We start from the raw sequence: 454,358 nt of genomic DNA, 5'->3' as shown, positions 1-454,358 counted from the left end.
GCTACCGGGCGCTGGTGGCCGCGGGGGTCGGGCTCGCCGAGGTCGAGGAGCTGGCCCGCACGCTCGCCTGACCCGAGCCGGTCAGCGGAACAGCTTGCGCAGCACCGCGAGCGCCAGGACAGCACCCACGCCGATCAGGGCATACTTGATCTTCGGGTCCTCGAGCTTCGCCGCGACCTGCTGCTTGCCCTGGTCGACGAAGCGCTTCGGGTGGGCACGCTCGGTGAGGGCGTCGAGGCTCTCGGCGAGCTGGTCGCGCGTCTTCTCGATCTCACGCTGGATGGCTTCGGGGTCGCGCGCCACGACTCCTCCTCGGATGCGGGTGGCCCCGCTGCGGTCCGCAGGGCCTGCGAGGCAACACCGTAGATCACAGCACCCGCCGGCGTCGGGCGGGCCGCGCCGAGGCCGTACCTGCGCCACGACGGCGCCGAACCTGGAAGGATCGTCGCCCATGACCGAGCGACTCGCCGAGGGCGACCCGGCGCCCGACTTCACCCTGCCCGACGCCGACGGCAAGCCCGTCTCGCTGGCCGACTACCGCGGCCGCAAGGTGATCGTCTACTTCTACCCCGCCGCCAGCACCCCCGGCTGCACCAAGCAGGCCTGCGACTTCCGGGACAACCTCGCCGAGCTCGGCGACGCGGGGCTCGACGTCGTCGGGATCTCGCCCGACAAGCCCGCGAAGCTCGCGAAGTTCCGCGACGCCCAGGACCTCACCTTCCCGCTGCTCTCCGATCCCGACCGGGAGGTCCTGCAGGCCTGGGGCGCCTTCGGCGAGAAGACCATGTACGGCAAGAAGGTCACCGGTGTCATCCGCTCCACCTTCCTCGTCGACGAGGAGGGGAAGATCGAGAAGGCGATGTACAACGTCCGCGCCACCGGTCACGTCGCCAAGCTCCGCAAGGACCTCAAGGTGTGATCTTCGCGTACATTTCCGTTCCGCGTCGAACGGATGTTCGCGAACATCAGCGCATGCCCAGAGCGAGACGATGGACCGACGAACAGCTGGTCGAGGCGGTCGCGGCGAGCGCAACGTTGGCGGAGGTGTGCCGGCGGCTCGGCACCAGGCCCGGCAGGTACGACCACCTGCGCCGGCACATCGCGCGGCTCGGCGTCGAAGCGCGGCACATCCCCGGGTCGGGTGTGGGTTCCAGCAGGGAGCCGCGGCGGTCCTGGACGGACGAGAAGCTCGCAGAGGTCGTCCGCGTGAGCGACTCCGTCTCCGAGGTCAGCCGCAGGCTCGGGTACACCCCCAACGGAGGCGTCCACCGGATGATGAATGCACACATCCGCCGCCTCCGGCTCGACACCAGCCACTTCACCAGGATGCGCTGGGCCGAGGAGGCACGGCGGCGCAGGACGCGGAAGCTCGCCGAGATCCTCGTGCGCGGGTCGACGTACCCCACGTCGACCTTACGCAAGCGCCTCATCGCCGAGGGCCTCCGACCCGCCCACTGTCAGGAGTGCGGACTTACGGAGTGGCGCGGCACGCCGCTTCCGCTGCAGCTCGACCACGTGAACGGTGACCACACCGACAACCGCCTGGCAAACCTCCGTATCCTGTGTCCGAACTGCCACGCGCTGACCCCGACCTGGTGTGGCGCGAGCCGCCGGCGTAGCCCAACTGGCAGAGGCGCGGTCCTTAGGAGACCGTCAGTGCGGGTTCGAATCCCGCCGCCGGCACCACCCGACCAGCACTAACGGGTCGTTTCCCCAAAGGGCAGAGGGTGCTGCAGAGGGTGCTGGAACGGCTCGGGCTCGGGGACCTCCTCCGGGATCGGTCGGCGGGCCGCGACGACCACACCGGCCAGCCCGACCAGCCCGCAGACCGCGGACACGACGACCAGGGCGGGCGGGGGTGTCCCGGTGACGGCGTCACCCAGCACGACGATCGCGACCGTCCCCGGCACGATGCCGACGGCTGTCCCCAGCAGGTAGGGCCAGAACCGCACGGCGGACAGCCCGGCGACATAGTTGAGCGCGGCGAACGGCACCGCGGGCACGAGCCGCAGCGACGTCACCGCCAGCAGCCCGTGATGGTCCAGCCGTAACCGCACCCAGTCCACGGCGCGCCCGCGCGCGTAGCGCTCGACCAGCCGCCCGCCGGTGACCCGCACGAGGGCGAAGGCCACGACCGCGGCGAGGGTCGTCGCCACGAGGGTCAGGACGAGCCCGGCGGCCCACCCGAACAGCGCCCCGGCGACGAGCGTGAACACCGTCCGGGGTACCGGCCCGACGGTCAGCCCGGCCTGCAGCGCGAGGAAGGCCAGCGGTGCCCACACCCCCGCAGCCGCCACGGTGGCGCGGACGTCGGACATCCCGGGCACCCCGTAGAGCCGCAGGAGCAGCAGCGCGACGGCCAGGGCGACGACCACGCCCAGAACCGTGCCCGCCGGGCGCCACCACCGCACGACCTCGACGGTACCGACCCGTGACGGCGGCGCCGCACCCCCGGGTCGCGCGACGTCGCGGCGGGTTCCGCTTCCGCCATCCGGGAACGTTGTGGGGCATGCCGGGGGTCGCGGCGTTAGCGTCCGTGTGTGACGACCCCCGACCACGCGATCCCTCTCGACCTCGACCCCGACGGCCTCGCGGTGCGCCGCGAGGTGCTCGGGCCCGCGCACGTCGATGCGGCGCTGGCCCGCGCCGACGACACCACCGCCGCGTTCCAGGAGATGATCACCCGCTATGCGTGGGGCGGGATCTGGACGCGTCCCGGCCTCGACCGCCGCATGCGCAGCGCGATCACCCTGACGTCGCTCGTCGCGCACGGCCATCTCGGCGAGCTGGAGCTGCACCTGCGCGGCGCGCTGCGCAACGGGTTGAGCCGCGAGGAGATCGTCGAGGTCCTGCTGCAGTGCGCGATCTACTCCGGCGTCCCGGCCGCGAACTCGGCCTTCGCCGTCGCGCGCCGCGTCCTCGCCGAGGACGACCCCCGGGACTGAGCCGAGCGCCCCACCTACGACGAGCGCGGCCGACGCACCCGAGCGCAACCCCACTGCTGCTCCGAGCCATCGGGTCGACGGTGAGGTTGCGCCCGGTGTGGGGGCGTGCGGCAGCGCCCAGGGCAGTGGCGGACTCCCGTGCGCGACCCGGGCGCGGCCGCTCAGCGGGCGGCGGCCGTCAGGGAGCGCAGGTGCGGGAGCAGCGCCCGCATGGCGATGCCGCGGTGCGAGGCGGCGTCCTTCTCCTCGGGAGCGAGCTCGGCGGAGGTCCGCTGCTCGCCGTCGGGGACGAAGATCGGGTCGTAGCCGAAGCCGTTGGTGCCCCGCCGCTCCCGGACGAGCCGCCCACGCCACTCCCCCACCACGACGGTCTCGTCGCCCCCCGGGACCACGAGCGCCGCCGCACACACGAGTGCGGCGCCACGGCGCTCGTCGGGCACGTCGTGGATCTGGCCGAGCACGAGATCGAGGTTGGCCTCGTCGTCGCCGTGGCGGCCCGACCAGCGGGCCGAGAACACCCCCGGCATGCCGTTGAGGGCGTCGACGGCCAGGCCCGAGTCGTCGGCGACGGCAGGCATCCCGGTGGCAGCGGCCGCGTCGCGGGCCTTGGCCAGCGCGTTCTCCTGGAACGTCGCACCGGTCTCGGGGGCCTCGGGGAACTCCTCGACGTCGCGCAGCCCCCAGAGGGCGATGCCGCCGAGGTCGGAGGCGTCGAGCAGGCGGCGGAGCTCGGAGAGCTTGGCGGTGTTGCGGGTGGCGACGAGCAGTGCGGTCACGCCGTGACCCCCGGCAGGGTGCCCGGGTAGGGGGCGGCCAGCGCTTCGGCCTGCAGCGTCGCGAGGGTGGCGATGCCGGCGAGCGCGGAGTCGAGCATCGCGTCGAGGGTGCGGCGGGAGAACGTCGCGCCCTCCGCGGTGCCCTGCACCTCGATGAGCGTGCCGGTGTCGGTGGCGACGACGTTGGTGTCGACCTCCGCCCGCGAGTCCTCCTCGTAGGGCAGGTCGAGCCGGACGCGTCCGTCGACGACCCCGACGCTCACCGCGGCCACCTGGCAGGAGATCGGCTTCGGGTCGGCGAGCCGGTTGTGGGCGGCGAGCCAGGTGACCGCGTCGGCGAGTGCCACGTAGGCCCCGGTGATCGCCGCCGTGCGGGTGCCGCCGTCGGCCTGGATGACGTCGCAGTCGAGCGCGATCGTGTTCTCACCCAACGCCTTGAGGTCGATGCAGGCACGCAGGGACCGGCCGATGAGGCGGCTGATCTCGTGCGTGCGGCCGCCGATCCGGCCGCGGACGGACTCCCGGTCGCTGCGGGTGTTGGTGGCCGACGGGAGCATCGCGTACTCGGCCGTCAGCCAGCCCAGGCCGCTGCCCTTGCGCCAGCGCGGGACGCCGTCGGTCACGCTCGCCGCGCACAGCACCTTGGTGTCGCCGAACTCGACGAGCACGGAGCCCGCCGGATGCTTCTGGAAGCCGCGGGTGATGCGCACGGGGCGCAGTTCGTCGTCGGCCCTGCCGTCTGCTCGCGTCACCGCGACAGCTTAGGCAGGGGCCGAACGGCCGCACACGTACACCTCACACGCACCCTGCTTGAATGTTCAAATGCTTACGGTCGGCGGAATCCCCGCCCATCCGCTCGTCGTGCACGCCGCCGTCGTGCTGCTCCCCCTCGCGGCGATCGGCGCGGTCGTCGTCGCGCTGCGCCCGTCGCTGCGTCGCTCCCTCGGCATCCCGCTCGCGCTCGTGACGATCGTCGGCGTGCTCGCCGTGCCGATCGCGACGCGCACCGGCGACCAGCTCCGCGAGGCCCTCGGCGGCGGCAGCCCGCTCGTCGAGGTCCACGAGGAGCGCGCGGACAACCTGCTGCCCTGGGCGGTCCTGTTCGGGCTGCTCGTGCTGGTCAGCGTCGTCGTCGGTCGGATGGCCGACCGGGCCGCGGCGGCCGTCGCCGAGATCGAGCCGATCGCCGCGGGCGGCGTCGGGCCCCGCACCGGAGCGACGGCACCCGCGACGACCCGGGCGACGACGCGGGCGACGACACAGACGGCGACGCGGGCAGCGATCCGGGCGGTGACCCTGCGTCGCGTCGCGACGACCGCCGGCCTCCTCGCCGCGCTCGCGGGAATCGCGGTCGCCGCGCTCGTCGTCTGGATCGGCGACGCGGGGGCCCAGTCCGTCTGGCAGGGCGTCGGCGGCTGATCCCGCCGCTGATCGCCGAAAGGGGGACGAGAGCGCATCCGGGTGCGCCGATGTCCCGGAACCGGCGATCACGCCGAGAACAGGCCCACAGCACCCGGGTGCGCCGCACGTCCTGCAACCGACGATCACCCGAGAGCGAGAAGGTGCGAGTCAGATCTCGTACGTCGCGTCCGGCCGCACGAGCTCGACCGGACCGTCGAACACCTCGCCGGCCTCGGCGAGCAGGGCCTCGCCGTCGAACCACACCGGGACGTGGGTGAGCAGGAGCCGCCCGACCCCGGCGGCCGCGGCGTGCTCCCCCGCCTGCCTCCCGGACAGGTGCACCCCGGGCGGCGGCTCGTCCCACCACTGCGTCACGTGCGGCCACGTCGCCTCGCAGAGCAGGACGTCGGCGCCGCGGGCCGTCTCGACGAGCCCGGCGCTCGGCCCCGTGTCGCCGCTGTAGACCAGCGTCCGCCCACCGTGCTCCAGCCGGATCGCGTAGGCCTCGCAGGGGTGGTCGACCGCGCCCGCGCGGAGCAGGACGTCGGTCCCGATCGTCGCGGTGGCGCCGTCGGTCAGGGGATGGAACGCGCAGACGTCGGTCAGGTCGGTCTCGGCTCGCTCGGCGGCCGACGGCGCATAGGCGGCGCCGAGCCGCTCGGGCGCCTCCGCGGGCGCGTACACCGGCAGCGGGCGGGCGGTGGCGTCGAACGGCGGGAACGGGTGGTAGCGACGGTGCACGACCAGCGCGGAGGCGTCCGCACAGTGGTCGGGGTGCAGGTGCGAGAGGACGACGGCGTCGAGCTCCCACGGGTCCAGGTGCCGCTGCAGCGCACCGACGGTGCCGTTCCCGAGGTCGACGACGACGCGGGTGCCGCCGGCGTCGACGAGGTAGCCGGAGGCGGGCGAGTCGGGGCCGGGTCCGCTGCCCGAACAGCCGAGGACGGTGAGCCGCATGGCCGCAGACGCTAACGGCCGCCGCTAACGTCCGCGCGTGCGGCGCAGCCACCACAGGCCGATCAACGGCAGCACGAGCGGCACGAAGCCGTACCCGCGGCCGTAGAGCGACCACACGGTGTCGTCGGGGAAGTCGGCGGTGTCGAGCGCGGTGAGGGTGCCGACCGCGAGGACGCCGACGAGCTCGATCCCGACGGCCACCCACGCGAGCCTGCGCCTGCCGGGGCCGGTGCCCGCGAGGCCGATCGTCGCGAGGATGTAGACCACGCCCGCGAACGCCGAGAGCAGGTAGGCGAGGGGTGCCTCGGAGAAGTTCGTCGCGATCTGGACGCCGGCGCGGGCGGTCGCGGACAGGGCGAAGATCGCGTAGACGGCGATCAGCACCCGCCCGGGCCCGCTGGACGTGGGCCGGGGCCCGTGGCCGGACCCGGACGACCCCGAGCCCGACGACCCCGAGCCCGACGACGCCGAGCCCGACGACGGCGATCCCGACGACTCAGACATGTGCGGCCCACAGCTCGGCGAGCCGCCACACGGCGACGCCGGTGCCGATCGCCGCGACGCTGACGACCGCGCCGCCCCACCGCGTCGTCGGCTCGGTGACGGCGAACTGCAGCCCGATCGGGAGCACGCAGACCGACACGACGAGATAGATCAGGAACGTGCCCTGCTCCGGCAACGTCACGCCACCACCGAGAACGCGGAACGCCGCGATCGCCGCCTGGACGACGAGCAACGCCTCGACGACGCCGACGGCGATCCGCATGTCACGCCCGGGATGACGGCCCTGCACCGTGCGGACGAGGCCGTACAGGGCGAGCAGCCCCGTCGCCACGTACACCACGATCACCAGCGCGCCGATCACGCGGCGACGCTACCCGAGCCCCCCGCGCACCCGGCGCCGTGGTCCTGGCCGCCCTCTTCCGCGCAACCTCACTGCTGCTCTGCGGCCGCGGGACAGCAGTGAGGTTGCGCGCGGATCCGGGGCTCGACCCGGACCGCGACCGACCCGTGGCTCGGCCCGGACCGCGCCGGACCCAGAACGCGACCCCGACCACGCCGAACCCAGAACGCGACCCCGACCACGCCGAACCCAGGACGCGACCCCGACCGCGCCGGGCCACGCCCGGACTTCGCCCGACCGCAGCCGGACCGTGCGGGACACGGCCGACCGCCCCGGACCGGACGAGGCCGGGCCGGACCGCGGCGCGTGCCGATGGGGACGCCCCCGCGGCACGGCTTAGAGAGTGTTGTGAAACCTGGTGATCACTCGGCGTGGCGGCCGTAGTAGTCGCCCGGACCTGTTGATCATCCGGTCGGGTGTGTGTCTGTACCTGCAAACCGGCGTATGACTCCTCGGTGACCGACGCCCAGTGGGTGTTGATCGAGCCGTTGCTGCCCCGCCCGGCGGCGGTGTTGGGCGGGCGCCCGTACGTGCACTCCCGCCGGTTGATCATCGACACGATCTCTTATGTGCTGGTCAGCGGGTGCGCTTGGCGGCTGGTCCCGCACGATCTGGCCCCGTGGAGCATCGCCTACCAGTGGTTTCGGGCCTGGACCCGCGACGGCACCTGGGACCGGGTCCACGAGGTGCTGCGTGAGCGGGTCCGCATCGCCGACGGGCGTGACCCGCAGCCCTCGGCGGCGGTGCTGGACTCCCAGTCGGCGAGGTCCAGCGAGGGCGGTGAACAGATCGGCTACGACGCCGGTAAACGCGTCCGGGGCCGCAAGCGCCACCTGCTGGTCGACACCCTGGGCCTGGTGCTGCACGTGGTGGTGCACTCGGCGTCGGTGCAGGACCGGGCCGGGGCCCGGTTGATGCTGTCCGGTGCCCGGGCCCGGTTCCCGCTGCTCGGGTTGGTGTGGGTCGACGGCGGCTATGTCAACTCGGTGGACGCCGGCCTGGTCGGTTGGGCCCGGCGCAGTGAGGGGCTGGAGGTGGTCGCGGTGCCGCGTAACGCCGACGTGAAAGGGTTCCAGGTGCTGCCCCGCCGGTGGGTGGTCGAGAGAACCTTCGGCTGGTTGACGAGGTGTAGACGGTTGGCCCGGGACTACGAACGCAAGACTGCCCACGCCGAGGCGATGATCAAGTTCGCGATGATCCGGCTGATGGCCGCCCGCCTCGCCGGTGAGGAACTCCCCGCTCCCCGCAGCGACATCGAGAAGGAAGCCGCCCGCCGACTAGCAGAAGACCTCAAAGACTGACCACCGAGGTTCTACAACACTCTCTTAGAGGCGCTGCAACCCCGCCCGCCCCACGACCGGCCCGATCTCCGGGCCCAGGAACCGCCGGCCGAGGCGCCGGAAGGGCTCCGGGTCGCCCGTGGCGAGGAACTCGTGCGGGCCGGGCGGGGGGTCGGTCTCGGGGTCGCGCAGCAGGTCGGCGGCCATGAGCGTGCGGACGACGTCCTTCGCGGTCTCGTCGGCACTGGAGACGAGCGTGACCTCCGGCCCCAGCACGATCTGCAGCAGCCCGGACAGCAGCGGGTAGTGCGTGCAGCCCAGCACGACGGTGTCCACGCGGGCGCGCTGCAACGGCTCGAGGTAGCTCTGCGCGATGCCGAGGATCTGGCGCCCGCTCGTCACACCCCGCTCGACGAAGTCGACGAACCGCGGGCACGCCACGGAGGTGACCGAGACGTCGCGGGCCGCGGAGAAGGCGTCGGCGTAGGCACCCGAGGTGATCGTCGCCGAGGTCCCGATGACACCGATGCGACCGTTGCGGGTCGCGGCGACGGCGCGGCGCACCGCGGGCAGCACGACCTCGACGACGGGCACCGGGTAGCGCTCGCGGGCGTCGGCCAGGCAGGCCGCCGACGCGGTGTTGCATGCGATGACCAGCAGTTTGACCCCGCGCTCGATCAGTTCGTCGCCGATCGCGAGCGCGTGCCGCCGGATCTCGGGGATGCGCAGCGGACCGTAGGGGCCGTGCTCGGTGTCGCCGACGTAGACGATGCGCTCGGCGGGCAGCTGGTCGATCACGGCGCGGGCCACGGTGAGGCCCCCGACGCCCGAGTCGAAGATGCCGATGGGAGCGTCGCGGTCGGGATCGGTCACGCGTCGACCCCGGTGGCCCGCGTCCCGACCGATCTGTCCGCCCGCGCCACCAGGAACGCCGCGAGCAGCCCGGCGAGGGCGCCGAACAGGTGCGCCTGCCACGAGATCTCCGGTCGCCCCGGGATCACGCCGAGCAGCACGCTCCCCCAGACCGCGAACAGCACGACGGCGACGGCAATCTGCGCGAGGCTGCGCGCGAAGAACCCCCGGACCAGCAAGAACACCAGCCAGCCGAAGATCACGCCCGACATCCCGATCGTCGACGTGTTCGAGGGCCCGAGCAGCCAGACGCCCAGCCCGCTGACCACCCAGATCAACGCGGTCACGGCGACGAACTGCCCGATCCCGCCCGCCATCACGAGGAACCCGAACACGAGGAACGGGATCGTGTTGGCGGCCAGGTGCGCCCAGCCGCCGTGCAGCAGCGGCGCCCAGATGATCCCCGTCAGGCCGCTGACGCTGCGCGAGTGGATGCCGTCGTCGTCGAGGTGCAGCGGGGTCAGCTGGTCGACGAGCTCGATCAGGTAGAGCACGACGGTGAACGCGAGCATCGTGATCGCCGCGGGCACCGGCCTGGCCGGGATGATGCGGGCCGTCGAACGGCGCGGCGCCGGAGAAGCGGGAGTCGGGCCGAGCGGAGGCACGGTCGCGTCCATACCGCGAAGCGTACGCGTGTCGGCACCCACTCAGCCGCCACTCAGCTCACCCACAGCGAGCGCCGGGAGGTCGTGAGCGGCGATGGTCGCCATGGCGACCATCGGCGCGCGCGGGGGTCAGGCCCAGAGGTGGCCCTCGATGCCGTCGGCGGCCTCGTCGAGCGTTCCGGAGTAGGCACCCGTCGACAGGTACTTCCAGCCCGCGTCGGCGACGACGAGCACGATGTCGGCGGTCTCCCCCGCCCCCGCGGCCTTCTCGGCGACGGCGAGGGCCGCGTGCAGGATCCCGCCGGTCGAGATGCCGGCGAAGATGCCCTCCTTCTCGACGAGCTCGCGGGTGCGCCGCAGCGCGTCGTGCGAGCCGACGGAGTAGCGGGAGGTGAGCACCTCGGCGTCGTAGAGCTCGGGCACGAAGCCCTCGTCGAGGTTGCGCAGGCCGTAGACGAGCTCGCCGTAGCGCGGCTCGGCGGCGACGATCTGCACGTCGGGCTTGTGCTCGCGCAGGTAGCGGCCGGTTCCGACGAGGGTGCCGGTGGTACCCAGGCCGGCGACGAAGTGCGTCACGGTGGGCAGGTCGCGCAGGATCTCCGGGCCGGTCGTCCGGTAGTGCGCGTCGGCGTTGGCCGGGTTGCCGTACTGGTAGAGCATGACCCAGTCGGGGTTCTGGGCGGCGAGCTCCTTGGCCATCGCGACGGCCTGGTTCGACCCGCCCGCGGCCGGCGAGGAGATGATCTCCGCGCCGTACATCTGCAGCAGCTGGCGGCGCTCCACCGAGGTGTTCTCCGGCATGACGCAGATCAGCTTGTAACCCTTGAGCTTGCAGGCCATGGCCAGCGAGATGCCGGTGTTGCCCGACGTCGGCTCCAGGACGGTGCAGCCCGGCGTGAGCAGGCCGTCGGCCTCGGCGCGCTCGACCATCGCCAGCGCGGGGCGGTCCTTGATGGAGCCGGTGGGGTTGCGGTCCTCGAGCTTCGCCCACAGCCGCACACCGGGTGCGGGTGAGAGGTGCGGCAGCCCCACGAGGGGTGTGTCGCCGACCGCGTCGAGCAGCGAGTCGTAGCGGGCCATGGCTTCTCCCTGGGGCGGCGAGCCGCCGAGATCGACACGACGTCGGCCGGCCGGGGCGGCGTACGACGGGACTACCCCGTGCGCACACCGCCCACGCGGGCCTGCGTCAGCGCATCCCGCCGGCGACGGCGGGCAGGATCGTGACGGTGGAGGTGTCCTTGACCGGGGCGTCGAGGCCACCGGCGAAGCGGACGTCCTCGTCGTCGACGTAGATGTTGACGAACCGGTGCAGGGCGCCGTCGGTGATCAGGCGGTTCTTCAGGCCGCTGTGCCGCGACTCGAGGTCCTCGATCACCTCGCCGACGGTGCCACCGGTGGCCTCGACGGCCTTCTCGCCGCCCGTGTGGGTGCGCAGGATGGTGGGGATGGAAACGGTGGCCATTCGGTGTGCTCCTGGTCGGTCGTACTGGGATCGGACTCGGGTGGTCGGACGGCCGCGGACGCGGCAGCTCAGGCGTTGTCGGGGACGTCGTCCGCGCCGGTGTGCGCGAACATATAAGTCTCCACGACCTCGACCTGTTCCTCGGTGACCACGCCGTCGACGATCCGGTAGGACCGGAACTCCGCCTCGTCCCCGGGCCCGCTCGCCTCGTCGTTCTGCGAGCGCGTGGACACCAGCACGTAGTGCGCGAACGGCTCGGAGGCATAGGAGATGTCGGTGCGCGACGGGTAGGCCTCCGTCGCGGTGTGCGAGTGGTAGATCACGACCGGCACCTCGTCGCGGGCGTCCATGTCCCGGTAGAGGCGCAGCAGGTCGCCCGAGTCGAACTCGTAGAACGTGGGCGAGCGCGCCGCGTTGAGCATCGGGATGAACCGCTCGGGGCGATCGGAGCCCTCGGGACCGGCGATGACGCCGCAGGCCTCGTCGGGATGGTCCCGACGGGCGTGGGCGACGATCTCGTCCACCAGGTCTCTCCGGATCACCAGCACGATCCCAAGGGTACGTTGCCGGGCCGGGCCACGGCGAACGACTCGGTCGCCGCTCACATTTCCCGAATAGTGGGAAGGGCATGCTCGGCTGGCATGATCTGCGGGTGCCCGCGCCCCGCCTGGAGATCACCTACTGCACCCAGTGCCGATGGCTGCTGCGCGCCGGCTGGACCGCCCAGGAGCTGTTGACGACGTTCCCCGCCGACCTCGGCGAGGTCGCCCTCGTCCCGGGCACGGGCGGGGTGTTCACCGTCAGGCTGGACGACGAGATGCTGTGGGACCGCCGCGAGCAGGGCGGGTTCCCCGAGCTGCCGGTGCTCAAGCAGCTGGTCCGCGACCGCGTGGCGCCCGATCGCGATCTCGGGCACTCCGACAGGAAGAGCTAGCGCTGGAGCAGCTGCATCCGCGACTGCACCAGCGCGTCCTGGACGAACGTCAGCCAGTGGTAGACGCCCAGGTGCGCGGCGCGCGGGTCGTCGGGCGGCAGCTCCTCGGGCATGTCCTCCTGGATGTCGAGCGCGGTGCCCAGCGCGAGCCGGACGTCGTTGAGCGCGGTGAGCCAGGCGTCGGCCTGCTCGGGGGTGAGCTCGACGCGGCCCCCGCCGTCGGGGAGCGACTCCAGCACGGTGACCGCGGCGCCGTCCTTCGCCTCGATCAGCGCCGGCTCGTGCAGCGAGCGCAGGGCGCCGGCGAGCGCCGGGTCGTCGCGCGAGAACTCCGGCAGCAGCCGGGCGAGCACCCGGTCCTCCGGCGGGGTGGACGAGCCGGTGCGGATGCCGGTGAGCTCGGCCAGCTCGTCGGCCGGGGCGTCGGCCGAGCGGGCCGCGAGCATCTCGCGGACCTCGCCCACCAGCCCGCGCAGGACGACGACCTCCTGCTGCTCCAACGTCGCGACCAGGCGCGCCTTGGCGCCGCGGCCCGACCGTCTCCAGCCGTTCACGTGCCCTGCTCTCTCATGCGCGCTGCATGGTGGCCCAGAGGCCCGCGGCGTGCAGCTTGGCGACGTCGATCTCGATCTTGTCCTTGTCGCCGGACGAGACGGCCGCCTTGCCCTTGTGGTGCACGTCGAGCATCAGGGCGGTGGCCTTCGGCTCCGGGTAGCCGAACAGCTTCTGCAGGACATAGGTGACGTAGGACATCAGGTTGACCGGGTCGTTCCAGACGATGGCCTGCCACGGCGTGTCGGCGGTGCCTGCCTCGTCGGTGACCTCTTCCACCTGGCGGGTGGGGACGGGTAGCGGCGCGGGCATGCCCACATGGTGTCATCCGTGCACCCTGACGCGCAGGCCACATAGGCTCCCGTTCCATGAACGGGCATCCGGGGTCGGTCAGTACGGCCCTGTTCACCGACCGGTACGAGCTGACCATGGTCGCGGCCGCCCTGGCCGACGGCACGGCCGGCAGGCAGTGCGCGTTCGAGGTGTTCGCGCGCCGGTTGCCCGACGGCCGCCGCTACGGCGTCGTCGCGGGCACGCAGCGCCTGGTCGACGCGCTGGCCGCGTTCCGGTTCGGCGACGCGGAACTCGAGACCCTCGTGGGCGTCGTCGACGCGGCGGCCCTCGACTGGCTGGCGGACTACCGGTTCCGCGGCGACGTCGACGGCTACCCGGAGGGCGAGCTGTACTTCCCCGGCTCGCCGATCCTCTCGGTGACCGGCACGTTCGCCGACGTCGTCATGCTCGAGACGCTCGCGCTGTCGATCCTCAACCACGACTGCGCCGTGGCCTCGGCGGCGGCGCGCATGGTCACCGCGGCGGCCGGCAGGCCGATCATCGAGATGGGCGGGCGGCGCACCCACGAGGAGAGCGCCGTCGCGGCCGCGCGGGCGACCTACCTGGCCGGGTTCGCGGCGACGTCGAACCTCGAGGCGGGGCGCCGCTACGGCATCCCGACGGCGGGGACCGCGGCGCACGCGTTCGTCCTGCTGCACGACGACGAGCTCTCAGCCTTCCGCAGCCAGGTCGCCTCGCTCGGGGTGAAGACGACGCTGCTCGTCGACACCTACGACATCCGGCAGGGCATCGAGAACGCCATCACCGCGGCCGGCCCGGGGCTGGACTCGATCCGCATCGACTCCGGCGACCTGGGTGTGATGGCCCAGCAGGCCCGCGAGCAGCTCGACCGGCTGGGCGCCACCGGGACGCGCATCGTCCTGTCCGGCGACCTCGACGAGTACGCGATCGCGTCGCTGCGCGCCGAGCCGGTGGACTCCTACGGCGTCGGCACCTCGGTGGTGACGGGCTCGGGCGCGCCCACGGCGGGGCTCGTCTACAAGCTGGTCGAGGTCGACGGGCGGGCCGTGGCGAAGCGCAGCGCGTCGAAAGAGTCCAAGGGTGGCCGCAAGTCCGCGGTCCGCACGCACAAGCCGACGGGCACCGCGGTCGAGGAGATCGTGCACCCCTACGGGCGCCCGCCGGTCCTCGGCCCGCACGACCGCGTCGTCCCGGTACCGCTGATGCGCGGCGGCGAGCCCGTGCCCGACCTGGAGCCGCTGGAGCAGAGCCGCGAACGGCTGCGGGCCGCGCTCGTCTCGGTGCCGTGGGAGGGCCTCAAGCTCTCGCGCGGCGAACCCGCGATCCCGACGGTGTTCCCGGCCGCGGGCGGCGGTGCCTGAGGTGCGCGCGCTGATCGTCGTCGACGTGCAGAACGACTTCTGCGAGGGAGGGTCGCTCGCCGTCGCGGGCGGGGCGGCGGTGGCCGCGGGCATCTCGACCCACATGCGCGAGACGGGCTACGACCACGTCGTCGCCACCCGTGACCACCACATCGACCCGGGAGCGCACTTCAGCGAGACGCCCGACTTCGTCGACACGTGGCCGGTGCACTGCCGCGCCGACACCCCGGGGGCGGCGTTCCACCCGGCTCTCGACGTGGCGCCGATCGAGGCGGTGTTCGACAAGGGCTCCTACGCCGCGGCGTACTCCGGGTTCGAGGGCAGCGAGCCCCGCGGAGCGGGGCTCACCGACTGGCTGCGCGGCCGGGGCGTCGACGACGTGCACGTCGTCGGGCTCGCGACCGACCACTGCGTGCGCGCCACCGCGCTCGACGCCGTCACCGCCGGTTTCGCGACCACGGTGCTGCTCGAACACTGCGCGGGCGTCGCGCCGGAGACGACGAGGGCGGCGCTGGAGCAGCTGCGGCGGGCGGGCGTCGCACTCCGCTGACCAGTCGGGGCCGACCGGGGTCGGCGCCGGGGGCCGGGGCCTGACCGCAGGCGGGGCCGTCGAAGGTCAGGGCCGTCGAAGGTCAGGGCCGACGAAGGTCAGGGCCGCAGCCGCAGCGCCTCGAACCGCGGGCCCAGGTCGATCGCCGCGCGCTCGCGGGTCGCCGCGACGGTGCGGGCGCCGATCGCCTCGGCCAGCCCGAGGCAGTGCGCGCCGTCGAACAGCCCGCAGGCGTAGTGCACCGACGTGTCGTCGAGGCACACGACGGCGACGCCGACCCGGTAGCTCCCCGGGTAGGCGACGTCGGTGAGGTGGTCGACCGAGAGCGACCGCGGTGCCAGGCCGTCGACCGTGCAGCCGACCGGCCCGTGCAGCTCGTGACCGAGCACGTCGACGTGCAGTTCGGCGAGGACGTCGAGGTACCAGCCGGCGAGCGCGACGTTGCCGACGGTGCGTCCCGGGTCGAGGTCGCCGAACCGGGCCCGGACGTCGACGCCGAACGGGTAGGCGTCGCGGACCAGCCGGGCCGGGTCGCGGTCGACGACCCGCACCGGGATCCGGGTGCTGTCCATCGCGGCGAGCCGGTCGCGGACGTCGGGCGGCAGCTCGGCGGGCATCCCGTCGCGGGAGTGGACGCTGACCGAGTCGCCGAGCGCGACGCACTCCCCCGCGACGAACAGTCCGTACGTGCAGGAGAACGACGACCCGTTGATCGCGCTGACCCCCACGCCGACCTGGTAGTCACCGTGCGAGGGCAGCGGGCCGAGCACCTCGACGCGCTCGGCCGCCAGCGGCGGCCGGACGAACGGCCGCTGCTCACCGAACGCGCGGCGCTCGACGGCCCGGCGGGCCTGCTCGAACCAGCGCAGCACCGAGGTGCGGGCGACGGCGCCGCACGGCTCGAGCTCGTGGTAGCGCGGCGTGCGGTCGAACAGGACCGGGTACAGCGACGGCTCCTGTCGCGGCGGTGCGAAGGCAGGAATCATCGTCGGCGGTCTCTTCTCGTGCGTCCCGCGGCGGTGCGGGATTCCGGCGCCCCCGACCCGCGGAAGCGGATCACGATCGGTGCCGGACGGTTCCGTGTATACCCGGTCGGCCCGGAGATAGGCCCGTCACTGCGATGGTGAACACCTCGCCCGCGCGGCTCGGGACCGTCGGGTGCGCCGGGTAGCCTCCCCGGGTGCCCGCTGCGCTGCCGTCGACCCGTGACCTCCCCGGCGTCGCCGAGCTCCTCGAGGCGGCGGTCGAGTCGCTCGGCGGGGCCCGTCGCGAGGGGCAGGACGCGATGGCGCAGGCGGTGCGCAAGGCGATCGCCGACCACGAGCACCTCGCCGTGCAGGCGGGCACCGGTACCGGCAAGTCGCTGGGCTACCTCGTGCCCGCCATCCGGCACGCCGTCGCCGCGGACTCCACCGTCGTGGTGTCGACGGCGACGATCGCCCTGCAGCGCCAGCTCGTCGACCGCGACCTGCCACGGCTGGCGAAGGCCCTCACGCCGCTGCTCGGGCGCACGCCGACCTTCGCGATCCTCAAGGGCAGGCGCAACTACCTGTGCCTCAACAAGCTGCACGGCGACGAGTCGATGCTCGACGACGTCGAGGAGCAGCTGTTCGACCCGTTCGCCGTCTCGGCCATGGGGCGCAACGTCAAGCGCCTGCACGAGTGGGCGTCCGACACCGAGACCGGCGACCGCGACGAGGTCGTCCCCGGAGTGCCGGACTCGGCGTGGCGGCAGGTCTCGGTGTCGGCGCGCGAGTGCCTGGGCGCCGCCCGCTGCCCCGTCGGCGACGACTGCTTCGCCGAGAAGGCGCGCGCCGAGGCCGGCCGGGCCGACGTCGTCGTCACCAACCACGCCCTGCTCGCGATCGACGCCATGGGCGAGGCGCAGGTGCTACCCGAGCACGACGTCGTCGTCGTCGACGAGGCGCACGAGCTGGTCGACCGCGTCACCGGGGCCGCGACGGCCGAGCTCACCCCCGCCACGGTCGCGGCGGCCGCGCGGCGCTGCGGCAAGCTCGTCGACCAGAAGACCGCCGACCGGCTGGCCGAGGCAGGCGAGGGCCTCGCGCTGGTCCTGGAGGACCTGCAGCCGGGGCGCTGGGACGAGCTCCCCAAGGGCGTCTCCGGCATCCTCTCGGTGATCCGCGACGCCGCCGCCGCGTGCAAGCAGGGCCTCGGCGGCGAGCGCCGGGAGGACCCGGAGGGCGCCGCGGGTCGCAAGGTCGCGCTCGCGCTGGTCGACGAGGTGCTCGACGTCGCCGTCCGGGTCCTCGGGGCGTTCGCCGAGGACGACCCGGCCGTGCGGCGCGACGTCGTGTGGCTGGGTGAGCAGGGGCCCGAGGGCGCGCGCACCCGGGTGCTGCGGGCCGCCCCGCTGTGGGTGGGCGGGCTGCTGCGCGACAGGCTCTTCGGCCGGTCCACCACGATCCTGACCTCCGCGACGCTGACCCTCGGCGGCTCCTTCGACGCGCTGGCCCGGCAGTGGGGGCTCCCGCCCGCGGCCGCGGTCGCCGCCACGGCGGGCGATCCGGTCCCGGACCCCGACGCGCCACGCTGGTCGGGGCTCGACGTCGGGTCGCCGTTCGTCCATGCGCGCAGCGGCATCCTCTACACCGCTCGGCACCTGCCCCCGCCCGGGCGCGACGGGCTGCCGCCCGCCTACCTCGACGAGATCGCCGGGCTCGTCGAGGCGGCCGGCGGGCGCACGCTGGGCCTGTTCTCGTCGATGCGCGCGGCCAAGCAGGCCACCGAGGCGTTGCGGGGCAGACTGTCCACCCCCCTCCTGTGCCAGGGCGACGACTCGACGATGCTGCTGGTCAAGCGGTTCGCCGAGGACGACGAGACCTCGCTGTTCGGCACGCTGTCGCTGTGGCAGGGCGTCGATGTGCCGGGACCGTCGCTGTCGTGCGTGATCATCGACCGGATCCCGTTCCCCCGGCCCGACGACCCCCTCGTCGGCGCCCGGCAGCGCGCCACCGACGCCCGCGGCGGCAACGGCTTCCTGACGGTCTCGGCCACCCACGCCGCGCTGCTGCTGGCCCAGGGTGCGGGTCGGCTGCTGCGCGGGATGGACGACCGCGGGGTCGTCGCGATCCTCGACTCCCGCATCGCGACCGCCCGTTACGGCGGCTTCCTGCGGGCCTCGCTGCCGCCGTTCTGGCAGACGCACGATCCGGAGAAGGTCCGCGCCGCGCTCACCCGCCTGCGCGACGCCTGACGAACCCGGCCGCAACCTCACTGCTGTGCGGGCGCCCGGCGACAGCAGCCAGGTCGCGCCGGAACGGCCGGCCGCAACCTCGCGGCTGCCCGCACGCGAGTGGGCGTCTCGCCGGCGGTGCAGGGGGGCAGCGGTGCTACCGGACCCGGCGCGAGAGCCGGATCAGTCACCCGTGCGGGTCCGCAGCCGGCGGCGCAGCGTCTGCTCGCTGCCCAGGCCGGCGCGGCGGGCTGCGGCCGCGACGGTCTCGCCGCAGCGGAGCAGGGCGACGGCGGCCTCCAGGCGGACCTCGGCGACGTACTCGGCCGGGCTGCAGCCGATCTGCGCCCGGAACGTGCGGCTGAGGTGCCGCACGCTCAGCCCCGCCCGGGCGGCCAGCGCCGGCACGCTGTGGTCGGCGGCCGGGTCGGCGGCGATCTCGTCGCACAGCGCCGCGAGCGGACGGCGGCGGGGCCGCAGGGTCCGCGAGGGCACCGAGAGCTGCGGCTGCTCGCCGAACCGGCGCATGAACACGACCAGGTCGCGGGCGACGGCGTGGGCCACGTCGTCGCCGGCGTCCTCCTCGACGAGCGCCAGCGCCAAGTCGATCCCCGCGGTGACGCCCGCCGAGGTCAGCAGGGCCCCGTCCCGGACGTAGATCGACTCCTCGTCGACCTCGACGGCCGGGTAGCGGCGGGCGAACGTCGCGGTGTGCCGCCAGTGCGTGGTGGCCCGGCGCCCGTCGAGCAGCCCTGCCGCGGCGAGCGCGAACGACCCGGCGCAGACCGACGTGACCCGGCGGGCACCGGTGGCCAGCGCGCGCACGCCGTCGAGCAGCGCCGGGGGCGGGGCCGCGGAGACCAGGAACTCACCGCCGGGCACGACGAGGGTGTCGACGGCACCGACGTCGGCCACCGCGTGGTCGACGCCGATGCGCAGTCCGCTCGACGCGCGCACGTCGGCGCCGTCGGGAGAGCAGACGACCACCTCGTAGGGCGCGCCGAGGGTCGTGGCGACGTCGAAGACCTCCAGCGGGCCGGTGACGTCGAGGAGCCGGACGCCGTCGACCACCAGCACGGCGACGGGCAGCGTCGGCCGCCGTGCGGGTCGGGGCGCGGCAGGCACCGCCGGAGCCTAAGGGTGTCCGACGGATCGCCGCCGACGGGCTCGGTGATCCGGGCGGTTCGCGGCAAGGCGGAGCCGGATCGGCATCCGGGCGTATCCGGGCCCGGCGACAACGCGGCCGGATGGCCGGATGTGATCGCTTTCTGGCCCATCGCGCCGCGCCGCCGCCGGTAGCGTCCCGAACCGCCGCATCGAGACGGGGGCATCGTGAAGCTGCAGCACCACCTGGGCGGGCTCGAGGGCCTCGAAGGGCCGATCGACTTCGAGCGACGGGTCTTCGTCGAGGACTGGGAGAAACGGATCTTCGGGATCCACACCGCGATGATGGGGCTGAGCGCGTCGCTGCGCGACGCCCTGCCCGGCTACGACATCGACTCCGTGCCGACGACGTTCGACAGCACCTGGACGTGGGCGGACCTGCGCACCGGCGCGGAGGCGATGGACCCGTTCGACTACTTCCGGCTCCGCTACTACGAGAAGTGGCTCGGCGGCATCTCCGCGTTCCTCGTCGAGCAGGGCTACGTCGACCGCGACGAGTTCGCCGCCGCGACCGCGCGTTACCGGGCCGACCCGGACGCCCCGCTGCCCGGCCGCGCGGAGCCGGCGATCGACGCCCAGGTGCAGCGGTACCTGCGCGAGGGCGACTCGCCCCGGCGCGGCCCCGCGACCCCGGACTTCGCCGTGGGCGACACCGTCGTCGTCGCCGACCCGCCCGCCGCCGACCACACCCGACTCCCCGGCTACCTGCGTGGACGCCGCGGCACGGTGGAGCGCGTCTTCGAGGGCAACTACGCGTACTTCCACTCCACCGGGGAGGACGGGCTCGGCGACCCCGTCCCCGTCTACGTCGTCCGGTTCGACCCGCACGAGCTGTGGGGTGCGAGCGCCGAGGCGCACGCCGGTCCGCTCTACGCCGAGCTATACCAGTCCTATCTCACCCCCGGCCCGGAGGCACGGCGATGACCGAGCGGTTCTCCTATCCCGACGACCGCGAGGCCGCGAGCGCCGCGCAGGTGCGCGCGTTGGAGGCGCTGCTGATCGAGAAGGGCGTCATCTCCGGGCAGACCGTCGACAAGGTGCTCGGCTACTTCGAGTCGGAGATGACCCCGCTCAACGGGCGCAGGATCGTCGCCAGGGCCTGGGTCGACCCGGCCTTCTCCGACCGGCTCGTCGCCGACACCCCGAAGGCCGTCTCCGAGCTCGACCTGCCGGTCGGGATGGCGGGCGCCGAGGGCGAGCACCTCGCCGCGGTCCGCAACGAGCCGGGCGTGCACAACGTCGTCATCTGCACGCTGTGCTCGTGCTTCCCGTGGCCGGTGCTCGGGCTGCCGCCCTACTGGTACAAGGACCCGGTGTTCCGGGCCCGCGCCGCACGGGAGCCCCGGGTCGTGCTCACCGAGCTCGGCGTCCCGCTCGACGACGACACCGAGGTCCGGGTCTGGGACTCCAGCGGCCATTCGCGGTGGTTCGTCGTCCCCCAGCGGCCGGCCGGTACCGACGGGATGACCGAGGACGAGCTGGCCGAGCTGGTCACCACCGAAGCGATGATGGGCGTCGCGCTGGCGGCGGCGCCAGGGGCCGGGACCCGCTGATGTCCGGGGACCATGACGACGACTTCGACCCCGAGGCCGGGTTCCACCCGTCCTGCGTCGGCGACGTGGGCCGGCCCGACTTCGACGCCCCGTGGCAGCGGCGGGCGTTCGGGCTGGCCGTGGCGCTGTCGGAGTTCGGCCACTACCCGTGGGAGGAGTTCCAGCAGCGCCTGATCGGCGCCATCGGAGCCTGGCAGGACGCACCGTCGGACGCCGAGGGCCGCTGGGAGTACTACGAGCACTGGGTCGCGGCGCTGAGCGGGCTGGTCGACGACCGGGGCCTGCTGGAACCGGGATACGTGATGCCCGAGGACCGCGAGGGCGGGGTCACGCACGCCCGGTGAGCCGCGGACCGTCGGTCAGCCGGACGCGGTGACCACGCAGGTCACCGTGCCGGGGTCGACCTCGGTGAACCCCGCGTCGCGGACGGCGACGGCGGCACCGGCCTCGACGTCGCCCTGCAGCGCGGCCCACCGCTCGCGGCCGGGGACGCGCACGGCGTAGGCGGGCACGTCGACGAGGCCGCGGACCGCCGCGTCGATCATCGACGCGTGCCCCACCTGTGCCGCCGCCTTGCCGACGGTCATCGCGACGGTCGGGTTCAGCCAGATCACGGGCGCCCCGGCGGGCGGGGGGCCGGGCTCGTCGACGGGGAGGTCGGTGCCGCCGATCTGCAGGCGCGACACCGCCTTCGGGACGTCGTCGACCGGGCCGGGCAGCAACGCGCGGGCCTCGGCGCCGTCGACGGCGACCGTGATCCCCGGGAGGTCCTGTGCCGCGGCCCAGTGCGCGCCGCGGGCGCGCCGGGCGATCTTGCGGATGCGGCCGTCGACCCAGGTGAGGACCTGGTCGTGCCACTCCCCGTCCGGCTGCGCACGCGGGTCCACGCACACCGCGAGCGCGGCGCGGGCCGCCGCCTCCAGCAGCGCGGTGCGCCCGGGCAGCTCGCGCTCGATGCGCAGCACGACCGGCATGGCCCGGACGACCCCGTCGGCCTCCGGGGCGATCTCGCGGGCGCCGACGTACCGGCGTACGACGGCGTCGAGGACGCTGGCGCTCACGCGATCGGGACGCGGCGCAGCACACCCTCGGCCGCGTCGGCGCGCTCGACCTCGTCGCGCGTGATCCCCAGGACGAACAGCACGACGTCGAGATACGGCTGCGACAGTGCGGTGTCGGCGACCTCGCGCAGCGCGGGCTTGGCGTTGAACGCGATGCCGAGCCCGGCGCTCGACAGCATGTCGATGTCGTTGGCGCCGTCGCCCACCGCGACGGTCTGGGCCAGCGGAACCCCGAACGACTCGGCGAACCGGCGGAGCGCGACGGCCTTGCCCTCGCGGTCGACGATCTCGCCGACGACGCGGCCGGTGAGTGTCCCGTCGACGACCTCGAGCTCGTTGGCGGCGCAGAAGTCGAGGCCCAGCTCGTCGACGATGCCCGCGACGACCTGCGTGAACCCGCCGGAGACGACGCCGGTGCGGAAGCCGAGCCGCTTGAGGGTGCGGACCGTCGTGCGGGCGCCGGGGGTGAGCTCGACCTCGGCGGCCACGTCGTCGAGGACGCTCGCGGGCAGCCCCTTCAGCACCGCGACTCGCCGGCGCAGCGACTCGGCGAAGTCGAGCTCGCCGCGCATCGCCTCCTCTGTGACCCGGCGGACCTCGGCCTCGGCCTGGCTGCCGGCACGGGCGGCGAGCATCTCGATGACCTCGCCCTGGATCAGGGTGGAGTCGACGTCGAAGACGATGAGCCGCTTCCCCCGGCGGGCCAGCCCCGCGCGCTCGACGGCCACGTCGACACCTGCGGAGCGGGCGACCTCGACGAGACGGGCGCGCAGCGTCCCGTGCGGGTAGTCGGTGCGACCGTCGGGGTCGGGCGAGACGTGCAGCTCCAGGCCGGTCACCGGGTAGTCGGCGACCCGGCGGATGGAGTCGATGTTGGCACCGACCGCGGCCAGCTCCTGGGCGACCGCGCCGAACGCGCGTGCGGTGATCGGCCGCCCGAGCACGACGACGACGTGCGTGGAGGTGGGCCTCGGGTTGGGGTCGTCGCCGTGGTGCAGCGACGTCTGCACCTCCATGCCGATGCTGTCCATCGCCTGCTCGACCGACTCCTGCAACCCCTCGGGGTCGCGGTGCGCGGCGACCAGTGCGGCGAGGGTGAGCCTGCCGCGCACGACGACCTGCTCGATGTCGATCAGGTCGACCCCGTGCGCGGTCAGCGCCGCGAAGAGGACGGAGCTGACCCCGGGGCGGTCCGGGCCGGACACGGTGACGAGCACCGTGTCCAGCTCGCGGGTACCGGTCGAGTCGTTCACCGGCACTGCCCCGGGGTCGGCGACGAACTGGGCGGGGTCAACGGTCCTTCGGGTCGTCGCCCGACATCACTTCCTGACCCGTCGCCGATGCCGCCATCTCGTACGGCGACGCATGACCGCCCGCGTGCGCCTCGCGTCGGAACTGCTCGACCAGGTGCGGATAGTGCAGCTCGAACGCCGGCCGCTCGGACCGGATCCGCGGCAGCTCGGTGAAGTTGTGCCGCGGCGGCGGGCACGACGTGGCCCACTCCAGCGAGTTCCCGAAACCCCACGGGTCGTCGACGGTCACCACACGCCCGTACCGGTAGGAACGGAACACGTTCCAGATGAACGGCAGCGTCGAGGCCCCCAGGACGAACGCGCCGATCGAGGAGACCGTGTTCAGCGTGGTGAACCCGTCGGTCGGCAGATAGTCCGCGTAGCGGCGCGGCATGCCCTCGTTGCCCAGCCAGTGCTGCACCAGGAACGTCGTGTGGAACCCGAAGAACGTCAACCAGAAATGGACCTTGCCCAGCGTCTCGTCCATCATCCGGCCGGTCATCTTCGGGAACCAGAAGTAGATCCCGGCATAGGTGGCGAACACGATCGTCCCGAACAGCACGTAGTGGAAGTGCGCCACCACGAAGTAGCTGTCGGACACGTGGAAGTCCAGCGGCGGCGAGGCCAGCAGGATGCCCGTCAGACCACCGAACAGGAACGTCGCCAGGAAGCCGACGGAGAACAACATCGGCGTCTCGAACGTCAGCTTGCCCTTCCACATCGTGCCGATCCAGTTGACGAACTTGACACCCGTCGGGATCGCGATGAGGAACGTCGTGAAGGAGAAGAACGCCAGCAGCACCGCGCCGGTGGCGTACATGTGGTGCGCCCACACCGCGACCGACAGGGCCGCGATGGAGATCGTCGCGTAGATCAGGCCCTTGTAGCCGAACACCGGCTTGCGGCTGAACACCGGGAAGATCTCCGAGACGATCCCGAAGAACGGCAGCGCGACGATGTAGACCTCGGGATGGCCGAAGAACCAGAACATGTGCTGCCACAGGATCGCCCCGCCGTTGGCCGGGTCGAACACGTGCGCCCCGAGGTGCCGGTCGGCGGCCAGGCCGAGCAGCGCGGCGGTGAGCACCGGGAACGCGATGAGGATCAGGATGGCCGTCACGAAGATGTTCCACGTGAAGATCGGCATCCGGAACATCGTCATACCGGGCGCGCGCAGGCAGACGATCGTCGTGATGAAGTTGACGCCACCGAGGATCGTCCCGAGACCGGCGACCGCCAGACCCATGATCCACAGGTCGGCGCCCGCGCCGGGCGAGTGCACGGCGTCCGACAGCGGCGAGTAGGCGAACCACCCGAAGTCGGCCGCGCCACCCGGCGTGAGGAAGCCTGCCATCGCCGTGAGGCCGCCGAACAGGAACAGCCAGTAGGAGAAGGCGTTCAGCCGCGGGAACGCGACGTCGGGGGCCCCGATCTGCAGCGGCACGATGTAGTTGGCGAAGCCGAACAGGATCGGCGTCGCGTACAGCAGCAGCATGATCGTGCCGTGCATCGTGAACAGCTGGTTGTACTGCTCGGGCGAGAGGAACTGCAGCCCGGGACGGGCCAGCTCGGCGCGCATCAGCAGCGCCATCGCACCGCCGGCCAGGAAGAAGCCGAACGATGTGACCAGGTACAGGATCGCGATGTCCTTGGGGTCCGTCGTCCGCATCATCTTGAGCAGCGTGGATCCCTTGGCCGAGCGGCGCGCCGGGTACGGGCGCGTCGTGATCGGCTTGGGCGCGACGGCTGTCACTGGTGCCTCCTGCACTGGCCTGTGGTGGGCAGGCCGGACTCTATATCGCGCGGAAGGGCCGTCCGGTCGCCGGGTTCGGGGACCGGCACGACCCGACCGCGTCGCGGGCTCATTCTGCTCTACGGGGGGTAGAACGACCACCGGGGGGCCGGACCCGTCGCGTCACACTTCGGTCCGTCGACGGTGGCCGCCCGGGCCCGTCAGCGCAGCGGGGCGAAGAGGTCCAGGAAGACGTCGGGAGCGGCGGCAGGGCTCGGTACCGGGTCGACGATGTAGAACTCCGTGCCCATCCCCATCGCGAACATGGGCTCGGGCATCGCGAGCATGAAGTGGTCGGGACCCATCTGGCTCGCGTGCGCGCGCATCGACGCCCGCTTCTGCGCGACGTAGTCGACGGCGTCGACCCGGTGGGTGATCTCGGACTCGGGCTTGCCGAACGTGGCGTCGTCCAGGTTCGGCGGCTCCCACCCGTCGGGCAGCCCGCCCTCCTTGGCCAGCCCCGTCATCCCCCGGACCATCCAGTCGCGATTGATCGTCCCCTGCACGACGACCGGCACCGCCGCGAGCTCGGCCGCCCGCCTGCCCACGCGGTGCACCTGGATGTGGTCGGGGTGGCCGTAGCCGCCGTTGTCGTCGTAGACGGTGAGGACGTCGGGCTCCTCCTCGTCGAGGATCAGCGCGAGGCGCTTCGCGGCGTGCTCCACCTTGGCCTGCCAGAAGCAGTAGGGCGCGTCGTTGGAGGGCTCGCCCATCATCCCGGAGTCGACGTAGCCGAGGAACTCCACCCGCGACGCGCCGATCACCTTCGCCGACTCGAAGCACTCGGCGGACCGGCGCACGGCCAGCTGTTCGCCGTCGGCCAGCACGCCCGGCACGGGCTCACCGAGCTCGCCGCGCGTGGCGAACACGAGCACGACGCGGTGCCCCTCGGCCGCCGCCCGGGCGAGGGTGCCGGCCGACCCGATCGACTCGTCGTCGGGATGGGCATGGAAGCTCACGATCGTTCCCACGACGTGACCCTATCCGGGCACGCGCCGGGGAAGGATCACGGCAGCAGCAGCGCCGGCTTCCCGACGGTCACCCGCGCCTCGGTAGCGGTGCGCGAGCAGCTCACGCCGGAACGGCTCGGTCGCCTCGACGAACGCGGCGTCGTCGGGCACGGCCGTCCTCAGCCCAGCACGCGGGTCAGCGCCGGGCCGATCTCCTTGAGCCGGCGGACCGTCCGGCTGGTCCCGCCGCCCCTGGCGGCCAGCGCGGCCGCGGCCACCTCGGCGTCGCGACCGTCCTCCCCCGGCCCGAGCGGGACGAGCACGTGCAGCCGGTCGATGCCGCCGAGCGCGGTGGCCGGGTCGTCGCCCGTGGTGTGCAGGCAGTCCGAGAGCAGGACGACGACCCGCTCCTCGGCGACCGCTCCCGCCAGCCCGAGCGAGGCGGCGCGCAGGGCGGCGGCGAGGTCGGTGGTGCCGTGCCCGCGCAGGGCCACGAGCTCGCCGACGAGCCGGTCCGGCGGCGTGCGGACACCCTGCGGCTGCAGGGTCCGCACGTCGGCGCCGAACGCGAGCACACCCGGCTCCAGCCGCGTCCCGCCCGCCTCCGAGGCGAGCACCACCCCCGCCGCCGCGACGGCGGCCAGCGCGACCGCCAGCCCCTGCATCGACCCGCTGATGTCCACGACGAGGCAGATCGCCCGCCGGTGCGCCGTCCAGTCGCGGGTGACGAGCTCGTCGCCGGCCGGCCGGCGGGCCGTCCCGGGCTGCCAGCCGTCGAGGGTGCGGTCGAGGTCGAGGTCGCCGGAGCCGCCGCGGACCGGCGCGATCCGCCGGGTGCCGCGAGCCCTGGCCGGGCCGACCTTGCCGAGCTGGATGAACACCCGTCCGGCGAGCCGGCGCGCGGCGGCCCGCAGCTGCCCGTCGGTGGCGACGGCCAGGTCGGCCAGCAGCGCCGCCGCGGCCTCCGGGTCCTCGGCGAGCGCCTGGTCGAAGGCCTCCTCGTCCAGCTCGCCGAGCTCCGGGGAGATGTCGTCGAACATCTCGTGGCGCGCGCCGAGCTCCTGCCGGCCGAGCGTCCGTTTCCCGCGGTTCCGGTGCGGGGGTTCCTTGCCGCGGCCCGCCGCGGGAGGCGGCGGGCCCTCAGCTTTTCCCGGCTCACCGCCCCCGGCGTCGTCGGAGGAGCGGTCGGGTGGCCGCGGCTCGTTCTCGGGCCAGAACCGGTCGAGCAGCTCGTCGATGACCGACTCGGGGGTGCGGTCGACCCCGTCGGCGATGCGGACGCGGCCCGACAGCGCGGCGTGCGCGGCGTCGCGCGCGGTCTCGCGGGCGAGGACCGCCTCCCCGCGCAGCTCCGAGAGCCCGGTGAGGACCAGCGCGAGGTCGATCGCGCCCCGCACCGACGAGCCCATCCGCAGGTCGCGGTGCTCGCGGGTGGCCCGGGTGAGCAGCACCGACAGGTCGGTGACCCAGCCGCGCACACCGCTGACCGACGTCGTGATGGCGCGCTCGGCGTCCTCGTCCTGGTAGCCGAGCACCACGCGGCACATCCGGTCGGCGATGGCCTGGCTGACCCGGGCCGTGCCGATGGCGTCGAACGGGTTCATGGCCGCGATCAGCCGGAACCCGGGCCCGGCCCGGACCGTGCCCAGCCGCGGGACGGCGATCTCGCCCTCGGTGAGCACGGTGATGAGGACGTTGAGGGTCTCCTCGGGAACGCGGTTGAGTTCCTCGAGGTAGAGCAGCCCACCGCCGGGCGCGGCCCCGTCGCCGAGGTCGGGGCCGCCGCGCATCGCGGTGAGCAGCGGGCCGTCGACGAAGCTCGCGGGCAGGTAGCCCTCGGCGAGCACCTGCGACGGGTCGAACGCGCCGACCAGGCGGGCGGGGGTCAGCTCGGCGTTGCCCTCGACGAAGACGACGTGCCGGCCCGCGTCGCGGGCGATGGAGCGCAGCAGCGTCGACTTGCCGGTGCCGGGCGGTCCCTCGATGACGACGTGGCGGCCGGTCGCGAGGGCGACGGTGAGGACCTCCCGCTCCCGCTGCAGCCCGACGACGGGCGTGGGGGTCCGGGAGTCGGGCGGGGTCACTGTGGTCACGTGCGGGGCTACCTCCGGCGCGGCCACCCGGGTCTCCCGGATGGCCGCGCGTTGGGGGAACGGCCGTCGGAACGGGTCCTGGCCGTTCGGTCAGGATCGGTCAGGCGGCGGGGTCGTGGATGATCACGCCACGCACGTTGACGCCGTTGATCAGGTCCTCGTAGCCCTTGTTGATGTCCTCGAGGCTGTACGTGTTCGTGATCAGCTCGTCGATCTTGAGCTGACCCGCCTGGTACATGTCGACGAGCCGCGGGATGTCCTTGAACGGGTCGCCCGAGCCGAACAGCGAGCCCTGGATGCGCTTCTCGAACAAGGTGAGCAGCGCGCCCGGGATCTCGATGGTGTTCTTGGTCGGGTCGGCCAGACCGGTGACGACGACCGTGCCGCCCTTGCGGATGGCGTGGAACGCGTTCGTCGTGACCTCGGTGTCGACGATGCCGACGGTGACGATCGCCTTGTCGGCGCCGACACCGTTGGTGAGCTGCTGGATCAGCTCGTGGGCCTCCTCCGCGGTGGCGGCGGAGTGCGTGGCCCCGACCTTCTCGGCCATCTCGCGCTTGTTGGCGAGCGGGTCGATCGCGACGACGTTGGCCGCACCGGCCAACGCCGCGCCCTGGACGGCGTTGACCCCGATGCCGCCGACGCCGTAGATCGCGATCGTGTCGCCGGGCTGGGTCTCGGCGGCGTGCACGGCCGACCCGAATCCGGTCGGGACCCCGCACCCGATCAGCACCGCCTTGTCGAGCGGAACGTCCTCGGCGACCTTGATGCAGGAGTACTCCGAGATCGTGGCGCGCTCGGCGAAGGTGCCGATCATGCACATGCCGCCGAGGTCCTCGCCGTCGGCGTCGTGGAAGCGGTAGGTGCCGTCGGGCAGCACACCGTCGAGGATGGTGGCGCCGGTGTCGCAGAGGTTGGTCATCCCCGACGCGCAGAACCGGCAGTGCCCGCAGACCGGCAGGAACGAGCAGATGACATGGTCGCCGGGCTTGAGCCGGGTGACCCCGGGCCCGACCTCCTCGATGATCCCGGCGCCCTCGTGGCCGCCGACGATCGGGAAGCGCGGCACGATGTCGCCGTGACGCAGGTGCTCGTCGGAGTGGCAGAGCCCCGCGGCGACGTACTTGATCAGGACCTCGCCCGCCTTGGGCGGGTCGAGCGTCAGTTCCTCGATCACGAACGGCTGTCCTACACCGCGCAGCACTGCGGCCTTGGTCTTCATCGACCCTCCATCGCGTGGTTGTCCAGCGTTCCGGCGAGCGCGACGATGCTGGGTGCGCAGGGTCACAGCCGCCGGGATACAGCGTTGTTCGTAACAGCTTGCCGAGATGTTGGGAAGATCGCTCGGCGAGCCTGCGGAACGCCCGGGACGGCGGACGAACTTCTACGAATCGTTGACGCAACGCTGTTCACCAGTAGAGTTCCATCTCCCGAACCGGCACAGGAGCCAGTCGATGACCGAACTCTTCAACGCGGCCGAGTACCTGACCGACAGGCGAGTCCTCGCTGGCGACGCGGACAGGGTCGCGGTCCACCACCCGCGCGGCACGCTGACCTACACCGAGCTGGCCGACGAGGTCCGGCGCGTCGCGGCGGGGCTCGTCGCGATCGGGGTGCGCCCGGAGGAGCGCGTCCTGATGTGCATGGTCGACGACGTCGAGCTGTTCACCGCGATCCTGGCGACGATGTACGTCGGAGCGGTGGCGGTGCCGTCGTCGACGATGCTCACCGGGAGCGAGCTGGGGGTGCTCGTCGCCGACTCGCGGGCGCGGGTGCTGCTCGGCAGCCCGGAGTTCGCGGACGCCGTGCACACGGCCGCGGCCGGGGCGCCGGACCTGCGCCACGTCGTGCTCACCGGCGACACCGGCCCCGATCCCGCCGCCCTCGGTCCGAACGTCACGTCGCTGACGTGGCAGGGCCTGCTCGACGCCGGCGCGGCCGCGCCCGTCGGCGCGCCGTACCCGACGTGGGACGAGTCGCCCGCGCTGTGGCTCTACACCTCGGGGACGACGGGCAAACCGAAGGGCGCCATGCACCGCCACGACGACATCCGCGTCGTCGCCGAGACCTACGGCCGGCAGGTGCTCGGCATCGAGCCGACCGACGTCTGCCTGTCGGTGGCGAAGCTGTTCTTCGCCTACGGGATCGGCAACAGCATGTTCTTCCCGCTGGCGGTCGGGGCGTCGGCGGTGCTGGAGCCCTCCCGCCCCTCCCCCGCGCTGTTCGCCCGGCGCGTGCGCGAGCACGGCGTGACGCTGTTCTTCGCCGTCCCCAGCTTCTGGGGCCCGCTGATCGCGGCCGACGACGAGACCGTCGATCCGGCCGCGTTCGCGACCGTCCGGCGCGGGGTGTCCGCGGGCGAGACGCTGCCCGCGCGCATGTTCCACGGGGTGCGCGACCGGTTCGGGTTCGAGGTGCTCGACGGCATCGGCTCGACCGAGGCGCTGCACATCTTCATCTCCAACGTGCCGGGGAAGGTCGTCCCGGGGAGCTCGGGCTACCCGGTCCCGGGCTACCGCGTGGAGCTGCGGCGCACCGACGGCACCGTCATCGACGGGAGCGGCGAGTCGGGGATGCTCTTCGTCGCGGGAGCGTCGCTGTGCACCGGCTACTGGTGCCGGACCGACGTCAACCGTGCCGTCTTCCACGGCGAGTGGATGCGCACCGGCGACCAGTACGTCCGCAACGACGACGGCAGCTACACGTGCCTCGGGCGCGCCGACGACGTGCTCAAGGTCGGCGGGATCTGGGTCAGCCCGTCGGAGGTCGAGGCGCGGATCCTCGAACACCCGGGGGTGTCGGAGGCGGTCGTCGTCGGGGTACCCGACGAGGACGGACTGGACAAGCCGATCGCCTACGTCGTGCCCCGCCCCGGCGTGACGATCGATCCCGACGAGGTCGTCGCGTTCTGCCGGGCGGGGCTCGCGGCGTTCAAGCGACCGCGCGCGGTCGTCACCGTCGACGAGCTGCCCAAGACCGCGACGGGAAAGGTGCAGCGCTACCGGCTGCGGGAGCGGGCGAGCGCCCCGGCGGCGCCACCCGCGACGGTCTGACACGTCGACGTTCTACAGAGTTGGCGCGTGGCGCGGTCGTGTTGTAGAGTTTCTGGCAATCCGACCGCGCTGCTGCGCAGGAGGCTCCGATGACCACCCCACAGGCGATCGACACCGACGCCGCTGCCGTCGCCGACGGGTCCGCGGCCGCTCCGGACCCGGCCGAGACGCCCGCCGTCTCCTTCGACGCCACGCCCGAGCACTACCGGCACTGGACGCTCGACCTCGCGCGCGCCGCCGAGACCGGCGTGGCCTACCTGCGGCTCGACATCGCCGAGGACGGCGGCATCGTCCCCGGCTACGAGCTGAAGATGAACTCCTACGACCTCGGCGTCGACATCGAGCTCTACGACGCCACCCAGCGGTTGCGCTTCGAGCACCCGGAGGTCCGCGCGGTCGTCGTGACGAGCGCGAAGGACCGCAACTTCTGCGCGGGCGCCAACATCCGGATGCTCGCGCAGTCCAGCCACCCGTGGAAGGTGAACTTCTGCAAGTTCACCAACGAGACCCGCAACGGCATCGAGGACGCGACGGCCAACTCCGGCCAGACCTGGATCGCCGCCGTCAACGGCACCGCCGCCGGCGGCGGCTACGAGCTGGCCCTGGCGTGCGAGCAGATCCTGCTCATCGACGACAACTCGTCCGCGGTGTCGCTGCCCGAGGTCCCGCTGCTGGGTGTCCTACCCGGCACCGGCGGGCTCACCCGGGTCGTCGACAAGCGACGCGTCCGCAAGGACCGGGCCGACGTCTTCGCCACCCGCTCCGAGGGCATCCGCGGCAGGCAGGCCGTCGAGTGGCGGCTCGTCGACGAGACGATCCCCAAGCGCTCGTGGGACGAGACGGTCCAGGCGCGGGCGGTCGAGGCCGCGGCGGCGTCGTCACGCCCCGCCGACGCCACCGGCATCGCGCTGCCGCCGCTGCAGCGCGAGGAGACCGCCGACGGGATCCGCTACCGGCACGTGTCCGCGGCGTTCGACCGCGCCCGCGGGCTCGTCGAGATCACGGTGCGCGGGCCCGAGGGCGGCGTGCCCGAGTCGCTGGAGCGCGTCCACGAGCTGGGGGCCGACTTCTGGCCGCTCGCGATGACCCGCGAGCTCGACGACCTGATCCTGCGGTTGCGCGCCAACGAGCTCGAGCTCGGCACCTGGGTCCTGCGCACCCGCGGCGACGTCGAGGACGCTCTCGCCATGGAGCGCGTCATCGCCGAGCACTCCCGCGACGACTGGCTCGTCAACGAGATACGGCACTACTTCAAGCGCGTCCTCAAGCGGCTCGACGTCACGTCACGCTCGCTGATCGCGCTGATCGAGCCGGGCTCCTGCTTCGCCGGGGCACTGCTGGAGCTGGCGCTGGCGTGCGACCGGCAGTACATGCTCGACGGCACCCTCGACGAGGAAGGCTCCGAGCAGGGCGACGAAGCCCAGATCATGTTGTCCGACTCCAACTTCGGGGCCTTCCCGATGAGCAACGGCCTCACCCGGCTCGGCTCGCGCTTCTACGGCGACGACGACCACGTCGCGAAGCTGCGCCAGGAGGTCGGCCGCCGGATCGAGGCCCGTGAGGCCCTGGAGCTGGGCCTGGTCACCGACGCGCCCGACGACATCGACTGGGACGACGAGATCCGGATCATGCTGGAGGAGCGGGCGTCGCTGTCACCCGACGCGCTCACCGGCATGGAGGCCAACCACCGGTTCGTCGGCCCCGAGACCATGGAGTCGCGGATCTTCTCCCGGCTCACCGCGTGGCAGAACTGGATCTTCGTGCGCCCCAACGCGTCCGGACCCGACGGCGCACTGCGCCGCTACGGGACGGGCCGCCGGGCCGACTTCGACCGCAAGCGGGTGTGAGGACAGACCATGTCGATCGACTACAGCGAGAAGATTCCCAACAACGTCGACCTGGCCGGCGACCGCAAGCTCCAGCGCGCGCTGGAGTCGTGGCAGCCCAACTTCCTCAACTGGTGGAAGACCATGGGCCCCGCCGTCCCGACCCAGGACGTCTACCTGCGCACCGCAGTCGACGTCGGCAAGGAGGGGTGGGCGCAGTTCGGCCACGTCGCCATGGAGGAGTACCGCTGGGGTGTGTTCCTCGCCGAGCGGGGCGACGACCGGCGCATCGCCTTCGGCGAGCAGAAGGGCGAGCCCGCCTGGCAGCAGGTCCCCGGGGAGTACCGCGCCGACCTGCAGCGGCTCATCGTCATCCAGGGCGACACCGAGCCCGCGTCGGTCGAGCAGCAGCGCCGCCTCGGCGAGACCGCGCCGTCGCTCTACGACCTGCGCAACCTCTTCCAGGTCAACGTCGAGGAGGGCCGGCACCTCTGGGCGATGGTCTACCTGCTGCACGCCTACTTCGGCCGCAACGGCCGTAAGGAGGCCGAGGCGCTGCTGCACCGCAACTCCGGCGACCTCGACAGCCCCCGCATCCTCGGCGCGTTCAACGAGGAGACCCCGGACTGGCTGTCGTTCTTCATGTTCACCTACTTCACCGACCGCGACGGGAAGTACCAGCTGGGGACACTGAAAGAGTCGGCCTTCGACCCCCTGTCGCGCACCTGCGAGTTCATGCTCAAGGAGGAGGCGCACCACATGTTCGTCGGCACCACGGGTGTCGACCGCGTGGTGGCGCGCACCGCCGAACTCATGCGCGAGCACGACACCGAGGACATCGCCCCGCACGGCGGCGTCCCGCTCGACGTGATCCAGAAGTACATCAACTTCCACTACTCGGTGTCGCTGGACCTCTTCGGCTCCGAGAAGTCGACCAACGCGGCCAACTACTTCACCGCCGGGCTCAAGGGACGCTGGCAGGAGGAACGCCGCCGCGACGACCACGTCCTGACCGACGACGCCGCCTCCGTCGACGTCGTCCGCGACGGGGTGCTGACCACCGACGAGGTCCCGGCCCTGCTGGCGCTCAACCACGACCTGCGCAACGAGTACGTCAAGGACTGCCACTCCGGGCTCAAGCGCTGGAACCGGGTGCTGGAGAAGGCGGGCGTCGACCGGACGCTGACGCTGCCGCACGTCGGGTTCAACCGGCACGTCGGCCTCTTCGCCGACCACCACATCACCCCGGCCGGCGAGCTCGTCGGAGCGGACGCCTGGGAGGCGAAGAAGGACCGCTGGCTGCCCAGCGAGGCCGACAAGACCCACGTCCGGTCGCTGATGCGACCCGTCTACGAGCCGGGCAAGATCGCCGGCTGGATCGCGCCGCCGACCAACGGGATCAACGGCCAGCCCTTCGACTACGAGTACGTGCACCTGGCCTGATCCCGCACCCACCGACGCTCCGCAGCCGGGCCGCATCGCGCGGCCGGGCTGCTCGGCGTCACCCGGCCCGGCTGCCGTCGACCGGCGTCGCACGCCGTGGGGTCGCACGCCGTGGGGTCGGGCGCCGCGGGGTCGGGCGCCGCGGGGTCGGGCGCCGCGGGGTCGGGCGCCGCGGGGTCGGGCGCCGCCACCAGGCGAGCGCAACCTCACCGCTGTGAAACACCTGCGGGACGACCGTGGGGTTGCGCGCACACGGTGGGCCGCAACCTCACCGCTCCGCATTGGGCCTCGTGGATGCGCGCCCGCGAGGCGGTGCCGGGCCGCGCGAGCCGGCGCTGGGGCGAGCACCATCAAGATCAGCGGACCTGGGACAACAGCGCCAGATTCGGCGGCCATGTCCCGCACGCGACGATCACTGGACGAGCCACCAGGCCCGAAGGTGCAACCCGAGCAAAGACCGCCGCTGTGGCGGGCCACGCCCGATCCCCCGACCCGACGATCAGCGCGCGAGACGGGACCTCTGCAGCGCCACCGCGAGGACGATGCAGCCGACGGCGACGAGCGCGCCGTGCACGACCCGCAGCTCCATCGGGAACCAGAACTGCGGCAGGTACAGCGCGAAGCCGAGGGCGAACACGACGCCCGACCAGCGGGGCAGCACACCCGAGCGGGCCGCGGCGACCGCGGCCAGGACACCGCCGACCGCGAGCAGCACCAGCCCGACGCCGAACACCGTCATCTGGACCGAACCCATCCGGACGGCGTCGGTGAGCGCGAGCAGCGTCGCGGTGTCGGGGACGTGTGCGCCCAGCGCGTGCAGCGAGAACGCCTCGGCGCCGTAGTAGGGCAGGACGAGTGCGGTGCCCGTGGCCCAGGTCCCGAGCGCCCACCCGGCGAGGCGACGACCCGGGGTACCGGCGAGCCGGTCGCGGAGCGCGAGCAGTCCGGCCGCGACCAGTGCGAACCCGACGACGCCCGCCAGGTGCGCGATCGGCCAGCGCCAGTCGGCGAAGGCTGCCGCGGTGGTACTAGGGACGGCGTCGCCGCCGGGACGCAGCGCGGGATAGACGAGGAAGAGGACGCCGGCGGCGGCGAGTGCGGCCGGCCCGGCCCACGGACGGGCCACGTGGTCCGAACCGGTGGCCGAGGTGGAAACGTGCACCTTAGTTGTCATCGTTGCTCCCGAACGAGATCAGCGCTCTCACTTGAGACCAGCATTCGCCGCGCACCGCACTCTGTCAAGAGCACCGCTCTCGGAAATGGCGTCCCACCCGAGCCGAGCACTCGGCGCGGCCGATCTCGCGGGCAACCTGCACCGGACCGCCTCCGGCGACCAGACCACGGCAGAGGGATGCGCACCGGCGCCCCCGACAGTTAGGGTCTGATAGTCGTCAGAACCCTCACGCCGTCGGAGGTGGTCGTGCGCGCCGTCGTTCTGTCCGGAGGCCTCACCCACGACTTCCCGGCCACCACGGCCTGCCTGACCGAGTTGCTGGAGAAAGCCGGGCTCGAGGTCGAGGTGCACACCGGCACCGCTGGGGTCGACTCCGCGCTGCTGGCACTTCCCGGGGCCGCGCTGTTCGTCGTCAACGCGCTGCGCTGGTCGATGACGGGCGACACGACGCCGGACCGCTACCGCGACAAGGCCGCCGAGGAAGGCGCGAGCCCCTCGGCGCGGGCCCGCGACGCCCTCGCGCGGCATCTCGCCGCGGGCGGCGGCGTCCTCGGGATGCACACGGCCGGCATCTGTTTCGACGACTGGCCGGGCTGGGGCGACACCCTCGGCGGGGCATGGGTGTGGGGCTCGTCGTCGCACCCGCCGCTGGGCCCGGAGGTCGCGGTCACGGTGGCGTCGTCACACCCGATCGTCGAGGGGCTGGACGACTTCCGCATCGTCGACGAGGTCTACAGCGACCTCGACATGCGCCCCGGGGTCGAACCGCTCCTGCAGGCACGCAGGCCCGGTGACGAGAACGGCCGGCCGCAGCCGCTGCTGTGGGCCCGCGAGCACGGGGGCGGGCGGGTCGTCTACGACGCGCTGGGGCATCACGTCCCGTCCTACGAGGTGCCCGAGCACCGCGAGATGGTGCGCCGGGCGATCGCCTGGGCCACCCGTGGCTGACGCGTGACCCACGGCCGACCGGCCCGCCGCGGCGGTGTCGTCCTCGCCGTCGCGACGGCGGGCATCGGGCTCGGCAGCATCCCCGGCTTCCTCTTCGGCTACCTCGGTCCGTTGTTCGAGGCCGACCTCGGCATCTCCAAACCCGCCCTCGGTGTGCTGATCGGGGTGTTCTTCGGCGCGACGGGCGTGGCGTCGACGGTCGGCGGCGCGTGGGCCGAGCGGCTCGGCGCCCACAAGGCCGTCGGGTTCGACCTGCTGGTCGTCGCGGCCGGCCTGCTCCTCGCCGTGCTCGTGCCGACCTACCCGTCGCTGCTGGTCATGGCCGCCGTCACCGGGGCCGGCTACGCGCTGGCCAACGCCGGCACGAACATGGCCGTCGCGGCGAGCATCGCGCCCGCGCGGCACGGCGTCGCGATGGCCGTCCGCACCGCCGGCGTCCCGGCGATCGGCGCAGTCCAGTCACTCGTCGGGGTCGCCGCGGCGGCCGCGTTCGGCTGGCGTCCGGTCCTCGCCGTCGTCGTGCCGGTGCTGGTCGTCGTCGCGGTCCTGTGCTTCCGGCTGCTCCCGGCGGCGCGGAGCGCGGGAGACCCGGCGGCGGCGGTCGTCGAGGCCCACGACCTCGTCGGCGACGGTCCCGGCACGCCCCGGCGCGTCCGCCTGCCCGCGGGGTTCGGTTGGTACCCGGTGGCGGCGTTCCTGCTCATCGCGGGCACCCAACCCATCTACTCGTGGTCAGTCGCCTACCTCGACGAGGTCGGCGGGATGTCGGTCGCGACGGCGGGCGCGCTCGCCTCGATCGGGTCGGCGGTCGCCGTCGTCGCGATGATCGTGCTGGCCGGACGGGCCGACCGCACCGGAGGCGACCGCGTCCGCCCGGTCGTGCTGCTCACCGCCGCGGCGACGGCCGGGGTCGCGCTGCTGTGGCTGGGCATCGTCGCCGGACCGGTGTCGATGACGGCCGGACTCGTCCTCGGCGGCGTCGCCCAGCTCACGGCGATAGGGCTGATGCATGCCGCCGTCGTGGCCACCGCACCGGACCTCGTCGGACGCGCGTCGGGCGCGACGATGGCCGGCTACTACCTGGGCGCGCTGCTCAGCGCGCCGTTGTTCGGGCTCTCGGTCGACGCGACGGGCGGTTACGGGCTCGGCTGGGGCGTGAGCGCGGGCCTCGCCGCGGCGAGCGTGCTGTGCTTCGTGCGCTGCCGGGCGGTGACGGCACGGGCCCGGGCCGGGCGTGCGCCCGCAAACTGAGGCCCCACGCGCAACCCTCACCGCAGTGCGCCAGGTGGAGAGCAGCCGTGAGGTTGCGCGCCGGACGTCGGCCGCAACCTCACCGTCCTCGGACCGGCCCGCAGCAGCGCTGCGGTGGCGGCCGGGTCCGTGCGGCGGGCCCGCTCGATCGGGCCTGCCCGGCTCAGTGCTGGCCGCGCCGGGTGCGCCGCGGCGGCGCCGAGGCGCCGACCGGGCCGCGGGCCAGCAGCGCGGCGGGGATGCCGTGGTCGGCACGCAGCCGGCGCAGCGCCGGGTCGGAGGTCCAGAACGACTCGAAGTCGTCGGGCGCGAACTTCTCCGCGATCAGGTGCATCGCGATGTCGTGGCGCACGTACTCGACCGCCACCAGCACCACGGCCGGGTCGTCGGTGAAGACGCCCCACGCGTCGCCGTTGACGACCCCGCCGATCACGGCCTGCTCCCGGTCCGCGGCGACGACGAGCAGCCGGCAGCCCAGGTTCTCCAGCGCCACGTCGGGCGTGGAGAACCGGTGCGGGATCGTCGTCCCGACGGGATCGGGATCGTCGCCGAACATGACGACCGAGACGTCGACGCCCTCGTCGTCGGCGCGGCGCACGACCGGCTTGAGCGGCTCGATCTCGGCCGGCCAGCCGGAGAGGAAGAGGTCGTCGCGCGCGGCGGCCACGACGTCCTCGGCCCGGGCGAGCAGCGACTCCCGGTCGGACAGGTTGTGCACGAGCCGCACCTGCGGCGGCGACGCGACCTGCGGGAGGGCCTCGCGCAGCGTGTCGATGGAGCTGTCGAAGTCGCGCCGCATCCGGTCGAGCAGGGCCGACGGCGGCAGGGAGATGTAGCCGACGCTCGCCTCACCCGCACGTACCTCGTACGCGGCGCCGCGCCCGACGAGCTTCGCCAGCGTCTCGTAGACGGTGCTGCGCGGAACGCCGGAGCGTTTGGCCACCTCGTAGCCGTTGAGCGGCGTGCCGGCCGCGACCAGGGCGACGTAGGCCTTGGCCTCGTAACCCGACATCCCGAGGCGCTGGAGCTCCTCGATGACGCTCTGCTGGGACATGCGCCCCATCGTCGCATCCGCAGGTGGAGTGGCGGGACTCCCCCGCCGCTGGTCGGGGCGTACGAGCACTACTCGACGCCGACCGAGTCGACCGACTTCGGCCGCGGCAGCGAGGCGAGCGCACCCTTGCTGATGCCGCCGTCGACGGCGATGGTCTGCCCGGAGATGTAGGACGCCTTGGCCGAGGCGAGGAAGAGCACGGCGTCGGCGATGTCGTCGGCGGTGCCGAGGCGGCCCTGCGGGACCCGGCTCTCGCGCAGCCGCCGCACCTCGGGGTCGGCGTTGACGGCGTCGGACATCCCGGCGTTGATCAGGCCCGGCGCGATGCAGTTGACGCGCACACCCGAGGGCGACCACTCGATCGCCATGTGCTCGGTGAGCATGACGATGCCGGCCTTGGACGCGGTGTAGGCGCCTGCGTTGGGGGCCGCGGCGAGGCCGTTGATCGACGCCATGTTGACGATCGCCCCGCCACCTGCCTCGATCATGCGGGCGGCGACGGCCCTCCCGACCAGGAACGTCCCGGTGAGGTTCACCTCGACCGCGGCGCGCCACTCGGCGGCGGCAAGAGTCAGGAGAGGCCCGAAGCGGGCGATCCCCGCGTTGTTGACCAGCAGCGCGGGCGCCACCGGCAACGCGGCTACGGCCGCGGCCACCGACTCCTCGTCGGTGACGTCGACGACCGACGGCACGCATGCCCCGCCCAGGTCGGCTGCCACGGCCTCGACCGCCGCGGCGTCGACGTCCCACGCGGCGACCCGGTATCCCTCCTTGACGGCGTTGCGGGCGATGACGGCACCGATGCCGTTGCCCGCGCCGGTGACCACGGCCCACTCGTTCGTCACGGCCGACCTCCGTCGTCGCTCCCGCTCCCCGGACGACAATCCGACGAGCGGCGTTGGCTTTCTGACGACGCTAGTGCGGCATCGGGTGCCCGTCTACAGGTCTTCCCCGCGCGTCGTGCCCCGGACCGGTGCAAATCCGCACGATTCGCCCACAAAGCCCCGACCGCGGGGACTCCCCGCGCCCCCGGAGGGTGTGCGACACTGACCACACGGCGCGACTAGTCGTCAGGCTTCTTACGGCGGGTCTGCGCCACGGATCGACTCCAGCTACGACGACGTTCCCAGGAGGCGCCGTGAGCGGCAGCATCCTCATCACCGGCGGCACGGTCATCGACGGCACGGGCTCCCCCGCCCGTGCGGACGAGGCGGTCCTGCTCCGCGACGGCCGCATCACCGCGCTCGGCCGGCAGGCGGTCGACGACGCGGAGGTGCACGGCGTCGACGAGCGCATCGACGCGACGGGCCGCACGGTCATGCCCGGGCTGATCGACGCGCACACCCACCTGACGTTCGGCGAGCCCACGGGCAACGACGAGCTGTTCAACCACCGCACCGAGGCCTACAGCTCGATGCTCTCGGCGTACAACGCGCGCAAGGTGCTGCGCGCGGGCGTCACGAGTGTGCTCGACGCGGACTGCCTGTGGAACATCGGCTGTGAGCTGCGCGACGCCATCGAGGCCGGGATCGTCGAGGGCCCGCGGATGCGCGCGGGCGGCCAGGCGCTGATGACGATGCTCGGCGGCACCGCCGGCCGGATGATCAAGGACGAGGGCCGTACCGGCTACGCCACCGTCGTCACCGGGCGGGACGTGATGGTCAACGAGATCCGTCGTCAGATCAAGTACGGCGTCGACTGGATCAAGATCATGGTGACGGGCCTGATCCCGTCGATGAAGGGCCCCGAGGTCAAGGTCTGGAACATCGACGAGCTGCGCACCGTCTGCGACACCGCGCACGAGCTCAACACCAAGGTCGTCGCGCACTGCCGCAACTCCGAGTCGACGCGCGACGCCGCCCGCGCCGGAGTCGACCTGATCTACCACGCCTCCTACCTCGACGACGAGGCCATCGAGGCCGTCATCGAGACCGGCGCCGCGATGTGCCCGACGTTCACCCTGCTGGGCAACCTCGCCGACTACGGCGAGAAGGTCGGCACCGCCCCCGAGCTGCTCGACGTCTTCCGCGCCGAGATCGAGGTCACCGCCAAGCAGCTCACCAAGGCCCACGCGGCCGGGGTCAAGTTCCTCACCGGGTCGGAGACGGGCTTCGCCGTCACGCCGGTCGGCGAGTGGCACGCCCGTGAGCTGGAGATGTTCGTCGACTACATGGGCATGTCGCCGATGGAGGCCATCGTCGCCGCGACCAAGAACGGCGCGTTCGCGATGCGCATGGAGGACGACCTCGGCACCCTCGAGCACGGCAGGGTCGCCGACGTCCTGGTGATCGACGGTGATCCGCTCGCCGACGTGCGCATCCTGCAGCAGAAGGACAAGATCGCCGAGGTCATCAAGGCGGGCAAGCGGATCGACCTCACCACTCCCATCCCGGAGCACAAGCAGCGGACGTCGGACCAGGTGCGGTTCCTGGCCGCCTGCCCGCTGACCCGGTCCCTGGCGTTCACCGAGGAGCAGCTGGAGCGGATGTCGCATGTCTGAGAGCACGGCCCCGAAGATCATCGACGTCCACGCCCACGCGGTGCTGGAGCTGACGGAAGGAGCCGCGGGCGCCGCGGGCCCCGAGCTCGGCACCACCGACGACGGCGTGCCGTTCTACCGCGTCGGCGACTACCGGCTGATGGGCGTCAAGTACGCGGGCAGCCCGTTCATGGACGTCGACGTCCGGCTCGCCGCCATGGACGCCGCGGGGATCGACCTGCAGGTCCTGTCCCCCAACCCGATCACGTACTTCAACGACCTCCCCGCCGACGCCGCCGCCGACTTCGCGCGCAAGCACAACGACGGGCTCGCGGAGCTCGTCGGCAAGCACAAGGGGCGCCTGCTCGCGACGGCCCAGCTGCCCGTGCAGGACATCGCCGCCTCGGTGGCCGAGGCCCGCCGCGCCGTGCGCGACCTGGGGATGCCCGGCGTCTACATCGACACCGACCCGGCCGGGCGCACCCTCGACGACCCCGAGCTCGACCCACTGTACGAAGCCCTGGTCGACCTGGACGCGCCGCTGTTCGTGCACCCGTCCCCGCTGGGCAAGAACGGCCCGGCCGACGACCCGCGGCTGCGTCGCTTCGACCTCGACCTGACGTTCGGCTTCGCCTACGAGGAGACGCTGGCCGTCGCGGCGATCGTCTTCGGCGGGGTGCTCGAGCGCCACCCGGGTCTCGACGTCTGCATCTCCCACGGCGGCGGCGCCGCGGCCTTCGTGTCGGGCCGGTTCGCCCGCGCCGTCGAGAAGCGGCCGTGGGCGACCAAGGCCCTGCGCGACAACGGATTCGACCACTACTACAAGCGCATCTGGTTCGACACCCACGTGCACGACGAGGAGTCGCTGGAGCTTCTCGTCAAGCACGCGGGAACCGAGCGCCTGGTGTTCGGCACCAACTTCGCGGGCTGGGACTCCGGCGCGGGCGAGCACCCTGCCGGCGGCCTCGGCCCCACCTTGACGGCGAACGCCGCGCGCCTGCTGCGTCTCTGACTCCCGCGATCCGCTCCCGGGGCGCGGCCGCCGCGCCGCCGCGTCCGGGGGCGCTGCCACACTGGTGGCCGGACGAGTGGCGTCCGGGCAAGGGGGCGGCGACGCCATGTCAGGCGGACGGGGCGGACACGGTGGACCCGACGCCCGCGACATCGTCTTCGTCGTGTTCGACGGGGTGAAGATGCTCGACGTCACCGGCCCCGCCGAGGTCTTCGCCGACGCCCACCGGTTCGGTGCCCGCTACCGGCTCGGTTACGTCTCCCCCACGGGCATGCCGGTGCGGACCTCGGTCGGGCTCCGACTGCCCGTCGACGGCGCCGCGGAGTCCGCACCCGATCCCGACACCGTGATCGTCGCCGGCGGCGACGTGCTCGCCGAACGGCCGGTCGCGCCGGATCTGGTCGGGGCCGTCCGAGAGCTGGCGGCACGCAGCCGGCGGGTCGTGTCGATCTGCACCGGCTCGTTCGCCCTGGCGGCGGCCGGCCTGCTCGACGGTCGACGGGCCACCACCCACTGGCAGCACGCCTCGCTGCTGGCCCGGACCCGCCCCCTGGTCCGGGTGGAGCCGGACGCGCTGTTCGTCGAGGACGACGGCGTCTTCACCTCCGCCGGGGTGTCGGCCGGGATGGATCTCGCGCTCGCGCTCCTCGAGCAGGACCACGGGCCCGAGCTGACCCGCACGGTGGCCCGCGATCTGGTGATGTTCATGCAGCGCCCGGGTGGACAGTCGCAGTTCTCGGCGACTCTGGAGCGACGCCCGCCCCGCACGCCCAGCCTGCGCACGGTGGTCGACCTGGTCGCCGCCCGCCCCGACCTCGACCACAGTGCACCCGCCCTGGCCGCGCGGGTCGGGGTCAGCCCGCGCCAGCTGACCCGGATGTTCGCGACGGAGCTGCAGTCCACCCCGGCCAGGTTCGTCGAGCAGGTCAGGCTCGACCACGCCCGGGCCCTGCTCGCCGACGGGCACGGCGTCGCGCAGGTCGCCACGCGGTCGGGATTCGGCAGCGCGGAGACGATGCGGCGCACCTTCGTCAACCGACTCGGGCTCTCTCCGAGCCAGTACCGGGCACGGTTCGGCACGACGCGCCGCGGCGCGGAGCCCCGCCGGACGCCGTGATCTCCCCCCGCGCGGGAGTGTCCGGATCTGTGGGACGCACGGCAGGTGTTGCGGTGGGTGTGCAGGTGTCCGCCCGCAAGACTGGAACCAGTCCAGTTCGCGCGAGCAGCACAGGAGAGCACCCCATGCCGGAGACGATCGCCGGGATCGAGATCCCCGACACCGAACTCGTCCGCCAGGCCACCGAACTCGTCCGCGCCGCGGCCGACGACACCCTGTTCCACCACTCCCGCCGTGTGTTCCTCTGGGGCTCTCTCAAGGCCGCGGCGCGCGGGCTCGAGGTCGATCCCCAACTCGCCTACGTCGGCGCCCTCTTCCACGATCTCGGGCTCACCGACACCCACCGCACCCGGGACCGCCGGTTCGAGATCGACGGCGCCGAGGTCGCCGAGGCCTTCCTGCTCGACCACGGCACATCCCCGGCCGACGCCCGCGCCGTCTGGCTGGGCATCGCGCTGCACACCACCCCGGAGGTCCCGCTGCACCTCGCGCCGGAGGTCGCCGTCGTCACCCTGGGCGTGGAGACCGACGTCCTGGGACTGGACCTGCACGAGATCACCGACGAGCAGCGCGCCCAGGTCGTCGCCGCGCACCCGCGCCCGGACTTCAAGAACCGGATCCTGCGGGCGTTCCACAACGGGATGGCCAACCGGCCCGACACCACGTTCGGAACGATGAACGACGACGTGCTCGCGCACTTCGACCCGTCCTTCCACCGGACGGACTTCGTCGAGATCATCCGTGGCAGCGCGTGGCCCGAGTGACCGCCGCGCCGGCGCCGCCGGGCGGGCGCACCGCCCGCCCGGCGGCGTGGGTCAGAGCAGCGCCTGGTAGGCCCCGCCGTCGATCGGCACCGCCGCGCCGGTGAGGAAGCCCGCCTGCTGCGAGCACAGGAACGCGACGACGGCACCGAAGTCCGCGGGGTTGCCGAGGCGGCCGGCGGGGACGTCGGCGAGCGCGCCGTCGAGCACCGGGCCCTCGGAGCCGTAGACGCCGGTGACCCGGTCGGTCTCGTGCAGCCCGGGCTGGACGGAGTTGACCGTCACGCCGTCGGCGGCGATCTCGCGGGCCAGCGTGCGCAGGAAGCCCGTCGCGCCGGAACGCGCGGTGTTCGACAGCGCCAGGTTCATGTACGGCTGGCGCACGCCCAGCGACGTGATCGCGACGATCCGCCCCCACCCGCGCTCACGCATGCCGGGCGTCGCGGCCAGGCACATCGCGACGACCGCGAGCAGGCTGCGATCCAGCGCCGCCTGGTAGGCGTCGAGCGGCACCTCGGTGACGATCCCCGGGGCCGGGCCGGGACCGTTGACGACGAGGATGTCCACCCCGCCCATCCGCTCGGCCGCGCCGTCGACGAACGCCGTCGCCCCCTCGGGGCCGCGCAGGTCGGCGACCAGCCACTCGGTGCCGCCGCCCAGCTTCTCCGCGGCGGCACGTGCCCGGTCGGCATCGGAGCTGCAGATCGTCACCCTCGCGCCCTCGGCGACGAGCGCCTCCGCGCTGGCGTACCCCAGCCCCGTGCTGGCCGCGGCCACCGCCGCGCGCTTTCCCGCGATCCCGAAGTCCATGCCCTCATCCTTCCGGGCCGCCCCCGCCCTCGTGCAGGAACGGCACTTTCCCGCAGCCCAGCTGCAGGAAAGTGCCGTTCCTGCACAAGGCGCCGAACCCTCAGCCGACGTCGATCTCCTCGCCGGAGTCCACATCGGTCACGACGAGGGCGCCGGCGGGGCAGGCCCGCGCGAGGTCGAGGATGCGCTCGTCGGACGGCTGCGTCGCGCCGGGGACGATCTCGGCGATCTCGTCGTCGTCGAAGCGGAAGACGTCGGGGGCGTCGGCCACGCACTTGCCGGAGCTCATGCAGACGTCGCGGTCGACACTGATGCGGTAGGTCACGGTCGGCTCACCCCCCCAGCAGGACGGGGTAGGTGCCCCAGTACGGGCGGGCGGTGGATGTGTCGCGCTGCGGCGGGTTGTCGGGGTCGCGGCGGACGCCGACGCCGAACATGTGCCGCACGGCCCCGGTGACGAGCCCGTAGAGGTGGTCGTCGGGGTCGGTGCCCTGGACGGCGACGACCCCGGCGGCGAGGTCCTGTCCGATGCAGACGTGCATACCGGCGGCGAAGCTCAGCCCGAACGGCGCGACGCCCGGCGGCATGGTGCGCGTCGGGTCGAAGTCCGCGGCGTCGGGCCCGAAGAGCTCGGTGTCGCGGTTGATCGCCTGCAGGTCGAGGACGACGATCGAGCCCTCCGGGATGTGCACCCCGGAGCGCAGGGTCACGTCGGCCAGCGCCCGGCGACGTCCCGTGGGGCTCGACGGGTTGAGCCGCACCGTCTCGTGGATGCAGCGCTGCACGAACAGCGCGTCGTCGCGGACCTTCGCGGCGTCCTCGGGGTGCGCCTCGAGCCAGCCCAGGATGTGGTCGATCGAGCGGACGAACGCGGTCGCGCTGGTGTGTGCGCCCGCGAGCAGGAAGAACGCCACCTCACGACGGATGACGTGCCGCGGCAGGTCCAGCTCCTCGCGGTGGCGCAACAGGGTGGCGAGGACGTCGCGCGGGACGTCGACGTCCTCCCCTGCGGCCTCGCGGGCCAACAGGTCCTCCCGGCGGGCGATCGACGGCGCCAGGAACTCCTCGTCCCAGTCGTCGAGCGCCTTCGCGATCTCGGCGCGCAGCGCGTCCTTGTCACCGGTGTAGTGCGCCATCGTCGCACCCTCGATGAACTTCGCGTTGTAGTCGTAGAGCCGCCCGGTCTCCTCCGCGGTGCCCAGCGGCCGGTCGATACCGGCGGTGAGCGCGGAGAGGTTGAGCATCAGCTCGTGCCCGAGGTGCACCAGGTCGACGCGGCCCGCCTCCAGGTAGGGCGCCAGCGTCTGGACCGTCACCTCCGGGAAGAGCTCACGCTCGTAGCGCTCGAACACGTCCCGACGGAACATCCGGTTCTCGACGCGCCGCCGGTCGCGATGCTCCTGCCCGTGCAGGTTGACGAGCACGCCGGACATGACGACCTCGCCCTCGTCGTAGAGCGACTGGCGCAGGTCCTTGTTGCGGTACGCGTCCTTGGCGTCCGCGAAGGTGCTCAGCACGATCGTCGAGGCCTCGGCCCCCTCGGCGACTGCGGTCATGGTTCCTCCGTGGTGGTGGGCGCCTGTGCACAGGCTTCGACGGCGGCCGCGACGCGCAGCGCGGCGACCCCGTCGTCGAACGTCGGGACGTCGTCGGTGTCGCCCGCGGCGAGGCTGCGGACGAGCAGGGCGAACGGTTCGGTGGGGCCGCCGTCGGCGGCGATGAGCGGGCGCAGGCCGTCGTCGCCGGTCCGGGCACCGCGCAGCCCCACCGGGAAGTGCCCGGTGTGCCCGGCGGCCTCCGCGACGAGGACGCCCTCGGAGCCGTGCACCACCAGCCGCCAGCCGGCCCCGAACGGGGCGACCCACGAGGTGTGCACGGACACGACGGCACCGTCGGCGGTGCGGGCGGTGTAGGCGGCGCTGTCGACGCTGGTGGCGGGGACCGGGCCGGCGTCGCCGGGCCACTCGGGCTGCCGGGTGGCGACGGTGCCCCGCACGTCGGTGAGCTCCCCGAACGTCCAGCGCAGGACGTCGGTGGTGTGCAGCCCGTGCACCCGCAGGGAGCTGGCCCCGTCGGCGGCGTCGGCGCACCAGCCCGACGACGCGACCGCGGCCGGGTTGGTGAACGTCGGGTAGAACGCCTCGGCGGCGACGTTGTCGACGCGGCCGACGTAACCGTCGAGCACGAGCCGGCGCAGCTCCGCGATGCCGGGGCGGAACCGCGACTGCATGTCGACGACGCCGCAGACACCGGCGTCGGCCGCGGCCCTCACCATGGCGAGCCCGTCGTCGACGGTCGGGGCGAGCGGTGCCTCGCACAGCACGTGCTTGCCGGCCGCGATCGCCGCGAGCGCCATCTCCCGGTGCCGGCTGGGCCGGGTGGCCACGTCGACGATGTCGACGTCCGGGTCGGCGCACAGCGCCTCGAACCCGACGTGGGCGTGCGGGACGTCGAACTTCGCGGCGACGGCGTCGGCGGTCTCGCGGTGCGCGGTGGCCACGGCGACCAGCTCGACGATGCCGGCCGCGGCGAGCTCGGCGTAGACGGGCAGGTGGGTCCCCGACGCGTAGCTCGCGCCGACGACCCCGACCCGCAGCGGACGAGCCATCATGCCCGGACCGCGGCGGGGTCGGCCGCCGGCTCGAGCTGCGGCAGCACCTCGGTGCCGAACAGCTCCATGGCCTCGAGGACGGCGGCGTTGTCGGGCCCGGTCGGGTAGCGGAAGATCATCAGGAAGTCGTCGACGCCGGCCTGGTCGCGGAACCGGCCGATGGTGTCGACGCACTCCTCGGGCGTGCCGAACACGAAGCGGTCGCGGACGAACTCCTCGAGCGTGATCTGGTCCGACGACGTGACGCCGGGCAGGTCGGTGATGGCGCCGTAGTCGAACAGGGTGCGCGCCATGGCGAGCGCGGTGTCGCCGAACTTCGCCAGCGCGGCCTCACGGTCGCGGTAGGGCCAGCAGAACCGGATCGAGGTGACGTGCGGGTCACGGCCCCCGGCCGCGGCGGCCTCCCGGTACTGGTCCGCCATCGCCTTCATCGTGTCGAGCGACATCAGCGCGTTGGTGATCCAGCCGTCGGCCAGCCGGCCCGCGCGGCGCAGCCCGCCCGGCGTCCACGCGGCGAGGTGCAGCGGCACCCCTTCCGGACGCACCGGTCGCGGGATCACGGACACGTCGTCGAAGCTGTAGATGGTGTCGGAGAAGGAGAACCGTTCGTTGGTGTGCGCCGCGCGCAGGATGCGGACGGTCTCGTCGAACCGCTGCGCGCGGTCGTCCCACGAGACGCCGACGGTCGAGTAGTCGACGGGCATGTACCCGACGCCCAGGCCCAGCCAGGCGCGACCGCCCGAGAGCTGGTCGAGCATCGCGGCGTCCTGCGCGAGTTCGACCGGGTTGTAGAGCGGGGCGATCGCGATGGCCGTGCCGACCTTCACGTTGCGGGTCCGTGCCGCGATCGCGAACGACAGGTGCAGCGGGGAGCCGAAGTACTCGTCGGAGTACTTGTGCTCGGTGGTGAGCGCCGCGGAGAAGCCCAGCCGGTCGGCGGCCTCGGCCTGCTCGAGGATCTCGCCGAGCACCGTGTGCGGGTCGCCGGTGACCAGCCCCTGGGTGAACAAGACTCCGACCGACATCGTGGCTCCTCGTGGTGGATGGATGGGCGGGTCACGGCATCGGGACCCGCCCGGCTTCAGTGCGCCTGCCGCGCCTCGGCCGGCTGCGGGTCCGCGGCCGGGTCGAGGTGGACCAACGCGATCCGGGTGTCGAGCATGCTCGGCATCCCGGCGTGCAGCACGGTGCCGTGGTCGCCGCGGTCGTCGACACCGCGCGCGACGGCCCGGCCCGCGATCCGGCCGAGCGTGAGGCCGCCGCAGATGTGGATGCCCCCGAGGTCGGACACGGGGTTGAGCCCGCCGACGCAGTCGCCGCCCGCGAACAGGCCGGGGATGGGCGCGCCGAAGACATCGACGACCTGCATGTCGGTCGTCGTGCGGAAGCCGCCGCAGCAGAAGTTGATGCCCTCGATCATCGGGACCGCGGTGAACGGGCCGGTCGCGCACCTGCGGCGCCCCGGCGGCAGCACGACCCGGCCGTGGTCGGGGTCGACGTCGCCGTCGGTGTCGAGGAACGCGTTCCAGCGGTCGACGGTGGCGCGCAGCGCGTCGGCCGGGACGCCGATCGTCGCGGCCAGCTCGTCGAGGGTGTCGGCCCGGACCGGCGGCTCCGGCATCTGGCCGATCAGTCCCTCCTTCTCGCGGGCGACGACGTCGTCGACGACGTACCAGGCCCGCCGGTTCGGCTGGGCGTGCAGCTTCTCGACGCGCTCCTCGTAGGGCCCGGCCTCGTCGTGGAAGCGCTCCCCCGCCTCGTTGACCGCGATCGCGTCCTCGACGACCGACGACGACACGATCACCAGCGGTGGCACGAACGTCATGTTGATGAGGTCGCCGCCGACGGCCTGGCCCATGAGGTGCCCGGCGCCGCGGCAGGAGTCGACGCCCAGGTAGGGCGCCCGGGCGACGAACTCGGGCTGGTAGCGACGCCGCAGCTCCGGGTTGGACTGGTAGCCGCCCGTGGCGAGCACGACCCCGTTGCGGGCGGAGATCTGCACCGGGGTCCCGTCGGCGCGGTGGGCCAGCACCCCCGTGACCCGTCCGTCGGTCACGACGAGCCGGTCGGCGAGCGTCCGGTACAGGGTCGTGACGTTGTCGCGCTCGAAGTCGGGCCGGAACGCGCGGCCGATCATCCACGTGTCCTCGACGGCGGCCATCCGGTCGACGCTGTGCTGCTTGGGCCGCGGGATGAACCGGCTGAACCGGACTCCCCGCTCGGTGAGGATGCGGTAGGTCTCGGCCGACTCGCGGGCGAACAGCCGCACCAGCGCCTCGTCCCACTCGACGCCGAACTGGTCGCGCGCGAGGTCGACCATGTGCCGGGCGTCGGCGACGAAGGTCTCCTCGCTGTCGACGATCCCCTGCTCGGCCTGCATCTGCGAGTTCACGAAGGCCAGGTAGCCCGTCGACCACACCGCGTTGCCCCCGATGTGGTCCATCGCCTCGACCGCGACGACCTGCGCACCCTCCGCCGCGGCGGCCGAGACCGCCGCCATCCCGGCGGGACCGGTCCCGAGGACGACGACGTCGGCCTCGTAGGTCTCGGCCACGGTGACCGCCTTTCGACGAGGTGAGCGGAGTCACCAGACCTTCTAACGCCGACGATGCGGCGTCAACCCCCTAACGACGAGTCGTCGGCTGCCCGCCCGTGAGCGGCGATCGTCGCTGTGGCGACCGTCGCCACGCACGACCCGGGGCGGCGCCGAGGCCGAGCCCGGCGAGCCCGATCGGAGCCCGAGCCAGCGTGACGCCGCTCAGGAGACGCGGTCGAGGACCGGCAGCAGCGACGGCAGGTCCGTCTCGTAGAAGGACACGTAGCCGAAGCCCCAGCGTTCGCGCAGCTCGGCGAGCCGCTCGGCGACCGCGCCCGCCGGCCCGATCAGCGCGTGCGGCGACGCCAGCAGCTGCTCGGGGGCCAGGTCCAGGCCGAAGGTCGCGATCCGGCGGGCGGCCGCGTCCAGCGGGTCCTCGGTGACCTCCGACCAGTACGCCACCAGGTGCAGGACCGGGTCCCGGTCCCCCGCCGCCGCGCGCACCCAGCCGACCTTCTCGTCGGTCGCGTCCGCCGAGGCCGACGCCGTCGCGTGCGCGCCGAGGCGGCCTTCACGGATGTCGAAGTTCACCCCGACCACGTCGGCGGTCCGGCCGGCGAGCGTCAGCACCCGCCGACCCCCGCCGCCGACGAACAGCCGCGGCGACGTCGCCGGGGCGGGCACGTTGCACAGGTTCCGGACGGCGACGCCGGGCGCGTCGAGAGTCGTCGGCGCGACGGCCGGGCCCTCGGCGGGGAAGAGGGCGCGCAGCAGGTCGAGGGTGCCGGCGAGCCGGTCGATCCGCCGTCCGGGCGGCTCGCGGACGATGCCGGAGACGGCGTAGTCGTCGTCCATCCACCCGGCGCCGACGCCGATCTCCAGGCGACCGTCGCACAGCACCGCCAGCGAGGCGATCTCCTTGGCCAGCACGGCCGGGAGCCGGAAGTCGTTGTTGAGCACCAGCGTGCCGAGCCGGATCCGGTCCGTGACCTGGGCGGCGGCGGCGAGCGCGACGAGCGGGCTGATCGGGGCGCGGTCGAAGTGGTCGGTGGCGTGCAGCGTCGACAGGCCGGCGTCCTCCATCCGCCGCACCCGGTCGCACCACTGCTTCCGGGACGTCACCGGCTCCATCATGAGGACACCGAACTCCATCGCGGGCTCCGTTCTTCGATCCACGGAGCCTGGACGGCCCCACTGCCGCTTGCTAGCGTCGTTAGAAGTATCACGCCGACTCACCGGACAGGGACCACGCCGATGCAGACGATCACCCTCGACGGCTATGCCGACGTCCGCGAGGCCTTCCGGCAGCACGATCTGGAGCAGGCCCTGTACGACGCGGGGGGCGTCGTCATGGCCGACTGCCTGCTCGTGCTGCACGGATCCGACCATCGCCGCAGGCGCCGCGTCGAGAACCGCCTCTTCCGCCGCGGCACGTTCCGGTACTGGGAGAAGGCGTTCCTGCGTGACGTCGTGCGCGACACGCTGGCCCCGTTCGTCGAGGCCGGCCGCGCCGACCTGCAGGAGCTCGGCTACCGCACGATCATGAACCTGACGGCGATGGTCGCCGGGCTCGACCAGCCGACGGGGTCGGTCGAGGAGACCGACGCGCTCTACCGCTTCGCCAAGAAGTTCTCCGAGGGCGCGACGCTCGTGCACACCACCCGCGACCCCGAGGAGGTCCGCGCGGAGGTCCAGCAGGCGCTCGACGACTTCGACGCCATGTTCCTGCAGCCCTCGATCGCGCGGCGCCGCGCGCTGCTCGCGCAGCTCGACGCCGGCGAGATCACCGAGGACGACCTGCCGCGCGACGTCCTCACCGCACTGCTGCGCAACTGGGACGAGCTCGAGATCGACGACGACATCCTGCGCCGCGAGTGCGCGTTCTACCTGCAGGCGGGCTCGCACTCCACCGCCGACGCGTTCACCCACGCCGCCGACGACTACTTCGCCTGGGCGGCCCGCGACCCGCAGGCGGCCGAGAAGGCCCGCCAGGACCCGGCGATCCTGCAGCGCTGCGTCTACGAGACGCTGCGGCTGCACCCGGCGAGCCCGGTCGCCCAGCGCCGCGCGCTCGCCCCGATCACGCTGCGCGGCGGCACCGAGATCCCGGAGGGCTCGGCCGTGGTGCTCGACCTGGCCGCCGCCAACCGCGACCCCGCCGTCTTCGACCGCCCCGACGTGTACGACCCGCTGCGCGAGGTGCCGGCCGAGGTGCCGCGCTGGGGGCACGCCTTCGGTGGCGGGATGCACGCATGCATCGGGACGGAGCTCGCGGGCGGGGTGCCGTCGTCGGAGAAGTCCCCCGACGAGGCGCACGAGCAGGTGCTCGGCACCGTCACGCTGATGCTCGACGCGCTGCTCGGCGCCGGTGGCCGCCCCGATCCGGACAAGGCGCCGCAGCGCGACCCGCACTCGGCGCGCGACCACTTCTCGTCGTACCCGGTCGTCTTCGGGGCATGACGAGCGCCCGCGCCACAGTCGAGAGGTTCCTCGCCGCCGTCGGCGCCGGGGACCCCGACGCCGCCGCGGCCTGCTTCGCCCCCGGCGCGACGTACGCGAACATGCCGCACCCGCCCGTCGTCGGCCCCGAGGGCGTGCGAGGGCTGCTCGCGCCGATCCTCGACCGTGCCGAGTACGTCGAGTGGGAGATCGTCACCGCGAGCTTCGCCGAGACGCGGGCCTGGCTGGAACGAGTCGACCGGTTCCGCATCGACGGCCGCGAGTACGCCATCGAGTGCAACGGCGTCGTCGAGATCGACCCGGACAGCGGGCTGATCACGGCGTTCCGCGACTACGTCGACCTCGGCCTGTGGCGGTCCCGGCTCGGAGATGCGCTGGGATGAGCCTGCGCGTCGGGATCGGGCTCTACACCGGGCAGGGCAGCGACTACCGCGACGCCGTGCCGCTCGCGGTCGCAGCCGAGCGGGCCGGCTTCGACTCGTTCTGGGTGACCGAGCACCACGGCCTGCCCGACGGCTACCTCCCGTCACCGTTGACGCTGCTGGCGGCGCTGGCGCCCGCGACGTCCCGGATCGAGCTGGGGACGGGACTCGTGCTGGCCCCCCTGCAGCACCCGCTGCGGCTGGCCGAGGACGCCGTCGTCGTCGACCGGCTGTCGGGCGGGCGGCTGGTCCTCGGGCTCGGGCTCGGGTACGCCGAGCACGAGTACCGGGCGTTCGGCGTCGATCCGGCGTCGCGCGGGGCGCGCCTGGAAGCCCTGGTCGGCTCGCTGCGGGACGCGTGGACCGGCACGAGCTTCTCGGCGCCGGAGCTGGGCCTCTCCGACGTCCGCGTCACCCCCACCCCGACCCGGCCCATCCCGATCTGGCTCGGCGGGTACGCGCCCGCTGCCGTCACCCGGGCCGGGCGGATCGCCGACGGGCATCTCGTCGGCCGCGGTGCGCCGCACATCGTCGACGCCGCGTCCGCGCAGCTCGCCGCCGTCCGCGACGCGTCCGACCCGACCTTCACCCGGGCCGTCAACGTCACCTGCGTGCTCGACGCGCTCGGCGGCGGCGCGGCCTCGGCCCGGGCCGGCTTCGAGGCCCAGCAGCTGGTCTACGAGTCGATCCAGGCCGGCCGCCCGGTGTACGCCGGGCTGGTCGGCGACCCGTCCGGCTCGGCCGGCCTCGCCCTCGGCTCCATCGACGAGTACATCCAGGTCGCCGGGGGTGTCGACGACGTCGTCGCCGGGTTGCGGAAGGTGCTCGACGGGCTGCGCGACTGGGCGAACGTGCACCTCGTGCTGCGGGTGCTGTTCCCCGAACCGGACCTGGACGTCCAGCTCACCCGGCTCGCCATCCTCGGCGAGCAGGTCCTGCCCCGGCTCCGAGCCGACGACACGGAGGTCTGACGACGATGCGCATCGAGGACCGGGTGGCCATCGGCGACCTGATGGCCCTGTACTGCGAGCGGGTCGACGAGTACGACATCGACGCCGTCGCCGCACTGTTCACCCCCGACTGCGTGACCGACTACGGCCCTGGCCGCGGCGGGCTCGTCACGGGCCGGGAGGCGGTGCGCGACCGGATCGCCGGTGGTCAGGCCCAGTTCCGGCGGACCCACCACCAGCTCGGGCAGAGCCGCGTGACCTTCGACCCCGCCGACCCCGACCGGGCTACCGCCGTCACCTACGTCACCGCCTCGCACGAGGAGTGGGAAGGCCGGCAGTGGCGGGCGCACCTGCGCTACCTCGACGTCCTCGCCCGCACACGCGACGGCTGGCAGTTCGCCGAGCGCCGGGTGCACGCCGCCGTGATCGAGAACCGTCCCGAGATCACCTGGGAGTGGGTTCCCCGCCAGGAGCCCGCCGTGCGCGCCTGACGGCCGTCGCGCCCGGTTCAGCACGGTTGCCCCGTTCCTAGATTCCTGATAACAATGTCCCTGGTTCAGCGCGTGAGCTGGACCATGATCGTCATCGGCGCCGATCCCCGGAGGCACTGTCGTGACAGCGAACCCCCTCGACCAGATGCAGGTCATCCACGTGGACGACCAGCCATGGGTGGAGTACGAGGACGAGACCGGCTTCATCCCGCCGGGCGCCGCGGTGAAGCCGCTCGTCGACCCGGAGAGCGGGCACACGTTCATGCTCACCCGGTTCGCGCCGAACTACCGGGCCCCCTCGCACTGGCACCCGTCCGACACGATCTACATCATCACCCAGGGCGAGTTCTCGGTGGAGGGCGAAGGCACCTACCGGCCGGGCGACGTCCGGTGGGTGCGCGGCGGCACCGCGTACGGCTCCGAGTCGGCCGGACCCGAGGGCTGCCAGTTCTACATCGTCAGCATGGGCCCGTTCGACGTGAACGACCCCGAGGCCGACGCCCCGCCCCGCGGCGACTGGCGGGCGGTCAAGAACGTCTGACCGCCCGCCTCCGGAGCTAGGCGGGCAGCGGGACGTTCGCCGCGAACAACCCGGCAGGGTCGTAGCGTCGGGCGATGCGCCGCAGCCGGTCGCGGTCGCGGCTCCCCCACTGCCGCGCGACCAGCTCCGCGTCTGCCGGACCGAGCAGGTTGACGAGCCCCTCGCCGGCCGCCCACGGCTGCAGGGCGGCGGCGAGGGCATCGGCCCGCTGCGGGACCGCGGTGGCGGTGGGGCCCGCCAGCACCCCCAGCGCGTACACCGAGAAGGCGGCGTGCCGGCCCGAGACGGCGTTGGGCGACAACGGCTCTCGGGCGATCGCGCCGCCCAGCAGCCGGAGCTCGACCATCGTCAGCGGCGAACCGGCGTCCGGCCCCGTCTGCGCGAGCAACGCGTCGACGGCCTCGGTGGGCAGCGTGGCCAACGTGATCCCGCGGTCCCGGACGGGCATCGGCGTCGTCGGGTCCATGTGGACGGCGTCGATCGCCGCGTACGGCATCTCCGCGACGGCGTCCAGCAGCGCCGGGGCGAGCGCCCGCATCGGGGCGAGCAGCCGCTCCCCCTCGTCGGGTGTGCCGAGGTGGCAGAACCGCAGGTGGACGACGGAGCGCCCGCGCAGCGGCTCCGGCAGCGCCGGGTCGGGCGGCAGCTGCAGCAAGGCGACCGATGTGGACGCGTCGTCGGGCAGCGTCGGCGCCCAGGCACGCCAACCGTGCAGGACCGCGGCGGCCGCGTCGGCCGCGAAGAAGACGCCGCCGCCGTAGAAGCGGGCCACGGGCAGCAGCCCGAACTCGATCCCGGTGACGATGCCGAGGTTGGCCTTGCCACCACGGACCGCCCAGAACAGGTCCGGATCGCAGCGCTCGTCGACGTCGCGGGCGACGCCGTCGGCGGTGACGATCGTGAAGCGCCGCACGTGGTCGGCGGCGAACCCGAACCGGCGGGCCATCGGGCCGAGCCCGCCGCCCGTCGTGTAGCCGACGACCCCCACGCCGGACGACGAGCCGTTGAGCGGCGCGAGCCCGTGCGGGGCGGCCGCGTCGATCACCTGCCGCCAGGTCGCACCGGCCTGCACCCGAGCCGTCCGCTCCGCGCGGTCGATCGCGACCCCGGCCATCCGGCGGGTCGAGACCAGGACGGTGCCGTCGAGGGCGTCCACCAGGCCGTGGCCGGTGGCCTGCACGGCGACGCGCCGTCCGGTGCGGGCGGCGAAGCGGACGGCGGCGGCGACGTCGCCGGTCGTCGTGGCGCCGACGACGAGCGACGGCGAGGGCCTGATCGCCGCGTTGAACCCGGCGACCTCGTCGGCGAAGGCGGGGTCGGCCGGGGTGAGGACGGGCCCGGCGATGGAAGCGAGGTCGGTGTCGACGAACGTGGTCACGGGACTCTCCTGTCGCGGAAGGGGGATCAGCGGGCGGCGACGACGTCGATCTCGACGGCCATGCCGGGGATCGCGAGCCGGGTGACGCCCAGCAGGGTCGCGGGCGGGGTGGCACCGAACGCGGCGAGGCGCTCGGTGACGGCCCCGTAGCCGGCGAGGACGGCGTCGACGTCGACGGCGTAGACCGTCAGCTTCAGGACGTCACCGAGGTCCATCCCGCCGCGGGCGAGCACGGTCTCGACGTTGGCCATGGCCAGTGCGAGCTGCGCGGTGACGTCGCCCTCGTGCACGAGTGCGCCGTGCTCGTCGACGGGGCCCTGCCCGGCGAGGGTGAGCACCCGGGCCGGCGCGGGGCGCAGCTGCGCCTGGTCGTAGCCGAAGGCGGCGTTCCAGCTGGTGGGGTTGATGCGGCGCACGGCAGGCGCGGTCGTCGTCATGCCGGTAACACTGCGGCGGCTCCGGCACCGCGGGTATCCCAGACCTCCGGGGAGTCCGACCCCCAGAGATCTGGGGTACCGCCCGCGGTGGGGCACTTGCACACTGGGCGCATGCCCGCCCCCTCGGCCGACCGGACCCGCGCCCGGATCCAGGCGCTGGCCACCGCCGGCCTCGATCTGCCGACGTTCGCCACCGCCGCGGTCGAGGTCCTGCGCACCGCGCTGCCGTTCAGCGCCGCGTGCGTCGGGACCGTCGACCCGGCCACCGAGATCGTCACCGCCACCGTGAAGTGGGGCGGGCTGACCGACGGCGAGGACGACCAGTGGGCGTTCCACGAGTACGAGGCGCCCGACCTCTACGACTTCCGTGACGTGATGCGCCGGCCGGGCGCCGTCGCCTCGACCCACCACGAGACCGACGGCGACCCGCACCGCTCGCGGCGGTTCACCGAGTTCTTCCACCCCACCTACGGGTTCGACGACGAGCTGCGGGCGGGCTGCAGCGCCGACGGCATCACCTGGGGACTCTTCGCGCTGTTCCGCGACGGCCCCGGCTCGGCCTTCACCGTGGCCGAGCACGAGTTCGTCAGCAGCGTGTCGTCGGCCTTCGCGGTCGGCTACCGGACGGCGCTGCTCACCAACGCCGCGGACCCGGTCGTCACGGCCGGGGTCGACGGGCCGGGGGTTCTCGTCGTCGACGCGGCGGGTGAGGTGGCGCAGGCCAACCTCGCCGCCGCCGCGCACGTCGACGACCTGGGTGGCGGCGCGATCGGCGACGATCCGCTGCCGTTCCCGGTGCTCGCGCTGGTCGGCGCCGCGCGCCGGTTCGCGCTCGGCGAGGTCACGCTGACCCCGCGCTCGCGGCTGCGCACCCGCTCGGGCCGCTGGGTGGTCGTGCACGCCTCACCGCTGGTGTCGCGCAACGGCTCCGGGACCGACGTCGTGGTCACCATCGAGGAGGCCCGGCCGCCCGAGATCGTGCCGCTCGTCGTCGCCGCGTTCGGGCTGACCGCGCGCGAGCAGGACGTCGTCACGCTCGTGCTCCGCGGCGTCGACACCACCGAGATCGCCCGGACACTGCACCTGTCCGCCTACACCGTCCAGGACCACCTCAAGTCGATCTTCGACAAGGTGGGGGTGCGCAGCCGCCGGGAACTGACCGGCCGGGTCTTCCTCGACCAGTACGCGCCTCGCCTCGCCGCCCGCGCCCCGCTGACCCCGTCGGGCTGGTTCGCGGACCCGACCCCCGAACGAACGGCACGGTCGCGCAACTGAACGGCACCACTGTGCCGTTCGTGCCGGGGGCTCAGTCCGCGAGGGCCGTCGACGCCGCGATGCGCCCGAAACAGAAGGCCTCGGAGAGGTTGGCGCCGTCGGCGGGGTAGAGCATGCCGACGGGTTGCCCCAGTTCACCGGCGGCGTAGAGCCCGGGGATCGGCACGTCGTAGGGGTCGAGCACCCGGCCGGCGGCGTCGCGACGGGGCCCGCCGCAGGTGTTGGACCCGCCCGGGTAGAGCGGCACGCAGTAGTAGGGCGGCGAGTCCAGCGGCACGAGGGTGTCGGCGGCCCGGCCCAGTGGGTCGACGCCCGCCGCGCAGGCCGCGTTGTACTCCGCGACGGTGCGCGCCAACGCCTCCGGGTCCTCCATCCCGGCCGCGGCGGCGGCCTGGGCCGGCGTGTCGCCGCGGGCGATCCAGCCGCGCTCGATCTCCGCCGAGTTGTCGGGGCTCCAGTCGTAGAGGCCGACCTTCACGGCACCGATGTGGGCCAACGTGAGCGGGCCCGCGGTACGGCGCCGCTCGTCGAAGACCCACCAGCTGGGGATGCGGCTGTAGGCGGCGCGGTCGTAGTCGTAGCGCAGCATCTCGTAGTAGAAGCCGTGCAGGAGCTGCGCCTGCATCGTCTCGTTCGCGTAGCGCTCACCACGGCGGTCGACGATGACGTGCCCGGGCGGGTCGATGTCGATGATGAAGTTGAGCCACCCGCCCTCGGCGGACTCCAGCGGGAAGTGCCCGATCGCACGGCCGATCATGGTGTTCATGTGCCACAGCCCCGCGCCGGCGGCCTGGGCCATGCGGACGCCGTCGCCGGTGTTGCCGGGGTTGCCGTAGAAGTGCACGGGATGGGCGCGGAGGTTGTCGCGCTTGAGGTCCTCGTCGAACTCGTAGCCGCCGCACGAGAGCACGACGCCGTGGCGCGCCCGGAGCGGCCCGGTGTCCGTGGCCACCCCGACGACCCGCCCCTCCTCGACGATCAGCCTGCGCGCGGGTGTCGCCCACCGCACGTCGACGCCCCGTTCGTGGACGGCGGCCGCGACGGCGGCGAAGAGCGCGTCGCCCCCGCCGGCCGTCGGGTCGAGCCGGAACGCGGCGTCGCCCGGCTGGTGGACGCCGACGGCGTCGGCCCCGGGGAGGTCGGGGTGTTCGGCGGTGTTGATGCGCGAGAACGTGAGGCCCGCCGTGGTGCGCAGCCAGTCGAGGACGTCGGTGGCCGAGGTCGCCCAGGCCGCGGTGACGTCGGCAGGGACCATCCCGCCCGCGCAGGCGTCGAGGTAGGCCGCGCCCTTGCCGGCGTCGTCGACGGCCATGACGAGCCCGCCGGACATCCGGGTGCTCGGGGTGTGCGCACCGGCGGCCTGCTTCTCGCACACCACCACGCGGGCGCCCGCGTCGTGCGCGGTGATCGCCGCCGCCGCCCCGGCGCCACCGAACCCGACGACGACCAGATCGACCTCGTCCACAGCCACCCCTGTCGTGAGAGACCTACCGACGCTACCGTCCCCGGGGTCGTGAGTGGCAGTGGTCGCCCTAGCGACTATCGCCACTCACAGGGACCGGAGGGCCTCCCGATACCGCTCGACCGACGCGAGCTTGATGTCCTCGTAGCCGCGGATCATGTCGGGGAGACCCGCGATCTGCACGGCGCGCGGGAGGGTGTCGGCGCAGAGGTCGCGCAGGAGGCCGGTCACCGTCGAGCGGTACTCCTCGATCAGCGAGCGCTCCACCCGGCGGACCTCCGCGAGGCCGAACGGGTCGAACCTGGTGCCGCGCAGCCGACGCATGGCCCGCAGCGTGCGGAACGCGGGGCCGGCGGTGCGGCGCAACGCGATCTTGCGGTTCATCCCGAGGGCCCGCAGCACCGGCGGGTGCAGCTTGTACGCGACGCGCGCCCCGGTCCCGAACTGCTCCTCCACCGACGCGGTGAGCGCGGGATCGAGGCTGAGCCGGGCGACCTCGTACTCGTCCTTGTAGGCCATCAGCTTGTGGAGGTTGGTCGCGACCGCCTCGGCGAGTGCCGTCGAGCCCGGGACCGCGGCGTCCTCGGCGACGCGTACCCGTTCGACGTCCGCCACGTACTGCGCCGCGTAGGACGCCGACTGGTAGTCGGTGAGCTCCGGCACTCGGATGCCGACGATGCGCGCCAGCTCGGAGTCGGCGGGCGCCCCGAGGCCCGGCACCCGGACGGGGTGCGGCGCCGCGGTCTCGACCGGCGCGAGGACCCGGTCCAGCGCGGCCGGGTCGGCGACGGCCTGCCGGCCCCGGCGGAACGCCTGGACGTTGGCGGCGACGGCCGCGCCGTTGAGCTCGATGGCCCGCTCGATCGCGGCGGCGGGCACGGGCAGCGCGCCCATCTGGTAGCCCGCGCCGACGAGGATCATGTTGGCGTACTGGTCGTCGCCGAACAGCTGCTCGGCCAGCCCACGGGCGTCGAGGTAGGTGCCGGCGCGGACGCTGTCGGCGATGCGCCGGACGACCCCGTCGACCTGCGGGAACCCGACGGAGGTGTCGGTGACCATCGCGCCGGTCGGGACCTGCGTCGTCGAGACGACCGCGACCGTCCGCGCCGGGTCGGTGACGGCGAGCTGGGTCTGGTCGGCGGCGACGAGGAGGTCGGCCCCGAGGTAGAGGTCGCACTCGCGGTCGGCGAGCTTGCCCGCCGCCGCCACCTCGGACGCGGTGATCCGCAGGTCGGAGACGACGGCGCCACCCTTCTGCGCCAGGCCGGTCTGGTCGAGCCCGCGGACCTCGCGCCCGGCGATCACAGCGGCCGTCGCGAGGATCTGGGCCACGGTGACGACGCCAGTGCCGCCGACGCCCGCGAGCCGTACGGTGACGTCGGTCCGCCCCGTCGGGGCCGGGTCGGGCAGTGCCGCCGCGGCCAGGTGCGGCGCCGCCTCCCTGCTGAGCGAACCGGGCACGACGGACAGGAACGACGGGCAGTCCCCGGCGAGGCAGGAGAAGTCGAGGTTGCACGACGACTGGTGGATTCGGGTCTTGCGGCCGAACTCGGTCTCGACGGGCTGCACCGACAGGCAGTTGGACTTCTGCCCGCAGTCGCCACAGCCCTCGCAGACCCGCTCGTTGATCATGACCCGGGTCGCGGGGGTGGCAGCCTTGCCGCGCTTGCGCTTGCGCCGCTTCTCGGCCGCGCACTCCTGGTCGTGGATCAGGACGGTGACGCCGGGGATCGTCGCCAGCAGCCGCTGGGCCTCCTCCAGCCGGTCGCGGTGCCACACCTCGACCCCGGGGGCGAGCGTGACGCCGCGGTACCGGGAGGGCTCGTCGGTGGTGACGATCGTCCGGGCCACGCCCTCGACCGCGAGCAACCGGGTGATGGCCGGGACGCCGAGCGCACCGACGGCGTCCTGTCCGCCGGTCATGGCGACGGTCCCGTTGTGCAGCAGCTTGTAGGTGATGTTCACCCCCGCGGCGACGGCCGCGCGGATGGCGAGCGAGCCCGAGTGGTGGAACGTGCCGTCGCCGAGGTTCTGGACGAGGTGCCCGGCCTCGACGAACGGCGACATCCCGATCCACTGGGTGCCCTCGCCGCCCATCTGGGTCAGCCCGACGACCTCGCCGACCTGCTCGGGGTCCATGAGCAGCACCATCGTGTGGCAGCCGATGCCGGCCGCGAGCAGGGAGTCCTCGGGCGGGGCGGTCGAGGTGTTGTGCGGGCAGCCGGAGCAGAAGTACGGGGTGCGGGTCGTCGCGAGCGGCAGCATGACGGGCCCGCGCCGGGCGGGACGGCGAGCCTCCCGCCAGGCCACGACCGACGGCAGGTCGTGCAGGACCGTCGCGAGGCCGGTGGCGACCGCGTCGGAGCCGAGCTCGCCGTGCGGCGCGAACAGCTCCTTGCCCCGCACGGCGGGCGCGTCGGAACGGCCGTAGAGGATCTCCTTGACGGCGGTCTCGAGGAACGCCCGCTTCTCCTCGACGACGACGATCTCGCGGAGCCCGGCGGCGAACTCGCGCACGATCCCGGGCTCGACGGGATGCACCATCCCGAGCTTGAGCAGCCGGACGCCGCGGCGGCGCAGCTCGTCGTCGTCGAGTCCGAGGGCGTCGAGGGCGTGCCGCAGGTCGAGCCAGGTCTTGCCGGCGGCGACGATGCCGATCCGGTCGTCGCCGGTGCGGACGGGGATCCGGTTGAGGCCGTTGGCGGCGGCGTAGCGCAGGGCGGCCTCGGTGCGGGCGCCGTGCAGGTCGCGCTCCAGCGGTCCGAGGGTGGGCTGCAGCAGCCGGCCGGTGACGGTGTGCCGGAAATCGGTCGGCGACGGCATCACGGGTCGGATCCCGAAGCGGTCGACGTGGACGGTCGCCGACCCGTCGGCGACGGCCGTCGTCATCTTCATGCCGGCCCACAGGCCGCTGGCCCGGGAGAGCGCGACGCCGTGCAGCCCGAGCTCGACGACCTCGCCCGGGTCGGCCGGGTAGAGCACCGGGACGGCGAGGTCGGCGAACGTCATCTCCGACGTGCACGGCACGCTCGACGACTTCGCGGCCGGGTCGTCCCCCACGACGGCGAGCACGCCGCCCGTGCGGTGGGTGCCCATGAGGTTGGCGTGCCGGATCGCGTCGCTGGCGCGGTCGAGTCCCGGCGCCTTGCCGTACCAGACCCCGACGACACCGTCGTGGCGCAGCCCGCCGGCCACGGCGGCGAGCTGCGAGCCCTGCACTGCGGTGGCGGCGGCCTCCTCGTTGAGACCGGGGGTGAAGACGACGCCGTGCTCGTCGAGCAGCCTGCGGCGGCGGCCGAGCTCCAGGTCGAGCCCGGCGAGCGGGGAGCCCTCGTAGCCCGAGACGAACGTCCGGGTGTCGAGGCCCGCGGCACGGTCGTGGCGGTGCTGCTGCAGCAGCAACCGGACGAGCGCCTGCACGCCGGTCATGTGTACGACGCCGTCCTCGGCGACGTAGCGGTCGTCGAGGGAGTAGGCGCGGGCAGGCGCCGGCGTCTCCGTCGGGCCGGGTTCGACGATCGTCACCGTTGCCTCCTCGCGTAGTCACGGATGGCGCGACGCTAGGAACAGACTGAGCAATCGTCCAGAGTCGATCCCGGTTGACCGGGCCATCGGTACAGTGCCGAGCGCCAGATGCCGGAAGAGGAAGGCCAACGGACCATGACCCTCGACGAGCTCGACCGGTCGCTGCTGCTGCTCCTGCTCGAGCACCCGCGCGCCGGGCTGCGCGAGCACGCCCGCACCCTCGGAGTGGCACGAGGGACGGTCGCGGCGCGGTTCCTGCGGCTGCAGGAGGCCGGGGTGATCTCGGGGCTGGCGCCGGCCGTCGAGCCGCGCGCGTTCGGCTACTCGATGCTCGCCTTCATCCACCTCGACCTCACCCAGGGCTACCTCGACTCCGTGGTCGAGGACCTCACCGCGATCCCCGAGGTCATCGAGGCCTACACGGTCACCGGCGACGGCGACCTGCTGTGTCACGTCGTCGCGCGGGACACGACCGAGCTCGAACACGTCATCCAACGGCTGATCGCGGTGCCGGGGGTCGTGCGGACCCGCTCCCAGATGGCCCTGACCCGGCGCATCCCGCACCGCACGCTTCCGCTCGTGCGGGCCGGGCGGTGGGCGCCGACCCGCACCCGCTGACCCGGGCCGCCCGGCCCTTGCGACCCCACGGGACCGGCGTTAGGTTCCTAACGTCGTGATCGCGGCCACGCGCACGGGCCCGCGGCTGACGCACCCTGTGAGCGGCAATCGTCGCTGTAGCGACCATTGCCGCTCACAGTGTCGAGGACGAGGGGGTCCGCATGGGATCGATGATCGGCGCGGCGGTCGTCCGCAAGGAGGACCCGGCCCTGCTCACCGGACGCGGCACCTATGTCGACGACGTCCGGCTCCCCGGCACCGTCCACATGGTCTACGTGCGCAGCTACCTCGCGCACGCGCGGATCGTCTCGATCGACACCAGCGAGGCCGTGGCCACGCCCGGAGTCCTCGGGGTGTGGACCAACGCCGACCTGCCGGGGCTCCCACCCAACCGGTCGGTGCCCGGCATGGAGCGCCCCTGCCTGGCCCGCGACAAGGTGCGGTTCGTCGGCGAGCCGGTGGCCGTCGTCGTCGCGGCCGACCGCTACGCCGCCGCCGACGCGGCCGAGGCCGTCCTCGTCGAGTACGAGGAGCTGCCGGTCATGGCGAGCATCGCGGCCGCGACGGCCGACGGCGCCGTCCCGATCATCGACGGGCTGGAGTCCAACGTCGTCCTCGAGCAGGTGCTCTCGGCCACCGACGCCGAGGCCGAGCTCGCCGCCGCGCCGCACCGGCTCTCGATCCACCTCAAGAACCAGCGCTGCGCCGCGGTCCCGATGGAACCGACGGTGTGCCTCGCCGACTGGCAGGCCTCCGGCCTCACGCTCTGGGCGACGACACAGACCCCGCACCACTCCCGCAACGAGCTCGCCGCGATGTTCGGCCTCTCGCAGCAGGAGGTGCGGGTCGTCGCGCCCGACGTCGGCGGCGGGTTCGGCGCCAAGGCGTCGTTCTACCCCGAGTTCATCCTCACCGCGGAGCTGTCCAAGCGGCTGCGGCGTCCGGTGAAGTTCGTCGAGACCCGCAGCGAGAACATGATCTCGATGGTCCACGGCCGGGCCCAGGAGCACGACGTCGAGGTCGGCTTCGACGACGACGGGACGCTCCTCGCGCTGCGCGTGCGGATCACCCAGGACTGCGGCGGCTGGCCCGACGCCACCGGCATCGGCCTGCCGACGCTCACGTCGTTCATGTCGGGCGGCTGCTACAAGATTCCGGTCATCGCGCCGAGCTTCCGGTCGGTCGTCACCAACACCACGCCGGTCGGCTCCTACCGCGGCGCGGGACGGCCCGAGGCGTCGTTCATGATCGAGCGGGTCGTCGACCACGTGGCCGCCGAGCTGGGGCTCGACCCCCTGGAGGTTCGCCGGCGCAACTTCGTCCAGGCCGACGAGATGCCGTTCGCGACCCAGTTCGAGGGCATCGTCTACGACGAGGCGAACTTCCCCGGCGCCCTCGACAAGCTGCTGACCGTCATCGACTACGACGCCCTGCGCGCCGACCGGGCGGCCCGCCGCGACGACCCCTCGAAGCCGTTGCTGGGCATCGGGTTCTCGACCTTCGTCGAGATGGGCGGCTTCGGACCGACGCCGCTGTTCGAGCAGTTCGGCTACGTCGGCGGGTGGGAGTCGGCGAACGTGCGGCTCAACTCCGACGGGTCCGCGGTGATCAAGGTCGGCACCTCCCCGCACGGGCAGGGCCACCAGACCGCGTTCGCCCAGATCGTCGCCGACGAGCTGTCGATCCCGTTCGAGCGCATCAGCCTCGTCCACGGCGACACCGCCACCGTCCAGGAGGGCATCGGGACGATGGGCAGCCGCGGCGCGCCCGTCGGCGGCTCGGCGGTGTTCCAGGCCGCGGGCAAGGTGCGCGCCAAGGCGATGAAGATCGCCGCGCACATGCTGGAGGCCGACGAGTCCGACCTCGAGCTCGTCGACGGCCGGTTCCGGGTGAAGGGCACACCCGACCAGGGCGTGTCGATGGCGGAGGTCGCGGTGCGGTCGTTCAAGCCGCACCTGCTGCCCGACGGCTTCGACCTCGGCCTCGACGAGACCGCCTACTTCGAGCCGAAGAACCTCTCCTACCCGTCCGGCGCGCACTGCTGCGTCGTCGAGATCGACCGCGACACCGGCTTCGTGAAGGTCGCCCGCTACGTCGCCGTCGACGACTGCGGGACCGTCATCAACCCGCTGATGGCGACCGGGCAGATCCACGGCGGCGTCGCGCAGGGCATCGCCCAGGCGCTGCTCGAGGAGGTCCGCTACGGCGCCGACGGCCAGCCCGCGACGGGAACCCTCGTCGACTACACGCTGCCGTCGGCGATGGACCTCCCCCGCTACGAGACCGACCACATCGTCACCCCGACGAGCTTCAACCCGCTGGGCGCCAAGGGTCTCGGCGAGTCCGGCGCCACCGCGGCGCCGCAGGCCGTCGTGAACGCGGTCGTCGACGCGCTCGGCCACCTCGGGGTCCGCGACGTCGAGATGCCGTGCACCCCGCAGAAGGTCTGGCGCATCCTGCAGTCGGCCGGAGAGGACCGGAGCTGACATGTCCCACCACAAGATCCGCGTCACCGTCAACGGCGCGACGAGCGAGGACGAGGTCGAGGCGCGGCTGCTGCTGGTGCACTACCTGCGCGACGTGCGCGGGCTGACCGGCACCCACGTCGGCTGCGACACCTCCAACTGCGGCGCCTGCACGGTGCTGCTGAACGGACGGACCGTGAAGTCCTGCTCGGTGCTGGCCGTCGCCGCCGACGGCGCCGACGTCCTCACCGTCGAGGGGCTCGCCGCCGACGGCGAGATGTCCCCCGTGCAGCAAGGATTCCAGCAGTGCCACGGCCTGCAGTGCGGCTACTGCACCCCGGGCATGGTCATGGCCGCGACCGGTCTGCTGCTGGATAACCCCGACCCCGGCGAGGACGAGGTGCGCGAGGGCATCGAGGGCAACCTCTGCCGCTGCACCGGCTACTCGATGATCGTCGACTCGGTGCGCTGGGCGGCCTCGCACGGCGGTGCCGGTGAGGTCGCGGCCCGGCACGCCACCTCTTGAGTTCTCACCAACCCACACGGAGGTGCCGATGCCCGCAGTGCTGCGCGGCCTCGACGGCAAGAACGTCCTGATCACCGGCGCGGGCAAGGGCCAGGGTGCGAGCCACGCCCGGGCGTTCGCCGAGGCGGGTGCCAACGTCGCCGCGCTCGACATCACCGAGCCGATCCACGACATCTACCCGCTCGCGACCGAGGCGATGCTCCTCGAGACCGTCGAGGAGGTCGAGACGCGCGGCGGCCGTGCCATCGCGCTGCCCTGCGACCTGCGCGACGTCGACCAGGTCGAGGCCGCGGTCTCGAAGGCACTGGGGTTCTTCGACAACCGCATCGACGTGCTCGTCTGCAACGCGGGCGTCGCGGCGCTGGACTCCATCCAGGACATGCGCCCGCACGTCATGGACGCCGTGATCGACACCATCGTCAAGGGCCACATGTACGCCGCGAAGTTCGTGGTGCCCAACATGATCGGCCGCCGGGCCGGGAAGATCGTCAACATCTCCTCCGGCGTCACCGGTTCCGGACACGCGATGCTGTCGCACTACGTCGCGGCCAAGCATGCGATCGAGGGCCTCACCACGGCGTGGGCGTTCGAGCTGGCCGAGTTCGGGATCAACGTCAACTGCGTCGCCCCGGCGACGATCAAGCCCGGCGAGGGCCGCGGCTCCGGCATGGTGCTGGGGTTGGCGGGCGAGGTCGACATGACCCCCGACGCCGCGTACGAGATGTTCTCCGCCGCAGGCAACATGCCCGGCGAGAAGTGGCGCACGGAGGCCCGGCACATCACCGACGCGGTGCTGTTCCTCGCCTCCGACAACGCCGACCAGATCACCGGCACCGTACTGCGGGTCGACGCCGGACAAGGAGCGAAGTGAGCAGAGTTCTCATCACCGGGGCCGCATCGGGCATCGGTGCGGGCACCGCGGAGTTGCTGGCCGGGCAGGGCTGGGGCGTCGTCGGGGCCGACCTCAAGCCCGCCGACGGCATCCTCGAGCTCGACGCCGCCGACGAGCGCGACTGGGACCGGGTCCTCGACGAAGCGGGTCCCGTCGACGCGCTCGTCAACTGTGCCGGGTTCCGCAGCCGGGCGCCGCTCGTCGACCTCGAGGTCGAGGAGTGGGACCGGATGATGACCGTGCACGTGCGCGGCACGTTCCTCGGCATCCGCGGCTGCGCCCGGCGCTGGCTGGCCGCGGGGACGCCGGGTGCCGTCGTCGCCATCGCGTCCGTCACGGCCACGCACGCCGTCGCCGGGCAGCCGCACTACGTCGCGGCCAAGGCCGGCATCGCGGGCCTGGTGCGGGCCGCCGCCGTCGAGCTCGCACCGTCCAACATCCGCGTCAACGCCATCGCCCCGGGCATCATCGCCACCCCGATGACCGCCGACCGCCTCGGCGACCCCGCGCAGCGCGGCTGGCTGGAGAACCGGGTCCCCGCAGGCGAGCACGGCGAGGTCTCCGACATCGCGGGCGCCGCCGCCTACCTGATCTCCGACGCCGCCCGGTACGTCAACGGCGTCCTCCTGCCCGTCGACGGGGCCTGGAGCGCCTGCTGAGGGTGCGCGGCCCTGCGCCGCAGCCCCCTGCGCCGCAGCCCCCTGCGCCCCTGCAGGAACGGCACTTTCCCGCAACCGGGTTGCGGGAAAGTGCCGTTCCTGCAGCTCGGGAGACCCGGACCGCGGACCGCCCGGCGCGCTGGGGTTGACCCGGGTCTCCAGGGGCAAAAGGATGCGGCACATGCAGTTGCTCCCCGGGGTGCGGTCCGTCGTCGTTCCGACCGACCGGCTGGAGGTGCACCTCGTCGAGTACGGGCCGGAGGAGGGCGTGCCCGTCGTCATGCTGCACGGCAACCTCTCGACCGGCCGGTTCTTCGAGCACCTCTTCCCCGGCGCGCCGCAGGGCTACCGGATCATCGCGCCGGACATGCGCTGCTTCGGCGACACCGAGCGCCTCCCGCTCGACGCGACCCGCGGCCTCGCCGACTGGGCCGACGACGTCGCCGCCCTCCTGCGGGCGCTGCGCGTCGAGCGGCCCGTCCACCTCCTCGGCTGGTCGACGGCGGGCGCCGCGATCGTTGACTTCGCGAGCGCGCACCCCGTCACGTCCCTGACGTTCCTCGACCCGGTGTCGCCCTACGGGTTCGGCGGCGTCCTCGCCGACGGCACGCCGTGCTTCCCCGACTTCGCCGGGTCCGGCGGCGGCATCGTCAACCCCGAGGTCGTACGCCGGCTCGCCGAGGGCGACGACACCACCGAGAGCCCGTTCTCGATCCGCTCGGTCATGCGTGGCAGCTACTGGCTGGAGTCGCACTCGGAGCCGCGCGAGGACCTGCTCGTCGCCGAGGTGCTCAAGACCGTCACCGGCGACGACAACTACCCCGGCGACTCCGTCGCGTCCCCGAACTGGCCCGGCAGCGCGCCCGGCACCACCGGGATCATCAACGCCCTGTCGCCGAAGTACTGCAACTGGACGCGCGTGGTCGACCTCGACCCGAAGCCGCCGGTGCTGTGGACGCACGGGGCCGAGGACACCGTCGTCGCCGACGCCTCGATGCAGGACCTCGGAACCCTCGGTGAGCTCGGCTACGTGCCCGGCTGGCCGGGTGCCGACGTCTTCCCCTCGCAGCCGATGGTCTCCCAGATCCGCGAGGTGCTCGGGCGCTACGCCGCAGCGGGCGGGCACGTCCGCACCGAGATCCTCCCCGGCGCCGGGCACAGCCCGCACATCGAGCTGCCGGAGCTGTGGTCGGGTGTTTTCTGGGACTTCGTCGGCGCCGCGGAACGCGGCTGACTCGTCCGTCCGGGTGAGAGCCCGACGGGAACCGCGGCCGCGGGACGAGGTAGGGACGTGCATCGCGACGAGCAGGTCCGGCCCGATCCGGGCCTCGCGCTGCTCGCGTTGTACGACACCGCACTACCGGAGGTCTACGGCTATCTGCTCGCCCGCTGCCGGCGCCGCGCACTGGCCGAGGACCTCACCGCGGAGACGTTCCTGGCCGCGGTGCAGGAGTGCCGGCGCACGACCGCCGGCGGGCCCGTCGTGGATCCGACGACGGGCTGGCTGATCGGCATCGCCCGGCACAAGCTCGCCGACCACTGGCGCGCGCTCGCCCGCGAGGAGCGCGGGCTGCGCGCCGTCGCCGAGCACCACGAGGCCGGGACCGACCCGTGGGACGACGAGCTCGACGCCCTGCTCGCCCGCGAGGTGCTGGACGAGCAGAGCCCGCTGCACCGCGCGGCGCTGACCCTGCGCTACCTCGACGGCCTGCCCGTCGGCGAGGTCGCCGGCGTGCTCGGCCGCAGCCGACGGGCCACCGAGTCCGTCCTGGCCAGGGCGCGCACCGCGTTCCGGCACACGTATCTGCGACGCACGGGAGGCGATCCGGCATGAACGACCCGCTGGACGCCCTCCGCGAACCCGTCACGCCGGTCGATCCCGACCCGGCCTTCGCCGCGCGGCTGCGCGCCCGCCTCGAGCGGGCGGTGCTCGCCGCGCCGGGCCCTCAGGAGGAGCCCATGACCAGCACGATCTCTCGTGGCACCGCACTCGCCCTGCACTCGGTCACCCCGTACCTCGCGGTGCCCGACGCCACGGCCGCGGTCGACTTCTACGTCGACGCGTTCGGGGCCGTCCGGCGCGGTGAGCCGATCGTCATGCCCGACGGCCGGATCGGCCACGCCGAGGTCGCGATCGGCGACAGTGTGCTGATGCTGGCCGAGCCGTTCCCCGAGCTCGGGGTCGTCGCCCCGCGCGACGGCGAGGCGACCGTCTCGATGCGGCTGGAGGTGTCGGACCCGGACGCCGTCGTCGACCGCGCGGTGGCACTCGGTGCGCGGCTGGAGCGGCCCGTCGGCGACTCCCCGTACGGGCGCGGGGGCGTCGTCCTCGACCCGGCCGGGCACCGCTGGATGGTCTCCCGCGAACCCGCCGCCGGCGCTGCGCTGCAGGTCGGTGACGTCGGCTACGCCTCGCTGTGGCGTCGCGACGTCGACGCGGCCGACCGGTTCTACGCCGCCGTCCTGGGCTGGACGACCGAGGGCGCCCGCGACGGCCACGCCCGCCGGGTCGTCGGGGTGGGCCAGGAGCTCGGGATGTACGGCGGGCAGGACGCGGCCACGACGATGTGCGCGTACGCCGTCGACGACGTCGACGAGACCGTCGCGCTGGTCCGGGCCGCGGGCGGCAGCGCCGAGGAACCGCTCGACGAGCCCTGGGGTCGCACCGCCACGTGCGCCGACGACCAGGGCCTGCCGTTCGCGGTGTTCGCCGCGGGACGCCAGAACGTCCGGCCCGACACGACGCGGCCAGGGACGCTCACCTACCTGACGATCGAGGTGCCCGACGCGGGCCGGGCCCGGGCGTTCTACGGCACCGTGCTCGGGTGGCGCTTCGGCCCGGGCCGGGTGCCGGACGGCTGGCACGTGCGCAGCGCGTCCGGCGACGAGACATCGCCGATGACCGGGCTGCACGGCGGCCACGACGCGGCGCAGGTCGTGCCGATGTTCGTCGTCGAGGACGTGGCGGGCGCCGTCGCGGCGGTGCGGGCAGCCGGTGGCACGGCCGACGACCCGGCCGACGCCGGGTACGGCGTCTCGGCCCGCTGCACCGACGACCAGGGCGCGGCGTTCTGGCTGGTCCGGTACTGAGCCGACCGGGCCCGCGGAGGGCGGCCTACCTCGCCGCGCACAGGCCGATCGGTACCGACCGTTCGTCGGACCACCGGGCCCGGCGGCGCCGACGACGCGAGAGTTCGTCGCACGGTGACGACCTTCGATCTCTTCACTCGTCCGGCGTCACTCAGCCCGGTGATCAGAAAGCTACGATCCGCGACGTGCCAGTGTTGCGCGACGTCGGCTCGTTGGTCTCCGAGTGGTCCGCCCGCCGGACGCTGCGACGCCTGATCGACCAGTTCGGGCTCCCCGGTCTGGCCGCCGCCCGCCGGTCCCCCGGGCTCGGCGCCGCACTCGACCAGCACGTCGCCGCGGTGCGCGACATGCTCGACGACCGGCCGGGCTTCCGGTCCGCGGTGCTCACCCGCGTCGACTCCCGCGACCGCGCGGTGCGCCTCGCCGCGTACGCGCGCGGCCTCGTCGACGAGCAGTGCCGCGGCGGCGGGTCGGTCGCCGTGCCCGCCGACGGCCGCTGGGAGCACGCCGACTGGGTCGCGTTGCGGCTGCTCGCGATCTGCCATCTCGGTCGCGAGGTCGCCCGCCGGGCCTGACCCACCGTGATCAGCACGTCGTGGCCTGCCCACGCCGAAATGCGTCGATACGCCTCGACAGGTTGACGCGTTTTGATCACGTCCATAGGCTCCTTCGGTACCCCTACCGCGAGGAGTCTGCGATGGCGGTACCACCTCCCGACCAGAAGGCGCTGGCCGCGGCCGCCGCCCGATACGGTCTCTCCCTCTCCCCTGCCGACCTCGACTCGTTCCAACCCTTCGTGCACGGGCTGCTCGCCTCGTGGGACGCGGTCGAGGAGCTCTACTCCGCGACCGCGCCCGCTGTGCCGCAACGGTCCTGGCAGCGGCCCGACGACGCCGACAACCCCTACAACGCCTGGTACGTCACCACCGAGATCCGGGGCGCCGCCGACGGGCCGCTCGCCGGGCGCACCGTCGCGATCAAGGACAACACCGCCGTGGCGGGCGTGCCGATGATGAACGGCTCCAAGACCGTCGAGGGCTTCGTCCCGAGGCGCGACGCCACGATCGTCACCCGGTTGCTCGCCGCCGGCGCGACGATCGCGGGCAAGGCCGTCTGCGAGGACCTCTGCTTCTCCGGCGGGTCGCACACCTCCCGCACCGGCCCCGTCCGCAACCCGTGGGACGAGACGCGATCGGCGGGCGGGTCGTCCAGCGGCAGCGCGGCGCTCGTCGCGAGCGGCGTCGTCGACCTCGCGACGGGCGGCGACCAGGGCGGGTCGGTGCGCATCCCGGCCGCCTACAGCGGGATCGTCGGGCACAAGCCGACGCACGGGCTCGTGCCCTACACCGGCGCGTTCCCGATCGAACAGACCATCGACCATCTCGGACCGATGACGCGCACCGTCGCCGACGCCGCGCTGGTCCTCGACGTGATCGCCGGTCCCGACGGGCTCGACCCGCGCCAGCCCGCGGGCCTGGTCACCGACGACTACTCCGGCGCGCTCGCCCGGTCCGCGGCCGGGCTGCGCGTGGGCGTCGTCTCCGAGGGCTTCGGCCACGCCAACTCCGACCCGGGTGTCGACGCGACCGTCCGCGCCGCCGTCGACATCCTGCGCGAGGCCGGCCTGGACGCCGAGGACGTCTCCGTGCCGTGGCACCTGCACGGCGCCCGTATCTGGGACGTCATCGCCACCGAGGGCGCGGCCGCGCAGATGGTCGAGGCCAACGGCTACGGCATGAACTGGCAGGGCGAGTACGACCCGGAGCTCATCGCGCACTACGGCAGGCAGTGGCGCGCCCGGCCCGACGAGTTCTCCGAGACCGTCAAGTTCGTGCTGCTCGCCGGCGGCTACGGCCTCGCCTCCGAGCACGGCAGGCACTACGCGATGGCCCGCAACCTCGCGGTCGACCTGCGCCGGGCCTACGACGAGGCGCTGCAGCGCTACGACGTCCTCGTCATGCCGACGCTGCCGATGACCGCCTCGACCATCCCCGGCCCCGACGCGCCGCGCGAGGAGATCATCACCCGGGCGCTGGAGATGATCGGCAACACCTGCGTCACCGACGTCACCGGCCACCCGGCGACGTCCGTGCCCGCCGGGCTGTCCGGGGGCCTGCCGGTCGGGATGATGATCATCGGCCGGATGTTCGAGGACGCCACACCGCTGCGCGTCGCCCACACGTTCGAGCAGGCCGTCGGGGGTTTCCCGGCCCCCACGGCCGCGACCACGGGGAGCCAGGCATGAACGGCGTGCACGACCTCGGGGGCACCGACGGCCTCGGCCCGGTCCCCGTCGAGGAGGAGGAACCGGTCTTCCACGCGGAGTGGGAGAAGGCCGCGTTCGGCATGTTCTCGATGCCGTTCCGGGCCGGGTTCTTCGGCGTCGACCAGTTCCGGTTCGGCATCGAACAGATGCATCCCGCGATCTACCTGCTCTCGCCCTACTACGAACACTGGGCGCACACCGTCGAGCACTTCGGCGTCGAGAAGGGTGTGCTCGATCCCGCCGACATCGAGGAGCGCACCAGGTACTACCTCGAGAACCCCGACGCGCCGCTGCCGCAGCGCTCCGACCCCGACCTCCTGGCGTTCGTCGACGGCGTCGTGAAGGCCGGTGCTTCGGCCGCCAGGGAGTCGGACAAGAAGGCGGCGTACGCCGTCGGCGACCGGGTCAGGGTGCTCGGCTCCAGCCCGCTGGGGCACACCCGCCGCGCCCGGTACATCCGCGGCAGGACCGGCGAGATCGTGCTGGCCCACGGCACGTTCATCTATCCCGACAGCGCGGGGAACGGGGGCGGGGACGCCCCCGAGCACGTCTACACCGTGCGGTTCACCAACTCCGAACTGTGGGGCGAGGAGACCGCCGAGCCGAACGGCTTCGTCTACTTCGACGTCTGGGAGCCCTACATCGTCCCGGCCGCCGGCACCGAAGGGAGCGCCGCATGAGCACCACGCCGACCCGTCCGCCGACCGTCCGCCAACCGACCGTCCGCACCCAGGAGGAGATCGCCGCCAGGGTCAAGGCGCTCGAGGCCATCATGATCGAGAAGGGGATCATGACGACCGAGGCGGTCGACCGGCTCGCGGAGATCTACGAGAACGAGGTCGGGCCGCAGCTGGGCGCGGCCGTCGTCGCCAAGGCGTGGACCGACCCCGACTTCCGCGAACGGCTGCTGCGCGACGGCACCGCGACCTGCCGGGAGCTGGGCATCGGCGGCCTGCAGGGCGAGGACATGGTCGTCGTCGAGAACACCGACACCGTCCACAACGTCATCGTCTGCACGCTGTGCTCGTGCTACCCGTGGCCGGTGCTCGGACTGCCGCCCAACTGGTACAAGGGCCCGCAGTACCGCTCGCGCATCGTCCGCGAACCGCGCAAGGTGCTGCGCGAGGACTTCGGGCTCGACCTGCCCGAGTCGGTCGAGGTGCGGGTGTGGGACTCGTCGTCGGAGATGCGGTACTGGGTGCTCCCGCTGCGCCCGGCCGGCACCGAGGGCATGGACGAGCAGGCCCTCGCCGCCCTCGTCACCCGCGACTCGATGATCGGCACCGGCGTGGTGCCGGCGCCGTGACGGGCTTCCGGCCCGACGCGACGGAGCTCGGCGACGCGCGCCGCCGCGTCGAGGCGCTGGTCGCCGAGCTGCCCTCGCGGCCCGGGGAGGAGCCGTTCGCGGAGCCGTGGGAGCTGCGGGCCTTCGCGATGGCCGTCGCGGCCTACCACAACGGACAGTACGAGTGGTCGGAGTTCCAGCTGTCGCTCATCGAGTCGATCCGGCGTTGGGAGGCCGAGGGCGGCGACCCCGACGCGGCGCCGTGGTCGTACTACGAGCACTGGCTCACCGCGCTGGAGACCGTGCTCGCGGGCAACGGCGTGCTCTCCGAGGCGGCGCTCGACGAGCGCACCCGCGAGGTCCTCGCGACCCCGAGGGCGCGCAACCATCACGAGCCGCACTACGAGCCCGTGGCGGTGGACCCGGCCCGCTGACCCTGCTCCGCTCGCGCCCCTCCCGACGCGCCCGGGCTCACATCGAGATCGAGCCCTTCCGGAAGTCGCTGCGCCCCAGCCGGACGTCGACGAGCACCGGACCGTCGGCGGCCTTCGCCTTGGCCAGCGCCGCGGGCAGCTCGGCGGCGTCGTCGACGTGCAGTCCGACGGCGCCGAACCCGGCCGCGACCTGGTCGTAACGGGTCGGGGCCAGCACCGTGGCGACGTCGTCGCGCAGCAGTTCCACCTGCTCGCGCGCGATCTGCGACCACGACGCGTCGTTCCCCACGACGGCGACCACGCCGATGCCGTGCCGGACGAACGTGTCGAACTCCGAGAGCGAGTAGCCGACCGACCCGTCGCCGAACACGATCCACAGCGGCGCGTCGGGGTGCACCGTCGCGGCGCCGAGCGCGAACCCGGCCCCGACGCCGAGCGTGCCGAACACCCCCGGGTCGAGCCAGCGCAGCGGGCCGTCGGGGCGCAGCACGTACGACGCGGTCGCCACGATGTCGCCGCCGTCGCCCACGATGATCGCGCCCGCCGGCAGCGCGGCCGCGACCTCGACGCACATCCGCACCGGGCCGACGCCGTCGTCGGTGCCGGCCTCGGCCTGCGTCGCGATGTCGGCCTCGCGCTCGGCGTCGCGGCCGCGTACGACGTCCATCCACTCGGGCCAGCGCGACGGCGCGGCATCGTCGTCGCGGGCGGGCAGGGCGGCGGCGACGCCGGCGAGGGCGAGCGCGGCGTCACCGAGGATCGCGACGTCGGGACGCCGGTTGCGACGCAGGTCGCCGCTGCTGCGGTTGGCCGAGACGAGCGTGGCACCACGCCGGACGTGGTTGCCGTAGTCGAGCCGGAAGTCGGCGGGCACGCCGGCGAGGACGACGAGGTCCGCGGCCTTCAGGCTCTCCCGGCGCTTGTGCCTGGCCTGCAACGGATGGTCGGCGCCCAGCAGCCCGCGCGCGGTGCCGGAAAGGAACACCGGGGCGCCGATCCGCTCCAGGGCCGGGACCAGCCGGTCGGCCGCGCCGGGGGCGACCATCGCCTGGCTCCCGACGAGGATCACCGGCCGGGTCGCCTTCGCCAGCGCGGCGGCGGCCGCCGCGACGCGGTCCGGGGCCGGGACGGGCGCGGGGACGTCGACGGCCGGGCCGGGACGGTTGCGCCCGGCGCCGCTGAACATCCGCGCGACCCGCGCCTTGAGGTAGGCCTGCACCGCGCGCTCCCCCAGCGACCGCCCGCTGCGCGCGGCGCCGTACCACTGCCGGACGACGACCTCGTCGTAGAGCAGGTCGATCGGCAGCTCGACGAACACCGGTCCCGGCACCCCGGACAGTGCCGACCGGAACGCCTCCTCGACGGCGGGACCGATGTCGCGCACCCTGCGCACGGCGTAGGACCACTTGACGTGCGGGCGCAGCAGCGCCATCTGGTCGATGTCCTGCAACGCCCCCCGGCCCTGCAGCACCGTCGGTGCCGCGCCGCCCAGCAGCACCACCGGCGACTGCGCGAGCTGCGCGTTCTTCACGGCCGTGACCGTGTTGGTGAGCCCGGGCCCCGCCGTGACCGCCGCGACGCCGGGCCGGCCGGTGAGCCGGGCGACGGCGTCGGCGGCGAAGACCGCCGTCGCCTCGTGCCGGGTGTCGACGATCCGGATGCCACGAGCCTTGGCACCCACGAGGATCGGTGAGATGTGGCCACCGCACAACGTGAACAGCGCGTGCACACCCTGCGCGCTGAGGACATCGGCGACCTGATCGCCTCCGTGCACCGTCCGCTCCCCTCGCCGCGCGGATACCGTTCCCCACACTACGAGCGCCGGGACGCCCTGCCGAGCCCGATAGCACCGCGTTCGCCCGATTCCGGCCCGGACCCCGCACCGGGGACCGACGCCCACGATCGAGAACGCCGTCCCACGCGCGCCCCGCGGCGACCGGTGATCGCCGACTGGCATCCTCGGCGCCGTGGACACCGACGTGATCGTGGTCGGCGCGGGGCTGGCCGGGCTGGCCGCCGCCGCCGAGCTGGCCGACGCCGGGCGGCGGGTGATCCTGCTCGACCAGGAGCCCGACGCCGCACTCGGCGGCCAGGCGTACTGGTCGTTCGGCGGGCTCTTCCTCGTCGACTCCCCGGAGCAGCGCCGCCTCGGCGTCCGCGACTCGGCCGACCTGGCCTGGCAGGACTGGCTCGGCAGCGCCGGGTTCGACCGGGACCCGCACGACCCTGCGGGCGAGGACCACTGGGGGCTGCGCTGGGCCCGCGCATACGTCGACTTCGCCGCGGGCGAGAAGCGGGCGTGGTTGCACGCCATGGGTGTGCGCTGGTTCCCGGTCGTCGGCTGGGCCGAGCGCGGCGGCGGGCTGGCCGACGGCCACGGCAACTCCGTCCCGCGCTTCCACGTCACCTGGGGCACCGGGCCGGGGCTGGTCGACCCCTTCGAACGACGGGTCCGCGAGCACGCCGCCGCCGGACGCGTCGAGCTACGGTTCCGGCACCGCGTCGACGCCCTGACCAGCACCGACGGCACGGTCGACGGCGTGCACGGCGCCGTGCTCGAACCGTCGAGGGCCGCGCGCGGCACCGCGAGCTCGCGCGTCGTGACCGGGGAGTTCGCGCTGAGCGCGCAGGCGGTCGTCGTGACCTCGGGCGGGATCGGCGGGAACGTCGACCTGGTGCGGGAGAACTGGCCCCGGCGGCTGGGCCGGCCCCCGCGCGACGTCGTCGTCGGGGTGCCCGCGCACGTCGACGGCCGGATGCTGGGGATCACCGAGGCGGCGGGCGGGCGCGTCGTCAACCGGGACCGCATGTGGCACTACACGGAGGGCCTGCGCAACTGGGACCCGATCTGGGACCGGCACGGCATCCGGATCCTGCCCGGACCGTCGTCGATGTGGTTCGACGCCCGCGGCCGCCGCTTCCCCGCACCCGCGTTCCCCGGCTTCGACACGCTGGCGACGCTGAAGGCCATCTCCGACACCGGCTTCGACCACTCCTGGTTCGTGCTGACGCGCACGATCATCGAGAAGGAGTTCGCGCTGTCGGGCTCGGAGCAGAACCCCGATCTCACGGCGAAGGACGTCCGCGCGACGCTGGGCCGGGTCCGCTCCGGCGCGCCGGCGCCGGTGGCGGCGTTCATGGAGCGCGGGGAGGACTTCGTCGTCGCGCGGACGCTGCCGGAACTCGTCGCGGGGATGAACCGGCTGACCGGTGAGAAGCTCGTGTCGCTGGCCGAGCTCGAGCGCCAGATCGTCGCCCGCGACCGCGAGATCGACAACCCGTTCGCGAAGGATCTACAGGTCACCGCCCTGCGCGGCGCGCGCCGCTACCGCGGCGACCGGCTGGTGCGGGTCGCGGCGCCGCACCGGATCCTGGACCCGAGGCACGGACCGTTGATCGCGGTGCGGCTCAACATCCTCACCCGCAAGACGCTCGGCGGGCTGCAGACCGACCTCTCCGGACGCGTCCTCGACGCAGCCGGTGAGCCGATCCCCGGGCTGTACGCGGCGGGTGAGGTCGCCGGGTTCGGCGGTGGGGGCGTGCACGGCTACCGCTCGCTGGAGGGGACGTTCCTCGGTGGCTGCCTGTTCACCGGACGGCAGACCGGGCGCGCGGTGGCCGTCGCCACGGCGTGATCGCCTAAGGTTGGGGGGCGGCCGCGACCGGCGAAGGTGGAGCACCACCGGGGAGCGACCGCGCGCACGTCCACGGAGCGTCGACCGCCTGGGTGCCCCGGTCCCCCGCCGTACGACCGTGAGGACCTGCCATGTTGCTGCGCCACGGCATGAACCCGCACCAACGGCCGGCCGGCGCCGAGCCGCTCGATCCCGCGCGACCCCCGCTGCGGGTGCTGTCGGGCGAGCCGTCGCTGGTCAACCTGCTCGACGCCGTCAACGCGTGGGCCCTCGTCCGCGAGGCCGCAGCGTCCTGCGGGGCGCCGGCCGGGGCGTCGTTCAAGCACGTGTCGCCCGCGGGCGTCGCGCTCGCCGGGCCGGTCGACGACGTCGCAGCCGAGACGTTCGGCCTCGACGCGGCGAGCGTCGGCTCACTGACCAGCGCCTACGTCCGTGCCCGCGACGCCGATCCGCGGGCGTCGTTCGGCGACATGATCGCGGTCTCCGAGCCGGTCGACGCCGAGCTGGCCGACCTCGTCCGCCGGCTGACCTCCGACGGCATCATCGCGCCCGGGTACGCGCCGGGGACCGTGGCGACGTTGGCCGCCAAGAAGGACGGCCGGTTCGTCGTGCTGGAGGCCGACCCGGCCGTCGTGCCGCCTGCGCAGGAGGTGCGCGAGGTCGGTGGACTGCGCCTGGTCCAGCCCCGTGACGACGCCCCGCTGACCGCCGACCTGCTCACCCGCGCCGCGCCCGCGCTCGCCCCGCAGGCGGTCACCGACCTGCTGCTGGGGCTGCACGCCATGCGCTACACGCAGTCCAACTCCGTCGGCTACCTGCGTGGCGGGATGGCGATCGGGATCGGCGCGGGCCAGCAGTCGCGCATCGACTGCACGCGCATCGCGGGCGCCAAGGCCGACAAGTGGTGGCTGCGCCGGCACCCGGCCGTGCGGTCCATGACGTTCGTCGAGGGTGTCTCGCGCACCGAGCGGACGAACTGGCGGCTGCGGGTCGTCGAGGGTGATCTCGACGCCCAGGAGACCGCTCTGCTCTCGGCGGTGACCCGCGGTGTCACGCTCCTGACCCCGCGGGAACGGGCGTCGTGGCTCGGCCGCCTCGACGACGTCGCGTTCGTCTCCGACGGCGCGATCCCCTTCCGCGACAACGTCGACGAGGCGGTCCGGCACGGGGTGCGGCACCTCGCCGAACCGGGCGGGTCGACGCGCTCCCCCGACGTCGTCGTGGCCTGCCGCGAGCACCGCGTCACGCGCGTCGCGGACGTGCCACGGCTGTTCCACCACTGACGCACGCCGAGTCGATCTATTGACATTCGATAGATGCTTGTCGAGACTCACTGCATGACGATCGAACGTCGAGCGATCCCCGCGCTCCGGGTGTTCCTCGTGGTCCTCTTCGGGGTACTACTGGTGTTCCAGACGCTCTCGCTGCCGGGGCAGTTCCGGTACATGGCCGAGCAGAACCCGCACGACGCCCCGCTGCGCTGGCCCGCGACGGCGGTGACGGTGTTCTGGCTGCTGTGCGTGCAGGTCGTGATCGTCGCGACGTGGCAGCTGCTCACCCGGGTGAAGCAGGACCGGATCTTCAGCGAGAGCTCGATGCGTTGGGTCGACGTGATCGTCGCGGCGATCGGCGCGGGCTGGGTCGTGCTCGTCGCCGTGGACGTCTTCGTCCTCACCCAGGCCGACGACCCGGGTATGCCCATGCTGCTGCTCCTGCTGACGACGGGCGTCACCGTCGTCGGGCTGCTGGTGCTCGTGCTGCGCGCGCTGCTGCGCCAGGCCACGACACTGCGTACTGACCTCGACGCGGTGATCTGAGTGGCCATCGTCGTGCGCATCGACGTCGAGCTGGCCCGGCGGAAGATGAGCGTCGGGGAGTTCGCCGAGCGGGTCGGGCTCACCCCGGCCAACGTGGCCGTCCTGAAGAACGGGCGCGCCAAGGCCGTGCGCTTCTCGACGCTGGAGGCCATGTGCCGGGTGCTGGACTGCCAGCCCGGCGACCTGCTGGAGTTCGTCGACGAGGACGAGCCGGCCGACACCCCGGCGCGAGGCTGAGCGGCGACGTCAGCGCGGGTCGATCGTGTGGAAGGTCCGTACCTCCCGCGACGCCAGCTGCGGGATCGCCTCACCCAGCACGTACTGCCGGAAGTGCGGCGTGTCGCGGTGGTCGGCGTAGCCCGACGCGTCGGCGTACTGCTCGTAGAGCAGGAAGGTACCCGGCTCGTCCGGGTCCACCTGGCCCTGGAAGAACAGCACCTTCTCCTCGGCGCGCGACAGCGGGGTGAGGAGCTCGATGATCTTCGCGATACGCTCCTCCGCGCCCGGCACGGCCCGCCAGGTGGCGGCGACGACGAATGCCATCGTCTCTCCTCTCAGAGTCGGAAACCGATGGCCTGCAGTTGTTCGCGGCCGTCGGGGGTGATCAGGTCCGGCGTCCAGGCCGGCGACCAGACCCACTCGACGCGGACGTCGCGGACGGGACCGGCCACGAGCGCCGCCCGGATCTGGTCCTCCATGACGCCCGTGAGTGGGCACGCGGGCGACGTGAGCGTCATGACGAGGCGGACGACCGGTCCCTCGACGGCGACGTCGCGCACGAACCCGAGGTCGACGACGTTCACCCCGAGATCCGGGTCGATGACCTCGTGCAGGAGTCCCCTGACCTCCTCGGTGGAGGGCAGCCCCACCGGTGGCTCGTCCATTCGTTCCTCCTCGATACGAATACGGGCTGCTCAGGCGCTGACCGAGTGCAGTATCGGGACGCTCAGCACGACCGTGATCGACGTCGTCCGGGTGGTGATCCAGGTGGCCAGCCCGTGGGCCTGGCGTCGCACCCGGACCACCGTCTCCCCTTCCCCGACCTCGCCCGACTCGACGACGCACAGCGCCGCGGGCACGTGCAGTACCCGGGTGGCGTGTGCGAGGGCGGCGTCGATGAGACGGGCGACGGGTTCGCAGAGGTGGCCGGCGGAGAAGGTCAGCGACTGCACCGCGTCGGTCGCGGCCATGCCCTCGACCCGGTCGAGCGCGCGTCGCGCGACGTCCGCGGCGACCCGGGCCTGTGTGGACCGGGCCGTCACCCGACCCGTGGTGTGCTCGACCTCCATCACGATGGCCGTCCCCCCTGCCGGCGCAACAGCCGGCGCAGGTCGACCGCGTCGTCCTCGAGCTGCTCGGCCGCGACGGTGGCCCCGGCGGCGACGAGCTTGCGCCCGGTGACGACGTCGCGGCCGCGGTCGAACGCCAGCACGGAGACCAGCCGGTCGCCCCGCAGGTGGAAGACCGAGAACGCGCCCTCCCCGGGGGAGCCGCGGACGACGGACCGGTCGTGTCCCTCGGGCGAGCCGACCATCTGCAGGTTGTGCTCGAACTGGTCGGACCAGAACCAGTGCGGGTCGTCGTAGACGTCGCGGGCACCGAGCATGTTGCGGGCGGCGACGGTCGCCTGCCGGACGGCGTTGTCGTCGTGCTCGACGCGCACCCGCCTGCCGTACCGCGGATGGTGTGCGGCGGCCACGTCGCCCGCCGCGTACACACCGGGAACCGACGTCGCGGCGAACTCGTCGACGAGCACGCCGTCGTCACAGGCCACCGGGGTGCCCGACAGGAGCTCGGTGGACCGCGAGATCCCGATCGCGACCAGCAGCGCCGCGCACTCGAGCACCTGGGCGCAGGTGCGCACGACGACCTGGTCGCCGGCCTGGACCACCGAGTCGACCCGCTCACCGGTCAGCACCGTCACCCCCCGCGACCTGTGCAGCGCGGCGAAGAGTTCACCGAGCTCGGGGCTCACCGCCCGGGACAACAGGGTCGGTGCCATCTCCACGATCGTGACCTCGACGCCCGATGCGCGGGCCGCGGCAGCGACCTCGCAGCCCAGGAACCCACCGCCGAGCACGACCAGCGGGCCGTCGCCGGCGAGCTGCTCGCGCAACGCCGCGGCGTCCGCGACGGTACGCAGATGATGGATGCGGTCGCCGCGCACGCCGGGCAGGCGCCGGGGCCGGCCACCCGTTGCCAGCAGGAGCCGGTCGTAGCCGAGCCGGGCGCCGTCGGCGAGCGTCAGCTGCCGGCTCGCACAGTCCAGCGCAACGGCGCGGGTGCCTGTGATCAGCTCGACCGCGTTCGTGCCGTACCACTCGGCGTCGCGAACCAGCAGGTCGTCGACGCACGGCGCCGCACCGTCCCACGCCTTGGACAGCGGGGGCCGTCGGTACGGCGGGTGCGGCTCGTCGCCGACGACGACGAGATCGCCGTCGAAGCCCTCCCGGCGCAACGTGGCCGCCGCGGCGGCCGCAGCCCGCCCCGCGCCCACGAGCACGATCCTTTCCCGGCGCATCACTCAGCCCGCCCGGACGAGGACCGCCCCGTCCTCGACGCGGCAGTCCAACCCCGTGAGCCGGCAGTTGTCGGGGTTGATGCCCTCGCCGGAGAGCACGTCGAACTCCCACAGGTGTCGGCTGCACGTGAGGGTCCGGCCGTCGAGGTCGCCCTCGTCGAGAGCCCACTCCTGGTGCGGGCAGCGATTGACGTAGGCGCGGACCTGTCCGTCGACGTTGACCAGCAGCACGCTGGTCGCGCCGACGGTGACGGCCGTCATCTCGCCCTCCCACAGCTCGTCGAGGTCGAGGGCTCTCGCCCAGGAGCCCACGCTGTCGGTCGCGGACCCCTCCGCGGTCGTCTCAGGCACGGCACCCACGTCACGTCCTCTCGCGGAGCGGTGCGGCGGCCGGATGCGACGGCCGTCGACACCGCGATGGATCGGTCCCGGGGCGGGCCCGAGGGGGCGTCTGACGGATCACTCGCCGCGGTCTCGGCGCCCGGACGGCCCGTATCACCGAGCCCATCGACGGCGATCCGTCAGACACTCCCTAGAGGCCCGCTCCGTCCAGCAACTGCTGTCGGGCGGCCCGTGCCGCGCCGAGGAGCTCGCCCCCGGGGCACGGCCGGTCCGGAAGCGTCTCCAGCAACGTCGCCAGCTCGGCGACCGCGTCGTCGGCCCGCGGTGACCAGCGGTCGATCCAGCGTCGCAACACGTCGGCGTTCTCCGGCCGCTCACGCACGGCGAACGCCGCGACCTCGCCCGCCCAACGATCGCGCCGCCGGGCGTCCTCGGCCAGGTTGCCCAGCAGTAACCAGGTGAGCTCGTCGCCGTTGTCCCGCGCGAGCTCCCGGAACCCGTCGAGCAGCACCGCGTCAAGCGTCGGGAGGATCACCAGGTTGAGCGCGGTGTGCGCCTCGCCCCAGTCGTAGGCGACCAGGGCCGTCTCGACCAGCCGGCGCACGCCCTGCCATCCCGGCTCCGTCTCCCAGATCTGCCGCTCCTGCTGTCCCGCACCGCTCCCGGGTCGGGTGAGCTCCAGCTCGCGGGTCCGGTAGGCGACGGCGGTCACCCGGCGCAGCAGGTCCGCCGTCGAGAAGGCGGCGGCGGTCGTGATGTAGGAGGTCGGAGCCAGATGGCCGACGTAGGCCTCGATCTGTTGCAGGGCGTGCAGCGGGAACCGCGTCGGGGTGAACACGGTCGCGAGGGTGCGCACCCACGCCGGGGACAGCGCCTCGGTCGCCCCGGCGGCGGCGTACTCCTCCAGGACCCCGGCCAGTCGGGTCTCGGCGTCGGACTGCATCGTGACGTAGGTGCGATACACCAGCTGGTCCGGGTCGCGGTACTTGTTCCACTCGGCGACCCGGAGGGGAGAGGCGTCGCGGTAGGTGTGGAACCAGAGGTTCGCCGGGGACGACGGGTTCTGCTCGAACGCCGCCTTCCGGTTGGGCCGCAGGGTCCAGTTGGCGTCGTGGGTCATCACCTCGTAGTCGCTGGGCATCCGCCGCACGTCGCCGAACGCGCTCCAGGTCCGCCGCCTGCGTGGACCGCCGCTCATGCTTCGCCTCCTGTCCGCGCCAGCCGCTCCCGACGGCCCGCGCCCCACTCCCACACGATTTCCTCGCTCGTGGTCGAGATGCGGCCGCTGAACGCGGAGAGCATCGTCTGCAGTTGCCGGATCTCGAAGGTCGGGCCGAGGTGGCGACGCAGCGACTCCTGTGTGACGCGCAACCGGTCCGGCGCCTCGACCCGGACGTAGGCGCCACGGTCGGTCACCTCGATCTCAGTGTCCGGGTTGTCGTCCTCGATGGCCGCGACGACGAGCTCGACCTCATCGCCCATCCGGAACACCGGGCCCACCGCGTTGTTCATGTCGGTCGCCCCTTCAGACGTCGTACTCGACGCGGACGTGGTCGAGCGGTCCGATGCCCGCGTCGGCCACGGTGAGCCGCGGGTCGAGCCGTCGCCCACCGTGGAAGACGACCTTGGGCGCGTCCTGCTTGTGCACCCGGCGGCCCTCGACGTGGTAGGCGACCTTCTCGGCGACCTCGGCGATGGTGTCCGCGGTCGTCACGGGCACGAGGATCTGCACGAAGTCGGTGTGGAAGATGGCGTTCACCGGGACGAGCTGAGGCTCGGCGGCGTCCGTGACGGACTCGCTCACGCCTGCGCACCTCCCGCCACCTGTAGCGGCGTCGTCGTGACGCGGTCGCGGTACTCGGCCGCCCAGGCGTAGTCGGGGTCGTCGCCCATCACGTCCGGGGTCAGCCCCATGTAGTTGAGGATCCCGCCGACGTCCATCGGCTGGATCTCCCCGGCCAGGAACCGGTCGATCACCGTGGGGCTGTTGAGGGTGTCCTTGTCCTTCCACCAGATCTGGCGGCAGCCGTTGGTGCAGAAGTGATAGGTGACCCCGTTGTGGGTGAGCGAGTGGTCACGGACCCGCCATCTGCCGTCGCGGCCGAGGGTGGCGTTGCAGCAGGGCAGGTGGCACAGGCTGCAGAGCCAGGGCAGGGTCTCCGGCAGCGTCGCCTCGACGTTGCCGGCGTTGACCGCGTCGATGATCACGTCCCACTTGTCGCCGTAGACGGCTTCCCAGTTGGGGTACTTCTCCTGCAGCCACTCGCGGTCGGCCTTGGTCACCGCGGCGGTCGGACGCCACCAGATCGTCGGCCGCCAGAACCACAGGCCCATGTGCAGCGCGTGGTGCCAGGTGTCGAGTCCCTTCATGAACTCGTCCCAGAACCAGGGCCGGCGCAGCCCGTAGTCCTCGATCGTCCGGATGAACTGGTCGATGATCCATTCCTCCATGAACTCCCGGTAGGACTGCTTCCGGTGCTCGACGGGGGTGTAGTAGTCCATGGCCGGGCCGGTCAACGCCGCGAACGCACGGGCCGACCCCCAGAACGCCTTGTCGATCACCCACTGGGCACGAACGGGGTCGTGCTCGACCAGAATCTCCAGCGTCGGGCCGCCCTGCTGAGCGTGCCGTGCCTCGTCGGTCTGGATCGAGCTGATCATATTGGCGAAGTTCACGTCCCCGGACTCCAGCGCGTCCGCCGACAGCGCCACGAACTGAAGGTTCGTGAACCCTGTCTCGAACGTGAGCGGCAGCTGGATGGCCAGGTCCACCACGTTGTTGGTCACCATCATCGAGTCGAACAGCGAGCGCAGCGAGATGGCGACCCAGTCGTTGGTGTGGAACATCTTCTGGGTCCAGTCGTACTGCGGATCACGCCCGACGAACTCGTGACCGAAGAACATCGTGATCTGGGCGTGCCGGATCTCGTCGAGCGCGCCGAAGGCGGCCATGTTGCGCCACGCCGGGTTCAACCCGAACCGCGCCATCTTGAGCTCGCCGAGGACGGCCTCGAACTCGACGAGCGCGACGCCGCCGTAGTGCATCTTCGTCGAGGACTTCCAGCCCTCGGACAACTCGTCGAAGGCGTTCGACCGCTGCAGCGCCGCCTTCACCGCGTACGCGGCGGTCTCCTTCTCCCGCTGGGTGGAGACGTACTCGGGATAGGAGACCTTGTAGTCCTCCTCCCAGGTCCGCCAGGCCGCACGCGGCACCTTCCCGGTCCCGGACAGCCATTCCGGGTACACCGCCTCGTCGTCGACGTAGGAGTACGTCCAGTCGACGTCCCGGACGAGGTGCTGCCATTCCTCGCGCTTGAGCAACGTCATTGTTGTCCCTTTCCGCTCAGTCCACCTCGAGATGGCCGAGCTGGCGGCTGATCCCGGCGCCGTCCCAGTAGGCCGTGATGCCGTCGACGGCCCCGTCGGCGACCCTGAAGACGAACAGGTGGGGCTCGTCGTAGTGCCGGCCGCGGTTGGCGATGGCACCCCACGGCAGTGCCTGGGTGCCGCCGATCGTCACCTCGGCGACGACGTCGCCCGTCGCGCTCTCTGCGATCGCGTGCACGTCGACGGTGAGATCGGGGAAGGCGTGGATCAGGCCCGCCCAGATCGCCTTGCCGATGGTGCGGACCTTGCCGTCACCGCGCAGCACCCGCTGCTTGCCCCACGCCTCGAACGGGACGTAGCTGAACTCCGCGTTGTCGCTGCAGAGATCGACCATGCCGTCGACGTCGTGGCGGCGGTAGGCGTCGAAGAAAGCGGTCACCACCGCACCAGGGGTCCGTCCGGAGGTCACGTTCGTCGCGTCGGACCCGGTCACATCGGGTGTCGTGTCCAGCGTCATGTCGTGGCTCCCTCAGACGATGGCCGGTTGGTCGAGGCGTCTGACCGCCAGCCGGCGGTACACCTGGTTCTGGCACCAGTAGCCGTGGATCGCAGTGATCCGCCCGTCGCGCACCCGGAACAACCAGCCCTCGTCGACGTCGAGGTGCTTCTCCTGGTTCACGACGCCGAGGTAGTCCCCCGCCTGGGTGCCTTCCATCGTCAGCTCGACGACGACGGTGCCGTCCCGGGCCACGACGGTGCGCCGGGTCCGTACCGTGAGGTCCGGGAACGCGGTGAGGGTGGCGTGCAGGAACCCGCGTGCCGCGGCGGCGCCCCCGTTCACCCCGGCGGCCGGTAGGCGCACGTCGGCGTCGTCGGCGACCAGCGCGAACGCCCGGTCGAGGTCGTGGTCGGCGACGGCGGAGAGGAAGGCCGCCACCACCGCACCCGCGCCCGCCGCCATCTCAGAGCACCTCCAACGACTTGAGGACGGCGTCGGCGACAGCATCGGCCGACATCGGGTTCTGGCCGGTCACGAGGTTGCGGTCGACGACGACGTGGGATGTCCAGGCCGCCGGCGCGTCGTCGAGCACGGCGCCGCAGTTCTTGAGAGCGGTGTCGACCATCCAGGGCATCCCGACCGAACCCGGCCTGGTCTGGTCCTCCTCCTCGTCGGTGAAGCACGTCAGCCGGTATCCCTCGAACAGCCATTGCCCGTCTTCGCGACCGCCCGCCGCCAGCAACGCGGCCGGTCCGTGACAGAGTGCGGCGACGGTGGCCTGTTTCTCCTGGAGGATCCCGAGCAACCGCCCGACATCGGGGTTGTCGGCCAGGTCGGCCATCGGGCCGTGGCCACCGGGGACGAACACGGCGTCGAACCCCGCCAGCTCCGCGTCGGTCATTGCGGACAGGTCGGCAGGTGCGCGGAAGCCCGGCAGCTCGGCGAGCGCCGCGGCGATGTCGGCAGCCTCGGCTCGCGCGGCCGCCTCGGTATCGGCGACCAGCGCGCCGATCTGCTCGGGACCGAGCGGCGTGGCAAGCCCCTCCTCGACGAGCACCGGGCCCAGTCGGCGGTCCCGTTGCCAGGCGATCTTCGCTGCGCGGTTGACCCGGGCGCGTGCCTCGTCGGCGGGGAGCCCGGCCTCGGTGAGGGCGAGGAAGATCCGGCGCGACGCGGCGAGGTCCAGCTCGGTCAGGTGATGCAGAGTGACCCGGATGTCGTCGACGTCGTGGTGGAACGAACGGACGACCGTGCCGAGGAAGTCCTGGTCCTCGTCGACGTAGTGGAAGAACGGCTCGAGCCCATATGGATCGGCGAGTGGCGGTCGACCGTCCGGGGTCGCGACGACGACCTCGACACCCGCGTCGGCGAACCTGCGGTAGGGGGTCAGTGCCTCGTCGGCGAAGTACCCGGTGACGTGCGCCCTGCCGTCGGCAAGAACGATTTCCCGGGCACTGGAAACGAGGAACAACAATCGTGGTGACATGAACCTGCTCCCGAGCCTCATTGGTGGGCAGCGTGTCGGTGACGCGAAACCCTACGGACCGCGCGCCGGGTCCGTTAGTTGCGTTCCTGCGGCGGATCTGCGTGATCCTGCATGCTCGCCGCCGACGACCGACGGACTCGTTGAGCTGTGTCGATCCGGCGACGACCGCGTCGCACGGGCGGGATCCGCCGCTGTCCGGCGACACTGCGGAGCGCAATACGACAATAAGCGATCGCTTAGCAGGGGAAGCGGGACAACGAATTCCGGAATCGTCGGTACCGGCGGACACTCGATCCGCGACGAGTTGCGGGCCCGGACGGCGCAGGCCGCTGGCGCAGCGCCCACCGCTGATGGTTTGCTCTGTCCGGAGCAACCCGACGGCGGGAGGCAGGGATGACGACGTTCGAGCTGTCTCCCGAGGAACGGCTCAGCGCGGGAGACCTCATCGCCACGTTCGCCGAGCGGACGTCCGCGATCGGCCCGAACCCGTGCGACTGGCCGGGCCTGACGTTCTACCGGTTCGTCGAGCCCGCGGCTCCCCAGTGGGACGACGTGAGCTCGTTGTCGCGGTGCATCGTCGTGCAGGGCCGCAAGTGCGTCACCGTCGACGGTGCCGCCTACCACTACGACCCGTTCAGCTATCTGATCCTCAACCGCACCATGCGCTTCCAGGCGGAGATTCTCGAGGCGAGCGTCGAGAAGCCCTTCCTGTCGCTGGTCCTGCAGATCGACCCGACCATCGTGCGTCGCATCTCCGCCGACATGCTCGACCGGTCCACCACCGTGTTCCGCGGGGCCGGACCGGAGCGGCCCGAGCCGGCGCGGGTCTCGCCGCTGGACCAGAACCTTCTCGGTGCCGCGCTGCGGTTCGTCAAGGCCGTCGGGCGCGGCTCCGACCGTCGGGTACTCGCCCCGATCTACCTGCAGGAGGTCGTCTACCGGATTCTGCAGGCCGAGCAGTGCGAGCGGCTCATCGCCGCGGCCGCGGCCGAGATCGACCGCAATCCCGTGTCCGACGTCATCAGCTACCTCGACTCCCGGATCGACGAGCCCGTGACGGTCGCCGAGCTCGCCGAGCACGTGTCGATGAGCCCGTCGGCCTTCGCCCACATGTTCCGCGACGTCACGGGCATGTCGCCCTACCAGTTCTTCAAGCGGATGCGGCTCGACCGCGCGCGCGTCCTGCTCGTCGAGGAGCACCTGACCGCCAGCGAGACGTCGCGCCGCGTCGGGTACACGAGCCTGTCCCACTTCATCAACGAGTTCAAACGACACTTCGGGGTCACGCCGCGGGCCTATGCCGAGTCGCAACGCAACAGCGTCGCGTTCAACATCACGCGCTCGACGTCGCCGGAGTGAGGCGACGCCGGCCTACGGCCCGGGCCGCAGCAACCGGCCCAGCGCCTCCCGCGCGGCGGCGTCGCGGGCCGCGATGCGGGTGAGGTCGACGGCAAGCGCCTCCAGCCACAGGTCCACCCCGACGGCCCGGCGGCTGATCACCACCCCACGCACGACCTGCCGGATCTCGCCCTCCACCGCGCCGCGGGCACCTTCGCGCAGCTCGAGGTCGCGGTCCTGGCCGTGGACCAGCACCGCGACGGGACGTCCTTCGCGCCCGGCCATCCGGTCGGTCAGCCCGCGCCGGTGCTCGACCTCGACCATGCCGGCGGGCAGCGCACCGGCCAGCGCGCCCGCGAGCAACCGCGCGTAGGACGCCACGTCGGCGCGGTCACTGCGCAGCATCGCCGCGAGCAGCTGAACGTCGCCCATCGGGCCGAGCCCGCTCGGTCCCCCGCCCGGTTCCGTCACGGACACAGGTTCTACCGGTCCGTCAGCGGGAGCACGAGTTGCGGGGTGGCGATCGTGTGGTCGGCACGCAGCGGCCGCACGGCGGTGCCGATCGCGAAGAACTCCGTCGTGTGGCCGCCCCAGCGGTGTCCGTGCGAGCGCAGCTGCACCCCGACGATGCCCTCGGCGTGCAGCTGCTCGGCCTCGGCCTGCATGCGGCTCATCGCGAGCTCGCGGGCGTCGTAGAGCGCCTCGGTGAACTGCGGGAGCTCGACGTTCTGCCCGATGTTGCCCATCGCCTGCCAGAACCGCTGGTGGGCGACGTGGTACACGCACGACCCCATCACCATGCCCAGCGGCGCGTACCCGGCCTGCACGAGCGTCCAGAAGTCCTGGCCCGACAGGTCGGAGGTGAACGGCTGGTTCCGGTTGTTCCGCCAGCCGTAGCCGTCCGGCGTCGTGGGCGCGTCGGCCTTCACCGCGGTGCCGACGGCGATGAACTCCGCGAGGTCGGAGCCGAACTCCTTGAACTCGATGTCCAGCCGGACGCCGACGATGCCGTCCGCGCCGAGCTGGTCGGCCTCGGCCTCCATGCGGGTCATCGCCAGCTCCCGGGCGTGGTACATCGCCTGGGAGAGCACCGTCAGCTCCTGGTTCCTGTTCCACCGGCCCATCTGGAAGCCGACGTGGTAGATGCTCGACCCGAGCACCAGCCCCAACGGGCGGAAACCGGCCTCGCGGACCAGCAGGAACTCGTTGACCGAGAGGTCCGAGGTGAACAGGCTCGTCGCCTGCCCGGGGCGCATCTCGGCGAGCCGCCGCATGGCGTCCTCGGGGATGCCCAGCTCGGTCGGGTCGGCGGTCACGCGGTCCTCCAGATCGGTGCTGCGGACCTGCTCGGCGCTGGTCAGCGCAGCGGCAGGTAGGTGAGTGTCCGGGTGGGCGCCGCCGCCCCGGCGTGGAAGCGGCCGAGTGCGGTGCCGAAGACGGTCGCCTCGGCGACGTGGTCGCGATGGTTCTCCGCCGGCTCGACCGACCACACCGACAGCGTCATGTCGTCGAGGACCGCGCCGTCGGCACCGGTGCGGCGGACGGCGTCGCGCAGCAGCCGCCGCGCGTCGGCACGGGTGGTGCCGATCAGGTCGGTGTACCCGCTGACCTCGACGTTCCCCGCACCCCACGACGCCTGGGAGCGGGTGGCCCAGTCGTCGTGACGCAGCGCGACGGAGATGCCGTAGACGATCTGCACGGGCACCCACCCGGCCTGCAGCAGCGCGGTGACGTCCGGGGCCGGCAGTACCGTCGTGAAGATCCGACCGGGGCGGGTGCGGGACCGGGCGCGGACCGCGGTCCCGATCGCCGTGAACTCGTGGGCGTTGCCGAACATCGGCTCCTGTGCGAGCCGCACGCCGACGACCCCGTCCGCGCCGATCGCCGCGGCCTCGGCGACCAGCCGGCCGATCGCCGTGCCGTGGCCGGTGTAGAGCGCCTGCACGTAGGGCGCGAACCCGGAGAAGCGGTTGCCGTCCGACGACGTGATCGTCGTCGGTACCCCGCCCCAGCCGTACCCGCCGCAGCCGCGGTAACCCTGCCAGCCCATGCGCTGCACCATGCTGCCCATGACCTCGCCGACGGGGTCGAACCCGGCGACCTCGAGCGCAGCGGCGGCCGGTGCCGTGAGCAGCGACGTCCACGCCCCGCCTGCCGCGGCGCGGCGCACGCGTTCGGCGGCGACCGGCGGCAGCCCCTGCCCGTCCCACTCGGACACACGCCCGACAGTAGCCGTGACCGTGTGCCCGATGGGGTGGATCGCCCCACGTCACGGCGCGGTTCGCCCGGCCTCGTCCCCGATGCCCGGAAATCCGCACCGGACCGGCTGCACCGCGGGTCGGACCACGCCGTCGTCCACCGATCGACGGTGCCCGGCGTCGGCCCCCGCACCGGCCGTCCGCCCGACGGTCCGCGACCCCGCCCGGAGAGACGCTTCTCGGGTCAGGGAAACGCCCCCGACGGACACCGGCCCCACACCGAGACCGATGCCCCGACAACACAGACCAAGGAGCCCGCCATGAACATCGTGACCAAGTCCGTCGCCGTCGTCCTGACCGCCGCCGCCCTCGGCGGCCTCGGCGCCGGCGTCGCCTCCGCCGCCACCCCCACCGACACCCCCGCCGCCGTGTCCCAGGCCGCCGTCGGCCAGCAGAAGCTCGGCGACACGCAGTCCGAGTTCCAGTTCGTGAACGGCACCAGCCACTACATCCTGGAGCTCCTCGGCACGTCCGACCCCGACAACACCAACGCGACCTGGGAGGGCCGGCCGCCCGCGGGCGAGCTGCTCAGCCCGGCCGGCGGCAGCGCAAACGTCGACCTGAACACCACCGGCAAGACCGCCGAGCAGGGCACACTGCACTTCTACCTCGTGGACAAGAACACCGGGAAGGTCGGCTACTTCGACGCCACCGTCGCCTGGCTCGACAACGGCAGCAAGCTGGGCGCGCAGATCGTCAAGACCGGACCGAGCACCTGGGTCGGCGCCAACCCCTCAACCCGCCGTCGGACGTCAAGATCAACCTCGGCCCCAACTACCTGTCCGTCGTCGACGCCTGACCACCACCCACGCACACGAAAAGGGCCGGACGGATCTCCGTCCGGCCCTTTCGCCGTCGGCTCCGTCGGGCCGGCCGGCACGTCCGCCGATCGGTGGAGCCCGACCTCGACCCCCGCACCGACCACTCGCCCGACGGTCCGCGACCCCGCCCGGAGAGACGCTTCTCGGGTCAGGGAAACGCCCCCGACGGACACCGGCCCCACACCGAGACCGATGCCCCGACAACACAGACCAAGGAGCCCGCCATGAACATCGTGACCAAGTCCGTCGCCGTCGTCCTGACCGCCGCCGCCCTCGGCGGCCTCGGCGCCGGCGTCGCCTCCGCCGCCACCCCCACCGACACCCCCGCCGCCGTGTCCCGGGCCGCCGTCGCCTCGCAGGTCGGGGCCCGGCAGAACGTCACCTACCTCGTGTCCGACGCCAGCACCCACTACCAGCTCGTCCTCACCGGCATCTCCGACCCGACGAACGCCGACAACACCTGGGCCGGCGTGCCGAAGGTCGGTCAGGTCCTGGTCGCCGACGACCTGAACATCCCGTTCGCCCTGAACGTCGCCGGCAAGACGGCCACGCAGGGCACGCTCACGTTCCGCGTCATCGACCAGAACACCGGTGAGCAGGGCGACTTCACCGCGACCCTGGCCTGGTACGACGACGGCACCCCCAACGGCAAGACCGTGATCACCCTCCCGAACGGGCAGTCGTCGATCAACCCGACGCCCGGTTCCACGGTCCTGGAGGCCGCGAACGGACTCGAACTGGTCAACGCGCAGCACTGACGGCAGGACATCCGAGGAGGGCCGGGCGGACCACCGCCCGGCCCTCCCGCATCCGCGACGTCCGCAGCCGGCCACGGACCCGCGGCACCGGACGAGGAACTCGTGGTCGGCACCGGCGGGATAGCGTGGGCCGCATGGCCTCCGCGTTCCTGGACCTGCACCACGGCGACACCCCGCTGCTGATCCCCAACCCCTGGGACGCCGGATCCGCCCGCCTGCTCGCGTCGCTCGGATTCCAGGCCCTCGCGACGACGAGCAGCGGCTTCGCCGGGACGCTCGGCCGCCGCGACGGACGCGTCACCCGCGACGAGGCGATCGCCCACGCGGCCGCCGTCGTCGCCGCGACGCCGCTGCCCGTCTCCGCCGACCTGGAGAACGGGTTCGGCCACTCCGCCGACGAGGTGGCCGCGACGATCGTGGCCGCCCGCGGCGCGGGACTCGCGGGCGCCTCGATCGAGGACTACACCGGCGACGACGCGGACCCGATCTACGCACGCGATGCCGCGGTCGAGCGGGTCGCGGCCGCGGCCGAGGCGGCCCACCGCGACGGCGCGGCGCTCGTGCTCACCGCCCGGTGCGAGAACCTCCTGCACGGCGTCGACGACCTCGCCGACACGATCGCCCGGCTGCAGGCCTACCAGGACGCGGGCGCGGACGTCCTCTACGCGCCGGGCCTGGCCCGGACCGCCGACGTCGAGACCGTGGTGCGCAACGTCGACCGGCCGGTGAACGTCCTGCTGCGCGACGGCGGGCCGTTGGTGGCCGAGCTGGCCGACGCCGGCGTCGCCCGGATCTCGGTCGGCGGCACGTTCTTCTACGCGGCGGCCGGCGCCCTGGTCGCCGCCGGGACCGCGCTGCTCGCGGGCGACACGTCGTTCTTCGCCGGGGCGGACGCCGGCCGGGCCGCCGCCGCCCGGGCGTTCGACTGAGGGGCCGCCCGGCCGCGCTCAGCCGAGCAGCTCGCGCAGCCGCTCCGGGTCGCCGCCCTCGACGTCGAGGATCTTGGTGCGCGAGGTGGCACCGCTGACGAGCCGCACCGCGCCGCGCGGCACCCCGAAGGCACCGGCGACCGCCCGCAGCGCCGCCGCGGTGGCGGCGCCGTCGACGGCGCGTTCGTTGACCCGCACGACGAGCGCGTCGGCGTACGCCCCGCCGACCGAGGTCCGCGATGCCCCCGGCCGGACGCGGATCGTCAGCCTCAACGTCGTCACGCCCACATTCTGGGCCCGGCGCTCACGAGAGCGCGGGCCGGGCCGCCGCGCGTCGCCGGGCGGCGACCAGCCACTGCGCCACCAGCGCGACGATCCCCAGCGCGACGACGACGATGCCGTAGCCGACGGTCGTCGGCCGCAGCCCGACGGCGGTCGTCGCGAGGCCGGCGGCCACGGCCGGCACGCTGAAGGCCAGGTAGGAGATGGTGTAGGCGACGGCGAAAAGGGCCCCGCGCTCATGCGGGGCGGCGATCCGCGCATAGGTGCCGAAGGTCCCCAGTGCGGCCGCGCCGAAGCCGATGCCCGCGACGACGGTGCCCACCACGCCCAGGACGGCCGGCCCCGCGTCGACGCCGACGACGGCCGACGCCGTCCCGACGGCGAGCAGCAGCGCGGCGACGACGACGAGCCGCTCGACCGGCCAGCTGCGCAGCAGCAGCGACGTCAGTGCCCCCGGCACGCACAGCAGCCCGACGACGAGCCCGCCGACGAGGTGGTTGTGCAGGCCGAGGACGTCGGCGGCCACCGAGGGGCCGAGCGAGAAGAACAGCCCGCCCAGCGACCAGCTGGCCAGCAGGATCGGCACGAGCGCGAGGACCTCGATGCGGATCCGGGCGGGCACGGCGAGCGCCGGGCGCAACGAGCCGACGGCGCCGGACCGCCGGGCCGAGGTCTCCGGCATGGCCGCCACCGCGATGCCGCCGAGCACGAACAGGGCCAGGAACACCGCGTAGACGAGGTGCGTCGGCGCGGGCGCGTACTCGACGAGCGCGCCGGCACCCAGGGCGCCGACGGCCAGACCGCTCACCGGCGCGACGCTGTTGACGACGCCGGCGCGTCCGGGCCGGTGCGCCGGGACGCTGTCGACGAGTGCCGCCGAGAGCGTCGTGATCGCGGCGCCGGTCGCGAGCCCCTGCAGGACCCGCGCCACGAGCAGCATCGGCACGCCGCCCGCGACGAGGAACAGCACGAACGACGTGGCCTCGAGCGCGATGGCCGCGGCGAGCACCGGACGGCGGCCGACGTGGTCGGAGAGCCCGCCGACGACCAGCAACGATGCGAGCAGCCCCGCGACGTAGACGGCGAACACGATGGTGAGCGTCGTCGCCGAGAAGCCCCAGTTCTTCTGGTAGACGACGTAGAGGGGGGTGGGCGCGCCTGCGGCCGCCATGAACAGGACCACGAGCGCGGCCACGACCGCGAACGTCCCGGCCTGCGACAGCCGAGCCGTCGTCGCGGGCGGCCCGACGGAAACGTCGATGGAGGACATCGTTCTCCCGGTTGCAAAGTTCGTTGCGTTAGGACGGTAACCCGAACGCAACGATCGCTGCAATAATGCCCTCGTGAGCGAGACCAGGACGGGGACCACACCGCACGCCCGTGCCACCGACGACCCCGACGCCGGGACGGTCCCGCGGCCGCGGCCCGGCGGGCGGTCGGCCCGGGTCCGCGCCGCCGTGCACCGCGCCGTCGCGGAGCTGCTGACGGAAGGCCCGGCCGAGCACCTCACGATGCCCGCGATCGCCGCGCGTGCAGGCGTCCACCCGACGACGGTCTACCGGCGCTGGGGGACCCTCGGCGAGCTGCTCGCCGCCGTCGCGGCGAGCCGCTTCAGCGGCGACCTCGTCGTGCCGGACACCGGGTCGCTGCGCGGCGACCTGGAGCAGTGGACGGCCGACCTCGCGACCGACCTGACCGACCCCGACTCGATCGCGATCATCCGGGCGGCGCTGAGCAGCGGCACCGAGGGCGGGTGCGCCTGCACGACCGAGCGCCAGGAGCAGCTCGCCTCGATGCTCGACCGCGAACGCTCGCGGGGCGGCGCGGCGCCGACGGTCGAGCGGGCGCTCGACGCGCTGCTCGCGCCGGTCTACTACCGGGCGCTGTTCACGCCCGCGCCCGGCACCCCGGACTGGGCCCGCAGCCTCGTCGACACGCTGCTGCCCCGGCCGGCCTGACCGCGCCGTCCCACGAGAGCGAGGCCACAGCCGCTTTTCTGGACTGGTTCCAATAAACGGCTAAACTGGAACCTGTCCAGAAAAGAACTGACGCGTCGAGGAGGATCTCGTGGACGTCGAACGGATCGGAACCGACCTGCAGGACACGCTGGTGGAGCTCACCGACCTGTCGCTGCAGGCCAAGCAGCTGCACTGGAACGTCACCGGCCGGCATTTCCTGCCCCTGCACGAGCAGCTCGACGGGCTGACCGACGAGGTGCGTGCCGCGGCCGACGCCGTCGCCGAGCGTGCCGTCGCACTGGGCTACGCGCCCGACGGACGGGTGGGGACCGTCGCCAAGGAGAGCCCGCTGGCCGACGTCGTCGGCGGCCGCGTCGCCGACACCGAGGTCGTCGCGCACGTCGTGGCGGTGCTCGGGACCGTCGTCGAGCGCATGCGCCGGCGCATCGACACGCTCGACGAGCTCGACCCGGTCACCCAGGACCTGCTCATCGGCATCGTCGCGGGACTGGAGAAGCAGCGGTGGATGTTCGACGCGCAGCAGGCCTGAGCAGGAGACTCCGCGACGGCGGACTGCGGGCCACCGGCCCGCGCACCGAGGTCCTGGGCGCGCTCGAGGACCTCGGTGGCCACCGCACCGCCGACGAGGTGTACGACCTGCTCTCCACCCGGGGCCGGCGGATCCCGCGGTCGAGCGTCTACAACGTCCTGGCCTCGCTGGTCGGGGCGGGACTGGCGCTCACCGCGGACGCCGGCCCCGGCGCCGTTCTCTACGAGGTCGCGGGCGAGTGGCACCACCACTTCGTGTGCAAGGTCTGCCACCGCGTGACCGACGTGCCGTGCGCCGCCGGGAAACCGTGCCTCACCCCCTCCGGCGACATCGGCGTCGTCGACGAGGCCCAGGTCATCTTTCGCGGGACCTGCGCCGACTGCCTGACCCACTCCTGAGGTCACGACTCGGTCACCGTCTCAGTTCGAGACATCCGGCAGCCTTCGGAGCGGTCACCATTCGACCGGTCGGACCTGTACTCCCGACCCATCCGCCCGACCAGGAGGTACCGCGACCAGGGTGTCCCCACCGTGGCTCGCTGCCAGGTTCGTCCAGTCTGCAGTACCGAACTCAACGAGGAGCTTGGTCATGACAGTCGAGAACGAGGCGCAGGCCGCCGCCGTCGAAGCACCCGCGGCCGCACCGCCGGCCGGCAACCCGTCCCTGCTCGCCCTGCCGACCTTCCTGGTCGGCTCGATCACCCTCGGACTCTGGCTCGTCGGCTACCTGCCGACGGCCCTGCCGGGCGGCCTCATCGCGGCCGTCTTCTTCGCATCCGGGATCGGGGTGCTGGCCTCGGGTCTGTGGGCCGCCCGGATCGGTCAGAGCGCCGTCGCCGGCATCTTCGGGATGTTCGGCGTCTTCTGGATGAGCTTCGGCTTCCTGGTGATGGGCCTGGTCAACGGCTGGTTCGGGGTCTCCTCCGACGCCACGGCCGCCGCGACCCAGGTCCAGGCCGTCCAGGCCACGTTCCTGATCTCGTGGCTGGTGGTGCTCGTCGTCGTCACGCTCGCGACGATGCGTCTGCCGCTCGCCTTCACCCTGCTGTTCGTCGTCGTCGACATCGCGGTCGCGCTCGTGCTCGCCGGCGTGCTCGGCGGCTCCACCGCGATGCTCACCGGCGGCGGCATCGCCGTGTTCGTCTTCTGCCTGATCGGCGTCTACATCTTCTACGACGCCATGAACCAGGAACTGGGCGGACGCGCGCTCCCCATGGGCGCGCCCGTCGTCAAGTAACACCCCCGTGCCCGGGTGCGGGTCCCGTGATCCGGGGCCCGCACCCGTGACCACCCTCCTCGGAGGGCGGGCCGGGCTCAGCCGAGCCGGGCCTCCACCCACGCCGCCGTCGCCAGCAGGTCGTCCTCCCGCCGAGGATGCCCGACGAGCTGGACACCCAGCGGCAACCCGCCCGTCGTCGCGAGCCCCGGCACAGCGACGGCGGGCATGTTCATGAGCTGGAACGGCCGTGACATCGCGGGGTTCCCGGTCGCGCCGAGGCCCACCGGGGCCGGTCCGGGCGCAGCCGGCAGCAGGATCGCGTCGGCGTCGCCGAGCAGCCCCAGCAGCAGGTCGCGCTGCGCGGCCGCCCGGGCGAGCGCGGCGTCGTGCGCGGCGCCGCCGACCGTCGTTCCCTTCTCCAGCATCGTGCGCAGGATGTCGCTCAGCTCGTCGGGATGCGCGGTGAGGTCCTCGCGCATCGAGATGGCCGCCTCGTGCTCCATGACCGTCAGATGGTCGTCGATGAGCGGGGAGAGCGGCGTCGTGAGCTCGGTGAGGCGCGCACCCGCGGCCGTCAGCGCGGTCGCGGCCGACTCCAGCGCCGCCGCCATCTCCGGCTCGACCGGACCCAGCTCGTCGCCGCGCAGGAGCAGCAGCGTCGGGGCGTCGGTCCGGGCGACGGGGACGTCGGCCCGCCCGTCGACCGCCGTCCGCACGAGCGCGAGGTCGGCGACGGCCGGTGCGAAGAAACCGACGGTGTCCAGCGACGGGCACATGGGGTGCACGCCCGCGTAGGACAGCGCCCCGACCGGGGGCACGTACGACGCGACGCCGCAGAACGCGGCGGGCCGGATCACCGACCCCGCCGTCTGCGTGCCCAGCGCGAGCGGGACGACGCCCGCCGCGACGGCCGCCGCCGACCCGCTCGACGAGCCGCCCGGCGTGCGCGAGAGGTCGCGCGGGTTGCGCGTCGGTCCGGGCTCGAAGTAGGCGAACTCCGTCGTCACGGTCTTGCCGAGGACGACGGCACCGGCCGCCCGCAGCCGCTGCACGACCCAGGCGTCGGCCGCCGCGACCGCACCCGCGCGCAGCGGCGAGGCGCACTCCGTCGGCAGGCCCGCGACGTCGATGATGTCCTTCACCCCGAACGGCACCCCGTGCAGCGGGCCCCGGTGCGGTCCGGCGTCGAGGGCCCGGGCCTGCTCGCGAGCGGTGTCGGCGGCGACCGTCACCCACGCGTGGACGTCCGGTTCGGTGGCGGCGAGCCGTTCGAGTGCCTCCTCGACCAGCCGGGTCGCGGTCGTCGATCCGCTTGCGAGGTCACGGGCCGTCTGGGTCAGCGAGGCGGTCACGGCTGCCGACCCTACGCCCGCGCGCGTGCGGGTCCGTTGCGCACGGGCCCGCACGCGCCGACCGCCCGGCGCCGGTCTCGCCTCAGTGCGACATTCACCCCCGGGCGCCCACCTGGCGGGGGGATGGGCCGTGGCACGGCGCACGGCACGCTCGGAACGCGGACCCGGCCGGGGCGCGGGTGCCCCCGGCCGGGCCCTGACGTCCTGTTCGCCCGGCTGCGGGGAGAAACGCCATGCTCGCCGACCGCACTACGCTCGCCCGGTTCCTCGACGCCGAGCGGCGCCGACACCCCGGCGCCGTCGGTGACCTCAACTCGCTGATCCTCGATGTCGCGATCGCCTGCAAGGCCATCGCGGGCCGGGTGGCGCACGGCGCGCTGGAGGGCGTGCTCGGCGCCGAGGGCACCGTGAACGTCCAGGGCGAGACGCAGCAGAAGCTCGACGTGCTGGCCAACGACATCTTCCTGCGCGCCACCGAGTGGGGCGGCCAGGTCGCCGGCATGGCCTCCGAGGAGCTCGACGACCCCTACGGGATCCCCGCGGAGTACCCGCGGGGCAAGTACCTGCTGGTCTTCGACCCGTTGGACGGCTCGTCGAACATCGACGTCAACGTCTCGGTCGGGAGCATCTTCTCGATCCTGCGGGCGCCCGAGGGCACGGGCGAGACGCCCGGTCCGGAGGCGTTCCTGCAGCCGGGCAGCACGCAGGTCGCGGCGGGCTACGCCATCTACGGCCCGTCGACGATGCTCGTGCTGACGACCGGCCGCGGCACGCACGGGTTCACCCTCGACCCCCGGCTCGGCGAGTTCATCCTCACCCGCGAGGCCATCCGCATCCCGGAGACGACGCAGGAGTTCGCGATCAACGCGTCGAACCGGCGGTTCTGGGAGCCCGCGGTGCGCCGCTACGTCGACGAGTGCCTGGCGGGCAGGTCCGGGCCCCGCGGCAAGGACTTCAACATGCGGTGGGTGGCCTCGCTGGTGGCCGAGACGCACCGGATCCTCACCCGCGGCGGCGTCTTCCTCTACCCGCGCGACGCCAAGGACCCGGCCAGGCCCGGCCGGCTGCGGCTGCTCTACGAGGCCAACCCGGTCGCGTTCGTCGTCGAGCAGGCGGGCGGCGCGGCCCACACCGGCCGCGAACGCATCCTCGACGTCACCCCGACCGCCCTGCACCAGCGCATCCCGCTCGTCTTCGGCGCCGTCGAGGAGGTCGAGCGCATCGCGAAGTACCACGTCGAGAACGTCGACAGCGGGGTCGACACCCCGCTGTACGGCACGCGCGGCCTGTTCCGCGCCGCGAACTGAGACGGAGACGGGCATGTCGACCAAGCATCCGATCATCGCGGTCACCGGTGCCTCGGGCGCCGGCACGACCTCGGTCATGCGGGCCTTCCAGCAGATCTTCCGGCGGGAGCACATCAACGCGGCCGCGGTCGAGGGCGACAGCTTCCACCGGTTCGACCGGGCGGAGATGAAGGTCCGCATGGCGGACGCGCACGCCCGCGGCGACCACAGCTTCAGCCACTTCGGCCCCGAGTCGAACCTCTTCGAGGAGCTGGAGGAGCTGTTCCGCACCTACGGCGAGACCGGCCGCGGAAAGGTCCGCAAGTACCTGCACGACGAGGAGGAGGCGGCGCCGTTCGACCAGCCGCCGGGCACCTTCACGCCGTGGGCGGACCTGCCCGGCGACTCCGACCTGCTCTTCTACGAGGGGCTGCACGGCGCGGTCGTCACCGACAAGGTCGACGTCGCACAGCACCCGGACCTGCTGATCGGCGTCGTGCCGGTGATCAACCTCGAGTGGATCCAGAAGCTGCACCGGGACAAGACCCAGCGTGGGTACTCCACCGAGGCCGTCACCGACACGATCCTGCGCCGGATGCCGGACTACGTGAACCACATCTGTCCTCAGTTCTCGCGCACGCACGTGAACTTCCAGCGGGTCCCCATGGTCGACACGTCGAACCCGTTCATCGCCCGCACGATCCCGACGGCAGACGAGTCGATGCTGATCATCCGCTTCGCCGACCCCCGCGGGATCGACTTCTCCTACCTGCTGTCAATGCTGCACGACTCGTTCATGTCCCGGGCGAACACGATCGTCTGCCCCGGGGGGAAGTTCGACCTCGCCATGCAGCTGATCTTCACCCCGATGGTCTGGCGGCTCATGGAGCGCCGCACCCAACTCGCGAGCTGACCCGACACTCCTGCGCTCCTGCGCGCGTCGTCACGTCACGATCGCCCCGCCCGGCTCCCGGGCGGGGCGGTCGGCGTCTGCGGTCCCTGTGCCGACGCCCGGGATCCCGACTCCGGACTTTTTGCGTCCATTATTGTTAACAATCTTGTCAACCCGCTATGCTTCCCCGCGCGGTTCCGGGGACCACGCGCCGTCACCCCCTCTGGCGGCACGCCGGCACCGCTGCAGTATCTCCCGGCACGGGCACGTCGGGCGCCTCCGCACGCCGTGAATCTGCCTCTGTCGTGACCCCGACGCGCCGTCCGCGGCCGCCGGGGTCTGTCCAGCACACCGCCGTATGGGCAGTTTCGAGAGAGGTGGATCGAGCCATGCGAACAGGCTCCGAACGGGGCTCCCGACACAAGCGGATAGCCGCGGCGATCGCGGCACTGGCCGCGATCGTGCTCGTCGGGACGGCCTGCGGGTCCAACGGGGGCGCCACGTCGGCGGCCGCCAACCCGGACCATCTGGACTCGTCGAAACCGTTCGGCGGAGACCCGGCCGAGGAGGGCACCCCCAAGCCCGGCGGCACGCTGATCGTCGGCATGTACACCGAGGCCCGGTCGTTCGACCCCGTGATCGGCTCGAACCTGATGGCGTCGGCGGTCTACGACTCGCTGCTGAAGATGGACAGCAAGGGCAACCCCCAGCCCTACCTCGCGCAGTCGATGGACACCCCCGACGGGGGCAAGACCTGGGTCATGAAGCTCCGGCCCGGCGTCACCTTCCAGGACGGCACGCCGTTCAACGCCGACGCCGTGATCTTCAACGTCAAGCGGCAGATGGACACCCCGGCCGCGCTCGGCAAGCTCTACACCGAGCCGATCCAGACGATGACCGCGACCGACCCGCTGACGATCACCTTCGTGCTGAAGCGGCCGACGGCGACGTTCCCGACGTCGTTCGCGCTGCCCTTCAGCTCCGGCAACCTCGGCAGCATCGCCTCGCCGACGGCCGTGCAGAAGGAGGGCGCCGACTACGGCCGCAACCCCGTCGGCGCCGGTCCGTTCCAGTTCGTCGACTGGATCCCGAACAACAAGATCGACGTCAAGAAGTTCGACAACTACTGGGACAAGGGCAAGCCCTACCTCGACGCCATCCAGTTCCGGCCCATCTCCGACACGGACGCGCGCTACGCGTCGGTCCAGAACGGTGACGTCGACCTCGACATCGGCGGCTTCTTCAGCGAGCTGCGCCAGGCGTCGATGAACAAGGACCTGGTGACCTACTACGGCCCGGGCGGCGACGGCCAGTACCTCTACTACAACCTGACCAAGAAGCCCTTCGACGACAAGAGCGTGCGCCAGGCGCTGATCATGGCGATCGACCCGAAGGCGCTCAACGCGACGCAGTACAACAACGTCGGCCTGCTGACGACCACCCCGTTCGCCCCGGACTCGCAGTACTTCAGCCAGGCCGCCGCGGACGCCTACCCGAAGTACGACCCGGCGAAGGCGAAGCAGCTGATCGACGCCTACAAGGCCGGCGGCGGGAATCCCGACTTCACCTACAACACGGGCAACTCCCCCGACGACCACCAGCTCGGCCAGTTCCTGCAGGCGCAGTGGGCGGCCATCGGCGTGAACGTCAAGCTGCAGTTCGACGACATCTCGACGTTCATCGGCCCGATCATCCAGGGCACCCAGTTCGGCACGGCGACCTGGATCAGCGGGCCCTACGAGAACCCGTTCCCGTTCATGACCAACCAGTTCCACACGGGCGGCATCAACAACTACGGGAAGTACTCGAACCCGCAGGTCGACGCGGCCCTCGACGAGGCGGCCGCCTCGACCGACCCGGCCACCCAGATCGCCGCGTACAAGAAGGCGCAGGAGCTGATCACCCAGGACCTGCCGGTGGTCTGGCTGTCCCAGGCAGCCAAGGCCGCCATCGCGCGCCCGAACGTCAAGGGCGTGTCGCGGTACCTGTCCAGTGAGCTGTTCTGGGGCGGTACCTGGAAGTCGTAGTCCCCGTGAGTGGCGATGGTCGTCATGGCGACCATCGCCACTCACGAGCCTTCAGAGGGCGCGGGCGGCGCGTTCGACGATCCGGCGGAACCAGCGATGGGCCGGGTCGGTCGTCAGCCGCTCGTGCCACCACAGTCGCTCGACGAACGGCTCCAACGGGGCGGGCGGATCGAGGATCCGCAGACCGAGCCGCTCCTGCATGGTCCGGGCCATCGTCTCCTGCATCAGCGCGACGTGCCCGGACGATGCCACCAGGAACGGCACCGCCACGTAGCTGTCGACGCGCACCGTCACCGTCGGGCGCAGTCCGAGGGCGGCGAGCTGTCCGCTCACCGGCACCACGGACGGGAACTCCGAGTCCCGGTGGTACGGCACGACCCAGGTGGCGTCGCGCAGGTCGTGCAGGGTGAGCGGGTCGCCGACGACGGTGTCGCGGCCGACGACCACCACCCAGCGGTCGCGGAACAGCAGCGTCGAGCGGATCTCCGGCTGCCGGAACCGTCCTGTCGCCGAGGAGACGACGGCGTCGACGGCCCGGATCGTGCGGTCGATACCGGCCGCCAGCGCCTCGCGGACGAGCACGACGTTGAGCCGCACGTGCGGTGCCCTGGCGTGCGCCTCGGCGGCGAGCCGCTCCCCCATCACGGCGATCGCGTAGTCGGACATGACGATCGTGAACTCGTGGTGCGACGTCGCCGGATCGAAGTCGGCGCCCGTCGACAGCAGCCGGTCGATGCCGTCGCACACCGTCTCGACCTGGTCGACGAGCTGGTGGGCCAGCGCGGACAGCTCGTAGCCCGCGCCGCGGCGGACGAGCAGCTCGTCGTCGAAGTGCCGGCGCAGGCGGCCCAGCGCCGCGCTCGCCGCCGGCTGCGAGACCCCGACGCGCGCCGCGGCCCGGGTCACGTTGCGCTCGCGCAGCAGCTCGCGCAGCACCACCAGCAGGTTGAGATCGAGGCGCGCGAGCCTCGACGACGAGGACGTCACCGGCCCATCACACCACGGCGCGAACGGGCCGACGGTATTCGCCGTGCTTATGGCGGGCTAGACGAAGACGTTGTTTCCGTGCCGTGAACCGCTCGGATAACGTCGATCACGTGATCCGGCGGACTCTCCCGCCGTTCATCAGTGATCACCCACTCCGGGACCAACACCGTCGTGCCCGGAGCACGGCTGTGCCCGGGTTCGTGACGAGGAGGGCCGACGATGCTGTCGCACGCGGACAACGAGACCCTGTGCCGGGTCGGGCCGGGGACCCCGATGGGCGAGGTGCTGCGCCGCTACTGGACCCCCGCCGCGCTCAGCGAGGAACTGCCGGAGCCCGACTGCCCACCGCTGCGGGTGACGCTGCTCGGCGAGAAGCTGGTGGCGTTCCGGGACACCACCGGCAAGGTCGGCCTCATCCAGGAGAACTGCCCGCACCGTGGTGCCTCGCTGTTCTTCGGCCGCAACGAGGAGTGCGGGCTGCGCTGCCCGTACCACGGCTGGAAGTTCGACGCGGACGGCCGTTGCGTCGACATGCCCAGCGAGCCGCCGGAGAGCTCGTTCAAGGACCGCGTGCGCGCGAAGGCCTACCCGGTCCACGAGTCGGGCGGGATCGTGTGGACCTACATGGGCCCGGCCGACACCATGACCCCGTTCCGCGACTTCGGCACCGAGACGCTACCGGCCGAGAAGACGCTGGCCACCAAGCTCTACGCGGACTGCAACTGGATCCAGACGATGGAGGGCAACCTCGACACCGCCCACATCTCCTGGCTGCACGGGTTCTTCGCCGCGGGTGAGTTCTCCGACGACGGCACCGACAAGCCGGGCTACCCGTCGAACAAGGCGACGTGGAAGTTCTGGACCCACGACCAGGCGCCGCGCATCGAGGTCGAGAACACCTGGTACGGCTTCCGCTACGGAGGCCTGCGGACCACGCCCAACGGCCACACCAACGTGCGCATCACGGAGTACATCGCGCCGTACTCGACGATCATCGCCGCGATCCCGTACAACACCCGCCACCTCATGGTCGTCCCGATCGACGACCACAGCTGCTGGCGCTACAACTTCGACGCCCAGGTCCAGGCGAACCCGCAGGGCCACGGCGGCGCGCCGCTGCACGACTTCAGCCCGTTCGAGACGCCGTTCACCCGCCGGGTCGGGGGCATCACCCCGCGCGAGTACACCGCCGACAACGACTACAAGCTCGACCGCGACGTCCAGCGCACCGAGACCTTCAGCGGCGTGGCCGACTTCGTCAGCCAGGACCTGATGGTCACCGAGTCGATGGGCAAGATCTACGACCGCAGCAGCGAGCAGCTCGGCCAGCTCGACAAGGCCGTCATCCGGATGCGCCGCATCCTGCTCGGCGCGGCGAGGGCGCTCGAGGCCGACGGCACGCCGCCACCCGCGCTGGCCGGTCCCGGACACGACTTCACGACGATCCGTGCGGCCGACAAGATCCTCGAGGAGGGCGAGGACTGGCGCTACCTCGGCACCGACGACGACCCGGCCGTCCGTGAGGCGCTCGACTCGCTGCGACACCTCCCGGTCGCGGGCGACTGACGGCGTGGGAATCAACCGGCTCAACCACGCCGTCCTCTACGTCCGGGACGTGGACCGCAGCGTGGCGTTCTACCGGGATCTGCTCGGCTTCCGGGTCGTCATGGAACGACCCGGCCGGGCGGCCTTCATGCAGGCCCCCGACTCGACGAACGACCACGACATCGGGCTGTTCGCCATCGGCGACGGCGCGCACGACTCGTCGGCGGGCACCACCACGGTCGGGCTCTACCACCTGGGGTGGGAGCTGCGGACGCTCGGTGAGCTCGCGGAGCTCGCCGAGGTCCTCGCCGGGGCGGGCGCGCTGGTCGGGGCCACCGACCACGGCACGACGAAGAGCATCTACGCGCGCGACCCCGACGGGATCGAGTTCGAGGTCGCGTGGCTCGTCCCGGCCGACCGGCTCGACGACGCCGCGTACGAGGCACGGACCCGGCGCGGGGTCCCGCTCGACCTGCCGGCCGAGATCGCCCGCTACGGCGCGACGACGCGCGGCGGCGTCGGCGTCTCGGCCCCGGCGATCGCGGGGAGCGGCGCCTGACCGACCGGGCCGTGCCCGGCGGCCCCTTGGGCTTCGGAGAACCTCCCCGGGTGTCACTGCCGGACTCGACGAGGAGTGGGTGGGCGATGCAGCAGCGAACAGGCCTGCGAACAGCGGGCCGGCGACGGGCACGGCGGGCGGGGGTGGTGGCCGCCGTGGCGGCGGTGCTGCTCGTCGTCACCGGCTGCGGGTCGGCCGGGGGTGGATCGGCCGGCGGGTCGGGGCCGATCAAGGCGATCGACCCCTACGGCGGGAACCTTGCCGAGGAGGGCACACCGAAGCACGGCGGCACGCTGATCCTGGGCGCCGACCGCGAGGCCGTCACCTTCGACCCGACGGTGCAGAACACGAACATGGCGCAGAACGCCGTGTTCGACTCGCTGCTGAAGCTCTCCCCCGACGGCAAGATCGAGCCGTTCATCGCGAGGAGCATGACCACGTCCGACGGCGGCACGACGTGGACGATGACGCTGACGCCGGGCGTCACGTTCTCCGACGGCACGGCCTTCGACGCGAACGCGGTCGTGGTCAACACCCAGCGCCACATCGACAAGGCGACCTCGCCCGCCCACCAGTACGCCGCGATGATCGCCTCGATGACCGCCGTCGACCCGCTGACGGTGCGGTTCACGCTGCGCTCGCCGCTGGCGTCGTTCCCGATCGTCTTCGCCCAGAGCGGCTTCAGCGGCACCCTCGGGATGATCATCTCGCCGGCGGCGCTGCAGAAGTACGGCAAGGACATCGGCACGCACCCCGTCGGCGCGGGTCCGTTCACGCTGACCAGCTGGGTCCGCGACTCCAAGATGACGTTGGCGCGCAACCCGCACTACTGGCAGCAGGGGATGCCCTACCTCGACGGACTGGAGTTCCGTCCGTTGCCCGACACCGACACCCGGACGGCCTCGACGCAGAACGGCGACATCGACCTCGCGTTCGCGGCCTACAACCAGGAGATCGTCCGCGGGCTGGACAACCCGCAGCTGCAGGTCTATTACGGCCCGGGCAACTCCGGTGAGTACCTGTTCTTCAACTTCACGAAGGCCCCGTTCGACGACCGCGGCATGCGCGAGGCGGTCATCCGGGCGATGGACATGAAGGCGTTGTCGGCGAGCCAGTACAACAACCGGCTCACCACGGCCAACAGCCTGTTCGACACGAGCAGCCCGTTCCACACCCAGGGCGCGTCGGGCGAGTGGCCGGCCTACGACCCGGGCAGGGCCAAGCAACTGGTCGACGCCTACCGGGCGGAGGGCGGGAACCCGGACTTCACGTTCAAGACGACGACCAGCCGGCAGCCGTTCGCGGAGTTCGTGCAGGCGCAGATGGCCGCGATCGGGATCACGGTGACCGTCCAGACCTACGACCTGGCGCAGTACTCCTCGGCCGTCGTGCAGAGCGGCGACTTCCAGCTCAGCACCACCGTCGCGCCGCTGGACAACCCGTTCCCGGGCGTGCAGCGCATCGTCGGGACCGGAGGGAGCGGGAACTTCGGCCGGTACTCGAACCCCGACGTCGACACGTGGCTGGCCGACGCGGCCGTCACCGGCGACGACGCGCAGCGCACGAAGGACTACCAGCAGGTCGAGGACCAGGTGAACAAGGACCTCGCGGTCGTGTGGATCAGCCGGGCCTATCTGGCGACGATCACGAAGAAGGACGTCAAGGGCATCGACCGCTACCTGTCGCGGGACATGTTCTACGCGACGACGTGGCTCGACCGCTGACCCCGTGAGTGGCGATGGTCGCCACTCACGACAGGGTCTCCAGCCCGTCGAGGAGCCAGTCGAGGATCGCCTCGAACGTCTGCGGCGGTGCGCCGAGGCGGTCCGGGTCGGCGGCCCATGCAGTGGAATGGGGGTGGTCGCCGGCCGCGGCGATGCGGGCGAGGTAGGGGGAAACCGCCGGTCGAGGTCCCGATCGGACGGCAGGCCCGCCCTCGCCCGCATCGACCGTTCCTCGAGCAGCGCGAGCCCCGAGCCGAGGACGTGCCCGAGCACGGTGTTCACGAACCCCATCCGGGCCGCGGCGCGGAGCCCAAGGGGGTCGAGCTCGGCGAGCGCCGCCTCGTACATCGTGAGCGCGCCGGGACCCAGCGGCGGGTGCCGCACCGCTGGCTCGACGATGCCGCTCACTCACAGGGGACCGCGGACGGCTAGAAGTTGCCGCGGCGGGCCTGCTCGCGCTCGATCGCCTCGAAGAGCGCCTTGAAGTTTCCCTTGCCGAAGCCCAGCGAGCCGTGCCGCTCGATGAACTCGAAGAACACCGTGGGCCGGTCGCCGATCGGGGCGGTGAAGATCTGCAGGAGGTACCCGTCCTCGTCGCGGTCGACGAGGATGCCGCGGGCGGCGAGCTCGTCGACCGGGACTCGGACCTCACCGATCCGGGCCCGCAGGGCCGGGTCCTCGTAGTACGACGCAGGCGTCGGCAGGAACTCGATCCCCTTGGCGCGCAGGCCGTCCACCGTCGCGAGGATGTCGTCGGTGGCCAGCGCGAGGTGCTGCACACCCGGCCCGCCGTGGAAGTCGAGGTACTCGTCGATCTGCGAGCGCCTGCGGCCCCGCGCGGGCTCGTTGAGCGGGAACTTCACCCGCCGGTCGCCGCTGGCCACGACCTTGCTCATCAGCGCGGAGTACTCGGTCGCGATGTCGGCGCCGACGAACTCGGCCATGTTCGTGAAGCCCATGACGCGGGTGTAGAACGCGACCCACTCGTCCATCCGGCCGAGCTCGACGTTGCCGACCACGTGGTCGAGCGCCTGGAACACCGGCCGGCCGAGCGCGGGGGCGTCCTGCGCGACGTAGCCCGGCAGGTAGGGGCCGGTGTAGCGGGAGCGGTCGACGAGGGTGTGCCGGGTGTCGCCGTAGGCGGCGATCGCGGCGGTGCGCACGGTGCCGTGCGCGTCGGCGACGTCGTGCGGTTCGACGAGCACCGTCGCACCGGCCGCGCGTGCGTGGGCGATGCAGCGGTCGACGTCGGGGACCTCCAGCGCGATGTCGGCGACGCCGTCGCCGTGGCGGCGGTGCCGGTCGTGCAGCGGGCTCGTCGGCGCCACCCCACCGGTGACGACGAACCGCACCTCACCGGCGCGCAGCACGTAGGCGTGGTGGTCGGGGTTGCCGGTCTCGGGCCCGGAGTAGGCGACGAGGTCCATGCCGAGGACGAGCCGGTGGAACAGCGCGGTCTGTGCCGCGTTGCCGACGACCCACACCACCGCGTCCCAGCCGGTGACGGGGAACGGATCGGCGTCGGTGTCGTGCTCGACGAGGCCGAGCAGGCGCCGCAGCTGTGCCGGGTCGAGGTCGTGGTCGATGCTCATGACACCTCCTGGCGCGGGTGTGCAGAGGACAGCGCAGTCACGGCAGCCACGCAACCGACGCACCCGCGGCTGATCCGGCTGTACTGATCAGGCAACTCATGCCGTCGTGAGCTGTACAGTCCGCCCACATGACCGACCTCGACGCGCTGGACGTCGACCTGCTCGCCGCGCTGCGTGAGCACCCCCGCGCCGGCGCGCTGGAGCTGTCCCGGCTGCTGCAGGTGGCCCGCGGCACGGTGCAGGCGCGGGTCGACCGGCTCGAACGCGAGGGTGTGATCACCGGCTACGGCCCGGACGTCGACCTCGCCGCGGCCGGGTTCGGCGTGCACGCCTTCGTGACGCTGGAGATCGCCCAGGGTGCCCTCGACGCCGTCGCCGACGAGCTCGCCGCGCATCCCGCGGTGCTGGAGGCCTACGCGACGACGGGTGCGTCGGACGTGCTGTGCCGGCTCGCGGCGTCGTCGCACGAGGACCTGCAGCGCACCCTGCTCGAGCTCAACCGGTCCGGGGTGGTGGCCCGCTCGACGAGCGTCGTCGTGCTCTCGGAGGTGGTGGCGCCGCGGACGACCCCGTTGCTGCGCAGCCTGCCCCGCGAGGCGCCGCGGCGGGCCCCGGCCTACCGCGACTGACTCTCGACCGGGCCGAACGCGGTGAGGAAGCGGTCCCGGAAGGCGTCCATCCCCCAGACCGGGGCCTGCGCCGACGGTCGCAGCCCGGGTTCCCAGCCCCAGCTCGCGATCCGGTCGAGCAGGGCCGGGTCGCGCGCGACGATCGTCACGGGCACGTCGTGGTCCGGGGCGTTCCCGGTGGCGACCGGCGCCGGCTCGTGGTCGCCGAGGAACACCATGACGAAGTTCGGGTCGCCGTGGGTCTGCAGGTAGGAGACGAGCGTCGAGAGCGTGTACCGGATCGAGGCGAGATAGTCGGCCCGCACGACGGCCGGGTCGGTGGTGAGGATGGCCTGCGGCGGCAGGCTGGGCCCGGACATCGAGTCGTAGACCGAGCCGTCGCCGACCTGGTCCCACGGCAGCAGCCGGGGCAGCGGCGTCCACGGCGCGTGGCTGGAGACCAGCGTGATCTCGGCCATCAGCGGCGCGTGCCCGGGTGCGCGCAGCCGCTGCTCGAAGGTGGCGAGGGTGTACTGGTCGGGCATCGGCGCGAAGCTGAAGTTCGGTCCCCTGTAGCCGAGGTGCTGTGCGTCGAGGACTGTGTCGTAGCCGTAGAAGTCCGCGTCCGGGAACCCGGACGTGGTGCCGGGCTGGACGGCTGCGGTCGTCCAGCCCGCGCGGCGGAACGCGCTGCCCAGCGTGAGCCGGCCGGTCGCGTCGAGGTCGTCGAACCGGGCCTGGTTGTCGATCCACACGCCGCTCTCGAGCGTGGAGTGGGCGAGCCAGCTGCCGCCGCCGGACGTCGGCGAGGTCAGGTAGGCGCTGCGTGCGACGAGACCGGCGGCGCCGAGGTCACGCGTCCCGGCGTCCAGGAGGGCGTCGACCTGGGGATCGGCGAGCGCGGAGCGTCCGTAGCTCTCGACGTAGGTCAGCACGACGTCCTTGCCGCGCAACGCGGTCAGCAGGTCGGCGGGCGCGGCGTCGCGGAAGGTGTCGGCCGCGGCGGCGGCCTCGAACTCGCGGTGGTCGCGGATGTCGGCCCCGATCTGGCCGACGTGGGTCGCGGCGAGCGCGGCCGCGTCCCGCGAGGCGACGGGCAGCCCCGCGGCCTGCGTGCCGAGTACCGCCAGGACCGTCCAGGCGACGGTCAGCACGGCGACGACCCGGGTCGACGGGGTCGGACGGCCGGCCACGACCCGTGCCGTGCGCAGCACCGCCGCCGTCACGACGCCGACGACCAGCAGCCCCAGCACGACCGCGCCGATCACGGTCCCGACCGCCGCGGCGCCGCCCGCGGTCGACCGCACGAAGTCGACGCCGCCCACGAGCAGCCCGGCGTCGGTCATCGGGTCGAAGGTCCGGTCGAGCACGGCGGAGAATCCGAGGTCGAACAGGCGCAGCACCGTCAGCGCGCCGAGCGCGAGCCCGGACACGACGGCGGCGACCCGGCGGGCCCGGCCACGCAGCACGAGCAGCACCGCGCCCAGCACGAGCCCTTCCAGCGGGATCCGGACGAATGCGGTCGGGCGCAGGTCGGTGAACGCGTCGGGTGCGACGAGGGCCGCGGCCACGAGCGCGACGGCGAGGACGCTCCAGACGCGGCCGAGCGCGGTGCGCAACGCCGTCATCCGGCCGTGTGGCCGGTCGCGGCGGCAGCGCGCCCGCGGCGCGCCAGCAGCACGAAGGCCCCCGGCACCGTGGACGCGAACGTCAGCAGGCCGTAGACGATCGAGGCGGACGCACCGTCGGCAGCCGGGAGGCCGGCGGCGCAGAAGCCGAGCGCGGCGACGGCCTCGCGCGGCCCGAACCCGCCGATCCCGATCGGCAGGCCGGACGCGAACAGGGCCACGAGGACGACCGGCAGCAGTTGCCCGACGGGTGCCGTCGCCCCGGTCGCACGCGCCGCGACGACGAACAGTGTCACGTTCGCCGCGAGCGCGACGGCCGAGAGCCCGAACGCGCCCGGCCAGATGCGTGGGGCGAGCAGACCGGTCCGGGCGTCGGCGAGCAGCGTCGCGACCGCGGACCGCAGCCGCGGCACCGCGAGCACGACGGCGGCCCCGGCGACGGCGAACGCGCCCACGACCTCCACGGCCGCCCGGCCCGGCAGCAGGACCGAGAAGGCGTCCGGCCTGGTCAGCAGCACCGCCGACCCGATGACGACGAGGACGACCTGACCCGCGGACCGTTCCAGGACGACCGCGCGGGCCGACCGGGCCACCGCACCGATCGCACGGCCGTGCCCGACGGCGCGCCCGACGTCGCCGAGCACGCCGGTCGGCAGCACGGAGTTGAGGAACGTGGCCTGGTAGCAGTCGGCCAGTGCGGGCCGGAACCGCAGCGGCAGGCCCAGGCCACCGGCGACGAGCCGCCAGCGGCCGGCGTTGCACGCGGTCGTCACCAGTCCGGTCGCGAGCGCGACGAGCACCACCTGCGGGCTGAGTGCGCGCAGCCCGTCGAGCAGTGGGCCCGCGCCGAGCTGCCAGGCGACGACCGCGAGGACGACGATCCCGCCGAGGGCACCGGCGTGGCGGCGTAGGATCGCGAACCTGGCCGGGGCGGTGACCGGATGGGCCGGAGCCGCGACGGCGACGGTCATCGGACCAGCACCGGAACCGGCGTGAGCGCGTCGAGCACGGCGGCCACCCTGGCCGCGGTCACGTCCCACCCCGGGACGGCGAACCGGGCCACCATCGCGTTGCGGCGCAGGGCCTCCCGCAGGCCGACGTCGTCGAACCAGCGGCGCAGACCGCGCGCGAGCGCCCCCGCGTCGCCGGGCTCGACGAGCAGCCCACCCTCGCCCAGCGCCTCACCGACACCCCCCGCGTCGGTGGCCAGCACCGGGATCGCGCGGGCGGTCGCCTCGCGCACGACCATCCCGAACGCCTCGGTCCGCGACGGCAGCACCAGCAGGTCGGCACCGTCGAACGCGGCGTCGAGGGCGCGACCGGCGAGCGGCCCCTCGAACGACACGCGGTCGGCCAGCCCGTGCAGCCGCGCCCGCTCCCGGACGCGGCGGGCGAACGCGGGTGCGCGGTCGAGCGTCCCGCCGACCCGGCAGGTCCACGGCCGGTCCGCGACGGCCGCCAGCGCCTCGACCAGCACGTCCTGTCCCTTGGTCGGAGTCACCGACCCCAGGCACAGTAGGCTGCCGCCGTCCCCGGACCCGGCCGCGAGCGGGGCGGGATCCGCACCGGGCTCGGCGACGTGCACCCGCGCGGCCGGGACCCCGTGCCCGGTCACGACGCGTCCCGCCGTCCACTCGCTCGTCGTGACGACGGCGGCGGCCGCGTGCAGGACGCGCCGCTCGGCGGCCGCCAGCCCGGGCGCCGCGCCCGCCTCGTCGCCCAGCGGGAGATGGACGAGCACGACCAGCCGCAGCCGGGCGGCGTGCGGGACGACGACCTCCGGCACCCCGCAGGCCACCAGCCCGTCGAGCAGCACGACGGTGCCCGCGGGGATGGCGGCGAGCGCGGACGCCAGCGCCGTGCGGGCGCCCGGTCCGGGCCGCGGCCACGCCCCGTCGACCTCGATCTCGCAGACCGGCCGGTGCGCGGCGAGCGTGGTGCACAGCCGCCGGTCGTAGACGTTGCCGCCGGAGGGACGCGCGGGGTCGTCGATGCCGGCGGGCAGCACGACGACCGTGACCGGCCGGTTCACCGGGTGCTCACAGTGCACGCTCGTAGCTCGCGGACGCCACGTGCGACTCGTGCAGCGTCACGCCGATCCCGGCGAGACCGCGGGCGCCCTCCCCCAGCGCGCCCGCGTGCACCCGGTCGGCGAGCCGGTCGGCGACGACCTTGGCCAGGAACTCCGTCGACGTGTTGTGCCCGGCGAAGGCGGGCTCGTCGTCGAGGTTGCGGTAGTTGAGCTCCCCGAGCACCTCGCCCAGCTGCGCGGTGGCGAGCCCGATGTCGACGACGATGCCGTCGTCGTCGAGCGCGGCGCGGCGGAAGACGGCGTCGACGACGTACGTCGCGCCGTGCAGCGCCTGCGCGGGGCCGAACACCTCGCCGCGGAAGCTGTGGGCGACCATGAAGTGGTCGCGGACGGTGATGGCGAACAACGTCAGCTCCTTCCCCCGTACTCCACACGGTGCAGGAGCCCGGACGGTTCACCGGTGAGGACCCGCGGGAGTGTGACGGGCAGCTCGTCGAAGCTCCCGGTACTGGTGACGAACGCGTCGAACCGGTCGTCGGCGAGCAGCCGCAGCGCCACCGCCAACCGTCCGGCGAATCCCCGGTGCGCACGCCGGGGCGCGACCGTGCCGACCTGGCTGCTGCGGATCGTGAGCCGCCGGGAGTGGAACGCCTCGCCGAGCGGCAAGGTGACCGGCCGGTCCCCGTACCAGCTGAGGTCGACGACCTCCCCGTCGGTGACCAGCAGCTCCAGCGACCGCGCGAGGCCCGCGGACGTCGCGCTGGTGTGCAGGACGAGATCGCAGCCGCCGTCGGCGGCCTCCGGTGTCGCGAAGCCGATCCCGAAGGCGTCGGCGATCGCCGCTCGTGAGGGCACCGGGTCCACCAGCTGCACCCGCGCACCCGGCAGGCCCGCCAGGACCGCGGCCACCGCGCACCCGACCATCCCCGCGCCGACGACCGCGATCCGGTCGCCCACCAGCGGCGCCGCGTCCCACAGCGCGTTGACCGCGGTCTCGACGGTCCCGGCCAGCACGGCCCGGGCGGGGGGCACGTCGTCGGGGACGACGGTGACGGCGGTGGCCGGGACGACGTAGTGCGTCTGGTGCGGGTAGAGACAGAAGACGTTGCGCCCCAGCAGGTCCGCGGGCCCATCGTCGACGACGCCGACGTTGAGGTAGCCGTACTTCACCGGCGCGGGGAAGGCGCCCTCCTGGAACGGCGCGCGCATCACCTCGTGCTGGTTCGCCGGGACCCCGCCGCGGAACACCAGTGCCTCGGTCCCCCGGCTCACCCCGGTGTGACTCGTCCGGACCAGCACCTCGCCCGGGCCCGGCGGCGCGAGCTCGACGGGCCGGATCTCCGCCTCCCCGGGTGCACGCAGCCACAGGGCGCGTGCGGTGGACTGCTCGGACATCGGCCTCCCCTCACCGGCTGCGGTCGCGGCGCAGGACGGCGCCCGGTCCCGGCGCACCCCCCGTCTGCAACCCCATCGTCGTGGCACGGCGGCCGGAGAGCCATGGGGTTGCGCGCATCGTGTCGCGCACACCCGCTGACCGCGGTGAGTCGGCGCCCGACCGGCCGGACCCTGCCATGGTGAACCGTCCGCTGCGCGGATCCGTCGGGGGACGAGAGGGGGCGGGACGGACCATGATCGCGACGACGGTGCTCGGGGGCGAGCTCGTGCTGCTCGGCATGCTCGCCGTGACGACCGGCCTCGGTCCGGTCGGCTGGGCCGTCGGCACGGCGCACGCCGTCGTGCTCGCGGTGCTGCTCGCGCGGCGCCGGGAGGACGGGCCCCGGCCCGCCGACCGGGTCACCGGGCTGCGCGCGGTGCTCGGCGGCGGGGTGACGGCGCTGGTCGCCGACGGGGTGGCCGGACACGCCGTGGACGTGGCCGTCCTCGTGGTCCTCGCGGGGCTGGCGCTGGCACTCGACGCCGTCGACGGCCGCGTCGCCAGGCGCACCGGGACGGCGTCCGCGTTCGGGGCGCGCTTCGACATGGAAGCCGACGCCTGGCTGATCGCCGTGCTCGCGGTGCACGTCGCGGGGCTGCTCGGGGCGTGGGTGCTCGCGATCGGCGCGATGCGGTACGCCTACGTCGCCGGCACCGCGGTGGTCGCCTGGATGCGCGCGCCGGTGCCCCCGACCCGCGGCGCGAAGATCGTCGCCGCGGCGCAGGGGATCGCGCTCGTCGTGGCCTCCGCGCAGCTGCTGCCGGTCCCGGCGGCGACGGCCGTCGTCGGCACCGCGCTGGCCGCGCTCGTCTGGTCGTTCGGCCGCGACGTCAGATGGCACGTGAGCCGGCGTCGACGGGGACGTAGCGCAGCAGCACCACGTCGCCGATCGGCCGCGCCTCGACGAGCCGCATCCGGTTCCCCGGACCCTGCGGGAACACCGCGGCGTTGACGAACCGCGGGGCGCCGGGCTGGCCGACGAGGAACGGCGCGAAGACCACGTGCAGCTCGTCGACGAGCCCCGACGACATGAACAGCGTGTGCACCTCGGAGCCGCCCTCGACCATGAGCCGGCGGACGCCGCGCCGGTGCAGGTCGTCGAGCAGGACGGTCACGTCGAGTGGATCCCCCGCGCCCACGACGGTCGCCGCCGCGCCGACCCGCTCGCGCACGTCCGCCACGGCCGACGTCGGCGCGTAGACGACGCGGTCCCCGTCGCCCGTGGTCAGGAAGCGCGAGTCGGGCGAGATCTTGCCGGTGCGGGTCAGGGTCACCTTGACCGGGGACGGCGCCCGCCCGGTCGCGACGCGGGCCGCCCGGCGGGCCGCGGAACGCACCAGCAGGCGCGGGTCGTCGGTGCGGATCGTGTTGGCACCCACGAGGATCGCGTCGACCGAGGCGCGCACCTCGTCGACCCGGTCGAGGTCGGCATCGTTGGACAGGATCAACCGCCGTCGGCTCACGTCGTCGATGCAGCCGTCGAGGGACACCGCCGCCGAGAGGAGCACGTGAGGTCGCCCGGTCATCGCCGCTCCCTGTCGTCGCGTCCGGTCCCAGCAGAGCACAGGAATCGGTCGGAACGCACGTGTCCCCGGACGGTCCGCGCGCCGGACCGGTTCAGCGCGGTCGCCGTGAGCCAGGGCATAGGGTCGCCGTCATGGCTGCCGACGACGTCACCCGGCACGGGCACACCCACCGACTCGACCTGGCCGATCCGGACGTCCGCGACTTCACCGCGACGGTCGTGGCCGTCGACCCGGAGCGCGGGATCGTGCTCGACAGGTCGGCGTTCTACCCTGGTGGCGGCGGCCAGCCGCCCGACGAGGGCGTGCTGCTGTGGGGCGGGGTGCGGACGCGCATCGTCGGCACCGTCCGCGGTGACGACCTCTACCTCGTCCCCGCCGAGGGCGACCCGGTCCCGGCGACGGGGACCGCGGTCCGCGGTGCGATCGACGACGAGCGCCGCACCGGCCTGATGCGCACCCACAGCGGGTTGCACGTCCTCACGGCGGTGGTGTTCCGCGACTTCGGCGCCAAGGTGACGGGCGGCAACATGGAGCCGCTCACCGCCCGGATGGACTTCGACCTGCCGCAGGTGCCGCCGGACTTCAAGGACCGGGTCGCCGAGGCCGCCAACGCCGAGATCGCCCTCGACCGGCCGATCGCGGCCCGGCTGCTGCCGCGCGCGGAGGCGTTCGCGATCCCGAACCTCGTCCGGACGGCGGCCGACCTGCTGCCCGAGGACCTGGAGACGATCCGCGTCGTCGACATCGACGGCCTCGACCAGCAGGCCGACGGCGGCACGCACGTCGCGTCGACGAAGCTGATCGGCCGCGTCGAGGTCGTCAAGGTCGAGAACAAGGGCCGCGGGTTCCGGCGGCTGCGGGTGCGGGTGCTCTAGAGCCGGCGGGGCCCGGAGCGCCGACCGGCCCCGCGCCCCCCTCTCTGCGGGGGGCGCGGGGCCGGTGCGGTCGCGGGCCGTCACGGCCCGGCCGGTCAGGCCTTGGCCGCGGCCTCGTCGGACTCGTGCTCGGCGGAGCCGTCCTCGTCCGAGTCGTACTCGTCGTCGCCGTCGTACTCGTCGTACTCGTCGTCGCCGTACTCCCCGGAGTCGGCGGCCCCCTCGTTGTCGCGCGCGCGCCACCGCTCGACGAGAGACCGCTTGAACCGGTTGTTCGAGGGCACCTCGATGCCCTGCGCCTCGGCCCAGAGGCGCAGCTGGGTCCGTTCCTCGGCCGTCAGCCCGGTGCTGGTGCGCGCCGCCGGTCGGCCCGTCCCGTACCCCGGGACCGACGCCTCGATCGTGCCCGCGTCGAGGTAGGGCTGCAGGAGCGCGAGCAGCTTCCGGTACTCCACGCCGGCCAGATCGATCCGGACGTGCATCTGGTCGATGTTGAGCTCGTGGGTCTCGACGTCCTCCTCGGTCCCGCTGACGTCGCAGTACCGAATCTCACGGATTCCCATCGATCACGACTCCTTCCGAGCCCGACCACCCGAGGTACGACGAGCGGCGGGCTTGCGGGCCGCCGGCTTGCGCGCCGGCTTCTTCGCCTCGGCCGCGGCGGGCTTCTCGGCGGCCGCAGGGGCCTTCCGCGCGTTGGTGATGGGCGCCTCGGACGCCGCCTTGGCCTCCGCGGCAGCCTTCGCGGCCGCCTTGCGCAAGGCGGTGATGCTCTGCCCCGCGAGCGCCTTCGACGCCACCGAGTCGCCGATCTGGCGCGGGGTCATGTGTCCCCGACCACTCGGCGCCAGGTAGACCTGACCGTCGCTGCCCGTGCGGTACTCGAGGTTCGAGGCGACCCGGGCGAACCGGGTGCGGCCCCGCTGCCGGACGCCCTCCCACTTCTCGACCTTGACCGCGAGCTCACAGCACGTGCAGGTCAGCCGCCGGATGAACAGGCCGTCACGATCGACGTCGGTGAAATGGATCCCCGCCTGCCGAATCGTCGGGAACAGGTGCCGACCACGTTCGCGGCAGGCCAGCACCTCGTCGGAGACACGGTCGACGTAGAGGTCGACGTCCTCCTCCGAGGCCTTGACGTATCCGGTCTCCTGCTGCTGCTGCTCGCCCTGGATCGACAGGACTGACGACGCAGCGTCATCCGCCACCTGAATCTCCTTCTGTAGTCATGTGGGTGCCTGGTCGGCACCGTGTCCACCGGATCACATCACCATTGCGGTGTGTGCCGCCACCGATACGTGTCGCGCGACATCACGCAGTTCACGTGGCGCTGGCAACTCCCGGTCGGATCCGGTCCGGCTATCGACGATGTTCTCACGATCGAGGAGCGCTGCCGCGACCGGCGCGCGGTTCGGCCGCGAACAGTGTGGCCGCGGGTCGCCGCCGGGCGGTGGCACAGGTCGGCGAAAACGGGCGAACGCCGCCCACGGACGAGCGGCGGCCGCCCGGAACCCGTCCGGACGGCCGCCGCTCGCTCCTGGCGTCGCGCCAGGGGGCGTCTAGTGCCTCGTCAGGCAACGTTCGGTAGGTAATCGGGCCTGCGGATCCTGGACTCGGGAGCGAAGCGCTTCTTGGGTCGGGCGTGGCGGTTGGCCCAGCGGACGTAGCCGGCGATGGCGGCTTCCTGGGCGGTGTGGGAGGGGTAGTCGCTGCCGTCGAGGGTGAAGTAGCGCAGGGCGGTGAACTCGCTCTCGATCCAGTTCAGCCACGAGGCGTAGGTCGGGGTGAACACGAGCTCGACGTCGTGGTCGTTGCACCAGTCGGCGACTTCGGCCTTGCGGTGTGGGGAGAAGTTGTCGCAGATGATGTGCAGTCGCCCGCGGGGGAACCGGGTGCGGAGCTGGCGAAGGAACGCGAGGAACTCCTGCCAGCGTTTGCGGTCGCGCAGCCGGTAGAACAGCTGCCCGGAGGCCAGGTCGAGTCCGGCGAGCATGTGCCGGACCCCGCCGTAGCGGGTTGTAGGTTGCGGCGCAGCCGGGCCCGGGGCCTCGGGGTGGGGAACCAGCCACCGCCCGGGGCGGGGTTGCAGGTTCAGCGGCCCGAACTCGTCCACGCAGATCACCCTGGCGCCGCTGGTCAGTTGCCCGGCGGCGGAGCGGTCGTAGAGGTCGAGGATCCGGGCCATCTTCTGCGCGAACTGTGGATCGTTGCTGGCCTTCCAGGTCTTCGTGGCCTGCCAGCGCACCCCGGCGGCGCGCAGGACACGTCGGACGGTGTCGGTGCTGATCTCGACCCGGTGCCGCTCGCGCAGATGCTCGACCAGCTTGGACAGGCTCCATGTGGTGAACGGGAGTCCGACCTGCTGTGGAGGGGTCCGGGCGACCCGGCAGATCAACTCGCGGGTGTGGGGGCCGAACTTAGGAGGTCGGCCCCCGCTCCATTTTGGGTCCAGAGCCGCGAACCCCTTGTCGTTGAACGCGTGGATCACCTCCCGCGCGTACTGCGGGGTCGCGGCGAACATCGCTGCGGCCTCGGTTGCGGTGCGGCCTTGGACCGAGGCGAGCACGATCCCTGCCCGGCGCAGCCGGACCCGGTCCCGCGCGGTGCGGGTGATCTTTACCAGTCGTTGCGCCTCGGCCGGATCCAGATCCCGCACGAACACCTCAGGCTGCCGTGCCATCGCCCACCTCCGACGACAGCCTCTCAGCCGATCACCGCAGCCGGGTTACAACGCCAACGTTCTCGATCGAGGCACTAGCTCGTCTTCGCCGCGCACCGGGCGTCGGCGCTGGGCAACTGCAGGTTGACCAGGTAGTTCCCGACGACGTCGTCGACGCACTCGTTGCCCTGCAGGGCGGCGGTGTGCTTGGTGCCCTCGACGGTCAGCAGCCGCGCCCCGAGGGCCTTCGCCAGGTTCACCCCGCCCTGGTAGGGCGTGGACGGGTCGCCGGTCGTCGAGATGACGAGCGTCTGCGGCAGACCCGCCACCTGCGGGACGTGCGGTGCGGCCGGCTCCACGGGCAGGTAGGTGCACACCCCGGGCGAGGCCGGCGCGGGCCGGCCCGGGTCCTGGAACGGCGCGGCCTCGTTCACCCGGCGGGTCGCGTCGGCGATGACCGCGCGGTCGCTGATCCGGTCGCCGTCGGCGCAGTTGACGACGGACAGCGCCTCCTGGTCGTTGTCGTAGGTGCCGGCCGGGGTGCGGCCGTTGTACGCATCGGCCAGCGCCATCATCGCGGTGCCGTCGCCCGCCTTCAGGTCGGTGAGCGCCGCGGTCAGGCCCGGCCACTGCTCCGGGCTGTAGAGCGACGCGACGACGGCCGTCACGGCGTCGGAGAACGAGAGCGTCCGGCTGTCACCGCGCACCGGCGCGGGTTTGTCGATCAGCGGCCGGGCCAGCGCCTGGAACGCCTGCGTCGTCCGTGCGGGGTCGGTGCCCAGCGGGCAGTTTGCGGCTGCGGCACACGCGGCGGCGAAGGTGTCGAAGGCCTGCTGGAAGCCCGCCATCTGCGCGAAGCCCGAGGCGACGGGGTCCTCCATCGGGTCGATGGCACCGTCGAGGACCATGGCCCGGACGTTGCGCCCGAACAGCTCGGCGTAGGTCGTGCCGATCCGGGTGCCGTAGGAGAAGCCGAGGTAGGTCAGCTTCTCGTCGCCGAGGGCGGCCCGCAGGACGTCCATGTCGCGGGCGACGTCGCGGGTGCCGGAGTTGGCGATGACGTCCGCGCCGCCGGAGCGCTCGACGCACTCCGCCGCGGCCTTGCGGTTCTCCTCGTCGGCGTGCGCCACACCGGCGGGTGAGGTGTCGAAGAAGTTCTCGGCGCGGTTGCGGTCGCGCTCGCGGTCGGTCGCGCAGTCGATCGTCGGGGTGCTGGCCCCGACGCCGCGCGGGTCGAACCCGACGACGTCGAACGGGCCGCCGGCCAGTGCCGGACCGAGCTGGGCGGCGAGCGACATCCCGGACCCGCCCGGCCCACCCGGGTTGACGACGAGCGAGCCGATCTTGGCCCCGTCCGTCCGGTGGCGCAGGACGCCGACCTTCGCGGTGCGGCCGTCGGGCGCGGAGTAGTCGAGCGGGACGGTCAGCGTCGCGCAGTCGAGTCCGGCGCCGGAGTAGAGGGTGCGCTCGCTGTCGTCCTGGGCGAACGGGGCGCAGGGGCCCCAGCTGAGGTGCTGGCCGTAGTAGCGGGCCTGCGCGGTCGGGTCGGCGACCGCGGTGCTGCTGCCCGCCGCCGGACCGGCCTGGGCCGCGGCGATGCCCGCGACCTGCGTGGTGCAGGCCGTGAGCGCCGCCGTCGCGATCAGCGCCAGCGCGGCCACGGCCGCCCGGCGGGTCGTCGGTGTCATCGTGGTGGTCCTCCCCCGTCGGCCGCCTCGGCGACGGGACCGCCGGCGAGCGGACCGGCGGGCGGCGCACCCTCCGAGGATGACGAGCGCGCATCCGGTTCACGAGGGAGGGCGCACCCGGACCGGTGGGGGCCTGCCCCAATCGCAGAGGTAGGGACCGCCCTGGGGCGAGGGACTCGCCCGGGTCCACACGGGTCCGTCCCGGCCCGCACCGGCCCGGGACGGGCGCAGACCGGTGCGGGCCGGTGTCCGTCAGCCGCCGACCGCGGTGTCGACGTCGCGCCGTGCGCGGCCCAGGAACTCGTCGAGAAGCGGGGCCAGTGCCGCCGGCTGCTCGACGTGCGGCCAGTGCCCGGCGCCCTCGACGACCGCCACACGGACGTCGCGGAACCGTGGTGCGACCTCGGCGGCGACCAGGTCCTCGGTGCACAGCGGGTCGGCGGCACCGCGGACGACCAGGACGGGGCCGGGGTACGCGCTCTCCGCGCGCTCGCCGCTGGTGCCCAGGTTCCAGATGTCCACGACGGCCGCGGTCGTCGACGGCGGGATGCGCACCCCGTACTCGTTCAGCCGGGCCAGCTCGGCGTCGGGGAAGTTCGCGCTCAGTGCCCGACGGGTGCCCGTGAGGCCCTCCAGGTCGCCGCCCGGCGCGCGGAACGGGGCCACCGCCTCGTCCGGGAGCTGGGTGCCCCGCAACGGCATCGGGGTCAGCAGGACCAGCCCCGCGACGCGGTCGGAGCGTGCCGCGACCAGTTCGGCGACCTGCGCGCCCATGCTCTGGCCGACGAGCACGACCGGCCCCTCGATCCGGTCGACGACGGCGGAGACCTCGTCGACGTAGCCGTCGAGCGTGAACGGTCCGGGGTGCTCGGGGGCACCCGCCATCCCCGGCAGGTCGACGGTGACGGCGCGGTCCGCGGGCAGGTCGACCGCGTCGATCACCGGGGTCCACGTCGCGCCGTCGTCGAGAAAGCCGTGGACGAACACGATGTGCGGGGGCGGGACCATGGCGGAGCTCCTTCGGTGCTGAGGTCGCGCGGCCACCTCCGGACGCCGAGGTCGCACCCGCTGTCCGCAGCGCCGCAGAAGGGTTTGACAGAATCATTCTTATTATGCTTCTGTCAACGCCTGACCGCGACGGGCGCGGCCGAGGAGGCGACGTGGGTCTGGAGTCAGCACGGGGTCGGTACGAGGTCGTCCGCGAGACCGACGTCCCCATGACGACCCGCGACGGCAAGGTGCTGATCGCCGACGTGTACCGGCCGCAGCGCCCCGGCCCGCTGCCGGTCCTGCTGCGCCGCACCCCGTACGGCAAGCAGCTCAACGACCTCGCCGAGCCGTTCAACGAGGCGCACTACTACGCGTCGCACGGATACCTCACGGTCGTGCAGAACACCCGGGGCCGGTTCGGCTCCGAGGGCGCCTGGTACCCGTTCGCCTACGAGGGTCGCGACGGCTACGACGCCGTCGAGTGGGCGGCTACGCTGCCGGGGTCGAACGGTCGCGTCGGCACGTTCGGGCAGTCCTACGGCGCGGTCTCGCAGTACCTCGCCGCCGTGGAGCGCCCGCCGCACCTGGTCACGGCGGTCCCGCTCTCCGCGCAGGCGGCCGCGTACGAGAACTACTGGTACCACGACGGCGCCCTCGAGCTGTCGTGGGCGCTGAGCTACTTCATGAACATGGCCGACGACGTCCTGACCCGGCGGGGCGACACCGAGCGGCTCGCGGCGCTGGAGGCACTGAAGGCCGACCCGTCGATCCGCTTCGGCCCCCTCACCGACGACGCGCTGCGCCACCTGCCGCTGCGCGACTGGATCGACCGCTTCGGCGAGGGCGCGCCGTTCCTGGCCGACGTCCTGCACCACCGGACCGACGGCCCGTACTGGTGGGCGGTGGACCTGCGCCGCCGGCTGCACGACATCGACATCCCGATGCTGCACATCGGCTCCTGGTACGACATCGCCAACACCGACACCCCGCACTACTTCACCGGCATCTCGACGACCGGCCTGTCCGCGGCCACCCGCGAACGGCAGGCGCTGTTCATGGGCCCGTGGGCACACCTGCTGCCCTACAACCAGCCGACCTCGGGCGGCACCGGCGACATCGACTTCGGCCCCGAGGCCGCGCTCCCGCTGATCGAGGTGCAGCGCCGCTGGTTCGACCACATCCTCGCCGACGACCGGCCCGGCCTGCCGATGGCCAGGGTGACCCTGTTCGTGATGGGCGAGAACCGGTGGCGAGAGGTGGAGTCCTGGCCCCCCGCCGGCATCGTCGGGACGACGCTGTACCTGGGCGGCGACGGCACCGCGACGGCAGGCGGCACGCTCGGCGACACCCCGCCCACGGCCGACCCCACCGACACCTACGTCTACGACCCCGCCGACCCGGTGCCGACGGCGGGCGGCCGCTTCGTCGGCGGCGGCGTCGCCGACCAGCGGGTCAAGCAGGACCGCGCCGACGTCCTGGTCTACACCGGCGAGGTCCTCGACACGCAGCTCGACGTCGTCGGCGCCGTCGCCGTGCGGCTCTTCGCGGCCACCGACGCCCCCGACACCGACTTCGTCGCGGTGCTCAGCGACGTCCACCCGGACGGCTTCACGCAGAACCTTGCCGAGGGCCTCGTCCGGACCCGCTACCGCGACTCGTTCGACGAGCCCGGCCCGATCGAGCCCGGCACGGTCCACGAGCTGACGATCCGGCTCGGCAACCTCGCGCACGCGTTCCTGCCCGGCCACGCCGTCCGGCTGCACGTCACGTCGAGCGACTTCCCGCGCTGGGACCGCAACACCAACACCGGCGAACCGCTGGACACAGCGGTCGAGCTGCGCAAGGCGGTGCAGGCCGTCCACCACGACGCGCGGCACCCGTCGGCGCTCCTCCTGCCGCTCTCCCCGCGGCGCGAGGACAGCTAGTGCCTCGATCGAGAACGTTGGCGTTGTAACCCGGCTGCGGTGATCGGCTGAGAGGCTGTCGTCGGAGGTGGGCGATGGCACGGCAGCCTGAGGTGTTCGTGCGGGATCTGGATCCGGCCGAGGCGCAACGACTGGTAAAGATCACCCGCACCGCGCGGGACCGGGTCCGGCTGCGCCGGGCAGGGATCGTGCTCGCCTCGGTCCAAGGCCGCACCGCAACCGAGGCCGCAGCGATGTTCGCCGCGACCCCGCAGTACGCGCGGGAGGTGATCCACGCGTTCAACGACAAGGGGTTCGCGGCTCTGGACCCAAAATGGAGCGGGGGCCGACCTCCTAAGTTCGGCCCCCACACCCGCGAGTTGATCTGCCGGGTCGCCCGGACCCCTCCACAGCAGGTCGGACTCCCGTTCACCACATGGAGCCTGTCCAAGCTGGTCGAGCATCTGCGCGAGCGGCACCGGGTCGAGATCAGCACCGACACCGTCCGACGTGTCCTGCGCGCCGCCGGGGTGCGCTGGCAGGCCACGAAGACCTGGAAGGCCAGCAACGATCCACAGTTCGCGCAGAAGATGGCCCGGATCCTCGACCTCTACGACCGCTCCGCCGCCGGGCAACTGACCAGCGGCGCCAGGGTGATCTGCGTGGACGAGTTCGGGCCGCTGAACCTGCAACCCCGCCCCGGGCGTGGCTGGTTCCCCACCCGAGGCCCGGCCCGGCTGCGCGCAACCTACAACCGCTACGGCGGGGTCCGGCACATGCTCGCCGGACTCGACCTGGCCTCCGGGCAGCTGTTCTACCGGCTGCGCGACCGCAAACGCTGGCAGGAGTTCCTCGCGTTCCTTCGCCAGCTCCGCACCCGGTTCCCCCGCGGGCGACTGCACATCATCTGCGACAACTTCTCCCCACACCGCAAGGCCGAAGTCGCCGACTGGTGCAACGACCACGACGTCGAGCTCGTGTTCACCCCGACCTACGCCTCGTGGCTGAACTGGATCGAGAGCGAGTTCACCGCCCTGCGCTACTTCACCCTCGACGGCAGCGACTACCCCTCCCACACCGCCCAGGAAGCCGCCATCGCCGGCTACGTCCGCTGGGCCAACCGCCACGCCCGACCCAAGAAGCGCTTCGCTCCCGAGTCCAGGATCCGCAGGCCCGATTACCTACCGAACGTTGCCTGACGAGGCACTAGGACCGACCTTCCGCCTGCGCGAGCAGGCCGTCGACGAAGGCCCGCACCGCGTCGGGATAGGTGTCCCGTGCGGAGAGCCCCGGCCAGCGGTCGCCGATCGCGGCCAGCCGCGGCAGCGCCGCCGCGTCGATGCCGGCGAGGAACCCGTCGCGACGTTCGTCCGCGCCCCGCGCCCCACCCGACCGGGCGCGGACGAGGATCTCGCCGACCGTGAAGTACCAGATGTTGCGGAACAGGTCGACGGCTTCCTCCTGCGAGCAACCGTGCTCGGCCGCCGCGGCGAGGATCGCCTCCACCTGGACGAGCGCGGAGTCGCCGAGTCCGGTGAGGAACCCGTCGACGGTGAGGACCTCCGCCGCCCACGGCCACGCGCCGAGCGTGTCGTGGATCGCGACCCACCCCGCGACGATGCGCTCGCGCGGCTCCCCCGCCGCCGGCGGCCGGGGGATCCGGTCCGCGTACTCGTTGAGCAGCAACAGGAGCAGGTCCTCCTTGTCGCGCACGTGGTGGTAGAGCGTCGTGGCGCCGATCCCCATCTCCGCGGCGAGCCGGCGGACGGTCAGCTTCTCCCAGCCGTCCCGGTCGATGAGCCGCCTGGCCGCGACCAGGATGTCCGCGCGGGACGTGACCGGCGGCCGGCCGGTGCGGCCGCGCGGAGCGTCGGTGGGAGGCATCGGCCCATCATGCTGGCCGTCCCGCGCCGCCGCGAACCCGGATTCCGGTCGCGTCCCGATCCTCGCAATGCTACTTTCGGAACATGTTCCAAAACAACTCCGTCCTTGTTCCGACCACCCTCGCCGACGCCGTGATCCACCTCCACGGCGACGGTGCCGCCGAGGCCGCTGCCCGGCGTGGCGGCACCGCCCCGGGGCGCTGGACCGTCGCCGCGGTGCGTGCCCGGAGCGACGCGGACCTGCACTCCGACGTGTGGGAGCGCCACGCCGACGGCGACGAGGTGCTGTGCGCGATGTCGGGCGGGTTCGACGTCCATGTCCGCGCCGCCGACGGTGGCCGCGAGACCGTCGTCGCGCTGACCGCGCCCGGCTCCGCCGTCGTCGTCCCCGCGGCCACCTGGCACCGGGTGAGCGTGCGCGACCCCGGCGACCTGCTGGCCGTCACCCGCCGCAGCGGCACGACCCACGAGCACGTCCGCGAACCAGGACGGCCCCGATGACCGCGGGCGCGGCGACGCGCGACGGCGTCGGCTCCCGGGCCGCGGGCCGCGCGGGGCGGACGCTCGCCGCGGTGTCGGTCGTGCAGTTCACGGTGTCGCTGGACCTGTCGGTGGTCAACGTCGGGCTCCCCCGGATCGCGGACGGGCTCGGGTTCGACCCGGTCGGCCTGACCTGGGTGGTCCACGCCTACGCGCTCACCTTCGGCGGGCTGCTCCTGATGGGCGGCACCCTCGCCGACCGCTGGGGACGACGGCGCGTCCTGCGTGCGGGACTCGTGCTGTTCGGCGTGGCCGCACTGCTCGGTGGGCTCGCGCAGGCTCCCTGGGAGCTCGTCGCCGCCCGCGCCCTCCAGGGGGTCGGTGCCGCCGCGATGGCACCCGCGGCGCTCGCCGCGTTGAGCGCGACGTTCCCGTCGGGCCGGGCGCGCGTGCGGGCCTTCGGCGTCTGGAGCGCGGTGAACGCGGCGGGCGGCGCCGTCGGCGTCCTGGCAGGCGGGCTGCTCACCCAGTACGCGGGCTGGCGCTGGGTGATGGAGGTGAACGTGCCGATGGTCGCCGTCGCGCTCGTCCTGGCGTGGGGCGCGGACGGGGACCCCGGCCGGGTCGACGGCGTTCCCGGACCGGCCGACGGCGCCCCCGCCCGAGGCGGCCGTCCCGACGTCCGGGGTGCGGTCCTGGCCACCGCCGGCCTGTCACTGCTGGTGTTCGGCGTCGTCCGCACCGAGGCCCTCGGCTGGGCGTCGGCGACCACACTCGCGACACTCGCCGGAGCTGCCGCGCTGCTCGTGGCGTTCGTGCACGTCGAACGCACGACGCGCACGCCGCTGCTGCCGCCCGGCCTGCTCGCCGGCCGTTCCGTCGCCGGGGCCGATGTCTACAACCTGCTCGTGGGTGCCGCGATGGCGTCGGCGTTCTACCTCGTGTCGCTCTACCTGCAGCGCGTCGTCGGGGCCGGTCCCGCCCTGACCGGGGTGGAGTTCGTGCCGTTCGCGTCGGGCGTCGTCGTCGGGTCGGTCGCGGCCGTACGGCTCGGCCGCCGGTTCGCCCCCCGGACGCTGCTCGTGGCCGGTGGGCTGCTGACCGCGGCCGGGTTCGCCTGGTTCGGCCGAATCTCCCCCGACGGCGGGTTCACCACCGACGTGCTGGGTCCCTCGATCGTCGCGAGCATCGGCTTCGGGCTCTGCCTCGGTCCGGTCGTCTCGACCGCGACCGCCGGCGTCGGACCGCGGGCGGCCGGCGTCGCGTCCGGGCTGCTCACCAGCTCACGCCAGATCGGCGCCTCGCTCGGGCTGGCGGTCGTCGGGACGCTGGCGCAGGCCCGAACCGGGCCCCGCTCGACGCCCGCCGCCCTGACCGACGGTTACGCGCTGGGCCTGACGGTCGCCGCGGCGCTGCTGGTCGGCGCGGTCGTCGTCGCCCTGACCGTCCTGCCGCGAACCGGCCCCGCACCGGGCCACGACACCGTCGGGACCGGCGGCGCCGGCCCCTGAGCACGACCGCACGCCCGTCCGCGACGCGGTCCCCGCGGCGCGGGCGGGCCCGGGCGTCCCGGTGGCGTCGGCACCGTGCGCCGGACGGCCTTGCGCGGCCGCACATCTTTTCGGCACCGTCACGGAATCGGCGGCCCGAACGAGATCCTCGGGGACGCACCCTTCTCCACGACGGATCGGAGCTCCGGACGATGGCGATGGCAGCACCCGTGGGCAGCTCGGCCGCGCGCTCGAAGTGGCTCGCGCTGACGGCGATGATGTTCGCCGTCGCGATGACGTTCATCGACCAGACGATCGTCGCCATCGCGGCGCCGAACATCCAGTCCGAGCTCTCGCTGTCCAGCAGTGGCGTCACGTGGACCGTCAACAGCTACCTCCTCGCACTCGCCGCGGGCTTCGCCCTGGGCGGGCGGCTCGCCGACGTCCTGGGGTCGCGCCGCATCGTGCTCATCGGCATCGTCGGCTTCGCGGTGTCGTCGACGTTGTGCGGGTTCACGCCGAAGGGCTCGTTCGCCGAGACCTGGATGATCGTCTTCCGGGCGACCCAGGGGCTGTCCGCGGCGCTGATGATCCCCGCCGCGCTGGCGGTCGTCGTGGCGGCGTTCCCGCTGCGCGAGCGGGGCAAGGCACTCGCCATCTTCTTCGGCGTGAGTGGCGGCCTGACCGCCATCGGCCCGATCGCGGGCGGCTACCTCACGCAGTGGACGTGGCGGGCGATCTTCTGGATCAACATCCCGGTCGCCGTCGTCGCGCTGGTGCTCACACTGGCCGCCGGCATCGTCCCCGTGGTGCGCCGCGAGCCGATCGACTGGCGCGGGGCGGCGGTCGTCGCCATCGGGATGGCGCTGTCGGTGCTGGGCTTCGAGCAGGCGCGCAGCTGGGGCTGGGACAGCCCGCTGACCTGGGTCTGCATCGTGGGTGGGCTGCTGGCGCTCGGCCTGTTCGTCGTGCTCGAGCTGCGCACGCCGGTGCCGCTGATCAAGGTGCGGATCTTCCGGGAGCGTGCGTTCCTCTCCGACAACCTCGTGCTGTTCTTCTCGATGATCGCGTTCGTCCCGGTGTTCTTCTTCGCGAGTGTGTACTCGCAGGTCTCGCTGGGCTACGGCGCCAGCAACGCGGGGCTCTACCTGCTGGTGTTCTTCGCGGGGTTCGCCCCCGCCGCCCAGGTCGGCGGGCGAATCCTCGACAGCCGCGGCGCGAAGCCGGCCGTCGTGGCGGGCTGCGTGGTCGCGACGGTCGGGTTCCTGTGCTGGGCCTGGAAGGTCACCGACCTCAGCCTCGGGGCGCAGTGGTGGTGCATCGTCGTGGCCGGCGCGGGCATCGGCCTGCTCCTCGGCCCCGCGAGCACGGATGCGACGAACCGCGCGATCGACGCGTCGTACGGCGAGGTCACCGGCGTCACCCAGACCGTCCGGAACTACGGCTCGGCGCTCGGCCTCGCGGTACTGGGGACGGTGCTGGGCAACGTGTTCGTGAGCCGGCTGGAGACCTCGCTGGGCGCCTTCGGCGTCCCGCCGGCGACGGCGGCGCGCCTCGCGTCCTCGGGGACGGGGGGCGGTGGCGGCGACCTGGCGGGTGTCCCGGCCGCGCTGCGGCAGCAGATCGAGGCGGCCGTCGCCGCGGACTTCGCCGTCGCGACCAGGGCGGTGCTGATCGGGATGGCGATCGCGCTGGCGGTGTCGCTGGTCGCGGCGCTGCTGCACCCGGGTGGGCAGGTCACCGAGGAGACGACGTCGTCGCCGGCGGGGATCGCCGACGACGACGCGGACACCCCCGCCCAGGCGGGCTGACGCCCTGCCGCGGTGCGGCCGGGTCAGGGAGTGCCGATCTCCAGCAGCTCCACGCCGGGGCCCTCGGGGTGGGCCACGAACACCCACGACAGGTGGCCGCTGACACGGGGTGCCGACACGAGGTCGAAGCCCGCCGCAGCGAGCTCGTCGCACGCCTTCTGCATGTCGGCCACCTCGCAGCAGAGGTGGACCCGACCGGGGGCGTTGGCCGGCGTCCGGCCCGGGGCCGCCACGCCGACCACGTCGACGTGGACGCCGTGTCCCGCGACCGCACCGTCGCCGTCGCGGTCGAACCCGAGCGCGTCGAGCAGGCGAACCGTCCGCTCCGGCGCGGCGCTGGTGAGGAAGAGCCCGCGCTCCGCCGTGCCGAACGTGACCGGCCGCCCGTCCGGGTCCTGACCGGCCCCCGGCCGTCCGATCGGGACGCTGCCGAACCCGGGGTCCGTGGCCGACACCCGCCGGGGTGCCGGTGGGTCGAACTCGACCAGCTCCAGCGTCAGCGTCGGCCCGATCAGGAACGCGATCTCCAGGCTCGCGGCGTCCAGGCCGTTGCCGACCGCGCCGTCCGGTCCGGTGAGCGAGATGCGGTCGGCCGGCTGGTAGCCGGCGGACGCGTAGAACGCGGACGCCGTGGCGAGGTCGCCGACCGTCAGGCCCAGATGATGGACCCCGCGGACGTCGATCACGACGACGTCGGGACCGGCCGGAACGCGCCGCGGTCGTTGTGCAGCCAGGGCTGCGACGTCGGGCTCGGCGACGGCTCGAGGAGCTCGACGATGTAGTGGGTCACCGGTGCCTCGCCGAGGTTCCTGAGCCGGTGCGGCGGCAGCGGGCCTCCGCTGCCCACCGTGCGGTACAGGACGAACCCCGGCTCGGTGTCCTGCACGATGCCCCAGTCGTCGTCCCCCAGCTCCTGGCCGCGCATCGTCGCGGTCTGCGCGTAGAGGATGACGTGGTCGTTGTGGTGCTCGTGGAACTCGCAGTGCTCCCCGGGCTGCAGGATCATCTCCCAGACCCGGACCCGGTCGTTCTCGAACAGCACGGTCGAACCGATCGCGCTGCTGTAGGGACTGCCGCTCATTCGTTCACTCCCTCGACTCCGTGCGGACGTTCTTGTCCTGCCCTGCGGTCGCGCCCGACGGCACGTCACCGCGACCTGGCGAAGTTGCGCGCCATCCACTCCGCGCGGGCCGCCGGCGCCCGGCGCGACACCTCCGCCTCGGTGCGACGATCTCGACGCAGTGGTAGCCACCGGGCCGGACGTGCAGCTCGGCGTCCCCACCCTCCGGCCAGATCCGCCCCGCGTGCTCGACGACCTCGTCCCGGAACGTCCCCACCGCGCCCACGTTCGGGTACGCCGGCGCCAACCCGGGCGAAGTCCCCCGCCCGCGCCCGCGCTGTGCCCGGCAGAGGACTGCTGGGCCGGACTCGGGGCGAGGTCGAGCCCGAACACCGGGCTGCCCATGAGCGTTCCCACGGGCGACGTCCCTTCCGTTCGAGGGTGCGGCGCCGTGCCGGGTCTCAGGATCCGGCGGCGGCGACGGCGACTGCCCCGGCGCGGTCCCTGTCCAGATCGAGCTCGAAGAGGCGGATCGCGTTGCCGCGCACGATCTGGTAGGTCGTCTCCTCGTCGATGCCCTCGAACTGCGAGGCCAGGTGCTCGTAGGTGTGCGGGTAGGGGCCGTCGGCGTGCGGGAAGTCGACCTCGAACATGAGCCGGTCGATCCCGATCTCCCGGGCGTTCTTGATCGCGTGCCGGTCCGCGAACACGCAGCCGTACATGTTGCGCCGGACGTAGGTCGACGGGAGCTCCTGGAGCTTGTGCTCGCCGAGTGCCCACGTGTGGTGCTTGTAGGCGTGGTCCATCCGCTCCAGCGCGTACGGCATCCAGCCGGCCTGGCCCTCGGAGTACGCCAGCTTGAGGGCCGGGAACCGGTCGAGGACCCCGGAGAACACGAAGTCGGCCATCGACGACAACGAGTTCGTGAACTGCAGGATCGGCACCACCACGGTCGCGGAGTCCGGGGGCGGCGTCATCATCAGCGACGCCGACCCGATGTGCATGCACACCACGGTCCCGGTCTCCTCGCACGCGGCGAAGAACGGGTCCCAGTTGCAATGGTGGATGTTGTCGAACCCGAGATGACCCACGATCTCGCTGAAGGTCACGGCCCGCACGCCGCGCGCCGCGTTGCGCCGGATCTCGGCCGCGGCAAGCTCGGCGTCCCACAGGGGCACGACCTGCACCGGGACCAGGCGGCCGCCGGAGTCCCGCACCACTCCTCGACCATCCAGTCGTTGTACGCGCGCACGCAGGCCAGGCCGAGCTCGCGGTCCCCGGGGAACTGCTCGCTGAACGCCTGTCCGCAGAACCGCGGGAACGACGGGAATCCCAGCGAGGCCTCGACATGCTGGGAGTCCATCACCTTGAGCCGTTCCTCCGGCACGTAGCAGGCGGGGTCCATCTGGTCGTAGGTGACCGGCTCCTTGTCGCGCAGCTCCGCGGAGGTCTCCACGTCCTTGAGGATCAGGACGGGCCGGCGGGGCACGTACATCGAGTTGCCGTAGATCCAGACGTCACCGGGAAGGCCTTCGCCCTCGGCGGCCTCGGTGTCGTGGTACGCGTCGGTCGTCATGTCGATCCACCGACGTTCCACCCGCGGCGCGCGGTCGTGGAACTTCGTCGGCAACCACGTCTCGAACAGGTTGCGGGGCTCGACCACGTGGTCGTCCACACTGATGATCTTCGGCAGGTTCCGTTCTGACACCGGACGACCTTTCGTCAGTCAACCCGAGGGTTCATTGATGGGAATTTGTCAACGCCGGATCGGATCCATGCGGTTCCGGTCAGTGCCGGCCCGCGGCCGTCGTCGGTTCGCTCCTGCGCCGGCGCGCCGGGGACCCGCCGGCGACGTACTCGACCTTGAGCTGCGTGAACTCCTCGTAGCCCCACCGCCCGTTCTCGGTCCCGACGCCACTCCACTTCGCGCCGGCGAACGGGATGTGGGGTGCCAGCGCGATGTGCGCGTTGACCCACGAGGTTCCGCAGTCGAGCCGGCCGGCGATCCGCGCGGCCCGCTCGACGTCCTCGCCCCACACCGAGCCCGCGAGCCCGAAGTGCGACGCGTTCGCCCGCTCCACGACGGTGTCGACATCGTCGTAGGCGACCACGGGGAGCGCCGGGCCGAACTGCTCCTCGTCGACGACCGGCATGCCGTCCTCCGCGCCCGCCAGCACGGTCGGCGCGAAGAAGTAGCCGTCGCGGGCCAGCCGGGACCCACCCGCCGCGGCGACGGCGCCACGGCTCAGCGCGTCCGACACGAGCGCGGCCACCCGGTCCAGCTGTGGACGGTTGTTGACCGGCCCGAGCAGGGTCTCCGGGTCCCGCCCGTCACCGGTCCGCGCCGTGACCGCCTCGTGCGCCAGCGCGTCGACCAGGTCCGCGTACAGCCGTCGCGGCGCGTAGATCCGCTTGACGGCGACGCAGACCTGCCCGCTGTTGGCGAACGCCGTGCGGAACAGCTTCGGTGCGATCTCGGCGACGTCGACGTCGTCGAGGACGATCGCGGGGTCGTTGCCGCCGAGCTCGAGGGTCACCCGTTTGAGGTCGTCCGCCGCGGCGGACAGGACCTTCCGGCCGGTCGCGGTCGACCCGGTGAAGCTGATCTTCCGCGGGGCCGGGTGCCGGGTCAGCCGGGCGCCGAGCGCGTCACCGCCGCTGACGACGCCGAGCACGCCGTCGGGGAGGACACCGCGCAGCAGCTCGCCGATGCGCAGGGTGGTCAGCGGGGTGTACGGCGACGGCTTCACGACGACCGTGTTGCCCGCGGCCAGCGCCGGGGCGATCTTCCAGAAGGCCAGGCTGACGGGGAAGTTCCACGGGGTGATGGCTGCGACGACACCGAGCGGCCGGCGGAGCACCTCCGCGAACGCCACGTCGTCGTCCTGGACGACCTCGCGGTTCGGCGTGAACCCGGCGAAGTGGCGCAGCCAGCGGACCGCCGAGCCGATCTCGGCGCGTGCCTGTGCGAGCGGCTTGCCCTGCTCCGCGGTGAGGACGGCGGCGAGTTCGGCCGTCTGACGCTCGAGCGCGTCGGCTGCGGCGGCGAGCGCCTTCCCGCGGCGCTCCGGCGCGAGGCCGCTCCAGCCACGCAACGCCGTCGAGGCGGCCGCGAACGCCGCGTCCAGCTGCTCGGGTGAGCACTCGGGCGCGCGGCCGCAGACCTGCTCGGTCGCCGGGTCGATCACGTCGAAGTGCTGCGCCGACTCGACTCCACGACCGTCGATCGTCATCGTGAACCGCCTCATCGAGCTCCCTCTCCCCTGCACTTCTTCGCATCCGGACGTCGTGCCCGCCGGTCGGGACCGGCATCGGTCGACATCCGCCGGTACCGGTGTCCGACGTGGAAAGCTCGCGTCGCGTGGTCCGTCGCCTCGCGCCGCGGGTCGGCTCCGCAACCGCGCGGTGGTCGCGCCCGAGATGTGCCGGGTGCTCCCGCACCCGGCTCGCGCGTCCTGGGTAAACGTTTAAGGTCGGAGACTAGGCGCGCCCCGCCTGCAGGTCAAGGGTCGCCCGGCAGCTCCATCGCGCCGCCGCGGTCGGCCGCCGTACGGAGCGCCACCGCCATGATGGATCCAATATTGCCGTCGCTGAATCCATGCGCTACCGTCGCCGTCCGGCATCCGACCCGACGATCACGAATGGCGCGTCGAGCGGTCGGGGCGATCCACGGATTGCCCACAGGAATCGTTGGAGGCTGTAACTCGTGGCATTTTACGACTACATCATCGTGGGCGCGGGAGCGGCCGGCTGTGTTCTCGCCGATCGGTTGACCGAAGACCCCTCGGTCGAGGTCCTCCTGGTGGAGTACGGCGGCCATGGCCGCAACCCGATGCTGCACGTTCCGAAGGGATTCTATTTCACGCTGCAGAGCAGCCGTTACTGCTACCACTACCCGACGCAGCCCGTCGGCCCTGGTCAGAACGGCGAGTCCTGGACCCGCGGAAAGGTGCGCGGCGGTTCCACCGCCGTGAACGGAATGATGTACATCCGCGGTGCGCAGCCGGACTACGACGCCATCACCCGGCGCGGAAACACCGGCTGGGGATGGGACGAAATGCTGCCCGTTTTCACGGCGATGGAAGACCACGGACTCGGCGCATCCGATGTCCGCGGCGTCGGTGGCCCGGTGGGCGTGACGATCGGCGATCGGAGTGAGCTCGTCTGTGACGCCATCGTCGGTGCCGCGGAGAAAATGGGACTCCGGTACACCCGGGATTTCAACGAGGACGACAGCGAACGGATCGGGTTCACCCCGTCCACGATCAAGAACGGGATCCGGGTCAGCGCGGCGACCGCGTTCCTCCGGCCCGCCGCGAAGCGGCCGAACCTCACCGTGCTCACCGGTACGCGCGTGGGATACCTGCTCTTCGACGGACGCCGCGTCGTCGGCGTCCGTGCCCGGGGCCGGTCCGGCTACCGCGACCACATCGTGCGGCGCGAGGTCATCGTGTCCGCGGGGACGATCGAGACCCCCTTGCTCCTGGAGCGCTCGGGCATCGGTCGCGCCGAGACGCTGGCGGCCGCGGGCGTCGCGCTGCGCGTGGAGAGCCCGAACGTGGGCGAGCGGGTGATCGAGCAGCGCGGCGTGAAGCTGCAGGTGCGGCTGAAGGGCCGGATCGGCCGGACCCACGAGCTCAACAGCGTGCCGAAGCAGGCCCTGCAGGGCGCCCGGTACCTCCTCACCCGGGGCGGGCCCATCGCCACGGCCGGGTACGACCTGGTCTGCGCGTTCAGGACCGCGCCGGACCTGGACCGCCCGGACGTCCAGGGGATCTGGATGCCGATGGCGCTCGACACCGCCGCGGACAGGATGAAGCTGGCGAGCTACGCCGGAGCGACGTTCGTCGGGTACCCGATCCGGCCCACCACACGGAGCTCGATCCACCTCGGCGGTCCGCTCCCGGAGGACCGGCCCGTCATCCGACCGCGATACGTCGAGACCGACGAGGACCGAGCGGCGACGGCACGGATCCTGGACTGGGGACGGGAGATGGTCGCGCAGGACCCGCTCGCCGAACTGATCGAGGGTGAGGACCAGCCGGGGCCGGCGGTCTCGACCGCCGAGCAGGTCGTCCGGCTGGCGCAGGACAGCCCGCTCGGCATCTACCACGCGATCGGTTCCGCGGCCATGGGCCCGGACCCGGACGACGTCGTGGACGACCGCCTGCGGCTGCGCGGCGTCGAGGGCCTGCGGATCGTCGATGCCTCCGTGTTCGCCGCCCAGCCCGCCGGGAACACGGCGGCCCCGACGATGGCGTTGGCCTGGCGCGCCGCCGACCTGATCCGCCAGGAGGCGTGAGCCACCGGCGGCCGGCCTGCGCTCCGGCCGCCGGCGTGCCCGAGCGCCGCCCGGCCGCACCCCCCGCACGACGCGGCCCCCTGGTCCGCACCGAGGACCAGGGGGCCGTCGTGGTCGTGCCCGGACGCTACGCCGCGCCCAGCACGACGACGTCGCCGATCTGCGCCACGACCGCGGTCTCGGCGCCCTCGACCTGGTTGGCCGCGCTGGTCCCGCGCAGCTGGCGCACCGCCTGCACCACCCGTTGGATGCGTTGCGACTCACCGGTGTGCGAGTGCGACATCGTGCCCCCGTCGGTCACCACCGGGTACCGCCCGCCCACCTCGATCGCACCGTTCGCGACGAGGTCCGCCCCCTCGCCGACGTCGCAGTACCGGAGCGCCTCGAAGTAACGGATGATCTCCCACGAGAAGTTGTCGTAGAACTCGTAGACGTCGATGTCCTCGCGCTCCAGCCCCGCCCGTGCGAACGCCGCGTCGGCGGCCTTACGGCCCCACATCGCCGTCTGGTCGTACGTCGGCGGGTGGGTGTAGGAGGGGCCCCAGCTGTCCCAGCCGCCGCCCAGCACGCGGACCCCCCGGTTCGGCAGGTCCCGGGCGCGCTCGGCGCTCGTGAGCACGAGAGCCGAACCGCCCTCGCCCGTGGTGCAGCAGTCGAGCAGGTGGTACGGGTCGGCGATCATGCGGGAGGCGAGGATGTCCTCGGTCGTGAACGGACCGCGACCGTAGTAGACGGCCTCCGGGTTCCGCGAACCGTTGTTGCGGATCACGCTCGCCACGTAGGAGATCTGTTCCTGCGTCACCGAGAACCGGTGCATGTACTCGCGGGCCGCCAGCGCGAACTCGGCCGGCGTCATCAGGCCCCAGCACTCGACGAACTCGTTCTCCGGCCGGGTCCACGGCGCGACCGAGTCCTTGTCGGTGTGCACCTGCGCCTGGCCGCTGGCGATCACGACCGTGGTGCACATCCCCGCCTCGATCGCGAGCGCGGCCTCGGCCACCGACGCCGGTCCGGGGGCGGCGGTGCCGACCCAGAACGTCGGGATGCCTAACGCGTAGCCGAAGGCGTCGGACCCGTTGCGGTATTGCAGCCCGGGCAGCACGTTGAGCCCGTCGACGTCGCTCAACCCGAGCCCGGCGTCGGCCAGCGCGCCCTGGACGGCCTTGAGCGTGATGCTGTAGGAAGTCTCGCCCGGGAGCACCCGCGCCTGCTTGGTGTTGTACGCGCCGACGATCGTCGCCGTGCCCGGGGAGATCACGAGGCCACCACCGTGAAGCACGGCAGCGTGACGTCCGGCGCGACGTCGCGGAACGCGACGTGCACCTTGGCGCCGACCTGGATCTCCGCCGGCTCGCTGTCGACGATGTTCGTCAGCATCTCGTAGCCCTCCGTCAGTGCGACGACCGCCACCACATAGGGCACCTCGAACGCCGGGGTCTGCGGCCGCCAGATGGTGGTGTAGGTGACGATGACCCCCTCACCTCCCGACTCGACCCAGTCGAGGTCGCAGCTGAGGCAGGTCCGGCAGAAGTCCTGCGGGGTGAACGTGTGCGCCGCGCACGCGCGGCAGCGCTGGACGAGCAGCACCCCCCGGCGACAGCCGTCCCAGAACGGGCGGGTGGTCGCACTCGCACGCGGTGTCGGTCTGGCCACGCCGGCCCCTGGTTCCATGCCCCCACCCTAGATTAATGTATACATATTGGTCAATATTGGATCCATACCATCCGCCCAGGAACTAGACGAGTAAGTCCTAACGGCGTGCCGGCCCGGGACGTGGCAGGAGGGTGTTGAAGATCAGTTTGTGACGACCGACCTCAACACCCTCCTGACCGCACTCTACGTCAAGATCGACGACTGGCTGGGCAAACGCACCCGCCCGGGCAGGCCACCGAAGCTCTCCGACGCCGAGCTGCTCACCCTGGCCGTGGCGCAGGTGCTGCTGGGAGTCCGCTCCGAGGCCCGTTGGCTACGGTTCGTGCCCCGGGCGCTACCAGCCGCGTTCGCGTACCTGCCGGGCCAGTCCGGCTACAACAAGCGGCTGCGCTCGGCGGTGTCACTGATCAAGCGGGTCATCCGCGAGCTGGCCGGCGACACCGACCTGTGGGCCGACCCCGTCTGGGTCGTGGACTCCACCCCGGTCGAGTGCGCCCGTTCCCGGCCCACCGCGAAACGCTCGAACCTGGCCGGGTGGGCCGGCTACAGCTACTGCCCGTCGCACTCGCGGTGGTTCTGGGGGCTGCGCCTGCACCTAGTCTGCACCCCGGCCGGACTGCCAATCACCTGGGCATTGGCCGACCCGAAGCTCGACGAACGCCAGGTCCTGATGGCCGTGCTCGACCACGACCCCACCCTCCACCACCGACCGGCCCGGCCTGACCATCATCGCCGACAAGGGCTACGTCTCCCGCGAACTCGACACCTACCTGGCCGAGCGTGGCGTGGTGCTGCTGCGGCCCTCCTACCGCAACCGCACCCCACGCCCGGGCGAACACCTGCTCAAACCGATCCGCCAGCTCATCGAGTCGGTCAACGACACCCTCAAGGGCCAACTCGATCTCGAGCTGCACGGCGGACGCAGCATCGACGGCGTCAGCGCCCGGATCGGGCAGCGCCTGCTCGCCCTGACCGCCGCGATCTGGCACAACCGCGCCACCGGACAGCCCATCACCCGATCCTTGATCGCCTACGACCACTGACCGGGTTCGGACTTACTCGTCTAGGTCCCGCCCGGGCCGCTGATCATGATCGGCCGCCCCAGCGCGCCGACGCCGAGCTTGTGCTGGAGGTCGTCGGTCTTCCACGCCATCACGACGCCCCCGATCAGGTCGCGGAAGATGCGCTCCAGCGTCCGGGACTTCACGTACCCGTGCGCCCCACAGGTCTTCATCGCGCCGAGGGCGACCTCCTCGGACATCCGGCGCAGGTGGTACAGGGTCCGCACGTGGTCGCGGCCCATCAGCTCGTCGTCCTCGTAATCGTCGAGCCGATCCACCATGTCGCGCAGCAGCGCCCGGCCGGTGCCGAGCCAGTGGTCCATGCTCCCGATGGCGGCCTGCGCCCACGGCTCGTCGGCCCGGTAGGACGCCTTCACCGACTCCAGCGAGCTGCTGGCCATGTATCCGTAGCGCCGCTTCGCGTGGTCGACCGTGAAGTCGAAGGCCGCCCGCGACAGGCCGACCCAGATGGCCCCGATGCCGAACGTGTTGTACGCGGTGTCGATCGGGCGCCGGAACTGGAACGTCTTCATCTGGCCGACGAGGCAGTCGTCCTTCACCACGGCGAGGTCCCGGCACTCGAGATCACTGCTGCCCGTGGCGCGCATGCCCATCGCGTTCCAGTTGTGGTGGTTGATCAGCCCTGGTTCGCCCATCCGACCCACGGTCAGGACATACGTCGGATCGTCCGGATCGCTGCCCTCGAGGATCGCGCCGAGCATGGCGTAGCCGGCCGCCTCGCTCATCGACGCGTATCCGCTGCGCCCGTTGAACACGTAGACGTCGCCCTCGTCGCGGCAGACCACCCCGGACTTGCGGGAGTCCAGCCCCTCGGAGGATATCGAGAAGCCGCCGCAGATCGTCGCCTCGTGCCGCGCGATCGCCGCGCACGCCTCGTCCCTGCGGGGAAAGGACGGCATCTGGGCCAGCCCGCGGGCACCACCCCAATGCATGTTGATCGCCAGCGCCGTCGAGGCGTCCCGGTAGGCCAGCTCCTCCATGACACGCACGGCCGCGGAGAGCGAAGCACCGGAGGACCCCAGGGCAGGGTCGATCGGCATGCCCGTCACACCGATCTCCTGCATCAGCCGCAGGTTCTCGACGGCGAGCGCGCCGTCCCGGTCCGCCACCCGCGCCCGCTCCGCGAAGTCGTCGGCCGCGGCGCACTCGCGGACACGCTCGACGATCGCGTCCTCCAGCGCCCGAAGCTCCGCGGGCGGCCTCCCGCGGACACCGGCAATCGGCGCCGGCCCCTCCGCAGCGAGCGAGGGCAGGTCATCGAGATCGGTCATCTGTCCCGTCCTTCACAGGTATCGGCCGAACAGCAAAGGGCATGGCGGATCAGAGTTCCGCGAGCTCGCGGACCCGCTCCAGCGAGCGCAGGGTCTCCTCGGGGGACGGCGCCGGGGCCAGGATGTTCTCCATCTGCCGTCCCGCCCACTCCTCCCGCGGCAACGGCTTGCCGTCATGGTTGTGCAACATCACCACCAGCCGATCCGCCCCCGCCTCCCCGAACTCCCGCTGGAAGCGCGGACTCGGATCATGCACACTCACCGAGATCTCGATCTCCGCCGGATCCCGCCCGATCCGCTCACACTCAGCCGTGATCGCCGCCCGCGCCCCCGCCACCTCCTCCGGCGTCACCACCGTCAGATAGATCCCGTCCGCCACCGCCGCCACCCGCCGCGCCGACACCGGCGTCGGCCGCGCCCCCAACACCACCGGCGGATGCGGCCGCTGCACCGGCAGCGGGTCGCAGATGACCTCGGGGAACCTGACCAGGTCGCCGTCGTAGGCGCCGCGGCCGTTCGTCCACAGCAGCTTCATCGCCTCGATGGACTCGATCGTCAGCTTCCACGGGGTGGCGTGGTGCGGCGTGAACACCTCGGTGAGCTCGGGGACGTACCCGGTGCCGGCGCCGAAGATCACCCGTCCGCCGGAGAAGAGGTCCAGGCTGCTGACGAGCTTGGCCAGCATGAGCGGGTTCCGCTCCGGCACCAGGCAGACCCCGGTCACGAGCCGGAGGGCGGTCGTGGCCGTCGCCATCACGCTGAGCGAGACGAACGGGTCGACCATCTGCCCGTAGACGTCGGGGAACCGCCCTCCGGGTAGCGGCAGCGGCGTCGCGGGGGCGACCGGGACGGCGGCGTGGTCCGGCGCCCAGTAGGAGTCGAACCCGGCGTCCTCGATCGCCTTGCCGAGGGTCACCGGATCGATGCCGTACGCGGTGACGTAGGCCTGGATTCCGATCTTCATGTCTGTCCTCTGTTCACGATGGACGGGCCTCGCCTTGTGCACGACGAGGCTCGTGAGCGGCGATGGTCGCCATGGCGACTATCGCCGCTCACGGGAGGTCGTCTCGGACGCGCTCACGGTCACCGGCGTCGCCCGGTCGGCGGGCGCGGTGGCCGGGTCGTCGCCGAGGTAGCTCGCCTCGAGCTGCTCGGCGTCGCGGCGGAGCTCGGCCGCCGAACCCTCGGCGACGACGCGGCCGTGGGCCAGGACGTAGCCGCGGTCGGCGATCCGCAGCGCCGCGAGCACGTGCTGCTCGACGAGCAGGACGCCCATCGAGTGCTCCTCGGCGATGCGCCGCACCATCGGCAGCAGCCGCTCGACGATGATCGGCGCAAGCCCCAGGCACATCTCGTCGAGCAGCACCACCTGCGGGTCGGCGATGAGCGCCCCCGCCAGCGCGACCATCTGCTGCTCTCCCCCCGACAGCAGCCCGGTGCGCCGGTTCGTCAGCGGGCGCAGCGCCGGGAACCGGTCGAGCACCTCCGACATCGTGACCGTGGACCCGCGGTGCCGGCGCAGCCGCAGGTTCTCGGCCACGGTGAGCTTGTAGAACAGGCCCCGGCCCTCGGGCACCATGCTCAGGCCCCGGCGCGCGACCGCGTAGGGCCGCGCCTTCGTGACCGGGCTGCCGAGTACCTGCAGGTCGCCACCCAGCGGCGGGAGCGCACCCGCGACGGTGAGCAGGGTCGTGGTCTTGCCCGCGCCGTTGGCCCCGAGCAGGCACACGACCTCACCGGCGTCGACGGTCAGATCGAGATCCCGGACCACCGGCAGCGTCCCGTAGCCGCAGTGCAGGCCGCTCGCCCGGATCACGGTGCTCATCACAGTCCTCCGATCGCGGTCGGCTCGGGCGTCACGGGCTCGACGTCGTCGAGCTCGCTGTGCTCCCCGCCGAGGTAGGCGGCGAGGACCTTCGGGTTCCTCCGGATCTCCTCGGGCGTGCCGACGGCGATCGGCCTGCCGAACTCGATCACGTAGACCCGGTCGCACACGCCGAACACCAGGTGCATGTCGTGGTCGACGAGCAGGCAGCCGACGCCGGTCGCCGCGATCTGGTGCAGGTCGTTGCCGAACTCGATGCTCTCGGGGGTGTCCAGGCCCGCGGCCGGCTCGTCGAGCAGCAGGACCTGCGGCGTCAGCGCGAGCGCCCGCGCCACGCCGAGCAGCTTCTGCCGTCCCAGCGGGAGCTCCTCCGGGCGGCCGTCGCTCGAGTCGGTCATCGACAGCAGCGTCATCGCGTCGGTCACGGTCCCCGACGGCGTCCGGGACGGCCGGAACATGTCACGGACGAAGGCGAACGACCGGTGCCGGACGTCGTCGGCGACGCGGACGTTGCCGAGCACCGAGAGGTCGTCGAAGAGCTCCATCGACTGCCAGGTGCGGACGAGCCCCAGCCGGGCCCGACGGTGGGCGGGCAACGAGCTGACGTCCCGGCCGCCGAGCTCCACCGTGCCGGTGGCCGGGGTGAACCCCGAGATCGCGTCGATGAGGCTGGTCTTGCCGGCGCCGTTCGGGCCGATCAGGCCGACGATCTCGCCGGCGCGGACCTCGATGTCGACCCCGTCGACCGCCGCCTTCACCCCGCCGTAGGTGACCCGCACGTCCGACGTCCGCAGGCAGACCTCGCCGATCGTCCGGGTGGAGGGCCGGCGCAGCACCGGGTCCCCCCGCGTCACGTCGCGGACGGGGACGAGCGGGTCCTGGCGACGGCCCCGCCGCAGTCGCGCACGGAGCTTGTCGTACTCGGCGCGGATCCCACCGGCGACGCCGAGCGGGTTGAACAGCACCGCGAGGAGCAGGCCCAGCCCGGTGATCACCGAGTAGTACGGACCCAGATCCAGGTTCCGGTCGAGGATGACGAAGACGATGCCCACAGCGCCCATCGCGCCCGCGACGAAGGCACCGCTCGCGCTCGCGATGCCACCGATGTAGGCGACCGCGAGGATCGACAGGCCGACGAGGACGCCGAAGGACTCCACGGAGAGCACTCCACGGCTGTAGCCGATCAGCGTGCCGCCCAGCCCCGCGAGGAACGACGCCAGCGCGAACGCCGTCAGCTTGACCGCGGACACGTTGATGCCCACCGACGCCGCGGCGCGCTCGTTGGACCGCACGGCCAGCATCCTGCGCCCGGTCCCGCTGCGGATCACGTTGCACACCAGGACGAAGGTCACCGCGACGACCGCGAGCACGAGCAGCCCGAACGGCACCCGCGCGATGGTCGTGCCCTCGCGCACGCCGAGGTCCAGGCCGAACAGCTGCGGATCCGGGATCGCGTTCTCGGTCGAGACGAACAGCCGGTTGCCGAGCACGAACTGTTGCACGACGACGGCCGCAGCCAGCGTGACGACGGCCAGCTGCGCGCCGCGGATCCGCAACGCGGGCAGGCCGATCAGCACGCCGATCACCATCGCCACCAGGGCCCCGATGATCATCGGTAGCGGGAACGGGAGGTGGGTGCCGAGCTTGGACACCACCAGCCCGGCCGCCCCGGCCAGCCCGGCCTGGGCCAGCGAGATCTGCCCGACCATCCCGGTGAGGACGACGAGCGACAAGGCGATGAGCGAGAGGGCCAGGCTGTTGATGACGCCGAACCGGTAGCTGCCGTCCGTGAGCGTCACGAGCGCGACGCCGCCGACCAGCAGCGCCGCGATCACGAGCGGACGGTTCCGCGGCAGCCGGACGGCCGGCAGCTTCAACTGCTCGTCGTCACCGCGCATGGGGATGGACCGGCCCACCACGAACAACACGACCACGATCACGACGAACGGCACCGCGTCGGTCAGCCCCTGCTTGGCCCACTCCGGCCACCAGGTCTTCGTCTGGGACAGGAACTGCAGCTCGGCGACCAGTACGCCCATGGCGAGGCCACCCGCGAGCGCCGCCCACAGCGAGCTCATCCGACCGATCAGCGCCGCGGCGAGGGCGGGGACGACGAGCAGGGTCATGTTGCCCGGGGTCAGGACGCCGATCGCCGGCCCCGCGAGGATCATCGAGAGCGCCACGAACACCGACGACACGACCCACGTGACGATCCCCAGAACGTTGGGGGACAGCCGCGCGAACTCGGCCGCGCGCTGGTTCTCCGCCGCCGCCTGCACCGCGAGCCCGACGCGCGACCGGCGGAACCAGATCGCGAGGGCGACGCCCGCGAGGACGACGATCCCCGCGAACCAGAGCCGGTCGGTCGGCACCTGGATCCCGGCGATCCGCATGGTCCCCGTGGGCAGCACCGCCGTCAGCGACCGGGCGTCGCTGCCGAACTTGAGCGCGACGCAGGCCTGGATCGTCAGCATCACGCCGACGGCGGCGACCACCTTCGCCAGCACCGGCGCCCTGCGCAGCGGGCGGGAGATCAGCACCTCGACCAGCAGGCCCAGCACGGCGGCGACGGCGATGCCCAGCAGGATCGCCAGCCACACCGGCTGCTCACCGACCTCCATCGAGGGCACGCCCGGCAGGGGGAGGCTGAACAGACCGTTGCGCAGGTCGTCGTAGACGTACAACGGAACGGTCGCCATCGCACCCGCGGCGAAGTTGATCACGCCTGAGCCCTGGTAGGTCAGGGTGATGCTCAACGCCATCGAGGCATAGACCGCGCCGAGGCTCAACCCGAGGAACAGGAACAGCAGATAGGGGGTCATGTCTCTTCCCTGCGGTTCGGATCAGGACGAAGTCGGTGCCGCAGCCCGGGCGCCGGCGCGTTCCCCGGGGTCCGGCCACGCCCGCCTCGCGGCGCGCGGGCCGGACCTCGGCCGTGATGCACGAGCCGTCAGCCGGTGACCCGGACCGACGAGACGTCCACCGGCGAGTTCGCCAGTGGCGTGAGCTTCTTGTCCGCTCCCACCTCGGCGTAGTTGAAGCCGCTGGTGCACGACGTGGTCCCGGGCCAGCTCGGCGTCGAGCAGTCGTAGGTGCCGTCCCGGAAGAACATCCCGCCCTTCGTGCTGGCGATGTTCTGCAGGACGGTCTGCCTGGTCAGCGGAGCACCGGTCTTGGCAGCGACCTGCCGCAGCATGTCCGCGGCCTGCACGGCGTCGAAGAAGCCCGCCTGGGCGAAGGTGTAACTCGCGGGGTCCGGCTTGATGTGCCGGTTGAACGCGGCGAGGTCGGCCCTCACCTTCGGGCTCAGCGCCGAGTCCGCGTACAGGTTGTTGAAGAACGGGTTGACGAAGATGACCTTCTCGAGGACCTGCGGCGAGAGCTTCGGGATGACCGAGGTCGACGTCGATGCGTCGATGACACCCGTGAACCCGGTGCCCCGGAACGCCGGGATCGCCGCCAGCGCGTCGGCGTCACCGACATAGAGGGTGATGCCCTCGGGCTGCGTCGCGACGACCGACGAGGCGAAGCTCGCCCAGTCCGGTCCGGTCGCCGGGTAGTAGAAGGCGCGGATCGCGATCCCCACCTTCCGGGCGGCGGGCTCGACGACCGTCGCGAAGTAGTCGTGCATCGGCGGGAGGTCGGGCATGACCGTCGCCAGCGACCTGACCCCGAGGCCCTTTTGCGCGACCACGGCGGCGGAGTACGCCTCCTGGGTCGACGGGGAGGCGAAGAAGGCCTGCCCGACCGCGTTGTTCATCCCCGGCGTGATGGCCTGGTAGCCGAACTCCGCGACGCCCGCGGCCTTGAGGACCGGCAGGATGCCGTCCGCGCCGTAGTCGAACCCGAGGACCGAGAGCACGACGTCGCTCTGGACGAACTGGTTGCCGCAGTTGACCGCACCGTCCGGCGTGCCGTCGGACGCGCAGAGGGTCGACGTCAACGGGCTCCCGTTGATCCCGCCGAGCTCCTCGTTCACGTACTTCACACCCGCCGCGAAACCGTCCGCGAAGGCGGGGAACGCGAACGTGCCGGTCATCGTGTTCTCGAAACCGACCAGTACCGGCGGCTTCGACGAGTCCGCGGCGACGGCGTTCACAGCCGGCGCGGAAATCTCCGACGCGCTCGATCCGCTCGACGCGCCACCGCCGTTACCGCAGCCGGCGAGCAAGACTGCCAATGCCGCAAGGGCGACACAGTTCGTCCTCATTCTCATGGCCTGCCACATTCCGTTTCTCGCACGGCGAACAGAACTCGCCCGCGCGATTGAAGTTGGGGCGTACTCCGCAGCGACTCGACCTCTGACGCGGCCCGACGGTGGGGTGCACGGTAGTCGCAGGATACGAAAGCGTCAAGAATGGATCCCATCCGACACGAGTCGAGGATCTTGGCTGGTCAGGCCGCTGTCACGGGGTTCCTGAGACGGCCTCGTCCGGTATCGCCGCGCCACCGCGAGGCGGCGTGAGCGCAGGGCCGATTCCGACGGGCGGGCCCGGACGCTCCCGTCTCCTCCCGATCGCGGTCCTGCGCCCGGTGGCGATACGACCCGCTGTCCTTCGTTTCCGGCCGGACCGATTCGAACGGGAATGTCGCTCATCATCGGTCGGCCCGGTGGAGCGCTGTGCTCCAGGTGCCGGGCGCCCGGTCGTGAGCCGTACCCCGTACGTGTGCGACGCGCCCGACGACGGCAGCGGCTACTCGGCGCGTCGGCGCTGGGTCGTCACTCGCTGCGGTGGCGAAGCGGGCGGAAGAAGGTGCGCAGCTCCTCGACGACGGCCTGCGGCTGCTCGGCCGGGGCGAAGTGGCCGCCCTTCGGCTGGACCGACCAGTGCTGCAGGTTCGCCGCCGCGGCGACCCTCTCGCGCGGAACGAGGAACACGTCCGCCGGGAACACGCCGACGCCGACCGGCGTCTCGACGTGTTCCGTGCCGTCCGCGAACGCCGCGGTGGCGTCGGCGTAGATGCGGACCGAGGAGCCGAAGCTGTGCGTGAACCAGTACAGGCTGATGGTCGTGAGCAGGAATTCCGTGGAGTACGTCGAGCTCAGGTCACCGTTGCAGTCGCTCCAGGCGCGCCGTCGCTCCATCAGCCACGCCGCGAGGCCGACCGGCGAGTCGTTGAGCGCCCACGCCAGCGTCTGCGGGTCGAGGATGTGCACGTGCCCGTGGCTCAGGATCGTCCTCATCATCTGCTGGGTGTGGTCGAACCAGCCGGCCTCGTCCGGGGCGTACTCCTCGGGCTTGAGCGTCTGCATCCCGCCGATGAGCGTCGTCGGAGCGGTCGACAGGTAGAGCCCGGCGAGATGGTCCCTGGCCACGCGGTCGAGCTCGGTCGTGACCACCTCGCCCCAGTCGCCGCCGACGGCGCCGTAGCGCGGGTAGCCCAGCACGTCGGTCATCAGCTGGTCCCACAGCTCCGCGATCCAGCGGACCGTGACCGGTTTCTCCGTCAGCGGGCTCGAGAAGGCGAACCCGGGCATCGACGGGACGACGACGTCGAAGGCGTCCGCCGGGTCGCCGCCGTACGCGGCGGGGTCGGTGAGCGGCCCGACGACCTCCGACCAGTCCCAGAAGGTCCAGGGCCATCCGTGCGAGAGGATCAGCGGCAGCGGCGCCGGGCCCTTCCCCCGCTGGTGGACGAAATGGATCGGCGTCCCGTCGAAGTCCGCCCGGAAGTGCGGCAGCTCGTTGATCTTCTTCTCCTGGGCGCGCCAGTCGAAGGCGAGCCAGGCGTCGACGAGCTCGCGCAGGAACTCCCCCGTCGCGCCGTACTTCCAGTCCTCGTTGCCCGCCTCCGGCGCCCATCGGGTAGCGCGCAGCCGCGCGGCGAGGTCGTCGAGCTCCGCGTCCGGGACATGGATCTCGAACGGCACTGCGCGGACCGGGGACGGGCCTTCGTGTTCAGCCATCGCTCCTCCTTCAGGCCGGGTCCGTCCGCGACGCCGGGGCGTCCGCGAGCGGCTCGATGTCGACGGGCAGGGCCGTCATGATCGGCATGTGCAGCACCTGCTGCACAGGGCCGCGCGTGCTCATCAGGGCGTTGACGCTCGCGCCGACGCCCGGGGCGAACGGGTCGTCCCCCTCCAGGCCGCCCCAGCCGTGCGTGAGCGCGACGACCCCCCGGCGCAGGGTGTCGTCGGCCTTCGTCACGACGGCGATGGTGCCGTGGTCGCTGGTGACGGTCACCCGGTCGCCCGACCCGAGCCCGTGCGACGCGAGATCGTCGGGGTGGATGTACAGCGGGTTGGTCTTCCCCTTGGTGATCTCGGGCAGGTTCCGGCCCTGGTTGTTGAAGAGCTCCTTGGCCCGCCGCACGATCAGTCGGTAGTGGCGGCGCTCCGAGTCCTGCAGGATGGACCTGAGCGCCTCCATCTCCTGTGGGAACTCCGGCGGGAAGAGGTCCAGACGGTTGTCCTCCATGCCGGGGGCCGGACCTTGCACCGTGACCGACCGCCTCGGCGCCGCAAGGCCGTTCGGGTGCTTCTTGAGCTCCTCGAGCAGCGCGTCGTCGTCGGCCACCATCGCGAGCACCTCATCGCTCGACGGCAACGGGCCCGTCAGCTTCACCGGCCTGCCCGGGGGGACGTACCCGAAGCAACCGAAGCCGGCGTCGTTCGGCACGCCGAGCTCCATGTCGAGCCCCATCGCCTGGCCGAGGAGCCAGAAGAACTGCCACTCCTCGACCGTGTCGCCCGGCGGCGGGACCAGGGCCGGCGTGTAGATGCCGAACGGGCCGAAGATGACGTTGACGTCGGGCCGTTCGTACATCATCGTCGGCGCGATGATGTAGTCCGAGAGCCGCGAGGTCTCGGTCATGTACGGGTCGATGTTGACGAGCAGGTCCAGTGCCTTGGCCGCCTCGATCTGCCGCGGCAGATCCGGGATGGCGTTGACCGGGTTGCCGCCGATCGAGAACATCGCCCGCACGCGGTCCTCGCCCGGCTCCAGGATCTCGTCGGCGTAGAGCCCGCACGGGACCTCCCCGAAACCCGAGAACGGGCTCGGCATCAGGCCGTACCCGAAACGGTTGCGCCAGCCCTTGTCCCAGTGCCGCGAGGGCGGAATGACCTGGGCGTGCCGCGGCGGGGAGTCGCCCACGATCGCATCGCTCTGCACCTGCTCGCCCTCCTGGACGAAGCGGCCGCAGATGATGTTGAGGGAGAGGATCAGCTGCTCGCACGGGTTCCCGCCGGGCCCCATGTCCGTGCCGGTGTGGCCGTTGGCCGCGCCGACCTTGCCCTCGCCGAACATCACCGCGGCGGCGATGATGTCCTCCTCCGGGACGTCGCAGAGCTCCGCGGCCATCGCCGGCGTCGTCCCCCGGACGTAGTCCTTGAGAGCCGCGACGTTGTCCGCGTACCGGCCGTAGAACTCCGGCCGGTCGAGGCCCTTGTCGAAGATGACGTTGAGGATGGCGGTGAGCAGCACGGCGTCCGTGCCCGGGCGCGGACGCAGGTGGAGATCGGCCGCCTTGGCCAGCTCGGTGCGGCGCGGGTCGATGACGATGAGCTTGAGCCCGCGCTTCTTGTGCTCCTTCAGCGTCACGAACGGGTTCGTGTTGGACCAGCCGACGCTCTGCAGCGAGATGAGCTGGTTCCCGCCGATCTCCAACCAGACGTCGGCGTCCTCGACCCGCTGGAAGCCGCCCGTGTAGAAGCCGGTCCGTTCCCACGAAATCGTCTTGGACGCCTGGTCGATCGTGATGGGCGAGAACGACTTGTGCGACCCGATGGCCCGCCACCACGCCTTGGCCACCGGTATGGTGGCCGACGCCATCCAGGCATAGGTGCCCCAGTAGATGCCGACCGACTCGGGTCCCGTCTCGGTCATGATGGACCCGAGCCGGTCCGCGATCTCCGAGACAGCCGTCTCCAGACTGATCTCGTCGAAACCGCCGTCCCGCCTCCGGCGGAGGTGGCGCAGGATGCGATCGGAGCTGTTGTGCCCCGCGACCGCGTTGCGGCCCTTCACACAGGTGTAACCGGCCGACGAGGAGTTCTCCGCGTTCGCCCTCACGCGGACGATCTTGTCGTCCTCGACATCGACCAGCATGCCGCAGTTGGCACCGCAGGTCCGGCAGTACGAGACCTTGGTCTCCACGAGATCAGCCCTCAGGAGTTGGGGGAGGTGACGATCTTGCTACCGCGCACGAGCGGGCGGAAGACCTCGAAGGCCCACTGGTGGAGGTTCGGGTAGATCTCCGCCGAACGGCGGTAGTGGTAGCAGGAGAGCGTGCGCTCGTAGTCGGTGTCCGGGATGTTCTTGATCTTGGCATCGTGCACCACGTAGCCGATGATGTCCCAGTACTGACCGCGCAGGTCGTACTCGGGCCAGAGGATCTCGACGGCCGCCATCTCCCACGAGTTGCCGCCGATCTCGTCCTCGGCGAGCTGGGCGCGCGCGTCCGGCGGCGCGATGCGCTCGGGGAAGCGCTGGTCCCACGCTCCGAACCAGGCGGCGTAGGGACGGGCGGGGACACGGAAGCGCTCATCGGCCGGGATCGGCTCGGTGCAGTAATCGAAGTGCGGAATGCGGACGCCACCCAGGACACACTGGTTGCGCCAGAACAGCCGGGGGTCGACCAGCATCGGCATGTCGAACCGGCCGCGGTACTCCTTCGGCTGCCGCTCGAACTTCGGCAGCGTGCGGACGTACTGCTCCTCGGTGAAGTGCATCGCGGTGTGGAAGCCGAGCTCCAGGTACTTGTCGACCTGGCGCTGCCACTCCTTGTCGAGGTCGAGGGTGGCGAAGTACGGGGTCATCGTCCAGCGTGCCACGCGCTCGGCCGGCTCCTCGACGAGGTTCTGGCGCTCCGGCGGCACGCTCGAGGTGCGACCACCGCAGCCCTCCACGGCATCGTGTGGACTGAGGTCGTAGGCCATGATCATCGAGCCGTCGACCGCGTCCTCATCGGTCAGGTCGACCGCCATGTTCGGGCCGTCGATGTGCACGGCCAGGATCCGGCCCGGGTCGATGCCGGAGTTGACGCGGACCCAGGAGCGGGTCTCGTCGAGGTACTTGCCGGTCAGCACGCGCGAGTCCTGCGCCGCCACGATCCACTGGTTGACGGTGAGCAGCGTGCGCCCCTGGCGCTCGACCTCGGCCAGCAGCGCGGCCTGGTCGAGGTTGACGTTCGGCGCGTCGATCTGGGACTCGTAGTCGAACCAGCCCGACGGGTTGCCGACATTGCTGACGACGTGTCCTCGAGGACGCTGAAGCACTCCATCAACGGCCAGATCTTGCCGAGCCAGTGCCGGCCCGCCCGGGTGGCCACCTCGGGGGGCAGGTAGGCGAGCCGCCGGCCGTCCTCCTCGAGCGCGGCGATCTCCTCGGCCGAGTACGGGCACGGCGTGACCGTGAACGTCCGGCCCACGGCCGCGCCGCGCTCGTCCCAGAGCCTCTGCAGCGACGCCGTCACCTCCTCGGGCGTGGCTCCCAGCGACGTCGTCTCTCCCACTGCTGTCATCGACTACCACCCTGTAACTCGACGTCCGCGGCTGCCGCGGCGGATGAACACTACGCTACGGTAGCGTAGTGTTCGTTGTTCCTGTCAAGGGCGGACTCGTGGTCGGAACGAGGGTTCGACACCCGCTACCGTCTCCACCATGGACCCCCGTGTGGAGCGCACGCGATCCGTTGTCATGCAGACCGCCACCGACCTCCTCGTGGAAGGAGGGCCCGGTGCTCTCACCATGGACGCCGTGGCCCTGCGGTCCGGTGTCGCCAAGACGACCATCTACCGCCACTGGAAGTCGCGCGACGACCTGCTGGCCGCCGTCATCGAGACCGCCATCCCCCGGCTACCCGAACCCGACCCGGAGGCCGATGTCGAGACCTCACTGCGCGCCGCGATGCGGTATTCGGTCGACACGCTGCGCCACACCGAATGGGCGCGCATGCTTCCCGCATTCATCATGCTCAGCCAGCACGAGACCGAGATCCGCGCCATCAGCGAGCGGATGGAGTGGCAGCACAACAACGTGCTGGCCAAGCTCGTCCGGCAGGCGGCCGAGGAGGGCCTCGTCGAGGGTGACGTCGACGTCGACGAGGCCATCGCCCACCTGCAGGGGCCGCTCATGATCGCCCACCTCGCGAACCTGCTGCCCATCGACGACCAGCTCGCCGACTCGCTCGTCGACCGATTCCTCGTCGCGTTCGGGCCCTCGGCGGACGAGGGGCGACGCGCTCACGACGAGTGAGCGGTCCCGACAGCCGAGTTCGCAACCCCGACGGCACCGGGCGCCGATCCTCCGTTCGGCGTACCGAGGATTCGCCGCGGGAACCGGTGTCGTCGCGCACGGCAGCTCATGAAAGTATCCGTAGTAGCTCGAAATGGATCCAATAATCCGTTAGGCTCGTGACATCCGATGATCCGCGGCGCGTCCCCGATCACGGTCGCACGATCTGCGACGTCGATGCCGCAGGAATCGTTCGGGCACCATTCCGGCGCGCTGGAAACGACTCTCGGTACGGGAAGGACCGTCATGGGGCAGACGACACACGAGGCGAGCCGGGGGCGCGTGAAGGCCGCCCGCGCGGCACTCGGACCGATCGGGGTCAGCGTGCCGACGACCGGCATGGAGACGGTCCCGATGCCGCAGCAGATCGAAGGGATCCGACGGCTGGAGAAGGCCGGGTACCGGGCGGCCTGGGCGCGGGAGGGCGTGGGCGGCCACGACGCGCTCGTCGAGATCGCCACGCTGCTCGGTGCCACCGAGCAGCTCGTCCTCGGTTCCGCGGTCGCCAACATGTGGGCCCGTCCTGCCGTCACCTTGCACGCCGCCGCCGCCACACTCGGGGAGGCCTTCCCGGGCCGGTTCGTCCTCGGGCTGGGAGCAGGCATGGCGTACCAGGCCGAGGCACTCGGGCTGCGCTACGCCCGGCCCTACTCGCTCATGCGCGACTACCTCCGGGCGATGACCACCCCCGTGCCGGGCCTGCCCACGGCCGAGCAGACCTACGCGCGCATCATCGCGGCGAACGGTCCGAAGATGGTCGAGCTCGCCGCGTCCGCCGCCGACGGCGCGCACCCCGGGCTGATCCCGGTCGAGTACACCGCGTCCGTCCGCGCAACGTTGGGCCCGGACAAGTTGCTCGTCGTCGCGCTCACGGTCGTCGCGCTGGCCGACCGCCGGGCCGCCCGCGACGCCGCAGGGCAGTTCGTCGTCGGAGCACTCGGCTTTCCCGGGTCGCCGTACGGGGCCAACCTCGCCCGCCTGGGCTACACGAGCGACGAGATCGCCGCGGGTGCGGACCGGGTCGTCGACGCGGTGATGGCCTACGGCCGTCCCGACGACATCGCGGCCAGGGCCCGGGCGCACCTCGACGCGGGTGCCGACCACGTCCTGGTGAACTGCGTCCTGCCCGGCTACGAGACCGGCATCCAGCAGCTGGAAGGGCTCGCGCCCGCCCTCACCGAGATCACGGGGTGACCCACACGGCGCCGGCGTGATCCCTGCCCGTCAGGCGCGCTCCCGGGCCGGGCCGGTGGAGGCGCGCGGGATGTAATGGGTCGACGCCGGGATCAGCACGTCGCCGACCTCCCGGCCGGCCAGCGCGTCGAGCATGGCCGTCGCCACGGCCGCTCCGAGCTTGTCGTAGTCGGTACGGATCGCGCTCAGCGGAGTCCGGAACAGTGGCGCGTCCTCGAGGTCGAAGAACGACACGACGGACAGGTCCTCCGGGACGCGCAGCCCCAGCTCACCGGCCGCCGACAGGAGCGTCGTCGCCGTCGGCGGCGCGGCGAACACCGCCGTCGGCGCGTCCGGGCCCGTCAGGTGCTCCTCGACGGCGTCCCGGACGTCCTGCTCGTCGTGCCCGATCCGGATCTCGCGCCACCGCACGCCGCGCATCCGCGGGTAGAGCTTGTGGAGGGGGGCCACCCGGTCGACCACGATCTCGGCGAAGTCCCGGTGCCCGTGCGCCTTCAGGTCCCTGCAGGCGGCGGCGAACGCGGGAGCACCGTCCACCGTGACGAACGGCAGCTGCGCGCATCTCGGGTCCCGGAACCCGACCGCGATCACCGGGATGTTCGACCGCTCGTACCAGGCGAGCGTGTTCGACGGCCGGGCCTGCCAGTAGAACAGTCCGTCGACGCGGTGCGCGAGGAAACGCTGCAACAACGTGTCGAGGTCCAGCCCCTCGTTGCGGACGATCGACAGCAGGACGCTGTAGCCGGCCGATTCCATGTTGGCGATCAGGTCCTGGAACACGTACAACAGCTCGCTGCGCGGATGACCCTCGAAATTGACCACCATGCCGAGGGTCATCGTCTTTTCCTGGCGCATCGAGCGGGCCGCGAGGTTCGGTACGTAGCCCAGCTGCTCGGCCGCGGCATACACCCGGCGCAGGTTCTCGGCCGAGACCGGCAGCCCGTTCAATGCCTTGGAGACGGTCGCGGTCGAACACCCGGCGAGTTCGGCCACCGCGTGCAGCGTGGCGACCTTGGTCGGCGACTTCCGGCGAGTTCGCGGCCGGGAAGCAGGTTCTGGCACGTGCGGATGATACCATTCGCCGCTTTGCCGGGTCCGCGAATGCGCGTTACGGGTCGAGTTGCAATGCCGCCGCTTTGAGCTTCTGGAGATCGAGAATGATTTCCCGCGTCGCGGGCGGCAGGCTTTCGAGCATCGCCATCTCCACATCGGGACGGGACAGGCCGTAGGCGTCGCACACCTCGACCTCGGCACGCCGGGGAGCGCTCGCCCAGCTCTTGCGTTCGAACGCCGCCCGCACGTACGGGGCCAGTTCCTCCTGCCGCGGGCGCAGCCGGTCCCGGTCCTGAGCGAACCCCGGCAGCACGTCGGCGGCGAAGAGCCGCAACGAGTCGGCGACCTGCTCGTGGGTGAGGTCGCCGACCTGGTGCAACAGGATCACCTGATCCACTCCGGCCGCCTCCAGTGCGTGCAGCCGGTCGGCCACTGCGCCGGGAGTGCCGATGGAATGGCCGCCGCGCACCGGAATGTCCCCACCGACCAGCTTCTCGACACGTCGGAAGTTGTCGGTGAGGTTCGTGAATCCCGGGCGGTGCCGGCCGAACGCGTAATAGTGCCGTGCCGCATAGGTGAAGAAGCCGTGCGCGGCCCGCCCCCGGTCGTGTGCGACGGTGGCCGACCGGTGACAGTAGAAGGGCTCCATCGTGGCCACCGCGGGATTGACCGCACGACCTATCGGGACGCATTCGTTCCTGAACGTGTCGTAGTAGTCGCGCACCACTTTCTCGGCCTCGTCCGCGTCGAAGAACGTGTGGATGAGCGCACCGACTCCCAGCCGGGCGGCCGCCCGGACGGACTCGTCGTCGGAACAGGCCATCCACAAGGGCGGATGCGGCTTCTGCACCGGCTTGGGGACGACGTTGCGGGCGGGCATCGCGAAGAATCGGCCGGTGAACCCGGGATAGGGCTCGAGCGCCATCATGTCGGCGATCTGCTCGGCCGCCTCGACCGTCATCTCGCGCCGGTCCGCCGGCTCGATGGAAAAGCCCTCCAGCTCCATGCGTGACTTCGAGTCACCGAAGCCGAGGTCGACACGTCCGCCGGACACGAGATCGAGGGTGGAAATGCGCTCGGCCACCCTCGCCGGCTGGTTGTAGGCCGGCGGCAGGAGCGCGATTCCGTGGCCGAGCCGGATGCGTGAGGTCCGCTGGCTCGCGGCGGCCAGGAACACCTCGGGTGCCGACGAGTGCGAGTACTCCTCGAGAAAATGCTGTTCGAGCACCCAGGCGTAGTCGAAGCCGAGTTCCTCGGCGAGCTCGACCTGGTCCAGGGCCGAGCCGAACAGCTCCGACTCGGAGTGCTCGGTCCATGGCCTCGGGAGCTGGAGCGCGAAGGAGAGACCGAAGTCCACCGGAACTCCTTCAGCGGGGGGCCGGGACGTCGACGCGCACCGACTCGATTACGGACTCGCACGTCATGTCCGCGATGGTGGAGGCGTCCGTCGTCACGCTCAGGATGAACAGCGTCCGCCCGTCGTCCCCACCGAGGCACGGCGCGATGGGGAGCCGGTCGGGCAGTGCGATCACGTCGGTGACCTCGCCGCCCTCGAGGACGCGACGGCACTCCCGTTGCAGCGGGGCACAGATCCACACCCCGTTCTCCGCGTCGACGGTGATCCCGTCGGGAGCGGCCGGCTGCAGATCGGCCCAGACCCGGCGTCCGGACAACGATCCGTCGGCGGCGATGTCGAATCCCGTGAGCTCGCGCGCGGGCAGCGACGCGACCACGTACTGCTTCCCGTCCGCGGTGATGACGGGGCCGTTCGGGGAGTCCATCTCGGGCGCCACGATGCGGGCGGACCCGTCCGGGTCGACGCGGATGATGCTCCCGGTCCCGACGAGCGGGCGCGGGGCGCTCAGCTCGTCGACGCCGCTGGCCCCGACGTAGGCCCGGCCGGCCGGGTCGACGACCATGTCGTTGAGCGGGCCGACGGCGATCCCGGAGAGATCGGCATGGGTCGAGACCGAGCCGTCGGCGTCGAGCCGAAGGACGACCGGTCGTGCCAGGTTCGCGATCAGCAGCCGCCCGTCCGGCAGGAAGCCCAGGCCTGCCGGGAGGTCGTCGTCGCCCAGCTGCACGACCACGTCGGACTCCCCCGCCGGGGTCACGGTCACGACCCGACGGGCGTAGATGTCGGAGAACCACAGCTTCCCGTCGTGCCATCGCGGGCACTCGGCGAATCTGAGGCCGTCGAGCAGCAGTTCCGGTGTCATTCGGGGTTCCTCCGGTCGGGTCGGTCGGTCCGGGTTTCGGCCGGACGTCGGGCGCGCGGCGCCGGCGCCGACGCCGGTCCGCGGGGATGCCGCGGCCCTCGACCGCGGGGTCTGCTCGTTCGATGTCGCACGACTGTGCGGGCCCTCCCGATCCGCCGACGATCACCCGGGACACGGGAGGGCGACGGGTGGCACGGGCCCTGGCCCGTCCGCCGGGCCGGCCACGGCACGGACGGCGTGCCTGCGCCGTCCGCGCGACCGGGGCCACGACGACCCGTCGGCCCGCCGCGCTACTCGACCGGCTGGCTTCCGTCGAGCTCCGGGCCGAGCTTCGCGTCGAGCGAGTGCAGCCGGGGCAGCACCTCCTGCGCGAACAACCGCATCGACCGCTCCGCGGCCTCGACCGGCATGGTGCCGAAGCGGAAGTTCAGGACGAACTCGGAGGCGCCGGTCATCGCCTGGATGTGCAGCAGCCGCTCGTACACCTCGTCCGGTGTCCCCCACGCCTGCGGTTTCGCCGCGGCCTCGAGAATCTGCTCGTCGGTGAAGGTGAGCGCGCCCACCGCCGCGTACTGCTCGTATCCCTTGGTGTTGCGCAGCCGCTCGGTGTCGTCGAGCTGGTAGTGGTTCGAGCTGCTCGCCTGCCCCTCCAGCGCGTACGTGGCCATGAGCGACCAGGCCTCGGCCGAGTCCTCCGCACACGCCGCGCGGACGACGACGGTGGGCTGCTCGGGCTCCCAGCCGTTCTCGCGCCGGATGCCGTTGAACGTCGCGACGTCCTTGCGGTAGCCCTCCCAGCTCTTCTGGTTGGTCAGCAGCATCCCGAGACCCGCGTTGGCGGCCAGCGGGAGGCTCGGCGGGCTGGCCCAGCCCGACTTCATGCCGGCGCGCAGCCGCTCGGGGTTGCGGAAGCGCGGGCGCACCGAGGTCTCCGGGATCGTGAAGTGCTCACCCTGGAAGGAGAAGAACTCCTGGGTCAGCGCGAGGTTGATGACCTCGAGCGTCTCGTTGTACCGGCCGCGCGCATCGCCCATCGGAATGCCGAACGAGCTGAACTCCCGCACCGCCGCCCCACGCCCGACGCCGAGGGTCAGCCCGCGCCCCTGCAGCTGGTTGTCCAGCGCGCTGATCTGGTGGACGACGTGCATCGGGTGGTACCAGGGCAGCACCAGCACCATCGTGCCCACGTCGATGCGCTTCGTGCGGCCCGCGATGTGCGACAGGTGCTGCATGACGCCGCCGGTCATGCCGTACGGGGTCACGTAGTGGTCGATGGCCCAGTAGGTGTCGAACCCGAGCGGCTCGACGAGGTCGGCGAGATGGAGCTCCTCCTCGTAGATCTGGGCGTCAGCGACCTTGGGCGGCTCGCTGCCCCGGGAGTTGTAGCGCTCCCAGTCCAGGTGGTTCTGCCAGTTGAAGAAGGCACCGATCTTCATGACGACATTCCTTTCCAGACACCAGTGGGGACCGGTTCCCGAACGACGCCGGCCGGGCGAGACGAACGGGTCGTGGGAACACGGCGAGAGCCGCTACGCGACGGCGTCGCGCGGCGTGACCGTGTAGTCGTCCAGGTCGTCGACCCGGGTCAGCTCGTCGTACTCGGTCGGGTTGTACGGGCACTGCGTGACGATCCGGCCCGAGGGTGCTCGGAAGTAGCGGCTGCCGTCGACGCGCCAGGCGTGGATGCGGTCGAGGTCGCGCGCCAGCTTCTCGTTGTAGGCGACGACCGCGTCGGTGCGCACCTCGAGCGCCGCGAGGTCGTGCTCCAGGATGTGGGCGATCTTGCCGACCACGTAGCGCGACTGGGTCTCCAGCTTGTCGATGATCGACCCGCCGTTGGTGTTCGGCCCGTACAGCATGAACAGGTTCGGGAAGCGGTCGACGGTCATGCCCTTGTAGGCGTACGCGCCGTCCTTCCAGACCTCGCGCAGCGCCGTGCCCTCCCGGCCGACCACGTCGACGACCGACAGGAACTTGTGGGCGGCGTACCCCGTCGCGAGGACCAGCACGTCGAGCCGGTGCAGGCCGTCGGCGGCCGTCACGACCCCGTCCCGTTCCACCCGGACGATCGGGTCGGTCACCAGCGCGACGTCGGACCGGTTGAACGTGGGGTAGTACTCGGACGACAACAGCGTGCGCTGGGCGCCGATCGGGAGCACGGGCCGCATCGCCGCACGCACCCGTTCGTCACGCACGGCGTCGAGGTTCGCGATGCCCTTCTCGCGGAGCTCGGCCATGAGGGCCTCGTTGTTGTAGTCGCACAGCCTGTCGACGAACCGGGTGCTCTCCTTCCGCAGCGCTGCGACGATGGCGGGGTCCTTGCGCCGCGCGGCCCGCTCGGCGTCGTCGAACACCCTGTCGTCCTTCGGGAACACCCACTGCGGGGTGCGGTGGAAGACCTCGAGCCGCTCGGCGATCGGGGCGACGGCCGGGACGAGCTGGATGGCGCTGGCCGCGGCCCCGATGACGCCGACGGCCTTCCCCTCCAGGAAGGAGACGTCGTCGCCGGGCCATTCGGCGGTGTGCACCAGTACGCCCGCGAAGTCGTCGAGGCCGGGGATGTCGGGCCGGACCGGCTCGTTGAACATGCCGACGGCTCCCACCACGGTCCGCGCGCGGACGGTGTCGCCGGTGGACGTGACGAGGGTCCAGCGGCCGGCGGCGTCATCCCAGCGCACCGACTCCACGCCGGCGTTCAGGACGACGCGGTCGGCCACGCCGAAGCGTGCGGCCGCCTCCTCGACGTAGGCACACATCTCGTGTCGACGGGCGAACGTGCGGGGCCAGTCGAAGTCCTGGAAGAAGCTGAACGAGTAGAGATCGCTCGGCACGTCGCACGCGAGGCCCGGGTAGCGGTTGTTGTACCAGGTACCGCCGATCCCGGCGGACCGTTCGAGGACGACCACGTCGGTGATGCCCCGGCGCGCCAGCAGGATCGCCGCGCAGATCCCTCCCGGCCCGGCTCCGATGACGACGACGTCGTGCACCGCGTCCGCCGCCGGAATCCGGTCGGTGAGTTCCACAGTCAACCTCCGATGAGCAGGTCCGGCACCCGGGTGCCGGGCAGAGAAGGGGGCGGCCCGCCTGTAACGTTTAACGACTGCCCGGGACGGACGCAGCGGCGCGGGACAGGATCGACCTACGCGGTTCCGGTGGCGACGTCGACGCTCGAGTGCTCGGGCAGCCGCAACGCGTGGTCCATCCGCTCCCGCTTCGTCGTGAGATAGGCGAGGTTGGCCGTGTTCGGCGCGACGTCGATCGACTCGCGCGCGACCACACGCACACCGTGGCCCGACAGCCCGCGGTACTTGGCCGGGTTGTTGGTCATCAGCCGGACGTCGCGGACGCCGAGATCGTGCAGGATCTGCGCGCCGACGCCGTACTCGCGCGAGTCGACCGGCAGGCCCTGAGCGAGGTTGGCGTCGACGGTGTCCAGCCCGCGATCCTGCAGCGTGTAGGCACGCAGCTTGTGCGCCAGCCCGATCCCCCGCCCCTCGTGACCGCGCAGGTAGACCACGACGCCGCGACCGGCACGTCCGATCCGGTCGAGCGCGACGCCCAGCTGCTCGCCGCAGTCGCATCGGCGGGAGCCGAACACGTCGCCGGTCAGGCACTCCGAGTGGACGCGCACCAGTACCGGCGAGCCGGCGCCGTCGGCACCCCGCTGGTCGACGTCGCCGAGAACGAAGGCGACGTGCTCGACGCCGTCGGTCACCGACCGGAAGGCGACGGCCGCCCAGTCGTGGTCGCCGATGGGGACCCGACCGGTCGACTCGCGGTGCACCAGCGACTCTTTGCTCCTGCGGTACCGGACGAGGTCGGCGACGGCGATCGTCGTCAGGCCGTGCTCGGCGGCGAAGGCCTCGAGGTCGTGTCCGCGCGTCATCGTGCCGTCGGGGTTGGTCACCTCGGCGAGGACACCGGCGGGCTCCAGGCCGGCGAGGCGGCACAGGTCGGCGGCGGCCTCGGTGTGTCCTGCCCGTTGCAGCACCCCGCCCCGGCGTGCGCGGAGCGGGAAGACGTGACCCGGCCGCGACAGGTCGGCGGGCCTGGTGGCCGGATCGGCCAGTGCCTGCACCGTCGCCGCGCGGTCCGTCGCCGACACACCGGTCGTGGTGCCGACCGTCTTGTCGACGGTCACGGTGAACGCGGTTCCGCGCGGATCGCTGCTGTCCGTGGTCATCAGGGGCAGGTCGAGGTCGTCCGCGCGCTCGTCGGTGACCGCGACGCAGATCAGGCCGCTGGTGTGCCGGATCATGAACGCCATCGCCTCGGGCGTGGCGAACTGGGCCGCCATGATGAGGTCGCCCTCGTTCTCGCGGTCCTCGTCGTCGACGACGAGGATCATCCGGCCGCGCCGGAACTCCGCCAGCGCGCGGACGACGGCATCGGCCTCGTCGCGTGACACGTCCGTCATCCCGGCTCCCGCTCTGTCGTCGGTCGGAGCCCGCTCGTGGGTGGGGCTCGACACTGGGCAACGTGGGCTAAACGTTTAAGGCAGAGTAGGGCGGGCCGCGTCACAGGTCAAGGACGACGCATCGAGCCCACTGCCGACAGTCCGCCACCACCGACCGCGGCGGCCGAGTGTGCCGGCGGACCCGGGACGTCGCGCAGGCCTCGCGACCCCCGCACACGACCCACGCTCCCACGGGCCGACACCTCGTGAGTGGCGACGAGCCCACACCGCGAGTGGCGACGAGCCGGCACCTCACTCACGGGCGTCCTTGGTTTCCCACCGGGGCTGCGGTAGCGTGACCGACAACCTTAAACGTTTACGTACTGTCGAAGTGCCATCCCGGAGCGGCCCGGGTCCGGCAATCTCTTGGATCCAACTAGCTATCGAATGTATCCTTCTAGGCCACGCTCGTATCGCACTGGTCGTCCCGGCACGGATGGACGCATGCGGCCGAGAGCCAGTTCAGAGGAGACGGAATGGCAGAGATCAACGCCGATGCGGCGTGGACGGTAGAGGGCTACGACGTCGACGCCGTCCGCAGCAAGTACAAGCAGGAGCGCGACAAGCGGATCCGCGCCGACGGTCCGAACCAGTACCGGTTCATCTCGCGCGACGGTGATCTGGCCGAGTACGTCAAGGACCCGTACGTCGAGCGCATCGAGCGCGAGCCGGTCTCCGACGAGGTCGAGGCCACCGTGATCGGCGGCGGCTTCGCGGGCCTGCTGCTCAGCGCGCGGCTGCGGCAGGCCGGCATCACGAGCCTGCGCGTCGTCGAACAGGGTGGGGACTTCGGCGGGACCTGGTACTGGAACCGCTACCCCGGGATCGCGTGCGACGTCGAGTCCTACGTCTACCTGCCGCTCCTGGAGGAGGTCGGCTACATGCCGACCGAGAAGTACGCCAAGGGGCCGGAGATCTTCGGGTACTGCCAGATGTTCGCGCGGCACTTCGACCTCTACCGCGACGCGCTGCTGCAGACGCGCGTGACCGACGTCCGGTGGAACGAGGACGACGGCGTGTGGATCGTCTCGACCGACCGCGGTGACAGGTTCCGGTCGAAGTACGTCTGCATGACCTTCGGGACGTTCCTGCACCCGAAGCTGCCCGGGATCCCCGGCATCGAGGACTTCCGGGGCACGTCGTTCCACACGTCTCGGTGGGACTACGAGCACACCGGCGGCGACAGCTACGGCAACCTGCACAAGCTGCGCGACAAGGTCGTCGGCGTCATCGGCAGCGGCGCCACCGCCGTCCAGTGCGTCCCGATGCTGGCGAAGGACGCCGAGCACGTCTTCGTCTTCCAGCGCACGCCGGCGATCGTCGACGTCCGGGAGAACCGGCCCACCGATCCCGAGTGGGTCGCCTCGCTCGAGCCGGGGTGGCAGCGCGCGCGGATCGAGAACTTCTCGGCGTGCATCGCCGGTGAGGAGACCGACGTCGACCTGGTCGACGACGCCTGGACCCGCGTCTTCCACCACCTGCGCAAGACCAGGCCGGTGACCGGGTCGCAGGCCGAGGCGATGGAACTGGCCGACTTCCAGCACATGGAGTCGATACGTGCCCGGGTCGGGGAGATCGTCCACGACCCGGTGACCGCGGAGGCACTGCGGCCCTACTACCGGTTCCTGTGCAAGCGCCCCTGCTTCCACGACGAGTACCTGCAGGCGTTCAACAGGCCGAACGTCACGCTCGTGGACACCCACGGCAAGGGCCCGGACCGGGTCACCGAGAACGGCATCGTCGTCGCGGGCGAGGAGTACCGGATCGACACGCTGGTCTACGCGACCGGTTTCGCGAGCATCCGGCAGGACCTCAAGACCCGCCTCGGCTACGACGTCTTCGGGCGCAGCGGCCAGGCGCTCAGCGACAAGTGGAAGGACGGGATCTCGACGCTGTTCGGGGCCCAGACCCACAACTTCCCCAACTTCTTCGTCGTGTCGTACTTCCAGACCGGCGTCGCGTCCAACCAGACCCACCCGCTGGACGAGATGGCGAAGCACATCTCGAACATCATCCGCGAGGCACGCGACCGGCAGGCCACCACGGTCGACATCACCGAGGCCGCAGAGGACGAGTGGGTGCAGACCGTCATCAGCTCGTCGACGGCGTCGGCCGACTTCCTCGAGTCGTGCACGCCGTCGTACTACAACAACGAGGGCCAGCCCGACCTGGCCCTGTTCCGGCGCAACGGTCCGTACGCGCGCGGCATCCTGCCGTTCAGCAAGCTGCTCGCGGAGTGGCGGTCCTCGGGCGAGTACGCCGGGCTCGAGTTCGAGTGAGCGCGCCGGTGTCCGATCTCCACCCGGCGCCCACGCCGCGGGGGCCGCTGTCCGGCCTGGTGGTGGCCGACTTCTCACGGATCGTCGCCGGGCCCTACTGCGCCATGCTGCTCGGGGACCTCGGGGCCGACGTCGTCAAGGTCGAGTCCCCGGCCGGTGACGACACCCGGGCCTTCACCCCACCGGTCAGGGACGGCGTCTCCACCTACTTCCAGGCGGTCAACCGCAACAAGCGCTCCATCGCGCTCGATCTCGCCGATCCGGCCGACCTCGCGGTGGCGCATGCGCTCTCGGCGCGCGCCGACGTCGTCATCCACAACTTCAAGCCGGGCGGGATCGAGCGGTTCGGGCTGGGGTACGCCGACGTCGCCGCCCGCCGGCCGGACACCGTCTACTGCGCGATCAGCGGCTTCGGAACCCGCGGCGGAGCGGACCTGCCGGGGTACGACCTGCTCATCCAGGCCGTGTCCGGCCTCATGAGCCTGACCGGCGAGGCGGACGGCCGGCCGTTGCGGGCCGGGATGGCCGCCTTCGACGTGATGACGGGATTGCACGCGGCCGTCGGCATCCAGGCCGCGCTCCGCCACCGGGACCGCACGGGCACCGGTCAGCTCGTCGAGATCGACCTGCTGTCGGCCGCGCTGTCGTCGATGATCAACCAGAGTTCCGCCTACGTCTCCGGCGGGGTCGTGCCCCGCCGCATGGGCAACGAGCACCCGAGCCTGTACCCCTACGAGCCCATCGCCACCGGCGACGGCGAGCTCGTCATCATCGCGGGCAACGACCGGCAGTTCGCGACGCTGTGCCGCGTCCTCGGCCTCGACGAGCTCGGCGCCGACCCACGGTTCCGCTCGATGCGCCTGCGCAACGAGAACAGGGTCGAGCTGCGTCGCATCCTGGCGGGCGCGCTGTCGCGCAGGTCCGCGCAGGATTGGTTCGAGCTGCTGTCGGCGGCCGGTCTTCCGTGCGGACCGATCAACGACGTCGCCGGTGGCGTGGAGCTGGCCGACCGGCTCGGCCTGGAGCCCGTCGTCACGGTGGACGGGGTGCCCATGGTGCGCAACCCGCTCCGGATGTCCGAGACCCCGCCCACCTACCGGTCGGGCCCGCCCGACCTGGGCACCGCGGGTGCCGAGATCCGGCAGTGGCTGGGGTTCCCGGCGCCCGGCACCGACAGGCCGTCCGTGCGGGCCCGCACCGGATGACCGCGCCCCCTTCGTCGAGGCCATTCACCCGCCACCGCTCACCGACACCGTCCACCGACGGAGGGAGCCGACGATGACCACGCCTGCCGACGCCGTGGCGGTCGAACGGTCGGTGCGCGCCGCGTACACGGACTACGTCGCGTGCTTCCAGCGCGGCGACCCGGACGCCACCGCCGCGTACTTCACCGCGCCGCTGCTGCGGGTGGCCGACGGGCGGACGACGGTCCATCCCACCGCGGACGACGTCCGGCGGATGCTCGCCGGCATGACGCAGCGTCTCGACGCCCTCGGCTACAGCGGGTCGAGCGTCGCGTCGCTGGAGGTCTCCGTGCTCGACCGGACGGCCGCGCTGGTGCGGTCGCGCGGCACCCGCCACGACCGAGCGGGAGCGACGCTCCAGGCGTTCGACGTCCTCTACCTCGTGGTGCGACCTGGGGCCGACGCGAGTTGGCGGATCACGACGCTGGTGTCGGTCCGAGGCGCACCCTGACAACGGGATCGCGTATAGGATCCTATATTGACACTATTGTATTCACACAATACCGTCCTTCCGGACGTTCGCCCCGAACGCCGGGCATTGATCAGGCTGGTGGCGGCTGGTACGCCGGACTCCGCGCCACCGCGCGGTGCTCATCCCGGAACCGGACTTTCGCCGTGGACATCATTTCGCCGAGGAGGCCGGAATGCGTGAGAACTACCTGTTGAACCTGCTCCAGAAGGACGTCGACGAGGGCACCGACCCCACCTACTGGTGGGACGAGGAGCGCACTCCCCTCGACAGCATCGACAAGCGCGTCACCGACCTGATGGACCTCAGCGGCAAGAAGGCCGTCGTGACCGGCGGCGCGGGGGTGAACCTCGGCCAGGCGTGCGTCAACCGGCTGGCCGGTCTCGGCGCGGACGTCGCGGTCGTCGACCTGCCCAAGGAGCGGTCCGAGGCATGGACCCGGGCGGCCGGGCGCACACCCCTGCTTGACGCCGAGGGCGTGGCGGAGAAGTTCTCCAAGCGCTGGGACACGAACTGCATCGCCGTCGAGGGCGACGTCCTTACGGCCGACGGCGTGGAGGCCGTGATGCGCGAGTGCCACGAGCGCCTCGGCGGCATCGACATCCTGGTCAACAACGTCGCCGACGTCGCGATGGGCCCGTTCACCTCCTTCACCACGGAGGACATCGACCGGTCTGTCCGGGGGACGTTCACCGGCGCCGTCTACTGCGCACGAGCGGCGCTCGACTACATGATCCCCAAGGGGTGGGGCCGGATCATCAACGTCGGCTCGGAGTCGGCGCTCACGGCCATGCCGGGGCAGGTGATGTACGGCGCGCTCAAGGGCGGGCTGGCCACCTTCACCGCCCAGCTCGGCGCCGAGGTGGAGAGGCACGGTGTGAAGGTGCTCGGCGTGTACGGGGGATGTATGTGGGGCCCGGGCCGCGATCTGCTCCCCGACTCGGTCCTCGGTCAGTACGCCCTGGGGCGCACCGCGATCCAGCGCTTCGAGCTGCCGGAGGAGGTAGCCAACATGATCGGCTTCCTGGCGACCGACGCGGCCAGCGCGATGACCGGCGTGATGATCCCGATGGGTGGGGGGATGGCGCTGTAGGGCCGGCGGTCTCGTCGCACGCTGCCGCACTCGGCCCGAGGACAGGAAGACAACATGGACATTCTCGAAGCGATGGAGACCTGCCGCTCCATCCGCAGGCTCAAAAGCGATCCAGTCCCTCCGGAGGATCTCGAACGGCTCGTCTACTACGCCACCCGGGCGGCCAGCGCGGGCAACTCGCAGCTCTGGCGGTTCGTGATCGTGACCGCCGCCGAGGACCGCCTCTGGTTCCGGGACATGCTGGCCGACACGGCGGGCAGACTGCTGTTCAGCGAGCCACCCGCTGACGACGACGACTCCGCGGCGGCCCGGAACCTGCGGCTGATGCGTCGTTTCGTCTTCGACTTCGACAAGATCCCCGCGTTCATCATCACGACCGTCGAGAACGCCTTCCCCACGGCCCACGCGCCGGACCCCCACTATGCGTGGTCGTCGGTCTACCTCGCGACGCAGAACCTGCTGTTGGCCGCGCGCGGCATGGGCCTGGGCGCCGCCATGACGACCTACCATCTGTGGAACGAACCGGGCGTCCGTTCCCACTTCGGCATTCCCGACGACGTGGAGATCGGGGCCGTCATCCCGATCGGCTATCCCGAGGGACGCTACGGCCCGGTCGCCCGCAAGCCGGTCTCCGAGGTGATCTTCCGCGACCGCTGGGGCAGCCCGTAGGACGTCCGCCCGACCTCCCGCACGGAAGGGACCTTCGATGCCCACGACGCGAGCCCACGAGCAGCAGGTACGCGCCGCCCGGTCCGGGCGGGCGGTGGACTGGCACTCCGCCCGCCGGCGGGCCCACGCCGAGGGACGGCCCCTGCCCGGACGGCCGGTCGAGCTCGCCGCGGCGGCCGGGCTCGTCCTGGCCGAGGACCTCGTCAGCCGGGTCGCCCAGCCCGCGTTCGACACCTCGGCGATGGACGGCTACGCCGTCGCCGGCCGGGGGCCGTGGACCGTGCTGGGCGAGGTCCGGGCGGGCCGGCAGTGGCCCGGGTGCCTCCGCCCGGGGGAGGCCGTCGCCATCTCCACCGGCGCTCCGGTCCCCGCCGGGGCCCGGGCCGTGCTGCCGGTCGAGGACACCTCCCGGTCCGGCGACGAGGTCCGCGGTCTCGACGGCTGCGCACCGGAACCCGGCCGGCACATCCGCCGGACGGGCGAGAACTCCCCCGCGGGCGCGCTGCTCGCGGACTCGGGCTCGGTGGTGAGCCCGGCGATGCTCGGGCTGGCCGCGGCCGCGGGCCACGACGACCTCGTGGTGCGGCCACGACCACGCGTCCGGCTGCTCATCACCGGCGACGAGCTGGTGACGGCGGGGCCGGGCGGGGCCGGCCGGGTGCGTGACGCCCTCGGCCCCACCCTGCCGCCGCTCGTCGCCGGACTCGGTGGGGACCTCGTCGAGACCGCGCACGTGCAGGACTCGTTCGCCGCGCTCGCGGCCGCGGTCGGCAGCGGCGCCGCGTCGGAGATCGTCCTCGTCACCGGGTCGACCTCGGTGGGTGTCACCGACCACCTGCACCGGCTGCTCGACGGCCTCGGCGCCCGCGCCGTCGTCGACGGTGTCACCTGCCGGCCCGGCCACCCCCAGCTGCTCGCCGCGCTGGGTTCCCGTCGCTGGCTGATCGGGCTGCCCGGCAACCCCTACGCGGCGATCGTCGCGGCGCACACTCTGCTGGCGCCGCTGCTCGCCGGGCTCGGCGGGCGCCCCGTCCCGCCGTTGCGCCGGACAGCGGTCGCAGGTGTCCCACCGGCCGTGGACGGCCACACGCTGCTCGTCCCCGCCGCCTGGGACGGCGACCACCTGGCCGTCGTCCCCGGGCACCGGCCCTCGGACCTGCGTGGCGTGGCTCGCGCCGACGTCCTCGCCGTCATCGACCGGGAGACCCGCGACACGACCGTCGCGGTGCTGTCGCTGTGAGCAGAACCGAACGGAGCCGCAGACCCATGGCGCGCATGGTGACCAGACCCTGTACCGACGTCCCCGCCCGCGGCTGCGCCGGCGGGCGGCGCGTGGACCTCCGCGCGGCACTCGCGCTGCTCCCACCCCGATCGGGGCGCTCATGAACATGGCGCCCGCGGCGCAGGAGGCGGCTGCCGACCGCGACCTCGTCGACTCGCTCGTCGACGAGCTCCAGGAGCGGATCAACGCCGGACGGATCCCCGCCGGCACGTGGTTGCGGCAGGCGCCGCTGGCCGAGGAGCTGGGGGTCAGCCGAACGCCCGTGCGCGAGGCGTTGCGCCGGCTCCAGGCCATGGGCACCGTCGAGGTGGTCGCGAACCGGGGCGCCCGGGTCCGGCTTCCGTCGGCGCGCGACATCATCGAGGTCTACGAGCTGCACGGGCTGCTGCAGGGGCACGCCGGAGCGGCGACCGCCACCCTCATCACCTCGGAGCAGCTCGACCGGCTGGCCGCGGCGGAGCGGATGTTCCGTGAGGTCGTCGAGGAGCTCAGGACCGGTGGCGGCACCGCCGACGCGCAGCAGCGCTGGCACCGGGCGAACACCCAGTTCCACACCGTCATCATCGAGGCCAGCGGCAACAAGCGCCTCGCCGAGGTCGTCGAGAGCCTGCACCGCAAGGTTCCCCGCAACCTCACGTGGATCGCGCTGGGCAACGACATCCGGCGGCTCGAGAAGGACGCCGCGGAGCACGCCGCGATCCTCGACGCCATCGGCCGGGGCGACGGCACCACCGCACGCCGCGAGCTGATCAACCACGCCAGACGCGCCGCCGACCTCCTGGTCCGCACCGTGGACGAGATCGGGCCGGGCTCCGCCGCGCAGCGGAGGTAGTGGAGGTGGCAGCGGGCCGCCTCCGCTCCCGTGCCGCCCGGGCGCGGACCCGTCACCCCCAGGGGCCGCCCGCCACGTACAGCACCTGGCCGGACACGAACCCCGCCTTCTCGTCCACGAAGAACGACACCGCGTTCGCGATGTCCTCCGGCCGCCCCGCGCGCTGGACCGGGATCGCCGCCGCGCGGTCCTGCAGGTACTGCTCCCACGGCACCCCGATCCGGTCCGCCGTCGCCCGCGTCATGTCGGTGACGACGAACCCGGGCGCGATGCAGTTCGCCGTGATCGCGAATTTGCCGAGCTCCATGGCGAGCGTCTTGGTGAAGCCCTGCAGGCCGGCCTTCGCGGCCGCGTAGTTGCCCTGGCCGCGCTTGCCCAGCGCCGACGTGGAGGACAGGTTGACGATCCTGCCCCAGCCCGCGGCCACCATGTGGGTCTGCGCCGCGCGGCTCATGAGGAACGAACCCCGCAGGTGCACCCCGAGCACGGTGTCCCAGTCGGTCTCGGTCATCTTGAACAACAGGTTGTCGCGGGTGACGCCGGCGTTGTTGACCAGGACGGTGGGCGCGCCGAGCTCGGCGACGACCCGGTCCACCGCGGCCTCGACGGCCTCGGCGTCGGCGACGTCCGCGCCCACCGCGATCGCCTGCCCGCCCTGGGCGAGCACCGCGTCGGCGGTGACCTTCGCCGCGCTCTCCTCGAGGTCCAGCACGGCGACCGCGAGGCCGTCCTGTGCGAGCCGGACCGCGGTGGCGGCACCGATTCCGCGGGCGGCACCCGTCACGATCGCGACGCGGCGGGACTCGGGCATGGTCATCGGCTCCTTCGTTGGTGACGGACGGGTTCGGGCCCGGGCCGGCCGCGGGCGACGGCTCCGAGGGTGGGTCGAGGACGACGGCCGACCGCGGTCGGTGTCGGTGTCGGTGTCGGCGGGAGTCGGTCAGGCGCGGGCCGTGGTCATGGACGGGCCCGCTGCGCGGTCGCCGCGAACTCCTCGGCCACCGTCGCCTGAACGCCGACCGGGAACTCGTGCCCGAGGCCCGGCACGACGACGAGCCGGGCATCCGGTATCGCCGCCGCCGTCGCCTCGCCGCCGCTCACCGCGACGAGCGGGTCGTCGGCGCCGTGGATGACGACGGCCGGCAGCCGCAGCGTCCGCAGTGCCGGCGTGCGGTCGGCCGCGACGAGGATCGCCGCCTGCTGACGCAGCTTGCCTTCGGGGTAGTGACACCGCTGGTAGGCGTGCTCCGCACGGTCCCGCGCCCGCGCTTCGTCGAACGGGAACCCGCCGCCGCGCAACGCCCGCGCCATCGCGACCTGTGCCGCGACGATCTCGTCGCGGGTTCGCGGCGCGCCGGACCTGATGACGGCGAGGACCTCGGGTCGCGCCCCGCCGACGCCCGCGGCGCCGGTCGTCGACATGATCGAGCACAGCGACCGGACGCGGTCCGGGTGCCGGACGGCCAACGTCTGCGCGATCATGCCGCCCATCGACGCGCCCAGCACGTGCGCCCGGTCGATGCCGAGCGCGGCGAGCAGGCCGGCGGCGTCGTCGGCCATGTCGTCGAGGGTGTACACCGCACCGGCGCGATCGCCCCTGCGGGCCGCGTCGAGGTCCGGGATGCTGCCGTCGAACTTGGTGGACAGCCCCACGTCGCGGTTGTCGAACCGGACGACGAAGAAGCCCCGCGCGACGAACTCCTGGCAGAAGCCCGGCTCCCACGCGTCGAGCTGCGTCCCGTGCCCCATGATCAGCAGCAGGGCGGGATCGGCGGGATCCCCGATGGTCTCGTAGCAGATCTCGATGCCGTTGGCGCGGACCGTGCCGGTTCGGGCCACGCTCGACGCTCCCGTCATCGGACGAACTCCGGCGCCGACGGCAGCGGACCGGGAGGGCACGCCTGCCGGGCGGAGTGCCAAGCCTGCCGGGCGGAGTGCCGAGCCTGCCCGCCGTGGACCGCCTCTCGCAACAGCGGTCCCCTCGCGTCGGACACGGTGATCTCCTCCCCTGCGGTGTGCGGTATCTCGCCTGGTCCTTGACCTCGGCAGCCCCCACGACGCTATGCTTAGGATTCATATTCGTCAATATTGGATCCTGAGATGGTCGCCTCCCGGGGGCTCCGGACGGCAGGCCCTCGGGACCCTCCCTGCCTTCGCCGTCGTGACGCGCGGATTCCGCGCGCGCGACCAGCGCCACGGCCGTCCCATCCACGTAGGAGCACGAGATGTCCCAACGCACGCGCTCGAGGCGGTTCGCCGCCGCTGCCATCGGGTTGATCCTCCTGGCGACCAGCGCGGCCTGCGCGACGAGCGGACCCTCCGGCGGTAGCGCGAGCGGCGACCCCGTCAGCGGGGGCGAGGTGACCTATCTCGTCGACCAGACACAGCTCACGCTGGACCCCGCGGTCAGTCCCGCCACCGTGACCGGTCTGGTCACCCGCCCGATCTTCGACTCGCTCGTCGTCCAGGCCGGCCCGACGCGGTTCGAGCCGTGGCTCGCGTCGAGGTGGGACGTCTCCCCCGACGGCCGCGAGTACACCTTCGCCCTCAGGAGCGGTGTCCGGTTCACCGACGGCACACCGTTCGACGCGGCGGCGGTCAAGGCGACGCTCGACCACGTCGTCGACCCGGCCAGCAAGTCCCAGTACGCGGCGTCGCTGATCGCGCCGTACCAGGGTTCGACCGTCGTGGACGACCTGACCGTCAAGGTGTCGCTGTCCCGGCCGTTCCGGCCGTTCCTGCAGGCGTTGTCCACTCCCTACCTGGGCATCCAGAGCCCCCGGGCACTCGCCGTGCCCCCGGCCGAGTACAAGCCCGTCGGCACCGGACCGTTCGCGTTCGTCTCATGGGAACAGCAGAAGGACATCACGCTCACCCGCAACCCCGACTACACCTCACCGCCCGCGAACGCGCCGCACACCGGCGCCGCGTACCTCCAGACGCTCAGGTTCAACTACGTCCCGGAGGACGCCACCCGCTACGGCGCACTGACGAGCGGCCAGGTGCAGGCGATCGCGGCGGTGCCGCCCAACCGCGTCGGGTCCCTGCAGTCCGACCGGAGGTTCAGCGTCCTCAAGACCGAGCTGCCCGGCGTGAACTACAACCTGTTCCTCAACGCGAAGACCGGTCCGACGAGCGACCCCCTGGTGCGGCAGGCGCTGCAGGCGGCGATCGACGTCCCCGCTCTCGTCGGCAGCATCTACGCCGGGCAGTATGCGGCCGCCAGGAACGTGCTGTCACCGACGACACCCGACCACGACCAGGCCGCCGCGGCGGCGCTGCAGGCCTACGACCCGGCCAAGGCAGGCGCGCTGCTCGACCAGGCCGGCTGGACCGGGAGGAACGCGGAGGGCTACCGCACGAAGGACGGCCAGGAGCTGACGCTCACGTGGCCGTACCTCGCGCTGATCAACCGCGACCAGCGCGACGTGCTGGGCCAGGCCATCCAGGCCGAGGCCCGCAAGGCGGGCATCCGCATCGACCGCCCGAACCTCGACGCCGGCGCCTACTCCGAGTCGGTCCTCAACGGCACCTACAACATCCTCGACAGCAGCAACGCGCGCGCCGACGCCGACATCCTGCGGTTCATGTTCGCCTCGGGCTCGACCTTCGCCAAGGGCGGCGCGAACGTGTCGCTGTCGGACTCCCCGCAGCTCGACGGGTGGCTCGACGAGGCCGCCACCACCTCGGACGCGGCCGTCGCCGCCCGTGACTACGCGCTGGCCCAGGCCGACGTGCTCAAGAGCGGCTACCTCCTGCCGGGCTACGTCCCGACCTCGCTCGTCGGCACGACGTCGGCCCTGCAGGGGGTCACGTTCGACCCGCAGGGGATCGCCCAGCTCTACGGTGCCTGGCTCGTACCGTGACGCAGCAGGCCATGGTCACGACACGGTGGTGGCTGCGCCGGGCGGGGCTCGGCGTCCTCGTGATCTGGGGCGCCGCCACCCTGTCGTTCATCGGCCTGCACCTGTTGAGCGGCGACCCCGCCCGCATCATCGCGGGCGGGGGCGGGGCCGTCAGCGGCTCGTCGGAGCAGATCCTCGCCCGGATCAACGAGCAGTACGGTTTCCACGAGCCGCTGATCGTCCAGTACGGGCGGTTCCTCGGCCAGCTGGCCCGAGGGGACCTCGGCATGTCCTATCAGCTGAACCAGCGGGTGACGACCGTGATCGTCGACCAGCTCGGTCCCACCGTCGCGTTGGCGCTCGGGGCGGCGGTCCTCGGTTTCGGGCTGGCGCTCGTGCTGGCCGTCGGCACCGCGGGTCGCCCACGCGCCGAGTCGCTGTTCTCGACGCTCGAGCTGCTGTTCGTGTCGACGCCGAGCTTCTGGGTCGGGATCCTGCTGCTGACCGTGTTCTCGTTCCGCCTCGGGTGGTTCCCGGTGTTCGGCAACGAGGGCGTCGCGTCGCTCGTTCTGCCGTGGCTGACGCTGGCCCTGCCGATCACCGGGACGCTCGCGCTCGTGATGCGCGACGGGCTGCAACGTGCGCTCGAGCAGCCGTTCGCCACCACGGTGCTGGCGCGTGGGGCGACCGCGACCCGGCTCCGGCTGCGCCACGCCCTCCGACACGCCCTGCTACCGGTGCTCACGCTGTCCGGCTGGACGCTCGGGACGCTGTTGGGCGGCGTCGTCGTGATCGAGACGGTCTTCGCCCGCGCCGGCATCGGGCAGGTCGCGGTGACCGCGGTGAACGGTCGCGACCTTCCCGTCGTGACGGGCGTCGTCCTCGTCGCCACCGTCGTCTTCGTCGTGATCAACACCGCGCTCGACGCGCTGACCCGCGTCGTCGATCCCCGACTCCGAGGTGTCCCCGAATGACCACGGTGCTGCACGGCGAGCCCCCGGCGGGCCTCCCGCCGGTCACCGAGCTCCCCGCCGCCCGCGCTCTCCGGCGGACGCCGTGGCTCGGGCCGGCACTCGCCCTCGCGTTCTTCCTCGCGGTGTGTCTGCTCGCCGCGTTTCCGGATGCCTTCGCCGGCGACCCGGCCGCGATCGACCCGGTGAACGCGTTCCGCGACCCGGCCCCCGGCCATCTCCTCGGTACCGACCAGCTCGGCCGCGACACGTGGGCACGGGTCGTCCACGGCGCCCGCGCCTCACTCGCACTCGGCTTCGGGGCCACCGCGCTCGCCGCGCTCGTCGGCATCGCGTGGGGGCTGGCGGCGGGACTCGGCGGCCGGCTCGTCGACGAGGCGACGATGCGCGTCGCCGACATCTTCATGGCCGTCCCGACCACGCTCATGGCGCTGCTGGTCGTCGCCGTGCTCGGCGCCGGCGGCCCGAGCGTCGCGGTGGCCATCGCGGTCTCGCTCGCGCCCGGGTTCGCACGGGTGGTGCGCGTGCAGACCCAGGTCGTGAAGCACGCCGGCTACGTGCAGGCCGCGACGGCACTCGGTGTCCGCAGGCGCGGCGTCGTCGGCCGCCACATCGTGCCGAACGTCCTGCCGCCCATGCTGGTGCTCGCCACCATGAACGTCGGCCAGTCGATCATCGCGGGGGCGTCGCTGAGCTTCCTCGGCCTCGGCCCGCAGGCCTCGTCATCGGAGTGGGGATCGCTGCTCTCCGACGCCCGCGACCACCTCCAGGACGCGTGGGCCCCCGCAGTCTTCCCCGGCCTCGCGATCGCGCTGACCGTCATCAGCATCAGCGTGCTCGGCCGGGAGCTGCGGCTGCGCTTCGAGGGGCGGACCGAGCGATGACTCCCCCGGACGCACTCCTGTCCGTGCGCGACCTCCGGGTCCGCTTCACGACGCGCCACGGCCCGGTCGACGCCGTCCGCGGGGTGAGCCTGGCCGTCGAGGCCGGACGGTGCCTCGCGGTCGTCGGCGAGTCCGGCTCGGGCAAGAGCGTGACGGCTCGGGCGTTGATCGGTCTCGCCGGGTCGAACGCGACCGTCGACGCCACCACGATGACCTTCGAGGGCCGCTCGCTGCTCTCCCTCGGCGAGCGGCGGTGGCGGCGGCTGCGCGGAGCCCGGATCGGCTTCGTCCTCCAGGACGCCCTGACCTCGCTGGACCCGCTGCGGCGGATCGAGGACGAGGTCGCCGAACCGCTCGACGTCCACGCCGATCTCGGACGCCGCGAGCGCGCCGAACGGGTCCGGTCCCTGCTGGGCGACGTCGGCATCCCCGACCCGGCGCAGCGCGCCCGGCAGTACCCGCACGAGCTCTCCGGCGGCCTGCGCCAGCGTGCGCTCATCGCATCGGCGATCGCGGCGGGGCCGTCGCTCGTCGTCGCCGACGAGCCCACCACGGCGCTCGACGTCACGATCCAGGCGCAGGTGCTCGACCTGCTGGCCGACATGCGCGACGCCGGGACGGCGGTGCTGCTGATCAGCCACGACCTGACAGTCGTCGCGCGCATGGCCGACCACGTCGCCGTGATGTACGCGGGGCTGGTCGTCGAGGAGGGCCCGGCCGCGCAGGTCCTGCACGAGCCCGTCCACCCGTACACGCGCGCCCTGCTGGCCGCGGCCCCGACCCTCGACCCCCGGGGTCCGGCTCCGACGCAGATCGCGCGGCTCGCGCCGCCGACGACCGGACCGGGGTGCCCGTACCGCAGCCGCTGCGCCCTGGCCGACGCCCGGTGTCACGGGGAGCTGCCCGCCCTGCGCGCCACGGGCGACGGCCCGTCGCTCGCCCGCTGCTGGCACGCGGATGCCGCCGAGCCGCTGCCGACGCCGGCGCCCCGCACCGTCGGGACCACCACGTCGGGTCGCCGGGTGGTGCTCGAGGTCGACGGGGTGTCCAAGCGGTTCCGGGTGCCCGGCGGCGGCCGGCGGCGGGCCGTCGACGGCGTCTCGTTCTCGCTGCGGGCAGGCGAGGCGCTCGGTCTCGTCGGCGAGTCCGGTTCCGGCAAGTCGACCATCGCGCAGATCGCGCTCGGCATGCTCGGGCCCGACGACGGCCGCGTGCTCCTCGACGGCGCGTCGTGGTCGGAGCTGCGCGAGCCCGACCGACGGCCGCACCGCTCCCGCATCCAGCTGATCCAGCAGGACCCGCTCAGCTCCTTCGACCCCCGGTTCACCGTCGAGCGGATCATCGGGGAGGGCCTCGGGCAGCCGAGCCGGCGCGGGGCGGCGGCCCACCGGTCGCGCGTCGTCGAACTGCTGCACCGCGTGGGACTCGACGCGACGATCCTCGACCGGCGTGGGCCTCAGCTGTCCGGCGGGCAGCGCCAGCGCGTCGCGATCGCCCGCGCGCTCGGTCCCGAACCGGAGATCCTCGTGTGCGACGAACCGGTGTCGGCGCTCGACGTCTCGATCCAGGCGCAGATCCTCGACCTCTTCGACACCCTGCGGCGCGACCTCGGCGTGGCGCTGCTGTTCATCTCGCACGACCTCGGCGTCATCAACCGGATGTGCGAGCGCGTGCTCGTCATGAAGGACGGCGCGATCGTCGAGGAGGGCCCGGTCGGCGACGTCCTGCACACGCCCCGGCACGCCTACACCCGTGAGCTCCTCGCCGCGGTCTCCGCCGACCCGGCGACCGGGCGGACACCCGTCCGCACCGGCCCCACCTCCGTACCCGAAGGACGACCGACATGACGAACCGGCCGACCGCGGACGCTCCCCGGTGGACGTCCGAGGCCATGAACACCCCCGAGACCGCCGAGGAGATGGCCGCCCGCATCCGGACGTCGCTGCGGAGCGGCTTCGAGATGTACGCGAGCGTGCACAAGACGCTGTTCGCGCAGGTCATCCAGCTCGCCATGGCGACCTTCGAGCAGCCGGCCGACCAGCACGAGTACAGCGAGCTGGACCACGGCGGGGTCGCCGGGAACGGCAACTACGGCGCGTTCCTGCGCCGGCGGATCCCGGACATCGACATCGCCGGGACCGCCACGGCGCGCACCGCGGACACCGTCGTGGCGGACTACACGATCACCGGCACCCTGCCGGACGGTCCGCTCCACCTGCACAGCGAGGCGACCTACACCCTGGAGGACGGCCTGGTGGTGCGTTACCTCGTGCGCCACGACGCCGCCGAGTGGCAGCGCTACCTGCGTGCGACGGGCAACCCGTACGAGGGCGGCGGGTTCGCCGCGGCCGAGCTGGACCAGGCCTGACGCCTGAGGGGCGGCGGGCGGGCGCCCGCCGGCCCTCAGGACGCGGGGGCGTCGATCGACCCGAGCACCTTGGCGACGATCTCGCGCGACCTGCTGCGCAGCTCCTCGTCGTTGATCATGTCCTGGACCATCACCTCGGTCACCCCGAGCGCGCGGACCAGCGGCTCGAGCTGCTCGCGCAACGCCTCGGCCGTCCCGGCGACCTGCGGCGGGATGACCGCACCCCGGATCGAGCTCGGCCGTGCCCGCTCGTCGGAACCCAGCTCCGCCGCCGCCTGCGCCACCGTCGGGATCGGGCGGTCCCGGCCGCCCGCCCGCAGCGCGCGGGCGGGCCACGTCAGCCGGTGCGCCAGGTCCTCGTCGTCGGCGGCGGCGAGGTGGAGCGCGAGGATCGCGCGGGGGGCGCCGCTCCCGAACGGCGTGCCGACGAAGCCGGCGCGGTACTGGTCGAGAGCCGCCTGCGTGGTCGCGGGGTCGATGTGGGCGCCGAAGACGTAGCCGATGCCGAGCCGCGCGGCGAGCCGGGCACTCGCCACGGAGGAGCCGAGCAGCCACACCTCGGGCACGCCGTCGACCGCGCGCGTCAGGTCGAGGGTCGCGAAGCGGTGGCCCTGCGGGAACGCGCGATGCACGTGGCCGAGGACCTCCTGGACCTGGGCGGGGAAGTCGTCGACGGGCCGGGACCCGCGGTCGCGGCGCAGGGCCTGGTCGACGACCGGGCCGGCGCTGGAGCGCCCGAGGCCGAGATCGACGCGGCCGGGCGCCATCGACTGGAGCATCATGAACCGCTCGGTGACGGTGAACGCGCTGTGGTGGTTGAGCAGCACCGCGCCGGACCCGACCCGGATCCGGTCGGTGCGCCCCACCGCCGCGGCGATGAGCGGCACCGGGTCCGCGGATGCGTAGCCCACGGTGTGGTGGTGCTCGGCGTACCAGATCCGGTCGTATCCGAGCTGCTCGGCCTCGACCGCGGCGGCCAGCGCCCTGCGCAGCGCCGCGGTCCTCGTCCCGCCGGGAGCGACAGGAGCCAGCTCGACCACCGAGTACCGCATCGGACCGGTCTCCGCCGCGACGGCGTGTTCCTCACCCATCGAGGCGCAGCCCCGTCCCGATCACGTGGTTCGCCTCCAGGTCGTCGTACTCGTCCGCGGTCATCCCGAGCAGCTCGGTGACGACGTACGCGTTGTGCTCGCCCAGCATCGGGGCGCGGCGACGGTGGACCGGGTAGCGGTCCCGCGTGAACCGGACCGGTGAGCCGGCGACGATCGTCGACCCTTCGACGGGATGCTCGACGGTCTCGAAGAACCCGCGATGGGCGAACTGGGTGTGATCGGGTTCGTGCGGCATGGCCACCCGGGCGACCGGCACCCCGGCCGTCCACAGCGCCGCGACGATCTCGTCGGCGGAGCGCTGCGCGCACCACGCCCCGAGCCGGGCGTCGAGCTCGTCCTCGCGCGCCTTCCGGCCGGCGAACCCCGCCAGCTCGGACGCCTGTGCCCACCCGGGTCGGCCGAGCGCGTCGACGAGCGCGGTCCACTGGTCGTCGGTCTCGACCGAGATCGCCACGAGCGGGCCGCCGAGCCCGTCGTCGGGGTCCGCCGTGCGGTAGAGGTTCTGCGGCGCGGCGGACGGCGACCGGTTCCCCTGCCGCTGCGCCAGCACGCCGTAGGCCGTGTACTCGATGACCTGCTCGGCGGCCACGTTGAGGGCGCTCGCCACCATCGGGACCTCGACGAGCATGCCTTCGCCGGTACGGTCCCGGACGGCGAGGGCGACCTGCAGCGCGAACGCGGCGTGCGCGCCCGCCAGCGGGTCGCAGACCCCGCTCGGGACCTGTGGTGCCCCGTCCGGGAACCCCGTCACCCACGCCATCCCGGACGCCTGCTCCATGGTCTGGGCGAACCCGGTCCGGTCCCGCCACGGTCCCGTCAGCCCGAAGGCCGGCATCCGCACGAAGATCAGCCCCGGGTTGGTCTGGTGGAGCAGCTCCGGGCTCAGCTCCCACGAGTCGAGCACCCGCGGGCTGAAGTTCTCGATCAGCACGTCGCTGGTGTCGAGCAGGTCGACCAGCAGCTCCAGCCCGCGCGGGCGGTCCAGGCGCAGCCCGAGGCCGAGCTTGCCGGTGTTGGTCGCGTGGAACAGCGGGGCGTACTCCCACCACTGTTCCTCGTCGACGGCGCGCAGGCTCAGCGCGCGCATCCCGTCCGGCCGGGCCGGCGACTCGACCTTGATGACCTCGGCCCCGTGCATCCCGAGGAACTGCGCGGCCGACGGGCCCGCCCAGAACGCCGTCAGCTCCACGACCCGCAGGTCGTCGAAGGGGAGCCGGCCGCCGGGCCCGGACGTCGGCCCGGCGCTCGGCCGCGGCCCGTCGGCGACCCGCCGAGCCCATTCCGCGGTGTGCTCACCGAGGGCCGGGGCCCGGCCGGGTGCCGGCAGGCTCGCCTTGCCGTGCAGACGGTAGGGCGTGGCCGGTTGGACGACGCCACCCTCTGGGGCCTCGACGAGCATCTCCTGGTCGGCGAAGTGGTCGATCGCCGAGATCGTCGCCCCGTTGCCCACGGGCGCGGCGGGGACCCGCAGCGCCGCGGCCAGCTCGAGGATCTCCGCGGTGGTCCGCGCCGCGGCCCAGGCGTCGATGTGGGCGGTCAGCTCGTCGCGACGGCGTTCCCGCTCCCCCTGCGCGATGAGCGTCTCGTCGTCGAGCCAGTCGAACCGTTCGACGAGCACACAGAAGTCCAGCCACTGCTGGCCGGTGCCGGTCATGAAGCCGACCCAGCCGTCCTTCGTGGCGTGGATCCCGGGCAGCAGCGACATCGGCGCCGGATCACGCGGCCGGCCCGCCTCGGCGAAGTAGGTGACGGGGTGCATGTTGGTCAGGCTCAGCGCGACCGCCTCGAAGATCGACGTGTCGAGGATCTGGCCACCGTGGTCGCTCGCGCGCCTGCGCCGCGAGGCGAGCAGCCCGGTCGCCGCGAACGTGCCGGCCATCCACTCCCCCACCCGGCCGCCGACGCTGACCGGCGGCCGGCCGGGCAGCCCGCGCCAGCCGATGGCGCCCGACCAGGCCTGCAGGGTGAACTCGGTGGCCGCCCTGCCCGCCCACGGACCGTCGAGCCCGAAGGCGGTGAGGGCGAGGACGTCGAGCGCCGGGAACCGCTCGTGCAGCGCGGCCGGCTGCAGGGCCGGCACCGCCGCCAGCCGCGAGTCCGGATCCCAGACCACCGCGTCGGCGCGGGCGAGGACATCGAGCACGAGTGCGACGTCCGCGGGCCGCTCGGGGTCGGCGACCACACTCTGCGTCGACCCGGCCAGGAACCGGAAGAGCGCGCCGTCCTCGCCGTCGGGGGACACGATGCCCGAGGCCGACCGGCGACGCAGCGGGTGCCCCTCGGGTGGCTCCGCCCTGACGACGACGGCGCCCGCCCCGGCCAGCAGGTGGGTGCAGTACGCACCGGCGACCCCGCTCGACAGGTCGACAACCGTCACGTCGTCGAGCGGTGACATGTCCGTCATGACATCGACAGTACCTTTTCGGATCCCTGAACTTCAATACTGGATCCATTTCATCGGGACCCTCATCCCGACACGCCGACCGGACGGCCGGCATCACAGAGGGTGGGCCGTAAGCTGGATCCATGATGGCCCGGGCGACCGCGCAGGATGCCGACCCGCAGACCGGCACCGAACCTCGACCTCGTGGGCGCGGCGACCGCGACCTGGTCGACTCGCTCGTCGAGGTGCTCCAGGAACGGATCAGCACCGGGGAGATCCCGGCCGGGACGTGGCTGCGTCAGGAGCACCTGGCCACCGAGCTCGGCGTGAGCCGCATGCCCGTCCGCGAGGCGTTGCGGCAGCTCCAGGCCGTCGGCACGGTGGAGATGATCGCGAACCGGGGCGCGCGGGTACGCCTGCCGTCGACCCGCGACATCATGGAGGTCTACGAGCTGCACGGCGTGCTGCAGGCCCACGCGGGTACGGCCGCCGCCGAGCTGATCACCTCCGGGCAGCTCGACCGGCTGAGCCGGGCCGAGGCGATGTTCCGTCAGGCCGTCGACGAGCTCAGGGCGGCCGACAGCGACCCCGCCGCGGTGCAACGGCGCTGGCACGAGGCCAACACCGAGTTCCACTCGGTCATCATCGAGGCCAGCGGGAACAAGCTGCTCGCCGACGTCGTCGAGAGCCTGCACCGCAAGGTGCCCCGGAACCTGACCTGGATCGCCCTCGGCTCCGACGTCCGGCGGCTCGAGCGGGACGCGGCCGAACACGCCGCGATCCTCGACGCCCTCACCCGCGGCGACGGGGCGACCGCCGGCACCCTGCTGCGTGAGCACGCCAAACGCGCCAGCGAGCTGCTCGTCCGCACCGTCGACGAGATCGGCCAGGAGGCCACCCCCGCCCGGCGGCGGTGACGTCTCACTTGACCGCGAGCGGGTTGACCGGCGAGCCGACGGCGTTGGCGAACTTGATCGGCGGCCCGCTGAAGAAGAACTCGTAGACCCCGTCGGCGGCGCAGTCCTCGGCGAGCTCCTCGAAGTCGAGGATCTCCCCCAGCGGCATGCCCATGTCGCGGATCAGCACGCAGTGCACCGCGAACTTCTCGTCGGGCTCGCCGGGGAGCGCCTCGATCGCCCAGTTGTCCGAACACAGCGCGGCGACCTCCCGCTCGTACAGCCACTCCGCGCACTGCAGGCCGATCCCGGGCTCGCCGTCCATGAACCGTCGCGAGTCACCGGTCGTGGTGAAGACACGGCGCCAGCCCGTCCGGATCAGCAGGATGTCGCCCCGGCCCACCGTGACGCCCTGGCGCGCGGCCGCCTCGTCGAGATCGGCGGGGGTGATCACGTAGCCGCGCTCCAGCCACTCCACGCCCTTCAGGCGGGCGACGTCGAGCAGCACGCCCCGGCCGGTGATGCCCTTGCCTAGCTTGTCGATCGCGAGCCTGCCGGCACCGCGGGGCCCGACCTCGGAGGCCGGGTAGCCGTTGTAGAGCAGGCCGTCGTAGAAGACGTGGGCCAGGCTGTCCCATTGCGAGGCGCACTGCAGCGGCATGAAGATGTAGTCGTCGGCGAAGTGGAACCCGCCGGGGAAGTCCTGGTTCGCGCCGGTGTCCCGCATCAGGTGCACCGGGTTGATCCGCGCCCCGCCGGGCTGCGGCCCGTCCGACGCGAACGGGATTCCCAGGTCGAACACGCGGCCGGTGCGCACCAGCCGCGCCGCGGCGACGACGGCCTCGGGCGTGATGTGGTTGACCGTGCCCCGCTCGTCGTCGGGTCCCCAGCGGTTCCAGTTGCTGAGCCGGGCCCCGATCTCACGGAAGCTCTCCATCGCGATGACTCCAGGTTCGTTTCCTCGGGACCGGGACGGTCCCGTTACGTCGGGTGGACCCGCCGGGTCAGATCCCGAGCGCCCGGCCGACGAGGTCCCGGTGGTGGCCGGGGGTGCCCAGGAGGAACTCGCTGCTCTTGGCGCGCTTGTAGTAGAGCTGCGCCGCGTGCTCCCAGGTGAACCCGATGCCGCCGTGCAGCTGGATCGCCGTCGCGGCCGCCCGCGTGTAGGTGTCGGAGCAGACCGCCTTGGCCACCGACGCTGCGAGCTCGACGTCGGCGTCGCGCTCGGCGACGGCCCGGGCCGCGTCGTACGCCGCCGAGCGCGCCGACTCGATGTCGACGAGCATGTCGGCCAGCTTGTGCTTGACCGCCTGGAACGACCCGACCGGACGGCCGAACTGGTGGCGCACCGTGACGTGGTCGAGCGTCATGTCGAGCACCCGCCGGGCGCCGCCGACCTGCTCGCAGGCCAGCGCGACCGCGGCGAACCGCAGCGCCCGGCGCACCCCGTCCCAGGCCTGCCCGGCGCGCCCGACGAGGACCGCGGGCGTCGCGTCCAGGCGGACCCGGGAGAGCTTGCGGGTCAGGTCGAGGGTGAGCTCGACCTCGACCCTGCACCCGGCCGAGTGCGGGTCCACCGCGAACAGCGACAGGCCCTCGGCGGTGCGGGCGACGACCAGCAGGAGGCCGCTCACGTGCGCGTCCGGGACGAAGCGCTTCACCCCGGACAGGGTCCAGCCGGACCCGGACGGCTGCGCGCGCATGTCGACGGCCGACTCGTCCCAGCCGCCCCGCTCCTCACCGACCGCGAGCGTCGCGACGAGCTCACCCGACGCGATCGCGGGCAGGTGGCGCTTCATCGCCTCCTGGTCGCCGCACTCGAGCAGGGCCGTCGCCGCGAGGCCCACCGTCGCGAAGAACGGGGACGGGAGCAGCGCACGGCCCATCTCCTCGAAGACCACGCACAGTTCCTGGTACCCGAACCCGGCGCCGCCGAGCTCCTCGGGGATCGCCATCGCCTGCAGGCCCAGCTGGTCGGCCATCGTCGTCCAGACCGCGGGGTCGTACCCGGCCTCGTCCTCCATCAGCCGGCGGACGTCGCTCTCGGTCGAGCGGCGTTCCAGGAACTGCCGGACGACTCGGCGCAGCTCGTCGCGGGCGTCGTTCGTGCTCATCCGGATCAACCCCGCGGGATTCGGGAGAAGGGAACGTTCTTGTCGGTGCGCGGTTCCGGCGGCAGGCCGAGAACCCGTTCGGCGAGGATGTTGCGCATGATCTCGGACGTGCCGCCCTCGATCGAGTAGGCCCGCGAACGCAGGAACAGCCGTCGGACGTCCTGCTCGGCGCGCCGCGTCAGCGACTCCTCGGTGTAGGCGGACATCTCGTAGGAGTCGTAGAGCATGCTCTCGTCCCCCAGGAGGTCCAGGCAGAGCTCCAGCGCGTCCTGGTTGAGCTCGGCGTAGACGAGCTTGCCGATCGAGCCCTCCGGGCCCGGGATCCCGGCTGTCCGGTTGGCCGCCGCCCGCCGGCTGTTCAGCCGCTGGACCCGCGCCCGGACCCAGAGGTCGATCATCCGGGTCCGCAGCTCCGGGCCCGGGTCCGGCCGCGTGCGGTACAGCTCGAGGGCCAGGTCGGCCGGCGTCCTCTCGGTCCGTTCCCGGTTGAACAGGACCCGCTCCTCCATGAGCGTGGTCATCGCGACGCGCCACCCGTCGGACACCTCGCCGACGCGCGCGGAGTCCGGGACCCGCACGTCGGTCAGGTACACCTCGTTGAACTCGGCCTCGCCGGTCAGCTGCCGCAGCGGGCGGACCTCCACCCCCGGCGCGTCCATGTCGACGAGGAAGTAGGTCAGGCCTCGATGCTTGGGCTGCTCCGGGTCCGTCCGGGCGATCAGCATGCCCACCTGGGAGATCGTCGCCAGCGAGCTCCAGACCTTCTGCCCGTTGACGACCCAGGCGTCGCCGTCGCGGACCGCCCGGGTGCTCAGCCCCGCGAGGTCCGAGCCCGCACCGGGTTCCGAGAACAGCTGGCACCAGCGCTCGTCGCCGACGAACAGCGGGCGCAGGTAGCGCTCCTGCTGCGCCCGGGTACCCCACGCCGCCAGCGTCGGCGCGCCCATCGAGTAGCCGAGCCGGTTGAACTCGGCGCCGTCGGGCGCCCCGGCGTCGGCCAGCCGCAGGGTGACCTCGCGCTGCAGCGGCGGCGCCACCCCCAGCCCGCCCGACCCGACCGGGAAGTGGACCCAGGCGAGCCCCGCGTCGAACTGGGCGGCGAGGAAGTCCCGCCGCGGCGTCCGCGCGGGCGGGTGGGAGCGCAGCAGGTCCTCGGTCGTCGTGACGACGAGGTCGAGCTCGGCCGTCATCAGGCGAACCCCTCCGCGCGGAAGGCACCGTCGCGCCAGTCGAGCGCGGCGCGCAGCCCGCCCTCGTCGAGCTTCTCGCGGAAGGCCCGGGCGCCGGGACGGAGGTTGCCGCTCAACGCGTGCCACGACCACGACTGGTCGAAGTGGGTCTTCATGCCCTGGATCTCGTAGGCCTGGTTCACCGAGTGCTTGTTGGCCGCGAGCAGACCTGGTGCGATCGACGAGATCGCCCGCAGCTCCCGCTGCGTCTCCGCGTCGAGGCTGTCGGCGGGGAAGGACTTCACGACCCACCCCATCCGGGCCGCCTCCGCGCCCGTCACCGAGTTCCCGGTCAACTGGAGGTACTTGGCCTGGGCCATGCTCATCTTCCAGGGGAAGTACGGCACGTCCGGCGTGGTCATCCCGCGCATCGGCGGGTACCCGATGACGGCGTCGTCGGCGACGAAGGCGATGTCGCACATCGACATCAGCTCCGTTCCGCCGGCGACGCAGTGGCCGTGGACCATGGCGACGACCGGCTTGAGCAGGTCCCAGATCGTGTACCAGTCCCGCACGCAGCTGCGCGCCCACTGGTCGGTCCAGTCGTCGAACTCCGCCGCGCTGACCCAGCGCTCCGGCCGGATCCCGTCGTCGCGGTAGTAGCGCGCCCCCTCGGCGGGTCGGGCGCTGGTCTTCGGTCCGGACGACAGGTCGTACCCCGCGCAGAACGACGGGCCGTTGGCCCGGATCAGCACGACGGTGACGTCGTCGTCCTGCTCGGCCGTGCGCAACGCGTGCAGGATCTCGCGGCGCATCAGGTAGCTCAGCCGGTTGCGCTTGTCCGGCACGTTGAGGGTGATGGTCGCGATCCGGTCGGCCGTGGAGTAGAGGATCTCCCGGTAGGGCGCGCCGACGGACGCGGGTTCGGTCGACTGCTCGGTCGTGGTCACGTGTGGTCCGATCTGGAGAGGACGGTGAGCGGTTCGAAGCGCGTGCGCAGCTCGCGTTTGAGGACCTTGCCCGCGGCGTTGCGCGGGAGCGCGTCCGAACCGACGACGAACCGGGTCGGGACCTTGAACGCCGCCAGCCGCCGCCGGGCGTGGTCACGCAGGTCCTCCGCGGTGACCGAGGCGCCGGTCGCGACCCGTACGACCGCGGCGACCTCCTCGCCGAGCAGCGGGTCCGGGACCCCGACCACGGCCGCCTCCTGCACGTCGGGGTGCTCGGCGAGGACCTCCTCGACCTCCGCGCAGTAGACGTTCTCGCCTCCCCGGATCACGACGTCCTTGATCCGGTCGACGATGTGCACGAAACCCTCCTCGTCGCGGCGGACGAGGTCGCCGGTGCGGAACCAGCCGTCGGCCGTGAACGCGGTCGAGTCGTGGTTCCAGTAGCCGCGGGCGAGCGAGGCGCCCTTGAACCACGCCTCGCCGACCTCCCCGTCGGGGACGTCGCACCCGTCCGCCCCGACCACTCGTAGCTGCGACGTGGGAAAGGGCCTCCCGACCGACAGCGGACGGCGGAAGTAGTCGCGCGAGCCGATCATCACCATGGCGCCGGTGGTCTCGGTGAGCCCGTACCCGGTGCCGGTTCCGACCCGGCCGCCGAGGAGCGTCCCGATCCGCGCGATCAGCGCGGACGTGGACTGCGCGCCGCCGGTGCCCAGTGTCCGGAGGGACGGCAGCTGCGCGCCGGAGCGCTCGATCTCGTCCATCAGCTGACGCGCGACCGTCGGGACCGCCGTGAGGGTGTCGACCCCCTCGCGCTCGATCAGCTCGACCGCCCGCCGGGCGTCCCACCGGTGCATGAGCACGAGGTGCACGCCCGTGACGGCGGACGAGATCAGCCGGGGCAGGTAGGCCACGTGGAACAGCGGGCCCGGGACGAGCAGCGTCGGCTGCTCGGGCGGCGGCGGCAACGGCTCGCCGCGCCACTGCGCCAGCCGGCTCTCGACCACGGCGTGCAGCCGCAGGTTCGACAGGACCGTGACGTGCGCGCGGTTGGTGGCGACCGCCCCCTTCGGGCGCCCGCTCGTGCCCGACGTGTAGAGGATCGTGACGTCGTCGTCGGGGTCGATCGGGACCGAGGTGAGGTCGAACCGGCGGCGTTCGCCGGCGAGCAGGGCCTCCCACTCGTCGTCACCGCGGACGGCCTCCCCCGGCCGGACCTCGACCACGGCACGCAGGCCGGGCAGGCGGTGGCGCTGCGGCTGCACGCTCTCGGTCCGCTCGCGGTCGGCGACCAGCACGGCCGCCCCGCAGTCGGCGAGGGCATCGACCAGCTCCGACCCGGTCCACCACGCGTTCAGCGGGACGCACACGGCGCCGACCGCGACGGCCGCGGCGAACACGACGACCCACTCGGGATAGTTGCGCATCGCGATGGCGACCCTGTCGCCCTTGCCGATCCCGTACCGCTCGACGAGGAGCGTGGCGAACCGGGCGACCAGGTCGGTGTGCTCGCCCCACGTCCGGGTCACGTCCTCGAACGTGACGGCGGGCCGGTCCGGCGGGTGCGCGGCCGCGACGAGGACGTCGCGCACGCTCGCGGGTGCGTCGGTGTACACCGGCAGCTCGACGCCGCGCACCCGCGCCGTACCGATGGCGAAGCCGCCGCCCGGCGCCGTCAGCTCGGCGACGATCTCGGCGCGGCGCCTGCTCTCGTCCACCCGTCGACTCCTTCCGCCGCGCTGCCGAGGAGACCGTCGGGCGCGACGCACCGCACCCACGTCGCCGAACGGCGCCCGCGCCGGTCCTGAGCGAGCCTACGTTTCAGGATACGAAATCGTCAAGTATGGATCCCATTTTACCGCGTCAGTATCGTTCGCGGACGAGACCGTTGTCCTCGGCCCAGCGGCTCGTCGCCTCCACGGCGTTGCGGATGTGCGCGGTCATCGCGGCGCGCGCGGACACCCCGTCGCCCCTGGCGATGGCGTCGGTGATCTCGTCGTGCTCGGCGAGGTTGCGCCTCAGCAGCCGCACCCGCCCCGCATAGGCGGCGAAGGAGATGTTCTGCGGCAGCCGCCGGTGGATGTCGGCGATGGTGTGCGCGAGCTGCCGGTTGCCCGACGCCTCCGCGACGAGCACGTGGAAACGGCCGTTCGCCTCGACCCACGCGGGCGCCGTCCGCACCGTGCGTTCGGCCGCGGGCAGGTCCACGAACTCCTCGATCGCGCGGCGGAAACCGTGCCAGGCTCCGCGGAGGCGCTCGAGCTGGGCGTCGTCGATACGCTCGGCGGCCAGCTGGGCCGCGAACCCCTCCAGCTCGGCGCGGACCTCGCCGAGCTCACGCAGGTCCCGGCCGGAGTGCCCGTCCACCCGCGCTCCGCGGTTGCGGACGATCGTGACGACGCCCTGCGCGTCGAGGATGCGCAGCGCCTCGCGTACCGGCGTCCGGCTGGTGCCGAACTCCGCGGCCAGCGCCTCGTGGCGCAACCAGGAACCGACAGGGACCTCACCCATCAGGATCCGACGCTGCAGGGCCTCGACGATCTCGCCCGCGCGACCGCGGGCGGCGTCGTTCTCGCCCGCGCGACCGCGGGCGGCGTCGATCTCGCCCGCGCGACCGCGCGCGGCGTCGATCTCAGCGGTGTCGCCGGACATGGGCACCCCTGCTCGCTCGGGGACGGCGGCCCGACGGTAACAGGGTTGCATCCCCGTCGGACCGAACTGGATGCACGTCGCGTCAGCGCCCGACGGCGTACCCCTGCGCACCGCGCGAGTTCGCCGCCGCGGACAGCGACCCGCTGCCGGGGTCCCGGGTCACCGTGGAGAGCCTGCCGAGGCTCCAGTCGTCGGAGACGGTGACGCGGTGTCCGCGCCGGACCAGCTCCTCGATGACGTCGGCACCCAGCCGCCGTTCGACGACGGCGCCGCCGGGCGTCCAGATCCGCGGCCAGAAGCTGCTCACCGCGGCCACGGTGTGGAACGCCGGCGCGTCGATCGCCTGCTGCGGCTGGTAGCCGCCGACGATGGTGCGCAGGAGATACAGCAGCTGCCACTGGTCCTGCTGGTCACCGCCGGGGGTGCCGAGCGCCGCGACGGGCCGGTCGCCGTCGAGGAGCATCGTCGGGCTCAACGTGGTGCGCGGCAGACGACCCGGCCGCAGCCCGGACGGGCTGTCCGGGCTCAGCCATGTCATCTGCAGCCGGGTCCCGAGGCAGAACCCCAGCTCGGGGACGGCCGGGGAGGACTGCAGCCACCCTCCCGACGGGGTGGCCGACACCAGGTTGCCCCACCGGTCCACCACGTCGACGTGGCACGTGTCGCCGCGGGTGACGCCGGTGCGCGACACCGTCGGCTCGCCGACCCCCTCCGACCCGCGAACGGACTCCTTCTCCCGCAACGGCGGCAGGCACGGCTCCAGCCCGGGCGGCCGGCCCGGCCGGTACTCCGACGACGCGCTGTCGGTGATGGCCGCCGCCCGCTCCCGCGCGTAGTCCGGGGACAACAGCGCGGCGAGGCCGGCCGCGTCGTCGTGGTCGCCGTAGTAGCAGTCGCGGTCGGCCAGCGCGAGCTTGAGGGCCTCGAGGACGGTGTGCGCGCCGAGCGCCGTCGACGGGTCGAGGCGGGCGTCGTCGAACTGGTCGAGGATCGCGAGGGTCTGCAGCAGGACGGGGCCCTGGGACCAGAACCCGGGCTTCGCGACGGTCACGCCGCGGAACGTCAGCCGCGTCGGCACCTCGTAGCGGGGCCGGTACGCCGCGAGGTCGTCGGCGGTGAGGACCCCTGCGTGGTCGGTGCCCGACGAATGCCGGTGCGGGCGCTCGACGGAGCGGGCCAACGCCGCGGCGACGAATCCCGACCGCCAGGTCCGCAGGGCCTCCCGGATGCCCGCCGTGCGCGACGGCCCTGCCTGCGTCGACTCGGCCACCAGGCGGCGCAACGTCGCCGCGTAGGCCGGGTTCCGCAAGGTCTGCCCCGGCGTCGGCGCCGTACCGTCGACCAGCCACTGCGCGGCCGACGTCGGCCAGTGGTCGACGAAGTGCCGGGTCATCGCGGCGATCACCGCGCAGAGCTGCGGGGCGGCCGGGAACCCGCGTTCGGCGTAGTGGATGGCGTAGTCGAGGACGTCGGCCAGCGGCCACGTCCCGTGTTCGAGCAGGACCTCCAACCACGCCACCACCGCACCCGGGACGGCCGCGGCCAGGGCCCCCGAGCCCGGGACCTCGTCGAGCCCCTGCTCCCGGAAGTGCTCGGGCGTCGCCCCCGCCGGTGCGGGGCCCTGACCGTTGACCACGCGGACGGCGCCGTCGGCCGGGGCGACGAGGGCGACCAGGTCGCCGCCGGGCCCGTTCAGGTGCGGCTCCACCACGTGCAGGACGAAGGCCGCGGCGACCGCAGCGTCGAAGGCGTTGCCCCCGCGCTCCAGCACCGACTGCGCCGTCCCGCTGGCCAACCAGTGGGTCGAGGCCGCCATGCCGAACGAACCGCTCAGCGTGGGTCGGGTCGTGTCGGCCGGTGGCGGCGCGAAGGGAGGCACGTCGATAGCATGCAATACCGCCAGATTGGATGCAATGTGCGGCTCGGTCCTCGGGCTCAGTCCTCGGGACGGGCGAGCGTGGCGAGGAACCGGTCCGCCGCACCCTCGACCCGCGCCCGGTCGCCGGTGGTGAGCAGGTCGAGCAGCAGGCCACGGAGCGTCGCGATCACCAACGTCGCCTCCCGGTCCGCGACGGCCGGGGCGACGTCCGGGCCCTGGGCGGCACGGAGCGCGGCCATCCAGTCGGCCACCACCCGGTCGAGGAAGTCGGCGAACTGCTCCGGCGCCTGCAGCGCGCGCCCGTAGACCGCGAAGAAGAGCCGGAACTCCGCGGCTCGTGCCGGCTGCGAGGTCTGCTCCCACGCCGCCCGGGCGGCCGCCGCGAGGTCGTGCTGCGCACCGAGCAGCTCGGCCGTCGCCGCCAGGATGCGCTCCCGCAGCCGGCCGAGGATGGCGACGAGCAGGTGCTCCTTCGACCCGAAGTGGTGCACGAGCGTGTTCGTCGAGACGTCCAGTGCCGCCGCGACGGGCCGCCAGGACAGCTCCGAGAAGCCGTTCTCGACCGCGTAGTCGACGACCGCGTCGAGCAGCTCGAGCCGCCGCCGATGATCGACGGGCCGCCCTGCCATCACCGCCTCCTTGTCGGTCGTCGCAAATTTCTGGTACGAACGTTTAAAGAATAGCGCGCGACGTACGGAGGGTTCCATGCACGTGTTCGTCACCGGCGGGTCGGGTTGGGTGGGGCGCGGCCTCGTCCCCGACCTCCTCGCCGCCGGCCACCAGGTCACCGGACTGGCCCGCTCGACCACGGCGGCCGACGCGCTGCGCGCCGCGGGCGCCGCGGTGCTCGCGGGGTCGCTCGATGATCTGGACGTCCTGCGCGAGGGCGCCGCGGCGGCCGACGGCGTCGTCCACCTCGGGTTCAAGCACGACATCGCCTTCGCGGGCGACTACGCCGGTGCGAGCGCGACCGACCGCGCGGTCGTCGAGGTGTTCGGCGAGGTGCTCGCCGGTACCGGCAACCCGCTCGTCATCGCCTCCGGAATCCTCGGGGTGCTCGGGCTCGCACCCGGGGTGGTCGCCACCGAACGCGACGGTCTCGTGCCGGACACCGGCGACGGCACCTCGCCGATCAGTGGTGGCGCCGGGCGGATCGCGACCGCCCACTACGCGCTCGCCCTCGCCGACCGCGGGGTTCGCTCGTCGGTCGTCCGCCTCCCTCCGGCCACGCACGGCAACGGTGACAACGGGTTGATCGCCACGGCGGTCGGGTTCGCCCGCGAGAAGGGTGCCGCCGCCTATGTCGGGGACGGCGCCAACCGATGGCCTGCCGTGCACCGCGACGACGCCGCGCGCCTGTTCCGCCTCGCGCTCGAGTCCGCACCCGCGGGGTCGGTGCTGCACGCCGTCGGCGAGGAGGGTGTGCCGATCCGCGCGGTGGCCGAGGTCGTCGCCGATCACCTGGGCGTTCCGGCCGTCTCCGTCACCGCCGACGAGGTGCACGACCACGTCGGGTGGCTCGGTGGATTCTGGAGCACCGACGGCCCGGCCTCGGCGGAGCTCACCTGCGCGCTGGTGGACTGGAAGCCGACCGGCCCGACCCTCGTCGCCGACCTCGAGGACGGCCACTACTACGCCTGAACGAGCACCGGTCGGGATCGGCCGGCTCATAGGATCGCTCTCATGGACGACGGGGTGACGCTACGGCGGCTGTCCGTGTTCTGCCTGGTCGTCGACGCCGGAGGGGTGACCCGGGCCGCGGAACAGCTGCGGGTGGCACAGCCGAGCGTGTCCGGTCAGCTGCGGTCGCTGGAGAAGGCACTCGGCGCCACCCTGGTGGTGCGGTCCGGGGTGTCGCTGGTGCTCACCGAGGCCGGGGAACGGGTGTACCGCTGGGCCAAGGAGGTGCTGGCGAGCAGCGCCCAGGTCCAGCGCGACGTCGACGATCTCGTCGCCGGTACGGCGGGCTCGCTGGTCGTGGCCGCGAGCATGGCGATCGGCACCTACCTGCTCCCGCCGGTGATGACCGCCCTGCGCGCCGAGCGCACCGGCGCCGACATCACCGTGCAGATCGGGGAGCCGGAGGTCGCGCTGCGGGCCGCGCAGCGCGGCACCATCGACTTCGCGGTGACGAGCTGGGTGGACAGCGAGGTGCCGGAGGACCTGATCGGCGAGAAGCTGTGGGAGGAGCCGATGGTGCTGTGCGCGAGCCCGCACGGCCCGCCCGACGGCGACTCGATCACCCTCGCGCAGCTGCACGACCTCCCGCTCGTGGGCGTGCCCTCCGGCGTCTCGTTCCACCGCATGGTCCAGGACCAGCTGCGCCGCCACGGCACCGCGCTGCCGACGCCGGTGATCCGGCTCGGCCACGCCGAGGCGATCATCGAGGCCGTCTCCGCGAACGGCTGGGTCGCGCTCGCGATGGGCTACATGCTCCGCAGGGACGTCGAGGCCGGACGGGTGCGCGCCGTGGAGATCAGCGACGCGCACCTCGTCGAGGGCATCGGCCTGTACCACCGCGAGGCCAAGTACTTCTCCCCGCTGCAGGCAGCCGCCGTCGAGGCCCTGCGCGAGCTGGGCCGGGCTCGTTCCTAGCTCCCGGCCTCGCGCGGGCCGACGTAGCCGGTCTGACCGTCCTCGGAGCCGAGGGTCAGCACGGGGCCGTCCATCTCCTCCTGCCACACCAGCGACTCCATGCCGATGTGCAGCGGGTGGTCCTGCACGGTGAAGGCGCCCAGGCCCTCGGCGCCCTGGTAGTGCGCGTGCTCGAGCCAGGACGGTGCGGAGAGCAGCAGGTCGCCCTCCTCCCACGTGAGGGTCTCGCCGTCGACCTCGCTCTCGCCGTGGCCGGCGAAGTGGTAGTTGATCGCGACGGAGGTGTGCTTGTGGCCGCGCCCGCGGGGGCGCTGCCCGGACCCGGGCGGCAGGTAGGAGGCGGTGACGAAGAAGTTGTGCGTCGCGCCCTGTCTGCGCCGGGTGGCCGGGTTGTAGAGCGCCATGATGGTGCGGCCGCCGTCGCCCGCGGTCCGCGAGAGGTGACGACGGACCTCCTCCCACGGCCAGTGCAGCGCCAGGGACTCCACGACCTCGATGTCCACGAGGAACTCGTAGCCGCGCAGCCGGGCGCCGTCGGTGCCGATGGCGTGGTCGGGGGCGGTCCCGCGGGTGTACGCCGCCGGGGCCTCGGTGCTGCGGGGCCCTGCTGTTCGACGGCGCGGTTCCCAGCCCTCGGGCAGGTCCTCGGCGTAGTGCGCGGTGAGCTTCTCCAGCAGCGGGGCGTTGGAGTACGACAGCCGGGCCCACACCTCGTCGCCGGTGTTGCGGAAGACGAACCCCTGCATGGCGGGGATGTTCGCGACGTCGAGGCGGGCGAGGTCGATCTCACGGACGTCGCGGCCCTGCACCGAGATCCGCCCGCTGCCGCGGATCCCGATCTCCACGCGGTGCGCGTTCTCCCGCATCGGGGCGGTCCGCTCCCCCGGATCGAGCACCTCGATCGTCACCGAGACGCCGGGGGCGAAGCCGAGACCGGGCGCGACGGCGGACGGGTGCACGATGCGGCTGGCGCGGCGCCCGTTGGCCGGGGCCGGGGCGGCCGAGAGCCGGTCGATCTCGGCGTCGATCTCCGCGCGGGTGATCTTGATCGGGCGCCAGGGGGCCGGGGCCGGGGCGGCGGCGCCGCTGACGTCGAGCATGAGGTTCTGGAACGTCGTCATGCGGGTTGTCCCTCCTTGTTCTTGACCGTCACGGCAGCTCGCCGGGAGCGACGCGCCGCCCGGAGGTCGTCACAGCAGGGCGGAGCCCTGCTCGAGCAGCGCGCGGACGCGCTCCTGCCCCGCCGCGGTCAGCGGCAGCAACGGTTCGCGGACGTGCGACGACGAGATCCGCCCCTGCTGGTGGAGTGCCCATTTGGCCGGTGCCGGGTTGGTCTCGACGAACAGCAGGTCGACCAGCGGGTGCAGGGCGTAGTGCAGCTCGCGGGCCTGCTCGTGGTCGCCGGCCTCCCACGCCTCGTACATCCGCGCGACGACGGCCGGGGCGAGGTTGGCGACGGCGCTGATGAACCCCACGCCACCCAGCGCGAGCAGCGGTATGCCGAGGAGCTCGATCCCGGACCACACGAGCAGGTCCCGCCCGCACAGCTGCAGCACGCGGGAGAAGTGCTCGAAGTCCTTCGTCGTCTCCTTGATCCCGACGATGTTGTCGTGCTCGCGGAACAGTCGCGCCACGGTCTCGGGTGCGATGTCCACCGCGGTCCGGGACGGCACGTTGTAGACGACGATCGGCAGGTCCGGGAACTCGCCGGCCACCGTGGAGTACCAGTGCACCAGGCCGTCCTGCGTGGGCCGGGCGTAGTACGGCGTGATGACCAGTGCGGCGTCCGCGCCCGCCTCCCGCGCCGCGGCGGTGATCTCGAGGGTCTCGTCGAGCTTGGCCGACCCGGTGCCGGGCAGGAACGGGACGGCGTCGGCAACCTCCTCGGCGGTGATCCGGATCGCGGCGATCCGTTCCGCCGCCGTCTGTGCGGCGGGCTCGCCGGTGGAGCCGCCGATCGAGATGCCGTGCGAACCCTGGTCGAGCTGCCAGCGGATCAGGCCCCGCAGGGACTCGGTGTCGACGGCTCCGTCCGCGGTGAACGGGGTGACCACCGGCGCGATCGATCCCCGGATCCGCGCCGGATCGGTGCGGAACTTCACGGAGCTGCTCCGATCAGCACGCGGGCCACGGCCAGGTCGGACAGACCCATTCCCATGCCCTTGAACACGGTGAGCCGGGGCCGCTCCGGGCGGGAGGTCTTCCCGGTGACGAGCTCGCCGAGGGTGTGAACGGCCGGCCAGTCGTCGAACTCGCGCAGCTCACGGGAGCCGCGGCGGGCGTTCGGCTCGCTGTCGACCACGGTGAGATCCGCCGCCGCCAGGGACGACGGGACGAACTCCGCGTGGCTCGGCAGGATCGCACCCAGCGCGTTGAGGTGCGCGCCCTCGGCGAGGTCGGCGAGATCGAGGAACGGCTCGGCGGCCCGCGTGATCAGGGTGACGATCGGGCAGTCCTGGATCGCGTCGCCCGGACCGGGCACCGCGTCGGCCACGAGCCCCGACCCGGTACGAAGCTGCTCGGCCAGCTCCTCGGCCTTCGCGGGCGTGCGGTTCCAGATCCGCACCCGGCGCAGCTCCCGGACCGCGGCAACCGCCTCGACCTGCCGGAACGCCTGTCGTCCCGCGCCGAGGACGGCGAGCTCGTCCGCCGCCGGGTCCGCCATGAGCCTCGTGGCGAGGCCGGCGATCGCCGAGGTGCGCAGCGCACCCGCCGTGCCCGCCTCGGTCACACCGAGAGTGCGACCGTCCGTCGCGCCGAACAGCGTCATCACCGCGCTCGCCCCGGCCGGGGTGTTGACCCAGGTCTTGAACACCGCGAGGTCCGACTCCAGGTCCACGGCGCCGAGCGCGTGCGCGCTGCCCGTCGCGCCGCCGACCGGCCAGCTCGCCATGGTCTTGTCGAGGTTCCATGCGCTGCCCGCGACCTCGTGGGCGAGCACGTCGGTCAAGGACTCGATCACGTCGGTGACGGCGACGCCGGCGCGGACGTCCGCCTCGGTCCAGACCCTCACGTCGTGCTCCCCGTGGTGACGAGCTCGTCGACGACCCCGTTGCGCAGGACCCCGACGCCGGAGACCTCGACCTCGATCTCGTCACCGGGCGCCAGGAACCGGGGCGGGTCCATCCGGAACCCGACACCCTTCGGCGTGCCGGTCGCGATGACGTCGCCCGGCCGCAGCGGGGTGAACGCGCTGACGTAGGCGACCAGCCGGGGGACGTCGAACGCGAGGTGGTCGGTGGTGTCGTGCTGGACCACCGCACCGTTGAGCCGGGTGGTGACGGTCCACGAGCCGCGGCCCGCCTCGTCGAGCGTGGTCAGCCACGGGCCCATCGCGCCGCTACCGGCGAAGTTCTTGCCCGCCGTGGCCTGGGTCGAGTGCAGCTGCCAGGTGCGCACGCTGTTCTCCGCCATCGCCGTCACACCGGCGACGTGGTCCCATGCGACGGACTCGGCGATGTGCCTGCCCGCACGCCCGATCACGATCGCGGCCTCGCCCTCCCAGTCGAGACTGTCGTCCACGGTCGGCCGCACGACCGGGGTGCCCGCGCCGACGAACGAGTCCGGGAACCGCGCGAACAACGTCGGCCGGTCGAGGACCTCGCGGCCGGACTCGCCCGCGTGCGAGGCGAAGTTCATCCCGCAGCAGAGGACCTTCGCGTGGTCGCCCATCGGGGGTTCCCAGGTCACATCGGTCACCCGCTCGTCGGCGGGCTCCGGCAGCACCGGCGCGGCCAGCAGGGACTCGAAGGACGGGACGCGCCGGTCGAGCCGGACGATCTCGTCGCCGTCGACCACGCCGAACGCGCGGGTGCCCGTGGCGGTGCGGAAGCGGGCGAGCCTCATGCCCGGATCCCGGCCTTCACCAGCAGCGGGAGCACGTCCCGAATGAAGTCCGCGAGGCCGCTGTCGTAGTCGATCCAGGTCAGAAGGGCGCCGTCGATCCCGGCGGCACCGAGCGTCTCCAGCCGTTCGGCGATCGTGTCCGGTGTCCCCGCCAGGGGGAACCCGCCCGCGCCCGCCGCCATCCGCTGCCGCATGATCGCGAGGACCTCCGGCGGCATCAGCTGGGCCTCGGCTCCCTGCAGCCGCATCCACGCGTCGACGCTCTCGGTGTCCTCCTGCTCCACCGAGACGCGCCGCAGGTAGGCCGCGGCCTCGGCGTCGGTGTCGCGCTGCACGACGACCGTGTGGGTCCAGACCTGCACCTCACGGCCGAACTCCCGGCGGGCCATCTGCTTGTAGCCCTCGACCTGCGCCCGGATCGCGGCCTCGTCCTCGGACTGCACGATGACGAAGCACAGGTCGGCGTGCTCGGCGGCGAACCGCATCCCGCGCGGCGACCCGCCCGCGTTCATGATCGGCACCCGGGTCTGGACCGGCTTGGGCTGCGAGACGCCGCCGAGGACGTCGAAGAAACGGCCGTGGAAGTCGAACTCCTCGGTCTCCGTCCAGAGCCGGCGCAGGACGGTCAGCCACTCCTGCAGGTGGTCGTAGCGCTCGTCGTGCTCGCGCAGCGGTGCGCCGAACATCTCCAGTTCGGGCCGGTTCCAGCCGCCGACGACGTTGAGCGCGAACCGGCCGCCCGAGATCAGGTCGATCGTCGCCGCCTGCTTGGCCGCGACGATCGGGTGCAGGGTGGGGGCGTGTGAGGTGGCGAGCACCCCGATCCGCTGGGTCGACGCCGCGATCCCCGCAGCCCAGGTGAACGGATCCATGACCATGCCGGACGAGTGCTCCGGGCGGTTCTCGGGGTAGCCCTTCCACCGGGCGAACGGAACGACGGTCTCGAAGCCCGCGGCTTCCGCGGCCTGCGCGGTGCGCACCGAGCGCTCCCATGAGGGCGACGTGTGCCGCTCGGGCGCCAGGGTCTGGGAGGCACCGGTCCCGTTGGTGCAGAACAGCCCCAGCTTCAGGGCGTTCGTGCTCTCGACCAGTGGATTCATGGGCGCGAACCTCCTCGTTCGGGTGTTTCCGACGCTAAGGCCGCGGGGCTCATAGTTCCAATACCAGCTCTTCGATGTGCACATAGGTCTATCCCTATGCATCTGACCGTTTCTGTTGGTCGGGGCTGCAGCTACGGTCGGACCGGTGTTGCGGGCGGCGCTGGTGACCCCGCTCTCCGGTCCACTGGCCGGGTACGGCCGGGCCGGGGCCGCGGCCCTTGCGCTGTGGGCAGAGGCGTTCGCCGGGCGGCCGGCTCCCCGTCTCGTCGTCCACGATGCCCACGGGGATCCGGCTGCGGCGGTACGACGAGCAGGGGCGGAAGGCTTCGACCTCCTCTTCGGGCCGTACGGCAGCAGCCCGGCCACTGCGGTCGCGCAGGCAACTTCCCGGCTGATGTGGAACCACGGCGGCGCCCGGATGTCACCGGGCCGCCGTGTGGTGAGCGTGCTCGCACCGGCAGCCGGCTACTTCGTCGGTGCCGTCGACGCAGTCCACGCCGCGGATCCCCGGGTCTCGAGCGTGGCCCTCCTGCACTCGCGAACCGGTTTCGGCCGCGACGTCGGCGCCGGCGCGGAGCGGGCGGCCACCCGCCGGGGGCTGACGGTGTTCCGGACGGCCCTCCCCGCCCGCTCACCGACGGCCGATCTCCTGCTCGTGGCCGGCAGCTTCGACGACGAGCTCGCCGCCGCCCGCCGCCTGCTGCCCGGTGAATGGCGGGCGGCCGCGTTCGTCGGTGCGGGTGTGGAGGAGGTGCTCGCCGCGCTCGGCCCGCTGCGCGAAGGGCTGCTCGGCCCCGCCCAGTGGCTCGCCTCCGCCGCTCCCGAGCCCGACGAGGGCCCGACGGCCGCCGAGTTCGCCGAGCGGTTCCGCCGCCGGACCGGTGCCGAGCCGCCGTACCCGGCCGCCCAGGCGTTCGCGGCGGGTCTGATCGCCGCGCGCTGCCTGCGCGATGCCGGCGACGCGGCTGACGACGCCCTGCTGGCCGCAGCGCGGGGGCTGGACTGCACGACGATGTTCGGCCGGTTCAGGCTCGACCCGCAGACCGGGCTGCAGGTCGGCCAGCAGGTGCTGACGGTCCAGTGGCAGGACGGCGTCCGCACCGTCGTGTGGCCGCCGGATCGTGCACAGGCGCCACTGCGCCATCCACTTCGTGCACCGTGACGACACCGGTCCGCGCGGCACCTGCGTCGGCGATCGTCACGCCCGGCCGGCGGCGCGGGCCGCGAGCACGGTGCGGGCGAGGACGTCGTCGGGTGGTCGTCCCGCGAGCAGGGTGGGTACCACGTCGACCCCTGGTCCGAGGGCTCGGACGGCGTCGCCCTCCATGGAGTCCGCGGCGTCCAGGACGAAGCGCCGGCAGAGCCGCCCGTAGTACGCGGCCACCGCGGTGGCGGTCGGCGGAAGGCCGAGCGAGGCGAGCAGCGCGGCTCGGCTCGTGGCCCGCAGGCGTTCGCCGGGATCGGTGATCGGGACCCGGGAGACGATCGGTGACACCGCGACCACCGGCGCATCCGTCGCGAGCAGCGCCTCGCGGATGCCGGGCACCGCGAGCACCGGTCCGATGCTGGCCACAGGATTGCTGGGCGCGAGCAGCACCAGGTCGGCCTCGGTGATCGCCGTGACGACGCCCGGTGCCGGTCGCGCCCGGTCCGCACCCGAGTGGACGACCCGGGCCACCTCGGGCGTGGCCTGGTGCCGTACCAGGAACTCCTCGTAGTGCAGCGTCGCGCCGTCGGTCGTCTCGACCAGCGTCGTGACCTCGTCGTCGGTCATGGGCACGACGCCGGCCTCCACACCCATCGCCGCCGCCAGCCGTTCGGTGACCTCACTCAGCCGCGCGCCCTCCCGCAGCAGGCCGGTCCGCAGCAGGTGGGTGGCCAGGTCCAGGTCGCCGAGGTGGAACCACACGTCCCGGCCCAACCTCCGGAGTGCGGCCATGCACCGGAACGACTCGTCCGCGAGCCCCCACCCGCGCTCCACATCCTGCCGCCCGGACAGGGCGTAGAGGGTGGTGTCGAGGTCGGGGCAGATCCGCAGGCCGTGCAGCCACAGGTCGTCGCCGGTGTTCACGACGATCGTCAGCTCGGCCGGGTCGAGCACGCGCAGCAGGGCACGCCAGAACCGTGAGGCGCCGATACCGCCACCGATACCGACGACGCCGCGGCTCATCGAGCACCTCACCTCTCCACCCGGTCCTCCTCGCGCGCGGACGGCCGGCGCGCTCCTGCCCACGGGGGACGCGGTGCGGCCGAGCCGGCCGCACCGCTCGTGTTCCGTCAGTGCCAGGCGGCCATGTGCTCACGGATCTGCGGCGTGACGCTCGAGCCGTCGTAGTACTTCTCGTAGAAAGCCGGGTCCACGTGGTGGATCACCGCCCCGAAGTTGCACTGCATCGGGTTGAAGTAGACCGGGCACTGACCGTAGGTCTGCACGCAGTAGTCGAAGTACGCCACGCATGCCTCGACCGCCCAGTCGCTGACCTGGACGGCCGGGCTGTCGACGATGTTGCGCACCACGTCGGCCGCGAACGGACCCTTGTGCGAGAGCATCCAGTTGTCGTCGCCCTTGGACATCGTCCGCCCCAGGCCGTACTTCTCCTCCATCATCGCGGTCACCACGGATCGCGCGTCCGGGTACTTCTCCGATGGGATGTAGGTGGCCTCCTTGACGCCCTTCATCCCGAAGGTCTTCAGCGCACCGCAGGCGAGTGGCGCGCGCTCGTTGAGCGGTTCGTGCCGGAAGCCCAGCCCGCGCGCGACGTCGGGGAAGGCTCCCATCAGGACATCGTCGAAGAAGCCGCAGAAGATCCAGTTGCCCAGCCCCATGGACTCGGCGGCCAGGCGCATGTTCTGGACGTAGGAGCCGGGCGGATACGTCTCGACCTGGAAGATGAACTGCTCGAACTGGCTGATCGTGATCGGGAACTCGAGCCGGCCCTCGGTGACCCACTCGGCGGTCCCCGCGGGCTCTCCGGTCCTGTCGTCGGTGAGATAGATGTGCCAGGCGTCGAAGATGTTGAGCATCACGCTGAAGTACAACCAGCCGTGGTCGGTGATCGGGATGAACCACGTCGTCCCCGGACGGTTGACGTTGTACTGGTACGGGCCGAAGAGCGATGCGTTCGGCGCACCCGGGACCCGCAGCGCCCAATCGATGTCCGGGCGCCCGTCCATGATCTTGTGCATGCCGGTCCGGTACCAACCCAGGATCTTGTCGTAGTCCTCCTCCCCCTGGATCTCGACCATCCGCTCCCGCTCGTCGCCCGGGTTGTAGATGAACGCCCCCTCGTCCTTGATGATCAGCAGGTCGTGCGCGAACGAGTTCCCCGGCGCGGCCGCGGTCCGTCCCGCGATCCCGACCAGCTCGTGGAATCCCCCGGTGCTGGCGATGTCCCAGTGCGCCATGCCGTTCGGGCCGCAGGCCGACCAGGCGACCATGGCCTCCTCCACCTCGGTCAGCGGCACGACCGGGTGCTCGGAGACGAAGGCGAGCGGTCCCTTCGGCTGGTACAGGCGCCGCCCGGCGGCGGTGGTCTCCTCCTCGCCGCTCTCGATCTGGTAGCCCATCGCCACCCGCCGGCTCCGCAGCGTCGCCAGCAGTTGCGGGAGCGATCGGGTCTGTTCGAAGAAGGCCTTGAGCTGGCGGTGTTCGTCGTCGGTCGTCGCGCCGGGCCTCGTTGCCGTCGTCGTCATGAAAGTCCTCCACCGCATCATCGGACGCAGGGGCGGCGCCCCGGCCGGCCTGATCCCGGTCGGGCCACGGGAGGGTCCTCAGGACCCGCAGGGAGCGCTCCGGCCTCCGCGGAGCTGGTCCCGCGCCGTGCCTGGCCGTCCCGTCTACAGCGTGTCGCCGGTCGCGAACGGCGACAATGGAGGTCTTCGCCAAGGTTCGGTGGAGGGGTTGTGCCCGCGGCACAGCACCCGCGCCCTCGCCGTCGGCCCGTGCGGCTCAGTCCCGGGCCAGCGCAGCCTTCACCCGCAGTGCCAGCTCGAGCACGAACCGGTCGTCGACGTCGCGGAGGTTGACCCGGAGGGCCTCCTGCACCTTGGCCAGCCGGTAGCGAACGGTGTTGGGGTGGACGTGCAGGCTCGCAGCCGCCCGCTCCAGGTGGCGGTCGGTGGCGAGGTACGCGTCGAGTGTCTTGACGTACTCGGAGCCGCCCGCGGCATCGGCCTCCAGGAGCGGCCCCAGCGCGTCGTCGACCATCGCCTCCAGCGACTGCCGCGTCGAGCTCCCGACCAGGAACCCGTAGAGCCCCAGGTCGGCCACGGACAGCACGACCTGATGGCGGTCCCGCCGGCGAGCGAGGTTCAGCGCGAGGGCGGCCTCGGCGTAGGAGTCGGCGTAGTCGTCGGGCCGGACGCAGATCCGGCCCAGTCCCGCGGCGAGGCCGTCGGGCTCGCCCGCCGGATCGCTCACGACGTCCGTCAGCACCCGGCGGACCTGCTGGCGGTCGCCCGTTCCGGCGGCGAGGAGGACGACGACGTCCCCGCCGCGCGGGACGAGGACCGAACCGGGGCAGTGCCGCCGGAGCCCGTCCTCGACCCTGCTGAACGGGCTCTGCGGGTGCTCTCGCGTGACAGCTCCGCACCCCTTCCCGCCGGGCGACTCCCGGAGCCCGATGCAGGCGACGTAACGGGGAACCCGGAGGTCGACGCCGAGCAACGCGGCCCGGGCCAGCATCCCCGTGCGGTCGCCGACGCGGCCCTCGAGCAGGTCGTCGAGCATCTCGTGGTGCACCCACCTCTCGCCGCGCAGCGCGGCGCGCCCACGCAGCAGCTGCAGGGCGATGAGGTCGGCGCTCACCTCGACGAGCGCGGCCTCGGCGGGCGTCGGGCGTCGGTGACCACGGACGCGGAGCGTGCCGAGATCGTCGCCGACCCGGGCCCGCAGCTGGACCGGCTCGCCCGCCGCCCCGCCCGAGGTGGCCGCCTGGAGCAGGTCGTCCGCCGGACCGAGCAGCTCGACGTGCATCTGCAGGTGCTGGGCGAGCACGGCGAGGCCGGCGCCGACGTCCTCGCTGTGGACGAGCGCGCCGACGGTCGTGCGCACGACCTCGAGATCCCGGGCCGCCGCTCGCGACCCGCGCTCGGCCTGCTCGGCGCGCGAGCGTTCCCGCTGGTGCTCCCGGATCCGGGCCAGGGCCACGGCGGTGTCGTGCGCGACCCTGCTGACCAGCCGCACCTCGTCGTCGGTCCAGTCCCAGGGGACGCGGTGGGTGGCGTAGAGGACACCCAGGATCTCGGAGCCCGTCATCAGGGGGGCGCACACCCCGCCGCGGATTCCCTCGTCGTCGATGATCCGCTTCATCACCGGCACCCGGCGGGGGTCGCGGCGATAGTCCCGCACCGAGATGGTGCGGCCCTCCTTGGCGACCCGCCCCCCGACGCCGTGCCCGACCCGCAGCCGCCACAGCGCCGGCATCTCGGCGGTGCGCAGACCGCTGTGGGCCGCCATCGTCAGCACGTCGCCCTCGGTGAGCCCGCACCAGCTCACCTCGGCGCCGACCACCTCCCGGACGACGTCCACGGCGGCCTGCGCTGCGGCGCCGACGGTGTCGGCCCCCACCAACCGACGCAGGAAGCCCTCCACCGGCGACGGGTCCCGTTCGGCCGGGCCCGCCCCGGCCCCGACGACGTGCCTGTTCAGCAGTGACGGCACGGATTCACGATAGGCCGGTCGCGCGTCCGGTGGTACCGGTGCCGGAGCGTGCGTGTGTGCGGTCCTGCCAACGAACGGTGGCAGGTTCGGCAGGGGCGCACATTGCCCTGCCCTGTGACCCGTGACACGGTCGCAGGACGGGACCGTGGCTCGTGAGGAGGCAGCGATGGCCCGGGCGCAGGGAGCCGTCGAACAGCTGATCCGCTCGCGGGTCGCCGACCATCCGGACGACACCTGGCTGAAGTGGCGGGACGAGGAGGTCCCCTGGCGCGACGTGCTGTCCCTCGCGCAACGCGCCGCGAACGGGCTGCTCGAACTCGGGGTGCGGCCCGGCGAGCGGGTGGCGATCATGATGGCGAACCACCCCGACTTCATCTGGGTCCACCTCGGGGTCCTGCTGATCGGTGCCTCGTCGGTGCCGGTCAACATCTCCCAGCGCGGAGCGACCCTCGCCCACATCCTCGCCGACTCCGACGCCACCGCCGTCGTCTTCGACGAGGACCTGCGCGATGCCGTGCTCGCCGTCCGCTCCGACCTGCCTGCCCTGCGCCATCTCGTCGTCCACGGTGGCCAGGTGGGCGGCGAGGTGGACTGGGACGTCGAGCGGCTGCTCGCCGGCGCCGACCGAGAGCCGGACGTCGAGCTCGCGGAGCCGACCGGTGGCGTGGGCATGATGTACACGTCGGGAACGACCGGGCCGCCCAAGGGCGTCGTGGCGACCAACTACGACCTCAGCCCGATCACCACGCTGCTGGAGGCGTCCGGTGTTCGGCCCGGCGAGACGATGTACACGGGGCTCCCGCTGTTCCACGGCAACGCGCTGCTGGTGTCGATGCTCGGCTCGATCTTCATCGACGCCCGGCTCGCGCTGGCTCCGAGGTTCACCGCCTCACGGTTCTTCGACGACCTCCGCCGCTACGACGCCGCGGAGTTCAACACCCTCGGCGGGATGATCTCGATCCTGCTCAAGCAGCCCCCACGGCCCGACGACCGGGACAACCCCGTGCGCGTCCTGCTGTCCGCGGGCTGTCCGCCCGACCGGTGGCGGGAGTTCGAGGAGCGGTTCGGGGTCCGGATCATCGAGTGGTTCGGCATGGTCGACTCGCCGGGCATCCTGCTCAACGACGCGGGCCGGGTCGGGTCCATGGGCCGCTCGGGGGTGTCCGGCGTCGAGTTCCGCGTGGTCGACGACGACGACCGACCCGTCGGCCCGGGGACCACCGGCGAGCTGGTCTTCCGGCACCCCAAGGGTCGGATGACGACCTACCACAAGCTGCCGGAGGTGACCGACGAGGCGTATCGCAACGGCTGGTTCCACTCGGGCGACCTCGCGGAGTACGACGGGGACGGGTTCTTCTACTACCGGGGCCGCAAGACGGAGTCGATGCGCAGGCTCGGCGAGAACATCTCCGCCTGGGAGATCGAGACCGTGGTCAACGCCCATCCGGGAGTGCTGGAGAGCGCCGCCCACCCGGTGGCGTCCGAGCTCGGGGAGCACGAGGTCAAGGTCTGCGTCGTGCCGCGGCCGGACGCGTCCGTGACGCCCGCGGACATCCTCGACTTCTGCGTCGGCCGGATGGCTCGGCACGCGATCCCGCGGTACGTGGAGTTCCTGGACGAGCTCCCCAAGACCGCCACCGAGCGCAACCAGTACGCCGCGCTGCGGGCCCGGGGCGTCACCCCGACGACCTGGGACCGCGAGCAGGCGGGTTACCAGCTGCAACGTTCGTAGCACGCGCAGGACGGAGTTCCGGATGACCGAGGTCGACATCGTCGGGACGGCGATGACGCGGTTCGGGAAGTTCCCGGACAGCACGGTCCGCTCGCTGGCCGAGGAGGCGGTGGCCGACGCGCTGGCGGACGCCGGGCTGACCGCGGCCGACGTCGGCATGGTGTTCTTCTCCAACGCCGTCGCCGGGATCATCACCGGCCAGGAGATGATCCGCGGCCAGGTCGCGCTGCGGCACACCGGGCTGCTCGGGGTCCCGATGGTCAACGTCGAGAACGCCTGCGCGTCCGCGTCCACCGCCTTCCACCTCGCGGTGGGCGCCGTCGCGTCCGGATCAGTGGACGTGGCGCTGGCCGTCGGCGCGGAGAAGATGACCCACGAGGACAAGGCGCGTTCGTTCGCCGCGATCGGCACGGCCGTCGACCTCCTCCAGCTCGACGACCTCAAGCGGTGGACGCGCGGCGGGTCCGCCGGCTCGCCACTGCCCGAGGAGGCCGAGGACGACGGCGCGAAGCGCTCCTTCTTCATGGACGTCTACGCGGCCAACACCCGCGCCTACATGCGGGCCACCGGAGCGACGGCGGAGGACTTCGCCGAGGTGGCGGTCAAGAGCCACGAGCACGCCGCGCTCAACCCGAAGGCGCAGTACCGCTCGCCCGTCACCGCTGAGGAGGTCCTGGCCGCCCGGGTCGTGTCCGACCCGCTGACCCTGCTGATGTGCTCCCCGATCGGGGACGGTGCGGCCGCGGTCGTGGTGTGCTCGGCCGAGCGGGCCCGACGGCTGGGCGTCCGACCGGTGCGGGTGCGCAGCTGCGAGCTGGTGTCGGGCACGGACCGGTCGGCGGACGAGCCCGGGGCCGTCGAGCGCGCCGCGGCCCGGGCCTACGACCGCGCCGGGGTCGGCCCACAGGATCTCGACGTCGTGGAGCTGCACGACGCCGCGGCACCGGCGGAGTTGATCACCTACGAGGAGCTCGGCCTGTGCGGACCCGGTGAGGGTGCGGCGCTGCTGCGCTCCGGCGAGACCCGCCTGGGCGGTCGTCGGGTGGTCAACCCCAGTGGGGGGCTGCTGTCGAAGGGCCATCCGATCGGAGCGACGGGAGCGGCCCAGCTCGTCGAGCTCGCCGACCAGCTCCGGGACCGGTGTGGGCAACGGCAGGTGCCCGGTGCCCGGGTGGCGCTGGCCGAGAACGGGGGCGGGTTCCTCGGTGCGGACGCCGCCGCGATGGTGGTGACGGTGCTGTCGGTGTAGGGCCGGGGAGCTCGATCCGGCACGGAGGAGAGGACGAGTCATGGAGTTCAAGCAGGTCGTCGGCGATCGGCGCACCATCCGGTTCTTCGAACCCAACGAGCCGGTCGAACCCGAGAAGATCCAGGTCATGCTGGAGGCGGCGAACCGTGCCTCCCGCGCTGTCAACGCCGACTTCATCAAGGCGATCGTGTGCTACCGCGACGAGCTCTCCGACGACGTGCGCGAGCAGCTCAAGACGCCCACCACGACCGTGCAGCTGGACCTCGCCCCCGTCGCGATCTTCTGGTACGGCGACCTGACCTTCGCCGAGGGTGCCCAGGACCGCCTCAAGGAGCTGACCGACCTCGGGGCGCTGCCGGTGACCCACGGCTGGTCGCACGCCTACGTCGACGAGGTCGCCTACGCCCAGGTCGTCGAGCCACTGTCCAAGGACACGACGGCCAGCATCTGGGCGGTCTCGGTCGAGTGCGGGCTCGCCATCGCGCAGGCGATGCTCGCCGGCGTCGACGAGGGCCTCGGCGTGGGCCTGCACGCCTTCAACTCGGCGGTGGCCAAGGAGGCACTGGGGGTGCCCGACACCTGGCTGCCGATGTGGATGCTGCTGGTCGGCTACCCGGCCGAGGACCGTCTGGCGGGCGGCCAGCGGCCCCGTCGACCGCTGTCGGAGAGCTACCACCGCGGGCGGTACGGCACACGCTGGGAGGAGATCCCCGAGGTGACCGAGCGGCTGAAGAAGGAGGGGATGATCCAGGAGCCGATGGACGCCGAGGCCCGTGCCAGGGAGGTTCAGGCGCTGGCCGAGCGTTTCGGCCTCCCGCTGTGACCGAGGCCCTGCGGGCCACGGACCCGGTGCGGCGGTGGTTCAGCAGCGCGGGACACCACCGCCGCCCTCCCGAGATGCAGGAGCACTACCTCGACGTCCTGGACGGGTTCTGCCGGCACACGGGGAAGTCCCCGGACGAGCTCGTCGCGTTCTGTTTCCTGCGCCGGCGGGCGACCGGCGAGCGGTTCGTGAGCGTGAAACGTCGCGTCACCGTCAACGAGTGGATCGACGTGTTCGTCTCCGAGCAGGGGTGGACCGGCAAGGACGCGGTGGTGACCGCCAACATCGTCCGCGGGTTCCTCATCCACAACGGCGTGCTGATCCAGGGCAAGGTCTGGACCGGCGGATGATCCATCGCGGACACCGGATCATCGGTCGACGGGGCCGGCGCTCGCGGCGGAGCGTCGGCCTCGCCGACCGGGGGAACCTCGCGCCGAGCACCGCATCGGTACGTCTGCCGGTGCACTGTCGGAAGATGGATCGAGGCCGTGGCCCTGCCACCGGTCCCGATCTTCATCAGCGGGGAATCCGCCTGGTCAGGGTGGAGCCGAGGGGATTCGAACCCTGACCCCTTGACTGCCAGGCACTCCCGGCGCCATTTCGGCCTGCGTTTCCGAGCCGTTCCCGCAGGCCGATCCGTCCGCCGGTGTCCGCCTCAATTCACCGTCCGGCGCAGTCGTTGTCACTCAGATAGTCACTCACCATGCCCGGCAGCCACGTCGGCGAGTGGCTCAGCCTACCTTGATCTGCTCGTCACCGAAGTTCGCCACGATCTGCAAGTGCCCGCCGAGCGCGTGCACGTAGCGGTCGAGCACGTCGATCCCGGCCAGCTCGCCGTTCTCAATCTGGCTCACTCGCCCGACCGTCACACCCATCGCCTGTGCCACCTGGCGCTGGGTCAGCCCGCGGCGCTTGCGCGTCTCGGCCAGCCGATGTGCCCGCACCTGACCGAGCAGCCGAGTCTTGCCCTGCTCGACCCGCTCCTCCCCCGCAGCCGCGACATGCTCGCCCCGGATCTCTGACCATCGAACGGTGCTCATGACCTGCCCTCCTCGGCTGCGCGTTCCTTTACGTACGTCTCGTAGAGCTGCTCGGCCCGCGGGATCGCCTGCCGGTACCACTCCGTCCAGCGCCCGGCCTTGTCCCCCGCGACCAACAGGACCGAGCTGCGCCACGGGTCGAACGCGAACAAGATCCGCACCTCACTGCTCCCCGCCGACCCCGGACGCAGCTCCTTCAAGTTGTGCACGGACGAGCCCTTGATCCGGTCGACCAACGGACGCCCCAGGTTCGGCCCACCCTCCGCGAGAGCCTCGATCGCAGAGACCACCTGATAGTGAGTGTCCTCGTCGCCGCGGAGAAGCTCGTCGAGCCACTCGTGCACCTCGTCGGTCAGGTAGATCTCCCACATGCGACCTCCGCGACGAGTTTAGCTCACGCTATACATGGCGGGAAGGGCTGGCCGCACAGGTTGGGCCTCGCTCTCCTGAATCGAACCAGGCGTGATCGCTGCCTGCGCGTCCACGTCGGCGCCCACGATCACCAGCCCAACCACTGCCACGCCGCGTCAGCGGGTGTCGGGCTGTTCCAGCGCCGATGTGCCCCAGATGTGCACCACAGCGGCCACTCCCCCGCGCCCTGCCAGTGCCATCCCGGAGGCCTACCCGCCCGGCGAGGGCATTTCTCAACAATTGAATTCGGCAACCTCGCCAGACAAGAACAGGAAGTTGTCAGTTAGCGACGCTATGTCTATCCTGTTGCGAAATGTGGGCGGGTGCCGCTCACAGGGATGGACCGTCCCCGGCAGCCCAGCGAGTTCTCGAACCTCGCACTCGTAATCCGATCCAGACCCTTATGGCATGTTCCGCAAAGCGTGGCAAGATTCCACTCCGCCGTTGGATCGAAGAAGCGCCATGGAAGCACGTGGTGGACATGAAGTTCGATATCCTCGTGACCCCTCGGTCGCCTGCCGCAAATTACACATCGGAAACCGTCTCGCTTAAGTACATGCATTCTCAATTTCCGAGCACGAGCCCGACGGCCAGCATCGAGGTCCGAAATGCCGCCGATGGGCGAGTACGATCCAAGGTTTGAAGTAGCGGTCTCCTCAGGCCTCCGCCACGACCTGGGCCACCTGGAGGTCACCCTTCGCAACGCTACGACCGCGCTCTGACCAGTGGTGATCCGCAGGGACGCCCGCACTGGGTGTTCGAGCCCGGCCGCCACTTCCCGCCACAGTTCAGGAAGGCCGCGAACGGCAGACGCTACGACGCCAAGGCGACCGCGCGCCGACTCTTCGACACCGCGGTGAACGACGCCCGTCGCGGCGATGTGACGACGACCTCTGGATCCCACGGCTCCACACCGCAGCCCGGCCCGGAATCGATCGCCCGCCGTGGACGATCCCATCCGGCGACTGCACGAGCTGCGAAACCGCATGGCACCATGAGCCTCTGCTCAGGAAGACCCTCTACGCGCGGCACGACGATCTCCTGGCCGCCGCCGGCCCTGCTGTCGGATCCTCTTCGCGGCTACCTGCAAATGAACAGCAAGTGTTTCCCGCTGATCGCCGAACGACCCGAGCTAGCGCTCGCCACTCGCTCGGCGGCCATGCAAGGAACCGAGCAGGCTCTTCGGCGCGGGGGATGCATGACAGCGTCAGAGCTGATCCAGTCTGCAAAGACAACCAAGGAGATCTGTCAAGCGGCAAGATCACCACTTGAGGAGGACACCCAGACCAAGAAGGGCCTGATCAAAAGGGTGGAGGTTAGGGGACCTTACTCGAACACAAAAGTCCAGGTCAGGGCCCTGGAAGAGCTCCGCGAGAAGCTTCCCAGCCTCGATACACCCGAGCCGCCGTCGATCAAGCGGGATCGCCCCGGCCGTGCCCGGCAACTCTGTGCCGAGCAAGTCGAGCAACTGATCGCCGCCTACCAGTCCGGCGCGACGGTGTACGAACTCGGCGACCGGTTCGACATCGAACGGCGAACGGTCAGCAACATTCTCCACCGGCACGGCGTGCCGATGCGCCGCCGCGGCCTCACGCCCAAGCAGGTCGACGACGCCATCCACCTCTACAACCTCGGCTGGTCCCTCGCGCGAGTCGGCGACCACCTCGGCGTCAACCACACCACCGTGCTGAACAAACTGCGCGAACGCGGCATCCCCACCCGAGACACCCACGGGCGCCCGCGCGTCGAAGCAGGTGACCCTCGATGACCAAGCCCGCAGCGAATTTGTCAGCTCGATCAGCTTCGAACGGCGCTACCGTCGTTCGGACCGTCACAGTGATCATGGGCGTTGTCGTCGGCCTCACCTTCCTCTTCGGCTTCGGCAACGTCCTCAACCTCGCGCTCCGGCTTGGCGTGCCAGTCTGGGTCGCTCCCCTCGTCGCACCTGCGGTCGATCTGTCGATCCTTGGTCTGCTGCTGGGTACTCGGCATCTGGCGCTCGCTGGCGCGTCGACGGACATACTGCGGCCAGCTCGTCGGCTCCTGGTCTTCGCCAGCGTGGTCACGTTGGCGTTGAACGTGGCCGACCCAGTGGTGGCAGGTGAGTACGGAAAAGCAGCCTTCGACGCCGTCGGGCCGCTTCTCCTGATCGGCTGGGCCGAAGTGGGCCCCGGCTTCCTGCAGGCGATCGGTGAATGCAGTTCCTCGACGGCCAAGCGCAGCGCGGTTGCTGAAGAGCAGGCGGAGGTGCCGGCGCGGGAACATGCGACGCCCAGCGCCGTGGGCCGCGAGATCGACCAGGACGAGGCAGGCCCAAAGGACGGGCCTCGCTCGACGTCGCCGAAGCGCTCGCCGGAGAAGCTCCTGGAGTTGGCGCGAGGAGAGGACGCGGCGCATCGTGCCGCTCACCAGAAGCCGATTTCGGCAGACACGCTTCGTGCTCGGCTGGGTATAGGCGCGGCTCAGGCACGACAGCTTGTCAAGGCCGTGCGCTCCGAGTTCCAGGCGCGGGCTGAAGGCGGTCAGCAGCTGACCAGCGTCCTGCGGAATACGAAGCGAGTCGACCCTCTTGCTGCTTGATACTGAACTTCGGGTCGCGACCATGGCCATGGATGTCGCCACTGCGGACTGACCGGGCAAAGGTGGCATGGTGGTGGATGTGCATCCTCGGTTCGTCGTGCGGAGGTGATTCTGGTGTCGGTCCAGCCCGAGCAGGAGCGGGCCTCGGAGACGGGGTGCTGGTGTTGCGGCGGCGAGTACCCAGAGGCGCAGCTGGTCCGGTTGGGCAGTCATCCGGAGGTCGGCGTGTGCCTGCGGTGCGCACGGTGGCTGCAACGTCGCGCCGTCCAGCGTCACGACGAACAGCATCCCTCGCCAGCTGCCCGGCTGCGCGGCGGGATCCAGACCGTCCGGGACGCGGTGATCCGCAAGGGCTGGCATCAGCGGGGCACCCTGGGCGTGGTGTTGCGCTGGATCGACCGCCACCTTCCCTAGCAGACCGCGGATGGATGACATCGTGGTGGACGGCGTCGACGTGGCGTTCTCCCAGAACGGGCAGGATTGGCGGGTGGCTTGGTTCCCGCCACCGAATCCGCCGCCGGGAACTCCGCACGGTGCCGCGGCGATCTGCGTGGCCGGTGACCGGGTTGTGCTGGTCGGCACTGACGGCAGGACCTGGGGCCTGCCTGGCGGCCGTCCCGAACCAGGGGAAAGCATGATCGACACGCTGCGGCGCGAGGTGCGTGAGGAAGCTTGCGCCACCGTGACGTCCTGCCGGCTGTTGGGGTTCAGCCGTGGCATCTGCGTGCGTGGGCACGAGCAAGGGCTGGTGCTGGTCCGGTCACTGTGGCGGGCCGAGGTGACGGTCGAGCCCTGGGAGCCGCGGTTTGAGATGGCGCACCGGCGGCTCGTGCCAGCAGCCGAGGCGTTCGGGTGCCTGGCGCTCCCGGCTGGGCTGCGCCCGCTGCACCGGCGCGCCTTCACGGAAGCCGGTCTCGCTACCGATCACGGGGACGCCGGTGACAGTCCCACCTAGCAGCACCGCCCTGGTCGGCGCCGCAGCGCCCGAACCGGGTCACGCGCAGTCGGCGCAGCGTCGCGGGTCGTCGGTCCAGCCGTTCGCACTCGTGCGGCCCGCCAGTTCCGCGTGGTGCGTGGCTTCGAACTCGTCGATCCGAGCGCGGGTCCGCTGCAGTTCCGCGATGCGCGCGTCCAGGCGGGCTCGGGCCGTGCGGAGCAGATCGGCCAGCCGGGGACCGATGAGCTCGGCGTTGCCCTGCGGGCAGTGACGGGCCAGGTCGCGGATTTCGGCCAGGGTCAGCCCGAGGCCGCGCAGCTGCCCGATCCACTGCACGCACCACAGCGCATCGGCGGTGAACAGGCGATAGTTGGACTCGCTGCGGCCTTCCGTGTAGATCAACCCGGAGTCGGTGTACTCGCGCAACGCCCTGATCGGCACTCCGGTGCGGCGGGACAACTCGCCGACCGTCATCAACTGCGTACGGGTTCCGCTGGTCATCGGCCGCATTCCTTCCGGTTCAGGAGGCGCAGCAGGACAGCTTGGACACGTCGCGGGTGAAGGTCTGGGCGGCAAGTTTGATGCCTTCAGCCATGGTCAGGTACGGGCACCACAGGTCGGCCATCTGCCGCACCGTCATGTCGTTCGCCAGCGCGTAGACGGCGGTGGCGATCACGTCCCCGGCACCCTCGGCGACCACGTGCGCGCCGAGCAGGCGGCCGGTGTTCCGGTCTGCGACGAGTTTGATCAGTCCGTGGGTGTCGCGGTTGACCAGCGCCCGCGGCACGTACTCCAAGGGCAGCACGCGGCACTCGCACGCAAAACCTTGCTCGACGGCCTGGGCGTCGGTCAGCCCGGCCGAGGCGATCGCGGGGCTGGTGAAGGTCACGCGCGGCAGGTGGTGGTAATCCAGCGTGCGCCGGGCGTTGTCGAACGCGTTGTCGGCGACGAGGGTGCCGTGGGCTCCGGCGACGTAGACGAACTGCGGGTGCCCGGTGACGTCCCCAGCCGCCCAGATCCGCGGGTTGTCGGTGCGCAGGGAGTCATCGACGATCACCTCGCCGCGCGGACCGGTTTTCACCCCGACCTCGGCCAGGTTCAACCCGGCGGTGACCGGACGGCGGCCGGTCGCCACGAGCAGTTGCTCGGCGAGGAGTTCGGTGAGCTGACCGTCGGCGCCGGTGACTTCCACCCGGTAGCCGCCGCCGTCGCAGTCGGCGCGGGTGATGGTGGCGCCGATGACCACCCGGATGCCCTCACGGGTGAACACCTCGTCGATCGCAGCGGAGACGTCGGGTTCCTCGAACGGCGCCAGCCGGTCCAGTGCTTCCACCACCGTGACGTGGACGCCTAGGCGGTTCCACAGCTGGGCTTGTTCCAGGCCGATCGCGTTGCCGCCGATCACGGTCATCGAGGCGGGCAGCGTGTCGAGTTCCATCGCGGTGGTCGAGGTTAGGTACCCGGCCTCGGCGAGGCCGTCGATCGGGGGTGCCCACGGGGCCGAGCCAGTGGCGACCAGATAGTGCTCGGCCACCACCGTGGCCGTGCCGCCGTCGGCGAGGTCCACGTGCAGCGCCGGATCCGGCCCGTCGGTGGTGAAGGTGGCGGTGCCGTGGAGGCTGTCCCAGCCGTACTCGGCGGCCAGGTCGGTGTACTTCTCCGCCCGCAACGAGTCCACCAGGTCCCGTTTGCTGTCGATCAGGCGCGGCAGGTCCACGCCGAACGGGGTGACACTGATGCCGGGGAACCGGCCGTCCAGGCTGACGTGGCGGGCCTCGGCGGCGGCCAGCAGTGCCTTCGACGGCACGCACCCGGTGTTCACGCACGTCCCGCCGACGGTGTCGCGCTCGATCATCACCACCGTGCGGCCCTTGGTCCGGGCCGCGATCGCCGCGGCGAACCCAGCCCCACCGGAACCGATCACCGCCAGGTCGTACCGCATCCCGTGGCTCCTCTCCGCTCCTTGGTGCACGCCGCCAGACGTATTCGCCATGGCGGATACAGTGATGCTAGCCTCATATCTGTTCATCCGCATACGTTGCATACCCGATGTGAGGACGGCGAGTCGATGGCCAGGGCACCCGAACCGGTGGCATTGCTGCCCACCGAGGCGAACGGCGTGGAGATGATGGCCAAGTTCTTCCGCGCCCTGGGCGACCCGGCACGCCTGCGACTGCTGGAGTTCCTGCTGCACGACGAGCACACCGTCACCGAATGCGTCGCCCACGTCGGCCTGTCCCAGGGCCGGGTCTCCACCCATCTGGGCTGCCTGGCCGACTGCGGCTATGTGCAGGTCCGGCGCCAGGGCCGGTTCGCCCACTACAAGGTCACCGACCCGCGAGTAGCCGAACTGGTGCTGCTGGCCCGCTCGCTGGCCGCGGACAACGCCGCCGCTCTCGCCGCCTGCATGCGCATCACCCCCACCCCCTGAGCGACGGCGATCCCACGATGTCCACCAACCGCAACCACGACGACAAACGCACCGCCCTGGCCACCGGCGCGCTCCTGCTGCTGCCCGCGCTGTGTTGCGGCCTGCCGCTGCTGATCGCCGGAGGTGCGCTCGCCGGGCTCGGATCGGTCCTGGGCAACCCGTGGGTGATCGGTGCGGCCGTTGCGTTGCTCGTCGCTGCCGTGGCCTGGCGGATTCGTCGCCGCGCTCGCGGCACACGCTCATCGGACTCGGCGTGCTGTGCACCGCAGCCACCCACCCGCCGCCAGGAGCCGTAGCTCCGGCACGTGGCCCAGGGACGCAATTTTCGGTGCGTGGCAGGGCTTGACCCTCACCCCGGGGGCAGACCCTAGCGTCGCGCTCGAAGTGGCCATCGGCGCTCTTGCGGCGCCCGACCTGTGAGGTGATGATCGTGAGCACTGCACCCGAGCAACTGGTCGCCCAGCTCGCCGATGCTCTGTACGGCACCGGCCACCCCGCCACGCAGCCGTGGTTGTTCCGCCCGCTGCTGCGGCTACTGGCCGAGGGGGAGCCCGTCACCCTCGACCGGTTGGCGGAGGCCGCCGGCACCAGCGTCGACCAGGTGCGCCAGGCGCTGGCCGCCGAGCCGGACACCGAATACGACGCCGACGGCCGGGTCGTCGGGCTGGGCCTGACCCAGAACCCGACCCCGCATCGCGTCGAGATCGACGGGCGGACGCTGTATGGCTGGTGCGCGATGGACACCTTGATGTTCCCGCTCATCCTGCAGCGCCCGGTCCACGTGCTCTCGACCTGCCCGGCCACCGGGACCGAGATCCGCTTGACCGCCGAGCCCGAGCGGGTCACCGACGTCGAACCGGCTACCGCGGTCGTATCCCAGGTTCCGGCGCCAGAAGACGGCTGCGGCGTGCGCGCGCCGGTGTGCGACCAGGGCCACTTCTTCGGCTCCGCGCAGGCCGCTGCCGACTGGCAACGCCAGCATCCCGAGTCGGTGGTCCTGCCGGTGGCCGACGGGCATGTCTTCGGCCGCCGCCTCCTTGAAGCCCTCTTCTCCGCCGACGCACTCCCGACGCCCCAGGAGTGAACCGATGACCGACCTTTCCGATCTGGACCTGGACAAGGCAGCCGCGGCGGCGTCACTGTCTCCGGCAGCACGGGCGGTGCACCGGTGGGTGCTGACGGTCTTCGCCGAGACCGGCCGGGCGCCGTCGCGAACGGACCTGCAGCGAGCGGCCCGCGAGCGCACCGCCGAGACTGGTGTCGCGCACGACGCAGTCGTGGCCGAACTGACCGGACGCGACGTCCTCGCCCTCGACGAGCGGGGCGAAATCCGCGCCGCCTACCCGTTTTCGCCCGAGCCGACCCGACATCGGGTCTCCTGGCACGGCGGCCCGGCCGCGTACGCGATGTGCGCCATCGACGCGCTGGGCATGTCCGCCATGCTCGGGATCCCGGTCACCATCACCAGCGCCGAACCCGGCACCGAACGCGCGGTGACCGTCCACGTCGACCACGACACGGCGCGTTGGGAGCCCGACACCGCGGTCGTCTTCGCCGGCCACACCGACGACGACACCGCCTGCTGCCCGTCGGTGGACCGCACCTGCGGCCACATCAACTTCTTCACCACAGTCGATGCTGCCCACGCATGGGCCGCGAACAACCCCAGCATCACCGGGGCGATCCGAAACCAACACCAGGCACTGGCGAGCGGCATCGCCGAGTTCGGCGCTTTGATGGCGGGCACCACCGATACCCCGACACCCGATGACCGTTGATCGGAGGCTGACGTGACCACCATCGACACCGCGCATGCCGCGGCCGAGCACACCGTGGAGGACTTCCGCGAGCGCGGCTTCACCCACGTGCCGAACCTGCTCACTCCCGACGAGGTGGCCCGGTTCCGCACCGCGGCCGAGGAAGCCCTCGCGGCACAGAGCAACACCGACGAGGAGTTCGGCACCCGCATCACGGCCACCACCGACGCCTGGGAACGCCACCCCGCCTTACGCGAACTCGCGCTCCACCCCCGGATCGGCGCGCTGGCCGAGCAGTTGGCCGGGATGCCGCTGCGGGTGTGGGGCGGCGAGGTGCTGCGCAAGGACCCCGGACACAGCGCCCCCACCGGCTGGCACGACGACTTGACCTTCGCGCTGCTGGACTCGCGGCTGATCTTCAACGCCTGGATCGCGCTGGTCGACGTGCCCGCCGAACGCGGCTGCCTGACCTTCCTGCCCGGCTCGCACCGCCGCGGCGGCCCGGACCGGGTCGAGCTGGCCGAGCACAAGTCCGATCCGGACAACTACTTGTTCACCCACTGGCCCGAGCTGCGCTGGAGCCACCGCGTCACCATCCCGCTGCGGGCCGGCGGCGCCACGTTCCACCAGGGCCGCACCGCGCACTACGCCTGTGCCAACGCCTCCACGGAGGTCCGACTGTCCTTTTTGGTCACGTTCACCGACGCCGACGCAACCTACCGGCCGCTGCCCGGCCACGACCCGCTCGACCTGAGCCCTGGCCAACCGCTGCCGGACCACCGCTACCCCCGAACACCCCGCCGGGACGACACCCGATGACCAGCGCCTGGCCGAAGCACCGTGAGCGGCTCGTCGCCGCGCCAGCAGGCACGCCGATGACGATCGGCGAGCTCTCGGCGCGGACCGGCGTGCCGGTGAAACGCCTGCGCCGCTACGACGACCTCGGCTTCCTCTACACGGTCGGGCGCAGCGCCGGGAACTTCCGGTTGTACGACGAATCCGCCCTGTGGTGCGTCCGCGCGGTCGAAACCTGGCGATCGCTCGGCCTGACCCTCGACGAGATCGGCGACCTCACCGAGGCCTACCTGACCCAGCCCGACGAGCCCATCGGTCCGCACCTCGCCCGGCAACTCCAGACTGTGCGGCACCGAACCCGTGCACGCATCGCCGAGCTGACGCAACTCCTCGACCGCATCGAGGAGTTCGAGACCCGCAACCGCGCCGCGCTCGCCGGCGAGTGGGACTTTCGTGAGACCGATCCCCGCTGCCATCCCCGATCCCATGGCCACGCTTGACTCTCCCCCCGGTGGCAGATCGTACGGTCGCCGCGGAGGTGATCACCGTGACGGAGACATCGGCTCACGGGCGTGCGATCGGCACCTGGGGAACGGCGGCACGGCTGCTGGTCGGCGGATATCTAGTGGGCAGCGTCGTGGTCGGCTCCGTGACCGGGCATTTCCGGGTGGAGTCCTGGGTGCTGGGGCTGGTGGGCTTCCCGGTGCTGGCGCTCGGCTGGCAGGCATGGCGGGCCCGGCGTCGGCCCCAGCGACTCGTCGCGTACACCGGGCCGCTCGGCCACCTGCTCACGCTCGCGCTGTTCCTGCTTCTGTACGGCACAACCTGGTACGCCCCGCCGATCGGGTTCGTCAGCGACGCGGCCCTGCTGTTCTTCGGCTCATCGATGCTGCTCGCCGCCGGCCGCGGCTACTCCGGGTGCGAGGTGCTGGCCATCTCCAACTGGCTGCTGCGGCGTGACGACCAACTCGGCTGCGTCGTCTTCGACGCGGTCGACCGCCTAGGCAGCCGCAGAACCGTCGGCTGACCTTCCGCGAAGCGGCGGACACGCCAGGCGAGGGCGTAGGCGTTCCCCGGCCACTAGTGCCATCTTGCTGACACTTCTGGCCGGCTCGCCAGTGCAAGCGGGTTTCGCGCGGTGACAAGGAATCCGATTGTCCCGGAGGACGCGATGAACAAGCAGGCACTCACCCGCGGCGCGCTGGCCGGCATGGCCGGCGGCGTGGTCATGGCGATGTGGTCGATGATCGTGCTGTTGCTGACCGGGTCCGGTTTCTGGACTCCGCTCAACCTCATCGCGCACACGCTGTGGCGTTCCGCGCCGCTGGACGCGCGCTTCAGCATCGGCGGGCTGGTGATCGGGCTGGTCGTGCACATGATGATGTCGATGGTGCTGGGCATGGTGCTCGCCGCGGTCGTCGGAGCCGTCAAGCCGCTCGGCGGCGACCAGGTGCGACGGGCCGCGACGGGCATGGTGTTCGGCATCGTCGTCTGGCTGGTCATGCAGTACGCCGTGTGGAAGGCAGTGGATCCCGCGGCCGCGCCGTTGTTCACGCCGTGGGTGTTCGCGCTCGGGCATCTGATGTACGGCGCGGTCGCCGGGCTGGGGCTGGTTCGGACGCCGGCCGAGCGGCACGCAGCGGTGTAGCGCCAACGCGACCGTGGTGATCGCGGCCGCTTGCGGTGCACCGCCGCAAGCGGCCGACGCAATCATCGGACAGCTCCTGGCGTCTATGGTGATGTGCGGGTAGATGGGACCGGGCGGATGCGTGGCAACGGCGGTGAGGCACACCGGGCGTTCCTGGACGCGACCCTGCCGCATCTGGAGGCCCTGTACCGGATCGCGCGGCACGCGGCGGCCGACCCGGCGCAGGCCGACGACCTGGTGCAGGAAACCTACCTGCGGGCGTTCACCCACTTCGATCAGCACCACGGCGACAACACGCGGGCGTGGCTGGCGGCGATCTGCCTGAACCTGGCCCGTTCGCAGGCCCGATCAGCGTCGCGTCGGCCGGTCGAGGTGCCGGAATCCGAGGCCGGCGAGGTCGTCGCCCCGGACGCAGTGGACGAGCAGGCGATCGCCACGCTGGACCGAGCCGAGATCGAGACAGCGCTGGCACGGCTGCCGGAGCCACAGCGGTGGTGCGTGCTGCTGATGGACGTGGCCGGCTACACCGTGCGGGAGACGGCCGAGATCCTGCAGTGCCCGCGCGGCACGGTGCTGGCCAGGGTGCACCGCGGGCGGCGCAAGCTGGCCGTGCTGCTGGCCGGCACCCGGAACCCGGCGGGAGGCGATCATGGACAGGCATGAGCGGTCGCTGGCCGCGTTCCTCGCCGGAGAACTGGACGAGCGGTCCGCCGCCGAGTTCGACGCGCACCTGCTCGACTGCGCTGACTGCTGGCGCGCGGTGCGGGAAGACCGGGCCGGACGCGCGGCCGCGGCCCGGTTGCGGGACGCGGCGCCCTACGACCTGGCCGACCGGGTCAGCATGGCGGTCGGACTGGCCGCCCGGCCCCGCCCGGCGCGCCGACGGGGACGATGGCTCGCGGCGGGCGCGCTCGCGGTGGCGGCCGCGGTGATCGGGCTGGTCGTACTCGCGCTGCCCGGACGCAGTGCCGATCCGCCGGCGATCACCGCGGTGGTGGCGGCCACGCAACGCATCCCCGTGCCGACCGGCCAGCCCATCCCGCCCGGCACGGGGCCGGTCGCCCACGGGCAAGGCTGGACCGTGCGGGCCGGCGTGGGCGAGCTGCGGCTGCAGTACTACCGCCTCGACGGCGTCGACGTGCTCCTCGCGCACGCCGACCGGCCGGTCGGAACACCCGAGGACGCCCAGCACGCACCACCCGGTGACATGCCGTGGACCGTCGACCGCGACGGGATCACCGTGTATTGCCCGCACGATGACGTGCTGGTCGCCGCCGCGCTCCCGGCCGACCGGCTGGTCGCCCTGGCCCAGCGCCTGCCCGCGAATTGAGCGCAATCACCGGCTTCGCCACGGCGTCTCCATACCTGACAGCACTTTCCTGGCAGTGAGGAGCCGATCATGTCCACCACCGCGCACCTGAGCGGGACCGGTACCCGCATCGCCAACGGAGCCATCGCCGGGGTAGCCGGCGGCGTCGTCTTCGGCGTGCTGATGGCGATGATGGGCATGCTGCCGATGGTCGGGATGCTCATCGGCGTCGACAACGCCGTCGTCGGATTCGTGGTGCACCTGGTCAACTCCGCGGTGATCGGCGCCATCTTCGCGGTGCTGGCCTGGCCGCTGGCCGGCAAGATCGGCCCGCTGCTCGGCGCCGGTGTGGTGTACGGGGTGGTGTGGTGGGTGCTCGGCGCGCTGCTGATCATGCCGCTGTGGTTGAGTGTGACCGCCGACCCGATGATGAAGGGCATGGTCTTCCACGTCGGCAACGACCAGTGGCTCAGCCTCATGGGCCACGTCCTCTACGGCCTGGTCACCGCCGGAGTGCTGTACGGGCTCCGCCGCCGCGCCACCTCGTGACCGTGTGTGTCGTCTCGCTGACATTCCCGTGGCGAACCGCGGGGCGGCCGGGCTGAGATGGTCGGCAGTATCCCGAATGGAGCATCGTGACCACGTCCGACCGTGAGACGTCCGAAAAAACCAAGGCCGATCGGCTGCCGGTGTGGCGGATCGGCCTGGCCGGCGGGTTGGTGGGCATCCTCTGCTGCGTCGGCCCGACCGTGCTGGCGCTGCTCGGCCTGGTGACCGCCGGAACCGCGTTCGCGTGGGCGACGAATCTCTACAACGGCTACGCGTGGTGGTTCCGGCTCGGCGGGTTGGCCGTGCTGGCGGGTCTGGTGTGGCTGTCCTTGCGGCGCCGCAACCAGTGCAGCGTCGCCGGGATGCGGCGCTGGCGGTGGCGGCTGCTCGCCGTCCTCGGGATCGCTGTCGGCACGTACGCCGCGTTGTACGCGCTGACGACCTGGCTGGGCACCTTCGCCTGATCAGCGACGGCCGAAGCGACGCAGCCGCAGCGAGTTGGTGACCACGCTGACCGAGGAGAAGCCCATGGCCGCGCCCGCGATGACCGGGTTGAGCAGCCCGAGCGCGGCCAGCGGGATGGCGGCGGTGTTGTAGCCGAACGCCCAGCCGAGGTTCTGGTAGATGGTGCGCAGCGTGCGGCGAGACAGGTGGATCGCCTCCACGACACCGTCGAGCCGGCCCGACATCAGCGTGATGTCGGAGGACTCGATGGCCACGTCGGTCCCGGTGCCGATGGCGATCCCGAGGTCGGCCTGCACCAGGGCGGGTGCGTCGTTGACGCCGTCACCGACCATCGCCACCACCCGGCCTTCATCTTGCAGCCGCCGCACTTCGCTGACCTTGTCTTCCGGCAGAACCTCGGCCAGCACCCGGTCAATGCCCACCTGCTCGGCGATCGCCGCCGCGGTGCGCGCGTTGTCGCCGGTGATCATCGCGACGTGCAGGCCCATGCCGTGCAACCGGCGGACCACGTCGACGGCGTCGTCCTTGACGGTGTCGGCGACCCCGAGGACGCCGCGAACGTCGCCGTCCCATCCGGCATACACGACGGTGCGACCCTGCTGTTCGAGTTCGTCGGCGCGCCGGGCAAGCTCGTCCGGCAGCCGCAGGTCTTGTTCGTCGACGAGCTTGCGGCGGCCGACCAGGGCGGTGTGCCCATCGACCTGGGCACGCACACCGTGCCCGGCCACATTCGCGAATTCCTCCGCACACGGCAGGCGGAGACTCCGCTCTGCCGCACCGGCGACAACGGCGGCGCCGATGGGATGTTCGGAACCCGCTTCGACCGCGGCCGCGTAACGCAGTACCTCGTCCGGATCCTGGCCTGTGGCCGGGACGAGGTCGGTGAGCCGCATCCGGCCCCGGGTCAGGGTGCCGGTCTTGTCGAACACCACGGTGTCGATCTTCTTAGAGCCTTCCAGCACGTCGGCGCCCTTGACCAGGATGCCCAGGTCGGCGCCGCGGCCGGTGCCGACCATGATCGCCGTGGGAGTGGCCAGACCCAGCGCGCACGGGCAGGCGACGATCAACACCGCCACCGCCGCGGTCATCCCACCGACCGGGTCGCCGGCGAACAGCGCCCATCCGGCGAACGTCAGCAGGGCGACGCCGATCACCACCGGCACGAACACCGCAGAGACCCGGTCGGCCAGCCGCTGCACGGGCGCCTTGCCGCCCTGGGCCTGCTCGACCAGGCGCACGATCTGCGCGAGCGCGGTGTCCGCGCCGACCGCCGTGGCGCGCACGGTCAGTACCCCGTCGGTGTTGACCGTCGCCCCAGCCACGTGATCGCCCGGATTCTTCTCACTGGGAACCGATTCGCCGGTCAGCATCGACTCGTCGACCGCGGCGCGGCCCTCGGTCACCGCGCCGTCGACCGGGATCTTCTCGCCGGGCCGCACCCGCACGAGGTCCCCGGCGCGGACCTGCTCGACCGGAACGGAGGTTTCTTCGCCGTCGACGAGCAGCCGTGCTTTTTTGGCGCCCAGTTGCAGCAGGCTGCTGATCGCAGCCGAGGCGCGGCCACGGGCGCGGGCTTCGAAATAGCGGCCCAGCAGCAGGAACGCGATGATCAACGCTGCGGTGTCGAAGAACAGGTGCCCGCCGGCGAACAATTCGTAGGTCGAGTAGGTGAACGCGGTGAGCGTGCCCATCGCGATCAGCGTGTCCATGTTCGCGGAAAACGTGCGCGCCCGCTGCGCGGCAACCGTCAGGAAGGGCCAGCCGGCGACGAACTGCACCGGGACCGTGGCAGCGAACGCGGCCCACCGTGCCCAGCCTTGGTCGCCGAAGATCATGGTCAGTGCGAACACCGCCAGCCCCAGTGGCCAGGCCAGCCACACCCGCCACAGCCACGTCCGGCGCTCCCGCTCGTTCTCCTCGTCCCCGCGGGCGGGGTGGCTGGGCGTGACCGGCTCCAGCTGATAGCCGATCCGATCAGCGGCCGCCTGCAGCGTGTCCACGGTGGCCTCGCCGGGCCGGTAGTCCACGTGCGCGGCACCGGTCGCGAAGTTGACCTGTGCCTGGTCCACCCCTGGTTGCTTGGCCAGCGTCTTCTGCACGCGCACCGCGCAGGAGGCGCACGTCATGCCCTCGACGGTGAAATCGACCCGCTGTGCCTGGACCGCGCCTGCGGTCTCGGTCGCGCGCACCGCCTCGGTCGCACCTCGTGTCATGGTCGTCCTCCTCGGCCGATTCCGTTCACCGGTGGCCAGCGACGTCGTAGCCCTGGTCCTCGATGACCTCGACCAGCTGGTCCGGTCCCACCCGGTCGTCGTGGCGGACGGTCACCGTCTTGGCAGGCACGTCCACCTCCACCGCGGCCACCCCGGCCACCTGGCCGACCGCGCCTTCGATCGCGTTCTTGCAGGTCTCGCAAGACACCTCGGGAACCGAACATGTCGTAGTCGTCATGCAGTGCTCCCTTCCTCGACACGTTCGGGCTCACCCACGGCGGCACCGGTCAAGCGACCGTCTGGGCCGGTCAGGGCCGGGCTGAACTTCACCGCGTCGATCAACTCGTCGATCGCCGCCTGCCCACGCCCACCGAGCACCGCGTCGGAGAAGCAGGTCTCCAGGTGGTTGTGCAACATGACCCGGTTCGCTCTCTCCAGCGAGGACTGCACCGCGGAAATCTGCTTCATCACATCGACGCAGTAAGCGTCGGATTCGAGCATCCGGATGATCCCGTCCAGATGCCCGCGCACCGTCTTCAGGCGGTTCAGCGCCGCCCGCTTCTTCGCCGTCAGTTCCTGGCTCATCGCGTCCTCACCTTCGGTCATCACCCGTACAACGCCGTGACGCCATCGAGTGTTCCCACCCCACCCGGGGTGGGGTGTCCGGTAGGACGACCCGGACCGGCCGCGACGAACTCCGGGGTGATGACGCCGCTGGGCCGCGCATGAACACGAACAGGGTCGGCTCGCTGACACTTCAGCTGACTCGCTCCCGCCGGCCTGCTCGACTGAGCCGGTCATCGCAGCGGGAGGTATCGGTGAAGGCTGGCGTGCGGATACTGAGCCTGGCGCTGATCACGATTGCCGTGGCGGCAGGATGCGGGCGACCGGCCGACAGCGGCGAGCAACGCCAGGCCGCGCCAGCCGAGCAAAGCAACGCAGCGCCCGACGCGCTGAAGTTCACCGCGACGACGGTCGACGGCCAGCGGTTCTCCGGGGAGAGCTTGGCCGGTAAACCGGCGGTGCTGTGGTTCTGGGCGTCGTGGTGTCCGGTCTGCCAGGGTGAATCGGCCGGGGTCGAGAAGGTCGCGCAGGCCAATAGCACCGTCACGTTCGTCGGAGTTGCCGCGCTCAGCGATGCGCCGGCAATGCGGGAGTTCGTCACCCGGTACGGCATCGGCTCGTTCACCAACCTCGCCGACACCGACGCGTCCGTGTGGCAGCGGTTCGGCGTGACCTCTCAGCCCGCCTACGCCTTCGTCCGTCCAAACGGGACGGTCGAGACGGTCAAGAGCGGCCTGTCCGAGGACGAACTCGCCGCCCGCGTACACCAGCTCGCTGGGACGTAGGGCGGATGGTGGATACCTCGACCCTGGGGTTCGCGTTGGCCGCAGGCCTGGTGGCGGCGTTGAATCCGTGTGGTTTCGCGATGCTGCCCAGCTATTTGACCCTGGTCGTGCTCGGCGCCGGTGACCGCCAGAGCCGATCGGTCGTGGTGGGCAGGGCGCTGGCCGCGACAGCAGCCATGGCCGCCGGTTTCCTCGTGGTGTTCGCCGTGTTCGGGTTGATCGTGGCGCCGCTGGCCAGCCAGGTGCAGCGGTACCTGCCCATCGTCACCATCGTGATCGGCGCGGCCCTGCTCGGGCTGGGCGGCTGGCTGCTGGCCGGCCGGGAGATCACCCTGATGCTGCCCAAACCCCGCAAAGGCGCGCCGACAGCAGGGCTGCGCTCGATGTTCGGCTACGGACTCGCCTACGCGATCGCGTCGCTGTCGTGCACCATCGGCCCGTTCCTGGCCGTCACCGCCGCCACCTTCCGCGCCGGCTCCGTTGTCGGAGGTGTGCTGGCCTATCTCAGCTATGCCGCGGGCATGGCGCTGGTGGTGGGTGTGCTGGCGGCCGGGATCGCGCTGGCCGGGGCTGGAATCGCCACCCGCGCGCGTCGGCTGTTGCCCTATGTCAACCGCATCAGCGGTGGTCTGCTCGTTCTGGTCGGTCTGTACGTCGGCTACTACGGAATCTACGAAACCCGCCTGTACTTCGGTGGCGGTGACGCCCGTGACCCGGTGATCGACGCCGCGGCCAGCGTTCAGCAGGCGGTGGCCGGGTGGATCGACGCGATCGGTGTCGTCCCGTTCCTGGCCGCCCTTGCCGTCATCGTGGTCGCGGCCGTCGGCGTGCGCCGCCGTCGTAGGGCAGCGAAAACCCGCACCCCGGAATGAGCTACGCCGCCGAGGATGCGCCGGCACTGGGGGCGTGCCGGAGCCGATGAGCGTGGCGTCGCGCGGCAGCGGCCACCGCGGCAGCGCGATCGGCGTCGGCGGCCGTCGTGCTCGCCTCAGCGATGTGGTCGAACAAGCGGGCTTTCCGCTCGTACCAGGCCGCAGTGTCCTCGGCTGATGCCGCCGGGGCGGGAATCGCCCGGAGCAGCGCTCCCATCTCGCTGAGCACTGTGTCCATGCCGCGACCTCCTCGCCGACTCGTGTGTCCGGTGTGCCTGGGTTAACGGCTCGCGGTCGGCTGGTCGTGCGGCAGTGTCAGCGGCCGGACACTGCATGGCCGGGAAAGACTGTCGTGACGCAGACACTCGGCACGCGCATCGGCTGATGTGGCGTGTTCAGTACAGGGACAGCGCTCGACGGCTCGGGAGGTCGCGGAGAATGCCTGACGTCGTGGTGTATTGGCGGCCGGGTTGTGGGTTCTGCGCGCATTTGCGGAGCCAGCTCGACCGCGCCGGAATTCCGTATCAACCGATCAACATCTGGGAAGACCCGGCCGCGGCGGCGACGGTGCGGTCGATTGCGCGGGGCAACGAGACCGTGCCGACGGTCGTCATCGGCGGGCAGGGGCTGGTGAACCCGAGCTTGCGCGAGGTGCAGGCGGCGATGCTCGTGGAGGTGCCGGGCACGGACCGGCCGACTGCGGCAGTGCCCGGCCCCGCTCGCCGCCCGTCGTCAGGTCTGCTGGGGTCGCTGCTGGACAAGGTGCGCAACTTCGGGCGCTAGGAACCAGCAGGCAGCACCACGAGGCCTTGGGCGACCTCGACAAGGTCCGCGCCGACGACGTCCGCGGGTGCGAAGATCGCGGCGTAGTGGCCTTCGAGCCGGCTGGCCCATCCCGTGGTCAGGCCTACCCGGTGTGCGCCGTGGCAATCGAACGCGTGCACTGCGACCAGGGCGGCCTGCTCGGCCACGCAGCCCGTCTTCTCCAGTGCGTAGTGGTAGACCCGCGCGGGTGGCTTCCAGCTGCGCACGTCAGCGACAGACAGCACCTGCTCGACATACGTCGCCAACCCGGTGCGCTGTAAGAAATCCTGAGCGGTCCGCGCCGCTCCATTGCTCAGGCACACCACGCGGATGCCGTGCTCGGCCAGCAGCCGCAGCGCCGGCTCGACGTCGGGGTGCGCTGGCAGCTCGGCGAATCCGGCCAGGACGTGCTCGACGGCGTCGTCGCCGACCGCGCCGCGCGTCAGGGTGCGCAGCGCGGCCGCGGCGACCGTGGGAAACGGTTCGTAGTACCCGGCCAGCGTCAGCGCCATGCCGTCGCGCAGCAGCCGGTCGAACCAGCGCTCCAGCAATTCCGGTGGTGCGCCGACTTCGCGGAAGCGGTGTCGCAACGGCTCCAGCGACATCAGGGTTTCCACTACGTCGAAGGCCACGACGCGCGGGCGGTTCGGCATCAGGCTTCCCAAGCCTGTGCGGTGAACGCGTCGTCGAGCGGGGTGTGGGCGAGGTGGTTGATGTAGTTGGACAGGGTCTTCATCGCGACGCCGACGATGATGTCCAGGATCTGCCGCTGCGCGAACCCCGCGGCCAGGAACTGCTGCACCTCGTCCTCGGGCACGTTGCCCTGCTCGGCGACCACGGCGTGGGCGAACCGGCGGATGGCTTCCAGCTGGGGATCGCCGAGTGGCTTGCCTTTGCGCAGCGCGGTGACCGTTTCACTGTCCACACCGGACCGCAGGGCGTTGGTGGAGTGCACGGCCATGCAGTAGTGGCAGGCGTTGTAGCGGCTGACGGTGAGCCACACGACGTCCTGGCCGCCCTTGGGCAGCGACGTCTTCCGGAACTGCTCCGACAGTCCCTGGTACGCGTTGAACGCCTGCGGCGACTCGGCCATGATGCCGTACAGGTTCGGGATGAACCCGAGACTCTGGTGGATCTTTTCCAGCGCCGGGGCCACCTCGGCCGGGGCGGTGTGCTCGTCGTGGATCGTGAACTCCGTCATCGATTTCCTCCGTGTTGTCGGGTTGAGCGTTGCCGGATTCAGCGCGGCCACGTGTCGGTGGTGTCGCCGGGACGGCGTAGCGCGTTCAGGGCCGCGGCGACCGCGCTGCGCAGGGTCGAGGCGTCCGCGCCGGCCCGCGAGCGCAGGTTGACGCCCTGCGCCACCAGAACGAGGTGTTCGGCGGCGGTGTCCAGGTCGAGGTCCGGGCGGAGCTGGCCCAGCCCGTTAGCCGAGCCGAGCGCGGTCCGTAGCGCGTCCCGCACCCGCCGGTGATGCTCGGTGAGCACGTCCCGGAACGCCTCGTCGCGGGGTGTGCCGTTCGTCTGGAGATTGGTGGCCAGACAGCCCCAGCGAGCCCGCGGCCCCGTGCAGCGCGCGGTGATCAGCCCGCCGAAGAATTCGGCAATCGTCGGCAAGCCTCGCCCGCCGTTTTCCAAGGCGGCGAAGGCCGGTGCCGCGTGCTCGGCCAGATACCGGTGCAGTGCGGCCAGGCACAGGTCCTGCTTGCTGCCGAACGTGGCATACAGGCTGGACCGGCTGATGCCGGTGGTGTCCACGATGTCGGCGATCCCGGTGTCGGCCCAGCCCCGTTGCCACAGCAGCTGCGTCACCGCGCCGATGACCGCCGAGGGATCGAAATGCTTGACGTCTGGCACCGGGCACCTCCAACCTGGACCGCTCATTCCAGGACGCCCCGCTGGTATCGATGGCGCCAATCGCAGTGTCTGGTCGCTGACAAACTCCGCTCGCTGGGCGGGCCGGGTCTGGTGTGCTTGAGGATGAGTCCGGGGCTCGGCAAGGAGGGCGCAGCGTGACGCGAGGCAGTGACAGGGCCGACCTGGTCATCGTCGGTGGGGGAACCGCCGGCATCATCGCCGCCAAGACCGCCGGCGGGCTCGGCGCGCGGGTGGTGCTGGTGGAGCGCGACCGTACCGGTGGTGACTGCCTGTGGACCGGGTGCGTGCCAAGCAAGTCGCTGATCGCAGCGGCCCGTGCCGCCCAGAGCATGCGCACGGCGGGACGGTTCGGGATCACTCCGGTCGAGCCGCAGGTCGACTTCGCGGCCGTGATGGCCCACGTCCGGGGGGCGATCGAGCGGATCGAGCCGGTCGACTCGCCCGCGGCGCTCACCGACGCCGGCGCCGAAGTCATCGCCGGTACCGCGGTGTTCACCGGCCCCGACGAACTCCAGGTCGACGGCCGGTCGCTGCGGTTCCGGCACGCGCTGATCGCCACCGGCTCCGCCCCGGCGCTCCCGCCGGTGCCTGGCCTGGCCGAGGTGGAGCCGCTAACCAGTGACACGGTGTGGGACCTGGTCGAGCTACCGGCGCGGCTGGCCGTGCTGGGTGGTGGCCCGATCGGCTGCGAGCTGGGGCAGGCCTTTGCCCGACTGGGTGCCGAGGTGACCATTATCGAGGCCACTGACCGTCTCGTGCCGCGGGAAGAACCCCGGGCCGCGATCGTATTGTCGGCGGCGCTATCGGCGGACGGCGTCCGCGTGCTGACCTCGACCACCGTCACGAAAGCCGCTGAGCAGGCGGAAGAGGTGCGTCTGGACCTCACGGGCCGCGCCGGCACGAGCGTGCTCGATGTCGACAGGCTTCTCGTCGCGACCGGCCGCCGCCCGCGCACCGACGGGCTCGGACTGGAGACGGCCGGGGTGCACGTGAACGAGCACGGGTACGTGGCCGTGGACGCCAAGCTGCGCACCAGCAACCGCCGCATCTACGCGGCCGGCGACGTCACCGGGGCACCGGCGTTCACCCATGTCGCCGGGATGCACGGCAGCATCGCCGCCACCAACGCGCTGCTCGCCCCGGTGCGCCGCATCGACCACGACACGATTCCCTGGGTGACCTTCACCGACCCCGAGATCGCCCACGTCGGCCTCACCGAAGACCAAGCCCGCCAGCGTCACGGCGACGCGGTCCGGGTCCGGCTGCTGCGCCACGAGCATGTCGACCGCGCGATCGTCGAAGACGACACTGACGGCTTCACCCAGGTCGTCCTCGACGCCAAGGGCCGGGTGCTCGGCGCGACGATCGTCGCACCACGGGCCGGCGAGATGATCGCCGAGCTCACCGGCCTTGTCGCCCGTCGCGGTCGATTGCGGGATCTCGCCTCGATGATCCATCCCTACCCGGCCTGGTCCGACGGCGTCTGGAACGCCGCCATCGCCGAGTCGAGCGACGCACTCCAGACACCGGCCAAGCGCCGCCTCACCGGTGCCCTGCTGCGCCTGCGCCGGGCCCGGTGACACCCCCGACACCGGCAACTCGGCCCCGTGGATTCTCTGGCGGACTCCGGGATTCGGTCGGCTGCTGCGTGTGCGGGTGGTCTCCCTGGCTGCCGACGGGCTGTTTCAGACCAGTCTGGCGGGCTCGATCTTCTTCAGCCCCGAGCGTGCCACCACCGCGGGGCAGGCCGCGGCCGGTTTCGCGACGCTGCTGCTGCCCTACAGCGTGATCGGCCCGTTCACCGGGCCGCTGCTCGACCGCTGGCGACGCACCCGCGTGCTCGTGCTCGGCAACGCGGCCCGGACCGTGATCGTGGTGGCCGCGGCGATCGCGCTGTCGGCGACGGGGCCGGTCGGGCCGGTGTTCTTCCTCGCCGCGTTGACGGCGGTGAGTCTCGGCCGGTTGCACAGCGCGGCCGCGCTGGCGGCCCTGCCGCACGTGGTGGCCGGTGAGCGGCTGGTGCTGGCCAACTCGGTGTGGACCGTCGCCGGGCTGACCGGCGGCGCCGTGGGCACCGGAGTAGGACTCGGGATCCGCTATCTCGGTCATGCCACCGACTCCGCAGCCGCCGTGTCCACCTTGATCGCGGCGGGTGTGTACGCGGCGGCGGCGCTGCTGGCCGCCACGTTTCCCGCTACGGCGCTCGGTCCGACAGACGCGGCGCGCTCGGCAGCGTGGACGCTGACGCGCACTCTGCGCGACCTCGCTGACGGCGGCCGGGAGGTGGCCGCTCATCGTCCTGTGGCCGCCGCGCTCGTGGCGATCGGCGCGCACCGGTTGTTCTACGGGGTGTCCACGATCGCCACCTTGCTGCTCTACCGCAACTACTTCACCGACTCCGGCCTGTTGCGTGCTGGTCTCGCCGGTGCGGCGCAAGTCGTCGCCGCGGCCGCCCTGGGCACGCTTCTCGCCGCGGCCGTCACCCCGGTGATCACCCGGCGCTGGTCGTCGCGCGGGTGGATCACGGCGTTGTTCGCGGTCGCCGCGGTCGTCCAAGTGGCCTTCGGGCTGCCCTACCGCATGGCGCCGCTGCTGGTGGCCGCCGTCGTCCTGGGCGTGGTCGCGCAGGGCAGCAGGATCTGTGTGGAGAGCATCCAGCAGGCACGCATCGCCGACCGCTTCCGCGGCCGGGTGTTCTCCTTCTACGACGCGGTGTTTAACGCCACGTTCGTCGCCGCTGCCGCGGTCGCCGCGCTCGTGCTGCCGGACAGCGGCAAGTCCTACCCAGTACTGGCCGTCATCGCGGGCGGCTACGCCCTGATCGCGGTCTGGTACGCCGTGGCCAGCCGAGAAGCTCGGGGAAAGTCGTTACGATGTCGCAGAGATTCGACCGACGGCTGAGCGGATGGCCTCGATCGTGGGGTAGTCACCGAGCGTCTTTCCTCGATGCAGGAACCGAATCGTGCCGTCGGTGTCCACAATGGCCAGACCGGGTGCTTGGAGCGGGTGCCCGGTGATGCGGCCCTGCCGAGCCCTCCGCGCAGCGAGCAGGTAGTTCCGCCAAGTCACCGGTTGCAGCAGCATCCACCAGCGAATACGGCGAACATCCAGTGCCCGGTACAGGTCGTGCCGCGGATCCAGCAGCAACGGAAACCCGATGCCGTGCTCCATCAGGTGCCGTGCCTGGTAGTCGGCCGCACCGCCGACGCCGACCAGCCGCACTCCGGCGTCGTGCAGTTCGTCGCGGATCTCGTTGAGCTCGGAGAGAAACGCACGGCAGGGCATGCATCCGTAGTAGCGGACCAGCGGCAGCAGCACTGGCCGGTCGGACAGGCTGGCCAGCTCCACGGGCGTGCCATCGACGTCGTAGAGAGTGATCGGGCCGATCTGATCGCCCACTCCTGCAAGACGGTGCATCCGAATCCTCCGGTCCCGACGTATCCCGGCAGTTTTCGACCGCGGCGAGGACACGTCAACGACTCTGTCAGCCAGATGACATCCGGCGTGACGTGCGGCCTCGGCGGGTCAGCCGGCGTCGGCGGTTTCGATGATGCGGCAGACGAGGGCCTCCTCGCCGCGGCGTTGGCTGTCACGCGCGGCGCGGCGGGCCTCGACGAGCGTGCGGCGCATCGCGCGCAGATCCTGAACCTTGCGGTCGAGCTCAGCGATGTGGGCGTCGAGGAGGGTGGTGACCCGCTCGCACGGGGTGGCGCCGCAGCGCTGCAGGTCCAGGATGTCCTTGATCTCCGCCAGGGTCAGGTCCAGCGCCTTGGCCTGGCGGATGAACCGCAGCACGGCCACGTCGTCCTGGGTGAAGGTCCGGTAGCCGGCGTCGGTGCGCTGGGCGGGCGGCAGCAGGCCTGTGGACTCCCACAGCCGGACTGCTTTCGCGCTGACTCCGGCCGCCTCGGCGGCGGCACCGACAGTCATCTCCACGACTGCCTCCTTTCCCTGACACGGCCAGCCTTGACCTTACCCCTTGGGCAAGGTTTTAGCGTGGTTGCGACGAGAGAAAGAGCAGCTCAGGACCGTGGAGGAGGCTCGTGATGGAGTCATGGGTATTGCGGGTGGAAGGGATGTCGTGCACCGGCTGTGCGCAGCGGATCGGCACCGTGCTGCACCGGGTCGAGGGCGTATCCGGCGTAGTTGCCGACCACACCCGGGGGCGCGTCGAGGTCCGCGTCGACCCGGGCACCGCCGATCGCGCCGTGCTGGTCGAGCGGATCGAGGCCGCCGGCTTCCGCGTCATCGAGCAAGAGACGACCGAATGAGACACCCTCTGTCAACCTCAGGCCGCCGAGGGAGGCTGGTGGGCTTGCTGCCGGTTGCGAATGTGAATGGTCTCGTCGTAGCGGATGCGTTTGACCAGGCAGTGCCACAAGATTTCCAGCCATCGGTTCGCCAAAGCGCGCAGGGCCGAGTGATGGCTCTTCCCGGCGGCGATTTTCCCGTCGTAGAACTCCCGCGCCCATGCGCTGCGGGAGAGGCTGCAAAAGGCCCACTGATGCACGGCTGCGCCCAGGTAGTGGTTGTGCGCCAGACGACGGGCGACGACGAACTCGCTCCGGCCGGAGCGGCGGGTGACCGGGGCGGTTCCGCCGTAGCATTGCAGCCCGTTCGGTGTGGCGAACTGGGTGATGTCGTCTCCGATTTCTCCGGCTATCCGGGCGGCGAGCCGGTCCCCGAGTCCGGGGAAACTCAGGTAGATGTCACCGCCCGGGACCGCTTTTCCCGGATCGGGTTCCTTCGCCTGTGTTGCGTGGCCGCGGCGGGCCGTTCCGAGCAGCAGTTCGGCCATGCGGCGTTCCCAGGCCCGTCGTTGGTCGCGGATGGCCAGCAGCTGGGTCGCGGTCAGCGCGATCGTGCCGGTTTTCGCGCGCGCCAGGTAGTCTTTCACCGGCAGCCGGTCGGCGGCGAGGGCGTCGGCGACGCGGGCGGCGAACCGGTCGGGCCAGCCGTGGCTGGCGGCGCGGGCGAACGCGGCGATGTCGTGCGGGTCGGCCGCAGCGAGCTCGTCGTGGCCGGGCCAGCGGCTCAGCAGCTTGAGCATGACCGGCGAACCGAGGTTGCCGCCGGCGATGGCCAGCGCGGCAGGGAAGGTTGCCAGCAGGTCCGCGCGCAGCCGGTTGAGCAGCCGGCGCTCGTCGCGGGCGGCGCGTTCGTCGTCCCGGGCGATCGTGCGCAATTCTCCCGCCAGCTCGCCGTGCGGGATCAGTTTCCGCAATTCCAGAAACTGGTCCAATGCCAGCAGGCAGCAGATCCTGGCGTCTTCGGCGTCGTCTTTCTTTTTAGCCGGCCCGCGGCGGCGGGCCACCACGTCCGGATTGACCGGAAGAACAGTGAAACCGGCGTCGGCCAGCGTTTCCACCAACAGGCCGTGTCGGGTTTCCAGCACGACCCGCACGTCGGCCGGGTCGGTTTCCAGCTCCAGGCAACGGGCCACAAGCCGGTTGACTCCCGCTGCGGTGTGGTCGATACGGAATTGTTCGATCACCCCTTCTCCGGGGCGACCCAAGGCCACGTCGTGAAACGATTCCGCCCAGTCGATGCCTGCTCCAAGCAAATGCTCCGACTCCCTTCGCGTCCAGCAACGAAAAAACTGGAACCGGAGGCCGCGCGTCGTGCTGATAAACCAGTCCTCATCGGGACAACACCCTCCAAGACGACAAGCCTCCGGCTACAACCCCCGAGGACGCTGTCTCATTTCAGTCCTCGCAGGACAAGCACCAGAAGCGTTCCCCGGAGGTCCCAGCCATGAAAGAAGGTACCGCTATCAGCACCGGCACGCACGCGCCCGCCGAGGCGTGGGCAGGCGAGCCGTCGACCGAGCCGGGGCACGCCCGCATCCGGGCGCGGATCGCGGGGCTGCACTGCTCGCTGTGTACCGGCACGATCGACAAGGCCCTTGGCCGGCTCGACGGGGTCGGCCAGGTCGCGGTGAGCCTGACCCACGAACAGGTCCTGGTCGACTACCAGCCCACCGTGATCGCGCCGGAGCGGATCCTGTCCACGCTGCGTGACATCGGTTACGAGCTGTACGACCCGCGCAAGCTGCGCCCGTTCGAGGAGGAAGAAGCGGCCCTGGTCCGCGAAGGGCTCCGGCTGCTGGGCGCGATCACTGCCGCGCTCGCGGCGATCGGGTTGATCGCCACCGTGGTCGGTGTGTGGTCGGTGCTGGTCCCGATGTCGGTGGCCGTGGTGATGGTGCCGGTCGCCGTCGCGATCCTGCGCCCCGCCGGGCTCGGCACGGCGGTGGCGGGCGCGGCGGGAATCGTGGCCCCTGGCGTGGTGGCACTCGTGCTCCGCGGGGCCGGGGTGGTGCGTGAGTCGCTGATCGGCTGGCTGGCCGGAGTGCTGGCGGTGATCGTGGTGGCCGGGGTGGCGCACCATATCGTGCGGATGGCCTACCAGGCGCTGCGGCGCGGGATTCTCAACCAGCACGTGCTGCTGGAGATCGGGGCGTTTGCCGGGCTGGCCGGCGGGATCATCGGGTTGACCGGGGCGTTTCCCGGCTACCCGACGGCGGCGTTCTTCGCCGTGTCCGTGCTCGTGGCCACTTACCACATCTTCTCCGAATGGCTGTCGCTGCTGGTGAAGACCCGCTCCAGCCAGGCGGTCAAGAAACTGCTGGACCTGCAACCCGACCTGGCCCGCGTCGTGCGCGACGGGACCGAGGCCGAGATTCCGGTCGAGCAGGTCGTCGTGGGCGACGTCGTCCGGATCCGGCCTGGGGAACGGATTCCGGTCGACGGGCGGGTCAACGAGGGATCATCCACAGTGGACATGTCGGTGGTCACCGGCGAACCCGTGCCGCAAGAGAAGGGACCCGGCGACGCGGTGGTGTCCGGGTCGCTCAACGGGAACGGCAGCCTGCTCGTGCGAACCACGGCCGCCGCCTCGGAGAGCTTCCTGGCGCAGGTGGTCCGCCACGTCGAGGACGCCCGCGCTCTCAAACCCGGAATCCTGCACCTGGTGGACCGGATCCTGCGCGTCTACACCCCCACCGTCCTGGGCATCTCGGCACTGTCGCTGTTCGGCTGGCTGCTCGGGTCCGCCGCGATCACCGGCGAGGTGAACGTGCAGCGGGCGGTGTTCGCCGCGCTGACCGTGCTCGTGATGGGCTACCCCTGCGCGGTCGGGATCGCCGCCCCGCTGGCCATCGTCCGCGGCGCCGGCGCGGCCGCCGACGCCGGCATCATCATGCGCACCGGCGAGGCGTTCCAGACCTTCCGCACCGTCACCCGCGTGCTGCTGGACAAGACCGGCACCCTGACCACGGGCCGCCCGGTGGTCAGCGAACTGTGCCCGGCGCACGGCGTGGCCGCCGAAGAGTTGCTCGCGGTGGCCGCCGCGGCCGAAACCCACTCCGAGCATCCCCTCGCCCGCGCCATCCGCGACGCGTCCAGGCACCAGCGGCTGGAGCTTCCGGCCGTGACGGATTTCCAGGCCACCACGGGATTCGGGGTCACCGCCACGGTGGACGATCACCGCGTGCTGGTGGGGCGGCCCGCGTTCCTCACCGCCAACGGCCTCGACCTTTCCCCAGTGGGGGACACCATCGCGCGCCTGGAAGACGACGGGCACACCGTCGTCGTGGTCGTCCGGGACCACCATCCCCTCGGTGTGTTCGCCTTGGCCGACGCCCTCCGGCCTGAAGCCGCTCAGGTCGTGGCCGCGCTCCGCGATGCGGGCGTGATCCCCGTACTGGTCACCGGTGACAACCCGCGCGCCGCCGGGCACATCGCCCGGCAGGCGGGTATCGACGAGGTGCACGCGCAGGTGCTGCCCGAAGACAAGGCCGATCTGGTCGGCCGGTTGCAGGCGGCCGGGCACACCGTCGCGATGGTCGGGGACGGCATCAACGATGCGCCCGCGCTGATGCGCGCCGACGTGGGTGTGGCCGTCGGCAGTGGCACCGACATCGCCACCGAGTCCGCCGACATCATCCTCGTCCGCGACGACCTCACGCTCATGCTCACCGCACGCGAGATCAGCCGCCGCTCCTACCGCCGCGTCAAACAGAACGTCGCACTGGCGTTCACCTTCAACTGCGTCGGCATTCCGCTGGCCGCGACGGGGCTGGTGCACCCGGTGTGGGCGATGGTGGCCATGGCCGCCTCGGTCACCAGTCTGTTCGTCAACTCCCTCGGCGGCCGCCCGAGCCTGCTCGTCCACGCCATCGGCAGCGTCGGCCGCAGCAGGTGAACGGTCCAACCCGGGTGGCTGGCCGCACCACAGCTGCGGCCAGGCCACCCGGCGTCGCTTTACTTCCGGTGCCGGGTGGCCGCAGTGCCCTCCCGTCCCATGACCGTGCGCCCGAGACGCAGCACCGCTGTCCACAGTGGAGTGACGCCGGAGCCGAACCGGTGCACCAGCAGGCCCAGGAGGGCACCGAACACCAGGTGTGCCAGGTACACGGTGGTCTGGAACTCGCCGACACCGACGGTCGAGAAGATCCCGCCGATCCCCAACGAGCGCGGCACCGGGCCGGTCACGAATCCGAAACCCAGCGCCAAGCCGTAGACGGCACCGATCACCGCCGCCACCCAAGCGCCGCGCCTAGCCGGGAATCCGCCGACGACCAAGGCGAAGATCACTCCGAACATGGCGCCGTTCCAGAAGTGATCGGCGTAGCCGATGATCGTGGCGGCGGTGTCGGGGCCGAGCATGATCCGTCCGGTGGCCTTGACACCCATCAGGGTCGGCAGGTCACCGGGCATCGAATCGAACACCCGGAACCCGGTGATCCGCACCGCCTCCAAGCCGACCGTCGCGACCACACCCGCCGCCGCGCCGAGACCGATCCCGCGGACCAAGCGCTGCCATCGCAGTGCCGCCGCGACAACGACCACCAGGATGAGCAGCCCTGCCGCAGGTGCCCCGACGTAGAGCAGCAGATCCTGGAACTGCCAGCGTTCGGTGGCCGACAGCGCGAACAGCTCCGCTCCCGCGGCCGCCGCGGCCAGCAATGCCAGGGCGGTCGCGGCCAGCTCGCCGAACTGGTTCCACGGTGATGCGCGGTCCATCAGGTTCCCCACTTCGGCCGGTTACTTGACCGCGTTGGCGAGCATCGTCATGGCCTGGGACATCTTCTGCCCGCCGTCGGCGAGCTTCGGGTTCACTGCCTGGAACAGGGCGTTGGGGTCGAAGTAGCTGACGTGGGCCTTGCCGTCGTTGTCGGCCCAGACGAGAATGCGCAGCGGGATCACCGCGCCGATGGCGGGAGCTTGCTGGAAGAACATCTTGCCCACGCTGGGGTTGCCCGCGAAGAACGTGTGCGCGCCCTTCAGTTGCAGCCCGGTCGCCTTCAGCGCCCCGGCCTGGTCCAGATCGCCGAGGATCATCATGCCGTTGGCCGACACCGCCTGCTTGAGCGCGTTCACCGTGTCGTCGAAACTGCCCTTGGCGTCGACGGTGACGAACTTGGCGTCCTGTGCGGTGCCGGGCTGGCCGGTGCCGCCCGTTGCGGCCTTGGCGATCATCGCCGCGGCGTCGGACATCTTCTGCCCGCCGTCGGCCAGCTTCGGGTCGACCGCCTGGAACAGCGGCTTCGGGTCGAAGTAGCTGATGTTCGTCTTGCCCGTGTCGTCAGCCCACACGTGCATCTGCAGCGGGATCACCGCGCCGATGGCGGGCGTCTGCTGGAAGAACATCTTGCCGGCGGCCGGGTTGCCGACGAAGAAGCTGTGTGCGCCCTTGAGCTGCAGACCGGTCGTCTTCAGCGCGCCGGCCTGGTCCATGTCGCCGAGGATCATCATGCCGTTGGCCGACACCGCCTGTTTCAGACCATCCACAGTGGACTGAAAGTCCTTGCCCGAGGCCACCGTGATCAGGCTGGTCTGCGCGGCTTGCGGGTTCTGCACCGGGGCGGACGAGGCTGCCGGGGCCGAGGTCGGCTGCGATCCGCTGCCGGTGTTGCCGCCGCCGCAGGCGGTGGCGCCCACGGACAGGGCGACCGCCGCGGCGGTTATGCCGAGCAGCCGGGAACGACGTCCCATAGTCGTCATACGCAAGATAGTGAGCTCCTCATGCCAAGATGTGGTTTGTCTCGACGGTGCCTGCGGGGCGCGGTCGAGCGGGGTGCACGGGCGCACGCCGAGTTCGGAACCCGCTGGCTGGTGCCGGACATTCCCTTTTCCCGCAGGTTTCTGGCTCAATCGTGTGCTGCGCGACGCAGGCCGTCGATGTCGAGCAACCGCACCTGCCGGTAGTGGAGGCTGATCAGCCGCCTGCGTTCGAAGTCGCGCAGTACCCGGTTCAGCGACGGGCGCGGGATGCCCAGCATGGCGGCGAGGGTTGCCTGCGGCAGGGCGACGACACCGTCGCGTGCCTCGCTGAGCAGGTGCCGGGCGACCCGTTGCGGCAGCGCGCCGTCGACCAATCGCAGCAAGCGGGCCTGGCTGTCGAAGAAGCGGCGCGCGCAGCTGATCAGCCACACCCGGGCCAACACCGGCCGATCCGAAACCAGGCGCCGGAAGTCCTCGGCCGCGATCCACAGGCAGGTGGTCGTGGTCGCCGCGCGCGGGCGATACGGCGGATCTCGGTCGAGCAGCAGCGGGATGTCGCCGAACACGTCGCCCTGGCGCAGCACCTGTGCGACCCGCCGGTGCGGGCCCTCGCCGATCATCAGCTCGATCGCCCCGCTGCGGATCACCGACACCCCGTCGGGCCGGTCGCCGGATGCGAACGCGTCCGCACCCGCCGGGAGGATGCGGACCGCGAGGTGCGCGGCCAGCTCGGCCACGTCGCCGTCGGGTACGTCGACGGCCGTATCCCCGGTCAGGCACTGGATCAGCCACCGGGCGGCCCGTGGGGTGATCGGGATGTTCCGTGCCGTCCGGCAGGTCTTGGGTCCGGGACCGGCCGGGTCGCGGAACACGTTACGACCGCGCTGAGCGGGCCTGGCGTGGTCGCCACAGTAGCAGGAAGAGTGCGACGAGCACGCCGTAGACGAGGTGGTTGAGGACCTGGAAGGGCTGGTTGAGCCGGGTGAACACGGCGAAGACCGCGCTGCCCAGCGCCACGAAGTTCACCACGTACAGCGCCAGGCCGTAGCCGGCGCCGATGAGAACCGCGGTGGCGTCGGTCCGCGCCCGGCGCAGCAGCCACGCCAGGACCATCCCGAACGCGGCGGACAGCATGAGGTGGACGACCGCGCCCAGGAGCGGGCTGGCCGTGCCGGCACCGATGGCGTGCTGGCCTTGCACGATGCTCGCGATGGCCAGCAACGGGATCTTCACCGGCATGCCCTGGCTGACGACCAGCCACATGGTCATCGCCGCGAACAGCATGCCGGCCGCCATACCCGCGACCGCGCCGCGCGCGAGTGTCGCGACGAGGAGCCGCCGGTCGGCACGAGCTGGGCGGCGCGCCAGATCGCTATCGGGTGACGCCGCGGGCGAGGTGGTCATCATGCCTCTCTTTCGACTTCGGGAACCGGGGTGCGGTCCGGGCAGCCGGAGGGGGCATCCGGCATGCCCGGACCACAAATCGGACAGCAGGGTCAGGATTCGACGGTCACGTCCGCGGAGAACGTGCGGTACGGGGTGGACTGCTCGGTGGCATCGATCCGGTAGGTGCCGTCGATACACGTCGTGCCGGTCGCACCGAAGTTGAAGTCGCCCGACAGGTCGGTGCGTGCCGTCGCGCCGTTGAGGCTGTTGCCGCCGACGCAGGCCGCATTCAGCCCGGCGCTGCTGAGCGTGACATGCATCAGCGGCGGCAGGTCACGCCCTTCGATGACGAACGACACGTTGCCGTTGCGGTCGGCCCCGGTGGCGTACACCGTTACCGAGCTCGAACCGTCGTAGTCACTGCCGTGGTGGCGGTAGTGCCGGGGATTCCGATCGATTGCCCCGTTGTGCGTCGAACCACCGAGCAGATCGCCGATGATGGGGATGTTGAGCTGGTTGTGCGCCGGAGCCGCTGATGCCGGCAGCGCCACGGCCAGTGGGGCGAGCACCCCGGCCGCTGCCGCGGCAAGCAAACCCATACGTCGCATATCTTTCTCCTGTTCTCGGACTGTTCCCGCGAGCGGCGGCATCCATGTGTCCACGCCGGGCGCGAGATGATCGGCCAGCACGCTGTGAAGCTGCGAGGCGCGAACTGGCACGACGGAAACTCGGTAAGATCTCGCGGACCTTCCGATCCGGATCGGCTTTTTTCCGCGAACCGGCTGCAACTGTCACAACCGTGACAGACCGAGCAGGCGGGAATTCGGCCCGGCTGTCACCGGGTTCCCCGACATGGGTTGGCGGCATCGGCAGTTGCGCAGAGCGGTAGGGGCCTATGTGGATGGTGAGCTTGCCGTCCGTGATCGGCTATGGGTGGTGGCGCATCTGCGGGCGTGCCCCGGCTGTCGTGAACTCGCCGCAGCCTTGCGCGGGATCAAGGAAGCTCTGCGTGGCATCCCGGGCACGTCGAGGCGATCCGTCAGCGACGCGTGAGTGACGTCTGGAGATTGTCAGCGCGCCGACACAACTCCTTCCCCGATCGCGGGTATGCCGCTGGAATGCCCGGATCGGTTCCGGGAATGAGGAGGACCAGTGACGGTGGCGATCCTGGTGGGCGTACTGCTGCTGGCCGGCACCAACGGCGCCAACGACGTGTCCAAGGGCGTGGCCACGCTAGCTGGTTCCGGTGTGACGCGCTACCGGACGGCGGTTGCCTGGGGAGCTCTGACCACGCTGCTCGGTTCCCTCGCCGCAGTATGGCTCGGGACCAGCATGCTCACGTTGTTCTCGTCGGGCATCGTCGCCGCGGCACCGACTCCGGAGTTCGCTCTCGCGGTCCTGGCCGGAGTGAGTGTCTGGGTGGCTGCGGCGACCCTGTTGCGGTTGCCGGTCTCCACCACGCACGCGATCGTCGGCGCGCTGATCGGCGCCGGCCTGCTGCTGGACTCGAAACAGGTGCGGTGGTCGGCCCTGCTGACCAAGGTGGCGATTCCGCTCCTGGCCAGCGCGGCTGCGGCGTTCGCGATCTCGGCAGGCGTTGCCGTAGTCGCACGCCGGATCGACGCCGGTGCCCGGACCCGGCCTGCGGCCGCGGCGCGCCTCTACGGCGGAGTCCCGTTCGTCCCGGTAACCAGAGTTCCGCCGGCCATCCTGACGAGCCTGCACTGGTTGTCGGCCGGGGCGGTCAGCGCGGCGCGGGGTCTCAACGACACGCCGAAGCTGGTCGCGGTCGGTGCGTTCGCTCTCGTGCCGGCGGGGATGTCGATCGCTGGGGTCACTTACCTTGTGGCGGCGGCGATGTGCGCCGGCGCCGTGATCGTTGGGATTCCTGTAGCCCGCCGGCTCGGCGAAGGCGTCGTCTCGCTGCGTCACACAGAGGGGCTTCGCGCGAACCTCGTCACCGCCCTTCTGGTCGGCATGGGCGGCGCCGCGGGACTGCCGATGTCCACCACGCACGTATCCACCGGCGCGATCGCCGGGACCTCGGGCACCGAGCTGACTCGGCTCAACACGCGCACACTCCGTGACTTCGCCGTCGCGTGGACCGTGACCCCGTTCGTCGCCGCACTGGTCGCTGCCGGGGTCTACCTGCTGCTGCGGTAGCCACGTGTCCGGCGAAGGAGGGCGCGGGCGGCGAGCACGGCCTGCATCGCCGCGGCCGGCCGGACGACGACGGGCCGTGGCGCGTCCACCATCCGGCCGCGTCCGAAGCTCGCTGTGGTGACCGCGACGACCGGAGCGACCCAGGCCGCCAGCGCGGCGATGCGGACCCGGCAGCTGGGTTCGTGGCGCAGGGCGAACCAGGCCCAGAAGGCCGCGTCGGCCAGCGAGTCCGCGGCAGCCCCGAACCGGGACGTGGTACCGAGCCTGCGGGCGAGGTGGCCGTCGGCGACATCACTGGCGAGGGCGACAACGGGGACGGCCCACCCGTCGGTGATCGCGGGCAGGTTGGCGCGGGTCAAGGTGACGATGTCGGCCGCACCGAGGGAGCGGCGGTCTTCCAGCATGCCCAGGTGGGTGGCCGCCAGCACCCAGCTCGCCATCGTCCACACAGGACGCTTCCCGCGGCCGGCCGCGGCGAAGACGAGGTGCAGCAGGGTGATCTCGCCCAGCGCACGTGGCCGCATCCGGGCCTGGTGGATCGAGCGCCGAACGGTGTCGAGGAGGAATCTGGTCCAGGCTCGCGGCCGCCATCGTCCGTGCCGCAACCCGTCCAGGAGCGCGTTGGTGGCTGCGCGGCTGTCCGGTTCGGTCGTCACCGGTCGTCGCCGAGCATTGTCTTGAGGCCCGCGTATCCGCCGTCGGCCAGCCGCCGCGCCGAGCGTGTGAAGTAGTCCGGGCCCGCCGTGATGCCGAGCCCGTCGACCAAGCGGTTCATGAGGTTGAACAGCGCGCATACCGAGACCGCGTCGTGCAGGGCACGCTCGTCCCAGCCTGCGGCGAATACCGCGTCGGCGTCGGCCTCGGCCATCCGGTTCGGGGTGCGGGTGAGCCTCCCGACGTAAGACAGGAGCGGTTTGAGCCGCTCGTCGACCGGCGCGGTGTCGACATCGGTGAGCAGTGCGCTGAGCGTGTTTTCGGGGATGCCGAACGCGGCCGCGGTGGCCGTGTGGACGCCGTGGCAATAGCCGCAGGAATTGAGGCCGGAGACGTAGGCGGCGATGAGCTCGCGTTCGGCCACGCTCACCGGGGATGGCCCCCGCAGCAGCGCCTCGTGATAGTCGAGCAGCGGTCCCGCGGTGTCCGGATACGCCCGGAACACGTCGAGCAGGACCGCGTCGGTAGGCAGCGACGGCAAGTACGACAACCGGTTCTCCTCTCACCCCGCGACGGGCAGGTGGGCGACGACGCGGCGCAGCGGAAACGGCAGCCACCGGCCCGGCAGCGCCCAGGACGCCAGCGCGGCGCGCGCGGCCTCGACCCGGTCGGGCGCGATGTCGGGAAGGTACAGCCCGTCGAGGAGCAGAGCCGCCGCGTGCGGATCGCCGATCTCGCGCCGGAACACGCGGCGTTCGCTGGTGTCGACGATGAACCCGTGCGCGCGCAGGATCTTCGGCAGCGCGTCGCGGGCGTCGGGGTTGGGCCAGGGCTGGGAGCGGATGCCCAGGGCCCGCATCACCCGCCACCAGCCGAGGAGTCCGCGCCCGAACCACATCCGGGACGGGACCAGCGCCACCAGCGTCCCGCCCGGCCGCAGCACCCGCTTCACCTCGGCCAGCACCGCATCGAGCGGGGTCAGCACCTGCAAGCACATGGCCGCGCACACCGCACCGACGGCGTTCTCTCCAATCGGCAGCCGCTCGACGCGGCCGCGAACCACCGGGCCGCGACCGGCGGCCATCGCGAGCGCCAGCTCCCCGGCGGAGAAGTCGACGCCGAGCCACCGCGCGTCCGGAAGCAGCTCACGGGTGGGCGCTGAGCCGCAGGCGAGGTCGAGGATCACCGCATGCCGGCCGGGCAGCGGTTCGAGCAGCCACTCGTAGGGCTGCTCCGCTCGCCGATCCGTGGCCTGCTCCAGGAGCAGTTCGGTGATGCCGGGCCGGGCGTCGTGGTAGCGGGCCAGGTAACGGGGCCAGGGCGTGGCGTCCGCTGAGGTCCGGCGTCCAGCGAGGTAGCCCACGCTGGCGACGATGAACGGCACCGCGTAGTTCACCGCCACCCGAACCCACGTGCTCGTGGTTCCCGTGTCGGCGACGATCGTCGTGCCCTGGTTGACCAGCGACAGCACGGTGCCGACCACGAGCGCCACCGGAAACGCCGTGCGTGCCGTCCGGCCGCGCACCACCAGCAGCGCCGCCTCGCGCGGCCGCGTCCACGAACACCGCGGGCACATCTGCCTGCCGGTGTGCCGGCAGACCTCGCCAGCCACGTCGACCGCCACCTCGTCACCTCACAACCGTGGACCCAGGAAGCTAACCGCGGCCCTCGCCCGGCGGCAGGGAGAGTGTCAGCGAGCGGACACCACCGTGACGATCAGAACAGCCGGGACAGGGCGTCTTCGATGGCGCGGTGGAAGGTCGGGTAGGCGTAGATCATCTGCTTGAGCCGGTCGACCGGCACTTCGGCGTGCACGGCCACGGCGAGCGCGGAGAGCACTTCGCCGCCGTGCGGGCCGACCGAGGTTGCGCCGATCAGGACGCCGCGGTTCGCGTCTTGGACGAGTTTGATCACGCCGTCGTTGCCAGCCTGGTGGATCCAGCCGCGGGCGGAGCTGGGCACCTCGGTGGTGGCGGTGAGGACGTCGATGCCCCGCTCGCGAGCCTGGGCCTCGGTGAGCCCGACCGCTCCGACCTCGGGATCGGTGAAGGTCACCCGCGGCACGGCGTGGTACTCGGCGCCGGGGCCGTCCTCGCCGAGGATGTGGCGGGCGGCGACCGCGGCCTGATACATCGAGACGTGGGTGAACGCGCCCTTGCCGGTGATGTCCCCGATCGCGTAAACGCCGTCGGCGATGCGCAGGTACTCGTCGGGTTCGACGAACTGGCGGTCGGTGTCCAGCCCGATCGACGCGAGGCCGAGCCCGGCGAGGTCGGTGGCGCGGCCGGTGGCCACCAGCAGTCGTTCGGCCTTCAGTTCGCCGTCGGGGATGCGGACGGTGAAGCCGGTGCCGTCGTGGGATACCGCCTGGGCGGGGGCGCCGGTGTGCAGCGCGAGTTCTTCGGCGGTGAGGACGTCGGTGAGGACCTGGCTGGCTTCGGGTTCTTCGAGGGGCAGGATCTTCTCGGCCACCTCGACCACGCTCACCTGCGTGCCGAACCGGGCGAAGGCCTGGGCGAGTTCGAGGCCGATCGCGCCGCCGCCGAGCACGATCAGCGACTCCGGTGCGGTCTCGGCCGCGACGGCGTCGCGGTTGGTCCAGAACGGCGTCGCGGCCAGCCCGGGAATCGGTGGGACGGCCGGGTCGGTGCCGGTGTTGAGCACGATCGCGCGGGTCGCGGTGAACTCCTCGTCCCCGATTCGCACCGTCTGCGGGCCGGTGATCCGGCCGTGGCCCCGGATGAACCGGCCGCCTTTGCCGGTGAAGCGGTCCACGGCGACCTGGTCGTTCCAGTTGTCGGTGGCCTCGTCCCTGGTCCGCGCCGCCACCGGCGCGAAGTCGGGTCGGATATCGGCCTGCCCGGCCAGGGCCGGCACCCGCCGGGCCTCGGCGAGGCTGTTGGCGGCGCGGATCATCATCTTGCTCGGAATGCAGCCGTAGTAAGGGCATTCGCCGCCGACGAGGCGGGCGTCGGCGCCCACCACGGCCAGGCCGGCCTCGGCGAGCTGGCCGGCCAGCGCTTCGCCACCTGGGCCCATGCCGATTACGACCACGTCGACGGTGTTGGACATCGCGGTTTCGTCTCCTATCCGGCTGTGGTGAGCAGTTTGGCCGGGTCGCGCAGGCCGATGGCGGCGTAGCGCACCTCGATCAAGCCGGCTCGTTCGAATTCCTTGAGGATCTTGTTCAGGGACGGGCGCTGCACACCGAGCATGGCGGCCAGCGTGCGCTGCGGCAGCGGAACCTCGCCGTCGACCGCTTCGTCCAGCAGCAACCGAGCGACCTGCTCGGTCAGCGACCGCCCCAGCAACCCGACGATGCGGCTCTGGCTGGTCGCCAGCCGCTGCGCGACGCTGGAGAGCCATCGCCGGGCGATCTGCGGGTGCTCGGCCAGCAGCTTCTCGAACGCGGCCGCGTCCAGCGACAGGACGGTCACCTCGTCCAGCGCCCGTGCGGTGTAGGTCAGCGGCATGTCGAGCAGGTGCTGGATGTCGCCGTCGACGTCACCGGGCTGCAGCACGTACACGACGGACCGGCGCCGCCCGGCACCCACCGACAGCTCGACCCGGCCACGCTGCACGATCCACACCCCGTCCGCGGCGTCGCCGCCGCGAAAGAGGACCGCGCCACGCTCGTAGGTCCGGGTGCGCAGGGTCGCGGCGAGCGCGTCCACGTCGGCGCGGCCCAGCGGCGCCGCCTCGCCCCGGCCGACGCAGCGGGCCACCCACGCGGCCTGCCGGATCGCCAGGTCGGCCGCGGGACCGGTGCCCAGCAGCCGCATCGTCTGCTCCATCGCCGCGGCCGGCAGCTTCGACAACGCCATACATGCAGCGTGGCAGCGTCTCGCCGGGAATGCTCGTCCGATCACCGTCGAGTGTCAGCGAGGTGACACACTTCGATACGTGTCAGCGTGCTGACAGTCCAGCTGCCCGCTTCCCGGCGGCAGTGGTGGTATGGAGTCATGTTGCGTGCCGTGTGGAACGGGATCGTGCTGGCCGAAGCGCCACGCACGGTCCGCGTCGAAGGAAACCACTACTTCCCGCCGGACTCGGTGCACACCGAGTACTTCGCCGAGAGCCGGACCAAGACGCTCTGCCCGTGGAAAGGCCTCGCGAGCTACTACAATCTCACCTCCGACCGCGGTAGCGAGCTGGACGTGGCGTGGTACTACCCGCATCCCAGTCCGCTGGCCCGGCGGATCAAGAACCACGTCGCGTTCTATCCCGCGGTGCGGATCGAGGGCGAACCCGAACCGCGGCCCGACGGCAGCTTCTGGAGCCGCCTGTTCGGGCGTTCCACGGCGTCATGAGCGCGGACCCCGCGGCCACGGTGTACTGGCGGCCCGGCTGCCCGTACTGCTCGCGGCTGCTCGGCGACCTGGACCGGATCGGCCTGCCCGTCACCAAGGTCAACATCTGGGCGGACCGGGCCGCGGCGGCGCGGGTGCGGGCGGTCGCGGGCGGCAACGAGACCGTGCCCACCGTGGTGGTCGGCGACACCGCGATGGTCAATCCGCGCGCCGGAGCGGTCCTCGACGCCGTCCGAGCCCATGCGCCGGATGTTCTCGCCGATCTCGACGTCGACGGCATGACGGCGCGCGCCGCAGGTCCGTGGCAGGCGGGCCTGGCCGTGACCCTGCTGGCAGCCGCCGGCTGGTTCGCCCTCGCCACCGCCAATCCGACGACCAGCTATCACCTGGCGCCGGCCGTGGTCGCGGCGGCCTGGCCGATCGCCCGGCGACTGCGAGCCGGACGGCCGCTGCCGATCGGCGCAGCAGCCCTCACCGCCTTCGGCGGTGCACTGATCGCTGTCGCGGTCACGCTGCTGCTGTCCGCGCGGGACGCACTGGCCGGTCCCATTCTGTTCGGCGTCCCGCCGCTGACCGAGGCGTTGCTCAGCGTCGCGCTCGGCTTCGTCGTGGGTACGGTCCTCTCGCTAGTCGGTCGCCGAAAGAAGGCCGGTTGACTCTCACCCGATCCGGGGGAGGTGATCACCCAGTACGGGGGTTTTGTGGTCCCGGTGGAGTGCTGACGCCCCGGTGAGCGGGTTTCGTCGACATCGCCAGACGAGGGTGGATGTCGGAGGAACTCGATGGACCGCAGGGCGTTTCTGACCCGACTGACCGCGGCGGCACTGGGCGGCGTCCTGCTGCCCCGCTCCGCGATGGCGCCCGCGGCGGATGCCGATGGCGACCGGTTGCGCGACCTGCCGGAGGTCCGCAGCGCGGGCGGGTTGCTGGACTATCGGCTGGACATGGCCGCGACCCAGGTGCACGTCCGGGACCGGGTGCTGACGCTGGACACCTACAACGGCGGACTGCCCGGCCCGATCCTGCGCGTCCGCCCCGGTGACCGGATGCGGCTGCTGCTGCGCAACCGGATGCGGCCGATGGGCATCCCGCTCAACAAGCTGCCCCCGCTGTGCGCGGCACACCCCGGCGACACCGCCGGCACCACCGGCCACCCGCACGGCACGCTCGACTGCGTCCCCTCCGCCGCCGGGAACATGCTGCGCGGTCACACCCTGCCGCAGACCATGATCGCCACCAACATCCACACCCACGGCCTGCAGGTCTCCCCGGAAGGCGTGGCGGACAACGTGTTCGTCCGGGTCGACCCGCTCGGCTCCCACCAGTACTCCTACGACATCCCCGCCGACCACCCCGCCGGGATGCACTGGTACCACCCGCACTTCCACGGCTCCACCAGCCACCAAGGGTGGGCCGGGCTGTCCGGCCCGATCATCGTCGAAGGCGACATCGACCAGGTACCCGAGATCGCCGAGATGCGCGAGCGGGTCCTGGTCGCCAACGAACTGTGGATCGGCGACGACAACGGCGAGGTCCCCACCACACTGGTGATCCCCACCGGCGGCCCAGTCCCGTTCAACGGCATTCCCGCGATCCCGTCCAGCATGTACTTCACCATCAACGGCCAACTGCTGCCCGAGATCACCATCCGGCCCGGCGAAACCCAGCGCTGGCGCTTCCTCAACGCCAGCCCGCACCGTGCGCTCTGGCTGCACATCGACGAGCACGACCTGCACCAGATCGGCCAGGACGGCATCCCCTTCGCCACTCCGCGCCGCCGTCCGAACCTCATGCTCACCTCGGGCAACCGCGCTGAGTTCATCGTCCATGGTGGACAGCCGGGCCGGTATCGGGTCTACGCGCAGCGCTACGACCAGGGCCACCCTGGCGGGCCCGTCCCTACGTCCAGCTCGCCACCCTCATCGTCACCGGCCCGCCAGCTACTGGTCGAATCCCGGACAAGCTGGTCGAGCCGCCGCGGATGCCGGACCTGCCGGTGGCCCGCCGCCGCACACTCACTTTCTCCGGCGACATCTCCGGGCGGCACGGCATCGGGGTTCGATTCCTCATCGACGGCAAGGAATACGACATGGACCGCATCGACCAAGAAGTCGAAGCCGGCACGGTCGAGGAATGGACGATCGTCAACGAGGACGTCTTCCAGCACCCCTTCCACATCCACGTCAACCCCTTCCAAGTCGTTGACGTGCAAGGGATCCCGCCCGGCGACACCTCCTGGTACCCGGACCCCGAGGTGTGGTGGGACGTATTCCGGCTACCTCCGCGCGGCCGGTTCACGATGCGCACCTACTTCCGGCCGGACACGATCGGCAAGACCGTCTACCACTGCCACATCCTTCCCCACGAGGACAACGGCATGATGGGCAACATCCTCATCGACCGGAGGCGGTGAGCATGCGCCGCCGATACCTGGCCATCGCCGCCCTGACCGTTTTGCTGCTGTGCACCTCTAGCGCTGTCGCCGCGCCCGGCTCCGACGACGGCGGCGGCCAGCCGCTGACCAACGGCCACGCCTATGTGTTCACCCAGCAGCAACGCGACAACCTGTTCTGGTGGAACGGCACCTGGATGCCGCAAACCGTGCCGAACGGCGCGCATATTCAGGTCCAGCTGCCCAGCGACCCGATCCACTGGATCCCCGACACCGGACCCACCTGCCAGCCAAGCCCGACCGCCGATCTCGTGCCCACCTGGCTGCTCCCGCTGCGCGGCCGCGTCGACCTCTACGACCGCAGCACCCTGCCCAACGAAGGCCGCATCACCGGCACCTCGACGATCTCGGTATTCGACTACCACGTCACTGGGCTCGGCATCACCACGATCTGCCTGCGCCCCGACCCACCGGCCACCGACCCGGAACTACTGGGATTCCCCGCGGGCACGCCGCCCTTCTACGTCGTCACCGTGATCGTCGGCGTGCCCCAGCTCACCGTGCCGTAGGTATCACTGGGAAGTTCAGGCGCTCCTACCGGGTTTCCTCCCCGACAGCTCAGGAGAGGATTCCCATGATCTACCAAGCCGTGTGGCAGGACACCGTGCTCGCCGAAAGCGATGACATCGTCGAAGTCGAAGGCAATGCCTACTTCCCCACGGAATCGGTGCGGCAGGAGCACTTCCGGGCCAGCGACACGACCACGGTCTGCCCGTGGAAAGGCACCGCGCGCTACCTCACCGTCACCGTCGACGGACAGAGCAATCCCGACGCGGCCTGGACCTACCCGCAGCCGTACCCGGCCGCGGAGAAGATCCGCAACCGGGTCGCGTTCTGGCACGGCGTCCAGGTCCGCCAGACTCGGTGACGGCCGAGGTGCCGCATCACCGCGTCAGGATTCGAGGACGGACACGGTGACGGCGCCCGCGGCCAAAGCACCCACCTCGGCCGCGCACCGCAGCCTCCGGTCAAGTCCGGGGGCTGCCGTGCGTGCCTGCTCATGTAAGCCAAGGCCGTAGCCAGCGAACACCAGGACCACCTGACGTGCGAGCGCCAGACGCACCCAACCTGTGGGGAGGCCGAGTGGCGCCTGGTCGAGCAGTGGCTGGAACCGCGGCCACCGCAAAGTCACCCGCCGGTTGCCGTCGATCAGCATTCGCCACCCAACAAGGGGCTGCAGCGCGAGATGATCCAGATCGGTCGTCAACCTCAGCCCGTGGGCCAGGGCCACCCGATAGAGCGCGTCCGCCGCGATCGCACCCCCGTTCGACCGGTCCGCTGCCTCACCCTCCATCACCAGCACCGCGACACAGGGTTCGCGATGACACCAGACGCCGGCCTGCGCGTGCAGTTCGCGGTCCCGCATGACGTCGCCTCCTCGCCGAGCACAACCGTGCTCTCCCGCAACCACGCGAGGACGGTGTGCCGAGCAGGACTGTCAGCCGGCGAACACTCTTTCCGAAGCGCGCCTCTCGGCGACGAGCAGGGCGTACCCGATGAGCCCGTCCGCCACGGCCTCCCTGGCCAGCGCCACATACCGCAGCACGGCCTCGACATCCACCCCGGCTTCGGCCAGCCGGGCGGACGCGGTCATCCGCAGCACCCGCAGCCGGGCGTCGATCTCGTCGATCATCCGCGCGATCGCCGCGTCGTGGGTCTCGGTGTGCACCACACGCAGCCCAGCCCGTTCCAGAATCGCCGCGTACTCCGCGAGCGGGCGGGCGTCGGCGATACAGGCGACCCACGCCGCCAGCGTCCCCAATTCCTCGGGTAGCCCGCCCTCGGCGATCGTGACGTCGGTGATGCCGACGCGGCCGCCCGGCCGCAGGATCCGAGCGAACTCGGCTGCGGCGGTGGCCTTGTCCGGAAACGTGCAGAACGCGCACTCACACACCACGGCGTCGAAAGCATTGTCCGGCAGCGGGATCCGTTCGGCGTCGCCGAGGTGGAACCGCACCTTGGCAGCCAGCCCGGCCTCGCCGGTCGCTGCCGTCGCGCGTTCTACTGTGGACTGTCCGAGGTCGACGCCGTCAACGGTGACGTCGTACTCGGCGGCGAGCAGCCGCGCGGTCGCGCCGGGCCCGGTGGCGATGTCGGCGACCCGCTGACCGCTGTGCAACCGCAGTCGCTCGGCGAGTTTTCTGGTCAGCGCCGGCCCGCCGGGATGGTAGGACTCGCCGAGCACGAGGGCCACGGCGTCGTTGCCGTAGGAGGCGGCGCAGCAGGCCTTGATCTCGGCCGGCGTGCTCATTCCGGCACCGCCCGCCGGCCGACGTTGGTGGTGTCCGGCGCGATCGCGGGCCGGTGCCCGTTGCCGTTGCCGTTGCCTGCGGCATCGGGGGTTCCGGCGATTTTGGAGCCGTAGGGCGAGTCGACCAGCAGCGGCCGCAGTTCGACCGAGTTCGGGACGACGTCGGCGATCTTCACCCCGGACATCTGTGCGCGCACCTGCTCGCGGTAGCCGACGGAGTTGTAGGCGCAGAACGGAATCAGCCGGCCGTCAGGGGTGATCTCCTCGACGCAGCACTTCATCAGCTGTTTGACGTTGAGCGTGTAGGGATCCTGGAAGTCCTGCACCACGATCATGAACGCCCGGTCGGTCAGGTCGGCCAAGGCCTCGGGCAGGTTCACCCCGCACGCGTCGGTGCAGTCGAGCGCTTCGGCGGTCTGGCGGAGCCGCTCTTCGGTGGTGTCAGTGCCCATGAACGCCGAGGCGCTCCACAACTTCTCCAGGGCTTCTCGGATCGCGTAGTCCGGCACGACCCGGTTGGACACGTAGTCCAGGTAGTCCTCGACCTTGAGCAGCCGCGGGATCGGCACCACCCCGAAGTCCGGCTGCCCTGGCGTTCCTTCGGTGAGCAGGTAGGTGATCGACCGGCAGGTCGGGAAGCAGCAGGGCACGGGGAAGAAGTCGTCCTTGCCGAACCAGTGCGGGCGTTGCGCGGCGATCAGCTCGATGACGTCGGAGTTGGTCAGCCGGGTCAGCGGATCGAACTCGACGTGCCGCCCGGAGTGCGTGACCGGCTGGAACGACACCGACCGCACCGCCGGATGCGCGAGCCCGAACTCGATGATGTCACCGAGCTCGTGCTCGTTGAGCCCGCGCTCGACCGCCGCGACGAGGGTGACGGTGAGCCCAGCGTCGGCGCAGTTGTCCAGTGCCTGCCGCTTGCGCTCGCGCAGGTCCTTGCCGCGGATCTCCAGGTGGGTGCGCTGGTCGAAGCCGTCGAACTGCAAGTAGATGTTGATCGATTTGCCGGCGCGGCCGTTGCGCTCGCCCAGTGCCGCGGCGAACAGTTTGTCGGTCGCGAGGCGGATGCCGTTGGTGTTGAGGGTGACGTTGCGGATCGGCTTGGCCTGGGCGAGGTCGATGAAGTCGAGGATGTGCTTGTGGATGGTGGGCTCCCCGCCGGAGAACATCACCACCTCCGCCTCGCCCTCGGATTCGACGAACACGTCGAGCATGCGCTCGCACTGCTCCAGGGTGATCGAGTAGCCGTCGGGCTGGTGGCCGGAGTCGGCGAAGCAGATCGGGCAGTCCAGGTTGCAGTTCGTGTTGACCTCGATGATCCCGAGGCAGGCATGCTGCTTGTGCTCCGGGCACAGGCCGCAGTCCGACGGGCAGCCGTCCTTGACCTCGGTCTGGAAGGTCAGCGGGATCGTGCCCGGCTTGTTGAACCGCGCCGAAGACAGATAGGCCTGGGCGTCGCCGTAGACCAGTGCCTCAAACTCGCCGTGGTCCTTACAGCGTTTCCGCAGGTAGACCTTGTCCTCGCGGATGTTGACCTGTGCGTCGAGAACCACTTTGCACACCGGGCAGATGCTCTTGGTGTACTCGACGAACACCTCGTCCCGATCCCGCTTCCGCTCCGCCACCAGCCGCTCCTCGGTCAAGGTTCGTGATCAGGGTGCAGGCACAACCCCACCAGCCAGGGCCAATCCCCGCAGCACGAATGTCAGCACGCCGACACTGTGCGACGGCGGAAGAAGTTCACCAGAACCAAGCCGGGCAAGTGTGTCGGCCACCTGACACATCACCCCTTCGGGCCCGCCGTGACCTTCTACGTTGCCCTCGGCGCGACGGCAGACATCCAGTGTCGACGGGGAGAAGGGGGATCGCTGTGGCGGAGGTTGGCACCCGGGGTGACACGTTCGCGCGCTATGTCCTGCCGGAGACCGACGTCCTCTACCGGGTAGCCCGCACGCTCACCGGCCAGCCTGCCGACGCCGAGGACCTCGTGCAGGAAACCCTCCTGCGGGCCTACCGCTCGATGGACCGGTTCGACGGCGAACACCCCAGAGCCTGGCTGCTGACGATCCTGCGCAATGCCGAACACAACCGGCACCGCCGCCGGCGACCGCACCTGCTCGACGACCCCGATCAGGCCCTGGACACCCTCTGCGACCACCACGCCGACGACGGCAACCCCGAACACCTCGTCGTCGACCAGTGCTTCGCCGCCGAAGTCGAAGACGCGTTCAACGCGTTGCCCGACAAGTACCGGCAGGTCATCGCTATCGTGGACGTCGAAGGCCTCGGCTATGCCGACGCCGCCGAAGCCCTCAACATCCCGGTCGGAACCGTCATGAGCCGGCTGCACCGCGCCCGCACGCGAATCCGGCGACACCTGACCACGGCTGCGGTTACGACTCCCGGAGGTGTGTCGTGAAGATCCTGTCGCTTGTCCAGTGCTGGCAAGTATCACGAGTTCTCCAGTCCTATTTGGATGGACAGACCGACGACGTGACGTCTCGCCGCATACAGGAGCATTTGGACGAGTGCCGACGCTGCGGCCTGGAAGCCGACACCTACCGCGCGATCACCAACGCCCTTACCCGCCACGACCTGCCCACCGACGAGGTCGTCGGCCGGTTACGCGCCTTCGGCGAGGCCCTACGCGACACGCCGCCCGAGCGGCGCTTCGGCTGAAAGTTCAGGCGCCTCAACGGAAGGAGCGCCAATGGCACGGCCACCGCAACCTCCGTTTACCGCGTGAGCTGCCACCATTGCCGGGACGGCCGGTGGGCTCAAGCGGCTCGGCGTCGCGCAGATCTCCGACGGCCTCATCGCCCTCCCGGCCGACGCCCGCACCCGCGAACACTCGACTGGATCGCCGACGGAATCCTCGACGCCGGCGGCAACGCCGCCATCCGGATCGCCCACCCCGGCACCACGGTCACCGAACGCGACCTGGCCGCCGCCCGTGCTGCCGAATCCGGCAAGGTCACCGCCGAGACCACCACCGCAGCAAGCCGGGACGAGAACGCCCGACTGTCGCTGGCCCGGCGGCTACGCGCCAAACTGCGCCGCATCCACCACCGCCGCGACTACTTCCCACCCACCGAACGCGACCAGGCCAGCGCCGCCGTCGACACCCTCGCCCAGCCCATCATCGACCCCAAGAGCAGCTCTCGTGAAATGAGCCACCCGCGCCAACATCCACATCGACCGCGCCGCCTGCGCCTGACTCATCCGCCGCCACATCGACCCCGGCGCCGAGTTCGTCTTCCTCGCCGACCCGGCCGACGCGACCCCGTTCGACATGCGTGGCGTCGAAATCTGCCGCCACCAAGGCGACTGCAGCTTCGAAACCATCCGCTCGTCGAAAGCGGGTTCTAGTTGGGGGCAAAATCGACAAAACCCGATCGGTAACCCCTCGACCTTGCGAAACCGCAGGTCAGACCCGGTTAAGGGGCTACCGATGCTCCGGTCCCTGTGGAGGTTAGGGGACCTTACTCGAACATAAAAGACCAGGTCAGGGCACTGGAAGAGCTCCGTGAGAAGCTTCCCAGCCTCGATACACCCGAGCCGCCGTCGATGAAGCGCGACCGCCCCGGCCGCGCTCGGCAACTCCGCTCCGATCAGGTCGAGCAGCTGATCGCCGGCTACCGGTCCGGCGCGACGGTGTACGAGCTCGGTGACAGGTTCGGCGTCGAACGGCGGACGGTCAGCACCATCCTCCACCGACATGGCGTGCCGATGCGCCGCCGCGGCCTTTCGCCCGATCAGGTCGACGACGCCATCCACCTCTACAACCTTGGCTGGTCCCTGGCCCGAGTCGGCGATCACCTCGGCGTCAACCACACCACGGTGCTGAACAAACTGCGCGAACGCGGCATCCCCACCCGCGACACCCACGGCCGCCCGCGCGTCGAAGCAGGTGGTCCTCGATGACCAGGCGTGCAGCTATGTCGACGCGATCAGCTTCGGACGGGGCCTCCGTCGTACAGGCCGTCACCGTGATCATGGGCGTCGTCGTCGGCCTCACCTTCCTCTTCGGCTTCGGCAACGTCCTCAACCTCGCCTTCCGGCTCGGCGTGCCCACTTGGGTCGCTCCGCTCGTGGCTCCCGCGGTTGACCTTTCGATCCTCGGGCTTCTGCTCGGCACCCGGCATCTGGCTCTCACCGGTGCATCCTTGGAGGTGCTACGGCCAGCGCGTCGACTGCTGATCTTCGCCAGCGTGGTCACGCTCGCGCTGAACGTGGCAGAGCCTCTCGTCGCGAGCGAATTCGGTAAGGCGGCGTTCGACGCGGTAGGGCCGCTCCTCCTGATCGGATGGTCCGAGGTCGGCCCTGGCCTGTTGCAAGCGATCGGCGCAACAAGTCGTACGCCAGTCGCACGCGAGGTCGAGCGGTCGGAGTCGGCTACCGATGTGCCTTCGAATGACGGTGCGCCGGAGACGCAGGCGCAACCTGACGAAGACGTTCTGCAGCAAGGTCGAGAGAAAGCAGCCGTTGAGCGCACGCCGGAGGCGCTCTTGGCTCAGGCGCGGCGCGAGGACGCCGCTCATCGTGCGGCTCACCAGAAGCCGATATCCGCCGACACCTTGCGCGTCCGGCTCGGGGTGGGGGCTGCTCGGGCCCGTCACCTCGTCAAGACCGTCCGGGCCGAGTTCGACGAGCAGGTCGGGGCCCAGCGAGCCGAGAGTGACGTGGCGGATGAGACGCATGCGAGAGCGATGCTCGTGGCCTAGCGGTGGCAAGCGTAACGCCAGGTCGAGCAGGTACGACGCTTGGTGATAACCGAACGGGTGAGGTGATGGCGTGGGTGGTGAGGACGACGAGCTCGCTGGATTGCTGGCTGCCTGGTGTGAGGACATCGACAGCGTTCCAGCGCCGACCATGCTTGAGTTGGAGGTCGCGCTCGTGCTCCATGCCGACTCAGTTGTGACGCCCGCGGTGCGTCCTCCCACCCAGTCCCGCCGGTTCGGGACGACGGAGTTGCGTCGTCCGTGCTTTGGTGGCCGCCGTCGCCCTCGGCTCACTCATTCTCCAGGGCGACGCTGACTCTTCCCGTCCGCTCGGGCCACGGTCTTCAAGACGTTCGGCAGCGGGCCGCCAGACGGAGCAGAGGACCACGAAAGTGTCGAAGGTGAAGCAAGGTCTAACGCTCAGTGACTGTCGCGGCGGTCGGAACGGATCCGGCGCAGACTGTCGTGATGTAGGTATGACGCAGATCGACGAACGGCCAGCACAACGGCACGCGGAGGACCGGGTGAGCGATGAGCGCGAGCCAACCGCGGCCGAGATCCTGGAATGGCGCCGCGACGGCGTGTTCCTTCCCGATGGGAAGGCAACCCCGGAAGAGTTTCCAAGCCTGAAGAACATGTCGGCCGGCTTCCTGTTCAATGGCGTGCTCCGTCCGCTGGAACCCGCTCCGCCCGAGTACGTGGCGCTCCCGATGGCCCGATCGGACATGGAGCTGGTCGGAGCGGTCGGGCAGTGGAACATGCTGTGGGAGTCAGCCCAGTTCCGGCGACGCTTCTTCGACATGGACGACCTGCCCAAACCGATGGCGAAGATCGCAGACCTCGGCGACGTCAACGTCACGTTCGTGCCTCGGACACGCGCCCGGTACTTCGAGTACGCGCCGCTCTTCCACCTGCTGCCCAAGCGCGTCCTGGACATGTTCGGACTCCCGCTGTTGCGTGGTGGCCAATGGCCGTTCATGGCTGACTGGGCAGGCATCGACGACTTCCTCCCGACCGACTTCGAAGCCCGGCTGGCCAGCGCCTGGGCGTGGACGGTCTGGCCGCACCTGATGTCCGGGTCGAAGATGAAGGCGTTCTCGGCCGACGACCCGATCCGGCTGCTGGCCCACAACCTCGACTTCTGGGTGCCCGCGGTCACCGCGACGATCCAGGACCGGCTGAGGGACTTCCCCGAGGTCGACAAGGGCAAGACCCCCAGCCCGGTCACCTTGGAGGACGGGAGCGTGCTCGCCGGAGCTATCGCCGGCAATCCGCGGATGGGCGGCCCTGTGTGGTTCGGTGAGGATGACGCCCAAGACGCCGTGGTTGAGACCGTGGATGCCGCCGACCGGACCGGCCAACTCCGCGGCATCCTGGACGCCGTCCGTTCCCACCGCGTAGAGGACGACTTCTCCAGCCAGTGGTCGTATGCACGCGAAGACTTCGAACGCAAGCTGCACGGCAAGCGACGCAAGGTCACGGTGAAGCTCGTCGAGTTGACCGACACGATCCCGGTCCAAGGGCCGGAGAGCGAGGTGTTGGGCAATCTGGTCACCAACGACTTCCTCGCGCTCATGGATGCGCGTAACCAGCAGATCGTGGTGCTGCTCAACAGTGGCATGACTAAGAAAACCGAGATCGCCGAGGTTCTCGGCTACGCCAACCACAGCGCCATTTCGAAGCGGCTGGCACAGATCCGCCGAACCGCGGAGGTGTACTTCGACGGGACCTGAGTCGCTGGGCGAGCCGTATATCGGATGCAATGACGCTGCCGATGTCGCTCCTGACTCGTTGTGGACACGCTGGACCCTCGGCGGGCCGAATCTGTGCCGATCACCGCTGAGGTATTGCTGTGACCGGTCGTCGCGCCGGACGGCGGCCAAACGTACTCGAACTGGTCGTTTACGCCCGATATGACCCAGCTAGGAGCCGGTCGAAGAAGTCTGAGACGGTCTTAGTGGCGCGGTCTTCGCTGAGTTCGTAGCCGCTGAAGCGGTAGACCTCGTATCCGGCCAGGCGAAGGTCGCGATCGCCGCGGGTGGTCTCGCTGTAGATACGAGGGCTCGGTTGCCGGGAGGGGGTCGCGTAGTGCTGTTCCCCATCGACTTCAAGCACGACTCGCCTGAGCCCAGGCAACAACATCAGGAAGTCCATGCGTTGGTTCAGGAAGGCGTCCTCGCCGCGCTGTCTCCGCGAGATTGGATCCCAATGCAACCAAACCTCCGGTAACAGCGCGAACAGCGGGTCGTGGTCCTTCGCGTAGTCGTAGTATGCAACGAGTAGCGCGTGCTGAGCTGGTGACGCATCGGCACAAACTGTCACTAGCCGTCGCCAAAGCTCAAGCTTCGCCTGGTCGGCGGGGATGCCCTTGCGGTGCGACCACCATGACTCTACGTCTCGCCAGGTCAGGCCGCGATCGCCGACGGGGACGTCGTAGGTGAGTACGGCGTCATCCCCAGTCAATATCTCGATGCTCTGATCAAGCACGTCGCGCAGCCGCAGCGCAGGCTTACCGTGCCGACCGGCAAAGAGGATAAGTTGGGCTGGCCGAGGTCGGGTTCCCAGCGCAACGATCGTGAAGGTCGGGTAGCCGTCATTCGTGCCGGACTCCGTAACCTTCAGGCCCGCGCGGGCAAGGATCGGCGAGATGGCTGCGACCATCTCCCGCTGTCGTGCCTCCCTCGGGTTCACCGACGCAGACAACAGCCCTTCCAGGAACAGCACGAACCGGCGATCTCCACCGTTTAGAGCACCGATCTCCTTGAAGAACTGCAGCGTTGTCCAGTCGCCCGGGAAGCGGAACATGTGCCGCACGACCGGCTCATACGGGTCCGTGGGCTCGAACGACCACTCGGGTGAGGGCAACACCCAGTGCCGCTTGACCAGGTTGAGAAGTCCGTCCGCCTCCAACCAGATCGCATCGAACGCGTCCAGCGCTTCGGCGACTTCACGGCGTGTCCGGGCGGTAATCTGCGGCCAGTTTTCGCGTGACCAAAGCAGGTCCTCGACTCGGTTGCTCAGTTCGATCGTTAGATCACCATGCTTGAGGAAGCTGGCACACACGGCCTCGTAATCACTCGGTGCAATGGCGTCGAACGCCATGTCGAGCCGCTGCCGTTTGGACAACGGCTTCCCCTCGCCGACCTGTGACGGGTCCGGATGCTCCGGTGGTATGACCAAACCCAACGCTGTACCCGCTTTGTCCAGGTCGACGTGCCGAAGATGGTGCAGACCTGACACGAGCTCTCTGGTTAACTCGCGGGCGTCGATATTCGCATCAATCGGGTCGGCTGCCATCTCAGACCCCAGCGCTGCGCGGACGAGCGAACACGGCATCGGACCCAGATGGCCGCGTCAATACGACCGGTTTCGCCTGACCCGACAGGTACACCGTCTTCACCATGACCTCATCGTGCACCGTCGTAACTGACCATCGTGAGCCACCTTCGGTGGAAGATGCCGATTCCGCCGAGCTGGCAGGCAAACGGAGGATTCGTCGTGCCCGAAGCCGTGAACTTCGAACAGTACCGACCGTCGACCTGCAGACGTCGTCACCGCAGTCAGCCGTCTTCGGTCGCCCCTAGGAACCAGTTGATCTTCGCCGCGTTCTTGAGGGTCCAACGCTTGACCTCCTCGCTCACTAGTCGGAACCGACGATTTCGGGAGCCACGAAGTGCAAGTCGTGGCCTTGCATGGTTATGACGATGTCAAGCCCGCTCGCTAGGACAGCATCGACATCTGCATGTAAATCGACATCGACAACTGCGACCGCTAGGCCGGAGTCGCTGACGATCTGCAGTTCGGAGGGTGCATCGGTCGTTGTCGAAATATAGACGATCTCCGGCACCTGATAAGCAATTGCAAGCTCACTGCGAAGTGTCACTTGGGCGCGTCCTGTCTCAAGCAGAGATCGCAGCACATTGTTTCGACGAGCCCGGATGAACTGCAAGAGATCGAGGATCTCGCGTGCCACCGCGTCAAATGTGCTCCGCCAGCCTCGGATATGGAGGCTCGCGAGCCATGACCGTACGTCTTCAACCTCGACACCTTGGCGCTGCGCCTCGCTCCCGACGGCATGTGCCAATCGACGAGAACGCACTCCTTCGTTGAGCAACGCCAGAGCGTGCGGTGTGTTGACCCCGTGTCGGATGCACCATGCGGTGTCGGGCCGAAGGCGGCTTACAAGCCCGGCTTCCTCAAGGCCGGCGTTGACTTGCTCGACGAGCACGCCGACAGTCCAAGCCAAATAGTGTTCGAATGTTGAGCTGATGGCGTCGACAGTCTGTTCCAACTGCCACTCGACGGCAAGACCGGGAAGGATCCGTTCGGCAAGAGCAGGAACGTCAAGGCCGTCTATCCAGCCGGTCAATCCATCTACGATGGACACATCGATTAGGTTCTTGGTTCCCTTAGCCCTCGTCGACCAGAACTTCCAGCAGTTGTCGGCTTCTGGTTGTGCCAACAGTAATGTGAGTACTTGTTGTTCTGACAACAGTAGAATAGTCTCGTTGAGTGGCCAGTACCATGCGTCATCAGGGATAGCAACGCCCTGTTGGCGAAGCTCATATTCCCGTGCGGCAACAGCGCCAACTACCCGACCGGCTATAGCATCTAGCCGCGCCGCGGTACCGAGCGAGGTTCCGGCAGCTGTCCAACGCCGTCGCTGCGCTGGGCTTGCACGTTCATAAGTGGCTCGAACCTGTTCGGCCAGCCGCAGCCAGCGTTGCCGAAGCGCCGGGTCCATCTGCTGAAATGCCAGTAGTTTGTCGAGGACGATGTCCATCTGGATGGGATCGTCGAAGACCGTCCACAGTGGCTGCAGCGTCGTTAGGACAAACCATGTATACGAGACGAAGTCGGACGCGACTGTGTCCGGCGCAAGTTGGAAGACCGCGTCAGCCGTAGTGGCGATGAGCTCCTCTGCATCGGCAAGGGCTGTCAGCGACTCGTCTGCCAAAAGAGTGGAGCGGGCTTCCAGCGCCTCGTCATTCGGGCGAAGCTCATCAAAATCCTTGAGTTCGGAGCGCTTCTGTAGCGCGAGCACGATCCAGCCTTCGGACTCACGGCCGGCCCGTCCAGCTCGCCCGATGGCGTTCATAAGCCGCGCGGCTCCGAGTTGAGCGCCAGGGTGTTGACCTTCAAACCGAGTTTCGGCGATCACGACTGTCCGAACCGGCAGGTTTACCCCGTCGGTCAGCGTGCTCGTAGAAACGATCGCCAATAGGACCTCGGTTCGGACTGCCTCCTCGATCGCGTCGAGAACGTCGACGGGCAGGCCGGCATGGTGGTATGCGACGCCGTGTTCGGCACACGCAATCAGCGGGTGCTGGTCGCCGAGCCGCTCACGGAGAAATTCGACGAGCTCACGCGCGACTTCACGCAGCGGTAGGTGATCTGCCAAGGATTTGGCAGCGTCACGCGCCATGGTTCGCGACGACACGATCATCAATAGACTGCCCGCGTGCGTCAGTATGGAAGCTGCCGCGGCGAAGATCTTGTACCCAGGCGTGCCGCCATCCTTACTCCTGACTCCAGTCGATGTTTCCTTGAGAATCAACTCACCCAGCGGCTGTTGAGGGCTTGTAGTAAGTGTCGTGACCGGCCCCGCCTCGGCAGGACGAAGACGTAGCTGCGCCACCTGTGGCACAGTGACCCGCGTTGGGTACTGTGCCGACTTTCGGAGACTCCGCACCGCGGAGTCCCAGACTGGCAAGGTGTTGAGTAGCGCATGGAGACGGCGGGGTCCCCGCCAATCAGACGTAAACAATACTTCTGGACGCTCAGAGTCAAGCCAGGACGCGAGCGAGGCAGCATTTCCGAGTACGCCGGAGAGAAGCACAATCCGCGGGTTCTCGTCCGCCGCCATGAGGTAAGCGAGCAGTCCTTCTACCGTGAACCCTCGCCCTGGTTGCGCCAGTAGGTGCGCTTCATCGATGACGAACAAGGAAAAGCGTTGCATGACAGCGTCGGCGTCATGACGCAGCAGGTGCATCAGTCGTTCGGGTGTCGTAACCTCGACGTCGGCGGGGTCTTGCGAGAACGACAAGATGTCGAACAGGTCGCTGTCGTCACTCAACTCGCGGTTGAGTACCCGAAGCCGTCCCGACAGCGCTTTTCGCATCTCCCGTCCAAGGCTGCGCAACGGGGTGACATAGCAGACTCCCCCCGGCTGCGTCGCGATGTGAGTGCAGATGATCAGCTGCGCGAGCAACGTCTTCCCTGCACTGGTAGGTACTGACAAGAGCAGCCGGCGCGTGGCTGGGTCCAAAGGGTTCATTCCTGGCCGCTCAAGCAGTTCTCTTTGAGGTGGCCACAGAGTCAAGACCGGCGGGTCAGCAAGGCAAAACGCCTGCGCCACGGCGCTCGGGGTTCCAGGGGGAAGGATCGAGTAGAGGCTGCCAGATTCAAGGCCATCGGCGATCGACAAGAGGTGTGCGGCTACCCAGCGGGCGTCGAGGTCTCCGGTTCCCGCAGTACCGTCCAGGACGGACACCAGCGCCGCTCGCGCTACTGGCAGCTGGCGGGCGGTGCCGAATGCTAAGAACCGGAGCAGCGACCACACGGCGCGCACGATCTGTTGTGCTGGACCAAACATCGTCGACTGGAGGTCGTCGAGCTCGACTGTTGTGGCGAGTTCGGTGAGTTGGCGTCGCCAACTGCGAAGTAGGGGGAACAGGAACCTCGTGTCGAGGCCGAGGAAGGCAACGCCGGCCTCGACCGCCAGTGTGTCAGCGTGATCGACTAGTGGTGTGGTGTCGACGAGGAGGTCCGAGACACGGCGGTATACCGCCGTGGCGTTCGGGTCGAGGTCAGCGCGTCGGTAGCCGACTTGTGCGCCGAAGGCAAGGTTCAGGCGTTGGCGTGCATCATGGCGGGGGTCTGCCAAGGTCAAGTCGAAGACGTGTGCGCTTACGGCAAAAGCTCGACGTTGTCGTGCCGGCGTATACAACTCGGCGGCTTCCGATGCCGACGCAACCGCGTGGAGGTACCACGCAGCACGTTCGAGGTTCTCGTCAACGGCGAAGTCTCCGCGGAAGGCCCTTATTTCGACGTCGGCGATCAGGCTCGCCAGTTCTTGTGGCGATGGCAGGACGCCCGTCTGGTGGACACCAAGTGCCTCGACGAGGTCCGGCAGGTTCAGAGCGCGCTCCATACCATCCTCCTGACTTCGTTGGCGAACTCAGTGAAGTTTTCGATCACGCAGAGCAGTCCTTCAAGTTGCCCCGCATCGGCGAACTGATCCAAGGTGCTCTCCAGCGGGGAGAAGCACGTCGCGGGAGGGGTTACGGTGTTCGTGGCGACCCCGACTCCTGCTCCTGCTCGTGGGTCTGCGTTGATCCACAGATCACCTAGCTCAGCAAAGAGGCTCCCGAGATCACCGTCTGTCTGGCGATGAGCGCTGGTGAGCTTGGCCAGATACTGCAGGCCCCTGATATTGAGCTGGTCCGAGGCGCGCTGCACGGTCGCAGTGACTACCGAATTTTCGGTATTGTGTTTCTTTATTTCCCACAGTCTGAAGAACAGTGAGGTGTTCGCGCCTGGCGGTGCATACACCACGAAACCGTCTTCACCTTGTTCAGTAACAGAGTAGCTCGGTTCGCTAAGGTATTGGCGCACGCGATGTGAGGCTTGCTGTTCTTTCATGATGAGATGCCACAACCACTCGGCGACGAATCCCTCCAGATGGTTGCTCTTTCCCTTTTTTTCCTTGGTGTCGCCGGACTGGACAGCGTTGGGCCGACCAAAGACAGAGATGATAAACGATGAGACAAGTTCTAGATCGTCGTCGGCTACGGCGTTCCCGGACAGGGCTGCCGCTTGCCAACAAGGGAATGCTCGTGATTTTCCGCATCGGAACCTCATGATCGCCTCTGCGAGGATCCACGCGACTGCACTGCGGCGGTCGGCGGAGAGGCCAACCATCGCCACGAGGTCCCATGCGCATTTACCGGGTGCATGCTGACCTCTGAACTCACTCACCAAGAGGCGACTGACCTGGTTGTCATGCTGAGCCGCGAGTCGGGCGGCCTCGGCCGGGCTCGTCGGCGGCACGACGGTTGCAACGGGGTGGTCACCTCGCGAACCGTCCGCCTCGGACGCGCTTCCGACGACGCTCTCCATCCGGTGGACCCTACGCCGATGTCACCTCTGACCTGGGGAAGCTCGCCGACGGGGCGCCCAAACGGCCTAGTGCGGCACGGCGAGACTCACCCCAGAGTGCCGACGTCTGGCTACAGCCCTGCCTACTCACGCTTCCGTAATGCGGAGAACGGAACGAGTTGGTCGACTAGCTGCAGCTTGCTGCCTCGGCCGTCTGCGAACGGGATCTCATAGTTGACGACGCGAGCCAGTCCCCTTCGACGCTCGGGAAGCGACCATGGAGTCGTCCTTGGACCTCGCCGGTCAGGTCGAGGCCGGTCTCGATGACGTGACGAGGGGCATCCGAGGCACGAACGAACAGCGCGTCCAGTCGGACCCAAACTGCGGTGAGCACCGGCCTGCATCCGTGGAGGTCGTCGCCTTCCCATGCTGTGAACGGGCTGTCGAGCAACTGGATCACCTGCCTACCGCGGAGCCGGAGGGCGCGGTAGGCGCAGGTCAAGGTAAGGCTCGTCATCAAGTTCGGCGCGCATCGGGCTCGTGCCGTTGACGGTTAGCCTCCAGCAATGGTCTGCGCCTGGCGTAGCAGCGCAGGCCGGACAGCTGACGTGGACCTCGTCGTCAACCACGATCGCACTGCACTCCGCCGGACGTAGAACGTGAAGGCCGAGCTTGCACGTGGCGGGCAAGACGGCGACCTGCGTGCCAGTTCCGTCGACCCGGCAGCACAGTGCGCCGTCTGACCGAGTATTTGAACGCATCTGCAGGTCCACGACCGACAACATACACCCGAGTCGCACATACGTTCGAGGAACGTGGGTGATCTCTACAGTTGATCTTCGGATGCGTCCGTGAAGCCGAACGCTTGTCCCATGTACACGAACGCCTGGCGAGTCAGCGCTCGCCGGAGTTCCCGTGGAAGCTGCGGTGGCGCGGTGATCGTCACGGCCATGCTCGTGAGCTGGGCATCGACGCGCTCGCCGAATGCCGCGAAGTCGACCAGGTCGGTCAGTAGCGGCGGTGGCCCCGGAACATCGTGCTTCTGCTCGGCGCTCAACCGCAGCTCTACGGTCGGAGGGCCGGCCCACCGGCCGCCGCGCGGATCAGGAGTGATGATTGCTGGCAGTACCTCGGTCGCGGTCTGCCATGCAACGGAGAGGAACTCGGTCAACTCCTCCAGCGAGAGCCGGAGATCGGCGCTGGCTGCTACCTCACCTGACAACCCCAGCACGTCTGCCCAGGCCGCGAGATCGTATATCCGCAGCTCGGCGCAGGTCACGACAGCCGAGGACGTCGCGTTCGGCAGCGCAGCCATCACCTCGCCAGACAGCGCCGAGCGGTGGTCGGAGGTCTCGATCGTGGTCGAGAAACTGGCAGCATCACGAGCGTTCCGGTTGGGGCCTGGCTTCCACTGAGCGGCACGCAAGTCGGCACCACGCCGCTGCGACAGGATGGTCACGGCGCCGGCCAGCTCGCTGATCGGCAAGGTCATGGCGAACTCGCGCCGCCGAGCGGTCGGTATCTCTCGTTCTCCATTCCCAACCGAGGGCAGCGTTGCGATCGCCCGAACACGTAGCAGCGGCGGCGCGCCCCCGCCGGTCCAGTTCCCGGCGTAGCGGGTCGTGGTGAGGCTGAAGCTAGGGCTGGGCTCCCACGTCCAGGTCCGACCGGTGTCAACGGCCAGTTCGTGGTCCCCGCTGGTGGCCAGGTGAAAGTCCCCGGTCCGGGGTCGTTCAGCTGGTGTTGATGGGGGCTCCCTTCGCGGTCCTGGCCTCGCGCATGCGGTAGGAGTCGCCGCTGGTGACGACGACGTGGGCGTGGTGCAGGAGCCGGTCGAGCAGGCTGACCGCGGTGGTGTGTTCGGGCATGAACCGTCCCCATTGATCGAAGGGCCAGTGCGAGCTGATGGCGAGGCTGCGGCGTTCATAGGCGGCGGCGACGAGCCGGAACAGCAGCTGGGCGGCGGTGTCGTCGAGCGGGGCGAACCCGATCTCGTCGATGATGATCAGGTCGTGGCGCAGGGTCTGGCCGATCAGCCGGCCGACGGAGTTGTCGGCCAGGCCGCGGTAGAGCGCTTCGACCAGCTCGGCCGCGGTGAAGTAGCGGACCCGGTGCCCGGCCTCGACCGCCGCGGTGCCGAGGGCGACGAGCAGGTGGGACTTTCCGGTCCCTGCCGGCCCGACCAGGGCGAGGTTCTCCGGAGCGCGGATCCACTCGAGTGAGGCGAGGTAGTCGAACGTGGCCTTCGGGATCGAGGAGGCGGACAGGTCGAACTCGTCGAGGGTCTTGGCGACCGGGAACCCGGCGGCCTTGCGCCGGTTCGCGATGTTGGAGGCGTCCCGGGCGGCGACCTCGGCCTCGACCAGGGTGCGTAGCAGCTCTTCGGGGCGCCAGCGCTGGGTCCGGGCGGTGAGCAACAGCTCCGGAGCCAGGCGGCGCATCGCAGCGAGCTTGAGCCGCTTGAGCCCGGCCTCGAGGTCAGCATCGAGCGCCGGGGGCTTGCTCGCGGTCATGACGCATCCCCATCGACCACCGCGGTGTCCGGCTCGGTAGTGGTGGTGATGGCGTAGTCGGCCAGGGAGCGGGTCGGGACCGCGGGCAGCTCGACGACCAGGGCTTCTCCGGCCGGGCGGGGCCTGGGTGCGGCCGCGCCGGCGGCGAGGATCGAGCGGACGTCCTCGGCTCGCCACCGCCGGAACGCCGTCGCCCGGGCCAGCGCGTCGAGCAGCGCCTGTTCGCCGTGGGCCTGCCCGAGGCCCAGCAGCTCACCCAACTCAGTCCCGAGACGGGCCGATCCGGCCGCGGCGGCGCCGGTCAGGAACGCCGCCGCGATCGGGCCGAGCGCGCAGAACGCCTTCTCCTGCGCGGTCTTGGGGCGGACGGCCCGAACCGGAGTGGCAGGGCGGGGACCGCCGTAATGCGCGTCGATCACCGACGCCTCACCCGGCCCGACCAGGCGGTGCTCGGCCAACACCACCCCACCGGTCATGCTGCCGGGCGTGGCGGTGGTGAGGATGGTGAGCCGGTCGGCGTGGGTGCGGACCTCGACCCGGGTGCCGATCGCGGTGGTGGGCACCGAGTAGCGAGCCGAGCCGAACCGGACACAGGAGAGCCGGTCGACCTTGCGCAGCACGGCCGGGCCGGTGACCCGCGGCCGCAGCGACGGCAATCCGCCCAACACGGCGAGCTCGTGCTCGGCCAGGCGCCGGGCCGGAACGGCGGCGATCTCCGAGTGCGTCGCCGCGTTCACCTCGACGCACCACTGCCGGGCGGCCTCGTTGGCCGCGGCAAGGTCCACCGGCCGCTGACCTGTGCTGGAGTCGAGGTCGGCGACGAGACCACAGCCGATGATCAGGTCGGACTTGGCGTAGCCGACGAGGTTCTCCACGATGCCCTTGGACTCCGGATCGGCTCCATGGCAGAAGTCTGGGCGGAACCGGTAGTGGCTGGCGAAGCGCACGTAGTCCGGCGTCGGAACGACATGGTCGGCGACCACGGCGGCTTTCAGGCAGCCCATCCGGTCGGCGAGCACGACCTTGGGGACCCCGCCGAGGGTCTCGAAGCACTCGGCGAGCATGGTCAGGGTCGTCTCGGCGCGTTCGTCGGTGGCGAAGCGGACGAACCGCACCCGCGACCAGGCCAGCACCGCGCAGAACACGTGTAGCCCGGCGAGCACGCCCCAGTCGATGACCAGGTGCTCGCCCGGGGACCACACCGCCGGACGGCGGCCGCGGTGATGATCGCGGCGCCAGTCGGCCTTTACCGTCGCGACCAGGCGGCGGAAGTTGCGTGCCGAGCCCTCGTAGCCGGCCGCGCGGGCTTCGGGCAGCAGCCGCTTCGCCGAGATCCTGCCCTGGGTCTTCCCGACCCGGGCCGCGACCAGCTCGGCGACCGACTCGTAGTTCCGGGGCCGTGGCTTGCGTTGCGGCGCAACACCTCCTCCCTCATGGCGTTCGATGACCCGGCGCACCGTCTTCGGGGTCGTGGCGCAGATCGCGGCCGCGCCGCGATAACTGCCCACCTCCCGATAGGCCGAAATGATGTCCATCCGTTCCCTCGCAGACTTCAATGGGAGACCCCTGGGCGGTGCGGTGGCTGGCTTCGACAACCGCCACCGTCACCGCCCAGGGCCTCACCGCCCGGTACGACACGACGAGGGACCGGGGACTTCTAACTGGCCACCAGCGGGGACCTCACACGGCCACCCGCGAGGACCTGCACCTGGCCACCAGCGGGGACTTTTTCATGGCCACGGACAACCGGAATCAGCGCGGACCAGCAGGCCAGTTCCCCAGCGTCCTCCGCGCAGCTCGACCACGGTGGCCAGTTCGTTGACGACCCGTCCGGCCCGCGTGCTGTCCTGCTCGATGAACGGAAGCCCGAGGGCACCGAGCACATCACCGTCCGGTACTCCGCTCCCTGCAGCGTGCAGCGCGTCCCATACCGATTCTGCGATCGTGACGGGCAGCTGGTCAGGTAAGGCACAAATGATCCACCCGTCAGCCGGTCCACCCGATTCGAACTCCTGGGCGACACCTGGGCCGATCCGGTAGACCTCGGTCGTTGGCCGACCCAGGTGAATTAGCTGACGCGCCCGCTCGTATGCCTCCCGAAACGGCCGTCTCCAGCCCGGCTCGCCGACCCCGACCTCGTGTGCCGGTCGAGCTGCGTCCGCGGCGCGACTGGCGGCGGAGACCGCCTCGGTGACCAGCGCAGAGAGCACTTCCTCACTGGGGCCGCCGGCCTCCGCCCAGCCGAGCGCCAACAGCCGGCGGATCTCAGATTGTGGCAACCAGTGGGTACCATCGGCCTCCCGCACCGGAACCGCTACCGAGCGCTCACTCGCCTTGTCGTTGCCCGACGGCCCTGGTACGACGAACGGACGTTGTGTTTGCGATTGGGCGGGGATGTCGATCACCAGGACACCTCGTGCGTCGCCGCAGTCGATCCACTCGACGGTGAAGCCGCGTGGGGGCGGCACCACGCGGGTCCTGATGAGCTTGCGGTGCTGGTCGAGGTCCACCTTGTCCCTGGGAATCGGGCCCAGTTCAGAGACGATCTCTTCGCCGTTCTCGACCTGCGTCTTGAACCCGATCAGGAGCAGGCCGCCGGTCGCGGCGTTCGCGAACGCCGCGACGTCCTTGACCAACTCCTCCTTCCCGGTTGCGCTATCCAGCCGATATGGGCCGCCCTTGACGTCGAGCCAGGCGCACTCCCGCAGACCGATAACAGCGGCTGGATCGTTGATGCGCAGGGCATGCCGAACGTCGTCCAGGCTGGTAGCTGACATGCGATGCATTCTCCCTGGCCCGCGTCGGTGGCCTTCGGCAGCTGGGCTCTGCGACGAAATGCCATGTCGAAGAGGCGTGGGGGTTCGTCGGTCGACGGAGCAGCGGCGAGCGCAGCGTAGCTGCATGCCTTCTTAGTCTCAGTTTTCATCGCGGTGCACTTCCGCCGCCATCCGGCGCACGTACGCAGGACCCGTGCTGGTCGAGGCTGGCAAACTCATGGAATGATCAAGCACTTCACATCGAGCGTGTTCGTCTTCGGGCTGGTCGGTGGAGTGTGGCGCCTTGGATTGATCGAGCATCCTCGCCTCAGGCGTTGGATGATCCCCGGTGGTCATGCCGAACCGGGCGAGTCGCAGGTTGATGCTGCACTTCGCGAGGTCGAAGAGGAAACTGGCCGACGGGTTCGGTTGGTGCGGCCCCCCGGCCCAGCAGTCCCGCCCGACTTTCCCCGCACCGTTCTGACGATGCCGTGGTGGATCACCGAGCAGCCGGTGCCGCCGGATGGGCACTGCGGGAATCGTCACGTGCATGTCGATCACCAGTACGTCGCCTTCGTCACCGATCCGGACGAGGTGACCCGGAAGCCTGAGCACCCCTTCCGCTGGACCGACCGGGATGAACTCGACGGCCTCGCGATGTTCGCCGACACGCGGCTGCTCGCGGCCGGCTTGTTCGCGGTCGTGCCGATGCTCGGCGCTGGCGACTTCGACGCGGTGTCCGTTCTGACGTCGCTGGCTAGCGATGGGCAGTCGTGATTCAGCCTTGAAGGGCGCGAACCCGGTCGTGCAGAGCGGTGAACTCCTCGACCCGCTTGGTGCGCTGTTTCCAGAGCACGGCAAGCCACCGCAGCGCGATGGTGCGCCGCGCGGCCTCGAATCGGGCGCGGTTTGCCGGCGTGACGCCAAGGTCCGCTTCGGCGCTGGCCCAGACGTCGTCGGGAACGACGCGGGCGCTGATGTGCTCGATGTGGTCGGCGGCGTCGACGGCGATATCGGAGAAGCCACTGAACTCGAAGTCTGCGACGTAGGTGGACTCGCCGTCGTGGAGCCAGTTAAGCAAATTCGCGTCGCCACGGGAGTAGACGCGGGCAGCGGGCTGCGCGAGCAGTTCGGCGTCGCCGCTGTTTTCCCAGCGGTGCAGGAGGGCGAGCATCTCAGGGGTCTGGGGATCGTCGGCGGCGTCGGCGAGCTGGCCGGGCCAGACATCAGTGAGCCGGGCGATGTAGTGGCCGATGGAGTCGACGCGCTCCAGGCTGGCCAGCGGCTCTTTGAGCGGAACGCTCTGGAGAGCGCGGGTGGTGGTGGCCAGCGACTTGATGGCTGTCGTCGGGTCGAGAACGTCAAGGATCGGTGCGCCGGGCAGCAGCGTCATGCCGAGGGCTGGCTGTTCGGGGTCCTCGTCAAGCCACAGCGGTTCCGGTGCGCTCCCCAGGCCGGCGGCGTGGGTGAGGCCGTGCCACTCGCGCTCGACGCGCTGCCGGTCGGTCTTCTTGTAGAGCTTGATACAGATCGGTGTGGGGGCCGCGGTCCAGACGAAGACGTCGTTGTTGCGACCACCGTCGAGTGCGCGCAACCCGTGTTCGTCGAGCGTGGCGGCCAGTGCGTCGGCTCCGGCCGCACGCGCGGTGCGCAGGGCGCTGAGCAGGTCGATGGGAGCGGTGTTCTCGCGGTGGCTGGCCAACGTGGTCATCGTCTCGGACTCTCGGTTTCGGCTCGGCACGGATGGACGTGGTCTGGCGGGGCCAGCGTAGGAGACGGGCTCGGCGGTTTCGTGGTGCCCCGCACACGGGCCCAGGTCGATGTCGCCCGTCTGGCTGATCTGACGCAAGGCGGCATGAATGGCGAGGTGAGTGTCGACCGGGTCGAGGTCGATGACGTCGAGGACGGTGAGCTGGGGGTCTCGTTCGGCAAGCAGTGCGTAGGCGTGGTCGACCCAGGTGAGGTGAGCGCGCTGCTCGTCGGTGGATGCGGGACGGCGGTCTCCGCCGCGTTCGTCGGCGCGACGGGCGGCCACGTTCGGGGGTATCCGCAGCCACAAGGCTCGGGTGGGGCGCGGCCCGGCCAGTGCTGTGAGGGCGTTTAGCCAGTCGAGGGCGATCTCGGCAGGCGCGCGGTGCTGGCGGAGTAGGGCGGCGATCGCGTAGGAGGCCATCGTGTGGATGCCGCGGTCTTCGATCACGACGCCGGCAGGGTTCTCGGCCAGCGCCGGATCGAGGACGGTGGCGACGAGGTCAGCCCGAATCGCGGCAGTGATCATGGTGTCGGTGATGGCGTCGCCCGTGCGCAGGAACGGATCGTCGCCGGTGCGCAGCAGGTCGACGAGGGTAGCCGAGATGGGCTCGGTGTCCAGGGTGGCCAGGTCGGGGAGGACGGTGACGTGGTGGCCGTTTGCTTCCAGGCACCTCGCGAGCATTCGGCTCTGTGTGCTCTTGCCGGCTCCGGGCAGCCCTTCGAACGTGATCAGCACGCCACGACCTCCTTGCCGGTGAAGCCGTTGATCGCGCTCGCACGCTGGACGATGTCGAGGATCTCCTCGATCAGGGCGGGTGCGGCGGCGATGGTGCAGCGTGAGGCGGTGGTGTGGTCGGTGCCGTCCAGATCAGTCACGTGGGCGCCGGCTTCGCGGGCGATGACCGCTCCGGCGGCCATGTCCCAGGTACGGTTGCCGAGGGTGATCGACGCGCCGAGCGCAGAGTCGGCCAGCAACGCGAGGTCGGCCGCGGCGGTTCCGAGCATCCGGATGCGTTGCGCTCGGGGCGCGAGGGCGGCGTGGATCGCCAGCATCGCCGCATTTCGAGCGGCGGCGTCGGGTCCGGTGCCGTAGTCGCCGATCGCGATGATCGCCTCATCCAGCCGGTCCGGGCCGGCGATGCGGATCGGGTTGCCGTCCCGGCAGGCGCCGAGGCCGTCCGCCGCCCAGTACGTGCGGTCGAGCTGGGGTAGGGCGATTACTCCGAGCAGAGGATCCTCGTCAACGACCAGGGCAAGGGAGATGCCGATCAGCGGGATGTCATGGGTGAGGTTGGCAGTGCCGTCGACCGGGTCGATGACCCAGCGGGTGCCGCTGGTCGGGCCGCCTTCTTCTTCGCCTTGGACGCCGATACCGGGAGTGGCGCGGCTCAGCTCGTCGCGCAGGATCCGTTCGATGGCGAGGTCGACGTCGGTGGCCATGTCCCGGTCGCCCTTGCCAGTGCAGGTACGAGGGCGGTGGGTGCGCAAGAACTCCGCGCCGTGCGCGACGGTCGCCTGGGCGATCAGCAGCAGTCCTGGCAGTTCGGTGGTCACGAGGTCTCCACGGTGGTCGGGGCCAGCAGATGAATCACGGCGTCGGAGGGCGCGAGGGTGTCCAGGTGCCGAAGGACGATGTCGACGTTGGTCGCGACGGGCTTTCCGGAGTCCAGCAGCAGTTTCGGGCCGGTAATCGGCACGGCGGTGGCAGCGAGTTCCTGGTGTAGCTGCGGGGTGCGGTTGGCCGCTGGGTGCCGGCCGTGCTGGTGATCGACGGCCAGCCGGGCGTGCGTGACCTCGACCGGGCAGACGCATTCGAGCAGCAGCAGGGGTTGGTGGTGCGTCGCGGCGAAGGCGCGTAGGTCTTCGATCTGGCCGGGGGCCAGCCAGGTTCGCCCGTCGAGCACGACGGTCGTGGCGGGAGCACGCATCCACTGCCAGACGGCGGTTGCGAACAGGACCTGGACGCAGTGGTCGTCCTGGTCGCGGGTGTAGGTGGTGTGCTCGGTGCCGAACAGCGCGTGTCGGACGGTGTCTTTGCGCAGCAACAGCGCACCGGTGATGTGGCTGGTGAGCTGCTCGGCCAGCGTGGTCTTGCCGACGCCGGGTAGTCCGGCCAAGGCAATGATCATCGGTGCGGCTCCTCGTCGATGGCGCAGCGGGCCGGGTGGGCGGGCAGCAATGGCCAATGCGAGCGCAGCACCGACCAGCCGGCGAGGACGTCGGCGTGGTGCGGGGCGGGCGGCGACGTCGTACGTAGCTGGCGGATCGCGTCGGCGGCGAGTGCCCAGCCCGGCTGGGTCGCGAGCCGGGCCAGTGTGTGGTTGACCGCGTCGGACGGGGCGAGGACGGGGAGCGGATGGTCGTGCGGGGGAACCTTGACGCTGGTGCGGCGAGCCAGCAGATCGGGGGCGTCGTCTTCGGTGCCGCTGCGAGGCAGGGTCGTGGCCAGGTCGACGACGATGAGCGGGACGATCGGGTCGCCGGTCGGCCGCGTCCAGGTCCCGCTGTCCCGGCTGGGCTGGTAACCCTGGGAGCGGAGGACGGCGTAGGTGCGTTCAGCGTCGCCATGCGCGATAAGCAGGTCGATGTCGCTGAACTGCCGGGCACCGGTGCTGGCGTAAAGGGAATGTTCCACGCTGAGTCCCCCGAGCACGACGGCGGCTACGCCAGCGGTGCGCAACTTCGCGGTGTCGGCGAGCGCGGCCACGCGGCAGGTATAGGTCTTGTACCGGTTGGTTCGCAGCGTGCTGTCGAGGAATCGCGTCACCGTGCGATCCAGCTCGGCGACGGGGTGGTCGTGCAGGTACGCGGCCAGTAGGCAGAGGGTCTTCGACCGCACCGACTGCCCAAGTACCGCGCCCAGTTCGGCCACCACGGCACGGGCGATCGTCTCGTGGTTGTCGGCGCCGGTGCCCCAGCACAAAGCCCGGACGGCGTCCTCGGCGAAGCGGCATGCCCGTCGGTCGGTCATCCCCAACCACCCGGCCTGGCCGCTTGGGTCGCTGCGTGGTCGAGGAGGGCAACTACACGGGCTGCCAGCGCCGCGGGCGAATCGGTAACCGGGATCCGAACACACGGCACGGTTCGAGCGAGCTGGTCTGCGACGGCGGTGAGCGAGAGCGCGGTCCGATCTTGGTCGGGCGGCAGCAGCCAGTGGTTGCGGTGCGAGGTGGTGCTGGTGACCGGTTCGTGCATGAAGAACTGGGTGCGTACCAGGACGTCGCGGACCTCGGCCGCAGGTACCGGCTCGGGCGGGAGGTCGCTGGCACTGCGGTAGGGCCAGAGCATCAGCGTGGGCCGGACCTCGCCAACGATCCGCATGTCGGGCAGCGTGGCCCGTAGCTCGTCTGGCTCGATCGCGATCTTGCCGCTGAGCGCGGCCTGGCCGGCCAGGCCGTTCTGCTGCTGTTCTGCGGACAGGAACCTGCTCATCCCCGGAACGGCGTGCAGCGTGCTGGCGGTGGCGCGCAGGTGCATCGGCCAGGCGTGGCCGACCGTGCCGCCGTCGGGGTCGCAGTGGAGCAGAAGCCGGTCGTTGGTGACGAAGTCCCCGCCCACCAGCCGCAGCGCGCTCAGCAGGGTGGTGGTCTTGCCCGCGCCCTTCGGCCCGGCGATCAGCAGGCCGTGCCCGGCGTGCACGAGCGCGGCGGCGTGCGCGTAGACCGCGTCGTGCTCCAGAAGCTGGGCGGTCATCGCCTGTCGCACGAGTCGGGCGGCGAAGAACCGCGCGGCGTCCAGGTCGCTGGCGTGCACGGTGATCGTGCCGAGCAGGTGGTCGAGGTGCACGAGGGTGGCGTGTTCGCGGATCCAGAACGCTCTCCCGCCGGGCATGCCGATCGACTGCGCCTGCAAGTTCGGGCCGATGTCATGGTCGTCCGTGTCGGCGAACAGGGCGGTCGCGCCGGCCTGGTCGACGGGAACGCCCGTGTGCAGGGTGATGGTCCACCGGCTGGCCGCGGTCCTGGTGCGCGCGTAGGAGTAGAGCGTGGTCTCTGCGTCCCTGATCAGCTCGCCGCGGTCTGCGCGCAGGGTGACGCTGGCCGCTCCCTGGGTGAAGCGGCGCGTCGCGCGAGCGGGTGCGGCGTAGCCGATCAGCGGCCGGATCGGACAGGAGGCATCGGTGGGCGCGGGTTGATGCTTGCGCGAGCTCGTCATGGCGCCGTGGCGAGGACTGGGCGGTGGCCGAAATGCGCGGCGTGCTCCTGCAGCCGAGCCAGTTCGGCGGCCGGAGCATGGCGGTAGAGCGCGGCCAGTCCAGAGGGCATCAGCAGGGCCTCGGCCCAGCTCGGGAATTCACCGCGCCGCAGAGGTCGCTCGGTGAGCTCGCGGCTGGAGCCGACAACGGCGATCTCCGAGGCCGTGCGCGCGATGGTCAACTCGGGAGCGGGCGCCGCCCGGTACTTCAGGTCACTGTCGACCGCCTCCCGGCTGGTGTGTCCGGTCCGCAGGTCAGCGACATCGGTGTAGATGTTGAACACCACCGCCGGGGCGTCGAGCACGGCGGTCAGGTGCCAGGCACCGAAAGGGATGACGACGTGATCACCGGCCTGACATACGTGATAGTCCATTGTGGAGTTACCGTCGTCGTCGATGTTGGTGTGCAACATGAGAACCCGGCCGGACAAGCACTGGAAGATTTCGACCTGAGCCGCGGTGTTCCAGTGGCCGAGCGACCGGCCGAGTTCCGGGCTGTGGCCGAGGTTCGCCGCGGTGTAGACGACGAGGTCGGCGAACCAGGCGTGCGTGCCGTCCGCGTCCGCGTCCGTCTGGTCGGTCTTGGGCCGGGGCGCGGCGATGTCGCGATAGGCGAGGTAGAGCTGCGGGTCGATGCCGTGAAGAAGCATCGCGCGCACCTCGTCGGGGTTGGCCAGGTAGACCGACCCGTCGGCGTCAGCGCCCGCCAGCAGGTCGCGGAGGTGGCGGGCCCGGCCTTCGCAGGTTGATGCCGCGACGAGCAGGTCCAGGCCGCTCGGCGGCAGCAGGCGGGGAGCGACACGGGCCGTGGGGATGTCCAGCGGCGTGATCATCAAACGGGTTCCTCGGTTGGGTGATGGGCTCAGGAGCAAGTGGCCAGGACGGCGATCGGCATCTGGTCGAGGCTGGTGATGGCCCGCACGCCGGCAGGACAGGGCTTGCCACCCGGGTTGAACAGCACCGCGCGGCATCCGGCGTTCAGCGCGCCGTGGATGTCGGTGGTCACGCTGTTGCCGACGTGCACCACCCGGCTCAGATCCGTACCTGCGGCGGTGGCGACCGCGGCGAACATCTCCCAGCGTGGTTTGGCCAGCCCGACGTCAGAGGAAAAGACGGTCTCGTCGAACACGGTGGTCAGGTCGTGGTCGTCGAGGATGAGCCGGGATACCGACGCCGGAGTGGCCAGGGTGTTGGAGGTCAACACGAGCCGAGCTCCGGCCTGCCTCAGTGCCCAGAGCGCGCTGTGCGCGCCGGGGATGATGTCGGGGCAGGCTCGCAAGACCGCATGAGTGTGCGGGACGAGCAGGGTGTCGATCAGCCGCGTGTCGAGGGGCAGGCCCATGACGGTGAGCATCTGCTCGACTTGGCCACGCACCGGAGGTTGTTCGCCAGTTGTACGTTGACGTCGTTGGGTGTCCGCGCGCACGGCGAGGATCGCTTCACGGACCTTGCCGTCGGGAAGGTCGTGACCGAACTCGGTGAGCACGGTCTCGAACTCGCGAATCCGCCAGGCGGCTTCGGCCTCGCGATCGCCGTATGTGATCAGCGTCCCCCACAGATCGACGCTGACCACCCAGCCCTCCAACGGATCTGCCGCGACCGGTGTCACGTCCGCTCCTCGACGCGCTCTCCGTCGAACGCCACGTCGCTCCGTTGGCGGTGAAGCCAGGTGGTGGTGGCGGCGAGGTCGTCGCTGCCCAGCAACAACGATCCGGCGACCACAGCGTCGGCACCCGCGTCGGCGAGCTCGGGAACGGTGTTCTCGCGGATGCCGCCGTCGGCAATGACCGGAAGCTGGTCTTGGCCGGTGCGGGCGGCCAACGCCCGCAGCTGCCGCACACGATCCGGCGCGGCCGGATCCATCGTGGTGCCCTTGGTGCCCAGCGGTGTGCCGATGAGAACCACGAAGTCGATGTCGTCGAGGTGCGCTTCCACGGTGTCGACGGGCGTGTCCAGGCGCAGCGCGAGGCCGGCGGCACCGCCCCGCGTCCGGATCGCTTGCAGGGCGTCGGCGACGTCGTCGGCTTCCGCGTGGACGGACAGCAGGTCTACCCCGGCGCGGGCGAAGTCCTCGACCAAGGGCAGGGCGTGCTCGGCCATGACGTGGACGTGGAAAGGCACCTGCGTGTGCGAACGCAGCGCCGCGACGAGGTCGGGGAAGAACAGCGGGCTGGGCACGAACCGGGTGTCGGAGGCGTCGATGTGGAAGACGTCTGCGTAGGGGGTCAGCCGGGCGACCTCCGCGCCGAGGTCGGCCAAGTCAGCCGACCACAGCGACACCTCGACCGCGAGCCGGTCCCGCGGGTATAGGTCAGCCAGCGGCAGCATTGCTGACCACCTGGGTGGAAACGGGGAAGTGGGCGCGGCAGTGTTCGACGGAGCTGGCGATCAGCTTCAGCACCTCGGTGGAGTCGTCCTCGAACCGCGGGTAGACCTCCAGGATTACCGAGATGTCGGCCAGGTTGTTGTCGACCAGGCAGGTCGCGAGCGCGCCGACGTCGAAGGTGCCCTGCGGGTGCGGCCAGCCCCAGTGCGGGTCGCCGTGGCCGTCGGTGTTGTCCAGGTGGATCTGCCGGATGCGCGAGCCGAGGTTGTGGATCCAGCTCTCGATCCCAGCGTCGGCGCCGTGGAGCCGCTGGAACAGTGCGTGTCCGGTGTCCAGTGTGAGTCCCACGTTGTTGACGCCGCGCCCGCGCAATGTGTTCAGCAGGGTCTGGCAGTGGTCGATGTAGGCCGGGTACTCCCGCAGGATCGGGGTCGGCTCGACCAGCAGCTCGCGGACTCCGACATCGGTGGCGCGGCGGGCGAGTCGTTCGAGGTGGTCGACGAGTTCGTCCTGGCGGTCGGCTCGGCGGGCGGGATCGGCTGCGTCGGTCTCGCTGATCGTGCCCATCGGGCCGCCGACGGCCGGAGCGCCGAGTTCGGCGGTGAGGTCGATGGCGCGTTGCCACATGAACAGTCGATTTGGGTGGGTGGTCACCTGCCGCTACTCGTGATCATGTGGTCACCTTGGCTGCGCAGGTTGCCATCTCTTCGTACCCCACTTCCCGTTGCCCGATGGTTATACATTGCCTCACCTCTCGCTACTCGGCCGCCGCGGGGCTGCAAACCAGACAACAATTCGCCGGTGCCAACCTCTGCCGAACCCGATACTCATAGCAATTTGCACCCACTTATTACTCGGGCTTGACAAACACATTTTCGAACGCTTGTCAATACTCAACTCGCTTGGGTTCTCCATGGATTGAATCGCGAGGGTGAAGTCTGAATATCAGAACACTCACGGTTCGCCATTCTCGGCATTTCGCCATTTCGTAGATAACAAAACCAAGAGATGAGCTGTCCGCATCCGCCGGGACCTCCGCCGCGCCGGTCGCATCCGCCGGGACCTCCGCCGCGCCGGTCGCATCCGCCGGGACCTCCGCCGCGCCGGTCGCATCCGCCGGGACCTCCGCCGCGCCGGTCGCATCCGCCGGGACCTCCGCCGCGCCGGTCGCTCGCTTCCCTATGCAGCCGCATATTGCCGGCACGAACAGTGTCTGACCAGCGCCCGGACAAGATCATGTAACGGCAAGGTCACGGCAGCGGCATACCCTCTTGCGGAGTGTCCTAGAGAGGTGTCTAATAGACATGTCAGCAGGACAGCTACCGAGGAGGCGACGAGGACCAGGGCACGGCGTCCCTGCGAGTCGATCACCACGGCGTCTTTCCTGACGACAACAACCATAAGTCCCGTATAGCGCGGGCAGCGGCTTGGGCCGTGCGGACAGCAGCGAATCCGTGCAGAGCAGCGTGAAGAACGACGCGTAGCCAAACGCGCATTTCTTTTCTGGAATGCGTAGTAATTGCGCTTGCAGCTTCGCGACGTAAAGCTCTTGCTATAGAGCGGAGTAGCGCGCATAAATGGCATGCCTGCCACAGGTGTGTCCCCAAGATAAGTCAATGGTGGTCTAGCACCGACAAACGTCGCAATGCGTAGGCGTTCGGGGTTGTCTTAGGCGGTTGCCGACATTGGGTTTCTCTGGCTTGAGAGCGTCGCTCTCGCCTACCCATAGCACACCAAACCCATACGGGCATGGTTCCTTGCGTTGCGCGCTAGACATAACGGCTTATCCCAACAGTGTTTAGAGATTCAGGGAATGTGCCATCGGAACACGCAACCCTCACCACGCGAGTAGTGCCGTATTGCACGGATACAGGATGTGTCCCCTTTGCGGAGATCTCGCAACGGCGAGGGTTGCGCGTTTCGGTGCCAGTTCACAACTGGCCTGAATCGCTGCCAGTCGACCACTTTCGTACACGAAACGGAGTACCGACATGACTATGTCTCTGATCGATTGGTCCGCCCGGATTAGCGCCATGGCGGACGCTCTGTCCGTTCCCGACGGTGGCTTTTCTGTCAAGCCTGACGACGGTTCCGACGTCCGTACCGGCTATGCGGTCGCCGTACACCCGGAACACGAACGCGTTTTCGATGGTCTCGTGACCAGTAACGACCTGCACGAATATATCGGGCAGGCTAAAGACGCTCTTTCGCTGCCCGGTCGCGTTCTCGGCGGATGGCGTGACCCTGCGACCGGTCGCGTCTACCTGGACGTTTCCGTCGTGACTACGGACCTGTCCGAGGCAATGACGCTCGCGCGGGAAACCGCCCAGCTCGCCATTTTCGATTTTTCCGCCATGGAATCCATTCCGGTCACGGTCGCGGCGTGAGTCAGGAGTGAAAACCATGAGTGCAGTTATCGTCATGATCAGCGACGGACAAGCGCGACGCATCGCGTCCGAGTGGCACGGCGGTATGTCGTCAGCTCTGTATTCCCTCGCGTCATCGGGCGCGATTGACCTTGACCGCGTGCGGGACGAGATCTCCCGTGAACTGTGGCAATTGGACGTCGGAGAAGTGCGACGCGAATTGCTTGCCCTGGACAAATACGTACGAACCACCGGCGTGCGTCCCGCACAATCGGGATGGGCCCGCTTGTGGGACGACTCGCCGGTGACCGTGAACCACACCTAAAGGATTGAACTGTCATGCCTGCCCCCAGCGATCACCCATGGTTCCGGGCACACCCCGTGAGCCACGAAAACATCGTGTGGCACTGGGAACAGGCCACACCCGACGAAATCGCGCAAGGAATGCGCTGGTATGCCGACGCGCACCACGTGGCAACCGCCATCGCGAACGGTGACGCCCATCTCGGCGCCGGAATGCTCGCGATTTACTCGCCCCAGCAAGGATGGATCGGCAACGTCCTTAATGCCGCTCGCGTACTGCGCGAGGGTACGGGAATTGGTGGGCCCGGTTCCGGAATGTTCGCCACAACCGGTCAGAAACGCGCCGCTGACCGGTTGCTCGCCGGTGAGCGGTATGAGGACATCCTGAACGGTCCCAAGATCCGCGATTTTGCCCACCTGATCGAGTTCGGCGGAGATCAGGACCCGGACAACCCGCGCGTGGTGATCGACCGGCACGCGCTGTCAGTGGCGCACGGTGGCGCGCTCACCTCCGAGGAGTACGACTCCGCGCCGGTCAACGGGTTCCGTCGCAAGGACGGAACGGTTTCCCGTCGGCAGTACGACCACGTGGTGAGCCTGTACCGCCGTGCCGCGGAGCTGATCTCCGCACGCACGGGAGAACGGGTCTCGGCACACCAGGTGCAGGCCGTGACCTGGCTCGCCCGTCAACGGCTCAACCAGGAAGCCGAACAACGGCGCGGCCCCAACCGGCTGGACAGGGGACGCAACCGGGCCCGCGCGAATTCCGAACGCGCGTGGAACGACTTCCGAACCGTCTACCTGCCCAATCTCGCCAATTGTCCCGGCACGGGCTACCAGTCAGCCGCCTAACGCATCCCGAGTGAGGCTCGCAATGACTGACACGCAACGCCATTCGATTCGGACGACCGTGATTCGGATCGGTGATCTTATCTTCCTGGACAGTTTCTCCGGACTCGTACCGGCCAAGGTGACCGGATACACCCCGCGCGGCGAAATCGCCGTCTTGGTCACCGCTACACGCGGCGCCTACCGACGTGGCGAACACACCACGTTCACCCCAAACGGTTGTGTCCCGCGCGCACACGTGCGCGTGCATTGTGGACAGTTCCGCATTTTCGGCGCGTGGACCTTTGACGGACTGCGCGAGGAATTCCAACCGCGCTGGGCCTGAAGCCCGCTCACGCAACCCCTACCCAGACCGGAAAACGCCAAGGGAGACCACATGTCCACCGACACGGACACCGTCGTTGAGCTCCACTTTCAGTACGCCCAAAACGGCTACGTCATGACTGACGACACCTACGGCGAACAAGACGCCGATAGCGCGGTCGCGTTCACCCGTGACGGGTGCGCGTTCGTCGCCTGCGAACGCGCACCGCGCGGACGTTGGCGCATCGATTCCACCGACGGGGCGCCCACTCCGGTGCCGCTGTCCGCCTACCGCTACCGATTCTCAACCCTGGCGGACGCTGCGGACTACATCGCCAAGAAATGCGGTGCAACCGTCCACCGCGTCGATTCCTGGATCTAACCACAGTCCAGCTCGCCCGGACATGTCACCGATAGTCAGCCCCGTTTCTCGGCGCCCGTTCATGACGGGCGCAGCTCTAACCCGCGCGCAACGATTGCAACGGTCTGATTTTCCGTTGCGGATTGTTCGACTCATCCGCGCGCACGTCATCACCACCGTTTCCGAATCAGTAAAGGAGCTCAACCATGTTCGTGTACGGCGTGTCCCTCACCGATATTCACCACGTCGTACGCGACGTGTCCAGCGCGCTCTACGACGGAAACATCACCGTGCGCACGGGCGAGGATCGCAGCAACCGCGCCGGCCCCCGCGCCACGTTCACCCTCCGCGCCACCGACACGGCAGGCTCCGGCGCCAAGGGAAGCGCGTCCGCGTTCGGCAAGGGCACCGGCCCGAACGGCAGGCGCCGCACGATTTCGGCGTGTTGGCACGCCCACTACGACGTGTTGGCCGAGTTGTTCGCCCGATTCCCGGCCGCTCGTGTGGTCACCGCGATTGCCACCTACACCGCGCCAACCTTCCGTGACCGCGCGCTGGCTACCGCGTCCCGGAACGTCGGCAGTCAGTTGTACCCGGTGACCGCTCCGGACTGCTGCGAATGCAACCACTCCGACTACGTCGACACCTTCGACCAGGTCGCCAGCACCGGTTACGTCGACGACTTCGACTGGATGCCCTCGGGCGACGCGATGCGCCCGAACACGGACGTCGACTACTTCCTTGATCAGCTCGACCGCGTGCTCGCCGAACAGTGACCCCCTTTCCCATCACCTTCGCACATTCACGCAATTCGACCGACGAAAGCGAGCACCCACAATGACCAGCGACCACCCGACCACACTGGACACACTGCGCGCGGAACTCGACCGGGAACGCGCACGGGCCGAGTCTCTGGAGACGGCGAACCGCGTGCAGGCCGCCAGCCTCACCAGCCTCGCCAGGCTCGCGGAGGAACTCCGCTGCCAGGTCGCCGACCTGCACGACGACGCACTGAGCTCGCACCCCATGCCGGTGCAGGGCCTGCGCAACGTCACCGGCCGCATGAACGGCTTGGCGGACACGTTGAGCCGCGCGGCACGCGGCTACTCCGGCGCCCGGACCACAGACATGATCTACCCGATCGTGGACGACGACCTCCGCGCACACGGGTGGACGCCCCGACCGGACCGGGGCCTGGACGGCGTGTTGCCGCCGATCCCGATCACCGAGTTGGGCGACCGGCGCGGCTATGCGCGCGGCTGGCATCGCGGCCCGCAGTGGATCACGTTGTGGTTCACCGGGCCGTGCGCACTGGCCTACGCGGACAGCAGCGACCACGGCCGGCTCACCGACGCCGACGCCGTGCGCGCCGTGATCACCTCCCGCCGGCCGTTGTCCGCGGACGCACTGGCCGAATGGGCAGCGACCCGACAGGAAGCGCACACCGCGCCATTCGACGCCTCGTACGTCCGGGTGTTCGCGCACCTGCGGTCGTCCTGGGGTGGGGGCCTAGTCGTCGATGACCGATGCGACGAACACGGCGCCCCCGCGCCCAACGGGCCCGGTCAGCGCTCCGTGTGGGCCTGCCCAAGCGACCCCGATTTCCGGCTCTCCGTCTGGGGAATCGGCAACGAACCGGCCCACGTCCGCTACTGGGCCGGGCCCGTGGTCGACATGGCCCACCTGGTCCAGATCACCGGCCACTGCCGCTGACCTCCGTCTCTCCTTTCCCGCCGGTCGGCCGTCCCCGTTGACGGTCGGCCGGCGCCCCGTCGTGCGCCGGTTGCCGCCGTACCTCACCACCAGTTCGGCCGGCGCGTCTCGGGCTGGCCGCCGACCCACGGGAGAACTCCATGACCACCCTCGACCTCGCGCACACCGTCGCCGAGCACCTCGGAACCGGGTGGCGCGCCTACACCGGCAAGGCCGACGACGGCTCGGAAGCACACCTCGCCGGACCGAACGATCAGGTCCTCGACCTGATCGACGGCACCACCACCGGCCGCAAGACCGACCAGGGCCGATTGATCATCACCGGTCACCTCGGCTTCCTGCGCAACCACGTCCCGCAGGACCACAAGCAGGACCACAAGATCACCGTCGACCAGGGCAAACCGCCCGACATGATCGCCCACGAGATCCGGCGCCGGCTGCTGCCGAACTACGAGGCCGCGCTGCACGCGGCCCGGGACGAGAAGCACGCCAGCGACGGCATCGCCGCCGCTCGCGAGCAACTCGCCGTGACCGTCGCGGCCCGCCTGGGCGTGCAGCGCCGAGACCAGGCCACCGACTTCCACTTCGGCACGGTCGACGCAGGCGTCCACGGACGCGTCTGCGTGCGCTCGGGCGCGTCCGACTCGGTGTTCACGGTCCGCGTCCCGCACGACCGGGTGGCCGAGTTCGCCCGGCTGCTGGCCACCTTCGGACACCTCACTTGATCACCTCCGGCCGTTCGAGCCGCCTCCGGTGGCCGAACGGCCGGCCTACGCATTCCCGATTCCGCTCGTCACCGGCCTGAAGGGACCGATGCCGCCATGACCACCTCCTTCACCGCCCCCGTGGCGGACATCCTCGACTGCGGCCACCCGCCCACCCCGGACCCCAGCGGGATCGGCACCGGCCGCGCGATCGACCCCACCACCGGCGCCACGAGCTGCTACCCGTGCTCGGACGAACGCGAACGCCACGCGATGACCCGCGCGAACACGTTCGTCGCCTACGTGTCCTCGGCCGGTCGCGCGCTGACCACCTGGCCCGGCGGGCACCTGGCCACGATCGACCCCCACGACGTCCACCAGGTCGGCCGGCGCACTTACACCCCGTCCGGCGGGATGTGGACCCGCTACGTCTGGCACGCCACCGACGTCGACGGAGGCCGCTGGGCCGGCATCAACGGCGGCCCTGGCCTCGTCATCCGCGTCCACCGGTTGCGCGCGTGCACCTGGCAAACCGAGTTCGGCGACGGCCGACCCCCGCGCTACTGCCACCGCCGCGCCACCCACGCCGGCCAGGGCGGCGCCTTCGACCTCTACTGCCGCTCCCACGCCCGCCAGGTCTTCGACCTCTACGGCTGGACCACCACCGCTCTGCCACCCCGCGCACTCGCCCATACCCGCGCCTGAACCCGCGCCACCACACCGAAAGGGGAGTCCCTCGTGTTCGTGAAGTTCTACGACCGCCTCGACCTGTCACGGGCCCACCTGGACGACGTGCTCACCGTGCCCGCCAACCGCGCCAAGGCGCTCGACGTGGCACGGGCCCGCCACCTTCCGCGCCAGTCGCTCACCCGCGCGACCACCCGCATGGGCCTCTGGGGCTACGTCTTCCAACTCGGCGCCGACGTCCAGCTCGGCGCGGTCACCCTGGCCGGCGCCGAGCCCGGACCCGAGAACGTGGTCACGCTGCCGGTCCGCCAGCTCGACCACTACACCACCCCCGGCTTGCCGTTGACCGAGATGGCCGGGCTGCTGGCCGCGGTCGCCGAGGACTACCCGCCCACCGCGCTGACCGCGCTGCTGGCCGACAGCCTCACCAAGGTCCTCGACCTGTGGGCCGACGCCCGCCGCACCGGCCGGACCGCGATCGACATCCGCGACCTCGACCGCGCCGTCACCAGCGAACTCGCCCCCGCCATCCGCGCCTGGCGCACCGGCGACGCCTTCCCACGCCCCCGCCTGGCCGACACGGCCTGGCCCGAACCCGTTCCGAGGTGAACCACCATGCCCATCGACGACCCCACGACCGCAACCCCGTCCGAGATCGACGAAGAGCTCGCCCGGCTCGGTATCGAGCATGCCAAGGCCACCGACACCGTCAACGGGCTCACCGCCCGCGTCCGCCGTCTGGTGAACGACGGCATGGCCGAGTACGCGACCGAGTTGCAGCCCCGGATCGAACAGGCCCGCCAGACGATCGCCGAGTGCGAGGCCGCCGCGCGCCCCCTCGATGCGGAGTTCGAACGCCGGGGCGGCTGGACCCGCGCCTGGCTGGTCCTCAACACCGGAGGCCACGTCCACCGCACCATGCTGTGCCGAACGTGCTTCCCGTCCACGCGGTTCGCCTGGCTCACCCAGTTCTCCGGGCACGACGAGACCGAGATCGTCGAGCAGGCCGGCAAGGCCGCGTGCACCGAGTGCTACCCCAGCGCGCCGGTCGAGGTCCGCAACCGGCCCAGCCGGATCAAGACCCCCGAGCAACTCGCGCGGGAAGCGGAGAAGGCCGAACGCGCGAAAGCCAAAGCCGCCAAAGCGATCACCGCACCTGACGGAACACCCTTACGCACCAAGCAATACGGGCAGATCGACACCGAGTTCACCGCGCGGCGCTCCTACATCGACGCGCTGTCCTACGCCCGGCTCCTGACCAAGCGCAACCTCGCGTTCCACCGCGACACCATCGCCGAGTACCACGAGGATGCGCAGCTCATCCTGGCCGCGCTCGCCGCCAAACACGGCCGGACCGAGGACGACCTGCGCGCCGAACTGGCGCCCAAGGTCGAAGCCAAGTGGAACCGCGAACACCGCAACTGGGGCTAATCGCTCCCGGCAGGCAACCCGTTCTCGCGAAAGGATTCACCGATGCTTCTGGTCGAAACGCTGGAAGACCTGGTGCACAACTACCTCGAAAATCCCGCTCGGCCCGGCTCGGCCGTCGGCAAGGTCAACGCGCAAGACCTGGTCAGCCACGTCGTGCAGCATCTCGCCGAGCGCGGGGTCGACGTGGGATTTCACGACGGCTCACGCCTTACCCTGCCGGGCAACGCGCCCCGCCGCCCGGAGCCCGAGCGGCACCGACTTCCCTTGGTACTCCAGGAAAACGACGACGGGCACGTCCGCATCTACTGCGACGGGCGCGACTGCGTCTGGTCCTGGCCGCTCTACCAGGACGCGAGCGTGCAGACCAACGGCGACACGATCACCATCGCTGTCGAGCATTCCATCCGGCGACACCGCCACTTCTGACCACTCCGGCAACCAGCTACGCACCTCAGCGCGGTGCCCTCCCCAGCACCAACTCGCCACGGAGCGGGCATCGCGCTGCATGGGCTGATACACATCCGAAGGAGCTCGAACCGCCATGACTACCTACGACATTCACGATGCCCGGCAACTCATCGCCGAGATCGACGTCCCCACGGAACGCCCGCGCTGGGCGTGGTGGGCCCCCGGTGACGCCACCCGGAACCACGCCACGCTGATCAACGCAGCACCCAGCGCCAGCATGATCGGTCCCGCGTCTGGCGGCACCTTCCGCGCTCTCGTGATCACGATCGACCTGTTCAGCTTGAGTCCCACCTCGATCGTGATCCCGCGGCCCGCTGCCGACCTAGACCGTTACACCGCCGAGGAATGGCTCTTCCGGCGGTTTCCTGGTGGGTGGTGGGCCGGTGTCCGGCCGCTGCTGGCCGCGCTGGGCTGGACGCCCACGAGCGACCGTGACACCAGCTACCGCAGCACGGACCACCGCGACATCACCGCGGCGGAGCGCGGGCCAGACGCCGCCCGCTAGCACCAGGTACCGCGGTTCCCCGGCCACGCGGTCGGACCACCTACCCGCATCCACGCCACACCGGCCCGCGTCCGCGCGGGCCGGCGATGAGGGGCTGCACGCCTTCCGAGGAGATCATCATGAACAGCGCCGCCAACACCGATCTGTCTGTCGTCGCCGATACGGCCAACCGTGCCGCCATCTTCGAGCCGATGACGAACGAGGACGAACGGCCGACGATCACCGTCGCCGGAGTCCACGTCGCGCTCTACGTCGATCCGGCCAGCCGGCAGTTCCGAGTTTCGATCGATCTCGACGACACCGAGTCGTGGCTGCTGCGCAGCGACAAGGACAGCACGGTTCCACTGCGCATCTGCGTCCAGGGCGACGTCACGTTCGAGGGCTGACAAACCGATCGCGCGAGCGTCGACCCCGCGCTCGCGCCATTCGCGCACCGCCGGACAGCTCCATTGTTCGTCCACTCAGGACATCAAATCGCGTCACGTTAATGAAGAGGTGACTCATGCACGCGTCAACCACCGAAATGCCGGACCTCGCCGCCTATGACGTCATCCTCGTCAACAGCAGCGGCGGCAAGGACTCGCAAGCAATGCTCGATGAGGTCTGTGTCCTCGCCGAGGCCGCGGGAGTTCTCGATCGCATCACGGTCTTGCACTGCGCGCTCGGACACGTCGAGTGGCCCGGTACCAGTGAACTCGCCCGTGCCCAGGCTGGGCACTACGGGGTGCGCTACGAACAACGCCACCGCGAGCAAGGGCTGCTCCTCGACCAGGTTCGCCGCCGCGGGCGTTGGCCTTCGGCCTCGGCTCGCTACTGCACTTCGGATCAGAAGCGAGGTCCTGCAAGGAAACTCATCACGCAACTGGTCGCCGAGCTCGGTGATCTGGGCCGTCCGGCCCGCGTGCTGAACTGCATGGGCCTGCGCGCTGAGGAATCGCGGGCACGGCTGAAGAAGGCTCGCCTGAGCCGTGACGAGGCCGCCAGCAGCGGCCGGCGCACCGTCGACACCTGGCTTCCGATTCACGACTGGACCGAAACCCAGGTATGGCAACGCATCCATGCGTCCGGCGTGCCGTACCACCCGGCCTACGACCAGGGCATGACCCGGCTGTCGTGCTCCCTCTGCGTACTTGCCAGCCGCGCGGATCTCGTTCGCGCCGCGCAACTACGCCCGGAACTGGCTGCCGAGTACGCCGACTTGGAAGCCGAGATCGGGCACCGGTTCCGCAACGACCTGTCCATGGCCGACATCATCCCCGCCGCCGAGCAAGACGCAACCGCGGAATGCACCGAGGAAACAGCCACGATCGACCTCGGCCAGGGCCGACTATGGTGGCCGAGGTTCGAGCGCCAGTCCGACCGTTACGGCACCGTCTTCCTGCTCACCGGCCCGGACGCCGAGGACTACGTCTCGTTCGACAACGCACCCGTCGGACAACCGGGACGACTCGTCGCGATCGTGGTCGAGACCCGCCACTCCGGCCACTGTGGCGACATCGCGCGGTCCCTCGCACCCGTCACGCCCTCGGTCGGTGAGGAGATCACGCTCGGCGCCGGCACGTTGTTCACCGACGCTGATGATGATCTCGGCGTACGCACCGCCATCGGCCTCGTGCCGGACGACGGCCGGGACACCGACTGGCTCGACCCGCGCGCCTTGTACCGCTGCCACAACCAGACCGTGCGGCTCGAACTCCGCATCGGCAGCCACACCAACAAGCGCGCACGTGACACGACGTCACGCGCAGCCTGACAGGCCGGCAGTCGAGTCCGACGCGGGCTAGTCGCCTGGCCGTCATTCACCCACTTTCAGCGTCGCGCACGGGCCTTCGCGTGCGTGCGCGATGCCATAACCCCATGGAGACAGGAGAAAGGATCATGAACGACGTCACCGTGCCCCCGATCCCGTTGTCGCTACAGCACCTCCCGACCGTGGGCGGTCTCGTCGTGCCCTGGGTCACGCCCCGCACGACCGACGGTCGATACCTGTTCGGCTCGGTCGACCGCGAACGAATGGGCCGCGCCTTGCTCAACCGGTGGTGCGGAGTATGTGGCCTGCCACTGGAGCACCGCGCCGTGCTGATGATGCGACTGTCTGACCTACCACGGCAGTGCACGAGCGAGCCAGCGCTACACCCGTGGTGCGCCGCGTACACCAGCGAGTCCTGCCCGATGATCGGCGGACGACTGGAGCACTATCGCTCGTCCCTGCCGCGGCTGGACACGAACATGCTGTCGGCGCCCGACGCGGCGGCCCGCCAAGGCGCTGCTGCCGAACCGTGGTTCGCCGTGTGGCTCGCCGGCTATCGGGTCATCACCGACCACGGCAACCTCGCCGCCTCCTACGCCGGCACGCGGCCCCTGCGTATCCGGCCCATCACCTGGCGCCTGCCGAACATCTTCTAACCCCGCAGACGACCCACACAGATCGCCTGTCCGGCAACGACATCCACACGGAGGACAACATGCAAAGGAGGACACGAACAACTGCCGAACCCCTCGACCTAATGCCCTACGTTTGGTCGTACGGGATGGGCGCGGAATCAACAGCAGGAATCCTCCGCATGCTCACCGATCCGTCTGCTCGACCTGAGACGATCGCGCCCGACTTCTCGAACCTGGTCGTCGTCATCGCCCAGACCGGAGACGAGTGGAGCACCACCGGAATACTGGTCCAGCACTACGTTCTTCCCTTGCTCCGCAAGCACGACGTCCGCCTGGTTGAAGTCGCCCGCAACGGCCCGACCAGAAAGGACGGCGTCGCCGTACTCCAGGACACCCGACAACCGTACCGGCTGCACCTCGACGGGGTGTACAAGCTGTCCCGCGAGAACCGCGTCACCGGCACCATGCCGCAGCTCGGCGGAGTTCGGAAGTGTAGCCAAAAAGCGAAAGGCGCACCGCAGGATGCGTGGCGGGCCAACGAGTTCGGTGACAGGACCTACATTCACGCCATCGGGTTCAACGTCCACGAGGGAACCAGGATCACGCGCGATTCCGCGTATTCCATGGGCGGACAACGCATCCCAACGTACCCGCTCCACGAATGGGGATGGAGCCGACAGGACTGCCTCGACTACCTGTATCGCAAACTCGGCGTGGCGTGGCCGAAAAGCTGCTGCCGACACTGTCCCTACGCTGGCAACAAATCCGGCTGGCCCGAGCAACTCGCACGGTTTGCCGCGCTCCCAACCGAAGCAGCACAGCACATCATCGACGAGTACGTCTGTCTGGCGCTCAACCCTCGATCGGGCCTGTTCGGGCCCGGTAAGTCACCTGATCACGCGACTGCACCGTGACCAGGTGACCGAGCCCATCACCCTCGCCGTCGCCCGCATGAAGACGATGCCGTGGGCCATCTACCGCGTACGCCGGCTCTACTACGCGCCGGCCAACGCGGCCCGGTCCGTGGACAGCGTCCTGCTCGGTGGACACCGCACCGTCCACACCGCGCTGACAGAACTCAGCCGGCTCGTCGACGTCCCGCTGACGAAGAACGAGGAGATCGCCGGAGCACCGGCCCGCGATGGCGATCGAGATACCCACCGCCGGCTGTGGCTTCGCAGACGCTCCGACGGGACTTATCCGACCCAGGAGGAGTTCTACGCGGTCGCTCCCGCCCAGGCGCTGGACAAGGAGCTCGACAGCTTCGCCGACGCCTGGGCCGACCACACCGACGAGGCACTGGCCCGGCTGGAACGCCGCGTCGACACGGCCATCGCCGTCGTACAGCAAACCCTCGTCGAGGGCCAAGGCCGTAGCAACGCGGCCTGAACCGCTCACCGAAATTTCCGATCTCTTGAAGGGATACCGTTATGTCTCGGTTCGACCTGCACCCAGCGCACATCGACGGACTCGTCAACGCCGGCCTGCAATTCGGCCTGATCGGCGTCTTCGACGACCTCGCCCCGGTCGGCCAGATGCTGCTTCAGCAGCACCGACCCCGCCGCTACGTCGAGCAGGAAGACGGAGAGCCGCCGGACTACGTCGCGACGGTGACCGACCGCGCGCTACATCCGATCGCGGTGCTGTGCCTGCTGGAGTGCTACGAGTACCAGACCAGCGGCACGATCGGCTGGCATACAAGCGAGGCGCAAGCCTGGACGAACCGCCTACGCGAGACGGTGCTAACCCGGCTGCCCGCCGAGGCCAAAGCCACTGTGTGCCATGGCGCCGACTACGTCCCCGCCTACCGGCTTCTCGCGGCGTACACCGAGACACCCTGGGGCATCACGGAACTCGACCAGATCCCCGAACTCGGAGACGGCGTCATCGAGGTCCCGGTCGTCCGGAAGGGACTCCGCGCGGAGATCCTGACTGGCCCGATCCACTGCCCGAACAACGGTCTGTCCTCCCGCGTCCGCTACGTGACCATCCTCGGCGTCGGGGAGGAGCGGACGCTGCCCGCGTTCGCCCGGATTTTCGAACCCTCGAACGACGCGCCGGGCGTCTACCTGCTTTTCCAGTACGGCCGCTACGTCGCGCGCCCGGCCGATGCCCCGCCCGGCACGTGGTTCATGGCCTCCGGTGCTCACATCCACACCAGCGATTCCCGCTGGCGCGAGCTGATCGGTCACCGCCTGCCCATCCCGCTGCACGACCGCACAGAGCCCTGATCCGGCCCAGCGCCGGTCAAGGCGCGGAACCTCACCGACCCACCAAACCCAACCATCCAGGAGTGCCACCATGCCTTCACGCGATGAAATGCACGCCAGGCTGTTCCTGCTGCGCGCAGCCGAACCCCCAGCCCCCGCCATCCACCAGTATGTCGCGGTCCACGGGCCGGTCGACGCCGTCGCGCAGATCCGGCACCGCACCGCCCCTACCGCCGTGCTCAGCGAGATCACGCGGCCCGATGCCAAGATCGACGACGACCTGCGGGCACTCGACAACGGCATGGCGCGGCTGCTCACGCCCGAAGACGGCGACTGGCCGCTCGGGCGGCTGACCGGCCTGGCCAGCCTCGGTGCTCCGCTCGCGCTGTGGGTGCGCGGCAGCGGCTCATTGGCCGAGCTCACCAGCCTCGCCGTCACGGTCACGGGCGCCCGTGCCTCCTCGGCGTACGGAAACACGATCGCCGCGGACTTTGGCTACGAGCTCGCCCGCGCCGGGGCGACCGTCGTCAGCGGCGGCAGCTTGGGTGTGGACGAGGAGGCGCACCGCGGCGCACTGGCTGCTGAGGGCCGGACGATCGCCGTGCTCGCCAACGGCGTCGACCTGACCCATCCGCACCAGCACGCTCGGCTCCATCAGACCTTGATCGAGCAGGGCGGCTTGCTGGTCAGCGAGTACCCGATCGGCACACCACCGGCCCGCATCCGGTTCCACGCGCGGTGCCGGCTGTTGGCCGCTCTCGCTGCGGCGACCGTCATCGTCGAGGCAGGGCAGCGCAGCGGCGCCCTCGCCGTCGCCCGAGCCGCTGGAGAACTCGGCCGCCGGGTCTACGGCGTACCCGGCCCGATCCACTCAGCGACATCGCAGGGCGTGAACGAGCTGCTGCGCACCGGCGCAGCCACGGTGGCCAGCTCGGTCGAGCACATCAATTACCAGGAGGGAGTGCGATGACCGACCCCGACGCCGTCCGAGCCGCTCTGGCCGCCCTCGACCTGCCGCCCGAGTGGCAGGTCGAGGTGGCCATCCGTCCACGGCGCCGTACAACCGGCATCCAGGTCAATCCGGGAGGAGGTATCGCCGTGCTCATCCCGCCGACAGCCGTCCCGGACCAGGTTGCGCGGTTTGTCGACAGCCATCGTCGATGGATCACCGAGAAGGTCGACACCGCCACCCGGTTGGCCCCGGACCACGCGGTCAAGGAATTCGCCGACGGCGAGGAGTTCGACCTCCTCGGCCGGCGCTACCGACTCCAGCTCGTCGACGCCCCGCCCGCGAGCAACGCACAGCTGCCCCTGATCACGCCCGACGGCGTCCTCGCCGCGCGGAGACGGCGGCCAGAGCTGGTCCGCCGAGCGGTAATCGAGCTGTACCAGCAGGTCGGGCTCGCCTGGCTGCGCCGCGAGGGACGCCAGTACGAACTGGGCGGCCGCATCACCGGCCTAAGCTACGTCGTGCGCGACCTCGGCCGGTGCCGCTGGGGCATCTACGAGGGGCCGCCGAAGCACAGGACCACGCTGCACTGGGCTGTGTTCGGCCTGCCGATGCGGCTCGTCGAGTACGTGCTCGTCCACGAACAGGCGCACGCCACCCAGCCCGGCGGACGCGCCCACGGCCGCGGATGGCAACGGCGGATGTATCTCTGGATGCCGGACTGGCGGCAGCGCCAGGCCGAACTCGCTGAGGCGGGCCGGCACGCCTGGCTCGGAGACCACAAGCCAGACGCGTTGTCGGCCTAACCCGAGCAGGCAAACGGCAGGCGACCTCGTCGGAGACGACCGAAGGTCGCCTGCCAGCACCAAATGTCCTAGATGCAGGAATGATAGACATGTGTGATAGACACTGTGGGACGACGAAAGCTCACCGTAAGCAAGACGGTGACACTCTGCGAGAGAGGCTCCCCGATGAGCGACCCCGAGGAAGTCCTTCAGCTTCGCGCTTGTCGAGCCGAGGTCGAGGGGATCAAGAAGGAGCTGGACGACGCTCGCGCCCAGCAGGCCGAGCTCGAAGCGAGGATCAACGGCCTCCTTGCCAAGCAACGAGAAGCGCGGAAGAAGCGGCGCGAGGCTGTGCTGGCCGCGGACGCCGCAGGAGTGCCCCGTTTGAGGATCTCCAAGGAAGTCGGGATGCAGCGCAGCAACGTCTACAAACTCCTTGAGGGTGACAGCACCGAAGAAGCATAACAACCTTCCGTAGCCTGACGGGCGAGATTCAATATGCTTAGCCTTCTCATTGACACGTCTGTATGGCTGGATCTAGCCAAACGGCGAGATGGTCAGCAGACGATTGTGCCGATTCGGGTCCTAGCGCATTCGAGCCGACTGGAACTACTGGTTCCATCGATAATACTCGAAGAATTCGAGCGCAACCGGCCGCGCGCCGAAGCGGCGGCCACTACGAGTGTCCGTGAGCGCTTCCGACTGCTCAAGAAAGATGTCCAGGAGTACGGCGGAGACGCCACCTTGCAGTGGCTCGACGAGATGACGCATCAAGTTCCCTATGTTAGTGCTCGCTCACTCCAGAATTTTTCGGAGATTGCAGACCTACTTCGCAATGGTCACCGTCTGGAGCCGGGTCCGGAAGAGCATCGGGCAGTCGTCGAGCGGTCGCTCAAAAAGAAGGCACCCTTCCATCTTAACAAGAACAGCGTTGCAGATGCATTACTCATTGAGCTATATGGCTCCACGGTAAGCCGAAATGACGACTCAACGCACTACTTTAGCTTCGTCACTTCGAACTATCAAGACTTCTCTCTTCCAAATGGTGACCGTCGGCAGCCTCACCCCGACCTTGCCTCTCTATTCGACGGTGAGCACTCCTGCTATTTTTACGACGTTGATGGACTCAATGCTGCGCTCCTTGAACATTTTGGGGACGAGTTCACCCAGGAAGCCGAAGAGGTCGAAGCGGTCCAGTCCGAGCCGCGCTCGTTCGGTGAAATCGTCGATGCGCAGCGCGAATACTTCGACAAGATCTGGTACGCGCGGAGGGTAATGCACGATCTGGAGGTCGCTGAAGGAAATCAGGAACTGCATCCTGATTTAATTGATCGGGTGCAGAAATTGATGCGAGCCACCGAGGAGCGCTACGGCAAAGACAACCTTCTTCCTGCAGACGAATGGGAATGGGGTTATATGCAAGGGAAGCTGTCGGCGCTGCGATGGGTTCTCGGCGACGAATGGGACTTCCTTGATACATGATCTCGACGTCTCGTATTCTGCACAAGAAGACGAGAATTGCGGCATGGCTCTAGGGTCAGCTCATGATCGTTACTCTGTCGATCCGTCCGTACGAGACCGAGCGACCATTGCGACTTGACCCGGCAGTGTCACGACCAGTTCGCTGAACTCGAACCAACACAGAGGCTTAATGACCAGGCGCGAGCGCATGGACCAGAATTGGACCCACTTGGCCGCACTGCTGTGGCAGGAACACAAGTTCAAACTCGTACTACTGGAAGCGTCCGGCAATGAGTTTGAAACTATGTTCACCCGCCTGATGCGTTTGTCGAATCCGAACCACTTCAACGTTTCGCGTGCGGGTGGCAACGTAGGTGATCGGGCATGCGACGGCTGGGATTCCAAGAATAAGATCCTCTACTCCGTATATGCGCCACCCTCTAGAAAAAAGAGAGACGAAATAACCCGTAAATTGTTGGGCGATCTTCGAGGTGCCAGACAAAACTATCCCGAGATGCGAAAATGGCGACTAGTGCACAATGATCTCTTTGGCATGCACGCGAACGTGGCGCGTGCGCTGGAAGATCTCAGGGGAATGACCGAGTTTTCCAGTATTGAAATCCTCTCAGACTGGGGTCCGCAAGAGCTTTGGTCGCTTCTCTCCTCTCTCGACCACTCCGTGCGATCAGAGTTTCTTGGCGGTCCTCAGTGGGATCGTCTCCAGCGTGAAGACGGCAACGATAATTGGGGGGATTTGAAGCTTCGATTCGGTGGCAATCTTCCGGAATCTAGCCTTAGACCAGCTCTGCGTTCCTTAAACCAGCTCTGCAACAACTTTGAACCCGGATCTGCAATCGACCCAATATGTGCGTCAGCCTTCGCCGGGTCTATTGTTGTCTGGTGGCTGGACGACAAAGATTTGGCGCATGAGTACTTAAACTTTCTTGCGGAGCGTTCGGACGAGTCCCCTATGGAGTCCCAGATCACTTCATTGGGCGTTTTGCTGCAATGTATCACAATCTCCTCGCGTCAACTCAACATGAGCGTCAATGCACTATTGAGCAGCCAGCTTGCTAGTGGCGAGCCAGCGCCGGCAGAACGCTTTGCTCTTGAGCTTGCATATGACGAGATCGTCGGCAAAAACAAGGGAATCCGAGTAGATAACCCCTTGATTCGCTTCAAATTCATTCTATCTTGCTTCAAGGCCGTCAACTACCTGATCGGCGTGCTGTCACGTACTGACTATCCGGCAGTATTCGCCCTCCAGGACCTGATTATTTCGTTGCAACGCATAGATCATCATCACGGCGGATTTATGTAACCGATAGAACGGTTTCCGTCGCATCCAATAGAACTGTCAAGTAGTTATTACATTCCTTCGGATCATGGCATTCGTGCACGGAAGCTACAGGCGAGGGTCAACGACGGGACGGGTCGCCGCGAGATAGTCGTCACCGTTCCACCGATACTCGCTGACCTGGATCGGCTGTCCGAAGTCTGGCGCGTGCACCATCTTGCCCGCGCCGATGTACAGGCCGACGTGGTGGACATTGCCCGGCGTGCCGTAGAAGACCAGGTCTCCGGGAAGCAGCGGCTGCCCGGCGGGCACCAGCGGGCCGGCGTTGTACTGGGTCTGGGCCGTTCTCGGCAGCGAGATGCCGGCTGCGTTGTAGGCCGCCATGGTCAAGCCGGAGCAGTCGAAGCCCTTGTCGCCCTGGGCTGGTCCATTGCCGCCCCACTGGTAGGGCAGTCCGAGTTGGCCGCAGGCGAAGTTGATTGCCGTGATGGCCGCGGGTGTCGGTGCCTGGATGTTCTTGCAGTCGCCGGTTCCGACCATTGCGTCGCCGTACTTCTTCGCCTGTGCAAGAACTTCGTCGACGTACCAGTCGGCGTGATTGTAGGCGAAGATCGCCTTGCGAAGGTCCTTCGGTGCTCCCGAGTCGCAGAGGTAGTACGCCGCGGCGTAGATCGCGTCGTGCGGGTTGTACCGGGACGGCGGTGTGGCACCCCCTGCTGGCAACGGATGCCGGGCCACGACGCCGTCGAATGTGGACTGCAGAAACTGCATGGGCCCACCGGCGCCAGCATAGTTTTCCCCGCTGGTGACGCCCGGCAACGTTGAGCGTCCATGGTTGGTTTCGATCTTGCCGATGGCGGCGAGGATCGACCAGTCCAGGCCGGCGCACACGCTCGTGGCTTGCCGGTAGAGGGCGAGGTAGTCAGCAGGGATGTCGGCGAGTGCTTCCTGGCTGGGCTGGGTGCTGCTGCTGCCGAAGAGGGCATTGACGACGGCTTGGCCGATGCCGCCGATGAGCATCAGGATGGCGATGACGACCGCGACGGCGGCAGTGGCGATCTTCACGGGGTCACCTCCGGAAGCGGCTGGCTGGTGCGCCTGGAGGGAGCGGGTCCGGCGCGGTGAGTTCCGCCGGTGCCTGCGGGCCTGGGACCGCGGCCGAGGGCGGCGCTGGGCTGGGCGGGTCGATCTGCGGCCAGAGCTGCGCCAGCTCGACGAGGCGGAGCCGACCGGGGCGGCGAATTGCCGGGCCGGAAATCGGCAACCACCGTGCGACGGCGGGGTTGTTCTCGCCGGCCATGCCCGCGACGTCCGCGGCGCTGGTAGCCACCGGCACGAGTGCCGGGCGGTCGAGCTGGGACAGCGCGTCGGTGAGCGCCCGGCGCGCGGTCGTTTCGCGGCGGTTGGTGGGCAGCCACACCAAGACCGGGGTGGTGATTCCCGTTGCGGTGGCGAGTTTTTCGTAGCCGTAGAGCTTGCGGCCGAGCGTGGCGAGATCTTCGGTGCCGAAGTCGAATTCGAGGAAGAACTCGATCTGCTGTCCGTCCTCGCGCCATCGGCCGTAGGCGTCGGGTCGGACCATGTCGCCGAACAACCGGCCGCAGCGCAGCTCGGACCACCACGCGGTCAGCCGCCCGCGGGCGCCGGGTCGCCGGCTGAGCGCGATCAGGGTGGTGAAGAAGCCGTTGACCCCGACGGTGTGGGCCAGGCGCAGGGAGTGCGCGATCCCGATGGCGTCTTCGTGCCGGTAGCCGATCTTCTTCGGGTCGAGACCGTCCTCGTAGGCCAGGGCGACCGCTCCGGCGATGTCGAGCACGTAGTGCATTGGCGCGGTGCCGGAGCTGACGAATGGCTGGAACCGGTCGATCACACGCCACTTGAACAGGTCGAGCAGCCGGTGATTGGCCGCGCGCATGCTCGGGTAGCACAGTTCGACGATCTGCTGAGTGGTGAAAACCTTGTGCTCGTGCAGCATTCGGGCCAGCCACCGGTCCCGGAGCGTGAGCCGGCCAGCGAGCTGGGCGTGGTGCTCTCCGGTGGTGGCGGCTCGTGGGGTGGGGCGCTGCGGCATGTGGCCGCGCAACGCTCGCTGAGGAGTGGGGTTCGAAATCATGGGTACGCACCTCCCGGAGACGGGCAGCAGTGGCAAATGGCAAGGGCAACGCATGCGGTCCCACCGAGACGTGTCGTCCCTACGATTGATGAGTCCGCATGCGTTGCGCGAAAAGACAATTGGTCTCGCTAGGCCGCGCGGCGCGGGTCCACAGTGGTCTGCGTTGTGTGACCCGCGACCGCGTTGGAGTCGGTGGCGGGCGGACGGGTGTTGACTCTGGCGGCCTTGCGGATTGCCTTAGCACGGCCGGGAATCGCGGGCGGGAGTTTCTCGGTGACCGCGGTGAACGGCGGTGCTTCCTCACCGCCCAGGACGAGCCGGGCTGCGACGTGGTAGACGCCGAGGTTGGACAGGTCGTGATCACTCAGCCGCGGCATGGTGTGCCGGGCCAGCTTCTTCGCGTCCTCGGGCGAGGCGTTGAAGAAGATCTTGCTGCGGGCGTTGGTGCTGATGCCCTCTTCGAGCTCCTTCGGTAGCTGCCCGAGGTACTGGTGCGCCAACGCCATGGAGAGCCGGTAGCCACGGGCCTCGGCGAGCATGTCCTCCAACGGATAGGCCAAGTTCAAGAAGTTGTGGCATTCGTCGATGTACAGCCCGCAGTCGCGGCGTTGACGCTGCGGTACGCGAGCTCGGCGAGTCGCGGCCTGCCAGGTGCGCGCCACGACGATGGAGCCGACCAGCCGTGCGGTTTCCATCCCCAGTGCGTCGCGAGCGATGCGCACCAGGCAGATGCCGCCGGTGTTGAGCACTTCGTCCATGTCCACGGTGGACTGACCATCGGCGATGGCGGCGCGGACAAAGGGACGCAGGAGAAAACCGCGGACCTTGTTCATCAGCGGCGCGATCACTTGTGCGCGGCTGGCTTCGGACAGGTCGTCGTACCAGGACCAGAAGCCCTTGAGGACCTCGTCGTCGATCTGGTCGCAGGCTCGTTGCCGGAACGCCGGCACGGTGAGCAGCTTGGGCAGGTCGACCAGGGTCGGCGTGCCGGGCATCGCGGTCAGCGTGAGCAGCCCGGCGCGGAGGATGTCGTCGGTGCGCGGCCCCCAGGAAGAGGCGTAGATCCGGGAGAAGATCGACACCAGGTTGTCGACCGCGCGGGCCTTGTCCGCACCCTCCAAGGGGTTCAGTACCGGTGGGCGGGCTCGGGAGTCGGCGTCGAACAGCACGACCTTCTCGCCGAGTTCCTCGGGCAGGCGCATGAGGATGTCGCTGACCAGGTCGCCCTTGGGGTCGACCACGACGACACCGCGGCCGGCCTCGGCGTCGGCCAGGATCATCCGGGCCATCAGCTCGGACTTGCCGGAGCCGGTGGCGCCGAGGATGTGCAGGTGGTGTCGGGCGTCGGCGACGTGCAGGCCGACCGGGCGGGAGTGCCCGGAGTCCGACAGCCCCAGGGGCTTGATCTGCTCGCCGATGGTGGCGATGCCCGGCGGGGGCGGCACGGCCTTCGCGCCGGCCCGCTGCAGGCCGGGAGTGGACTCGTCGATCGGCAGGTGCGCGATCGCGGCTAACTCGGGGATGGAGAGCAGGTCGCCCTTGCCGAGTCGGCGTTCGGCCAGCACGGCGACCGGCTCGCGGCGCAGCCGAACCCGGCGGTAGTAGTTGTGCTCGGAGTAGGCGGCGAACGCCGAGGCGATCGCGTGCCCGCGGCCCCGCAGCACCTCCCGCACCGCCTGAACCTCGCCCGAGGTGGCGTCTTCGGGCACCGTGGTGGCCACGGCGTAGCGGATGCGGGTCTCGAACTGGTTCGCCCGCAGCTTCTCGACGACCGCGCGGTCCTGGGCGGCGTACTCCAGGCTGGTTTGCCGATCCAGCTGCGGTGTCCGCGTGCTGGTCGAGGGTTTCGGGGTCTTGCCCGGCGTGATGGCGTCGAGCAGCCGCCCGATCAGGTGGACCGAGCCGCCCGCGTGCACTCGCCGGGCCGCGCGGCGCGCCTTGGTCACCCGGTGGCCGGCGACGGGGCGGGCGAGGATCTGCACGCAGGCCCGCTCGTGCGGGCCGAGCCCGACCGGTGCGCCGAGCATCGCCCGGATGGGGTCGGCCGGGTGCTCGGTGCGGATCGGCAGGGCTTCCGAGCGGGCCAACCGCAGCTCGCCGCCGACGGCTTCGACGCGTCGGCCTGCTGCCGCCGTGGTCGGGATCGGGGGCTTGGCGGGGGTGGTGCGGGTGTGAGCGCCGGGCCAGGCGGCCTCGATGGCGCGTTCGACCATGCCGGGCGGCACCAGGCCGGGTACCCACAGGCGGATCTGCACGCCGTCGTCGGTGAAGGTCAGCTCGAAGGCCAGGTGCGGTTGTCCGCCGAAGCGGCGCAGCCATCCTGGTCGCAGGAGGCCGACGAGGTTGGACCACACGGTGATCGCGCCCGTGGGGTCGACTGTGGGCGGCGCGAGCACGGTGACGAGGCGGGCGTCGGTCATCAGGCGCTGGTGGTAGCGGCGGCGCCACCGCCGCCGCGCGATGACCGCTGCGGCGACGGCGACCGCGAGCACCGGCCCGACGACCGGGCCCCAGGTCAGGGCGAGGTCGCGCAGGTGCGCCAGCACGTTCTGGAATGCGCCGAGCGGGTCACGCAGGTAGTCGCCGACCGGTGAGGCGAGGACCTCCGCGGCCTGCTCGACCCGTGGAGGGACCAGGGTGGACAGGGGTGTGGTGGTGATTGGCCAGGACATCGGGGACCTCCCCACGCAAAGCGGTCGACGGGACGGGCGCGAGCTGCGGTCAGGCCGCCCGTGGCTGGTCGCCCGGCATCGAGCTGGGCTCGGCTGTGGGCGGCTGGAGGTGGTCGGAGCGGGTGTTGTCGACGACGAGCCGCAGGTGCTGGCGGCCTCGGCGGGCGGCGCGTTCGGCGTCGACCTCGGCTTGCCACTCGGAGAACCGGCGCCCGGCCAACCGCTTGAGGTAGGCGGGAATGCGGTTGGCAGGCACCCCGACCAGCCGCGGGCCCAGGACCGCGAGCAGGTCGCTGGCTTCCTGCGAGGCCCAGCCCGCCTCGGCGATCGCGGACTCGTCGGGAAACACATCCGCGACCCGATCGACGGCAGGATTCAGCGCGGCATCCTGGGTCCCGCCGTAGGAGTAGACCCACAGAAAATTCGGCGGCGGGTCAGGCTCGACAAGTGCCCGGAAGCGAGACACCTCTTTGGTGTAGGCATAGAAATTCGTGTCGGGGCGTGCACGGCAGATATCCAGCCATGCCTGAAGATAGGAGTCGGAAAAGAAATCGCCGCTGTCATGAATTCTGATCCACGCGCCGCGGAACTTGGTCGCGCTGAGTTCGGCGACCATCGCGGCCTGCCAGCCTGCCAGGTCGTCGAGGACATAGGTGAGGTTCGCCTGATGCTTGGCCCGGACGACCGGCCAGGTATAGGTTCCGTGCCGCGCGTAGCACGCTTGTGCGCAGATTCCGGCGCTGGGACAGGTGTTGTAGGTACGACCATCGGGCAGTCGCCCGGCCCAGGCGGGCAGCGACCAGTTCCATACGCCGATCTGGCGCATCTCGCTGTTTTGCGTCAGGAGCCGAGCGGGTCGCCGGACTGTGGCGGAAATGGGCAGTGATGTAGACATGGGTATCCCCTGAGTGTGATTCGGTGTAAACGGATTAGCGCTTGCGATGAGGGCGGTCAGGCGGCGTCGAGTTCGATGTGCGACGCGTCGCCGTCTCCGAACGAGTCCGCGATCCCTGCGGCGTCTCCTGAGCCGAGTTCGACGAAGGAGTTCTCGATTCCCGACGCGGCGTCGGAATATCCAGCGATTTCCGCGGGGTTCGACGTGACCAACTCGTGCTCGACCGGCGAGGCGATGGACTGGAACGCCACCCGCTGCGTGCCGGTCGACAGGAGCCCTTGGCCGCGGTCGGCTGAGAGCAGGAACTGGCGTTCACCCATGGACAGGTCGAAGGTGCGGGTGATCTCGTCGATCGCCTGGGAGGCTTGCCGTAGCAGGATCTGTGTTGCCGCGTTCGCGACGACGGCTTTGCCCAGGTCCGAACCCAGTACGTCCGCGGTGTCCTGGGTGGCGACCGTGAGGCCGGCCCACTGCTTGCGGCTTGCCTTGGCCATCCGGAACAAGAACTCGGCCCCGGCGGGTTCCTTCATCAACAGCCAGGCTTCGTCGACCACGACCAGTCGGGGTTTGCGGATGGCCGGGTTGGAGACCTGCCGCCAGACCGCGTCGAGCGTCAGCAGGGTGCCGATCGGCTTGAGCTCGTCGGGCAGGTCGCGCAGCGAGAACACGACCAGGTGCCCTTCCGGGCGGGTCGAGGTCGGGCCGGAGAACAGGCCGGAGAACGCGCCGGTGACGTACGGGTGCAGCCGCGCCGCGAGCTCGACCCCGGCGGGGTCACCGGTGTCGGCGAGGACCTCGGCGAGGTCGGCCAGCAGCGGCGCCGGGCGGGTCCAGGTCCGCGGATCGGACGTGATGCCGGCGCGTTGGTAGGTCGCGGTGATCGCCCGGTCCAGCGCTGCCCGTTCGGTCGCCGCCAACTCCGCGCCGAGTAGTACTGAGATCACGGTGTGCAGGAACAGCGACCGGCGGATCAGCGCGTCGCGGGGCGCGGTGCGGCGCCCGTCCGGGCGCGTGTGGATCGGCAGGTCCATCGGGTTGAGGCGGACCTGCTCGGCGCCGAGGTGCACGTACGTCCCGCCGACCGCGGCGGCCAGCCGGGCGTACTCGTCCTCGGGGTCGATGACGTGGATCTCGATCCCGCGGTACAGCGACCGCAGCAACTCCAGCTTCACCAAGTAGCTCTTGCCCGCGCCGGAGCGGCCGAGGATCACGCTGTTGTGGTTGTCCAGCGCGAACCTGTCGTGATGCACGAGCCCCTGGCTGCCGACGTTGAAGCCGTAGAGCACGCCGCTCGGCGCACCGACCGAGGTCGGGTCCGGCGGCGGCAGGTCGGGCGAGGTGAACGGGAACGCCGCGGACAACGCCGAAGTGTCGAACGTCCTCCTCATTCCGACCAGATCGAGGCCCATGGGCAGGCTGGTGATCCAGCCCTGCAGGCTGCGGTACGTGGTCGGTTTGCAGTCCAGCAGCAGCGACGCCGCCAACGACCGGATCGCCGCGACCTCGTCGCCGAGGGCTTCCTCGGTGGGGGCGTGCACGGTCAGGTACAGCCCGAGCCGGTAGAGCTTGCCCTCACCGCGAGCGACCCGTGCGGACAGGTCGTAGGCATCCTCGGTGGCTGCTTCGACGTGCGGGTCGATCAACCGTCCCTTCTCGCTCGTGTGCCGGCGACCGGACTCCAGTTTCGACAGCTGCTTCTTGAGCCGGTTGGCCGCGGTGATCGGGTCGATCGGCTCGATGTGCAGCGAGACGTCGACCCGTCCGGGGTAGGTCAGCAGCGGCTGCAACCAGCCGGGGTGGACCTCGCGCGGGTAGCCGACGACGGCGAAGCTGGCGACCCATTCGCCGCCGACTTCCAGCGCGCGGGGGCGGACGGAGATGGCGTCCGGGGTGAACGCGCTGGCCCGCCCGAGCGGCGGCTGCACGGCCTGGGCCTTCCGGCCGCGGCGCTTGGCCGTGGTCTTCATGAGCGGTACCTCCCCGCGGAGTTGGCGTAGTCGTCGGGGTCCTCGGCGGTGTCGTCGAAGTCGTTGTCCCAGGCGTCCTCGGCCTCGCCGAACTCGGCGTCGGTGGGGAACGCGGCGCGGCCGAACGCGCTTGCGTCCCAGCCGTCGTCCGGGGCGGTGGTGATGACCTCGTCCGAGCCGGCGAGACCGGAGTTCGGCGGGATCACGCTGTCGGGGTTGCAGGCCGCGGCGAGCACCGCGGTGGCCTGTCCGGCGTCCAGCGGGGTGACCACGATCCCGGACGGGGACAGCAGCTCGACCGCCTCGCCGAGCCGGCGGACCAGCCGGGCTTCGGCGGCACGGCGGGTGGCGTCGTCGACCGAGGCGGCTTGCTTGGCGACCCGGCGTTTCGCCGTCAACGCGGCCAGCGGTGAGGCGCCGCCGAGCCCGTCAGTCGGCGTCGTGGTCAGCAGCGGTTCGCGCAGGATCAGCAGGACCTGGCGACGCAGCAGGTCGGTGGCGCGGCCGAGCTGGTCGAGGTACTCGGCGTGCTCGCGCGCAGCCCGTTCCAGCGCCGGGTGCGGCAGGCCGCCGGCCTGGTCGCGGAGCTCGGCGATCTGCCCGGACAGGTCCAGCCGTTCCGCCCGCACCAGCACCTGCACCGGTGCCGTCAAGCTGTGTAGGTAGCGTCCGAAGGAGGCGACGAGGGACTCCTGCTCGGCCGGGGTCCGCAGCCCGAAGTTGATCGTGGAGCAGACCGCGACCACGGCGACGCCGTCCTTACCGAGGTCGATGACACCGGTGTCGGTGACCGCTTCGGCGGGCAGCCGCAGCGCGGCCGGCGAGACCGTCGATGCCGCGGCATCCGTGCCGCCCGCGCTGTCCTTCCGCTTGGCGCGGCCCGTGCTGCTGGTGTTCGCGACCTGGCTGCCCAGCCACTCTGGGGCCGGGCGGATGCCTTCCGGCGCGGCCACCCGGTGCTGCGGGCTCATCCGCTGCCGCAGCGCCGCCAGCACCAACCGGTCCATGGTGATGCCGTCGCGCTGGCCCAGCGCGAGGAACGCGGCGGTCACCCCGATCGGGATGGCGGCGATGAGGAACGCCACCAGCGGCACGAACTCGCGGGTGAGCGTGTACGCCCCGTACAGCACGATCCCGGTGACGGCGAGGATGAGCAGCTGCCGCGCGGTCAGCGGACCGATGACGCGGTCCTCGCGATCGACGTCGGCGGGAATCCTTACCGGCTGGCTCATTTCCCTTCACCTCCTGAAGTGGGCTTCGGTGCGCGGAACACCGGCGGCGGAACTGACTGGGTGCGCCGGTAGGCGTCACCGATGCGCGGCTCGGGCTGGGCTTGCCGGAACACCGGCGCGGCAGGAGCGGATGCCGGCCTGGGTGGCGGCGACGGCTGCGGCGCGGGTGGCGTGGCTGGCCGGAACTGCAACTGCGGGGGCACCGACGCGGTGCGGATCGGGCGGGCCGGCGGTGCCGTGGCGCCGCGACGACGCGGCCCTCCGGCGGCCTGAAACTGCGGTGCCGATCCAGGCCGCGACCCTCGCCGCGGCGGGGAGATCGGCGTGGCTGGCGTGGGTGCGGAACTGAACTCAGGAGGCATGGCTGGTCCCTGGTTCGCCGGGGTGACGGCGGGGTCGTGGGTGGTGTCTTGGGGTGAGGGCTGCAGGAACTGCGGCGCCTGCGACGGCAGCCGCGACCGGCGGGCCGCGCGGGCGCGCTCGGCGTCATGGGCCGCCTTGAGCCGCTTGTTGACCATCTCCGGCGTGGGGGCGAGGCGCGGCTGCGCGGGCCACGGCGGATCCGCCGAGCCGCCTCCGCGGCCCCCTCCGCCTCCGCCTCCGCCGCCCCGGCCGCCGGTCTTCGCGGTGCCTGCGGCACCGGCCTTGCCAAGCGCGCCGGTCTTGCCGGCGACCATGCCGAAGGTCTTCGCCGCGATGTAGGCACGGGCCAAGCCACCGAGGAAGGAACGGCCAGAGCCGACCTTGACCGCCTTCAACAGCCAGAAGGGGATCTTGAACAGGATGAAGAACAAGGCGATCGCGGCGACTAGCGTGCCGAGCGCGGACAGGGTCGAGCCGAACAAGTGCACGCCGCCGGAGAGGAACGTTCGGACCGCGGTGATCAGCACCAGCGCCTGGGCGAACTGAATGGCCAAGGTCGCGGTCAGGGCCTTCCACCACCAACGCGCGAGCGGGTCGGTGTGCGGTAGGGCATGGCACATCAGGAACAGCGGTCCACTGATGATCAGAACCAGGGTGATGACGATCCGGACGACGTAGACGACCAACAGTGCGAGGCCGACCACGACCAGCACCAGTCCGACCAGGATGATGAACAGCCCGCCGCTCGCGATGCCCTGGACGGCGTCCTGGAGCGTGTTGCCCAGCGAGGGCGCGTTCACCCCGTCGCCGAGCACGCCCAAGGTCAGCGCGTTGGCCAGCTTGATGAACTTGTCAGCGAAGAACAGCGACAGGGCCGAGGCCAGGAACGCGATCGGGATCCGCGGGCCGATCTCCTTTATGGAGTAGCGCGCTTGGACGCTCTCGTGACCCATCAGCAGGATGCCGCCGCCGAGGATGAAGAAGCCGTAGAGGGCGAGGACGAGCTCCCAGGAGTTGTTCCAGAGCTCACCGATGCCCGGCAGGTCGCTGATGGCCGGGGTGGACAGTGCGGTGTGACCGATCAACTCCAGGATCGGGGAAAGTGCGGCGTCGACGATGCTGCGGAACGCCGAGTTGATGGCCTCGGTGATGCACGCGCCGATGTCGGTGATGCCGCAGTCCGAGTCGCTGTCGCCGTTGCCGGCGCCCGGCTGTTGCGGGCCGGTGTTCGGTGGCGGCGTGGTCGGCTGCGGGATGCAGTCCTCACCGGTGCACGGCTTGCTCGGCGCCGTGGTCGGTGTGGACGAGGTGCAGCCGATCTGGCCGGGGAAGGTGCATGTCGTTGGCGCGGGCAGCCCAGTCGGCAGCGGCAGTGGCGCGGTGGGAAGCGGCTTGGTCGTGGTTGGTGCGGGCAGGTGGCAGACCGGCAGCGGCGAATCCGGCGTGCACGGGTCGACGGTCGGGAGCGGCAGCGGCGGCGGAGGCTGCTGCGGCGCGGCGGGCGAGGCCCACGCGCTCACCGCGAGGACGCCGACCAGGAGCACGACGATGCTCAGCGCCAGCATCCAGCCCGCGCGCCAGCGCCGCCGCGGACCGGCCGGCGGCCGGTCCGCGCTGCCGTCGGAGACCGGGGAGAGCGTCGCTCGGTCTGCGGCGGCAGCGGTCGCGACCGGGCCGCCGGACCGGCGGTGCGGGCGCACCGTGGGCGGGGTGCTGACGGCCATCGGTCAGGCCCCCACGATCCCTTTGAGGATCTCCACGACCAGCGGCGCGAGCGCCGCCAGGCCGTAGCCCCAGCCCGCGGACTTGAACGCGGTCTTGGCCTTCTCGATCTCGCCGGGGTCGCCGCCGCCCATCACGTAGCGGACGCCGCCGATCGACAGGAACACCGTGGCCAGACCGGCCAAGATGCCCATGATCCAGTTGCGGACGTTGTTCAGGACGTCGGTGACCGAGCCGGCGAGGGCGACGACCATCGTGTCGGCGTGCGCCGCCGACGCCGACGCCAGCAGCGCGAGGATCGCCAGCTCGGCGATCAGCGCTACGTGCGACCACCGCCGGGGACGGACCGGAGTCCAGTCCTCCGGCGAAATGATCGGAGCATTCGACGGCCCGCCGCTGGTGAGCTCGTCCGGCGTACGCGCCTCCGTGTGCTGGGCCAACGGCTGCGGATTGCCGTCGAGACGGGCGCTGTGTGGCCCGCTCACGGCGGGGAGGAAACGATCGATCAGGCGCATTGAGGCACCTCCGAAGGTCGGGCTGAGCGCGGGTGTGTCCCGCAGCCCTGAACTCCGGATTTCGCGTCCGTTTTGGACACGCGACCCTGAACTTTCTGCTCCGATCCAACCTCGACGACGGATACGGACAGTGACGAACGTGGCAAGTCGCGGGTCGGCGTGACCGGGCGCGCCAGGGCCACCGCAGTGGCCACCTGGTCGGTCAGCGGGTCGGTCGGATCGGTCTCGGCGGCGCCGTCGCGCAAGTACGCGGCGAGCCGGAGCTCGGCGCGTTTGCGCGTCTTGTAGACCGCCCACTCGCCGGTCTGGTGCGCCGCGGCCCAGTCCGCGACGGGCACCTCTTCCAACCGGGTCGCACCGATCAGCGCGGCCTCGGTCTGGGTCAGGACTCCGTCCGCGACCGCGCGAGCGAGGACCAGATCCGGGTGTCCCCACGGCGTGTGCGGCGGGGTGGATCGGAAGCCCGGCGCGACCGGAGTCGGACCCGCCAGCGCCTCGGCGAGCGCGTCATATCCGGACCGGTAGGCGGCCCACCGAAGCCGCAGCATGATCCGCGGCGGACGCAGATCGATGGTCGACAACGCGGTCAGAAAGCCGCGCAAGACCTCGGCGTGAACATCGGCCGGATCGCCGGCGAACCGATCGGACAGGGTGGCCGCGACCGAGGTCAGCGCGGGCAGCGCGACCCCGACCGCGGCGACCGTCCAGGTCGCCCCTTCAGTACGGGAGCGCAGCACCAGATGCGCCCACACCGCGTCCCGCGTCGCCTGCGGGCACCGGCGCGCCAGCAGCCGGTCGCGGACCTCGTCCAGCGGGATGTGTCGGTCGGGCAGGCCAGGGAAGAGCCGGCCGTTCAGCGACACCGGGTGCGGCCCGGTCACCAGCCAGGTAAACGTGTCCCGCGCGATATCCAACGAGTTCGGGACAGCCTCGTCGCCACGGCGACGAAAAACGGATTGTGCTGCCATGTCGTGACTCCCACGGCGTCGATGTGAACAACAACGACGTCAGGAAGCCACGACCGATACCACGGAAATACCACGGCATTACTAGGCGCCAACTAGCAAACCGCGCCGAGGCTACTAGCGAACTACTATTTCGCCCCGCGAACGGGGTCGATCAAGATCAACAAACCGGCTCCATGAAGCGAGCGCCTTGATCGACGCTAGTAGCCGATTATCTGCGGTCATAGTCGCTCGCTAGTAGTGCTCTAGTAGGCGCGCGGGCGCCGGTGCGAGCCAGGAGTGAAGATCAACCTGGTGGCGGCGAAAAAATCTTGAAAATTTGACTCAGGGCCGGTCCAGAGGACAGTTCTGGGCGGGCCCGGAGTGGCCGAACCGGTAACTCTCAAGCCGTAGCTTTGACAGAACTGTTCGGGCCCTTTTGAGGTGCGAGCAACGCGGGCAGTCGTGATGCAGAGAAATTTGACGAGGCGTGTCCAAAACGGGGTCGAAATACGGAGTTAAGGGGCGTCAGAACGCACAGCACCCCCTCGCCGGAGGAGAATCTGAATGACCGTGTCAAGCCGCAGCGGTAGCGGGTTGTGGCGCGGCTGGGGTGAAGGTCCGCCCGTCGCGCAGCAGGGCCCAGAGCACGTCCACCAGGCGGCGGGCCAGCGCCAGCAGCGCCTGGGTGTGTATCAGCCGCTCGCCGCGTTTCTTGTCGTAGAAAACCCTCGATGGACCGCTGACCTTGAGGCTGGACAGGGCTGCCATGTAGAACACACGGCGCAGTCGACGGTTGTAGCGCTTGGGACGACGGAGGTTTCCGGTGACGCGACCGGAGTCTTGCGGCACGGGAACGAGCCCGGCGTAGGAAGCCAGGCGCCCGGCCGTGGCGAAGGCGGCGAGGTTGCCGCCGGTGACCACGATGAACTCGGCACCGAGAATCGGTCCGAGGCCGGGCAGCGACTCGATGATCTCGGCGTGCGGATGTTCGCGGAACTGGCTGGTGATCAGCTTGTCGGTGTTCTTGATCCGCCGATCCAAGTCCAGCAGCTGCCGGGCCAGCCCGGCGATGAGCACTGCTGTGGTCGCCTCGCCGGGCAACCGCAAAGTCTGAGCCGCCGCAGCGGCTATCGCGGTCGCGGCCATCGCCGGGATGCCTTTGGCCCATGCTCCGTTCTCACGCAGGTACGCAGCCACACCGTCGGTGCCGGCGGTCCGGATCGACTCCGGGGTTTGGAAGCCGGTCAGCAGTACCAGGGCGCTGCGGGTGGAGTAGTCGAAGGACCGTTCCAGCGCAGGGAAGATTCCGGTCAGCAGCTCGCGCAGTCGGTTGACACCACGAACCCAGTCGGCCATCAGGTCTTCGCGATGCGCGGTCAGCCGGGTCAGCTCGATCACCAGATCATCGGTGGCGGTGATCGGCGTGAGGTCGGTGCGCATCCGGGCGGTCTCGGCGATCACCCGCGCGTCCTTGGCATCGGATTTCGCTTCGCCGCGGAACACCCCGGTCATGCGGTTCACCACCCGGCCTGGCACGTAGACCACCTGCTGCCCGGTCGCGATCAGAACTGCGACCAGCAGCGCCGCGGCGCTGCTGGTCAGATCGATCGCCCACCGCACTTCGCCGGCGGCCTGATGGGCACGAGCAACGAGGTGCTCGATCGCAGCCTGGTCGTTGGCGACCTTCTGCGAGAACACCACCTTGCCCGCCGGATCCATCACGCACGCGTGATGGGCCGCTTTCCCGACATCGACACCGACCCAGACCAGCGGCCGTTCTGTCACGTTCGTTCTCCCGATACTGCTGCTCAACCCCGTGGACAACCCCGCCAACAGGTCCCTAAACAGCGACGGTCCGCATCAGATCTGAATCAGTGGCCAGGGCGTCCAGAACGACGGGGCGGCCATTCTCCTCGAGCCACCTGACGGCAAACCCACGATCAGCCACACCCCATCGCCCTGGGCATTCAGGGCGATCCCCGAACAACATCAACCTTAGGGACCCGCGATGACCCCGACACACGGCAACGACTCACCGGGAGACGGCTCCCAGGAGCATGGCCCGACCGACCCGCCGACCATCCCGATCCCGCTCCCACAGAGGCGGCGAACACCGCGTCTGCGAGCCCTGCGCCTCACGCTGCGCCATCCGCGTCCGGTCCGGCCGAGCACCGTCTGGCCGTGCGCTCAGGACGACCTTCAGGAAGGCACCGGACTGCTCGCCAACTGGCTGCTGACCGCAGTCATCAAGCTCGTCACCACCTACACCCAGCCCGGCCAACGGGTCCTTCTGCTCGACCCCGCGCCCTACCTCGCGCCACCCGCGTCGTGGTCACCCACCGGGAGTCGCAGCCAGTCCCGGCCCGGCCCGTACGCCGGACTGCACGAAGCCGGCTGGACCGTGGTCCGACTCGGCCGCGGCGTCCAAACCCAGACCGCCGTCGCGCACCCCGACCCGGTCGACGAACCCGCCGATGCCGCGGCAGCCGAGTCCGAGTCCGGACCCCGACCGAACCCCGACAGTCCGACCATCGACCAGCCCGCCGGACCGTCGACAGGCCGCCGGACCGGATCCGATCCGACTGCAACCGGCGTCGGTCCGGACCGCTACGACCTCGTCATCACCGCGGCCGACCCGCGCACCCTCGACTGGTTCCGCCCCGCCGACTGGGCAGGCTTGCTCACCCCGACCGGCACCCTCGCCGTCATCACTCACGGTGACCGTTCCCGTGATCGACTCACCGACCCCGCCGGCTCGCTAGTGCGCGCCGCGCACCGCACTGGACTGCGCTACCTCGATCGCATCGCACTGCTGCGTGTCCCCGTCCGCGACGGCGCGCTCGCGGTCGCGACCCCCGCCCCGCACCCCCGGCCGCAGGGCCCAACGCCACCGCTCGCGACCCCCGCTCGGCACACCCAGGTGCATGACGACCTCCTGGTGTTCACCCGCCAGCCGGCCCTGACCGACTCCGCCGACGGGGAGGAGACCTCCGATGCCTGACCGTCCCACGTCGCCCTGGCCGCTCCCCCTACCGCCGGGGGAGGAGCCGCTGATGCCGCCGCTGTCGGTCTGGCCGACCGGCCAGCGTGACCCGCTCGCGCAACTGCGCGACGCCGGCTGCGTGCCCGGCACCGAGACCGACACCGAGCGGATTCCGCCCGCCGTCGCCGCCCACGCGATCGCCCTCTACTCCCGTCCCGGCGACCTCGTTCTCGACCCCGACTGCGGCGCGGGCACCGCCCTCGTGGAGGCGCTGCGCGCCGGCCGTCACGCGCTCGGACTGACCGCCCGCACCCGGTGGTGGACGCTCACTCGCGCCAACGTCACCGCCGCCAAGACCGCGGGCGCCTGGCGCGACGGCTCGGTCCTCGACGCCCGCCCGAAAGTCCTCGCGACCGTCCGAGCCGCCGGGTTGATCGGCCGAGTCGGACTCGTCCTGACCGCCCTGCGCACCGCGCCAGCCGACCCCAACACCCAGGCGAGCGGTCCGGACCGCGACCCGGTCGAGTCCGCCCTCGCTGACCTCGCCGCGACGCTGCTCTACTGCGAGCCGCTGCTGCGCTCCGGCGGGCACGTCGCCGTCATCGCGCGACCGTTCCGGCACCCGGACGGCTCGCTGGTTGACCTGACCAGTCGGCTCATCGCCGCCGCCACCGCGGCCGGGTTGGCGCCGGTCGAGCGGTGTATCGCGCTGACCGCCGGCCTGCGCGGCAGCCGATTGGTCACCCGAGCCTCGCTCGCCGAGCGTCGCGCTGCTGCCCGAGCCCGCGCCGCCGGTGCGCCGACCGCGCTGACGGCGCACCACGAGGTGCTCGTCTTCCAACTCGCCCACGACGCCGAACTCGCCGCCGCGACGGCAGCCGGCATCCCGTGGCCGACTGAGGACGACGTCATCCGGCCCGCCGTCAACGGCGTTACCTACCCCGGCTGGAGGCGAGCGGCATGACCACCCGCCTGTACTGCCGCGAGTGCGGCTGGCACCCCGAGTTCCGCCGCAAGCGCGCTGCCCTCCGTGCCGCCGCCCGGCACCAGTGCACTGGCACACCGGTGGCGGAGATCCGTCCACCGTGGTGGTCCCGATTGTGGACAAATCTGTGGACAACTAGGTCGGATGCATCCGTCATCGACACCGAAGACGGGGCGGTCGACCAGGCCGGTGACGACGTACTGGCCGACGCTCACGGCAACCGGATCCAGTGGGCTGCGCTCTCGGCGCACCACGCCGAGACCACTCGTCGCGCCCGCGCCGCGATGGTCGAACTCGTCCGGGCCGGCTACCAGATCGGGCCGCCGCCCTACGGCTACCGTGCCTTGCGCATCCGGGTCACCGACCCCAGCGGACACAGCAAACTGCGGGCGGTCCTCGTCCCGGACTGGCAGACCGCCGCGGTCGTCAAGCAGATCTTCATCTGGCGCGCCGACCGCGGCCTGACGTTCGCCGTCATCGCCGCACAGCTCAACAACGACCCCCGCCAGTACCCGGCTCCGGTGCCCAACGGGCGGTGGACCGCCAAGGCCGTCCGGCGGATCGTCACCAACGTCAAGTACACCGGGCGCCAGGTCTGGGCCCGCACCGTTGCCGGCCGCCCGGCACCGGTCGAGCAGTGGGTCACCTCGGCGCCGAAGGTGCACGAACCACTGGTTGACGAACGCACGTTCCACCGCGCCCAGCCCGGCGCCGCCGACAGTCCGCCTGATGCGGAGAACTCGGCCGATACCCGGCCGAGTGCTGCATGACCACCCGCCGGTGGCGCGTCGCCGCCGGGATCCTGGTCGCCGCGTACGCGGCGACGATCGCCGGAGCGAACTGGGCAACGACGCTCTGGCCGGCGGTGGCGGTGGCGGTGGCGGGCCTGCACGTTCCCGCAGGCTCGCTCCTCGCCGGGCTCGCGTTCACCGTCCGAGACCTTCTGCAGGACGCTGTCGGCGCCCGGACAACGCTGCTCGCGATCTGCCTCGGCGCGGCGTTGTCCGGCCTGGTCGCCGAGCCGCGCATCGCGCTTGCCAGCGCGGCGGCGTTCGCCGTCTCGGAACTGGTCGACCTCGCCGTCTACACCCCGCTGCGCGACCGGAGTCGCCTTGCCGCCGTGGGTGTGTCGAACGCGGTGGGATTGCTCGTCGACAGCCTGCTGTTCCTGCCGATGGCCTTCGGCTCGCTGACCTACCTCACCGGCCAACTCGTCGGGAAGACCGCCACCACGCTCTTGGCGGTCGCTGTGCTTGGTGTTGTCCGCGCTCGCCGGAGGGCGGTGCCAGCGTGAAGTTCTACCTCGGCGTCCACCAGCCCATCTGGCTGACCCGCGTGCCGGACATTCCCCTGCTGGTGTCGCACCGGCGGCTCGGCCACCGCCGCACCCTGCCCCGCGCCACCACGGAATGGGCCCTCGACTCCGGCGGCTTCACCGAGCTGCAGCTTCACGGGCGCTGGCAGATCGAGGAGAAGGACTACGTCCGGGCGGTCCGGCGCTACGCCGACGAGATCGGCAACCTCGCCTGGGCGGCGCCGCAAGACTGGATGTGCGAACAGCGCATCCTGAAACGCACCGGCTTGACGGTCCGCGAGCATCAACGGCGGACCGTGCGCAACCTCGTCCGCCTGCGGGAACTCGCGCCTGAACTCCCGTGGGTGCCGACGCTGCAAGGTTGGACTCTGTCGGACTACGAACGCTGCGCCGACCTCTACGAGCGGGCCGGGATCGACCTGGGCGCCGAGCCGCTCGTTGGGATCGGCACGGTGTGCCGGCGGCAGAGCAGCGCCGACGTCGAGCGCATCATGCGCGCCTTCGCCACGCGCGAGTTGAACCTGCACGGTTTCGGCATCAAGATCACCGGCCTTAGCCGGTACGCCGAAGCTCTCTCCAGTTCGGACTCGATGTCCTGGAGCATGCGCGGTCGATACGTACCCGGATGCGGTCCGAGCCATCGCACCGAGTCGAACTGTCTGCGCTTCGCGCTCAGCTGGTATCGGCAGATCCGAACCACGCTGGGGTCGGCAGGACTGTCCGCGGACAACGTGTCCCCGCAGGTATCGAGGAGGGCTGCGTGATGGCCGTCGCCGCGTCCGCAGCCGCGAGCTCACTGCTCGCCGCGGGACTCCGTGGTGTCCGGTTCGACGAGCGAGACATCGCGTGGCGTGTCGATCCCGAACAACTCGTTGGGCGTGCACCGCAGCGTCGTGCACAGCGCCTGCAAGGTAGCCACCTTCACCTGGATCGGCTGCTTCTTGATCAGCACGTCAACCGACTGGAGGGACAGTTCGAACCCAGCGCGCTGGATGAGGAGTTCGCGCAGCTGGGTCGCGGTCCAGACGTCGCGGGAGGCCATGACCTTCCGCAGCCGCCACTCGATCTCCACCCGCTGCCGCCCGTGTTCGTCGCTCCGAGGCGCTTCGCGCCGTCGCCAACCGACGCTCAGTGTCCCCGATGGCGACGAAGGCCGGCCGCCGCACGTCCGGCGTGTTCAGCAGCCACGCACGATCAACAGGCAAAGCATGAGCTATCCAGGCTGTACCAGATTTACTCAGGTGCTACCTTAGTTGAATGACAGACCTATCCCCGGTTCGGGAGAGAGGAGGTGCTTCGGCGCACGTCACGTTCATCGCCATGCCGACGCGCCGCCGTCCGCGGCCAGCGCCGGTAGAGATCTTCTGGACTCGCGTCGACCGCTCATCTCGCGCTGACGAGGTGACCCAGTACCCGTTCGGCCAGGCTCACGGTCCTGTCGAACGGCAAGAGTCCAGCACGGCCACGAGCGCCGGCCCCGCACACGTGCACTCGGGGAGTAGAGGCCCGTTGGTCGTGACAGCTTCGGCGGTCCCAGCTCATTCAACGCATGTCATGGTGCGTGCCCGCGTCGCCGCGAAACCCGCCTCGCGCGGACCGGCGACCGCAGGTGTCGGCGGCTGGGAGTGCCCGCTGTGTCGACGGTTCCTGTCGCCGACCAGCAGTCCCATGAACCCCCGCCAACCGCGGACTTCATGGGCACGAAGGGGGCGCTCATGTGCGCTCAACCTCGCACCCCTGACCAGCCCAACGACAACTGCGCCGACGTTCCTGCTCCGGCCAACCAGGAGCAGGAAAGCCCCATCAGTGCGCCGAACAGGCAACCCCGACGACGCGTTGGCGCGGGCCGAGCCGTGCGCAATGTGGTGGTGCGCGGCGTCCGCCGCGATCCACCCGACATGCACAAGCTCGCGCGTGTGGTCGCCAGCCTCGCAGCTGACTTGGTGCAGGCCGAAGCCGGCGAACAAACGCTGCCCGCCGAGCCAGGCACTGCGGGCGTCGACCACCGCGACCACCGCCGCGACGCGGCATGACGCCGCGCATTCGCGCTTGCGCAACGAACGCAACAGATCGAAGCCGCACGCCATCGACTCGAAAGGACGGTCCAGCACAATGCCGCCTGTCACTTGCGATCCCCGCAGTCCTCGCGACACACACCCGCGGGCTCGATGCTCGATACGCGTCGGTCTCTACCAGCGGTGGCCCACTCTCCGCGAAAGTGACCACCTGCAGACCTACGTCGCGTCTCAACCCGGTTGGTACATCGCTCTCCGCGGCAGCGATTACGCATCAGGCGGCACGCTGAAACGTCCAGGGCTGCAACGGATATTGGCAGCGGCCCGATCCGGTGACATCGACGTGCTCGTCGTCAATCACCTGTACAGCCTGTCCCGCAAGACGCAGCACCTCGCCTTCGTTCTCAGCGAGCTGACGTCCCGAGGCGTGCGGGTCGTCTCGGCCGCTGATCCCGCCCTCGACACAGAGACCGCGCACGGCCTCTTTCTCGTCCGCGTGGTGACTGCCGTCGCGGAGATCGAGCAGACCGGGGCAGTCGCAGATCGACGCGACCGTCGTCGGCACGAGCAGCGATCCGGCGACGAGTCGCCGCTCGCGGGCTAGCCGCAATCCCGCCGCGGCCCACTCCGCCGAACAACACCATCCAATCCGAACGACCCACAACGAGGTGTCATGACCAGCGCCTACGCCAACTCGGTCAACGAAGGTCAGCAGCGCTGTCCTGTCCCCACACAGCGACCGTCGGATGCCCCCGCGACCGACGCCCGAGCCGTGATCTACAGACGCGTGGCCTCCGACCGGGCCGAGAGCGAGCACAGCGTCACGGCCCAGCGTGAGGCATGTCTGCGCAGGGCCAGGGAACTGGGCTTGTCGGTCATCGACGAGTACGTCGCCCCACGCGCTCGACTCTGGCCCTGGCCGAAGTGCCAACCGTTCCGACGCATCCTCGCGCGGTTCCGCAGCCGGTGAGACACAGCAACCCGTCATTACTTCGCCGCTCGTCGGTAGCGCGCGATCCAGCCGCCAGGACCCACTCGCCGGTTGCCCGGTCCTCCGTCCAAACCGCCCCCAGAAGGAGGTGTCATGACCAGCGCTTATGCCGACTTCATCGATGAACTGCAGCAGGACGTCACCATCCCCATCCAGCCACCGATGGACGACCTTGCCCCCGGCACCCGCGCAGTGATCTACCTGCGCGTGTCCTCGACCGGGCAGGTCCGAACCGACTACAACCCGGAAGGCATCTCCATCCCGGCCCAACGGGAAGCGTGCCTTCGCAAGGCGCGCGAACTGGGCGTCACGGTCATCGACGAGTACGTCGAACCCGGACGCTCGGGAACGGAGATGACCAAACGCGAAGCATTCCAACAGATGCTCGCGCGGGTCCGCAGCCAGGGCGACGTCGACGTCATCATCATCTACCAGCTCTCGCGCATGGCGCGGAACCGCTACGACGACGCGATCGTCATGGCGGACTTGCGCAAGCGCGGCGTCACGCTGGTCTCGGCCACCGAGGCCATCGACGACACCCCCGTCGGCCAGCTGATGCACGGCATCCTGGCCACGTTCAACGAGTACCAATCCCGCCAGTCCGGTGCCGACATCGCCTACAAGATGGGCCAGAAGGCCCGCAACGGCGGCACACTCGGCCGCGCGAAGATCGGCTACCTCAACCACATCGACCACTCCGACGGCCGCGTGATCCGCACGATCATCGTCGACCCCGAACGGGCGCCCTTTGTCCAGCTGGGTTTCGAGCTCTTCGCTACCGGCGACTACACGCAAGAAGAGCTAGCTGACGAGCTCTACGACCGCGGCCTACGCACCAGGGCCACCCGGCGACACCCCGCCAAGAAGATCTCAGAGAACAAGATCTCGCAAATGCTGCGCGATCGCTACTACCTCGGATACGTCGAGTACGACGGCGAAGAAATCCAGGGGCGGCACGAGCCCCTCATCGACGAGGACCTCTTCGACACCGTCCAGGAGATCCTCGAATCTCGCATGACGGCACAAGAACGCCGTCGCGTCCACCACCACTACCTCAAGGGCTCGCTCTTCTGCGGACGCTGCCAACGCGACGGCATCAAGCGACGGATGATCATCCAACGCACCATCAACTCGAAGGGCGCCGAGTACCTGTACTTCTTCTGCCGCGGCCGGCAAAAGGGGCTGTGCCAAGCACCCCACGTCAACGTCACGCTCGTCGAGGACGCAGTTGAGCGCCACTACTCCGCGATTCGCTTCAGCCAGCCGTTCATCGCTGACATGCGCGACCAGATCGATGCCGTGCTCGGCGAGCAGGAAAAGTCCGCACGCCTACTGCGCAAGCAGATCACCGCACAGCTCAAGGAACTCGACACGAAGGAGGAGAACTTGATCGACCTCGCCGCCGACAGCACACTGCCTCGGACCAAGGTCAAGGAGAAGCTACGCGACATCGCCCGCGAACGCCGCCGGCTGGAGGAGCGCCTCGACACAGCCAACGCCGACCTCACCGACAGCGCTCAGCTCGTCAACGCCGGCCTTGCCCTCCTCAAACAGCCCGACCAGCTGTACCGACGCTGCAACGACCAACAGCGGCGCCTCCTCAACCAGGCGATCTTCCACGCCCTCTACATCGAGGACGACAAGATCACAGACGGTGAGCTCCGTGAGCCCTTCGGCGAGCTCCACGCCATCCAAGATCAGCGGGCCGGAGCAACCGGCGCGGAGGGTGCAAGCAAAAGGACCACCCGCGATGCGGGTGGTCCTTGCACGCCTTCAGGCGTCGCGGTCCTACTTCGTGGCCTTCATTCAGGCACTTGTTCTAGTAAGACCTCTAAGGTGGAGCTGAGGGGATTCGAACCCCTGACCCCTTGACTGCCAGTCAAGTGCGCTACCAGCTGCGCCACAGCCCCTTGCGATGAGAGAACCGTACACGGCCCCGGGAGCGCCCCTTCAACCGGGGGGCACCCCTCTCGCCTACGGTCGGGTCAGTGTCAGGGTGGGATTGCCGCTGTTGCGGTGGTTGGGATCCTGGCCGGTGGTGATCTGGCTCCTACGGTCGGTGCCGCCCCTGTGTGGGGTTGGAGGGCATGCGTTGTGCCGATCACCGCTGGTCAGGGCCGACCGGCGTGACTTGATAGGAGCGTGGCCGCGCCCCCACTGAGACGTGTCCGCCGGCCGGCCCAGCCGTCCCTCCGAGATGAGAAGAGGTGACGCCACCCATGGTGGTGCTGGGAGTCGACGTCCACAAGGACACCCACACGACGGTCGCGGTCGACGAGATCGGCCGCGAGATCGGGCAGAAGACCGTACCCGCCCGCGATCGCGGCCATGCCGCCTTGGTGCGCTGGGCCCGGGCACACCACCCGGGCGGGCGGATGTGGGCGATCGAGGACTGCCGCCACGTCTCGACCCGGCTGGAACGGGCGCTGCTGTCCGCGGGTGAGCGGGTGGTGCGGGTCCCGCCCAAGCTGATGGCCGGAGCCCGGGCCGCTGCCCGCACCCGGGGCAAGTCCGACCCGATCGACGCGCTGGCCATCGCCCGCGCCGCGCTGCGCGAGCCCGACCTGCCCGCCGCCGAGCACGACCGGACCTCGCGGGAGTTGAAGCTGCTGGTCGACCATCGTGAGGACCTCGTCGCCGAGCGGACCCGGATGCAGAACCGGGTGCGCTGGCACCTGCACGAGCTCGACCCCGACCTCGACATTCCCTCCCGCGGCCTGGACCGGCTGCGCGTGCTGGACCGGTTGCTGGCCTGGCTGGGCCAGCACCCTCCGGCGCCGCAGTCGCAGATGGTGGCGCGGATCGCCGCCGAGCTGCTGGCCGACATCCGCGCGGTCACGGTGCGGGTCAACGCGCTGGAGCGGGAGCTGTCACGGCTGGTCGAGCAGGTCGCGCCGCAGCTGCAGGCCGTGCCCGGGGTGGCCGGACTGACCGCGGCAAAAATCATTGGTGAGGTGGCGAACATGTCCCGGTTTCGGTCCGAGGCCTGTTTCGCCATGCACGCCGGCGTGGCGCCGATACCGGCATCGTCGGGGCGCACGAACCGTCACCGCCTCGCCCGCGGCGGGAACCGGCAGCTCAACGCTGCGCTACACCGGATCGCGGTCACCCAGGCCCGCCTGCCCGACACTCCCGGCCGCACCTACTACCAGCGACGGCTCGAGATGGGGAACACGAAGATGGAAGCCCTGCGCGCCCTCAAACGACGCCTCGCCCGCGTCGTGTTCAACCTCCTGCACACCACCACAAGCACAACGACCGGTCCCCAACCGGTCGCCGCTTGACATAGGAGCAACGGGTGCAGCCCGCCGACATCGCCCGGATCGCACAGATCTCCGATCCCCGGGTCTCGCCCGACGGCAGGCAGGTCGCCTTCGTCGTCACCCACGTCGACATGGCCGAGAACACCTACCGCAGCGGGGTGTGGCTCGCCGCGGCCGACGGGTCGTCACCGCCGCAGCCGTTCAGCGCAGGTGAGCACGGCGACGGGCAGCCCCGCTGGTCGCCCGACGGGCGCCGGCTCGCGTTCACGAGCCGGCGGGGCACCGACGAGCATCCGACGCTGCACGTCGCCCCCGTCGACGGGCCCGGGGAGGTCCGGACGATCTGCGAGCGGCCGGAGGCCATCGAGGACCCGGCGTGGTCGCCCGACGGCACGCGGATCGCGTTCACGTCGCGGGAGCGGACGGCGCGCTTCGACGAGCCCGAGGAGAAGGCGCGGCCGCCGCGGCGGATCGACCGGCTCGTCACGCGGCTCGACGGCGAGGGCTGGATCGTCGACCGGCCGCGCAGCGTGTTCGTCGTGGCCGTCGACGGATCGGGACCGCCGACGCTCGTCGCGGGCGGCCCGTACAACCACGGGGCGCCGTCCTGGTCGCCCGACAGCGCGACGATCGCCGTCACGGCCGACCGCACGCCCGACTGGGACCTCACGCCGATCCTGGCCGACGTCCTGCTGGTCGACCCCACGGGCGGCAGCGAGCCGCGGGCGCTCACGCGTCGGACGTTCGCGCACCGGCTGCCCTCCTGGTCGCCGGACGGCACGCGGATCGCCGTGCTGGCCGAGGACTCCCGGATCATCCACTCGCACACCCAGGTCGCGGTCGTCGACGTCGCGTCGGGCGAGGAGACGGTCCTGACCGCCGCGCTCGACCGGCAGTGTGCGCCGATGCCGGGAGCCCGACAGCCGGTCTGGGACGGCGACGACCTCGTCCTCAGCTGGGAGGACGCCGGCAACGTGCACGTCGGGCGGGTGCCGGCCACGGGCGGGGACGTCGCGACGGTCGTCGGCGGCGAGCTGTGGGTCACCGGCCACGACCTGGCGGGCGGGACGCTGGCGTTCACGGCCGCGACGGCGACCGCCCTGCCGGAGCTGTTCGTCCTCGACCGCGACGGCACCCGGCGGCGGCTCACAACGGCGGGCGACGCCTTTCACGCCGCGGTGCCCCCACGGGCGCCGGAGCACTTCACCGTCGGCTCCCCCGCCGGCGACGGCGAGATCGACGCCTGGCTGATGCGGCCGGCCGAACCGGCGGGCGAGCACACCCCCGTGCTGCTGTCCATCCACGGCGGCCCGATGACGCAGTACGGCAACTCCTGGTTCGACGAGTTCCAGATGTGGACGGGCGCGGGCTACGCCGTCGTCTACTGCAACCCGCACGGCTCGACGGGCGGCACGGAGGCCTGGGCCCGGGCGATCCGCGCGCCGGAGGCCGAGGAGTGGCCCGGCACGGGCTGGGGTGGCGTCGACGCCGATGACGTGCTCGCCGTCCTCGACGCGGCGCTGGCGGCGAACCCGGACCTCGACCCCGACCGTGTCGGCGTGCTCGGCGGCTCCTACGGCGGCTACCTGACGAGCTGGCTGATCGGGCACACCGACCGCTTCGTCGCCGCCTGCAGCGAGCGCGCGGTGAACAACCTGGAGTCGCTGGAGTGGGCGTCGGACGTGGCGGGGATGTTCCGCTTCGAGATCGGCGTCGACCACGTGCGCCATCCCGAGGTCTACCGGCGGATGTCGCCGATCACCTACGTCCGCGACGTCACGACGCCGGTGTTGATCCTGCACTCCGACGACGACCTGCGTTGCCCGGCCGACCAGGCCGACCAGCTGTTCGTCGCGCTGCGCCTGCTCGGGAAGCCGGTGGAGTACCACCGCTTCGCGGGCGAGAGCCACGCGCTGAGCCGCTCGGGCTCGCCGCGCCACCGGGTCCGGCGCGCGGAGCTGATCCTCGAGTGGTTCGCCCGCCACCTCGGGGGGCGCGCCCCCGAGACGCCCGCGTGAGCAGGCGCGCGCGACCCTCGTGAGTGGCGATGGTCGCTTCAGCGACCATCGCCGCTCACGTCACTTGCCGGCGATGGCGTTCGAGAGCCACTTGCTGTCGTTGAGGTCGATCTTGGTGCCGTTGACGAGGATCGTCGGGGTGCCGAACTGGCCGTTGGTCTGCAGCGCGGTGTTGGCGATCGACGCCTTGGTGGCGGCGGCGATGGCGGCGGCGTTGCCGTTGCCGGTGACGCACGACGACCAGTCGGCGTTCTTCGCGCCGAGGTCGGTGCCCTTCTGGACGAGCTGCTGCGCCGTGAGGCCTGCGCTCTTCTCCGCGGGCTGGTCGTCGTAGAGCGCCTTGTGGTACGCGGGCCAGATGTTCGCCGGGACGGCGCAGAGCGCGGCGTTGGCGGCGAGGGTCGAGTAGCCGGGCGGCGTGGTCTGGTTGTCGAGGATCGCGGTCGCGTGGTAGTTGACCTTGATCTTCCCGTCGTTGAGGGCGCTCGTGACGTCGTCGGCGTAGCGCGCCTCGAAGCGTTCGCAGACCGGGCAGAGGTAGTCCTCGTAGACGTCGACGGTGACCGGCGCGTCGGCCTTTCCCGCGGTGACGACCGTGCCGCTCGCGGCGACCGGGTAGCTCGGCTCCGTCGACTGCCGGTTCTGGATCACGAAGTACGCGACGACCGCCGCCACGACGACGACGGCCGCGACGACGATCAGCGCGATGCGGGTGCCGCCGGACGGACCGTGCTGCTTCGGCGTGATCCCCGCCGCGGCGAGCCGCTGGCTGGCCGCCTGCCGGCGCTGCTTCTCGCTGCGCGAGGCTCCTCCCACGTCAGACCCTCTCACTCGACCGGTGTCGCGGCTGCGTCCGGTTCTCCAGGCGCCCGTCGAGCGCGAACAACGTGCGTGGGCGGATCGTCAGCCACCCGGCGAGGATGAGGAACCCCGTGTCGCGCAGCAGCTCCGTGCCGTAGGCCGTCGCGTCGGGGGCGACCTGCCCGCCGCCGCCGAAGCAGCCGCAGTCGATCGAGAGCCCGCGCGCCCAGGCCTGCGAGACGCCGGCGATGTAGACGAGCAGCAGGACTCCGGAGAGCACCGCGACGGCGCGCGTGCCGACACCGATCAGCAACAGCACGCCGAGGGCGATCTCCAGCCAGGGCAGCACCGTGGCGACCGGCGACACGACGGCCGTCGGCAGCACGTCGTAGGCCTTGACCGCGATGTAGGTCTGGTCGGGATCGGCGACCTTGATCCCGCCGGACACCAACCAGACCGCGGCGAGCCCGAGACGCGCGAGCGTCCCGATGACGTCGAGGATCCGTCCACGCTCCACCCGATCAGAGTATCGGCGGATCCTGAGAGCCCGATGCGGGCACTCCGGCCCGAACGGGCCACCCCGATCGGGTCACGGCGTAGCCGGCGGCCTCCCGGTCGGGCACGGCGCCGCGATCCGCGCACCCGCGCGTCGGCCGCCCGCGACGCGGCGCAGCCCTCAGAGAGTGTTGTAGAACCTCGGTGGTCAGTCTTTGAGGTCTTCTGCTAGTCGGCGGGCGGCTTCCTTCTCAATGTCACTGCGGGGAGCGGGGAGTTCCTCACCGGCGAGGCGGGCGGCCATCAGCCGGATCATCGCGAACTTGATCATCGCCTCGGCGTGGGCAGTCTTGCGTTCGTAGTCCCGGGCCAACCGTCTACACCTCGTCAACCAGCCGAAGGTTCTCTCGACCACCCACCGGCGGGGCAGCACCTGGAACCCTTTCACGTCGGCGTTACGCGGCACCGCGACCACCTCCAGCCCCTCACTGCGCCGGGCCCAACCGACCAGGCCCGCGTCCACCGAGTTGACATAACCGCCGTCGACCCACACCAACCCGAGCAGCGGGAACCGGGCCCGGGCACCGGACAGCATCAACCGGGCCCCGGCCCGGTCCTGCACCGACGCCGAGTGCACCACCACGTGCAGCACCAGGCCCAGGGTGTCGACCAGCAGGTGGCGCTTGCGGCCCCGGACGCGTTTACCGGCGTCGTAGCCGATCTGTTCACCGCCCTCGCTGGACCTCGCCGACTGGGAGTCCAGCACCGCCGCCGAGGGCTGCGGGTCACGCCCGTCGGCGATGCGGACCCGCTCACGCAGCACCTCGTGGACCCGGTCCCAGGTGCCGTCGCGGGTCCAGGCCCGAAACCACTGGTAGGCGATGCTCCACGGGGCCAGATCGTGCGGGACCAGCCGCCAAGCGCACCCGCTGACCAGCACATAAGAGATCGTGTCGATGATCAACCGGCGGGAGTGCACGTACGGGCGTCCGCCCAACACCGCCGCCGGGCGGGGCAGCAACGGCTCGATCAACACCCACTGGGCGTCGGTCACCGAGGAGTCATACGCCGGTTTGCAGGTACAGACACACACCCGACCGGATGATCAACAGGTCCGGGCGACTACTACGGCCGCCACGCCGAGTGATCACCAGGTTTCACAACACTCTCTCAGGCGTGCCTGCCCCGACCGGAGGGCAGCCTCGCTTCGGTCCATCGTGGACGAACTCGCGAGGTACCGTGCAGCCATGTCCGTGCCTGCCGACGAGGCCGCCGAACACGCCCACGACCACCGGCACGCCGACGTCTCCGGCGGCTGGCTGCGCGCCGCCGTCTTCGGGGCGATGGACGGGCTCGTCACGAACATCGCCCTGGTCGCGGGCGTCGGCGGCGGTGGCGTCGACCGCGAGGGCATCATCCTGACCGGCGTCGCGGGGCTCGTCGCGGGCGCGTTCTCGATGGCGCTCGGCGAGTACGCCTCGGTCAGCGCGCAGAACGACGCGGTGCGGGCGGAGGTCGCCGTCGAGCGCGAGGAGCTGCGCCGGCACCCGAACGCCGAGCGGGCCGAGCTCGTCGCGCGCTACCGGGAGATGGGGCTGTCGCAGGCCACCGCGGAGGCCGTCGCGACCGAGCTGCACGCGGATCCCGAGCTCGAGCTGAGGCTGCACGTCACGCAGGAGGTCGGGATCGACCCCGACGAGGCGCCGTCGCCGTGGGTGGCGGCGGGGTCGTCGTTCCTGTGCTTCGCCGTCGGCGGGGTGATCCCGCTGCTGTCCTTCCTGTTCGGGTCGTCGTCCCTGTGGCTGGGGCTGGCCGTCGGGGCGCTCGGGTTGTTCGTCGCCGGGGCGCTGACCTCGCGGTTCACCGCGCGCTCGTGGTGGGGAGCCGGGCTCCGGCAGCTGATGTTCGGCGCGATCGCGGCGGGCGCGACGTTCCTGGTCGGGTCGCTGATCGGTGTGGCGACGAACTGATCCCGGGGCGGTGGCGCATCCCGTCTGACACCCTGGACCCCGTCAGCCCCGCGTCGACCGCCCCGGAGGCCAGCCGTGACCGCCCAGCCCGAGCTCACCGACCTCGGTGCGCTCGGCGCCCGGAGCCTCGTCGAGCTCGCCGTCGTCCGACTGCGCGCGGAGATCCTCAGCGGCTCCCTCGCCCCGGGCGAACGGCTCGTCGAGGAGCAGCTGACCCGCCGCTTCGGCACCAGCCGGGCCCCGCTGCGCGAGGCGTTGCGGCTGCTCGGGCAGCAGGGCCTCGTCGAGCACCTGCCGCGGCGCGGCGTCCGGGTGGCCAGCCTGTCGGCCCGCGACATCGACGAGCTGTTCGGACTGCGCGACGTCCTCGAACGGTTCGCGGTCGACCTCGCGCTCGGTGACGGTCCGCCGCCGGCCGAGCGGCTCGCGGTTCTCGAACGCGCCACCGAGAAGGTCGAGCGGGCCACCGCTGCGGGCGAGACGCTCGACCAGGCCGAGGCCCACCGGGAGTTCCATCTCGCGTTGGTCGGACTCGCCGGGCACCAGCACCTGCTGCGCGTCTACGAGCCGGTGATCCTCCAGCTGCAGCTCTACATGGCGACGAACATGCGCCGCGAGGCCGAGGTCCGGCCCGCGTCGTCGGGCGCGCAGCGGCACCGCCGGCTGTACGAGGCGGTGGCGAGCGGCGATCGCGCGTCCGTCCTCGACGCCCTCGGGGCACACGGCGCCCGCGCCTACCTGACCCCCGAGCTCGAGGCCGACTGACGTCGTCGCGCCTCCTGAGCGACCCGCCGGAGGCGTCACACGGTCGTAACCGTCCACGACGGTGCTCGACACCAAACGGTCGACAATCGACAAGGTGCCGACAGAGACCACCGCCGTCCCGACCGGGATCGCCGCCCTCCTCGCGGGCTATCGCGAGGGCGGGCTGCAGGTGCGCACCACCGTGGAGGCGCTGCTGGAGCGCATCGCCGCCCGCGGCGAGGACGGGGTGTGGATCAGCGTGGCGAGCGCGTCGACCCTGCGCGCCCGCGCCGCAGAGCTCGACGCCCGCGGCGCCGCCGGGCTCCCCCTGTTCGGCGTCCCGGTCGCCGTCAAGGACAACATCGACGTCGCCGGCCTGCCCACGACGGCCGCCTGCCCCGCGTTCGCCCGCGTCCCCGATCGCGACGCCGGGGCCGTCCGACGGCTGCGCGACGCAGGAGCGCTCGTCGTCGGCAAGACGAACCTCGACCAGTTCGCGACCGGGCTGACCGGCCAACGATCGCCCTACGGCGGCTGCGAGAGCGTCTTCGGCGGGGACCTGATCTCCGGCGGATCGAGCTCGGGCAGCGCGGTCGCCGTCGCCGCGGGCCTGGTGCCCGTCGCGCTCGGCACCGACACGGCGGGCTCCGGCCGGGTCCCCGCCGCGCTCAACGGGATCGTCGGGCTCAAGCCGACACGAGGACTCATCGGGACCTCGGGTGTCGTGCCCGCGTGCCGGTCGCTGGACTGCGTCAGCGTCTTCACCACGGACCTCGGCGACGCCGCGTCCGTCCTCGCCGTCCTCGCGGGCCCGGACCCCGACGATCCCTGGTCCCGGACCGGCGTGCCACTGCCGCCCGTCGCCGCGCCGAGGCTCGCCCTGCCCGCCGACCTCGGCCCCGCCGACGGTCTCGACCAGGCGATGGGCGCGAGGTTCGACGAGGTGGCGTCCGTCGCGGCGGGGCGGGCGGCCGGGGTCGTGCACACGCCTGTCGACGCGCTGCGCGAGGCCGGCGACCTGCTCTACGACGGCCCCTGGGTCGCCGAACGGCTCGCCGCGCTCACCGGGTTCCTCGCCGACCATCGCGACGACGTCCTGCCCGTCACCCGGGCCGTGATCGAGCGCGGGAGCGGCTACGACGCCGTCGCCACCTTCCGTGCGCGGCACCGGCTCCAGGAGCTGAGGGCGTGGTGCCGCGGCCTCTTCGTGCGCGCCGACGTCCTGCTGCTGCCCACCGTCCCGACGACGTTCACCCGCGCCGAGATCGCCGCGGACCCGGTGGGACGCAACGCGGTGCTCGGCCGCTACACGCAGTTCACGAACCTGCTCGACCTCGCCGCCGTCGCCGTGCCCGCCGGGTTCACCGCCGACGGCCGGCCCTGCGGGGTGACCCTCGTCGGCCCCGCGTTCTCCGAGACCCGGCTGCTGGCCGCAGCCGCCGCGCTCGTCCCTGTGGAGGTTCCATGACAGTCAGCCCACACGTCGCCACGGACACGCGCACCGCGACCATCGGACCGGTCGCGGCCCGCCCCTACGCCTGGCCGTACGACGGTGCCGTCCCCGCGTCGAGAACCGCGCTGATCTGCATCGACTGGCAGGTCGACTTCTGCGGACCGGGCGGCTACGTCGACCGGATGGGGTACGACATCGCCCTGACCAGACGGGGGCTCGGCCCGACCGCACGGCTGCTGGCACACGCCCGCGAGACCGGGATGCTCGTGATCCACACCCGGGAGGGCCACGCGCCGGACCTGTCGGACCTGCCGGCGAACAAGCGCTGGCGCTCACGCCAGATCGGGGCCGAGATCGGCTCCGCGGGCCCCGCCGGACGCATCCTGGTCCGCGGCGAACCGGGCTGGGAGATCGTCCCCGAGGTCGCGCCGGTCCCCGGAGAGGTGCTGATCGACAAGCCGGGGAAGGGTGCGTTCTACGCGACGCAGCTCGACCTGGTCCTGCGCAGCAACGGGATCACCCACATCCTGCTGACCGGGATCACGACCGACGTCTGCGTGCACACGACGATGCGCGAGGCCAACGACCGCGGCTACGAGTGCCTGATCCTCTCGGACTGCACCGGGGCCACCGACCCGTCCAACCACGACGCCGCCCTGCACATGGTGACCATGCAGGGCGGGGTCTTCGGCGCCGTCGGCACCGCCGACGCCGTCGTCGAGGCGACCAGCTGGAGCACCACGTGAGAGTCCCCGTGCAGGTCGACGCGAGCCCGGCGCCGTTCACCTTCGACCCCGCCACCACCGCGCTGGTGGTCATCGACATGCAGCGCGACTTCTGCGAGCCCGGCGGGTTCGGCGAGACCCTCGGCAACGACGTGTCGTTGCTGCGCAGCGTCATCCCGCCGCTGCAGCAGGTCCTCGCGACCGCCCGCGAGCTGGGCATGACCGTGATCCACACCCGGGAGGGCCACGTCCCGGACCTGTCGGACTGCCCGCCCGCGAAGCTCAACCGGGGCAACCCCTCGCTGCGGATCGGCGACCCCGGCCCGAAGGGCCGGATCCTCGTCCGCGGCGAGTACGGGCACGACATCGTCGACGAGCTGGCGCCCGCACGGGGCGAGCTCGTGATCGACAAACCCGGCAAGGGGTCGTTCCACGGCACCACGTTCGGCGCGGAGCTCGAGGCCCGGAACATCCGGTCGCTCGTCGTCACGGGCGTGACCACCGAGGTCTGCGTGCACACCACCGTCCGGGAGGCCAACGACCGCGGCTACGAGTGCCTGGTGCTGTCGGACTGCACCGGCTCGTACTTCCCGGAGTTCCACCGCGTCGCACTGGAGATGGTCGCCGCGCAGGGCGGCATCTTCGGCTGGGTCGCGCCGTCCACCGCCCTGTTCGACGCCCTCGTGAAGGAGTCCGCCGCGTGAGCGAGACCAGCGAACCCACGGTGCAGCCGATCACGCTGTCGTGGTGGGTGTCCGGTGACACCAACGCGTTCTTCGGCCTCGGGTTCAACACCCTGGTCAACGTCCTGACCCTGTCCGGGCTCTGCCTCGCGGTGGTCAACATCCCGGGTTCGGACGTGTTCGGGGTGATCCTCCCGGCCCTCGGCGTCCAGCTGTTGATCGGCAACGTCTACTACACCTACCTCGCGCGACGGCTGGCCCGCCGCGAGGGGCGCACCGACGTCTGCGCGATGCCCTACGGGCCGTCGGTGCCGCACATGTTCATCGTCGTCTTCGTCATCATGCTGCCGGTCTACCTGCAGACGAAGAATCCGCTGACGGCCTGGGCCGCCGGGCTGGCCTGGTCGTTCATCATCGGTGTGATCGTGCTGCTCGGCGCGTTCGTCGGGCCGTTCATCCGCCGGTACACACCGCAGGCGGCGATGCTCGGGACCCTGGCCGGGGTGTCGATCGCGTTCATCTCCATGCGGCCCGCGGCGCAGATGTGGGAGGCGCTGTGGATCGCGCTCCCGGTCATGGTGATCATTCTGATCGGGTTCTTCACCGACCTCCGGCTCCCGGGGAACATCCCGGTCGGGCTCGCGGCGCTGCTGGTCGGCACCGCGATCGGCTGGATCGGCGGGTACATGTCCGCGCCCGACGTCGTGACGGCCGCGAAGGACGTCGCGCTCTCGCTGCCCACCGCGGACCTCGGCCGGCTCGGCGACGGGCTCGCCGACGTCGCGCCCCTGCTCGCGACGGCCATCCCGCTGGGCATCTACAACTTCACCGAGGGCATGACGAACATCGAGTCCGCCGCGGTCGCGGGCGACGAGTACAACATGCGGGCGATCCTCGCCGCCGACGGCACCGGCGCCATCGTCGGCTCCGTCCTGGGCTGCCCGTTCCCGCCCGCGGTCTACATCGGGCACCCCGGCTGGAAGGCCGCGGGCGGCCGGACGACGTACTCGCTCGCGTCGGGCGTCGTCATCGCGCTGATGTGCTTCCTCGGGCTGTTCGGGCTGCTCGGGGCCATCCTGCCGACACCCGCGATCGTGCCGATCCTGCTCTACATCGGCCTGCTCATCGGCGCCCAGGCGTTCCAGGAGACACCGCGCCGGCACGCGGTGGCCGTCGTCATCGCGATCATCCCGAACATCGCGTCGTGGGCGGCGGGGTTGATGGACAACGCCCTGTCCGCGGCGGGGACGTCGGCCGCCCAGGTCGGCGACGAGGCGCTCACCAACGCCGGGCTCGTCTACCACGGGACGGTGCTGCTCGGCGGCGGCGCCATCCTCGCCGGCCTCGTGCTCGGGTCGATCACGGCCTTCGTCATCGACAAGAACTTCTTCGCCGCGGCGGCCTACTCCGCGATCGGGGCCGTGGTCGGCTTCTTCGGGCTGATCCACGCACCACAGGTGGGGTGGAACGTCGGCGGCCAGATCGCGCTGGGCTATCTCTTCGCGGCCGTCGTGCTGGGCGTGTTCGGCCTGGTCGTCCGGCGACGCGGCGTCGGTGGCGACGGGGTGCGCACGGACCAGCCCGTCGCGGCCGACCTCGTCGGCGCCGAGCCGGGCGAGGGCGTGCCGACGCCGCGCCACGCCGCGGAACCCGCGGCGGCCCCGATCGACCTGTCCGACGGCCCCGGCCGGCCCGCGACGGCGTAACGGCCCGTGAGTGGCGGTGGTCGCCATGGCGACCACCGCCACTCACGGGTCAGCGACTGCGGGCCCCTCGGGAACCTGACGGCCGTGGGGCCGCATCGGAACCTCGCAGGGCTGCGGCGGAACCCCGCGGGGCTGGGGCGGAGCCCCGCGGGGCCGCTCCGGTCGGCCCCGCCTCGGCGGCGACGACGTCGGGGATCGCGTCGTCGGCAGGAGCGGACCCGCCCGCAGGCCGGGTCTCGGGCGCACGCGCCCACAGCGCGAACGCGACGACGGACACCGCGCCCGTGACCCCGAACGCCCAGCCGTAGCCGACCTGCTCGGCGACCGCGCCCGCCACCAGGGGGCCCGCGATCGCCCCGAGGTCGCCGGCCATCTGGAAGCCCGCGAGGACGGTGCCGCCCCGGGCCCGCACCCCGATGACGTCGGCCACGGCCGCGGTCATCGCGGGGTTGACCAGCCCACTGCCCACGCCGCACACCAGCGAGATCGCCAGGAACAGCGGCAGCGACCCGGCGAGGCCGAGCGCGGCCGTCCCGATCGCCGAGACCACCAGCCCGGCGATCACGGGCGGCTTGCGCCCGGCCCGGTCGGCCCAGCGTCCGGACAGCAGCAGCGTCGCGGCGTTGCCGACGGCGAACACCGCCAGCGCGTAGCCCGCCCAGGCGTCGCCCTCGCGCAGCACCTCCACGACGAACAGCGGCACCATCGCGACGCGCACGCCGAAGACGGCCCATCCGTTGGCGAAGCTCGACGCGAGCGCCGCGCGGTAGGTGGGATGCCGCATCGCCTGGCCGAAGGTGGCGCTCGGCTCCGCGTCGGGGTCGGACGAGACCGGCGCGCCGGTGCGCCCGCGCAGCATCACGCCGGTGAGCAGCAGCGCGATGACGACGGCTGCCGCGTAGACGAGGAACGGGACCCGCAGGCCGAACCCGATCAGCAGCCCACCCAGCAGCGGTCCCGCGATGTTGCCGAGCAGGAAGCCCGTCGCCCACGCCCCCGAGGCCCGGCCCCGGGCGGCCGGCGGCGCCAGCCTGACCAGGAGTGAGATGGCCGAGACGGTGAACATCGTCGAGCCGATACCGCCGAACGCCCGGAAGAACAGCAGCTGCGGGTAGTTCGCGGCGAACGCGCAGAGCAGGCTCGAGACCGCGGAGATCGTCAGACCCGTGACGTAGACGCGCAGCTCGCCGAACCGCGACACCAGGCGGCCCGCGACGGGCGCGAAGCCGAGCCGGAACACCGCGAACAGGCTGATGACCAGGGAGACGGCCGTGACGCCGACGTCGAAGCTGCGGGCGAAGGCCGGCAGGGCGGGCGCGACGAGACCGAAGCCGATCGCGATCACGAAGGCCGCCGCGACGAGGACCCGGATCTCCGACGGCAGGCGGGCCGTCGTCGCCGCCCCGCCACCGGACCTGCCCCGCATGCGCACCTGATCCCTCTCGTCCACTTCGTGAGCAAGGCTAATCGACGTCGCGGTCACCCGGTACGACGGGGACGTCCGGATCGGCCCCGCCGTCGGTGCCGACCGGCGTCCGCGGGCAGGGCACCAGGAGAGACAACACCAGGACAAACGACACCCGGAGAACGACACCGGGGCCGCTCCGCTCGGCGAGCGGTGCGGCCCCGGTGGGTGGGGTGTGGAGGTGCCGGGAATCGAACCCGGGTCCTCCGTTGCTTCACGAGGGCTTCTCCGTGCGCAGTTCGCTACGCCTCTACTCGGATCCTTCGGTCACGCGAACAAGCCGAAGTGACGATCCCAGTCGCTGTGAGATGTCCCGTGCGCGCCCGCGACCGGCCCGCACGGTAATCCCTCTGAATGATGCCGGGGTCCGGGGCGAGGGAGCCCCCGGTCCGACAGCCACGCTCCTCGCTCAGGCGGCGAGGGCGTAGGCGCGCTGACTCTTGTCGGCGCTTGATTTTTTGCGACGGGTGGTTTGCGAGATCATCGTCGCCTTCCTCGGCACGCTTCACCTCGATCGACATCCGGAGTCGAAACCGTTCACCCCCTTGCTGCCCGCCCACGCGGACGGACACGACATCTTAACGCGCCGGCCGCGTCGGATCATCCCGGTTTCCCCGGGCGTCGCGGTCTCACACGTGTCACACCCCGAGCAGCGCCGCCGGCGCGTCGTGCAGGACGGACCGCAGGAACGGGACGCCGAGGCGGTCGTCGGCCGCGGCCCAGCCGGCGATCGCGGCGAGCTGCACGTGGTAGGCGTACGGGATGTTGGGGAAGTCGGTCCCCAGCACGACACGGTCGGCGACGCCCGCGAGCCGGGCCGGCCAGTCGTCGGGCAGCGGGGCGATCTCCGCGGTGAACGGGACACCCACGACGGTCGTGTCGAGGTGCACCCCGGCGAAGCGGTCGACGAGGTCGAGCGCCGCGCCGAACTCGGGCATCCCCGCGTGCGCCAGCACCACCCGCAGCCGCGGGTGCGCGGCCAGCACCTCGGCGAACACGTCGAGACCCGTATGGTCGCCGGGGACGGGCCCGTGCCCGCAGTGCACCATCGCCGGGACGCCGGCCTCGGCCAGCAGCCCCCACGCCGGTGCGAGCAGCGGGTCCCGCGGGTCGTACGCGCCGACCTGCACGTGCACCTTGACCAGCCGCGCCCCGGCCTCGACCGCCGCACCCAGATAGTCGACGACGTCGGGCTCCGGGTACATCGTCGCCGTCGGGACGGCGCCGGGCGTGGTGGTGGCGAAGTCGAGTGCCCACTTCGTCAGCCATGCGGCCATGTCGGGCTTGTGCGGGTAGACCAGGGGCGCGAACCGCCGTACGCCCAGGCCGCGCAGGATCGCGAGCCGCTCGTCCTCGGGCAGCTGGTAGTGGATCGGCCACGGCCTGCCGTAGTACTCCTCGCCGCGGGCGAAGTGCGCCCACACCTTGGTCATGACGCGCTCGGGCAGGAAGTGGGTGTGCGCGTCCACGAGGCCGGGCAGGCCCAGGTCGGCGACGAACCGTGTGACGTCCGCGTCGTCGGCCGGCGGCGCGGGAACCGTCACCGCATCTCCCGCGCGCGCCCCTTCGCGGCGCGCCCGAACTCGCGGCGGACCTCGCGTTCGGCGTCGCGCTTGGCGAGGTCCTGGCGCTTGTCGTAGGACTTCTTGCCCTTGGCCAGCGCGACCTCGCACTTGACCTTGCCCTCGTTGAAGTACAGCGACAGCGGCACCAACGTGAGCCCGCCCTCGCGGGTCTTGCCGACGAGCCGCTCGATCTCGGCCCTGTGCAGCAGCAGCTTGCGGGTGCGGCGCGGCTCGTGGTTGGTCCAGCTGCCGTGGGTGTACTCGGGGATGTGCAGCCCGCGGAGCCAGACCTCGCCGTCGTCGATCGTCGCGAAGGCGTCGGCCAGCGAGGCACGGCCCAGCCGCAGGCTCTTGACCTCGGTGCCCAGCAACGCGACACCCGCCTCGTAGGTGTCGAGGATGCTGTAGTCGTGACGCGCGCGGCGGTTCTGCGCGATCACCTTGCGGCCTTTCTCCTTCACCCGACCAGCCTACGCGGCCGCGGAACCGGTTTCAGACCTTGACGTACAGCCGCAGCGTCACGTACCCGGTGACGCCCGCGATCGCGGCACCGATCGGCAGCAGCCAGATCGAGGTCTCCAGCACGTCGTAGATCGTGATCGGCGGGATGACGCCGTTCTGCGCGATGCCGGCCAGCAGGTCGTCGATGAACGCGAACTTGGCGACGACGAGCCCCACCCCCGCCAGGACGGCGCCGACCACGCCGGTGAGGACCGCCTCGATGAGGAACGGCAGCTGGGTGTACCAGCGGGTCGCGCCGACGAGGCGCATGACCCCGACCTCGACCCGGCGGGTGTACGCCGACACCTGCACGGTGTTGGAGATCAGCAGCAGCGCGGCGACGGCCTGCACGAGCGCGAGCGCGAACGTCACGTTGCGGACGCCGCCGAGGAAGTCGAACAGCTTCCCCACGACGTCGCGCTGGTCGATGATCGTCCGGACCCCGACCTGGCCGTTCATGGCCTGCCGGACGGCGTCCGCGCCGGTCTGCTGGTCGGCGAGCTTGACGCGCAGCGTGGCGGGCAGCGACTGCGGGCGGGCAACGTCGGCGATCGACTGGCCGGCGAACAGCTGCTGGAAGCGGGTGTAGGCCTCCTGCTGGCTCTCGAACGTCACCGACTCGACGAGCGGCGAGTTCTCCAGCGTCTTCTTCAGGCCCGAGCAGATCGGCTGGCTGCAGTCCTGGTCGGCGGCCGAGACGTCCTGGGTGAGCGCGACCTGGATCTCGAGGCGGTCGGCGTAGAGCGACTCCGTGGAGTCGATCGTGCGCACCGCCAGCATGCCGGTGCCCAGCAGGGCCAGCGAGATCGCGGTGGTCAGCACCATCGCGACGGTCATCGTGACGTTGCGCCGCAGGCCGGTGGCGACCTCCCGGCGGACGAAGTCGGATCTCACGCCGCCTCCGCGGGAACAGGTACGTCGACGGAGCGCATCTAGCGGCCGACCCCGTACACGCCGCGCGACTCGTCGCGCACGACCTGGCCGAGGTCGAGCTCGACGACGCGACGGCGCATGGAGTCGACGATCGAGTGGTCGTGGGTGGCCATGACGACGGTCGTGCCCGTCCGGTTGATCCGCTCCAGCAGCAGCATGATGTCCTGGCTGGTGTCGGGGTCGAGGTTGCCGGTCGGCTCGTCGGCGAGCAGGACCAGCGGCCGGTTGACGAACGCCCTGGCGATCGCGACGCGCTGCTGCTCGCCGCCGGACAGCTCGTGGGGCATCCGGTCGGCCTTGCCCTCGAGCCCGACCAGCTCGAGCACCTCGGGGACGACGCGGGCGATCGTGGCCTGCGGCTTGCCGATGACCTCGAGCGCGAACGCGACGTTGCCGCCGACGGTCCGGTTGGGCAGCAGGCGGAAGTCCTGGAACACGACGCCGATGCGCTGGCGCAGCCGCGGCACGCGCCTGCGCGGGAGCTTGGCGACGTCGAGGTCGGCGACGGTGATCCGGCCCCGGGTGGGGACGTCCTCGCGCAGCAGCAGCCGCAGGAACGTCGACTTCCCCGAGCCGGACGGCCCGATCAGGAAGACGAACTCGCCCTTGTCGACCGACACCGAGACGCGGTCCAGCGCGGGGCGCGTCGACGTCTTGTACATCTTGGTGACGCGTTCCAGGCGGATCACGGTCGGGACGGTACCGGGCGCGGCCCCCGCAACCCGCGTTCGACCCGCCCCCTCGGCGCGGCGTGGCGACCGCTCGCGGATCCCGCCCCGGCCGTCACCGAGAGTGAGCGGCAGCGAGGAGCCCTCGTGCGTGGCGACGGTCGCCATGGCGACCATCGCCGCTCACGGTCAGTTCGTCTCGGCCTGCTGCTGGCGCCGCCACCGGATACCGGCCTCGATGAAGCCGTCGATGTCGCCGTCGAGCACCGCGCCCGGGTTGCCGACCTCGAAGTCGGTCCGCAGGTCCTTGACCATCTGGTACGGGTGCAGGACGTAGGAGCGCATCTGGTTGCCCCACGACGAGCCCGTGTCCTTGAGCGAGTCCATGAGGGCCCGCTCCTCCTGGCGCTTGCGCTCGAGCAGCTTGGCCTGCAGGACGACCATCGCCGTCGCCTTGTTCTGGATCTGGCTGCGCTCGTTCTGGCAGGAGACGACGATCCCCGTCGGGATGTGGGTCAGCCGGACCGCGGAGTCGGTCGTGTTGACGCCCTGGCCACCCGGCCCCGACGAGCGGTAGACGTCGACGCGCAGGTCCTTCTCGTCGATGTCGATGTGGTCGGTCGACTCGACGACGGGCGCGACCTCGACGCCGGCGAACGACGTCTGGCGGCGGCCCTGGTTGTCGAACGGCGAGATGCGCACGAGCCGGTGCGTGCCCTGCTCGACCGAGAGCGTCCCGTAGGCGTAGGGCGCGTGGACCTGGAACGTCGCCGACTTGATGCCGGCCTCCTCCGCGTAGGAGGTGTCGTAGACGTCGACGCCGTAGCCGTGCCGCTCGGCCCAGCGCAGGTACATGCGCATGAGCATCTCGGCGAAGTCGGCGGCGTCGACGCCACCCGCCTCGGAACGGATCGTCACCAGCGCCTCGCGCTCGTCGTACTCCCCCGACAGCAGCGTCCGCACCTCGAGGGACTCGATCTCCGCGCGCAGCGCGACGCGGTCGCGGTCGGCGTCGGCGATCGCGGACTCGTCGCCCTCGTCCTCGGCCAGCTCGTAGAGCACCGGCAGGTCGTCGAGCCGGCGGCGCAGGTCCTCGACGCGGCGCAGCTCGCCGTTGGCGTGGGCGAGGCGGCTGGTGACCTTCTGCGCGGTCTCCGTGTCGTTCCAGAGATCGGGCTGACCCGCCTGCTCCTCGAGGTCGGCGATCTCGACGCGCAGCGCGGGCAGGTCGACGACCGCCTCGATGTTCTCGAGGGTTCCGGCCAGGTCCTTGAGGTCGGCTGCGACGTCGGGGTTCACGACAGACGAGGGTACGCGGTACGCGCCGCCCGCTACTCGGTCGGGATCGCGTCCAGCAGCTTGACCATGGCCCGGATGTGGGCGACGGCGAAGTCGGCGACGGCCTTCTCGTAGGGGTCGGTCTCGGTGCGCGCCGCGGACCGGGCGCCGTCGAGCCGGACGGCGTAGGCGACCCGTGCGGTCCGCACGAGCTCGGTGCGCTGGCGGACCGTCAGCGACCGCGAGTGCAGCAGCCGCAGGACGAGCGGGCTGCGCAGCGAGTCGGCGCCGCCGCCCGCCATCAGCCAGGTCTTGAACGCGCGCCGGCCCGGCTGCGTGATGACGTACTGCTGCGAGGCACGCGGGCCCTGCTTGCCCGGCTTGAGCAGGCCGGCCTCGGTGAGGGCGGGCAGCTCCCGGTAGACCTGGCTGCGCGTCACCGAGAAGAAGGCGCCGAACCGGTCCGCGGCGGCCGCGACGAGCTGACCGCCGGTCATCGGCCCGCTGTGCAGAAGTCCGAGCAGCGCGGCGGCGGTCGCGTTCACAGTCGTGGGCCCCGGCATGTCCCTACGGTCCCACGCCGGGCCGAGGTCCGCATCCACAGCGGACGGACCCCGGCCCGGCGCAGGTCCCTCTCGCGACGGTTCAGCCGATGGTCAGCTCCGCGATCCGCGCGCGCTGGGCGTCGGCGTCGCCGAACTGGCCGGCGAGCCGCTTCGCCCGCTTGTAGAACAGGTGCGCCTCGTGCTCCCAGGTGTAGCCGATGCCGCCGTGGTACTGGATCATCGCCGCGGTCGCGGCCAGCGCGGCGTCGGACGCCTTCGCCTTGGCCACGGCCACCGCGAGATCGGCCCCCTCGGCACCGGTGTCGACGGTGTGCGCGGCGTAGAGCACGGCGTGCTCGGCCATCGTCACGCCGACGTGCAGGTCGGCCAGCGCGTGCTTGATCGCCTGGAACGAGCCGACGGGCACGCCGAACTGCTCGCGCTCGCGGTCGTAGGCGACGGTCCGGGTGATCGCCTCGCGGGCGACACCGGCCAGATCGGACGCGACGAGGACGGTCGCCCGGGCGGTGAGATCCGCGACCGTCGCGGCGCCGGCACCGGGGAGAGCCTCCCCCGGGCCGTCGACGGTGACGGTCGCGAGCCGCGTGGTGCCGTCGTAGGAGCCGACCGGCTCGGCCGTGAACGCGCCGCGCTCGACGAGGACGAGCCCGTCGCCGTCACGGACGACGATCACGTCGGCGACCGCCGCGTACTCGACGGCGGTCCGGCCGGCGCGCAGCGAGAAGGCGCCCACGGCCGCGCCCGACGCGAGCCTCGGCAGCCACGCCGCCTGCTGCTCGGGCGACCCCGCGAGCCGGATCGCCTCGGCCGCGAGGACGGTCCCGCGCCACGGCCCGGGTGCGACGCCCGCGCCCAGTGCCCGTGCGATGACCTGGGCCTCGACGAGGCCGAGCCCGAGGCCGTCGTGCTCCTCGGGGACGGTGACGGCGAGCCAGCCCTGCTCGCCCGCGGCCTTCCACAGGGCGGCGGGGTGTCCGTCGCCCGCGGCGTCCTCGACGACGCCGCGCACGGCCTCGAGGTCGAACCGCTCGGCGAGGTACGTCGTGACCGCGGTGCCGAACTCGCGCTGGTCGTCGGTGAGTGCGAAGAACATCGTCCCCCCTACCGCGGCAGACCGAGCACGCGCTCGGCGGTGATCGTGCGCTGGACCTGCGAGGAACCGCCCCAGATCGTCACCGACCGCGACCACATCGACTGCGCGTGCAGCGGTCGCAGGTCGAGGTCGCCCCCGGGGGTCGACAGCGCGTCGAGGGTCGCGTCCTCGCCGAGGATGTCGTCGTAGACCTCCCAGAGGTCCTGGAACGTCTCCGACCACTGCAGCTTGGTCATCGACGCCTCGAACCCGAGGTCACGGCCCTGCTCGACCTGGGTGAGGACGTGCATGGCGTGCAGCCGCAGGCACTCCAGCTCGGTGAGGACCCTGGCGAGCCTGCCGCGGACCACCGGGTCGGTGTCGCGCCCGAGCCGGCGCGCGACCTCGACGATCTCGTCGTACTGCCGTCGGAACTCGGTGTACTGCCCGATCCCGGACGCGCCGCGCTCGAACGACAGCAGCAGCATCGCGGTGCGCCAGCCGTCGCCGATCTCGCCGAGGACGTCGGAGGCGGGGACGCGGGCGTCGTCGAAGAAGACCTCGCCGAACTCGCTGGCCCCGCTCATCTGCTTGAGCGGGCGGGCGTCGACGCCGTCCTGGTGCATGTCGATGAGCAGCATCGAGATCCCGCGGTGGCGCTGCGACCCCGGCTCGGTGCGGACGAGGGTGAAGATCTTGTCGCCGTGGACGGCGTTGGTGGTCCAGACCTTCTGCCCGTTGACCACGAAGTCGTCGCCGTCGCGGACGCCCCTGGTCGACAGCGCGGCGAGGTCGGACCCGGCACCGGGCTCGGAGAAGCCCTGGCACCAGATGACCTCGTTGCGCAGCAGCGGCCCGACGATCTCCTTCTTCTGGGCGTCGGTACCGATGGCCATCACCGTCGGGGCGAGGAACGCCAGACCCAGCGGGTTGACGGTGCGCGGCGCGTGGGCGCGGACCGTCTCCTCGTCGTAGATCGCCTTCATGCCCGGGGTGCCGCCGCGCCCGCCGAACTCGGTGGGCCACTCGATGCCGGCGAACCCGGCGAGCGCCTTGTCGCGCTCCCAGTCGCGACGGACCCGGAAGCTCTCGTCGTCGCCGAGCGACTCCCAGAAACCGGGCCGGGTCCACTCGTCGGGGATGTGGGCCGCGAGCCAGGCCCGCAGCTCGCGGCGGAAGTCCTCCTCCGCCGCCGTGTACGTCAGGTCCATGCGGCCTCCTCGCGCGGTCCGTCCGGGCTCGCCGCCAGCTTGGCATACTCGCGAGTAACTTTCTCCCCCCGGGCGATCCGCGCCGGATCGGGTATGCACCCGGTAGCCTGCGAGTATGCGCAGTGAACGGGTGACGGTGACGCTGCCGGCGGAGCTGGTGGCCGTGGCACGGGACGCGGTCCGCCTCGGTCACTCGGCCAGCCTGTCGGCGTATGTCGCGGAGGCGGTGGCGGCGCGACAGTCGCGCGACCGGTCCCTGGCGACGCTGGCCGACCTCTACGGCGGGCCCCCGCCGCCCGACGAGCTCGACGCGGCGCGGCGGTCGCTGCGCCTCGTCCCGCCGCCGGCGACCGTCGGCTGACACGCGGTGATCGGCGGAAGGATTCTCGACGCGTCGGCGCTGGCGGCGTTCGCCACCGGTCGCCCGGTGTACGTGCGGGCACTGGTCTGGGCGGCCGTCGAGGCGAACATCGTGCTGGCCATCCCCAGCGCCGCGCTCGGTCGGGCCTGGTCGCTGGTCGGCCCCGAACATCATGCGGCGCTGCAGGTCCTGCTCGGCCTGCCCAACACCGTGATCGACGAGCTCAGCCCCGCCATGGCCCAGGAGTCCGGCCTGCTCATGGCCGCCTCGGGGCAGGACGATCTCGTCACCGGCCAGGTCGTCGCCGCGTCCCGGCGCCGGGGCTGGCCCGCCGTCACGGGCGAGCCGGCCGCGCTCCGCAAGATGGACGAGGGCGTCCGGATCGAGGAGCTTCCCTGACCCTGTGCACTCACGAGGCCGTGAGGCGCTCCCGGAGCCGCGCGATCGCGTCGTCGTCCAGACCGTTCGCGCGCAGCCAGCCCGCGGCGCCGCCGTGCTCGCGGGCGAGGGTCTCCAGGACGGCCGCCATCACCTCCGCGCGCGGCAGGTGCGGCGTCAGGTCCGCGGGCATCTCGCCGCCCTCGATCGTCGTCCAGCGCCGGAACAGCGCCTCGACGCGGGTGGCCGAGAGGGCGTAGTCGTCGACGATCGCCTCGTGCTCGACGCCGACCGTGTCGAGCACGAGCGCGACGAGGACGCCCGTGCGGTCCTTGCCGGCCGCGCAGTGCACGAGCGCCGGACCGGCCTGCGGCGCCGCGAGCCGCCGCACGGCCTCCACGACGTTGTCCGGGCGGTCGGCCAGATAGCCGAGGTAGTTGCGCAGCAACGGGTCGGTGTCGTCGCCGGTCTCGGGCAGGGCCCGGCCCTCCTCCGGGATGAAGCTCAGCGCGACGGTCTCCACCCCCGCCGTGGCGACGGCCGTCGGGCCGTCGCGGTCGATCTCGCGGGTGGTCCGCAGGTCGAGCACGAGCGAGAGCCCGAACGTCTCGACGAGATGGCGCACGTCGGCCGGGGTCACGTAGTGCAGGGACGCGCTGCGCAGCAGCACCCCGGAGCGCGTCGTGCCGCCGCCGACGACGGGCAGCCCGCCGACGTCGCGCACATTGTCGAGTCCCTCGAGCTCCAGCCAGCGGTCGACTGCCGTCACCCCCGCACGGTAACCCGGCTCAGCCGACCAGCTTCTGGACTGCGCCCCGCGTCACCACCAGCGGGTCCGGCGGCCCCACCGGCGCCCCTTCCGGCGTGACGAACGTGAACACCATGACGACCTCGTCGCTGTGCACGGAGATGACCAGGATGTCGCTGCCCTCGGCGCCGATCCGCCAGCCCGTGGCCTCGCCGCCGCCGACGTCGGCCTTCAGGTCCTCCGCCGGCGTGACGACGACCGACCGGCCGCCGAGCGTGCCCTGGCCGCAGTCGAGCCCGCGGACGCCGGCGTCGAAAGCGGCCTGGGCGGTCGCGCGGTCCGCGTAGACCGACACGGCCTCCTGGACGCGGACCGCCCCGCCGGGTCGCTCGAACGCGACGCCCACGCGCACCGCGTCCGGGAACTGCGCGACGACGCCGGGCCCACCGCACACCGCGGGCGCCGACGGGTCGGGCCGGGGCTCGGCGGCCGAGACGAACCCGGGGCCGAGGTCGGCGTCGGTGAGTAGGAAGGGCCGCAGGCCGTCGGCGGCCACGGCCAGGTTGCGGGCACCCGGGATGCCGCTGGCCGCGGGGGGCGCCGTCGCGGTGGCGGCACCGGCCGGCACACCCAGCGGCGCCGTCTCGTGCGCGTCGGTCCAGGTGCCCGAGGACGTGCTCGACGACGCGGTCGGCGCCGGTGCGCCCGTGACGGTCGTCGAGCACGCCGAGAGCGCGACCAGTGCCGCGGCGGCCGTCGCCACGAGCGGGAGCAGTCCCCGGTTCCCCGTCCTGTGCATACCCGGCAGTGTTCGCCGCCGGCCCTGCAGGGTCAGGGGTGCCAGCATCCCGAAACGGGGGCCTGCCGGCCCTCCCCGCGGGTCCGCTCGAGGTCAGTCCGCGAACGGCGCCGGGTTCAGGACGCGACGGTGCAGCTTCGCGACGATCTGGCCGTCCTCCTCGCTGGCCGCCTTCGCCGCGACCCACTCGGGGTCGGTGAGGAACGCGCTCCACTTGGCGTCCATGTCGGCCAGCGAGTCGAACCGCATGACGTAGACCAGCTCGTTGTTGGAGTTGTCGCCCAGCGCGGTGAGCGACAGGAAGACGCAGTCCATGCCGTGCTTGGCGAAGATCCGCTTGGTGTGGTCGTTGAACCGTCGGACCAGCGCGGGCATCCGCCCCGGGACGGTCGTGTACTCGCGGATCTCGTAGATCATCGTCGCTCCTCGTCGGGGCCTCGTCGCCGCTGATCGCGCCGTGGTGATCGTAGGAAACCGAGGCGTCCCGGGGTGGCGACGACGGTCACACCTCGCGAGCCGCGGGGCGACGCAGCGCGGGCGGCAGCAGCTGCGCGCCGTCGCCCTGGACGGCGACCCTGTCCCCGGGGTTCCACAGCCGGCAGCGGGCGAGCGACAGGCAGCCGCAGCCGATGCAGGAGTCGAGCCCGTCGCGCAGCGCGACGAGCGCCTCGATCTGCTCGTCGAGCCGGCCGCGCCACGACCGCGAGAGCCGCGTCCAGTCCGCCTTGGTCGGCGTGCGGCCGGCGGGCAGCCGGTCGAGAGCGTCGCGGACCTCGTCGAGCCCGACCCCGACCGCGCGCGCCGCACGGATGAACGCGAGCCGGCGCAGCACGCCGCGCTCGTAGCGCCGCTGCCCTCCCGATGTGCGCGAGGCGCTGACCAGCCCCTCGCGCTCGTAGAAGCGCAGCGCGGAGTGCGGGAACCCGCTGCGTTCGACGACCTCGCCGATCGTGAGCAGGTCGTGGCTGTCCATCGATCCCCCCGGCCCCTTGACCTCAAGCTGACTTCAACTTCCATCGTAGGGGGATGACAACCACAGCGCTCGTCACCGGGGCCGCGCGCGGCTTCGGTCTCGCCCTCACCGCGGCCCTCGTGGCGCGCGGCGACACCGTCGTCGTCGACGGCCGCGACGCCGCGGCGCTCGCCGCCGCCACCGCGGACCTCCCCGGGCCCGGCACCGTCGTCGCCGTCCCCGGCGACCTCACCGACGCGGCACACCGCGGGGCGCTCCACGTCGCCGTCCGCCGGGCGGGTGGCCTCGACCTGCTCGTGCACAACGCCGGGACGCTCGGCCCCAGCCCGTTGCCGCGGCTGGCCGAGCTGGCGCCGCACGCGTTCGCCGATCTCTGGGAGACCAACGTCGCGGCACCGCTCGCGCTGACCCGCCTGCTGCTGCCGTTCCTGCGCACCGGACCGGCCGGGACGGTCGTGACGCTGAGCTCCGACGCCGCCGTCGAGGCCTATCCCGGCTGGGGTGGCTACGGCGCGACGAAGGCCGCGCTCGACCAGCTCGCCGCCGTCCTCGGCGCGGAGGAGCCCGGGCTGCGGGTCTACGCGTTCGACCCCGGCGACATGCGCACCGACATGCACCAGCGCGCGTTCCCCGGGGAGGACATCTCCGACCGGCCGGAACCGGCGACGGTCGTCCCGGCCCTGCTCGGGCTGCTGCGGCAGCGGCCGCCGAGCGGCCGGCACCGGGCGGCCGACCTGCTCGAGGCGACACGATGACCGTGTCGTTCGTGCTGCCCGACGGGCTCTCGGCCACCGCGCCGCCCGAGTCCCGGGGCGTACCGCGCGACGGGGTCCGGCTGCTCGTCGCCCGGGCCGGGCGACCGGTCCGGCACCGCCGGTTCCGCGACCTCGCCGCGTCCCTCGCGCCGGGCGACCTCGTCGTCGTCAACACCTCGACAACGGTGCCCGCGGCGGTCGCGGGCACCCGCGGCGACGGCCGCCCCGTCGTCCTGCACGTCAGCGGGCCGGTACCGGGGGCGCCCGACCGCTGGGTCGTCGAGCTGCGCACACCGGGCCGGGAACGCGTCCACGACGGCCGGCCCGGCGAGGTCGTGACGCTGCCCGCCGGGGCGCACGCCGTGCTGGTCGCCGCGCACCCCGATTTGGGTGCGACGACGAGCAGGCTCTGGCGCGCGATCGTGGAAACCGGGACGCCGGGACGCGGACTCGCGGACTGGCTGGAGCTGCACGGCAGGCCGATCACCTACCCGTACCTGGGGACGGTTCCGCCGATCGAGGCGTTCCGCACCGTGCTCGCCAGGCCCGTACGCGGGTTCGCGAGTGCCGAGATGCCCAGCGCCGGACGGCCGTTCACCGGCGCCGTGCTGGACCGGCTCGCGGCACGCGGCGTCGGAGTGGCGGAGCTCGTCCTGCACACGGGCGTCTCGTCACCGGAGGTGGGCGAGCCACCGCTGCCCGAGCGGTTCCGGGTACCCGCCCGCACCGCCGACGCCGTCAACCGGACCCGCGCCGTGGGCGGCCGCGTGGTCGCCGTCGGCACGACCGTCACCCGGGCCCTCGAGACCGTCGCGGACGAGGACGGCACCGTCCGCGCCGGCAGCGGCTGGACCGACCTCGTGCTGGGCCCGCACCGGCCGGCGCGGGTGACGACAGGGCTCGTCACCGGCTGGCACGAGCCGCAGGCCTCGCACCTGCTGCTGCTCGAGGCCGTCGCGGGTCGGGAGCTCGTGGCCGCGGCGTACGGGGCGGCGCTCGCCGAGGGCTACCTGTGGCACGAGTTCGGCGACAGCTGCCTGCTCCTGCCCCGCCACGGACGGTGAGCCGGCCGGCAGGACGGCTCCCGGGACGTGTCGCGCAGCCGGGGACGACCGGGACGTGACCGGCCACACCGGACCGCCGGCGCCGAACGGCTTCCGCGGTGATCATCCGGGACCGGGTCGTTGCTGCGGGAACGACCGCCGACCGTGTCCGGTGACCGCTCGTCGCCGGGTCGGCGCGACCGGCCGCCGCAGCGCCGACCGTCGAGCGGCGGGCGGTGAGCGCCGACAGGCACCGGATCTGCTTGTCTCCAGCCGTTCACCTTCCGTAATCTCCTGGCCGCAGTCACGATCCGATCACGAGCGACAACCGAGCCGGACTCCCCACCGGCTCCCGGGCCCCGAACCGGATGTCCGCGAGTGACGGCTGATCGCGGAAGGACAGGTCTTGGCAAGCCACCGCTCCCCAGGCGGCAGGCGTGTGCCAGTGGATTCGGCCCCGAACCGAGCCACGTCACGGCACCAGACTGCCCGTAGGCCGCTCGTCACCGAGCAGGCCCGGCGCAACGCTGCGCACACCACCGCCGCCCTCGGCGCGGCCGTGGGCGTGGTCACGACCGGCGCCTTCGCTCTCGTCATGCCCAGCACCACCGGCGTCCCGAGCATCGCCGACGCCGCCGAGATCCCGACGTCGCTGGCCGCCAACGCCGTCGCACTCCCGGTCGACCCCGCTCCGGCCCACAGGTCGTCGTCGACACTGGGCACGCTGTCCCCGGTCTCGTTCGTCGTCAACGCCGCGGACACGCAGACGCCGGCCGACTCGACCGACCCCGACATCGCCGCGCTCGACAAGGGCGGCAAGCTCGCCGACCAGCTCGCCGCGCTGCACGCGCAGGCCGCACAGGAGGCGGCCGAGAACGCGCGGATCGACCAGATCGTCGCCCAGGGCGGGCTCGACGGCTGGATCGCCGAGGCGCTGCGCATCATGGACATGCCGCAGTCCTACGCGCCGGGCATCAAGAAGATCATCATGGCCGAGTCCGGCGGCAACCCCCGCGCGATCAACAACTGGGACGCCAACGCCGCCCGCGGAACACCCTCCCAGGGCCTCATGCAGACGATCCCGTCGACCTTCCGCAAGTTCGTCGCGCCGAGCCTGGCCAACCGGCCGATCACCGACCCGGTCGCGAACATCACCGCGGGTGTCCGCTACATGATCGCGACCTACGGCGTCGACACGCTGGTGTCCGGCGGCCGCAGCAACCACCTCGGCCAGTACATCGGCTACTGACGGCTACGGGCCGCGCCGCCGCCGGACGTCCCGGCCGTCCCCGCACGGCCGCGGTGGCCGGCCGACGACGTGCCCGTAACGTCCCGGTGACACCTCCGTCGCCGCCCGTGATCTCCGGGATGCGAGAATTCCCCACGATGTCCGCGCTGCCCGCTCCCCCCGTCGTCGAGACCGGGACCGCGAGCACCCGCCGCTACCGGCCGGAGCTGCAGGGCCTGCGCGCCCTCGCCGTCGCGCTCGTCGTCGTCTACCACGTGTGGTTCGACCGGATCTCCGGCGGCGTCGACGTGTTCTTCCTGGTCTCGGGATTCCTGATCACCGGGCAGCTGCACCGCACGGCCGCCCGCGGGCCCATCGGGTTCACCCGCACCTGGGGGCGGCAGATCGCGCGGCTGCTGCCGGCGGCGGCGGTCGTCCTGGTCGCGACGGTCGTCGCGGGGCTCGTCGTCCTCCCGGAGGCCCGCTGGCTGCAGACGATCCGGGAGGTCGCCGCCTCGGCGTTCTTCCTGGAGAACTGGCGGCTGGCCGCGGACTCGGTCGACTACTCGGCCCAGCACCAGACCGCCAGCGTCGTGCAGCACTTCTGGTCGCTGTCGATCCAGGTGCAGTTCTACATCGTGTGGCCGCTGCTGGTCGGCGCGGTCGTGCTCGTCGCGGGACGCGCGCGCCTGGACCGCACCCTCACCCGGGTGCTCGCCGCGGTGCTCGTGGCGTCGCTGTCCTACTCCGTCTTCCTGACGATCAGCGACCAGCCACTCGCCTACTTCCACTCGCTGACGCGGGTGTGGGAGTTCGCACTGGGCGGGCTGCTCGCGCTGTGGATCGACCGCGTCGACCTGCCGCAGAAGCTGCGGGTGCTGCTCGGCTGGACCGGGGTCCTCGGACTCGTCGCGTGCGGCGCGGTGCTGCAGGTCGGGAGCGTCTTCCCCGGGTACGCGGCACTCTGGCCGACGGGCGCGGCCGCATTCGTCCTGCTGGCGGGCGCGACCGGGCACCCCCGCGGCGCCGACCGGTTCCTGTCCACGCGTCCGCTGCGCTACCTGGGCGACATCAGCTACTCGCTGTACCTGTGGCACTGGCCCGTGCTGCTGTACGTCCTCGTCCTCACCGACAGCGCCACCGCCGGGCTCGAGGGCGGCATGTTCGTGATCCTGCTGTCGCTCGTGCTGGCGGTACTGACCCATCATCTCGTCGAGGAACCCATGCGACGACGCAGCCGGTCACCCCTTCGGCAGTACCGGCTCGGCATGGTGGCGCTGGTCCTCGTGCTCGCGTCGGCGGGGGTGTGGCAGGCGGTCGCGCTGGTACGGGCCGACCACGGGGCCGCGATCGGTGACCCCCAGCACCCCGGCGCGATGGCCACCGTCGCGGGCTACGCCCATGTGGACTCCGGCAGCGTCGAGCCGCTGCCGCCCATGGTCTCCATCGCCGACGACTGGGCCCGCCAGGACGACGGCTGGACCTGCGGCCCCGACGCCGCCCACCCGCCGCTCGAGACGTGCACGCTCGCCACCGACGGCGAGCCGGCGCGGCGGGTCGTCGTCGTCGGCGACTCGCACGCGCAGCAGTACCTCGGCGCCCTGCAGCCGATCGCCCAGCGGCACAACTGGGAGATCGTCTCCATGCTGCGCGGCGCCTGCCCGTTCTCGACCACGTCGGACACCGAGCCCGGGAACACCGAGTGCCTCGACCGCAACGGCGCCGCGATCCAGGCGATCCTCGACATGCGTCCGGACGCCGTGTTCACCCTGGCCAGCCGCGACGTCCGGGCGGGCCGGACCGAGCAGACGCCGGCGGGATTCGTGGAGGCCTGGACGCGGCTGTCCGACGCGGGGATCCCGGTCCTGGCGGTGCGCGACAACCCGCGCTTCGACTTCCGCCCGCCCGACTGCGTGCAGGAGAAGGGCCGCGGCGCGCCGGAGTGCGGTGCCGAGCGCGACGCCTGGTACCCCGCGGTGCCGTCGTACGTCGCGGCCCCGAACGTCCCGCCCAACGTGCGTTTCCTCGACTTCAGCGACCTGCTGTGCACGCCCGACGGGCAGTGCCCGGCCGAGATCGGCAACGTGCTGGTCTACATGGACGACAACCACCTCACCGCCACGTTCACCGCGTCGATGGCGCCCGTCGTCGAGCAACGGATCGACGCCGCGCTGGGGTGGTGACGGGCGCCGGGCCCCGGGCGGCGGCTCAGTCCAGGACCGGGCGGGCGCGCTCGTCGCCCACCGCGACGACGTCCCCGGCCCGCAGCTGGGCGCCGCGGCGGGTCTCGAGCCGGCCGTTGACCTGCACGGCCTCGGACTCGACGAGCTCGCGCGCGTGCACACCGTCCTCGGCGAGGCCGGCGAGCTTGAGGAACTGACCGAGCCGGATGGGCTCCTCGCGGATCGGGATCTGACGGATCGGGGGCCTGGTGGGCATGCCGCCCATCATCCCCGGCCGCTCGGCGCCGCCCCGAGCAGCTCCGCGTGCAGCGCCCGGCTCACCGGCCCCGGGACGGCGCCGAGGTCGTCGCGCAGCACCCGGGTGAGCCGCTCGTAGACCTCCAGCGCGGCACCGCGGTCGCCGCGACGGTCGAGCGCGCGCATCAGCAACCGGTACCCGGTCTCGGAGAGCGGGTCCTCGTCGACCAGCGCGCGGGCGCTGCGCTCGGCGCTCGCGAGCTCGGTCGGCCCGAGCTGCAGGCACGCCTCCGCGTAGCAGGTCAGCGCCCGGCGCCGGTCGTGCGCGAGCTCCTCGCGGCGGCGCAGCACCCAGGGCTCGTCGAAGTCGGCGAGGAACGTGCGCTGCAGCACGAACAGCGCGCTCAGCGCCTCGGTCCAGGCCCGCCTCCAGTCGCGCTGCGCCGTCGCGGCCTCGGCGGCGTGCAGTGCGGCCCCGGCGACGGCGCCGTCGACGATCGACCCCTCCGGCAGGACCAGCTGCAGACCGGACCGGCCCCGGATCTCCGCGGGCGCGGCCAGGGCCCGGACCTTGGACAGCAGCGCGGTGAACGTCGCAGAGGCGCCGTCGGGCGGGGTCGCCGGTGCCCACAGCCGTTCCACGATCGTCCTGCGGTCGACCGGGCCGTGCCGCGCATCGGCCAGCAGCGCGACCAGCAGCCTGCCGCGCCGGCCGGGCAAGGCCTGCTCGACGGACCTGCCGTCGACCGCGAGCGCGAAGCGTCCGTGCAGCTGGATCCGGACCACGACGCACAATTGCAGGTTTTCGGCAGGGTCGGTGTCAATACTTTCGGATCGGCAAGGGCGCCGGAGCCGGCGCCGCGGAGTCCGACGATCGGAGCAGCTGTGAACCAGGTGACCTGCGAGTGCGGTTTCCAGACCCGCGACGCCCAGGAGGGGCCCGTCGTGACGGCGGTGCTCGACCACGTCCGGTCCGACCACCCCGACCTGCAGGGATCGGTGACACCGGAGGTCGTGCGCGGCTGGATCGAGATCGTCCCCGACTAGGGGCGCCCCTCGGCGGCCTCGGCTCGCGCCCCCGGAGGAGTTTGGGCCCTGGTGAGGCCGCGGCCGTGCCCGGCAGGGTGGACGGCATGACGAACCCGCGCAGAGCACGGATCGCGATCGTGACGGGCGGCGCGTCGGGAATCGGGAGGGCCCTCGGCGCGGCACTCGTCACCCGCGGCGACACCGTCGTGCTGGCCGACGTCGACATCGAGGGGGCGACGTCGGCCGCGGACGCCATGTCCGCCCGCGGTCCCGGGACCGCCGTGGCCACCGAGCTCGACGTCCGCGACGGGTCGGCCGTCGAGAAGCTGGTCGCCGACACCGTCGACGCCCGCGGCGGGCTCGACATCATGGTCAACAACGCCGGGCTCGGCATCGGCGGCCCCGTCGAGGAGCTGACGTCCGCCCACTGGGACCGCGTCGTCGACGTCAACCTGCGGGGCGTCGTGCACGGGGTGCACGCGGCCTATCCCGTCATGGTCGAGCAGCGGCGCGGGCACATCGTCAACACGGCGTCGATGGCCGGGCTCGTCCCGTGCCCGGGGCTGACCTCCTACGCGACGACGAAGTGGGGGGTCGTCGGGCTGTCGCTGAGCCTGCGCGCCGAGGCCGCCCGGTACGGCGTACGCGTCACGGTCGTGTGCCCGGCGGGAGTGGACACCCCGTTGCTCGACAAGGGCTCGCCGTCCGATCTGCCGCGCATCCCGTCCGACGACACTGTCGACACCCGCAGGATGATCACGAAGATGAGCGGCGGGAAGCTCTACGACGCCGACACGCTGGCCGCCGACGTGCTGCGCGCCGTCGACCGCAACAGGGCGCTCGTGGCCGTGCCCCGGTACGCGGGCCTGATGTGGCGGTTGACCCGCCTCTCCCCCGCGGGGATGACGCGGCTGAGCAGCATCATGGCCGCACGCGCGATGCGCTGACCGTGCGTGGCTGGCGGAGGCGTGCCGGTCGCCTCAGGCGGCGACGTAGGGCAGGGTCAGCGGGCCCTCCGGGAGCACGCACACACGCGCGTCGGGACCCGCGGCGGCGAGGGCCTCGTCGACGGTGGCGCGGACGTCCTCGCACGGCAGCAGGTGCGCCGAGCGCAGGTCGTCGGCGTCGAGGAAGTCGGTGCGGACCGCCACCTGCGCCCGGTCGAGGACGCGGGCCAGCACCTGCACCTGCCACTGGTCCGGGACGGTCCGCTCGCGGGCGGCGATCGACTCCAGCAGCGCGCGCGGGGAGTCGGCGGAGGCCAGCACCTCGCGGAACGAGCCGTGGTCGGGGAAACCGTCGCGGCACTCCGCGGCGCAGACGATCCGCCCGCCGGGGCGCACGACGGTCGCGGCCGCCGACATGCCCTTGACCGCCTGGTAGAGGTTCTGGTCGAGGGGGTGCCCGGCGTTGGTGGTGACGACGACGTCGAACAGCCCGTCGACCGGGACCATGGCGACGCGGCGCGCCTCCTCCCGCGCGACGGCGTGCATCGCGAGCACCTCCCCGCCGAACGCGGCGACGACGCGCTGGTCGCGGTCGAGGATGACGTCGCAGGCGAAGTCGACGCCGGTCGCCGCGGCGATGGCGCGCACGTCGTCGTGGACGGGGTTGCCCTCACAGATCCCCCAGATCGCCTTCGGGTCCCCGATCCGCCGGGCGTCGTGCAGCGTCAGGACGGTCTCCAGCGCCGCGAGCCCCGGCGCGACGAGCTTCGGACCGCCGCTGAAGCCGGCGAAGAAGTGTGGTTCCACGAAACCGGTCGTGAGCCGGACGTCGGCCTCCACCCAGTCGCGGGCGAGCCAGACGGGCACGTCGGCGCCGTGGCGACCGCGCCACACCAGGGTGGACTCGTCGCGCGCGTCGTGGTTGACGACCCGGTAGGTCCCGAGGATCTCCTTGCCCAGCATGGCGAGCAGCTCGTCGTCGGTGTTGCCGCGGTGGGTGCCGGTGGCCACCATGATCGTCACGTCGTCGGGTGCGACGATCCCGTCGAGCTCGGCGAAGATCTCGGTGAGCATCAGCTCGCGCGGCTGCGGGCGGGTGCCGTCGCAGATCGAGATCGCGACGCGCTGCCCCGGCCGGACGACCTCCCGCAGCGGCGGCCCTGCGACCGGGTTGCGCAGCGCGTCGCGGACGAGCTGCTCCGGTCGCGTCGTCACCGTCAGGTGCCGTGGCTCGACGACCGTCGTCCGGCCGGCCGGTAGGTCCACCTCCAAGCCGCTGTGGCCGTATGCGAGTCGGACCGTGCGCTCACCCACCGTTGTTCCCCTCCCGGCAACCGTCCATCGACGACAGGCTGCCGTATCCGGGACGACGCTGCGACGGTGGGGCCATTCGTCGCACCGGCGATTCCGCCGAACGGACCTGGTGGCCGCCGTGCGCGACGTGGATAACGTAACGGCGCCCACGCCCGACATCCCTCACGGAACCGGATTTCCCCGGTCCCGTGCCGCTCCCCAGGCGACGCACCCGACGACAGGCAGGTCAGCCCGCCGTCACCGCTCCATGTCCGTTTTCCGCACGTCCGACGCGCGAGGTGCTCGGCACCCCGCCCTCCAGGAGGAAAACCTCTGTGACCGGACCGATCCCCACGACCGAGAACGTGCCCGAATTCCCGGTCGCCATGCGCGGGTACGAGCGCAGGCAGGTCGACGAGTACGTCGCCGGGCTCGTCGAGAAGCTCGGGCGCATGCGTACCGAGATCGCCGAGGGACAGCGCAAGCTCCGCCTCGCGACCGAACATGCCGAGGCCACCGAGCGCGAGCTGCGCGAGGCCCGCAACCGGCCGGCTCCGGAGCCGGCCGCGCCGACCGAGGAGGGTTTCGGCTTCCGCGCGGAGAAGCTGTTGCGCATGGCCGAGCAGGAGGCGACGGAGTTGCGCGCCAACGCCTCCCGGGAGGCGTCCGGCATCGTCGAGAAGGCGCGCACCGAGGCCGAGCAGCACCGCCACGAGGTGGAGCAGAGTCTGATCAGCCGGGCCTCGGCGATGGAGCAGCAGGCCGCGCAGCGCGCGTCGGAGCTGCAGGACCGCGAGCAGCAGATCGCCGACCAGCTGGCCGCCGCCCGTGAGCAGGCCGACGAGCTGCACGCCAACGCCGCCCGGGTCGCCGAGCGGCTGCGTCAGGAGTCCGAGGCCGCAGCCGAGGAGGCCCGCAAGGTGGCCGAGCAGGCTGCGCGGCGTCGCGAGGAGAAGGCGAACCAGGAGGTCGAGCGCCTCACGGCCGTGCAGGCCGACGTCCGCGCCGAGCTGAGCCGGCTCGCCGGCGTGCTCGGCAAGGAGCTGGGACAGCCGGCCCCGGCACCGCGCGAGGGCTCAGGGTCCGTCCCCGGCCGCCGCGGCGCCCACGCCTCGCAGGCCGCCGCCACCTGACGCCGACGATCGCGGCGCCGGTTCCCGACGGGTACCGGCGCCGCGACGTGTCGGGCCGGCGTGCCGCGGTCCGCGAGCGCCGCCCGAGATCCGGATCGCCCTGGGCCCCATGCCCTGCAGCGCCGGCAGGCCCTACGCCGGGATGCCGCCGAGCTGCGCGACCCGGGTGCGGCCCGCCGGGGTCGGCGCGCCCGTCGCGGGCCGTCCGGTCCCGCGCGGCGGGTCACCGTCGGTGGCGCCGCTCGTCCACCCCCCGGCCCGGTGTCGCCGTCGTGTCGCCGGCCAGCTCGGCCGTCGCCTTCTGCTGGAGCGCGGCGGCCTCGGTCATGAACCAGTCGACGACCGCGATGGCGATCGAGGACGCCGTGACGCTGGCCCGCTGCCTGCGCGACCATCCGTCGATCGACTCGGCTTTCGCCGGGTACGAGTCGCAGCGCCGCGAGCGGGTGGAGAAGGTCGTCAGGCAGGGCAGGCGCAACGGGTCGGGCAAGACCGCCGGGCCGGTCACGCGGGTCATCCGCGACAAGGTGATCATGCCGCTGGTCGCCGCCCGGGCGGCACGGACCGGTGCAGGCCCGAGCGAGTGGCTGTTCGGCCACCACATCGAGTGGGACGCGCGCGTCGGCTGACGGCTGCACCTGCGCACCACGGCCGGGACCGCCCGGCTACTTCATCGTCGCGAGCTGGATGAGGTTGCCGCAGGTGTCGTCGAGTACCGCGGTGACGACGGGCCCGAAGTCGGTGGGCTCCTGGGTGAACACCACGCCCAGCCCGGTCAGCCGCTCGTGCTCGGCGTACACGTCGTCGACCGCGAACTGCGTGAACGGGATGCCGTCGGCGACGAGCGCCTCCTTCAGCGGCTTCGCGGCGGGGTGCCCGTCGGGCTCCAGCAGCAGCTCGACCCCGTCCGGCACCGCGGGCGAGACGACGGTGAGCCACCGCGCCTCGCCCATCGGCACGTCGGTCTTCTTGAGGAACCCGAGTTTCTCCGTGTAGAAGGCCAGCGCCTTCGCCTGGTCGTCGACCCACACGCTGGCGAGGTTGATCCTGATCACGGGTCGGTTGCCTCCCTCTCGACGGGCCACCGCTCGACGATCGCCCGCAACGGGCTGGTGTCGATGTGGTGGAACTTGTACCGGCCCTGGCGCCGGGTGTGCACCAGGCCGGCCTGCTCGAGGACGGCGAGGTGCTGCGAGATCGCCTGCCGCGACGAGGTGAGGCCGTGCCGCATGACCAGCCGGCCGCACAGCTCGAAGAGGGTCTGGCCGTCCCTCTCGATCAGCTCGTCGAGGATCGTTCGTCGCGTCGCGTCGCCGAGCGCCTTGAACAGGTCGGCGTCCACCACCGGATTTATACGCAAGTCACCACTTGCGTGTCAACGCTCACCAGGGCACGACACCCGCGTCCTCGAAGAACCCGCCCGTCGGCCCGCCGTCGGGCAGCGTCGCGAGCCGGATGGCCGTCGCCGCGCCCTGCTCCGGTGTCCGGTGGCCACGGTGGCCGTTGAGATCCGTCGCGACGTAGCCGGGGCACGCGGCGTTGACCAGGATGTTCGTTCCCTGCAGCTCTTTGACGTACTGGATGGTCACCGCGTTGAGGAAGGTCTTCGACGGCGCGTACGCGGCCGAGATCGGGCCGACGTCGCCCCCCTGGCTCTGGCGTGTCAGCGAGGCGACACCGCTGGACATGTTCACGATCCGTGGCGACGTGGATCGCCGCAGCAGCGGCAGCATCGCGTTGGTGACGCGGATGACCCCGAGCACGTTGGTCTCGACGACCGTCCGCACCGTCGCGAGGTCGACGACCGTCGGCTCCTGCGGCCCACCGCCGGTGATGGCCGCGTTGTTGACCAGCACGTCCAGCCGACCGGCCCGCTCCTCGAGCAGCCGGGCCGCAGCGGCGACGCTCTCGTCGTCGGTGACGTCCAGCGGTACACCGAACGCGTCGACGCCCGCGGCCCGGAGCTTCTCGACGGCCACGGCGCGACGCCCGTCGTCACGCGCACCGACCCCGACCGACATCCCGCGCGCGCCGAGGCCCGCCGCGATCTCGTACCCGATCCCCTTGTTCGCGCCGGTGACCAGCGCGATCGTGCGTTCGCTCATGCGGTCCACAGTGCGCCCGGAGTGGTCGCGCGCTCCAACACCGATCGGGTCGCCGTCGATATCACCGCGGTATCGACGCAGGTCCACACGGGTACTGTGGGTGTGGTGGAGACACGGGAGCTGCGGTACTTCGTCGCCGTCGCCGAGGAGCTGCACTTCGGGCGGGCGGCCCGGCGCCTCGGGATCGCCCAGCCCCCGCTGTCACGGGCGATCGGGCTGCTCGAGCGCAGGCTCGGAGCGACGTTGCTCGAGCGGACCAGCCGCTCCGTGACGCTGACCGAGGCCGGGGAGGTGCTCCTGCGCGAGGGCCGCGCCGCGCTCGCCGCGATCGACGCCGCCGAGCGCCGCACCCGCCGCGCGGCAGCCGGGAGCGGCGACGCCGGGCTGGTGCTCGTCACGAAGGCGGGCGCGTCGAACGAGCTGCTGGCGAAGCTGCTCGACGCCTACGCGGCCGAGCCCGGCGCCGTCCCCGTCGAGGTCGTGCTCTGCGGACGCGGCGAACAGGAGCCGATGCTGCGCGACGGCCGCGCCGACGTCGCCCTCCTGCACCGGCCCTTCGACTCGACGACCGGATTCGACTACGAGGACCTGCACACCGAGGGGCAGGTGGTGCTCCTGCCCGCGGGACACCCGCTGACCAGCCACAGTCGGCTGCGCACCGACGACGTCGCCGCGGTGCGCGGGCTCCCGCAGCCGCGCTGGCCCCGCCGCGACGGCACCTACCCGGCGGGCCCCGGTCCGGAGGTCCGCGACCACTCCCAGCTCCTGCAGCTGATCGCCCTCGGCCGGACGCTCGCGGTGCTGCCCGAGTCGGTCCGCGTCCACCTGCGCGACGACGTCGTCGCCGTCCCCCTGGTCGACGCACCTTCGGTGACCACGGTGATCGCCTGGCCCCCGCAGAGCCGGTCGCGCGCCGTCGCCGACCTCGTCCGGAGCGCGGCGCGGCTCTGACCGTCCGATGAGTTCTTGGCGGCGCCAGACGTAGATCGTCTGCTCGCTGATGTCGAGATCAGTGGCGGTCTGAGCGACACGGTGACAGCGGCGGCGCGCTACATCGACCGCCGGGTCACCCGCTGACGCTCGGCCACCGAGCTCTCGTCGGCGCCCGCGGACGGCGTCGAACCCGCTGTCGACGACCGCGTCCGCGCCATGATCTGCACGGCCAGGTAGATGTCGACGATGGTGGACAGGTCCCGCAGTGAGCTCCCGATCAGCTCTTCGGCACGACTGATGCGGTATCGCACGGAGTTCGGGTGGATGTGGAGGCCATTAGCGGTGTCGTTGATGCTCAGGCTGCTGTCGAGATAGGCCATCAACGTCTCCAGGATCGGTCCGCTGCCGTCCAGCCTGGCCAGGAGGTCGCGAGCGCGGCCGCGGAGCTGGTCCTCGCTCGCCGTGCTGATCGCGATGTCGGCAACGGTGAAGTCCTCGAACCGCTGGACCGCACCCGGTCCGTCCGGCCGGGTCAGCGCGCGGGTCAGGGCTAGCCGCGCGTCGCGATAGCTGTTGACGACCTGGTCGAGGGACGCGACCTTGCGCCCGACGCCCGCCGACGCGGGGAAGCCGCGGCCGCCGAGCACTTCGACACACTCCTGGACGATCTGCGGATCGGGGGCCTGGACGAGCAGCACGATGAGGCCGTCGATCGCGGCGACGAGGTTTGGCGCCGTCGAGTTCGCCGCTAGGCCCCGGGTGATCTGCGTGGACTCCCGTAGCTGGTGCCTGTGCACCTCCGGATCGAGGCGCTTTCCCGTCCACTGCGCCTGCGCGATCGCGGCGACGTAGCAGGGGCCGTGCGGGACGAACCCAAAGGGACGGAGGTAGTCCCAGCCGAAGCGCTCGTGCTCGTTCCCGGTGATCAGGCGAGTGAGGACGTCGGCGCGCTGGAGGGCCTCCTCGTTCGCCGCGGCCCGCCGGCTCAGCGCGATGACGTCTAGGAGCTGCTCGACCGTGGCGATCAGCGGGGAGACGATGTCGTCCGACGTCGCTGCCCCGCGCTTGGCGAGGACGATCCATCGGTGGGTCTCGTCGGAGCCGGTGATCAGCGAGGCGACGACGTGCCACTGCCCGACGGCGAACCGCTGCCGTGTGTGCCTGCTCTTGTCGATGTTGCGCCAGATGACCTCCGTGGGTCCGTCGCCGGTCACGGAGAGGACCCGCCCGTCCGGGTAGTAGAGGATCACCGTGCTGTGGACGACGGCACCGAGCTGGCGGAGGAGCGAGCCCGTCGGGTCAGGCGCAGAGACGGCGGCGATGAGGCTCGACTGCAGTGTCAGGAGGCGCTGGTAGAGCTGCAGGTCGGCACGGGTGACGCGCTCGTTGATGGCGTCCTGGACGTCGCGCAGCGAGGCGCTCGACCCAGCGACGAGCAGGACGAGGTCGTGCTGTTCCGCCGCGTCACGCAGCGCCCGGGGGACCTCGTCGCCGTTCACGACGGCACGCACGATGCCCGCGGCGCCTGCACGCCGGGCTGCGGCGATTAGACGGCGGTCGGCCGCCTCGTCGGGGCCGACGGGGCCACCACTGGTCAGCAGCAGCAGGTTGTGGTGGCGGTCGGTGCGCGGCTGCTCGCCGAGCTGGAGGAACGCGGAGCCGGCTACCTCGGTCTCGAGCGCCTCGTCGCCTCCGACGACGAGCTGCAGGTCGAGGTCGTCCTGCTGGAGTACGTCGCGCAGGGTGAGCGTCATCGGTCCTCCCCAGTGCCGCATCGTCGGGGCCTTACCGTGGGTGGAAGTCCTGAGATCGTCGCACAACGGAGCCGACCGTCGCGGCGCCCATCGACCCTATCCGGCCGCTGCGCACCGCGACGGTGCTCCGGTGCCCGCCGGCTCAGAGGCTAGCGACGGCTGCCGGTGTCAGCAGCGACTCACGGTGGTTCGCAAGCTCCCGGGCGACCTCACCGGCGTCGACCGCCTGTGCCAGCGCACTGCAGTAGGCGGTGACGGCGGCATCGGCCAACGGGGCCCACTTGTTGAACCACGACTGCACCAGGTCGCGGTTGTCGTCTCCGTGCTCCGGCGAGTCCAGCGCGTACCGCAGCAGCGCCTCGGACCATCGGACCGTCCGCTCACTGTCGATGAGCTGAGCTCGGCAGAGGAGGGCGAGCAGGGTGTCGCCGTTGTCGTGCGCGACGGTCGACAGGGTGCGCAGCAGCGCGGCGTCGATCGCAGGCTTCGCCACCAGGTTGAGCGCGACGAACTGCTCGGCCCAGTCCCACGTGACGAGGGTCTTCTCCATGAGCTCGCGGAAGCCCTGCCAGGCGGGGTGATTCTCCCAGGTCGCGCGCTCCTGGCTGCCGAAGCCGACATCCGGGTGCGTGGAACGCAGCTCCGCGGTGCGGTAGGCAGTGCGTGACACCCACCGGAGCTGGTCACCCGACTCGAAGATGAAGCAGTTCTCGATGGTGCTCGACGGCGACAACGCGGCGAGGTAGGCCGCCGCCATCTGGACCGTATGCAGGAGGTACTTGGCCGGCGTGTAGAACGTCGCGAGCCGGCCTACCCACTCGGTGGTCAACCCTTCGTCGTGCTCGTTGCCGCTGTGGTCCTCGAGCAGGGCGTCGACGTGTGACTCCTGGCCATCCTGGATCATATTGTACGTGCGGTAGACCAACTGGTCGGGGTCGCGGAAGCCGTCCCAGTCCCCGTGGCGGAGCGGGCTGTTGTTGCGGTACTTGATGTACCAGCGGCTCAGCGGAACGTCGGGTCCCATTGCCCACGGGGCGTCGTCGTCGGTACTCCAGAGCAGGTTCGTCGAGACGATCTCGTACTCGGTCGGGCGCCGCCGGTTCTTGGCGAGGTGGCTCCAGGTCTTAAGGGGTGCGAAATCGCTTTCGTGCTCGACAGCCATTGTTGTGGCTCCAATCCTTCTTCCGTATCGCTAATGCTTGATGAAGTACCAGCGCATATACTCGTCATGCGTGTCGATCTGTCCGGAATAGCCGGTCAGATTGACCTCGAGTTCCTGCATGGCGAACGGACGGCCGAGGAGTCGTTCCATGGTCGCGCGACGGATGACGAGGCCCCCCTCGGCCTCCACCCGCACGTAGGTGCGGTGGTCGTCGACGTGGATCTCCTTGCCCGGGTTGTCCTCCGCGATCGCGTCGACGGCGACGACGGAGATCTCCCCGCCCCGTAGGAGCGGGCCTGCTCGCAGCGAGGACCGGGTGGTCGTTTCTGTCATTCTGGTGCCCATCCTGTCGAGCCGAACCACGCCGTCAGGCGTGTGAATGGAATGGATCGATGCCGTCGACGGCGACGAATACGAATCCGTCGCGTTCTTCGACGGGGTACAACGCCAGTTTCGCGTCGTCCGGGTTTATGCTCCGGCCGGTTTGTGCGTCGAACTCCCACAGATGGGCGCCGCAGGTGAGCGTGCACCCGTCAAAGTCGCCGTCGCTCAGCGGGAAGTCCTGGTGCGGGCAGGTGTACTGCACCGCGCGGACGGCACCGTCGTCCGTGCGTAGCAGCAGGACCGGGGTCTCACCGACGGTGAATTCCTGCATCTCGCCGGCCCAGAGGTCGTCTGCAGGGCACACCTGGTGGAAGTGCGGCGGAGGCGGTTGGGACATGCCCGTCCTTCCCTTCCCTGTGGTCCCTCCGGTCCGCGAACCGGAGGGACCACGTCGGGTCAGTCGTCCGAGACGTAGATGTCGATCTGCTGGAAGTGCCGCAGCCGCGCCTCCGCCACCGTCATCGATCGCGGGAACGGGTCCGCGTCGTCGGTGTCGGTGGTCGGCCGCACCCGCAGCATCGCGCCGGGCTTCGGGTGACGAGCCTGGTAGCCCACTGCCGGTGCGAGACAGGCCTCGACGACCTGGTCCATCGTGAAGTCCGTGTCGACGTCGATGATTCGGGTGTGGGCGTCCTTCTCGAGACGTCCGATCACTGCGAGGGAACTCATCGTCAACCTCCGTTTCCGTGGGTGGTGCCGGTTGGGGGATCCCCTGGATCAGCTGCCCGCGACGAGCCTCGGTGTCGCGCCGGGCTCGTCGTAGGCCCTGACCCAGGCGAGGTCGTGGGCGTCCCGTCCCCCCTGGCTGATCACACCGGAACCCATGTACTGCAAGATGCTCTCCGGCGTGTTCGGTGAGATCTCGCCGTTGTACATGCGGTCGGCAATCGTGTTGAACGTCTTGTACCGGCTGGGCTCGAGCTCGAAGATCCACTTGCAGACGGTGCTGCAGAAGCTGTAGAGCCGGCCCTCGTACTCGAGCTGGTAGGCCCGGGCCTGCCAGACGGTCCCGCCCTTGTTGGAGATCGGGATCTGGCACATGTTGCACATGGCCGGCATGCCGACCGCCTCGGACTTCTCGGGATGACCTGCGCGGATGTTCTCGATCATAACGTCCCAGTACATTCCGAACGTGTCGTTCCAACCGGGATACTTCTCCTCCAGCCACGCCCGCTCGCGGGGGCCGACGTTGCCGGTCGGGTTCCACCACAGGGTGTTGCGCCACGCCCACGTGGCTGCGGCTTGGCAGTGGTGGTGGGTCTCGACGTCTTCGAGGAAGATGTCCCAGTACCAGGGCCGCTCGAGGCCGAGGTCGAGCAGCTGGCGCTCGAACTGTTCGCCGACGAATTCGGTCATGTACTCCTTGAACGATCGGTCGCGCTTCTCCAGCGGGATCCAGTAGTCCATCGGGATGCCGGTGAGGATCGCGAAGATGCGGTGGATCCTCCAGAACGCGATGTCGACCGCCTGTTGCGCCTCGGCCTTCCTGCCGTTGCGCACCATGATTTCAAGGACAGGCGTCCCGATCTGGGCGTGCCTGGCCTCGTCGGACTGGATGCTGGTGATCAGGTTTGAGAACGTGAAGTCGCCCATGTTGGCCGCGTCGGCCGACAGGCCAATCATCTGGATGTTGGTCAGACCCGTCTCGAACGCGAAGTTCAGCATCACCGAGGTGGTGACGGCATCGCGGGTCATCATCACGTCGTCGAGCGCATGGCGGCCGGCGATCGCGGCCCAGTTCTTGCTGTGGTGAGCCTGGTGGGCCCAATCGAACTGGCGGTCCAGGGACACGAGCTGATGCGGAAAGTAGAGCTGGATCTGGCCATGTCGGAGCTCGTCGAGCATTCCGAAGGTCGCCATGTTGCGCATTCCGGGGGCCTTGGAGAAGCGCGTCATCCGGGCGTCGGACTGGCAGGCGGCGTACTCGGAGAGCGCGATGGCTCCGTAGTGGAGCTTCAGCATGCTGAGGTACGCCGGGTCGGCGTCCTCGTAGTAGCTCGAGCGCGCCAGGGCCGCCTTCACCGAGTAGGCGCCGGCGTCCTTCTCCCGCTGAACGCTGACGTACTCCCGGTAGGAGACCTTGTACGGCTCATCGAACGTCTCCCACTCGGCGACAGGGATTCCGTACGGGTCGCTCTGGTCCGGCGGGAACAGCTCGTCGACCTCGACGTACTTCGGCGTCCAGTTCGTGTCGCGTGCGATGTCGTACCACGCGGATCGCTCCAGGAGCGGCATTGTTCGGGTTCCTCTCGTTCGGTTTCGGATCGTAAGTTCGCGGGAAGGGTCGGCGGCGCGGAACGCAGCGCGAGGAGGAGTCGGTTCAGGCGGGCCAGAACCGCACGCATCGGCGCTGGAAGATGTCGCGGAACTGCTCGGTCGTCCGGACTAGCAGCCGGCCGCTGCCCCAGTCGAGGATGACGCCGAACTGACGGACGAGGTCGAACTCATCGAGCTCGCCGTTCACGTACATCTCCGCGACCGCGGCGGGATCGGCATGGAGCGCGTCGACGCGGTGGCCGCGCAAGCGCCGCCGCTCGGCTGCGGTGCCGACGTCGTCGACCTGGAAGGAGTCCGGATCCTCGGGGTCGTTGCGGACGACGACGCCGTAGTCCTTGCGGGCCCGGTCTACGGATACGTAGTCGTCGACGACGTCGGCGAGCACGCGCTCCGGGTCGCGGCACAAAGGGTCGCCGAACCCGCCGCCCCCGGCCGACGGCCGCTCGAGTGAGTCCCCCGGGACGATCGTGAGGCGTGAGGCGAGCGCGCCGAGGTAGCGGGCCCCGGCCGAGCGTGGGTTGATGGACAGGCCGTGCGGGCAGCTCGGTAGACCGCCGCCGGTGCCGGTGATGACCGACCGTGCCCGGTCGGAGCAGTAGGACAGGACGACGCCGTCGCCGTCGGTCAACGTCACCTCCTTGACCAGCCCGAGCCCGCCGCGGAACTCGCCCGGTCCGGCGGAGTCGGTCCGGAGCTCGCACCGGCCGGTAAGGACCGGGGAGGAGCGTTCCTGCATCTCGATCGACTGGATGGCGTGGCCGACACCGAAGATCGAGGCCGTCGCGTTCGAGCCGTCCTTGCCGTTGCGGCCGCCCCACCCGCCGGCCATCCAGTCGTAGTACATGAACCGGCCCTGCCTGCCCCGGCGCACGTCGCGGCCGCCGAGCAGGAGGTACTCGAGGTTGAAGGACGTGCTGATCGCCCGCTGCGGGACGATCTCCGACCAGATCTGGAAGATCGCGCTGACGATCTTCTCGTAGGGGCCGGCGTAGAACCCGGTGACCGCAGTGGGCCACGACGCGTTCACCACGGTCCCCGGTGGCCCGAAGTCGACGAGCAACGGCCGGTAGAAGCCGGAGTTCAGCGGGACGTCGGGGAAGAACGTCTTGGTGCCGGCGACGATGGCGGAGAACGTCCCGCCGAAGGCCGAGTTCAGGAAGCTGCCGATGGCTGGGTGGGAGCCACTGAGGTCGTATCGGATCGCGTCGCCCGCGATGTGCATCCCGACGCGGATCGGGACGAGCCCGTCGCCCTGGTTCGGGTCGACATCGATGTAGTCCTCCGCCTCCCAGTAGCCGTCCGGGAGCGCACCGACGCGGCGGCGGACGACGCGCTCGACGTAGGCCTGCGACTCCTCGAACGCGGCGAGGACGGCCTCCCTGCCGTACTTGGCCGTGAGCCGCAGGACCTCGCGCTCGCAGACCCGTGTGGCTTCGGCCTGGGACAGCAGGTCGCCCTCGGCATCCTCGGGTGCCCGGGTGTTCGAGGCGATGAGCCGAGCCACGTCGGCGAGGTACCTGCCGCGGTGCCACACGCGGACCGGTGTGATCCGGAGTCCTTCGCCGAAGTGTTCGACCGCGGTCGTGTCGAACGACCCCGGGGCCGACCCGCCGACGTCGGCCCAGTGCCCGTTGCTCTGGGCCATGGCGATCAGGACGCCGTCGTCGAAGATCGGGCGGAGGACGCGGACGTCGTTGAAGTGGGTGCCGCCGGCGTAGGGGTCATTGAGGACGAACACGTCGCCGTCGCAGATGTCACCGGGGAACGCGTCGAGCACGGCCTTCGCGGAGAAGTGCAGTGTCCCGACCTGGACGGCCACGTCCTGGCTGCCCTGCGCGACGGTATCGCCGTTGGCGTCGCTGAGGGCCCCGGAGAAGTCGCGCGCGTGGATGACGAACGAGTGCGAGGTCCGCAGCAGCTGTTCGGCCATCAGGTCGACGGCGGTCACGAAGGCGTTGCGCAGCACCTCACTCGTGATGGGGTCGAGCACGGGACCGTCGGACGGGGCGACCGCCGCGGGCTTGGCGATTGCCGGCTCGGAAGCGGTCATCGGGCCGACACCTCCTGGCGCGGGGTGACGCGCAGGTTCAGCATGTCGTCGACGACGGCGCCGGCCCCGGGCGGGAGCAGGGTCGTCGAATCCGACTGTGAGACCAGTGCGGGCCCGTCGATACGAGCCCCTGGGAAGAGATCCGTCCGGTCGAACACGGGGGTGTCGATCCAGCTGCCCGTCTCGACCGACCGGACCCGCCGGTGGGTCGCAGGCGTGAGCGGTGGGGAACCCCAGCTGCCGGGGCGTACCTCGGGCTTGTCGATCACGCCGAGCGCGGAGACGGAGAGCTGGTACAGCTCGACCTCAGCCTCGGGCTGGCTGAACCCGAACTCGCGGTGGTGCTGGGTGTGGAACTTGGCGGTGAGCCCGTCCAGGCCGCGCACCGGTCCGTCGACCGGGATCGACAGCGACCGGTACTGCCCGCGGTAGCGCATCTCCACGAAGCGCTGCAGGCTCATTCGTTCGGGTGCGACGTGGTCGTCCACCAGGCTGTCCCGTGACGACGCCTCGAGCTCGAGGAACGCCGACTCGACCTCGAAAGGGTCGGCGGAGTCGACACCGCGGATGAACATCGTGCTGAGGTCGTGGCGGGTGTCGACGAGCAGGCACCCGAGGGCGGAGGTCGTACCGGGGTGTGGCGGAACTACGATCTCGGGGATCCCCAGCTCGCGAGCGAGCTCCACCGCGTGCAGCGGCCCGGCCCCGCCGAACGCGACGAGCGCGAACTCGCGCGGGTCGTGTCCTCGCCGGACCGACATGATGCGCAGCGCGTCGGCCATGTTCGCCGACGTCACACGGACGATCCCGACGGCTGCCTCCTCGGTGGAGCAGCCGAGCTCGGCCGCGACCAGCCCGACCGCCCGTGCAGCCGCATCGGGATCGAGGATCCGCGTCCCGCCGGCCAGCGACGTCCCGATCCGGCCCAGTACCAACTGAGCGTCGGTGGTGGTCGCCGACGTACCGCCGAGGCCGTAGCAAGCTGGTCCGGGGTTGGCGCCCGCCGACTGCGGGCCGACACGCAGGGCGCCACCGTCGTCGACCCAGGCCAGCGAGCCGCCGCCTGCGCCGATAGTCAGCACCTCCAGCGACGGGAAGCAGATCGGGTGTCCGTAGTCGACGTGCCAGTTGCGCACGATCCGGGACTCGCCGTCGAACACGATCGAGATGTCGGCACTGGTGCCGCCGATGTCCAGGCCGATGGAGTTCTCGAAGCCGCAGGCCAGCGCGATGTGCTTGCCGGCGATCGCCCCCGCCGCGACCCCGGAGGAGGCGAGGCGCCCGGCGTACCGCTCCGCGGTCTGGGACGACATGAGACCGCCACCGCCGTGCAGGAGCTGCAGCCTGCCCCGGTATCCGGCCCGGCCGAGCTCGTACTCCAGACCGGTCGTGTACTGCTTGACCAGCGGCGACAACAGCGCGTTCACGACGGTGGTCGAGAAGCGCTCGTGCTCCTGGATCTCGGGCAGGACGGTGCTGGATACCGACACGACCACGTGCGGCAGTGCTGCCCTGATCAGGCGCTCCATCTCCTGCTCGTGGGCCGGGTTGACATAGGAGTTGAGGAAGCAGACCGCGACCGTCTCGACCTCGCGGCGGCGCAGCGTCTCGATCACCGCCTCGGCCTCGCGCACGTCCAGCGGGGTGATGACCCGACCCATGCCGTCGATCCGCTCCGTCACGACGAGCCGGTCGCGGCGCGCGATGTAGGGCGGGGCGACGTCGGCGTAGGCGTCCCACAGGTCGCTCTTCGTGCCGCGCCCGATCTCGAGCACGTCCCGGAACCCGTGCGTGGTGACCAGCGCCGCCTTCGGGAAACGGCGGTTGAGCAGGGCGTTGGTCGCGGCGGTCGTCCCGTGGGAGAAGAACTCGACGCGGCCCAGGTCCACGTCGGCCTCCCCGAGACCGTGCAGGACACCCTCGACCGCGTGCTCCGTGGTCGGGACCTTCGCGACGACGAGGCCGTCGTCACCACCGACGACGCAGACGTCGGTGAAGGTGCCCCCGACGTCGACGGCAACGCGTTGTCCCACGGTGCACCTCCTCCTGACTCGTCGTGTCAGTGCGGCGGGGCGTCGGCCCCGCGGCCCTGTCAATCTGGCTCAGCCGGTCCGACGAGAGCAATAGGAACTAGTGAGAGACGCGAGCCCCCGACTTGTCGTCGCTCCGGACCCCCTCGCCGGCTCCGGTGCCCGGCGGCCCCCAACCCTCACACGCGAGGAGCCGGCGCTGCGTATGCGGCCCGGTCCGGCGGCCGTTCGGAGCACCGGCAAGGACCTGGCGGCCCAGCCGTCATCCGATATCCAAACGGGCCGCCGCCTGATTGGAGGACCCACAGGAACTGCGACCGGCGGCGCCTGTCAGTACTCCAGAACAGGCGCCGCGGATTGTCGAAAACTCTGCTTGAACCGCCCCCACGGGCATGCAAATAATCTACCGCTCCGTGCGGCTCGAGGGTCGCGACATACGAAACGACCCGCCGCGGATGCGCAATACCGGCCATCTCGCCGACAGATCCTCGGAGGCATATCATGAGTGGGGAAGATAGAACAGGTTCCTTGGCGCCACTTCGGGTGTCGTACGAGGACGACCCGCGCGTGGTCAGGAGCGCGGGAACAGAGGATTACGCGCTCCACGTCGCCCCGAGGACTTGGAGGTCAGGACGGGTATCGCTGCTGATGGCGTGGTACGCGTTCGCGAGCGCCATGTTCTGGCTGATCGTCGGGGCGACGGTGTCGCTCGCCGTCGGAACGCGAGACACCCTGATCGGCCTGGGACTGTCGATCATCGCGTACAGCGTGTTCGGCACGCTCCTCGGCAGGCACGCGGCACGTACCGGAATATCGAGTGCACTGTTCTCGCGCGCCTTGTTCGGCTATCTCGGAGCCGCGGTAGCACCATTGATCGTCGGAGCGACGGCGCTCTACTACGCAGTTTTCGAAGGCTCCGTCGTCGCCGAGGTGTTCCACCAGTACACGGGGTGGGGCAACATTCAGATCTGGTACCTGATCGTCGCCGCGTACAGCATTCCGATCGTCATCGGCGGCGTGCGCACCTGGCTCGACAAACTGAACGGCGTCCTGCTGCCGTTCTACTACATCGGCCTCACCGTCGCCGTCGTCTGGACGATCGTCGTCAACGGTTACAGCAACGACTGGCTCACCGCCGGCCCCGTTGACCCGCAGGCGAACTTCTATGCGCCCGGCTGGGTCTTCGCCTTCTCGGTCTACATGGGCGTGTGGATCATGAAGCCCTTCACGTGGGATTATGCCCGGCTCGCAAAGACCGCCGACGCCACCTTCCACAAGTGGCTCACCTTCGGCCCGCTGTTCTACACACTGACCCTGGGCGTGAACGCGGTCGTCGGCATCTTCCTCGCGCACAGCCTCACCGCTGGCACGACCCTGACCGAGCTCTCTGCGGTGCAGGCGATCGTCGGCCTCACCGGAATCTTCGGCGTCGCGCTGGTCTGGGTCAGCCAGACCAGGATCAACACGGCCAACTACTACCTGGCGAGTATCAACGCAGAGAGCTTCTTCGCCCGCGTGTTCCGCATCAGGCTCCCGCGCCGGGTCTGGGTGGTCCTGGCAGGTGTCGCGGTCTTCGCGCTGATGCTGACGAACGCCATCTCCTACCTGCTGAAGGCGCTCCAGTGGCAGGGTGTCGTCGTCGTTGCCTGGGTTGCGATCGCGCTCGTCTATCTCGCATTCGCGCGGCGTGACCGTCGCCCCTCCGAGGAGTTCGAGTTCCGTCCCGGACGGGTCCCCGCGTTCAACGTCGTCGGTCTCGGCTCGTGGCTCGTCGCATCGATGACCGGGATCGTCATGGTCGAGGCCGGCGGATCGTTCGGGGCGACATGGGCACCACCGTTCGCCTTCGTGATCGCGGGCGTCCTCTACGCGATCGGCCGGTACCTCACTGGGGAGCGCCACGTCCGGCTGATCCGCCCCCACGATCCCCGCTTCGAGGTCGACGACCCGTGGGAGGCACGGGTGGAGTGCGCCTCGTGCGAACGGTCCTACATCGCCCAGGAGATGGATCGGAACCCGGCGACCCCCGGCCACGCTCCGATCTGTGGCGAATGCGGCAGCAACGACAACGCCTACCTGCGTGCCGCCTACGCCGAGGCGCGGACGGTGCCGACGACACCGGTCGCGGTGGACGCCGCCCCGAAGGCCCCGGAGCCGCGGGCATGAACACGACGGCCCTCCTGGCGCCGGCCGTGGGCGCCGCGCCGACGCAGCTGCTGATCGCGGGTGATTGGCGCGATCCGCGGACAGAGGGCGCGCCGCTGGTCGTGACGGACCCCGCGACCGGGGCGACCCTCGCCGAGATCGCCGACGCCGCCCCGGAGGACGCGGTCGACGCCGTCGACGCCGCGGCGACGGCCTTCGACAGCTGGTCGAGGACCGCGCCGCGGTACAGGGGGGAGCTGTTGCGTGCGGCCTACGACCTCCTGATGGCCCGGGCCGGCGCGTTCGCGTCGGTGATCACGAGCGAGATGGGCAAGCCGCTCGCGGAGTCGCGGGCGGAGGTGGCATACGGCGGAGAGTTCCTCCGCTGGTACGCCGAGGAGGCGGTGCGCGCCACGGGAACGACGCGGACCGCCCCCGACGGCGCGGCGTTCCACACGACGATCAGGCAGCCGGTCGGGCCGTCGTTGCTGATCACCCCGTGGAACTTCCCACTGGCGATGCTGACCCGCAAGATCGCGCCTGCCCTCGCCGCGGGGTGCACGGTCGTCGTCAAACCGGCCGAGGAGACACCCCTCACCGCCCTCCTGTTCGCCAACCTCCTCGTCGAGGTCGGCGTGCCGCCGGGGGTGGTCAACGTGCTCACGACGTCGCGGCCGGGGCAGGTCGTGGCCCGCATGCTCGACGACCATCGCATTCGGAAGCTCTCCTTCACCGGCTCCACCGAGGTCGGCCGCCGCCTGCTCGCGGCCTCGGCGAACGGCGTGCTGCGGACCTCGATGGAACTGGGCGGCAACGCCCCGTTCGTCGTCTTCGCCGACGCGGACCTCGACGCCGCGGTCGAAGGCGCGGTCGTCGCCAAGCTCCGCAACGGCGGACAGAGCTGCGTCGCAGCGAACCGGTTCATCGTTGATCGCCGTGTCGCCGACGAGTTCGTCGCGGCGTTCGCCGACCGGCTGCGGGCCCAGGTCGTTGGGCACGGTGCCGATCCGGCGACGACCCTCGGCCCGATGATCAACACCAGACAACGCGACCGCGCGGCCGGGCTCGTCCGGGACGCGATCGCCGACGGCGCGACACCGGTCCTGTCCGACGATCCCGAGCCCGGGACAGCGTTCCTGCGGCCGGTCCTCCTGACCGACGTGTGCACGGATTCGGCGGTCTGGCGTGAAGAGGTCTTCGCGCCGGTCGCGCCCGTCCGCGTCGTCGACTCCGAGGAGGAAGCGTTGCAGCTCGCATCGGACACGGACGCGGGTCTCGTCGGGTTCGCCTGGTCGCGGGACGCGGCGCGGCTCACGCGAGCCGCCCATGCCCTCGAGTGCGGCATGGTTGGGCTCAACCGTGGCCTCGTGTCCGACGCGTCCGCTCCGTTCGGCGGGATGAAGCAGTCGGGCCTCGGACGCGAGGGCAGCGACGTCGGAATGCAGGAGTACCTGGAGACGAAATACATCTCGCACCCGTTCCCGCCGACGTGATCGTCGACGACCGCCGAGAGGTGACCATGAAGAACGACGACCTGCGCCCGTTCCCGTCGGCCGACCCGGCCGAGTTCGACATCATCGACGCGCTCCTCACGCACCTGCCGGCCTTGTGGTCCCCGGCCGAGGAGTCGGACGCCCCCGGCGTCAACGCGTTCGCGGTTCGCGACGCCTGGGACGCCCTGTGCGGCCACGGGATCAGCGGACTGCTCGTGCCGACGGAATGCGGGGGGCAGGGGGCGAGCCTCAGCCGTAGTCTCTCCGTGGCGTGGGCACTGTCGCGGATTCCGGCGCCGGTTCCGTTCCTGTCCACGGCGATCATCGCTCCGTTGGTCGCGATCGCGCTCGGCGAGCGTGGTCTGCTCACCGAGATCGCCACCGGCGACAGCGTGGTCGCGGTTGCCTTCGGAGGCCGGGTCGAGGGCGACGGTGAGTGGGACACCGTTGTGCACGGCGAAGTCACGAACGTCCTGCACGGAATCGACGCGGACCGCTGGCTCGTCGTCGCCCGGACCGCGGAGGACAAAGTCACGCTCCTGGCCGTCGACAGACCGGCGTCGGCGGTTCGCGAACCGGGGCCGGACCTCACGCGGCCGACAGCCCGCGCCCGGTTCGACGGCATGTCGGTCCGTCGTCTCGCTGAGGGCGTGGAGCCGCTGGTCGAGGAGGTCGTGCGGCGGGCGCATCTCGTCCGGTGCGTGGAGGTGCTGGCCGCGGCCACCGTCGCGGCGAGCCAGGATACCGCTGTGCTGAGCGCGGTTTCGGTGGCGGTCACGGCCGTGAGGTCGGCTGCGGCGGCGACCGATCTGCACGCCCGCTGCGAGCAGTCGCAGCTGCGGCTCGCGTGCGATCGGACCGCAACCGTCGCGCGGCTCGTCGGGGACCGGCGCCGCGGGGCTGGTTCGTTGCGATCGGAGCGGTGCGTGCAGCGTGCGACCAGTGCGTCGAGGTGGCTGCCGCCTGTTGCTTGATCAGCGCGGTGGCACCACCGCGGCGTGTCGCTGACCTTCGTCACAGGGGCGAGCAAGCCGCGATCGTCGTCGATCGTCCGCTGTCCACTCCGCTGCTCCGGGCGCTGCTCGTCGCCGACGACCTGCCGTTCGGGGTTCGATAGAGAGCTCGCGATGACGGCATCCCACCGCCGCATGCCGAGCAAGGTGTGCTCAGAGCGGCAGCCGAGCAGGATCGCGACCAGGACCCGATGCCGACGCTCCCGCGCCACTCGACATCCCCGGCGGCCGCCGGCCGCCGTCGACCTGCACGTGAGGCAGCGCAGCAGCTCGTCGGTCGCGCAGCCCGGGTCGGGCGCCTTGTCCCGCGCCAGGTCCGCCTGGTCGGGGCGGGTCAGCGAATAGCCGGTGGGAGCTCGACCGGGGTGAAGGCGCGACAACCGGTTGGGACGGCGTCATGGGTCGTGTGCCGTGGCGTGTTCCACGGCGGCATCAGCAGCTGGCCCGGAACTGGCCTTCAGCACGATCGACTCCCCCGCCCTCGACGCGCCCAGGGCAAGACGCTGTCGACTCGGCGGGTTGCCCACAGATTGAACGCGCCGCAGGCGGTCTGGTCGCGCACTCGGTGCGGATGTCGACCGCCGGCGCCCATCGGTCACAGTCCGATAGTTCGATCTTGCATAGGCGCCGAACACGCAGGCCACTGTGACCTAATTGGCCCGACACGCCGACACTCATATGTCGTTATTTATCGACACATCGACCTGTATCGGTTAGTGTCTACCCTCACGCCAGAGTGGAGGTTCTCCTACAGCATGGACTGAACCCTTGACCGGGGCGGGCGACAGGGCCCCGGCCTGAACGTCGCGCGTCGGTCCCCGGGCCGCGTGAGCTGCCGAACTGCCACCCCCGGCCGGCACCGGGACCAGCGGCCGCTGGCTCGCGATCAGAGCGAGCAACCGGGGATTACGAACCTGACCGTCGTGCTGGCCGACGCGGACGCATAGGGCAGCGCTACAGCTGGTCAGCGTGCCGTCGACGGCTTCGACAGTTCCCCCACGAAGGTACCTGCCCACATTCGCAATGGTGGGCTCTCGCGACCACTACCATCCTCAGAGGAACGTGATTATGCAGATCGCAATTGTTCTGTATCCCGGGTATACCGCACTCGACATCGTCGGACCATACGAGGTGTTGGCCCGACTGCCCGGAACAGAGGTTGTCTTCGTCGCCGAAGAGCCCGGACTCGTCACCAACGATCTCGGCAGCCTCTCACTGAACGCGGTGTCCTGCCTGGACGAGGTCACCAGCCCTGATGTCGTCGTCATCGGTGGCGGCCCCGGTCAGCTAGACCAGATGTCCGACGGGAAGCTGCATGAATGGCTGCGAGCAGTCGACCAGACCACGACCTGGACGATGTCTGTCTGCACCGGCTCCCTCATCCTTGCCGCCGCGGGCATCCTCAAGGGCCGACGAGCAACAACGTACTGGCTGGCGCTTGACCAGCTGGCAGAGTTCGGTGTCATCCCGACTGACGAGCGAGTCGTCGTCGACGGCAAGTACGTGATCGGTGCGGGCGTGTCGGCCGGTATCGACGCCGCACTCACGCTCGCAAGCCGCCTCGCTGGTGAGGACGGCGCACAAGCCGTCCAGCTGATCATCGAGTACGACCCCCAACCGCCGTTCTCCGCCGGATCGGCCGCCACCGCACCTCCAGCTGTGGTCGAGGACGTCAAACGGACACTGGCCGGACAGGTGTAGCCACCATCTAGCGTGGGCGGTCCGCTGCACCCGGTGCCGTAGGGGTCGAAGGTCTCGCCGCGGGCGCGTCCCAGCCGCGTCCACGGCAGCTCCGCGTCCTCCTCAGCCCAGTCGGCAAGACCCTGCGGGTGTCGGCGGCGTCGATCATGCCGTTGTCCCCTGGCCGGTGCGGTGGAGTCGTAGGGGTGCCCCGGGGTTCTCGTACGGGGCGCGAATCCGTTCCTTGAGCTCCTCCTGCGCCGCCGTGTCTGCGTTGCCCGCGCCCGGCCCGACCGTGTCGAGTACGGTGGCGGCCGGCTCGCCGTCCATGACCGAGATCCGGGCGTTGGGCCACATCATCAGGACCCGCGGCGAGTAGCCCCCCGTTACCAACTTGTTTGATCTCGGCAGGAGATCAGGTCTGCAGCCATGATCTCCGAGGCGCCGGCCAGGCTTGCTCGCCCGTTACCTGTCGTGTCAACGGCCAGCTTGATCTCCCCGCTGGCGGCCAGTAGTTCTCCCCACTGGTGGCCAGATACTTCTCCCCGACGGCGGCCAGATATTTCCCCGCCTCGGTCGTGCGTGGTCAGCTCAACGGGCTCACCCCCTTGCCGGCGGTGGCTTGTGCGAGCCGGTAGCTGTCACCGTCGGTGACGACGATGTGGGCGTGGTGCAGGAGCCGGTCGACCGTGGCGGTGGCCAGGGTCTTGGGCATGATCTCGTCGAATCCTGACGGGTGCAGGTTGCTGGAGATGGCCAGGGAGCGGCGTTCGTAGGCGGCATCGACGAGCCGGTAGAACCCTTCCGCGGCGTCCGGGCTGACCGGCAGGAGCCCGATGTCGTCGACGATGATCAGGTCCGTGCGGATCAGTCTCGCGAGTGCGCGGGTGATCGAGTCGTCGGCGCGGTGACGACGCACGAGGGCGCCGAGGTCTTCGATGGTGAACCAGGCCACGGTCATCCCCGTCTCGACCGCGGCCTGACCGAGGGCTTCGCAGAAGTGGGACTTCCCGGTCCCGGACGGCCCGCAGACGCAGAGGTTCTCCCGCCGGCTGACCCACTCCAGCGAGGTGAGGGCGTCTTGGGTGGGGCGCGGGATGCAGGACGCGCCCGCGTCCCAGTCGTGCAACGTCTTGCCGGCGGGGAACCCAGCTCGTTGGCGGCGGGTGCGCAGGTTCGTCGCGTCGCGGCCGGCGGCTTCCTCGGCCAGCAGCACCCGGACGAGCTCGGCATGGTCCCAGCGTTGTGCTCGCGCGGTGGGCACGAGTTCGACGAGGTGGCGGCGGATGTGGGGCAGCTTCAACCGCCGCGTCAGCGCGACGGCCTCGGCGAGCGGGTCCCCGCCCGATGCCGGCACTGATCCGGTGGCCGCGTTCATGACGGCCCTGCCGGGTCGAGCCCTGCCGGGTCGAGCCCTGACGGGTCGGTTTCGGGTGGTGGGGTGATGCCGAAGCCGGACCAGGCGGAAGTGCCGGGTTGCAAGCTGTGGTCCTCGCTGGCGCGGATGGTGGGCTTGTTGACGTTGCGGCCGGCTTGGTGGGCGAGGATGCGCAGGACGTCGTTCTCGGCGAACCGGCCCGCGACCGCGGCCGTGCCCAGCGCGCGGTCGACCTCGCCGGGTGGGTGCAGCTTCGCCAGCGCGACCGCTTCGGCCATCTTCCGGCGCACCCCGCGCGCACCCGCCCCGGCCGCCTCGACCAGCCAGGACGCTGCGCCCGGGCCGAGCGCCAGGAACTCGGCCTCCGCGGCACTGCCCGCGCGTGGGGTGCGTTCTCCGGCGGCGTTCGCGGCCGTGGTGGGTGGCGGGTAATGCTCGTCGCGGATCGAGGGCGTGCCCGGCGTCGAGCGGGCATGGCGGGCGACCTCTGTGGGGCCGCTGCCGGGTCCGTGCCCCTCCAACGGGGCATCGACGGCGGTGATGACCAGGTCGTCGCCGTGGAACCGGACCCAGACTCGAGTGTCGACCAGCTGATGCGGCACCGAGTAGCGCACCCCGTCGACCGAGACGGTGGCGTCCCAGTTCACCCGCCGGGTCGTGCCGAACGCGACGGTGAACGGCCGATCGGGCAACGGATGCAGCCGGGTGCGTTCCTCGGCCAACGCCTCGACCGGCGGGCGGCGGGTCTCCCGATGCGGCCGCGCGTTGACCTGCTCGCAGAAGCTTCGACACGCCGTCTCAAGCTGAGCGAAGGTGCGGTACTCCTCGAGCAGGTTCGCCGCGGTCGGGACGAGGTCGGCCTTGGAGATCCGCACCGTCGCTTCGGACCCGCCCTTGGACTGCGGGTCCGCCGGCACGCAGGTGCGGATCGTCATCCCGTAGTGCCGCCCGACCGCGACGATCTCCGGGTGGCGCACCGCGATCCCCGCGACATGATCGACCGACACGGTGCGTTCGTTGTCGGTCAGCGCGTAGGTCGGCACCCCGCCCAGCCGGCGCAGCGTGGTGTCGATGCAGGCCACGATCGTGGGCAGGGTGCGGTCGAAGACCGCGAGCACGACCCGGAACCGCGACCAGGCCAGCCACGCGCACCACAGATTCGTGCGGCGCCCGGCAACGCGGGGGCCCTCGCCCCAGTCCCACTGCAGCCACAGCCCCGGCTCGACCACCCACGGCCGAAACACCCGCCGCTGCCCGGCCCGCAGCCGGGCCTTCACCTGCGCGACGGTGCGGCGGGTGGTGCGCTCCCCGCCGGTGAAGCCCATCGCGAGCAGCCGCTCGTGCACCACGTCGGCGCGCACCCGCCCGTCGGAGCGCACCACCAGTTCTTCGATCTTGTCCAGGTACTCATCGATCGGTCGTGCCCGGTGCTCGCGAGCGACCGGGGGTTGACCGGCCTCCCGCAGCGCCACATAGCGGGCGACGGTGTGGTGATCACAACCGGCCAACTCCGCGGCGGCGCGGTAACTGCCCGTGAGGTCGAACGCCTCCAGGATCTCCATGATCTCCTCGTCTCGCTTCACCGGCAGACCCTCACCACCGGCATCGGATGCTTGATCACCGGGGAGATATCTGGCCGCCAGCGGGGAGATCGCTGGCCATCAGTGGGGCGGTAAATGGCCGCCTACGGGGAGTTTGGACTGGCCGCTGTCACGGGAAGATCCCAACCACGTCGGTGCGGCGCCGGGTCTCCCTGTTCAGCCGCTCGGAGGGGTTGTTCGACCAGATCTGGCGCCAGAGCTCCTTCGGGAAGCTCGCGAACGCCAGGACGTCGGCGCGGGCGTCGTCGAGGTGCTCGGCCACATTCGGCAACTTGTCGGCGACGGCGTCGAGGACGCGGTCGAACTGGGCGTGCACCGAGACGGCGTCGGGCTGGTCGTAGACCGAGTGCAGCAGCGCCCGCACCCACGGCCAGGACGCCTTCGGGGTCGCGGCCATCAGGTTGGCCGCATAGTGCGTCCTGCAGACTTCCACTGTCAACCTGCGAGCTATTCGATCTTCTGGATCGGCGCAGCATTGGCGGCCGCGCGGCCTGCTCGCCGGCGGCTGAAGAAGGGCGCTGGTCAGCCTGTGGTGAGTGCGGCCTGGGCGGTGGTGTGGCGTTTCGGGTCGTAGGGGGTGTGAGTGCTCCAGCAGGTCCAGAGCACGCGCATCCAGCGGGCGGCGAGGCCGCGAAGTGCGCGGTGGTAGTGCTGGCCGCGCTGGTCACGAGCGTCGCGGAACGCCGCCTTGGCCCAGGGTGCTTCCTTCATCGAGTTGTAGGCCCACCACATCGCGGCCTCGCGCAGGATCGTGTTGGCCGCGTAGCGGAAGCGGACCTTGCGCGATCGGCCGGAGGCGCGGGTGACCGGAGCCAGCCCGGACTCGGCGAGCAACGTCGCCGGCGTCGGGAACCGGGCGCGGTCCTCACCGATCTCGGCGAGCAGCGTTCCGGTGAGGACTGGCCCGACGCCGGGGAAGCTGGCGAAGATTGGCATGTCGGGGTGCTCGGTGACCGCGGCGGCGATGGCGTCGTCGTACTCGGCGAGTTGGGTGTTGAGCAACTGCAGCAGCCGGGCGAAGGACTGGGCGGAGTAGGACTTGCCCGCGACAGTGCCGGTCGAGGCAGCGAGCAGGTTCTCGCGCAGCCGCTCGGCGAGGACCTGGCCGGGAACCCGGCCGGTATAGCGGTGGCGGCTCAGGAACCCGTTCATCCGGGTGGTCTTGATCCGTGACGCCGCCGCCGGGGTCGGGTAGTCGAGCACGAAGTGCAAGGTGATCTGCCGGTCGACCGAGGAGAACAGCCGCGCGGGCGCGGGGTGGTAGGCCTCGAGGATCGCCCGCAGCTGGGACTCGGTGGCCTGCTGGGTCTGCTGGAGACGGTCCCGGTCGCGGGTCAACGCTTTGATCTCGGCCAGCAGCGGCGAGGGCGGGGTCAAGGCCCGCCAGTGCGGGTGCTCGTGGCGCAGCGTGTCGGCCAGCACGAACGCGTCGAACCGGTCGTCTTTGACCGCGGCGACCCGGTAGCGCTCCCGCGCCCGGGCGGCGATGCGCGGGGACACCGGAAACACGGTGTGGCCGCGGGCCTGCAGATGCTCGACGAGCAGCCCCTCGGCGCGCTCGACGGCGATCGGCAAAGCCCTCCCGTGCTGGGCGAGCGCGGTGTCGAGCTCGGTCAGCCCGGCGACGTCGTGTGTGACGCGCTGCTGGGTCAGCCGCGTTCCAGTGGCGTCGAGGACGCAGAGTTGGTGTTCGCTGCCGCCCCAGTCGACGCCGGCGAACGCCGGCCAGTCCCGCGAGTTGTCTCGATCGGACAAGACGTGCCCCTTCGGGTGACGGGTCCGCTCCGGGCCGATCCCCTTCGGGCGCTCATCCAGGTGCTCGTGGCACGACTCCCACTGGCCGATCGAGGAACGACCACCACCGGGAGGGACGAGTCTGCCGCTGGACCTCAAGGGTCACGCTGCCAAGGTCCTCTCCCGGTGGTGGAGGTGGACCAGCGGGAACTTCCCGCCGCTGCTGATGTTGACGGATGACCGCTGCCAGGCGGTCCCGGGCAGGGTCGCCCCGATCGCGGCGACCAGGCCGGCGTGGGCGTCGGAGGTGACCAGCCGGACACCACTGAGCCCTCGGGCGGTGAGGTCGCGGAAGAACCCGAGCCAGCCGGCGCCGTCCTCGGCGGAGGTGACCTGCAGCCCGAGGATCTCTCGATGCCCATCGGCGTTCACACCCGTGGCGAGCAGGGCGTGCACGTTGACCACCCGCCCGCCCTCACGGACCTTGAGCACCAGGGCGTCCGCGGCGACAAAGGTGTAGGGGCCCTGATCGAGCGGGCGGGACCGGAACTCCTCGACCTGGGCGTCCAGCTCCTGGGCCATGGTCGAGACCTGCGACCTCGACAGCCGGGTGATCCCGAGGGACTCGACGAGCTTTTCCATTCGGCGGGTGGAGACCCCGAGCAGGTAGCAGGTGGCGCGTGGTGAGGGCTCGTTCGGCGCGGCGGCGGCGTTCGAGCAGCCAGATGCTCCTATGCACTGTCAAGGGCGCGGGATGCGGAGAAGTCGGCGAGGACGGCCGCGTGGACCTCGCGGACGAGGAAGCGCTTCAGACACCGCATGATGTCCTTCTTGGACAGACCTTGAGCGGTGCGTCGCGCGACGTAGGCCCGGGTGGGGTTCGTGGTAGCGCAGGCGGGTCACCAGCGCCATGTGCAGGGCCGCGTTCGCCGCCCGGTCGCCACCTCGGTTGAGACGGTGGCGATCGCGACGCCCGGAGCTCGCCGGGATCGGGGCGGCCCCACACAGGTGTGCGAACGCGGCCTCGCTGCGCAGCCGGTCCGGGTTGTCGCCAGCGGTGACCAGCAGCTGGCCGGCGATCTCAGTGCTGATGCCCAGCAGCCCAGTGGTCCGCGGCGCGGTGCGCTGGGTCAGCGGCCGCAGCTGACGGTCCGCGGCGGCCACCTCCTCCAGGAGCGCCTGGACGCGTCGAGCGACCGCCCGGAGGGCTGCCTTGGTCGCCATCGTCGGGTCGGCGAGTCGAGAGTCGTCGATGCGAAATCCTGCGCAGCGACGGACCAGCATCATCGACGAGAGCCCGGACAGGCTCTCGCGCAAAGGGGCAGGAGCGGTGACGAGCAGGCCGTGGAGCTGGTTGAGCGCGGCCGTGCGGGCCTTGACCGCGCCGCGTCGTGCCACGCGCAGGGCGCGGATCGCTTCGACCGGCCCACCGTGGGTCTTGGGCACTCCGCTGGCCTCTCCGGACAGCGCGGCCCGGGCTGCCGCCAGCGCGTCGAGCGGATCAGACTTGCCCTGCCGTCGCCGAGCACGGCGGTGGGGCCGGTCGACCTCGACTACCTGCACCCGGTGCTCTGACAGGGCCGTGGCCAGCCCGGCGCCGTAGGCGCCAGTTCCTTCCACGCCGACCAGAGCGACGGGCCCGAAGGACTTGAGCCAGCCGATCAGCTGGGCGTAGCCGGCTCTGGTGGCCGGGAACTCCCTGTCGCCGAGGACTCGGCCGAGCCCGTCGACGGCGGCGGCATGGTGGGTCCTGCCGTGGGTGTCGACACCGCCGTAGATCTCTTCCGCCGTGCTGGCCACGCTCGTCCTGCCGTTCTCTCGTGCGAACCCGATGCCACGGGCCCGGACGGGCGGCGGACAAGACAGTGACGGGGCGCTGGGGTCAAGCTCCTATGAGGTCACGACGCCCGCCCGGGCCAGTGCGAGAGCAGGCCGCGGTCCCGTCGACGGATCTGGCTGAAGACACCGCGGTCAGTCAGGGAACGAGTCAGACGCGAGCGGCCTGCTCTCGCTGATCATTCTCACTGTCGGGGAAGTAGGAGCCGTTGCGCAGCTTCGGGATCGCCACGTCGATCGTGCCGGTGCGGGTGTCGAAGTCGCGGTGACGGTAGCCGTTGCGGGTGTTCGTGCGCTGCTCGGAACGCTCGCCCCACGCCGCCCCGCAGACGGCGTCGGCATCGGCGGACATGAGCGTGTTGATGAACGTGGTCAACATCTGTCGCAGCAGGTCGGGACTCGCCTGGGACAGCTGCTCGTGCAGGAAATGGGTCGGGTCGATACTGGAGGGTGCGGTCATCGCGTGGAACTCCTGAAGCACTGTGGAAGGTCTCCAGAAGATCACGCGATGGCCGCCCTCCCCGTCTACGCCCGCCCCTCACCAGGGCCGGGTCGCACACCACCCTGGTGGACGCCACTGCGCGGAGTCTTCCCCGCAGCGACGCGTCGAGCGACATAGGCCCGAGTGGTGTCACAGCAACGCAACCGTGTGAGCGCGATGGTGTGCACGGCGTGGTTGAGGGCCCTGTCACCGCCTCGGTTGAGCCGGTGCCGAACAGTGCGCCCGCTGCTGGCCTGCAGCGGACTCGTTCCGGCAGGCGCCGCGAACGCAGCATAGTTTCGACACCGCCCGGGATGAGAGAAGCTGACGATCACCTGAGCTGCGCTGACAGGTCCGACGCCACGACGATCAGTCAGGCCCGGGACGAGATCGTCAACGATTACCCGGAGTTGGCCGCGGTTGCGCTCCAACGCGTGAGCGCCCTCGCGGACCGCAACAGCCAGGCGGCGCAACTCGCCGTGACGCACGGCATCGGCGCGATCGGTGCCGACACGACATCGCCGCCGGGCCACCGCAGCCAGTACGGCGCCGTTGAGTCGGCCACGAGCAATTCCGCGGTCGGCGTCATCCCCGCCCAGCAACAGGGCCCGCAGCCGGTTGGTCTGCGCGGTATGGCTCCGGATGAGGTCCTGGCGGGCGCCGAGCAGGATTCGAAGCGCTTCACGGTCGCCGTCCGCGCGTGGGGTCGGGACCCGGTCAGGGTCACAACGCAGCGCGGTGAGCACGGGCAGGTGCGCGTCGATGGAGTCGGACTCGCCGCGCCCGCGACGGGCCGCGCGGTGGGTGTGCGCACTCGATGACCAGCAGCCCGGCCGCGGTGGCTGCACGCGCCAGCCCGACCCCGTAACTGCGCGTTCCCTCGATCGAGATCGCGAGCCGAGGTCCCGGTGAGTGCTCGAGGACCCAGGCGAGCAGTGCGGCAAGGGGACGGGGTCACGTCGGCACCGGCCTGGCTGGAGTCACCGAGTGGCACATCTGTGACGGGTCACGCCGCAGGGCGGACAGGGCTTCTGATCAGGCCAACCTGGTGGGCCAGGCCGGTGCCGGCAACCACGCCAGACACGTCGGTTCGAAAGGCACGCTGGAACGGCCAGATGAGTTCGGAGTCATGCCGTGGTCACCAGCACCGAGCCGGGTGGTTCTCCATCCCGGAGCACCAAATCCGAGACTCACAGATGAGTTCCGATGCGGTCGTGGGTCTGCATCTCGACACCGAACGGGACCACATCCTGGGGGACCATCATGACCGCCACGTACACCTTCGACGTCTTCTCCAGCCTCGACGGCTTCGGCGCAGCGGGCGGCGACTGGACCGGCTACTGGGGCAAGCAGGGCCCCGAGCTCCTCGACCACCGCCTCGACCTGTACCGCGAGGAACAGCGGATGGTGTTCGGCGCCAACACGTTCCGCGCGTTCACCCAGATGCTGGCCCCGGATTCCGGGATCGACGAGGTCCGCGACCCGTGGGTGACGCGGATGACGACGATGCCGGCGACCGTCGTCTCGACGACGCTGCGGGAGCCCCTCGACTGGCCGGACGCGACGGTCGTCAGCGGTGACGCCGTCGACGTCGTCGCCCGGCTCAAGAAGGAGTCCGACGTGCCGCTGCGCTCGCACGGCAGCCTCGCGATGAACCGGGCGCTGATGGGCGCGGGCCTGGTCGACCTCGTCCAGGTGACGCTGTTCCCCGTGATCACCGGCCGCACGGGGCTGGGCCCGATCTTCGCGGGCGCGGCGGACTTCGACCTCGAGCTCGTCTCGCAGCGCACGCTCGACCGCCACATCCAGGAGCTCGTCTACCGCCCGACGCTCCACCCCTGAGTCCTCCCCCGCCGATCGGTCCCCGGCGAGCCGGTGGCCGTGCCGTTCAGGCCACTGGCGAGCCGGTGGCCGTGCCGTTCAGGCCGGGGCCCACGTCCGGAGCTTCGCGGGGTTGCGGACCGCCCAGATGCGCGTGATCCGGCCGGCCACGACGTCGAAGGCGAAGACCGTGAGGGTCGCCCCGTCCTTCCGGGCGACCAGGCCGGGCAGGCCGTTGACGGTGCGTTCCAGCAGCGTCACTCCGGGCGCCACGCGGGAGATCTCGACGTAGGCGCGGGCCACCTGCTCACCGCCACGGATCGGCTCCCGGTGCGCGGGCACGACTCCGCCGCCGTCGGCGACCGCCACCACGTCCGGGTCGAGGAGCCCGACGAGCGCGGCGATGTCCTTGGCCTCCCACGCCCGCCGGAAGTCCCGGACGACCGCGGCCTGTCCGGCCGCCCCGGAGACCGCGGCCGGGGCCGCCCCGATCCGGCGCCGGGCGGACGTCGCCAGCTGCCGGCAGGCCGCCGGGGTGCGCCCGACGACCTCGGCGACCTCGGCGAACGGGTAGCGGAACACGTCGTGCAGGACGAACGCGACCCGCTCGGCCGGGGTCATGGCGTCGAGCACCACCAGGAACGCCATCGTCACGGACTCGTCGAGCGTCACCTGTGAAGCGGGATCGGCCGGGTCGGCGGGTTCGGGCAGCGGCTCGGGGACCCAGTCCCCGACGTACGTCTCGCGGGCGGCCCGCGCCGAGCGGAGCTGGTCCAGGCACACCCGCCCGGCGACCCGGGTCAGCCAGGCGCCCGGGTTCCCGATGCCGCGGCGGCCCTCGTCGGAAAGGCCGTACCAGCGTGCGTAGGTCTCCTGCACCGCGTCCTCGGCCTCGGCGAGCGAGCCCAGCAGGCGGTAGGCGAGGTTGAGCAGCTGCCGTCGCTCGCGCACGACCACGTCGATCGCGGGATCCGTACCGTCTGTCATGGGCCCTCCCGTCGTGTCCACACTTCCCTACTCGACGCGCCGGACCGGCGTTCTGTGAGGCGCCACCTCACAAAGCGGCCCACTGCGTCGTCGAACCCGGGTGAGCCGCACGGCTCCAGGACACCCGAGGAGAGACATGACCGACCAGGCCATCGCCGACCGCGTCGAGATCGAGGCGCTGCGGGGCGAGTACAGCGACGCGGTGATGATGCGCGACCGCGCGCGCCTCGCATCCCTCTTCACCGCCGACGGTGTGCTGCGGATGCCGAACGTCCCGGTCGAGCTGACCGGACGCGACGAGATCCGCACCGGCGGGGAACGCCTCCAGGCGAACTGGGACTTCTTCGTCCAGACGACGCACCCGGGCTCCATCCGGCTGGACGGCGACGTCGCGACCGGTCGCGCCCACGTCCAGGAGCTCGCCCGCACCCTCGACGGCCGGGAGGGGGTGAACTTCGCGATCTACCACGACCGCTACCGGCGCACGGACGACGGCTGGAAGTTCGCCGAGCGCGTCTACGAGGTCCGCTACCTCGACACCACAGCTCTCGGTGGCGCCGCGCCGGGGCCGGCCGCGTCGTTCGCCGAGGCGGTGCCCGCCGAGCGTCTCGAGAAGGCGGCCGCGGCCCTGGCCGCCAACGGCTTCGGCGTGGAGATCCTCGACGACACCGCAGCTGCGCGCCGCCGGGTCCGGGACCTGCTTCCCGAGGGAGCGGCGGTGTTCACGTCCGCGAGCGAGACGCTGCGGCTCTCCGGCATCGACGCCGACGTCAACACCGGCAGCCGGTACTCCCCCGTCAAGCCGCGTGTCCTGGCCATGGACCGCGCGACCGCCGCCGACGAGATCCGACGTCTGATCTCTGTCCCGGACGTCGTGGTGGGCAGCGTCGCCGCGGTCACCGAGACCGGCTCGATCGTCGTCGCGTCGGGCAGCGGCAGCCAGGTCCCGGCTTGCGCAGGCGGGGCGGGCAGCGCGATCTGGGTGGTCGGGGCGCAGAAGGTGGTGCCCGACCTCGCGACCGCGCTGCGCCGGACCGAGGACCACGCCCTGCCGCTGGAGAGCGCCCGCACCGAGGCGGCCTACGGTTGGCCCAGCGCCGTCAACAGCCTGCTCGTGCTCAACGCCGAGCAGCGTCCGGGCCGGGTCACGGTCCTGCTGCTGCGGGAGGCCGTCGGCTTCTGAACGCGCGCCGGTCGCGCCCTCCGGACGAGGATGCCGGACCGCACGCCCGCGGCAGCGCGCCGCGGGGCGCAGGAACGGAACGGGCGGCGCCCCGCCGTCGCGAGGATCGCCTGCCTGACCTCACGATGTCCTCGGTCGTCCGGGCGACGCCCGCCCGCCCACGTGTCGGTCTCGACGCACTCACGGTCATCGTGAGCCCGTTGCCGGCGTTCGTCCCGAACAGCCCGAGCTTCGGCCTCGGGACAGCACCTTCCGTCACGGCATGTGTCCGGCGCCTTCAGGGGTCGGTGGCGCGGCGGTCGGAGCCGGTTCGGACTTCTTCCGGGGTCGCGCCCGTCCCCACTCGATGGCGAGCACCAGAAGGATGACGATCCCGATCGTGTTGATGACCGTCACCGACACGTTCGCCAGGGGCTGCGTGTAGTTGAAGATCGTCACGACGATCGCGCCCGTGATACTGCGCTGCGCGGTCGTGATTATCGATGCGTGCCTGGTCGCCGTACTCCTGCGACTGATGAGGCTGCCGAGTGCGATACCGAGGACCGGGACGGCGATCGCCGCGACATAGGCGCCCCACCACACCTCGGCGAAGAGGCTCGTGAACGCGAAGATGAAGAGATTCACGTACAGAACCAGGCAGGTGAGCTGGACGACGAGCAGCGGACGCACCCAGCTCGCCACCACCTCTTCGTAGCGAAGGCGCATCAGACAGCCGACGAGCAGCGGAAGGATCACGAACGCGAGCAGTGGCCAGGCGATGCTCCAGATCCCGATCCGCTGCACATCGGGCACGACGGCGGACACGGCGATCGGCAGCACCACCGGCACGAGGACGACCGTCACCACCACCATGACCAGGAACAGCGACGTGGACATGGCGACGTCGCCCCTGGCCAGGCGGGTGATCGCCGGGGCGAACGGCGCACCGGCCGCCAGCGCGACGATGCAGAAACCGATCTTGATGTCGGAGTCCACGGGCGCTATGGCGGCGAACCCGATGAGGAGCGCCGGGAGAATCACGAAGTTGATGAGCAGCACCCGGACGGCCGCCCGCCAGTTCTGGAAGAAATGTCCCAGAATGTGCCCCACCTCGAGACGCAGGCCGAGGGTGAAGGAATTCAAGATCGCGAACAACAGGCCGAACGAGTTGATGACGACCAGCAGTTCGTCGCTCGGCACGTCGCCCTCCTCGTCCTGCACGCGCGGGTCATCCGACTTCCGGTCCTGACAGATCGACGTGCGCGCACCGGCCCCGGCGTACGTCATCGCGACATGTACCGCCGCTCCGCGAAATGCGGTCGAGATGCCGCCGGATCCGCGGGGAAACCGATCGCGCGCCCTGGGCGGAGCGGGCGAAACGCCATCCTCCGGGCCGGGCGCGCCCGTGCATCACCTGAATCGAGTGAGCCCCCGGCAAGGCTTCCCCCGCAGAATCCGACGCCCACGGGAAGCGGGCACCGGCACCCGTGTCGGCGGCGACGACGGAGCGTGCCGCGCACCAACGGGTCGCGCCGCACCGACGCGAGTTCGGCCGCCTGCGTGGGAGACGAGCAGGGGGGCGGCATTCGTGCGGTGGACGTCGTGATCGATCCCGACGGGACGGTGCCCCCGGCCCGGCCGGACGCCGGTCCGTCGGCCGGCCGGATCGTCTGGACCGCCGTGCGGGTGGCCGCCTCGGTCGCCGCGCTGCTGACCCTCTACTACGTACTGCCCCTCGATCACTCGTCCGTCCCGGCGGCGCTGACCATGCTGCTGATCGGGCTGGCGGGCTTCGCCGTCCTGGTCTCCGTACAGGTCCGCTGGATCCTCCGGTCACAGTTCCCCACCCTGCGTGGTGTCGAGGCGCTGGCCACGAGCGTGCCGTTCTTCCTGTTGCTGTTCGCCGCCAGCTACATCGCACTGGCCGCGCTGGCCCCGGACAGCTTCGGACGGCCCCTGACCCACACCGACAGTCTGTACTTCACGGTGACGGTGTTCAGCACCGTGGGCTTCGGCGACATCACCGCCCATACGCAGCCGGCACGTGTCCTGGTCACCGTGCAGATGATCACCAACCTCGTGGTCCTCGGCATCGGCATCAGGGTCATCGTCGGTGCCGTCAAGCGCGGTCGGACGAAGAACGATCACTGAGCGAGGAGCAGAGGGGTCCCCGGCCTGGTCACGGGGTCCGACGGATTCGCACCCCGCGGGTGAGCCGGGACAGGGCTGCACCAGGTATTCCGGGAACCGATCTCTGTACAGGAGGTGTGGCGAGTGGTCGCCAAGATGATCGTGCATCCCAGCATCGCGGACCGTGAGGCCCAGGGGCTGATGGCCCGGGACCGGTCGGAGCCGTCGGCCCACTCCGGTTGGCGCCCGGCGACGGACCGGCCGAACCCTGTCTCGCTGCTCGAGGAGCAGGACGCCACCCGCGAGCCCGACCTGGTGCCGGTCCGTCACGGCCGGATGATGGCGTCGCCGTTCACGTTCTACCGGGGCGGGGCGAAGATCATGGCGGTCGACCTCAAGGACACGCCGACCGCCGGTCTGGACGTGCAGCTGTGCGGCGACGCGCACCTGTCGAACTTCGGAGCGTTCGCCTCCCCCGAACGGAGGCTGCTGTTCGATGTGAACGATTTCGACGAGACGCTGCCTGGGCCGTTCGAGTACGACGTGAAGCGGATGGCGGCGAGCTTCACGATCGCCGGTCGGAACAACGGTTTCTCGGCCGCGGACGCCCGGGCGTCGACAATTGCGTCCGTCACGGCCTATCGGGAGGCGATGGCCGAGTTCGCGCAGATGCGCACGATGGACATCTGGTACGCGCGCATGGATGAGGACACGCTGATGAACGCCGTCCGCGGCGTCGTGGCCGAGTCCGAGAAGCGGGGGAAGGACACGAAGGGAAAGCAGGCGAAGAAGGAGAAGATCGCGGCGAAGGAGGCCAGACGGGCGGCGAAGACCGCCGAGAAGAACATGGCCAAGGCGCACACCCGCGACAGCCTGCAGGCGCTGTCCAAGCTCGGGGAGCTGGTCGACGGGCGGTACCGCATCGTCAGCCAGCCGCCGATCGTCGTCCCCGCACGCGAGCTGGCCCCCACGTACGGCATGTCCCCCGACGACGTCGAGCGCACGATCCGCGAACAGCTCCGCGCCTACCGGGCGACCCTGCAGGACGACCATCGCCACCTGCTGGAACGCTTCGAGGTGGTCGACGTGGCGCGCAAGGTGGTCGGCGTCGGCAGCGTGGGCACCCGGGCGTTCATCGTCCTGCTGCAGGGCCGCGACGCCGACGACCCACTGTTCCTCCAGGTCAAGGAGGCCACCGCGTCGGTGCTCGAAGCCCACCTGCCACGCAGCCGCTACAAGCAGCACGGCGAGCGGGTCGTACGCGGCCAGCGGATGATGCAGGCCTCGAGCGACATCTTCCTCGGCTGGACCCGGGGCGTCGACGTGCAGCGGCACTTCTACTGGCGGCAGCTGCGCGACATGAAGGGTTCCGCCGTCGTGGAGGCGATGTCACCGCTCGGGCTCACCTTCTACGCGCGCACGTGCGGGTGGACCCTGGCGCGGGCGCACGCCCGATCCGGCGACCCGATCGCCATCTCCGAGTACCTCGGCGACGACGACGCGTTCGACCGGTCGATCACCGACTTCTCCGAGCGGTACGCGGACCAGAACGAGCAGGACTACGAGGAGTTCGTGAAGGCGATCCGATCCGGGCGGCTGGAGGCGCTGGAGGGCGTCTGACGAGACCGCGGCCCGACCCGCGCACACGAATGCCGGAGGGCCCCCGACCATGCTGGTCAGGGGCCCTCTGGTGTAGTAGCGGGGGCAGGATTCGAACCTGCGACCTCTGGGTTATGAGGCGATCGGGCATACTCTCCGGCTGTTCCAGCCGCTCTTGGCCGTTACGTCCTCGACGCCACGAGCAGCAAAGCGTGCTCCAGCCGGACGCGCGCATCGCGCGCCTCGTCTCATCCTCAGCGCCCCATCAGCCGACAGCCCGTGACCACTGCCGTGACCACGCGGCGCCTCGGATCGCCGAGCAAGGGTCACTGGCCAAGCCAGAGCGATGGGCCGGGCAGAGTGACAGATATTGAGGCCTGTCACAGCCGGTGTCACAACTGTTCTCCCAGTTCAGGCCTCCTGCAGGTACATAGTGACAAAGGGGGTAAAGGACCTCCCGTCCTCGCGCCACCGCGCCGCTCAGTCACATCCCGGGTCTTGCTCATCGCGAGGCCAGCGGGTTGAACCGAGAGTCACACGGGCGGCCACTTCCAAGTGAACGCCGTTGTGCAGAGCCCGACATCCTAAGCGACCTCGCGACAAGGGTTTGGGGCGCGCGCTGCGCGCGCGATTCACGCGACAACCACCGCGTCTCCGACCCTTGCAGTATTGAGGAGGCCTCAGACCTCCGCGCGCAGCGGGCACGGCGCCGATCCTCCCCGCGCCTGCAAGCGCTCCGCACAGCGATGAACACCGTGAACCGCAACGCTACGCCGCGGGCCCCGAATTGCATACTTGAGGTACGGTGCGACCGTGACTCTGCCCGCGTCTCGAAAGCAGCTCGACAAGCTCGGTCGCCGAATTGCGGCCGCCGGCAGGCTGCCCGTCGACGACCGCGACCTCTTTTCAGATGTCATCGACTATTACCAGATGCTACTCGACCGTGTAGCACTGACGCTGACAGAACATGGATTTCGACCAACGGCGCGAGTCAAAACGACCGGGACGTTGATTGATAAGCTCATACGCGAGCACGGCATGCAGCTCACTCGAATCAATGATCTCGCCGGAGCCAGGATCGTCATTGATGGCAGCCGCCTTGATCAGGATCAAGCGGTGCAGAACATCTGCTCAGCATTTCTAGACTGCGAGAAGCAGCCCGTGGTGCTCGATCGCAGGACTCAACCAAGTTTCGGATACCGAGCAGTTCACGTCATTGTCTACCCTGAAGGATTTCCTGTCGAGATACAGGTCAGAACCGATCTTCAGGACGCCTGGGCTCAGATCTTCGAACGCCTCGCTGACCAGTGGGGGCGACGCATACGGTACGGAGAGGCGCCCGATCCCGGCCAAGCAGTCAGGATTCCAATGCACACCAAGGCCTACATACTCGGTGTATTTTACCGCCTCAGCGAGGTCATTGATTCCATTGAAGATGGAGAAGCGATCTCTTTTGAACGACGTGAAGCGATCGCAGGACTGGAGGAGGTCGGCCAGGCATACACGACGGTCGGAAGATATCCACCTGAGCAGGATCAGGTTGTTCATGACGCCTATCTGCGGACCCGCGAAGCTCTATTGCGTCTCGGAAATAGATACATCGCCCGGCGCCGCCTAAACCGCCTGACGCGGAGGTACCTAAAGAAATCTCGCCGCGATCCGATGGGAATCCAGAAATTCATAGAAGAGATTACTAGCGCAGCGCGCAAGAAGCTGGTAGAATCCGAAAAAGGTAGAATCGAATCTGAGGAAGTTGCGAGACTCATCCTTAGAGCTATGTCGGGAATCCCGGAGGGAGGGGCAACGAATGAGCAAGTTTCTTCTAGTATTCGATCGGCGTTTAGGTCAACCCTTGGAGCTGACGAGCGTCAACGCCACAGCAACATCTTCGGGCGCGGCTCGGCTCGCCGCAGAAGATAGGTATCGAGGAAACCCCGACGTCGAAGTCGTGATTCTTTCGGCCGACTCGGCCGACGACTTGCCCCGGACCCATGCGCGGTACTTTGAGAACTTCGCACAGCTCGCTTCCCGCGCCGCCCTAAGCAACTAGAACCTTCTGAGGATCACAAGGGGTGACGCGAGTCCACTGTCCTCCCCTGCAGCCCTTCCGACCTGCGTTTACGGAATCAAGGGCGTAGGCTACACTGTCTCCGCCGGGGCCCTTAGGAGCCTGCCGGGGATCGCCAGCGGTGCTGCCATCGCTCTCCTTCAGTGGATCGGCCCCCGGAGGCCCCTAAGGTCCTCGACTACTTCGTGCAATGTAGGCACGGAAACCAGCGGGCTTTCCTGATTATACCGCTGTCCGGCATCGACATAATGCCGAGAGGTATCGCGCATTGCTCACTGTTGCGGAGCTGATGCCAGATGCCCAGCAAGTACGAAGGCTCGACGTACCCAAAGTCTCCGGAAGGCCAGGTCGCAGCCTTTAAGAATCCGCCGTAGATGTCCGCCGCCTGACTCTCAAGATAGGTATCTGAAGCCACCCAGCGGAGACCTTGCTCCATATGGAATGGCACCCTGGGATCCAATGAGGCCTCACGGCGGATGTAGGTCTCGGTCGTCCGATGATCGTGTCCCTTAACGTGCCCGTACCGGGTCCAGACTCGCGCGTCTTGACCTTTCCAGTTGCGAGCCGCCCAGAGACTGGCCTTGTAGGCTTTGAAAGCGATGTAGTTGTAGAACCGCTGGTTATCGGTTAGATAGCTGTCTGCTTTGAGTGCCGACTTCACGACATAGACATAACAAACCTTCAAACCCGCAACTGAACCTAGAACCTCGACTGCACGCTTCCGCCGATCATGACTCTTCAGGTTCTCCTTCCACGACATGACCGAATTCTCCGGGACGTTAAAGTCGGAGCGCAACTGTAATACCGCGCGTCTCAGGTTCAGCGAGCCAACAGAGTCAACTAAGACGGCAGCCATACCGAAGATCGGACTGGACGTCGAGCCAGGACCTCGATCACCCGTCTCGTCAATGTAGACATTGACACTGTCGCTCGCCATGGTGACTGCCGATCCTACGCTCCCGAACCTTCGACCCCATCACCGGTATCAAACCTCCTAGCGAGCGACCATTTGGCCCTATCCTGAATGGGCTATTTAGCCTATCTGATTCATGCAGGGACGCGTGCGCGGGCCACTCTGACAACACTGAAACGATCGCCTCAGTACCAAACCCAGATCCATTCGCGCTACCGCGCCTTCGCCACATGAACCGTCGCCTGACCGTTGATCAGCTCAGCGGCTGCATCCGGGCAGTAGAGGCTGGTGTCAATCGCGACCACTGGCTGCATGAGCACGGGCGTCCGATCCCAAAGCCACAACCGCTCGGTCGTGTCGCCTGTCGCACGTGCGATGATGCGCTGTTCGGCGACTTCGCGCGGACAAGATAGCGCAACGACGAGCCAGTGGGCACCGGGTATGGCGGCAACCACAGCATCGATGACCTCCGGCTGGCCGGCATGCACGACTGGCACGCCTCGGTCTAAGTACTCAACGAGCGTTTGCCGATCAATAGCGTAGAGCGCGTCGTAACGCTGATTCTCCCAGATTATTTCGCCTTGCTCACGTAAGGCATCGATCGTGGCCTGGTCGGTGAGGCGATAGCCCGCGGTACGTCCACCGCCTACCTTGAGCCTGCGGAACAGCTCGTAGCGAGGGTTAAGACGGCGCAGCGCTCCAGTGACGGTGTCCTTCCCAGACGCCGGCGGGCCGTAGAGGATGACTCCGAGCGACGTTGACGCCACTACTGCACCTTTTCGAGAGCGGCGGCGAGCAGCGCCTTTGCCTGGGTCTGGAGAGGTTCGCCGGACGCGCTGTTGTCGATGAGATAGTGGTCCCCTGGCGGCCGGAACTGAAGATCAAGCGACGTAAGGTACGCCGGCCAATCTTCGATCTTGGATGCGTCGCGTGCTGCACCTCGATGGCGGATGTAGGTCAGCATCGTCTCGGCATCGCAGTAGACCCAGACAAGGGTGAGGTGGGCGTTCATGTCGGCACATGTGGCGCGTGTCCTGTTCACCCACGCTTCGTCGTGAAACTCCTTGACGAAGGGGGCCGTCACGATCACGCTGCTGCCACATTGCAGGTTCTCCAGCATCGCATTCGTCAGGCATTCATACTCACGCGGACGAATCTCCGTGAGGTACTGCTGAGACTCGCGGTCGTTTGCCGATAGCCCAAGGGCGACCAAGGCGACCTCGACCACGGCGCGAGTGATGGTGTCCTTATCGAGCATCGGCCAGCCAGTCTCTCGGGCCAGCATCCGGCCAAGCTCAGACTTCCCGCAGCCTGCGTATCCACCGACCATGAGGACGTTCGGCCGGGTGGTCCTGACCTCGTTGCGGCGGGCCTGCTCGGGTGCGTGAACAAACCGGCCGGCACGGGCCTTGCTCACGACCACACCCTCGTCGATCAGCACGCGCATGGCCTCGTTGATCGTGAAGACGCTGACGCCCCACTGGCTCGCCAGGTCACGGGTAGACGGCAGGGGCTGCCCGTCGCGAAGGACGCCGGCGGCGATGTCGTTGCGGATGTTGCGCGCTACCTGCTGGTGCAGGGACTCCGATCGAGAGATGCGTGCGGACCGGTCGCCGGGTGACATGGACGCTCCGTCGGGGTAGGAGGCGACTGACCAGCCGATCCTATCAGTGACCTAACAGTGGGTCGAGCGGAGTCACCCCAGGTCAGACGCCAGTTTGCGAGTCTCGTTGACCTAACAGTTGACCGGTGATCAGTACAACTGTTAGCTTCTCGTCGTCGCCGCAGCAGCGGGGCCGAACGATCGGAGGCAGCGTGATCACCCAGAACCACTACCCGGACGGTCTGACCGAGGTCGTCATCGACGCTCTGCTCATCGAGACCGGAGCGGCCTTGCCGGTCCGCCGGGCGACTCGGTCGCGGGTGAGTCGCGCGCGTCGGGACGGACGTGCCGCGGTGATCCCTCTGCCGGTGCGCCGGGTTGGCACCTTCGTCCCTGCTGGGGGCGAAGCCGCATGAACGGCGAAGTCGCGACCACCGAGGACCAGCCCGGCGGCCACATCCGCCAAGACGCATCCGCCGGGCCGGCTCTCCCCAACCACCACAAGGCAACCAAGGAGACTGCGATGGTAGAGCCGACCCCGACCCCGGCGAACAGCTCCGGTGGTGCCCGATGAGCGGGTCCACGATCGTCGTCCTGCTCCTGATCGCCGCGGGGATCGGGCTGGTCTGGTCCTGGGTCGCCGGCGCCAAGGCCGGGCGCGCCGTGGCGAACACGATGCACCAGGCCGGCCGCGCCGGCGGTATCGCCGGCCGCTCCCTGGCCATCGCGGTCGCGGTCGTGGCGGTGCAGTGGGTGGTGGTCCGCATGACCACCGACGTCGTCGCCATCGCCGCCGTGCTCGGCGTCCCGGCCGTGCTGTCGGGGAACACGGTGGCCCGGCTTCTCGCCGGTCCGGCGGACGTGCTGCGTGTGTCCCGAGGGAGCATCCGATGACCGCCCTGGCGAGGAGCACGGGCCGGGTGGATCGGCTCGCCGAGCAGGCCGCCGACGCCGCCGCGGTGCGTGCCTTGACCACTCACCCCGATGTGATCGCGCTGCGCGTCGAGCGCATCCGGTCGCAGGTCGACGCCCTGCTGTGGGCGGGGATCGTGCTCGGGCTGGCATTCACGATGGTCAACGTCCAATCGTTCGCCGCCGGCGGCGCGGACCCGTTCGCCGCCGCCTGGTGGGTGGCCTGGTTGCTCGATCCGATGGTGTCGCTGGTCCTGCTCGCCGTTCTTCGGGCCGAGCAGGTCACCGCCCGCTACCAGGTCGCCCTGCCGGCATGGGGCCGGCGGACGAAGTGGCTCACGTTCGCGGCCACGTACGTGATGAACACGTGGACGTCGTGGGGGCTGGCCGGCGCGCCGCTGTCCTGGTCGGGGGTGGTACTGCACTCGGTCCCGCCGCTGGTCGTGTTCGCCACCGCCGAGAGCGGCCCCGGCCTACGCGACCGACTCACCGAGGCGGTCCGGCGTGCGCTGACCGAGCATGCGGCGGGGGAGGGCTCGACAGGGGGCGATACGGCGGGCGCGCCGACGACTGACGTCGCGGTTCACGAGCAGCCGGCCGAGCCGGTTCGTGAACCCGCCGCCGAGCCCGTCCCCGCGGCGGTCACGCGGCCGGCGGCCCGTCGTGCGCCGCGTCGGCCGGCCCGGCCGGTGCCGCGCCGGCTGCTGGCCGACTACCTCGCCGACGCCCGCACCGCCCTGCACACCGCCCACGCCGCCGGCGAGGTAGTGGAGCCGTCACCGACCTGGTGCCGGCAGGTGACGGGCTGCTCGGCCGGCACCTCGGTCAAGCTCGCCGCCGCCCTCCGCACCGACCAGCCCACCCCTGCCCCGACCGCTGTCCCGTCCGATCTTCCGTCCCGCAACGGCCGGCCCGGCGCCGGTGAGGAGGTGGCCGCGTGATGAGCGAGCAGCCCATGAACCCGCACCCGAACGATGAGAACGCGAACGCCGACCAGGCCGAGCAGGAGGCCGGCGACGGTGGCCGGGTGCTCGACTTCCCCGCCCGCCCTGTCGAGCTCACCGCGCCCGCCGACGAGCCGGCCGTGTTGGAGCGGGACCGGTTCCTTACCGGCGAGATCGTGAACCACCCCGACGATGCCGGCGGCGGCCGGCCGGTGCTGGTCGATGCGCCGGCCCCGCGCCGGCCCGACGGGGTGTTGCCGTGGATTGGTCGGGAGATCGAGCGCCGGCCGATCATCGCGCCGTGGCTGCGCCACCGCGACGACATCCGCGACGCCGCCCGCTGGGCCACCGGATGGGCTTGGCATGCCGCCGGGTTCCACACCGTCCGGGCTCCGCTCTACGCGGCGCGGTTGGCCGCACGATCCCCGCGGGGTGCAGTGGTGGCGCTCGCGAACGCGGGCCGCTGGGTGGGCGACGCGGAGTCCAAGCCCCTACGCGACGGCGCGATCCGCGGCCGCGAGGCCGACCAGTTCCTCCGCTTGGCTGCGGCGCGGGCCGAGCGGGTCCGGGCTCGGCGCCGGCTCGCCGTGGTCGCGGTGCTGGCCGGCGCGGCCGGGCTGGTCGCGCTGGACACGTGGGCGCCCGGCTGGCTGCTCGGGCTGCTCGCCGTCGCCGCGGTGCTGCTGCTCGGGCGGGTCGGAACCACCCCGGACAAGCCGGTCACCGGCCGGTCGGTGGTGGCGCACAAGCCGACCCGGCTCACGTCCGATCTCGTGGTGCGGGCGTTGGGCGCCTTGGGATTGGGTGAGATCAACAAGGCCATGTCGAAGGGCGCCAACGGGATCACCTTCCCCGCCCCGATCACCCGCGACGGCCCCGGCTGGCGCGCCGACGTCGACCTCCCGTACGGGGTGACCGTGTCCGACATCGTTGAGCGCCGCGACCGGCTCGCCTCCGGGCTCCGGCGTCCGCTCGGCTGTGTATGGCCCGAGCCGGCGCACGACGCGCACGCCGGCCGGCTGGTGCTGTGGGTGGGCGATCAGGACATGAGCCAGGCCAAGCCCCGCCCCTGGCCGCTCGCCGCGCACGGTCAGGCCGACCTGTTCCGGGCCGTCCCGTTCGGGATGGACCAGCGCGGGCGGCTGGTGTCGATCCTGCTCATGTTCGCCAACGTCCTCATCGGCGCCATGCCCCGCTTCGGCAAGACCTTCGCGCTACGGGTGCTGCTGCTCGCCGCCGCCCTCGACCCCAACGCGCAGCTGCGCATCTTCGAGCTGAAGGGCACCGGCGACCTGTCCCCGCTCGAGGGCTGCTGCCACCACTACGCGAGCGGTGCCGACGACCAGACCATCGACGCCGCGATGGAGTCGCTGCGCGAGGTCTACGCCGAACTCAACACCCGGGCCAAGCGGATCGCGGGCCTGCCGCGGGAGCTGTGCCCGGAAAACAAGGTCACGCCCGAGCTTGCCGCCCGTCGTGAGCTGGGGCTGTTCCCGCTGGTGGTGGCCATCGACGAGTGCCAGGAACTGTTCTCCCACCCCGACCACAAGGACGAGGCCGACCGGCTGGCCACCGGGATCATCAAGCGCGGCCCGGCGATGGGCGTGATCCTGATCCTGGCCACGCAGCGGCCGGACGCGAAGTCCCTCCCGACCGGGGTGTCCTCGAACGTGGGGATTCGGTTCTGCCTGCGGGTGATGGGGCAGACGGAGAACGACATGGTGCTCGGCACGTCGGCGTACAAGAACGGGATTCGGGCGACGACGTTCGGGCCGCGGGACAAGGGCATCGGCTACCTGCTCGGCGCCGCCGACGAGCCCCAGATCGTGCGCTCGGCCTACATCGACGGCCCGACCGCCGAGGCCATCGCCGGCCGCGCCCGCGCCCTGCGGGAGCTGGCCGGCACGATCACCGGCCACGCCGCCGGCGAGACCCGCACCGACGACCGCCCGGCCCGCTCGATCCTGGCCGACGTCGCCGCAGTGTTCGCCCCGGGCGAGGACCGGCTGTGGTCCGACACGATCGCGGCGCGGCTGGTGCAGCAGTGGCCCACGACCTACCCGGGCACCACCCCGGCCACCCTGGCCGCGCTGTTGAAGCCCTACGGCCTGGCGCCGGCGCAGGTGTGGGGCACCGACGAGACCGGCACCGGACGCAACCGGCGCGGCTACCTGCGCGACGCCATCACCACCGCATGGGAGGAGACCGAGCGGCGCCGGCGCCGCACCGACGGTGACAACCGGTGACCGATCGGCGGGCCCGGCTGCCGGCCGCTGCTAGCGGCCGGGCCCGCTAGACCTAGCACCCACCGCTAGCGCCCGGCACCGCATCTGATCAGCCCGCTAGCAACCTAGCGCCACCAGCACAAACACCCTCCCAACACCCTCCACACGGCATCCCGACGGGTGCCGCGCCGCTAGACCCATGCCGAAATCAGGAGCCTCAATGTCCACGCACAGTCACCACCTGGCCGGCCTGCTGGCCGCCGCGCTCGACGCCGCCGGCCGCGGGTGGCCGGTGTTCCCGCTGCACCCCGCCACCAAGCGCCCGGCCCTGCACGGCCACGCCCACTGCCCCCGCACCGGCCCGTGCGCCGGCGCCGACGGGCACCTCGGATGGGAACAGCGCGCCACCACCGACCCCGACCGCATCCACACCGCGTGGGCCGCCGGCCGAGCGTTCAACATCGGCCTGGCCACCGGCCCGGCCGGGCTCGTCGTCATCGACTGCGACACCGACACCGACGGGGCGCCGAGGGCGCAGTGGGCTGGCGCCGGCGGCGGGCTCGACGTCCTGCACCGGCTCGCCGACCAGGCCGGCGCGCTGCCGGCGACGTTCACCGTCGCCACCCCCTCCGGCGGGACTCACTTCTACTACCGCGCCCCCGCCTGCGACGAGCTGCGGAACACGGCCGGGCTGCTCGGCTGGAAGATCGACAGCCGTGCCCACGGCGGCTACGTCGTCGCCGCCGGCTCGACCACCCCCGCCGGCGCCTACACGATCACCGACGCCCGTGACCCGGTCGAGCTGCCCGGCTGGCTGTTCGCACGCCTGCGCCCACCACCGCCACCCGTGATCCCGACCGGGCCGATCCGCACCGGGACCGGACGGCGGGCCCGCTACCTCGACGCCGCACTACGGGCTGAAACAGCACGGGTGCACGACGCCCCGGCCTCACAGCGCAACGCCTCCCTCTACGTCGCCGCAGTCGCGCTCGGACAGCTCGTCGCCGGCGGCTCCCTCACCGAACCCGACGCCCGCGCCGTGCTCACCAACGCGGCAGCCCGGCACCTCGCGCTGCGCGCCTACAGCCCCCGCCAAGCCGAGCAGACGATCACCTCCGGCCTCCGCGCCGGCGCGAAGCGACCGCGCCGGATCGAGGACGCCGCATGAGCCCGGCCAACCACCTCACCCCCGACCCGAACGGCCCGCAGAACGCCGCTCAGGGCCCCATGAGTGGCCCTGTGACCAGCCGGGATCGGGGCCGACTGGAAGCCGTACCCCCACCTTCCCGCACGCACTGGGATGCCGAGGAGCTGATGACGATGACGTTCGCGCCGCCGCGGTGGGCCGTGCCGGGGATCGTCTGCGAGGGCGTCACCCTGCTCGCCGGCCCGCCCAAGGTCGGCAAGTCGTGGCTGTCGCTCAACCTCGCGCTCGACATCGCCGCCGGCCGACCCGCGCTCGGCTCCATCCCGGTCGAAGCCGGGCCGGTGCTCTACCTCGCATTGGAGGACACCCCGCGCCGGCTGCAATCGCGGATGCGCACCGTGCTCGCCGGGCGGCCGGCACCGGCCGGGCTCACGCTCTCGATCGCGTGCGACCCGATGCCCGCCGGCGGGGACGAACAGGTCGACGCCTGGCTCACCGCCCACCCCGGCGCCCGCCTGGTCGTGATCGACGTGTTCGCCAAGGTCCGCGGCAACCCACCCACCGGCGTCGCCGCCTACGACGCCGACTACGCCGCCATGGGCCGGATCAAACGGGTCGCCGACCGCCACGGCGTCGCCGTCCTGCTCGTCCACCACGTCCGCAAGGCCGCCGCCGAGGACTTCCTCGCCACCGTATCGGGAACCAACGGGCTCGCCGGCGCCGCCGACGCCGTGCTGGTGCTCGAACGTGCTCGGGCGCAAGCCGATGGGGTCCTGCACGTCACGGGCCGCGACGTGGACGAGACCGACTACCCGCTGGCGTTCGACTCGCAGGCCGGCGCGTGGCAGGTCCTCGACGGGCCGACCGCGGACTACCTCATGCGGGACACCCGCGCGCAGATCATGCGCTTCCTCCGTGACTACCCGGGCCAGCGGCCGAAGCAGATCGCCGAGGCGTTGCAGCTCGACGCCACGACGGTGCGGCAGACCTGCCGGCGGATGGTCGCCGACGGGCAGCTCCATGCCACACCCGGCGGCCAGTACAGCCCGGCCGGCGGTGACACCGGTGACAGCCGTGACACCACCGGTCTGGAACCGCCGTCACTGCTGTCACTACGTCACGCCGATGCCCTTGACCAGGCAGAACCGTCCTGACCGGGAGTAGCCCGTGTGTGACACCCGCGGACCGCCGTCCGGGACCAACTGCTGTCACCTCGTCACCCCGCCGCCCGTGACCTGCGCAAACACCTGTGACACCCCGAGTGACAGTCGAGTGACTGTCACTCCGAGCCGGGAGAACCGATGAGCAGCCCCGCCGCCCACCCGACCGACGTCGACCCGACCGCATCGAGGAGCACCGTGGACATCCGTTCCCTCACTGCCGACCTGCCGGCCCTCATCACCATCCCCCGTGCTGCCGATCTGCTCGGGCTCAGTCGGGCATCCGCGTATCGCTACGCCGCCGCCGGCGAGCTGCCGACCAAGCGGTTCGGCCGCCGCGTCTACGTGATCACCCATCGCATCCGGGCCCTGTTCGACGACGAGTCGGGAACCGCGCCGGCGCTGCCCGGGGAGGCTGCGTGAACGGCAGCGTCAAGAAGCACGGGCCGACCTGGCGGTACCGGATCGACCTTGGACCAGACCCGCTCACCGGCAAGCGCCGGCAGCTCACCAAGGGCGGCTACCGCACCAAGCGCGAGGCGCAGAACGCCTGCAATGAAGCGTTGGAGAACGCGCGGCGCGGTCAGCTCGTCCGGACCAGCCGCAAGACCGTCACCGAGTTCATGGAGGACTGGATCACCTCGCGCAAGCTCGACATGAAGCCGTCCGCCTGGCGCGGCTACCGGGACTACCTCGACGCCTACGTCCTCCCGACCGTCGGCACCACTCCCCTACAGGACCTCGACACGATCCGGCTCAACCTGCTCTACGTGCACCTGCTCGAACAGGGGCGCCGGAAGGTAGACCGCGACGCCCAGATGCATGCGTTCTACCTCGCAGAGATCGCCGCCGGACACGAGCCGAAAGCAAAGGCTCTGGCCGAGGCCGGCGGCGTCACCTACGACGCCGGCCGCAAGGCGCTCATTCGCTACCAACGCGGCCAGACGCCCCGCCAGCATGACGGCGGGCTCGCGCCCAAGACCGTGCGCAATGTCCACGTGATGCTGCACGGTGCGCTGGCCGATGCGGTCCGGTGGAACCTGTTGCAGCGCAACCCGGCAACCGACGCCAGACCGCCGCGGGTTCGCCGGCGGTCGCACGCCATCTGGTCGACCGACGAGCTGCGCCGGTTCGTCGAGCACGCCCGATCCGATCATCACGCGGCGCTCTGGCTGCTCGTCTGCACGACCGGGCTGCGGCGCAGCGAGCTGGCCGGGCTGCGGCGCGCTGATCTGGACCTCGCGAACGGCCGGCTGACATCCGGGGAGACCCGCGTGGTCGTGGGCGGCCAGGCCACCGACTCGGACGGGAAATCCGACGACAGCCGGCGCACGCTCGCGCTCGACCCCGTCACCGTCGACGCGTTGCGTGAGTTCCTGGTCCGGTGGGATGAGCTGAAACAGGAGTTCGGGCACAACGGGCAGCACCTGTTCTGCCATCCCGACGGCCGGCCGATCCACCCGGACACGATCACCGAGTGGTTCGCCCGGCTGAGCTGGGAGGCCGGCCTACCGCCGATCCGCCTCCACGACGTCCGACACAGCTACGCCACGGCGGCGTTGCGGGCCGGCGTGCCGGTGAAGGTCGTCAGCGAGCGGCTGGGGCACTCGTCGGTCTCGTTCACTCAGGACACCTACATGCACGTCATCCCGGGGATGGACGAGCACGCCGCACAGGTCGCCGCGACGGCGATCCTGGGGCCGCAGACGATCTCCGTGACCACGGCCGTGACCATTGGGGCCGAATCACCGCTCACGTGAGCGCACGAAAAGCCAGAGGGCCCCTGACCATGCTGGTCAGGGGCCCTCTGTTGTAGTAGCGGGGGTAGGATTCGAACCTACGACCTCTGGGTTATGAGCCCAGCGAGCTACCGAGCTGCTCCACCCCGCGTTGCTGTGTTGCTGTTGTAGTGAGAACAGTACACCGGCCCGAAACGTCCCCGCATCCGGGGGGGCAACCACCCACACGACCCCTCCGACCTGCGACGACGGGCCCGGACGGGGCGAAACTCGTCCACATCGCGGCCCGATGATCTTTCGTGCTCCCGGTCACACCCGTCGGCCGGTGACGGAGGACCGCCGGCCGGCCGAACGCGACGACGCCCCGCCCCGGCCCGTTGCGGGCCGGTGGCGGGGCGTCGTCGTGGGCGTCAGCCGCCTTGTGCCGCCTGGAACTTCTTCACCGCGGCGTCGAGCGCGGCGAGCGCCTGCCCCTGGGCCGCGAAGTCGCCGGACTGCTGGGCCGACTTCAGCTGGGTCAACGCCTGCTCGATCTCGTTGGCCGCTGCGACGGCCGCCGGGTTCGAGCCGCCACCCCCGCCACCGCCCGCGGCAGGCGGTGGGCTGGTGGCTGTGGTCGGCGGCGGCGGCGAACCGCCACCCTGACCGGTCTGTGTCGCGCCGGAGCCGGCGCCCGCACCGAAGACCTGGTCGAGCGCGGTCGCGAGGTTGGGGCTGTAGCCGACCCGGCCCCCGTAGCTCACGAGCACTCTCGCGAGCTGCGGATAGGACGAGTCCTGCCCGGCTCTCTCGATGTAGACCGGTTCGACGTAGAGCAGCCCGCCCGCGACGGGCAGCGTCAGCAGGTTGCCGTAGTCGATCGTGGTCTGGTTCTGTCGCAACAGGTTCAGCTCCTGGGACACGCTGGGCGAGCCGAGGAACTGGGCCTGCACCTGTTGCGGCCCGAGTGTCTGGGTGTCCGCGGGTAGCTGCAGGACCGTGATCTTGCCGTAGGTCGCGGGATCGGAGCTCGCCGTCATGTAGGCGGCGAGGAACTGTCTCTGCAGGCTCACGAGCGCGCTGGTGAGCTGGAACGTCGCCCCCGGTTGGTTGGGCAGGCCGGTCAGCAGGTAGTACGGCGGCTGCGCCTCCTGGCCCGCCCCCGTGTTGCCCTGGACCGTCGGGTCGGACGGCACGTCCCAGAACGACACCGTCGAGAAGAACTCGCTCGGGTTGTCGACGTGGTAGCGCGTCAGCAGCTCGCGCTGGACCTTGAACTGGTCCTCCGGGTACCGGAAGTGCGCGCGCAGGTCCGGACTGATCGCCGACGACGGCTCCACCGTGCCCGGGAAGACCTTCTCCCAGGTCTTGAGCACGGGATCGGTGTCGTCGAAGGCGTAGAGGGTGACGGTGCCGTCGTAGGCGTCGACGGTGGCCTTCACCGAGTTCCGCAGGTAGCTGACGTTGGTGTCCGGCAGCCGCTGCACGCCGCCCTGCAGGCTGTCGCGCGTCGCGGTGCCGAGCGGGACCTGCTGGGCGTACGGGTAGTTCTGCAGCGTCGTGTAGCCGTCGACGATCCACTGGATGCGGCCGTCGACGACCGCCGGGTACGGGTCGCCGTCGAGGGTCAGCCACGGCGCGACGTTCTTCACCCGCTGCAGCGGGTCGCGGTAGTACATGATCTTCGAGTCGCTGTTGATCGACCCGTTGAAGAGGATGCGCGTCTCGCCGTAGTTGATGGCGAACACGAGGCGGTTGAACAGGTTCCCGATCGAGACCCCGCCCTTGCCCTCGTACGTGTACTGCTGCGAGTCCGAGTCGTACTCGCGCGGCGCCGCGCCCTCCGGCGCCCCGACGATCGAGTAGTCGGTGATCAGCTCGCCGTAGTAGATCCGTGGCTCGTCGACGGGGATGGCGCCCTTCGTCGACGTGTCGCTGACGGTGAACTGCGGCAGACCGCCCTGACCGCCGGTGTCCTCGAGCGCGGCGTTGACCTGGTTGGCCGGCGCGGCGACGAAGCCGTTGCCGTGGGTGTAGACGAGGTGCCGGTTGATCCAGTCGGTCTGGTTGCCGACGAGCGCGCTGCTGTCGAGCTCGCGCGCGGCGACGACGTAGTCCTGCGTCTGCCCGTTGACGTCGTAGCGGTCGATGTCGAGCTTCTGCGGGAAGCCGTAGAAGTTGCGGCGCTGCTGGAGCTGCGTGAACGTCTTGGTCAGCTTGTTCGGGTCGAGCAGCCGGATGTTCGGGATCGTGCTGGTGTCGGAGCGCACCTGGGCCGGTGTGGCCGTCGACGTCCCCGAGTACGGCTCGATCGTCACCTTGTCGTCGGTGAGCCCGAACGCCTGTCTCGTCGCCTCGATGTTGCGCGAGATCGACGTCGCCTCGCGCTCGTTGGCGTTCGGGCCGACGACGAACTGCTGCAGGATCGCGGGCCACGCCGCGCCGATCAGGATGCTCGACAGCACCAGCAGCACGAGCGCGATGGCGGGCAGCTGCAGGTTGCGCCGGAAGATCGACACGAAGAACGCGATGGCACAGATGATCGAGATGAACAGCAGGATCAGCTTGGCCGGCATGACCGCGTTCAGGTCGGTGTAGGTCGCGCCGTTGAAGTTGGCGTTGCGGTCGGAGAAGAGCAGCTCGTAGCGGTCGAAGAAGTACGCGAGCGCCTTGAGCAGGACGAACACACCGGCCAGCGTGGCCAGGTGGGCGCGCGCCGCGGAGGAGATCTGGCCCGACCGGCCGGAGAGCCGGATGCCGCCGAACAGGTAGTGGGTGATGAGGGCGAAGACGAACGAGATCGCGACGCCGACCATCACCCAGTCGAGCAGCAGCCGGTAGAAGGGCAGGTCGAACGCGTAGAAGCTGACGTCCTTGCCGAACACCGGGTCCGTCTGGCCGAAGGACGTGCCGTGCAGGAACATCTGGACGGTCTGCCAGTCGCCCTGCGCCGCGAGCCCCGCGATGATGCCGACGATCACCGGGATGCCGATCGCGAAGAGCCGCAACCGCTGGATGACGACGGTGCGGTAGCGGGCGATCGGGTCCTCGGGGCCGCTGACCGGGACGAAGACCGGGCGGAAGCGGTAGGCCAGCCACATCGACAGCCAGACGAGCCCGCCGAGGAGCAGGCCGCCGAGCACGAACTGCACGGTGCGGGTGAACAGCACCGTCGTGAACACCTCGCGGAAGCCGACCTCACCGAACCACAGCCAGTTGACGTAGAAGTCGATGAGCCGCGACCCGCCGAAGAGGAGCACGACCACCACCGCGGCGATGATCAGCAGGATCCGGGTGCGGCGGGGTAACGAGGGGACTCCCACCGGGGGCCGCATGGCCACGGGACACGCTCCTGACGTCGGGTGCGAACTGCCGGGCGCCGCCACGGACCGGACGCGGCGGTGACGGCGTCGTCGTCGGACGGGGTCGTCGGACGGTGTCGTCGCAGCCGCACGGCGGTGCGCCTGACGAGCCAACTCTACGGAAGGGGCGTGTGGTTCCCGTTGCGCGGGCCGAGTTGGCCAATCGTGACGATTCGGATACCTCCCGCACGCCGCCACGCCCTCGGCGAACAGCGACGCTCCACGTCACCGAGGTTGTCCGGTCCGCGTACCGTGGAGCCATGAGTGACGTCCCGTTCGGCTTCGGACCCGCAGACCGCGACAAGGACCGCGACCGGCCCGACGGCGAGGGCTCGGAGCCGCAGGGGCCCCAGGACCCCTTCGGCCTCGGCAACCTGCCGGGCATGCCGCCCGGCGGCTTCCCCGGCATGCCGGGGATGCCCGGGATGGGCGGCCCGGGGGGCTTCGACATGAGCCAGCTCGGTCAGATGTTCACGCAGCTGGGGCAGATGCTCAGCCACGCACAGAGCGGCGGCGACGGCCCCGTCAACTACGAGCTCGCCACCCAGATCGCGACGCAGGCGCTGGCGCAGAGGACGTCGTCGTTGACCGACGCGCAGCGCACCGCCGCCGCCGACGCCGTGAAGCTCGCCGAGCTGTGGCTCGACGCGGCCACCGACTTCCCCGCGGGCGCGACGGACGCGGTGGCCTGGACGCCGACCGACTGGGTCAAGGCGAGCATGCCGACGTGGAAGCGGCTGTGCGACCCGGTCGCGCGCCGCGTCTCCGGCGCCTGGGTGGAGGGCCTGCCGGAACAGGCGAAGCAGGCCGCGGGCCCGATGCTCGCCATGGTCGGCCAGATGGGCGGCCTCGCCTTCGGCAGCCAGCTCGGCAGCGGGCTGGGCGAGCTCGCGGCCGAGGTGCTCACCTCCACCGACGTCGGCTTCCCGGTCGGCCCCGCAGGCACGGCCGCGCTGCTGCCCGAGGCGATCGAGAAGTTCACCACCGGGCTCGACCGCCCGGCCGGCGAGGTCATGATCTTCCTGGCCGCCCGCGAGGCCGCCCATCAGCGGCTGTTCACCCACGTGCCGTGGCTGCGGGAGCGGCTGCTCGGCGCGGTCGAGCAGTACGCGCAGGGCATCACCGTCGACACGTCGCGGATCGAGGAGCTGGCCTCGTCGATCGACCCGTCCAACCCCGAGTCGATCCAGCAGGCCATGCAGGGCGGCATGTTCGAGCCGCAGACGACGCCGGAGCAGAAGGCCGCGCTGGCCCGCCTGGAGACGCTGCTCGCGCTCATCGAGGGCTGGGTCGACGCCGTCGTCGCCGAGGCCGTCGGCGAGCGGCTGCCCGGCGCCGAGGCCCTGCGCGAGACCCTGCGCCGCCGGCGCGCCTCCGGGGGGCCCGCCGAGCAGGCGTTCGCGACCCTCGTCGGGCTGGAGCTGCGGCCACGTCGGCTGCGGGCGGCCGCGGAGCTGTGGAAGCTCCTCGGCGAGCAGCGCGGCACCGCGGGCCGCGACGCGCTGTGGGCGCACCCCGACCTGGTCCCCACCACCGACGACCTCGACGACCCCGCGGCCTTCGTCGCCGGTTCCGACGACGTCGACCCGATCGCCGAGATCGAGCGGCAGCTCCAGCGCGACCGCGACGCCGACGCGGCCATGGACGCGGCCAAGGAGGCCGCCGAGCGTCGCAAGGCGGCCGGGGAGACCGAGGCCGCCGCGGAGCAGGACGACGACACGACCGGCGACAAGACCGACGACAAGACCGGCGAGAAGACCGACGACTCCGACGGCGACCCCGGCGAGGGGCCGGCGCAGCGCTGACCCGTCAGCCGGCGGCGGCGTCCCCGTCGTCGATCGCGGCGATCCCGTCGAGCCCGCCGCCCAGCGCGGCGTCGGGCTCGGCATCCGCGTCGTCGGCGGGATCGTCGGTCGCGTCCCCGTCGGTCCCGACGAGCCCCAGGCCCGCGGCGGCCGACAGCCCCTCGAGGTAGCCCATCGCCCGCTCGGTGCGCGGATAGCGCCGCACGAGTGCCCAGAACTCGTCGTCGTGCCCGGGCACGAGCAGGTGCGCCAGCTCGTGGACGAGCACGTAGTCGACGACCCAGCCCGGCACGTCCCGCAGCCGCTCGCTGACCCGGATCGTCCCGTCGGCGGGCGTGCACGACGCCCACCGGGTGCGCATGGGCGCGACCCAGCGCACCGACGTCGGGACGGTCTCGGGCCCCAGGTACCGACGGGCGAGCTCGAGGCTGCGCCGGTGGAGCGCCTCGTTGCCGCTGCGGGCCGGGGACCGCCGACGCGCCTCGCTGCGTTCGAGGCGGCGGACCATCTCGTCCACCCACCGCCGTTCCTCGGACTCGCTCATCCAGCCCGGGATGAAGACGATGACCGTGTCGCCTTCTCGCCGAGCGCTCACCATCCGCCGCCGCCGGTCGCTCCTACGGACCTCGACGGCTGAGGGTCCCGCCATGGGTCAAGACTAATCCCGTCGGCGGCCCACGTCGTCACGTCACCGGTCCGGACGGCTCGCCGGGGCGGCCGCGGGGTGGTCGCACCCGCAACGGGGCCACCCGTCCTCCCGCGGGCGGCAGCCGTCGCGGCGCACCATCGGCCCGTGATCCCGCACCTTCCCGACGTGCTCGTCGTCGACCCGCACCGGCCGTTGCTCGCGCCCGCGCCCGGCACCCGCGTGATCGGCCTCGCGCCCGGAACGGCCGTCGTCGTCGAGGACCTGACGCCGCCGCTCGCGGCGATGCTCGACGCCTTCGCCCGCCCCGCCGATCCCGACCGGGTCCTGGTCGGGGCCGTCGCCGCGGGCGCCGACCCGCGCGAGGCGAGGGCGCTGCTGGCCGACCTGCTGGCCCGGGGCGCGGTCGTCGACGCCGGTGCGCCCGCCCGGATCGCGCGGCGCCGGGCGACGAGCAGCGTCCGCGTCGTCGGCGACGGACCGTTGGCGATCGGGGTGGCCTGCGGGCTCGCGGCCGCGGGCGTCGGCACCGTCGAGGTGCGCGCCGACGGCGTCGTCCTGGCCGACGACGTCGGGACCGGTTGGCTGGAGGCCGACCGCGGCCATCCGCGGGCCGCCGCGGCGGCCGACGCGCTGCGCCGGGTGGCCGCGCGCGTCGCCGTCCGGTTGCCGCACCGGGCGCGGCCGGACCTCGTCGTGCTCGCCGACGCGGCCGGCGCCGATCCACTCACGGTCCGTGACCTCGTCGCGAGAGGGACGACGCACCTGCAGGTCCGCACGCGCGACGGTCGCGGGGTCGTCGGCCCACTGGTGCTGCCGGGCCGCAGCGCGTGCCTCGAGTGCCTCGACCGGCACCGGGCAGCGCGTGAGCCCGGGTGGGCCGGGGTCGCGGCAGGCATCGCCCGGGTCCGCGGCACGGCCGACGCCGCCGCCGTCGTGGCGACGATCGGCGTCGCGACGGCCCAGGTACTCGCCGTCGTCGACGGCGCGAGAGTGCCGCCCGCCACGTTGGACGCGACCGTCGAGATCGACGCCGCGACGGCCCGGACGACGCGTCGTCGCTGGTCACGTCATCAGGAATGCCCCTGCTCGACGGGTACCGCGGCTGTGCCGGGCATCCCGGTACCCCGGGCGCGCCGGGACGCGGAATGCACGAGGGGCCCCCGTCGGGAGACAATCGACGTGTGACTGACATCCCCCGCCGGACCGTGTCGCGGACCGCGAAGCTCGCCGGGCTCCCGCTCGGCGTCGCCGGCCGGGCCGCCGCGGGCTGGGGACGCCGGCTCGTGGGCGGCGACGCCGAGCAGATCTCCGCCCAGCTCATGGCCAAGAGCGCCGAGCAGCTGTTCGCCGTCCTCGGCGAGCTCAAGGGCGGCGCGATGAAGTTCGGCCAGGCACTGAGTGTGTTCGAGGCGGCCGTTCCGGAGGAGCTCGCCGGGCCCTACCGGGAAGCGCTGACCAAGCTCCAGTCGGCCGCGCCACCGATGCCGTTCGCCGACGTCGAGCGGATGCTCGCCGAGCAGTTCGGACGCAACTGGCCCAGCCGCTTCCAGGAGTTCGACGAGACGCCGGCCGCCGCGGCGAGCATCGGCCAGGTACACCGCGCCGTCTGGCGCGACGGGCGCGACGTCGCCGTCAAGGTGCAGTACCCGGGCGCCGAGGAGGCCGTCCTGTCGGACCTGCGGCAGCTGTCGCGGATGAGCCGGCTGCTGCAGCCGCTGGCGCCGGGCATGGAGATCAAGCCGCTCATCGAGGAGATGCGCGAGCGGATGGTCGAGGAGCTCGACTACCGCGACGAGGCCGACAACCAGCGGAAGTTCGCCGCCGAGTTCGACGGCGACGACAAGGTCCGGGTGCCCAAGGTCGTCGCCTCGGCGCCGCGCGCGATGGTCACCGAATGGGTCACGGGCACCCCGATGTCGTCGATCATCCGCGACGGCAGCACGGAGCGCCGCGACCAGGCCGGGGCCCTGCTCGCCGAGTTCCACTACTCGGCACCCGCGCGGCTCGGGCTGCTGCACGCCGACCCGCACCCGGGCAACTTCCAGGTCGTCGACGACGGCCGACTGCTCGTGCTCGACTACGGCGCCGTCGCGCGACTGCCCGGTGGGCTACCCCGCGAGCTGACGATCATGACGCGCTACGCGCTGCAGCAGCGGCCCGACGACCTGATGGACCTCATGGTCGCCGAGGGCTTCGTGAAGCCGGACACGGGCGTCACGGCCGAGGAGGCGATCGCCTACCTCTCGCCGTTCACCGACCCGCTGCGCACCCCGACCTTCACCTTCAGTCGCGCCTGGCTGCGTGCGCAGGCCGAGCGCGTGGGCGACCTGCGCAGCCCCGACTTCGACACCGGCCGGTTCCTCAACCTCCCGCCGCAGTACCTGCTGGTGCACCGGGTCACCCTCGGCACACTGGGCGTGCTCTGCCAGCTCGGGGCGCAGGTCCCGCTGCGCGGCATCGTCGGACATTGGCAGCCCGAGCTGTTCGCCGACGACACGCCCGTCGCGGGGGGCTGAGCCGCTCCGATTCGGGCGTCGCCGAGCCGCTCCGGTTCGTCAGGAACGGCACTTTCCCGCAACCTAGTTGCGGGAAAGTGCCGTTCCTGCAATCCGGGGCAGGACCCCGAGACGTGTCGACGCCCGCCCCCGACCGGATGGTCACGGGGGCGGGCGTCGTCGCGTCACGGCGCCGGTAGCAGGTGCGCCGTGGGCCCGCGGGTCAGCCGGCGGCGGCGCGGGCGCGCTCGGCGCTGCGCCGGGCGCGCTGCTCGGCGTATCGAGCCAGCCGCGCCCAGCGTCGACCCGCGGCCACGGAACGCACCAGCCTGTGTCGGCGGGCTTGTTCCTCGGCCTCCTGCCTTCGCGATCGGGCCATGGCTTCATGGATGAGCATCTGGGCTCCCTCGGAGATCCCGGCCGGTCGCCGGCCGTCGGTCACGATGTCGGGGGTGTCCACGGCGACTGCCGGGTTGAGGTCGTTCATCTCGGTCTCCTCGGGATCGGTGGAATCGGTGTGCGTGATCGGAACGGTCAGGCGCCGAGCGCCGCGTAGTACGCGCGGTCGCGCTCCAGGTCGGTCTTGCGGGGGCGTCCCCTCGGGCGCTTGCGCGGGATCACCGCGCCACGCTCGAAGATCTCGCCGCCCCAGACGCCCCAGGGCTCTTCCCTGCTCAGCGCGCCCGCCAGGCACTCGACCCGGATCGGACACCCCCCGCAGAGCGCCTTGGCCTGCTCCAGCTCCCGCGGCGACTCGGCGAACCACAGGTCCGCGTCGCCGCTGCGACAGGGCAGGTCGAGACCGGCGGCCGGAGCCGCGTCCAGCAAGGTCCCCACGCCGGAGGCGGTGTCGCCACCTGCCAGCTCGGGGCTGATCGCTCCGCTCTCCAACGGAACTGATCTGCCTAGCACCACTACCTCCTGGTGAGAGATGTGATCGATGGAAAAGTGAACTGACACAACGAAAAAGGGCCGCGGTCCCCAGGTGTGTGGGTTCCGCGGCCCTCTTTCGAGAATCGGCCGATGGGAGCGAGGCCTACGTTCGGTGTCGGCTCCCTGAAACGGACACACCTGTGTTGTTGTCGACGAGCGTCGGCAGCGCCGCGCGCTGCACGACCGGCAGCCCGAACTGCTCGGTCCGCGCGACGGCCCACTCCACGAGGCGCAGACGGGCACCGCTGATACGGGTGCCGGCGCAGGCGGAGGTGCCGAAACCGTCGATCGTCATGATCGTGTTCATCAGGGGCACCTCCTTCGCGCGCTCGCGCGGGTGACGACGGGCTGTTCCCGTTCGGTGCATCGACCTTAGAAGGGCCGCGACGCCGGGCACAACCTATTTAAAAGGTTGCATGGAGAATCATCGGCGGTCGGCGACCAGCGCGAGGACGTCGGAGCCGTAGCGGTCGAGCTTGCGGGCGCCGATGCCGGGGATGCCCACGAGCGCGGCGACGTCGGCGGGACGGTGCTCCGCGATCGCGGCGAGGGTGGCGTCGGTGAACACGACATAGGCCGGGACCTGCTGTTCCTTCGCCGTCGACGCCCGCCACGAACGCAGCCGGTCGAGCAGCTCCATGTCCACATCGGACGGACAGTCGCCGCAGCGGCGCATCTTCATCGCCTCGGCGCCCAGCAGCGGCGAACCGCAGACGCGGCACCGCGGTTTGCTGCCGCCCGTACGTGACTCCGCGATCCGCGACGCCGGGTGGTGGTCGGGGATCAGGCCGTGGAGGAACCGGCTGCGACGGCGCTGCCGGCCCTTGCCCGGGCTGCGCGACAGCGCCCACGACAGCGCCAGGACCCGGCGGGCCCGGGTGATGCCGACGTAGAGCAGCCGGCGCTCCTCCTCGATCGCGTCGTCGTCGCCCTCGGCGTGCTGGATCGGCAGCGTCCCGTCGACGAGCCCCACGAGGAACACGACGTCCCACTCCAGCCCCTTGGCGGCGTGCAGCGAGGCCAGCGTGACGCCCTGCACCGTCGGCGGGTGGGCGGCGTCGGCGCGTGCGTCGAGCTCGGCCACGAATCCCGGCAGGTCGAGCCCCTCGCGCACCGCGACGAGCTCCTCGGCCAGGCCGACGAGGGCCAGCAGCGACTCCCACTGCGTACGCGCACTCGCGCCGGCGGGTGGCTCGTCGGTGAGGCCGACGGGCGCGAGCAGTGCCCGGACGGTGCCGACGAGGTCGTCGTCGGCCGCCCGGCCGCCCGCCATGCGCAGCACCGACACCGCACGTCGGATCTCGGGCCGCTGGAAGAACCGCTCCCCGCCGCGGACCTGGAACGGGATGCCCGCCTCGGCCAGCGCCTGCTCGTAGGCCTCGGACTGGGCGTTGATCCGGAAGAGGACGGCGATCTCGGCGGCGGGGGTGCCGTCGGCGATGAGCTTCCGGATCCGGCGGGCGACGGCGGCGGCCTCGGCGGGCTCGTCGTCGTGCTCGGTGAAGTCGGGGTCGGGACCGGGGGGCAGCTGCCCCTCCAGCCGCAGCCGGGAGCCGGCCACGCGCCCGCGCGCCGCCGAGATCAGCGTGTTCGCGGCGGCGACGACCTGCGGCGTCGACCGGTAGTCGCGCTGCAGCCGGACGACGACCGCCTCGGGGAAGCGCCGCGGGAAGTCGAGCAGGTGGCGGGGCGTCGCGCCCGCGAACGTGTAGATGGTCTGGTTCGCGTCGCCGACGACGGTGAGGTCGTCGCGCTCGCCGAGCCACGCGTCGAGCACCCGCTGCTGCAGCGCCGTGACGTCCTGGTACTCGTCGACGACGAAGCAGCGGTACCGGTCGCGGAACTCCTCGGCGACGCCCACGTGGTCCTCGAGTATCGCCGCGGTGTGCAGCAGCAGGTCGTCGAAGTCGAGCATCTCGGCCTGGTTCTTGAGTTCCTCGTACTGCGCGTAGACCGCGGCGACCTGCTCGGCCGGGCCCGGGGTGTCGCGGCGCAGCCGGGCGACCGCGGCCGGGTACTCGGCCGGCGTGATCAGGCTGGACTTGGCCCATTCGATCTCGGTCGCGAGGTCGCGCACCGCGTCCTGGTCGGTGCCCGCGCGGGCCCGGACCGCGGCCTGGCCGACGGCACGGAACTTGTGCTCGAGCAGCTGCCACTGCCGGTCGCCGACGACCTGCGGCCAGAAGTAGCGCAGCTGGCGCAGCGCGGCGGCGTGGAACGTGCGGGCCTGCACACCGGCCGCGCCCAGCGCGCGCAGCCGCGTCCGCAGCTCACCCGCCGCCCGCGCGGTGAACGTGACCGCCAGGACCTGGCCGGGTGCGACGTGCCCCGTCGCGACGAGATGCGCGATCCGCCGGGTGATCGTGCGGGTCTTGCCGGTGCCCGCGCCGGCGAGGACGCACACCGGGCCGCGCGGCGCCGTCACCGCCGCGAGCTGCTCCTCGTCGAGATCGTGCAGCGGATCGGCGGTCACGGCCCCATCCTCGCAGGCCTCCCCGACGCTTCCGGAGACCTCCCGCGTGGGCGGCGGCCCGGTGCGGGCACGGGTGAGATGCGGCACACACATGCGGCGGAAGCAATGTCCGCGCCAGGCCGTTGACCAGGACATGGCCCAGTTGACTGTGTACTCGACCACGTGGTGCGGCTACTGCCGCCGCCTCAAGCTCCAGCTCGACGAGGCGGGCATCGAGTACAGGGAGATCGACATCGAGCGCAACGCCGACGCGGCGCGCTTCGTCGAGGGCGTCAACGGCGGGAACCAGACCGTGCCGACGGTCCTGTTCCCCGACGAGACGACCGCGACGAACCCCTCGTTCGCGCAGGTCAAGGCCAAGCTGGAGGCCGAGGCCGCCTGATCGTCCCGTGACCGGCCCGGCGCCTGCGGCGCCGGGCCGGTCCACGTCGGTCCGGCTTGACCACCCTCACAGTCAGTCCAGCGCCGCCCACGACTCCAACATCGACCGGGCGATCGAGACCCGGCCCGGCAGCAGGACGACCTTGCTCCCGCTCACGGCCGTGGGATCGCCCGCCCAGTCGCCGCGGGCCAGGCCCGCGCGCAGCTCCTCGCGGGTGATCCAGACGGCGTCCTCGATCTCGCCGTCGGCCGGGAACAGCGGCTGTGCCGGGTCCGCGACGGCCTGGAAGCCGACCATCAGCGACCGCGGGAACGGCCAGGCCTGGCTGCCCAGGTAGCCGATGTCGGTGACCTCGACGCCGACCTCCTCGCCGATCTCGCGGGCGACGCACGCCTCCAGCGACTCCCCCGCCTCGACGAACCCGGCGAGCACCGAGTAGCGGCCGGGCGGCCACACGGGCTGGCGGGCCAGCAGGACCTTGTCCGCGCCGTCGTGCACGAGGCAGATGACGGCCGGATCGGTCCGCGGGTACTCCTCGTGGTCGTTCGCCTCGCAGCGGCGGACCCAGCCGCCGTTGTGCGCGTGCGTCGGCGAGCCGTCCCGGGAGCAGAACCGGGCGGTCTCGTGCCAGTTGAGCGACGCGACGGCCGTCGTCATCAGGCCCGCGCCCAGCGCGTCGAGCTCCGCGCCGACGGCACGCAGGTCGGCCCACTCGGCCGGGTCGTCGCCCGCGACGAGGTCGGGCATCCCGCGCACGGCCCAGTAGGCGACGCCCTCGGCCTCGCCGAGCAGCACCGCCCCCGGGGGCGGCGCGTCGCCCGTCGTCGGACGGGTGCGCAGCCGCACGCCCGAGCCGGACGCGGCGTCCCAGGCGGCGGCGTCACCCTCGCGGAAGGCGGCCTCCGGGGCCGAGTCCCAGCTGACGGGGGTGCGCCCCTTGTCGTCGACGACGACCAGCCGCGCGGTCGGCCAGCCGGCGAGCTGGCGGGCCGCGTCGGTGCGCAGCGGCTCGTCGCGCAGCGCCGCGGCCCGGGACAGCAGCGGCGGGGTGTGCAGTGCGAAGCCGGTCACGGGCCCTCGATCCCGCCGAGCGCGCGGACCCCGGCCCCGATCACCTCGGCGTCGCCCACGACGACGCCGGTGAACGTGCTGGGCGCGAAGAACTCGAGCGCCGCCGCGGCGACCTGCTCCGTGGTGACGGCCGTCAGCCGCCCCGGGTGCGCGCGCAGCCAGTCGACGTCGAGGCCGTCGGCGGCCAGCGAGGTGAGCATCCCCGCGAGCCCGCCCTGGCTGTCGAGCGAGATCAGCAACGACCCGATGGCGTAGGCGCGGGCCGCTTCCACCTCGTCGGCCGACGGCGGCACCGCCGTCATCCGGCCGAGCTCGTAGCGGGTCTCCAGCAGCGCCGCGGCGGTGACGTCGCTCGCGACGTCGGTCTCGACGCCCAGCAGCGCGCCGCCCGGCACGAACTCCGTGCCGGAGTGCGCGCCGTAGGTGTACCCCTTGTCCTCGCGGATGTTCTCCATCCAGCGCGAGGAGAAGTAGCCGCCGAAGACGAGGTTGGCCAGCTGCAGCGCCGCGTAGCCGTCGTCGTCACGGCGCAGCGCGCGGCCGGAGAGCCGCAGCTGCGACTGCACCGAACCCGGCCGGTGGACCAGCAGCAGGTCGCCCGGATCGGGCAGCGGCGGTGGATCGAGCTCACGGGCGTCGTGCCCGGCCGTCCAGCCGGCGAGCGCGTCGCCGACGTGCGCGATCGCGGCCTGCGGGTCGATGTCGCCGACCAGCGTCAGGATCGACCCGCCCGGGACGAGTGCGGCGGCCTGCAGCGCGCGGACCTGTTCGGCGGTGACGGCGGCGACCTCCTCGGCCCGGGGCATCTCCCGCGTGATCGGGTGATCGCCGAACCGCCTGCGCTGCAGCGCCTCGCGGGCGATCGTGCGCGGTTGGGCGCGGGCGACGGCGATGCGCTCGGCGAGCCGTTCACGTTCGCGGGCCACCTCGGCGTCGGGGTGCGTCGCGGCGGTGAGCACGTCGGCCAGCACGGCGAGGACCCGCGGCAGCCCGTCGGACAGCCCGGAGCCGCCGATCGACAGCCGCTCGGGGTCGACGCTCACGCCGAGGTCCGCGCCGACGGCGGCGAGCTCGTCGTCGATCTCCACGCGGTCGCGGTCAGCGGTGCCGGTCAGCAGCGTCGAGGACAGCAACTCGGCGACGGCCGGGTGGTCGGCGTCCGAACCCGCGAACGGGACGCGCAGCCGCAGCTCGACCATCGGTACTCCGGGCCGGCGCGCGGCCAGCACCCGCAGCCCCGACGGCAGGGTCTGCTCGACGACGTCGGGCAGCGCGACCTCGCGCGTCTCCCCCAGCGCCGGGAGCGGCCGCGGGCCCGTGGCCGTGCGGCCGATCTCCTCGGCGGTGCGGTGCGTCGTCACGGCGGTCACGCGTCCTCCTCCTGGCCCTGGGAACCGGGTTCGACGAGCAGCACACCGCGCCCGCCGGACCGCAGTGCGCCGGCCGCGGCCGCCACCTGGGCCGGGGTCAGCGCCGCGAGGCGGTCGGTGAGCTCGAGGGTGATCTCGGCACGGCCGTAGAGCAGCTCACGGGCGCCCAGGCCGAGCATCCGGTACATCACGCGGTCGTTCTCCTGGTGCAGCGCGGCCGACCAGCGGGCCACCTGCCGGGCCAGCTCGTCGGCGCTCGGCGGCGACGCGGCCAGCTTCTCCAGCTCCTCGTCGACGGCGCCGATCACCCGGTCGGGCTCGACGGCGGCCGGGTGCACCGCGGTGACGGTGAACGTGTCGGGGTCGCGGGCGTCGAGGGAGCCCATCAGGCCCGCGCTCGCCGAGACGTCGGTGACCAGGCCGTCGGCGTGCACGAGACGACGCTGCAGCCGGGCGGCCTCGCCGTCGCCCAGCACGGACGCGAGCAGCACGTGCGCGAGGTAGCCGTCGAGGTCGGCGCCCGGGTCGGGCAGCCGGAACCCCATCGCGAGCGCGGGCAGCGGGGCGTGCGCGTCGAGCACCGACTGCCGGCGCTCGGCCCCGGGAGCGGGCTCGGCGAAGCTCGGCCGCTCGGGCGTCGGGCGGGCCGGGATGTCGCCGAAGTGCGCGTCGACCCGGGCGAGCGTGGTGTCGACGTCGATCGGCCCGGCCACCGTCAGCTGTGCGTTGCCCGGCGCGTAGTAGGTGTCGAAGAACGCCGCGGCGTCGTCGAGGCTCGCCTGCTCCAGCTCGGAGAAGTCGCCGTAGCCGTTGTGCGCGTTGGGGAAGGTGTCGTACAGGACCGGCGGCAGCAGGATCCAGGGGAACCCGCCGTACGGCCGGTTCAGGACGTTGAGCCGGATCTCCTCCTTCACGACGTCGACCTGGTTGCGCAGGTTCTCCTCGGTGAGCTTGGGCGCGCGCAGCCGGTCGGCCTCGAGGAACAGCGCACGCTCCAGCGCCGCGGCGGGCAGGACCTCGAAGTAGTCGGTGTAGTCCTGGTGGGTCGAGCCGTTGAACACCCCGCCCGAGCCCTGGACGTGCCGGAAGTGCGCGAGCTTCTCGAGGCTCTCGCTGCCCTGGAACATCAGGTGCTCGAACAGGTGCGCGAACCCCGTCCGCCCCTCGGGCTCGGACCGGAAGCCGACGTCGACGTGAACGGCGACCCCGACGACGGGCGTCGCGGGATCGGGGACGAGCAGCACACGCAACCCGTTGGGGAGCGTCGCGCGGTGGAGTTCGATCGACACGAGGGTGACACTAACCCTCGCACCGGCACCGTGCCGTCACTCCCGCACGGCCGTGAGCGCGACCGTCCGGACGGCGGCACCCGAGCGGTAGGTGAGGCTGATGTCGGGCTGCCCGGCCCGTGCCCGGAGCTCGGCGACGGTCAGCTGGTCGGCGCTGACCGCCGGGCTGCCGGCGATCTCGGTGACGACGTCGCCCACCGCGATGCCCGCCTGCGCGGCCGGGCTCCCCGGGGCGACCGCGACGACGGCCAGGCCCGCCGGCAGTCCGAGCCGGTCCGCGAGGCCCGGCGAGACCACGCGCAGGGTCAGCCCGACGGTGTAGTGGGTGACCGAGCCGGTCCGGATGAGCTCGTCGGCGATCGGCATCGCCGCGTCGACCCCGATCGCGAAGCCGAGCCCGACGCTGCCCCCGCCGGACTGGCCGGCCTCGTTGGGCACCGTCGCGATCGCCGTGTTGATCCCGACGAGCCGCGCGTCGCAGTCGACGAGCGGTCCCCCGCTGTTGCCGGGGTTGATGGCCGCGTCGGTCTGCACGGCGTTGAAGAGGTGCGCCGTGCCACCGGCGTCGGCGGGGAGCTGCATCTGCCGGTCCAGTGCGCTGACGATGCCCGCGGTCACGGTCCCGACCAGGCCGAGGGGCGCGCCGAGCGCGACGACCGGCTGACCGACGACCAGGTCCTGCGAGCGCCCGACCGAGATCACCGGCAGCCCCGGGTCGGTCGCCGCCCGGACCACGGCGAGATCGGTGAGCGGGTCGCGGCCGACGATCTGCGCCGCCGAGGTGGCGCCGGTGCTGTAGCGGACCTGCACCGCGCCGCCGCCCGCCCCGGCCGACACGACGTGGTCGTTGGTCAGCACGTAGCCCCCGGAGCGCACGATCTCCCCGGAACCCGACCCGCCGGGGGCGCCGCCGGGGGTCGTCACGACGATCGTCACCACCGAGGGCATCCCCGCGTCGGAGACCGCGGTGGCGTCGCAGGCCGTCGCCGGGCCGGCCGTCGCGCGCACCACGACGCCGCCGACGACGCCCCCGAGTACCGCGGCGAGCACCAGCGACAGCACCAGGACGAGGGGGCGGCCCAGCAGCGGGCGGCGCGGGGACGCGGGATCGTTCGGCATCGGTCGGCTCCGCTCCCGGGTGCGGACGACCCGGTCCACAGGAGACTCTGCAGGATCCTGCGGCCCCGCCGACAGCTGCGACGGGGTTACCTCGCCGGAAGGACGACGAACTGGCGCAGCGCGAGGTCGGGATAGGTGACCGGGCCGCGGGGGCCGGGCGAGCGGTCGACGTTGATCCCCGTCTCCGGCAGGCCGAGCAGCTTGTAGCCGTCGAGCAGGCGGGTCGTCGTGTTCCAGAAGACGCCGGTGCCGGTGTAGGCGTCGATGAACGCCGTCGCGACGGCCTCGTCCTGCGCGCACACGGTCGCGGCCAGGCCGCTCGTCTCGCGGGAGGCGGTGAGCGCGGCGTCGACGGCACCGTCGACGGGCTGCACGGTCACGTGCGCCTCGCTGCCGGAGTCGAGCGCCCACTCGTGCCCGAGCCGGTGGGCGTGCGGCGGGAGGCTCAGCGCGATCCCCTTGCCCGTCAGCACCTTCTCGGCGACCGGGAGCAGCGCGTCGTAGACGGGGCGGTCGATGAGCAGGAGGTTGAGCCGGTTGCAGACGCCGAGCCGGTCGGTGCCGGCGTCGATGAGCCCGGCGACGGCCTCGGGCTCGGCGCTCGCGTCGAGGTAGAGCACCCCGCCCCCGTCGGCGTGGGCCAGGATTCGGGTCCCCGCGGTGGCGCCGAGCGCCGAGAGCCGCCGGGTGACCTCGCCGCTGCCGCGCACGACGACCAGCGGCACGAGGTCGGGCAGCCCGACGAGCGCGTCGGCGCCGGCGTGCCCGGGCGTCGGGACCAGCTGGACCGCCGCCGGCGGCACCCCGTTGGCGTCGAGGGCCGGCGCGATCACCTGCTCGACGAGCGTGGTGGCGCTGCCGAGCGCGGCCGCGCCGGTGCGCAGGACGGCGGCGCTGCGCGCCTTGAGGACCTGCGAGGCGACGTCGACGGTGACATTGGGGCGGGCCTCGAACACCGCACCGATGACGCCGACCGGGATGCGCCGCTCCAGCACTCGCTCGCCGCCCGGCAGCGTGCGCACCTCGCGCTCGGTGGGCGGCTCGGGGGTGTCGGCCAGGACCTCGAGCTGGACGGCCATGTCCGCCAGACGCTCCGGGGTCAGGGTGAGACGGTCGAGCAGGCCCGAGGCCATCCCGCCCGCCCGCGCCGTGTCGACGTCGGCGGCGTTGGCGGCCAGCACCCTCTCGGCCCGCTCGCGCAGCAGCCGGGCGGCGGTGCGCAGCGCGGCGTCAATCGCCGGGCCGCCCGCCGCACGGACCCCCGGGGCGGCCGCGGCGGCACGCTGCGCGGCGGCGCGGACGGCGGCGAACTCGGGGGCCTGCTGGTCGGCGGCGGGGCTGGTGCTCACGGTCGGGAACCGTACCCGGCTCGCCGGGCGCCCCCCGTGAGTGGCAATGGTCGCCATGGCGACGATTGCCACTCACGAGGCCTGTGCCTGCCACTCACGAGGTCTGCGCCTGCCACTCACGAGGTCTGTGCCGGGGTCGCGAACACCACGACGTTGTCGTCGTAGCTGCGCGCGACCGGGTCGAAGCGGCCGCCGCAGGTGATCAGCACCAACCGTGGGGCGCCGTCGCGGGCGAAGGTCCCGGGCGGGAGCTCGGCCTTGCGGTACTCGCGCCGGGCCACGACCTCGTAGCCGACGTCGCGGCCGTCGGCGCCCCGCACGGTGACCCGTTCACCGACGCGCAGGTCACGCAGCACCGCGAAGGCTCCGAGGCCGGCGACCCGGGAGTCGACGTGGCCCGCCAGTACGACCGAGCCCGTCGCCGAACCCGGCAGCGCGCCCGGCGACCACCAGCCGACGGTCGTGGGGTGCTCGGGCAGGGTCAGCGACCCGTCGGGGGCGGTCGACACCGGAACCGCCGGGGTGTCGACGCCGCGGATCGTGACCGTGGCCGGGACGACGCCGGGCGCGACCGGTACCCCCGCAACGGGCGCGGCCACCGGAACCGTTCCGACGTCGTGCGCCGGGCGGGCGACCAGCAACAGGACGCCGGCGAGCACGCAGACCGCACCGAGCACCCCGGCCAGGACGCGCCACCGCCGGACTCCGCCGCGCGCGTGGCCGCTTCTCGCCGTGTCGTCGCCAGGGCTGTCGAGCCCGGCGGCGGGAGCCGTCATCAGGCGTGGCGGCGACGCCAGAGGCCCGCACCGGCGAGCAGCACCGCACCGCCGCCGATGAGCGCGATCGGGAGGGCGGCGTCGGCACCCTCGGCGGCCTGGCCGCCGGTGCCCGCGTTGACCGAGCCGGGGGTGCTCGAACCCGCCGTGCCCGAGGCCGCGGTCAGCTTCGCGTGGAGCGCGTCGAGCTTGGTGAGCGCGTCCTGCGCGGCCTGCTTGGCCTCCGCGGAGGCACCGGGGTCGTTCAGGATCGCGTTCGCGGCGTCGCGGGCCTGCTGCTCCATGTCGAGCGCGGCGCGCAACCAGGCCTGGTCGAACGGCTGCCCGCTGCGGGCCTGCAGGTCGTCGATCACCTGCTGCTGCTGGGCGGTCAGCGCGTCGGTCAGCGCGACGCCCTGGGCCGTGGCCTGGTCGCGGATCGCCTTGTCGAGGGCCTGGCCCTGCGCCGTCACGTCGGGGGCGAGGCCCTTGACCTGGTCACCGACGCCCTGGTCGGTCCCGAGACCACCCAGGGCGACGAGCGCGAGCGCGCCCTGGTGGGCCTGACCGAACGCGGCACGCTGGGCGTCGGTCGCCTGGCCGCCGGCACCCGGCTGCGCCGAGGCGGCGGGCGGCGGGGTCGCGCCGGGGGCGGGCGCGTCGCTGCTGCCCGACGAACAGGCCGCGGCGCCCGCGAGGGCGAGACCGGCGACGAGGGTTCCGGCGGCGATGCGGCCGGGTCGGTGGCTCATGGGATGGCTCCATGTCGGGTCGGCGGATCGTCGGTCGCGCCAATACTCCATCCGGCGTAACGCCCCCGCACGGCGGGACCCCCCGAATCGGCCCGAATCAGCCCGATCGGGGACGAGTTGCGCCGCGCGGCCGCCGGGCCGGCGCCCCGACGGCGGCCTCCGGACCCCGGACCCCGGACCCCGGACCGACCGCGGCCGGGAAGCGTGCCTGCCGATCCGGCCGGGTGTCTGCTCCGGTCAGCCGAGGTGCGGCAGCCTCGCCGGGGTCGTCGGCGGCGGGACGACGGGGCCGATGTCGCCGTCGGGCGCCTCGTCGAGGTCGACCATCACCGGCGCGTGGTCGCTCGGCCCGGACCCCTTGCGCGCCTGGCGGTCGATCCAGGCGGCCTGCACCCGGCCGACGGCGTCGTCACCGACGAGGACCAGGTCGATCCGCATGCCCTTGTCCTGGTGGAAGCGGCCCGCGCGGTAGTCCCAGTAGGAGAAGACGCGCTGGCCGGGCCAGCGGTCGCGCACGACGTCGTGCAGGCCCAGCCCGGTCAGCGCTTCGAGGGCCTTGCGCTCGGCCGGTGTGACGTGGGTGGAGTCGACGAACAGCGACGGGTCCCAGACGTCGGCGTCGGTGGGCGCGATGTTCATGTCCCCGGCGACGACACTCGTCGCCGTCGGGCCGTCGGCGACCATGGCCTGCAAGGCGTCGAGCCAGCGCAGCTTGTAGGCGTAGTGCGGGTCGTCGGGGGTGCGGCCGTTGGGCACGTAGACCGACGTCACCCGCAGGCCGCCGCACGTCGCGGTCAGGGCGCGGGCCTCGGGCGCGGAGTCGTCGTCGGGAAAGCGGGGCTCGGCGGGCAGGCCGCGTTCGACGTCGTCGAGGCCCACGCGGGAGAGCAGCGCGACACCGTTCCAGCGACCCTGCCCGTAGTGCGCGACCTCGTAGCCGCGCTCGCGCATCGCGTCGTCGAAGGTCTCGGCCCAGTCGGCGTCGGCGAGCTTCGTCTCCTGCAGGCACACGACGTCGGGGGCGCGCTGGTCGAGCCAGGGCAGCAGCCGCGGCAGCCGGGTCTTCGCCGAGTTCACGTTCCACGTAGCCAGACGCACGAGGCGCACGCTACCGTTGCCACATTAGTTCGGACGTCGAACAAAAGGGGCGATCATGGCGACGCAGCCGACGCGCGAGGACAGGTTCAGCTTCGGGCTGTGGACCGTGGGCTGGCCCGCCCGCGACCCCTTCGGCGACGCCACCCGCCCCGCACTCGACCCCGTCGAGAGCGTGCACCGGCTCTCCGACCTGGGCGCATGGGGCGTCACGTTCCACGACGACGACCTCGTCCCCTTCGGCACCGGCGCCGCCGAGCGCGACCGGATCATCGCCCGCTTCCGCGGCGCGCTCGACGAGACCGGCCTCGTCGTCCCGATGATGACGACGAACCTGTTCACCCACCCTGTCTTCAAGGACGGCGCCTTCACCAGCAACGACCGCGGCGTCCGCCGGTTCGCGCTGCGCAAGGTGCTGCGCCACCTCGACCTCGCCGCCGAGCTCGGCGCGTCGACCTACGTGTTCTGGGGCGGCCGCGAGGGCGCCGAGGTCGACCAGGGCAAGGACATCCGCGCCGCGCTCGACCGCTACCGCGAGGGCATCGACCTGCTGGCCTCCTACGTCAAGGAGCAGGGCTACGGCATCCGGTTCGCCATCGAGCCCAAGCCCAACGAGCCCCGCGGCGACATCCTGCTGCCCACCCTCGGGCATGCCCTCGCCTTCATCGCCGAGCTGGAGCACGGCGACATCGTCGGGGTGAACCCCGAGGTCGGGCACGAGCAGATGGCCGGGCTGAACTACTCGGCGGGCATCGCGCAGGCGCTGTGGGCGGGCAAGCTCTTCCACCTCGACCTCAACGGCCAGCGCGGCATCAAGTACGACCAGGACCTGATCTTCGGCCACGGCGACCTGCTCAACGCCTTCTCGCTGGTCGACCTGCTGGAGAACGGTGCGCCTGGCGGGGGTCCGGTCTACGACGGCCCGCGGCACTTCGACTACAAGCCGCTGCGCACCGAGGACGTCGACGGCGTGTGGGCCTCCGCCGCCGCGAACATGCGCACCTACCTGCTGCTGCGCGAGCGCGCCGCCGCGTTCCGCGCCGACCCGGAGGTGGCGGAGGCGCTCGCGGTGTCGGGGGTCGCGGACCTGGGGAGGCCGACCCTCAACGACGGGGAGACGGTGCAGGACCTCCTCGCCGACCGTTCCGCCTTCGAGGACTACGACCCCGACAAGGCGGCCGAACGCGGCTACGGCTACGCGAAGCTCGCCCAGCTGGCGCTCGAGCACGTCCTGGGCGCCAGGTGAGCACCCCGTTCTGCAGGAACGGCACTTTCCCGCAACTGGGTTGCGGGAAAGTGCCGTTCCTGCAACGGGGCGGGCCGGGAGCCGCGGCGTGACGCGGGTGCTCGTCGCGGGGGTGGACTCGTCGACGCAGTCGTGCACCGTCGTGATCCGGGACGCGTCGACCGGTGAGCTCGTCCGGCGCGGGGTCGCGCCGCACCCGGCCGGGACCTCGGTAGACCCCGGAGCGTGGTGGTCGGCCCTGCAGGACGCCCTCGCCGCGGCAGGCGGGCTCGACGACGTCGCCGCGATCTCCGTCGGTGCCCAGCAGCACGGGATGGTGTGCCTCGACGCGGCGGGCGAGGTGGTCCGGCCCGCCCTGCTGTGGAACGACACCCGCTCCGCGGCGGCCGCCGACGAGCTGGTCGCCGAGCTCGGCGCCCAGACCTGGGCGGACGCGACGGGGAGCGTGCCGGTCGCGTCGTTCACCGTCACGAAGCTGCGGTGGCTGGCGACGCACGAACGGGACCACGCCGCCGCGACCGAGGCCGTCGCGCTCCCCCACGACTGGCTGAGCTGGCGGCTGCGCGGCACCGGCTCGCTGGACGACCTCGTAACCGACCGCAGCGACGCCTCCGGCACCGGCTACTTCTCGGCGGCGACCGGCGAGTACCGCTTCGACCTGCTCGAACGGGCGCTCGGCCGGACCGGCGTGCTCGTCCCGCGCGTGGCGGCGCCTGCCGAGCGGGTCGGCTGCACCCCGGCCGGCGTCGCCGTCGGGCCCGGTGCCGGGGACAACGCCGCCGCCGCGCTCGGGCTGGGCGCGCGGCCCGGCGACGTCGTCGTCTCGCTGGGGACCTCCGGCGTCGTGAGCGCGATCAGCCCGGTCGCGACCGCCGACCCGACGGGGGTGATCGCCGGGTTCGCCTCAGCGACCGGGGAGCACCTGCCGCTGGTGTGCACGCTCAACGCCGCCCGGGTCCTCGACGCCGCCGCGACGCTGCTGCGCGTCGACCACGACGAGCTGTCGCGGCTCGCGCTCGGCGCCCCGGCGGGCGCGGGCGGGCTCGTCCTCGTCCCGTACCTGGAGGGCGAACGCACCCCGAACCGCCCCGACGCGACCGGCTCGCTGCACGGTCTCACCCTGACGACGGGCCGGCCGGGCCATCTCGCGCGCGCCGCCGTCGAGGGCCTGCTGTGCGGGCTGGCGGACGCGCTCGACGCGCTGGTCGAGGCAGGCGTGCCCGTCGAGCGGGTGTTGCTGGTCGGCGGTGCCGCGCGGTCGGAGGCGGTCGCGCGGATCGCTCCCGCGGTGTTCGGCAGGCCCGTCGTCGTGCCGACGCCGGGTGACTACGTGGCCGACGGCGCGGCGCGTCAGGCGGCCTGGGTGCTCTCCGGGGCCGACCTCCCGCCCGAATGGGAGGCCGCCGGCACCGTCGTCCACGAGGCCGACCCGACCCCCGCGGTCCGCGAGCGCTACGCCGCCGTCCGCGACATGACCGCGCCGCGGCTCGCGTGACGCGACCCCAGACGCCGCTCCCCGGCGGACCGCCCCTGGCGGCACCCGGCGCGGCCGGCCCGGTCCCCGCCGGGCCGGCCGCCCCGGAACCGGCGGGCCCCGCGACGGTGCGCCGGCACAACCGGGGGCTCGTGCTCGGCGCGGTCGCCGACGCCGCAGCCTCCCGGGCCGCGATCGCCGCCCGCACCGGCCTGACCCGCGGCACCGTCTCCTCGCTCGTCGACGACCTGCTCGCCGACGGCATGCTCGTCGAGCTCGAGGCGCCGCGCGGTGGCCGCGGGCGACCGGCGAACCCGTTGCAGCTCAACCCGTCCGGCCCCGGCGGCGTGGGCCTCGAGATCGGCGTCGACGACGTCGCGGCCTGCGTCGCCGACCTCACCGGGGCCGTCCGGGTGGCGCGGCGCGTGCCCTCGGACCATCGTCACCGCGACCCGGCCCACGGCCTCGCCCGTGCCGCCGGGCTCGTCGCCGAGGTGGTCGCCGAGTCCGGGCTGACCATCGCCGAGGTGCGGGTGGCGCTGCCGGGCGTCGTGACACCCGCGGGTGTCCTGCAGCGCGCACCCAACCTGCCGCGGTGGCAGGACGTCGGGGTCGCCGAGCTGCTGCGCGCCGCGCTGCACCGGGACGTCCCGGTCACCGCCGCCAACGAGGCCGACCTGGCCGCGCTCGCCGAGCTGTGGTCCGGGCGGGGCCTGCGCGACATGCTGTTCGTGTCCGGCGGCGTGGGCGTCGGCGCGGGCGTCCTGCTCGACGGCCGGCTCTTCCGCGGGGCGGGTGGTCGCGCGGGCGAGCTGGGGCACGTCGTCGTCGACCCGGCGGGGCGGTCCTGCACCTGCGGGGGGACGGGGTGCCTGGAGACCGTCGCCGGCGTGGCCGCGCTGCTGCGGGCCGCAAACGTGTCCGATGTGGACTCCCTCGTGCGCGGTCCGGGACCGGCGCTCGACGTCGCGGGATCGGCGTTGGGCGTCGCGCTGGCCGGCGCGGTCAACCTGCTCGACGTGCCCGCCGTCGTGCTCGGCGGGGTCTACGCGCGGCTCGGCGACGCGTTGGTGGAGCGGGTCGCCGCGGCGCTGCGGTCGCGCGTGCTGGTCCGCCCGCCCGTGCGGGTGCTGAGCGCGGCGCTGGGCCGGGACGCGGCCCTGCAGGGTGCGGCCCTCGGCGTCGTCCGGGACCTCGTCGGCTCGTGAGCCCGCACGCCGGCCCGGACGGTCAGTCGTCGTCCGCGGGGGTCGCCTTGCGCACGTAGAGGAGCCGGTCGCCGCGTTCGAGGGCGTCGACGGCCGCCGAGTCGACCCGGACCAGCTCGTTGCCGCGCACGACGCCCAGCACGATGTCGGGCAGGTGCCGCGGCGACCCGCCGACCTCCGACTCCTCGACGGGCCGCTCGCTGATCGCGAACCCGGCGTCGGGCGTCAGCAGGTCCTCGATCACCTCGACGACACTCGGGGTGGTGGTCGCGACGCCCAGCAGCCGGCCCGCCGTCTCCGCCGAGACGATGACCGAGTTCGCGCCCGACTGACGCAGCAGGTGGACGTTCTCCGACTCCCGCACCGCCGCGACGATCGTGACCTTCGGGGCCAGCTCCCGCGCGGTCAGCGTCACCAGCACGGCGGTGTCGTCGCGGTTCGTCGCGATCACGATGGCCGACGCGTACTGCACGCCGGCGACGCGCAGCACGCTCGACCGCGTCGCGTTGCCCGTCACGGTGACCAGCCCGAGCGCGGACGCCGCGTCGAGCTGGGTGCGGTCGGTGTCGACGACGACGATCTCCGACGGATCGACACCGTCGCCGAGCAGCGTGTCGACCGCGGCACGGCCCTTGGTGCCGTAGCCGACGACGACGGTGTGGTCGCGCACGCGTGACCTCCAGCGGGTGATGCGGAACGCCTGGCGCGACCGCTCGGTGAGCAGCTCGACCGTCGTACCGACCAGGACGATGAGGAACAGCAGGCGCAGCGGGGTGATGACGATCGTCGTGACCAGGCGCGTCATCTCCGTGGCCGGGACGATGTCGCCGTAGCCCGTCGTCGAGAGGGAGACCGTCGCGTAGTACAGCGCGTCGAGGAACGAGATGCCGCTGCCGTCCTCGTTGTTGTCGACGTAGCCGTCGCGGGAGAGCCAGACGATCAGCGCCGTCGCGAACAGCGCGCCGAGCGCGACCGCCAGCCGGCGGACCAGGGACACGACCGGGCCGACCGTCGGATCGGGCATGCGCAGCGCGCCTACGCCCCCACCGTCGGCTCCCCGGCGCCGCACCCGCTCGTTCATCGTCGCGGAGGGTAGCGCGCGCCGGCGCCGCAGGGCGTGTGACCTCCGCGATCACTCCCGCGGCTGAACTGGGACGATGCCCACCTCCGCGGCGCCCGCGGCAAGATCGTCGAGGCCGAAGGCGGTGACGGCGTCCAGCGCGCCCGTGCCGGCGACACCGCGCTCCGCGGCGCGCCCGGCACCCCACGCGAGCAGCCCTGCGGTGATCGCGTAACCGTCCGGCGAGGTCAGGTGCGTGCGGGCCAGCAGGGTCCCCGTGTGGTCGAAGACCTCCGCGACGAAGTGCGACGTCGTCCGCTCGAGGGTCGCCGCGTCGGGTGCGGCCGGCATCCGGGCGACGGCCTTCTGCAGCAGCGCCGTCGTCATGCCCGGGACGACCGGGACCCTTCCGAGCAGCGGCGTGATCCGGCGCGAGGCGTGCAGCGCCGGGCTCGCGGCTCCGAACCAGCCGAGGTAGACGTCGACGGTGCGCAGGGCGGGCGCGAGCCGCGGCAGGGCGAACTGTTCGGAGGCGCCGATCGTCACGCCGGGTCGGGGTCGGCCGTCGACGAGGAACGTCCGCATCCGCGACGCCCCCGCCTCCTCGCGCAGCCCGCCGTCCCGGAAGGCGTAGGTCGGCCGGTTCATGATGCCGACGACGGAGTCGACCGTCCCGCGCGAGAACGCCCGGCCGCGGCCGGCGCCGGTCAGGAAGTAGCCGACGTCGACCCGCCGGGCGCCGGGTCCGGCGTCGCGCAGCGCGAGCGCGCCCGCGAGCACGCCGGGCACGTAGTCGTTGCCGAACGCGGTGAGCAGCGCGGCGCCCGACGTCGCGGCACGCGGGCCGTGCACCTCGTGGACCTCGCGAATGAACGGCGGCTCACCCGTCGAGTCCAGGTAGACGGCCCCCGCGTCGACCGCGGCCGCGACCGCCGCGGCGCCCAGCCGCAGGAACGGCCCGACCGTCGTCACCAGGACGTCACCGGGCTGCAGGAGAGCCCGGATCGAGGCGGCGTCGGTGACGTCGGCGACGGCCGTCGGAAGGTCGCCGAGGCGGGCGGAGAGGGCACCGATCCGGTCCGGGTCGCGGCCCGCGAGGACGGGCCGCAGGCCGCGGGCGACCATCGCCTCGGCCGTGCGTCCGCCGGTGTACCCGGTGGCGCCGAGGAGCACGATCCTGCCGGTCATCCCCGCACGCTAACGGCCGGCACTCCGGGCCGCATCGGACGGTGCGGTGCCGGGCCGGAGCCCGTCCGCAGGGACCGTCGGGCAGCCGGCGTCGACGCTCGCGCCCAGGATGCGCCGCGACAGCTCCCCGAGGTGGGCGAACCCCTCGCGGCCGGCCGGGTCGAGGACGAGCCGCCGGACGAACTCGACGTGCCCGGGCGCCGCGTCCTCCAGCTTGGCGAGACCCGCGTCGGTGAGCGTCGCGATGGTGACGCGACCGTTGCCCGGGCACGGCCTGCGGACGACCCAGCCGTTGCGCTCCAGCTTCGCGACCGCGTGCGAGAGCCGCGACAGCGATCCCTGCGTCAAGACCGACAGCTCGCTCATGCGCAGCGTCCGGTCGCGCGCGTCGGACAGCCCGGCCATGACGAGATAGCCGAAGAGCGTGAGATCGGCCTCGCGCTGGAGCTGGGCGTCGAGCACTCCCGGGAGGGTCAGCAGCATCCCGCTGAACGCGAGCCAGCTCTGCCGCTCGTCGGCATCGAGCCAGCGGGGCTCCGGACCCGGGTCGGCGGCGTCGGCGGACGTGGACACCGGATCAGCGTAGCCGAGTCGTGACTTGACTTGAGAATTCAAGCGTCACATTCTGATGTGACTTGAGTGTTCAAGTTTGGTTCGACTCGGGAGGTGGCGACGTGGACGTCGCAACGTGGATCGTGCAGGGGATACTGGCCGCGGCGATGCTCTTCGCCGGTGGGACGAAGCTCGCCCGGCACCGCAAGGACCTGATCTCGATGGGCATGCCGTGGGCCGAGGACTTCAGCGACACCGCGGTCAAGCTCATCGGAGCGGCGGAGGTCGTCGGGGCGGTGGGGCTGATCCTGCCCTGGGCGCTCGGGGTGGCACCGGTGCTCACGCCCGTCGCCGGCGCAGCGCTGGCCCTGCTCCTGCTCGGCGCCGTCGTGGTGCACGTGCGGCGCAAGGAGTTCGCCGCTGTCGTGCCGCCGCTCGTGCTGGCGGCCGCCGGCGCCTTCGTGGCCGTCGTCCGGTTCGTGGACCTGGCGTCCTGAGCGCGGCGGGGGTCGGCGGCGGGCGCCGGTTCCGGCGGCGGCTGCCGGGGACCGGCGGCGCGGCATCGAGGCGCCGTCCGACGCACTGCCGAGCGCAACCTCACGGTCGCCCCAGCGCCGCGGCACGACCGCCAGGTTGCGGCCGACCACCCGGGCGCAACCTCACTGCTCGGCGGACGCGCGACCACGACGCTCAGGTTGCGCCCGCCGACCCGGGCGCAACCTCAGGATCGTCGCCCCGCTGCGGCACGACCACCAGGTTGCGGCCCGCCCCTCGCGCGTATCCTCACCGTCGCCCGACCGGTCAGGCGCGGACGGGGACGCCGTCGAGCAGGGCGCGCAGGCCGTCCGCGTCGAGGAGGTCGGCCGGGCGCAGGGTGCGGCGCGAGCGCACGTAGTGGAACGCCGCCCGCACCCGGGACGGATCAACCCCTTGCAGCGCGGCCCATGCGAGTCGGTAGGCCGCGAGCTGCACGGCCAGCGCTCCGAGCCGGCTCTCGTCCGGCGGCGGACCGGTCTTCCAGTCGACGACCGTCCAGCCGCCGTCGGGGTCCTGGAACACCGCGTCCATCCGTCCGCGGACCGCGATCCCGGCGATCACCGTCTCGAACGGCACCTCGACCTCGACCGGACGGCGGTCGGCCCACTCCGAGGCGAGGAACGCGTCCTGCAGTTCCTCGAGCACGTCGTCGGGGGCCGCGCCGTCGTCCGCGGCGCCGGGGAGCTCGTCGAGGTCGAGGAGCCCGGCCGCGCCGAACCGCTGCTCCAGCCAGGCGTGGAACGCCGTGCCGCGCCGCGCGTGCGGGTTGGGCGGGAGCGGGAGGGGACGGCGCAGGCGGGCGGCCAGCGCATCGGGGTCGGCGGCGAGCTCCACGAGCTGGCTGACCGAGAAGTGCGCGGGCAGCTCCACGACCGGCCGCTGTGCGGCCGCGGCGCGTTCCGCGAGCAGGACGTCGACATCTGCGGCCCAGCCCTCCGGGTCGTCCGGATCGAGGACGGGAGCGTCGGGCGCGTGGGGAGCGTCCGGGCGGGAGCCGGACTGCGGCTGTGCCCGCGACCGGCCTGCCGCCTCCGGGTCGGGTGCCCCGGGGTCGGTTGCACTGTCGCTCGCGCCCCCGCGACCACGACCGCCGGCCTGCTCGCCGCCGGCCTGTGCGGCGCCGGCCTGTGCGGTGCCGGACGCGGCCGCACCGGACGCCGCGCCGCCCGACACCTCGCCGCCCGGCGCGGTCGCAGCCGACGCAATCCCGCCGGACGCCTCATCGTCGGAAGCGCTGCCGGCCGGACCCGTGCCGGCCGCCGCGCCGCCCGACCACCCGCGCCCGTCACGGACCGGGACGTCCGCCGCATCGGAACCGAGTACGAGCAGGTCGAGCTGCGCGCCGGGGGCCGCGGCAGCAGCGAGCGTGTCGGCCCGGCGCCGTGCGAGCTCGCGCAGGGCGGAACGCACCAGCTCGGCGCCCGCGTGCACGTCGGCCGACCGGCCTCCCAGCGGGTCCGCGGGCCACTGCGCGGTGACCTGCCGGTCGGCGACGGGGTTGCTGGCGCCCTCGCCGATCTCGTCGGCCCAGATCTCGACGCGCCCCCCTGCCGCGGGCATGGCCCGCGCCACCTCGACGAGGAACTCCGACGGCTCGCGCGGCTTGTCCCCGACCGCGCCCCACCGGTGCCCGGAGAGCAGCAGCACGCGCTCGGCCCGGGTCAGCGCGACGTAGAACAGCCGGCGCTCCTCGACGAGCCGTCGGTCGTCGAGGGCCCGTTGATGGGCCGTGACGGCTGCCTCGCACTCCTTGCGGTCGGCGCCCGCCGGCAGGTCGAACGCCGGGAGGTCGGCGGCGTCGCCGCGCAGCGGGACGGGGAGCTCGGCGGGCGAGGTGAGCCAGTCGCCACCGATCTTGCGCCCGGGGAAGACCTGCGCGACCAGGTGCGGCACGGCGACGATCTCCCACTCCAGCCCCTTGGCGGCGTGCACCGTGAGCACCTGCACGCGGTCGGGTGTCACCTCGATCTCGCCCGGGGCGAGGCCGTCCTCGGCCTGCTCGGCGGTCTCGAGGTAGTCGAGCAGCGCGGTGAGCGAGGCGACCTCGGCACCCGCGGAGAACTCCGCGACGACGTCGGCGAAGGCGTCGAGGTGCGCGCGACCGACCGGGCCGGGGCGTGCGGCGGTCTCGGTGTCGAGCAGCAGCAGCCGCTCGGCGTCGGCGACGAGATCGGTCAGCGGGGCCGACGTCCGCGCCCGCAGCCACATGAGGTCGCGGCCGAGCCGGCGGATGCGGTCGAACCCGGCCGGGGAGTACTGCTCGGGCGGGCCGGGGTCGTCGAGCGCGTCGACGATGCCCGCCTGCTCCGCCTGCTCGCCCGGCAACGCCCCGAGCGCGAGCTCGGCCGGGCCCAGCGGCCCCGGGCCGCGCCCCGGCATCGGCGGTACGAGCTCGCGGGCCCGCGCCCACAGCGCGGCCAGGTCGGCGACACCGAGCCGGAACCTTGCCCCGGTGAGCAGCCGCATCGCCGCGGGCCCGGCGAGCGGGTCGGCGACCAGCCGCAATGCACTGACGAGGTCGCGGACCTCGGGGGTGTCGAGCAGCCCGCCGAGCCCGACGACCTCGACCGGCAGCCCGCGCGCCCGCAGGGCCGCCGCGACCGGGTCCATGTCGGCGCGACGGCGTACCAGCACGGCCGATGTCGGTGCCGGCCGTCCCTCGGCATCGGCCGACCGCCACTGCGCGGCCACCGCGTCGGCCATCCAGGCGATCTCGGCGTCGACGTCGGGCAGCAGCGCGGCGCGGACGTCGCCGACCGCGGCCGTGGGTCCGGCGCGCAGCTCGCCCACCGCGACCGCGCCGGGTGCCGTGCGCAGCGGCTCCGACACCGTGTTGGCCAGGGCGAGCACCTCCGGCGGGTTGCGGAAGCTCGTGAGCAGGCCGTACTCGTCGGCGGGGGCGTCGCCCGACGGGAAGTCGCCACGGAACCGGGCGAGGTTGCCCGCGCTCGCCCCGCGCCAGCCGTAGATCGACTGGCACGGGTCGCCGACGGCGGTGACGGAGAGGTCGTCGTCGCGCGCGGGAGTGCCGGGGATGCGGCCGAACAGCGCCCGCAGCAGGACGCGCTGGGCGTGCCCGGTGTCCTGGTACTCGTCGAGCAGGACGGCGCGGTAGGTGGCCCGCTCGGTGGCGCCGACCTCGGGATGCTCGTGCGCGACGCGGGCCGCGATCGCCATCTGGTCGGCGAAGTCGATCGTGCGCTCGGCCCGTTTGCGCGCGGCGAACGCCTCGACCAGCGGCAACAGCTCCGCCCGCATCCGCTGCGCCGTGATCCACCGCTTGTAGGTCTGCGACGGCTCGGCACGCTGTCCCTTGGCGCGGGGCGCGTTCTCCAGCGCGTCGGCCATCTCGTGCGCGAGCCTGCGGACGGCCGCGGGATCGGCCAGGTGCTCGCCGATCTCCCCCGCGAGCGCGAGCAGGTAGCCGGTGACGGTCGCCGGGACCCGGTCGATCTCCAGGTCGTCGGCCCAGGTGGAGACGACGCGGTGGGCGAGCTGCCACGAGGCGGTCTGGGTGAGCAGGCGGGCGGCGGGCTCGGCGGGCAACCGCAGCGCGTGTTCGGCGACGAGCCGGCCCGCGTAGGCGTGGTAGGTCGAGACGGTCGGCTCGCCGGCCAGCACGGACGCGCGCCGCACCCCGGTCGGGTCGAGCTCGTCGAGCAGCGGGGACCCGGCGAGCCGGCGCAGCCGCGACCGCACCCGCTGGCCGAGCTGCTGGGCGGCCTTGCGGGTGAACGTCAGGCCGAGGACCTGTTCGGGCAGGACCTGGCCGGTGGCCACCAGCCAGACGACCCGCGCCGCCATCGTCTCGGTCTTGCCCGCGCCCGCTCCGGCGACGACGAGCGCGGGCCGCGACGGCGCGGCGATGACGGCGGCCTGTTCCTCCGTGGGCGGCGGCAGCCCCAGGGCGGCGGCGAGCGATGCGGGGCTGAGGCTCACGGCGCCGTCACCGGCCGCCCGGCCTCGCGTGCGGGGCAGCTGGTCCGCACCGGACAGCGTTCGCAGTCGGCGCTCACCCGCGCGACGAACGCGGATCCGGACGTCTCTTCCGCGCACGTCGCGACGACCCCGCGCCAACGGGCGAGCTCGGCCGCATCGAGCGGGGGCTGCGACGGCTCCTTGGCCTGCCCCGATGCCTTGCGGTCGGCCAGGTACACCAGCCGCGCCCCGCCGGGGGTGACGCCCTTCTCCAGCAGCCGGCCGAACGCCCCGAGCGCGGCCGCGAGCTGGTAGACGGCCAGCTGCGGGTGCTCGGCGGCCGCGCGGGCGCTGACGGCGGTCTTGCCCGTCTTCACGTCGACGACGACCGGGCGGCCCTCGGAGTCGACCTCGAGACGGTCGACCCGCCCGCGCAATTGCAGCCACGGCCCACCGGACCTCCCGACCTCCGGCTGGGCCGAGCCGTCCGGGGGCAGGTCGCCCTCGACCGGCAGGTCGAGCCGGACCGGCTGCTCGACGGCGACGAGCCGCAGCCCCTGGTCGCGGCTCGTGCGGACCCAGTCGTCGAACGCCGCGAGCATGGCGCGGACCCGCTCCAGCTCCCGACGGCCGAACCACGGGGCGCCCGCGTCGAGGTGCGACCAGGCCGAGCGCAGCGCATCCTCCAGCTCGGCGGGCTGCGCCCCGGCCGCGCTCGCCTGGACCAGCGCGTGGACGAGCGACCCGGTGACGGCGGCGAGCGCCCCGACGTCGCCACCCCCGTGCCGTTCCAGGACCCACCGCAGCGGGCACGCGACGATGCGTTCGACGTCCGACGGCGACACCGGCACCACCTCGCCCGGCACCCGCAGCGGCGCGTCCGTCGAGACCGGGGCCAGGCCGTACCACTCGTCGGGACGGGCGCCGGGGACGCCGTCGGCGGCGAGCCGGGCGAGCTGCGCGGCGGCCCGCTCCCGACGGGCGACGGCGGCGGGCTCGTCGCCCGGCGTGCACACGGCCCGGCGCAGCTCGCCGACCAGCTCGGCCAGCACGAGCGAGCGCCCCGGCCGGTGGACGGTCCGGGTCTCGGCGGCCCCCGCCGGCAGCGGGTCGAGCTCGTCGAGGAACCGGGACGGCTGCTCGTCCTCCCCCTGCACGGCACTGACCAGCAACGTGTGCGACGCCCGGCTGCACGCCACGTAGAACAGCCTGCGCTCCTCGGCCAGCAGCGGCGCGACGCGGGAGACGCTGCCGTCGGGCTCGGCGACACCGGCGAGCAGGTCGACGAGCCGCTCGTTGCCCAGCAGGCTGCCGCGCAGCCGCAGGTCGGGCCAGCTGCCCTCCTGCACTCCCGGCACCGCGACGACCCGCCACTCCCGACCGCGCGCGGCGTGCGCGGTGAGCAGCGCGACCGCGTCGCCGCCCGGCGCCCGCGGCGCGAGGGAGTCGGTGGGGAGCTGCTGGTCGGCCAGGTAGTCGGTGAACCCGGCGACGTCGGCGCCCGGTAGCCGGTCGCTGTAGCGGGCGGCCGCGTCGAACAGGGCGAGGACGGCGTCGAGGTCGCGGTCGGCCGCCGCGCCGGCGGGCCCTCCACGACCGCTCGCCGCGGACCAGCGATCGGCCAGCCCGGTCTGCTGCCAGACCTGCCAGAGCACCTCCTCGACGCTCGCCCCGTCGCGGGCCGCGGCCGCCGCCGTGGCCAGCAGCGCGCCGACGCGACGCAGCGGCGCGGTCTCCGACGGCGGGAGCGCGGCGAGGGGATCGGGCTCGCCGGCCGCGGCGGCGCGCAGGGCCTCGACGAGCAGCGGGTCGCTGCTGACCCGCTCGGCACCGACGTCGGCGAGTGCCGCGGTCCCGCCTGTCGCGTGGGCGGCAGGCGGGTCGGGCTCCGCGGCCGCCCGCAGCCGCAGCAGACCGCGCCGCAGGCGGCGCATCCGCATCGGGTCGCCGGACCCGAGCGGCGAGGTGAGCAGCGCGGCCGCGGCGTCGGCGTCGAGCTCCTCGGGCCGGGTGGCCGCCCGCAGCACCATCAGCAACGGGACGACGGCGGGCTGGCGGGCCAGCGGCAGCTCGTCGGGCGGGGCGACGATCGGCACCCCGCCCGCGACCAGTGCCCGGCGCAGCGCGGGCAGCGACCGCCGCGTCGACCGCGACAGCACCGCCATCTCCGACCACGGCACCCCGTCGACGAGGTGCGCGCAGCGCAGCCGGTCGGCGATCCACGCGGCCTCGGCGGCCACCGAGCCGAACACCCGGACGAGCACCTGCCCCTCGTCGTCCTCGGGGCCTGCCGCCACCCGCACCCGGCCCGCACCCGCACCGGGCAGCCGCGCGGCCAGCCGCCCGGTGGCGGCCCGGACCGCCGCCCGGCTGCGATGGTCGACGTCGAGCACGACGGTCTCGGCCTCGACGGCGCGCAACCCCTGCGGGTCGGCCCCGCGGAACGCGAGGACGGCCTGGTCGGCGTCGCCCGCGAGCAGGGTTGTCGACGCCGTCGACCCCAGCGTCGCGACGAGCTCCAGTTGCTGCGGATCGAGGTCCTGCGCGTCGTCGACGAACAGGTGCCGCACCCGGCGCTGCTCGGCCGCGCGCAGGTCGGGATCCGCGGCGAGGGTGTCGAGCGCGGCGGCGACGAGCTCCGCGGAGTCGAGAGCCGGGGCCGTGGCCTGCGGCGCACCCCGACCCGCGGCGCCGCGCAGCAGCACGACCTGCTCGTACACCCGGAAGAACCGGCCCGCGGCCCGCCACTCGTCGACGCCGTGCCGCTCGCCCAGCGCGAACAGCTCCTCGGGCCCGAGGCCGCGCTCGGCGGCACGCAGCAGCAGCTCGCGCAGCTCGGCGGCGAACCCGGGCAGGCCGAGCGCGGGACGCAGCCGGTCCGGCCAGCCGGAGTCGGGCGCGTCGCCCTCGATCTCGCCGGCCAGCAGCTCCCGGACCACGACGTCCTGCTCCGCGCCCGCCAGCAGCCGCGGCGGCGGGTCGCCGTGGCGCGCCGCATGCAGCCGAAGCACCCCGAACGCGTAGGAGTGCACGGTGCGGACGAGCAGCTCACGCGTCGTCGACTCGGGGTCGCCGCCATGGGGGTGCAGCAGCGGCGTCAGGCGTTCGCGCATGTCGGCCGCGGCACGGCGGCTGCCGACGAGCAGGAGCACGTTCTCCGGCGCGACACCCTCCCGGACGCGCTCGGCCAGCGCGGCGAGCAGCACCGTCGTCTTCCCCGTGCCGGGGCCGCCGACGACCCGCAGCGGTCCCGACCGGTGTCCCAGCACCCGCCACGCCCGCTCGTCCCAGGCCGGTACGCCGACCGGCGCAACGCTCCCGCGCACGAGCAGCGGCACCCGGCCGCCGGGGGACACGGCGGCGGGACGCGGGGACGGGGAGCGGGCCACGCGACGATTCGACCACGTCCCACCGACGATCTTCGGGTCACCGCCCCCACCCACATTTCGGCACCGACGGGGATGGCAGAGTGACGGGAGTGTCCGAGAACGCCCGGCGCCTGCACGTGCACACCTTCGGCAACCCCGTCGGGGTGCCGGTGCTCGCGTTGCACGGGGTGAGCGGGCACGGGGCGCGCTGGGCGCCGTTGGCCGAGGCGGTCCCCGAGCTCCGCTGGATCGGCGTCGACCTGCGGGGACACGGCCGGTCGCCGTGGAGCCCGCCGTGGAACATCGAGCAGCACGTCGCCGACGCCATCGCGGTGCTCGACCGGCTGGAGATCGAGGACGTCGCGGTCGTCGGGCACTCGTTCGGCGGGGCGGTCGCCGTGCATCTCGCGCGCACCGCGCCCGAGCGCGTCGAGCGGCTCGTGCTGCTCGACCCGGCGATCGGCCTCGACCCCGACGACATGCTCGAGACCGCCGAGGACACCCGGACCGACGAGTCCTTCCCCGACCTCGAGGCGGCCCGGGCCGACCGGGCCGACCGTTGGAAGGGTGTCGACGCCGCGCTGGTCGAGGCCGAGGTCGCCGCGCACCTCGCGCACTTCGAGGGCCGTTGGGAGTGGCGCTACCTGCGGTCGGCCGCCGTCGTCGCGTGGAACGAGCTGGCGCGGCCCGCGGTGGTGCCACCCGCCGGCACGCCGACGTTGATCTTGCCGGCGACGCGCGGCGACTTCGTCGAACAGGCCTGGCTCGACCAGTGCGGGGCGGCGCTCGGCAACGACCTGACGGTGGCGGAGATCGAGGCGGGGCACATGCTGTTCCTCGAACGCACCGACGAGGTGGCCGCGCACATCCGCGAGTTCATCCTCGGCTGAGCTTCCGGGAGGCCCGATGGACGACGCGACCGTCGAAGCCGTGCGCGCGGCCGTCCGCGCGATCCCGCCGGGCCAGACGTCGACCTACGGCGAGATCGCCGCCCAGCTCGGGCTCAGCACGCCGCGCATCGTCGGGCGCATCCTCGCCGAGGACGGCCACGACATCCCGTGGCACCGCGTGCTCCGCGCCGACGGCACCCCCGCCCCGCACATCGCCGTCGAGCAGGCGGCACGGCTGCGCGCGGAGGGTGTCCTGCTGGTGGACGGCCGGCTCCCCCGCGAGCACCGCCGCCGCTGAGGCCTGCCGCGGACTGCAGGAACGGCACTTTCCCGCAACCGGGCTGCGGGAAAGTGCCGTTCCTGCACAAATCCCACGGCCCAGGGACCGGGACGCCGCGGCCCGCGCGGGCAACGGCACGCGCCCCGCACTCGTGAGCAGGCTCCTACGCGGCCGGCTGGGCGAGGGCCCTCTCGTAGCGCGCCAGGATCGCGTCGACGACGCCGGGATGCGTGCCCAGGGGAACGCTGACGACGTCGGCACCGCAGGCGGCGACGCGGTCGGCGAACACGCCCGGCGCCAGCAGCCAGGTCGCGACGGCGACCCGTTCCTCCCCCGCCGCCCGTAGCCCCGCGACCAGGGCGTCGACACGCGGCGCCGCGGAGGCGGCGAACCCGACGCGGACCCGGCGTCCGATCGCGACCTGCAGCTGACGGGCGGCCTGCCGCACCTGGCCGAGCGCGACCGCGTCGGCCGATCCCGCGGCGGCCAGCACGACGGCGTCGCCGTGGCGCCATCCCGCCTCCCGCAGCCGGTCGAGCGCCGCCGACGCCAGCAGCGGGTCCGGGCCGATCGCGCGCGTCACCGGGAACGCGCCGGCGCCGGCGGCGGCGAGCTGCGCGGGCAGGTCGCGGCGGACGTGGTGACCAGCCGCGAGGAACGCGGGCACGACGACGGCGTGCGGCAGGTCGGCGACGGTCTCGGCGACGGTCGGACCGCGGACGTCGGCATAGGCGAGGCGCACGTCGAGCCCGGAGCGCGCGGCCACCGCGGACGCGAGGGAGCCGGCCACGTCCCCGGACCGGCTGCCGTGCGCCACGAGGAGAAGGGGGGTCACCGCAGGCCTCCGGCGCCGCAGTGGCCACCGAGCGGGACGGGACCGGCGGCGGGGTCGAGTGCGAGCCGGTACCCCCGTTTGACGACGGTCTGCACCAGTTTCGGCTCCCCCACCGCAGACCGCAGCCGGGCGACGGCGGTCTCGACGGCGTGCTCGTCGTCGCCGCCGCCGGGCAGGGCGCGCAGCAGCTCCGCGCGCGCGACGACCCGCCCCGGACGGCGGGCCAGGACCCGCAGCAGCGCCATCCCGGTCGGCGGCACGGGACGCAGGGCACCGTCGACGAGCACGGCGTGCCCACGCAGCTCCAGGACGTGCCCGGCGACGGGCAGCCAGCGTGCCCGCGCGGGCGCGACGACCTCCAGCTCGCGGACCATCGCGCCGAGCCGGGAGCGGTGCGGCTGGGCGGTCGGGACGTCGACGTCCTGCAGCGGCGCGGCCGTCACCGGACCGACGCACATCGCGAGGACCGGCCCGCGCAGCGCGGCGAGCAGCGCGTCGCGCAGGCCGCGCTTGCCGGCCCTGGCGAGCAGGCTGGCCGCGGCGGGCGCGCTGGTGAACGTCAGGACGTCGACGCCGCCGGTGAGAACGGCGTCGGTCAGCCGGTCGAGCGGGCCGACGTCGGCGGGCGGCAGCCACCGGTACACGGGCACCTGGACGACCTCGGCGCCTGCCATCGCGAGCGCCTCGACCATGTCCGGCAACGGTTCCCCGTGCAGCTGTACGGCGATCCGCTGTCCGTCCACACCGGACGCGAGCAGGTGGTCGAGCACCTCGGCGGAGGACTCCGACTCCGGCGACCACGCGTCGACCAGCCCCGACGCCCGGATCGCCCCGCGCGCCTTGGGCCCCCGGGCGAGCACGGTTCCCTTGCCCAGCACCGTGATCAGGTCGTCGCCCAGGCCCCAGCCCTCGGCAGCCTCGATCCAGCCGCGGAACCCGATCCCCGTCGTGGCGACGGTGACGTCGGGCGGCCGCGCGATGAGGGCGCGGGTGCTCTCGAGCAGCTGCGCGTCGTCGGCGAGCGGGACGATCCGCAGCGCCGGCCCGTGCTGCACGACGGCGCCGCGGCGCTCCAGCATCGTCGCGAGCTCGTCGGCCCGGCGGGCCGCGGTGACCCCGACGGTGAAGCCCGCCAGCGGCGGCACCGGCGCGGCCTCGCGTCCCTGTCCGGCGACCGCCACGATCATCGCCCGGCCCACGGAGCCGTGCCCGGGCGGTCGACCGTGTCCTCGACCGCGACCTCCACGGTGCCGTGGCGGAGACGGACGTCGTAGACGTCCACCCGGACCGTGTCGTCGTCCAGGCATCTGCCGTCGACCAGGGAGAACACCTGCTTGTAGACGGGCGAGGCCACCGTCGGGACCCCGCCGCGGTCACCGACGATGCCGCGTGAGAGCACCGCGGCGCCGGAGAACGGGTCGATGTTGCCGATGGCGTGCACCGTCCCGTCGTGGGTGCGGAACAGCGCGACCTGTCGCCCGCCGAGCAGCGCGGCCACCCCGCGCTCGGGCTCCAGCTGGTCCACACGGCACACGGCCGTCCACACCGTGAGTACGGCTGCGGTCACGACCCCACCTCCGGGATTCCGATCAACACGGGCGTGCGGGGCGCCGGCACGGGCTGGCCGCGCTCGGTCACGAACGAGATCGTCGGGTCCGGCGTGTCCGGCGCGTTGACGAAGGACACGAAGCGCGCCAGCTTGTCCTCGTCGGCGAGCACCCCGGCCCACTCGTCGGCGTACGACGCGACGTGTGCCGCCATCGCCGCCTCCAGGTCGGCACAGATGCCGAGGGAGTCGTCGACGATCACCGCGCGCAGGTGGTCGAGTCCCCCGTCCATCGCCTCGATCCAGGATGCGGTGCGCTGCAGCCGGTCCGCGGTACGGACGTAGAACATCAGGAACCTGTCGACGAGCCGGACCAGCGTGTCGGTGTCCACATCGGACACCAGCAGGTCGGCATGCCGGGGCGTGAAGCCGCCGTTGCCGCCGACGTAGAGGTTCCACCCGGTCTCGGTCGCGATGATGCCGAAGTCCTTCGACCGGGCCTCCGCGCACTCGCGTGCGCACCCCGACACCCCGGACTTGATCTTGTGCGGGCTGCGCAGCCCGCGGTAGCGCAGCTCCAGCGCGACGGCCAGCCCCACCGAGTCCTGCTGCCCGTAGCGGCACCACGTGCTGCCGACGCACGACTTCACCGTGCGCAGCGCCTTGCCGTAGGCGTGCCCGGACTCGAACCCGGCGTCGACCAGCCGTCGCCAGATCGCCGGGAGCTGCTCGACGCGGGCGCCGAACAGGTCGATCCGCTGGCCGCCGGTGATCTTGGTGTACAGCCCGAAGTCGCGGGCGACCTCGCCGATCGCGATCAGGCCGTCCGGCGTGATCTCCCCGCCGGGCACGCGCGGCACGACACTGTAGGTCCCGTCGCGCTGCATGTTCGCGAGGAACCGGTCGTTCGTGTCCTGCAATGACGCCTGCTCGCCCGCCAGGATGTGACCCCCGGTCCCCTTGATGCCGCCGAGCGAGGCGAGGATCGAGGCGACGACCGGCTTGCACACGTCGCAGCCACGCCCGGTGCCGTGGGTCTCGATGAGCTCGCTGAACGTCGCGATGCCCGCGCCCGCGACGATCTCGAACAGCTCCGCGCGGGAGAACGCGAAGTGCTCGCACAGCGCCGTGGAGACCTCGACGCCCTCCTGCACCAGGATCGTCTTGAGCAACGGGACGCACGAGCCGCAGCTCGTCCCGGCCCGCGTGCAGGCCTTCAGCGCGGGAACGTCGTGTGCCCCTTCGGCGATCGCCTCGCGGAGCGCACCTTTCGTGACCGCGTTGCACGAACACACCTGGGCGCTGTCGGGCAGCGCGTCGGCCCCCAGCTCGACCCCGTCCGGCGCGATCAACGCGACCGGGTCGGCGGGCAGCGCCGACCCGACGAGCGGGCGCAGCGCGGCGTACCGACTCGCGTCACCCACCAGGACCCCGCCCAGCAGCGTCGACGCGTCGTCGGAGACGACCAGCTTGGCGTACGTGCCCGCGACCGGGTCGTTGATCACGACGGGCAGCGCGCCCTCGGTCGTCGCGTGTGCGTCGCCGAAGCTGGCGACGTCCACGCCCAGCAGCTTGAGCTGCGTCGACATGTCGAGCTCGGCGCTGCTCATCCGGGCGTCGCCGCCGAGCAGCCGGTCGGCGACGACCTCGGCCATCGCGTAGCCGGGCGCGACGAGGCCGTAGGTGCGGCCCTCCAGCGCCGCGCACTCGCCGACGGCCCAGACGTGCTCGTCGGCCGTGCGGCAGCGGTCGTCGACCAGCACCCCGCCCCGCTCCCCGACGCCCAGCCCGGCCGCGCGGGCCAGCCCGTCCGCGGCGCGGATGCCTGCGGAGAACACGACGAGGTCGGCGTCCAGCTCGATGCCGTCCGACAGCTGGGCGACCAGCCGCCCCCGGTCGGCGACGATTCCCGCCACCGAGACCCCGCAGCGCACCGCGATGTCCTGGCGCTCGACGAGCGTGCGCAACAGCGCCCCGCCGCCCTCGTCGACCTGTACCGGCATCAGCCGCGGCGCGATCTCGACGACCTGCGGCGACAACCCGAGCAGGCGCATCGCCCGCGCCGCCTCCAGCCCCAGCAACCCACCGCCGACGACGACCGCCGACCGCCTGCCGGGCCCCGGGCGCTCCATGGCCGCCTCGGCCGCGGCCGTGATCGCGTCGAGGTCGTCGAGGGTGCGGTAGACGAAGCAGCCGGGCAGGTCGCGGCCCGGGACGGGGGGCACGAACGGCACCGAACCCGTCGCCAGGACCAGCGCGTCGTAGCCGATCAGCTCACCGGAACCGGTGCGCACCTGCCTGGCCTCGCGGTCGATCGCGACGACGGGGGTGCCGCGCCGGACGTCGACGCGCGGGTCGTCGTGGTCGTCCAGCGCGAGATCGTCCTCGGTGCGTCCATCCACATAGGACGAAAGGGCGACCCGGTCGTAGGCCGGCCGGTCCTCCTCGCCCAGCACCGTGACGTGCCAGGTTCCTGCGGTGTCGCGGTCGCGCAACGCGGAGACCAGCCGGTGCCCGACCATCCCGTGCCCGACGACGACCAGCTCCCGGGTCATGCCGCCCCCTCCCTGTCGTAGTCGTGCGCGGGCTCGTCGTCCTGCGTGGTGGGGCCGTCCCGTCCTGCAGGAACGGCACTTTCCTGCAACTGGGCTGCGGGAAAGTGCCGTTCCTGCAGCTGGGGCGGCGCCGGATCGGCGGGCGCGTCCGTCGCGGCCAGCCACCCGCAGATGCCCTCGACGGTCGCGGCGCAGCTGCCGCAACCGGTGCCGGCGCGGGTGGCGGTGCGCAGGGCGCCGAGGTCGGTGGCCCCGGAGCGCCAGGCGGTGACGAGCGCCCCCTTGGTGACGGTGTTGCACCGGCACACCACCGCAGCCGCGGGCAGCCGCCCGGGGTCGGCCGTGGGCGTCGCCTCGCCCGGCAGGGCCCGCCCGAGCAGCAGCGCGAGCCGGTCCGACGGTGCGGGCGACCCGGTGTCGTGCAGCTGGATCACCGACGCCGCGGCGTCCGGGAAGCCGATCATGATCCCGCCGACGACGCGGTCGTCGCGCAGCGCCAGCTTCGCGTACCGGCCGCGCCGGGAGTCGGTGAGCCGCAACAGCTCCGTGGCGTCGTCGTCCTCGGCGTGGACGTCGCCGACGGCGGTCAGGTCCACCCCGCGGGCCTTGAGCCGGGTGACGGCCCGGGTGCCGCGGTAGCGCGCGGCCGGGTCGGCGCCGGTGAGCAGGTCGGCCAGCACCGCCGCCTGCTCCCAGCCCGGCTGGACCAGCCCGGGTGGGGCTCCGTCGTGCTGGGCGCAGTCGCCGATGGCGTGGACGTCCGGCAGCGAGGCGGCGAGCCGGTCGTCGACGACGATGCCGCGGTCGACCCGTGCGCCCGCGTCGGCGGCCAGCCCGGTCTCCGCCCGCACACCGGCGGCGACGACCAGCCCGTCCACGGCGAGCAGCGAGCCGTCGTCGCAGGTCAGACCCACACCCGGCGCCCAGGAGACTGCACCGACGCCGACCAGCAGCCGGACCCCGAGCCGGTCGACGACGTCGGCCAGCACCGCGCCGGCGCCCGCGTCGAGCTGACGTTCCATCAGGTGCCCCGCCGGGTGGACGACGGTGACCTCGACGCCCCGCGCGGCGAGCCCGCGGGCGGCCTCCAGACCGAGCAGCCCGCCGCCGAGGACGGCCAGCCGCGCACCGGGACGGGCCATGTCGAGGATGGCGAGGCAGTCGTCGAGGTCGCGGAACGGTACGACGCCCGGTCCCGGCAGGCCCGGCACCGGCGGCAGCCAGGCCCGGCTGCCGGTGGCGAGCACGAGGTCGTCGTAGCGCAGTAGCGCGCCGTCGGAGCAGGTCACCGTGCGTGCCACCGGGTCGATCGACGTGGCCGCGACGCCCGAGCGCACGTCGATGCCGTGGTCGGCGGCCCAGCCGGTGGGCTGCAACGCGATCGCCGACGGGGCGACCCCGCCGGCGAGGACCGTCGAGAGCAGCACCCGGTTGTAGGCGGGATGCGACTCCGCGCCGACGACGGTCAGCCGGGCGCCCCCGCGGCGGCGCACCTCGTCGGCGAACCGGGCGCCGACCATCCCGTTGCCCACCACCACGATCCGCCTCATGCCGACACCGCCTCGCCGCTCACGGGGAGCAGCCGGACCGCGGCGACCTTGAACTCCGGCATCCGGCTGACCGGGTCGAGCACGGGGTTGGTGAGCAGGTTCGCGGCCTGGCCGTCGCCGAAGTGGAAGGGCAGGAACACCGTGTCCGGCCGGACCGACAGGACGCACCGGACGCGGGCGAGCACGCGCCCGCGGCGTGACTCGACCCGTGCCCAGGCACCGTCGACGAGCCCGGCGCGGGCGGCGGTGTCCGGGTGGACCTCGACGAACACGTCGGGCACCACCGCGGCGAGCTCCTCGACCCGCCGCGTCTGCGCCCCGGACTGGTAGTGCACCAGCACCCGGCCGGTGGTGGCGCGCAACGGATACGGGTCGTCGGGCAGCTCCGCGGCCGGCACGTGGTCGACGGGCACGAGCCGCGCCCGACCGTCGGGATGGGCGAAGCGGTCGAGGAACAGCCGCGGGGTGCCGGGGTGGCCGGGCTCCGGGCACGGCCAGTGCAGGGCCTCGCCCGCGTCCAGCCGGTCCCAGGTGATGCCCGAGTAGTCGGCGGGGCCGCCCGCCGACGCCGCGCGCAGCTCGTCGAAGACCGCGCGCGGCGTCGTGGGGAAGCCACCGAACCCCAGTGCGGCGGCCAGTCCGGTGATGACGTCGAGGTCGGTGCGGACGCCGGGCGGCGGGTCGAGCGCCCGCCGGCGACGCAGCACCCGTCCCTCGAGGTTGGTGAGCGTGCCCTCCTCCTCGGCCCACTGGGCGACGGGGAGCACGACGTCGGCCCGCCGGGCGGTCTCGCCGGGCAGGAAGTCCGCGACGACGAGGAGGTCCAGCGCGTCGAGCTTGGCGGCGACGCGCGCGGCGTCCGGCGCGGACACCCGCAGGTTCGACCCGAACACCAGCAGCGCACGCGGCCCGCCGGGGGTGCCGATCGCGTCGATCAGCTCGACGGCACTGCGCCCGGGCCCGGGCAGCGAGTCCGCATCGACACCCCACACCGCCGCGACGTGGGCGCGGGCGGCGGGATCGTCGATGCGCCGGTAGCCGGGCAGCTGGTCGGCCTTCTGCCCGTGCTCACGGCCACCCTGTCCGTTCCCCTGCCCGGTGATCGTGCCGAAGCCCGATCCCGGGGTGCCGGGCAGTCCCAGTGCGAGCGAGAGGTTGATCCACGCCGTCACCGTGTCGACGCCGTGCGCGTGCTGCTCGGCCCCGCGCGCGGTGAGCACGTAGCGGCGCGCGGAGCCGGCCAGCCACGACACGACCGTCCGCATGTCCGTGGCCGCGACCCCACACGCCCGCTCGGCCCGTTCGGGCCACCACTGTGCGGCGAGCCGCCAGGCGTCGTCGAACCCGCTGGTCCGCTGCTCGACGAAGGCGCGGTCGACCAGCCCCTCGGTGACCGCGGCGTGCAGCAGGCCCAGCGCGAGCACCAGGTCGGTGCCCGGCACCGGCTGCAGGTGCAACCCGCCCGCCGCGACCGCGCGCTCGGCCGTCGGCGTCCGCCGGGGGTCGACGACGACCAGCCGGGCCCCGGTCAGGTGCCCCATCAGCGGCGGCATCGTCTCGGCGACGTTCGCGCCCGCCAGTACGACGACCTCCGCGTCGTCGAGGTCGGTCACCGGGAACGGCAGCCCGCGGTCGATCCCGAACGCCCGGTTACCGGCCGCGGCGGCCGAGGACATGCAGAACCGGCCGTTGTAGTCGATCTGCGAGGTCCCCAGCGCGACGCGGGCGAAGCGCCCCAGCAGGTACGCCTTCTCGTTGGTCAGCCCGCCGCCGCCGAAGACCGCGACGGAGTCCGGTCCGTACGCCGCCTGCAGGTCCCGGATCCGGTCCGCCACGTGCCCGATCGCGGAGTCCCACGACGCGGGCACACCGTCGACGAGCGGCGTGGTCAGCCGGTCGGGGTGCGACAGCAGCGACCCGGCGGTCCAGCCCTTCTGGCACAGCCCGCCCCGGTTGGTGGGGAACTCCCGCGGCGCGACCGTGCCCGCGCCGCCGACCGTCATCCCGCACTGCAGCGCGCAGTACGGGCAGTGCGTGTCGGCGGGCATGCGGGCCATCGTCGGACGGCCACGTACCGGACGTGGTTCGACGACGTTTCCAGCAGGTGACACCGACGACCTCACACCGGCACCGGCGCACCGACGGCAGCGCGCGCCGGCGAGCGCAGGTAGACCGCGACCGTCACGACGGTGCACACCAGGTAGAAGGCGAAGAACACCCAGAACGCCGGGACGCCCGACTTGGCCGCGGCGAACGACTGGCGGAACGCCAGGTTGATCAGCAGCCCGCCGAGCGCGCCGACCGCCGAGATGAGACCGATCGCCGCACCCGAGACGCGCCGCGCCGCCAGCAGGGCCTCCTCGCGCGACGAGGCACCGGAGGCGATGCGCGCCAACGCCTTCCGCCGGAAGATCGCGGGGATCATCTTGTACGTCGAGCCGTTGCCGACGCCGGAGAACACGAAGAGCGCGATGAACCCGGCGACGAACAGCGGCAGCGACTTCATGCCCGACGCCACGATGCACACGACCGTCGCGGCGGCCATCGCCACGAAGTTCACCGTCGTGACGCGGGCGCCGCCGAAGCGGTCGGCCAGCCAGCCGCCCAGCGGACGGATGAACGAGCCCAGCAGCGGGCCGATGAACGTCAGCGCCGCCGCCTGGAGCGGGGTGCGGCCGAACTGCGTCTGCAGGACCAGCCCGAACGCGAAGCTGTAGCCGATGAACGAGCCGAAGGTGCCGATGTAGAGGAACGACATGATCGTGGTGTCCCGGTCGGCGACGGCGAGCCGGAACGCGCCGGTGTCGTTGCGGACGCTGGAGATGTTGTCCATGAACAGCGCCGCGCACACCGCGCAGATCACGATCAGCGGGATGTAGACGGCCAGCAGCAGCTTCGGGTGCCCGGCGCCCGCGGTCGCGATCACCAGCAGCGCGACCAGCTGGATGACGGCGACGCCCAGGTTGCCGCCCCCGGCGTTGAGGCCCAGCGCGGTGCCCTTGCGGCCCTCCGGGAAGAACGTGTTGATGTTCGTCATCGACGACGCGAAGTTCCCGCCGCCGAACCCGGCCAGCGCCGCCATCAGCACGAACACCGCGTACGGCGTGCCGGGCTGCAGGACGAACGCCGCCGCGACCGTGGGGACCAGGAGCAGCAGGCCCGACACGATCGTCCAGTTGCGGCCGCCGAACCGGGCCACCGCGAACGTGTACGGCACCCGCAGGACCGCACCGACCAGCGTCGCGGTCGCGCCGAGGAAGAACTTGCCGGCCGCGTCGACGCCGTACTCCGGGCCCATGAACAGCACGAACACCGACCACAGGGTCCACACCGAGAACCCGACGTGCTCGACGAAGATCGACGCCCACAGGTTGCGGTTCGCCACCGCGCGGCCGGTCCGCTCCCAGAAGCCCGCGTCCTCCGGCTCCCAGTCCTCGATCCACCGTCCGCCGAGTCGTGCCCGGCCCGTCCGCTGCTCGTCCGTGACATCCGTGAGGGTCACGTGTGGCCTCCCGCCGCTCGCCGATCGAATCGGTGGCGACGCTAGGAAGCGCGGATTACCTCGCCGTGGCCGTGCGTGTCATCGACGCAACGGGGTCCTCACATGGCCGGACGGTAGGTGTGAGGGGCTCAGAGCCGGGCGCTGATCAGGCCGGCGGCCCGCTCCAGGCCGGCGAGCGACTCGACGCTGCCCTCCGGGTGCTGGGCGTGCAGCGCCAGCCGGTACAGCAGGGCGCGCAGCAACGCCTGCGGCCACTCCGCCAGGTGCGCCCAGCGTTCGAGGATGCCCGCATCGGCGCCGCCCCAGGCCAGCGCGTCGACGACGATGACCGCCGCCGCCCACTCCGCGGGCCGCCAGAACGGGACGAGATCGAGGACGGCCGGGCTGCCGTCGGCGTCGAACAGGACCGCGCCGAACAGCTCGCCGTGCACGACCTGCGGCGTCAGCTTGATCGGTCGCCGATGCGCGCCCAGCTCGGTGAACAGGTCACCGCCCGTGGCGCCGTCGAGGGTCAGCCTGCGCTCGCCGAAGGCCGCCGACACCGAGCGGGACAGCACGTCGTCGCGGTCGTCGAGCAGCCGCGGGCGCAGCACGGTCGCCGTCGCCGCGTGCAGGCGCATCGCGGCGGCGACGACGTCGTCGTAACGCGGTTCGGCGCTGCCCGGCAGGAACCGGCACGCCGCCCACCCGGCCACGACCCAACGCCCGTCCGACGACCGCAGCGGCCGTGCCAGCCGCACCCCCTCGACCTCGAGGTTCTCCAGCACCCCTGCCGACCAGGCGGCGACGGCGTTGTCCGACACCGGCCGGATCAGCGCGTCGCCGCACTGCCAGGCACGCTGGCCCGCCCACGCGACCGGGCGTGGCGGGGCGTCGGCCACACCGAACGCCGTACGGACGTGCTGGGGCAGGGCTTCGCCGGCTCCGGGTCGCGCCGGATCAGCGGCGGCTGCGTGAGCTGCGGTCACAGCACGCACGCTACCTGCGACGGTGCCCGGGGTGGTGCCGCCACGCGGGCGTGCCGGGACCCGATCGGCGTCAGCCGACCGGCTGTTCGTCGTCCCCGGAGCCGTCGGCGGACCCCGACGTCTCGGGCGGCGCCTGCTCCCCCTGCTCGATCGCCCGCTTGGCCGTGGCATTCGCGGCCTGCGCCGTTCCCGGTGACATCCACGACCAGCTCGGCGCCATGGTGTCGACGAACCCGGCGTTCCCGGACGGTGCCGCGGACCCGGACGCCCCGGCCGTCCGGGGCGCCGGTGCCGGCTCGGCGGCGCGCGGGGCGGGCTCGGCCGCCTGCGGTGCCGTCTCGGCGGCCTGCGGGGGCGTGGCGGCGGCCTGCGGGGCGTCGGCGGGCGGCGGCTCCGCGGCCCGGACCTCGGCCGGCGGGGCCTGCGGCTGGTCGGCGGACGCGGCACGGAACGACGGCGCACGGTTCGGGGGCGGGTCGTCCGACGACGCCCGGCCCGGCGCGGGCACCGACTCGGCGTGGGCCACCGGCTCGACGACGCGTTCGACGGGCCCGCGCGACGAGGCGAGCGCCGAGACGTCGTCCGACGCCCGGCCGGGGTCCGGTGGCGCGCCGGTGCCGATCTCCGGCACGGGCGAGCCGTCGCGGTGCTGGCCGCGGCCGCTGACGGCGTCCGGCCGCTGGTCGGCACCGCCCGTGCGGTGCGGCGGCGGGGCCGTCGGGTCCTCTACGACGCGACGCACCTCGGCGGCTGCACGGTCGGTGAGCGCGGGGTCGTCGACGAGCGGGACCGTCGCGGCCCCTGCCACGTCGCCGGACAGGCCCTGCACCTCCGCGCGCTTGGCGTCGCGCCGACGCTCCAGCGTCCGCCGGTTCTCCTCCAGCGCGGCGACCAGCGCCGCCTGCGCCGGGGTGCGCCGCGCGGGGTCGGTCGCGATGTCGAGCTCGCGCCGGATGTAGGCCAGCTGCTGCTCGGTGCGTCGCAGATCGTCGTTGGCGCTGGTCAAGGACTTGTACGTGGCGAGCTGGGTCTGCAGCAGCGTTCGCTGTGTCTCCAGGTAGGCCTTGCGGCGGAGCAACCGGTCGAGCGCGTCGGCGCGGGTCGCGCGCAGCGAGGCGGGGACGGCGTACCACTCGGACTCGGCCTTCGCGATCACGTCGAGCTGCGAGTCGACCGACGCCAGCACGACCTGCGCCCGGTCGGCCCACTCCCGCTCGCCCGACAGCTGCGGGACGGCCAGTACCGACGGGCTGGTCGCGCCGATGTCGGGGCTCGACGCGGTCAGTCCGTAGCCCGCGACCAGGAGGCCCACCGCGCCGAGGGCGACGAGCACCCGACGGCGGCGGCCGGTCGGCGCCGATGGGGTCCGCGCCGGCCGAGGGGCGCGCGGCCGGCCGGTGACCGGTCCCTCCGGCCGCGGGCGGGGCAGCACGACGCCCCGTCGAGTGGCCTGGGAACGCGGCGCCTCGGCTACCGTCCCCGCCCTCCCGGGCGCCGTCGACGCCGGTGCAGGCGGTCCGGACGACGGCGATTCCGGCGCCGAGGACCCGACTGGTCCGCGGTCCGCGGGTTCGTCGCCGGACGCTTCGACGCCAGACGCTTCGACGGCGGACAGTCCGCCGTCGGACCGCTCGGAACGCGACGGTCCCGGAGCCGGCAACTCGGCCGGCGCTCCCCCGTCCCCACCGGACCTGTCGGGAGTCGATTCCTCGGACGGTGTACCGGGGAGAACGGCGTCGTCGTCCTGCGCCGCACGCCCCGGGCACGTGGCTGTTCCTCCGAGCACGGACGGGTCCGCGGGCGCATCGGCCCCGGCCCCGGGCGCGTCCGCCCGACCGTCGAGCACCCCGCTGCCCGACCTCTCGCGCCGCCACAGCTCGCCGCCCGGGTCCGAACCAGGGGCGGGCGCGTCGGGCGGCGGGTCGATCCTGGCCAGCCCCAACGCGACGAGTGCGGCGGCCGCGATCCCGACGGCAGAGGGTCCGGCGGCCGCAACCCCGTCCGTCGACGCGATACCTGCGACCGGCGCAGGCTCGCCGGGCGCGGCACTGCGAGGCGCTGCACTGCCAGGCGCGGCGCCGCTGGACGGAGCATCGCCAGGCGCCGCGACGCCCGCCGCCGGGCGGCCGGCGACAGCGCCCCCAGGCAGAGACACAGCTGCCGCGGCATTACCCGGCGCCACGCCCCCGGGCGCCACACCTCCAGGCGCAGAACCTGCAGGCGCCACACCCCCAGGCGCAACACCCCCAGGCGCAGGGTCGACGACCGCGGCAGTCCGGAGCACAGGAGGTGCGGGCACGGGCCGGGCCCGTTGGTCGAGGGGCAAGGCGTCGGGGTCGTCCGGCGACGCGACAACGACATCGCAGGCGTCGCGGCTCGCCGGAACCGGCGCGACCCGGACGGGGGCGGGCGGCACTCCGGCCGCACCGTCCGGCGCCGGCGCCGGGGTCGAGGTCGGCTCAGCGGCGCCGGTCGGCGGAACCAACGCGGCGTCGGCGGTCGGCGCGACCAACCCGGCACCGGCGGTCGGCGGCACCAACCCCGCGGCGCCCGTCGGCGGCACCAACCCCGCGGCGGCGAGCACCGCCCAGATCTCCGAGTCGACCGTCCGCCCGGGAGGAGGCGGCGCGGGCTGCGCCGCTGCGGCCCGGCTCTGCCGGCTCGCTTCGCGCCGGGCCTGCCGCGCGGCCGCGCGGTGCGTCGGCGAGCAGTAGAGCCGATCGGGCCGCCCGGGATTGGCGCTCGTGATCAGTATTCCGCAACCGGACAGCCCACAACGCTGCAGTCCGTCCACAACCGACACCCCCCAGGCTGCGACGGAGGACGTGTCACCCGGTCGCACAGATCGACGGCACAGCACCGTCTTGATCTTCGTGGCCGAACGGTACCGGCCGAACGGGACAGATGTCGATGCTCCGACAGGAGTGACGAACCAGGCCGCCGTGACGCTGTGTACCTGCGAGTTCGCCCGATTCGGCAGCGTGCGCACGAACGACCGCGCCGCCGGTACCCGATGCGGTACCGGCGGCGCGGCGTGCCCGATCCGATGTGGACCGGCGGGAGATCAGTAGACGGGCTGCGAGGGGTCGATCTGCTTGATCCAGGCCAGCACCCCGCCGCCGACGTGCACGGCGTCGGCGAAGCCGGCCTTGTGCAGGGCCGAGAGCGCCTCGGCCGAGCGCACGCCCGACTTGCAGTGCAGGACGATCGGCTTGTCCTGCGGAATCTCGGCGAGCGCCTCGCCCGAGAGGATGCGGTCCTTGGGGATCAGCGTCGCGCCCGGGATCCGGACGATGTCCCACTCGTTCTGCTCGCGGACGTCGATCAGCGCGAAGTCCTTGCCCGCGTCGATCATCTCCTTGAGCTCGGTCACGGTGATGGTGTGACCGGCCGCCGCCGACGCCGCCTCGTCGGTGACGACACCGCAGAACGAGTCGTAGTCGATCAGCTCGGTGATCTTCGGCGTGTTCGGGTCCTTGCGGATCTTGATGGTCCGCCAGGTGGTCTCGAGCGCGTCGTACGCGACGAGCCGGCCGAGCAGGGGCTCACCGATGCCGGTGATCAGCTTGATGGCCTCGTTGACCATGATCGAGCCGATCGACGCGCACAGCACGCCCAGCACGCCGCCCTCGGCGCACGAGGGGACCATCCCGGGGGGCGGGGGCACCGGGTAGAGGTCGCGGTAGTTCAGGCCCTTGCCGTCGGGAGCGTCCTCCCAGAACACCGAGGCCTGGCCCTCGAAACGGAAGATCGAACCCCAGACGTAGGGCTTGCCGAGGAGCACGGCCGCGTCGTTGACGAGGTAGCGCGTCGCGAAGTTGTCGGTGCCGTCGAGGATCAGGTCGTAGTCGCGGAAGATGTCGAGGACGTTGCTCGCCTCGAGCCGCGTCTGGTGCAGCCGCACCTCGACCAGCGGGTTGACCTCGCGGATCGAGTCCCGGGCGGACTCGGCCTTGGAGCGGCCCACGTCGGACTGGCCGTGGATGATCTGGCGCTGCAGGTTCGACGCGTCGACCTCGTCGAACTCGACGATCCCCAGCGTCCCGACACCCGCGGCGGCCAGGTACAGCAGTGCGGGCGAGCCGAGCCCGCCGGCGCCGATGACCAGCACCTTCGCGTTCTTCAGCCGCTTCTGCCCGGCCATCCCGACATCCGGGATGATGAGATGGCGGCTGTAGCGCTCCACCTCTTCCTTGGTCAGCTCGGCGGCCGGCTCCACGAGCGGCGGTAGCGGCATGCTTGCACTCCTCGGTATCGCGTGCGGTTCGCGCGTTCGGTGTCACGGCGGCGTGACGCCCGGTGTCACGACTCGACGTTGTCAACGCGCGTGACTGCGTCCATCTTCCCATCCCGTGACCGGTGCCCGGCCTCCACCGCGTCCCACATCCCCGCGACGGCGCAGGCCACGGCCTCGGGTGCCTCGATCTGGGCGACGTGGCCCACCCCGGGAAGCATGAGCAGCCGTCCGTCGCGCAGCGACCTGACGGTGCGCGCGGCGTGCCGGGGCGCGACCAGCCGGTCACGATCGCC

Annotated in this window: 441 protein-coding genes, 3 tRNA genes, 1 other RNA gene, 6 pseudogenes and 1 riboswitch (2 of these 452 only partly in view); of the genes and pseudogenes, 206 read left to right on the top strand and 245 right to left on the bottom strand. The window is 71.5% G+C overall.

Annotated features, from left to right (window positions below):
• Positions 1 to 71, top strand: partial view of an NAD(P)/FAD-dependent oxidoreductase gene (locus PSED_RS07765; RefSeq protein WP_013673698.1) — the 3' end only. Its footprint begins 1,132 nt before the window's first position; the window shows 71 of its 1,203 coding nt (coding positions 1,133-1,203); the start codon falls outside the window, past its left edge; the stop codon is at positions 69 to 71.
• Positions 72 to 81: 10 nt separating this feature from the next.
• Here PSED_RS07765 and PSED_RS07760 read toward each other — a convergent pair whose 3' ends face one another.
• Entirely contained in the window at positions 82 to 303 is a 222-nt protein-coding gene (locus PSED_RS07760; RefSeq protein WP_013673697.1) for a DUF3618 domain-containing protein, read from the bottom strand.
• A gap of 148 nt (positions 304 to 451) precedes the next feature.
• On the opposite strand from PSED_RS07760, the gene bcp reads away from it, so the two are divergent.
• On the top strand, positions 452 to 919 hold the full coding sequence (bcp, locus tag PSED_RS07755; RefSeq protein WP_013673696.1) for a thioredoxin-dependent thiol peroxidase: 468 nt from the start codon (positions 452 to 454) through the stop codon (positions 917 to 919).
• A 46-nt stretch (positions 920 to 965) separates the two neighbouring features.
• On the opposite strand, the gene PSED_RS07750 is transcribed toward bcp, so the two are convergent.
• Complete coding sequence (locus tag PSED_RS07750) at positions 966 to 1,430, bottom strand: hypothetical protein (RefSeq protein WP_143770395.1); 465 nt, start codon at positions 1,428 to 1,430, stop codon at positions 966 to 968.
• Between the two features lie 179 nt (positions 1,431 to 1,609).
• Between PSED_RS07750 and PSED_RS07745 the strand changes: the two genes are divergently transcribed.
• Positions 1,610 to 1,686 (top strand) — tRNA-Leu (locus PSED_RS07745).
• 11 nt (positions 1,687 to 1,697) lie between these two features.
• Here the strand turns inward: PSED_RS07745 and PSED_RS07740 are convergent.
• Entirely contained in the window at positions 1,698 to 2,411 is a 714-nt protein-coding gene (locus tag PSED_RS07740; RefSeq protein ID WP_013673695.1) for a TVP38/TMEM64 family protein, read from the bottom strand.
• Between the two features lie 129 nt (positions 2,412 to 2,540).
• Here PSED_RS07740 and PSED_RS07735 point away from each other — a divergent pair, with 129 nt between their 5' ends.
• Positions 2,541 to 2,945, top strand: coding sequence for a carboxymuconolactone decarboxylase family protein (locus PSED_RS07735; RefSeq protein ID WP_013673694.1), 405 nt, complete (start codon positions 2,541 to 2,543; stop codon positions 2,943 to 2,945).
• A gap of 161 nt (positions 2,946 to 3,106) precedes the next feature.
• Here the strand turns inward: PSED_RS07735 and rdgB are convergent, their stop codons facing one another.
• Both rdgB and rph read right to left on the bottom strand, forming a co-directional pair.
• Entirely contained in the window at positions 3,107 to 3,721 is a 615-nt protein-coding gene (rdgB, locus tag PSED_RS07730; RefSeq protein WP_013673693.1) for an RdgB/HAM1 family non-canonical purine NTP pyrophosphatase, read from the bottom strand.
• Positions 3,718 to 4,473, bottom strand: a complete 756-nt coding sequence (gene rph, locus PSED_RS07725) for a ribonuclease PH (protein WP_013673692.1) — start codon at positions 4,471 to 4,473, stop codon at positions 3,718 to 3,720. The genes rdgB and rph overlap by 4 nt, the downstream gene beginning before the upstream one ends.
• Before the next feature lie 70 nt (positions 4,474 to 4,543).
• Between rph and PSED_RS07720 the strand changes: the two genes are divergently transcribed.
• Positions 4,544 to 5,140: a DUF2231 domain-containing protein gene (locus PSED_RS07720; protein ID WP_013673691.1), complete on the top strand. Its 597-nt coding sequence runs from the start codon at positions 4,544 to 4,546 to the stop codon at positions 5,138 to 5,140.
• A gap of 150 nt (positions 5,141 to 5,290) precedes the next feature.
• Here PSED_RS07720 and PSED_RS07715 read toward each other — a convergent pair whose 3' ends face one another.
• The 3 genes from PSED_RS07715 to PSED_RS07705 form a co-directional block, all read right to left on the bottom strand.
• The gene (locus PSED_RS07715; protein WP_013673690.1) at positions 5,291 to 6,079 is read right to left on the bottom strand and encodes an MBL fold metallo-hydrolase; all 789 of its coding nucleotides are present in this window, start codon (positions 6,077 to 6,079) and stop codon (positions 5,291 to 5,293) included.
• A gap of 24 nt (positions 6,080 to 6,103) precedes the next feature.
• Positions 6,104 to 6,463 carry a hypothetical protein gene (locus PSED_RS07710; protein WP_013673689.1) on the bottom strand — a complete coding sequence of 120 codons (360 nt, stop codon included), beginning with the start codon at positions 6,461 to 6,463 and terminating at the stop codon, positions 6,104 to 6,106.
• A gap of 112 nt (positions 6,464 to 6,575) precedes the next feature.
• Positions 6,576 to 6,944, bottom strand: coding sequence for a hypothetical protein (locus tag PSED_RS07705; protein ID WP_013673688.1), 369 nt, complete (start codon positions 6,942 to 6,944; stop codon positions 6,576 to 6,578).
• 455 nt (positions 6,945 to 7,399) lie between these two features.
• On the opposite strand from PSED_RS07705, the gene PSED_RS07700 reads away from it, so the two are divergent.
• Entirely contained in the window at positions 7,400 to 8,284 is an 885-nt protein-coding gene (locus PSED_RS07700; RefSeq protein WP_013673184.1) for an IS5 family transposase, read from the top strand.
• A 24-nt stretch (positions 8,285 to 8,308) separates the two neighbouring features.
• On the opposite strand, the gene murI is transcribed toward PSED_RS07700, so the two are convergent.
• The 5 genes from murI to PSED_RS07675 all read right to left on the bottom strand — a co-directional run bounded on the left by murI (position 8,309) and on the right by PSED_RS07675 (position 11,790).
• Positions 8,309 to 9,136 (bottom strand): glutamate racemase, encoded by an 828-nt coding sequence (gene murI, locus PSED_RS07695; RefSeq protein WP_013673687.1) that lies wholly within the window; start codon positions 9,134 to 9,136, stop codon positions 8,309 to 8,311.
• Positions 9,133 to 9,792 (bottom strand): rhomboid family intramembrane serine protease, encoded by a 660-nt coding sequence (locus PSED_RS07690; protein WP_083845113.1) that lies wholly within the window; start codon positions 9,790 to 9,792, stop codon positions 9,133 to 9,135. Before PSED_RS07690 ends, murI begins: the two co-directional genes overlap by 4 nt.
• Before the next feature lie 117 nt (positions 9,793 to 9,909).
• Complete coding sequence (locus tag PSED_RS07685; RefSeq protein ID WP_013673685.1) at positions 9,910 to 10,860, bottom strand: PLP-dependent cysteine synthase family protein; 951 nt, start codon at positions 10,858 to 10,860, stop codon at positions 9,910 to 9,912.
• 106 nt (positions 10,861 to 10,966) lie between these two features.
• Positions 10,967 to 11,242, bottom strand: coding sequence for a MoaD/ThiS family protein (locus tag PSED_RS07680; protein WP_013673684.1), 276 nt, complete (start codon positions 11,240 to 11,242; stop codon positions 10,967 to 10,969).
• Positions 11,243 to 11,310: 68 nt separating this feature from the next.
• The gene (locus PSED_RS07675; RefSeq protein WP_041759392.1) at positions 11,311 to 11,790 is read right to left on the bottom strand and encodes a M67 family metallopeptidase; all 480 of its coding nucleotides are present in this window, start codon (positions 11,788 to 11,790) and stop codon (positions 11,311 to 11,313) included.
• 104 nt (positions 11,791 to 11,894) lie between these two features.
• On the opposite strand from PSED_RS07675, the gene PSED_RS07670 reads away from it, so the two are divergent.
• Positions 11,895 to 12,176, top strand: a complete 282-nt coding sequence (locus PSED_RS07670; RefSeq protein WP_233899345.1) for an Rdx family protein — start codon at positions 11,895 to 11,897, stop codon at positions 12,174 to 12,176.
• On the opposite strand, the gene PSED_RS07665 is transcribed toward PSED_RS07670, so the two are convergent.
• Entirely contained in the window at positions 12,173 to 12,730 is a 558-nt protein-coding gene (locus tag PSED_RS07665) for a DUF2017 domain-containing protein (protein ID WP_013673681.1), read from the bottom strand. The genes PSED_RS07670 and PSED_RS07665 overlap by 4 nt on opposite strands.
• Positions 12,731 to 12,743: 13 nt before the next feature.
• On the bottom strand, positions 12,744 to 13,040 hold the full coding sequence (clpS, locus tag PSED_RS07660) for an ATP-dependent Clp protease adapter ClpS (protein ID WP_013673680.1): 297 nt from the start codon (positions 13,038 to 13,040) through the stop codon (positions 12,744 to 12,746).
• Positions 13,041 to 13,096: 56 nt separating this feature from the next.
• On the opposite strand from clpS, the gene PSED_RS07655 reads away from it, so the two are divergent.
• Together PSED_RS07655 and PSED_RS07650 are read left to right on the top strand one after the other, a co-directional pair.
• Complete coding sequence (locus tag PSED_RS07655; RefSeq protein WP_013673679.1) at positions 13,097 to 14,404, top strand: nicotinate phosphoribosyltransferase; 1,308 nt, start codon at positions 13,097 to 13,099, stop codon at positions 14,402 to 14,404.
• Between the two features lies 1 nt (position 14,405).
• Positions 14,406 to 14,954, top strand: a complete 549-nt coding sequence (locus tag PSED_RS07650; protein WP_013673678.1) for an isochorismatase family protein — start codon at positions 14,406 to 14,408, stop codon at positions 14,952 to 14,954.
• Between the two features lie 98 nt (positions 14,955 to 15,052).
• On the opposite strand, the gene PSED_RS07645 is transcribed toward PSED_RS07650, so the two are convergent.
• Positions 15,053 to 15,940 (bottom strand): acyl-CoA thioesterase, encoded by an 888-nt coding sequence (locus tag PSED_RS07645; RefSeq protein ID WP_013673677.1) that lies wholly within the window; start codon positions 15,938 to 15,940, stop codon positions 15,053 to 15,055.
• A 206-nt stretch (positions 15,941 to 16,146) separates the two neighbouring features.
• Between PSED_RS07645 and PSED_RS07640 the strand changes: the two genes are divergently transcribed.
• Entirely contained in the window at positions 16,147 to 18,171 is a 2,025-nt protein-coding gene (locus tag PSED_RS07640) for an ATP-dependent DNA helicase (protein ID WP_041760665.1), read from the top strand.
• 162 nt (positions 18,172 to 18,333) lie between these two features.
• Here the strand turns inward: PSED_RS07640 and PSED_RS07635 are convergent, their stop codons facing one another.
• The gene (locus PSED_RS07635; protein WP_013673675.1) at positions 18,334 to 19,275 is read right to left on the bottom strand and encodes a GlxA family transcriptional regulator; all 942 of its coding nucleotides are present in this window, start codon (positions 19,273 to 19,275) and stop codon (positions 18,334 to 18,336) included.
• 207 nt (positions 19,276 to 19,482) lie between these two features.
• On the opposite strand from PSED_RS07635, the gene nthB (PSED_RS07630) reads away from it, so the two are divergent.
• The 3 genes from nthB (PSED_RS07630) to PSED_RS07620 are packed head-to-tail and all read left to right on the top strand — an operon-like array spanning position 19,483 to position 21,211.
• Positions 19,483 to 20,238 carry a nitrile hydratase subunit beta gene (gene nthB, locus PSED_RS07630; RefSeq protein ID WP_013673674.1) on the top strand — a complete coding sequence of 252 codons (756 nt, stop codon included), beginning with the start codon at positions 19,483 to 19,485 and terminating at the stop codon, positions 20,236 to 20,238.
• Positions 20,235 to 20,867, top strand: coding sequence for a nitrile hydratase subunit alpha (gene nthA, locus PSED_RS07625; RefSeq protein ID WP_013673673.1), 633 nt, complete (start codon positions 20,235 to 20,237; stop codon positions 20,865 to 20,867). The genes nthB (PSED_RS07630) and nthA (PSED_RS07625) overlap by 4 nt, the downstream gene beginning before the upstream one ends.
• Positions 20,867 to 21,211 carry a nitrile hydratase accessory protein gene (locus tag PSED_RS07620; RefSeq protein ID WP_013673672.1) on the top strand — a complete coding sequence of 115 codons (345 nt, stop codon included), beginning with the start codon at positions 20,867 to 20,869 and terminating at the stop codon, positions 21,209 to 21,211. Before nthA (PSED_RS07625) ends, PSED_RS07620 begins: the two co-directional genes overlap by 1 nt.
• A gap of 15 nt (positions 21,212 to 21,226) precedes the next feature.
• Here PSED_RS07620 and PSED_RS07615 read toward each other — a convergent pair whose 3' ends face one another.
• From PSED_RS07615 to PSED_RS07585, 7 genes are all read right to left on the bottom strand, one after another.
• Positions 21,227 to 21,928: a hypothetical protein gene (locus PSED_RS07615; protein WP_013673671.1), complete on the bottom strand. Its 702-nt coding sequence runs from the start codon at positions 21,926 to 21,928 to the stop codon at positions 21,227 to 21,229.
• Positions 21,925 to 23,187, bottom strand: coding sequence for a phosphoserine phosphatase SerB (gene serB / locus PSED_RS07610; protein ID WP_013673670.1), 1,263 nt, complete (start codon positions 23,185 to 23,187; stop codon positions 21,925 to 21,927). Before serB ends, PSED_RS07615 begins: the two co-directional genes overlap by 4 nt.
• Positions 23,188 to 23,218: 31 nt before the next feature.
• Entirely contained in the window at positions 23,219 to 24,973 is a 1,755-nt protein-coding gene (gene ctaD, locus PSED_RS07605) for an aa3-type cytochrome oxidase subunit I (protein WP_013673669.1), read from the bottom strand.
• Between the two features lie 200 nt (positions 24,974 to 25,173).
• The gene (locus PSED_RS07600) at positions 25,174 to 25,983 is read right to left on the bottom strand and encodes a PIG-L family deacetylase (protein WP_013673668.1); all 810 of its coding nucleotides are present in this window, start codon (positions 25,981 to 25,983) and stop codon (positions 25,174 to 25,176) included.
• 9 nt (positions 25,984 to 25,992) lie between these two features.
• Positions 25,993 to 26,133 (bottom strand): hypothetical protein, encoded by a 141-nt coding sequence (locus tag PSED_RS07595; protein ID WP_158511300.1) that lies wholly within the window; start codon positions 26,131 to 26,133, stop codon positions 25,993 to 25,995.
• Positions 26,134 to 26,141: 8 nt separating this feature from the next.
• Positions 26,142 to 28,055 (bottom strand): AAA family ATPase, encoded by a 1,914-nt coding sequence (locus tag PSED_RS07590; protein WP_173400038.1) that lies wholly within the window; start codon positions 28,053 to 28,055, stop codon positions 26,142 to 26,144.
• A 100-nt stretch (positions 28,056 to 28,155) separates the two neighbouring features.
• Complete coding sequence (locus PSED_RS07585) at positions 28,156 to 29,277, bottom strand: NDMA-dependent alcohol dehydrogenase (RefSeq protein ID WP_013673666.1); 1,122 nt, start codon at positions 29,275 to 29,277, stop codon at positions 28,156 to 28,158.
• Between the two features lie 232 nt (positions 29,278 to 29,509).
• On the opposite strand from PSED_RS07585, the gene PSED_RS07580 reads away from it, so the two are divergent.
• The 3 genes from PSED_RS07580 to boxB all read left to right on the top strand — a co-directional run bounded on the left by PSED_RS07580 (position 29,510) and on the right by boxB (position 34,377).
• A complete protein-coding gene (locus tag PSED_RS07580; protein ID WP_013673665.1) occupies positions 29,510 to 31,108 on the top strand; it encodes a benzoate-CoA ligase family protein in 1,599 nt (532 codons plus the stop codon).
• A gap of 89 nt (positions 31,109 to 31,197) precedes the next feature.
• Positions 31,198 to 32,955: a 2,3-epoxybenzoyl-CoA dihydrolase gene (boxC, locus tag PSED_RS07575; RefSeq protein ID WP_013673664.1), complete on the top strand. Its 1,758-nt coding sequence runs from the start codon at positions 31,198 to 31,200 to the stop codon at positions 32,953 to 32,955.
• Between the two features lie 9 nt (positions 32,956 to 32,964).
• Positions 32,965 to 34,377: a benzoyl-CoA 2,3-epoxidase subunit BoxB gene (boxB, locus tag PSED_RS07570; RefSeq protein WP_013673663.1), complete on the top strand. Its 1,413-nt coding sequence runs from the start codon at positions 32,965 to 32,967 to the stop codon at positions 34,375 to 34,377.
• Between the two features lie 499 nt (positions 34,378 to 34,876).
• Here the strand turns inward: boxB and PSED_RS07565 are convergent, their stop codons facing one another.
• A complete protein-coding gene (locus PSED_RS07565) occupies positions 34,877 to 35,551 on the bottom strand; it encodes a hypothetical protein (protein WP_013673662.1) in 675 nt (224 codons plus the stop codon).
• A 246-nt stretch (positions 35,552 to 35,797) separates the two neighbouring features.
• Here PSED_RS07565 and PSED_RS07560 point away from each other — a divergent pair, with 246 nt between their 5' ends.
• Positions 35,798 to 36,499 carry a ThuA domain-containing protein gene (locus tag PSED_RS07560; RefSeq protein ID WP_013673661.1) on the top strand — a complete coding sequence of 234 codons (702 nt, stop codon included), beginning with the start codon at positions 35,798 to 35,800 and terminating at the stop codon, positions 36,497 to 36,499.
• Positions 36,500 to 36,502: 3 nt separating this feature from the next.
• Positions 36,503 to 37,750, top strand: coding sequence for an MFS transporter (locus PSED_RS07555; RefSeq protein WP_013673660.1), 1,248 nt, complete (start codon positions 36,503 to 36,505; stop codon positions 37,748 to 37,750).
• Positions 37,751 to 37,913: 163 nt separating this feature from the next.
• Here the strand turns inward: PSED_RS07555 and PSED_RS07550 are convergent, their stop codons facing one another.
• Complete coding sequence (locus PSED_RS07550) at positions 37,914 to 38,804, bottom strand: TrmB family transcriptional regulator (RefSeq protein ID WP_041759390.1); 891 nt, start codon at positions 38,802 to 38,804, stop codon at positions 37,914 to 37,916.
• A gap of 68 nt (positions 38,805 to 38,872) precedes the next feature.
• On the bottom strand, positions 38,873 to 39,649 hold the full coding sequence (locus PSED_RS07545; protein ID WP_013673658.1) for an SDR family NAD(P)-dependent oxidoreductase: 777 nt from the start codon (positions 39,647 to 39,649) through the stop codon (positions 38,873 to 38,875).
• A gap of 293 nt (positions 39,650 to 39,942) precedes the next feature.
• Between PSED_RS07545 and PSED_RS07540 the strand changes: the two genes are divergently transcribed.
• The 4 genes from PSED_RS07540 to PSED_RS07525 all read left to right on the top strand — a co-directional run bounded on the left by PSED_RS07540 (position 39,943) and on the right by PSED_RS07525 (position 44,176).
• Entirely contained in the window at positions 39,943 to 41,304 is a 1,362-nt protein-coding gene (locus PSED_RS07540) for a metal-dependent hydrolase family protein (protein WP_013673657.1), read from the top strand.
• Entirely contained in the window at positions 41,297 to 42,295 is a 999-nt protein-coding gene (locus tag PSED_RS07535; RefSeq protein WP_013673656.1) for an amidohydrolase family protein, read from the top strand. The genes PSED_RS07540 and PSED_RS07535 overlap by 8 nt, the downstream gene beginning before the upstream one ends.
• A gap of 106 nt (positions 42,296 to 42,401) precedes the next feature.
• Positions 42,402 to 43,412, top strand: coding sequence for a GlxA family transcriptional regulator (locus PSED_RS07530; RefSeq protein ID WP_013673655.1), 1,011 nt, complete (start codon positions 42,402 to 42,404; stop codon positions 43,410 to 43,412).
• A gap of 125 nt (positions 43,413 to 43,537) precedes the next feature.
• Entirely contained in the window at positions 43,538 to 44,176 is a 639-nt protein-coding gene (locus tag PSED_RS07525) for an HD domain-containing protein (protein WP_013673654.1), read from the top strand.
• Between the two features lie 51 nt (positions 44,177 to 44,227).
• Here PSED_RS07525 and PSED_RS07520 read toward each other — a convergent pair whose 3' ends face one another.
• The 7 genes from PSED_RS07520 to PSED_RS07490 all read right to left on the bottom strand — a co-directional run bounded on the left by PSED_RS07520 (position 44,228) and on the right by PSED_RS07490 (position 51,282).
• A complete protein-coding gene (locus tag PSED_RS07520; RefSeq protein ID WP_013673653.1) occupies positions 44,228 to 44,983 on the bottom strand; it encodes an SDR family oxidoreductase in 756 nt (251 codons plus the stop codon).
• Between the two features lie 100 nt (positions 44,984 to 45,083).
• The gene (locus PSED_RS07515) at positions 45,084 to 45,308 is read right to left on the bottom strand and encodes a ferredoxin (RefSeq protein ID WP_013673652.1); all 225 of its coding nucleotides are present in this window, start codon (positions 45,306 to 45,308) and stop codon (positions 45,084 to 45,086) included.
• Positions 45,309 to 45,315: 7 nt separating this feature from the next.
• Entirely contained in the window at positions 45,316 to 46,539 is a 1,224-nt protein-coding gene (locus PSED_RS07510) for a cytochrome P450 (protein WP_013673651.1), read from the bottom strand.
• The gene (locus PSED_RS07505; RefSeq protein ID WP_013673650.1) at positions 46,536 to 47,594 is read right to left on the bottom strand and encodes a Gfo/Idh/MocA family protein; all 1,059 of its coding nucleotides are present in this window, start codon (positions 47,592 to 47,594) and stop codon (positions 46,536 to 46,538) included. The genes PSED_RS07510 and PSED_RS07505 overlap by 4 nt, the downstream gene beginning before the upstream one ends.
• Complete coding sequence (locus PSED_RS07500) at positions 47,591 to 48,619, bottom strand: LLM class flavin-dependent oxidoreductase (RefSeq protein WP_013673649.1); 1,029 nt, start codon at positions 48,617 to 48,619, stop codon at positions 47,591 to 47,593. The genes PSED_RS07505 and PSED_RS07500 overlap by 4 nt, the downstream gene beginning before the upstream one ends.
• Before the next feature lie 56 nt (positions 48,620 to 48,675).
• Positions 48,676 to 50,148 (bottom strand): FAD-dependent oxidoreductase, encoded by a 1,473-nt coding sequence (locus tag PSED_RS07495; protein WP_013673648.1) that lies wholly within the window; start codon positions 50,146 to 50,148, stop codon positions 48,676 to 48,678.
• A 204-nt stretch (positions 50,149 to 50,352) separates the two neighbouring features.
• Positions 50,353 to 51,282, bottom strand: a complete 930-nt coding sequence (locus PSED_RS07490; protein ID WP_013673647.1) for a TIGR03621 family F420-dependent LLM class oxidoreductase — start codon at positions 51,280 to 51,282, stop codon at positions 50,353 to 50,355.
• A gap of 102 nt (positions 51,283 to 51,384) precedes the next feature.
• On the opposite strand from PSED_RS07490, the gene PSED_RS07485 reads away from it, so the two are divergent.
• The 5 genes from PSED_RS07485 to PSED_RS07465 all read left to right on the top strand — a co-directional run bounded on the left by PSED_RS07485 (position 51,385) and on the right by PSED_RS07465 (position 54,994).
• On the top strand, positions 51,385 to 52,590 hold the full coding sequence (locus PSED_RS07485) for a cytochrome P450 (RefSeq protein ID WP_013673646.1): 1,206 nt from the start codon (positions 51,385 to 51,387) through the stop codon (positions 52,588 to 52,590).
• Positions 52,587 to 52,973: a nuclear transport factor 2 family protein gene (locus tag PSED_RS07480; protein WP_013673645.1), complete on the top strand. Its 387-nt coding sequence runs from the start codon at positions 52,587 to 52,589 to the stop codon at positions 52,971 to 52,973. Before PSED_RS07485 ends, PSED_RS07480 begins: the two co-directional genes overlap by 4 nt.
• A complete protein-coding gene (locus PSED_RS07475) occupies positions 52,970 to 53,983 on the top strand; it encodes an LLM class flavin-dependent oxidoreductase (protein WP_013673644.1) in 1,014 nt (337 codons plus the stop codon). The genes PSED_RS07480 and PSED_RS07475 overlap by 4 nt, the downstream gene beginning before the upstream one ends.
• A 5-nt stretch (positions 53,984 to 53,988) precedes the next feature.
• Positions 53,989 to 54,453 carry a nuclear transport factor 2 family protein gene (locus PSED_RS07470; protein ID WP_013673643.1) on the top strand — a complete coding sequence of 155 codons (465 nt, stop codon included), beginning with the start codon at positions 53,989 to 53,991 and terminating at the stop codon, positions 54,451 to 54,453.
• Between the two features lie 121 nt (positions 54,454 to 54,574).
• A complete protein-coding gene (locus PSED_RS07465; RefSeq protein WP_013673642.1) occupies positions 54,575 to 54,994 on the top strand; it encodes a cupin domain-containing protein in 420 nt (139 codons plus the stop codon).
• Between the two features lie 16 nt (positions 54,995 to 55,010).
• Here the strand turns inward: PSED_RS07465 and PSED_RS07460 are convergent, their stop codons facing one another.
• Positions 55,011 to 56,372, bottom strand: coding sequence for an FAD-binding oxidoreductase (locus PSED_RS07460; protein ID WP_013673641.1), 1,362 nt, complete (start codon positions 56,370 to 56,372; stop codon positions 55,011 to 55,013).
• Between the two features lie 26 nt (positions 56,373 to 56,398).
• A complete protein-coding gene (locus PSED_RS07455) occupies positions 56,399 to 56,809 on the bottom strand; it encodes a RidA family protein (protein WP_013673640.1) in 411 nt (136 codons plus the stop codon).
• Positions 56,810 to 56,920: 111 nt separating this feature from the next.
• Here PSED_RS07455 and PSED_RS07450 point away from each other — a divergent pair, with 111 nt between their 5' ends.
• Complete coding sequence (locus tag PSED_RS07450; protein ID WP_013673639.1) at positions 56,921 to 58,084, top strand: response regulator transcription factor; 1,164 nt, start codon at positions 56,921 to 56,923, stop codon at positions 58,082 to 58,084.
• A 31-nt stretch (positions 58,085 to 58,115) separates the two neighbouring features.
• On the opposite strand, the gene PSED_RS07445 is transcribed toward PSED_RS07450, so the two are convergent.
• On the bottom strand, positions 58,116 to 59,549 hold the full coding sequence (locus PSED_RS07445) for an FAD-dependent oxidoreductase (protein ID WP_013673638.1): 1,434 nt from the start codon (positions 59,547 to 59,549) through the stop codon (positions 58,116 to 58,118).
• Between the two features lie 84 nt (positions 59,550 to 59,633).
• Positions 59,634 to 63,071, bottom strand: coding sequence for an indolepyruvate ferredoxin oxidoreductase family protein (locus tag PSED_RS07440; protein ID WP_013673637.1), 3,438 nt, complete (start codon positions 63,069 to 63,071; stop codon positions 59,634 to 59,636).
• 135 nt (positions 63,072 to 63,206) lie between these two features.
• On the opposite strand from PSED_RS07440, the gene PSED_RS07435 reads away from it, so the two are divergent.
• From PSED_RS07435 to PSED_RS07370, 13 genes are all read left to right on the top strand, one after another.
• A complete protein-coding gene (locus tag PSED_RS07435) occupies positions 63,207 to 63,689 on the top strand; it encodes an Lrp/AsnC family transcriptional regulator (RefSeq protein WP_013673636.1) in 483 nt (160 codons plus the stop codon).
• Positions 63,690 to 63,850: 161 nt separating this feature from the next.
• Positions 63,851 to 66,175, top strand: a complete 2,325-nt coding sequence (locus tag PSED_RS07430) for a xanthine dehydrogenase family protein molybdopterin-binding subunit (protein WP_013673635.1) — start codon at positions 63,851 to 63,853, stop codon at positions 66,173 to 66,175.
• Position 66,176: 1 nt separating this feature from the next.
• Entirely contained in the window at positions 66,177 to 66,680 is a 504-nt protein-coding gene (locus PSED_RS07425) for a (2Fe-2S)-binding protein (protein ID WP_013673634.1), read from the top strand.
• Between the two features lie 28 nt (positions 66,681 to 66,708).
• The gene (locus PSED_RS07420) at positions 66,709 to 67,551 is read left to right on the top strand and encodes an SDR family NAD(P)-dependent oxidoreductase (protein WP_013673633.1); all 843 of its coding nucleotides are present in this window, start codon (positions 66,709 to 66,711) and stop codon (positions 67,549 to 67,551) included.
• Positions 67,548 to 68,231: an SDR family NAD(P)-dependent oxidoreductase gene (locus tag PSED_RS07415; protein ID WP_013673632.1), complete on the top strand. Its 684-nt coding sequence runs from the start codon at positions 67,548 to 67,550 to the stop codon at positions 68,229 to 68,231. The genes PSED_RS07420 and PSED_RS07415 overlap by 4 nt, the downstream gene beginning before the upstream one ends.
• A 181-nt stretch (positions 68,232 to 68,412) precedes the next feature.
• Positions 68,413 to 69,465: an alpha/beta hydrolase gene (locus PSED_RS07410; protein ID WP_013673631.1), complete on the top strand. Its 1,053-nt coding sequence runs from the start codon at positions 68,413 to 68,415 to the stop codon at positions 69,463 to 69,465.
• Between the two features lie 57 nt (positions 69,466 to 69,522).
• Entirely contained in the window at positions 69,523 to 70,065 is a 543-nt protein-coding gene (locus tag PSED_RS07405; protein ID WP_013673630.1) for an RNA polymerase sigma factor, read from the top strand.
• On the top strand, positions 70,062 to 71,321 hold the full coding sequence (locus PSED_RS07400) for a VOC family protein (RefSeq protein ID WP_013673629.1): 1,260 nt from the start codon (positions 70,062 to 70,064) through the stop codon (positions 71,319 to 71,321). Before PSED_RS07405 ends, PSED_RS07400 begins: the two co-directional genes overlap by 4 nt.
• Before the next feature lie 185 nt (positions 71,322 to 71,506).
• A complete protein-coding gene (locus tag PSED_RS07390; protein WP_013673628.1) occupies positions 71,507 to 71,896 on the top strand; it encodes a DUF6401 family natural product biosynthesis protein in 390 nt (129 codons plus the stop codon).
• A 122-nt stretch (positions 71,897 to 72,018) separates the two neighbouring features.
• Complete coding sequence (locus PSED_RS07385) at positions 72,019 to 73,566, top strand: amidase (protein WP_013673627.1); 1,548 nt, start codon at positions 72,019 to 72,021, stop codon at positions 73,564 to 73,566.
• Positions 73,563 to 74,267: a nitrile hydratase subunit beta gene (gene nthB / locus PSED_RS07380; protein WP_013673626.1), complete on the top strand. Its 705-nt coding sequence runs from the start codon at positions 73,563 to 73,565 to the stop codon at positions 74,265 to 74,267. The genes PSED_RS07385 and nthB (PSED_RS07380) overlap by 4 nt, the downstream gene beginning before the upstream one ends.
• Positions 74,264 to 74,893, top strand: a complete 630-nt coding sequence (nthA, locus tag PSED_RS07375) for a nitrile hydratase subunit alpha (RefSeq protein ID WP_013673625.1) — start codon at positions 74,264 to 74,266, stop codon at positions 74,891 to 74,893. Before nthB (PSED_RS07380) ends, nthA (PSED_RS07375) begins: the two co-directional genes overlap by 4 nt.
• Positions 74,890 to 75,306: a nitrile hydratase accessory protein gene (locus PSED_RS07370; protein WP_013673624.1), complete on the top strand. Its 417-nt coding sequence runs from the start codon at positions 74,890 to 74,892 to the stop codon at positions 75,304 to 75,306. The genes nthA (PSED_RS07375) and PSED_RS07370 overlap by 4 nt, the downstream gene beginning before the upstream one ends.
• Before the next feature lie 37 nt (positions 75,307 to 75,343).
• Here PSED_RS07370 and PSED_RS07365 read toward each other — a convergent pair whose 3' ends face one another.
• Positions 75,344 to 77,080: a thiamine pyrophosphate-binding protein gene (locus PSED_RS07365; protein ID WP_013673623.1), complete on the bottom strand. Its 1,737-nt coding sequence runs from the start codon at positions 77,078 to 77,080 to the stop codon at positions 75,344 to 75,346.
• Positions 77,081 to 77,273: 193 nt separating this feature from the next.
• Between PSED_RS07365 and PSED_RS07360 the strand changes: the two genes are divergently transcribed.
• The 4 genes from PSED_RS07360 (at position 77,274) to PSED_RS07345 (ending at position 80,995) form a co-directional block, all read left to right on the top strand.
• A complete protein-coding gene (locus tag PSED_RS07360; RefSeq protein WP_041759384.1) occupies positions 77,274 to 78,941 on the top strand; it encodes an FAD-binding dehydrogenase in 1,668 nt (555 codons plus the stop codon).
• A 13-nt stretch (positions 78,942 to 78,954) separates the two neighbouring features.
• A riboswitch (ZMP/ZTP riboswitch) is annotated at positions 78,955 to 79,042 on the top strand.
• A 30-nt stretch (positions 79,043 to 79,072) separates the two neighbouring features.
• Entirely contained in the window at positions 79,073 to 80,224 is a 1,152-nt protein-coding gene (locus tag PSED_RS07355; protein WP_013673621.1) for a phosphoribosylaminoimidazolecarboxamide formyltransferase, read from the top strand.
• 54 nt (positions 80,225 to 80,278) lie between these two features.
• Positions 80,279 to 80,758: a DUF2975 domain-containing protein gene (locus PSED_RS07350; protein WP_013673620.1), complete on the top strand. Its 480-nt coding sequence runs from the start codon at positions 80,279 to 80,281 to the stop codon at positions 80,756 to 80,758.
• The gene (locus PSED_RS07345; protein ID WP_041759382.1) at positions 80,759 to 80,995 is read left to right on the top strand and encodes a helix-turn-helix domain-containing protein; all 237 of its coding nucleotides are present in this window, start codon (positions 80,759 to 80,761) and stop codon (positions 80,993 to 80,995) included.
• Between the two features lie 9 nt (positions 80,996 to 81,004).
• On the opposite strand, the gene PSED_RS07340 is transcribed toward PSED_RS07345, so the two are convergent.
• The 12 genes from PSED_RS07340 to PSED_RS07285 form a co-directional block, all read right to left on the bottom strand.
• Positions 81,005 to 81,301, bottom strand: a complete 297-nt coding sequence (locus PSED_RS07340; RefSeq protein WP_013673618.1) for a putative quinol monooxygenase — start codon at positions 81,299 to 81,301, stop codon at positions 81,005 to 81,007.
• Positions 81,302 to 81,312: 11 nt separating this feature from the next.
• On the bottom strand, positions 81,313 to 81,642 hold the full coding sequence (locus PSED_RS07335; RefSeq protein WP_013673617.1) for a metal-sulfur cluster assembly factor: 330 nt from the start codon (positions 81,640 to 81,642) through the stop codon (positions 81,313 to 81,315).
• A 30-nt stretch (positions 81,643 to 81,672) separates the two neighbouring features.
• Positions 81,673 to 82,047 carry a large ribosomal subunit protein uL22 gene (locus PSED_RS07330; RefSeq protein ID WP_041759381.1) on the bottom strand — a complete coding sequence of 125 codons (375 nt, stop codon included), beginning with the start codon at positions 82,045 to 82,047 and terminating at the stop codon, positions 81,673 to 81,675.
• Positions 82,047 to 83,255 carry an NAD(P)/FAD-dependent oxidoreductase gene (locus tag PSED_RS07325; RefSeq protein ID WP_158511299.1) on the bottom strand — a complete coding sequence of 403 codons (1,209 nt, stop codon included), beginning with the start codon at positions 83,253 to 83,255 and terminating at the stop codon, positions 82,047 to 82,049. The genes PSED_RS07330 and PSED_RS07325 overlap by 1 nt, the downstream gene beginning before the upstream one ends.
• 27 nt (positions 83,256 to 83,282) lie before the next feature.
• Positions 83,283 to 83,630: a Rieske 2Fe-2S domain-containing protein gene (locus PSED_RS07320; protein ID WP_233899340.1), complete on the bottom strand. Its 348-nt coding sequence runs from the start codon at positions 83,628 to 83,630 to the stop codon at positions 83,283 to 83,285.
• Between the two features lie 181 nt (positions 83,631 to 83,811).
• The gene (locus tag PSED_RS07315; protein ID WP_013673613.1) at positions 83,812 to 84,819 is read right to left on the bottom strand and encodes a ferritin family protein; all 1,008 of its coding nucleotides are present in this window, start codon (positions 84,817 to 84,819) and stop codon (positions 83,812 to 83,814) included.
• Positions 84,816 to 85,133 carry an MmoB/DmpM family protein gene (locus PSED_RS07310; RefSeq protein ID WP_013673612.1) on the bottom strand — a complete coding sequence of 106 codons (318 nt, stop codon included), beginning with the start codon at positions 85,131 to 85,133 and terminating at the stop codon, positions 84,816 to 84,818. The genes PSED_RS07315 and PSED_RS07310 overlap by 4 nt, the downstream gene beginning before the upstream one ends.
• A gap of 13 nt (positions 85,134 to 85,146) precedes the next feature.
• On the bottom strand, positions 85,147 to 85,425 hold the full coding sequence (locus PSED_RS07305) for a toluene-4-monooxygenase system B family protein (RefSeq protein WP_013673611.1): 279 nt from the start codon (positions 85,423 to 85,425) through the stop codon (positions 85,147 to 85,149).
• Positions 85,422 to 86,948 (bottom strand): ferritin family protein, encoded by a 1,527-nt coding sequence (locus PSED_RS07300; protein ID WP_013673610.1) that lies wholly within the window; start codon positions 86,946 to 86,948, stop codon positions 85,422 to 85,424. The genes PSED_RS07305 and PSED_RS07300 overlap by 4 nt, the downstream gene beginning before the upstream one ends.
• A gap of 16 nt (positions 86,949 to 86,964) precedes the next feature.
• Positions 86,965 to 87,465, bottom strand: a complete 501-nt coding sequence (locus PSED_RS07295) for a nuclear transport factor 2 family protein (protein WP_013673609.1) — start codon at positions 87,463 to 87,465, stop codon at positions 86,965 to 86,967.
• A 12-nt stretch (positions 87,466 to 87,477) separates the two neighbouring features.
• Complete coding sequence (locus PSED_RS07290; RefSeq protein WP_013673608.1) at positions 87,478 to 87,909, bottom strand: ester cyclase; 432 nt, start codon at positions 87,907 to 87,909, stop codon at positions 87,478 to 87,480.
• A gap of 1 nt (position 87,910) precedes the next feature.
• Positions 87,911 to 88,933, bottom strand: coding sequence for a DJ-1/PfpI family protein (locus PSED_RS07285; protein WP_013673607.1), 1,023 nt, complete (start codon positions 88,931 to 88,933; stop codon positions 87,911 to 87,913).
• Between the two features lie 393 nt (positions 88,934 to 89,326).
• Between PSED_RS07285 and PSED_RS07280 the strand changes: the two genes are divergently transcribed.
• On the top strand, positions 89,327 to 90,292 hold the full coding sequence (locus PSED_RS07280; RefSeq protein ID WP_013673606.1) for an AraC family transcriptional regulator: 966 nt from the start codon (positions 89,327 to 89,329) through the stop codon (positions 90,290 to 90,292).
• A 12-nt stretch (positions 90,293 to 90,304) separates the two neighbouring features.
• Here the strand turns inward: PSED_RS07280 and PSED_RS07275 are convergent, their stop codons facing one another.
• From PSED_RS07275 to PSED_RS07265, 3 genes are read right to left on the bottom strand one after another with little or no spacing between them, the layout of a single operon-like run.
• Complete coding sequence (locus tag PSED_RS07275) at positions 90,305 to 90,703, bottom strand: hypothetical protein (protein ID WP_013673605.1); 399 nt, start codon at positions 90,701 to 90,703, stop codon at positions 90,305 to 90,307.
• A gap of 50 nt (positions 90,704 to 90,753) precedes the next feature.
• Positions 90,754 to 91,587 carry a heavy metal-binding domain-containing protein gene (locus PSED_RS07270; RefSeq protein ID WP_013673604.1) on the bottom strand — a complete coding sequence of 278 codons (834 nt, stop codon included), beginning with the start codon at positions 91,585 to 91,587 and terminating at the stop codon, positions 90,754 to 90,756.
• Positions 91,588 to 91,628: 41 nt separating this feature from the next.
• Positions 91,629 to 92,489, bottom strand: a complete 861-nt coding sequence (locus PSED_RS07265; RefSeq protein WP_013673603.1) for a heavy metal-binding domain-containing protein — start codon at positions 92,487 to 92,489, stop codon at positions 91,629 to 91,631.
• Between the two features lie 300 nt (positions 92,490 to 92,789).
• Between PSED_RS07265 and PSED_RS07260 the strand changes: the two genes are divergently transcribed.
• From PSED_RS07260 to PSED_RS07250, 3 genes are all read left to right on the top strand, one after another.
• Positions 92,790 to 93,578, top strand: a complete 789-nt coding sequence (locus PSED_RS07260) for a hypothetical protein (protein WP_013673602.1) — start codon at positions 92,790 to 92,792, stop codon at positions 93,576 to 93,578.
• Positions 93,575 to 94,108 carry a hypothetical protein gene (locus PSED_RS07255; protein ID WP_013673601.1) on the top strand — a complete coding sequence of 178 codons (534 nt, stop codon included), beginning with the start codon at positions 93,575 to 93,577 and terminating at the stop codon, positions 94,106 to 94,108. Before PSED_RS07260 ends, PSED_RS07255 begins: the two co-directional genes overlap by 4 nt.
• Positions 94,109 to 94,242: 134 nt before the next feature.
• The gene (locus tag PSED_RS07250; RefSeq protein WP_013673600.1) at positions 94,243 to 95,037 is read left to right on the top strand and encodes an isocitrate lyase/PEP mutase family protein; all 795 of its coding nucleotides are present in this window, start codon (positions 94,243 to 94,245) and stop codon (positions 95,035 to 95,037) included.
• Between the two features lie 18 nt (positions 95,038 to 95,055).
• Here PSED_RS07250 and PSED_RS07245 read toward each other — a convergent pair whose 3' ends face one another.
• Positions 95,056 to 95,319 (bottom strand): DUF167 domain-containing protein, encoded by a 264-nt coding sequence (locus PSED_RS07245; RefSeq protein ID WP_233899338.1) that lies wholly within the window; start codon positions 95,317 to 95,319, stop codon positions 95,056 to 95,058.
• A gap of 22 nt (positions 95,320 to 95,341) precedes the next feature.
• Positions 95,342 to 96,589 carry an MFS transporter gene (locus PSED_RS07240; protein ID WP_013673598.1) on the bottom strand — a complete coding sequence of 416 codons (1,248 nt, stop codon included), beginning with the start codon at positions 96,587 to 96,589 and terminating at the stop codon, positions 95,342 to 95,344.
• A gap of 73 nt (positions 96,590 to 96,662) precedes the next feature.
• Here PSED_RS07240 and PSED_RS07235 point away from each other — a divergent pair, with 73 nt between their 5' ends.
• The 4 genes from PSED_RS07235 to PSED_RS07220 all read left to right on the top strand — a co-directional run bounded on the left by PSED_RS07235 (position 96,663) and on the right by PSED_RS07220 (position 99,063).
• Positions 96,663 to 97,277: a TetR/AcrR family transcriptional regulator gene (locus PSED_RS07235; protein ID WP_013673597.1), complete on the top strand. Its 615-nt coding sequence runs from the start codon at positions 96,663 to 96,665 to the stop codon at positions 97,275 to 97,277.
• Positions 97,278 to 97,386: 109 nt separating this feature from the next.
• A complete protein-coding gene (locus PSED_RS07230; RefSeq protein ID WP_013673596.1) occupies positions 97,387 to 97,827 on the top strand; it encodes a Dps family protein in 441 nt (146 codons plus the stop codon).
• Positions 97,800 to 98,225: a Fur family transcriptional regulator gene (locus tag PSED_RS07225; protein WP_013673595.1), complete on the top strand. Its 426-nt coding sequence runs from the start codon at positions 97,800 to 97,802 to the stop codon at positions 98,223 to 98,225. The genes PSED_RS07230 and PSED_RS07225 overlap by 28 nt, the downstream gene beginning before the upstream one ends.
• Before the next feature lie 190 nt (positions 98,226 to 98,415).
• A complete protein-coding gene (locus tag PSED_RS07220; protein ID WP_013673594.1) occupies positions 98,416 to 99,063 on the top strand; it encodes an acetate uptake transporter family protein in 648 nt (215 codons plus the stop codon).
• A gap of 77 nt (positions 99,064 to 99,140) precedes the next feature.
• Here the strand turns inward: PSED_RS07220 and PSED_RS07215 are convergent, their stop codons facing one another.
• On the bottom strand, positions 99,141 to 100,397 hold the full coding sequence (locus PSED_RS07215; protein ID WP_013673593.1) for an amidase: 1,257 nt from the start codon (positions 100,395 to 100,397) through the stop codon (positions 99,141 to 99,143).
• Between the two features lie 233 nt (positions 100,398 to 100,630).
• On the opposite strand from PSED_RS07215, the gene PSED_RS07210 reads away from it, so the two are divergent.
• The 3 genes from PSED_RS07210 to PSED_RS07200 all read left to right on the top strand — a co-directional run bounded on the left by PSED_RS07210 (position 100,631) and on the right by PSED_RS07200 (position 104,602).
• Positions 100,631 to 101,704, top strand: coding sequence for a class 1 fructose-bisphosphatase (locus tag PSED_RS07210; RefSeq protein WP_013673592.1), 1,074 nt, complete (start codon positions 100,631 to 100,633; stop codon positions 101,702 to 101,704).
• Positions 101,705 to 101,717: 13 nt separating this feature from the next.
• Complete coding sequence (locus PSED_RS07205) at positions 101,718 to 102,596, top strand: phosphoribulokinase (RefSeq protein ID WP_013673591.1); 879 nt, start codon at positions 101,718 to 101,720, stop codon at positions 102,594 to 102,596.
• 368 nt (positions 102,597 to 102,964) lie between these two features.
• The gene (locus PSED_RS07200) at positions 102,965 to 104,602 is read left to right on the top strand and encodes an ABC transporter substrate-binding protein (protein ID WP_013673590.1); all 1,638 of its coding nucleotides are present in this window, start codon (positions 102,965 to 102,967) and stop codon (positions 104,600 to 104,602) included.
• A gap of 51 nt (positions 104,603 to 104,653) precedes the next feature.
• Here PSED_RS07200 and PSED_RS07195 read toward each other — a convergent pair whose 3' ends face one another.
• Positions 104,654 to 105,589, bottom strand: coding sequence for a LysR family transcriptional regulator (locus PSED_RS07195; protein WP_013673589.1), 936 nt, complete (start codon positions 105,587 to 105,589; stop codon positions 104,654 to 104,656).
• 219 nt (positions 105,590 to 105,808) lie between these two features.
• Between PSED_RS07195 and PSED_RS07190 the strand changes: the two genes are divergently transcribed.
• From PSED_RS07190 to PSED_RS07180, 3 genes are all read left to right on the top strand, one after another.
• Entirely contained in the window at positions 105,809 to 107,155 is a 1,347-nt protein-coding gene (locus PSED_RS07190) for a Rieske 2Fe-2S domain-containing protein (protein WP_013673588.1), read from the top strand.
• Positions 107,156 to 107,159: 4 nt separating this feature from the next.
• Positions 107,160 to 107,693, top strand: a complete 534-nt coding sequence (locus PSED_RS07185) for a VOC family protein (protein WP_013673587.1) — start codon at positions 107,160 to 107,162, stop codon at positions 107,691 to 107,693.
• Between the two features lie 86 nt (positions 107,694 to 107,779).
• Complete coding sequence (locus PSED_RS07180; protein ID WP_013673586.1) at positions 107,780 to 109,417, top strand: ABC transporter substrate-binding protein; 1,638 nt, start codon at positions 107,780 to 107,782, stop codon at positions 109,415 to 109,417.
• A 428-nt stretch (positions 109,418 to 109,845) separates the two neighbouring features.
• Here the strand turns inward: PSED_RS07180 and hppD are convergent, their stop codons facing one another.
• Positions 109,846 to 111,009: a 4-hydroxyphenylpyruvate dioxygenase gene (gene hppD, locus PSED_RS07175; protein WP_013673585.1), complete on the bottom strand. Its 1,164-nt coding sequence runs from the start codon at positions 111,007 to 111,009 to the stop codon at positions 109,846 to 109,848.
• A 128-nt stretch (positions 111,010 to 111,137) separates the two neighbouring features.
• Between hppD and PSED_RS07170 the strand changes: the two genes are divergently transcribed.
• Positions 111,138 to 111,638 carry an Lrp/AsnC family transcriptional regulator gene (locus PSED_RS07170; RefSeq protein ID WP_013673584.1) on the top strand — a complete coding sequence of 167 codons (501 nt, stop codon included), beginning with the start codon at positions 111,138 to 111,140 and terminating at the stop codon, positions 111,636 to 111,638.
• On the opposite strand, the gene PSED_RS07165 is transcribed toward PSED_RS07170, so the two are convergent.
• Genes PSED_RS07165 through PSED_RS07145 form a run of 5 tightly spaced genes read right to left on the bottom strand, consistent with a single transcriptional unit; the run spans position 111,626 to position 116,672 of the window.
• A complete protein-coding gene (locus tag PSED_RS07165; RefSeq protein ID WP_013673583.1) occupies positions 111,626 to 113,245 on the bottom strand; it encodes a sulfatase-like hydrolase/transferase in 1,620 nt (539 codons plus the stop codon). The two genes, PSED_RS07170 and PSED_RS07165, sit on opposite strands and share 13 nt — an antisense overlap.
• Positions 113,242 to 114,216 carry a lysylphosphatidylglycerol synthase transmembrane domain-containing protein gene (locus tag PSED_RS07160; RefSeq protein WP_013673582.1) on the bottom strand — a complete coding sequence of 325 codons (975 nt, stop codon included), beginning with the start codon at positions 114,214 to 114,216 and terminating at the stop codon, positions 113,242 to 113,244. Before PSED_RS07160 ends, PSED_RS07165 begins: the two co-directional genes overlap by 4 nt.
• Positions 114,213 to 115,277, bottom strand: a complete 1,065-nt coding sequence (locus PSED_RS07155; RefSeq protein WP_041759376.1) for a glycosyltransferase family 4 protein — start codon at positions 115,275 to 115,277, stop codon at positions 114,213 to 114,215. Before PSED_RS07155 ends, PSED_RS07160 begins: the two co-directional genes overlap by 4 nt.
• Before the next feature lie 7 nt (positions 115,278 to 115,284).
• Positions 115,285 to 115,683 carry a 6-pyruvoyl trahydropterin synthase family protein gene (locus tag PSED_RS07150; protein ID WP_013673580.1) on the bottom strand — a complete coding sequence of 133 codons (399 nt, stop codon included), beginning with the start codon at positions 115,681 to 115,683 and terminating at the stop codon, positions 115,285 to 115,287.
• 2 nt (positions 115,684 to 115,685) lie between these two features.
• Entirely contained in the window at positions 115,686 to 116,672 is a 987-nt protein-coding gene (locus PSED_RS07145) for a zinc-dependent alcohol dehydrogenase (protein WP_013673579.1), read from the bottom strand.
• 233 nt (positions 116,673 to 116,905) lie between these two features.
• Between PSED_RS07145 and PSED_RS07140 the strand changes: the two genes are divergently transcribed.
• On the top strand, positions 116,906 to 117,664 hold the full coding sequence (locus PSED_RS07140; RefSeq protein ID WP_013673578.1) for a CDP-alcohol phosphatidyltransferase family protein: 759 nt from the start codon (positions 116,906 to 116,908) through the stop codon (positions 117,662 to 117,664).
• Here the strand turns inward: PSED_RS07140 and PSED_RS07135 are convergent.
• A pseudogene (locus tag PSED_RS07135) lies at positions 117,645 to 118,238 on the bottom strand (RibD family protein); the annotation flags it as partial. The gene PSED_RS07140 and the pseudogene PSED_RS07135 overlap by 20 nt on opposite strands.
• Before the next feature lie 131 nt (positions 118,239 to 118,369).
• Between PSED_RS07135 and PSED_RS07130 the strand changes: the two are divergent.
• On the top strand, positions 118,370 to 119,113 hold the full coding sequence (locus PSED_RS07130; protein ID WP_013673576.1) for an alanyl-tRNA editing protein: 744 nt from the start codon (positions 118,370 to 118,372) through the stop codon (positions 119,111 to 119,113).
• A gap of 95 nt (positions 119,114 to 119,208) precedes the next feature.
• Here PSED_RS07130 and PSED_RS07125 read toward each other — a convergent pair whose 3' ends face one another.
• The 5 genes from PSED_RS07125 to PSED_RS07105 form a co-directional block, all read right to left on the bottom strand.
• Positions 119,209 to 119,676, bottom strand: a complete 468-nt coding sequence (locus PSED_RS07125; protein ID WP_013673575.1) for an Lsr2 dimerization domain-containing protein — start codon at positions 119,674 to 119,676, stop codon at positions 119,209 to 119,211.
• Positions 119,677 to 119,679: 3 nt separating this feature from the next.
• Entirely contained in the window at positions 119,680 to 120,321 is a 642-nt protein-coding gene (locus PSED_RS07120) for a hypothetical protein (RefSeq protein WP_013673574.1), read from the bottom strand.
• Between the two features lie 362 nt (positions 120,322 to 120,683).
• Positions 120,684 to 121,793, bottom strand: coding sequence for an IS630 family transposase (locus tag PSED_RS07115; protein WP_013673573.1), 1,110 nt, complete (start codon positions 121,791 to 121,793; stop codon positions 120,684 to 120,686).
• A 74-nt stretch (positions 121,794 to 121,867) separates the two neighbouring features.
• Positions 121,868 to 123,460 carry an alpha/beta hydrolase gene (locus PSED_RS07110; RefSeq protein ID WP_013673572.1) on the bottom strand — a complete coding sequence of 531 codons (1,593 nt, stop codon included), beginning with the start codon at positions 123,458 to 123,460 and terminating at the stop codon, positions 121,868 to 121,870.
• Positions 123,461 to 123,712: 252 nt separating this feature from the next.
• Positions 123,713 to 124,468: an alpha/beta fold hydrolase gene (locus PSED_RS07105; protein WP_013673571.1), complete on the bottom strand. Its 756-nt coding sequence runs from the start codon at positions 124,466 to 124,468 to the stop codon at positions 123,713 to 123,715.
• Positions 124,469 to 124,620: 152 nt separating this feature from the next.
• Between PSED_RS07105 and PSED_RS07100 the strand changes: the two genes are divergently transcribed.
• Positions 124,621 to 126,375, top strand: coding sequence for a CocE/NonD family hydrolase (locus PSED_RS07100; protein ID WP_013673570.1), 1,755 nt, complete (start codon positions 124,621 to 124,623; stop codon positions 126,373 to 126,375).
• A gap of 74 nt (positions 126,376 to 126,449) precedes the next feature.
• On the top strand, positions 126,450 to 127,553 hold the full coding sequence (locus PSED_RS07095) for an IS630 family transposase (protein WP_013673569.1): 1,104 nt from the start codon (positions 126,450 to 126,452) through the stop codon (positions 127,551 to 127,553).
• Positions 127,554 to 127,560: 7 nt separating this feature from the next.
• Here the strand turns inward: PSED_RS07095 and PSED_RS07090 are convergent, their stop codons facing one another.
• The gene (locus PSED_RS07090) at positions 127,561 to 128,238 is read right to left on the bottom strand and encodes a TetR/AcrR family transcriptional regulator (protein ID WP_013673568.1); all 678 of its coding nucleotides are present in this window, start codon (positions 128,236 to 128,238) and stop codon (positions 127,561 to 127,563) included.
• 83 nt (positions 128,239 to 128,321) lie between these two features.
• Here PSED_RS07090 and PSED_RS07085 point away from each other — a divergent pair, with 83 nt between their 5' ends.
• From PSED_RS07085 to PSED_RS07075, 3 genes are all read left to right on the top strand, one after another.
• The gene (locus PSED_RS07085; protein ID WP_013673567.1) at positions 128,322 to 128,738 is read left to right on the top strand and encodes a cupin domain-containing protein; all 417 of its coding nucleotides are present in this window, start codon (positions 128,322 to 128,324) and stop codon (positions 128,736 to 128,738) included.
• Positions 128,735 to 130,228 (top strand): MFS transporter, encoded by a 1,494-nt coding sequence (locus tag PSED_RS07080; protein ID WP_013673566.1) that lies wholly within the window; start codon positions 128,735 to 128,737, stop codon positions 130,226 to 130,228. Before PSED_RS07085 ends, PSED_RS07080 begins: the two co-directional genes overlap by 4 nt.
• Positions 130,229 to 130,425: 197 nt before the next feature.
• Positions 130,426 to 132,018, top strand: a complete 1,593-nt coding sequence (locus PSED_RS07075; protein ID WP_041760624.1) for an MFS transporter — start codon at positions 130,426 to 130,428, stop codon at positions 132,016 to 132,018.
• Between the two features lie 23 nt (positions 132,019 to 132,041).
• On the opposite strand, the gene PSED_RS07070 is transcribed toward PSED_RS07075, so the two are convergent.
• The 5 genes from PSED_RS07070 to PSED_RS07050 all read right to left on the bottom strand — a co-directional run bounded on the left by PSED_RS07070 (position 132,042) and on the right by PSED_RS07050 (position 136,326).
• Entirely contained in the window at positions 132,042 to 132,704 is a 663-nt protein-coding gene (locus PSED_RS07070; RefSeq protein WP_013673564.1) for a VOC family protein, read from the bottom strand.
• A complete protein-coding gene (locus PSED_RS07065; RefSeq protein ID WP_013673563.1) occupies positions 132,701 to 133,099 on the bottom strand; it encodes a cupin domain-containing protein in 399 nt (132 codons plus the stop codon). Before PSED_RS07065 ends, PSED_RS07070 begins: the two co-directional genes overlap by 4 nt.
• A 440-nt stretch (positions 133,100 to 133,539) precedes the next feature.
• Positions 133,540 to 134,265 (bottom strand): amidohydrolase family protein, encoded by a 726-nt coding sequence (locus PSED_RS07060; RefSeq protein WP_233899336.1) that lies wholly within the window; start codon positions 134,263 to 134,265, stop codon positions 133,540 to 133,542.
• Positions 134,184 to 134,786, bottom strand: coding sequence for a hypothetical protein (locus PSED_RS07055; protein ID WP_202946356.1), 603 nt, complete (start codon positions 134,784 to 134,786; stop codon positions 134,184 to 134,186). Before PSED_RS07055 ends, PSED_RS07060 begins: the two co-directional genes overlap by 82 nt.
• 79 nt (positions 134,787 to 134,865) lie before the next feature.
• Positions 134,866 to 136,326, bottom strand: a complete 1,461-nt coding sequence (locus PSED_RS07050; RefSeq protein ID WP_013673562.1) for an aldehyde dehydrogenase family protein — start codon at positions 136,324 to 136,326, stop codon at positions 134,866 to 134,868.
• Between the two features lie 458 nt (positions 136,327 to 136,784).
• Here PSED_RS07050 and PSED_RS07045 point away from each other — a divergent pair, with 458 nt between their 5' ends.
• Positions 136,785 to 138,380 carry a GMC family oxidoreductase gene (locus tag PSED_RS07045; protein WP_013673561.1) on the top strand — a complete coding sequence of 532 codons (1,596 nt, stop codon included), beginning with the start codon at positions 136,785 to 136,787 and terminating at the stop codon, positions 138,378 to 138,380.
• A gap of 127 nt (positions 138,381 to 138,507) precedes the next feature.
• Here PSED_RS07045 and PSED_RS07040 read toward each other — a convergent pair whose 3' ends face one another.
• Together PSED_RS07040 and PSED_RS07035 are read right to left on the bottom strand one after the other, a co-directional pair.
• Positions 138,508 to 139,638 carry a thiolase family protein gene (locus PSED_RS07040; protein ID WP_013673560.1) on the bottom strand — a complete coding sequence of 377 codons (1,131 nt, stop codon included), beginning with the start codon at positions 139,636 to 139,638 and terminating at the stop codon, positions 138,508 to 138,510.
• On the bottom strand, positions 139,635 to 140,051 hold the full coding sequence (locus PSED_RS07035) for a Zn-ribbon domain-containing OB-fold protein (RefSeq protein WP_013673559.1): 417 nt from the start codon (positions 140,049 to 140,051) through the stop codon (positions 139,635 to 139,637). The genes PSED_RS07040 and PSED_RS07035 overlap by 4 nt, the downstream gene beginning before the upstream one ends.
• A 130-nt stretch (positions 140,052 to 140,181) precedes the next feature.
• Here PSED_RS07035 and PSED_RS07030 point away from each other — a divergent pair.
• A pseudogene (locus PSED_RS07030) lies at positions 140,182 to 141,076 on the top strand (IS982 family transposase).
• Positions 141,077 to 141,096: 20 nt separating this feature from the next.
• Here PSED_RS07030 and PSED_RS07025 read toward each other — a convergent pair.
• From PSED_RS07025 to PSED_RS06990, 8 genes are all read right to left on the bottom strand, one after another.
• Positions 141,097 to 142,386, bottom strand: coding sequence for an acyl-CoA dehydrogenase family protein (locus PSED_RS07025; RefSeq protein ID WP_013673558.1), 1,290 nt, complete (start codon positions 142,384 to 142,386; stop codon positions 141,097 to 141,099).
• A gap of 49 nt (positions 142,387 to 142,435) precedes the next feature.
• A complete protein-coding gene (locus PSED_RS07020) occupies positions 142,436 to 143,350 on the bottom strand; it encodes a TIGR03619 family F420-dependent LLM class oxidoreductase (RefSeq protein ID WP_013673557.1) in 915 nt (304 codons plus the stop codon).
• A 78-nt stretch (positions 143,351 to 143,428) separates the two neighbouring features.
• On the bottom strand, positions 143,429 to 144,211 hold the full coding sequence (locus tag PSED_RS07015; protein WP_013673556.1) for an ABC transporter ATP-binding protein: 783 nt from the start codon (positions 144,209 to 144,211) through the stop codon (positions 143,429 to 143,431).
• Entirely contained in the window at positions 144,211 to 147,033 is a 2,823-nt protein-coding gene (locus PSED_RS07010) for a branched-chain amino acid ABC transporter permease/ATP-binding protein (RefSeq protein ID WP_013673555.1), read from the bottom strand. The genes PSED_RS07015 and PSED_RS07010 overlap by 1 nt, the downstream gene beginning before the upstream one ends.
• A 128-nt stretch (positions 147,034 to 147,161) precedes the next feature.
• Complete coding sequence (locus PSED_RS07005) at positions 147,162 to 148,310, bottom strand: ABC transporter substrate-binding protein (protein WP_041759372.1); 1,149 nt, start codon at positions 148,308 to 148,310, stop codon at positions 147,162 to 147,164.
• 621 nt (positions 148,311 to 148,931) lie between these two features.
• Entirely contained in the window at positions 148,932 to 150,119 is a 1,188-nt protein-coding gene (locus PSED_RS07000; protein WP_013673553.1) for an epoxide hydrolase family protein, read from the bottom strand.
• Between the two features lie 10 nt (positions 150,120 to 150,129).
• Entirely contained in the window at positions 150,130 to 152,310 is a 2,181-nt protein-coding gene (locus PSED_RS06995; RefSeq protein ID WP_013673552.1) for a molybdopterin-containing oxidoreductase family protein, read from the bottom strand.
• 11 nt (positions 152,311 to 152,321) lie between these two features.
• Entirely contained in the window at positions 152,322 to 153,431 is a 1,110-nt protein-coding gene (locus tag PSED_RS06990) for a hypothetical protein (RefSeq protein WP_013673551.1), read from the bottom strand.
• 384 nt (positions 153,432 to 153,815) lie between these two features.
• Between PSED_RS06990 and PSED_RS06985 the strand changes: the two genes are divergently transcribed.
• On the top strand, positions 153,816 to 154,409 hold the full coding sequence (locus PSED_RS06985) for a TetR/AcrR family transcriptional regulator (protein ID WP_013673550.1): 594 nt from the start codon (positions 153,816 to 153,818) through the stop codon (positions 154,407 to 154,409).
• A gap of 285 nt (positions 154,410 to 154,694) precedes the next feature.
• Complete coding sequence (locus PSED_RS06980) at positions 154,695 to 155,642, top strand: TIGR03620 family F420-dependent LLM class oxidoreductase (protein WP_013673549.1); 948 nt, start codon at positions 154,695 to 154,697, stop codon at positions 155,640 to 155,642.
• Between the two features lie 30 nt (positions 155,643 to 155,672).
• Here PSED_RS06980 and PSED_RS06975 read toward each other — a convergent pair whose 3' ends face one another.
• From PSED_RS06975 to PSED_RS06950, 6 genes are all read right to left on the bottom strand, one after another.
• Positions 155,673 to 156,635, bottom strand: coding sequence for a LacI family DNA-binding transcriptional regulator (locus tag PSED_RS06975; protein WP_041759367.1), 963 nt, complete (start codon positions 156,633 to 156,635; stop codon positions 155,673 to 155,675).
• Between the two features lie 115 nt (positions 156,636 to 156,750).
• Positions 156,751 to 158,052, bottom strand: coding sequence for an LLM class flavin-dependent oxidoreductase (locus PSED_RS06970; protein WP_013673547.1), 1,302 nt, complete (start codon positions 158,050 to 158,052; stop codon positions 156,751 to 156,753).
• Between the two features lie 10 nt (positions 158,053 to 158,062).
• Complete coding sequence (locus PSED_RS06965; protein ID WP_013673546.1) at positions 158,063 to 158,914, bottom strand: SMP-30/gluconolactonase/LRE family protein; 852 nt, start codon at positions 158,912 to 158,914, stop codon at positions 158,063 to 158,065.
• 290 nt (positions 158,915 to 159,204) lie between these two features.
• Positions 159,205 to 160,350, bottom strand: a complete 1,146-nt coding sequence (locus tag PSED_RS06960) for an LLM class flavin-dependent oxidoreductase (protein WP_013673545.1) — start codon at positions 160,348 to 160,350, stop codon at positions 159,205 to 159,207.
• Positions 160,351 to 160,443: 93 nt separating this feature from the next.
• Entirely contained in the window at positions 160,444 to 161,937 is a 1,494-nt protein-coding gene (locus tag PSED_RS06955) for a flavin-containing monooxygenase (protein WP_013673544.1), read from the bottom strand.
• 116 nt (positions 161,938 to 162,053) lie between these two features.
• Positions 162,054 to 163,331: a bifunctional 3,4-dihydroxy-2-butanone-4-phosphate synthase/GTP cyclohydrolase II gene (locus PSED_RS06950; protein ID WP_013673543.1), complete on the bottom strand. Its 1,278-nt coding sequence runs from the start codon at positions 163,329 to 163,331 to the stop codon at positions 162,054 to 162,056.
• A gap of 515 nt (positions 163,332 to 163,846) precedes the next feature.
• Between PSED_RS06950 and PSED_RS06945 the strand changes: the two genes are divergently transcribed.
• From PSED_RS06945 to PSED_RS06915, 7 genes are all read left to right on the top strand, one after another.
• Positions 163,847 to 165,649 (top strand): flavin-containing monooxygenase, encoded by a 1,803-nt coding sequence (locus tag PSED_RS06945; RefSeq protein ID WP_013673542.1) that lies wholly within the window; start codon positions 163,847 to 163,849, stop codon positions 165,647 to 165,649.
• Positions 165,650 to 165,657: 8 nt separating this feature from the next.
• Positions 165,658 to 166,854, top strand: coding sequence for a CaiB/BaiF CoA transferase family protein (locus PSED_RS06940; protein WP_013673541.1), 1,197 nt, complete (start codon positions 165,658 to 165,660; stop codon positions 166,852 to 166,854).
• A 73-nt stretch (positions 166,855 to 166,927) separates the two neighbouring features.
• Positions 166,928 to 167,344 carry a DUF6841 family protein gene (locus PSED_RS06935; protein ID WP_013673540.1) on the top strand — a complete coding sequence of 139 codons (417 nt, stop codon included), beginning with the start codon at positions 166,928 to 166,930 and terminating at the stop codon, positions 167,342 to 167,344.
• A gap of 193 nt (positions 167,345 to 167,537) precedes the next feature.
• The gene (locus PSED_RS06930) at positions 167,538 to 168,455 is read left to right on the top strand and encodes an SDR family NAD(P)-dependent oxidoreductase (protein ID WP_013673539.1); all 918 of its coding nucleotides are present in this window, start codon (positions 167,538 to 167,540) and stop codon (positions 168,453 to 168,455) included.
• 54 nt (positions 168,456 to 168,509) lie between these two features.
• Complete coding sequence (locus PSED_RS06925) at positions 168,510 to 169,124, top strand: nitroreductase family protein (protein ID WP_013673538.1); 615 nt, start codon at positions 168,510 to 168,512, stop codon at positions 169,122 to 169,124.
• Between the two features lie 37 nt (positions 169,125 to 169,161).
• On the top strand, positions 169,162 to 170,364 hold the full coding sequence (locus PSED_RS06920) for a molybdopterin molybdotransferase MoeA (protein WP_013673537.1): 1,203 nt from the start codon (positions 169,162 to 169,164) through the stop codon (positions 170,362 to 170,364).
• Between the two features lie 142 nt (positions 170,365 to 170,506).
• Positions 170,507 to 171,238: a GntR family transcriptional regulator gene (locus tag PSED_RS06915; protein WP_013673536.1), complete on the top strand. Its 732-nt coding sequence runs from the start codon at positions 170,507 to 170,509 to the stop codon at positions 171,236 to 171,238.
• 52 nt (positions 171,239 to 171,290) lie between these two features.
• Here the strand turns inward: PSED_RS06915 and fabG are convergent, their stop codons facing one another.
• Positions 171,291 to 172,049: a 3-oxoacyl-ACP reductase FabG gene (fabG, locus tag PSED_RS06910; protein ID WP_013673535.1), complete on the bottom strand. Its 759-nt coding sequence runs from the start codon at positions 172,047 to 172,049 to the stop codon at positions 171,291 to 171,293.
• A 146-nt stretch (positions 172,050 to 172,195) separates the two neighbouring features.
• Positions 172,196 to 173,095, bottom strand: a complete 900-nt coding sequence (locus PSED_RS06905; protein ID WP_013673534.1) for an alpha/beta fold hydrolase — start codon at positions 173,093 to 173,095, stop codon at positions 172,196 to 172,198.
• A gap of 368 nt (positions 173,096 to 173,463) precedes the next feature.
• On the opposite strand from PSED_RS06905, the gene PSED_RS06900 reads away from it, so the two are divergent.
• Genes PSED_RS06900 through PSED_RS06880 form a run of 5 tightly spaced genes read left to right on the top strand, consistent with a single transcriptional unit; the run spans position 173,464 to position 179,306 of the window.
• The gene (locus PSED_RS06900; protein ID WP_013673533.1) at positions 173,464 to 175,104 is read left to right on the top strand and encodes an ABC transporter substrate-binding protein; all 1,641 of its coding nucleotides are present in this window, start codon (positions 173,464 to 173,466) and stop codon (positions 175,102 to 175,104) included.
• An 11-nt stretch (positions 175,105 to 175,115) separates the two neighbouring features.
• Positions 175,116 to 176,057, top strand: a complete 942-nt coding sequence (locus PSED_RS06895) for an ABC transporter permease (RefSeq protein WP_013673532.1) — start codon at positions 175,116 to 175,118, stop codon at positions 176,055 to 176,057.
• Complete coding sequence (locus PSED_RS06890; RefSeq protein WP_013673531.1) at positions 176,054 to 176,938, top strand: ABC transporter permease; 885 nt, start codon at positions 176,054 to 176,056, stop codon at positions 176,936 to 176,938. Before PSED_RS06895 ends, PSED_RS06890 begins: the two co-directional genes overlap by 4 nt.
• Complete coding sequence (locus PSED_RS06885; RefSeq protein WP_013673530.1) at positions 176,935 to 178,785, top strand: dipeptide ABC transporter ATP-binding protein; 1,851 nt, start codon at positions 176,935 to 176,937, stop codon at positions 178,783 to 178,785. Before PSED_RS06890 ends, PSED_RS06885 begins: the two co-directional genes overlap by 4 nt.
• On the top strand, positions 178,782 to 179,306 hold the full coding sequence (locus PSED_RS06880; RefSeq protein ID WP_013673529.1) for a hypothetical protein: 525 nt from the start codon (positions 178,782 to 178,784) through the stop codon (positions 179,304 to 179,306). The genes PSED_RS06885 and PSED_RS06880 overlap by 4 nt, the downstream gene beginning before the upstream one ends.
• A gap of 35 nt (positions 179,307 to 179,341) precedes the next feature.
• Here PSED_RS06880 and PSED_RS06875 read toward each other — a convergent pair whose 3' ends face one another.
• Together PSED_RS06875 and PSED_RS06870 are read right to left on the bottom strand one after the other, a co-directional pair.
• On the bottom strand, positions 179,342 to 180,397 hold the full coding sequence (locus PSED_RS06875; protein WP_013673528.1) for an MsnO8 family LLM class oxidoreductase: 1,056 nt from the start codon (positions 180,395 to 180,397) through the stop codon (positions 179,342 to 179,344).
• Positions 180,390 to 182,822 carry a CaiB/BaiF CoA transferase family protein gene (locus PSED_RS06870; protein WP_013673527.1) on the bottom strand — a complete coding sequence of 811 codons (2,433 nt, stop codon included), beginning with the start codon at positions 182,820 to 182,822 and terminating at the stop codon, positions 180,390 to 180,392. Before PSED_RS06870 ends, PSED_RS06875 begins: the two co-directional genes overlap by 8 nt.
• A gap of 122 nt (positions 182,823 to 182,944) precedes the next feature.
• On the opposite strand from PSED_RS06870, the gene PSED_RS06865 reads away from it, so the two are divergent.
• Entirely contained in the window at positions 182,945 to 183,718 is a 774-nt protein-coding gene (locus PSED_RS06865) for a GntR family transcriptional regulator (protein WP_233899333.1), read from the top strand.
• Between the two features lie 4 nt (positions 183,719 to 183,722).
• On the opposite strand, the gene PSED_RS06860 is transcribed toward PSED_RS06865, so the two are convergent.
• The 8 genes from PSED_RS06860 to PSED_RS06825 form a co-directional block, all read right to left on the bottom strand.
• Positions 183,723 to 184,634, bottom strand: a complete 912-nt coding sequence (locus PSED_RS06860; RefSeq protein WP_013673525.1) for a cyclase family protein — start codon at positions 184,632 to 184,634, stop codon at positions 183,723 to 183,725.
• 67 nt (positions 184,635 to 184,701) lie between these two features.
• A complete protein-coding gene (locus PSED_RS06855; protein WP_013673524.1) occupies positions 184,702 to 185,811 on the bottom strand; it encodes an acyl-CoA dehydrogenase family protein in 1,110 nt (369 codons plus the stop codon).
• A 5-nt stretch (positions 185,812 to 185,816) separates the two neighbouring features.
• Positions 185,817 to 187,001, bottom strand: coding sequence for an acyl-CoA dehydrogenase family protein (locus PSED_RS06850; protein ID WP_013673523.1), 1,185 nt, complete (start codon positions 186,999 to 187,001; stop codon positions 185,817 to 185,819).
• Positions 187,001 to 187,930: an enoyl-CoA hydratase-related protein gene (locus PSED_RS06845; protein WP_013673522.1), complete on the bottom strand. Its 930-nt coding sequence runs from the start codon at positions 187,928 to 187,930 to the stop codon at positions 187,001 to 187,003. Before PSED_RS06845 ends, PSED_RS06850 begins: the two co-directional genes overlap by 1 nt.
• Positions 187,927 to 189,648 (bottom strand): class I adenylate-forming enzyme family protein, encoded by a 1,722-nt coding sequence (locus PSED_RS06840; protein WP_013673521.1) that lies wholly within the window; start codon positions 189,646 to 189,648, stop codon positions 187,927 to 187,929. Before PSED_RS06840 ends, PSED_RS06845 begins: the two co-directional genes overlap by 4 nt.
• A gap of 145 nt (positions 189,649 to 189,793) precedes the next feature.
• A complete protein-coding gene (locus tag PSED_RS06835; protein WP_013673520.1) occupies positions 189,794 to 190,582 on the bottom strand; it encodes a GntR family transcriptional regulator in 789 nt (262 codons plus the stop codon).
• 82 nt (positions 190,583 to 190,664) lie between these two features.
• Positions 190,665 to 192,398 carry a gamma-glutamyltransferase family protein gene (locus PSED_RS06830; RefSeq protein ID WP_049803626.1) on the bottom strand — a complete coding sequence of 578 codons (1,734 nt, stop codon included), beginning with the start codon at positions 192,396 to 192,398 and terminating at the stop codon, positions 190,665 to 190,667.
• A gap of 119 nt (positions 192,399 to 192,517) precedes the next feature.
• A complete protein-coding gene (locus PSED_RS06825) occupies positions 192,518 to 193,090 on the bottom strand; it encodes a TetR family transcriptional regulator (protein ID WP_013673518.1) in 573 nt (190 codons plus the stop codon).
• 76 nt (positions 193,091 to 193,166) lie between these two features.
• Here PSED_RS06825 and PSED_RS06820 point away from each other — a divergent pair, with 76 nt between their 5' ends.
• Together PSED_RS06820 and PSED_RS06815 are read left to right on the top strand one after the other, a co-directional pair.
• Complete coding sequence (locus PSED_RS06820; RefSeq protein ID WP_013673517.1) at positions 193,167 to 194,102, top strand: SDR family oxidoreductase; 936 nt, start codon at positions 193,167 to 193,169, stop codon at positions 194,100 to 194,102.
• Between the two features lie 42 nt (positions 194,103 to 194,144).
• On the top strand, positions 194,145 to 195,056 hold the full coding sequence (locus PSED_RS06815; RefSeq protein ID WP_013673516.1) for a LysR family transcriptional regulator: 912 nt from the start codon (positions 194,145 to 194,147) through the stop codon (positions 195,054 to 195,056).
• Here PSED_RS06815 and PSED_RS06810 read toward each other — a convergent pair.
• From PSED_RS06810 to PSED_RS06790, 5 genes are all read right to left on the bottom strand, one after another.
• Positions 195,053 to 196,177 carry a cupin domain-containing protein gene (locus PSED_RS06810; RefSeq protein WP_013673515.1) on the bottom strand — a complete coding sequence of 375 codons (1,125 nt, stop codon included), beginning with the start codon at positions 196,175 to 196,177 and terminating at the stop codon, positions 195,053 to 195,055. The genes PSED_RS06815 and PSED_RS06810 overlap by 4 nt on opposite strands.
• Positions 196,178 to 196,246: 69 nt before the next feature.
• Positions 196,247 to 197,158, bottom strand: a complete 912-nt coding sequence (gene dapA / locus PSED_RS06805) for a 4-hydroxy-tetrahydrodipicolinate synthase (protein WP_013673514.1) — start codon at positions 197,156 to 197,158, stop codon at positions 196,247 to 196,249.
• Positions 197,155 to 198,069, bottom strand: a complete 915-nt coding sequence (locus PSED_RS06800; RefSeq protein WP_013673513.1) for an ornithine cyclodeaminase family protein — start codon at positions 198,067 to 198,069, stop codon at positions 197,155 to 197,157. Before PSED_RS06800 ends, dapA begins: the two co-directional genes overlap by 4 nt.
• Positions 198,066 to 198,902 carry a fumarylacetoacetate hydrolase family protein gene (locus PSED_RS06795; RefSeq protein WP_013673512.1) on the bottom strand — a complete coding sequence of 279 codons (837 nt, stop codon included), beginning with the start codon at positions 198,900 to 198,902 and terminating at the stop codon, positions 198,066 to 198,068. Before PSED_RS06795 ends, PSED_RS06800 begins: the two co-directional genes overlap by 4 nt.
• Positions 198,899 to 200,002 carry an LLM class flavin-dependent oxidoreductase gene (locus PSED_RS06790; RefSeq protein WP_013673511.1) on the bottom strand — a complete coding sequence of 368 codons (1,104 nt, stop codon included), beginning with the start codon at positions 200,000 to 200,002 and terminating at the stop codon, positions 198,899 to 198,901. The genes PSED_RS06795 and PSED_RS06790 overlap by 4 nt, the downstream gene beginning before the upstream one ends.
• Positions 200,003 to 200,147: 145 nt before the next feature.
• Between PSED_RS06790 and PSED_RS06785 the strand changes: the two genes are divergently transcribed.
• On the top strand, positions 200,148 to 201,164 hold the full coding sequence (locus tag PSED_RS06785) for an ABC transporter substrate-binding protein (RefSeq protein ID WP_013673510.1): 1,017 nt from the start codon (positions 200,148 to 200,150) through the stop codon (positions 201,162 to 201,164).
• Between the two features lie 36 nt (positions 201,165 to 201,200).
• On the opposite strand, the gene cofD is transcribed toward PSED_RS06785, so the two are convergent.
• The 3 genes from cofD to PSED_RS06770 form a co-directional block, all read right to left on the bottom strand.
• Positions 201,201 to 202,172: a 2-phospho-L-lactate transferase gene (cofD, locus tag PSED_RS06780; RefSeq protein WP_013673509.1), complete on the bottom strand. Its 972-nt coding sequence runs from the start codon at positions 202,170 to 202,172 to the stop codon at positions 201,201 to 201,203.
• Positions 202,173 to 202,279: 107 nt separating this feature from the next.
• The gene (locus PSED_RS06775) at positions 202,280 to 203,695 is read right to left on the bottom strand and encodes a hypothetical protein (RefSeq protein WP_013673508.1); all 1,416 of its coding nucleotides are present in this window, start codon (positions 203,693 to 203,695) and stop codon (positions 202,280 to 202,282) included.
• 256 nt (positions 203,696 to 203,951) lie between these two features.
• Complete coding sequence (locus PSED_RS06770) at positions 203,952 to 205,664, bottom strand: helix-turn-helix domain-containing protein (RefSeq protein ID WP_013673507.1); 1,713 nt, start codon at positions 205,662 to 205,664, stop codon at positions 203,952 to 203,954.
• Positions 205,665 to 205,830: 166 nt separating this feature from the next.
• On the opposite strand from PSED_RS06770, the gene PSED_RS06765 reads away from it, so the two are divergent.
• Genes PSED_RS06765 through PSED_RS06750 form a run of 4 tightly spaced genes read left to right on the top strand, consistent with a single transcriptional unit; the run spans position 205,831 to position 209,818 of the window.
• Positions 205,831 to 207,396 carry an AMP-binding protein gene (locus PSED_RS06765; protein ID WP_013673506.1) on the top strand — a complete coding sequence of 522 codons (1,566 nt, stop codon included), beginning with the start codon at positions 205,831 to 205,833 and terminating at the stop codon, positions 207,394 to 207,396.
• Positions 207,397 to 207,418: 22 nt separating this feature from the next.
• Positions 207,419 to 208,645, top strand: a complete 1,227-nt coding sequence (locus PSED_RS06760; protein ID WP_013673505.1) for a thiolase family protein — start codon at positions 207,419 to 207,421, stop codon at positions 208,643 to 208,645.
• 40 nt (positions 208,646 to 208,685) lie between these two features.
• Positions 208,686 to 209,468: a nitroreductase family protein gene (locus PSED_RS06755; protein ID WP_013673504.1), complete on the top strand. Its 783-nt coding sequence runs from the start codon at positions 208,686 to 208,688 to the stop codon at positions 209,466 to 209,468.
• The gene (locus tag PSED_RS06750; RefSeq protein ID WP_013673503.1) at positions 209,465 to 209,818 is read left to right on the top strand and encodes a hypothetical protein; all 354 of its coding nucleotides are present in this window, start codon (positions 209,465 to 209,467) and stop codon (positions 209,816 to 209,818) included. The genes PSED_RS06755 and PSED_RS06750 overlap by 4 nt, the downstream gene beginning before the upstream one ends.
• Positions 209,819 to 210,199: 381 nt before the next feature.
• On the opposite strand, the gene PSED_RS06745 is transcribed toward PSED_RS06750, so the two are convergent.
• From PSED_RS06745 to PSED_RS35620, 3 genes are all read right to left on the bottom strand, one after another.
• Positions 210,200 to 210,508: a helix-turn-helix domain-containing protein gene (locus PSED_RS06745; protein WP_013673502.1), complete on the bottom strand. Its 309-nt coding sequence runs from the start codon at positions 210,506 to 210,508 to the stop codon at positions 210,200 to 210,202.
• Entirely contained in the window at positions 210,505 to 210,879 is a 375-nt protein-coding gene (locus tag PSED_RS06740) for a type II toxin-antitoxin system RelE/ParE family toxin (RefSeq protein ID WP_013673501.1), read from the bottom strand. The genes PSED_RS06745 and PSED_RS06740 overlap by 4 nt, the downstream gene beginning before the upstream one ends.
• A 338-nt stretch (positions 210,880 to 211,217) precedes the next feature.
• Positions 211,218 to 211,481, bottom strand: a complete 264-nt coding sequence (locus PSED_RS35620) for an HNH endonuclease (protein ID WP_233899431.1) — start codon at positions 211,479 to 211,481, stop codon at positions 211,218 to 211,220.
• A 192-nt stretch (positions 211,482 to 211,673) separates the two neighbouring features.
• Between PSED_RS35620 and PSED_RS06730 the strand changes: the two genes are divergently transcribed.
• The 4 genes from PSED_RS06730 to PSED_RS06715 all read left to right on the top strand — a co-directional run bounded on the left by PSED_RS06730 (position 211,674) and on the right by PSED_RS06715 (position 214,454).
• The gene (locus tag PSED_RS06730; protein ID WP_233899331.1) at positions 211,674 to 212,687 is read left to right on the top strand and encodes a helix-turn-helix domain-containing protein; all 1,014 of its coding nucleotides are present in this window, start codon (positions 211,674 to 211,676) and stop codon (positions 212,685 to 212,687) included.
• Entirely contained in the window at positions 212,684 to 213,499 is an 816-nt protein-coding gene (locus PSED_RS06725) for a hypothetical protein (protein WP_013673499.1), read from the top strand. Before PSED_RS06730 ends, PSED_RS06725 begins: the two co-directional genes overlap by 4 nt.
• A gap of 114 nt (positions 213,500 to 213,613) precedes the next feature.
• On the top strand, positions 213,614 to 213,913 hold the full coding sequence (locus PSED_RS06720; protein ID WP_013673498.1) for a hypothetical protein: 300 nt from the start codon (positions 213,614 to 213,616) through the stop codon (positions 213,911 to 213,913).
• A gap of 10 nt (positions 213,914 to 213,923) precedes the next feature.
• Positions 213,924 to 214,454 carry an NUDIX hydrolase gene (locus PSED_RS06715; protein ID WP_041759363.1) on the top strand — a complete coding sequence of 177 codons (531 nt, stop codon included), beginning with the start codon at positions 213,924 to 213,926 and terminating at the stop codon, positions 214,452 to 214,454.
• 39 nt (positions 214,455 to 214,493) lie between these two features.
• On the opposite strand, the gene PSED_RS06710 is transcribed toward PSED_RS06715, so the two are convergent.
• Together PSED_RS06710 and merA are read right to left on the bottom strand one after the other, a co-directional pair.
• The gene (locus PSED_RS06710; RefSeq protein WP_013673496.1) at positions 214,494 to 214,937 is read right to left on the bottom strand and encodes a MerR family transcriptional regulator; all 444 of its coding nucleotides are present in this window, start codon (positions 214,935 to 214,937) and stop codon (positions 214,494 to 214,496) included.
• 19 nt (positions 214,938 to 214,956) lie between these two features.
• Complete coding sequence (merA, locus tag PSED_RS06705) at positions 214,957 to 216,378, bottom strand: mercury(II) reductase (protein ID WP_013673495.1); 1,422 nt, start codon at positions 216,376 to 216,378, stop codon at positions 214,957 to 214,959.
• A 126-nt stretch (positions 216,379 to 216,504) separates the two neighbouring features.
• Between merA and PSED_RS06700 the strand changes: the two genes are divergently transcribed.
• From PSED_RS06700 to PSED_RS06645, 12 genes are all read left to right on the top strand, one after another.
• The gene (locus PSED_RS06700; RefSeq protein ID WP_013673494.1) at positions 216,505 to 216,867 is read left to right on the top strand and encodes an ArsR/SmtB family transcription factor; all 363 of its coding nucleotides are present in this window, start codon (positions 216,505 to 216,507) and stop codon (positions 216,865 to 216,867) included.
• 17 nt (positions 216,868 to 216,884) lie between these two features.
• The gene (locus PSED_RS06695; protein ID WP_013673493.1) at positions 216,885 to 217,163 is read left to right on the top strand and encodes a hypothetical protein; all 279 of its coding nucleotides are present in this window, start codon (positions 216,885 to 216,887) and stop codon (positions 217,161 to 217,163) included.
• Positions 217,164 to 217,297: 134 nt separating this feature from the next.
• On the top strand, positions 217,298 to 217,951 hold the full coding sequence (gene merB / locus PSED_RS06690; RefSeq protein ID WP_013673492.1) for an organomercurial lyase MerB: 654 nt from the start codon (positions 217,298 to 217,300) through the stop codon (positions 217,949 to 217,951).
• 4 nt (positions 217,952 to 217,955) lie between these two features.
• Complete coding sequence (locus PSED_RS06685; protein ID WP_013673491.1) at positions 217,956 to 218,645, top strand: alkylmercury lyase family protein; 690 nt, start codon at positions 217,956 to 217,958, stop codon at positions 218,643 to 218,645.
• A gap of 12 nt (positions 218,646 to 218,657) precedes the next feature.
• Entirely contained in the window at positions 218,658 to 219,443 is a 786-nt protein-coding gene (locus PSED_RS06680; RefSeq protein WP_013673490.1) for a phytanoyl-CoA dioxygenase family protein, read from the top strand.
• A complete protein-coding gene (locus PSED_RS06675; protein ID WP_233899329.1) occupies positions 219,440 to 219,919 on the top strand; it encodes a MerR family transcriptional regulator in 480 nt (159 codons plus the stop codon). Before PSED_RS06680 ends, PSED_RS06675 begins: the two co-directional genes overlap by 4 nt.
• Before the next feature lie 11 nt (positions 219,920 to 219,930).
• Positions 219,931 to 220,446: a hypothetical protein gene (locus tag PSED_RS06670; RefSeq protein WP_143271423.1), complete on the top strand. Its 516-nt coding sequence runs from the start codon at positions 219,931 to 219,933 to the stop codon at positions 220,444 to 220,446.
• Between the two features lie 144 nt (positions 220,447 to 220,590).
• Positions 220,591 to 221,067 (top strand): DUF6789 family protein, encoded by a 477-nt coding sequence (locus PSED_RS06665; protein ID WP_013673487.1) that lies wholly within the window; start codon positions 220,591 to 220,593, stop codon positions 221,065 to 221,067.
• Positions 221,068 to 221,184: 117 nt separating this feature from the next.
• On the top strand, positions 221,185 to 221,730 hold the full coding sequence (locus tag PSED_RS06660; RefSeq protein WP_013673486.1) for an RNA polymerase sigma factor: 546 nt from the start codon (positions 221,185 to 221,187) through the stop codon (positions 221,728 to 221,730).
• The gene (locus PSED_RS06655; RefSeq protein ID WP_013673485.1) at positions 221,717 to 222,397 is read left to right on the top strand and encodes a zf-HC2 domain-containing protein; all 681 of its coding nucleotides are present in this window, start codon (positions 221,717 to 221,719) and stop codon (positions 222,395 to 222,397) included. Before PSED_RS06660 ends, PSED_RS06655 begins: the two co-directional genes overlap by 14 nt.
• A 69-nt stretch (positions 222,398 to 222,466) precedes the next feature.
• Positions 222,467 to 222,925 carry a hypothetical protein gene (locus PSED_RS06650; protein WP_013673484.1) on the top strand — a complete coding sequence of 153 codons (459 nt, stop codon included), beginning with the start codon at positions 222,467 to 222,469 and terminating at the stop codon, positions 222,923 to 222,925.
• Positions 222,926 to 223,011: 86 nt separating this feature from the next.
• Positions 223,012 to 223,389 carry a hypothetical protein gene (locus PSED_RS06645; protein ID WP_013673483.1) on the top strand — a complete coding sequence of 126 codons (378 nt, stop codon included), beginning with the start codon at positions 223,012 to 223,014 and terminating at the stop codon, positions 223,387 to 223,389.
• Here PSED_RS06645 and PSED_RS06640 read toward each other — a convergent pair whose 3' ends face one another.
• The 3 genes from PSED_RS06640 to PSED_RS06630 are packed head-to-tail and all read right to left on the bottom strand — an operon-like array spanning position 223,390 to position 226,188.
• Positions 223,390 to 225,603: a heavy metal translocating P-type ATPase gene (locus PSED_RS06640; RefSeq protein WP_013673482.1), complete on the bottom strand. Its 2,214-nt coding sequence runs from the start codon at positions 225,601 to 225,603 to the stop codon at positions 223,390 to 223,392.
• A 25-nt stretch (positions 225,604 to 225,628) separates the two neighbouring features.
• A complete protein-coding gene (locus tag PSED_RS06635) occupies positions 225,629 to 225,841 on the bottom strand; it encodes a cation transporter (RefSeq protein ID WP_013673481.1) in 213 nt (70 codons plus the stop codon).
• Positions 225,838 to 226,188, bottom strand: a complete 351-nt coding sequence (locus PSED_RS06630; RefSeq protein WP_013673480.1) for a metal-sensitive transcriptional regulator — start codon at positions 226,186 to 226,188, stop codon at positions 225,838 to 225,840. The genes PSED_RS06635 and PSED_RS06630 overlap by 4 nt, the downstream gene beginning before the upstream one ends.
• Positions 226,189 to 226,421: 233 nt before the next feature.
• Here PSED_RS06630 and PSED_RS06625 point away from each other — a divergent pair, with 233 nt between their 5' ends.
• Positions 226,422 to 226,952, top strand: coding sequence for a protein disulfide oxidoreductase (locus PSED_RS06625; RefSeq protein ID WP_013673479.1), 531 nt, complete (start codon positions 226,422 to 226,424; stop codon positions 226,950 to 226,952).
• Between the two features lie 5 nt (positions 226,953 to 226,957).
• Positions 226,958 to 227,824 (top strand): cytochrome c biogenesis CcdA family protein, encoded by an 867-nt coding sequence (locus tag PSED_RS06620; RefSeq protein ID WP_013673478.1) that lies wholly within the window; start codon positions 226,958 to 226,960, stop codon positions 227,822 to 227,824.
• Between the two features lies 1 nt (position 227,825).
• On the opposite strand, the gene PSED_RS06615 is transcribed toward PSED_RS06620, so the two are convergent.
• Complete coding sequence (locus PSED_RS06615; RefSeq protein WP_013673477.1) at positions 227,826 to 228,062, bottom strand: hypothetical protein; 237 nt, start codon at positions 228,060 to 228,062, stop codon at positions 227,826 to 227,828.
• A gap of 200 nt (positions 228,063 to 228,262) precedes the next feature.
• Between PSED_RS06615 and PSED_RS06610 the strand changes: the two genes are divergently transcribed.
• Positions 228,263 to 228,607 (top strand): glutaredoxin domain-containing protein, encoded by a 345-nt coding sequence (locus PSED_RS06610; RefSeq protein ID WP_013673476.1) that lies wholly within the window; start codon positions 228,263 to 228,265, stop codon positions 228,605 to 228,607.
• Here the strand turns inward: PSED_RS06610 and PSED_RS06605 are convergent.
• Genes PSED_RS06605 through PSED_RS06595 form a run of 3 tightly spaced genes read right to left on the bottom strand, consistent with a single transcriptional unit; the run spans position 228,604 to position 230,485 of the window.
• Positions 228,604 to 229,281, bottom strand: a complete 678-nt coding sequence (locus PSED_RS06605; RefSeq protein WP_013673475.1) for a haloacid dehalogenase type II — start codon at positions 229,279 to 229,281, stop codon at positions 228,604 to 228,606. The genes PSED_RS06610 and PSED_RS06605 overlap by 4 nt on opposite strands.
• A complete protein-coding gene (locus PSED_RS06600) occupies positions 229,281 to 229,829 on the bottom strand; it encodes a carboxymuconolactone decarboxylase family protein (protein WP_013673474.1) in 549 nt (182 codons plus the stop codon). Before PSED_RS06600 ends, PSED_RS06605 begins: the two co-directional genes overlap by 1 nt.
• 38 nt (positions 229,830 to 229,867) lie before the next feature.
• Positions 229,868 to 230,485 (bottom strand): TetR/AcrR family transcriptional regulator, encoded by a 618-nt coding sequence (locus tag PSED_RS06595; protein WP_013673473.1) that lies wholly within the window; start codon positions 230,483 to 230,485, stop codon positions 229,868 to 229,870.
• A gap of 113 nt (positions 230,486 to 230,598) precedes the next feature.
• Here PSED_RS06595 and PSED_RS06590 point away from each other — a divergent pair, with 113 nt between their 5' ends.
• The gene (locus tag PSED_RS06590) at positions 230,599 to 232,086 is read left to right on the top strand and encodes a dihydrolipoyl dehydrogenase family protein (protein WP_202946354.1); all 1,488 of its coding nucleotides are present in this window, start codon (positions 230,599 to 230,601) and stop codon (positions 232,084 to 232,086) included.
• A gap of 70 nt (positions 232,087 to 232,156) precedes the next feature.
• On the top strand, positions 232,157 to 233,407 hold the full coding sequence (locus PSED_RS06585; protein ID WP_143271422.1) for an MFS transporter: 1,251 nt from the start codon (positions 232,157 to 232,159) through the stop codon (positions 233,405 to 233,407).
• On the opposite strand, the gene PSED_RS06580 is transcribed toward PSED_RS06585, so the two are convergent.
• Together PSED_RS06580 and PSED_RS06575 are read right to left on the bottom strand one after the other, a co-directional pair.
• Positions 233,375 to 233,905 carry a peroxiredoxin-like family protein gene (locus PSED_RS06580; protein WP_041759359.1) on the bottom strand — a complete coding sequence of 177 codons (531 nt, stop codon included), beginning with the start codon at positions 233,903 to 233,905 and terminating at the stop codon, positions 233,375 to 233,377. The two genes, PSED_RS06585 and PSED_RS06580, sit on opposite strands and share 33 nt — an antisense overlap.
• Positions 233,906 to 234,031: 126 nt before the next feature.
• On the bottom strand, positions 234,032 to 234,436 hold the full coding sequence (locus PSED_RS06575) for a MerR family transcriptional regulator (RefSeq protein WP_233899430.1): 405 nt from the start codon (positions 234,434 to 234,436) through the stop codon (positions 234,032 to 234,034).
• A 116-nt stretch (positions 234,437 to 234,552) separates the two neighbouring features.
• Between PSED_RS06575 and PSED_RS06570 the strand changes: the two genes are divergently transcribed.
• On the top strand, positions 234,553 to 234,777 hold the full coding sequence (locus PSED_RS06570) for a heavy-metal-associated domain-containing protein (RefSeq protein WP_013673468.1): 225 nt from the start codon (positions 234,553 to 234,555) through the stop codon (positions 234,775 to 234,777).
• A gap of 17 nt (positions 234,778 to 234,794) precedes the next feature.
• Here the strand turns inward: PSED_RS06570 and PSED_RS06565 are convergent, their stop codons facing one another.
• Positions 234,795 to 236,069: an IS110 family transposase gene (locus PSED_RS06565; protein WP_037367968.1), complete on the bottom strand. Its 1,275-nt coding sequence runs from the start codon at positions 236,067 to 236,069 to the stop codon at positions 234,795 to 234,797.
• A gap of 191 nt (positions 236,070 to 236,260) precedes the next feature.
• On the opposite strand from PSED_RS06565, the gene PSED_RS06560 reads away from it, so the two are divergent.
• Entirely contained in the window at positions 236,261 to 238,711 is a 2,451-nt protein-coding gene (locus tag PSED_RS06560) for a heavy metal translocating P-type ATPase (RefSeq protein ID WP_013673466.1), read from the top strand.
• A gap of 59 nt (positions 238,712 to 238,770) precedes the next feature.
• Here PSED_RS06560 and PSED_RS06555 read toward each other — a convergent pair whose 3' ends face one another.
• From PSED_RS06555 to PSED_RS06535, 5 genes are all read right to left on the bottom strand, one after another.
• Positions 238,771 to 239,532 carry a hypothetical protein gene (locus PSED_RS06555; RefSeq protein WP_013673465.1) on the bottom strand — a complete coding sequence of 254 codons (762 nt, stop codon included), beginning with the start codon at positions 239,530 to 239,532 and terminating at the stop codon, positions 238,771 to 238,773.
• Between the two features lie 21 nt (positions 239,533 to 239,553).
• Positions 239,554 to 240,513, bottom strand: coding sequence for a DUF302 domain-containing protein (locus tag PSED_RS06550; protein ID WP_101437555.1), 960 nt, complete (start codon positions 240,511 to 240,513; stop codon positions 239,554 to 239,556).
• Between the two features lie 146 nt (positions 240,514 to 240,659).
• Complete coding sequence (locus tag PSED_RS06545; RefSeq protein WP_013673463.1) at positions 240,660 to 241,385, bottom strand: Crp/Fnr family transcriptional regulator; 726 nt, start codon at positions 241,383 to 241,385, stop codon at positions 240,660 to 240,662.
• Between the two features lies 1 nt (position 241,386).
• Positions 241,387 to 241,920 (bottom strand): hypothetical protein, encoded by a 534-nt coding sequence (locus PSED_RS06540; RefSeq protein WP_143770386.1) that lies wholly within the window; start codon positions 241,918 to 241,920, stop codon positions 241,387 to 241,389.
• 89 nt (positions 241,921 to 242,009) lie between these two features.
• A complete protein-coding gene (locus PSED_RS06535; RefSeq protein WP_143271421.1) occupies positions 242,010 to 242,588 on the bottom strand; it encodes a hypothetical protein in 579 nt (192 codons plus the stop codon).
• 163 nt (positions 242,589 to 242,751) lie between these two features.
• Here PSED_RS06535 and PSED_RS35615 point away from each other — a divergent pair, with 163 nt between their 5' ends.
• Together PSED_RS35615 and PSED_RS06530 are read left to right on the top strand one after the other, a co-directional pair.
• On the top strand, positions 242,752 to 242,952 hold the full coding sequence (locus tag PSED_RS35615) for an anti-sigma factor family protein (RefSeq protein WP_083845102.1): 201 nt from the start codon (positions 242,752 to 242,754) through the stop codon (positions 242,950 to 242,952).
• A gap of 99 nt (positions 242,953 to 243,051) precedes the next feature.
• Positions 243,052 to 244,062, top strand: a complete 1,011-nt coding sequence (locus PSED_RS06530) for an inorganic phosphate transporter (protein WP_013673460.1) — start codon at positions 243,052 to 243,054, stop codon at positions 244,060 to 244,062.
• Here the strand turns inward: PSED_RS06530 and PSED_RS06525 are convergent.
• The 5 genes from PSED_RS06525 to PSED_RS06505 form a co-directional block, all read right to left on the bottom strand.
• Positions 244,044 to 244,586: a CDP-alcohol phosphatidyltransferase family protein gene (locus PSED_RS06525; protein ID WP_013673459.1), complete on the bottom strand. Its 543-nt coding sequence runs from the start codon at positions 244,584 to 244,586 to the stop codon at positions 244,044 to 244,046. The two genes, PSED_RS06530 and PSED_RS06525, sit on opposite strands and share 19 nt — an antisense overlap.
• Positions 244,587 to 244,714: 128 nt before the next feature.
• Positions 244,715 to 245,266: a carboxymuconolactone decarboxylase family protein gene (locus tag PSED_RS06520; protein WP_013673458.1), complete on the bottom strand. Its 552-nt coding sequence runs from the start codon at positions 245,264 to 245,266 to the stop codon at positions 244,715 to 244,717.
• 12 nt (positions 245,267 to 245,278) lie between these two features.
• Positions 245,279 to 246,340: a nitrate/nitrite transporter NrtS gene (gene nrtS, locus PSED_RS06515; protein ID WP_013673457.1), complete on the bottom strand. Its 1,062-nt coding sequence runs from the start codon at positions 246,338 to 246,340 to the stop codon at positions 245,279 to 245,281.
• Between the two features lie 92 nt (positions 246,341 to 246,432).
• The gene (locus PSED_RS06510; protein WP_013673456.1) at positions 246,433 to 247,788 is read right to left on the bottom strand and encodes a dihydrolipoyl dehydrogenase family protein; all 1,356 of its coding nucleotides are present in this window, start codon (positions 247,786 to 247,788) and stop codon (positions 246,433 to 246,435) included.
• 14 nt (positions 247,789 to 247,802) lie between these two features.
• Positions 247,803 to 248,540, bottom strand: a complete 738-nt coding sequence (locus PSED_RS06505; protein WP_013673455.1) for a Crp/Fnr family transcriptional regulator — start codon at positions 248,538 to 248,540, stop codon at positions 247,803 to 247,805.
• 138 nt (positions 248,541 to 248,678) lie between these two features.
• Here PSED_RS06505 and PSED_RS06500 point away from each other — a divergent pair, with 138 nt between their 5' ends.
• The 6 genes and pseudogenes from PSED_RS06500 (at position 248,679) to PSED_RS06480 (ending at position 252,346) form a co-directional block, all read left to right on the top strand.
• A complete protein-coding gene (locus tag PSED_RS06500; RefSeq protein ID WP_013673454.1) occupies positions 248,679 to 249,026 on the top strand; it encodes a DUF427 domain-containing protein in 348 nt (115 codons plus the stop codon).
• Complete coding sequence (locus PSED_RS06495; protein WP_013673453.1) at positions 249,023 to 249,682, top strand: glutaredoxin domain-containing protein; 660 nt, start codon at positions 249,023 to 249,025, stop codon at positions 249,680 to 249,682. The genes PSED_RS06500 and PSED_RS06495 overlap by 4 nt, the downstream gene beginning before the upstream one ends.
• 126 nt (positions 249,683 to 249,808) lie before the next feature.
• Positions 249,809 to 250,885: pseudogene (locus PSED_RS06490) on the top strand (multicopper oxidase domain-containing protein); the annotation flags it as partial.
• 122 nt (positions 250,886 to 251,007) lie between these two features.
• The gene (locus PSED_RS35610) at positions 251,008 to 251,439 is read left to right on the top strand and encodes a multicopper oxidase domain-containing protein (RefSeq protein ID WP_369333444.1); all 432 of its coding nucleotides are present in this window, start codon (positions 251,008 to 251,010) and stop codon (positions 251,437 to 251,439) included.
• Positions 251,436 to 251,987, top strand: a complete 552-nt coding sequence (locus tag PSED_RS06485; protein WP_158511297.1) for a hypothetical protein — start codon at positions 251,436 to 251,438, stop codon at positions 251,985 to 251,987. The genes PSED_RS35610 and PSED_RS06485 overlap by 4 nt, the downstream gene beginning before the upstream one ends.
• 65 nt (positions 251,988 to 252,052) lie before the next feature.
• The gene (locus PSED_RS06480) at positions 252,053 to 252,346 is read left to right on the top strand and encodes a DUF427 domain-containing protein (RefSeq protein ID WP_013673450.1); all 294 of its coding nucleotides are present in this window, start codon (positions 252,053 to 252,055) and stop codon (positions 252,344 to 252,346) included.
• A 24-nt stretch (positions 252,347 to 252,370) separates the two neighbouring features.
• On the opposite strand, the gene PSED_RS06475 is transcribed toward PSED_RS06480, so the two are convergent.
• From PSED_RS06475 to PSED_RS06465, 3 genes are all read right to left on the bottom strand, one after another.
• Positions 252,371 to 252,844 (bottom strand): hypothetical protein, encoded by a 474-nt coding sequence (locus PSED_RS06475; RefSeq protein ID WP_013673449.1) that lies wholly within the window; start codon positions 252,842 to 252,844, stop codon positions 252,371 to 252,373.
• A gap of 72 nt (positions 252,845 to 252,916) precedes the next feature.
• Complete coding sequence (locus tag PSED_RS06470; RefSeq protein WP_013673448.1) at positions 252,917 to 253,729, bottom strand: class I SAM-dependent methyltransferase; 813 nt, start codon at positions 253,727 to 253,729, stop codon at positions 252,917 to 252,919.
• Complete coding sequence (locus PSED_RS06465; RefSeq protein ID WP_013673447.1) at positions 253,726 to 255,354, bottom strand: radical SAM protein; 1,629 nt, start codon at positions 255,352 to 255,354, stop codon at positions 253,726 to 253,728. The genes PSED_RS06470 and PSED_RS06465 overlap by 4 nt, the downstream gene beginning before the upstream one ends.
• Positions 255,355 to 255,599: 245 nt before the next feature.
• Between PSED_RS06465 and PSED_RS06460 the strand changes: the two genes are divergently transcribed.
• Positions 255,600 to 256,148 (top strand): RNA polymerase sigma factor, encoded by a 549-nt coding sequence (locus PSED_RS06460; protein WP_013673446.1) that lies wholly within the window; start codon positions 255,600 to 255,602, stop codon positions 256,146 to 256,148.
• Entirely contained in the window at positions 256,145 to 256,408 is a 264-nt protein-coding gene (locus PSED_RS06455; RefSeq protein WP_013673445.1) for an anti-sigma factor family protein, read from the top strand. Before PSED_RS06460 ends, PSED_RS06455 begins: the two co-directional genes overlap by 4 nt.
• Positions 256,409 to 256,768: 360 nt before the next feature.
• On the opposite strand, the gene PSED_RS06450 is transcribed toward PSED_RS06455, so the two are convergent.
• On the bottom strand, positions 256,769 to 257,074 hold the full coding sequence (locus PSED_RS06450) for a hypothetical protein (protein ID WP_041759348.1): 306 nt from the start codon (positions 257,072 to 257,074) through the stop codon (positions 256,769 to 256,771).
• Between PSED_RS06450 and PSED_RS35605 the strand changes: the two genes are divergently transcribed.
• The 4 genes from PSED_RS35605 (at position 256,962) to PSED_RS06435 (ending at position 260,183) form a co-directional block, all read left to right on the top strand.
• A complete protein-coding gene (locus tag PSED_RS35605; RefSeq protein ID WP_407692847.1) occupies positions 256,962 to 257,225 on the top strand; it encodes a chromate resistance protein ChrB domain-containing protein in 264 nt (87 codons plus the stop codon). The two genes, PSED_RS06450 and PSED_RS35605, sit on opposite strands and share 113 nt — an antisense overlap.
• A gap of 71 nt (positions 257,226 to 257,296) precedes the next feature.
• Positions 257,297 to 257,653, top strand: coding sequence for a hypothetical protein (locus PSED_RS06445; RefSeq protein ID WP_013673444.1), 357 nt, complete (start codon positions 257,297 to 257,299; stop codon positions 257,651 to 257,653).
• Positions 257,650 to 258,453 (top strand): hypothetical protein, encoded by an 804-nt coding sequence (locus PSED_RS06440; RefSeq protein WP_013673443.1) that lies wholly within the window; start codon positions 257,650 to 257,652, stop codon positions 258,451 to 258,453. The genes PSED_RS06445 and PSED_RS06440 overlap by 4 nt, the downstream gene beginning before the upstream one ends.
• A 473-nt stretch (positions 258,454 to 258,926) precedes the next feature.
• The gene (locus tag PSED_RS06435) at positions 258,927 to 260,183 is read left to right on the top strand and encodes a hypothetical protein (RefSeq protein ID WP_049803326.1); all 1,257 of its coding nucleotides are present in this window, start codon (positions 258,927 to 258,929) and stop codon (positions 260,181 to 260,183) included.
• A gap of 169 nt (positions 260,184 to 260,352) precedes the next feature.
• Here the strand turns inward: PSED_RS06435 and PSED_RS06430 are convergent, their stop codons facing one another.
• From PSED_RS06430 to PSED_RS06400, 7 genes are all read right to left on the bottom strand, one after another.
• Positions 260,353 to 261,747: an AbiJ-related protein gene (locus PSED_RS06430; RefSeq protein WP_013673441.1), complete on the bottom strand. Its 1,395-nt coding sequence runs from the start codon at positions 261,745 to 261,747 to the stop codon at positions 260,353 to 260,355.
• A gap of 343 nt (positions 261,748 to 262,090) precedes the next feature.
• Entirely contained in the window at positions 262,091 to 265,603 is a 3,513-nt protein-coding gene (locus PSED_RS06425) for a DEAD/DEAH box helicase (RefSeq protein WP_013673440.1), read from the bottom strand.
• Entirely contained in the window at positions 265,588 to 266,571 is a 984-nt protein-coding gene (locus PSED_RS06420) for a hypothetical protein (RefSeq protein ID WP_013673439.1), read from the bottom strand. The genes PSED_RS06425 and PSED_RS06420 overlap by 16 nt, the downstream gene beginning before the upstream one ends.
• Positions 266,572 to 267,376: 805 nt before the next feature.
• The gene (locus tag PSED_RS06415; RefSeq protein ID WP_013673438.1) at positions 267,377 to 268,042 is read right to left on the bottom strand and encodes a hypothetical protein; all 666 of its coding nucleotides are present in this window, start codon (positions 268,040 to 268,042) and stop codon (positions 267,377 to 267,379) included.
• A gap of 241 nt (positions 268,043 to 268,283) precedes the next feature.
• On the bottom strand, positions 268,284 to 269,063 hold the full coding sequence (gene istB, locus PSED_RS06410; RefSeq protein WP_013673103.1) for an IS21-like element helper ATPase IstB: 780 nt from the start codon (positions 269,061 to 269,063) through the stop codon (positions 268,284 to 268,286).
• Positions 269,060 to 270,619 carry an IS21 family transposase gene (gene istA, locus PSED_RS06405; protein WP_103384716.1) on the bottom strand — a complete coding sequence of 520 codons (1,560 nt, stop codon included), beginning with the start codon at positions 270,617 to 270,619 and terminating at the stop codon, positions 269,060 to 269,062. The genes istB (PSED_RS06410) and istA (PSED_RS06405) overlap by 4 nt, the downstream gene beginning before the upstream one ends.
• 174 nt (positions 270,620 to 270,793) lie before the next feature.
• A complete protein-coding gene (locus PSED_RS06400; RefSeq protein WP_013673437.1) occupies positions 270,794 to 271,840 on the bottom strand; it encodes an AlbA family DNA-binding domain-containing protein in 1,047 nt (348 codons plus the stop codon).
• A 222-nt stretch (positions 271,841 to 272,062) separates the two neighbouring features.
• On the opposite strand from PSED_RS06400, the gene PSED_RS06395 reads away from it, so the two are divergent.
• Positions 272,063 to 272,596: an NUDIX hydrolase gene (locus tag PSED_RS06395; RefSeq protein WP_083845099.1), complete on the top strand. Its 534-nt coding sequence runs from the start codon at positions 272,063 to 272,065 to the stop codon at positions 272,594 to 272,596.
• Position 272,597: 1 nt separating this feature from the next.
• Here the strand turns inward: PSED_RS06395 and PSED_RS06390 are convergent, their stop codons facing one another.
• The 9 genes from PSED_RS06390 to PSED_RS06350 are packed head-to-tail and all read right to left on the bottom strand — an operon-like array spanning position 272,598 to position 280,745.
• Positions 272,598 to 274,307 carry a phosphotransferase gene (locus PSED_RS06390; protein ID WP_013673435.1) on the bottom strand — a complete coding sequence of 570 codons (1,710 nt, stop codon included), beginning with the start codon at positions 274,305 to 274,307 and terminating at the stop codon, positions 272,598 to 272,600.
• Positions 274,301 to 275,125, bottom strand: a complete 825-nt coding sequence (locus PSED_RS06385) for an inositol monophosphatase family protein (RefSeq protein ID WP_013673434.1) — start codon at positions 275,123 to 275,125, stop codon at positions 274,301 to 274,303. Before PSED_RS06385 ends, PSED_RS06390 begins: the two co-directional genes overlap by 7 nt.
• Positions 275,122 to 275,700 carry a P-loop nucleotide/nucleoside kinase family protein gene (locus PSED_RS06380; protein WP_013673433.1) on the bottom strand — a complete coding sequence of 193 codons (579 nt, stop codon included), beginning with the start codon at positions 275,698 to 275,700 and terminating at the stop codon, positions 275,122 to 275,124. The genes PSED_RS06385 and PSED_RS06380 overlap by 4 nt, the downstream gene beginning before the upstream one ends.
• On the bottom strand, positions 275,697 to 276,542 hold the full coding sequence (locus tag PSED_RS06375; protein WP_013673432.1) for a nucleotidyltransferase family protein: 846 nt from the start codon (positions 276,540 to 276,542) through the stop codon (positions 275,697 to 275,699). The genes PSED_RS06380 and PSED_RS06375 overlap by 4 nt, the downstream gene beginning before the upstream one ends.
• Positions 276,539 to 277,726, bottom strand: coding sequence for a hypothetical protein (locus PSED_RS06370; RefSeq protein ID WP_013673431.1), 1,188 nt, complete (start codon positions 277,724 to 277,726; stop codon positions 276,539 to 276,541). The genes PSED_RS06375 and PSED_RS06370 overlap by 4 nt, the downstream gene beginning before the upstream one ends.
• On the bottom strand, positions 277,723 to 278,598 hold the full coding sequence (locus PSED_RS06365; protein WP_013673430.1) for a cupin domain-containing protein: 876 nt from the start codon (positions 278,596 to 278,598) through the stop codon (positions 277,723 to 277,725). Before PSED_RS06365 ends, PSED_RS06370 begins: the two co-directional genes overlap by 4 nt.
• A gap of 29 nt (positions 278,599 to 278,627) precedes the next feature.
• Positions 278,628 to 279,374 carry an HAD family hydrolase gene (locus tag PSED_RS06360; protein ID WP_013673429.1) on the bottom strand — a complete coding sequence of 249 codons (747 nt, stop codon included), beginning with the start codon at positions 279,372 to 279,374 and terminating at the stop codon, positions 278,628 to 278,630.
• Positions 279,371 to 280,093: a ribulose-phosphate 3-epimerase gene (locus PSED_RS06355; RefSeq protein ID WP_013673428.1), complete on the bottom strand. Its 723-nt coding sequence runs from the start codon at positions 280,091 to 280,093 to the stop codon at positions 279,371 to 279,373. The genes PSED_RS06360 and PSED_RS06355 overlap by 4 nt, the downstream gene beginning before the upstream one ends.
• The gene (locus PSED_RS06350) at positions 280,077 to 280,745 is read right to left on the bottom strand and encodes a sugar phosphate isomerase/epimerase family protein (protein WP_233899325.1); all 669 of its coding nucleotides are present in this window, start codon (positions 280,743 to 280,745) and stop codon (positions 280,077 to 280,079) included. Before PSED_RS06350 ends, PSED_RS06355 begins: the two co-directional genes overlap by 17 nt.
• A gap of 1,343 nt (positions 280,746 to 282,088) precedes the next feature.
• On the opposite strand from PSED_RS06350, the gene PSED_RS06345 reads away from it, so the two are divergent.
• The 24 genes from PSED_RS06345 to PSED_RS06230 all read left to right on the top strand — a co-directional run bounded on the left by PSED_RS06345 (position 282,089) and on the right by PSED_RS06230 (position 298,892).
• Positions 282,089 to 282,478, top strand: coding sequence for a hypothetical protein (locus tag PSED_RS06345; protein ID WP_143770382.1), 390 nt, complete (start codon positions 282,089 to 282,091; stop codon positions 282,476 to 282,478).
• A 34-nt stretch (positions 282,479 to 282,512) separates the two neighbouring features.
• Positions 282,513 to 282,782 (top strand): hypothetical protein, encoded by a 270-nt coding sequence (locus PSED_RS06340; RefSeq protein ID WP_143770381.1) that lies wholly within the window; start codon positions 282,513 to 282,515, stop codon positions 282,780 to 282,782.
• A 14-nt stretch (positions 282,783 to 282,796) separates the two neighbouring features.
• Positions 282,797 to 283,612 carry a DUF7178 family protein gene (locus PSED_RS06335; RefSeq protein WP_013673425.1) on the top strand — a complete coding sequence of 272 codons (816 nt, stop codon included), beginning with the start codon at positions 282,797 to 282,799 and terminating at the stop codon, positions 283,610 to 283,612.
• A gap of 22 nt (positions 283,613 to 283,634) precedes the next feature.
• Positions 283,635 to 283,934: a hypothetical protein gene (locus PSED_RS06330; RefSeq protein ID WP_013673424.1), complete on the top strand. Its 300-nt coding sequence runs from the start codon at positions 283,635 to 283,637 to the stop codon at positions 283,932 to 283,934.
• A 51-nt stretch (positions 283,935 to 283,985) separates the two neighbouring features.
• Positions 283,986 to 284,294 (top strand): hypothetical protein, encoded by a 309-nt coding sequence (locus PSED_RS06325; RefSeq protein WP_013673423.1) that lies wholly within the window; start codon positions 283,986 to 283,988, stop codon positions 284,292 to 284,294.
• 185 nt (positions 284,295 to 284,479) lie between these two features.
• Entirely contained in the window at positions 284,480 to 285,049 is a 570-nt protein-coding gene (locus PSED_RS06320; RefSeq protein WP_013673422.1) for a hypothetical protein, read from the top strand.
• Positions 285,015 to 285,986, top strand: coding sequence for a hypothetical protein (locus tag PSED_RS06315; protein ID WP_143770379.1), 972 nt, complete (start codon positions 285,015 to 285,017; stop codon positions 285,984 to 285,986). Before PSED_RS06320 ends, PSED_RS06315 begins: the two co-directional genes overlap by 35 nt.
• A 140-nt stretch (positions 285,987 to 286,126) precedes the next feature.
• A complete protein-coding gene (locus PSED_RS06310; RefSeq protein WP_013673420.1) occupies positions 286,127 to 286,711 on the top strand; it encodes a hypothetical protein in 585 nt (194 codons plus the stop codon).
• A 96-nt stretch (positions 286,712 to 286,807) separates the two neighbouring features.
• Positions 286,808 to 287,395, top strand: coding sequence for a hypothetical protein (locus PSED_RS06305; RefSeq protein WP_013673419.1), 588 nt, complete (start codon positions 286,808 to 286,810; stop codon positions 287,393 to 287,395).
• A 33-nt stretch (positions 287,396 to 287,428) separates the two neighbouring features.
• Positions 287,429 to 287,986 (top strand): hypothetical protein, encoded by a 558-nt coding sequence (locus PSED_RS06300; protein WP_013673418.1) that lies wholly within the window; start codon positions 287,429 to 287,431, stop codon positions 287,984 to 287,986.
• Positions 287,987 to 287,992: 6 nt separating this feature from the next.
• A complete protein-coding gene (locus PSED_RS06295; protein ID WP_013673417.1) occupies positions 287,993 to 288,808 on the top strand; it encodes a hypothetical protein in 816 nt (271 codons plus the stop codon).
• Positions 288,809 to 288,850: 42 nt separating this feature from the next.
• Positions 288,851 to 289,234, top strand: coding sequence for a hypothetical protein (locus PSED_RS06290; protein ID WP_013673416.1), 384 nt, complete (start codon positions 288,851 to 288,853; stop codon positions 289,232 to 289,234).
• Between the two features lie 115 nt (positions 289,235 to 289,349).
• Entirely contained in the window at positions 289,350 to 289,781 is a 432-nt protein-coding gene (locus PSED_RS06285; protein ID WP_013673415.1) for a hypothetical protein, read from the top strand.
• Positions 289,782 to 289,900: 119 nt separating this feature from the next.
• Positions 289,901 to 290,167 (top strand): hypothetical protein, encoded by a 267-nt coding sequence (locus tag PSED_RS06280; RefSeq protein WP_013673414.1) that lies wholly within the window; start codon positions 289,901 to 289,903, stop codon positions 290,165 to 290,167.
• A 116-nt stretch (positions 290,168 to 290,283) separates the two neighbouring features.
• A complete protein-coding gene (locus tag PSED_RS06275) occupies positions 290,284 to 291,534 on the top strand; it encodes a phosphoadenosine phosphosulfate reductase domain-containing protein (RefSeq protein WP_013673413.1) in 1,251 nt (416 codons plus the stop codon).
• A gap of 125 nt (positions 291,535 to 291,659) precedes the next feature.
• Positions 291,660 to 292,187, top strand: a complete 528-nt coding sequence (locus tag PSED_RS06270; protein ID WP_013673412.1) for a hypothetical protein — start codon at positions 291,660 to 291,662, stop codon at positions 292,185 to 292,187.
• A gap of 158 nt (positions 292,188 to 292,345) precedes the next feature.
• A complete protein-coding gene (locus PSED_RS06265; RefSeq protein WP_143770377.1) occupies positions 292,346 to 293,080 on the top strand; it encodes a hypothetical protein in 735 nt (244 codons plus the stop codon).
• 4 nt (positions 293,081 to 293,084) lie between these two features.
• Positions 293,085 to 293,555, top strand: a complete 471-nt coding sequence (locus PSED_RS06260; protein ID WP_013673410.1) for a hypothetical protein — start codon at positions 293,085 to 293,087, stop codon at positions 293,553 to 293,555.
• Positions 293,556 to 293,596: 41 nt separating this feature from the next.
• Complete coding sequence (locus PSED_RS06255) at positions 293,597 to 294,397, top strand: hypothetical protein (RefSeq protein WP_013673409.1); 801 nt, start codon at positions 293,597 to 293,599, stop codon at positions 294,395 to 294,397.
• A 70-nt stretch (positions 294,398 to 294,467) separates the two neighbouring features.
• Positions 294,468 to 295,346, top strand: a complete 879-nt coding sequence (gene dprA, locus PSED_RS06250; RefSeq protein ID WP_013673408.1) for a DNA-processing protein DprA — start codon at positions 294,468 to 294,470, stop codon at positions 295,344 to 295,346.
• Complete coding sequence (locus PSED_RS06245) at positions 295,343 to 296,131, top strand: M48 family metallopeptidase (RefSeq protein WP_013673407.1); 789 nt, start codon at positions 295,343 to 295,345, stop codon at positions 296,129 to 296,131. The genes dprA and PSED_RS06245 overlap by 4 nt, the downstream gene beginning before the upstream one ends.
• A 165-nt stretch (positions 296,132 to 296,296) precedes the next feature.
• Complete coding sequence (locus PSED_RS06240; protein WP_013673406.1) at positions 296,297 to 296,575, top strand: hypothetical protein; 279 nt, start codon at positions 296,297 to 296,299, stop codon at positions 296,573 to 296,575.
• A 33-nt stretch (positions 296,576 to 296,608) separates the two neighbouring features.
• Positions 296,609 to 297,592: a PIN domain-containing protein gene (locus PSED_RS06235; protein ID WP_013673405.1), complete on the top strand. Its 984-nt coding sequence runs from the start codon at positions 296,609 to 296,611 to the stop codon at positions 297,590 to 297,592.
• 208 nt (positions 297,593 to 297,800) lie between these two features.
• Positions 297,801 to 298,892: a hypothetical protein gene (locus tag PSED_RS06230; protein ID WP_143770375.1), complete on the top strand. Its 1,092-nt coding sequence runs from the start codon at positions 297,801 to 297,803 to the stop codon at positions 298,890 to 298,892.
• Between the two features lie 84 nt (positions 298,893 to 298,976).
• On the opposite strand, the gene PSED_RS06225 is transcribed toward PSED_RS06230, so the two are convergent.
• The 10 genes from PSED_RS06225 to PSED_RS06180 form a co-directional block, all read right to left on the bottom strand.
• Complete coding sequence (locus tag PSED_RS06225; RefSeq protein ID WP_049803621.1) at positions 298,977 to 299,888, bottom strand: C40 family peptidase; 912 nt, start codon at positions 299,886 to 299,888, stop codon at positions 298,977 to 298,979.
• A gap of 49 nt (positions 299,889 to 299,937) precedes the next feature.
• Complete coding sequence (locus PSED_RS06220; RefSeq protein ID WP_013673402.1) at positions 299,938 to 300,981, bottom strand: replication-relaxation family protein; 1,044 nt, start codon at positions 300,979 to 300,981, stop codon at positions 299,938 to 299,940.
• 128 nt (positions 300,982 to 301,109) lie between these two features.
• Positions 301,110 to 303,653 carry a helicase HerA domain-containing protein gene (locus PSED_RS06215; RefSeq protein ID WP_013673401.1) on the bottom strand — a complete coding sequence of 848 codons (2,544 nt, stop codon included), beginning with the start codon at positions 303,651 to 303,653 and terminating at the stop codon, positions 301,110 to 301,112.
• Positions 303,654 to 303,702: 49 nt separating this feature from the next.
• Positions 303,703 to 304,548 (bottom strand): GP88 family protein, encoded by an 846-nt coding sequence (locus tag PSED_RS06210; protein WP_013673400.1) that lies wholly within the window; start codon positions 304,546 to 304,548, stop codon positions 303,703 to 303,705.
• Positions 304,549 to 304,604: 56 nt separating this feature from the next.
• Positions 304,605 to 306,515: a VirB4 family type IV secretion system protein gene (locus tag PSED_RS06205; RefSeq protein WP_013673399.1), complete on the bottom strand. Its 1,911-nt coding sequence runs from the start codon at positions 306,513 to 306,515 to the stop codon at positions 304,605 to 304,607.
• Entirely contained in the window at positions 306,512 to 307,747 is a 1,236-nt protein-coding gene (locus PSED_RS06200; RefSeq protein ID WP_013673398.1) for a PrgI family protein, read from the bottom strand. The genes PSED_RS06205 and PSED_RS06200 overlap by 4 nt, the downstream gene beginning before the upstream one ends.
• The gene (locus PSED_RS06195; protein WP_013673397.1) at positions 307,744 to 309,834 is read right to left on the bottom strand and encodes a TrbL/VirB6 family protein; all 2,091 of its coding nucleotides are present in this window, start codon (positions 309,832 to 309,834) and stop codon (positions 307,744 to 307,746) included. Before PSED_RS06195 ends, PSED_RS06200 begins: the two co-directional genes overlap by 4 nt.
• Before the next feature lie 3 nt (positions 309,835 to 309,837).
• Positions 309,838 to 310,149 carry a pilin gene (locus PSED_RS06190; RefSeq protein WP_446685013.1) on the bottom strand — a complete coding sequence of 104 codons (312 nt, stop codon included), beginning with the start codon at positions 310,147 to 310,149 and terminating at the stop codon, positions 309,838 to 309,840.
• 188 nt (positions 310,150 to 310,337) lie between these two features.
• Entirely contained in the window at positions 310,338 to 311,315 is a 978-nt protein-coding gene (locus PSED_RS06185) for a hypothetical protein (RefSeq protein ID WP_013673395.1), read from the bottom strand.
• A 552-nt stretch (positions 311,316 to 311,867) separates the two neighbouring features.
• Complete coding sequence (locus PSED_RS06180) at positions 311,868 to 313,079, bottom strand: IS110 family RNA-guided transposase (protein WP_013673394.1); 1,212 nt, start codon at positions 313,077 to 313,079, stop codon at positions 311,868 to 311,870.
• Positions 313,080 to 313,302: 223 nt separating this feature from the next.
• On the opposite strand from PSED_RS06180, the gene PSED_RS06175 reads away from it, so the two are divergent.
• Genes PSED_RS06175 through PSED_RS06155 form a run of 5 tightly spaced genes read left to right on the top strand, consistent with a single transcriptional unit; the run spans position 313,303 to position 317,341 of the window.
• Complete coding sequence (locus PSED_RS06175) at positions 313,303 to 314,295, top strand: hypothetical protein (RefSeq protein ID WP_013673393.1); 993 nt, start codon at positions 313,303 to 313,305, stop codon at positions 314,293 to 314,295.
• Positions 314,288 to 315,241: a DNA methyltransferase gene (locus PSED_RS06170; protein WP_143770373.1), complete on the top strand. Its 954-nt coding sequence runs from the start codon at positions 314,288 to 314,290 to the stop codon at positions 315,239 to 315,241. Before PSED_RS06175 ends, PSED_RS06170 begins: the two co-directional genes overlap by 8 nt.
• Positions 315,238 to 316,032, top strand: coding sequence for a recombinase family protein (locus PSED_RS06165; RefSeq protein ID WP_013673391.1), 795 nt, complete (start codon positions 315,238 to 315,240; stop codon positions 316,030 to 316,032). Before PSED_RS06170 ends, PSED_RS06165 begins: the two co-directional genes overlap by 4 nt.
• On the top strand, positions 316,029 to 316,556 hold the full coding sequence (locus PSED_RS06160; RefSeq protein ID WP_013673390.1) for a VUT family protein: 528 nt from the start codon (positions 316,029 to 316,031) through the stop codon (positions 316,554 to 316,556). The genes PSED_RS06165 and PSED_RS06160 overlap by 4 nt, the downstream gene beginning before the upstream one ends.
• Positions 316,553 to 317,341, top strand: coding sequence for a deazapurine DNA modification protein DpdA family protein (locus PSED_RS06155; protein WP_013673389.1), 789 nt, complete (start codon positions 316,553 to 316,555; stop codon positions 317,339 to 317,341). Before PSED_RS06160 ends, PSED_RS06155 begins: the two co-directional genes overlap by 4 nt.
• Positions 317,342 to 317,370: 29 nt before the next feature.
• Here the strand turns inward: PSED_RS06155 and PSED_RS06150 are convergent, their stop codons facing one another.
• Both PSED_RS06150 and PSED_RS06145 read right to left on the bottom strand, forming a co-directional pair.
• A complete protein-coding gene (locus PSED_RS06150) occupies positions 317,371 to 317,649 on the bottom strand; it encodes a helix-turn-helix domain-containing protein (RefSeq protein ID WP_013673388.1) in 279 nt (92 codons plus the stop codon).
• Positions 317,650 to 318,115: 466 nt separating this feature from the next.
• The gene (locus PSED_RS06145) at positions 318,116 to 318,703 is read right to left on the bottom strand and encodes a hypothetical protein (RefSeq protein ID WP_041759331.1); all 588 of its coding nucleotides are present in this window, start codon (positions 318,701 to 318,703) and stop codon (positions 318,116 to 318,118) included.
• Between PSED_RS06145 and PSED_RS35600 the strand changes: the two genes are divergently transcribed.
• The gene (locus PSED_RS35600) at positions 318,690 to 319,196 is read left to right on the top strand and encodes a recombinase family protein (protein WP_158511296.1); all 507 of its coding nucleotides are present in this window, start codon (positions 318,690 to 318,692) and stop codon (positions 319,194 to 319,196) included. The genes PSED_RS06145 and PSED_RS35600 overlap by 14 nt on opposite strands.
• A 480-nt stretch (positions 319,197 to 319,676) precedes the next feature.
• On the top strand, positions 319,677 to 321,455 hold the full coding sequence (locus PSED_RS06135) for a recombinase family protein (RefSeq protein ID WP_013673385.1): 1,779 nt from the start codon (positions 319,677 to 319,679) through the stop codon (positions 321,453 to 321,455).
• Here the strand turns inward: PSED_RS06135 and PSED_RS06130 are convergent.
• Positions 321,421 to 321,493: transfer RNA gene (locus PSED_RS06130), tRNA-Ala, on the bottom strand. The two genes, PSED_RS06135 and PSED_RS06130, sit on opposite strands and share 35 nt — an antisense overlap.
• Before the next feature lie 309 nt (positions 321,494 to 321,802).
• Here PSED_RS06130 and PSED_RS06125 point away from each other — a divergent pair.
• Both PSED_RS06125 and PSED_RS06120 read left to right on the top strand, forming a co-directional pair.
• Entirely contained in the window at positions 321,803 to 322,867 is a 1,065-nt protein-coding gene (locus PSED_RS06125; RefSeq protein ID WP_013673384.1) for an IS110 family RNA-guided transposase, read from the top strand.
• A gap of 14 nt (positions 322,868 to 322,881) precedes the next feature.
• Positions 322,882 to 324,864 (top strand): S9 family peptidase, encoded by a 1,983-nt coding sequence (locus tag PSED_RS06120; protein WP_013673383.1) that lies wholly within the window; start codon positions 322,882 to 322,884, stop codon positions 324,862 to 324,864.
• 60 nt (positions 324,865 to 324,924) lie between these two features.
• On the opposite strand, the gene PSED_RS06115 is transcribed toward PSED_RS06120, so the two are convergent.
• The 3 genes from PSED_RS06115 to PSED_RS06105 all read right to left on the bottom strand — a co-directional run bounded on the left by PSED_RS06115 (position 324,925) and on the right by PSED_RS06105 (position 327,253).
• Positions 324,925 to 325,680 carry a DsbA family protein gene (locus tag PSED_RS06115; RefSeq protein WP_013673382.1) on the bottom strand — a complete coding sequence of 252 codons (756 nt, stop codon included), beginning with the start codon at positions 325,678 to 325,680 and terminating at the stop codon, positions 324,925 to 324,927.
• A gap of 1 nt (position 325,681) precedes the next feature.
• On the bottom strand, positions 325,682 to 326,182 hold the full coding sequence (locus PSED_RS06110) for a MauE/DoxX family redox-associated membrane protein (RefSeq protein ID WP_013673381.1): 501 nt from the start codon (positions 326,180 to 326,182) through the stop codon (positions 325,682 to 325,684).
• 186 nt (positions 326,183 to 326,368) lie between these two features.
• On the bottom strand, positions 326,369 to 327,253 hold the full coding sequence (locus PSED_RS06105; protein ID WP_013673184.1) for an IS5 family transposase: 885 nt from the start codon (positions 327,251 to 327,253) through the stop codon (positions 326,369 to 326,371).
• Between the two features lie 154 nt (positions 327,254 to 327,407).
• Between PSED_RS06105 and PSED_RS06100 the strand changes: the two genes are divergently transcribed.
• The 6 genes from PSED_RS06100 to PSED_RS06075 all read left to right on the top strand — a co-directional run bounded on the left by PSED_RS06100 (position 327,408) and on the right by PSED_RS06075 (position 333,441).
• Positions 327,408 to 328,130, top strand: a complete 723-nt coding sequence (locus PSED_RS06100; protein WP_013673380.1) for a VIT1/CCC1 transporter family protein — start codon at positions 327,408 to 327,410, stop codon at positions 328,128 to 328,130.
• Positions 328,131 to 328,205: 75 nt separating this feature from the next.
• Positions 328,206 to 328,895, top strand: coding sequence for a GntR family transcriptional regulator (locus PSED_RS06095; protein WP_013673379.1), 690 nt, complete (start codon positions 328,206 to 328,208; stop codon positions 328,893 to 328,895).
• Positions 328,896 to 328,989: 94 nt separating this feature from the next.
• Entirely contained in the window at positions 328,990 to 330,342 is a 1,353-nt protein-coding gene (atzF, locus tag PSED_RS06090) for an allophanate hydrolase (protein ID WP_041760557.1), read from the top strand.
• Positions 330,339 to 331,073: a biuret amidohydrolase gene (gene biuH, locus PSED_RS06085; protein ID WP_013673377.1), complete on the top strand. Its 735-nt coding sequence runs from the start codon at positions 330,339 to 330,341 to the stop codon at positions 331,071 to 331,073. The genes atzF and biuH overlap by 4 nt, the downstream gene beginning before the upstream one ends.
• Positions 331,070 to 331,756 (top strand): cysteine hydrolase family protein, encoded by a 687-nt coding sequence (locus tag PSED_RS06080; RefSeq protein WP_013673376.1) that lies wholly within the window; start codon positions 331,070 to 331,072, stop codon positions 331,754 to 331,756. Before biuH ends, PSED_RS06080 begins: the two co-directional genes overlap by 4 nt.
• Positions 331,753 to 333,441, top strand: coding sequence for a permease family protein (locus PSED_RS06075; RefSeq protein WP_013673375.1), 1,689 nt, complete (start codon positions 331,753 to 331,755; stop codon positions 333,439 to 333,441). Before PSED_RS06080 ends, PSED_RS06075 begins: the two co-directional genes overlap by 4 nt.
• A 49-nt stretch (positions 333,442 to 333,490) precedes the next feature.
• Here the strand turns inward: PSED_RS06075 and PSED_RS06070 are convergent, their stop codons facing one another.
• The 10 genes from PSED_RS06070 to PSED_RS06025 form a co-directional block, all read right to left on the bottom strand.
• Positions 333,491 to 334,867, bottom strand: coding sequence for an MFS transporter (locus PSED_RS06070; RefSeq protein WP_013673374.1), 1,377 nt, complete (start codon positions 334,865 to 334,867; stop codon positions 333,491 to 333,493).
• Between the two features lie 212 nt (positions 334,868 to 335,079).
• Positions 335,080 to 335,451, bottom strand: a transfer-messenger RNA (tmRNA) gene (ssrA, locus tag PSED_RS06065).
• 93 nt (positions 335,452 to 335,544) lie between these two features.
• Positions 335,545 to 336,450 (bottom strand): amidohydrolase family protein, encoded by a 906-nt coding sequence (locus tag PSED_RS06060; RefSeq protein WP_013673373.1) that lies wholly within the window; start codon positions 336,448 to 336,450, stop codon positions 335,545 to 335,547.
• The gene (gene smpB, locus PSED_RS06055; RefSeq protein ID WP_013673372.1) at positions 336,447 to 336,932 is read right to left on the bottom strand and encodes an SsrA-binding protein SmpB; all 486 of its coding nucleotides are present in this window, start codon (positions 336,930 to 336,932) and stop codon (positions 336,447 to 336,449) included. The genes PSED_RS06060 and smpB overlap by 4 nt, the downstream gene beginning before the upstream one ends.
• Positions 336,933 to 336,963: 31 nt before the next feature.
• Positions 336,964 to 337,866 (bottom strand): permease-like cell division protein FtsX, encoded by a 903-nt coding sequence (gene ftsX / locus PSED_RS06050; RefSeq protein ID WP_013673371.1) that lies wholly within the window; start codon positions 337,864 to 337,866, stop codon positions 336,964 to 336,966.
• Between the two features lie 38 nt (positions 337,867 to 337,904).
• Positions 337,905 to 338,594: a cell division ATP-binding protein FtsE gene (gene ftsE, locus PSED_RS06045; protein ID WP_041760555.1), complete on the bottom strand. Its 690-nt coding sequence runs from the start codon at positions 338,592 to 338,594 to the stop codon at positions 337,905 to 337,907.
• Positions 338,595 to 338,762: 168 nt separating this feature from the next.
• Positions 338,763 to 339,872 (bottom strand): peptide chain release factor 2, encoded by a 1,110-nt coding sequence (gene prfB / locus PSED_RS06040; protein WP_013673369.1) that lies wholly within the window; start codon positions 339,870 to 339,872, stop codon positions 338,763 to 338,765.
• A 32-nt stretch (positions 339,873 to 339,904) separates the two neighbouring features.
• Positions 339,905 to 340,414: a PadR family transcriptional regulator gene (locus PSED_RS06035; RefSeq protein ID WP_013673368.1), complete on the bottom strand. Its 510-nt coding sequence runs from the start codon at positions 340,412 to 340,414 to the stop codon at positions 339,905 to 339,907.
• 82 nt (positions 340,415 to 340,496) lie between these two features.
• Positions 340,497 to 341,510: an acyl-CoA dehydrogenase family protein gene (locus tag PSED_RS06030; RefSeq protein ID WP_013673367.1), complete on the bottom strand. Its 1,014-nt coding sequence runs from the start codon at positions 341,508 to 341,510 to the stop codon at positions 340,497 to 340,499.
• 8 nt (positions 341,511 to 341,518) lie between these two features.
• Positions 341,519 to 342,700 carry an acyl-CoA dehydrogenase family protein gene (locus PSED_RS06025; protein ID WP_013673366.1) on the bottom strand — a complete coding sequence of 394 codons (1,182 nt, stop codon included), beginning with the start codon at positions 342,698 to 342,700 and terminating at the stop codon, positions 341,519 to 341,521.
• 115 nt (positions 342,701 to 342,815) lie between these two features.
• Here PSED_RS06025 and PSED_RS06020 point away from each other — a divergent pair, with 115 nt between their 5' ends.
• Positions 342,816 to 343,061 (top strand): hypothetical protein, encoded by a 246-nt coding sequence (locus PSED_RS06020; RefSeq protein ID WP_013673365.1) that lies wholly within the window; start codon positions 342,816 to 342,818, stop codon positions 343,059 to 343,061.
• 6 nt (positions 343,062 to 343,067) lie between these two features.
• Positions 343,068 to 343,460: a hypothetical protein gene (locus tag PSED_RS06015; protein ID WP_013673364.1), complete on the top strand. Its 393-nt coding sequence runs from the start codon at positions 343,068 to 343,070 to the stop codon at positions 343,458 to 343,460.
• Positions 343,461 to 343,470: 10 nt separating this feature from the next.
• Here the strand turns inward: PSED_RS06015 and PSED_RS06010 are convergent, their stop codons facing one another.
• From PSED_RS06010 to soxR, 4 genes are all read right to left on the bottom strand, one after another.
• Entirely contained in the window at positions 343,471 to 344,208 is a 738-nt protein-coding gene (locus PSED_RS06010) for a tyrosine-protein phosphatase (protein WP_013673363.1), read from the bottom strand.
• 19 nt (positions 344,209 to 344,227) lie between these two features.
• A complete protein-coding gene (locus PSED_RS06005; RefSeq protein WP_132975270.1) occupies positions 344,228 to 344,986 on the bottom strand; it encodes a hypothetical protein in 759 nt (252 codons plus the stop codon).
• Positions 344,987 to 345,079: 93 nt separating this feature from the next.
• Complete coding sequence (locus PSED_RS06000; protein WP_013673361.1) at positions 345,080 to 345,403, bottom strand: NIPSNAP family protein; 324 nt, start codon at positions 345,401 to 345,403, stop codon at positions 345,080 to 345,082.
• Between the two features lie 85 nt (positions 345,404 to 345,488).
• Positions 345,489 to 345,959, bottom strand: a complete 471-nt coding sequence (soxR, locus tag PSED_RS05995) for a redox-sensitive transcriptional activator SoxR (protein ID WP_013673360.1) — start codon at positions 345,957 to 345,959, stop codon at positions 345,489 to 345,491.
• Positions 345,960 to 346,012: 53 nt separating this feature from the next.
• On the opposite strand from soxR, the gene PSED_RS05990 reads away from it, so the two are divergent.
• From PSED_RS05990 to PSED_RS05975, 4 genes are all read left to right on the top strand, one after another.
• A complete protein-coding gene (locus tag PSED_RS05990; protein WP_013673359.1) occupies positions 346,013 to 346,714 on the top strand; it encodes an SDR family NAD(P)-dependent oxidoreductase in 702 nt (233 codons plus the stop codon).
• A complete protein-coding gene (locus PSED_RS05985) occupies positions 346,711 to 347,778 on the top strand; it encodes an S-adenosylmethionine:tRNA ribosyltransferase-isomerase (protein WP_013673358.1) in 1,068 nt (355 codons plus the stop codon). The genes PSED_RS05990 and PSED_RS05985 overlap by 4 nt, the downstream gene beginning before the upstream one ends.
• A gap of 574 nt (positions 347,779 to 348,352) precedes the next feature.
• Positions 348,353 to 349,006 (top strand): transglycosylase SLT domain-containing protein, encoded by a 654-nt coding sequence (locus PSED_RS05980; protein WP_086002797.1) that lies wholly within the window; start codon positions 348,353 to 348,355, stop codon positions 349,004 to 349,006.
• Positions 349,007 to 349,143: 137 nt separating this feature from the next.
• Positions 349,144 to 351,168 (top strand): acyltransferase family protein, encoded by a 2,025-nt coding sequence (locus tag PSED_RS05975; protein WP_049803318.1) that lies wholly within the window; start codon positions 349,144 to 349,146, stop codon positions 351,166 to 351,168.
• A gap of 25 nt (positions 351,169 to 351,193) precedes the next feature.
• Here PSED_RS05975 and PSED_RS05970 read toward each other — a convergent pair whose 3' ends face one another.
• Both PSED_RS05970 and PSED_RS05965 read right to left on the bottom strand, forming a co-directional pair.
• Positions 351,194 to 351,424 (bottom strand): RNA-binding S4 domain-containing protein, encoded by a 231-nt coding sequence (locus PSED_RS05970; RefSeq protein WP_041760550.1) that lies wholly within the window; start codon positions 351,422 to 351,424, stop codon positions 351,194 to 351,196.
• An 8-nt stretch (positions 351,425 to 351,432) separates the two neighbouring features.
• Complete coding sequence (locus PSED_RS05965; RefSeq protein WP_013673354.1) at positions 351,433 to 352,191, bottom strand: AfsR/SARP family transcriptional regulator; 759 nt, start codon at positions 352,189 to 352,191, stop codon at positions 351,433 to 351,435.
• Positions 352,192 to 352,290: 99 nt separating this feature from the next.
• On the opposite strand from PSED_RS05965, the gene PSED_RS05960 reads away from it, so the two are divergent.
• Together PSED_RS05960 and PSED_RS05955 are read left to right on the top strand one after the other, a co-directional pair.
• Positions 352,291 to 352,452 (top strand): hypothetical protein, encoded by a 162-nt coding sequence (locus PSED_RS05960; RefSeq protein WP_013673353.1) that lies wholly within the window; start codon positions 352,291 to 352,293, stop codon positions 352,450 to 352,452.
• Between the two features lie 86 nt (positions 352,453 to 352,538).
• A complete protein-coding gene (locus PSED_RS05955) occupies positions 352,539 to 353,381 on the top strand; it encodes an SDR family oxidoreductase (protein ID WP_041759323.1) in 843 nt (280 codons plus the stop codon).
• A 33-nt stretch (positions 353,382 to 353,414) separates the two neighbouring features.
• On the opposite strand, the gene larA is transcribed toward PSED_RS05955, so the two are convergent.
• Entirely contained in the window at positions 353,415 to 354,695 is a 1,281-nt protein-coding gene (larA, locus tag PSED_RS05950) for a nickel-dependent lactate racemase (protein WP_013673351.1), read from the bottom strand.
• Positions 354,696 to 355,009: 314 nt separating this feature from the next.
• Between larA and PSED_RS05945 the strand changes: the two genes are divergently transcribed.
• Positions 355,010 to 355,807 carry a DivIVA domain-containing protein gene (locus tag PSED_RS05945; protein WP_013673350.1) on the top strand — a complete coding sequence of 266 codons (798 nt, stop codon included), beginning with the start codon at positions 355,010 to 355,012 and terminating at the stop codon, positions 355,805 to 355,807.
• Between the two features lie 326 nt (positions 355,808 to 356,133).
• Positions 356,134 to 356,436 (top strand): hypothetical protein, encoded by a 303-nt coding sequence (locus tag PSED_RS05940; protein ID WP_041759321.1) that lies wholly within the window; start codon positions 356,134 to 356,136, stop codon positions 356,434 to 356,436.
• Between the two features lie 36 nt (positions 356,437 to 356,472).
• Here PSED_RS05940 and PSED_RS05935 read toward each other — a convergent pair whose 3' ends face one another.
• Genes PSED_RS05935 through PSED_RS05925 form a run of 3 tightly spaced genes read right to left on the bottom strand, consistent with a single transcriptional unit; the run spans position 356,473 to position 357,912 of the window.
• On the bottom strand, positions 356,473 to 356,862 hold the full coding sequence (locus PSED_RS05935) for a VOC family protein (RefSeq protein WP_013673349.1): 390 nt from the start codon (positions 356,860 to 356,862) through the stop codon (positions 356,473 to 356,475).
• Positions 356,859 to 357,149 (bottom strand): ArsR/SmtB family transcription factor, encoded by a 291-nt coding sequence (locus PSED_RS05930; RefSeq protein WP_041759319.1) that lies wholly within the window; start codon positions 357,147 to 357,149, stop codon positions 356,859 to 356,861. Before PSED_RS05930 ends, PSED_RS05935 begins: the two co-directional genes overlap by 4 nt.
• Before the next feature lie 40 nt (positions 357,150 to 357,189).
• Entirely contained in the window at positions 357,190 to 357,912 is a 723-nt protein-coding gene (locus PSED_RS05925) for an SDR family oxidoreductase (protein WP_013673347.1), read from the bottom strand.
• Positions 357,913 to 358,017: 105 nt separating this feature from the next.
• On the opposite strand from PSED_RS05925, the gene PSED_RS05920 reads away from it, so the two are divergent.
• Positions 358,018 to 358,863, top strand: a complete 846-nt coding sequence (locus PSED_RS05920) for a LysR family transcriptional regulator (RefSeq protein ID WP_041760549.1) — start codon at positions 358,018 to 358,020, stop codon at positions 358,861 to 358,863.
• A 98-nt stretch (positions 358,864 to 358,961) separates the two neighbouring features.
• On the opposite strand, the gene PSED_RS05915 is transcribed toward PSED_RS05920, so the two are convergent.
• The 8 genes from PSED_RS05915 to PSED_RS05880 form a co-directional block, all read right to left on the bottom strand.
• Entirely contained in the window at positions 358,962 to 360,599 is a 1,638-nt protein-coding gene (locus tag PSED_RS05915) for a PucR family transcriptional regulator (RefSeq protein ID WP_013673345.1), read from the bottom strand.
• A gap of 142 nt (positions 360,600 to 360,741) precedes the next feature.
• A complete protein-coding gene (locus tag PSED_RS05910; RefSeq protein ID WP_013673344.1) occupies positions 360,742 to 361,761 on the bottom strand; it encodes an aromatic/alkene monooxygenase hydroxylase subunit beta in 1,020 nt (339 codons plus the stop codon).
• A gap of 30 nt (positions 361,762 to 361,791) precedes the next feature.
• A complete protein-coding gene (locus tag PSED_RS05905; protein ID WP_013673343.1) occupies positions 361,792 to 362,094 on the bottom strand; it encodes an MmoB/DmpM family protein in 303 nt (100 codons plus the stop codon).
• A 34-nt stretch (positions 362,095 to 362,128) separates the two neighbouring features.
• Complete coding sequence (locus PSED_RS05900; protein ID WP_013673342.1) at positions 362,129 to 362,482, bottom strand: Rieske 2Fe-2S domain-containing protein; 354 nt, start codon at positions 362,480 to 362,482, stop codon at positions 362,129 to 362,131.
• A 59-nt stretch (positions 362,483 to 362,541) separates the two neighbouring features.
• Positions 362,542 to 362,814 (bottom strand): toluene-4-monooxygenase system B family protein, encoded by a 273-nt coding sequence (locus tag PSED_RS05895; RefSeq protein ID WP_013673341.1) that lies wholly within the window; start codon positions 362,812 to 362,814, stop codon positions 362,542 to 362,544.
• A 48-nt stretch (positions 362,815 to 362,862) separates the two neighbouring features.
• Entirely contained in the window at positions 362,863 to 364,380 is a 1,518-nt protein-coding gene (locus PSED_RS05890; protein WP_013673340.1) for a YHS domain-containing protein, read from the bottom strand.
• An 85-nt stretch (positions 364,381 to 364,465) separates the two neighbouring features.
• Entirely contained in the window at positions 364,466 to 366,472 is a 2,007-nt protein-coding gene (locus PSED_RS05885) for a hydantoinase B/oxoprolinase family protein (RefSeq protein WP_013673339.1), read from the bottom strand.
• A complete protein-coding gene (locus tag PSED_RS05880) occupies positions 366,469 to 368,505 on the bottom strand; it encodes a hydantoinase/oxoprolinase family protein (RefSeq protein WP_013673338.1) in 2,037 nt (678 codons plus the stop codon). The genes PSED_RS05885 and PSED_RS05880 overlap by 4 nt, the downstream gene beginning before the upstream one ends.
• Before the next feature lie 540 nt (positions 368,506 to 369,045).
• Between PSED_RS05880 and PSED_RS05875 the strand changes: the two genes are divergently transcribed.
• The 4 genes from PSED_RS05875 (at position 369,046) to PSED_RS05860 (ending at position 374,854) form a co-directional block, all read left to right on the top strand.
• Positions 369,046 to 370,668: a purine-cytosine permease family protein gene (locus PSED_RS05875; protein WP_202946352.1), complete on the top strand. Its 1,623-nt coding sequence runs from the start codon at positions 369,046 to 369,048 to the stop codon at positions 370,666 to 370,668.
• On the top strand, positions 370,665 to 372,140 hold the full coding sequence (locus tag PSED_RS05870) for an NAD-dependent succinate-semialdehyde dehydrogenase (protein ID WP_013673336.1): 1,476 nt from the start codon (positions 370,665 to 370,667) through the stop codon (positions 372,138 to 372,140). The genes PSED_RS05875 and PSED_RS05870 overlap by 4 nt, the downstream gene beginning before the upstream one ends.
• Positions 372,141 to 372,166: 26 nt before the next feature.
• Positions 372,167 to 373,114, top strand: coding sequence for an acyl-CoA dehydrogenase middle domain-containing protein (locus PSED_RS05865; protein WP_013673335.1), 948 nt, complete (start codon positions 372,167 to 372,169; stop codon positions 373,112 to 373,114).
• A gap of 1,107 nt (positions 373,115 to 374,221) precedes the next feature.
• Complete coding sequence (locus tag PSED_RS05860) at positions 374,222 to 374,854, top strand: DJ-1/PfpI family protein (protein WP_013673334.1); 633 nt, start codon at positions 374,222 to 374,224, stop codon at positions 374,852 to 374,854.
• Between the two features lie 565 nt (positions 374,855 to 375,419).
• Here PSED_RS05860 and istB (PSED_RS05855) read toward each other — a convergent pair.
• The 8 genes and pseudogenes from istB (PSED_RS05855) to PSED_RS35595 all read right to left on the bottom strand — a co-directional run bounded on the left by istB (PSED_RS05855) (position 375,420) and on the right by PSED_RS35595 (position 382,198).
• A complete protein-coding gene (gene istB / locus PSED_RS05855) occupies positions 375,420 to 376,211 on the bottom strand; it encodes an IS21-like element helper ATPase IstB (protein WP_013672251.1) in 792 nt (263 codons plus the stop codon).
• Entirely contained in the window at positions 376,208 to 377,794 is a 1,587-nt protein-coding gene (istA, locus tag PSED_RS05850; protein ID WP_013672252.1) for an IS21 family transposase, read from the bottom strand. Before istA (PSED_RS05850) ends, istB (PSED_RS05855) begins: the two co-directional genes overlap by 4 nt.
• A gap of 130 nt (positions 377,795 to 377,924) precedes the next feature.
• Positions 377,925 to 378,272 (bottom strand): annotated as a pseudogene (locus tag PSED_RS05845) (transposase); the annotation flags it as partial.
• A gap of 62 nt (positions 378,273 to 378,334) precedes the next feature.
• A complete protein-coding gene (locus tag PSED_RS05840; RefSeq protein WP_013673333.1) occupies positions 378,335 to 379,567 on the bottom strand; it encodes an IS110 family RNA-guided transposase in 1,233 nt (410 codons plus the stop codon).
• Positions 379,568 to 379,786: 219 nt separating this feature from the next.
• Positions 379,787 to 380,270 (bottom strand): annotated as a pseudogene (locus PSED_RS05835) (IS256 family transposase); the annotation flags it as partial.
• Positions 380,271 to 380,287: 17 nt separating this feature from the next.
• On the bottom strand, positions 380,288 to 381,346 hold the full coding sequence (locus tag PSED_RS05830; RefSeq protein WP_202946351.1) for an IS110 family RNA-guided transposase: 1,059 nt from the start codon (positions 381,344 to 381,346) through the stop codon (positions 380,288 to 380,290).
• Positions 381,347 to 381,545: 199 nt separating this feature from the next.
• Positions 381,546 to 381,842: pseudogene (locus PSED_RS05825) on the bottom strand (transposase); the annotation flags it as partial.
• A gap of 65 nt (positions 381,843 to 381,907) precedes the next feature.
• Positions 381,908 to 382,198, bottom strand: coding sequence for a transposase (locus PSED_RS35595; RefSeq protein ID WP_158511295.1), 291 nt, complete (start codon positions 382,196 to 382,198; stop codon positions 381,908 to 381,910).
• On the opposite strand from PSED_RS35595, the gene PSED_RS05820 reads away from it, so the two are divergent.
• Positions 382,178 to 382,684: a hypothetical protein gene (locus tag PSED_RS05820; protein WP_041759312.1), complete on the top strand. Its 507-nt coding sequence runs from the start codon at positions 382,178 to 382,180 to the stop codon at positions 382,682 to 382,684. The two genes, PSED_RS35595 and PSED_RS05820, sit on opposite strands and share 21 nt — an antisense overlap.
• Positions 382,685 to 383,126: 442 nt before the next feature.
• Positions 383,127 to 383,705: a dihydrofolate reductase family protein gene (locus tag PSED_RS05815; protein WP_041759310.1), complete on the top strand. Its 579-nt coding sequence runs from the start codon at positions 383,127 to 383,129 to the stop codon at positions 383,703 to 383,705.
• A 78-nt stretch (positions 383,706 to 383,783) separates the two neighbouring features.
• Here PSED_RS05815 and sigJ read toward each other — a convergent pair whose 3' ends face one another.
• Positions 383,784 to 384,671 carry an RNA polymerase sigma factor SigJ gene (gene sigJ / locus PSED_RS05810; RefSeq protein WP_013673331.1) on the bottom strand — a complete coding sequence of 296 codons (888 nt, stop codon included), beginning with the start codon at positions 384,669 to 384,671 and terminating at the stop codon, positions 383,784 to 383,786.
• Between the two features lie 136 nt (positions 384,672 to 384,807).
• Between sigJ and PSED_RS05805 the strand changes: the two genes are divergently transcribed.
• Positions 384,808 to 385,854, top strand: a complete 1,047-nt coding sequence (locus PSED_RS05805; RefSeq protein ID WP_013673330.1) for a nuclear transport factor 2 family protein — start codon at positions 384,808 to 384,810, stop codon at positions 385,852 to 385,854.
• A gap of 255 nt (positions 385,855 to 386,109) precedes the next feature.
• Here PSED_RS05805 and PSED_RS05800 read toward each other — a convergent pair whose 3' ends face one another.
• On the bottom strand, positions 386,110 to 387,120 hold the full coding sequence (locus tag PSED_RS05800; protein ID WP_013673329.1) for a bile acid:sodium symporter family protein: 1,011 nt from the start codon (positions 387,118 to 387,120) through the stop codon (positions 386,110 to 386,112).
• Between the two features lie 306 nt (positions 387,121 to 387,426).
• Here PSED_RS05800 and PSED_RS05795 point away from each other — a divergent pair, with 306 nt between their 5' ends.
• The 3 genes from PSED_RS05795 to PSED_RS05785 all read left to right on the top strand — a co-directional run bounded on the left by PSED_RS05795 (position 387,427) and on the right by PSED_RS05785 (position 391,482).
• Positions 387,427 to 387,984, top strand: coding sequence for a potassium channel family protein (locus tag PSED_RS05795; RefSeq protein ID WP_013673328.1), 558 nt, complete (start codon positions 387,427 to 387,429; stop codon positions 387,982 to 387,984).
• Between the two features lie 123 nt (positions 387,985 to 388,107).
• On the top strand, positions 388,108 to 389,583 hold the full coding sequence (locus PSED_RS05790; RefSeq protein WP_013673327.1) for a DUF2252 domain-containing protein: 1,476 nt from the start codon (positions 388,108 to 388,110) through the stop codon (positions 389,581 to 389,583).
• 792 nt (positions 389,584 to 390,375) lie between these two features.
• The gene (locus PSED_RS05785; RefSeq protein ID WP_013673326.1) at positions 390,376 to 391,482 is read left to right on the top strand and encodes a nucleotidyltransferase family protein; all 1,107 of its coding nucleotides are present in this window, start codon (positions 390,376 to 390,378) and stop codon (positions 391,480 to 391,482) included.
• A 326-nt stretch (positions 391,483 to 391,808) separates the two neighbouring features.
• On the opposite strand, the gene PSED_RS05780 is transcribed toward PSED_RS05785, so the two are convergent.
• The 3 genes from PSED_RS05780 to PSED_RS05770 all read right to left on the bottom strand — a co-directional run bounded on the left by PSED_RS05780 (position 391,809) and on the right by PSED_RS05770 (position 394,167).
• The gene (locus PSED_RS05780) at positions 391,809 to 392,567 is read right to left on the bottom strand and encodes a DUF3800 domain-containing protein (RefSeq protein WP_013673325.1); all 759 of its coding nucleotides are present in this window, start codon (positions 392,565 to 392,567) and stop codon (positions 391,809 to 391,811) included.
• A 188-nt stretch (positions 392,568 to 392,755) separates the two neighbouring features.
• A complete protein-coding gene (locus PSED_RS05775; protein WP_013673324.1) occupies positions 392,756 to 393,310 on the bottom strand; it encodes a P-loop nucleotide/nucleoside kinase family protein in 555 nt (184 codons plus the stop codon).
• On the bottom strand, positions 393,310 to 394,167 hold the full coding sequence (locus PSED_RS05770) for a GntR family transcriptional regulator (protein WP_013673323.1): 858 nt from the start codon (positions 394,165 to 394,167) through the stop codon (positions 393,310 to 393,312). Before PSED_RS05770 ends, PSED_RS05775 begins: the two co-directional genes overlap by 1 nt.
• A gap of 549 nt (positions 394,168 to 394,716) precedes the next feature.
• Here PSED_RS05770 and PSED_RS05765 point away from each other — a divergent pair.
• From PSED_RS05765 to PSED_RS05735, 7 genes are all read left to right on the top strand, one after another.
• Entirely contained in the window at positions 394,717 to 395,040 is a 324-nt protein-coding gene (locus PSED_RS05765; protein WP_013673320.1) for a hypothetical protein, read from the top strand.
• A complete protein-coding gene (locus PSED_RS05760) occupies positions 395,037 to 395,999 on the top strand; it encodes a hypothetical protein (protein ID WP_013673319.1) in 963 nt (320 codons plus the stop codon). Before PSED_RS05765 ends, PSED_RS05760 begins: the two co-directional genes overlap by 4 nt.
• Entirely contained in the window at positions 395,999 to 398,248 is a 2,250-nt protein-coding gene (locus tag PSED_RS05755; RefSeq protein ID WP_013673318.1) for an FtsK/SpoIIIE domain-containing protein, read from the top strand. The genes PSED_RS05760 and PSED_RS05755 overlap by 1 nt, the downstream gene beginning before the upstream one ends.
• Before the next feature lie 199 nt (positions 398,249 to 398,447).
• Entirely contained in the window at positions 398,448 to 399,395 is a 948-nt protein-coding gene (locus tag PSED_RS05750) for a bifunctional DNA primase/polymerase (protein WP_013673317.1), read from the top strand.
• Positions 399,392 to 400,528 carry an AAA family ATPase gene (locus PSED_RS05745; protein ID WP_013673316.1) on the top strand — a complete coding sequence of 379 codons (1,137 nt, stop codon included), beginning with the start codon at positions 399,392 to 399,394 and terminating at the stop codon, positions 400,526 to 400,528. The genes PSED_RS05750 and PSED_RS05745 overlap by 4 nt, the downstream gene beginning before the upstream one ends.
• Before the next feature lie 147 nt (positions 400,529 to 400,675).
• The gene (locus PSED_RS05740; RefSeq protein WP_013673315.1) at positions 400,676 to 400,957 is read left to right on the top strand and encodes a helix-turn-helix domain-containing protein; all 282 of its coding nucleotides are present in this window, start codon (positions 400,676 to 400,678) and stop codon (positions 400,955 to 400,957) included.
• The gene (locus tag PSED_RS05735; RefSeq protein WP_013673314.1) at positions 400,954 to 402,294 is read left to right on the top strand and encodes a tyrosine-type recombinase/integrase; all 1,341 of its coding nucleotides are present in this window, start codon (positions 400,954 to 400,956) and stop codon (positions 402,292 to 402,294) included. The genes PSED_RS05740 and PSED_RS05735 overlap by 4 nt, the downstream gene beginning before the upstream one ends.
• A gap of 56 nt (positions 402,295 to 402,350) precedes the next feature.
• Here the strand turns inward: PSED_RS05735 and PSED_RS05730 are convergent.
• Positions 402,351 to 402,424: transfer RNA gene (locus PSED_RS05730), tRNA-Met, on the bottom strand.
• Positions 402,425 to 402,683: 259 nt separating this feature from the next.
• Positions 402,684 to 405,587, bottom strand: coding sequence for a UPF0182 family protein (locus tag PSED_RS05725; RefSeq protein WP_173400086.1), 2,904 nt, complete (start codon positions 405,585 to 405,587; stop codon positions 402,684 to 402,686).
• Between the two features lie 287 nt (positions 405,588 to 405,874).
• On the opposite strand from PSED_RS05725, the gene PSED_RS05720 reads away from it, so the two are divergent.
• Complete coding sequence (locus PSED_RS05720; RefSeq protein ID WP_013673312.1) at positions 405,875 to 407,419, top strand: zinc-dependent metalloprotease; 1,545 nt, start codon at positions 405,875 to 405,877, stop codon at positions 407,417 to 407,419.
• Positions 407,420 to 407,423: 4 nt separating this feature from the next.
• Here the strand turns inward: PSED_RS05720 and PSED_RS05715 are convergent, their stop codons facing one another.
• A complete protein-coding gene (locus PSED_RS05715; protein ID WP_233899314.1) occupies positions 407,424 to 407,963 on the bottom strand; it encodes a M48 metallopeptidase family protein in 540 nt (179 codons plus the stop codon).
• A gap of 249 nt (positions 407,964 to 408,212) precedes the next feature.
• On the opposite strand from PSED_RS05715, the gene PSED_RS05710 reads away from it, so the two are divergent.
• Both PSED_RS05710 and PSED_RS05705 read left to right on the top strand, forming a co-directional pair.
• Positions 408,213 to 409,253, top strand: coding sequence for a ThiF family adenylyltransferase (locus tag PSED_RS05710; RefSeq protein WP_013673310.1), 1,041 nt, complete (start codon positions 408,213 to 408,215; stop codon positions 409,251 to 409,253).
• Complete coding sequence (locus PSED_RS05705; protein ID WP_013673309.1) at positions 409,214 to 410,584, top strand: ABC1 kinase family protein; 1,371 nt, start codon at positions 409,214 to 409,216, stop codon at positions 410,582 to 410,584. Before PSED_RS05710 ends, PSED_RS05705 begins: the two co-directional genes overlap by 40 nt.
• Positions 410,585 to 410,786: 202 nt before the next feature.
• Here the strand turns inward: PSED_RS05705 and PSED_RS05700 are convergent, their stop codons facing one another.
• The 4 genes from PSED_RS05700 to PSED_RS05685 form a co-directional block, all read right to left on the bottom strand.
• On the bottom strand, positions 410,787 to 411,050 hold the full coding sequence (locus tag PSED_RS05700) for a hypothetical protein (RefSeq protein ID WP_013673308.1): 264 nt from the start codon (positions 411,048 to 411,050) through the stop codon (positions 410,787 to 410,789).
• A gap of 47 nt (positions 411,051 to 411,097) precedes the next feature.
• Positions 411,098 to 411,475: a WhiB family transcriptional regulator gene (locus PSED_RS05695; protein WP_013673307.1), complete on the bottom strand. Its 378-nt coding sequence runs from the start codon at positions 411,473 to 411,475 to the stop codon at positions 411,098 to 411,100.
• Positions 411,476 to 411,599: 124 nt separating this feature from the next.
• Positions 411,600 to 411,803 (bottom strand): hypothetical protein, encoded by a 204-nt coding sequence (locus PSED_RS05690; protein ID WP_013673306.1) that lies wholly within the window; start codon positions 411,801 to 411,803, stop codon positions 411,600 to 411,602.
• A 117-nt stretch (positions 411,804 to 411,920) separates the two neighbouring features.
• Complete coding sequence (locus PSED_RS05685) at positions 411,921 to 413,969, bottom strand: ATP-dependent DNA helicase UvrD2 (protein WP_013673305.1); 2,049 nt, start codon at positions 413,967 to 413,969, stop codon at positions 411,921 to 411,923.
• 133 nt (positions 413,970 to 414,102) lie between these two features.
• Between PSED_RS05685 and PSED_RS05680 the strand changes: the two genes are divergently transcribed.
• Positions 414,103 to 414,351, top strand: a complete 249-nt coding sequence (locus PSED_RS05680) for a mycoredoxin (protein WP_013673304.1) — start codon at positions 414,103 to 414,105, stop codon at positions 414,349 to 414,351.
• A 72-nt stretch (positions 414,352 to 414,423) separates the two neighbouring features.
• On the opposite strand, the gene nudC is transcribed toward PSED_RS05680, so the two are convergent.
• The 8 genes from nudC to PSED_RS05640 form a co-directional block, all read right to left on the bottom strand.
• On the bottom strand, positions 414,424 to 415,422 hold the full coding sequence (gene nudC / locus PSED_RS05675; RefSeq protein ID WP_013673303.1) for an NAD(+) diphosphatase: 999 nt from the start codon (positions 415,420 to 415,422) through the stop codon (positions 414,424 to 414,426).
• Positions 415,419 to 416,792 carry a M16 family metallopeptidase gene (locus PSED_RS05670; RefSeq protein WP_013673302.1) on the bottom strand — a complete coding sequence of 458 codons (1,374 nt, stop codon included), beginning with the start codon at positions 416,790 to 416,792 and terminating at the stop codon, positions 415,419 to 415,421. Before PSED_RS05670 ends, nudC begins: the two co-directional genes overlap by 4 nt.
• Positions 416,789 to 418,081 (bottom strand): M16 family metallopeptidase, encoded by a 1,293-nt coding sequence (locus PSED_RS05665; RefSeq protein ID WP_013673301.1) that lies wholly within the window; start codon positions 418,079 to 418,081, stop codon positions 416,789 to 416,791. The genes PSED_RS05670 and PSED_RS05665 overlap by 4 nt, the downstream gene beginning before the upstream one ends.
• A 36-nt stretch (positions 418,082 to 418,117) precedes the next feature.
• A complete protein-coding gene (locus tag PSED_RS05660) occupies positions 418,118 to 419,200 on the bottom strand; it encodes a S1C family serine protease (protein ID WP_013673300.1) in 1,083 nt (360 codons plus the stop codon).
• A gap of 86 nt (positions 419,201 to 419,286) precedes the next feature.
• On the bottom strand, positions 419,287 to 420,606 hold the full coding sequence (locus tag PSED_RS05655) for an aldehyde dehydrogenase family protein (RefSeq protein WP_013673299.1): 1,320 nt from the start codon (positions 420,604 to 420,606) through the stop codon (positions 419,287 to 419,289).
• Between the two features lie 59 nt (positions 420,607 to 420,665).
• Positions 420,666 to 421,325: a class F sortase gene (locus PSED_RS05650; protein ID WP_013673298.1), complete on the bottom strand. Its 660-nt coding sequence runs from the start codon at positions 421,323 to 421,325 to the stop codon at positions 420,666 to 420,668.
• Positions 421,325 to 422,056: a DUF4142 domain-containing protein gene (locus PSED_RS05645; RefSeq protein WP_013673297.1), complete on the bottom strand. Its 732-nt coding sequence runs from the start codon at positions 422,054 to 422,056 to the stop codon at positions 421,325 to 421,327. The genes PSED_RS05650 and PSED_RS05645 overlap by 1 nt, the downstream gene beginning before the upstream one ends.
• Before the next feature lie 237 nt (positions 422,057 to 422,293).
• Positions 422,294 to 423,154 carry an exodeoxyribonuclease III gene (locus PSED_RS05640; RefSeq protein WP_041760523.1) on the bottom strand — a complete coding sequence of 287 codons (861 nt, stop codon included), beginning with the start codon at positions 423,152 to 423,154 and terminating at the stop codon, positions 422,294 to 422,296.
• Between the two features lie 55 nt (positions 423,155 to 423,209).
• Here PSED_RS05640 and xylA point away from each other — a divergent pair, with 55 nt between their 5' ends.
• The 3 genes from xylA to PSED_RS05625 all read left to right on the top strand — a co-directional run bounded on the left by xylA (position 423,210) and on the right by PSED_RS05625 (position 427,079).
• A complete protein-coding gene (gene xylA, locus PSED_RS05635; RefSeq protein ID WP_013673295.1) occupies positions 423,210 to 424,397 on the top strand; it encodes a xylose isomerase in 1,188 nt (395 codons plus the stop codon).
• Positions 424,398 to 424,485: 88 nt separating this feature from the next.
• The gene (gene xylB, locus PSED_RS05630) at positions 424,486 to 425,892 is read left to right on the top strand and encodes a xylulokinase (protein WP_013673294.1); all 1,407 of its coding nucleotides are present in this window, start codon (positions 424,486 to 424,488) and stop codon (positions 425,890 to 425,892) included.
• Positions 425,889 to 427,079: an ROK family protein gene (locus tag PSED_RS05625; RefSeq protein WP_013673293.1), complete on the top strand. Its 1,191-nt coding sequence runs from the start codon at positions 425,889 to 425,891 to the stop codon at positions 427,077 to 427,079. The genes xylB and PSED_RS05625 overlap by 4 nt, the downstream gene beginning before the upstream one ends.
• Positions 427,080 to 427,101: 22 nt before the next feature.
• On the opposite strand, the gene PSED_RS05620 is transcribed toward PSED_RS05625, so the two are convergent.
• The 3 genes from PSED_RS05620 to PSED_RS05610 are packed head-to-tail and all read right to left on the bottom strand — an operon-like array spanning position 427,102 to position 429,900.
• Positions 427,102 to 428,160 (bottom strand): potassium channel family protein, encoded by a 1,059-nt coding sequence (locus tag PSED_RS05620; protein WP_013673292.1) that lies wholly within the window; start codon positions 428,158 to 428,160, stop codon positions 427,102 to 427,104.
• A gap of 51 nt (positions 428,161 to 428,211) precedes the next feature.
• Positions 428,212 to 429,327: a saccharopine dehydrogenase family protein gene (locus tag PSED_RS05615; RefSeq protein ID WP_013673291.1), complete on the bottom strand. Its 1,116-nt coding sequence runs from the start codon at positions 429,325 to 429,327 to the stop codon at positions 428,212 to 428,214.
• A gap of 9 nt (positions 429,328 to 429,336) precedes the next feature.
• Positions 429,337 to 429,900, bottom strand: coding sequence for a MarR family winged helix-turn-helix transcriptional regulator (locus PSED_RS05610; RefSeq protein WP_013673290.1), 564 nt, complete (start codon positions 429,898 to 429,900; stop codon positions 429,337 to 429,339).
• A gap of 101 nt (positions 429,901 to 430,001) precedes the next feature.
• Between PSED_RS05610 and PSED_RS05605 the strand changes: the two genes are divergently transcribed.
• Positions 430,002 to 430,376, top strand: coding sequence for a DoxX family protein (locus PSED_RS05605; protein WP_013673289.1), 375 nt, complete (start codon positions 430,002 to 430,004; stop codon positions 430,374 to 430,376).
• Between the two features lie 304 nt (positions 430,377 to 430,680).
• On the opposite strand, the gene PSED_RS05600 is transcribed toward PSED_RS05605, so the two are convergent.
• Both PSED_RS05600 and PSED_RS05595 read right to left on the bottom strand, forming a co-directional pair.
• Positions 430,681 to 434,355, bottom strand: coding sequence for an ATP-dependent helicase (locus PSED_RS05600; protein WP_013673288.1), 3,675 nt, complete (start codon positions 434,353 to 434,355; stop codon positions 430,681 to 430,683).
• Positions 434,352 to 437,723, bottom strand: coding sequence for an ATP-dependent helicase (locus PSED_RS05595; RefSeq protein ID WP_267939116.1), 3,372 nt, complete (start codon positions 437,721 to 437,723; stop codon positions 434,352 to 434,354). Before PSED_RS05595 ends, PSED_RS05600 begins: the two co-directional genes overlap by 4 nt.
• Positions 437,724 to 437,803: 80 nt before the next feature.
• On the opposite strand from PSED_RS05595, the gene PSED_RS05590 reads away from it, so the two are divergent.
• A complete protein-coding gene (locus PSED_RS05590) occupies positions 437,804 to 438,592 on the top strand; it encodes an alpha/beta fold hydrolase (RefSeq protein ID WP_041759304.1) in 789 nt (262 codons plus the stop codon).
• Between the two features lie 16 nt (positions 438,593 to 438,608).
• The gene (locus tag PSED_RS05585) at positions 438,609 to 438,890 is read left to right on the top strand and encodes an MGMT family protein (protein ID WP_013673285.1); all 282 of its coding nucleotides are present in this window, start codon (positions 438,609 to 438,611) and stop codon (positions 438,888 to 438,890) included.
• Positions 438,891 to 439,035: 145 nt separating this feature from the next.
• Here the strand turns inward: PSED_RS05585 and PSED_RS05580 are convergent, their stop codons facing one another.
• From PSED_RS05580 to PSED_RS05530, 11 genes are all read right to left on the bottom strand, one after another.
• Entirely contained in the window at positions 439,036 to 439,707 is a 672-nt protein-coding gene (locus PSED_RS05580; RefSeq protein WP_013673284.1) for a sirohydrochlorin chelatase, read from the bottom strand.
• Entirely contained in the window at positions 439,704 to 440,894 is a 1,191-nt protein-coding gene (locus tag PSED_RS05575; RefSeq protein ID WP_013673283.1) for a uroporphyrinogen-III synthase, read from the bottom strand. Before PSED_RS05575 ends, PSED_RS05580 begins: the two co-directional genes overlap by 4 nt.
• Positions 440,891 to 441,274 carry a nitrite reductase small subunit NirD gene (gene nirD, locus PSED_RS05570; protein WP_013673282.1) on the bottom strand — a complete coding sequence of 128 codons (384 nt, stop codon included), beginning with the start codon at positions 441,272 to 441,274 and terminating at the stop codon, positions 440,891 to 440,893. The genes PSED_RS05575 and nirD overlap by 4 nt, the downstream gene beginning before the upstream one ends.
• Entirely contained in the window at positions 441,271 to 443,808 is a 2,538-nt protein-coding gene (nirB, locus tag PSED_RS05565; RefSeq protein ID WP_013673281.1) for a nitrite reductase large subunit NirB, read from the bottom strand. Before nirB ends, nirD begins: the two co-directional genes overlap by 4 nt.
• A complete protein-coding gene (locus PSED_RS05560; protein WP_013673280.1) occupies positions 443,805 to 445,358 on the bottom strand; it encodes an FAD-dependent oxidoreductase in 1,554 nt (517 codons plus the stop codon). Before PSED_RS05560 ends, nirB begins: the two co-directional genes overlap by 4 nt.
• Positions 445,355 to 447,406 (bottom strand): molybdopterin oxidoreductase family protein, encoded by a 2,052-nt coding sequence (locus tag PSED_RS05555; RefSeq protein WP_041759300.1) that lies wholly within the window; start codon positions 447,404 to 447,406, stop codon positions 445,355 to 445,357. Before PSED_RS05555 ends, PSED_RS05560 begins: the two co-directional genes overlap by 4 nt.
• A gap of 71 nt (positions 447,407 to 447,477) precedes the next feature.
• Positions 447,478 to 448,860 (bottom strand): nitrate/nitrite transporter, encoded by a 1,383-nt coding sequence (locus PSED_RS05550; protein ID WP_013673278.1) that lies wholly within the window; start codon positions 448,858 to 448,860, stop codon positions 447,478 to 447,480.
• Positions 448,861 to 448,988: 128 nt separating this feature from the next.
• Positions 448,989 to 449,828 (bottom strand): TIGR02569 family protein, encoded by an 840-nt coding sequence (locus PSED_RS05545; protein WP_233899310.1) that lies wholly within the window; start codon positions 449,826 to 449,828, stop codon positions 448,989 to 448,991.
• Between the two features lie 70 nt (positions 449,829 to 449,898).
• The gene (locus PSED_RS05540; protein ID WP_013673276.1) at positions 449,899 to 451,161 is read right to left on the bottom strand and encodes a hypothetical protein; all 1,263 of its coding nucleotides are present in this window, start codon (positions 451,159 to 451,161) and stop codon (positions 449,899 to 449,901) included.
• A gap of 1,731 nt (positions 451,162 to 452,892) precedes the next feature.
• Complete coding sequence (moeZ, locus tag PSED_RS05535; RefSeq protein ID WP_013673274.1) at positions 452,893 to 454,065, bottom strand: adenylyltransferase/sulfurtransferase MoeZ; 1,173 nt, start codon at positions 454,063 to 454,065, stop codon at positions 452,893 to 452,895.
• Positions 454,066 to 454,130: 65 nt separating this feature from the next.
• Positions 454,131 to 454,358, bottom strand: partial view of an alpha/beta fold hydrolase gene (locus PSED_RS05530; protein ID WP_049803314.1) — the final stretch only. 831 nt of this gene lie beyond the right edge of the window; 228 of the gene's 1,059 nt are visible here — the last part of the coding sequence; the start codon falls outside the window, past its right edge; it ends in the stop codon at positions 454,131 to 454,133.

The organism is Pseudonocardia benzenivorans CB1190 (genome assembly GCF_000196675.2).
In the GTDB taxonomy this organism is placed as follows: Bacteria; Actinomycetota; Actinomycetes; order Mycobacteriales; family Pseudonocardiaceae; genus Pseudonocardia; species Pseudonocardia benzenivorans.
Note: the sequence above shows the minus strand (reverse complement) of the source record. Positions and strands in the feature narration are given on the sequence as shown.

Coding starts and splice junctions, on each gene's coding strand:
- PSED_RS06440 (WP_013673443.1), top strand. CDS start 257,650: ATGACCAGGCGTGCAGCTATGTCGACGCGATCAGCTTCGGACGGGGCC.
- PSED_RS07140 (WP_013673578.1), top strand. CDS start 116,906: ATGATCGCGACGACGGTGCTCGGGGGCGAGCTCGTGCTGCTCGGCATG.
- PSED_RS07065 (WP_013673563.1), bottom strand. CDS start 133,099: ATGAGCGGCAGTCCCTACAGCAGCGCGATCGGTTCGACCGTGCTGTTC.
- PSED_RS07255 (WP_013673601.1), top strand. CDS start 93,575: ATGAACATCGTGACCAAGTCCGTCGCCGTCGTCCTGACCGCCGCCGCC.
- PSED_RS07470 (WP_013673643.1), top strand. CDS start 53,989: ATGCGCATCGAGGACCGGGTGGCCATCGGCGACCTGATGGCCCTGTAC.
- PSED_RS07715 (WP_013673690.1), bottom strand. CDS start 6,079: ATGCGGCTCACCGTCCTCGGCTGTTCGGGCAGCGGACCCGGCCCCGAC.
- PSED_RS06210 (WP_013673400.1), bottom strand. CDS start 304,548: ATGTCTACATCACTGCCCATTTCCGCCACAGTCCGGCGACCCGCTCGG.
- PSED_RS06495 (WP_013673453.1), top strand. CDS start 249,023: ATGAGCGCGGACCCCGCGGCCACGGTGTACTGGCGGCCCGGCTGCCCG.
- PSED_RS06890 (WP_013673531.1), top strand. CDS start 176,054: ATGACCACGGTGCTGCACGGCGAGCCCCCGGCGGGCCTCCCGCCGGTC.
- PSED_RS07330 (WP_041759381.1), bottom strand. CDS start 82,047: ATGGAGGTCGAGCACACCACGGGTCGGGTGACGGCCCGGTCCACACAG.
- PSED_RS07510 (WP_013673651.1), bottom strand. CDS start 46,539: ATGACCGCAGTCGCCGAGGGGGCCGAGGCCTCGACGATCGTGCTGAGC.
- nthA (WP_013673625.1), top strand. CDS start 74,264: ATGAGCACCACGCCGACCCGTCCGCCGACCGTCCGCCAACCGACCGTC.
- PSED_RS07160 (WP_013673582.1), bottom strand. CDS start 114,216: ATGACCGTCGCCGTCGCGGCTCCGGCCCATCCGGTCACCGCCCCGGCC.
- PSED_RS06395 (WP_083845099.1), top strand. CDS start 272,063: ATGATCAAGCACTTCACATCGAGCGTGTTCGTCTTCGGGCTGGTCGGT.
- PSED_RS06615 (WP_013673477.1), bottom strand. CDS start 228,062: ATGGACACAGTGCTCAGCGAGATGGGAGCGCTGCTCCGGGCGATTCCC.
- PSED_RS06830 (WP_049803626.1), bottom strand. CDS start 192,398: ATGGCGGCCTCGACCCACTGGTTGGCCAGCGGGACGGCGCAGTCGGTG.
- PSED_RS07285 (WP_013673607.1), bottom strand. CDS start 88,933: ATGTCACCACGATTGTTGTTCCTCGTTTCCAGTGCCCGGGAAATCGTT.
- PSED_RS05860 (WP_013673334.1), top strand. CDS start 374,222: ATGCAGATCGCAATTGTTCTGTATCCCGGGTATACCGCACTCGACATC.
- PSED_RS06575 (WP_233899430.1), bottom strand. CDS start 234,436: ATGACTGTCGGTGCCGCCGCCGAGGCGGCCGGAGTCAGCGCGAAAGCA.
- dprA (WP_013673408.1), top strand. CDS start 294,468: ATGCCTTCACGCGATGAAATGCACGCCAGGCTGTTCCTGCTGCGCGCA.
- PSED_RS07130 (WP_013673576.1), top strand. CDS start 118,370: ATGGCTGCCGACGACGTCACCCGGCACGGGCACACCCACCGACTCGAC.
- PSED_RS06700 (WP_013673494.1), top strand. CDS start 216,505: ATGGCCAGGGCACCCGAACCGGTGGCATTGCTGCCCACCGAGGCGAAC.
- PSED_RS06945 (WP_013673542.1), top strand. CDS start 163,847: ATGGCAGAGATCAACGCCGATGCGGCGTGGACGGTAGAGGGCTACGAC.
- bcp (WP_013673696.1), top strand. CDS start 452: ATGACCGAGCGACTCGCCGAGGGCGACCCGGCGCCCGACTTCACCCTG.
- PSED_RS07105 (WP_013673571.1), bottom strand. CDS start 124,468: ATGGTCCCGCCCCCGCACATCGTGTTCGTCCACGGCTTTCTCGACGAC.
- PSED_RS07385 (WP_013673627.1), top strand. CDS start 72,019: ATGGCGGTACCACCTCCCGACCAGAAGGCGCTGGCCGCGGCCGCCGCC.
- PSED_RS07550 (WP_041759390.1), bottom strand. CDS start 38,804: ATGTCCCAGCAGAGCGTCATCGAGGAGCTCCAGCGCCTCGGGATGTCG.
- PSED_RS06330 (WP_013673424.1), top strand. CDS start 283,635: ATGACTGACACGCAACGCCATTCGATTCGGACGACCGTGATTCGGATC.
- PSED_RS07690 (WP_083845113.1), bottom strand. CDS start 9,792: ATGGACGCGACCGTGCCTCCGCTCGGCCCGACTCCCGCTTCTCCGGCG.
- PSED_RS06320 (WP_013673422.1), top strand. CDS start 284,480: ATGTTCGTGTACGGCGTGTCCCTCACCGATATTCACCACGTCGTACGC.
- PSED_RS07525 (WP_013673654.1), top strand. CDS start 43,538: ATGCCGGAGACGATCGCCGGGATCGAGATCCCCGACACCGAACTCGTC.
- PSED_RS06650 (WP_013673484.1), top strand. CDS start 222,467: ATGTCCACCACCGCGCACCTGAGCGGGACCGGTACCCGCATCGCCAAC.
- PSED_RS06665 (WP_013673487.1), top strand. CDS start 220,591: ATGAACAAGCAGGCACTCACCCGCGGCGCGCTGGCCGGCATGGCCGGC.
- PSED_RS06755 (WP_013673504.1), top strand. CDS start 208,686: ATGGAGTTCAAGCAGGTCGTCGGCGATCGGCGCACCATCCGGTTCTTC.
- PSED_RS06475 (WP_013673449.1), bottom strand. CDS start 252,844: ATGCGGGACCGCGAACTGCACGCGCAGGCCGGCGTCTGGTGTCATCGC.
- PSED_RS06170 (WP_143770373.1), top strand. CDS start 314,288: ATGCCTGACCGTCCCACGTCGCCCTGGCCGCTCCCCCTACCGCCGGGG.
- PSED_RS06215 (WP_013673401.1), bottom strand. CDS start 303,653: ATGTCCTGGCCAATCACCACCACACCCCTGTCCACCCTGGTCCCTCCA.
- merA (WP_013673495.1), bottom strand. CDS start 216,378: ATGCGGTACGACCTGGCGGTGATCGGTTCCGGTGGGGCTGGGTTCGCC.
- PSED_RS07295 (WP_013673609.1), bottom strand. CDS start 87,465: ATGACGCTGGACACGACACCCGATGTGACCGGGTCCGACGCGACGAAC.
- PSED_RS05805 (WP_013673330.1), top strand. CDS start 384,808: ATGACCGACCAGGCCATCGCCGACCGCGTCGAGATCGAGGCGCTGCGG.
- PSED_RS07480 (WP_013673645.1), top strand. CDS start 52,587: ATGACGAGCGCCCGCGCCACAGTCGAGAGGTTCCTCGCCGCCGTCGGC.
- boxC (WP_013673664.1), top strand. CDS start 31,198: ATGACCACCCCACAGGCGATCGACACCGACGCCGCTGCCGTCGCCGAC.
- PSED_RS05745 (WP_013673316.1), top strand. CDS start 399,392: ATGAGCCCGGCCAACCACCTCACCCCCGACCCGAACGGCCCGCAGAAC.
- PSED_RS07400 (WP_013673629.1), top strand. CDS start 70,062: ATGAACGACCCGCTGGACGCCCTCCGCGAACCCGTCACGCCGGTCGAT.
- nthB (WP_013673626.1), top strand. CDS start 73,563: ATGAACGGCGTGCACGACCTCGGGGGCACCGACGGCCTCGGCCCGGTC.
- PSED_RS06815 (WP_013673516.1), top strand. CDS start 194,145: ATGGACGACGGGGTGACGCTACGGCGGCTGTCCGTGTTCTGCCTGGTC.
- PSED_RS06415 (WP_013673438.1), bottom strand. CDS start 268,042: ATGACCTTGCCGATCAGCGAGCTGGCCGGCGCCGTGACCATCCTGTCG.
- PSED_RS05680 (WP_013673304.1), top strand. CDS start 414,103: ATGGCCCAGTTGACTGTGTACTCGACCACGTGGTGCGGCTACTGCCGC.
- PSED_RS07300 (WP_013673610.1), bottom strand. CDS start 86,948: ATGACGTTGCTCAAGCGCGAGGAATGGCAGCACCTCGTCCGGGACGTC.
- PSED_RS07000 (WP_013673553.1), bottom strand. CDS start 150,119: ATGGCTGAACACGAAGGCCCGTCCCCGGTCCGCGCAGTGCCGTTCGAG.
- PSED_RS06715 (WP_041759363.1), top strand. CDS start 213,924: ATGGATGACATCGTGGTGGACGGCGTCGACGTGGCGTTCTCCCAGAAC.
- PSED_RS07520 (WP_013673653.1), bottom strand. CDS start 44,983: ATGGACTTCGGGATCGCGGGAAAGCGCGCGGCGGTGGCCGCGGCCAGC.
- PSED_RS05620 (WP_013673292.1), bottom strand. CDS start 428,160: ATGAACGAGCGGGTGCGGCGCCGGGGAGCCGACGGTGGGGGCGTAGGC.
- PSED_RS07565 (WP_013673662.1), bottom strand. CDS start 35,551: ATGACAACTAAGGTGCACGTTTCCACCTCGGCCACCGGTTCGGACCAC.
- PSED_RS06870 (WP_013673527.1), bottom strand. CDS start 182,822: ATGACGGACATGTCACCGCTCGACGACGTGACGGTTGTCGACCTGTCG.
- PSED_RS06255 (WP_013673409.1), top strand. CDS start 293,597: ATGTCTCGGTTCGACCTGCACCCAGCGCACATCGACGGACTCGTCAAC.
- PSED_RS06965 (WP_013673546.1), bottom strand. CDS start 158,914: ATGACACCGGAACTGCTGCTCGACGGCCTCAGATTCGCCGAGTGCCCG.
- PSED_RS06345 (WP_143770382.1), top strand. CDS start 282,089: ATGTCTCTGATCGATTGGTCCGCCCGGATTAGCGCCATGGCGGACGCT.
- PSED_RS06265 (WP_143770377.1), top strand. CDS start 292,346: ATGCTCACCGATCCGTCTGCTCGACCTGAGACGATCGCGCCCGACTTC.
- PSED_RS06435 (WP_049803326.1), top strand. CDS start 258,927: ATGACGCAGATCGACGAACGGCCAGCACAACGGCACGCGGAGGACCGG.
- PSED_RS07685 (WP_013673685.1), bottom strand. CDS start 10,860: ATGGCCCGCTACGACTCGCTGCTCGACGCGGTCGGCGACACACCCCTC.
- PSED_RS06960 (WP_013673545.1), bottom strand. CDS start 160,350: ATGAAGATCGGTGCCTTCTTCAACTGGCAGAACCACCTGGACTGGGAG.
- PSED_RS06790 (WP_013673511.1), bottom strand. CDS start 200,002: ATGAATCCACTGGTCGAGAGCACGAACGCCCTGAAGCTGGGGCTGTTC.
- PSED_RS05760 (WP_013673319.1), top strand. CDS start 395,037: ATGACCGCCCTGGCGAGGAGCACGGGCCGGGTGGATCGGCTCGCCGAG.
- PSED_RS06420 (WP_013673439.1), bottom strand. CDS start 266,571: ATGGAGAGCGTCGTCGGAAGCGCGTCCGAGGCGGACGGTTCGCGAGGT.
- PSED_RS06425 (WP_013673440.1), bottom strand. CDS start 265,603: ATGGAGCGCGCTCTGAACCTGCCGGACCTCGTCGAGGCACTTGGTGTC.
- PSED_RS06310 (WP_013673420.1), top strand. CDS start 286,127: ATGACCACCCTCGACCTCGCGCACACCGTCGCCGAGCACCTCGGAACC.
- PSED_RS05555 (WP_041759300.1), bottom strand. CDS start 447,406: ATGCCCGCCGACACGCACTGCCCGTACTGCGCGCTGCAGTGCGGGATG.
- PSED_RS06930 (WP_013673539.1), top strand. CDS start 167,538: ATGCGTGAGAACTACCTGTTGAACCTGCTCCAGAAGGACGTCGACGAG.
- PSED_RS07620 (WP_013673672.1), top strand. CDS start 20,867: ATGTCCGGGGACCATGACGACGACTTCGACCCCGAGGCCGGGTTCCAC.
- PSED_RS35620 (WP_233899431.1), bottom strand. CDS start 211,481: ATGCATGTACTTAAGCGAGACGGTTTCCGATGTGTAATTTGCGGCAGG.
- PSED_RS06305 (WP_013673419.1), top strand. CDS start 286,808: ATGACCACCTCCTTCACCGCCCCCGTGGCGGACATCCTCGACTGCGGC.
- PSED_RS06675 (WP_233899329.1), top strand. CDS start 219,440: ATGACCAGCGCCTGGCCGAAGCACCGTGAGCGGCTCGTCGCCGCGCCA.
- PSED_RS07110 (WP_013673572.1), bottom strand. CDS start 123,460: ATGACACCGACGACCCGCCGGGCGGCCGTGGCCGCGCTGGCGCTGATC.
- PSED_RS06125 (WP_013673384.1), top strand. CDS start 321,803: ATGGTGGTGCTGGGAGTCGACGTCCACAAGGACACCCACACGACGGTC.
- PSED_RS07240 (WP_013673598.1), bottom strand. CDS start 96,589: ATGTCCTCCATCGACGTTTCCGTCGGGCCGCCCGCGACGACGGCTCGG.
- PSED_RS06905 (WP_013673534.1), bottom strand. CDS start 173,095: ATGACGGGAGCGTCGAGCGTGGCCCGAACCGGCACGGTCCGCGCCAAC.
- PSED_RS06660 (WP_013673486.1), top strand. CDS start 221,185: ATGCGTGGCAACGGCGGTGAGGCACACCGGGCGTTCCTGGACGCGACC.
- cofD (WP_013673509.1), bottom strand. CDS start 202,172: ATGAGCCGCGGCGTCGTCGGTATCGGTGGCGGTATCGGCGCCTCACGG.
- PSED_RS06710 (WP_013673496.1), bottom strand. CDS start 214,937: ATGACCAGCGGAACCCGTACGCAGTTGATGACGGTCGGCGAGTTGTCC.
- PSED_RS06290 (WP_013673416.1), top strand. CDS start 288,851: ATGCTTCTGGTCGAAACGCTGGAAGACCTGGTGCACAACTACCTCGAA.
- PSED_RS06270 (WP_013673412.1), top strand. CDS start 291,660: ATGAACGACGTCACCGTGCCCCCGATCCCGTTGTCGCTACAGCACCTC.
- PSED_RS06605 (WP_013673475.1), bottom strand. CDS start 229,281: ATGCCGAACCGCCCGCGCGTCGTGGCCTTCGACGTAGTGGAAACCCTG.
- PSED_RS07420 (WP_013673633.1), top strand. CDS start 66,709: ATGCCCGCAGTGCTGCGCGGCCTCGACGGCAAGAACGTCCTGATCACC.
- PSED_RS07250 (WP_013673600.1), top strand. CDS start 94,243: ATGGCCTCCGCGTTCCTGGACCTGCACCACGGCGACACCCCGCTGCTG.
- PSED_RS06570 (WP_013673468.1), top strand. CDS start 234,553: ATGGAGTCATGGGTATTGCGGGTGGAAGGGATGTCGTGCACCGGCTGT.
- PSED_RS35610 (WP_369333444.1), top strand. CDS start 251,008: ATGCCGGACCTGCCGGTGGCCCGCCGCCGCACACTCACTTTCTCCGGC.
- PSED_RS07585 (WP_013673666.1), bottom strand. CDS start 29,277: ATGAAGACCAAGGCCGCAGTGCTGCGCGGTGTAGGACAGCCGTTCGTG.
- PSED_RS05955 (WP_041759323.1), top strand. CDS start 352,539: ATGACGAACCCGCGCAGAGCACGGATCGCGATCGTGACGGGCGGCGCG.
- PSED_RS05895 (WP_013673341.1), bottom strand. CDS start 362,814: ATGAGTTCCCTCGCAGTGATCGGACGTCTCGAGAAGGACGCCCACACC.
- PSED_RS05985 (WP_013673358.1), top strand. CDS start 346,711: ATGACCGTGTCGTTCGTGCTGCCCGACGGGCTCTCGGCCACCGCGCCG.
- PSED_RS07425 (WP_013673634.1), top strand. CDS start 66,177: ATGTCCCACCACAAGATCCGCGTCACCGTCAACGGCGCGACGAGCGAG.
- PSED_RS07220 (WP_013673594.1), top strand. CDS start 98,416: ATGACAGTCGAGAACGAGGCGCAGGCCGCCGCCGTCGAAGCACCCGCG.
- PSED_RS07475 (WP_013673644.1), top strand. CDS start 52,970: ATGAGCCTGCGCGTCGGGATCGGGCTCTACACCGGGCAGGGCAGCGAC.
- PSED_RS07485 (WP_013673646.1), top strand. CDS start 51,385: ATGCAGACGATCACCCTCGACGGCTATGCCGACGTCCGCGAGGCCTTC.
- PSED_RS07340 (WP_013673618.1), bottom strand. CDS start 81,301: ATGGCATTCGTCGTCGCCGCCACCTGGCGGGCCGTGCCGGGCGCGGAG.
- PSED_RS07260 (WP_013673602.1), top strand. CDS start 92,790: ATGAACATCGTGACCAAGTCCGTCGCCGTCGTCCTGACCGCCGCCGCC.
- PSED_RS05800 (WP_013673329.1), bottom strand. CDS start 387,120: ATGACGTACGCCGGGGCCGGTGCGCGCACGTCGATCTGTCAGGACCGG.
- PSED_RS06335 (WP_013673425.1), top strand. CDS start 282,797: ATGCCTGCCCCCAGCGATCACCCATGGTTCCGGGCACACCCCGTGAGC.
- PSED_RS06340 (WP_143770381.1), top strand. CDS start 282,513: ATGATCAGCGACGGACAAGCGCGACGCATCGCGTCCGAGTGGCACGGC.
- PSED_RS07410 (WP_013673631.1), top strand. CDS start 68,413: ATGCAGTTGCTCCCCGGGGTGCGGTCCGTCGTCGTTCCGACCGACCGG.
- PSED_RS07145 (WP_013673579.1), bottom strand. CDS start 116,672: ATGTCCGAGCAGTCCACCGCACGCGCCCTGTGGCTGCGTGCACCCGGG.
- PSED_RS07435 (WP_013673636.1), top strand. CDS start 63,207: ATGACCCTCGACGAGCTCGACCGGTCGCTGCTGCTGCTCCTGCTCGAG.
- PSED_RS07090 (WP_013673568.1), bottom strand. CDS start 128,238: ATGCCTCCCACCGACGCTCCGCGCGGCCGCACCGGCCGGCCGCCGGTC.
- biuH (WP_013673377.1), top strand. CDS start 330,339: ATGACAGTCAGCCCACACGTCGCCACGGACACGCGCACCGCGACCATC.
- PSED_RS06740 (WP_013673501.1), bottom strand. CDS start 210,879: ATGTGGGAGATCTACCTGACCGACGAGGTGCACGAGTGGCTCGACGAG.
- PSED_RS06985 (WP_013673550.1), top strand. CDS start 153,816: ATGGACCCCCGTGTGGAGCGCACGCGATCCGTTGTCATGCAGACCGCC.
- PSED_RS06745 (WP_013673502.1), bottom strand. CDS start 210,508: ATGAGCACCGTTCGATGGTCAGAGATCCGGGGCGAGCATGTCGCGGCT.
- PSED_RS05560 (WP_013673280.1), bottom strand. CDS start 445,358: ATGAGGCGGATCGTGGTGGTGGGCAACGGGATGGTCGGCGCCCGGTTC.
- PSED_RS07115 (WP_013673573.1), bottom strand. CDS start 121,793: ATGGCACGGCAGCCTGAGGTGTTCGTGCGGGATCTGGATCCGGCCGAG.
- PSED_RS05885 (WP_013673339.1), bottom strand. CDS start 366,472: ATGACCGCTTCCGAGCCGGCAATCGCCAAGCCCGCGGCGGTCGCCCCG.
- PSED_RS06525 (WP_013673459.1), bottom strand. CDS start 244,586: ATGCGGCCACGTGCGCTGGGCGAGATCACCCTGCTGCACCTCGTCTTC.
- PSED_RS07180 (WP_013673586.1), top strand. CDS start 107,780: ATGCAGCAGCGAACAGGCCTGCGAACAGCGGGCCGGCGACGGGCACGG.
- PSED_RS06820 (WP_013673517.1), top strand. CDS start 193,167: ATGCACGTGTTCGTCACCGGCGGGTCGGGTTGGGTGGGGCGCGGCCTC.
- PSED_RS05820 (WP_041759312.1), top strand. CDS start 382,178: ATGAGAGAAGCTGACGATCACCTGAGCTGCGCTGACAGGTCCGACGCC.
- PSED_RS05905 (WP_013673343.1), bottom strand. CDS start 362,094: ATGACAGAAACGACCACCCGGTCCTCGCTGCGAGCAGGCCCGCTCCTA.
- PSED_RS06630 (WP_013673480.1), bottom strand. CDS start 226,188: ATGAGCCAGGAACTGACGGCGAAGAAGCGGGCGGCGCTGAACCGCCTG.
- PSED_RS06175 (WP_013673393.1), top strand. CDS start 313,303: ATGACCCCGACACACGGCAACGACTCACCGGGAGACGGCTCCCAGGAG.
- PSED_RS05705 (WP_013673309.1), top strand. CDS start 409,214: ATGCACGAGGGGCCCCCGTCGGGAGACAATCGACGTGTGACTGACATC.
- PSED_RS07310 (WP_013673612.1), bottom strand. CDS start 85,133: ATGAACAACGCGGTGGGCCCGGTGTTCCGGATGGGCGATGAGGTCGAG.
- PSED_RS06875 (WP_013673528.1), bottom strand. CDS start 180,397: ATGGGTGAGGAACACGCCGTCGCGGCGGAGACCGGTCCGATGCGGTAC.
- PSED_RS06835 (WP_013673520.1), bottom strand. CDS start 190,582: ATGTCCGGCGACACCGCTGAGATCGACGCCGCGCGCGGTCGCGCGGGC.
- PSED_RS07530 (WP_013673655.1), top strand. CDS start 42,402: ATGTCAGGCGGACGGGGCGGACACGGTGGACCCGACGCCCGCGACATC.
- PSED_RS06240 (WP_013673406.1), top strand. CDS start 296,297: ATGAGCGACCCCGAGGAAGTCCTTCAGCTTCGCGCTTGTCGAGCCGAG.
- PSED_RS06400 (WP_013673437.1), bottom strand. CDS start 271,840: ATGTCAGCTACCAGCCTGGACGACGTTCGGCATGCCCTGCGCATCAAC.
- PSED_RS05690 (WP_013673306.1), bottom strand. CDS start 411,803: ATGAACACGATCATGACGATCGACGGTTTCGGCACCTCCGCCTGCGCC.
- PSED_RS06200 (WP_013673398.1), bottom strand. CDS start 307,747: ATGAGCCAGCCGGTAAGGATTCCCGCCGACGTCGATCGCGAGGACCGC.
- PSED_RS06285 (WP_013673415.1), top strand. CDS start 289,350: ATGACTACCTACGACATTCACGATGCCCGGCAACTCATCGCCGAGATC.
- PSED_RS06935 (WP_013673540.1), top strand. CDS start 166,928: ATGACCACGCCTGCCGACGCCGTGGCGGTCGAACGGTCGGTGCGCGCC.
- PSED_RS06165 (WP_013673391.1), top strand. CDS start 315,238: ATGACCACCCGCCTGTACTGCCGCGAGTGCGGCTGGCACCCCGAGTTC.
- PSED_RS05865 (WP_013673335.1), top strand. CDS start 372,167: ATGAAGAACGACGACCTGCGCCCGTTCCCGTCGGCCGACCCGGCCGAG.
- PSED_RS07170 (WP_013673584.1), top strand. CDS start 111,138: ATGACCGACCTCGACGCGCTGGACGTCGACCTGCTCGCCGCGCTGCGT.
- PSED_RS07455 (WP_013673640.1), bottom strand. CDS start 56,809: ATGACGACGACCGCGCCTGCCGTGCGCCGCATCAACCCCACCAGCTGG.
- PSED_RS06470 (WP_013673448.1), bottom strand. CDS start 253,729: ATGAGCACGCCGGCCGAGATCAAGGCCTGCTGCGCCGCCTCCTACGGC.
- PSED_RS06775 (WP_013673508.1), bottom strand. CDS start 203,695: ATGACGACGACGGCAACGAGGCCCGGCGCGACGACCGACGACGAACAC.
- PSED_RS06245 (WP_013673407.1), top strand. CDS start 295,343: ATGACCGACCCCGACGCCGTCCGAGCCGCTCTGGCCGCCCTCGACCTG.
- PSED_RS05645 (WP_013673297.1), bottom strand. CDS start 422,056: ATGAGCCACCGACCCGGCCGCATCGCCGCCGGAACCCTCGTCGCCGGT.
- hppD (WP_013673585.1), bottom strand. CDS start 111,009: ATGAGCATCGACCACGACCTCGACCCGGCACAGCTGCGGCGCCTGCTC.
- PSED_RS05740 (WP_013673315.1), top strand. CDS start 400,676: ATGAGCAGCCCCGCCGCCCACCCGACCGACGTCGACCCGACCGCATCG.
- PSED_RS05615 (WP_013673291.1), bottom strand. CDS start 429,327: ATGACCGGCAGGATCGTGCTCCTCGGCGCCACCGGGTACACCGGCGGA.
- PSED_RS05780 (WP_013673325.1), bottom strand. CDS start 392,567: ATGGCGAGCGACAGTGTCAATGTCTACATTGACGAGACGGGTGATCGA.
- PSED_RS06620 (WP_013673478.1), top strand. CDS start 226,958: ATGGTGGATACCTCGACCCTGGGGTTCGCGTTGGCCGCAGGCCTGGTG.
- PSED_RS06555 (WP_013673465.1), bottom strand. CDS start 239,532: ATGGACCGCGCATCACCGTGGAACCAGTTCGGCGAGCTGGCCGCGACC.
- PSED_RS06380 (WP_013673433.1), bottom strand. CDS start 275,700: ATGATCATTGCCTTGGCCGGACTACCCGGCGTCGGCAAGACCACGCTG.
- PSED_RS06810 (WP_013673515.1), bottom strand. CDS start 196,177: ATGACGACGTTCCAGAACCTCATGCTCGACGTCAGCGGCGCCGCCGCC.
- PSED_RS06430 (WP_013673441.1), bottom strand. CDS start 261,747: ATGGCAGCCGACCCGATTGATGCGAATATCGACGCCCGCGAGTTAACC.
- PSED_RS05755 (WP_013673318.1), top strand. CDS start 395,999: ATGAGCGAGCAGCCCATGAACCCGCACCCGAACGATGAGAACGCGAAC.
- PSED_RS06885 (WP_013673530.1), top strand. CDS start 176,935: ATGACTCCCCCGGACGCACTCCTGTCCGTGCGCGACCTCCGGGTCCGC.
- PSED_RS06225 (WP_049803621.1), bottom strand. CDS start 299,888: ATGCTCATCGGCGGCATCGGCCAAGCCGTCGTCAATGCCCTCTTCGGC.
- PSED_RS06510 (WP_013673456.1), bottom strand. CDS start 247,788: ATGTCCAACACCGTCGACGTGGTCGTAATCGGCATGGGCCCAGGTGGC.
- PSED_RS05655 (WP_013673299.1), bottom strand. CDS start 420,606: ATGGCGACCATTGCCACTCACGGGGGGCGCCCGGCGAGCCGGGTACGG.
- PSED_RS05770 (WP_013673323.1), bottom strand. CDS start 394,167: ATGTCACCCGGCGACCGGTCCGCACGCATCTCTCGATCGGAGTCCCTG.
- PSED_RS07500 (WP_013673649.1), bottom strand. CDS start 48,619: ATGTCGGTCGGAGTCTTGTTCACCCAGGGGCTGGTCACCGGCGACCCG.
- PSED_RS07535 (WP_013673656.1), top strand. CDS start 41,297: ATGTCTGAGAGCACGGCCCCGAAGATCATCGACGTCCACGCCCACGCG.
- PSED_RS35615 (WP_083845102.1), top strand. CDS start 242,752: ATGGGTTGGCGGCATCGGCAGTTGCGCAGAGCGGTAGGGGCCTATGTG.
- clpS (WP_013673680.1), bottom strand. CDS start 13,040: ATGCCCGCGCCGCTACCCGTCCCCACCCGCCAGGTGGAAGAGGTCACC.
- PSED_RS07750 (WP_143770395.1), bottom strand. CDS start 1,430: ATGAGGCGCTTGCGTAAGGTCGACGTGGGGTACGTCGACCCGCGCACG.
- PSED_RS06325 (WP_013673423.1), top strand. CDS start 283,986: ATGTCCACCGACACGGACACCGTCGTTGAGCTCCACTTTCAGTACGCC.
- PSED_RS06025 (WP_013673366.1), bottom strand. CDS start 342,700: ATGGACCTGACGTACACGGCGGCGGAGGAGGACTTCCGCCGCGAGCTG.
- PSED_RS06505 (WP_013673455.1), bottom strand. CDS start 248,540: ATGGCGTTGTCGAAGCTGCCGGCCGCGGCGATGGAGCAGACGATGCGG.
- PSED_RS07315 (WP_013673613.1), bottom strand. CDS start 84,819: ATGAGCGGCGGTCCACGCAGGCGGCGGACCTGGAGCGCGTTCGGCGAC.
- PSED_RS07350 (WP_013673620.1), top strand. CDS start 80,279: ATGACGATCGAACGTCGAGCGATCCCCGCGCTCCGGGTGTTCCTCGTG.
- PSED_RS06895 (WP_013673532.1), top strand. CDS start 175,116: ATGGTCACGACACGGTGGTGGCTGCGCCGGGCGGGGCTCGGCGTCCTC.
- PSED_RS06005 (WP_132975270.1), bottom strand. CDS start 344,986: ATGCACAGGACGGGGAACCGGGGACTGCTCCCGCTCGTGGCGACGGCC.
- PSED_RS07355 (WP_013673621.1), top strand. CDS start 79,073: ATGTTGCTGCGCCACGGCATGAACCCGCACCAACGGCCGGCCGGCGCC.
- PSED_RS06450 (WP_041759348.1), bottom strand. CDS start 257,074: ATGGTTTCGAAGCTGCAGTCGCCTTGGTGGCGGCAGATTTCGACGCCA.
- PSED_RS05585 (WP_013673285.1), top strand. CDS start 438,609: ATGGACGACGCGACCGTCGAAGCCGTGCGCGCGGCCGTCCGCGCGATC.
- PSED_RS05975 (WP_049803318.1), top strand. CDS start 349,144: ATGTCCGCGCTGCCCGCTCCCCCCGTCGTCGAGACCGGGACCGCGAGC.
- PSED_RS06725 (WP_013673499.1), top strand. CDS start 212,684: ATGACCAAGCCCGCAGCGAATTTGTCAGCTCGATCAGCTTCGAACGGC.
- PSED_RS06160 (WP_013673390.1), top strand. CDS start 316,029: ATGACCACCCGCCGGTGGCGCGTCGCCGCCGGGATCCTGGTCGCCGCG.
- PSED_RS06865 (WP_233899333.1), top strand. CDS start 182,945: ATGATGGCCCGGGCGACCGCGCAGGATGCCGACCCGCAGACCGGCACC.
- PSED_RS07095 (WP_013673569.1), top strand. CDS start 126,450: ATGGCACGGCAGCCTGAGGTGTTCGTGCGGGATCTGGATCCGGCCGAG.
- PSED_RS06035 (WP_013673368.1), bottom strand. CDS start 340,414: ATGCCGGGGCCCACGACTGTGAACGCGACCGCCGCCGCGCTGCTCGGA.
- PSED_RS07085 (WP_013673567.1), top strand. CDS start 128,322: ATGTTCCAAAACAACTCCGTCCTTGTTCCGACCACCCTCGCCGACGCC.
- PSED_RS06355 (WP_013673428.1), bottom strand. CDS start 280,093: ATGCTGCCGCTGGCTGACCTATACCCGCGGGACCGGCTCGCGGTCGAG.
- PSED_RS05990 (WP_013673359.1), top strand. CDS start 346,013: ATGACAACCACAGCGCTCGTCACCGGGGCCGCGCGCGGCTTCGGTCTC.
- PSED_RS06220 (WP_013673402.1), bottom strand. CDS start 300,981: ATGATTTCGAACCCCACTCCTCAGCGAGCGTTGCGCGGCCACATGCCG.
- PSED_RS07335 (WP_013673617.1), bottom strand. CDS start 81,642: ATGGACGAGCCACCGGTGGGGCTGCCCTCCACCGAGGAGGTCAGGGGA.
- PSED_RS06540 (WP_143770386.1), bottom strand. CDS start 241,920: ATGATGACCACCTCGCCCGCGGCGTCACCCGATAGCGATCTGGCGCGC.
- PSED_RS06195 (WP_013673397.1), bottom strand. CDS start 309,834: ATGGCCGTCAGCACCCCGCCCACGGTGCGCCCGCACCGCCGGTCCGGC.
- PSED_RS06275 (WP_013673413.1), top strand. CDS start 290,284: ATGCACGCGTCAACCACCGAAATGCCGGACCTCGCCGCCTATGACGTC.
- PSED_RS07035 (WP_013673559.1), bottom strand. CDS start 140,051: ATGGAACCAGGGGCCGGCGTGGCCAGACCGACACCGCGTGCGAGTGCG.
- PSED_RS06850 (WP_013673523.1), bottom strand. CDS start 187,001: ATGACGGCCGAGCTCGACCTCGTCGTCACGACGACCGAGGACCTGCTG.
- PSED_RS07720 (WP_013673691.1), top strand. CDS start 4,544: ATGCTTACGGTCGGCGGAATCCCCGCCCATCCGCTCGTCGTGCACGCC.
- PSED_RS07450 (WP_013673639.1), top strand. CDS start 56,921: ATGCCCGCCCCCTCGGCCGACCGGACCCGCGCCCGGATCCAGGCGCTG.
- PSED_RS07210 (WP_013673592.1), top strand. CDS start 100,631: ATGCTCGCCGACCGCACTACGCTCGCCCGGTTCCTCGACGCCGAGCGG.
- PSED_RS06920 (WP_013673537.1), top strand. CDS start 169,162: ATGCCCACGACGCGAGCCCACGAGCAGCAGGTACGCGCCGCCCGGTCC.
- PSED_RS06635 (WP_013673481.1), bottom strand. CDS start 225,841: ATGACGACTACGACATGTTCGGTTCCCGAGGTGTCTTGCGAGACCTGC.
- PSED_RS07275 (WP_013673605.1), bottom strand. CDS start 90,703: ATGGGCGACGTTCAGCTGCTCGCGGCGATGCTGCGCAGTGACCGCGCC.
- boxB (WP_013673663.1), top strand. CDS start 32,965: ATGTCGATCGACTACAGCGAGAAGATTCCCAACAACGTCGACCTGGCC.
- PSED_RS06480 (WP_013673450.1), top strand. CDS start 252,053: ATGATCTACCAAGCCGTGTGGCAGGACACCGTGCTCGCCGAAAGCGAT.
- PSED_RS05715 (WP_233899314.1), bottom strand. CDS start 407,963: ATGAGCGAGTCCGAGGAACGGCGGTGGGTGGACGAGATGGTCCGCCGC.
- PSED_RS05720 (WP_013673312.1), top strand. CDS start 405,875: ATGAGTGACGTCCCGTTCGGCTTCGGACCCGCAGACCGCGACAAGGAC.
- PSED_RS06695 (WP_013673493.1), top strand. CDS start 216,885: ATGTCCACCAACCGCAACCACGACGACAAACGCACCGCCCTGGCCACC.
- moeZ (WP_013673274.1), bottom strand. CDS start 454,065: ATGCCGCTACCGCCGCTCGTGGAGCCGGCCGCCGAGCTGACCAAGGAA.
- PSED_RS07645 (WP_013673677.1), bottom strand. CDS start 15,940: ATGATTCCTGCCTTCGCACCGCCGCGACAGGAGCCGTCGCTGTACCCG.
- PSED_RS07010 (WP_013673555.1), bottom strand. CDS start 147,033: ATGACCCCCTATCTGCTGTTCCTGTTCCTCGGGTTGAGCCTCGGCGCG.
- PSED_RS07655 (WP_013673679.1), top strand. CDS start 13,097: ATGAACGGGCATCCGGGGTCGGTCAGTACGGCCCTGTTCACCGACCGG.
- PSED_RS07680 (WP_013673684.1), bottom strand. CDS start 11,242: ATGGCCACCGTTTCCATCCCCACCATCCTGCGCACCCACACGGGCGGC.
- PSED_RS06500 (WP_013673454.1), top strand. CDS start 248,679: ATGTTGCGTGCCGTGTGGAACGGGATCGTGCTGGCCGAAGCGCCACGC.
- PSED_RS06000 (WP_013673361.1), bottom strand. CDS start 345,403: ATGATCTACGAGATCCGCGAGTACACGACCGTCCCGGGGCGGATGCCC.
- PSED_RS07505 (WP_013673650.1), bottom strand. CDS start 47,594: ATGATGGCTCGTCCGCTGCGGGTCGGGGTCGTCGGCGCGAGCTACGCG.
- PSED_RS06765 (WP_013673506.1), top strand. CDS start 205,831: ATGGCCCGGGCGCAGGGAGCCGTCGAACAGCTGATCCGCTCGCGGGTC.
- PSED_RS06950 (WP_013673543.1), bottom strand. CDS start 163,331: ATGACGGACGTGTCACGCGACGAGGCCGATGCCGTCGTCCGCGCGCTG.
- PSED_RS06610 (WP_013673476.1), top strand. CDS start 228,263: ATGCCTGACGTCGTGGTGTATTGGCGGCCGGGTTGTGGGTTCTGCGCG.
- PSED_RS07020 (WP_013673557.1), bottom strand. CDS start 143,350: ATGAAGATCGGAATCCAGGCCTACGTCACCGCGTACGGCATCGATCCG.
- PSED_RS05910 (WP_013673344.1), bottom strand. CDS start 361,761: ATGGCTGTCGAGCACGAAAGCGATTTCGCACCCCTTAAGACCTGGAGC.
- fabG (WP_013673535.1), bottom strand. CDS start 172,049: ATGCCCGAGTCCCGCCGCGTCGCGATCGTGACGGGTGCCGCCCGCGGA.
- PSED_RS06640 (WP_013673482.1), bottom strand. CDS start 225,603: ATGACACGAGGTGCGACCGAGGCGGTGCGCGCGACCGAGACCGCAGGC.
- PSED_RS05900 (WP_013673342.1), bottom strand. CDS start 362,482: ATGTCCCAACCGCCTCCGCCGCACTTCCACCAGGTGTGCCCTGCAGAC.
- PSED_RS05750 (WP_013673317.1), top strand. CDS start 398,448: ATGTCCACGCACAGTCACCACCTGGCCGGCCTGCTGGCCGCCGCGCTC.
- PSED_RS07050 (WP_013673562.1), bottom strand. CDS start 136,326: ATGAGGCGGTTCACGATGACGATCGACGGTCGTGGAGTCGAGTCGGCG.
- xylA (WP_013673295.1), top strand. CDS start 423,210: ATGGCGACGCAGCCGACGCGCGAGGACAGGTTCAGCTTCGGGCTGTGG.
- PSED_RS07075 (WP_041760624.1), top strand. CDS start 130,426: ATGGCAGCACCCGTGGGCAGCTCGGCCGCGCGCTCGAAGTGGCTCGCG.
- PSED_RS06685 (WP_013673491.1), top strand. CDS start 217,956: ATGACCGACCTTTCCGATCTGGACCTGGACAAGGCAGCCGCGGCGGCG.
- PSED_RS05980 (WP_086002797.1), top strand. CDS start 348,353: ATGCCCAGCACCACCGGCGTCCCGAGCATCGCCGACGCCGCCGAGATC.
- PSED_RS07190 (WP_013673588.1), top strand. CDS start 105,809: ATGCTGTCGCACGCGGACAACGAGACCCTGTGCCGGGTCGGGCCGGGG.
- PSED_RS06070 (WP_013673374.1), bottom strand. CDS start 334,867: ATGCGGGGCAGGTCCGGTGGCGGGGCGGCGACGACGGCCCGCCTGCCG.
- PSED_RS06900 (WP_013673533.1), top strand. CDS start 173,464: ATGTCCCAACGCACGCGCTCGAGGCGGTTCGCCGCCGCTGCCATCGGG.
- PSED_RS07080 (WP_013673566.1), top strand. CDS start 128,735: ATGACCGCGGGCGCGGCGACGCGCGACGGCGTCGGCTCCCGGGCCGCG.
- PSED_RS06030 (WP_013673367.1), bottom strand. CDS start 341,510: ATGTTCTTCGCACTCACCGACGACCAGCGCGAGTTCGGCACCGCGGTC.
- istB (WP_013673103.1), bottom strand. CDS start 269,063: ATGACCGCGAGCAAGCCCCCGGCGCTCGATGCTGACCTCGAGGCCGGG.
- nthA (WP_013673673.1), top strand. CDS start 20,235: ATGACCGAGCGGTTCTCCTATCCCGACGACCGCGAGGCCGCGAGCGCC.
- PSED_RS06550 (WP_101437555.1), bottom strand. CDS start 240,513: ATGACGACTATGGGACGTCGTTCCCGGCTGCTCGGCATAACCGCCGCG.
- PSED_RS07200 (WP_013673590.1), top strand. CDS start 102,965: ATGCGAACAGGCTCCGAACGGGGCTCCCGACACAAGCGGATAGCCGCG.
- PSED_RS06880 (WP_013673529.1), top strand. CDS start 178,782: ATGACGAACCGGCCGACCGCGGACGCTCCCCGGTGGACGTCCGAGGCC.
- PSED_RS06860 (WP_013673525.1), bottom strand. CDS start 184,634: ATGGAGAGCTTCCGTGAGATCGGGGCCCGGCTCAGCAACTGGAACCGC.
- PSED_RS06280 (WP_013673414.1), top strand. CDS start 289,901: ATGAACAGCGCCGCCAACACCGATCTGTCTGTCGTCGCCGATACGGCC.
- PSED_RS07490 (WP_013673647.1), bottom strand. CDS start 51,282: ATGGAGTTCGGTGTCCTCATGATGGAGCCGGTGACGTCCCGGAAGCAG.
- PSED_RS05650 (WP_013673298.1), bottom strand. CDS start 421,325: ATGACGGCTCCCGCCGCCGGGCTCGACAGCCCTGGCGACGACACGGCG.
- PSED_RS06980 (WP_013673549.1), top strand. CDS start 154,695: ATGGGGCAGACGACACACGAGGCGAGCCGGGGGCGCGTGAAGGCCGCC.
- PSED_RS35600 (WP_158511296.1), top strand. CDS start 318,690: ATGCCGCCTGTCACTTGCGATCCCCGCAGTCCTCGCGACACACACCCG.
- PSED_RS06370 (WP_013673431.1), bottom strand. CDS start 277,726: ATGACGAGCTCGCGCAAGCATCAACCCGCGCCCACCGATGCCTCCTGT.
- PSED_RS07205 (WP_013673591.1), top strand. CDS start 101,718: ATGTCGACCAAGCATCCGATCATCGCGGTCACCGGTGCCTCGGGCGCC.
- PSED_RS07580 (WP_013673665.1), top strand. CDS start 29,510: ATGACCGAACTCTTCAACGCGGCCGAGTACCTGACCGACAGGCGAGTC.
- nirB (WP_013673281.1), bottom strand. CDS start 443,808: ATGACCCGGGAGCTGGTCGTCGTCGGGCACGGGATGGTCGGGCACCGG.
- PSED_RS05890 (WP_013673340.1), bottom strand. CDS start 364,380: ATGCCGCTCCTGGAGCGATCCGCGTGGTACGACATCGCACGCGACACG.
- PSED_RS07125 (WP_013673575.1), bottom strand. CDS start 119,676: ATGGGAATCCGTGAGATTCGGTACTGCGACGTCAGCGGGACCGAGGAG.
- PSED_RS05970 (WP_041760550.1), bottom strand. CDS start 351,424: ATGCCCACCAGGCCCCCGATCCGTCAGATCCCGATCCGCGAGGAGCCC.
- PSED_RS06925 (WP_013673538.1), top strand. CDS start 168,510: ATGGACATTCTCGAAGCGATGGAGACCTGCCGCTCCATCCGCAGGCTC.
- PSED_RS07165 (WP_013673583.1), bottom strand. CDS start 113,245: ATGACGGCGTTGCGCACCGCGCTCGGCCGCGTCTGGAGCGTCCTCGCC.
- PSED_RS06100 (WP_013673380.1), top strand. CDS start 327,408: ATGTCCGTGCCTGCCGACGAGGCCGCCGAACACGCCCACGACCACCGG.
- PSED_RS06365 (WP_013673430.1), bottom strand. CDS start 278,598: ATGATCACGCCGCTGGACATCCCCACGGCCCGTGTCGCTCCCCGCCTG.
- PSED_RS05575 (WP_013673283.1), bottom strand. CDS start 440,894: ATGATCGTGGCGGTCGCCGGACAGGGACGCGAGGCCGCGCCGGTGCCG.
- sigJ (WP_013673331.1), bottom strand. CDS start 384,671: ATGACAGACGGTACGGATCCCGCGATCGACGTGGTCGTGCGCGAGCGA.
- PSED_RS07290 (WP_013673608.1), bottom strand. CDS start 87,909: ATGGCGGCGGGCGCGGGTGCGGTGGTGGCGGCCTTCCTCTCCGCCGTC.
- PSED_RS06295 (WP_013673417.1), top strand. CDS start 287,993: ATGCCCATCGACGACCCCACGACCGCAACCCCGTCCGAGATCGACGAA.
- istB (WP_013672251.1), bottom strand. CDS start 376,211: ATGAACGCGGCCACCGGATCAGTGCCGGCATCGGGCGGGGACCCGCTC.
- PSED_RS06760 (WP_013673505.1), top strand. CDS start 207,419: ATGACCGAGGTCGACATCGTCGGGACGGCGATGACGCGGTTCGGGAAG.
- PSED_RS05765 (WP_013673320.1), top strand. CDS start 394,717: ATGAGCGGGTCCACGATCGTCGTCCTGCTCCTGATCGCCGCGGGGATC.
- PSED_RS06235 (WP_013673405.1), top strand. CDS start 296,609: ATGCTTAGCCTTCTCATTGACACGTCTGTATGGCTGGATCTAGCCAAA.
- PSED_RS05870 (WP_013673336.1), top strand. CDS start 370,665: ATGAACACGACGGCCCTCCTGGCGCCGGCCGTGGGCGCCGCGCCGACG.
- PSED_RS07280 (WP_013673606.1), top strand. CDS start 89,327: ATGACGACGTTCGAGCTGTCTCCCGAGGAACGGCTCAGCGCGGGAGAC.
- PSED_RS06915 (WP_013673536.1), top strand. CDS start 170,507: ATGAACATGGCGCCCGCGGCGCAGGAGGCGGCTGCCGACCGCGACCTC.
- PSED_RS06445 (WP_013673444.1), top strand. CDS start 257,297: ATGAAGCGCGACCGCCCCGGCCGCGCTCGGCAACTCCGCTCCGATCAG.
- PSED_RS05660 (WP_013673300.1), bottom strand. CDS start 419,200: ATGCCGAACGATCCCGCGTCCCCGCGCCGCCCGCTGCTGGGCCGCCCC.
- PSED_RS07015 (WP_013673556.1), bottom strand. CDS start 144,211: ATGAGCACCGTGATCCGGGCGAGCGGCCTGCACTGCGGCTACGGGACG.
- PSED_RS06600 (WP_013673474.1), bottom strand. CDS start 229,829: ATGACGGAGTTCACGATCCACGACGAGCACACCGCCCCGGCCGAGGTG.
- soxR (WP_013673360.1), bottom strand. CDS start 345,959: ATGGACAGCCACGACCTGCTCACGATCGGCGAGGTCGTCGAACGCAGC.
- PSED_RS06135 (WP_013673385.1), top strand. CDS start 319,677: ATGACCAGCGCTTATGCCGACTTCATCGATGAACTGCAGCAGGACGTC.
- PSED_RS06205 (WP_013673399.1), bottom strand. CDS start 306,515: ATGAAGACCACGGCCAAGCGCCGCGGCCGGAAGGCCCAGGCCGTGCAG.
- PSED_RS06375 (WP_013673432.1), bottom strand. CDS start 276,542: ATGACCGACCGACGGGCATGCCGCTTCGCCGAGGACGCCGTCCGGGCT.
- PSED_RS06655 (WP_013673485.1), top strand. CDS start 221,717: ATGGACAGGCATGAGCGGTCGCTGGCCGCGTTCCTCGCCGGAGAACTG.
- PSED_RS06825 (WP_013673518.1), bottom strand. CDS start 193,090: ATGGCAGGGCGGCCCGTCGATCATCGGCGGCGGCTCGAGCTGCTCGAC.
- PSED_RS05940 (WP_041759321.1), top strand. CDS start 356,134: ATGAACCAGTCGACGACCGCGATGGCGATCGAGGACGCCGTGACGCTG.
- PSED_RS07430 (WP_013673635.1), top strand. CDS start 63,851: ATGGGATCGATGATCGGCGCGGCGGTCGTCCGCAAGGAGGACCCGGCC.
- PSED_RS06560 (WP_013673466.1), top strand. CDS start 236,261: ATGAAAGAAGGTACCGCTATCAGCACCGGCACGCACGCGCCCGCCGAG.
- PSED_RS06020 (WP_013673365.1), top strand. CDS start 342,816: ATGCGCAGTGAACGGGTGACGGTGACGCTGCCGGCGGAGCTGGTGGCC.
- PSED_RS05700 (WP_013673308.1), bottom strand. CDS start 411,050: ATGAACGACCTCAACCCGGCAGTCGCCGTGGACACCCCCGACATCGTG.
- PSED_RS05925 (WP_013673347.1), bottom strand. CDS start 357,912: ATGAGCGAACGCACGATCGCGCTGGTCACCGGCGCGAACAAGGGGATC.
- PSED_RS07025 (WP_013673558.1), bottom strand. CDS start 142,386: ATGACCGATCTCGATGACCTGCCCTCGCTCGCTGCGGAGGGGCCGGCG.
- PSED_RS06855 (WP_013673524.1), bottom strand. CDS start 185,811: ATGAGCACGAACGACGCCCGCGACGAGCTGCGCCGAGTCGTCCGGCAG.
- PSED_RS06795 (WP_013673512.1), bottom strand. CDS start 198,902: ATGAGGCTCGCCCGCTTCCGCACCGCCACGGGCACCCGCGCGTTCGGC.
- PSED_RS06185 (WP_013673395.1), bottom strand. CDS start 311,315: ATGGCAGCACAATCCGTTTTTCGTCGCCGTGGCGACGAGGCTGTCCCG.
- PSED_RS05725 (WP_173400086.1), bottom strand. CDS start 405,587: ATGCGGCCCCCGGTGGGAGTCCCCTCGTTACCCCGCCGCACCCGGATC.
- PSED_RS05915 (WP_013673345.1), bottom strand. CDS start 360,599: ATGACGCTCACCCTGCGCGACGTACTCCAGCAGGACGACCTCGACCTG.
- PSED_RS05815 (WP_041759310.1), top strand. CDS start 383,127: ATGACCGCCACGTACACCTTCGACGTCTTCTCCAGCCTCGACGGCTTC.